This is a genomic window from Aliivibrio finisterrensis, assembly GCF_008933155.1.
GTDB lineage: Bacteria > Pseudomonadota > Gammaproteobacteria > Enterobacterales > Vibrionaceae > Aliivibrio > Aliivibrio finisterrensis.
In genome coordinates this window covers 57,672-405,803 of record NZ_WBVP01000001.1, presented here as the reverse complement: position 1 = coordinate 405,803, position 348,132 = coordinate 57,672, and the positions used below count along the sequence as shown (strand labels likewise).

Sequence of the window (348,132 nt, the reverse complement as noted above, 5' to 3'; positions counted from 1 at the left end):
TTTTTTTTTGCTTCGTTTCTGTCACTTTGAAATATTTAGGTATATAACTATGGATAAGCTTATGTTTTTTATGTCTTACTGATGGCATAATTAACACTCATGTAACCCTTTAAATACAATAGATGGATTTTGGTCGTGAAAAAAATAGCCTTATTGATTAGCATACCGTTCATCGCAGTTATTATTACATTTTTAGTGCTAGTACTGCTTGTGAATCCAAATGATTTTAAACCACTGATAAAAGAGCAGGTAGAAGCGCAGACTGGTCGCCAGTTAACCATTAATGGTGATATTGAATGGCGTTTCTTCCCATCAATTGGTTTTTCTATTGGTGAAGTTGCTTTAAGTAATCCAAAGGGGTTTTCAACTCCTGATCTTGTGAAATTTAATAATGCGGTATTAGACCTTAATGTTCGCCCATTATTTCAACATGAAATTAATATTGGTTTAGTTACTTTGGATGGCGCTTCTTTTACGCTACATACACTAAAAAATGGTACGACGAACTTAGACAATATTGGTCCAACTAAAGAACAGATTGAGACGATTGAAACAACATCAGAAGAGCCAGTAGCAAAAATAACGGATAATACTCAACCAAGTACTCAACTTAATGATTGGAAAGTAACATTAGAAGGCATTGCACTAACGAATGCAGAAGTACTTATTCAGGATGATAAAGCGGGCACTAAAATGTATTTTAGTGATATGAATTTATCACTGTCTCAATTTAGTCCTGGTCAATGGGCTCATTTAGAGTTTGATTTAAAAGGGGATTTAGGCCAACAGAACGTAGCTTTAAAAGGTGAGACTGATTTAAATATTGCAGTGACATTAGATGATGCATCATTAAAGCAGACAGAGTTTAATGTCTCTTATTCAGATGCATCAAATAAATTTAATGATATCTCTTTTACCATTGATCAGTTTTCTTTTGATACATGGGCCAATATCAGCCTAAAGGCGATAGGTAAGGCGAATGCGCTTAATGTTAACTCTATCTCTACCTTTGCTCTATATGTACCAAAAGCATTAGATGTTATTCAAGTTAAAGACTTTTCAAGCACTAACAACATAAAAGGTAAAGGAATACCAAACGAAGATGTTACGGCCGTTATTGGCTTTAACAGTACATTTGATTTAAAAAAATCGTTTCTGAGTATCAATACACTTTCTCTGTCAGCGGTGGATACTGATTTTACTGGCAAGATGAGCGTACAGCTAAATGATATACCGAAGGTACGCTTTGAGTTACGTAGTCCGAATATTGATGTTGATGCTTTATTAGCGACCTTGCCTCAAAGTGAAGTAACAGCAACGGAAAAAACAGCAAGTAATAATAAAGAGCTACCAGCGAGTAAGGCAACAGAAGTGGAGCCTGATTTAAGTGCATTAAAAACGCTTGATGTCGCAGGAACCATTATTATAGATAAGTTCAAAGCAAGTAATGCCAAGATGCAAAATGTAACCTCTGTATTTTCAGTTAATCGTGGGGTGTTAAAACTGACGAAATTCCACTCTGATCTATACGATGGTGCTATTGATATGACTGCGACCTTGGATGCTCGTAAAACCACGCCTACGTATAGTATTAAGCAATCAATCAAAGGGGTACAAGTTGCTCCTTTATTGACAGATGTTATGGGTGAAAGCCTGATTGAAGGCAATGGTAATATGGCGCTGAATGTTTCAGGTAAGAGCTTAAAACCAAGTGCTTTAAAAGAAAACCTTAAAGGTAAAGCCTCTATTAATTTTGCCGATGGTGCGGTTAACGGCGTTAATATCCCATTATTGATCCGTACAACTTATGCAAAAATTAAAGGTGAAAAAGTTAAAGGCAGCGAAGAAGCTGAGAAAACAGACTTCAGTGCATTAACTGCCGACTTTTATTTATCAAAAGGAAATGCGACAACCAAAAATATTAAATTGGTATCGCCATTACTGCGTATTCATGGCGAAGGTTCTGCTGATTACGTTCATGAAACGGCAAACATGCTAATTAAAACATCAATCGTTGGCTCATTAAAAGGCCAGGGCGGTAAAGGTATTGATGATCTTAAAGATGTTACGATCCCAATTAGAATTACAGGTCCATGGGCTAAGCCAAAGTATAAGCTTGAATTTGATGATGTGATGCAGCAAAAAGCCAAGAAAGAAATTGATCGCGGTATCGAAAAACTTGAAGAGAAATATGGCGATAAGATTAAAAATGAAAAAGTAAAAGACGCAGCAAATAAATTGCTGAAAGGACTTTTCAATTAATTTACTGTGATAATAACAGTTAAAAAAGTGGCCTGTTATCGTTATTGATACAGGCCATTTTTATTTGTTATGTAAGATAGATAATTTACCAATCTACGCCTTTCAGTGCTTTAATGCCTGAATCGAAAGCGTGTTTTACATTTCGAACTTCAGATACCGTATCAGCCATTTCGATCAACTCACGGTGCGCAGCTCGACCAGTAATAACTACCGATTGCATTTTGGGACGGTTTTGTAATGCTGTTTTTAACTCATCAAGTCCGATATAACCATAAGTGACCATATAAGTCATTTCATCAAGCAAAACAAGATCGACAGATTCATCGGATAAGCTTTTTTTACATTCTTGCCATACACGTTGTGCTGCTTCGGTATCCGCTGCTTTATCTTGAGTATTCCAAGTAAATCCTGTGTTCATAACATAGAAAGGGACACCATGACCTTCTAGTAAATTTCTTTCCCCACAGTCCCATGTCCCTTTAATAAATTGAGCTACAACACAATTCAAGCCATGTCCAACCGCTCTTGCTACTGTGCCAAAGCCAGAAGTAGTTTTTCCTTTCCCGTTACCGGTAACAACAATTAACAAGCCTTTTTCTGTCTGCGCATCTTCAACACGCTTGTCGACATTTTCTTTGATCTTTGACTGGCGTTGCTTATAGCGTTCATCTTTTTTATCTTGTTCTATCATGATTTCTATTCCATTAAAAATAGGGGGGAGTTCATTTATTGAAGTTATTTGAGATATAAAAAATCCCGATAGGAGAACCATATCGGGATTTATATTATCTATCAATGATAAAAGTGAATGTCTCTTTACTGACTAACCACTTTATAGATTGGATCTTCTTGTACATTTATTTCAACCAAGCTACCCGCTTTGTTTAGAAGGGCATGGCAATCTTGGCTTAGGTGACGAAGATGTACTTTTTTGCCTGCTTTAGAGTAACGCTCAGCAATAGTATCAACGGCTTCGATAGCTGAATGGTCAACAACACGTGAGGCCGCAAAATCAATAACGATGTCTTGAGGATCATTTTCTACATCGAATAACTCTAAGAAATTAGCCGCTGATCCAAAGAAGATCGGTCCATTAATTTCATAAACTTTAGAGCCTTCTTCGTTTACTGAGTTTGTTGAGAAGATGTGTTTTGCGTGTTGCCATGCAAACATTAATGCAGAGGCGATAACACCAACACCAACAGCAACAGCAAGGTCAGTAAGAACCGTTACGACGGTTACCAATACAATGACAAAGAAATCTTGTTTTGGTACACGACGAGCCAATTTAAACGTTGCCCATTCAAACGTACCAATAACAACCATGAACATTACACCAACTAATGCCGCTAGAGGGATCATCTCAATTAAGCCAGAAGCAAATAAGATAAAGCCAAGCAACGCAAGTGCCGCAGTAATGCCTGATAAACGACCACGACCGCCAGAGTTAACATTGATCATTGATTGACCAATCATCGCACAACCGCCCATTGCTCCAAATACAGAACAAGTAACGTTTGCTACGCCTTGACCAACACATTCACGGTTAGATTGACCACGAGTACCTGTCATCTCATCAATAACCGTTAAAGTTAGTAATGATTCAATTAAACCGATAGCTGCTAAAATAAGCGCGTAAGGAAAGATGATGTACAGTGTTTCTAAAGATAATGGGACATTAGGCACAGAGAAAGTAGGAAGAGAGCCTGCTAATGTTGCAGCTTCATCGCCACTCATTGTACGTAGGAAATCTACAACAGTACGAGTATCTAAATCTAAACCTTGAACTAACCCTGTTACAACAATAATAGCCACTAAGGAAGAAGGCACCGCTGTTGTTAATTTAGGTAAGAAGTGAATGATAGCCATAGTCACAGCAACTAAGCCAAGCATTAGCATCATTTGGTCGCCTTGTAACCAATCTAAATTACCTAGTGCGTCAGGGGCTTTAAATTGACCAAGTTGAGCAAGGAAAATAACAATAGCTAAGCCGTTTACAAATCCGATCATTACAGGATGTGGAACGATACGAATGAACTTACCTAGTTTAAATAAACCTGCGGTAATTTGCAGAATACCAGCGAGTAAGATGGCTGCAAAAAGGTACTGTACGCCGTGAACTGCAACTAAGCTAACCATTACAACAGCCATCGCGCCAGTTGCGCCTGAAATCATTCCAGGGCGACCACCAATAACTGATGTAATTAAGCCGACAATGAAAGCAGCATATAGGCCAACCATAGGGTCAACACCAGCAACAAAGGCGAAAGCAACAGCTTCAGGGACTAGAGCTAACGCAACGGTTAACCCTGATAGAACATCATTCTTCACTGAATGATTAGAAAATTTTGGAAATTCAAACATTATTTTTAGATATCTTCTTGGTTGTTTTTCAAGCATAGTATGCGGCGAATCGTACAGAAAAGCGTGATGAACTTCAATGTATATTCGGAATTAGATATAAAAAAAGCAAGTTACATCGAAATGTAACTTGCTTAATTTTATTGGTTATTTATTTTAAAGGCGTTTGCCTAAAAAATTATAAACCCGCTGTTTTCGCCATTGCTGCACTTGCTTGAGAAGTGGCAGTTTGACTACCAGCTTGTTTTGGCTCAAAGCGCTCAGTTCTAAATGCAGCAGCCGTAACAGTGATTTCTTTAATCTCTGTTGGACCTGTTGCTTTAGTCATTCCAGAAGAAGCGTGACCTTTGTATTGAGGTTTTTCAGCAACAACAGTCGTCGTTGGTGCTGATGTCTCTGCTACTGCAACTTCAGCAGGAGTTACAGGAGCTTCTGTTACTTCAACCTTCTGCTCCGCTACTGGTGCTTCTGCAATTGCTGGTACTTCATTGATTACTGGAGCCTCAGCTTGAGTTGTTGCTACAGGCGCTTCAGCAATAACATGTTCAACCACCGGTGTTTCTACTATTGCTTCTGCTTTATTAGCAGGAACATAAGGCAGTAACACTTTGCCCATAGCCATTTCAGGGAATGCAACACCACCGATTTGAGCTTTTACTGTAGTGGTTTGACTTGCTTGGTCTTGTGCATTTTGAGTTTCATTATCAATGAACTTCTCTTGTTGGCGTTTTGCTTGTTTCATCTCTAAGATGCGAGCATAGTCAGGGTAAGCTTTACCCATCGCCATTTCAGGAGACGCAACACCAGCAAATAGACGAGCAGGATTCACAGGACGACGATCACGACGACGACGACGTTGACCACTTGCTCGTAAGTGGCGAGGTGAACGACGGTTACGACGTTGGCCTTCTTTACGTTCTGTATTCTTCTCAGTATTTGCTTCTGCAGGCGTAGTTACTTGTGCTTGGGTTTCTGTTGTTGCTACTTCAACAGGAACTTCTACTTCCGCTTCTACTGCTTTACCTGTACGTACTTTCTTTTGCAACTGACGGCGTTGACGGCGTTGTTTAACTTGAACCGTTTTTTCGCGTTTTTCAGCTGGTTTATCAGAAGGTTGCGCAGGTATTTGTTGTGCTTCAGCTGCTAATTGAAGCCCTTGCTCTGCAATTTCCTTACGAGCTTTAGGTTGTTTCGTTGGTTTGCTTTCAGCCGCTACTTTAACTGGCTTAGTTGCATTATCTTCAACTTTTTTACCACGACGATTATCAGTGCGATTTTCGTTGTTGTTGCGGTTATCATTACCGTTACGACGATTGTTGCGGTTATTACGACCATTTTCGTTACGACGACGATCATTATTACGGCTTTGATTACGACGCTGAGTTGGTTTTTCTTCTTCTACTTTTTTCTCAGTTTCAGCAGGTGCTGCTTCTGGTGCAGAGAAGAAGTTTGCAATCGCAGTGAAGAAACGACTAATAATACCCGGTTTTTCTTCAGCTGTTGCTTTTACTTCTGGTGCTTTTGTTTCTTGTACTTTCGCAATTGGAGCTGCTTGAGCTGGAGCACTGAAGCCTTGAAGAACAGGTTCTTCGCGTTTTCTAGGAGCAATATTAACCGCAGGGGCTTCTTTTGCTTCTGCTTCACGTAACGCTTCTAGTTTCTTAGGTAGAAGGTATGAAAGCATTTCTTGTTCTTCACCATCACGGATACGAATCACTTCAAAGTGAGGCGTTTCCATATCAGAGTTCGGAACAATGATTACACGAACATTGTGGAATTTTTCAATGTGCTGAACTGAACGACGTTTTTCATTGAGCAGGTAAGAAGCAATAGAGACAGGAACAACTGCAAGAACTTGAGTTGTATTGTCTTTTAGAGACTCTTCCTCAATTAAACGTAAAACAGACAGTGCTAGTGATTCATTATCACGAACAACACCAGTACCCGTACAACGAGGGCAAATATGGTGACTTGCTTCAGCTAAAGACGGGCTTAAGCGTTGGCGAGACATTTCTAGAAGACCGAAACGAGAAATACGACCGATTTGAACACGAGCACGATCCATTCGAACCGCTTCACGCATACGGTTTTCTACTTCACGTTGGTGACGAACTGGCGTCATATCAATGAAGTCGATAACCACAAGGCCACCTAGATCACGTAGACGTAATTGACGTGCAATTTCATCAGCTGCTTCTAAGTTTGTATTTAATGCTGTTTCTTCGATATCACCGCCTTTCGTTGCGCGAGCAGAGTTGATATCAATTGATGTCAGTGCTTCTGTTGGGTCAATAACAATAGAACCACCAGATGGTAAGCGCACTTCACGTTCAAAAGCAGATTCAATCTGGCTTTCGATTTGATAGTGGCTAAATAGTGGGATTTCGCCTTCATACAGCTTAACGCGAGATAAGAAATCTGGGCGAATAAGTTGAATGTGTTGACGAGCACGGTCAAAGATTTTTGGGCTATCAATCAAGATTTCGCCAATATCACGACGTAAGTAATCGCGGATTGCACGAACAATAACGTTACTTTCTTGGTGAATTAGGAAAGGTGCTTGATTTGATTCTGATGCGTGCTTAACCGCTTCCCAATGATTTAGGAGTACGTTTAAGTCCCACTCAAGTTCTTCTGCAGATTTACCAACACCAGCAGTACGAACAATTAGACCCATACCTTGAGGTAGTTCTAATGTGCTTAATGCTGCTTTAAGTTGAGTACGTTCTTCACCTTCGATACGACGAGAAATACCGCCAGCTCGAGGGTTATTTGGCATAAGAACAAGGTAGCTACCAGCAAGAGAAATGAAAGTTGTTAAAGCCGCGCCTTTGTTGCCACGCTCTTCTTTTTCAACTTGAACAATTACTTCTTGGCCTTCTTTCAAAACGTCCTTGATATTTGGACGGCCTTGATAAGTGTAACCTTGAGGGAAATATTCTTTTGCAATTTCCTTAAGGGGAAGGAAACCGTGGCGATCAGCACCGTAATCAACAAAAGCTGCTTCCAAGCTTGGTTCGATACGTGTGATTTTGCCTTTATAAATATTTGCTTTCTTAGATTCGTGACCAGGGCTTTCGATATCTAGATCAAAAAGGCGTTGGCCATCAACTAATGCGACGCGCAACTCTTCCTTTTGGGTTGCGTTAATCAACATTCTTTTCATTAGGGAATACTCATTACAAATTGTCGAGCTTGTTTGTCCACTTCCATTTCAAATGGTGCCAGATCCCAAGGCTGATTACATGTGCAGCCTCACGGCTGGAACTCAGGGATGCTCTAGGGCACAATCCACATCAACACTATCGATAAAATAGTGCTGATCCGCAATTATTCGCGGTCGTTAAAACATAAAAAATGGTTTAGGCATAACAAGCAAAAAAACTCAAAGCAGTATAGATGTCTTACGCCAATTGCCGCATCACCGCATTCGAGCAGTATATTTTTAGTTCTTTTGGTGCTTTTATGCTCACCAAGGTGAAGAAATAGCCATCTGGGCTAATTTCAGGGGCTAACTATAACAGTCAGATTAAACCGCAGCAATCTTCATTATTTGAAAGTGAGCTAAAAAAGGTTCATCAATTAGAATTAAGACAGTAGAATGTAGAAATGACTGATGATAAACCTAAAGTGCAATTCGTCGATATTGATGACGATTTTGCAGGGCAACGAATCGATAATTTTCTTCTTGCCCGCTTAAAAAATGTCCCTAAAAGCATGATTTATCGAATTGTGCGTAAAGGTGAAGTTCGCGTAAATAAAAAACGCATTAAACCAGAGTATAAATTACAAGAGGGCGATATGGTTCGTATTCCTCCTGTAAAAGTACCAGAATCTACAGCGCCTGATTTACCAAGTGTTAAATTAGCTAAAGTGTCTGAGCTTGAAAGTTGTATTATTTATGAAGATGATCACCTTCTAATATTGAATAAACCTTCAGGTACAGCGGTTCATGGTGGTAGTGGTCTTAAATTCGGTGCAATTGAAGCATTAAGAGCTTTACGCCCTGATGCGCGTTTTTTAGAGCTTGTTCACCGAATTGATAGAGATACTTCTGGCATTCTACTTGTTGCTAAAAAGCGTTCAGCATTACGACGACTACAAGAGCAGTTCCGCAATAAGACAGTACAAAAATACTATTTTGCATTAGTGATGGGACAGTGGAAAAGCACATGTAAGGTCGTGAATGCACCTTTGCTAAAAAATGAAGTGAACAGTATTGTTCGAGTTAATCCGAATGGTAAGCCTTCTGAGACGCGCTTTAAAATTTTAGAAAAATTTGAACAAGCGACCTTAATCCAAGCAAGCCCAATTACCGGTCGAACGCATCAAATCCGTGTGCACGCCCAATATACAGGCCATCCTATTGGTTGGGATGATCGTTATGGTGACAGACGATTTGATGCTTATTCTGGACAGTTTGGTTTGGATCGATTGTTCTTGCATGCGGCAAATATCAAATTTACTCACCCAAGTACGGAAGAGTTAATGGATATTAGCGCACCAATGGAAAACAAATTAGAACGAGTACTAAAAGGTTTACGAGCTAAAAAATAGTTACGCACTAATGCAATGGTAGCGATAAGTGTTATAGGCACTTATCGCATTTTGTACTTGTTATATAAAAACTAAAGCACTGAAAATCCTTGACGATCTAGCATATCAATCAATGTGATCAGAGGAAGACCAATTAATGTATTGGGATCTTTTCCTTCTAATTTATTGAATAACGCAATTCCTAGTCCTTCACACTTAAAGCTTCCTGCACAATGAAGTGGCATCTCTTTATCTACGTAGCTTTCTATTTGTTGTGTATCTAATGATCGAAAGTGTACGTGAAACTCTTCACAAAGGGTTTCAGCAACCATTGTGGTGGTGTTTAATAAAGATAACCCTGTATAGAAGGTAATGATTTGGCCGCTGGCTTTTTGAAGTTGGGAAATGGCTTTTTCGCGAGTCAGTGGTTTTCCAATAATATCGCCATTAATAACGCACACTTGGTCGGATCCAATGATCAAATGGTGTGGATCTTCTATTCCACAAGAGCGTGCTTTTTGTTCCGCTAATCGAGTGACTAGTTCTTTAGGTGATTCATTATTAAGCGGAGTTTCGTCACAAACGGGTGAAATTGCATCAAAAGGACACTGGATCTTCTCTAAGATCGAACGTCGAAAAGGCGATGTTGAGGCTAGAATGAGTTTTGATTGCATAAGTAGGTTCTTCTTCTTAAATTTTTCGTTTATTATTAGTGATACCAATTCTAGTAATTATCTGCTCATTATTACTGGTTAAATCACTTAATAGCGGCGTTAAAAAATAGGCTTGTAGAATAACTACTTATCATATTTTTTGTCTTACTCTTAAGTGATTTTCCTACGTAATAAATAGATCACTTAAATAATTACATTGGTATAACTCTGCTGAAATAGCAACTGGGAAGAAAAAAAGCATAATTTTTGCCATTTTTCTTTGACTCGAAGGCTTTAGAAAGATAAGATGCGCGCCCTATGCAAAAGGTAAAATTACCACGAACAGTTGATGCATTCCAAACCGCTCAACGAAGATTAGACTACGATGGAATCATCCAATCTAATATTTTAAAGCGTTTGGCTGAATCTACTGTAGATGTGAAAAGTGATGCTGAAGTCACTATGTCATTTAAAGTTGACGAACAACGACTAGCCGTTATCTCTGGTAAAGCTAACGTCACCGTGTTGTTGGAATGTCAACGCTGTAATGAAAATTTTGAACATCACCTAAATGTATCATTTAAGTGTACGCCTTTTTTAAGCGAAGAAAAGGCAGCTCTAATTCCTGAGGAATATGAGCTTGTAGATTTAAATGAAATGGGTGAAGTTGATCTCGTTGAGTTGGTAACTGATGAGTTCATTCTAGCGTTGCCGCAAGTCGCTATGCATGACATAAAAGACTGTCAGGTCAAATCTAACAATTTGGTATTTGGTGAAATTCCTGAAGAGGAAGAGAAACCGAATCCGTTTGATGTTTTAAAATCTTTAAAACAACAGTAATTGAGGAGTAGGGTCCATGGCCGTACAAAAGAGCAAGAAATCACGTTCAATGCGTGGCATGCGTCGTTCACACGATGCACTAACTACAAGTGCATTATCTGTAGACGCAACTAGTGGCGAAACTCACCTTCGTCACAACGTTACAGCTGACGGTTACTACCGTGGCCGCAAGGTAATCAACAAGTAAGGTTGACGCTTTGCAGCAGCTAACCATTGCAATTGATGCGATGGGTGGGGACTTCGGTCCCCAAGTTACAGTGCCTGCCGCCGTGCAGGCATTGTCACAATTCCCAGAGCTAAAAATCACTATTGTTGGAGATCGTCATGCGATTTCTACACAATTAGCACATCTAAATTATACCCCCAGCTCTAGATTTTCAATTGTCCATAGCGATAGTGTTATTGGCAATAATACACCACCTTCAAAAGCGCTTCGACACAGTCGTGGTAGCTCAATGAGAGTCGCCCTTGATTTAGTTTCCAGTAAAGATGCCCAAGCGTGTATTAGCGCAGGTAATACTGGGGCACTAATGGGATTATCTCGTTTTACTCTAAAACTTCTTCCTGGTGTAGAACGCCCAGCATTGATCAGTCCATTACCAACGAAAAATAATCAACGTACTTGGATGTTAGATCTTGGCGCTAATGTGTCATGTGATGCTGAAACCCTGTTTCAATTTGCCGTAATGGGTTCTGAATTAGCAGAACAATCCTTAGGGCGTAAAGCGAAAGTCGCATTATTGAATATTGGTGAAGAAGAAATAAAAGGTAATGATCAAATAAAACGTTGTGCTGAGATGCTGCATCAATGCCAAGATATTCAATTTATTGGTTATATCGAAGGTGATAAGCTTTATCAAGGCATTGCAGATGTAGTAGTCTGTGACGGGTTTGTCGGCAATGTTTGTCTGAAAACCAGTGAAGGCGTTGCACATTTATTTTTAGATCAACTAAAATCACACCTAGTTACATCAAAATTCAAACAAATTTTAGCGAAATGGCTCTTTGGTGATGTCATTTCTAGCTTAAAAGAGCTGAACCCCGACCAGTATAACGGCGCAAGTCTGATAGGATTGCGCGGCATTGTTGTGAAAAGTCATGGAAGTGCAGATATTTCTGCCTTTAACAATGCCATCAAGGAAGCGGTTCATGAGGTCAAGCGACAAATACCTAACCGTATTAGTGATCGCTTGGAGGCAGTTTTACTCGAGAGGCATTATTAGTCTTCATGTATAGCAAAATTTTAGGTACTGGTAGCTATTTACCAGCACAAATTCGCACAAACGCGGATTTAGAAAAAATGGTCGATACTAGTGATGAGTGGATCTTAGCTCGAACTGGTATTAGTGAGCGTCGCATTGCCGGTGAAAATGAATCTGTAGCGACTATGGGTCATATTGCGTCTGTAAATGCAATTGAAATGGCCGGTATAGATAAGAACGATATTGATCTTATTATCTTAGCGACAAGCACTCCAACATATTCATTCCCCTCTGCGGCTTGTGAAGTCCAAGGGTTATTAGAAATTCAGGGCTGTCCAGCATTTGATTTATCGGCAGCTTGTTCAGGGTTTGTTTATGCATTGAGTGTTGCTGATCAACATATCAAAACGGGTATGGCAAAAAACGTACTTGTTATTGGCTCTGATGCAGTATCTCATGCCTGTGATCCTGAAGACCGCTCTACGGTTATCTTATTTGGTGATGGTGCCGGGGCGGTTGTTATTGGCCAAAGTGAAGAGCCTGGAATTATTTCAACTCACTTGCACGCTGATGGCAAGTTCGGTGAATTACTTTCTTTACCTGTCCCTTCTCGACAAAATGAAGAAGCAGAAAAATGGCTACATATGGCTGGTAATGAAGTCTTTAAAGTTGCCGTTACACAGCTTTCTAATTTGGTGAAAGAAACACTTCAAGAAAACCAAATGGATAAGTCTGAGCTTGATTGGTTAGTTCCACATCAAGCCAATTTACGAATTATTAAAGCAACAGCGAAGAAGCTATCAATGTCGATGGATCAGGTTGTTGTTACTCTCGATCGTCACGGTAATACTTCGGCTGCAACAGTGCCAACGGCATTGGATGAAGCGGTACGTGATGGCAGAATTCAACGTGGCCAAACGTTATTGCTTGAAGCATTCGGTGGTGGTTTCACTTGGGGTTCTGCTCTCGTTAAGTTTTAAGTGAAGAGCTAGACATCTGTTTGATGATCTAGCTTCTTTTATGTGCTTATTTAAAGGAAATAATATTCATGAGCAATTTTGCTATCGTTTTTCCAGGTCAAGGCTCTCAAGCTGTTGGCATGCTTGCTGAACTAGGTGAGCAACACGAAGTGGTAACTAAAACTTTTGCTGAAGCATCAGAAGCATTAGGTTATGACTTATGGTCACTTGTTCAAAATGGTCCAGCAGAAGATCTAAATCAGACTTTTCGTACTCAGCCTGCATTATTAGCGACCTCTGTTGCTTTATGGCGTGTATGGCAAGAGCAAGGGTTAGCACAACCTTCTGTTTTAGCTGGTCATAGCCTTGGTGAATATTCAGCACTTGTATGTGCCGGTGTTATTAACTTTAAAGATGCAATAAAATTAGTTGAGCTTCGTGGTCAACTGATGCAAGAAGCAGTACCTGCTGGTGTTGGTGCAATGTATGCGATTATTGGTTTAGATAATGAATCAATTGCAAAAGCATGTGATGAAGCAGCACAAGGGGAAGTGGTTTCACCAGTTAACTTTAACTCTCCTGGTCAAGTTGTTATCGCTGGTAACAAAGATGCAGTAGAGCGTGCTGGCGTATTATGTAAAGAAGCGGGCGCAAAACGTGCACTACCTTTACCTGTATCAGTACCTTCTCACTGTGCACTAATGAAACCAGCGGCTGACAAACTAGCGGTAGCGCTAGAAAGCATTGAATTTTCAGCACCAGTACTGCCTGTTATCAACAATGTTGATGTTGCTGCCGAATCAGATCCTGCAAAAATTAAAGACGCACTTGTTCGTCAACTATACTGCCCTGTACGTTGGACAGAAGTAGTAGAAACAATGGCTGAGCAAGGCGTAGAAACCTTATATGAAGTTGGTCCAGGTAAAGTTCTTACTGGTTTAACTAAACGAATCGTTAAATCACTTAGCGCTGCAGCGGTAAATGATGCCGCTTCTCTTGAAGCTGCTAAGTAATTAAAGGGAATAGTAAATGATGAATTTAGAAGGCAAAATTGCCTTAGTTACTGGCGCTAGCCGCGGTATTGGTCGCGCTATTGCTGAGCAATTAGTCTCTCGCGGTGCAACGGTTATTGGTACTGCAACTTCTGAAAATGGCGCAGTTGCTATCAGTGAATATCTAGGTGAGAACGGTAAAGGTCTTGCTTTGAATGTAACAGATGCAGAATCTGTTACTGAAGTACTAAAAACCATCAATGATGAGTTTGGTGCGATTGATATCTTAGTGAATAATGCGGGTATTACTCGTGATAACTTACTTATGCGCATGAAAGATGACGAGTGGATGGATATTATTGATACCAACCTAACGTCTATTTTCCGTTTATCTAAAGCCGTACTTCGTGGCATGATGAAAAAACGTAATGGTCGCATTATCAACGTAGGTTCTGTTGTTGGTACTATGGGTAACGCAGGTCAAACTAACTATGCTGCTGCAAAAGCAGGCGTAATTGGCTTTACTAAATCGATGGCTCGTGAAGTCGCTTCACGTGGCGTAACGGTGAATACTGTCGCTCCAGGTTTTATCGAAACAGACATGACAAAAGCCTTGAATGATGACCAACGAGCTGCAACACTATCATCAGTACCTGCTGGTCGTTTAGGTGATCCTAAAGAAATCGCAGCTGCAGTTGTATTTTTAGCATCTCCAGAAGCGGCTTATATCACAGGTGAGACATTGCATGTGAATGGCGGCATGTACATGGTTTAATCACTAAAATTGATTTAAGGGTGACTTAGGTCAATTTTGGGTCAAAATTGCACTAAAAATCACGAATTTCGTGGTTTGACCAGCAATCTTAGCCTTGCAACTTTCTTATTAATGAATAGAATACAGCAAGTATCGCAAATCAGCGAAGTCTGTAATTAGGAAAATTAAAATGAGCAATCTTGAAGAACGCGTAAAGAAAATCATCATTGAGCAACTGGGTGTGGATGAAGCTGAAGTTAAAAACGAAGCATCATTTGTTGATGACCTAGGTGCAGATTCACTAGATACAGTTGAACTAGTTATGGCTCTAGAAGAAGAGTTTGACACTGAGATTCCAGATGAAGAAGCTGAGAAAATCACTACTGTTCAAGCTGCTATCGACTACGTAACTAGCGCACAGTAAGAAATACCCTCCAGGCGGTCATCTTGACCGCCTGAGTTTTTAATACGCTACAATCCCTATCTAAATTTCAAATAATTCCGGAGAAATATATCGTGTCCAAACGTCGTGTAGTTGTTACAGGCATGGGTATGCTAACACCGGTGGGTAACACTGTTGAAGCATCTTGGAAAGCGCTGTTAGCAGGCCAAAGTGGTATCGTTAATATCGAGCACTTTGACACCACTGAGTTTACTACTCGTTTTGCAGGTCTAGTTCAAGACTTTAATGCTGAAGAGTACATGTCTAAGAAAGACGCTCGTAAGATGGATTTATTTATCCAGTACGGCGTGGCTGCTGGCATTCAGGCATTAGATGACTCGGGTTTTAAAGTTACTGAAGAAAATGCTCACCGTATTGGTGCTGCAATTGGTTCAGGCATTGGTGGTCTTGGCTTAATTGAAGCTGGTTACAAAGCATTTAGTGAAAAAGGTCCTCGTAAGATCAGTCCGTTTTTCGTGCCTTCAACCATCGTTAATATGATCGCAGGTCATATGTCGATCATGCGCGGTCTACGTGGTCCAAATATCGCAATTTCAACTGCTTGTACTACAGGTCTTCATAATATTGGTCATGCGGCTCGTATGATCGCTTATGGTGATGCTGATGCAATGCTAGCGGGTGGTGCGGAAAAAGCATCTACTGAGCTAGGTATGGGCGGTTTTGGTGCTGCAAAAGCACTATCAACAAATAATGAAAACCCTCAAGGCGCATCTCGTCCTTGGGACAAAAACCGCGATGGTTTTGTTCTAGGTGATGGCGCTGGCATGATGGTTCTTGAAGAATACGAACACGCAAAAGCTCGTGGTGCGAAAATCTACTGTGAATTAGTTGGTTTTGGCATGAGTGGTGATGCTTACCATATGACTTCACCAACGCCTGATGGTTCTGGTGGTGCACTAGCAATGGAAGCTGCGATGCGTGACGCAGGCGTAACGGGTGAGCAAATCGGTTATGTAAATGCACACGGCACATCGACACCTGCAGGTGATGTTGCGGAAGTTAAGGGCATTAAGCGTGCTCTTGGTGAAGCGGGTACTAAACAAGTATTAGTATCGTCAACAAAATCAATGACAGGTCACTTACTAGGTGCAGCTGGTTCTGTTGAAGCAATCATTACAGCGATGTCTTTGGTTGATCAAATCGTTCCACCAACGATCAACCTTGACGATCCAGAAGAAGGTTTAGATATTGACCTTGTTCCGCATACGGCTCGTAAAGTTACTGATATGGAATATGCTATCTGTAACTCATTTGGCTTTGGTGGCACAAACGGTTCACTGATCTTCAAGAAAATGTAATAACTTGTTTGTGAGACTTAATTAGTTTCTAAGAGTCAGTTACACTTTAAAGGCGGTTTGATATTATATCAAACCGCCTTTTTATTTATCAGTGGTTAGGAGCTGTCATGTTTTGGGTTAATGGAATGGAATCTGAATCACTTCCCATAAGTGACCGAGCAACTCAGTATGGTGATGGTTTCTTTACCACCATGAAGGTATTAAATAAGAAAGTTTGTTTGTGGGATCTGCATCTAAACCGACTTAAAACCTCCGCAATACGCTTAAATATTACAGAGCCAGATTGGAATGCACTTGATAAACAAATAACTGAGCTTGCAACGAAAGTAATTAGTGGTGGCATTAAAGTGTTAATTACTAGAGGAAGTGGGGGGCGAGGCTATTCCCCTCAAGATTGCGATGATACTCAAGTTATTGTATCCACTTTTTCTCTTCCTATTTATTACAAAGAATGGAAGCTGAAAGGGATAGATTTAGGTGTATCAGATATTCAGTTGGGACTAAATCCATTATTAGCTGGAATGAAGCACCTAAACCGCCTAGAGCAGGTACTAATAAAGCAATCAATATCTAAAACAGATTATCTCGATGCTATTGTTCTCGATATTAGTAACAATATCGTTGAGACATCTATAGGTAATCTTTTTTGGGTTAAGAATGATAAACTATTCACTCCAGATTTATCATTAGCAGGTGTTGAAGGTGTGATGAAAGCGCATATTAAGAAGATTGCGAGCATTCATCATATCGGGATTGAATCAGTACATTGTGATTTTGATACATTAGCTGTTGCTGATGAAGTGTTTATCACTAACTCTTTATTTGAAATTGTACCTATTAATAAAATCAAAGACATTCATTTTACCAAGCATACATTAACTTATTGGTTTCAGGAGAAACTGTACTCGTGTTGAAAAAACTTATTATCATTATTTTATTTTTGGCGGTCGCTGCACTTGGTGCTGGCTTTTGGGCTTATCAGCAGGCAATTAATTTTACTCAACAACCTGTAATGCTAGAGAAAGCTCAACTTGTTGAAGTTAAATCAGGAACAAGTTACCGAAAACTCATTCGTCAGTTTGAAGAAAAGGAATGGATATCAGACACTCAATGGGCTCGATTTACCCATAAATTAACCCCTCAATTAACCAATATAAAAGCGGGTACGTACTGGGTTGAACCAAATCAAACGTTAGCAGAAGTACTGACTCAATTAAAAACGGGTAAAGAGCATCAATTCTCAATTACTTTTGTTGAAGGTAGTCGTTTTTCTGAGTGGCAACAACAACTAGAACAAGCGCCTTACCTAGAACATGAACTTGAAGGAATGTCAGAAGAAGACATTGCGAGTAAATTAGGCATTGAACGGTCTAAATTAGAAGGTCTTTTCTTAGCAGAAACGTACCATTATACGGCAGGCATGAGTGACTTTGATATTTTAGAGCGTTCTCATAATGCGCTAGTGACATTATTAGATGCTGAGTGGGAAACGAAATCAGCCAATTTACCTTTAAAATCATCTTATGAAGCGTTGATCTTAGCCTCTATCATTGAAAAGGAAACCGCTATCGATTCTGAAAGAGAGCGAGTTTCATCTGTGTTTGTTAATCGCCTAAGACGTGGAATGCGCTTACAAACCGATCCAACGGTTATTTATGGTATGGGTGATAAATACGACGGCAATATTCGAAAAAAAGACCTCCGAACACCAACGGCATACAATACTTATACCATTAATGGCTTACCACCAACACCGATTGCAATGGCGGGCCCTGCATCGATAAAAGCAGCATTACATCCAGAAACAAGTCGTTATCTTTATTTTGTTGCTGATGGTACAGGTGGTCATAAATTCACTAAATCATTAGTAGAGCATAACAAAGCAGTTAGAGCTTACTTAAGAACGTTAAGAAATTAATCATGTCTAAATTTATTGTAATCGAAGGCCTAGAAGGCGCAGGTAAAAGTACGGCTATTAAAAATGTATTAGCCACATTAGCTAAGCATGGTATTGAAAACCCTGTAACAACAAGAGAGCCAGGTGGAACACCTCTTGCTGAAAAAATGAGAGAGCTGGTAAAACAAGGGCACCCAGATGAACCGTTAACAGACATGGCTGAATTGCTATTGTTGTATGCTGCTCGCGCACAGTTAGTTGGAAATGTGATTAAACCTGCTCTTGCAAAAGGTGAGTGGGTCGTCGGTGATCGTCATGATTTATCGTCGCAGGCATACCAAGGCGGTGGTCGTGGGTTTGATCGTAATTTAATGAAAACGATGAGAGACACGGTTCTAGGCGATTTCAAACCAGATTTAACCATTTACATGGACATTGACCCTAAGCTTGGATTACAAAGAGCTTCTGCTCGTGGAGAGCTTGATAGAATTGAACAAATGAAATTAGATTTTTTTGAACGAAGCCGTGAACGTTACTTAGAGTTCGCAAACAGCGATGAAAGTATTATTACTATTGATGCGGGACAAGATTTAGATACGGTAACTCGCTCTATTGTGAATGCGCTAGAAGCGTGGTTAGTGACTAATGGCAACTAAACTCTACCCTTGGCAGGAAGATATTTGGCATCAATGGCAGCAGCTTATTGCCAATGATAGGCTGCCTCACGCTATCTTATGTGCAATGCCAGAAGGGACTGGGCGAGATAAATTAGTTCAGTATTTTTCTGATACTTTACTTTGTTTAACTCAAGGCACTGAACCTTGTGGTTTCTGCCATAGTTGTGATTTGATTCAATCTGGTAATCATCCTGATTTGCACTGGATTAAACCAGAAGTGGAAGGTAAATCGATTTCTGTAGAACAGATCCGTCAATGTAATTCATGGGCACTAGAGTCATCGCAATTTAACGCTAAGCGAATGATTATTATCGAGCCTGCAGAAAAAATGACAGAGTCTGCTGCAAACGCATTACTAAAAACATTAGAAGCCCCACCGAAAAACTGCCAATTTGTCTTACTTGCTAGCTCTTTGCATCATTTATTACCAACAATACGCAGTCGCTGCCAAACTTGGCAACAGCCAGTGATCAGTGCTGAAGTGATTACTCAATGGTTACTCGAAACTGAAGAACTAACGGTAAATACGCAGTCAATTATTTTGAATCGATATTTACCGCTAGCGGTGAAGAGCTTTTATAAAGATAAGAAACAAGTAAGCCATCAGCAGCTTCTTTCACACTTTAGTGTTTGTGTTCAATCCTCTTTTTGTAATACAGCCGATGTGGTTAAAACCTTGCTAAAATTAGAGGATGAAGGCTTATGTTGGTTAAGTTACTTGTTGTCTGATATACAGAAACGACAGTTAGGAATTGTAACTGATTGGATTCATTGTGATGAAAAAGAGACGGTAGAGAGACTAGCAAAAAGCATCTCTTCTAACCTTATCTATAAGCAATATTTGAGTCTAAATACGCTAAGGCAACAACTCAATGATCATCCGGGCTTAAACAAAGAACTATTATTAACTCAGTGGTTATTTGAGTTTATTGGAGAATAATGTGTTAGTTGATACACACTGTCACCTAGACAAGTTAAATTATAATGATCTACATACTAATGTGGGTGATGTACTTGAAAAAGCAAAATTACGTGGAGTAGAGCAGTTTCTAACCGTAGGTGTTACTTTAGATGCTTTTCCCAATATGATGGAAATGATCAAAGATCATCCTGAAGTTCATGCGTCTTGTGGTATTCATCCATTAGATGTGGAATCGGAATTTGATTTATCTATTTTCCGTCAATATGCGGCCAATGATCGTGTTATTGCTATTGGTGAAACGGGGTTAGATTATTTTTATCAGCCTGAAAGCGCATCTCGTCAACGCGACTTGTTTGAACAACAAGTTGAGGTGGCTGTTGAGTACAATAAACCACTAATTATTCATACAAGACAAGCTAGAGAAGATACCTTAGCAATTCTAAAAAATGGTCAAGCAAACAAATGTGGTGGTGTTATTCACTGCTTTACTGAAGACTGGGCGTTTGCTGAAGCGGCAATGGATTTAGGTTTTTATATTTCAATTTCAGGTATTGTTACATTTAACAAAGCCACTGAGTTGAAAGATGTTGTTCGTCGCTTGCCATTAAATCGTATTTTAGTTGAAACAGACTCCCCATATTTAGCCCCTGTTCCCTATCGAGGAAAAGAGAATCAGCCAGCGTATGTCAGAGAAGTTGCTGAGTATATTGGCTTACTAAAAGGGAAATCCTTTGAGGAAGTTGCTCAAATAACGACGAATAATTTTAAAAATCTTTTTTTGAACAAATAAATTAAATAAGTTCACAAAGTAACCAAAAAAGAGAATTATACTTCTCTTTTTTTTATAGATTTGATTTTTAGCAAGTTTTCGTTAATAAAATTCTAAGTAATCGGTTGCGGTAGCTGTTTATTTATACTATCTATTTTTGTTGCTAAAAATAACATTTATCACCCTGCTTATTTTTATTTTTATTAAGTGTAATCAGTGGCTTATGGTGAAGTTGCATTTTTTTTGTTATTTTTGCTACGCCTTGCTTTTGTGATCACTGCAGGGTTTTAAAACAATAAATGAAAACATGCTAGAAACTGTTTTTACATAGGTCTATATTTAGCGACAGTTTGATTAGAGACACGATTACTTACAATTATGTTAGTTACATTAGGCGAGGGGGATATTGCCGTAACGAGCTAGTTAGTAATTGAATGTTTCAATTGTATTTATAATGATTAGGAGCAAAACATGTTTAAAAACCTTTTTGCCAACCTGCAGAAAGTTGGTAAGGCGCTTATGCTGCCTGTATCAGTACTTCCTGTAGCTGGTATTCTTTTAGGGGTTGGTGCTGCCAACTTTAGTTTCCTTCCAGAAGTGGTTTCTCACTTAATGGAACAAGCAGGTGGTTCTGTATTTGGCCAAATGGCTTTGCTATTTGCTGTGGGTACTGCACTTGGTTTTACAAACAATGATGGTGTAGCTGGTCTAGCTGCTGTTGTTGGTTACGGCATCATGGTTGCTACACTTAAAGTGATGGCGACAGTAATGGGTGTTGATGGTATCGAGACTGGTGTTCTTGGTGGTATCCTTGCTGGTGGTGTTGCTGGTTGGGCTTTTAACAAGTTCTACCGTATCCAACTTCCTGAGTACCTTGGCTTCTTCGCTGGTAAGCGTGCAGTGCCAATCGTGACTGGTTTTGTATCTATCGCTCTAGGTTTGGTTCTTTCTGTAATTTGGCCACCAATTGGCGGCGCAATTGCAGCGTTCTCTGATTGGGCTGCAAACCAAAACCCAGTAATGGCATTTGGTATCTACGGTGTAATCGAACGTTCTCTAATTCCTTTTGGTCTTCACCATATTTGGAACGTACCATTCTTCTACGAAGCTGGTTCTTGTGTGAACAGCGCTGGTGAGCAAGTAAATGGTATCATGACTTGTTTCCTAACTGCTGATGACGCATCTCGTGCTGCGGGCAATGGTTTTGGTCAATTAGCGGGTGGTTACCTATTCAAAATGTTCGGTCTTCCTGCTGCTGCAATCGCAATTGCACATTCAGCAAAACCTGAAAACCGTGCAAAAGTAATAGGCATAATGATATCTGCTGCATTAACTTCATTCCTGACTGGTATCACTGAACCAATTGAATTTGCATTCATGTTTGTTGCTCCAATTCTTTATGTTATTCATGCAGTGCTTGCGGGCGTGGCATACATGCTAACTAACGCCTTAGGTGTAGTACACGGTCATACGTTCTCAAATGGTTTCATTGACTTTGTAGTTCAATCTCCACGTGCAGAGAACATGCTGCTTCTAGTTGGTCTTGGCCTTGTTTACGCTGTTGTTTACTACGTCGTATTCCGCTTTGTAATTAAAGCAATGAACTTGAAAACGCCTGGTCGTGAAGACGAAGATGAAGCGGCTGTAACGGTTACTGGTTCTGAGCTTGCTGGTGAGTTAGTCGCGGCATTTGGTGGTAAAGAGAACATCACAAACCTTGATGCTTGTATCACTCGTCTACGTGTATCGGTAGCAAGCGTTGAAGCCGTTGACCAAGATAAACTGAAAAAACTTGGCGCAGCTGGTGTTGTTGTTGCTGGTTCAGGTGTTCAAGCTATCTTTGGTACTAAGTCTGATAACTTGAAAACAGATATGAATGAGTGGATTAGTCATAACTAATTTGCGATTCTATCGATGAATAATAAAAGGAGACTTTTGAGTCTCCTTTTTTGTGCTTCTAGCTTGAAGAAAATCGAAGATAAGCAAAGGTATTATCGTTCAGGGAATGAGACTTCTTGATTTGAGTCTAGCCAAGTGGGGTATTTTTTCATAATGGAGAGAAACAGCTCAGAATCAATGAAAGTCGTAAGCCAGTGCTGTACGTGTTGATATTTACTTTGGTTAAACCATTCAATATTAACGAACGCAAATTGTCGAATAAAAGGAAGAATAGCTAAATCAGCTAAGCTATATACATCACTAAATAGCATTCTTGAAGTAGAGAGTTGTTGCTCCAGTCTTTCTAAAAATAGCTCCCCTTGTTCACGATAATAGAGTTCTGTGTTCTCAGGGTAACGATCTGCATATTTGTATTTATCCAACCATCCTTTAAATACATGGTCGTTTTCTTTTATTAATAAATACATGGAAGCTGTGGTTGATAATAGTAATTTTGAATCCTCTAAAGCCCACTTCATGATATCTATGCTTTGATCGATTACAGTACCATCTTTTTTAATTAAAACAGGCACAGTACCTTTGGGGGAAGCGAACAGCATCTCTTCGGGTTTATGTTTCAATATAATTTCACGAAGTTGAACTGATTTATTGGAAAGGGCGATACCAAGTCGAGCTCGCATCGCGTAAGGGCAACGTCGAAATGAATAGAGAATGGTCATTTTTACCTTCTAAATTAATTTAAAATGAAACGGCGAAAAAAACAGATCCGAAGATCTGCTTTAAGTATTGTATTGTTATAGGATAAGTTCTAGTTACTGTTCATCGCTTTACGGATACAGAAGGCCGCGCCTCCCCATGTGATCCCTAAACCAATAACCATCATAATGATTGCACCAGTTGTCATATTAAGCCTCCTTGCTTGATTTATTAATAACGATACCAACGACCAACATTGCAGCAATTAATCCCCAGCCAAGTAATAGTAAGTCTGATTGAGTGTAACCACCGTATCCGTCGGTTAATGTATTAACAATATTAGTCCCTAAGATAACCACTAGAAATGCTGGGCTTATAAAGCGTAAGCAGATCTCAAACCATTTACCAACGGTAAACTCAGAGATTTTGTTGACATGCGAACGTATGTCTGCAAGTTTTACCAACCAACCCATGATAAATAATTCAATTAAGCAACTTGCTAGTAGAGCAATGTTATTAATGAAATAATCAACTAAATCAAGTAGTAATAGTCCACCATTAGTAGCAAATGCCATAGAAACAACCAGCCCTGTACCACAAACAACAGAAGCGGCTTTTTTACGAGACCATTTTAGTTTGTCGATAAATGCAGAAGTAACGGCTTCAATAATTGAGATATGAGAACTTAGTCCAGCAACAACTAAAGCAAAGAAGAACAGGGGACCAAGAATATAAGGAGCAGGTAATAAATTGATGGCTGCTGGAATAGTAACAAATGCAAGACCAACACCAGCACTAACGACCTCAGTCAATGGTTTGCTTTGTTCATGCGCCATATTTCCTAGGATAGAGAAAATAAGAATACCAGCGATAATAGAGAAACCACAGTTAATCAATACAGTCATAAAAGCATTGTTATTTACGTCAGACTTTTCAGGTAGGTAACTTGAATAAGCCAGCATGATTGCGAAACCGACACTTAACGTAAAGAAGATTTGACCATAAGCGGCTGACCATACTTTTGGATCTGTTATTTTACTGAAATCTGGTTGGAACAGGTAATTAAGACCATCTAATGCGCCGGGTAAGAAAATCATACGGCAGATAAGCGCAATAACCATAATAAATAGTAATGGCATCATAACCTTACTAGCACGCTCGATACCACTTTTTACGCCACCAAAAATAGCAGCAAAAGTTATGCCCCATGCAATAATCATAGGAATTGCAATATGCCATTGAATACCACCCAGTTTTGTTGGTGAGTTATCGCCTAGCTTTAAATATTCACTAAAGAAGTAGGCATTTGTATCTTGGCCCCAGCTTTGAGAAAAAGACATACTTAAATAAGAGATTGCCCAGCCAATAACGGCAACGTAATAAACTGCGATAACAGCGGCTATTAATACTTGAAACCAACCAAGCCATTCGTATTTTTGATTTATTTTTGCAAAAGTTCGCGGTGCCGAGCCTCTGAATTTATGACCCATACCAAATTCCATGATCATAAATGGAATACCGGCAGTTAACATGGCAAATAAATAAGGTATAAAGAAAGCACCGCCACCATTCTCATACGCCATGTATGGAAAACGCCAAATATTACCTAGACCGATAGCAGATCCTACTGCAGCAAGAATAAATCCTGCACGAGAACCCCATTGTTCGCGTTTCATCAAATACTCCTTGTAAAAATTTTTCCCTGAGAAATGAAGCTAACTTAGTATCATTCTCTATTAAATTTGAAATCAATTTGCTCAAACTAGAGGTATTAGCTAAGCATTACAGGCAGATTACCTATTAATACATGTTAAGGCAACATGACAGAAAGGTAGCTTAATGTGATTTATCTAGCCAATTATGCTGTAATTATGATTTTTTTTAGCGAATAGGTTTGTTTTAGGTGGGATGTTTAGAGTGTATATTTGTTAAATAAAGGTTAAGTAAATGATTGTATTTTTGTAAATAAATTCCAGTTGATGGGAAAGTAACCGCATTAATTGGAATTTATAAAACAAGGGGTGACATGAGTAAGTTAAAAACTGAATCGTAAGCCAAGATTCCCTTGAACTTGATTCATCCAACTGCTTTCATAACGAATAACACATCTACTTTGTGTTGAACCAGAGACGCAGGCGCTGTCAAAACTGCTGCCAACAGAAGTGCCTAACCAACGGGCTTCTAACTGTAATGCAACATTGTCAGTAAAGTGATATCGCAACCCAGTAAAAGCACCGACAGAGAAGCGTAAATTTTCATCACTCCAGCTTACATCGGTATAAGTTGCGCCAAGGCTTAATCCTAAAAATGAACTTAGTTTAGGGATAAGGGAGTAATCTAAAGCGCTTTGGAAATGTAAATAATCAAATCGTGTTTTATTGCCCAGTGATTTTACCTCACTGCTTTGAGTACTATAAAATAGTCCAATACGACCTGTTTCAAAATCCGTTTCTATAGCAAAAGATAAAACGTTATCTCCATTGATCTTATAAGAATCTCCAGCACTGTTGGTCACTTCACCGCCAGAAGAAAACCCAATAGAGGGCGTAAGATATACCTGAGCAAATATTGGTAAAGGCAGTATGGCCAGCAGCCCCAGTAATGACGTCCGTTTCATTTTTCCTCCTAAAATAGGTTCTAATTTTGATAATTTGTATTTAGTCGCATAGCGACTGATCTTATCCCTAAGTTTGAATTATTATGCTGGCATTGTGATGCTAATACCAACTTGGCAGTCAATTTTCTTTGATTCCTTGAAGATACCTCAAACTAGTGTTAATTTTTTGTTACTGTACAATAACAAGGAGTCGTTATGGATAGTGATTTCAAATTTGCACTCATTACAACTATAGCCGTATTTTCTGGCCTAGCTTTTTTCGGAAGCTTGGTTTTAATGGCATAAAAATAAACGCTATTAAATAAAAAGAGCAACCAATACACAGTGGTTGCTCTTTTTTAGTTTCTGGAATGTTAATGGTGAAACATTACGCGAGTGCTTGAAGTGGTAAGTAGGTTTGCCATGCATTTGTATATAGTGATTGAGATAAAGTTCTCAATTTAGTCACTCGAGCATCTTCAAACTGAGTGAATTCTCGCTTTTCCAGAAGTGCTAAACGTTCAATGTTTTGAATTTCTTCATACAATTTATGCTCTGCACCATTTTTTACTATCGCAATGTCTTTTAAATGCAGCTGTATTTCTGCGACCAGTTTTGTTTTTGGTAATTCAACGAGCAATTTTATGTCTCGGTAGCCTGACTTTGCTGGCTGTGCAAAACGGTTAGTGACACTCAGTACGGTTGTTTCTCTATTTATTGATTCATAAGCCGTCACCAAATCAGGTATTGAATCGGCAACGATGGTCCCTCTTACCATGTCAGTTAACTGGTTAACTTGACCATTTAACTCTTGTTCAATTTTTAATAAGGCACGTTCTGCGCTCTTCACTCCAGCAAATTGGGGCTGAGAATTAGAGATCAAAGCGGTTTCTTTACACAGATTTTCTAGCTCTCTTTGAGCTTGATGTGCTTTTGAATTTAAAATATCAAAATCATCGTAAGGCTGATGTGAGAAATAGTTCCAATTTTGAATCGAAAGTAGACCATTTAGGCTGTGAAGGACATGTTGATGATCGATCTCTGATTGGTTTGCTTCTTGATAATCAGGCTCAATAAACTCAATTAATGAGGAAGCTTGTGCTTGAGGTCGTCCAAATACTAATACCATCAGGACTGCAGCACGGGCAAACTTTTTCATTCTTTTTCCTTAGCAAGACAGAAAGAAATAGCAACTAAGTAAAGCGTATCTTAGCAACACCTAACTAAGGAAATATGGGCACAGTTAGCAGATTCAAGCTTTAGAAAATGGCCTTTGTTTAGGTTTGAGCCAAGCATCACATATTTGCATATATTGTCGAAAAATTAACACAATAAATAAAATCATATGTTCTTTTTAAAGGGTTATTTTATTGACAGAGTATGAATTTAATTCCAGATAAAATGGTAAGTGAAATTGAAGTGCCTTTTTACTCACAAAGTCTGTTATTTAGCGGCTAAATGTGTAAAATCGAGTCTTCTTTTTTATACCTAAATTTAGAGTACAAGTAGGTTATCTATGACAGCAACAAATGAACTATTGCAGGATTTAAAAGCTCGTGGGCTTATTGCACAGTGTACAGCAGACGAAGAATTAGCTGAGCACCTTTCTACTGACTGTCGTACTCTTTATTGTGGTTTCGATCCGACAGCAGACAGTTTACATATTGGTAGCCTAGTACCTTTATTAGTTCTTAAGCGTTTTCAGCAAGCGGGTCATAAGCCATTAGCGCTTGTTGGGGGTGCAACGGGTCTAATTGGTGATCCAAGCTTTAAGGCGGCTGAGCGTCAATTGAACACATCTGATGTAGTGGGTGATTGGGTTAATAAAATCCGCACTCAAGTTTCTGCTTTTGTTGAGTTTACAGAAGAGAAAAATGGCGCAGAAGTCGTGAACAATCTAGATTGGATTGGTGAAATCAATGTAATCGAGTTCATGCGTGATGTAGGTAAACACTTCAGCGTAAATGCAATGATTCAAAAAGAATCTGTGAAGCAACGTATTGAGCGTGAAGGTTCTGGTATCTCATTTACTGAGTTCAGCTACATGCTGCTTCAGTCGTATGACTTTGCTGCGCTAAACAAAGCAAAAGGATGTACGCTTCAAATAGGTGGTTCTGATCAGTGGGGTAACATCACTGGTGGTATCGATCTAACTCGTCGCATGAACCGCAACAAAGTATTTGGTTTAACACTTCCTCTAGTAACAAAATCAGATGGTACCAAATTTGGTAAAACTGAGTCAGGTACAATTTGGTTAGACCCAAGCAAAACATCACCATATGCTTTCTACCAATTCTGGTTAGGCACTGCGGATGCTGACGTATATAACTTCCTACGTTTCTTCACTTTCCTATCTGTAGATGAAATAGCTGCAATTGAAGAAAGTGATAAGAGTGTTCAAGGTCGTCCTGCAGGTCAAGGCGTCCTTGCTAAAGAAGTAACTCGTTTGGTTCACGGCGAGGAAGGCTTAGCTTCTTCTATCCGTATTACTGACGCATTGTTCTCAGGTGATCTGGCATCACTAACTGAAACTGATTTAGCACAACTAGCGCAAGATGGTCTGCCAACGACTGAGCTTGACGCTTCTGAGCAAACTATCGTTGAAGTGCTGACTCAATCTGAACTAGCAAAATCAAATAAGATGGCGCGTGAATTTATTGGTAATGGTGCGGTTTCAGTAAACGGCGAAAAAGTTGCTGATTCTGAAGCTGTTCTTAAGAAAGAAGACGCATTATTCGGTAAATACAGCGTAATTAAGCGTGGTAAAAAACTGTTTAATTTATACGTTTGGAAATAAGAATAAATTAGTAATGGACTGGAGTAGATAACTCTAATTCATTGCTTTATATTCAGACAATAAAAAGCGAACCGCATTGGTTCGCTTTTTTTATGTTTGTTAATTTTTCTATTTAATTAACGGTGTTTAGGCTTGCGTTTAGGCCCTGTACTATTTGGTTTATTGTTTGAATAACCATTACGAACGCCATTTTTTTGTCCGCTTGATGCTGGCTTATCTGAACCTGTATTTCCACTAGGTTTTCCACCGTTGCCATTGCGGTTTTGACCTTGAGAGCTAGGCTTACCGTTACGGTTATTCTTATTTTGACCACCGCGACTATTACTATTACGTGGATCACCATCAAACTGTGCTTGAGTATGCTTAGTTGCAAAACGTTTCGCACCGTGACGTCCTGTTTGACGACGTTCAGCAGGTGTTTGTGTATCAATATCGTCTTCAGGCACTAAACAGTGTGGCTTGTCACCAATAAGGTGCTTTTTACCCATCTCTGTTAGTGCTTCACGGATCATTTTCCAGTTTTTAGGATCGTGATAACGTAATAAGCCTTTATGTAATCGGCGTTGACGTTCACCTTTTGCCACTGTTACATCTTCACGTTTTTTATATTTCACGCGTTTCAGTGGGTTTGTTTCTGAGTAATACATTGACGTTGCATTACACATTGGTGATGGGTAGAAATTCTGAACCTGATCACACTCTAGGTTGTTTTTCTTCAGCCACATCGCTAGGTTCAGCATATCTTCATCTTCTGTACCCGGATGAGCAGAGATAAAATAAGGGATAAGATATTGCTTCTTACCGGCTTCTTGGCTGTATTTTTCAAACATAGACTTAAATCGATCGTACGTACCCATACCTGGCTTCATCATTAAATCTAATGGGCCTTTTTCGGTATGCTCTGGTGCAATCTTCAAATAACCGCCAACGTGATGGGTGACTAACTCACGCACGTATTCTGGAGATTCAATGGCTAAGTCGTAACGAACACCAGAAGCAATTAATACTTTATTAATGCCTTTGACTTTACGTGCTTCACGGTACAAATCAATTGTATGTACGTGATCAGTATTTAACTTGTCACAGATCTTAGGGAAAACACATGAAGGGCGACGACAGGTTGCTTCTGCTTTAGGAATAGAACAACCTAAACGATACATGTTAGCGGTTGGGCCACCAAGATCTGAAATTGTGCCGGTAAATCCTGGAACTTTATCTCTAATTTCTTCTAATTCATTAATAATAGATTCTTTAGAGCGGTTCTGAATAATACGACCTTCGTGTTCTGTAATACTACAGAATGAACAACCACCAAAACAGCCACGCATAATGTTGACTGAGGTTTTAATCATGTCATACGCAGGGATCTTTGCTTTGCCATACATAGGGTGTGGAACACGTGCATAAGGCAAGTCAAACACAAAATCCATCTCTTCGGTTGTTAGAGGGATTGGTGCTTGGTTTACCCATAATTCACGATCACCATGACGCTGGATTAATGCACGACCAGAGTATGGATTGGTTTCTAAATGCATAATACGACTAGCATGAGCATAAAGAATACGGTCACCGTTTAGTTTTTCATACGGTGGAATACGAATTGCTGTTGTTTTTGAATCATGGCGAGAGGCTGTTACTGTAATAACTTGTGGCTGCTCTTCTTTTACTTCAGCTTTGTTAGTTTCACATTGCTCTTCTGTTGCGTATGGATTGATTGGAACAAAAGCAGCTTTACCTGGCTTTTCAATACGAGAAGAGTCAATGATTTTAAAGCCTTCAGGTTCTGCGGGTAGATTTACCGCAGTACCACGAATGTCAGTCATGGTTTTTATATCTTCGCCATTAGCAAGACGGTGAGCCACTTCGACTAAAGCACGTTCAGCATTACCAAACAGAAGTATGTCACCTTTGGCATCAAACAATACAGAGCGACGAACTTTATCAGACCAGTAATCGTAATGTGCTAAACGGCGTAGACTTGCTTCAATGCCACCTAAAACAATAGGCGTATCTTTAAACGCTTCACGACAACGTTGAGAATATACCAATACAGCACGGTCAGGACGCTTACCTCCTTCATTGTTTGGAGTATAAGCATCATCATGACGAAGTTTTTTATCTGAGGTATAACGGTTGATCATTGAATCCATGTTACCAGCAGTGATACCAAAGAATAAATTTGGTTGACCAAGAGCCATGAACTCGTCTTTGTTGTCCCATTTTGGCTGAGCAATGATACCAACGCGAAAGCCTTGTGCTTCTAGCAAACGTCCGATGATCGCCATACCAAAACTTGGGTGATCCACGTACGCATCCCCAGTTACAATGATAATGTCGCAGCTATCCCAACCAAGTTGGTCCATTTCCTTACGAGAAGTAGGAAAGAAAGGGGCTGTTCCATAGCATTCTGCCCAGAATTTCGGGTATTCGTTTATTGGAGTTACGTTGTGCATTAGTTCACCTCAGAATTTGGAGGCAGAATTATACCGATTTGCGAATGATTTAACCAGAAAAGAAAGCCCTCAATATAAGTAGGGGCGTCTAATAGCAGGATAGAACTAGATGTATAAACGGCATAAATAGGTAACAGAAATGGCTAAAAAAGAGAGGGTAAAAATGATAGCCGTATCTTTAATCATGGGAAATGTGATCGTATCGGCGAAAGTATTGAATAAGACAAATGTATCTTCAATTAATAAAATTTACGTGAGCATGAGGTGAATTTTTTGTAAGGAAAGTGCCTATTGGCTAAAAAATCACAGAATAAAATCAAAAAAACGCCAGTAGTATTAACCACTGGCATTTAAGAATCGTTATCTATCTAACTTAGTTATGCATACATTGGAACAAGTACCATGGTTCCTACAATTACAGTGATCAAACCACAAATAACAGGGACAGAAGTACGTTTCACAACTTCAAATGGGCTGATTTTCGCCATACCAGATGTCGCCACAATAACACCAGATACTGGAGAGATTGTGCGACCAAGGTTAGAGGCTTGAAGCATTGGGATGATAAGGAACGCAGGGCTAAGACCCATTTTACCTGCCAATTGTGGTGCAAGTTCTACGAATGCATAGAAAGGTGCGTTACCAGAACCTGTTGCAATAGCCGCTGCTACTGTTAGACCAGTAAGAAGAAGCATTAGTGCAACACCACCCGCACCAGCAGAGTCAGCAAGGTGAAGTAAGTTATCAATCGCACCAACAGACATTAGGCCTTGTGCAAATACACCTGCCGCCACTAATAGCATTACCACACCTTTAAAGGCATCAGCCATACCAGCATAACAAGACTCTAGATCTTCTAGCGTTGCTCTGCCATCTAGTTTATTAGTGACAAAGTTAATGACTGCACCAATGAAAATTGAACCCACAACGATAGTATAAATATCTAAAGATAAACCTGGGATAGTTTCACCATTGAAGACAAAGACACCAACGATTGGCAAGAAAGGTAAAATCGCATAGTAAGAAGGAGCGTTTACTTCCATTGCAGAAATATCTACTTTTTCCATTGGCGTATTTTCTTTCTTATCTAGGTATTTATTCCAGAAGAAAGCCGCTGCTGCCATTACAATTATTGCACAGATTGAAACAGGTAATACCGTCTCAACCGCGAATGTATGTAGAGGAAGGCCAGATTTTTCTGCTGCAACAATAACGTCACCAGAAGTAGGAGAAAGAATGATTGCAGCTGGAGATGCACAAACGGCTACTGCTGCTGGACGAGAAATCCCCATTGCTGTCATCATTGGGAATAGTGTTGCCATTAATAGCACACCAAGACCCGTTGCTGAACTTACCGCAAGAGACATTAGACACGCCACGATATAAGCGGCAACCAACAAAACATAAGGTGATTTAATAAATGCTAATGGTTTAGAAAACTGTTTTACAACCACATTGTTTGCGCCAATGTGAGTCATGTAAGAAGCAAAACCACAAAGTAGCATGATCTGCATGCCTAGACCGCCCCCACGATATTGCAGCATATATTTCACGTACTCTAACGCATCAGTTAGTAAGTTACCTGTCGCGGTAACTTTTGCAGGTAAAACGGTATGGCCTAATAAGCCAGCAATAATCAGTAGTGCCAAACCTGCAGTGAGTAGTACGCCAGCGGCTTTATATCCTTTTACGATAAAGTAACCGACCAAAACGGTAATTACTAAACCAATCATTAACTCCAACATGGAATTTCCCTCTATTAAGATTTCAAAATATAAAAATAGTGTAACTTATCTACATTCTCTTACACATTTCGTAATAGAAACTTACCTAATTTTCACCTGTAGCACATCTGCTACTTAGTACCTTCATGATCTAAAACAAATAAAAAACAATTCTGTTAATAAGATGATGCGCAACTGTTGTCCTTGTTGCCTTGAAAGGATAAAAACTTGAAAAGTAGATAGCTTAAATTTGAGATCTTAATAGAAGTGGATTGTTTTTCGAGCGCCACTAGACGAAGCAAAAATAGCGTTTATACTATCGTCATTCTACTATTTAGCATTCTAAAATCCGGCCATAATTATGTTCTTTCAAACCTTACAATATATTCTTATTCCAGCTCTTTTAGGGGCGCAAATATTATTAACGATCATTTTGCATAAAGGGGATATTTGCCCAGGTCAACGAGGTCGTATACATAAATGGTTGCCAGTGTTGATTCTAGGCTGGTGTGTTATTGCCGGTGTAGGCATGAGTTACGCCTCAATTTTTGCGATTAATTTTGTTCCTGCCATCGCCATTGCTGGTTTTTACTTAAGTGTTAAAACGGGTAAAACGCGTGATAAAGGCCCCTTAATAGTTATGGCGCTTGCTAATGGTTTTGCTGCAGCAAGTTTTGTTAATTTAGCTTTGGGTTCAGGTTCATTTACCCAGCTATTTTTTGCGGTTACTGGCCCATTCTTATTTGGATCATTATTAGCGCACCTTCTATTAACTCTAGCGAGAACTCGTTTACAGGCATTTCATAAACTATTACCAATCAGTGGAATAGTGAGTGGGATAGTCATGTCGGTTATTTTGTTATGTCAAACGTTAAGTGTTCATGAGATATTTTTGGATCGAATGGCTATTAAGCTCGGTATTGCGTTAAGTTTGATGTTAGTAAGTATTGGTTTTTGGAGCTTTCACTTATACAAACAGCAAGCAGTGAAGTGGCAAAATCTAGCACTAGCAATCGTAATTATGGCTATTTCTGGTTATTATCAATTTCAGTTGTTTTTTGTGATGTAGTCCACGCATTTATTCTTAAAACTGGTCTACTCTAAGTGTGTCTCTTAAGCAATATGGAGGGTGAAGATTGGATTTAAGTAATGCTCACGGACTAGAAAGTGGAATTCTACTCGGCATAATTAATGAAAAATTGCGATTGGAATGTCACAGCCTAGAAGAATTATCTAGTATGTATGAGCTTGATACACAAGGAGTTCAAGACAAGCTCAGTGGCTTGGGTTATCAATATGACCCATTAACGAATCAATTTAAAAATAAATAGGTTTTTTAACACACGCAATAGAATACACACTTCGTTTAAGTCATTTTAATTCCATCTAAATGACTATAGCTCTGCTGTTTCGCAGTAGAGAAAAATGCTTGTAAATATTTTTTATCATGTTCGCTGTCTCTAACGGCAGCGAACAATCTTCGCCATAAACCTTTCCCTAACGGTTTGCTCTCAATTAAGCCTTGCCTTGAAAACTCACTGATAGCCCAATTAGGTAATGCTGCAACCCCTAAGCCTGCAGACACCATTTGTATTAACATGAGTGTGTTCTCTGCTTGTTTCCATTTTGCTGGTTCTACATGGTTTGGCGATAGGAAATGTTTTACTACATCTAAGCGCTGTTTTTGTACAGGGTAAGTCAGCATGGTTTGATCGAGTAAGTCTTCAGGTTCTACATATTCTTTATTGGCAAGCGGGTGGTTAGTTGCCATTACTAGGCGCATTTCGAAATCAAACAACGGCTCATAATGAACCTCTCCACGAGGTTGGATATCAGAGGTAATAACGAGATCTAAATCGCCATTAACCAAAGCAGGTAAAGGCTCAAATCCAAAACCCGATGAAAAATCCAACTCTACTTCTGGCCAACCTACTTGATATTCTTTAATGGCAGGCATTAGCCATTGAAAGCAAGAATGACATTCAATGGCCATGTGTAATCGTCCCTGTAAGTCTTCTTTTAAACTCGCAATGTCATATTCAGCTCTGGCCATTTTCGGCAAAATATCATCTGCTAACTTTAATAAGATCTCACCTTCTGAGGTGAATTTTACCGGGCGGGTTTTACGTAAAAAAACATGATTACCAAGGCGTGCTTCAAAATCTTTCAGTTGGTGAGAAAGGGCTGACTGGGTTAAATGGAGCGCATTAGCTGTTGCGGTTAATGAGCCAGTGTCACGTAATGTAGTTAAGGTTTTTAAGTGTTTTAATTCAATCATTACTGTTCCTCAAGATCCGTTTGAGTAAGTCCAACAACCCTCACAGTAAAGTGAAAAGGCCATAAAGTAAACATCTAGACGGCTAAATAAAATTAGTGCATTTAAATCAAGTAGGGATTAGTTGAAATTAATTCATAGTCAAAATGAAGTATTCGACGTTGTAGACTGTGATGAAAAAGGTCATTGTTTAGCCATCCAAACGGCTAAGGGAATTAGGCAAATGACAACAAAATTAAACAATACAGTAGGAAAAACAGTCACTCATATTTTAGGTTATCCACGAGTCGGTGCTCAACGAGAGTTAAAGTTTGCTCAGGAAAAATATTGGCGTGGCGAGATAGGACAAAAAGAATTACTGGCCGTGGGCAGTGAGCTACGTCAGCGCCATTGGCAAGACCAATCCACATCAGGGCTAGATTTTGTTACTGCGGGTGATTTTGCTTGGTATGATCATGTATTAACCACAAGCTTGCTTTTAGGCCACGTGCCAGCTCGGCACAATACTGGTTTTCCTGACTTAGATACCTTATTTAAAGTGGGTCGTGGTCAATCTCAAAACAGCTGTGGTTGTGGTGAAGCGGCATCAGACATGACTAAGTGGTTCAATACTAATTACCATTACATCGTGCCAGAATTTTCTAAAAACGATAAATTTAATGTCAGTTGGTCACAACTTTTTGATGAAATTGCTGAAGCACAAAAGCAAGGCCATAACGTTAAGCCGGTGTTACTAGGGCCGCTTAGCTACCTTTGGTTAGGTAAAGAAGTAAATGACGAAGAGGTAGAACAAGGGTTCGACCGTTTGTCTCTTTTGCCTCGTTTATTGACGGCTTATCAAGCTATTTTCTCCAAGTTATCTGCGCTTGGTGTTAAATGGGTTCAAATTGATGAGCCAATTCTGGCACTAGAGCTACCAAAAGCATGGGCAAATTCATTCAAATTGGCTTATCAAGTAATCCAAAGTGATGTGAAATTACTCTTAACAACGTATTTTGATGGCGTCGAACATCATTTAGATAAAATCACAAAACTCGCGGTAGATGGTTTACATATTGATATTTCTGCCGATCCACACCAGTTAGATGCAATAGTGAGTGCATTACCAAAAGAGTGGGTATTATCCGTAGGTGCAATTAATGGCCGTAATGTATGGCGTGCAGATTTAGAGCGTTTGCATGAAAGATTGCAACCTGTGAAAGCTAAATTGGGTGATAAATTGTGGATTGCAAGCTCATGTTCATTACTGCATAGCCCAGTAGATTTAGAACAAGAAACAGAATTATCACAAGAAACGACTCAATGGTTTGCCTTTGCAAAACAAAAACTAAAAGAGGTGACTTTGTTAGGTGATGCTTTAGATGGTAACCAAAATGCAATCTTAGCGTGTCATCAATACAGTCAGCCACTGCGTGAACGTGAGAGTGCAGAACACATTAATAAGCCTGCGGTACAGCAACGCTTAGCCGCTATCATTCCTGCATTAGCAGAGCGAGCAGAAGCATATGCAATCCGTGCACAGCACCAAGCTGAAAAATTAGGTTTGCCATTACTACCAACCACGACAATTGGATCATTTCCACAAACCTCTGATATTCGTCAACAGCGCAGTGCCTACCGTACTGGCAAGTTGAACAAGCAAGATTATGTTACGGCAATGAAAGGGCATATAGCCGACGCAGTTGAGCGTCAAGAACGTTTAGATTTGGATGTGCTCGTGCATGGTGAGGCTGAGCGTAATGACATGGTTGAATATTTTGCGGAAAACTTAAATGGTTTTCAAGCAACGCGATTTGGCTGGGTGCAAAGTTATGGATCTCGTTGTGTCAAACCAGCAATCGTGGTGGCAGATATTGAACGTGAAGCACCAATCACGGTTGATTGGACGCAATATGCTCAATCGTTAACGACTAAACAAATGAAAGGGATGCTGACCGGGCCAGTTACTATTCTTGGTTGGACGTTCCCTCGTGAAGACATTACTCGTAAAGAGATTGCACAGCAGTTAGCATTAGTATTGCGTGATGAAGTTTCTGATCTTCAACAAGCGGGCATTAATATTATTCAAATTGATGAACCTGCGATTCGTGAAGGGTTACCAATTAAAAAGAGCGATCAAAAAGCGTATTTAGAGTGGGCAGTAGAAGCGTTTAAGATCTCCGCAGCAAGTGCGAAATCAGAAACACAAATTCATACTCACATGTGTTACAGCGAGTTCAATGAGATTATTGAATCAGTAGCGGCATTAGATGCGGATGTGATTACTATTGAAACCTCTCGTTCAAATATGGAACTGCTAAAAGCGTTTGAAGATTTTAACTATCCAAATGAAATTGGACCGGGTGTGTATGATATTCACTCACCAAATATTCCAAATGAAGAGTGGATTGTTGATTTAATTGAAACTGCAGCAGCAAAAGTGCCTGTAGAGCGGTTATGGGTAAATCCAGATTGTGGCTTGAAAACACGTAACTGGAAAGAAACAGAAGCGGCGCTAGAGAATATGGTGAAAGCGGCAAAAACGTTGCGTAAGAAATGGCAAGTTAATGCAGCTTAGCTAGATAAATGAATATTATTGGCCAATAACGTTCATTTACGTGAGACCGGATTAAAAGCGAAACACCTTCATTTAGGTTTTCGCCTGCAAAGCTGTGAACCTGTCTGCTTGCAAGATATAAGAGTCCCCCTGACTTGAACAGAGACAAAAAAGACACGCAATTTTCATCGCGTGTCTTTCTATTTTCGTTAACTAAACTCTATTACTAGAGCATAAAATTAGTTAATTACTTTTTCTTCAGCTTGCTCAGCTTGAGAAGCTTGGATAGCCGTTAGAGCTACTGTGTAAACGATGTCGTCTACTAGAGCACCACGAGACAAGTCATTTACTGGCTTGCGCATACCTTGAAGCATTGGACCAATAGATACTAGGTCAGCAGAACGTTGAACCGCTTTGTATGTTGTGTTACCCGTGTTTAGGTCTGGGAATACAAATACAGTCGCTTTACCTGCAACAGGAGAGTTAGGTGCTTTAGAAGCCGCTACGTTTTCCATGATTGCAGCATCGTACTGTAGAGGACCGTCGATCATTAGATCAGGACGTTTTGCTTGAGCAAGTTTTGTTGCTTCACGTACTTTATCAACGTCTGCACCCTTACCAGATTCACCAGTAGAGTAAGAGATCATTGCAACGCGAGGATCGATACCAAATGCCGCTGCAGAGTCAGCAGATTGGATAGCGATTTCAGCAAGTTGCTCAGCTGTTGGATCAGGGTTGATCGCACAGTCACCGTATACAAGAACTTGATCAGGCAGAAGCATGAAGAAGATTGAAGATACGATAGAAGCATCTGGTGCTGTTTTGATGATTTGGAACGGAGGAACGATAGTGTTTGCTGTGGTATGAACCGCACCAGACACAAGACCGTCGACTTCACCAGCTTCAAGCATCATAGTACCAAGGAATACAGAATCTTGTAGTTTTTCACGAGCCACAACTTCAGTCATGCCTTTCGCGCCACGTAGCTCAACTAAACGAGCAACGTAGTTTTCACGTACAGCTTCAGAATCGATGATTTCAACGCCAGCACCAAGTTCAACACCTTGTTGCGCTGCAACACGACGGATTTCTTCTGGGTTACCAAGAAGAACACAAGTCGCGATACCACGCTCAGCACAGATAGCCGCAGCTTTAACTGTACGAGGTTCATCACCTTCAGGAAGAACGATACGCTTAGCCGCTTTACGAGCAAATTCAGTCAACTGGTAACGGAATGCTGGTGGGCTTAGACGACGTATACCTTCAGTACCTTCAGATAGAGAGTCAATCCAAGGGCCATCAATGTGGCTAGCAACGTGTTCGTTAACAAACTCAATACGCTCTTTATCATCTGCAGGAACTTCAAGGCTGAAGCTTTGTAGATTTAGAGAAGTCTGCCAAGTGTTACCTTGCGCTGTGAAGATTGGAAGACCAGCATCTAGTGCAGGCTTACAAAGTTCAGCGATTGATTTAGGGATCTCGTAACCGCCAGTTAGTAAGATAGCACCGATTTCAACGCCGTTCATTGCAGCAAGACATGCAGCAACAATAACGTCAGGACGGTCAGCAGAAGTTACTAAAAGAGAACCTGGTTTGAAGTGCTCAATCATGTGCGGAAGAGAACGTGCACAGAAAGTGATGCTCTTAATACGACGAGTCGCGATTTCACCTTCGTTAATGATTTCAGCATTAAGGTGCTTAGCCATATCGATAGCACGCGTAGCGATTAGATCGATTTTCCAAGGCACACAACCAAGAACACGAATAGGGCTAGAGTTGAAGATTTGCATTACTTCAAGATTAGTCTTAGTCGTAGCATCTGCATCATCAAAGATTTCAGATAGGTCAGGGCGAGTACGGCCCGCTTCATCAACAGGTGCATTTAGTTTGTTGATGATAACGCCAGCGATTTGTTTGTTCTTAGTGCCGCCGAAGTTAGAACATGCTACTTCGATACGCTCTTTAAGTTGAGAAGGATTATCTGTACCAGGAGTAGCTACAAACACAATCTCAGCGCCCAGAGTTTTTGCTATCTCACCATTTAATTGGTTAGCAAATGGGTGCTTACGAGTAGGAACAAGACCTTCGATAAGCGTCACATCAGTATCTTCACTGATAGACTTATAACGAGCAACGATTTCTTCTAAAAGAACATCAGTCTGATCGTTACGTAGAAGTTCTTCTGCACGAGAAACTGTTGTAGGTTCTGCTGCTTTAATATCGCTGCTGCTAGTCACGATTGAAGTAGTTAGATCGGGTTGATCACCACCGTGACGAGGTTGAGAGATAGGTTTGTAAAAAGAAACGCTTACGCCTTTACGTTCCATCGAACGTAAAACACCCAAACTTGCGCTAGTTAGACCAACACCAGCACTGATTGGAACAAGCATAATAGTACGAGACATGGAAGATTCCTCTACACTATTGGGGCAAGAGACCTTATTGAAAAAATAAAGCCATAGAAAGAAAAAAGGCTAACCTAATGGCTAGCCTTTTAGGAGATATATTATAGACCAGTTAATTTAGCTGTGTCTTCTGCGATTACTAGCTCTTCGTTAGTAGAGATAACCATTGCAGGGATGCGGCTGTTTGCTGTAGTGATAGTACCTTCACCACCGAAACGGGCTTTAAGGTTAGCTTCGCCATCAACTTCGATACCGAAGATACCTAGACGGTTAAGAACCATTTCACGGATTGGTGCAGAGTTTTCACCGATGCCGCCAGTGAAAGTGATTGCGTCTAGACGACCTTCTAGAGTTGCTGTGTAACCTGCAACGTATTTAGCTAGACGGTGACAGAATACATCCATCGCACGAGTTGCTTCTTCTTTCTCACCGTAGTTGTCTTCAACGAAACGGCAGTCAGAAGTCACTTGAGTTAGGCCTTGTAGACCAGACTCTTTAGTTAGCATGTTGTTGATTTGCTCAAAAGAGTAACCTAGTGCGTCATGTAGGTGGAAAACGATCGCAGGATCAATATCACCACAACGAGTACCCATTACTAGGCCTTCAAGAGGAGTAAGACCCATAGAAGTATCTACAGATTCACCGTTCTTGATTGCACATACAGATGCACCGTTACCTAGGTGACAGTTGATGATGTTAACTTCTTCAACTGGCTTGTTTAGTAAACCAGCTACTTCACGAGTGATGAACAGATGAGAAGTACCGTGCATGCCGTAACGACGGATACCGTGATCTGTGTATAGGTTGTACGGTAGAGCGTATAGGTAAGACTCTGCAGGCATAGTTTGGTGGAAAGCAGTGTCAAATACGGCAACGTTTTGAAGTTCTGGGAAGTTATGCTTCGCAGCTTCGATACCAATTAGGTGCGCTGGGTTGTGAAGCGGTGCAAAAGTTGCAGCGTCTTGAATACCCTTAAGTACTTCGTCAGTGATTAGTGCTGACTTAGTGAATTGCTCACCACCGTGTACGATACGGTGACCGATAGCGCCTAGGTTAGCTTTAAGCTCTGGCTTAGAAGCAAGGATAGTTTCTACCATAAACGCTAGTGCTTCTTCGTGTGCTGCACCTTCACCTAGTTGAGCTTCATGCTTGCCATCAAGTTTCCACTTCATACGAGCTTCAGGAAGACCAAGACACTCAGCAAGACCAGTTAAGTGCTCAGCACCAGATTCTGCGTCAACAACCGCAAATTTAAGAGAAGAACTACCGCAGTTTAAAACTAAAACCAGCTTAGACATGTATAAATACCTATTTATTCATCAGTAATTAAAGTTATGTCGTAAATGACACAACAATGACAAATACAGTTAATTCAGAAGATTATTACCGCATTTGCATAAAAAAGTTGGCTATCCTTAGAAAGAGCATTACAGCAGTCCTTGCCGATTTATCCTATTTTAGCTTATAGTAGAACTACAGCAAAAAAATAAATCAGCGCATAGGATAACGATTGTGCGCTAAGATAACAAAAATATTTTAAGATAATATTAATTCTAATCAAGTTTATTCTGTATATTTTTGAATTATTAAACTTTTGTTTAGAAATTAAGGGGGCAATATGAGTGAAAACGGTTTTCTATTCCGATTTCGAGACGGCCAGACCTACATGGACGCTTGGCCTGAGCGAAAAGAGTTAGCTCCAATGTTCCCAGAACCTCGTGTAATTAAGGCAACTAAGTTTGCCGCAAAGGTAATGCCAGCAGTTGCTGTTATTAGCGTACTAACCCAGATGGCTTTCAATAATACAGCAGGGTTACCACAAGCGATTATCATTGCATTGTTCGCATTAAGTATGCCATTACAAGGTTTCTGGTGGTTAGGTAATCGAGCGAATACAAAATTACCACCTGCGCTCGCGAGTTGGTACCGAGAGTTATATCAAAAAATCATAGAGTCAGGAGCTGCATTAGAGCCAATGAAGAGCCAACCACGTTATAAAGAATTAGCTAACATTTTGAATAAAGCATTCAAGCAGTTAGATAAAACGGCTTTAGAACGTTGGTTTTAACCATTTGTAACATAAATTTGATGTAATAAAAAAGGAGCTAAGATTAGCTCCTTTTTTATTTTAAACCTCAACATTCTGAATAAACTAGTACTCAGATTGTTGAAATAGGAATTACATACGCTCTAGCGTTTCAATACCTAATAGCTCTAAACCTTGCTTGATTGTCTTAGCGGTTAATGCAGCCAGTTTCAGGCGGCTTTGCTTAACAGCTTCGTCTTCGTTGTTAAGAATAGGGCACGCTTCATAGAAGCTAGAGAATTGACCAGCAAGTTCGAATAGGTAAGCACACATTAGGTGAGGTTGACCTTCACTTGCTACCGCTTGAACTGCTTCTTCAAATTGCATTAGTTTAGAAACAAGTGCTTTTTCTTTCTCATCAGTGATCTTCACTTCACCCGTTAACTCATCCATAGACAAGCCAGCTTTGCTGAAGATAGAAGCTACACGAGTGTATGCATATTGCATGTAAGGTGCTGTGTTCCCTTCGAATGCAAGCATGTTGTCCCAATCGAAGATGTAATCTGTAGTACGGTGCTTAGAAAGATCTGAGTACTTAACCGCAGCCATTGCAACAGTAGTCGCAATTTTTGCTTTTTCTTCAGCTGATAGATCTTTGTTTTTCTCTTCGATTAGTTTTGTTGCACGCTCTTCTGCTTCATCAAGAAGATCAGCTAGACGAACCGTACCACCAGCACGAGTTTTAAATGGACGGCCATCTTTACCTAGCATCATACCAAACGCGTGGTGCTCTAAAGATACGCTCTCAGGAACATAGCCTGCTTTACGAACGATAGTCCACGCTTGCATTAGGTGTTGGTGTTGACGTGAGTCGATAAAGTAAAGAACACGGTCAGCATTCAATTCTTCGAAACGGTATTTAGCACAAGCGATGTCAGTCGTTGTGTAAAGGAAGCCACCGTCACGTTTTTGAACGATAACGCCCATAGGCTCGCCATCTTTGTTTTTGTATTCATCAAGGTAAACGACTTGAGCACCATCACTCTCAACAGCTAAACCTTGCTTTTGAAGATCAGCAACGATTGGAGCAAGCATGCTGTTATACATACTTTCACCCATTACGTTATCACGAGTTAGTGACACGTTTAGACGATCATAGTTGCGTTGGTTTTGAACCATAGTTACGTCAACAAGCTTCTTCCACATTTCTGCACAGAACTCATCACCACCTTGAAGTTTAACAACGTAACCCCGTGCAGTTACTGCAAACTCTTCATCTTCGTCATACAGTTTTTTAGATTCACGGTAGAAACCTTCAAGATCAGACAGTTCCATAGAAACTTCGCCTTTCTCTTTTTGGATGCGCCCGAGGTTTGCGATAAGCATACCAAATTGAGTACCCCAGTCACCGATGTGGTTCGCACGAGTCACGTTGTGACCTAAAAACTCAAGAGTACGAACAACAGCATCACCGATGATAGTTGAACGTAGGTGACCAACGTGCATTTCTTTTGCAACGTTTGGTGCAGAGTAATCTGCAACGATGTTTTGTTGTTCTTCTTTAGCAACACCTAGGCGTTCATCAGCCAATGCCGCTTCTGCTTGTTGTGCTAGAAATTCTTCTGATAAGAAAATATTGATAAAGCCAGGGCCTGCAATTTCAGTTTTGCTAGCGATGCCATCAAGATCCAAAACATCCAGTACTTTCTGAGCAAATTCTCGTGGGTTTGTGCCTAGTCGCTTAGCTACGCCCATTACGCCGTTAGCTTGGTAGTCACCAAATTGAGCTTTTGCAGATTGACGAACTGCGGCAGGGCTGCCTGCTGGCGCGCCGGCTGCCTCTAAGGCTTGAGAAACTTTGTCGTTAATAAGTGATTGAATATTCAAAGAGTTATCCTTCATATCGCTGTTATACAGGAATGCTGTTGCATGGAAAGCAAAATAGTCGCTAATAATAGCAATAAACCAGGGGATATTTAATAGTTTCTGCTATTTTTTCTTAAGACGCTAAACATCAAGTAAAGAGGTTGCTACAATTCGTTTCTTACTCTTAATCGTTAAGTTACCTTTATGTCATCGTTATTATTAAAAGAACAACAATTAGAGCCTCAACAGTTAATTAATTCTTTACCTGCTTTTATGGATAGAATCGAAATCTTACTTGATGTATTGGGATTAGACCTTACAGGTTATCAAGCGGATCATATCGCTTTACGAATTAATGATCGTAGTGTTGCAGAGTCAGCGCATAAAGCGTGGTTATTGCAAGCAGAAGAATGGTCGAATAACGAGATCAATGGCCGCCCAATTATTGCTCTAGGCTTTAATGAAGTATTAAATATCAATGGATGGTCTATTGAATGTTTAGAGTTACCATATCCAGGGGAGAAAGCTTACCCTCAGCAAGGGTGGGAACATGTAGAGTGGGTTATTCCATGCGATGTAGATTCGCAAGAGGCTTTTTTAGACTACATATTAAAAACCTTCCCAACACTAAAAGGGAAATGGGATAAATTAGCGTCTTTAGGTGTAAAAGTTAAACAGAGTTGTCCATCTGGTGATGCAGAGCGAATTGCAAATTATACCGTTGCTTTTAAATATCAAGGTGTGTGTATAAAGCTTCATCCACATAGCCTCAAAGCGGTTATCGAGAGTGAGCAGGCATAAATAGGCTTGATACCTAAAAATATAAAAGGCATCCCATCTAGAGGTTGGATGCCTTTTTTGATCATTGAGTGAGTATTAAATTATTTAATTCATCCCAAGGATAGGCAGCTAAATCGCTCAGATCATTTGCTTAATTTTGTAGGGCTGCCATTAAATTTGTTTAATTTATTGGCTTTGATATTGATTTTAGGAATAGTGATTGAGTACACCCTGTTTTTTGTCGAGCAGAACAAACAAGCAGATAATTCCCATAGAGAAAGTACCTTATTGGCGATTTCATTATAGGCATTAACTACGATTCTTTCTTTTAGGTTAGTGGCATCAATACACCGCTAATCTTTAATACCAATCTACATAAGTATTTGATCATTCTTGCTTGTTAAAATTGATTATATCTGCGTTATAAATTTTGTAATTAGATCAACTAGTTACTGTAATTTATGCCTTGCTCTAATCGATTTTTCCTACGCAATTATCTGAACAACTACTTATCCAGAATGGTATAAGCGTTGGACTGAAGTCTAGAAATAGCAGATAAGAAAAAACCGGTGAGGGGGAATTCACCGGTTTTTTGTATCTTCAGATTGAGTATATCGAAGACAGTATAACTAATACAATGTGATTAGTTTACCCAGTCACGCAGTGTGAATGTTAATTTGTGTTCTTGACCTTTAAGGATCAAGTTTTCTTTAGTTAGGGTAATGTCGCTCCAAGTAGATAGTGTACTAGTCACCGCTTGTTCGGTAGTCATTGAATCACCCATACACATTTTCATTGTCATTCCCATTTTCTCAATACGGAATTGACCTTCTTTACTTAGCTCAGCCTGACCAAAAAAGTTGTTACAACCAGCATTACCGTTTGCAGTCATTTTCTCGCCGATTTCAAGACGAGGAGTTTCCATTTCGTCAGAAGCAACGATGTCTTTGCCATCAACTTGCGTTAGTTGCCAGTTATGGTGTTGAAGCATATCAGCTGAAACTTGATCATCAGTCATTGCGTTATCGCCATTGCTTGCACATGCAGCCATTAATATAGGTAAAGATACAGCCACTAATAACTTTTTCATTTTAGCTCCTAACAGGTTTATGAATTTTTGCTTTTTTAATACACAAAAGTATAGAAGAGAATAACCAAATATTGTCAGTAAAACGTAAAAAACACTGTCCAATTACTACTGTTTTCTCAATAAGAATGAGAAATGGGAAGGGGATCTTAGTTTTTAATAGTACCAATTTCAATAATTGTCTGATCTAATTAGTTACATTGGTAGAAGAAGAAAATAGAAGGTTACGTAATTCCTATACGTTAGATAGATTAAAGCCCCGATACTGGTAATATCAGGGCTTTAAAGGGGTTGTTATTTCAATTGGTAAGAGAGAAATAACATAATGCAAAAGAGTAAAACAGACTCGAATTAGATGCGGATGAAGTCCATGTGCTCAACTTTAGGCTTAAACGCGTGACGTTGAACGTCTTGCGGCTTAACCTTAACAGTAGCGCCATTGATTACTAGCTCAATTGCTTCGTAAAACTCAGGCTTATCCATTTGGTTGATGATATCACTGTGGATTAGTTCGATTGATACTGGAGCTTCTGTGCCACCGTAAACGATTGCAGGGAATTTACCAGCGTGACGAAGGCGGCGGCTCGCACCCTTACCTTGTTCAGTACGTACTACTGCTTCAAATTTCATAGTCTTTACTCTCAAAATAGTAAAATAAAAAAATGCCATTAAGCTTAGCGACCTAACTTAACAGACTTTTCGTTTCGAAAAACGAGCGCGAATAGTACCATCTCATTATTTATCTAACAACCTATTTTAGTGTGTTTTTGATAGGTTTTTGTTAATGTAAAAGTTATCGTGGAATTCAACGATGAATACGTATAGCAATAAAATAGCAGCATGGAGGCAGAGATGAAAAAAATAGGATTAATTACGTTACTTTCTTTATCAGCGGCTGCAGCGGATTACGCCCAAGAAATAGAAGCCCGACAAGATAACTTCCAGTATCTGGATGCAACGGTTGATTTATTAGATGATGCGTTTGATAAAGAGGTGCTAGATTGGAATGAAATCATGCCACTTGCCCAAAGTGCTCACTTAACGGTTGAAGAGCAAAAGACGTTGTTTCCAGAAGGCAGTGCAGATAACAGCCGAGCACGCACTAAAATTTGGGCCCAAAAAGCCGAATTTGAAGGTAAGTTCGATACCTTATCTCAGCAATTTATCTTAATTAGTGAAGCCGCAGTAGAGCAAGATGACGTTGCAGCACGAGCTGCCCTTGATAAAGCGTTCGCTCAGTGCCGCTCTTGCCATATGAATTATCGCTCTTTGTGGTAATCGAGCTTTAAATCGGATGACGGAATAAACAGATTATTCTTCAAAGATCTTATCGCGAATAGACCAAAACTTACCTTGTTTACGCGCAATCACAAAGCTCGGCGGACGAAAACGGTGTTGATTATTCGCGATTTTTATTGCCGTTGTTTCTTCAAATGGACGGTGCCTATCGACCAAATGAGGGCGCACAAAGTTATTCAAAAATAATTGCTTCTGTTTTTTAGTCGCCATTTGCCACACTTCATGCAGCTCAGAATCATCGTCACCTAAATAAGTCACTTTGATTTGGGGTTTATCGAACTGATTTTTCCCAGCGGTAAGGGTTAAATCAATGCAATTTAGAATGCGTGCATCTTTTAGCTTTAAGGCTTCTTTCAATTTTTTATCAGGATCAACCAAAATGGCGTTGCACTCATGACAAACACGGGCAGCGATATCGTTATCTGCACCGCATTCATTACAATATTTGGCTCTAAAACGATAACCACACTCTTCGCGAGTGCCATCATCATCTTCAAAGTAGCCTTGGCAGCGACGCCCAAAATGCTCAAGCAAAAAGCCATTGCTGTCTAACTTACCCCAAAAGTTATTATTAAAGCCGCAAGCAGGGCAGGGAATAGTAATGATTTCACTGTTACTGTCAGGTTTAGGATCGCCCACTTCAGGCTGGTATAAATCAAAGCAGTTACCGGCATAATCCAAAATTGTACATTCAGTTTTGCCTTCCGCTAAACGTAACCCACGACCAATGATTTGTTGGTATAAACTGACAGACTCTGTTGGACGTAAAATAGCGATTAAATCAACATGAGGGGCATCAAAGCCCGTCGTTAATACCGAGACATTAACTAAAAATTTGGTTTGTTGTTTTTTGAAGCGTTGAATAATGGCATCACGTTCGACAACTTTGGTATCGCCAATCACCAATTCAGATTGCTCAGGTGGTAGTAGTGACAATATTTCTTGAGCATGGCGCACCGTCGCAGCAAAGATCATCACGCCTTTTCTGTCTTTGGCGTACTCCACTATTTGCTGAACGATTTGTGGTGTAGCGCGTTTGGACTCTTCAATCACCAAATCCAATTCTGATTCTTTGTATTTACCAGTAGAAGCAGGTTTTAACTGCGAGAAGTCATAGCTCAATATCGGAGCATCTAGCAGCTTTGCAGGCGTTAAAAAGCCCTCATCCAATAGATATTGAATAGGCAATTCAAAAATGCAATCACGGAAAAAACGAGGCGTGTCAGTTTTGACTTGGCCGCGAGTGTGGTATTGGTAAATCCAACCAATACCTAAACGATAAGGTGTCGCGGTTAAGCCAAGCACCTTAATACCCGCATTTTGGGTTTGTAAGTGCTCAATCACTTTACGGTAACTGGTGTCTTTGTTATCTGGCACGCGGTGGCACTCATCAATAACCAATAACGAAAATTGATCTTTAAATGAATCAAGGTTACGCACCACAGATTGCACCGAGGCAAACACCACTTTCTTATCGTTTTCTTTACGGCCTAATCCTGCTGAAAATATAGAGGCCTCTTCGCCATAACCTTCGTATTTTTCATGGTTTTGTTCAACAAGCTCTTTAACGTGAGCAAGTACCAATACACGACCTTTTGCAATTCGTGCTAATTCAGCTATCACCAAACTTTTCCCGGCCCCCGTCGGCAGTACTAACACCGCAGGCGTTGTGTGTTTTCGGAAATAATGTATAACCGCTTTAACAGAATCTTGTTGGTAAGGTCGTAATGTATACATGGATATATAAACAGTGGTTAAGGCAAAAAAGGCATCATATCAGAATATATAAGATTACTCTTTGTTTTCTTGCTAATATTACGGCAGAGATAATCAGGATTGGTTACTAAAAATTAACAAAGGAAGTTTATTCAATGTCAGTGCTTAAACGCATTCATACCACTCTATTTTTCGTCGCTATTCTTTCAGGTTGTGGCTCACTTCCTAATGAAGTTGAACACATGAACGAACCTGTACTTGTGCCATTAACCAGTTCGCTATCGGAGTTAAATGACGCTTATCAACCTAAGCAATCAACCCCAGAAACCAGTGCCGTTTTGTTGCAAGATAAAGGTTGGGATGCATTAGCGCAGCGCCTCGCATTAATCGAGACAGCAGAGCACAGTATTGATATTCAATATTACATTTGGAACTCAGACGCATCAGGACATTACCTTGCCAGTCGCTTATTAGCCGCAGCAGATCGTGGTGTAAAAGTGCGAGTGATGCTTGATGATATCAACTTAAACGAACGTGAAGATCTGCTTGTGGCGTTAAACGCGCATCCTCAAGTTGATATTCGCGTATTTAACCCTATCCCAACTCGTCGTGGTGTTACTAAGTGGGTGAACTTTTTAGGGGATTTTTCTCGTTTAAATCGTCGTATGCATAATAAGTCATTCACCGTTGATGGCGTGTTCTCTGTGGTGGGTGGACGCAATATTGGTGACGAGTATTTTGATCTTTCTAACGAGATTAATTTTCGTGACCGTGATGTATTAGTTCGAGGTTCAGTCGTTCGTGATATACAAACCAGTTTTATCGAGTATTGGGACAGTACTTGGTCTTATCCTGTGGATTTATTAGCAAAAGAAGTTTCATTAGAACCAGTCTCACAGCAACCTGTGTTAGATGAGATTGATGCCCCCGTTTATAAAAACTACCCAGTCTTACCTGAGGGCAATAAAACAGCCCATCAATACCTAACTGATCTAATGGATAAAATGACTTGGGTTAACACTAAGTTCGTATTTGATCGCCCTGTACCGCTGGATAAAGATAACACCAGTGAGCCAAAATCAACGGCGAAAGCGCTCGCGAAATTAGCCAGTGAATCAGACAAAGAGATCTTATTAGAATCGGCTTACCTTATATTTGATGATAACCAACTCGAAGGGTGGCAAGAATTGGTTAGTAAGGGCGTTGAGATAAAAGCGTTAACTAACTCAATGGCATCGAACGATTTAACCACCAATCATTCAGGTTACGCAGGCCGTCGTAAAGATATGCTTGAACATGGTATTCAGCTATATGAATTAAAACCAGAAGCTGGATTATGTGAAGAATCGACTAGAGATATCTCTAAGTGCGCACCAATATTGCCTTATGGACTTCACGCTAAGTCTGCTGTTTTTGATGATCGTATCGCGAGTATCGGCTCTTTTAACTTCAATTTACGCTCAACGTACCTGAATACAGAGTCGATTTTAATCATTGAAAATCAAGAAATCGCACAGCAACTCACGCAAGATATCGAACACGCCATGGATGAAGAAAACAGTTGGCATCTAAAACTGCAAGAGGGCGATGTTCGTTGGTATTCAGGCGATAAAAGTTGGGAAGATGAACCAGAAACCGGTCGATGGGAGCGTTTTGAATCTCAATTTTTGCAGTTGTTACCAATAGAAAAGTATTTGTGATGAGAATAATCTTAATGTGCTAAGTTATGATTTAGCACTTACTACAAATTAAGCTATAGCAGGCGTATTAAACATTTTATTGCTTACATAGAAAAAGGATTGGTATCTCTACCAATCCTTTTTTAATGCCACTTCTGCTAGAGTTCGATTACTCGTAATCGGCAGCGTATGTTTCTTCATATGTATGAGAATAAAGCTCAAATAAGTTACCAAACGGGTCTTCTAGGTAAACCATTTGACTTGTATTATTATCATCTTCTGGGTGATAACGCATAATGTCCATGCGAACTTTACCACCAAACTCTTCTGTACGAGCAATTACACCATGGAAGTCATCGGTTTGAAGACAAAAATGGAAGATACCAATGCGAGAGAAATCAACTTCGTGGCGCTCTTGACGCTCTTTCATTTCAAATAATTCAAAACCAATGCCATCTTTAGTTAATAAATGCGCAATGTTAAAACCTTTAAATCCTTCACCAAAAACAGCAATACACATACGGCCAATTGCGGTTTCGCGCTCCTCTGTAACCTTGGTATTGCCCATTACAATCTCAAGCCCTAACGCTTTAGTATAGAACTCAACAGCTTTGTCCATGTCGCCAACCATGATACCAACGTGATTCATTTTCATAATGTGCTCCAAATAAGTTTTATTAATTCGTTATGTTGTTTCGATGTAAGAGAGTATAGGTAAGAATGAGGATTACGTGAAATTATCAAAATTTATTAAAATAATAATATTTTGTTATTGGTACAAGAAAGATATAAGAATATTTATGATTAACGGAATGATGTGATTTGATTTGAATATCTTTATTTAAAGTTGAACTTGGGGAAGTAATCAAATGAAACTTGGTATTTTGACGAGCGTAAGACCGCTCGTCTTAATAGAAAGATGAATCCTATTTAGCTTGCTCAAGCAGTGATGGATTATCAAACATCGCTTGTAATGTTTGTATAAATTGCCCCACGTGTAAACCATCCATTAAACCATGGTGCACTTCAACAGACAGTGGCATACGCCATTGTTCACCTTGTTGAACCAATTTCCCAAATGCCATTTTTGGCACGCTGTCTGGGAAATTAACGTCTCTCGCATGAGTCATACTAGTGAAATCTACCCATGGCAATACGGTTAAATGAATCGTATTCTGCTTCATTTCTTGGCCAATGAACTGCTCTACAATAAAAGGCGTATTTTTAATCCGAGTTTCAGCGTTGGTGGCACTGGTGGTAAAGTCAGAAAACGTAGGTTCATGGTCTAAATCGCAAAAACGTACCGTATTATCATCGGCGAGTAGCGCCACACTGACACACATAAGTGAGTAAATGCGAACTTCTTCACCCATAAGGCGATAGCTCATCGGTTCACATTTATTTAGCGCTTGTTGAGTTAGGTAAAGATAAGCATGAAAGAAGCGATGATTATGCTGCTTACAATATTGGCGCAGTGCCGTTACATCGATATTGGAGCAGATGTTATACCAAGGATGGCTAAAACCTTGATAAAACTTCAAGTGTTGAGCTCGTGCCCACTGGCTGACATCTAGCACTTCATACGCCATTTGATTTCCCTATTAGAGTTCACTGATTTTGATTAAGCTGATTTTATATACCTAAGTGACTTTAAGATATATTTGAATGTAGAAAAGCCCCAAGAAACGATACAATGCCTAAGTTGCGAGATCGCAGCATAGAGACTCATTCACATAAAACCGTAAAGTAGCCCTATATGTCTAAAGATTTTAGTGTCACCACAGAATACATACTCGATAAGACTTTCTTTGCTGAGTGTTATGATCAAACTAGCCAGCCAATTACGTTTCCAAAAGCCTATTTAAAAGGAATTCTCTTTTTTCTTTTTGGTGTGGCGTTATTAAAACTGGAACTATTACCTAATGGTTATATTGGTTGGTTCTTTATTGCGTTGAGTATTATTGAAGCGTTCAGTATTTATTTTAAGAGAACGTGGTGGCTATGGCGACAATCCATCAGCTCACTCTCTGGCAGTAAAGTGGAGTTTAACGTTGACGAAAATGGTGTGAGTTATAAAAGCCTTAAAAACACGAAAAACTCCCGCACTATCGCTTGGAGCGACATCGACCAAGTTGAACAAAGTGATTTAGGGCTTATTTTCCATATCGGTAAACAGCGCCAATACGTCAGTAAATCGTGCCTAAATGAGAAAGAGATCGCTTTTATTGTAGAGCAGCACGAAACATCAAAAGCAAAGTAATCCCCATTCTCCCGAATAACATAATGTTGACCGAAACCTTTTTTAAAGGTGTTAAATAGGAAGTTTGCTTTATGCGTAAATCAGATAAGAAGATCGAAAATCAAATTAGAGTCGTGTTGACTGAAGTTTGTGAAGATACGTTAAAAGGCTACGAGGGTTTCCTTTGGGTGACTCATACGGTCAATTACTCTTCTTTTCCACAGAGCTTAAAAATCGTCTGCGTATTTGAAACAAATCAAGATCGAGAAAACTTTTTAATGGGAGAAGGATCGCTTCATGTTTCAACAACCATTCAAAAGGCATTTAATAAGGTTGGGATTCAACTAAAGAACATAGATAAGCACCTCAGTTACGATACACAGAAAAAGCGCAAGTAGCGTTTATTAAAGAAAGTGAATCGAGTTTTGACTTGTCGTGATGCGAATAATACCTCTAATCACATCATATTTTGATGTGAATAAGAGGGCTAATCGCATCATTAAATGATTTGAATAAGTACACTATTCGCATCATACTGTGATTAGATTAAGCGAAATTGGCTCAGAGGAAGGCATTATGTGGATATGGCAGCAAGATACATGGCCTCACTAATTTCTGCCCAATAACGAGTTAAGCCTAAAAAATAAATAGCACAAGCTCCACCCAAAAAAAGGGATCCAGCCTAAACCAGATCCCTCAACATCAGCTGCATTCCCTGCGGCTTTTTACTATCTAAACCAATCCCTAAGGCTCTTCAGAAATAGGTTTTGGCTTGTAGTGATCCGAATTCAAACCAAAGTATTCAGGTAGGGTTGTACCTACTGAAATTGAAGACCAAGTGCCCGTCACGATACCGATGAACATCGCAATCGCAAAGCCCTCTAGTGGACCTCCACCCAATAACCATAAAGAACCAACCGTGATTAGGGTTGTGCCTGATGTCACCATAGTACGAGAGAAGGTTGCCGCAACCGCTTGGTTATTCACCTCTTGGATAGATAACTCAGGCTTGGCAATTAACAGCTCACGAATTCGATCTGCAATGATGATAGAGTCATTTAACGAGTAACCTAAAATCGCCAAAATAGCGGCTAGGGTCGTTAAGTTAAACTCCATTTGAGTCGCAGCAAAGAAACCAAGCACAAACACGATATCGTGGGTTAGGGCAAACAGAGAGCCAGAAGCCAAACGCCATTCAAAACGGTAGCTTAAGTACGCTAAGATAACCAAAACTGACACCAATAACGCCATGCCGCCTTGTTCAGTTAGTTCTTGGCCTACTTGTGGACCAACGATACTGGTATTCAATACTTGAACATCGGTATGCAGCGGAGCAAGTACCTCAGTCAGTGGTGGAAGCTCAACGCCTTTTGGTGGGATAGCATAACGCAACACCCAACGACCCGGCTCACCAGAGGCAATAACCGCCACATCTTGTTTAAAGCTTGCATCCAATAACGGCGCAATTTCACTGCTTGTGATTTTGCTATCAATTTGAACTTCACTTACGATACCGCCAGTAAAATCCAAGCCCCAGTTAAGGCCTTTCATGGCTATCATCGATAATGCAAAAATCATTAAACCGATAGAAACCACACTCGTCATGTGACGCCATTTTGTTGCATTTTTCATATTTATAAACATAACTTAAATCCTAACATCATGACGAGAATCACGACCCCAAACTAAATTGATAATGGCACGTGACGCGAAGATGCCGGTGAACATACTGGTTAATAGACCTAAGCCCAGTGTTAATGCGAAGCCTTGAATAGGGCCATTACCGATGGTGTATAGAACCACTGCGGTAATCATTGTGGTGAAGTTGGCATCGAAAATGGTACCAAATGCACTACTAAAGCCTCTATCAATGGCTTGAGCCAATGTTCGACCTTCTTTCTGTTTATCTTTAATACGTTCAAATATCAGTACGTTGGTATCTACCGCCATACCTACGGTCAGTACAAGACCTGCAATACCCGGAAGCGTAAGAACCGCACCCGGAATAAGCGCAAGCAGACCAAATAGCATCACCATGTTGCCAATAAGCGCAATGTTGGCAACCCAGCCTAAACGACGGTACCACACCGCCATAAACAGCAGAGTTAAACCAAGACCAAGACCTAAAGCAGCAAAGCCGTTTTGGATGTTTTCAGCACCTAGCGTTGGACCAATAGTGCGTTCTTCAACGATAGTCACAGGCGCCGTTAGTGAGCCAGCACGTAGAAGCAGAGCAAGCTCTTGAGATTCTTGAAGAGAGCCAGAACCTGTGATTCTAAAACGGCTACCTAGCTGACTTTGAATCGTCGCAACACTGATGATTTGGTTACTTTGCTCTGTGTTACCCGCGCTATCACGGCTGTATTCGTTGTATGAGGTTGCCATTGGCTTGCCGACATTGTGACGAGAGAACTCAGACATGATTTTGCCGCCTGAACTATCAAGAACAATGTTGACTTCTGCCATGCCCATTTCGCCAAGGCTAGCGCGAGCATCAACAATGTGCTCACCCGTTAGTACTGGTTTTCTGCCTACGCGAACTGGTTGGCCGTTTTGATCAGGAACGATCATTGTGCTGCCAGTGCCTTGTTCTTTTACTGCGTAGAAAGCAAGACTTGCTGTCGCACCAATAACGTTTTTCGCTGCTGCTGGATCTTGAACGCCCGGAAGCTCGATACGAATGCGGTTTTCACCTTGACGCTGAACCAGTGCTTCGGTAATACCTAACTCTTCAATACGGCTACGCATGGTTTGAAGGTTTTGCTGTACCGTTAGGTTACGTACGGCAATTTTTTCATCTTCTTTAAGCGTTAATTTAAGATCAAAATCGTCGCCGTTAGTCACTTGCCAAGTTGGGTAGTTTTTATGAATAAACTGACGAGCAGCGTGGCTAGCTTCTTCTGATGGCAAACGCACCACTAAGCTATCACTGCCTTCTTTTTGGAATTGAACGGAGCGAATCTGTTCTTCACGCAGCTCTTGTTTTAAAGAATCAGACAGCTCATTACGTTGTGCCTGGTAAACTTGGCTTACATCAACATCGAGTAAGAATTGCACACCGCCACGTAAATCCAAACCAAGTTTGATTGGTTCAAATCCCATGTTTTGTAACCAAGCAGGTGCGGCTGGTGCAAGAGATAGAGCTAATGTTGTGCCTTTTTTACTGTCATCAATCACAGAGGCCAGTACGTCTTTAGCGGCAACTTGCTGTGCTTCATCTTGCAAAATAACGATGGTTTTATCGCCTTTTTGCTCGATGCGTTTAACCGTTATTCCTTGGTCGGTTAAGGTATTTTGTAATTGAACAATAGAAGGGATTTGCCCGTCTTTATTAGTAATTTGAACGGCGGCATTTTCACCATACCAAGTCGGGATCGCACTCAGTAATAGAATAACAAGGGTCGTAATAAGTACGATGTATTTCCATTTAGAATAATGGTTCAGTCGTTGTATTGGTTGTTTTCTTTGCATAATAATTTCACCTCACATACGAAGTTGCGTATGCGAAAAAGTCACAAATCTAGCTAGATCTGAATACAGAAATAACTAAGTGATAAATCAATGGATTTTGGGTGTGAAATTAAGCGTGTGGGTATAACCGCTGGCTGTAGAGAAGGTTGCTTTCCTTCCAAGCCGAAATTCGTGAAGTAGATGAGTAGGTGTTTAATGCCCAATTAACCGTTGGTTTTGGTTTTTCTTGATAACCAATGGTGAGTTGCTCAGAAGGCGTTACAGGGATCTCAAGCGCTAACTCATAAACAGGAAAGACTTCTTCTGGCTCATGACGAGCTAAATTCGCCATACGAGAAGAATAGGCGATGCCTAAGTTAACGTCGTGGCTTTGAGATGCATTTTGAGAGTGTAATGCTGTTGGGTCAGATTGAGCGTTGTCGATGGCACACGTAGAGAAATCAATCGATAGGATAGAAGAGCTATCAACAGAAAGTGTCACAGGAACGGTAGAATGTTGCTCAATGGTCAATTCTGAGAAATCACTGTAGCTATTTTGATGATATGCAGATGCCTGAGCAAGCGAGCTTACCCCAAAGCAAAGACAAATTATCAATAATCGAAACAGTTGAACCACAAAAAAATCCAGTGATGTGCATATAGACCATCGCATCGTATTCGATGAATGACCTTACTGGCAAGTGAAATTAATAGATTCAGAAAAATTGATGTAATTTTAGTGAATTATTTACTCTTATTTCTTTCCGCTGTCGTTAATTCAAATCGCTCAAGTACATGGTCAATAAAAACACGTAATCGTTTTGGTATCAGTTTATTTTGTGGAAACACCAAGCTAATCGCCGCTTTTGGCAAATCCCAATCAGGAAGAATTTGCACCAGTTCGCCATTTTTGATGTGCTCTCGACATAAGAACTCAGGCAAAGAAGCGATGCCTAAACCACTTAAACAAGCAGATTTACACGCCGTAATGGTATTCACTTTCAAGCGATAAGGCAGATTAACGCGAATGGCTTTATCGACTTGGTTAAAGTACAGATTAGGTACTTTTACCGCGTTAACGACTTTGATTTGATGATGAGGCGACTGGAGATCTTCTGGTGAGGTAATCATTCCATAAGTGTTTAAATACTCAGGGCTTGCCACAATAATACGCTCAGAAAAATCGATGGTTCGTGCGACTAATGAAGAGTCGTTGATCTCGCCAATTTGGACATAAAGATCAATGCCATCACCAATAATATCGACGGCTCTGTTGGTCATTTCTACATTAACTGATACTTCAGGGTAGCGTTTAAGAAAGCTGTTGATGTAATCAGACATGACGTTATGCCCGATCTCTACTGGCATGGCTAAGTTAAGATGACCGCGAATTAAATTTTGGTTTGCAGTCAGTTCTAGCTCGGTTTGTTGCATGATATCGAGCACTTTAACGCTGGCTTGATAAAAAACCTCACCTTCCTGAGTTAAGCCTAATTTTCGTGTCGAACGAGTGATCAACTTCACGCCTAGATGCTCTTCAAGCTCTGCAAGTTTTCGGCTAACGGTTGATTTTGTCATTCCAAGATTAATGGCTGCTTGAGTAAAGCTACCAGAATCAATCACTTGATTTAATATGGTAATGTTATTCAAATCCATCATTAGACGATTCCTTATTGATTGGTAAGATTTGTGCAACAGTGTTTCCTTTTTTTCCTATCTAATCAACAAATCATTTTCGTTTTATACTCTGCTTCTCTTATTTATTACATTCATGTTGATTCAGCGTGAATGGCTTCATCTTCAAAGTGGGTACGTACCGTGGCAGAACAACAAAAGAAAAAAAATAAAGCACCTTTGATTGCAACGATTGTGATTATTCTATGTGGTCTTGCAGGGGCGGGTTACTGGTACGGTTATGGACAATACTTCCAATCAACAGACAATGCGTATCTGCAAGGTGATATCACAACGATCAGCCCTAAAGTAGGCGGTTACATTGCCAAAACATTTGTTGAAGATAACCAAATGGTAAAAGCGGGTGATTTATTGGCAACCATAGACAGTCGTGATTTTGAGGCAGAAAAAGAGAAAGCAGAGGCGAACGTATTGGTTAGCTCTGCTGCAATTAAGAACCTAGCGGCTGAGCGTAAGTTGCAAGACATTCGTATTCGTCAAGCGGCGAGTGAGATTGAATCAGCCAATGCGGAATATGAGCGTGCTCAGCAACAAGTTAAACGAACTAAAGCGTTAATTAAAAAGAATTATTCGTCACAAGATGAGTTAGATAATAACGTATCACACCTTAAAGTGACGCTGGCAAATGTGGATGCTGCAAAAGCCAATTACCAAGCATCGAAAGAACAAATCAATGTGATTGAAAGCGAGATTGCTCAAGCGGAGGCTGGGTTAGTTCAAGCCAAAGCGGCGTTAGAACAAACAGAGATTAACCTGTCTTACACTAATATCTACGCGCCAATTGATGGTGTGGTAGGTAAACGTAGTTTGCGCAGCGGTTTATTGGTTCAAGCGGGCATGCCTTTGCTTAGTTTAGTTCCAACAACAGATGTATGGATTGAAGCAAACTTTAAAGAAACGCAACTGGGTGATATTGACAAAGGACAAAAAGTGTTTGTCGATTTAGATGCGTACCCAGATCTACACCTAAAAGGCATTGTTGATAGTTTTTCTCCTGCAACGGGCGCTAAGTTTGCGTTACTGCCACCAGAGAATGCGACCGGTAACTTCACTAAAATTGTGCAGCGTGTGCCGGTTAAAATCAGCATTTTAAATACGGATTTATTAGAAGGTAAGCTGATCCCGGGTCTTTCTGTGGTTGCAACGGTTGATACTCGAGGTTAGTCATGACTCAAGAATTAACGGTGACAAATCAAAATGAATCTGCCGATGTACCAATAGAACCTGAAATACCAAGACGCCATTGGATAGCGCTATTTGGTGGTTTGTTGGGGGCGTTTATGGCGATTCTGGATATTCAGATCACCAACTCATCTCTAAAAGACATTCAAGGTGCGCTATCGGCCACTATGGATGAGAGCTCGTGGATATCGACTTCTTATCTTGTGGCAGAAATGATTGCGATTCCATTAAGTGGTTGGCTATCTGTTGCGATTGGTAAGCGTCGTTATTTAACCTGGACAACCATCATTTTTGCTGTGGCATCGGTGCTGTGTTCTGTGTCTTGGAATATGGGATCAATGATCGTCTTTCGTGCGATCCAAGGCTTTAGTGGTGGGGCGTTAATCCCACTGGCTTTCTCTCTGGTTGTTCAGTTATTACCATTAAATAAGCGTGCAGTTGGGATGGCGTTATTTGGGGTAACAGCGACGTTTGCACCTTCTATCGGGCCAACATTGGGTGGTTGGTTAACTGAAAACTTCTCATGGCACTATATTTTCTACATCAACATTCCACCAGCAATTGCGCTTATTTGCATGGTCAATTACGGGCTTGATGATGAGCCATTAAAATTAGACAGCTTATTAAAAGCCGATTGGTTTGGTATTACCACGATGGCGATTGGTCTTGGTTGTTTAGAAGTGGTACTAGAAGAGGGGAACCGTGAAGAGTGGTTTAGCTCTAGTTTCATCATTACCTTATCTATTATTTCAGCAATTAGCTTAATTTATTTTGTGATTAATGAGCTACAGCATAAGAACCCTCTGGTGAATTTGCGGCTACTGAAACAAAGTCAGTTTGCGATGTCATGCGTAGCGTATTTGATATTAGGGATGGCACTGCTGGGGTCTATTTACGTGCTGCCAATGTATATGATCCAAATTCAAGGGTATAACGCCTTGGAAATTGGTGAAGTATTGATGTGGATGGGTTTTCCGCAGTTATTAATTTTCCCATTAGTTCCTAAGTTAACTCAGATTATAAAAGCGAAATATTTGGTGTTTTTTGGCTTTTCGATGTTTGGCATTAGCTGTTTTGTAAATACGCACATGAGTTATTTATTTGGCGGTGACCAATTGATTTTCTCTATGTTATTACGTGCGATTGGCAGCCCGTTCATCATGGTGCCTTTGTCATTGGTCGCGATGGAAGAGATTCAAAAACATCAAGTGGCGGATGCTTCTACCATTACTAATGTATTGCGTAATTTGGGTGGCGCATTCAGTATTGCGATTATCGCGACCATGCTGGATAACAAAACGCGTGAGCATTTGGGGCACATTAAAGAAACACTAACTAGCGTGAGTACCGACGGTTGGTATCAATTGCAACAGAGTGCAGCGATGTTTGTCTCAAAGGGCAGTGATCCTGCAACGGCTATGTTGCAAGCTAAAGCATCATTAACCATGACGATGCAGCGAGATGCCGCGATTATGGCGTATAACGATGTCTTTTTAATGATGACATTCTTCTTAGGTTTTGCTGCTTTTATGATGTTTTTTGTTAAATCAAATTCGAATCCTTCATCAATTGAAGGTGGGGCGCATTAATTTTTTATGTGTGCTCGCTTCTTCAAGTGGTTTGGGTATAATGCGGCAGAATATTGAAATGAGGTTCTCATGCGTTTAGATAAATTTTTGTGCGAAACAACAGGTGCCACTCGTAAAGAAGCAACTCGTATTATTAAAAGTGGTACGGTTACCGTTGATGGTGTGAAAACAAAGGTTACTTCAGTAAAAGTAACCGATGATTCAACCGTTGAGTGGGATGGTCGTGAACTTAAATTCCATGGTCCTCGCTATATTATGTTATTTAAGCCAGATGGTTATGTATGTTCACATGAAGACAATACTCACCCATCGGCATTAACGCTTTTAGATGAAGTTAATCTTGAGAAACTGCACTTTGCGGGTCGTCTTGATGTAGATACGACAGGTTTGGTATTAATTACTGATGATGGTCAATGGTCACATAAGATCACATCACCAAAACGTAAGTGTCCAAAAACGTACCGAGTGTGGTTAGCTGAATCTATCGGTGCTGATTACGCTGAGCAATTAGCAGAAGGTATTCAACTTAAGAGTGAAACTGGTTTAACTATGCCAGCGGTAATGGAAATTGTTGATGAAGACGAAAACGAACTTCTACTAACGATTCAAGAAGGTAAATATCACCAAGTGAAACGTATGTTTGCAGCGCTTGGTAATAAAGTTGATGGCTTACACCGTTCTCAAATTGGCGGTTTAGGTTTAGATTATTCTCTAGAGCCTGGTGAATATCGTTACCTGACTGAAGAAGAAGTTGAAGCCGTATTCGCATAGCTTCTAGCCGCTTTATAAAGAAAAAAGGTATGATCTCGGTCATGCCGTTTTTTTATACTATTAGCGGGTATAAACATTTGAGCATCCTTGCGTAAATTAGTGCAAAGTTCTAAGAATTGATAAGCAGATAAACGTTTGTCGTGTTAAAATTTCAAACTCCTTTTGCTCTTTCTTTTTGTAGGTTCAGTTATGTCCACAAGTTCTAGTGCTTCTCCTGAGGTACCCACACTCAATTTATTACTCATTGTTATTTTGGGTGCTATTGCGGCATTAACTCCACTTGCAATTGACATGTATTTGCCAGCAATGCCAAGTATTGCGGCTGACTTAGGTGTATCTGCCGGTTCGGTTCAAATGACATTAACGGCTTATACTGCCGGTTTTGCTATTGCTCAGCTTATTCATGGCCCGCTTGCTGACAGTTATGGCCGTCGACCTGTTTTAATCATAGGGACTATTTTATTTGCCGTGTGTGCGGTGATTGGTGCTTTGGTTGATAGTATCGAGTCCTTAATGTATATCCGAGTATTACAAGGCGTAGCTGGGGCAGCGTCATCAGTGGTTATTCAGGCCATTGTTCGAGATATGTTTGATAAAGAAGATTTTGCGAGAACCATGGCGTTTATTACCTTGGTTATGACCGTTGCACCATTAGCGGCGCCTATGATTGGCGGGCATTTGGCGGTGTGGTTTGGCTGGCGTTCTATCTTTTGGTTATTGGCCGTTTTTTCGGTATTAATCATTTTTGCGATTTTGTGGAAAATTCCAGAAACATTAAAAGAAGAGAATCGCGAACCGTTCAAATTAAGCTCTTCTTTACGAAATTATTTATCGCTATTTAAGAACCCGGTATCACTTGGGCTGATCTTCTCTGGTGCATTCTCATTCTCTTGTATGTTTGCATTTTTAACTGCTGGCTCATTTGTTTATATTGATATTTATGGCGTGAGTGCTCAGAACTTTGGTTACTTATTTGGTTTAAATATTGTTTTTCTAATCATTATGACGACGCTAAATGGCCGTATCGTAAAACGAGCGGGCTCTCATAATATGCTAAAGTTGGGGCTGTCGATCCAGTTGTTCGCTGGCATACTGATGATGATTGGTCAGTGGTTAGGCTGGGGGTTATGGGGAACGGTTATCCCAGTGGTCTTGTCGGTTGGGTGTATTTCTACTATTGGTAGTAATAGTATGGCGTTATTATTAAGTCATTACCCTAAAATGGCAGGGACAGCGTCTTCTCTAGCTGGTACATTACGTTTCGGTACTGGCTCATTAGTTGGAGTCGGTATTGCAATGCTGCCGTCAGATTCGGCTTGGCCTATGGTAGGCGCAATGACGGCGTGTTCAATTTTATCTTTTGGTTGTTATTTTGTTTTTGGGCGAAAAGCGTAAATGAGTGAAAAAAAATCAGTGCAGTATTATCAAGAAATTCAGCGTGTAATCAATGCTGCATTAGGTGATTTACAAGAGTCAAAAGACAGTGGTCGTTTGCCTAAAAATCCTGTCAGTGCGAACCATTTTTTAATTCGCTGGGTAACTACTGCAATTAAGTCACAGCGCTTTGCTCATTGCGTAGCCGGTGATCTAAAAACATGGCAAAAAGAAGGGCGCACAAAAGGAACGGGTACTGAGTTGCCGACTCGTTTTGAGCATTACTCGCGTTTATATGGTGAGTTAGCGTCTGTTGAAAACACAAAGTCTATTACAAAAGAAGCGATTTTAGCGTGGGGTGAGTTTTTAGAAGAAGAGAAAGAGTGGTGTGTAACAACAGAATACGAAGTACTGCCAAAGGCGTCGTTATTTTCTGATGGTGATCACTCGTTAATTATCTGCTCTACACAGCTTGAATCGTGTTTTGATGGTGAAGATGATTCTGCCGAGTTAGTGAAACCATTAACCTGTTATGTTCGCGGTAATCACCATGAGTTTATTGAATCTGCTTATGAGCATGGTTTGATGGTTCACAAGCGTTCTGATTATAAGTCGAAAGTGAAATATCATGGTGAGTACCTGATTTTCCCTCGTAACCACAGTTTACAATTAGCAGAAACACCATTTTCATTTAATGTGAAGAAATAGAGTTTCTCTTTTATTTATAATAGTGAAAAGCGCAGACTATCTGCGCTTTTTTTGTGTTTGCTGCTTTTTGATTATGGTTTTTCTTTTTACTCTTTTTACTCTTTTGGTATTTATTCGGCTTCTGCTTTTTTACAAATCGCTTTCACCATGCCTTTAAAAATAAACAAATGCGCAGGGAACATTGCGAACCAATACATTAACCCCCAAAAGCCTTTAGGGTGCCACCATGCACGGACATCTAACTGGCGATGATTCTCATCTATCTCTTTGATTGAAAACTCTAATCGTCCTAGCCCTGGGGCTGTCATTCCAAACAGTAATGATAAGAACTTATTCTCTTCGCAACGAATCACTTTCCATGAATCAATATAATCGCCTAGTTGTACTTTTCCTGATTCAGGTCTTCTTCTTATCGGGAATGAACCTCCAAGTAAAGGGTCTAACCATTCTCTGGTTCGCCATAATGCGTTTGCGAAGAAATAGCCTTCTTTACTGCCTAAACGTTCAATTACGGTCCATAATTGTTGAGCTGAGGCAGTGGTTGTAAAGTTTGCCCCTGCTTGTTTTGGATAATAACCATAATCTGATTTCCAACGTTTTAATGCGCTTGGATCAAAGCCCCAAATCTCGGTTTTTATTGTTTCGTCATTGGTTTCTTGGGCCTTATTTATGGCATCAGATAATGAAAGCAACGGTTGTGGGAATGTGCGTTCTATCTTTGAGTTATCCGCAATTAAATCATGGTCTATGCCTGCTAATAGTGCTCGGCCTAAATCTGATGGCACAGAAGTGACAATACCAAGCCATAAACCAGCAAAAGAAGGGGAAATAAACCGCGTTGGAATGATTTTTATAGAGCGATGATTACGTTTGGCAATGAGATGAAATAGATCTTGGTAGCTCACCGTTTCAGGGCCGCCTGCTTCAAAGGTGATAGAGTCGGCTAACGGGTAATCAATGCATTGAATTAAGTAATGGTTTAGGTTTTCTATCGCAATCGGGTTTGCTTGTGAATTAATCCAAACCGGACAGATTAATACCGGGAAATGGTTAACAAAATCAGTCATGATTTCAAAAGCGGCAGAGCCCGTACCAATGATGATTCCTGAATTGATTTCTATGGTAGGGATACCTGTTGAACGCAGTAATTCACCAGTTTTTTTACGTGCTAGTAAATGTTGAGATTGATAGCCTTCTGGCTGTAAGGCACTTAAATAAATGATTTTAGACAGAGATGATTGTTCTGCTGCGATTTTAAAGTTTTCAGCAAGGGAGACTTCATAATCAATAAAATCATGACCATGGGACATACCGTGAACTAAAAAGTACGCAATGTCACAGTGTTCTATTATGGGAAGAATAGAATCAGCTTCTTCTAAGTCAAGGTAATGACATTGTAAGTTTGGATGGTTAACAACTCTATCGAGTAGGTAATCTATATTACGAGCGCAAGCAATGACGTTATGTCCTTGTTGTAATAGTTGTGGGATTAATTGTGACCCCACATACCCAGAGGCTCCAACGATTAAGATTGTCTTTTTTTTATTCAAGATTATTCCTTTATCTTGTGAATATAAATATTAATTACATTTTGATTCTAGTACAATTTGTAGGCATATACCTAATGGATCTTATGTAGTGCAAATGGTTAATTTGTTGTTTATTTGAGGTTCTTCATGTCTGTTTTTCTTTCTAATGTCATTGGTCACACTCGTGGTGAGTTTCTTAAGCGATTATTAATGATCGCCATTCCTATTGCCTTGCAAAATATTATGTTTTCAAGCCGTGGCTTAGTGGACGTACTTATGCTCGGTCAATTAGGCGAAGCTGAGATTGCCGCGGTTGGTGTGGCGAGCCGAGCAACATTTGTGACGACGATTATGTTGGTTGGTGTAACAACAGGCGGCGCACTATTAACCGCCCAATATTGGGGAGCACAAAATAAAGAGGGGGTACGCCAAAGTACCGCACTCACTTGGATGGTGAGTATGGCAATGGCGACCATTCCTGTTGTACTGTTCTTTTTAATTCCAGAACAAATTATGTCATTGGCGACTGACTCTCAAGAAGTCATTGATTTGGGGGCTGATTACCTCTTTATTACTGCACTTACCATGTATGTAGTTTCTTGTGGCAGTAGTATGGCGGTTGGCTTACGCTCTATTCATCAACCGGGTGTTAGTACCTTTTTTAGTGGTATTGGCATTGTCGCCAATGTGTTTTTTAACTGGGTGCTAATCTTCGGTAATTTAGGCGCACCAGCAATGGGTATTAAGGGGGCTGCATTAGCAACCTTGATCAGTGGCATTATTGAAATTGTCTTTTTATATGGCTACCTTTACAGCCGATCGCACTTATTAAGCTTTGGTATTGAAGAGGTTAAAGCGGTATTAAATTGGCCAAAAATTTCTAAGTTCCTTTCTTTATCTTTGCCTACAACGTTTAACTTTTTGGTCTGGTCTGCAGGGATATTTGCTTATCATGCCATTATGGGACAGTCAGGCGTTCAAGGTTTAGCTGCGCTGTCGGTGATTTCTCCTATTGAATCTATTGCACTTAGCTTTCTTATTGGTGCTGCGGGGGCAGCTTCGGTATTGATCGGTAACCAGCTTGGCGCTAAAAAATATGAAGCGGTGTATTACCAAAGCTGGGGCGTATTGGGTTTGAGCGTTGCAACCAGCATGGTTATTGCACTGTTTGTTATGGTATTTCAGCATCAAATTTTGGATATGTTTCCGGCATTAACCACTGAAACACGTGCGATTGCTGAGAAGTTTATGGCTATTCTTGCCATTATTATTGTGATCCGAAGTGTGCCATTGACGGCAATCGTTGGAGTGCTGCGTGCTGGAGGAGACGTTAAGTATTGTTTATACCAAGATATTATCTCTCAGTGGTTTATCGGGATCCCAATTGCTGCAGTTGGTGCATTAGTCTTAGGTTTACCTCCTGAGTATGTTTATGCCCTATTTGTGGTGGAAGAAATAGTGAAATGGTTTGGTTCAATTTATCGAATGAAATCTAAAAAATGGATTAAAAATCTGGTAGATGCGTAAGAAAAGTGCCCTTTTTGATTGGCATTAGTAGCAAGAGAACCCTGTGACTATAAAAAGCTTTATGAAAGCAGGGTTATAGTGTAGATTCTGTTGCCGACATCACAAAAAGCGTTGAGGGAACACATGTTAAAACTGACAAACTTGAATAAGGGATATTTGGATGGTGGCGAGTTTCATCCAATCCTTCAAGGGGCAGAATTAACAATAGAACAAGGCGCTCAAATAGCATTAATGGGTGAAAGCGGCTCCGGAAAAAGTACGCTTTTAAACCTTATCGCAGGGTTAGACAGTGTAGACAGCGGTGAAATTGATATCGCTGGTTTTGCTATGCACTCCCCAAAACAAGGCACTCGTACTTCTTATCGTCGTAATAATATCGGCCTTGTGTTTCAACAGTTTAATCTTCTTCCTACATTAACCATTGCTGATAACATTCGTTTTTGCCGTCAATTAAAAGGCTTACGAGATGATGATGCATTATGGCGTCAAATTATTTCTGCTCTCGATCTTATGCCATTATTGGGCCGTTACCCTGAAGAAGTGTCAGGAGGGCAGCAGCAACGTGTAGCGATAGCTCGAGCCTTATACATGGAACCTAAGTTGTTGTTGGCTGATGAACCGACAGGCAGTTTAGATGAAAAAAATGCAGAAGCTGTAATGCGTTTATTAACTCGTTTATCTCGAGATCTACATTGTACCTTATTGTTGGTGACCCACAGTGAGAAAGTCGCTGATCACATGGATGGCTTGGTAAAACTTCAGGGAGGCTTGCTGAATGTTATTGCCGGTAGCTAAAGCGCTTCTTGGACATTACCGCAGGCATCCATTACAAATATTTTTAGTATGGCTGGGCTTAACTCTAGGTGTCTCACTTCTGGTTGGTGTTTTAGCCATTAATCACCATGCTAAAATGAGTTATAACGAAGGGGAAAAATTATTTTCAAATCCTTTCCCTAATCGTATTCGTGCCATTCAAGACAATACCGCTATTCCTCAAGCGTTTTATATTAACTTACGTCGGGCTGGTTATACCCAGTGTATGCCCGTACAAACGCAGCATTTAGAAACTAAAGACGATATAAATATTTCGGTTGTTGGGATTGACCCAGTTGCATTGATGCAGATATCTGCGAGTAACCTTGCCAAAACCGATGACATGCTCTCGTTAATGCGTCCTCCATTTCCGATCTTGATTAGTCAGCCCTTAGCATCCTATTTTAGTTTGGATGATGGCGATTACATCGAACTGCAAAATCAATCTAATATTGGCCCTGTTATTATTGATAAAGCGCAGCGTTTGTCTGGTTCCCGAATTTTTTCTGATGTCGCTTTAACTAAAATGTTAGGCCATAAAGCGGGTTTTGATATTTTGCTTTGTGGCGAGATGTCAGATAAGAAAAAGGAACGTTTAGAGAGAATGCTGCCAAGAGGCTTGCAGCTTGAAACACATAAAGAGTCAGGGTTAACCGCGTTAACTAATGCGTTCCATATCAACTTATTGGCAATGGGCATGCTCTCTTTTGTGGTCGGGCTATTTATTTTTTATCAGGCAATGTCACTCTCTTTTATTCAACGTCAGCCATTGGTGGGCACATTACGACAAATTGGAGTATCAACTAAAGAGTTGATTATTGCCATGAGCCTCGAAGTTTTTTTATGGGTTATTATTGGTTGGGTAAGTGGTAATTTCTTTGGTTTGCTATTAGCAAATGAATTGATGCCAACCGTATCTAATAGCTTGTACTCATTATATAACGCTGATGTAGATCTACTTATTACATGGAGTTGGGATTGGAGCTACCAAAGTTTATGGATGGCCATTCTTGGCTGTGTACTGGCTTGTGGTTGGCCATTGTATCGATTGTTAAGTATTGAGCCCATTCGATTGACTGCTCGCTTATCGTTGGCGAGATTTGCAGGTAAAGAGTTTGAGGTTCAAGCCATTATTGCGGGTGTCTTTTGTGTTGCGGCTTATTTGATCAATCTATTACCTCACAGTCATGAAAATGGATTTATGTTGATCGGATTTTTAATGATCAGCGTTGGTTTATTAACGCCATACATTATTTGGAAGTTTTTTGACTGGCTATCTTATCGACTACCTTCTGCAAAAGCGCGTTGGTTTTTTTCTGATTCAGCGGCGAGTTTAAGCTACCGTGGAGTCGCAGCGATGGCCTTTATGTTGGCATTAGCATCAAATATAGGTGTGGAGACCATGGTGGGTAGTTTTAGGGCTACGACTAATAATTGGCTTGAACAACGCCTTGCAGCAGATATTTATATAGAGCCGAGTAAAGTATCTGCCAGCCGTATTAGTCATTGGTTAGAAAAGCAACCGGAAGTTGAATCCGTATGGAGACAATGGAAAATTGATTATCAAACCGAATATGGAAATTTGGAAATTTTAAGTTCAGGACCAACTCTTGGTGAGAAAAACGCACTGACGATGAAAGTTGCTATCCCTGAGTTTTGGTATTCTCTTCACCACAGTCGTAGCTTGCTTATCAGTGAATCCATGGCATTAAAGTGGGATATGAAGCCTGGGGATTACTTAGATCTTCCTGCGCCTATGGGAGATAACTGGCAAATATCTGGGGTTTATTATGATTATGGTAATCCATATAACCAGTTATTACTTTCTCATAGTGCTTGGTTAAAAGTATTTGGTGGGCAAGGTAAGACCGGGATTGGTGTTGTGCTTAACGATATTGAGAAACGAACAGAGTTGATTGGTCGAGTGTTAAAACAATTCCGATTACCGGTTGAGCAAGTTAATGATAATAATAATATCCAAGTGAAGGCGATGAAGGTCTTTGATCGTACTTTTATTGTGACAGGAACGCTTGGAAATTTAACGTTAGTTATTGCTGTTTTTGGTCTGTTTTTTGCGACCTTAGTCGGTGAGGTTTCACGTCAACGACAGACTGCATTATTACGTTGTTTAGGCTTGTCGGGTAAAGAACTTATTTTATTAGGTGGCTTGCAACTCCTTACCATTGGGTTATTTACTATTTTAATCGCACTGCCGCTTGGTATTATTCTTTCTCAATTGCTTATTGATATTGTAATGAAATATGCGTTTGGTTGGACAATGCAAATCAATTATTTCCCCATGGAATACGTAATGACATTTGCATGGACACTATTGGCATTGACGGTTGCAGGTGCAGCAACGGTTTGGAGGGTGACAAGGCGACAAGCTATCATCTCATTAAGGGAGTCACTGTGATGGAACAAAAGGATGTTAAGAAAATTAGCCTTACAATATCACTCTTAATGTGTGTGTGTATTGTTGGGGCTGCTCTTGCTTATTACATCAATTGGAAAGAGGTTGATACAGTCGGAGATAATGAAATCAATTCAATTTTCTCTCCGTCTAGCTATGCTTTCTTTGATCCTGTATTACCGGGAGCCCCTTTATCTTTTCCTAAAGATTTTGGGGAACATACTTCGTTTCAGCACGAAAAATGGATGATGACAGTCAATGCGGTTGATCAAGAAGGCAATAGTCTAGGTATTCAATGGACGATGTTCCGTGTATCTAATGATGATCGAGAAACCAAAGGTTGGTTAGACCCTCGCCTGTATGTAGCAAAGGTAATTATAACCACTAAAAATGGGAAGTGGGTTGATGAGCGTTTAGCTAGGGGAGGGATTGGCCAAGCAGGAATTTCGCAAAGTCCATATCGAGTATGGATTGATAATTGGCATTGGCGCAGTTTAGGACAGGACCCATTCCCTGGGATTTTATCGGCTGATTCGGATCACTTTTCATTAAAGCTTTCTATTAATGCTAATGGTAAACCAATCCCATTAGGTAATGGTGGTTACTCAAAAAAACACGACTTAATCCCAGTTGCATCACATGAATATATATTTCCCTTTGTAAACGTACGTGGAAACATTACTTTAGATAACAAAGCTTATACCATTTCTGGTAAAGCAATTTTAGAGCATGAATGGGCAAGTGGTTTTTTAGATGAGGATCAGCAAGGTTGGGATTGGTTTATTCTAAATCTTACTCAAGAGAGCAAGCTTCTTGTAGCGCAATATCGTCATAAAGAACAAGCTCCTTATCTCTATGGTGCACTGCTTTACAACAATGGTGATTATGTTTCGTTGAGTGGTGATGACGTTACTTTACAAACATTACCAGCACGTAAGCTTAAGAATGGTCGTAAATTACCCCTTCAGTGGATCATTAATGCTCCAGAATACAGGCTTAATTTAACAACTCAAGTGATGAGGAATGAGCAATGGCTTGATACGCTTATTCCATACTGGCAAGGCCCAATAACAACAACTGGTTCACATCAAGTTACAGGATTTATGCAATTAACGGGATACTAATTGTAAAAAAAGATTTTCGTTGCGAATAAAACATAGTATAACAGCTAACACATCGGTTTTTCCGAGCTTTTATCTCTGAAGAAGCGATTATTTTTGATCTAGAACAACGGGTAGACTTTTCTCTTCGTTTTTCAAAAACTAATTTTTATAAGTAAAGGACATCTTATGAGTGATGTTATTAAGAATTTTTTCAAACTAGAATCTGCCGGCGGGATTCTATTAGTCATTGCAGCAGCGATTGCGATGATGATTGCTAACTCTTCTTTAGCGCCAATGTACGATACGTTTTTACATTCTTACGTTGGTGGTATGTCTGTATCACATTGGATTAATGATGGCTTAATGGCTGTTTTCTTCCTTTTGATTGGCTTAGAAGTAAAGCGTGAGTTACTTGTAGGTGCGTTAAAGTCAAAAGAAACAGCAATATTCCCTGCGATTGCCGCGGTTGGTGGCATGCTTGCTCCTGCGCTTGTTTACGTAGCTTTTAATATCGGTGATCCTGAAGCGTTATCTGGTTGGGCTATTCCTGCTGCAACGGACATTGCTTTTGCTTTAGGTATTATGGCACTGCTTGGTAACCGTGTTCCTGTGAGCTTAAAGGTGTTCTTACTTGCTCTTGCGATCATCGATGACCTTGGCGTTGTTGTTATTATTGCTTTCTTCTACACCAGTGATCTTTCAGTACTTGCATTGGTTATCGGTTTTGTTATGACAGGGGTCCTGTTCTTACTTAATGCGAAACATGTGTCTAAAATTCGTTGGTACTTATTGGTTGGTTTTATCTTATGGGTAAGCGTACTTCAATCAGGTGTTCATGCGACGTTAGCGGGTGTGGTACTTGGTTTTGCTATCCCACTGAAAGGCAATAAAGGTGAGCGTTCTCCATTGAAACATATGGAACATGCACTTCATCCTTATGTGGCATTCTTGATTTTGCCAATATTTGCTTTTGCCAATGCTGGTATTTCATTAGAAGGTGTATCACTTGACAGCCTAAGCACAACGTTACCATTGGGTGTTGCATTTGGTCTGCTTATTGGTAAGCCACTTGGTATCTTTAGCTTCAGTTATATTGCGGTTAAATCAGGTGTAGCGAAACTACCAACTGGCGTAAATATGATACATATATTCGCGGTATCGGTGCTATGTGGTATTGGTTTTACTATGTCAATCTTCATCTCATCGCTTGCATTTGGTAGCGCATACCCTGAGTTTGATAAGTTAGCACGTTTAGGTATCTTAATGGGTTCTACTTTAGCAGCAGTGATTGGTTATATTTTATTAAGTGTTTCACTGCCTAAAAAAGCCAAAGCATAAAAGCAGAATTAACGTTTAAAAATAAGAACACCTCGCATAATGCGGGGTGTTTTTTTATCTAGAACATAATACCAATCATAGTAAATAACTGAACATCCTAGCTAGTTAAAACGCTCGATAACTTCGTTGGGATTTTTGATTGTAGAATAACTACTTATCAAAACTATTTATTGAAAAGTGCCGCCTTGTTCTCAAGCCTTTTTCCTTCGCTATTTCTGGTCACTTACTTACTGTGATTGGTATAAACAAAAAAAAGCCCAAACAAAAAATTGAATGGGCAAAAAGGAATATAAGGAATTATGAAAAAGCTATAGTTGATAAGATAAAATTTGGCGGCCTGCTAAATTTCAGTTATCTATTATCAACGGATACTAATTCAGACTTACGATAATTTGTTTAGTTCAAAAAAAATTCGTTTTTTTCATTTATTTTTTGAATAGCGAGATTTTAATCTTTCTAATAAAGAAAAACCCACTATCGATAAGCGCCAAAATGGCAGATAGTGGGTTACTTGAATTAATCAAGAAAAAGCAGTGGAATTATGAACATAAATTCAGACTCTCACTTATTGAGAAAGTTCAAAATAAAATTCAAATAGAGAGAAAAAGTGAAGATACTTCCATTTTTTTCTCTAAAATTGGCGGCACACATCCAACCACTCACTATTTTGACGAAAATTGTCATAAATCGGATGCGAACTGGATAAGAACCTTTTATCCTAGAAGGTAATTATTAAAAGGAAAGTTGAACATGATCATCAAACCTAGAATTCGTGGATTCATTTGTACAACCACTCACCCAATTGGTTGTGAGCAAAACGTGAAAGAACAAATTGCCCTAACTAAAGCGCAAGGCCCAATTGCTAACGCACCTAAACGTGTTTTAGTTGTTGGCTCTTCAAGTGGCTATGGTCTTTCTTCTCGTATTACAGCTGCTTTTGGTGGTGGTGCATCAACAATTGGTGTTTTCTTTGAGAAAGCAGCCACTGAGAAGAAACCAGGTACTGCAGGTTGGTACAACTCAGCGGCATTTGATAAGTTTGCTAAAGAAGAAGGCCTATACTCTAAGAGTTTAAATGGCGATGCGTTCTCTAACGAAGCAAAACAGAAAACAATCGACTTAATTAAAGAAGATTTGGGCCAGATTGATATGGTGGTTTACTCTCTGGCTTCTCCAGTGCGTAAAATGCCAGAAACAGGTGAAGTTATTCGTTCTTCACTAAAACCTATTGGTGAGACGTACACAGCGACGGCTGTTGATACCAATAAAGATGCGATCATTGAAGCATCAGTTGAGCCTGCTACAGAACAAGAAATCCAAGACACAGTTACCGTAATGGGTGGCGAGGATTGGGAACTGTGGATGAGCGCATTATCTGAAGCGGGTGTTTTAGCTGATGGTTGTAAAACAGTTGCGTATAGCTACATCGGTACTGAGTTAACGTGGCCTATCTACTGGGACGGCGCGCTAGGTAAAGCGAAGATGGATCTAGATCGTGCAGCGGCAGCGCTAAACGAGAAACTTTCAGCGACAGGTGGCACGGCAAACGTTGCTGTTCTTAAGTCAGTAGTGACTCAAGCAAGTTCTGCGATCCCTGTTATGCCTCTTTATATCGCAATGGTATTTAAGAAGATGCGTGAAGAAGGCGTACATGAAGGTTGCCAAGAGCAAATTTTACGTATGTTTAGCCAACGTTTATACAAAGAAGATGGTTCTGCTCCAGAAGTGGATGATCAAAACCGTCTACGTTTGGATGACTGGGAGCTTCGTGAAGACATTCAAAAGCACTGTCGTGAGCTATGGCCACAGGTAACGACTGAGAACCTAAAAGACTTAACAGACTATGTTGAGTATAAAGAAGAGTTCTTAAAACTGTTCGGCTTTGGTGTTGAAGGTGTTGATTACGACGCTGACGTAAACCCAATGGTTGAGTTTGATGTTGCTGATATCTAATGTCTAAATAATTAGTTAATAGCAGACAAAATAAAACCCAGAGTGAGTAATCATTCTGGGTTTTTTATTGCTTATCGTTTATTGCAATTTATATATTAGCGTTATGCTAGCAATATCATGATGGTACCTGCAACGGTCATCAGAATATTCGCAATGGCATAAGTACCCGCATAGCCAAGCGCTGGAATGGTACTGCGAGCGTGCTCGTTAACAACATCCATTGCAGGTCCACAAGTTCGCGCACCTATGATGGCACCAATTAATAATGCGCGGTTCATGTTTAGGATATAAGCCCCAACAAGGTAGGCAAGAATTACGGGAATAACACTGACTATTAATGCCGCGGCTAATACTTTAAGACCATCTTCTGAGAAGTATTCAATAATATTACCACCCGCACTTAGTCCAATACCCACCATGAAAACGAGTAAACCGAGATTTTTGGTCATGTTTAGTGCCCCTTGAGGTACATAACCAAAGGTGGGGTGATTTGCTCGTAAGAAGCCTAAAGTGATCCCTGAGATCAATAAGCCAACCGCATTACCTAACCCAAAGGTCACTTGTCCAAAGCTCATTGTGATCATACCAAACATGATCCCAAGTATAAAAAAGCTACAGAACGCTAGTAGATCTGATACCTGGCTATGGATGGAGATAAAGCCAATTTTGTCAGCAATATGGTGAACTTTACTTTTCTCACCACTTACCTGAAGGATGTCTCCTTTTGCGAGTACGATATCATGCTCAATTGGCATTTCAATTTGCGCTCGAACCACTCGGTTTAGGAAGCAACCGTATTCAGATAAATTTAATTCAGATAGGCGCTTGCCCGCAATATTGTCATTTTTTACCACTATCTCTTCTTCAGCAATACGCAAATCTAATAGGTTGCGATCAAATACTTCTTTGCCGTTTCTGAAACTAGGATCAAGACGGGCATGACTGTCTGGATAACCAACAAGAGCGATTTCGTCACTTTGCTGCAAAATATAATCGCCATCTGGGTTCGCAAGAATACCATTACGACGAATGCGCTCAATGTGACAGCCTGTTTGGCGGTGAATGCCTAGCTCACGTAAGTTTTTACCATCTGTCCAGTCGATGAGTTCTTGGCCAACACGGTAAGCACGAATAATAGGGAGATAAACTTTTCGTTGACCAGCGCTGCCTATTCCTCGTTCTTGAGCAATTTGCATTGCACTGTCTTGTAGATTTTGCTTTTGCAATTGAGGCAGTAAACGAGCCAATAAAATTAAGCTAGTTAAGCCAATTAAATAAGAAAAGGCATAACCAACGCTTAGGTTATCAATTACTTTACTGAACTCTACGCCTTCAGGAAGCGAGGCTAAACCAGAATTCAACGCATCTTTAGCGCCCACTAATACTGGAGTAGCGGTAAGCGCTCCTGCCATCATACCTGTCGAAAGACCGTAATCCAGTTCGAAGTAATGACCCGTTAAAAAGCTGAGCCCGACAGCAGAGGTTAATACAACCAATACTAATAATAGGTAGTGTTTACCATCACGTAGGAAGATACCAAAGAAGTTTGGCCCAGCTTCAATACCTACGCAAAAAATAAATAACATGAACCCGATATTGAGAGAGTCTGCACTAAAAGTATAGCCAAGACTTCCCATAAAGAGGGCGGTGATAAGAACACCAATAGAACTGCCTAATTGAAAGCTACCGATTTTAACTTTAGCGATAAATAAGCCGAGTGCGAGAACAACGAATAAAAGTAAGATATCGTTTTGCGATAACAAGGTCGCAACATCAATGTTCACTGTATTTTGCCTGAAATATTGAAGAAGAAAGTGTGATGCAAGTCTAACTTAAAAATGGCGAATGTATAACCATATTTATAAAGAAAATGAAAAAAAATCACCGCTAAAGAGCGGTGATTGAAAGTTCATTCGGCTAGGTTATCTATTAATCAAATAGACCTAGTTTTTCTTTTGCATATGCTTCAAATTCAGTACATCCACCAATGTGCTCTTGGTCGATAAAAATTTGTGGAACCGTATCCACCGGTTTACCTACTGTCTTTTCTAAATCTGCTTTAGAAATACCTTCAGCGTGAATATCAACATAGCGATAGTTAAAATCGTCACGTTTTTCTTTTAGTGTATCAGCGTGCTCTTTTGCACGAACACAGAATGGGCAACCAGGACGACCAAAAATAACAACAAACATAGTGTTAACTCCAAAAAATTAGTAACGTATGCGTAATACTCGCAATCAATAAGTACACTATGCCTGTTGATTTAAACAAAGTAAAGATGGTTTTACCTCTTTAATTGATAGGTGCTACCTATTGACTTTGGCTTTTTTGTATACAGAAAAACGACTGAAATTAATTAGATTTATAAAAAAAGAACCGACAATAGAGTCAGTTCTTATAATAAAACTAGATCCTGAAAAATTAAGGCTAGTGTGAAATGTTGTCTTTTTTATAACGAGAATCTTTTAATGCGTCTTTAACACGCTTTAAGTTATCTCTAAAACCAGCGCCGCGACGAAGGGTAAAGCCTGTTGCTAATACATCGATAACCGTCATTTGTACTACACGGCTCGCCATTGGCATATATACATCGGTATCTTCTGGAACATCTAAGCAAATGGCTAAGGATGCCATTTTTTCAAGAGGAGAGTCTTTTGCTGTAATAGCAATAACTGTAGCGCCATTAGATTTAGCTAGTTCAGCAATCTCGACCAGGCTTTTGGTGCGACCTGTGTGTGAGATAAGAACGACTACGTCATTTTCAGTACTGTTAATACAGCTCATGCGTTGCATTACAATATCATCGAAACAGGTAATTGGAATATTGAAGCGGAAGAATTTATTCATCGCATCATGAGCGACAGAGGCCGATGCACCAAGACCGAAGAAAGAGATTTTTTTTGCCTGAGTTAATAAATCAACAGCACGGTTTACTTGCATTGGATCTAGACTGTTTTTTGCAACATCTAAACAAGCCATTGTTGATTCAAAAATCTTATGAGTATAGGCATCAGGGCCGTCGTTTTCTTCAACATTACGGTTCACGTAAGGCGTACCATTCGCCAAACTTTGAGCTAAATGCAGTTTAAAATCAGGAAATCCTTTAGTATCCAAGCGGCGACAAAAACGGTTAACGGTAGGCTCACTTACATCTGCCATTTTTGCTAATGTAGCAATGCTAGAGTGAATGGCGGTTTGCGGTGATGCCATGATAACTTCAGCAACTTTGCGTTCTGATTTACTGAAGTTATCTAAATTATTCTGTATTTTTTCAATCGTATTCATAGTCGCTCTTCTTACATCCTACCCTTGGTATAACCTTAGCCAGAATAGTGAGTATTCTGGTTAAGGCTATAACGCTGTTATCTATATTTAGTATATACGTTTGTATTGTTTGCCTCTAACAAATGACGAAGTTGAGTGTATTTTTATAACAATAGTATGACAGATCTCTAAAAAAACTTTCAATTTAGAAAGTCTATTTGAGTGAATAGATATCATTAATGCCAAATCATGCGGTTTTTTGTGATTAAATTTCAAATTTGAAGGAAAATAATTACAAAAAAGGCGACTTTATGTGGATAAAGTCGCCTTTGAATTTCAAGCTATATTATTAGTTAGCGCGAGATAAAATTGAGTCTGTTAAGGCAAGCAGTTGAGGTTGTGAGATCTCACTACTGTTAGCGATTTCTCTTTGCTCAATAAGTACATTTTGTAAAATTTCTTTTGTGGTTAACGGGTTGGCAAGAACAACTCTAAACACAATCGTAGGGTTATATTGATAAGCCTCTGGAGTCAATCGTGTTCGAGAAACAAAAGATTTCCCAGTCTCGCGTTGCGTTTTTTGGATGTACTTTGTTAAATTATCCAAGTGTTCATAGATGTCAGCTCTTTCAGTATCGTTAGCTAAGCGTAATGCTTGTTTTACTTTTGATGGAACATAACGATAAGTCAGTAAACAAAGCTCAGGCTCTGTTACGATCTCAAAATCGTCTTGTTGTTGGATCAACTCAGAGAAATATTTTGCTTTTTCTATACTTTGGTTAATTAATAGTTCGTAACCCGGGCGGCTAATAACGTTGAAGCAAGAGTACAACAGCATCGCCATTCCGCTACGAGAGCCTTCAAGCGTATGTCGGCCTAGATCTTTTGAGCCTTTTCGTAAGATGTACTCAGCATGATGTTGAATAGAAGACATGAGTTCTGGATCTTTAAAGATAACCATACCTGCCCCCATTGGAACATAAAGTTGCTTATGCGCATCAATCGTTACTGAATCCGCTAAATCAATACCATCCAATAGATGACGATAGGTATTTGACATTAATGTTGCACCACCCCAAGCGGCGTCGACGTGGAAATGGCATGCCTCTTTTTGAGCAATTTTTGCAAGTTGGCGTAGTGGATCAATGGTGCCAGTTTCTGTGGTTCCAGCAACACCAATAATCGCCAATGGTTTAATGTTTTTCTCTTTTGCGGCAGCAATTTTTAACTGTAAGTCATCTAAGCAAATACGATTGTTATTGTCGGTTTTGACCGCAATGACACCATCTTGACCAATACCTAGAACGTCAGCGGCTTTTTTGACTGAGTAATGACCTCGCTCAGAAACGAAAATGGCAAGGCCATTGCATTTGTAATGAGTAAGGGCAGCAAATAAGCCTTGTTTAGCGATGCCTTCAAAATCACCATCTGGTTTAAATAGTCGATTTCTTGCGACCCAGAGTGCGGTAATATTTGCAATGGTTCCACCAGAACAGAATGCACCTAAAGAGTGATCTGCACTGTGCATCCAGTGTTGGTAAAATGCATCTTTCTCACCATAAATAAGGCGGTGTAAGATCCCAAGGACTTGACGCTCTAGTGGAGTGAATGCTTTGGATGTTTCAATTTTAACCAAGTTTTGATTTAGAGCGATCATGATTTTAGACAACGGCATTAAGAAATAAGGCAATGCCGAGGTCATGTGACCGATAAAACTTGGCGCAGAAGTATGAACAGATTGAGATACAAGGTTATCTAATAAGTGCTCGGTATGTTCAGAAACATAAGTAGGCGTTTCTGGCATTGAAGAGTCAGTAAAATCTTTTTCGATTTCAGTTAGAGGCTTCTCTTCTGCAACTATATGTTCTCGTAAGAATTGATTCAGGTTTTGAGAGAGTTCTTGCTCAATTTTTCCAAGAGTCGAATCGGGCGCTTCCGGAACAGTAAAAATTCGCAGCATGCTTTCTAAATTGGCATCCGCTGTCTTGTTGTCTGTTACCATGGTATCTGTTCTATTCTGTTGGTGATTAAAAAAGCAAAGTTGCGTTCTCTTTGCCCATGACTAAGGGCACAATTTAGAACAAAATAAGAAAAATGTCTTGTCTAAATGTGCCTCATGGACTTATGAGGGCGTAAATTGTTATAAAACTAAGCGCTTTGTTGAATTAATAAACAAATTATTTGCAGCTAATATCGCTGATTTGAGTGATTGTTTTATTATAGGCTTTTAGCGGAGCATCAATTTCTTTTGGGTGGCTAAGAATGTCTGCAAAAGCAGAGCGCAATTCATAGTTTTGTTTATGTGGCGGTGCTTGGCGATCGTCAAAGGTGATTTTTGCGACTTTGCCTAATGCATCATCGTTCATGGAAAGTGACTTTATTTCTTTTTGGTCAAGTTGTAGCCATGATTCGATAGATTGATTTGTTTTTACTTTTGAAGGGTCATTCTTTAAATAAAAGTCTACCGCTGCACGATTTAATTCAAAATGATGTTTACGGCTTTTTAGAAACCAGTCGCCAACACTTTCTAAATTTGGATCTTTTTTAACTGTAATAGCAATTAGCTCTTCGTACCAAGTTAAAGAGGCATCAACATATTGGCTATATTTGTCACTTAAACATTCAGTATTAGCTGCTTGAGCAGAGGTAGCTAGTAAAGCGAAAGGTAAAATGAGCGCGGCAAGTTTCATTACAAATCCTTAAGAATGAATCGTTATTATTAATTTTGAATTGTAGGGAGAGTGACATTAAAAGCAATTGAAACAACTCACAATGTGACGCTTCCCTACTATTTATATATTATAAAGAAACAAAAAATAACATTAAAAACGGAACCAATAGACTTAAAATAAACCCACTTACTATTGCAATAGGAACACAGCGTATGCCTCCACAATTTTGAATTACCGGCAGAGTGAAGTCCATTGCTGTTGCTCCCGCATAACCAATAGAAGTGACTGGGTAGCGATGAATCAAGGTTGGAATCAATAATAGAGCGACTAATTCTCGCATTAACTCATTTAAGAAGGCAGCACCACCATAGACTGGTCCTAATGCATCACCCATTAAAATCCCTGCCAGAGAATACCATCCGAATCCTGACGCCATTGCTAAACCATGCTGCAAAGGAATATCTAAAATAAGCGCAGCAATAAGTCCCCCAATTAATGATGTAGTGAGAATCACCAACGCAATGATTATCCCATGTTTATTAAGTAGTATTTGACGAAGTGATAGTCCACTGTTTCGAAGTTGAATACCAATTAAAAAAAGTAAGATTAGTAGAATTAATTCGCTGGCTTCCTCTACCCAAGATAAATCAATACCACTGATTAAACCAAAGAGCAGGCCAGCCGCAACGGCAAGCAATAGCTTGGCTGACTCTAAGATCATTTTAAATAAAGGTAGCGTGTTTTTATTTCCCTCAGAGTTGAGCGGAAAAAGTTTATCCATTATTGGTAATATGGCTAGGTTACATACACTAATACAGATAAAAAATGCAGTGGTTATCGTCAATATTTGATTTAAGTTTTGTGCTAAATTATCAAGTGCAGCGAGGCTTAGCCCCATAAGAGCAAGTATAATCGTGACTAAATGACTGGTAGCAGCATTAATATATTGAAGAGGTTGTTTTTTGTGTAATGGGATTAAATAACCAAAAAGCAGTGGTAAAAAAACAAATAACATTCCAGAAAGCATGATCTAAACCTCATCCATGAAGAAGCCTTGAGAATATCAAGGCTTTGTAACGACATCAATATAAGTTGGCTGTTTTGATGTAATTAAATTACAAACCGCTACTTCTTAATGTTTCTTTGATTCTATTTCTAAATTGACTATCGGTCAGATTACTGAGTGTATAGAGGGCTTCTGCGCCTTCTAATGTAATTTCAACGTCGTGATCGTCAATGGCGTCATCTTTGTTTCTAAACATCAAAAGATGGCTGGCAATACGAGCAATGTCTAAGTAATTAATAGGATAACTAGAGTCAGAGGTTTTTTCTTTATTAGTTGCAACGGCTAAAAAATCTCCATCAAACTGCCAGTGATTGAGTACATGAAAGCTGGTGTCATTACACTCTTTATTAAAAATATAGACCGCTAATTCAAGATCTAGATAATTGCCATTTTCAAGGTAGTCATAGTATTGATTAACAAGGCAAAATAAACCGATATCTGCAAGTAAACCGGTTAAAAGAGCTTTTTCTGGTTCAAGATAATTAAGCGAGCCATCTTCAGACGATTTTGTTATCTCATCACATACCATTGTCATTACTGCCGCAAATTCACGAGAGCGAGCTGCACTTTTACGTAATAGAGAGTTACATTCTTTGTTCAGATCACTTGAGTGTTTTAATTGTTCAATAGCTTGGGCCGTTACAATATCACGCACGCGAAAAATGCCGAGACGTGAAACTGCCGTTATTACATCAGTACAAGTAATATTTCGTCGATTAAAGACCACAGAGTTCGCCATTCTAATAACAATGGCGGTGAGGCTCGGGTCTTCTAATAGTGTATCTGAGACATCTTTAATTAATGTGCCTTCAAGGGTACATAGCTTTTGGATTTTAAGAACAACATCAGGGATTGGGGGTAATTGGATATCACCTGATGAAATACGTTGTGATGCCATTTGGCTAAATTCAGTTCTTAAAGCTGCCAGTACCTTTTCTCTATCATGAGATAACCAAAAAAAGGATAGATGATTCATCGTTAATTCATATATTTGAGTAATGCCTGGATGATACAGGATTTTTATCGTTTCTAAAAAAAAACTCAATGAAATGGGATCAATTACTAAGAAGTAGAGATGAAGTAAAAATAAAAAAAGGGGTTTGTTGTTATTACGAAAAGATAAATAAGTTACTTTATATAACTAAAGTGAATGATTAATGTGAGCGCTGTCAATGAAACTCCAGGCAATAATATGAGACTATAATGTGATATCGGCCTGAAAGAAAACTTACTTTGTTTCATAAAATAAAGCTCCAATGTGTGATCGTAATAATAAAAAATACAGTAAATTCATGGCTTATAAGAAAAATAATAGATAAATTTAAATTGTATGTTTAATATTCAATTGCTTGGTGTCAAATTTATGACAGGGACGGGGGTCGCTAAGTTTAAGATCAAGGAGATCGAAATGAACCATTTAGAGGAACGCTTTTTTAACTTTGTAAAAAAACTAGGTCGATTCAATAAACGCTCAATGTTCGGTGGTGTTGGCTTATTCACTGATGATGCTATGTTTTCACTTGTCACAGAAGGGCGCTTGTATGTGCGTGGTGGTGGTGAGGTTGATAACACATTTGAGAAACTAGGCTGTGAACGCTTTAAGCACGTAAAGAAAACCACTATTGCGACTGTTAATTATTTTGATGTTAATGACCTATTTGAAAATAACTCTGCTTTGCTGATGGAGATTATTCAAGAAACTATGGACAATTCACGACTTGAACGAGAGTTTAAGAAGTCAAAAGAAAATCGTCGTTTACGTGATCTGCCTAATATGCAATTAACGCTAGAAAGAATGGTAAAAAAAGCGGGGGTTCCTGATGTAAACTCATTTTTTGAAATTGGTGCTGTTGATGTATTTAAAAAAGTAAATACAACTTATGGCGGTGATGTAGATGTAAAACTTTTATGGAAATTTGCAGGTGCAGAATCAGGTGTGCACTGGACGCTACTTCAAGAACCAATGAAAAAAGCATTATTACAACAGGTTTAATGTTCGTTTGGAAGTCGTTAGATTAGATAGCTTAATTAGAGTGATAGTATGCGATATAAAAAAACCTCGTTATCCATTCAGCATGAAGGTATAACGAGGTTTTTTTGCTTTAAATTTACGTGCTAATCCCAGCCTGGATAAGTAGTTGTTCAGATAATTGCGTAGGAAAAATCGATTAGAGCAAGGCATAAATTACAGTAACTAGTGGTTCTAATTACACCTAATTTTTGCAATAGAAAGGTATAACGTAGATATAATCGATTTTAACAAGCAAGAATGATCAAATACTTATGTAGATTGGTATAAGATAAATTAGTATTTAAAGCGTGCAGTTAGCATTACTTGGTCGCCATAAATGCCGTTAAAACGACCTTCTGCACCAATTGAAAATAGTTCTGTTGAGTGGAAGCGACCGTAAACAGAGAATAACGTATCGTCGTCACCTTTAATTGACAAATAACCTACTTTACCACCGACTTCTAGTTGAGGGCCTAACCATTGACGTACGCCTAAGTTAAGTTCCATACCAGTATCATTGTTGTAATGTTTGTTATCATCAATAACGCGAAGTAGCATTTCACCAGTCATGTCAGCCCAGTTATTTACTGGCGCGTGAAAACCAAATCCAGTTGCTAAATCGTAATCGCCATCTAATTCAGAGTCTATTGAAATAATCGCGTGTGCATTAGGGTGAATTGATGTGCTTAAACCAGCACCGAATGTTGAAGGGCTAAATCCAATGCGAGCTTCAACATAGTCGTAGCTAAAGTTACTCATGATGGCATTGTTTGGATCATTATCTGCAGCCATTGATGTTGTAGAAATGAACATTAGGCTTGAAGCTAAAAGTGTCTTACGGATCATGATATTTGAAACCTATCAAATTAGTGCTGTAACCAAAAAAGTATTCTAGATACTAACAGAAATGACTCTTTTTGCTAGAGTAGAAATATAAAATTTGGAGTTACTGCAAGAGTCAAAAAATTAACGTAGTGCTTATTACTGTATAGTTAAGCAAAATATACGCCATATTTATAATAATAAGGCTCTGGTTTATTTTATTAAATAGAACTGTATTGCACTCTGTGGGTTAGGTACACTGATTGAAATGTATAAAACTTGGATAACAATATGAATGAATTAAAAAAATACGCTGCAATTGGTGGTGCTGTAGTGCTTGTTGCTTGCTGGCCATTTGCGACAGGGAAGATTGGAGAGGCGATTTTTAAAGATGGAATTGCTTCGTATCACAACGCTATCATTGAGGTTGAATCTGTATCTTATGATAGAGGCTACCTTAGCTCTCAAGCACAAAGCCGTATTCATGTTATAGATCAAGGTTTAAGCCAAGAGTTAGAGCTCGCGGGTTACCCAACTGAAATTTTAGTTAATCATAATATTTCTCATGGTTTATTTTCGGTTTCTTCAGTTTCTAAATTTGTAAGTACGGGAGATACTTCTGAATTTATTCAAGGGCTAACTCTGACAACAGACAGCAAGCTAACCGGCACCACAGATTTATTACTGACAAGCAAAGATACGAATTTTGCTACTCCGGATTTACAAGCGCAAGGGGTTGAAAAGCTGTTTTTAGCTGCGGCGGAATTATCAGCAACGATTGAGAAAGACGGTCAATTCTCTCTGTCATACCAACTACCTAAAACAGAGCTGCGTTTAGATAACCAATCTGCAATGATTGTTGATAATGTCGCTGGTCAAAGTGTTGGCCATTATATAGATGATATTTTTATAGGTGAAGCGAACATTGCTTTAGATAAATTGACGCTAAGTGATATTGCAAGCAATAGTCATAATGAGATTAAAGGGCTTAAATACACGAGTGTAAATCAGCTAACGGAAGTAAAAGATAAAGCAGAAGAAAATAGCTTTACTACTCAGAATCGATTGACTTTAGAAGAGGCTCTGACAGATGCTGGTGTAGTTAAAAAAGGCGTTTTTGATGTTAGTTTCGAAAACCTAAATTATGATGGTTTAAAAGCGTTAATTCCACTGCTTCAAGAGCAAGAATTGACCAATGAGAATGTTGAGAAGTTACTCCTGTCGTTTGACTTACTTGCAGCGAAAGGGTTTAACGTTAATATTAATGAATTCAGTGCTGAAGTACTTGGTAGTAAATTAAACAGTAATGTTTTGCTTACGTTACCAGCAGGTACGGCGAGAGCATCACAAAATGCTGATCAGTTAATTAAAACAGTAACAGGCTCTAGTGAATTAGTCATTGCTAAAAAGTTAGTGGATGAAACACCAGAACTTCGCATGCAAATGGATGAGTTACTTATTAATGAATTTGCCGTTGAAGACGGTGATAATTATCGATTAGCTGCGACTATTTCTGGTGGCCAGATCGAATTACTGAATGGTCAGAAAATGCCATTATTTATGTTGTTGGGTTTTTTAAGTTATCTACAGTAACCTAAAAGCATAGAGATAAAATAGCTTACCTTGGTGAGCTATTTTTTTATCTGGATTGGTATTATTCGAGCAATTTAGTGAATTAGATCACTTTATGATTTCTTTGTGGATCAAAAGGTGGTATTAATTTCTACATCAATATTTAAACATTCAATTTATTATAGATAGCAGGAGCCTTCGAGAAACATGGAAAAAGTATTTAACTTTTGTGCTGGTCCAGCAATGCTGCCAGTAGACGTTCTAGCCCAAGCTCAAAAGGAATTGGTGAATTGGAACGGCTTAGGCACTTCAGTGATGGAGATTAGCCACCGTAGTAAAGAATTTATTAAAGTCGCAGAAGAGTCAGAGCAAGATCTGCGTGATTTATTATCAATTCCTGATAATTATAAAGTGTTATTTTGCCAAGGTGGTGCGCGAGCACAATTTGCAGCTATTCCATTAAACTTACTTGATGGTAATACAAAAGCAGATTACGTCGATGCGGGTTATTGGGCGCAAAGTGCGGTAACTGAAGCAAAAAAATATTGTTCACCTAATGTAATCGAAGCCATTATTAATGTTGATGGTAAAAAAGCGGTTCAACCTGCCGCTGAATGGGCATTAAGTGATGATGCTGCTTATGTGCATTTTTGCCCAAATGAAACGATTGATGGCATTGAAATTAATGATTTACCAATAACAGATAAACCAATTGTTGCTGACATGTCGTCTACGATTTTGTCGCGTCAAATTGATGTATCAAAATACGGTGTGATCTACGCGGGTGCCCAAAAGAATATTGGTCCTGCTGGCTTAACGATTGTTATTGTCCGTGATGACTTACTTGAGCTTGCCGCAGAAGCGCTTCCTAGTGTATTAAATTACGGCGTACTGGCAAAACAAGAATCTATGTTCAATACACCGCCAACATATGCTTGGTACCTTGCTGGCTTAGTTTTTAAATGGCTAAAAGGGACTGGTGGTATTGAAGCGATGGAAGCACATAACCGTAAGAAAGCGACCGCTTTATACGATTATATTGACCAATCAGACTTCTATCGTAATGATGTTCATGCAGATAATCGTTCTCTAATGAATGTACCATTCCAATTAGCAAATCCTGAGTTAGATGCGCAATTTTTGTCGCTGGCAGATGAGGCTGGCTTGAAAGCATTGAAAGGGCATAGAGTAGTAGGTGGAATGCGAGCATCAATTTATAACGCAATGCCATTAGAAGGTGTGCAAGCGTTAGTTGAATTTATGAAGGCGTTTGAGGCAAAACACGCGTAATTTTATTGCTTAAGTTCTTTATAATTAAAAGCCGATACTGTTTATTCAGTATCGGCTTTTTTGTTTTAGCTATATCAGTAAGCTGGTGTCAGTATTGTTTAAAAACGTTGCCACAATTGATGGTATGCGCCTTTCAGCGATAGCAGTGTACTGTGTGTGCCTTGCTCTACAATTTCACCGTGGTCCATTAAACAGATATTATCCATTTGCTCAAGGTTCACTAAACGGTGAGTAATAAAGACAACCGTCTTATCTTTAATGTGCTCATTTAAAACTGACATGATTTGTTGTTCTGTTTTCTGATCTAACCCCTCGGTTGGCTCATCCAATAAAACAATAGGAGCATTGTGCAGTAATGCGCGTGCAATACCTACTCGACGGCGCTCACCACCAGAAAGTTGACGGCCACCGTCGCCAAGCCACGTATTTAAGCCTTCGTCAGGAGTAAGATCGTCTAGGCCAACTTTACTTAGTGTCTTAATTAACTCTTCATCGCTTGCGGTATCCTTGGCAAGTAAAAGATTATCTCTTAATGAACCATTAAGAATATCAACACGTTGGCTAACAACCGACATTGCACCACGTAAGCTTGATTCTTTCCACTTAGGTAGCTGAACACAATCAATATAAATTGACCCTGATTTTGGGTCCCATTGACGAGTCAACAATTGCAGAAGGGTTGATTTGCCTGATCCCGTTTGGCCGACAATTGCCATTTTTTGACCGGCCAGTAAATCTAATGAAATGTGTTTAATCGCATCGGTATCAGCATCTAGGTATTGGTAACTTACATCTGAAATCGTTAAATTACCTTTTATCTCTTGAGTCACGCCATTGTCATCAAAAACAGTATCAGGTTCTGCTGTGATAATTTCGTTTAATCGACGAGCAGAGCTTAACGTTTGTCCTAGATATTGAAAAGCACCAGCAATTGGCATCAATAATTCAAAGCTTGCCATCGTTGCAAAGGCAACCATTGCAACCATTGGGTCTGGTGTCATACCGGCAATACCATCGGCAGAGATCCACAACATTAGCAGTAGAGTCCAGCCATTAGCTAAAAGCAATAATCCATTTGCTAAGCCAGTCAACGTTGCCATGTGACGTTGATTTGATAGCAGTGCGACTTGAGCATCTAAAATACGTTGTTGGTATTGCTCTTCAGCACCAAAGATACGCAGTTCAGCGTTACCCTGAAGCCAATCTAAGGTTTTAATTCTTAAGGTGGCTTTATTGTGTGTCAGATCTGCACCGTTTTGTTTACCTAGTTTATAAAACAGGGTTGGCCAGATAAGGAGCAGCGCAAATAAGATAGCACCAAGGGTAAGACCAATAGTGACATCAAACCACGCAAGAAAAGCGGTTAAGCCAATAATGCCTAATGTACCCACAATTATAGGGCTGATAAGTCGTAGGTAGACATGATCCATCGCATCTACATCTGCTACGAGACGGTTTAATAAGTCGGCATCACGCAGCTTTGAAAAGCGGCCAGGAATGAGTGGTATTAACTTTTTAAAGAAGAAAATACGCAGTTCAGTTAGGAGCTTAAAGGTCGCATTATGGCTTACTACTCGTTCACCCCAGCGTCCTGCTGTTCGACCAATAGAGAAACCACGTACAGCGCCTGCAGGTAACATGTAATTAAAAGTTTCACGAGCGATGGTTAATCCAGCAATCGCTGAGGCTGAAATAAACCAACCAGAAAGCGTTAATAAGCCTATTGATGCAAACAAAGTAGCAAAGCTAAGTAGCATACCTAAAGTTAGGCCGAACCAGTGTTTTTTATATAATTTAATATAAGGCAGTAAATCACGCATCAAGATCACCTTGCTTTGGTTGTTTTGCGGCAAGCATGGTTGCAAATAAGCCGGAGTCTTTAATTTCATCAAATGAGCCAGATTGAACCACTTGGCCTTTATCCATAACTAGCACCGTATCCATTGCGTGCAATTGGTCTAGGCGATGACTGATCATCAGTGTTGTTAATCCTTGAGTTGCTTCGTCTAAGCTTTTCATAACTAGACGTTCACTTTTTGCATCAAGGCTGGCTGTTGGTTCATCTAAAATCCATAAACGACCTTGTTGTAACAGTGCACGAGCTAACGCTAAACGTTGAGCTTGCCCAACAGATAATCCCCCAGAGCGATCTGAAATAGCGTGCTGGTAACCAAGATCATCAATAAATTCATTAGCAAAGGCTTGTTTGCTTGCTAAATCAAGTTGTTCTTGAGTTATTCCTTGTTTACCTAAGGTCATATTCTCTTCAATAGTGCCATGAACTAGGGTTGGGTTTTGACCAACCCAGTTAATATCTTGATACCATTGTTTTTGATTTAGTTCAGACAGTTCAGTGCCATTAATTTTGATGCTACCTTGATAAGGCAAGAAACCCAATATGGCATTAATTAAACTGGTTTTACCTGCGCCGCTTGGGCCAACTAAAGCCGTCTGAGAAGCTTCAAGTAAATGGAAGCTAATAGGGCCTAATAATCTTTTACCATCATGTGTTGTAACGATGAGATCGGTAACTTGAATATCAAGCGTTGTCGAATCAGACACTTTCTTATTACCATTTGTTTGCGTGTTAGTGTCTGTATTTAAGAATTCAACCAGAGATTCTGCGGCACCAATGGCCTGTGCTTTGGCATGATAAAATGTCCCTAAATCTCGTAATGGTTGGTAAAACTCGGGGGCAAGAATAAGGATAAATAAACCAGTAAATAAGGTTACTGTGGTTCCATAATGTCCAAAATCTAACTCACCAATAAAGGTAAAACCAAAGTAGACCGCAACGATAGCAATAGAAATAGAGGTGAAGAACTCCAATACCGCTGACGATAAGAAAGCCAGCCTTAATACTTCCATCGTTCGTTTACGGAAGATCTCAGATGCACCGTGTAAATGCTCGGTTTCTTGTTTTGTTTTATTGAATAAACGAATGGTCGTCATCGATTGTAGACGATCATAAAAGTGGCCTGATAGGCGTTGTAGTGCTTTAAAGTTACGACGGTTAGCATCTGCCGCTCCCATACCAACGAGCGCCATAAATAAGGGAACTAATGGTGCTGTTAATAAGAACACTAAGCCAGCAGCCCAGTTTTGTGGGAAAACAACAATTAAAATAACGAAAGGAATTAAAACAGAAAGAGACATCTGAGGAAGATAGCGAGAGAAAAAGTCCTGCATATCTTCGACTTGTTCAAGCAATAGTGTTGCCCAAGTGCCAGCCGGTTTCCCTTTAATGTAGGCAGGACCTAATTCTTGCAGTTTATCTAATATTAATTGACGAATATGAACGCGAATGTGCTCGCCACAACGATAACCTGCGACTTCACGGCCCCAACTGCAGGCTGCACGAATAGCAACAATAGCAAGAATGGCAACAAAGTGGGGGATAAGTTCATATTTATCAACTTGTTCAATGATAAGTTGATGCAAGATGTCAGCAAGTAATGCCGCTTGTGCTATGAGAAAAAGACTAGAAAGAAAGCCAAGCCCAATAGAGAGGGTTAGCCATTTTTTTGCAAGTTTACTCTGACCTTTGAGCCATTGTCCTAACTCGCGTTGTTGATTTTTATCCATAATATGAAGGCTTACGTTTTGTATTATTTTATCTACGTTACGATTTCTTTTTTAATAATTTGAATATAAGAAACCATATGTACATCAGTAAAATAAGATGAGCAAAAGAAACCCGAAGTATTTGCTTCGGGTTTAACGTTAACTTAGATAGTTTAACTTTCTTTTGCTTCTAACGCATCTAAAAAGCGTTCTGCATCTAATGCGGCCATACAACCAGTACCGGCAGAGGTAATTGCTTGGCGGTAATTGTGGTCCATGACATCGCCTGCAGCAAAAATACCTTCAATGCTGGTTTGAGTAGCATTGCCTTCAAGGCCTGATTTTACTTTGATATAGCCATTTTCCATATCAAGTTGGCCATTGAAAATAGCGGTATTTGGTTGGTGACCGATAGCAATGAATGCGCCCATGACTTCTAAGTCTTCAGTTACGTCTGATTTTGTGTCTTTTAATCTTACGCCTGTTACACCCATCTCATCACCGAGTACTTCTTCTAATGTACGGTCGGTATGAAGAATGATATTTCCGTTTTCTACTTTTTCCATTAGACGATCAATTAAGATTTTCTCTGAACGGAATGAATCACGACGGTGAATTAGGTGAACTTCAGCCGCAATATTTGATAAGTACAGAGCCTCTTCAACTGCGGTATTACCGCCACCAACAACGGCCACTTTTTGGTTACGGTAGAAAAAACCATCACAGGTTGCACAAGCAGAAACACCGCGACCCTTAAATGCTTCCTCTGAGTCTAAGCCTAGATACTTAGCAGATGCACCTGTAGAGATAATTAATGCATCACACGTATATTCACCAGCATCGCCTTTCAAACGAAAAGGGCGCTGGTTAAAATCGGTTTCATTAATATGGTCAAAAATAATTTCAGTATTAAAACGCTCTGCGTGAGCTTTCATCTCTTCCATTAAACCAGGGCCTGTCATATCTGCAGCGCCGCCTGGCCAGTTTTCAACTTCTGTGGTGGTCGTTAACTGTCCGCCTTGTTGCATGCCTGTGATCATCACAGGATTAAGGTTCGCTCGAGCGGCATAAACTGCGGCAGTGTAGCCTGCAGGGCCTGAGCCAAGGATCAATAATTTAGAATGCTTTACGTTGCTCATAAGATCTCCGAGCTAAAATCAATGGAAACAGAAAATAAGGGTAGGGAGCACAGAGGTGTTCATCATCCTTTAGTATCAGATGATTGTATGGAATTTATTGCAGTAAAGAAAGGGCACCACCGTGGGTGCCCTCAAATGATTTTGTTATAGGATATGTCTTTTAAGCGGTAAGTGCTGCTTCTGGAGAGACATATTCTAAATCAAAGCTCTCTGCGACTTCTTTACATGTAACTTTACCGTGGATAATGTTTAAGCCATCTAAGAAGCCTTTGTCTTCAAGAAGTGCAGCTTTGTAGCCTTTATCTGCTAGCTTAATAATGTATGGAAGAGTGGCATTATTAAGCGCAAAAGTAGATGTGCGAGCAACGGCTCCCGGCATATTGGCAACACAGTAGTGAACGACTTCATCAACGATGTATGTTGGGTCAGCGTGTGTTGTCGCATGAGAGGTCTCGAAACAACCGCCTTGGTCGATAGCAACATCAACAACAGCTGCCCCAGGTTTCATACGTTTGATGTGATCTGTGGTAACCAGTTTAGGTGCTGCAGCCCCAGGAATAAGCACTGCACCAATAACTAAATCAGCTTCTAATACATGTTTTTCAATTGCATCAACGGTCGAATAAACCACTTTGGCACGGCCTTGGAACTCTTCATCTAAAGTACGAAGTGTATCAATGTTACGATCTAAAATCGTCACGTCAGCACGCATTCCAACCGCCATTCGTGCAGCATTAGCACCAACAACACCACCGCCAACGACGACGACTTTTGCCGGTTCAACTCCAGGGACACCGCCTAAAAGTAAACCACGGCCCCCATTCGATTTTTCAAGAGTTTGGGCACCTGCTTGAATAGACATTCGCCCAGCAACTTCAGACATTGGTGCTAATAGTGGCAGACGACCCATATAATCTGTTACAGTCTCATATGCGATGCAGACAGCTTTACTCTTAATTAGGTCTTCAGTTTGTGGAAAATCTGGTGCAAGATGTAAATACGTGAATAAAATTTGCCCTTCACGTAGCATTGCTCGTTCAATTGCTTGTGGCTCTTTAACTTTAACAATCATGTCAGCTTGAGCAAAAACGTCTTCAGCTGTAGGAAGGATAGATGCGCCTACCGCGATGTAGTCATCGTCGGTAAAACCAATGCCAGAGCCTGCTTTTGTTTCGACAAAAACGGTATGGCCATGAGATATTAATTCGCGAACACTCGCTGGGATCATGCCAACGCGGTATTCATGATTTTTTATTTCTTTAGGTACGCCAATGATCATCCTGATTTCCTTTTATGTAATAGTTATTTTGACTGCTTGTAGGGTTTTTGTTTCGAATTTTTAACTAGTATAATTTGTAATTAGCAAAATTTGATGCTAAATATTAAAAAGTTGTAGTATATTTTTTTGCAAGGAAGTAATAAGGTGGAATAAAAAATGGTAGATAATAAGAAACCTTCCAAGGATCTGGATCGTATCGATCGCAATATTTTAAATGAACTCCAGAAAGATGGACGAATTTCAAATGTTGAATTATCTAAAAGAGTAGGCCTGTCGCCAACTCCGTGTTTAGAGCGTGTTCGTCGTTTAGAGCGTCAAGGATACATCAATGGCTATACTGCCTTGTTGAATCCACAATATCTTGATGCATCATTATTGGTATTTGTTGAAATCACGCTTAATCGTGGTGCCCCTGATGTGTTCGAGCAATTTAACACAGCGGTTCAACTGCTAGATGATATTCAAGAGTGTCACTTAGTTTCAGGTGATTTTGATTACCTTTTAAAGACTCGTGTATCAGATATGAGTGCTTATCGTCGTTTACTTGGTGATACACTATTGCGTCTTCCTGGTGTTAATGACACTCGTACTTATGTGGTAATGGAAGAAGTAAAACAAACCAATCATTTAGTGATTAAAACTCGCTAATTGAATCAAGGTAGTAAATTAGAGAGTTTTCTTTCTTTAATTTACAAAATCTTGAAGAGCTTAAAGGCGATTAGGTATATTCTATCTAATACGCTTTTAAGTAATGACGAGCGGCGTTCTGCCGCTCGACTTGTTTTTAATTTCTATAGATTTTGTGATCCTTGCTTCTTTTCTCTTAAATGCATTCACCATAGTGAGAGGGATGACTAAATCTAAGCACAGTAACATTGGATAGTATTTTGTTTACAAAGATTAAAGAAAAGATTTCAGAAAGAAAAATGCAGCTGAGTACACTAAAAGTTGAAGCGGTTGCTGAGCCTGATAAAGAGCGATTGAATGGTAATCAGCGTTTGCAAGAAGCGTGTTTTATCTTTGGCTTACTAGCAACGATTTTTATTACTATCTCTTTATTTAGCTTTAACCCTGCAGATCCATCATGGACTCAAACGTCATGGGCTGGAACCGTAGACAACGTAGGCGGGTCATTTGGCGCGTGGATAGCAGATACGCTTTTCTTTGCCTTTGGGTCTTTGGCTTATTTACTACCAGTAATCTTACTAGCTTGCACTTGGATAGCTTTTCGTAAAAAAGAGCGAGAGGAAAATGAAGAGTTAGATCTTATGATGATCGGAACTCGTATTCTAGGCTTACTTATGCTCTTTTTAACTAGTTGTGCATTAGCTGATACAAGCTTCGATGATTTATGGTATTTCTCATCAGGCGGTGTGGTTGGCGATGTCTTGACAAGCATAACAATGCCTATTTTGAATTTACTTGGCTCAACGCTTATCTTTATGTTCTTGTGGGGAGCTGGCTTGACGCTATTCACTGGGGTCTCTTGGCTAACTATTGTTGATAACCTTGGTGGTTTCGCATTAGAAGGGATCAGAAGTATTGTTAATAAAGTGAGAAAAACCGAAGACGAAACGTACCAAGTCGAACATGAACATCGTCATGAAGAGAAAGAGGATGAAGCTGAATTTTCGAAAGCGGTAGACTCATTTGAGACACCTAAAATTTCTTCTCGTGAGTTATCTATGTTTGCCAATGCTCCGCAGGAAATGCAAACAAGTAATGTTGACCACTATGAAAGAGAGGCCGCTTATTCTGATGATCCTCTATTCTCGACAGTAAATGAATCTGTTTCTGAACCTATCGTTGAGTTGACGGAAACGACACCAGCTGTAGAAATGGAAAGTGCGGATACTGACAGTATTTATAGTTCTGTAGACGCACCTGTTTATTCTATGGCACCACAAGAGCAGATCGTCCCTGAGAGCTTAGAAGATGGTATTAATTTATCTATGCGCAGTAACGCGACTATTGCAGAGCTGGATAATGAAGCATTAGTCCAAGATCCGTTATTAAGTCAAGTAAACGCTGAGCAGTCATTCCCTACAGCTACTGTTGCCACAGTGAGTTCAGTGGCAATGGTTGCTGATTCTGAAGCGAGTATACTTGAGTCATTGAGTTCACAATATAATGAACAATACGGAAATGAGTTTGAGAACCCAGTATTTGAAAATGATCTTGAGGAAATATCAGACAGAGCGGTATCCGTTGATCCTTCTATTGAGCTTGAAGATAACCTAGATGAGAAAGAGGGAATTGATACTACTAATGAATCGAGTTTCTCTGCACTTGAGCAAGAAGTTGAAATTGAAGACTTAAAACAAGAAGAATCATTCAATGCATTAGAAGAAGAAACGCTACCTGCATTTAGCGCCGTAGAAGAGGTGCAACCTGAAACGCTTAATGAATTACACATTAATGCGTTCGATTCTTCTACAGAAGAGATTGAAACGGTTGAAATAGAAGAAAGTGATCTTCCTCATTTGTCTGCGAGAAGTGTTACGATTGAAGAGGCGGTAGTTGAAGACGCTAGAGACGAAGAGCTAACAGTTGAAGAAGAGCCTACGCATTCAGATGCGGATATTGCTGCGTTCCAAGCTTTAGTCGCCAAAGAAAAGGCAACGCAAGCGGCACTGCAGAATCCGTTCTTAGTTAACTCTGAGCCTAATCTACCAAAACCAACATCTCCGATGCCAACCTTGGATTTGTTATTTGCTCCAGATACCCGTGCAGAAATGGAATCTCGAGAATCACTAGAGCATACCGCTCGTTTGGTTGAAGCAAAACTGGCTGATTATAAAATTAAAGCACGAGTGGTGGATATCTTCCCTGGTCCTGTGATCACACGATTTGAGCTAGATTTAGCGCCTGGTGTAAAAGTAAGCCGTATTTCTGGTTTAGCAACCGATTTAGCGCGTTCTTTATCGGCAATGGCAGTGCGTGTTGTTGAAGTGATCCCAGGTAAGCCTTATGTGGGCCTAGAGTTGCCTAACTTTAATCGTCAAACGGTATTTTTCTCTGATGTGGTTGGCAGTGATACATTTAAAAATGCAAAATCGCCAACAACCGTCGTTATGGGGCTTGATATTGCCGGTGAAGCGGTTATTGCTGATTTAGCTAAAATGCCTCACGTACTGGTTGCTGGTACAACGGGCTCTGGTAAATCGGTTGGTGTAAACGTCATGATTTTGAGTGTGCTTTATAAAGCGACCCCAGAAGATGTACGTTTTATCATGATCGATCCAAAAATGTTGGAACTTTCTATTTATGAAGGAATCCCACATCTATTGACTGAAGTTGTGACTGACATGAAAGATGCAGGTAATGCATTGCGTTGGTGTGTTGGTGAAATGGAACGTCGTTATAAATTAATGTCAGCGTTAGGGGTTCGTAACCTACAAGGCTTTAATGATAAATTGAAAATGGCAGCAGCAGCAGGGCACCCAATTCATGATCCATTATGGAAACCGGGTGACAGCATGGATGAAATGCCACCATTGCTAGAAAAACTGCCATCTATCATTGTGATTGTTGATGAGTTTGCTGACTTGATGATGGTTGTTGGTAAGAAAGTAGAAGAATTGATTGCTCGTTTGGCTCAAAAAGCCCGTGCTGCAGGTATTCACTTAATCTTGGCAACCCAACGCCCATCGGTAGATGTTATTACTGGTTTGATTAAAGCAAACATTCCAACACGTGTTGCGTTTACGGTATCAACTAAAACCGATTCAAGAACTATTCTTGACCAAGGTGGTGCGGAATCTCTACTTGGTATGGGTGATATGCTTTACTTAGCACCGGGTTCTAACCATACCGTTCGTGTTCACGGTGCCTTTGCATCGGATGATGACGTACATGCAGTGGTTAATGATTGGAAAGCGCGTGGTCGTCCAAATTACATTGATGCGATTACTAAGAGCGAACAAGGTGCTGAAGCGTTACTTCCTGGTGAGAAACCAGAAGGCGAAGAAGAGCTAGACCAATTGTTTGATCAAGTGGTTGAGTTTGTAACCACTTCACGTCGTGGCTCTGTTTCTGGGGTGCAACGTCAATTCAGAATTGGTTATAACCGTGCCGCTCGTATCGTTGAACAATTAGAAGCGCATGGCATTGTTAGTACTCCGGGCCATAATGGTAACCGTGAAGTGATAGCGCCACCTCCAGTAGGCAGTGGCGATTAATCGAATTGGTATTATTTTTATTAGATAAGTGAAAATTATTGATGAAAAAGTTTTTAGTTTCTCTGTGTTTATTAAGTTCTAGTGTATTTAGTGCAGCAGTTTTGGCGTCTCCTCAAAGTGAATTGACTGAGCGTTTAAATCAAAATGCTGGCTTTGAAGCGGTATTTACTCAAAAAGTAGTGAGCCCAGAAGGGGATATTTTAATGCAAGGCGAAGGGGATGTGAAGATCTTACGTCCTAATTTATTTCGCTGGCATACTCAAACGCCTGATGAGAATTTATTAGTCACTGATGGCGAAACATTGTGGTATTACAATCCATTTGTTGAGCAAGTAACCTTAATGGGGCTTGAAAAAGCCACAACACAGACCCCATTTGTATTATTAACACGTAACAAGTCTTCTGATTGGGATAATTATTCTGTGACACAAAATGGTGATGCGTTCACCGTGTCCCCAAAATCTGATTCAGCAGTAAAAAGCGACTTTATTGTCAATATACAGCCATCAGGTAATGTCACTGGATTCTCTGTTGTAGAGCAAGACGGACAACGTAGTGACTTTAGCTTTACGAAATTTGAAGCGAAAAAACCAGCACAAAGTAATTTCACTTTTACTGTGCCAGAAGGTGTTGATATTGATGATCAGCGCTAATGAAAGATAAAGGATAAACGTGAGTAACTTCAGTTTAGATTTTTCAGCAGGGGACGATTTTCGTCCCCTTGCTGCTAGAATGCGCCCTCAAAATATTGAGCAATACATTGGTCAGCAGCATTTATTAGGCGTTGGTAAGCCATTGCGTCGCGCGTTAGAAGCCGGACAGATCCACTCAATGATTTTATGGGGGCCTCCTGGTACCGGTAAAACAACATTAGCGGAAGTAGCAGCTAATTATACCAATGCTGAAGTCGAGCGAGTATCGGCAGTCACATCTGGTGTAAAAGACATTCGAGCTGCAATTGAAAAAGCAAAAGAAAACCAAATCACAGGTAGAAGAACCATTATGTTTGTGGATGAGGTCCATCGCTTTAATAAAAGTCAGCAAGATGCTTTTTTGCCACATATAGAAGATGGCACGATCACCTTTATTGGCGCGACGACTGAAAACCCTTCTTTTGAACTCAATAACGCATTGTTATCGCGAGCGCGAGTCTACAAATTAAAATCATTAGAAAAACAAGATATTGTTCAGGTAATAGACCAAGCGCTTTTAGATAAAGATCGCGGCTTAAATGATGATAATTTTGTACTTCCTGATGATGTAAAATTACAACTGGCAAATTTGGTGTCGGGTGATGCTCGTATGTCACTCAATTATCTTGAGCTTCTGCATGATATGGCAGAAGAAGATCACGACGGTAAGAAAGTGGTGGACTTACCTTTATTAGCGGAAGTGGCAGGTGAAAAACTGGCGCGCTTCGATAATAAAGGCGACATGTGGTATGACTTAATCTCAGCCGTTCATAAATCCATTCGTGGTTCAAATCCGGATGCGGCACTCTATTGGACTGCGCGAATTATAGCTGCGGGTGGTGACCCACTTTATGTTGCGCGTCGTTTGCTAGCGATAGCTTCTGAAGATATAGGCAATGCTGACCCACGAGCGATGGAAGTTGCGATGAATGCGTGGGATTGCTTTACTCGCATTGGTCCTGCTGAAGGCGAAAGAGCGATTGCTCAAGCGGTGGTTTATTTGGCATGTGCTCCTAAAAGTAATGCCGTTTATACCGCATGGAAACAAGCGCAAATGGACGCCATTAATTCACCAGATTATGATGTGCCAAACCATTTACGTAATGCCCCGACATCATTAATGAAAGACATGGGTTATGGTGCAGACTATCGTTATGCTCATGATGAGCCAAATGCGTATGCATCAGGTGAGAATTATTTTCCACCAGAAATGCAGGATCGTAAGTACTACTTTCCAACAAAACGTGGCTTAGAAACCAAAATTAGTGAAAAGCTAGAATATTTAGCCCAATTAGATCAAAACAGCACCTTAAAACGCTACCAATAAAAGATCATTTTCGGTATCTTATTCGAATCGCAATTTGGAACTGAAAATTGCACAAAATTTTATTACTCAGTGTGTTCTGTATTATTTGAATACACAATGACCATAAGGCATAGGATTACAAATGCTTGATTCAAAATTACTTCGTACAGAGCTGGATGAAACAGCAGAGAAACTGGCACGTCGTGGCTTTAAGCTAGACGTAGAGACACTTCGCAATCTTGAAGAACAACGTAAGTCCCTTCAAGTTAAAACTGAAGAGCTTCAAGCGCAGCGTAATTCCCGTTCGAAGTCCATTGGTCAAGCAAAAGCGAAGGGCGATCACGAAGAAGCAGATCGCATTATGGCTGACGTTGCAAACCTAGGCTCTGAATTAGATGAAGCAAAAGTAGCACTTGCAGATCTTCAACAACAAATCGAAACTATCGCTTTGTCTGTTCCAAACATTCCTGATGATTCAGTACCGTTTGGTAAAGATGAAGAAGAAAACGTAGAAGTATTGCGTTGGGGTAACCCTCTAGCGTATGACTTTGAAGTAAAAGATCATGTTGAGCTTGGTGAAATGGCTGATGGCCTTGATTTTGCGAGCGCAGTTAAAATCTCTGGTTCTCGTTTTATCGTAATGAAAGGTCAATTTGCGCGTCTTCACCGTGCGCTTTCACAATTCATGCTTGATCTTCATACAGAAGAACACGGTTACATGGAAATGTACGTACCTTACTTAGTAAACCACGATAGCCTATATGGTACGGGTCAATTACCTAAGTTTGGTGAAGATCTATTCCACACAAGCCCATTAACAGAGCAAGTGAGTGATGTTCCTCTTAAGATGCTATCACTTATCCCAACAGCTGAAGTTCCAGTAACAAACATGGTTCGTGACACAATTACTGAAGAAGCTGATTTACCTCTGAAAATGACGGCTCATACACCATGTTTCCGTTCTGAAGCGGGTTCTTACGGTCGTGATACTCGTGGCCTTATCCGTATGCACCAATTCGACAAAGTTGAATTAGTTCAAATTACGAAACCAGAAGATTCAATGGCAGCGCTTGAAGAGCTAACAGGTCATGCTGAGAAAGTACTTCAACTTCTAGAGCTTCCATACCGTAAAGTAGTACTTTGTACAGGTGATATGGGCTTCGGTTCTCGTAAAACTTACGATTTAGAAGTATGGGTTCCAGCACAAGAAACGTACCGTGAGATCTCTTCTTGTTCAAACATGTGGGATTTCCAAGCTCGTCGTATGCAAGCGCGTTTCCGTCGTCAAGGCGAGAAGAAACCAGAATTAGTTCACACACTGAACGGTTCAGGTCTTGCTGTAGGTCGTACAATGGTTGCTATCCTAGAGAACTTCCAACAAGCTGATGGTAAGATTGCTATCCCTGAAGTACTACGTAAGTACATGAACGGTTTAGAATTTATCGGTTAATCTGTTCTATAGCATGGACTAGATAAACATTAAAAAGCCGCTGTATGTTAAGTCATACAGCGGCTTTTGTTTGTCTGCTATTTACATTATTTAAGCAGTGCTTGATTTAGCCACTGATCAAATTGACCTTTTGGTAATGCACCATTAATCATATCTACACGCTGGCCGTTCTTAAAGACCATAATCGTAGGGATAGAGCGGATCTGATATTGTGCAGCAATTTGTTGTTGAGCTTCCGTATTTACTTTTACACAACGAACTTGGCCATTGCGTTCAACGGCAACGTCTTCAAATACCGGAGAAAATCCAACACATGGATTACACCACGGGGCCCAGAAGTCGATAACAACAGGTTTATCACTATTCATTAAAGCAGCAAGATTATCAGTGGTACCTTCTAGCGGCTTTCCATCTAATAGGTGTTCTTTACAGCGACCACAAGTAGGTGTGTCATTAATGCGTTCAATAGGAAGGCGGTTGAGTCCATTGCATGATGGGCATCTAGATTGAAATTGAGACATGGTATTCCTTTATTATTTTCTGCAATAAGCAGTTTGTGAGCATAAAGAAATAATGGGGGTGTAAAGTAAGAGATTCAATGAGAGAGGATAATAAAAAAGGAGCAAATGAATGCTCCTTAGTCGTTAAAGACGAACGATAAAATTAATCACGTTTCCATAACATGTGGCAGAACTTGTGTTCAGGATCACGACTGACTAGCATACGAGCAAATACATCATCCAATACGTCTGATTCTTCATTGACTAAGCCAATGAGAACTTCCGCGTATACTTCGCCATCAACTTCAAAGCCAACGTGTCCAGCCCAATCATCACGAGTATCAACAACTTCAGCAGCGCCGCGATCATCAAATTGTAGAGTAAATAATGCAACATCAGCTGGTTCAAGGTTGTCTTGAGCCATTTCAAGGAAAATATCGTAAGCGACTTCGATTACGTCATCATAGCTAATTAGTTCAGTTGTCATGGTGGTTACCTTTAAAAAATACACAGATAAATTATCATGAATGGCCTTAGTAAGGCTAGAAGTATAAACAAATAGAAAGAGCAAACGTTTGCCTTTCATTGAGGCTAATATCAGTAGTTGCGGCAGAGTTATTGAGCGGCTAAACTTCGCACTTCTTCCATTAGCCAGTTGAATGATTATTTTATGAAATTTCCAGGTCAGCGTAAATCCAAGCATTATTTTCCAGTTCACGCTCGTGATCCATTAGTTAGCCAAGCTCAAGAAACCAAAAAAATGTCGCGTACGCACATTATCGGTATTGATCAAACGTTAGTGGATATTGAAGCTCGAATTGACGATGCTTTTATTGAGAAGTATGGCTTGAGTAAAGGACACTCACTGGTTATCGATAATGATAAAGCGGAAATGCTTTATAATGAGCTTAAAGATAACAACATGATCACCAACGAATTCGCTGGTGGTACGATTGGTAATACACTTCACAACTATTCAGTACTCGCTGATGATAAATCAACGCTGTTAGGTGTGATGAGTGAAGACATTCATATTGGTAGCTACTCATATCGCTACTTATGTAATACGTCTAGCCGAATGGATTTGAACTACCTTCAACCGGTTCCTGGTGCAATTGGTCGCTGTTTTGCGCTTATTAGCCAAGACGGTGAGCGTACGTTTGCGATCAGCGAAGGTGACATGAACCAACTTCGTGCAGAAAGCATTCCAGAGAAAATCTTTAAAAATGCATCTGCATTAGTACTGACTGCTTATTTAGTTCGTTGTAAAGATGGCGACCCAATGCCAGCTGCTACGATGCAAGCTATTGAGTACGCGAAAAAACATGACGTACCAGTAGTATTGACTATGGGTACTAAATTTGTTGTTCAAGATGATCCACAATACTGGCGTGATTTCTTAAACGATCATGTAACCGTTGTTGCTATGAATGAAGAAGAAGGTGAAGCGCTTACAGGCGCATCAGATCCTCTAGAAGCAGCAGATAAAGCACTTGACTGGGTTGATCTTGTATTATGTACTGCGGGCCCTGTAGGGCTTTATATGGCAGGTTATACAGAGGATGAAGCGAAGCGTGAGACTTCATTACCATTACTTCCAGGTACTATTCCAGAATTTAACCAATTTGAGTTTAGCCGTCCTGCAATTAAAGACAGCTGTGAAAATCCAATGAAGGTGTATTCCCATATCTCACCATACATGGGCGGCCCTGAAAAAATCAAGAATACCAATGGGGCAGGCGATGGTGCATTGTCGGCTTTATTACATGATATGGCAGCAAACCATTATCACCGTAATAATGTGCCTAATTCAAGTAAGCATCAGCACTCATACCTAACATACTCTTCGTTTTCTCAAGTATGTAAGTACTCAAACCGTGTAAGCTTTGAAGTATTAGCGCAACATTCACCACGTTTATCTCGTGGTTTACCAGAGCGTGAAGATTCGTTAGAAGAGTCGTACTGGGAAAGATAATTTCAGCATCTGCTTACTATTAAAATAGATGATATAAAAAACGGAAGCCTTAGTGCTTCCGTTTTTGTTTCTGGCTTTAAGATTAAGCGTTAATTGTTGTACTTAACACAAATGATTCATTAGGTTGAATTACTTTAGCTGTTTCTAGACTTGCAGCATGATAGGTTGATTCAACACACACCATCGTTTGATAACCATCATTGTTCATGTCACCCATAGATTCAGCGCCTTCAATCCACGGATTCCAGATAACTGCTGCATTGTGGCCAGTATTAGTTACAGACAGTGTACGTTGTGTATCAGAGACTAGGACGGTGTTTTCTGGCTGAGTGTAAACACGGTCAACCGCCGCATTAATCGATAATGTATCAACACCCGAACATACTTTCCCTTCCAGTAAGCCATCAATATAGCTTGATCCCATACCGGTAATTGTTGTGGTGTTAATATCAGCAACATTTAGGTACGTGTGTAATGCTCCTGAGCAGTTCCACGCTTTATTATCTGTATTTTTTGCATCAAGAGTAATCGTTAGCTGATCGCCAATTTCTACTGTTAAGCGAGCTTCAAATTCAAATGGCCAAATAGCTTTGGTTTTTTCTGAAGCTTCTAAACCAAGAACTACCATGACCCCATTTTCGTTTTCACGGTGTTCTATTAATGTCCAAGTACTATTGCGAGCAAAGCCGTGGGCAGGGTTAGCGATACGGCCAAACCAAGGCCAGCAAACAGGTACACCACCACGAATGGCTTTTTCAGGGTTAAAGATAGCTTCTTTACTCATCCAGATAAGGTCATCTTGGCCTTTTGGAGTGAAAGACAGTACATGTCCACCATGTAATGAAATAGCCGCTTCTGCTTTGTCATGAATAATGCGTACGATCTTAACATCATCAAGCTGAGCAATAGTAACGCTATCAGATAACACACTGATGGTTGGAAGGTGAGTAAGGTTCATAGGTCGCTCCTAAAATAATAAATACATATTCTTTTCCTTAGTTACACTCTAATCTAGAAAAGGAATAGGTACTTTTACTTAAATAACAGGTACAAAAAAGGCGACAATTAAGTCGCCTTTCATTCTTAAAAGATACAAAACCTTTTAAGTTAGCTTTCAAAGAAAGTCTATACCAATGCTTACTTAGAGATGTGAGCGATTAGGTCAAGAACTTTGTTTGAGTAACCGATTTCGTTGTCGTACCAAGATACAACTTTAACGAATTTGTCAGTTAGAGCAACACCAGCTGCAGCATCAAATACTGAAGTTTGTGTTTCGCCGATGAAGTCTTGAGAAACAACAGCTTCGTCTGTGTAACCTAGAACGCCAGCAAGCTCGCCTTCAGATGCTTCTTTCATAGCAGCACAGATAGCTTCGTAAGATGCAGCAGTTTTTAGGTTAACTGTTAGGTCAACTACAGAAACGTTAGCAGTTGGTACACGGAAAGCCATACCAGTTAGAAGGCCGTTTAGTTCAGGAAGAACAACGCCTACAGCTTTAGCAGCACCAGTTGAAGATGGGATGATGTTTTGAGAAGCACCACGGCCACCACGCCAGTCTTTAGCAGAAGGACCATCTACAGTTTTTTGAGTTGCTGTAGTAGCGTGAACTGTAGTCATAAGACCAGATTCGATACCGAACTTGTCGTTAAGAACTTTAGCAACAGGTGCTAGACAGTTAGTAGTACAAGAAGCGTTAGAAACGATGTCTTGACCAGCGTAAGAAGCGTGGTTAACGCCCATTACGAACATTGGAGTAGCGTCTTTAGAAGGACCAGTTAGAACTACTTTTTTCGCGCCAGCAGTGATGTGCTTACGAGCAGTTTCGTCGTCTAGGAAAAGACCAGTAGCTTCAGCTACAACGTCAACGTTGATTGCATCCCACTTAAGATCTTCAGGGTTACGCTCAGCAGTTACACGTACCGTTTTGCCGTTTACTACTAGGTTACCGTCTACAACTTCAACTGTACCGTTAAAACGGCCGTGAGTTGAATCGTACTTAAGCATGTAAGCCATGTATTCAACGTCGATAAGATCGTTAATACCAACAACTTCGATGTCGTTGCGCTCTACAGATGCACGGAAAACAAAACGTCCAATACGGCCAAAACCGTTAATACCTACTTTGATAGTCATTATAGTTGCTCCACAACTTAAATTTGAATTTCAGGTTTAAATTAACTGGTAGTAAAATTACAAAATCCTGAGCCAACCTGCAAGTAAAAATGCCATTTATATTGTTTAAAATCAAAAAATAGACCATATTCTGTTAACATAAAGAAAAATTCTTACGTAATTTATAGAAAATCTGGTCATTTAATAACCTTAATGACATGTTATGAAAAATAGTGACATAACTATTAACGCCATTTTACTAGGTTGCTGTAAAATTACTTTAGCAAATTATGTGCTACAAAGGTGAGTAGAAGCAAGGTTTAATTTAAATAAGTCTTAGGGGGTAGAATTTCAAATGGACAAATCAAAACAGTTTTCAGAATTTACAGAAGCAGATTGGCAAGAGAGTTTGACCCAAGAAGAGTTTGATATTTGTAGAAAACAAGGTACTGAAGCACCTTTTTCAGGAAAGCTGTTACATAATAAATCTACAGGGGATTATAACTGTACCTGTTGCCAAACTATTTTATTTGTTTCTGAGAATAAATACGATTCTGGATGTGGTTGGCCAAGTTTTGATGCCCCAGCGAATGAGCAGGCAATTCGATATATTGAGGATAATAGCCATGGAATGCAAAGAACAGAGATCCGCTGTCGTCAATGCGATAGTCATTTAGGCCACGTGTTTAATGATGGCCCTAAGACAACGGGTGAACGTTTTTGTGTTAATTCAGTATCGCTACATTTTAATAATAAAAACTAGCAGTGGAAATATCGGTTAGCTTTAATGCAATAAAAAAAAGGAGCACAGGCTCCTTTTTACTTCTGAATTACTTTTTTATTTGAACTGGTAGTAAAGAGGGGTGGAAGTTTTGCGCTTCAATACTTTTTGTTATTGTTTCACTGCTTTTTAGTAATGTTTCTTTTTCTTCCGCTGTAAATTGATACAGTAACTCCAATTGTTTTTCTGAAGCCACTTGTAGTTGAAATTCTTTACCTACTAAAGCCCAAATATACGCATGCTTTTTATTACCTTCTTTATGGTTAATACTCGCAAGCGATTTAATGATTATTGAGTGTAATTCATTTTCATAATCTTTCTCTGTTAGTAACTCTAATGAATGATTAAGAATTAGGATGGTTTTATTCCCATCACGTTGCGTATAAAAAGTGGCAAGTGCGTATTGTAACTCGGCAGATTCTAATGCTTTCGTTCCTTCTAATTGTAAAAATTCACGCAGTGCTTTTTTATCTCCAGTTGTCCAGCGATAAAAAAGAACCTTTGGTTCTGTAGAAGTTTGAAGCTCTAAAGATAAAGCATCAATAGCATCATAAGTATGAAGTAGAGCTTCAGAGCGTTTGGTTTTAATCTCTTTAGCGGTAATCGGTTCAATTTGTGCTGCGGAGGTTAAGCATTGCTGGTATTCATATGTTGCTTTAATTGTGTTTAATTTATCAAGATCACTTTGACTCTTTAATACTTCAAAACGACTCAATATAAGCGCCTCTCTTTGGTTCAAGCATTGGCCATCACGCATATTTAATTGTTGGCACTGTAAGTTTGCATGCTCTTCACATAATTGTTCTGTTGTTGGTTTTGAATCAAAACAGCCTGATACTAAAAGAGTAGCAAGCGCCACTAAGGTAAATCGTTGAGTCGTTAAAAGCATGATGATCCTATAGAAAGAAAAAGAGGAAACGTGATCCATTACACCAATTTATCGGCAGTATGTTGACTAACATTAATCAAAAGATATGGTTTCTGAGTCGTTAATATGGGGAATAAACAATGGATATTAATAAATTACTAGAATCAATGACACCAGAAGTATTTCAAAATTTGCAATATGCTGTCGAAACAGGAAAATGGCATAATGGTACGCCGTTATCTCAAGAGCAAAGAAGTACCTGTATGCAAGCAATGATGTTGTACCAATCAATGCATAATAAAGAAGCTCAACATATGACGGTTGCGGAAGGTGGTGACATCAGTTTTAAATCAAAAGCAGAACTTAAAAAGCAGTTTTCAAAAGGGCAAGAAGATATCGTCCGAGTTAACGTATCATCAGAATAAGTGATAATATTTCCCATCGCCTCCTTTTTTGAGAGTAATATCTCAGTGGTGAGAATATTAATGCCACATTGCTCCCAAAAAAAATCTATAAAATTGTCGATAAGCAGCAACTCAAGTACATTATCGACAATTTCATAGAATTAGATAAGTGGTATGATGAAAAAACCAAAGGGACAAGTTTTAACTAAGTTTGCAGCATTTGCTGCTGTATTCATACTACTTGCTGTTATTGCAGCACCTAAGTTTCTTAATAGTGGCTCTGTCAACAATACATCACAAGGTTCCTTAACCCTATACTCAGAATAAAACTGTGGCAATGCTTACAGAGTCTTGCACTCTGTATCTCTTTTTTATTTTACACTCTTCACTCTATCATGAGGCGCAGGTAATTCACTTCCACAGTGTTTACAATGCATTGCATCAGATTCATGCCCTCCTTTTCCACAATCTTGACAACGTATTAGATTTCTGTGCGCGTTCATTTCTTGGTTTAATTCTGCAGTAATAATCCCAGTAGGTACGGCGAGAATCGAATAACCTAATAGCATTGTTAATGAAGCCACAGCTTTACCCAGTGTAGTATGCGGAACCAAATCACCATAGCCCACCGTCGTAATAGTGACTATTGCCCAATAGATGCTTTGGGGAATGCTAGTAAATCCATTTTCAGGCCCTTCAATAACGAACATCAAAGAACCAAAAACAGAAACTAAAATGGCGACAGTACTAAAAAAGATGAAGATTTTTCTTTTTGCCATCAACAGTGAGCGTAAAAGAATGTTGGAATCTTGTAAGTAGCGAACTAACTTTAAAACTCTAAATATTCTCATTACACGTAAGAGACGAATGATTGCAATGTAGCTTGCGCTTGGAAAAAACAATGCTAGATAAGTTGGTAGTATTGCGAGTAGGTCAATAACTCCATAAAAACTTTTCGCATAAGAGCTAGGCTTTGGTGAGCAATATAATCGTAAAATATATTCGATAGTGAATATAGCAGTAAAAATATACTCTAATCGCCATAACAGATCACCATATATGGCATTGACTGAACTTATCGAATCTAAGATTAATGTCGCTTGAGAGGTAAGGATTAGTACGATCAATGCGATATCAAATCGCTTCCCACCTTTAGTATGTGTGCCAAATATCGTTGCATATAAATAATGTTTAAGGCGTTTTGTATTCATGATTAATTTTTGTGCTTAATGATAGGCTGTCTTTTATTAAGAATAATAAAAAAACAGTCTACTCTCTAGTACAAGTTTAAATCGTATTTATTTTATAGAAGGTAAAAGAGTCGTCATATTTACAGTTAAGTGATCTAGAGCAACTTATTTGATGCATAAACGATGTGAATCTGAGCGGAGATATACTACTCTTTAGTGGCACGAAGATTTCGCCATAATTTGTCATTTTTTAGCCTTTAATATGTAACTTTATTACAGTTTACATTTTCATAATGAAGGTTTTATCATTAGTTGTTATTTTTAAGCTCGTCATGAATGAAGTTAACTATTTGATCTAAATTGCATTTATACTGTGATGCTCGTTGGATTTAAGACGATAGTGGTAAATAAATTCTCATAACTGATCTGAATCAATACTTTTCAAATTGTGAAAGAATATAATCAGTTTTGAAAGCAATTTACTAAGAAGTTAAAGCAGGATTACAAGAAAATTGGCTGAGCTTAACTGCTAAAAAAGGATGAAAAAGCAGAATCCTTACTAAATAGTTTTTAATGAATTTTATAGTTTTTATTTTTAGGAGAAACAATATGCCTGTAACTAATTTAGCTGAACTTGATGCTCTAGTAGCACGCGTAAAAGCGGCGCAAAAAGAATTTGCGAACTTTTCACAAGAGAAAGTTGATGAAATCTTCCGTGCAGCGTCTCTAGCAGCTTCAACAGCTCGTATTGAACTAGCAAAAATGGCAGCAACTGAATCTGGCATGGGTATCATGGAAGATAAAGTTATCAAAAACCACTTTGCTTCTGAGTTTATTTATAATAAATACAAAGACGAGCTAACGTGTGGCATCATCGACCGTAACGATGAAGGCGGCACGATCACTATTGCTGAACCTCTAGGTATTGTTTGTGCAATCGTTCCTACCACAAACCCTACTTCAACAGCAATCTTTAAAGCGTTAATCTGTCTTAAAACTCGTAACGGTTGTATCTTCTCTCCACACCCACGCGCTAAAAATGCAACTAACTACGCTGCTAAAGTAGTATTAGATGCAGCAATTAAAGCGGGTGCACCAAAAGACATCATTGGTTGGATTGACCAACCATCTGTTGAATTGTCAAATACATTAATGAAACATGACGACATCAACATGATCCTTGCTACTGGCGGTCCAGGCATGGTTAAAGCGGCTTACTCTTCAGGTAAACCTGCAATCGGTGTTGGCGCGGGTAATACACCTGTAGTTATCGACGAAACTGCTGATATCAAACGTGCTGTTTCTTCTATCCTAATGTCTAAAACATTCGATAACGGTGTTATCTGTGCTTCTGAGCAAGCGGCAATCGTTGTTGAATCAATTTACGATGAAGTTAAAGCTCGTTTCGCTAAATACGGCGCGGTTGTTCTAAACAAAGAAGACGCAAATAAAGTACGTAAAGTACTGCTTATTGATGGCGCACTTAACGCTAACATCGTTGGCCAACCAGCATACAAAATCGCTGAGTTAGCAAATGTTAAAGTACCTACATCTACTAAAATTCTTATCGGTGAAGGCTTAGAAGCTTCATGGGATGACGAATTTGCTCATGAGAAACTATCTCCAACATTAGGTCTATTCAAAGCGAAAGACTTTGAAGATGCAGTACGTCAAGCGGGCATCGTATTAGACATAGGTGGTGTTGGTCATACTTCAGTACTTTACACTGACCAAGATAACAACGAAGAGCGTATCGCGTACTTCGGTGACAAAATGAAAACTGCTCGTATTCTTGTGAATACACCAGCATCTCAAGGTGGTATCGGTGACCTTTACAACTTTGAATTAGCACCTTCACTAACGTTAGGTTGTGGTTCTTGGGGTGGTAACGCTATCTCTGAAAACGTAGGTCCTAAGCACCTTATCAACAAGAAAATTGTAGCTAAGCGAGCAGAAAATATGTTGTGGCATAAACTACCAAAATCTATCTACTTCCGTCGCGGTTGTTTACCAATTGCAATGACTGACCTTGAAGGTAAAAAACGTGCATTAATCGTTACTGACCGTTTCTTATTCAACAACGGTTACATCGATGACCTACGCTCAATCTTAAAAGAGAAAGGCATGGAAGTTGAAGTGTTCCATGAAGTAGAAGCAGATCCAACATTAGCAGTAGTTAAAGCCGGTGCTGAAGCATGTGCAAGCTACCAACCTGATGTTATCTTAGCTGTTGGTGGTGGTTCACCAATGGATGCTGCGAAAATCATGTGGGTAATGTACGAGCACCCAGAAACTGATTTCGAAGACCTATCTATGCGATTTATGGATATCCGTAAACGTATTTACAAGTTCCCTAAAATGGGTCAAAAAGCTGAACTAGTATGTATCACAACGACTTCTGGTACAGGTTCTGAAGTTACACCATTTGCTGTTGTAACTGATGAAAAAACGGGTCAAAAATACCCATTAGCAGATTACGAACTAACGCCAAACATGGCTGTTGTTGATGCTAACCTTGTAATGGATATGCCTAAGTCTTTATGTGCATTCGGTGGTTACGATGCAGTAACTCACGCATTAGAAGCTTACGTTTCTGTTCTTGCAAACGAATACTCAGACGGTCACGCTCTGCAATCACTTAAGATGCTTAAAGAGTACTTACCAAGCTCTTACGCTAACGGTAAGAAAGATCCAATCGCTCGTGAGAAAGTACACAATGCAGCAACAATCGCTGGTATGTCTTTTGCGCAGTCTTTCCTAGGTGTGTGTCACTCAATGGCGCATAAATTAGGTGCAGAATTCCACATTCCACACGGTCTTGCTAACGCGTTATTAATTGCTAACACAGTACGTTTTAATGCGACTAACAACCCAACTAAACAAGCTGCTTTCTCTCAGTACGACCGTCCTAAAGCACGTGCTCGTTACGCTGAAATTGCAGAGCATTTAGGTTACCGTGAAGGTAATACTGAAACGAAAGTTAATGCATTACTTGGTTGGTTAGAAGAGCTTAAAATTGCACTGGATATCCCAATGTCAATTCAAGCGGCTGGCGTTAACGAAGCTGAATTCATGGCAAAAGTGGATTCAATTGCTGAAGATGCGTTTGATGACCAATGTACAGGTGCTAACCCACGTTACCCATTGATCAAAGAGCTTAAAGAAGTATTAATCGCTTCTTACTACGGTACGGCTTACGCTGACGTAATCGACGCACCAGAAGTGAAAGCAGAAGCAAAAGCGAAAAAAGCGAAGAAATAATTCGAAGCTAACAAGCTAAAGTATTTTCACTAGTATTTTGAAAATATGAGAACAATAAAAACCACCTTACTTCAAGGTGGTTTTTTTATGCCTGCGATATTTCTGAACATTTACTACATACAGTGGCTGGTATAAGCCAAATAAAAATTAGAGATATCAAAGGTTGTGTTTGATAGGTATTACGCTGTGGCCTCAATAATACGGCCATTGAAATAGTCATTCTTTAGTATGTATTCAGTGTTTTTTATCAACTCTTGATTGATTAAATTTACGTTAGAGTCTGATAGTAAGCTAGAAAGACAAGGAGTGACGCCACCAACTCTAATATTAAAAGGATTTAATTCTTTAGCCCAACTCTTTGTTAGACCTGCGAGCAATGAAGCTGAATGACCGAGTTGCTGAACTTGTGGTGAAAATTTCTGATACCCTAAATTAATTATTACGCCTTCTTTATTATGATCTCTCATATGGTTCGCGGTATATTGGCCATAAGAAAATAAGCTTTCAGTTAATTCAATTAGCTGAGAAGGAGCTTCATGTTGTTGATGTGAAAACAAGCTTGGTAGGGCTATATCAGTATAGTTGTTGATCAAAACATCGATTCCATTGGTAAATCTTTCATCAATGGAATGGAATAAATCATGAATACTTTGCGTCGATTGGTCTTTTAATTCGTAACTAACAACATTTGGGTTTAATTGATCGCAGAGTCTATGTGTTTCGTGTAACTGATAGTGATCTGAATCGGCAATAATAAGGGACGCACCAAGTGAGGAAAAATGGCATGCAATAGCTCGGCCCATAAAATTACCAGCAGATGTGATCAGAATAGTAGAATGTTCAATTTGCATAGCATCCCTTCCTCAAAGCATTTCACATTGTTGTTAAATAAAAGTGCTTTAATAATGGGATAGAAATATTACATCTGCTGTGAGCTTGGCTAGAAATGGTGATTAAATTGTATTCAATTATCTAATTTATGCACCAACTCACATAATTCATGTGAATAATGTCTTGTTGGAGATACTAAATAACGGTGTCTGAGTAAGAAGATAGAACGATAGATTAAATGTATAAGTTCATTTCTGAATGACGCTTAGCAGCTACCAACTCATTATAAAGATCTCGAGGTATAGCATTAAAGATCTCATTACCTGATTCTAGTTGGCGACGTTGATGACCAGATAGGTTGTGATATACGTCTTCTGGTAGGTCGTGGGTATCTTGTGGCATATAAGCCATAGCATCCGGGGCTAGTCCATGTAATAGTTTTGCACTTGCTAAACCACCATTATGAAATTGGTTTGCTTGTGAAGCAGCGCGAGAGTAGCTTTCTTCATTACTACGTAAAATCTGAGCGTCAGCTAATTGAAAGCGTTGACGAAGCAGATCTTCTGTCACTTTTTTCTCATCTATTTTTTCAACAGGTGTATTTTCACGTAAGTCATTAGACAGTAAAGACATCATTAAGGCGAAATCTGCACGGCGACCCGCTTCCATAGCATGGTTTAGGTTTGAACCGTATTGAATTTCACTGATTAACTCGGCTTTATCTAAAGTATGTACTTTCATGAATCAATTCCTCTTGATGATAAATACATATCGGAAAAGGATTCAAAAACTTTAGTCTTTTTAGGAAATAAATTGCCGTTTTTTTAATTAATAGCGTTAAGTGGCAAAGAGTTACCGTTAATAATGAAAGATAAAAAAAGGCCAGTATAAATACCGACCTTTTTGGTTGAAAGTTAGCCGAAATAATACGGCAACTTCAAATGAATTATTTTGCTAGGTTTTCTTCTACGAAAGACCAGTTTACTAGAGCCCAGAACGCACCCATATAATCAGGACGAACGTTACGGAAATCGATGTAGTAAGCGTGTTCCCATAGATCAACAGTTAGAAGCGGTGTAACGCCTTCTTCTGTTAGTGGAGTACCTGCATTTGATGTATTAACGATAGCTAGAGAGCCATCAGCGTTCTTAACAAGCCAAGTCCAAGAAGAACCAAAGTTGTTGATCGCAGAATCTGTGAATTGTGCTTTGAATTCTTCAAAAGAACCAAATGCAGCATCGATAGCAGCTGCTACAGCGCCTGTTGGTTGGCCGCCAGCGTTTGGAGCTAGGCAGTTCCAGTAGAACGTGTGGTTCCAGATTTGTGCTGCGTTATTGAAAACACCACCAGTAGAAGTCTTAACGATCTCTTCTAGTGTTTTGCCTTCAAACTCAGTACCTGGGATAAGGCCATTAAGCTTAACAACATAAGTGTTGTGATGCTTACCGTGGTGGTAATCTAAAGTCTCAGCAGAGATATGTGGTTCTAATGCGTCTTTTGCGAACGGTAGAGCTGGTAATTCAAATGACATTGCTCATGTCTCCATGTTGTAAGAGGTCTACGCCTCACTAATATTCCAAAAAATATACACTCAAATGAGTGTAGAATTTATTCTGACTTCGCTCTGATTCTAGCAAGTTTTGATTTTATTAAAAGAAAAAGTGGAGAATTTTCAATAAATAATACCACTACAAATATTAGGTATTTTTTTCTGAGTGCATAAGAAGTAGAATGAATACAACTTAGTGTCGACCCATTAGAGGATACAATGGAAACTATCGATAAGATCAAACAACAAATTACTGAAAACCACATTATTCTATACATGAAAGGCTCACCTAAGCTTCCAAGCTGTGGTTTTTCATCTCAAGCTTCTCAAGCACTAATGAACTGCGGCGAGAAATTTGCTTATGTGGACATCCTACAAAATCCAGACATTCGTGCTGAGCTTCCTGCATACGCACAATGGCCCACTTTCCCACAGTTGTGGATTGAAGGTGAATTAATTGGCGGTTGTGACATCATTTTGGAAATGTTCCAAAAAGGTGAGCTTCAGCCATTAGTTAAAGAAGCGGCAGAGCGTAATGCTCCTGAAGCTGAGTAATAATTAGAACGTTATAATTATTTATAATTTAAAAGCCACGTTTGATAATACGTGGCTTTTTAATGACTCTAGAACATAAATAGTTCGGTTATTTATCTGAGTTACTCATGATAAAATGACGATTATGCAGATGCTTTCGCTTTTTCAAAAGCAAGAGTCTGTAATTTTGCTAAGGTAGAGGTCCCTTTTTGTAATCTAGCAAGCCACTTCGTTTCAACATTCTCTTTTTCATCGTCAAGCCTCATCTCGCAATACACTAAGTAAACAATATAAGCGGTTTCATAATCGGTAATATCAGCATGTTGAATATCTGAGATTAAACGATTAGCCTCGCCATACCGGTTCATTTTTAATTGCCATAATGCCGAAAGTGCTCTTTGTGCAGAAGTACAAGGGATCCCACGTAAGCGACCTTTTAACTTTGCACTAACACGCTGCCAAGAGCTTTCAGGTGACCAGTCTTGCAACGTTTCTTGTGATGCAAGAAAAAGATCACCCCATGCGGCCATTGCTCTTTTTCCTGCAGAGTCAAATGCAGAATTTGGCAATAAATAAGCGTATTTAGTGAGTAAGTCGAATGCATCGTATCGTTCTCCTTTTGCAAGAAGAGACCAAATGAGGTGACTGAATCTTAAATACGAGTAGGGTGCAAGTTCAAATCCTTTTTTCCAGTAACGAGCAGCAATAGATAAGTTATCTCGGTTAAACGCTATTTGAGCTTTTAAATCAAGCAAACGTAAGCTACTGGTTTCATTTTTTGGTAATAATGAATCGAGTAACTGGTTAGCGTTATCAAAATCATTTTGTGCGATATAGATTTCTGCTTGTTGGATTTCAGCTTCAATCGACTCTTTAATTATGGAGAGTAAAGCTTTATTCACGCTCAACGCTTCTGACAGTCGGTTCACCTTGATGAGGCGAGATGTCAGTTTAAGCATTGAGTCTTTAAGAATGATTTTATTTGGTGCTTTGAATATAAGAGGTTTAACACCAGCGAGCCCATCTTTTGTATAAGCGGCAATCATCCCCATCGCGAATTGACGTTTTACTAAATCATGGTTAATAACCTTGATAATTTCTTCTGGGCGAATTGGCTTTTGGATATACTTTTCAGGGATATAATCGGTATATGCTAATTCAATTTGTGGATCTTCATTACCAGTTACGACATAGACCAGAGTATTGTCGGTAATCAATCGTAGTAGACGTAATTGCTCTAACATTTGAAGACCAGTACTGCCATGGCCAAGGTTATGATCAACAAAAAGGACATCGAATTTTTTTTGTTTACAGTTACCTACAGCTGCACCTGCTGTTGGGCAGCAAGCAATGTTATTCGTCGGGACACCAATACGACTGAGTAATGCACGGATTGCATTTTGGATAACAGTACTGTCGTCAATGATGAGAAAAGAAGAGAGCTTAATTAGTTTCATAGAAAATAGACAGGTCGTAACTAGACAGTGCAAGAGTATAGCAACAGTCTTACTTAAATATAGAAAAAAGAACGAATAGCTGAGTAAAAATATTTGATATTAATGCAAAAAACGACAGGGTTAACTGCCGTTTTATATCGATTAACATTAATTCTGCAACAATAATATAACTACTAGGCAGTATTAATCAATTAAAGCACCATTGCTGCAATCCAACCAAATGCAATTAATGGCAGGTTGTAGTGTAAGAATGTAGGTACTACGGTTTCCCATACGTGCTCATGTTGGCCATCTGCATTTAGCCCAGACGTTGGGCCTAATGTAGAATCTGATGCAGGGGAGCCAGCATCACCTAGAGCGGCAGCGGTACCAACCAATGCAATGGTAGCCATTGGCGAAAAGCCAAATGCCAAAGCAAGAGGTACATAAATAGTTGCAATAATTGGGATGGTAGAGAAAGAAGAACCAATACCCATGGTTACCAATAAACCGACAATTAGCATGAGTAATGCGGCTAATGGTTGATTATCACCGATTGAAGTTGATAATGATTCTACTAGGATTTCAACGCCACCTGTTGCTTTCATTACCGCAGCAAAACCAGCAGCTGAGATCATAATGAAGCCAATCATAGCCATCATGTGAACACCACGAGTAAAGACATCTTGAGTTTCTTTCCAAGCGATAACACCGCCAAACGTAAACACCATAAACCCGGCAAGTGCCCCAACAATCATTGAACCAGTTGCTAATTGAACGGATAACGCAGCAATAATAGCGATAATTGATATTTGGATATGTCGTTTATTAAACGTAGGTGCTGCATTGGTTGCTTTCATTGTTGTATTATCAACATCAGCATAAGTTCGAGGCTTACGGTAAGAGATAAATACAGCAATTAGAAGACCGGTCACCATACCCAAAGCAGGCAGAGCCATTGCTAAAGGAACTTGGCTAGCAACAACATCGAGGCTGTTGTCATGCAGATTTTTTAATAAAATATTGTTTAAAAATATGCCACCAAAGCCAACAGGCAGGATCATGTATGGTGTAACTAAACCAAAGGTTAGTACACAAGCAATTAAACGTCGATCAAGCTTTAGTTTATTAAATACTTGGATCAGTGGCGGGATTAAGATTGGAATAAACGCAATATGCACAGGCACTACGTTTTGCGATGAAATCGTAATTAATAATATTAAGCAAAGTAACAGGTATTTCACACCAGTGGCAGCATGAAGATTATCTTTTGCGTTAATGCGTTTTATAACACTGTGAGCTAATAAATCAGTCACGCCAGATTTTGAAATAGCAACAGCAAACGCACCAAGCATAGCATAGCTTAATGCAATTGTAGCACCGCCACCTAAGCCACCTTCAAATGCTGAAATAGTCTCAGATAATGATAAACCACCCACTAATCCACCGATTAGTGCACTGAACGTTAATGCAACGACAACGTTAACTCTAAGCAAAGCGAGAATAAGCATTACTGAAACAGAAAGAATGATTGGATTCATTTTGTTTAGTTTCCCTGTAAATGTTGTGTAGTTATGCCAATTGATAAATAAGCATAAAATGTATGTCTACTTTCTGATTGATATGTGCAGATAGCCAATTAATTATTATTAGTATTTTCTTCTTCGGTTTCAGGCAATAGTGGCCATCCACCAAGATCTTTCCATTTATTTACGATATGACAGAATAACTCAGCAGTCTTTTCTGTATCGTAAAGTGCTGAATGGGCTTCTTTTCCATCAAAATCAATGTTTGCAGCTTTACATGCTTTAGCTAAAACGGTTTGCCCTAGTGCTAATCCGCTGATCGCCGCAGTATCAAATGTGCAGAAAGGATGAAAAGGAATACGTTTTAATTTTGCTCGTTCAGAAGCTTCCATCACAAAGCTGTGATCAAAATTAGCATTATGAGCGACCATAATTGCTCGGCGACAATCATGCTGTTTTTGCTCTTTTCGGATTTGTTTGTAGATTTCTTTTAAAGCGATATCTTCTGTAACCGCGCCACGTAATGGACTGAATGGGTCACGGATACCATTAAATTCTAGTGCTTCCTTCTCAAGATTAGCACCTTCAAATGGAGAAACATGATAATGAATTGTACTGGCTGGTTTTAAGTAACCTTCTTCATCCATTGCAAGGGTGACAGCACAAATCTCAAGTAAAGCATCAGTTTTTGAATTGAAGCCAGCGGTCTCAACATCAATAACGACAGGGAAATAACCACGAAATCGGTTTTTTAATAAATTATGTTGCTCTACTTCAGTCATCATTCGGTACGTAAGAAAATGTTGCCGTTATTATTGCAGATTATCGTTAGCATAAAAACTGTAAATAAGGTGTGATGAGGATATATTTATTGAAGATAAGTGGTGATAAATAAAATACAGACCAAAAATGAGTATTATTGGTCTAAATTTTGCTTTAATTAAGCTCATCGTCAACGGCATGACTCCAATAGATTTAGGTATTATGAAAAAAACACTTTTTACTTTAGCCCTGCTAGTAAGCTCATTGACTGCAACATCTGCATTAGCCAATAAGAACTATGTTGCTAAGCCTGAGCAATCAAAATGGGTAATGCTAGAGAATTCGCCATTAGAATGCCGTTTATCTCACAATATTCCAAATTACGGAAATGCAGAATTTTCATCGTACGCCAATAAAAAGATGAATCTGGATTTTGAACTAAAAATGAACCGTCCAATGGGAGAGACTCGCTCAGTTAATTTGGTCTCTATGCCACCGCGTTGGACTCCTGGCGAAAGCGCCGATTCAATGACAAATTTGAAATTTTTCAAACAATTTGATGGTTATGTCGGCGGTACGACTGCATGGTCAATGTTGGCTGAATTAGAGAATGGACGTTTTCCTACCTTTACTTATGCCGATTGGCAGAGTCCTAAGCAGTTGATTGAGGTTGCACTTTCTCCAGTTGTATTTCAAAACACATACAACGTTTTTAGCATGTGTATTGCTAATTTGTTGCCTTATAGTTTTGAAGATATTTCATTTACTATTCTACACTTTGATAAAAACAGTGATGAATTAAATAAAGCATCAAAAAAACGTTTATCTCAAATAGCAGACTTTATTAAATATACTAAAGATGTCGATTTAGTATTAGTGGCGACTTACACTGATTCTAGTGGTGGAAAAAATGTTAACCAACAAGTGTCTGAGCGACGCGCATTAAAGCTACAAAACTATTTTGAATCGATTGGTTTACCTACTGATCGCATTCGTGTTCAATCTTATGGTGAACGTCGTCCTATTGCTGATAATGCAACACCAATCGGTAAGAATAAAAACCGTCGAGTTGTTATTTCTTTAGGTCGAACAATAATTTAATCGGTGTAATTTTATCGAGTAACTCATTTAAGGTGTCTATTACAATAGGCACCTTTTTTATTGCAGTTTAAAACTCGCAATTAACTCACATTGAACTGTGGTATCAATGTGTTGAATATGTTTTGCAATTTCTGGATTAGGGTGACGTTTCATAAATTCTAAAAGGGCATTTTTACAGCAACCTAAGTTAGAAACGAAAGATTCACAATCATTTTTGGGGCATTGTGGTACAAGAGTGAGAATTTTTTCTGCAGCAATTTCTAAATACTTTAGCTCAAAATTATTGTCATTTTGGCTTCGCCAGAATTGAGCTAAATTATGACAAGAGATAACCGTGATGGTTACTTGATCAACGAGACTCGCTTCATTGCGCTTTGTGAGCTCCTCTGAAATGGCAAAGGCCTGTTGATAATGAAGAATGGTACGCCAGAAGTCTTTATTCTTAAAAGACTGTTCAGCTAATATAGTGTGTTTTTCCCATAGTTCTATCATGATATTCCCTCAATTGGCGTTCTTTCAATTATTATGCAAACACTCTAATTGAGAATTGTTATCATTAAAAGCGTGAGGTATAAAAAAACCTGCTTAGATCGCAGGTTTAATTCAATAGAGTATTTAGTATCTTAATTAAAGTAAGGAATTAGCCTTCTAAACCAGCTGAAGCACTTTTATTCTGGATAAGTTCAATCATGTAGCCATCAGGGTCTTTAACAAACGCAATGTGTGTTGAACCACCTTTTACAGGGCCAGCCTCACGAGTGACGTTACCACCAGCCGCTTTGATTGCATCACAGGTTTGGTATACATCATCAACACCAATGGCAATATGACCAAAAGCCGTACCCATATCGTATTCTTCAGTGCCCCAGTTATACGTTAATTCGATCACTGCACCTTGAGATTCATCACCGTAGCCAAGAAAAGCTAACGTATATTTGTACTCTTCATTCGTGTTTTGACGAAGAAGATCCATACCCATTACTTTGGTGTAAAACTCGATTGATTTATCTAAATTACCCACACGGATCATCGTGTGTAAAATGCGTCCATTAGCCATTGTTTTGCTCCAGTTTTTTACTTTTATTCCAACCTAAATAATTGATAGGTAGGTAGTATTTAAATATCTGTTTTTTCTTTGAACTCACAGAGATCTTCTATCATGCAACTGCCACAGCGAGGTTTACGTGCAATACAGGTATAACGACCGTGCAGAATAAGCCAGTGGTGTACATCAAGTTTGAACTCTTTAGGTACCACTTTGAGTAATTTCTTTTCTACGTCGTTAACGGTTTTTCCCATTGCCAGCTTTGTACGGTTAGAGACACGATAAATATGAGTATCTACCGCAATGGTTGGCCAACCAAAGGCTGTATTTAGAACGACATTTGCCGTTTTGTGCCCAACACCAGGTAGAGCTTCTAGCGCGTCTTGATCTTCAGGGATCTCACTGTCATGAAGATCAATCAACATCTGGCAAGTCTTGATAACATTAACGGCTTTGGTATTAAATAAACCAATGGTTTTAATGTAAGTTTTTAATCCGTCAACGCCTAAGTCTAAGATTGCTTGAGGCGTATTTGCAACAGGGTATAATTTGCGCGTCGCTTTGTTTACGCTGACATCGGTAGCTTGTGCTGATAGCAAAACAGCGATCAATAATTCAAACGGCGTAGACCATTCAAGCTCAGTTTGAGGATGTGGGTTATCGGCTTGTAAGCGTTCTAATATTTCTCGGCGTTTTACATTATTCATACCGCTCAATGTCCTTATTTATGATACTCGTGCGCGTTCAATTTTTTCTTTTTCTTGTTTTGGTTGACGATCCGCTAATTTTTTATCGATAACATTCTTTATCGCAATAAGAAAACCGACACCTAAGAAAGCGCCTGGTGGAAGCATGGCTAATAGGAAATGGCTATCGACATGAAATAGTTCAATACGCAATACTGTCGCCCAATCACCCAATAATAGATCCGCACCATCAAATAGCGTGCCGTTACCAAGTACTTCACGCATTGCACCTAATAGGACAAGCACTGCTGTCATACCTAACCCCATCCATAACCCATCAAGAGCTGCAGGTACAGGGTCATTTTTAGAGGCGAAAGCTTCTGCACGACCGATGATAATACAGTTAGTTACGATAAGAGGAATAAAGATGCCCAGTGATAGATATAGACCATAAGCATATGCATTCATTAATAATTGAACACAGGTTACTAGTGAGGCAATAATCATCACAAAAACTGGGATACGGACTTCTTGTGGGATCCATTGGCGAACTAATGAAACAATTAAGTTAGATCCAATAAGAACTAAGGTGGTAGCAATACCTAATCCTAGCGCATTGGTTACCGTTGCCGAAACCGCAAGTAAAGGACAAAGTCCCAGCAGCTGAACTAGGGCAGGGTTGTTATCCCATAAACCATTTTTGATTAGTTCTTTGTTAATTGCCATTAGTTAGCCTCACAATTTAGAGGAAGAGTCTGCAACTCATCTTGATGTGTTTTATAGAACCATACCGCTTTTTTAACTGCTTTTACAACTGCGCGAGGTGTGATGGTTGCCCCTGTAAATTGATCAAATTGGCCCCCATCTTTTTGAACAGCCCAGCTTTTATCTTGAAAATTATCAACAGATTTTCCTAAAAACGCATCAACCCATCGAGTGATACGAATATCTATTTTATCGCCTAAGCCCGGTGTTTCTTGATGGGACAGTACACGAACCCCTGTTACCATCGCATCAGAGTCGACACCAATAATAATCTTAATTGCACCGCTATAACCATCTGGTGCAATAGTTTCTATAGCTGCACCTGAGTGCTTGCCATTTAGTGACGCTAAATAAATAGGCATTGGTTGTTCAGTACCTAAAGCTTCTGGATTTTTAACTAAAATACAGGCTTTATAAAGCTCGTTGTCATGTTGTGCCTTTGGTACTACTTGATTAAGTGTAGACAGCAGTTGTTGTTGCTGCTGATAGGCAATTTGATCTTTTGTTAATGCAAAAGTAATGGTTACTAATGCTGTAGAAGCAATTGCAAAAAGCGCCAGAACAAGGCTGCTTTTTTTCATAGTATTAAGCATTGTCTTATCCTTTTTTATGGCCGTATGTTCTTGGTTTGGTGTAGTAATCAATCAAAGGAACACACATGTTGGTTAAGAGGACAGCGAAAGCCACGCCATCAGGGAAACCGCCCCAAGTACGGATGATATAAACTAATGCCCCAATAAGTGCACCATAATATAAGCGGCCTTTTGGTGTTGTTGCTGCCGATACGGGATCGGTAGCAATAAAGAAAGCCCCAAACATAGTGGCACCAGAAAATAGGTTAAACAGTGGCGATGTTGCTGTATCTGGTGAAAATAGAGCAAATAAACTACTGATCACAAAGAGGCTAGCTAAAAAGCTGACAGGAATGTGCCAATGAATGACCCGTTGTTGTAGAAGGAAAAGGCCACCTAATAAGAAGCCTATATTAACCCACAACCACCCTAATCCAGCAAAACCATTGAAGATAGGTGAAGATAAAACTTCAGAAGTCGTCAGTCCTGATTTTAATCCCGTTTTTAAGGTATCTAATGGGGTAGCCATTGTCATACCATCGACATTCATTGTTAATTGATGGACAGAAAAACCATCTTGACTTAACCCACTCAGGATCAACCATATTGAATCTGAAAAGCTAATCGTCTCTGTGAGCAATTCTTTGACGGGTAGCCAAGTTGTCATTTGTACAGGGAAAGAGATCAACAAAACAACATAGGCAGCCATTGCTGGATTAAATAGGTTTTGTCCTAACCCACCATATAGGTGCTTAGCAATAACAATAGCAAAAACAACACCAATAACAGTTACCCACCAAGGTGCCAGTGGTGGAATGGCAAGTGCCAGTAATAGACCTGTTAGTAGTGCACTATTATCACTAAGGTACGGTTTTAGTGGGCGCTTTCGACACTTTAAGATGAAAGCTTCTGCCGAAATTGCTGTGATAATCGCAATAAATACCTGTAAGAAGGTGCCCCAACCAAAAAAGTAGGTTTGAGCAAGTAATCCAGGAATTGTTGCTAACGCCACCATTCTCATGATGGTTCTTGTGCTCTTTTTACTGTGGGCATGTGGTGAGCTAGTGATAAAAAAGGCCACTTTTACTCTTCCTTATTGTTATTTTCTTGTGCTGCTTTGCGAGCTTTAGCGCGTGCAATAGCAGCAGCGACGGCTGCTTTTTTCGGGTCTACTTTTTCTTTAGGTTCTTGAATTTCACTATCTGCTTCAGTAGATGCTTCTGTTGTTTTCTCTGCTTGCGCCGCTTTGCGAGCTTTAGCGCGTGCAATGGCAGCAGCGACGGCTGCTTTTTTCGGGTCTACTTTTTCTGCAGGTTCTTGAATTTCAATATCTGGTTGAGTAGATGCTTCTGTTGTTTCCTCTGCTTGTGCCATTTTGCGAGCTTTAGCACGAGCAATGGCAGCAGCGACAGCCGCTTTTTTCGGGTCTACTTTTTCTTCTGGTTCCTGAATTTCAATATCTGCTTCGGTAGATGCTTCTGTTGTTTCCTCTGCTTGTGCCATTTTGCGAGCTTTAGCACGAGCAATGGCAGCAGCGACGGCTGCTTTTTTCGGGTCTACTTTTTCTTCAGGTTCTTGAATTTCAATATCTGGTTGAGTAGATGCTTCTGTTGTTTCCTCTGCTTGCGCCACTTTGCGGGCTTTAGCACGAGCAATGGCAGCTGCAACGGCATCTTTTTTACCTGAAGTCTCTGGAGCGTCTTGTGATTCTTGATTTTCAGTAGCAAGTTTGGTTTTTCTTTCTCGCGCTTGCTGTTTACGCTCTTCACGTAATTTCATCATCTCAGAGTTATCTGGCTCGTCAGAATTAGCTTTTGCGGCTTCTGCTTGTTTGGCTTTAGCACGAGCAATGGCAGCTGCAACTGCTGGTTTTGGTGCTGCAACATCTGACTCTGCAGCGGATTTTTGGGCTTTTACTCTTGCGATAGCCGCTGCGATAGCATCGTTTCCTAAGCTATCTGGCTTTTCTGCTTTCATTTCTTTGCGACGATTTTCTGCGGCAAGCTTAAATTTGTTTTCACGCTCTAATTTATCACGTTCCATTCGAGCGTTTTTTTCTTCAAATCGAGCTTTTGCACGATCTGCTGACAATGCATCTTGCTTACGAGCGTATATTTCAGATTTTGCTTGGCGATAATATTGTACTAATGGAATTTCACTTGGGCAGACATACGCACAGGCACCACACTCAATACAATCAGATAAATTATATTCTTCACATTTATCAAACTCTTCTGATTTGGCATACCAGTACAGCTGTTGAGGCAGTAATGAAGAAGGACAAGCATCAGCACAACTACTGCATCGAATGCAGGCCATTTCATGATTATAAAGAGGGAGCTCTTTTCTATCTGGGGTAATAATGCAGTTCGTGATTTTAGTGATTGGGATCTGTTGATGAGGCAGAGTAAAGCCCATCAGTGAGCCTCCCATAATAATACGAGGGTGCTTTTTATCTGCTTTATAACCGACAATATCCATTAGATACTGAACATTGGTTCCTAAGCGAACCCAATAATTACCAGGGTTATCAATACTATTACCAGTAAGAGTAACAACTCGCTCAATCAGAGGCTCTGCATTACAAATAGCACGTTTAACCGCAAAAATAGTGCCCACGTTTTGCATAATAACGCCAATATCAGTTGAGCGTCCGTTAGCGGGAACTTCTTTACCAGTTAGAATCTTAACCAGTTGACGTGAACTGCCTGATGGGTACTTTGTCGGAATAACACGAATGAGAATATTATCGTGTTCTGACACTTCAGCATTGAGTGCTTTTATTGCATCAGGTTTATTGTCCTCAATAGCAATAATGACTAATTTAGGCGTTAAGATGTGCTGTAAGATTTTAATACCAGTAACGATTTCACTCGCATAATCTTGCATTAAACGATCATCGACCGTGATGTATGGCTCACATTCCGCAGCATTGATGATTAAAATATCAGCTTTGCCGACACCACTCTGTAATTTACGGCTAGTAGGGAAGCCTGCGCCTCCCATACCTGAAATACCTGATTGACGAATACGCTCAATAAGATCGATAGGATCTTCATTTAAAAAATCAGTAATTGGTTCACGATTATCAAGCCATTGATCATTGCCATCGGTTTCTATAACAATACAAAGATCGGTTAAGCCTGATGGATGCGCGACTGTTCGTGGTTCTATCGCGATAATTCTACCAGAGGTTGGGGCATGAATGGGCACACACATAGCAATATTACCTTGTGTGAGCGGTTGGCCTTTTAATACGCTTTGACCAACAGTAACAAGAATGTCACCTTTACCACCAATATGTTGCTTTAGTGGCAAGACTAACTCAGAAGGGAGTCCTGCTTGCTGAATGGCGTTACGTGTAGAGATAACTTTATTTTCAGCGGGATGGATACCACCATGAAAATCCCAAAGTTGACCCTGTTTAATTTTCTCGATAATGGACAACATGGGTTACTGCTCCGATGCTTGAGAAGGCTTATCTGCCGGAAGATTAACAACAGGGATGCTTTGTAAATCCCATTTCCAGTTATCAGGCGTTGTGCTGACAGGTATCATTTCAATACAGTCGGTTGGACATGGAGCAACACACAAATCACAGCCGGTACATTCGGCTTCAATAACGGTGTGTAATGCTTTTGTTCCTCCCACGATAGCGTCAACTGGGCAGGCTTGAATACACTTAGTGCAGCCAATACACATATCCTCATGAATGAAAGCGATTGTTTTTACATTCACAGCATCATCATCGTCTGAGGTTGGAACATCAACTCCCATGAGATCGGCAAGCTTTTCGATCGTTGCTTGACCGCCGGGAGGACATTTATTGATGATGTCTCCATTAGCAATGGCTTCAGCATAAGGCTTACATCCAGGGTAACCACATTGACCACATTGGGTTTGGGGAAGAATGGCATCAATCTGTTCAACAATTGGATCGGATTCAACTTTAAATTTGATTGACGCAAAGCCTAGTATTAAACCAAATACTAAGGCGAGTGCGGCAATAGCAATAACAGCAATAAGAATTGAACTCATGTTTATAATTTCACTAAACCAGTAAAGCCCATAAAGGCCAAAGACATTAAGCCTGCAGTGATCATAGCAATAGAAGCGCCTTTAAAAGGAAGGGGCACATCGGCTGCTGCAATTCGTTCACGCATAGCAGAAAAGAGAATGAGTACTAATGAAAAACCAACGGCTGCACCAAAACCATAAATAATAGACTCAATGAAATTATGATTTTCAGTGACATTAAGTAATGCAACACCAAGAACGGCACAGTTAGTCGTGATTAACGGAAGAAAAATACCAAGAACACGATATAAAGTAGGACTGGTTTTATGCACGACCATTTCGGTGAATTGAACAACAACGGCGATCACAAGTATGAAACTCATGGTTCGCAAATATTCGATGCCAAGAGGCGCTAAAATGTAGGTTTCAACAAGATACGAACATACTGAAGCGAGCGTTAGGACAAAAGTTGTCGCAAGCCCCATTCCAATTGCACTTTCCAGTTTTTTAGATACGCCCATAAATGGACAAAGACCTAAAAACTTAACCAATACAAAGTTGTTCACTAAAACAGTACCAACAAGTAGTAACAGATACTCAGTCATGCCAATGATTTTTATGATAATAGATGATCTGGTTATTATCGGCCTTTAAGCGCGTGATAACAACCTTAGAAAGAATAGGTTTTTACTATTTAAGCAAAAAATAGATAAAAAAAAGCCTCGTCATTTAGACAAGGCTTTATGATTTGGCTCCCTTTGCTGGACTTGAACCAGCGACATACGGATTAACAGTCCGGCGTTCTACCAACTGAACTAAAAGGGAATCGTTGTACGTCAGCGATATTAGCTACTCAAAAATAAACTGTCAATAGCGATAGACGAGAAAAAATTATTTGATTATTTTATCGACAGAAAGAGTATTTCACATAAAAATTTATTGACATCAACGCTAGACTATATATATCAATGCTTGTGGGTAGTTATCCACTAAAACTGTGGATAAGTGTGTTAATGAAACTATATTAACTCTAGAAAAGTCAGATATATCGGGCCTATCAAGGAGTTCTCTCTATTAGGTTGTTTACTTTGTGTTCATTAAATCAATAACTTAAAATAAGGTTGTTTTTTGATTATACAAATAGCTTGATATTTGAACACAAGACGGGGGTTAGGTATCATTTTGTCTGTATTTTAGCCAGTGCTGGGGAAAACTTTTCTTATTAAAGAGCTTATATAAATCCGAAGATGGATTTGGTAGGGTATGCTCTTCTTAATATCATCGAGTCAATCTGGAGTGCTCATCATGGCTAATGCGTATGAATTAATTTCCAATTATCAGCCTGCAGGAGATCAACCTGAAGCCATTAAAGCCTTAAGTGAAGGGTTAGAGAATGGGTTAGCCCATCAAACCTTATTAGGGGTAACAGGTTCTGGTAAAACATTTACGTTAGCAAATGTGATTGCTCAATCAGGGCGACCAACAATAATTATGGCTCATAATAAAACATTAGCCGCTCAACTATATGGTGAAATGAAGGCATTTTTTCCAAATAATGCGGTTGAGTACTTTGTTTCTTATTTTGATTATTATCAGCCAGAAGCTTATGTACCAACAACAGATACCTTTATTGAAAAAGATTCTTCAGTAAATGAGCATATTGAGCAAATGCGTCTTTCTGCAACGAAAGCTCTTTTAGAGCGTAAGGATGCCATTATTATCGCTTCGGTTTCCGCTATTTATGGTCTTGGTGATCCTCAAGCGTATTTAAGCATGATGCTTCATTTGCGACGTGGCGATGTCGTTAACCAGAGAGACATCCTACGTCGTTTGGCTGAACTGCAATATAAACGTAACGACATGGCTTTTGAGCGCGGAACTTTTCGTGTTCGCGGTGAAGTTCTTGATGTTTTTCCTGCCGAATCGGAGCATGAAGCTATTCGTATTGAATTATTTGATGATGAAGTAGAGCGCATTAGTAAGTTTGACCCATTAACCGGTACTATCATTACTAAAGATATGCCTCGTTGTACTATCTATCCTAAAACGCATTATGTAACACCAAGAGAAAAAGTATTAGAGGCCATAGAACAGATAAAGATAGACCTTGCTGCGCGTCAAAAAGAATTATTAGCGAATAATAAATTAATAGAAGAGCAGCGTATTACGCAGCGAACTCAGTTTGATATCGAAATGATGAACGAGTTGGGTTTCTGCTCTGGTATTGAAAACTATTCACGTTATTTAAGCGGCCGCCCAGAAGGAGAAGCACCTCCGACCTTATTTGATTATCTTCCAGATGATGGATTATTAATTATTGATGAATCGCATATTACGGTTTCGCAAATTGGAGCCATGTATAAAGGCGACCGCTCGCGAAAAGAGAACTTAGTGGAGTACGGGTTCAGGCTTCCTTCTGCATTAGATAATCGACCAATGCGCTTTGATGAGTTTGAAGCATTGGCACCACAAACAATCTATGTATCCGCGACGCCGGGTAATTATGAAATTGAAAAATCTGGCGGTGAAATTGCGGAACAAGTAGTTCGCCCAACAGGTCTTCTTGACCCACTTATTGAAGTTCGTCCAGTAGCAACTCAGGTAGATGATTTATTATCTGAAATACGACTTCGAACAAAAGTGGGTGAGCGAGTATTAGTGACAACTCTGACTAAGCGCATGGCTGAAGATTTAACTGAATATCTAGATGAGCATGGTGTGAAGGTGCGATATTTACACTCTGATATAGATACTGTCGAGCGAGTCGAGATCATTCGTGATTTACGTTTAGGCAAATTTGATGTGTTGGTTGGCATTAACTTGTTACGTGAAGGCTTAGATATGCCAGAAGTCTCTCTTGTTGCGATTCTAGATGCAGATAAAGAAGGCTTTTTACGTTCAGAGCGTTCGTTGATCCAAACGATTGGCCGTGCTGCTCGTAACTTAGAGGGCAAGGCGATTTTATATGCGGATAGAATTACAGGTTCAATGGAAAAAGCAATTGGAGAAACAGAAAGAAGACGGGAAAAACAAATTTTACATAACGAAGCGTTAGGTATCGTTCCCACAGCACTGAAAAAAGACGTAGCCGATATCCTTGAGCTTGGGGATATGACTAAGAATAAGCGTAAGGTGGTGGCACCGAAAATTAAGTTATCTGAGGTGGCTGAAGAAGGAGCGAATTACCTGTCAATGACACCACAGCAACTAGAAAAAGAAGTGCAAAAACTAGAAACTAAGATGTATCAACATGCAACAGATCTGGAGTTTGAATTGGCCGCACAAGTAAGAGATGAAATTGATGTATTAAAAGGGCAATTTATTACAAATAGCTAGTGATGGTTTTATAAATAGGAATTTTAGATAAAAAAGAAGCCAACCGCAATATCCCGGTTGGCTTTATTGTTTATGTGAAAGTAAATTTCACTAACAACGTCAGTTGGCTAGGTGACCCTTTGGCTTAAAGGGTCACTATAAACATAGCAGGTAGCGTGCCAACTTTTTTAACAGCAAAAAGTGGACTCTCAGGTCTAAAAAATAAACAAAATAACTAAGTTTTTGTATTTTGCAATTTGATATTCGCATTTTGAAATTGCATAATGCGAATATTATGTTTTTTGTTACTTAATGGTGGCTCATGCTAAAGAAATATTTATTAATGGTTGAGGATACCGCTTCAGTAGCAGCTTTATACCGCTCTTATCTTAATCCCTTGGGTTTCGATATTGATGTTGTTGCTAAAGGGGGGGATGCTATTGTAAAAATTGAAGAAAGAACCCCTGATCTTGTTTTACTTGATTTGCGATTGCCTGATATGACTGGCTTTGAGGTATTAACAGAGATTAGAAAAAATAGTAAAAATATTCCCGTGGTTTTAATGACGGCTCATGGTTCTATTGATGCTGCCGTTGAAGCAATGCAATTGGGCGCTCAGGATTTTTTAATTAAACCCTGTGAGGCCGACCGGTTAAGGGTTACCGTAAATAACGCACTTCGACAAGCTCAAAAATACCAAGATGAAGCAAAAGGGAGTTCAAATAAAACCAATAAACAATACCAAGGTTTTATTGGGAGTAGCTCTCAAATGAATAAAGTGTATCGAACGATTGATTCTGCAGCTTCGAGTAAAGCGACTATTTTTATTACTGGTGAATCCGGTACAGGTAAAGAAGTGTGTGCAGAGGCCGTGCATGCTGCAAGTAAGCGCTATGAAGGCCCTTTTATTGCGATAAACTGCGCGGCAATACCAAAAGACTTAATAGAAAGTGAGCTGTTTGGTCATGTTAAAGGTGCATTTACTGGTGCTTCCGTTGATCGAAAAGGTGCAGCAGAACAGGCCGATGGGGGGACACTTTTTTTAGACGAACTGTGTGAAATGGATTTGGATTTGCAGACCAAATTATTACGTTTTATTCAAACAGGTACATTTCAAAAAGTAGGCTCTTCTAAAATGAGCGGAGTAGATGTTCGTTTTGTTTGTGCGACGAATAGAGATCCGTGGCTTGAAGTCCAAGAAGGGCGGTTTCGTGAAGACCTTTATTATCGACTTCATGTTATCCCACTGACTTTGCCACCGTTGCGTGATCGGGGCAATGATATTATAGAGATTGCCCACTCTATTCTTGGCCATTTTTCAAATGAAGAAGGACGTGAATTTATTACTTTTAGTCCAGAAGTCATTGACCGGTTTTTGAATTATGATTGGCCTGGTAATGTTCGCCAGTTACAAAATGTCATTAGAAACGTAGTGGTATTAAATAGAGGTAAAGAAGTTGAACTATCGATGCTTCCACCTCCATTGTCCATTGAGCGTAAGGTTGGTTCAAATATTGCTTCTATTGAGGCCATAAGCGATGAGCTGTCAACGCCTAATAATACGGAAAGTGCGCTTTATAGTATTAGTTGGGATAGCCGTGATGGCATTGTTCCATTGTGGCAATCAGAAAAGAAGATCATTGAATCTGCAATTGTTTTATGTGATGGAAATATACCGCAGGCAGCTAAATGTTTAGAGGTCAGCGCATCAACGTTATATAGAAAATTACAATCCTGGAATAAAAAATAATAGAGGAGCTACTGTGAGCCAGTATATAAATCAAATAGCGCTGAATCAATTGGTCCAAGAAGTTGGAGGCGAGAATGTTCCTTTTCTTTTTGGTATTTTTTGTGACGAGTTAGATGAGTTTATTGAGACGCTTACTGCTCAGCCTGAAATTGAGAAGGTAAGAGAGATAAGTCACTGCTTAAAAAGCAGCGCAGGTAGCTTTGGTGCTGATAAGCTAGCAATGATGGCTATTCATATTGAAGAGAAAGCAAAGACAGAGCAGAAAGAGTGGGTTGAGCGCAATATCTCCGAATTTGTTAATATTGCGCGTGGAACTGAATTGGCTTATCGTGAATTATTAATGAAGCAAGTGTATTAATCCAATAAGTTGATTACAGCTTGTTTTAGTTTATCTCTATCGTGTCGCCAGTCATGGTTCAGTGAGGCTAAATCTGTGGTTTTACAATCGTATTCTTGTTGTAATTCCACTAGCTTTTTATCTGTTAAAATAACATCCACTTTTCTTCCTAAACAAGCGCGCTCACACCATTCAAGCATCATTTTGTGATCCATTTTTCCTGCTGGTCCAAACTCTTTTGATAAGTTATCAATAAAGACGACCTTAGCTGTATTATTTTCGCCAATAGCTTTACCTAATCCAGTCAACAGCAGTGGTGGCATAATACTGGTTAAGAAACTTCCAGGACCTAATAAAATTAAATCAGCTTTTTTCACCGCCTCAATGGCTTCGAAGGTAGCAGGAACTTCTGGGTCTAAAAAAAGCCGTAAAGGAAGTTGACTCATCTCATCAATATTGCTTTCGCCAGATATTTTACGTAAATCTGTCGTTAATGCGCCTAAATCAGACGGATGTTCAGACATTGGGATTATTTGCGTTTCTACTTTTAGCATGTCACGAATAAGGTTGATGGCATCTAAAGGGCGAACGCTAAGGTTATCTAATGCGGTGAGCATTAAATTTCCAAGATTATGGCCGTGTAATTCACCTTGTCCTTTAAAGCGGTATTCAAACATCATTGAGCTGATAGATGGGTCCGTGATAAGTTGGTTAATACAATTACGTGTATCTCCCCATGCAATACCACCTTGGCACTCTCTAATTCGGCCTGTTGAGCCTCCATTATCGGTGGTGGCAACGATTCCCGTGGCGTTTTTACCAAAATCACTTAATGCAGCAAGTACTCGGCCTAAGCCATGTCCGCCTCCGATAGCAACAATTTGATGTTCATTCATAACATTTACTTTATTCGAATTAGTATTGCTTTCAGTGTCGTGGATCTAGAAAGTGAGAACAAGCAATCATTATGTAAATGCTGAATTAATCACAGTTTGAAGACTGAATAAGCGCATAAAAATAACATTAATCAAACAAAATAGAGGAATTTCGAAGAAATATGAAAAAAATTGGAAAACCACAGAAATATTGAGTATTTTAATAAGAGCGCCAACTTAATTATTAGCGATGGGGTAATCTATTGTCGATTAGGTTTGGTTGCCATAACTCCGAGCTCAAGCTGCTAAGTTGTTTTTAAGAAGCACTCAATATGTAGCGTGAGCCAGTGACAATTCGGTCACAAGGGTTTGTTTGGAAATGAACAAGCCTCCCGTGTTTGGAAAGGTGTTCCGTGGCGAAACAATTCGAAGATAATTTTAATCGTAAGTTTTATTACTTACGGTTGTCGATTACAGACGTCTGTAATTTTAAATGTACTTATTGCTTACCTGATGGTTATCGACCAGAAAATGGCAAGCGAGAGTCCTTCCTTGAGCTTGATGAAATCAAACGTACGGTGAGTGCGTTTGCCCGTTGTGGTACGTCAAAAGTACGTATCACCGGCGGAGAACCAAGTCTGCGTAAAGATTTTACTGAGATCATTCGTACCGTAGCTTCACAGCCAGGCATAACCAAAGTCGCTACTACGACCAATGGTTACCGCATGGAAAGGCATGTTGCTGAATGGCGAGCAGCAGGCCTTACGGATATTAATGTCAGTGTTGATAGTTTAAATCCCAATATGTTTTATCAGATCACAGGTGAAAATAAATTTGCCGACGTTATGGCTGGTATTGATAAGGCAATCGAAGTGGGCTTTAAGCAGGTAAAAGTGAATACTGTTCTACTTAAAGATCTTAATAGCACCGAATTACCTCTATTTTTAAAGTGGATTCAAACTCGCCCAATTCAATTACGTTTTATTGAATTGATGCAAACGGGTGAAATGAACGATCTATTTAAAAATCATCATCAGTCTGGTGTGTCTATTCGTAATCATTTAATTGCTAATAATTGGATATTGAAGCCACGCGGTGAAAGTGATGGCCCAGCTCAAGTCTTTACTCATCCTGATTATATGGGCGAGATTGGTTTGATCATGCCGTATGAAAAAGATTTTTGCCAAAGCTGTAACCGACTACGTGTATCAGCAAAAGGCAAATTACATATGTGCTTGTTTGGTGATTATGGCGTCGATTTACGTGAATTACTGCAAGAAGATACACAACAAGATGAGTTGATCCAACGTATTCAAACTCAGCTAGATAATAAGGCGGAAGGCCACTTTTTACATGATGGCCACGCTGGAATGACCCCACACTTAGCCTCTATTGGCGGATAATAAAGAAGAATTATGTCAAATTTTACTCATATTAATGCCTCTGGTGAGGCGAACATGGTTGATGTTTCAGCTAAGCAAGAAACAGTACGAGAAGCGCGCGCCGAAGCGTTTGTTCATATGGCTCCAGAAACGTTAAAACTGATTGTTTCAGGCTCTCACCATAAAGGTGATGTGTTTGCGACAGCTCGTATTGCTGGTATTCAAGCGGCTAAAAAAACGTGGGATCTTATTCCACTGTGCCACCCATTACTGCTAACTAAAGTTGAAGTTCAGCTTGAAGCGATTGAAGCAGAAAACATGGTTCGTATTGAATCTGTATGTAAATTAGCGGGTAAAACAGGCGTTGAGATGGAAGCATTAACAGCGGCATCGGTTGCGGCATTAACCATCTATGATATGTGTAAAGCGGTTCAAAAAGACATGGTTATTGGTCAGGTTCGTTTATTAGAAAAGACGGGCGGTAAATCTGGACATTTTAAGGCAGACGCATGATTACAGTATTATTTTTCGCACAAACAAAAGAGTTAGTAGGTACTGACAAACTTGAGTTAACAGGCGATTACGCAACTGCCGAAGAGATCCGTGAAGAGTTAAGTAAAAAAGAAGGCAAATGGGATTTAGCGCTAGAGAAAGGCAAATTACTGGTTGCTATTAATCAAACGATTTCAAGTTTAGATTCAGCAGTTGCTGACGGTGATGAGGTTGCTTTCTTCCCACCAGTGACAGGTGGTTAATATGATTTCAGTTCAAGAGCATGATTTTAATGTTGGAGATGAATATCAATTATTAGCAGAAGGAACCGCTGCGGGTGCAGTGGTTACTTTTATTGGTAAAGTTCGAGACATGAACCTTGGCGATGATGTGACAGGGCTGTCTCTAGAGCATTACCCAGGAATGACCGAAAAGTCTCTTAACGATATTGTTGCACAAGCCAAAGCACGTTGGCCATTACTTAAAGTGAAAGTGATTCACCGAGTAGGGGACTTAGAACTTGGTGATCAAATCGTCTTTGTTGGTGTATCAAGTGCCCATCGTGGTGCTGCGTTTGATTCGTGTGAATTCATTATGGATTACTTAAAAACCAATGCACCGTTCTGGAAAAAAGAACGAACAACTAAAGAGGTGCGCTGGGTTGAATCAAGAGAAACAGATAAATCAGCGGCGCAACGCTGGGAAAAGTAATTCCTTAATAGTAAAAGAATAAAGAATAAAGAATAAAAAAGGGAAGAGAGCATATGCTTTCTTCCCTTTTTCTATTTAGATTGAGCGAGTGACAGTTTGTTATTTATTATAAATACCAAATTGCTCCATCGCATAAGCAACACGTGCTTCTGGGGTTGGGTAAGGGACAGTTTCTTCCAAGCTCTCAATATGTTTTAAGCGAGGCAGTAGCCCTGTACCATTCGCTATTTGAATCGCTAAACCTGGACGAGCATTAAGTTCAAGCACCATTGGTCCATACACTTTATCTAAAACCATATCCGTTCCCATATAGCCTAAGCCTGTCATTTCCCATGCACTTGATGCAAGAGTTAGCAGTTTATGCCAATGTGGAACCTCTAAGGTACTTAATAGCTTGCCAGTATCAGGGTGCTTTTCAACAGGTAAGTCAAACTGTACAGCGCGTACAGCTTTACCTGTACCAATATCAATCCCTACACCAACCGCACCTTGGTGCAAGTTAGCTTTACCATCAGAGTCAGTGGTTGATAAACGCATCATAGCCATGACAGGGTAGCCTTTAAATACAATAATTCGTACATCGGGCACGCCTTCGTAACTGAAGCCATCAAACACATCATCAAATTGGATCAAGTTTTCAATCATTGCCACATCATTTTTTCCACCAAGGGAGAAAAGACCTGCCAATGTATTGGTAATGTGACGTTCCACATCTTGTTTATTGGCTTCTGCGCCAGAAGGTTTGTAATACACCCCATCTTTATGTGAAGTAATAACTAAAATACCTTTACCGCCACTGCCTTGGGCTGGTTTGATAACAAACCCAGGCCAATCTTTAACGATATCGTGAATGTTTTTTACTTCAGCTTGGCTGTCTATCACCCCAATAAGCTTAGGTACCGTAGCCCCAGCTTTTTCGGCAATAATCTTAGTTTTTAATTTATCATCAACTAATGGGTATTTACTACGGTCATTGTAACGGCCAATGTAGCTGCCGTTACGTTGATTCATTCCCATGATCCCTTTGGCTTTTAGTTTTGACGGAGATGTAAATCTACTAAACATAAGTTAGTCCTCCGCTAAAGGCTTAAAGCGGCGAAGCTCACTTAAACGGTAGCCCGTGTAGTTACCAAGCATTAGGATAACCGCTAGGATAATTAGCTGAACACCAATAAAGTTAAACGTTAAATGCTGTACAAATGGGTTTGTCATTGCGATATAAATCAAGATTGCAGTTAATAATGAACCACCACCTTGTGTCGCCACTTCTTTCCAACCTTCTTCTTCCCAAAGGATAGACATACGTTCAACCGTCCAAGATAGAATAATCATAGGGAAGAAAGTAATACTTAACCCAGCGGTTAAACCAATCTTAAAGGCAACAATCGTGAAGATTGAGATGATCATAATGACGGTGATTATCACCGCGGAGATTCTTGCTACCAGAAGTAGGTTGAGTTTAGATAAGTAACTACGAATAACCAAACCAGTACCAACAATCAGTAAGAAACCGACAATACCAGTGACTAGTTGAGTTTGTACAAAAGCAACAGCAATAAGTACTGGCATGAAAGTACCAGAGGTTTTTAAGCCGACAATAACTCGTAAGAAAACAACCATTAACGCACCAATAGGAATAAGCATGATGGTTTTAAACATCGATTGCTCTTCAAGAGGTAAGCTATGGATAGAGAAGTTTAATAAGTTATCTGCTTCTACTTTTTTCTCGGTTGCCGCTGTTGGTGATATTTCTTGTGCAATCATTGAGAAGTTAATTTGGCTGTTTTTACCGCCAACAACATCTAATAGAGAGACATTGGTTTCATCCCAAAGCAGTAAGTTCGTAGGTTGGCCTTGCTCACCCGTCTCAGGATTGAATAGTTGCCACTTTTCACCATTCCATACTTCAACCATGTGTTGTACAGATTGGCGACGACGCCCATCTTCTAACCAAAGAGCGCCTACGATTTTATTATGAATCGCTTCGTAGCTTAATAATTTAGAAACGGCTTGGACTTTGGTTAAGTCATTTAGGAGTAAAGAGGCATTTTGATTATCAGGATCATTAAATTGCTTAATTAGTTCACGAGTTAGTGTAATGTCATCAGAAGAACGAGCTCTTGCTTGATCTAATAATGAGATAGCTGCAGCTTCGTGTGGACCCTCAAAAGTAACCGCTTCTGGTTTCTCTGATTTCGGTGGCTCAATGGTCGCTTCTGCGAATGGGTCAACTAAAATTTGAGTCTTATAATAAAGGGTTTGTGGCCCGTCGGCTTGGCGGATAGTCCATTCGGCACGTCGTCCATGCTCTGTCGTTAAATAAGCAATACCGTAGCCTGGAGAAGATGCACTCTCATCGACAATAGTAAAGCCGGCTTGGTTTTGTGGGGCAGCCATAGATACTTTTACTGGTTTATTGATTGCATCAAATTGAATTCGGGCTTCTACATCCCAAACTTGGCTTCTTTCACCGGGTGTCCAAGGTACCCCGTATGAGTCATGGCGTAACCAACTTAATGTAAGCCCCGCGACAATTAATAGTGAAATCAGAAAATAAAAAGGCACTCTTGATGGCATAACGTCCTCGTTGTAATAGCATATCGAAAAGATAATTATAATTGTAATTAAAGCGGTAAATTATGCTATTAACATATTGAATAAATTACCACTTATTTGAGGTAGAAACTATTTTTTGCTTTGAACAAACTCTTTACTGACGTCAATAACAGCAATATCTTGAATAAACTCACGACCAAGTAAAACAGAATGAGTCATGTGAGAGCGGTCGGCAAGAGTAAACTGAACTTTTTCATGGATTGCCCCAAGTTTGATCCAAAGCTCAACAACCGGGCGGCGTTCCATTTCTTCTGTGGTTGATTGACGAATTTTAACGTTACGAATAACCGGCGCGGTGATCCACTCTAGTTTTCCATCTGCTTGCGCATCTTGGTTGATTAGATGGAATCGAACCCATTGAGTGCCATTTCGCTCAAACTCTTGAAGATCAACGGCATTAAGAGAAGAGGTTGTTGCCCCTGTATCAATACGAGCAGTAAATTGCTGCTTAATATCAGCAATTTCAACATTTTCAATCGCACCTAAAATTAAGGTGTCTTTCAATGATTGAGTTTGCATAGAAATAGGAACTGGTGCTAGGCGAGCTTTTTTAGAGGTAGCTTGCTTTATACTTGCTTGAATTTTGGTTTGTTCAGAACGAACTATTGATAGTTCTTCTGATACGTTCGACAGCTCTTTCTCTAATGTTGAAATATAGTCATTTTGCGTCTCAATCTTTGTTTCCATACCATCTAAACGAGTGTTTAGATTGGTTTCCATAGACTTAATGGCTGCAACTGTTTCTGTATTATCTGAAGCAACTGGTGCTGCTTGTTGGGTTAGAGCACAGCCTGAAAGGCTTAAAATAGCAACCAGTGGTAAAATTCGTTGGATCATTTGATGTTCCGTTGAGTTAAATTAACATGGAGATAATAACGATAATAAATAGAGGCGCATAGCCCCTAAATGTTAGCGTTTAGTCAGGTTTTTTTGCAATTAAGATCGCACGCTTGGGAGCAGGGTGGCCTTCAATTGTTTTTGTTGAGTCATTTGGGTCTAGATATTCAGGTAATGAATTATGTTTCATCCATTCTGTTGAACGCTGCTCGCCAGTAGTTGTGACACATTCATCTACAATTTTCACATCAACAAAGCCAACGCTTTCAAGCCAGACTTTTAATGCCCGAGCCGATGGAAAGAAATAAACATTACGCATTTGCGCATAACGATCGACAGGCATTAATACCGCATTTTCATCACCATCAATAACCAGTGTTTCTAATACTAATTCGCCACCAGCCACTAATTGATTTTTTAATTGAATTAGGTGATCTAATGGAGAGCGACGGTGATAAAGAACTCCCATGCTAAATACGGTGTCAAACGCATTTAATTCAGGAAGTTGTTCTATCCCCAATGGTAATAGGTGAGCACGTTGGTCATTACCCATTAACTTACGGATAGCTTCAAACTGAATTAAAAATAGGTGCGATGGATCGATACCTACGCATAGGCGTGCTTCTTCACCAAGCATGCGCCACATATGATATCCGTTACCACAACCAACATCTAACACTGAACGATTTTTTAGTGGTGTAATGTGAGGTAGTAAACGATCCCACTTCCAGTCTGAGCGCCACTCTGTATCAATGTGAATATCGTGAACTGTAAAAGGCCCTTTACGCCAAGGGTGGAAAGTTTGTAATAAGTTTTCTAATTTTTTACGTTGTCCATCAGCTAAAGGTGTGTTATTTGATAACGTTACGGATGTTTTTAAATCAATGTTATCCGCACATCCTTCAGGGATTTTTTTAAGTGCTTTAGTCCAGCGTTCAATATCACCATGCTCTGCATTTTGCCAATCAGTCAATTGCTGAGGAAGCGTATTCAACCACGGTTGAAGGATAGTATCTTGAGAGATAAGAGTATAAAAATTAGCAAAATTAATCATTGAAGTATCTTAAATTAATAAATAAGTAAAAAAATAAAGGCAATATTTTGATTATTTTATGGCAAACATAGAGCCGAAATTGAAGCATTGGAACCAAACTTCCGCACTCTTAAAACCAATATCATTAAAGCGCTGTTTATGAGTATCAATGGTATCAGGCAGCATGACATGTTCGATAGCACTGCGCTTTTGACTGATCTCTAGTTCACTATAGCCATTTGCACGCTTGAAATCATGGTGCAGGTCGATAAGTAACTCGTTCGCGCTTTCATCTTCAAATATGTATTTCTCAGATAAGATAAGAATACCGCCAGGACGTAAACCAGCATAAATTTTTTCAAGTAAAGCACGGCGATCGATTGGCGCTAAAAACTGTAAGGTGAAGTTAAGAACGACAACAGATGCATCTTTAATATCAACATCTCGGATATCTGCTTCAATAATAGTCACTGGTGTGTCAGAGCGATAGGCATTAATAAGTAAACGACAACGTTCAACCATGGCTGAAGAGTTATCAACTCCAATAATTTGGCAGCCTTCTTGATTAATATGACGGCGCATAGAAAGTGTTGCCGCCCCTAATGAACACCCTAAATCGTACACATTTGAATGAGGTTTCGCGTAACGTTCAGCAAGCATTCCAATCGCGGAAATAATGTTACTATAGCCCGGGATTGAACGTTGGATCATATCTGGAAAAACTTCAGCAACACGTTCATCAAACGTGAAGTCACCAATTTTATCAATTGGGGCGGAAAATATTGTGTCAGGGTTAGCCATGGGATTCTCACAAAGGCAGTTTTTACATCCGTACTTACATTATACAATTCTAGGTAAATATTGGTGTACTACTTACCTAGAATGGCATTTTTCTGCGCGCTCCTGCGCATTTAGGTCACTATTGTAGTTAATTCTTATCTTAATGTCTTTAGAGCTGTGAAAGTTGAAAGTGAACTTTTTTTTCACCTTGCTATGTCGTTAAAGGGATTTTCCTTTATAATGCTGCTATATTTTTGCGTTTCGCTTATTAATTCAGCAAGCTAGCTGTTTTATTCGTCATTTTAGCAAGCGTAAATCGGTTTATGAAAAATGCAGTGAGTCTTTTTACTGTATTTACTATTGATATATATTAGATTGGGAAAATCATCATGCGCACCCATTACTGTGGTAACCTGAACAAGTCCCTGGCAGGGCAAACTGTAGAACTTTGCGGCTGGGTAAACCGTCGCCGTGATTTAGGCGGTCTTATCTTTATTGATATGCGAGATCGTGAAGGTATCGTTCAGGTAGTTGTTGACCCAGATATGAAAGATATCTTTTCAATCGCTAACCAACTGCGTAATGAGTTCTGTATCAAATTTACTGGTGAAGTACGTGTTCGTCCTGACAGCCAAGTAAATAAAGACATGGCTACGGGTGAAGTTGAACTTTACGCGACAGGTCTTGAGATCATCAACCGTTCGGAAGCACTTCCACTGGATTTCAACCAAACAAACTCAGAAGAACAACGCCTGAAGTACCGCTACATTGATTTACGTCGTCCAGAAATGAGTGACCGCATCAAGTTACGTGCTCGCGCATCTAGCTTCGTTCGTCGTTTCTTAGATGAGAACTTGTTCTTAGATATCGAAACACCAGTACTAACAAAAGCGACACCAGAAGGTGCTCGTGATTACCTAGTACCAAGCCGTGTTCATAAAGGCAGCTTCTACGCACTTCCACAATCACCACAGTTGTTTAAGCAACTTCTGATGATGTCTGGTTTTGACCGTTATTACCAAATCGTTAAATGTTTCCGTGATGAAGATTTACGTGCTGACCGTCAACCTGAATTTACCCAAATCGATATCGAAACGTCTTTCTTATCATCGACTCAAGTTCGTGAAATCACAGAGCGTCTAGTTCATGATATGTGGAAAGAGCTATTAGATGTTGAGCTTGGTCAATTCCCAATCATGCCATTCTCTGAAGCGATCCGTCGTTTTGGTTCTGATAAGCCAGATCTACGTAACCCACTAGAGTTAGTGGACGTTGCTGATCTTCTTAAAGAAGTTGAATTCCAAGTATTCTCTGGCCCTGCTAACGATGAAAAAGGCCGTGTAGCGGTTATTCGTGTTCCTGGTGGCGCATCGCTTTCTCGTAAGCAAATTGATGAATACGGTAAGTTCGTAGGTATCTACGGTGCGAAAGGTCTAGCTTGGATGAAAGTGAACGATCGTGCTGCTGGCTTTGAAGGTGTTCAATCACCTGTTGCTAAGTTCCTAAGCGAAGATATCGTAAATAGTATTTTAGAGCGTACTGAAGCTGAAACTGGCGACATCATTCTATTTGGTGCTGATAAAGCAGGCATCGTTGCAGAAGCAATGGGCGCTTTACGTATTAAATTAGGTGATGATCTTGAGCTTACAGATAAGAAAGCTTGGGCTCCACTTTGGGTTATCGATTTCCCAATGTTTGAAGAGGATGGCGAAGGTAACTTGCACGCAATGCATCACCCATTCACCTCTCCTTTAGGTGTTACAGCTGAAGAGCTCAAAGCAAACCCAGCAGCCGCTAATTCTGATGCGTACGACATGGTTATCAATGGCTATGAAGTGGGTGGTGGTTCTGTTCGTATCCACAATGCTGAAATGCAAACTGCAGTATTTGGCATTCTAGGTATTGAAGAGAAAGAGCAACAAGAGAAATTCGGTTTCTTACTTGAAGCGCTTAAATACGGTACGCCGCCACATGCAGGCCTTGCATTCGGTCTTGACCGTTTAGCTATGCTTCTTTGTGGAACTGAAAATATCCGTGATGTTATCGCATTCCCGAAAACAACAGCAGCAGCGTGTCTACTAACGAACGCACCAAGTCTTGCAAATCCTGAGTCTCTTACTGAGCTATCGATTGCAGTAAAACTTGCTGAGAAAAAAGACGCTTAATTAAGTTTTCTTTATTCTTAAAAATGCCCGTGTAATGCGGGCATTTTTGTATCTGCTCTATTTAAAACGAGACAAGCAAGTGCTAGTAATACCTTGAGTTTATGGGGATACCTCGCTAATATACATGTATAAATAATCAGTGGTTTTACTATGTCTATCATTTTAGGGATCGATCCCGGCTCTCGCATTACTGGCTACGGCGTTATTCGTCAAAATGGCCGACACCTACAATATTTAGGTAGCGGTTGTATCCGTATGTCAGAAAAAGAACTTCCTGGTCGTTTAAAACAAATATACGCAGGTGTTTCTGAAATTATTACTCAGTTTCAACCTGATGTATTCGCTATCGAACAAGTTTTTATGTCTAAAAATGCAGATTCAGCATTAAAGTTAGGCCAAGCACGAGGCAGTGCAATAGTAGCTGCTGTCAATGCGGATCTCCCAGTTTATGAATATGCAGCACGTTTAATTAAGCAAGCTGTAACAGGAACGGGTGGTGCAGATAAATCACAAGTTCAACATATGGTAATGAGTATGCTGAAACTTCCAGCAAAACCACAAGCCGATGCCGCCGATGGGCTAGGGGTTGCGATTTGTCATGCCAATACTAATAAAACCTTAATAGCCTTGGCAGGCAAAGCAACGAGTGTTCGACGTGGGAGATACCGCTAGAGTCTGTCAAATTCTCATTTCTTTTACTGGATATCTATCCAGTTCTTTATTACTATTCGATCTAGTTAATTTATTTTAAAGAGTATCTATTGTGATCGGACGCCTTCGTGGAAATCTATTAGAAAAACAACCACCAGAATTATTAATTGAAGTGAGTGGTATTGGCTATGAAGTCCAAATGCCAATGAGTTGTTTTTATGAGTTACCTGAGATTGGCACCGAAGCGATCATCTATATTCACTATGTAGTACGTGAAGATGCTCAATTGCTATATGGCTTTAATACTAAAAAAGAACGAGCTTTATTTAGAGAAGTGATTAAAGCTAATGGTGTTGGCCCTAAACTTGGCCTTGCTATTTTATCTGGAATGACAGCATCCCAATTTGTACAAAGTGTCGAGCGTGAAGATATTTCAACCTTAGTGAAATTACCTGGTGTTGGAAAGAAAACAGCAGAGCGTCTAGTTGTTGAAATGAAAGACCGTTTGAAAGGGTGGGGTGCTGGTGATTTATTTACTCCAGCAACTGATGCTGCGCCAATGGACGATGGTTCTAATCTAATTTATTCTCCTCAAAGTGCACAAGATGAAGCGGTAAGTGCATTGATATCTCTTGGTTATAAGCAGGTACAGGCGTCTAAAATTATTTCTCAAATAGCAAAACCTGATATGACAAGCGAAGCATTAATTCGTGAATCATTGAAATCTATGATCTAATAACAATTCCAGTAATTATCTGGACATTATTATCTAATTAATTACATTGGTATAATATTTGTCAATACTCGCTATGAATTTTTTTATTTACTATTATTTATTGAATCGCTGAGTGCCATTTTATGATTGAAGCTGATCGCCTTATTGCTGCTGATAACCCTGTTTTTCGTGAAGAAGAAGTCATCGATCGAGCGATACGACCTAAGAAACTAGAAGACTATAGAGGTCAAGACCATGTTCGCAGCCAGATGGAGATTTTCATTAAAGCAGCACAAATGCGTAATGAACCCCTCGATCATCTATTGATTTTTGGTCCACCAGGTTTGGGTAAAACGACATTAGCGAATATCGTTGCCAACGAGATGGAAGTAAATATTCGTACGACTTCTGGTCCTGTTCTTGAAAAAGCAGGAGATTTGGCGGCGCTTCTGACTAACTTAGAAGAAAACGACATTTTATTTATTGATGAGATCCATCGATTAAGCCCAGTTGTTGAAGAGATACTCTACCCAGCTATGGAAGATTATCAGTTAGATATTATGATTGGTGAGGGCCCTGCAGCTCGCTCTATTAAAATTGACTTACCCCCTTTTACTCTTATCGGTGCAACGACAAGGGCCGGTTCACTAACGTCTCCACTGCGTGATCGTTTTGGTATTGTGCAACGATTAGAGTATTACAAAGTCGAGGATCTTCAATATATTGTTCAACGTAGTGCAGATTGCCTGAATTTATCGATGGAATCTGAAGGTGCGCTTGAAGTTGCCCGTCGCGCTCGTGGTACACCACGTATTGCTAATCGATTATTACGTCGAGTACGGGATTATGCGGATGTAATGAGCGATAGTCATATATCTTCTGATATTGCAGACAAAGCGTTGAACATGCTTGATGTAGATGTTCGAGGTTTTGATTATATGGATAGAAAGCTTTTATTAGCCATTATGGAAAAATTTGATGGCGGTCCGGTTGGTCTTGATAATATTGCGGCAGCTATTGGCGAAGAAAGAGATACGATTGAAGATGTCATCGAACCTTACTTGATTCAACAAGGTTATTTACAACGAACACCAAGAGGGCGAATTGTTTCTGATCGTGCTTATTTGCATTTTGGCATTGATAGACCAGAAAAATAGTCAAAAGTTACTTATTCATAATTTGTCATAGTACATACTATAAGATAATAAGTTTAGTGAAAGCGGGTGATCAAAATCATCCGTTTTTTCGTATGAGAAAGGTGTAAATTGTGAAAAACATGTGTTTATGTAAAAAAACTGTAATTAACTTTCAAAAAAGGGACAAATCTTTTGAAAGATATCGTGTTTCCTATTAATATTAGCGAGTTCTATATTAGGTTATGCTTAACATTAAGCTAACGTTTTTTACACAACTACGTAACACTTTATGGTTACCGATACGGTTATAACTATTAGAGCCATAAAATAGTGTCACATTCACCCAAATAGAGTGAAAGCACTGTGTCATTCAGCCTGGCACAAAGGAGTTCTCATGATCACTGATGTAGTGGAGTTATCGCGATTGCAGTTTGCAATGACAGCGATGTATCACTTCCTATTCGTTCCTCTGACTTTAGGTATGGCCTTTTTATTGGCTATCATGGAGTCTTTATATGTAATGACAGACAAACAAATCTACAAGGACATGACAAAGTTCTGGGGTAAGTTGTTTGGTATTAACTTCGCATTAGGTGTTGCTACGGGCCTAACGATGGAGTTCCAGTTTGGTACTAACTGGGCTTATTATTCTCACTATGTTGGTGATATCTTCGGGGCACCTCTTGCCATCGAAGCACTAATGGCTTTCTTCCTAGAATCTACTTTTGTAGGTTTATTCTTCTTTGGTTGGGATCGTTTATCAAAACGTCAGCACCTTACAGTGACGTGGTTAGTTGCTTTAGGTTCTAACTTCTCAGCGCTTTGGATTCTAGTGGCTAATGGTTGGATGCAAAACCCAGTAGGTGCGGAATTTAACTTTGAAACAATGCGTATGGAAATGGTGAGCTTCGCTGAAGTTGTACTAAATCCGGTAGCACAAGTTAAATTCGTACATACGGTAGCTTCGGGTTATACCTGTGGTGCAATGTTTGTTCTTGGTGTGAGTTCTTACTACCTACTTAAAGGTCGTGATATTGCATTTGCACGTCGTTCATTTGCTATTGCAGCTTCTTTTGGTATGGCATCAATTTTATCTGTAATGGTACTTGGTGATGAATCTGGCTATGAGCTAGGTGAAGTTCAACAAGTTAAACTTGCAGCGATTGAAGCAGAATGGCACACAGAAGAAGCACCTGCAGCATTTACTGTTATTGGTTTACCAAATCAAGAAACAATGGAAACGGATTACGCAATTAAGATCCCATATGTTATGGGTATTATTGCGACGCGTTCATTAGATAAGCAGGTAACTGGTTTACGTGATCTTAAAGACCAACACGAACTTCGTATTCGTAACGGTATGGTTGCATACGGTTTACTTGAAAAATTACGTAATGGTGAGAAAACACCAGAAAACATCGCTGCGTTTGATGACGTTAAGCATGACTTAGGCTATGGCCTATTGCTGAAACGTTATACTGACAAAGTAGTTGATGCGTCTGAAGAGCAAATTAAAGCCGCTGCGGATGATTCAATTCCAACAGTATGGCCGTTGTTCTTCTCATTCCGTATCATGGTTGCGTGTGGTGTAGCTATGCTACTTATCTTTGGTTTTGCTTTTGTTCAGACTTGTCGTCAAAAGATTGGTCAAAAACAATGGCTACTTAAAGCAGCGCTATTTGGTATGCCACTACCATGGATTGCGATTGAAGCAGGTTGGTTCGTTGCAGAATATGGTCGTCAACCATGGGCTGTTGGTGAAATCTTACCAGTTCACGTAGCAGCATCAGCATTGACAGCAACAGAGATCTTAATCTCAATGGCTGCAATCATTGGCTTATACACGATATTCTTGATTGCTGAAGTTTACCTAATGGTGAAATTCGCGCGCAAAGGTCCAAGCAGCCTAAAAACAGGTCGCTACCACTTTGAGCAAGACGGTCAAGATTCAGAAGCGAAATTAACTCGCCAAGTAGAAGCATAAAAACGGAGATTTGAGCAATGTTTGATTATGAAGTATTGCGATTTGTTTGGTGGGCATTAATCGGTGTATTACTGATTGGCTTCGCTGTAACAGATGGTTTCGATATGGGTGTTGGTGCACTAGTACCTGTTATCGGAAAAACAGATTCAGAACGTCGAGTTATGATTAACTCAATTGCCCCACACTGGGATGGTAACCAAGTATGGTTAATCACTGCCGGTGGTGCATTATTTGCTGCATGGCCATTAGTATATGCTGCATCATTCTCAGGTTTTTACCTAGCAATGATCGTAACATTAGCAGCATTATGGTTCCGTCCAGTAGGGTTTGATTACCGTTCTAAAATCGAAGATAAACGCTGGCGTTCAGCGTGGGATGCTGCGATCTTTATCGGTAGCTTTGTACCACCAGTGATCTTTGGCGTTGCGTTTGGTAATTTACTTCAAGGTGTACCATTCGAGTTAAACAACCTAATGATGCTGAGTTATCATGGCGGTTTCTTTGAGTTGTTAAACCCATTTGCATTGCTTTGTGGTTTAGTGAGTTCAGCAATGTTCATCACTCAAGGTGCGACATGGCTACAGATGAAAACAACAGAAGAGCTTCATACTCGCTCTCGTAATGTAGCGATGATTTGTAGTGTTGCTGTTATTGTCCTGTTTGTTATCGCTGGTTTCTGGGCTCAAAGCATCGAAGGTTATGTAATTACTACGGTTCTTGATCACAATGCAGCCTCTGATCCACTAAATAAAGAAGTGGTTCGTGAAGTAGGTGCGCTATTCAATAATTATAATGAATATCCACTACTTTGGATTGCTCCAGCACTCGCTGTGATCATGCCTATCGTTACTATTATAGCTTCTCGTGCAAATATCGGTGGTTTAGCGTTCTTAAGTTCTAGCTTAACGAATGCGGGTGTTATTTTAACGTCTGGTTTCGCATTATTCCCATTCGTAATGCCATCAAGCTTTAATCCTGATCATGGTTTAACTATGTGGGATGCGACATCAAGTGAATTGACGCTGCGATTAATGACTTATGTTGCTATCGTAATGGTGCCAATTATTCTTGCTTATACCATTTGGACGTACTACAAAATGTTTGGTCGTCTTGATTCTAAATTCATTGAAGAGAACAAAACGTCTCTTTACTAAGGAGTATTTATTATGTGGTATTTCGCATGGATCCTAGGTGTGCTACTAGCATGTTCATTTGCAATCATTAATGCACTTTGGTTAGAGCATTCAGAAATGATGGACAAAGACAGTGAGTAATCTCGCTGACAAAATAGACAGCGTCCACAGCCCAATCAACAATATCGTAGTACGATTATTGTTGGTTGCAGCTGCGGTATTTCACATGGCAATGCTGATGTGGGAACCAAGAGTGTACTCAGAACAAATTGGTGGATTTAGTGGCTTATTAGCCCCAAGCTTAATTTATTCAGTGTGTACTGCATTCATTTTTGCTGTGGGTTTTACTCCTCATAAATGGATTTGGAAGCTGATATTTAGTCCGTATTTTTCAATAGCAATCTTAGGCTACTTTAGTTACTTGTATTTTTTCTAAAGTGATAAGCCGATAAAAGTTTGTGTACTGCAACAGCATACTAAGCAGTTTGTTACTTATTTAAGTATCAAACTGCTTTTTTTTGATGAAATAGCCTAAAATTCTGATTTGTTATAGTGATGCTAATAAAAAATCGGTTATAGTGAGCAATGGATTTTTCAAAAAGAAAAGAGAAAAATGTAATGGATAACAACACGTTTGAATGGCCGATCACTATTTATTATGAAGACACAGACGCTGGCGGAGTTGTATACCATTCTAACTATTTAAAGTTTTTTGAACGAGCACGAACGGAATTATTGCGCCATCATGGTGTCTCTCAACAAGTACTGTTAAAGCAATCGATAGGATTTGTTGTAAAAAGTATTAATATTGATTTCATTCAAGCTGCACGGTTAGACGAACAGCTCAAAGTTGAAACATCTATAACAGAATTTAAAAAAGTATCGCTAACCTTTTGTCAGTTATTGGTTAATTCTGAAGGGAAGGTATTGTGCAAAGCTACGGTTAAGGTAGCCTGTATTGATAACTCAAAGATGAAACCAACAGCGATTCCATCATTTATACTATCGGAGATAACTTGTGACAGGTGAACTATCAATTCTCGATCTATTTCTACAAGCTAGTTTATTAGTTAAGATCGTGATGCTTATTTTATTAGGCTTGTCGGTAACATCATGGGCCATGATCTTCAAGCGCTCAAAAATTTTAGCCGTTGCTCGTATTGATGCAGAACGCTTCGAAGATAAATTCTGGTCAGGAATGGATCTGTCACAGCTGTTTAATGAAGTGAAAGTTCGTAAAGATCGAATCAGTGGTACTGAAAAAATCTTCTATTCTGGCTTTAATGAGTTTGCTCGCTTATCTCGAGTGAGTTCATCGTCTGAAGCGGTAATGGATGGAACATCTAGAGCTATGCGCGTTACGATTTCGCGAGAGGTAGACGCTCTTGAAACCAACCTACCTTTTCTTGCAACTGTCGGTTCTATAACACCATACATAGGTTTATTTGGTACCGTATGGGGTATCATGCATGCGTTTATTGCGCTAGGAGCAGTAAAGCAAGCAACACTAGCAATGGTTGCTCCAGGTATCGCTGAAGCATTGGTTGCAACAGCCATGGGCTTATTTGCTGCGATTCCAGCGGTTATTGCCTATAATAGACTTAGTGTTAAAGTTGGCAAGTTAGAGCATAACTACGCTGCTTTTATGGATGAGTTCTCAAGCATTTTACATCGTCAAACTATGGCAAGTCAGGAGAAGTAATGTCTGGCTATCAACCTAAGAAAAGAAAATTAACGGCTGAAATTAATGTGGTTCCCTACATTGATGTCATGTTGGTGTTATTAATTATCTTTATGGTAACGGCTCCGTTTGTCACTCAAGGGGTAGATGTTGAATTACCAGAGATGAGTAACACAAAATCGGCGCAAGCGATGGCGGGTGAAGATCCTAATGCAACATTTATCATTGTTGAAATTGATAAAGATGGAAACCTTGGCTTAAGTGTTGATAATCAAGATGTTCGTCGGCCTATGTCAATGCAAGAGGTGATCACTAATGTGAAAGCAGAGTTGAGCATTAAACCTAATTCACCCGTTGCGGTAGGTGGGGACGCTAGCACGCCATATGCAGAGATTGTTTTAGTTCTTGATGAATTAAGTCGTGCCGGGGTGAGTAAAGTTGGATTACTTACCGATCTCAAGGAATAGAAGTGAATAATCATTAATGAAATCGGATAATAATTACACTTTTGCTATTATTGTATCTGTCGTGTTGCACTTGTTGCTCGTGGCAGCGCTTATCTTTGGCAGTGATTTTTCTCTGGATCACAAAGCAAAGCCTAATACTATCCAAGCCGTTGTGATCGATCCAAATACGATTGCAAAACAAGCGTCTCAGATCCGTCAAGAGAGAGAACGAGCAGAGCGTGCTGAACAAGAACGTTTAAAGCGATTAAAACAACAAGCTGCTCAGTTAGAAAAAAATCGAAAAGCGGAAGAAGATCGAATTCGAAAACTAAAAGAACAACAAGTTAAAGAGAAAAAAGCGGCTCGAGAAGCTGAAGAAGAACGTAAAAAAGCAGTAGCAGAAGCTAAGAAACAAAAAGAGCGTGCGGTTGCTGAAGAAGTTGAACGAAAACGTAAAGCGGATGCCGCTGCAAAAGCTGAAGTAGCAAAACAGGCTAAAATTAAGGCTGATAAAGAAAAAGCCGCAAAAGAGGCAGCAAAGAAAGCGCAATTAGAAAAAGAACGCGCAGCAAAAGCGGAAGCGGATCGTAAAGCAAAAGAAAAAGCGGCGAAAGTAGAAGCAGAAAGAGTCGCAAAAGACAAAGCAGCAGCTGCTGAAAAAGTACGTAAAGAAAAAGAGCGTGTAGAGAAAGCAGAAGCTGAGCGAAAGCAAAAAGAAGCAGCGCTAAATGATATTTTTGCAGGGTTAGAAGATGAGACAGTTCAAAACTCATCGGCTAAGCAGCAACATATTGATGATGAAGTGAATCGGCACGCTGCTATTTACACTCAAATGATTCAACAGAACCTATTGGTTGATGAAACCTATGTAGGCAAAAGTTGTAGAGTAAAAATTAAGTTAGCGTCATCAGGGTTACTTTTATCTGTGACAACATTAGGTGGAGATGCACAAGTTTGCCGTGCAGCAAAAACGGCGGTAACTAAAGTAAATGTATTCCCGATGCCAAAAGATTTAGATGTTGTTGCTAAATTAACGAACATAAACCTTACGGTTCAACCAGAATAAGGAAGCTCAAGTGCTAAAACGATGGATATTAACTCTCTTTGTTGCTTGTTTAACATTTAGTCAAGCAACAAGAGCTGAATTAGAGTTGGTCATAACAGAAGGCATTGATTCTGCAAGGCCAATCGGTATTGTGCCGTTTAAGTGGCATGGTGAGGCTAAATTACCACAAGATATTTCCGCTATTATCTCGTCAGATCTACAACGCAGTGGCAAATTTAGCCCAGTGGCAATTAATAAAATGCCTCAAACACCTTATAAAGACTCGGATATAAATTACGAGGCTTGGACTAGAATGGGTGTAGATGCGATTGTTACAGGTGAAGTGAAACTTAATGCTCAAGGTAAATACGAAGTTACCTATAAATTAATCGATGTCGTTCGTGGTCAATTAACGAAAGGTCAATCGAAGGCTCTTAACAGCACTGGTGAATTGGTATTGACTCGAGAGCATATTCTTGTCAATAAAGTTGCAACACTATCGAAAAAACAGTTACGTAAATACGCACACCGTATCTCTGATGTCGTTTATGAAAAATTGACAGGTGAGAGAGGGGCATTCCTAACTCGTATAGCTTATGTTGTGGTTAATGATAAAGCACAATATCCGTATCAGCTACGAGTTGCTGATTATGATGGTTACAATGAACGTTTAGTATTAAAATCAAAACAACCAATTATGTCACCTGCGTGGTCTCCTGATGGAAAAAAATTAGCTTATGTGAGTTTTGAAAACAGAAAATCACAAGTTTTTATTATGGATATTTACACAGGTAAGAGAGAATTAATTGCCTCTTACCCTCGTCATAATGGTGCACCACGTTTTTCACATGACGGCAAAGAATTAGCCATCGTATTGTCCAAAACGGGAAGTTTGAATATTTATATCGTGAATCTAGAGACGAAGAAAATACGTCAAATAACGCACGGAAGATCGAATAATACGGAACCTTTTTGGGCTCCTGATAACAAGTCTTTAATATTTACTTCAGATCGGGGTGGTAAACCTCAGATATATAGAGTAAATTTAAAAGATGGTTCAACAAAACGTTTAACTTGGCAGGGGAGTCAAAATCTTGGTGGGCAGATTACTCCGGACGGTAAATCTATTATTATGGTGAATCGCTCAGAGACTGGATATAGTCTAGCGAAACAAGATTTAGAAACAGGCTCTTTCCAGGTATTAACCAAGACACTGCTGGATGAGTCACCAAGTATTGCGCCAAATGGCGGTATGGTGATTTACAGTTCCATTTATAGAAAACAGAATGTACTTTCAATGGTTTCTATCGATGGCCGTTTTAAAGCTCGCTTACCAGCGACAAACGGACGTGTAAGGGCACCAGCGTGGTCGCCATTTTTATAGCTACTAAATATTTAGGTAATAAGGAAAATATAATGCAACTAAATAAACTTCTTAAGAGTCTTTTTATCGCACTGCCTGTGGTTGCTCTTTCTGCTTGTAGTTCTAGCGACAGCGCAACTAACAGTACTGCTGGCCAAGAATCAACAAATGCTGCAGAATCTCAAACAACAAATGGTGCAGAGGTTCAAACAGATACTATTGTTGTTACGTCTGTTCAAGTTGATGAGGTAATGACAGAGGCTGAAGTTCGTGCACAAGCAGAGCAAGAGCTTCGTCAAATAAACACAGTTTTCTTTGCATTTAATAACTCAGCAATTGCTCCTGAATACGATGATATACTTGCTGCTCATGCTGCTTTCCTAAGCGCTGATCCTTCAGTTAAAGTAACTGTTGAAGGTCATGCTGATGAGCGTGGTACTCCTGAGTACAATATCGCACTAGGTGAGCGTCGTGCTAAAGCGGTATCTAAATACCTACAAGCTTTAGGTGTTTCTGCTGACCAAATCTCTATCGTAAGCTACGGTGAAGAGAAACCACTGGTTCTTGGTCACACTGCTGAAGATTACGCTAAAAACCGTCGCGCAGTATTAGTATACTAATCGATAGTTTATAAGGCTGACTTATATGAAATACAGTAACCTGAAGCGAATTGTTCCGCTTACGTTGCTGGCTAGTGCGGCGACCCTTGTGGTCGCCGCACCTGCTCCAGTCACAGATTTAAATGCGACTTCCAATTCTACTTCTTCTGCTCCTGCATCTTCAGCGAGCATTGAGCGTTTAGAGCGCCTGATAAAAAGCCGTAACCAAATTCAGCTTCAGCTTCAGCAGCAGCTTGATGGTTTATCAGAAGAATTGTCAGAAATGCGTGGAATGGTTGAACGTAATAGCTATGAGCTTGATCAAATGCTAGAACGTCAACGTCAGCTATATATTGAGATCGATACACTGAGAACAGCAAAGCCAGTACCAGTAACAACTCCAGAAGAAGCGACTGATAGTTCCTCAGGTGCTTATGCTGCTGATACCAATGAAAACGAAGCATATCAAAATGCAGTTGATTTAATCTTAAAGAAAAAAGATTATGCTGGCGCAACCAAAGCATTCCAAGATTTTGTTGCAGCCTATCCTGACTCTGTATATAGCTCAAACGCACATTATTGGTTAGGACAGCTTTACTTTGCTCAGAAAAATGACATAGAAGCTGCAAAAAGTTTCGCAAAAGTAGTAAGTTATGCTGATTCAAATAAACGTGCAGATGCTTTATTAAAATTAGGTGAACTTGCTAAACGAAATAACAATAAAGCTACCGCTCAAAAATATTATCAAAAAGTGATTTCTGAATATCCAGATAGCACAACAGCGAAAACAGCTAATAATCAGTTAAAATCGTTATAGATAGAAACTAAAAAGGAGCCGAAGAGCTCCTTTTTTATTGTCTCTAACTTGCTGCCAATAGCATAAGGCGTATAATATCAAGATTATTTTAAGATATTAATGAGCTAAGCAATGGGCCACATTTTAGACCACGTCGATACGCTATATCCTTTTCCGCCAAAACCTATCAAATTAAGCGCCGATGAGAAAACGCAGTACATCGCGAAAATTAAGCAGTTGCTTAGCGATAAAAATGCGGTATTAATTGCTCATTATTATACAGACCCTGGGATCCAAGCATTAGCAGAAGAGACAGGCGGCTTTGTTGGCGATTCACTTGAAATGGCTAAATTTGGTAATCGCCATGATGCAAAGACATTAGTTATTGCTGGTGTTCGTTTTATGGGTGAATCTGCAAAGATTTTAACACCTGAAAAAACAATCTTAATGCCAACACTAGAAGCCGAATGTTCGCTTGATCTTGGTTGTCCTGCTGATAAGTTCACAGAGTTCTGTGATGCTCATCCTGATCACACCGTTGTTGTTTATGCTAATACCTCAGCAGCAGTAAAAGCGCGTGCTGATTGGGTCGTAACATCAAGTATCGCACTAGAAATTGTTGAGCACCTTGATGATGAAGATAAGAAGATCATTTGGGGACCAGATCGTCATTTAGGTTCATACATTGCAAACAAAACAGGCGCAGACATGCTGTTATGGCAGGGTGAATGTATTGTTCATGATGAGTTCTCAGCAAAAGCACTAAAAGATGCAAAAGCACTTAATCCTGATGCGGCTGTTCTTGTTCATCCAGAGTCACCAGCTAGTGTGGTTGAGTTAGCAGATGCGGTTGGTTCTACAAGTCAGTTAATTAAAGCAGCGAAAGAGTTACCGCAACAGAAAATGATTGTGGCAACTGACAAAGGTATCTTCTTCAAGATGCAGCAAATGGTGCCAGAAAAAGAGCTATTAGAAGCACCAACAGCCGGTGCTGGTGCAACATGCCGTAGCTGTGCTCACTGTCCGTGGATGGCGATGAACGGTCTTGTAGCGATTGAGAAGGCTCTCAGTGAAGGTGGTGCAGAACATGAAATCTTTGTTGATGAAGAAACACGTCTAAAATCACTTATTCCATTAAATCGCATGTTAGATTTTGCAGAGCAACTAAACGCAAATAAGTAATGCTTTATATAGTTAAATAAAAATGGCGACCAAGTTGGTCGCCATTTTTGTTATTGGCTTTTCTTTTATTCGTCGCGACTTGCTTCAGCTTCTGCAAGTTCAAAACCACGTATGGTTAAGCCTGATAGCATCATAGGAACTGCGTTATAGATTTCTCTGAACTCATCTAAACCTTCAATGCCTTGCTCTTCTAATGTTGCTAATGCGGTTTCAGGATCAAATAGCATACTAATAGAAAGCAATACACCACCAAGTAGCGCATTATTTTCGCTTTCTTCTGGCATCAGTGTTTCCCAATCGTCACGCGTTAACTGCCAACCTTGTAATAAACCTTCAGAGAATTGACGAGTTTGTGCTGTTACAATCTCTTCATCATCAAGTTGACATGCTTCCGGCCATTGCCACTGACCAGATAAAAATGCTTCGCGATACTCATTCCATAGGTTAACTACAGCATTAGCGTACGCTTCTAAATCTTCTGCTGTGGTAAAAGGAGATATTTCTTCACCACCCCATAAAAAAGCTAACCACTCATTAGGATTGATAAGGTTTGGAGCCGCAGCCATCGCCGCAATAAAACCTTGTGTTTGTGCCTCTGTAAGTAGTTTATTTTCTAATTCAGGGTTTGAAAGAATTGCCGTAAGTGATAAAGACATAATGTTCTCATTCCATTCAAGTTTTCATTATTGTATCAAGAACTTTTAATATTGTCTGAATAGAAATTAATGCTTATCTTCTTATATTCATAAGTTGCCTCTTTGTGAAAATAACTTACGGAATGTAACGAGTAGCGAATTAAACTGATTTCAAATCCAAAAGTAGTTGTAAGTTTACTACATTGACTCAACTTCGAGATCTAATTCTAATAACATTGTGATTAAATAGCGATAATTACTAGCTAGGTATGCCCAGCTAGTTCTATCGACTGCTAACGTATTGGTCGGGCAGTTTATTAATCTGGTTTATTATAGTTGGAGAGAGAAAGTTAATGTCTAAGAAAGGACCATTTTGTATCCGAAATGCAGCGGCGGATACATTTGCAATGGTGGTTTTTTGTTTTATTACGGGCATGTTTATTGAAATTTTAGTTTCAGGGATGACATTTGAGCAGTCACTAGCATCAAGGACTCTCTCAATACCAGTTAACATAGCAATTGCTTGGCCTTACGGAGTATTTCGTGACTTTATGTTGCGTCAAGGTGCTCGTATATCGCCGAGTAAATTTATGAAGAATATTGCAGATTTAGTGGCGTATGTGACATTTCAATCACCAGCTTATGCAATGATTTTATTGGCTGTGGGGGCAACACCAGAACAAATCATTACTGCAGTTTCAAGTAATGTTGTTGTTTCATGTGTAATGGGCGTGTTTTATGGCTACTTTTTGGATGCATGCCGTAAAGCATTTAAAGTTCCAGGTTATACGCCTCATGCGCATTAATATTTTGATTTTAAACTAACACTTAGAGCCAGCATTGATTGCTGGCTTTTTTTATTCTGAATATTCAAAATATTGATTTAAAGATGTTATTCTTGAAGTTGCGTATTTATAAAGATTAACGGACTAATGAAAACATATTTTTTAGTAATGCTTGCCTATAGCGCAATTGGTTTTATGGGGATGTCGACAGTGTCTGCAAATTCATTGTCACACGCTCAAGACATAGAAGCGAAAACCAATCAATCCTCTCAAAAGGCTCAGCAAGGTATAGATAAAGAAGCTCAGCGCATATTAGATCTGCAAAATCAGATTGAACAAGCCAGCATTAGGTTATCTAATCAAACCGTTTATCGTGATCATTTGACTCAACTTGTTCGTTCTCAAGAAGATGAGAAGCAGCAACTCCATATTCAAATCACTCAAATAGAAGAGACGCGTCAGGGTATTGTTCCTTTGATGTATCAGATGCTTAATGAATTAGATCGTATCCTACATTCGGATTTGCCTATTCGTTTTACGGCTAGAACAGAGCGCCTTAACCAACTTCAGCTTTTAATGGGACGAGCAGACATTAGTGATGCTGAAAAATTTCGTCGGTTATTAGAAGTGTTTCAGATAGAGATGGATTATGGGTATAAAATCTCTGCCTACCAGCAAGAAATTACCCTAGAAGATGGCAGCAAAAGAGTGGTTGAACAGCTGCATATTGGCCGAATTACCTTATTTTCTCGCAGTGCGGATAAAAAACACGTTTGGCTTTGGCTACAAGAAAAGCAGAAGTGGCATGCAGTAGAAAGTGAGGTAATCGATGAAGTGAATGTGGCTTTTGATATCGCTAATAAGCATAAAATACCACAATTATTACGTTTACCACTTTCAGTATCTGATCTCAATCAATCGCAAGTTAAGGAGAATATCTGATGCGTATTTCTTCATTACTTGTTGCATGTTTTATGTTTGTGATTGCATTACCGATTCATGCTGATGCACTTTCTCAACTAGACAATAAAGCCGAAGCAAATCAAATAGAGCAGCAAAAACAAGATAAGCTGCGTACTCAACATATAAAACAGACTCGTGTTGAGTTAGAACAACAATTATCTGTCTTAAAACGCTCGATTCAAGAGATAGAAAAAGAGACTGAGAGATTAAGCACTACGTTCAGCCGTAATGAAAAAGCCTTAGTTGATTTAGAAAAACAATTGCAGATTGAAACAGGTAGCCTTGGCGAAGTCTTTGGTGTGGTTCGTCAGGGAGCAGCAACGACCCAAAATACGGTAATGACCTCTTTTATTCAACCGTGTGAAGGGGTCAGCATAGAGCCAATAAAAGCGGTGATAAATACTGATGCATTACCCTCAATAATGGTGTTATCTCAGTACATCAATACAATGGTGGCTTACATTGAGCAAAGTAAACGTATTGCCCCAGTAAATGCACAAGCGCTTCAAGGTGACGGTACTGTTGTTGAAGAATCCATGCTTCGTATCGGTGATATGGGGCTACTTTCTGATGAAGGTTACATGAAGTGGGATCGTTCAAACGCTCAAGCTGAGTCGTATCTTCGTTATCCTGAAGGATCACCAACAGCCGCTAATTTTACAGTGAACTCAATGCTCATCGATGTGACTAGAGGGGCGCTGCTTGCTCAATATGCTGAACAACCTACGCTGACTCAGCGTATTGAACAAGCAGGTATTGTTGGGCAAATTATTCTAGGTTTACTAGGTATTGGGCTCATTATTGCGATATATCGAGGTGTGGTATTGCTTCGTTTACAGTTACAAATTACCAAGCAATTGCAACACCCAGATAAGCTAAGTGATAACCCATTAGGGCGTATTTTATCGGTATATGATAAAGAAAAGTCGCAAACAGTAGAGTCTTTAGAGTTGCGTTTACTTGAGACGATCATGGATGAACAGCAAGGATTAGAAAAAGGATTATCTATGCTAAAACTGTTAGCGGCTTTAGCCCCTATGTTGGGCTTACTTGGAACGGTTACTGGGATGATCGAAACTTTCCAAGTGATTACGCAATTTGGTAATGGTGATCCAAAGGTAATGGCGGGTGGGATCTCTATGGCGTTAACAACAACCGTATTAGGGTTAGTGGCGGCAATGCCATTGTTGTTGGCTCATAATTTACTGTCTAGCCGTGCTGACAGTATTAATGCCGTTTTAGAAAAGCAGGGAGTTAGTTTGGTTGCTGCAAAAGCAGAGCTGAATAATGCTTGAGTTATTTAACCGCTATTTTCCAACCATCAGTGATTTTATGTCACAAGGTGGGGTTGTTCTATGGTGGTTGATGCTAGTGGTTTTGATGGTGTTTTTTCTGGTAATTGAACGGATTTCATTTTTATTTTTTGTCTTTCCAAAACGTAAAAAGCAGTGGTTGATGCAATGGAAAAACCGTAATGAACGGACGTCTTGGTATGCACTTGCCAATAAAGAAGGGTTATTACAATTAGCCAATAGTCAGCTGTATCAACACCTTAGCTTAATCAAAGTATTTGTGAGTTTATGTCCTATGATAGGTTTATTAGGTACGGTAACAGGAATGATCTCCGTATTTGATATTATGGCTCAACAGGGCAGCAGTGATCCTAAGCTGATGGCATCAGGCATATCTATGGCAACCTTACCTACAATGGCTGGAATGGTGGCAGCCCTCGTTGGTTTATTTGCACACGCAAGATTATTAAAAGTCATGACACGACATGAATATCACTTAGAACAAGCATTAAGGAGTGACGAATGCGCATAATTCGTCGAACAAAAGCCAGAGAAGATGCGAATATAGATCTCACTTCAATGTTAGATATCGTCTTTATTATGCTGATTTTTTTCATTGTTACTAGTTCGTTTGTCAGAGAATCAGGAGTAGAAGTTAACCGTCCTCAAGCCTCTCACTCTGTTGCTCAAAAAGAAGTAGGGATCTTTGTCGCTATTACTGCTAATAATCAAGTTTTTATCGATAAACGTCGTGTAGATATGGAAAGAGTAGAGGCGGTTTTGGCCTCTCTTCATCTGGATAATCCTCAAGCGAACCTTGTGATCCAAGCAGATAAACACGCCTATAATGGCACTGTCGTCTTAGTGATGGATGCCGCGAAAGGGGCGGGAATTGAAGGCATTGCATTAGCGACGGAAGCACAATAATGCTTCGTAGCCTGTTTGCATTTATGTTGGCGATAGTTCTTACGCTTGCTTTGTTCAGCTTTATGGCTTGGATGACTATTCAACCTAAAAACACCATTGCAGAAAGTGAGCGTTTACAGTTTGATGTTGTGATGGCTGAGCCTGAATCGCACAGCCAACGTCGTATTCGTCAATTGCCAGAGCCTCCTAAAACTCCTAATGTGCCCGAGTTGCAATCAAGTTTGTCGTCGCAGGTTGCAAAGGTGAATGCACCAGAAGAGACATCAATGCCATCAATAGAGTTGGGAGAGATAGGGTTGAATGTTGCGGTTTCTTTACCTTCATTTGAGGGCTTAGGACAAAATCAGCAAGCGATGCCACTCTACCGAGTTGAGCCAAAATACCCATCACGAGCACTAAAACGTAAAATGGAAGGGTATGTTATTTTGCGATTTACTATTGATGAACAAGGTAGGCCAACGGACATCGAAAGCATTGAAGCAGAGCCTAGTCGTATGTTTGTTCGACCTGCTATTCAAGCATTAAAGCAATGGAAATATCAGCCTAAATTAGTCAAAGGAAAGGCGATAACTCAATCAGGCCAAACAGTACGGTTAGAGTATCGATTAAGCCAATGAATCGTTTTATTCACCTATGTATTCGTTATGCCAATTATGGAATGGTTATAAGTGTGTTGCTTATTGTTGGGCAGCCACATGCAGCAGAACTGAGCCATTATAATGCTAAGAAAATTCAATATGCTAGCCAACTTCAACAAGAAGGAAAGCTAGGGGAAGCCATTGATGTATTATCTTTATTAAACCCAAATGCTAAATATGACCAAGCTTATATAGCGAGGGTATTGGGTGTTTTTTATTGGCAAAATGAGCAAGCGAAAAAAGCGATATCAGAGTTAGATAAATCTGTATCTCTAGCATCTCTTGATAAACAGTCACAATGGCAAACCGAGAAAATGCTGGCAGATATTTATTATTCAGATCATCAATTTTCAAAAGCCATATCGCATTATCAGCATTTGTTGGTATCTGAGTATTCAACATCATCAGATAAGCAACGTACCGAGTTAGCATCAAATAAAAATGAAATATATCTAAGGGTTGCGAATGCTTATTATCAAAAGCAATCATGGAAAAACTGTTTAACGTATATACGACAATTTGTTCCTAATAATAGCAATGAGAAAATACAAAAATACAAGATCCAATTAGTCAGTGAATTGCAGTTATCGTTTTGGCGCCCAGCAGAAAAAACGGCTCAAAGATTAATTGAGCTAGAACCTAATCATAAAATGTGGTGGCAACAATTAATAGCGGCTCAATTGCAGCAACAAAAAACAGATAAAGCCTTAGTAAACTATGCCTTGGCAAAGCAGCAGGGGGTTCGATTTGAAGCTCAAGATTTTAGAACCTTATCTCAACTTTATAGCCAAAATAGATTACCAGAGCGAGCAGCCCAAATAATGGATGAAATGTTTCTCCAGTACCCAAAAACCAAAACTGAACCAGAGTTAGTAAGGCAAGCGACATACTGGCAAATGGCAAAAGAGTGGGCTAACGCAGAAAAAGCATGGCAACAAGCGGCACAGAAAAATAAAAAACACTATTGGTCTCTGGCAAAATTACAAGAACAGCAAAAAGAGTACAAATTAGCTTTAATAAGTACAGAGAAGGCAAAGCCAGTGACTAAAGAATCAGAGTATCGCTTAATGATGGTTCGCTTATATTATAAGTTGTCTCGTTATAATGATGCTTTAGCGCAAGCAAAACGGCTCAATGAAGCTTATCCATCAGAAGAAGTAAAATATTGGATTCAGTATTTAAAGCATAAAGAATAAGACTTTGTGATTACAAGCTAACCAAGCCGTGTAAAAATAAAGCAAACAATTGAGATTATGTAAGAAACTCCTTGACCATGTAGACGTAAATCATTAAATTAGCGCTCGTTGTCTCGAAAAGAGCAATGATTCGGTGAGTTGTCCGAGTGGCTGAAGGAGCACGCCTGGAAAGTGTGTGTACGGCAACGTACCGAGAGTTCGAATCTCTCACTCACCGCCACATTCAAAGCCCCAGCTTTCTCGCTGGGGCTTTTTGATTCTATAAATAAAATTCTCATTTTCTGATCTTCTTATCTATTCTTCTACGTTCTAATCTTTTCTAGCTAAACCTCGCTTTTTATGTGATGCCACTTAGGTTCCGTATCTGTTCATTATCCACTTTTTGACTTGATTAAGTTGAAATTATGCTTAAGCCATAAGATATACATTGGAACTATTGATGCTTATTTATATGTGTAGTGCTACCTTCTCTTTTGAGAATAATGAAGCCTTACAGAGGGCGTGTGAATGTTTTTAAGAGAGAAATCACCAGCCTTAGCTCGGTGAAATAAAAAAAGAATAATTGCAGATTTAGTCTATTCTATATTTATATCAATGGATTATTTTTCTTAAAGGGATAGAAATGTTTATGCATAAAAAACTGGGGTGTGTTTCAGTACTCTTCCTTATAATCGTGTCTCAAACCATGGCCAGCGAGAGCCGTTTTTCAGCACACAGCGACAATTATTTACTTCCGTTTTATACCGAGTCGAAAGTTAACCAGAAGCGCTTTGCGCCACTCAACCCAAACGGTCATGCCGCAAAAGATGTATTTATTCAATTTCAAATAAGTATGAAATACAAGCTTATGGCCTTTGAGGGAGATGGGATTTTTATTGCATATACACAACGCTCGAATTGGGAGGCTTACGATGACTCGGCATATTTTCGAGATGATCAATACAATCCTGCACTTTTCTACCGCTGGAATATGGAACAGTGGCAACTTGCATTAGGCTTTGAGCATCAGTCTAATGGGGCAGGGGGAACAGTTGAAGTTAGCTGGAACCGCGCTTATTTAGATACAAAATGGGATTTTGAGTCAGGCTTTGTGCGTTTAAAACCGTGGATAGATGTGGGCAATAAAGACTACAACCCAGATATTGTTGACTATCTTGGTTACGGTGAGTTGGAGCTAGGCTGGATCTCGGTAAATGACAATGAAGTGAAGCTAACTATCGCTAACTTTTTTACTAAAGATTGGCAATACGGTTTCTATCGACTCTCTTGGGATTTCCCCGTTTATCAGGGGGTACGGGGGTATATGAAAGCAGAAACAGGCTACGGCCTTACGATATCAAATTATGATTTTGATGAAAGTGCCTTTGGCGTGGGGTTTACGTTTGATTTCTAGGCTCTGATTTTATCAAATTTTATATCTTACTCTACCGGTAGATTCTTAGAGTACTGATGGAATCCGTGTACCATCCACGAAATGTGGTTAGAAACCATATCAGAGCTAGTACTCGTTTAAACGGAAATTAAGAAGTGCATCTTTGCTGATCATGCTGAAACTAAGGAGGTTAAGTAACCGATCTCAGTGGATTAGCATGAATTCCTTCTTGATCTAAAAAGTCATTGCTTACGTATAACTTGTGTAAATCCAAAATTAGAGGTTCATATGTACCAGTTGACCATTTTTTATGATGGAACTTGTCCATTGTGTGCAAAAGAGATGAATGCACTTAAGCAACAAGATCAAAATAATGCGATAAAAACCATTGATATTTATAGTGAAGACTTTTCTGACTATCCTAGTATTGACCCAAAGGCTGCAAATACGATTTTACATGCATTAAACCAAAACGGTGAGCTGATCCTCGGGTTAGATGTAACGTATCTTGCCTGGAAGCTCGTGGGTAAAGGCTGGCTTTATGCTCCACTTCGGTGGCCGGGAATTAAAGTACTTGCCGATTGGTGCTATTTGTATTTTGCTAAAAATCGCTATCGAGTGTCCTATTGGCTAACGGGGTCTTCTCGTTGCAGTAAAACCAGTTGCTCAAAATAAGAATTTTGTTAGGGAGCCATGATGAACATACTTATTGTCGGAGGAAATGGTGGTATAGGCTTTGCGATGATAAAAGAGTGCCTTACCCAGTATTCAGATGCTCAAATTCACGCCACTTATCGCCGAACCAAACCACAATTTCAACATGAAAGAGTGAGGTGGTATCAAGTCAATGTTAGCCAAGATGATGAAGTGAAAGTATTCAGCGAACACTTTGATGATATAAATTGGATTATTAATTGTGTTGGTATATTGCATACACAAGATAAAGGACCTGAGAAAAACTTAAGCGCATTAGATAGTGTGTTTTTTCAACAAATGATGATGACTAACACACTACCCACATTACTACTCGCTAAATATTTTACGCCAAAACTCCAAAAGACAGACACACCTAAGTTTGCTGTCATTTCCGCCAAAGTGGGCAGTATCTCAGATAATCAACTGGGTGGATGGTATAGCTATAGAGCATCCAAAGCCGCTTTAAACATGTTCATAAAAACCATGTCAATTGAATGGAAGAGAATGCTAAAAGATGGTGTGGTATTAGCTCTTCATCCGGGGACAACAGACACCCCTTTATCTGAACCATTTCAAGCTAATGTCCCTCAAGGTAAATTATTTACACCAGAAAAAGTTGCTAGTGATCTTATTGGGTTGATTGCTTCAAGCACACAACAACAAAGCGGTTCATTTTTAACTTACAGTGGAGAGCGCCTACCTTGGTAAGCGTAAAGTTTTTGGTGTTATGTCAGCGGTCACTCAGCAACCAAACAATTATTGTTTATTTAATTTCTATTTACCTATCAAGCTTCTTCATAACAGCGTAGGATTAGACTAACTTTAGCTAAAATCAGGCTTGCACCTAGGTGCTCTAAGATAAAATAATGAAATTAACTGAAAAACCGTTACTTAATAATGCTTTGCTCATTTCTATTTGCACTCCACAGTTTAAAGGTGAAGAAGCAAAAGCCTCTTTAGCTGAACTTGCTCGCTTGGTAACAACGCTAGGCTTTAAAGTAGTGGGAACTCAATCTCAAAATCAAAGCTCCACACAAAAGATGAGCGTCTTAGGTGCCGGTAAACTGGCAGAAATCGCACATATCACGGGTAACCAAGGTGAAGGTGAGGAATATGATTCTGATACTGAAGATTTCTTTGATGAGATGGATTTAGATGATATTCCGTCAGATAACCTGCCTTTTGGTTGTGCGGATGTGGTGGTTTTTGATTGCGATTTAACGCCGTCACAATTGCGAAATGTTGAAAACCAGCTTGGTGTTCAAGTCTATGATCGTACGGGTATTATCATCGAGATATTCAGTCGTCATGCTCGAACTCGTACCGCTCGTCTTCAAGTTGAAATGGCTCGCCTAAACTATGTAGCCCCACGATTGAGAGAATCTTCAATTGGTGATAATGAACGCCAAATGGGTAAAGGTGCCGGTGAAACAACGCTAGAACTTGATCGTCGTAAAGTGCGTGACCAGTTAGCTGAGTTGCGCCGAGAGTTAGCCAGTGTTCAGGATGAGCTTAAAGGTCGTCGAGCTCAGCGTTCAGAGCTGTTTTGTGTTGCATTAGTAGGTTATACCAATGCTGGTAAGTCTTCAATGATGCGTGCACTAACAGGCAGTGAAGTATTGGTTGAGAATAAATTGTTTGCAACGCTAGATACGACGGTACGTGCGCTGTATCCTGAGACTCAGCCTCGTATTCTAGTATCAGATACCGTTGGATTTATTAAAAAGCTTCCTCACGACTTAGTGGCGTCTTTCCATTCAACCTTAGCAGAAGCGCACGATGCTTCATTATTACTTTATGTGGTGGATGCGTCAGATCCAACGTTTAGATCTCAACTTGATGTTGTGCATGAAGTACTTGCTGAAGTGGGTGTTGACGACATTGATAAATTATTAGTGTTAAATAAATCAGATCAACTGACACCAGAGCAACAACAAGAATTGATGGAAGAGTTTCCAGATGCAATGATGACATCAACTCGTAATCCACTTGATGTCGCTAAGTTGCATAAGTACATTGTTAACGCTTCTGAGCAAGGAATGATCGAAGAAGAGATTATTGTTCCTTATGATGCAAAAGGCATAATCGGTGAGATCCGCTCAAGCATGAGTGTCACTAAAGAAGAATATGACTATGAGCATATTAAGTTAACGGTACGCTCAAGTGCGATTGATCTAGCAAGATTAAAGAAGTTAATGTCTAAGTAATTTTTATTAGACTTTATTTCTTTTTTGAACGAAGTAAATATTGAGAGTACGAAGATGTTTGAGGTTAAAAACGTAAATTATACTGGTGAGAATGAACAAGCGATCCGCGAAGTGCGTGATACTGTGTTTATTCAAGAGCAAAGCATAGATCCTGACATTGAGTTTGACGGATTAGATGAATCAGCAGTACACGCAATTGTTTATAGTAATGCTCAGCCAGTGGGAACAGGGCGTATTTTAGACGATGGGCATATTGGACGTATTGCTATTTTGAAAGCATTTCGAGGACAAGGACTGGGCTCTAAAATTGTTTTATCATTGATTGATGAAGCAACAAATAAAGGCTATCCACGTGTCTATTTAGGCTCTCAAAAGCACGCTATCGATTTTTATACTAAATTGGGTTTTCAGCCGTATGGTGATGAATTTATGGAAGCGGGTATTCCACATTTATCAATGGAAAAACAGCTAAATAATTAAGCCTAAATACAAAAAGGCGCAAAGTGATTAAACTATGCGCCTTTTAATAAATTTGTTTGATTCACTTAGTAATCACTGTCGCTTGGCTCAATGAAGAACTCGCCATCGACTGTTTCTGCGATTTCTAAGATTTTCACAATCTCGCCATTAATGGTGATGTTTGCTAAGCGGACAGGCTCTTCATCATAAGGATGGAAAGGCGCCATTTGCATTTCAATGCGATACTCTTCATCATCAGGCCCTTGGAACCAACCCTCACCAAACTCAAGCTCAGTTTCGTCCCCTTCTTCAGGGCAAGTATGATAAGCCGAAACAAGTTGGGCACCTTCAAAATTAAGGGTGATGGTTTCGCCCCATTCTACAACGTATTGTGCATCTTCCATTGTGTATTACCTTTCGCAATTGTGGTGCGCATTGTAACGCGCACCCTTCGTAAATCCTATCGCTTATTCACCAGCGACCATTGGGCGGTGTTGGCGCATACTTGCTAGTAACATATAGATAGCGGTTGCCAATAAAATTGCAAATAAGTAACTCATTAAGCCTTCAGCAGTATTCATCAATGTGTTTGCCAGTACAGGGCCACATACAGAGCCAATACTGTAGCTAAATAACATCACTTGTGTTGCCGATACAATGTATGACTCATCTAAGGTATCGCAACCCAAAGAGATAGCGATAGGGTATAAAGCAAATGCCGCCATACCAAGAAGAACCAGTGCCGTTGCAAGTACCGCAGTGTTATCGCTTAACGTAGTTAAACCAATAGCGAATACACCAAGAATGCAAAATAGCGCCATCAATAATGTTTTACCTAAATGCTTAGATAAGTAAGACACAAGTGGTTGAACCGCCATTCCACCAAGAACAATCAGCGCCATTAAACTACCAATTTGCGTAGTGTTAATGTTTCGATGTTTTAATTCTAAAGGCATTAAACCATATACCGCACCAAGCAATAAGCCAGAAACCACACAGCCCATGATTGATGCTTTGTTTAGTTTTAAAATTTGCTTCAGGTTTAACACATTATGATGTTCTACTTGTGGTTGTACGCCTTTACCAAATAGTAAACAAGCAATAGCCATCATGATTAAACCGATGATCATATAATAAGGAAGTAAACCTTCAATACCGATAAAACCGATACCTAGCTGTCCTAATGATGAACCACCGTAAAGTGCCCCCATGTATAAACCAAGACGTTTTGGACGGCTTTCTGCATCACCAATTAATAGCCAAGACTCAACAACAACAAACACGCCTGCAACCGCAATACCAGCAACAAAACGAGCTGTCATCCATACCCATTCAACAGGCATGGTAGGAAGAATAACAATAGTTGTTGCAAGTAATGCTAAAAATAATACAAAAGCGTTCTTATGCCCAAGACGAGCAACAAACGGTTCAATAAGACCTGCACCAACAAGAAGGCCTGCATAAAATGCACTGGCTAACCAACTGGCGTATTTCGCCTCAATTCCATACTGGCTTAGCATCAATGGAATAAGGCTCATTAAATAGCCTGATGCGACAGCAAATAAAGAAAGTGCAATCACAGGAATAAATAGACCAGGTTGTGACTGAGTTGATGTTGTTGTGTTCACCGCAGTGCCTCAGAAAAAGTAATAGAATTAAGTAGGTTTTCCGCGACTATGAGGCTAATAAGCACCCGAGTAAAACGAGTAATTTTATTGATAAGGATAAATTTTTTTTATCAATAAATGGTGTACGAGAAAATAATGGATTATATAAAAATGTGATAAATGAAAAGGGGGGGAGATGGGAATAATAAATGCGTTTTAGCATTGGCTAACTTTGTAAAACGTCTTATATATCAGACACGAATGTATTGCTGTTTCATACACTGAAATTGGCTCTCGTATTTCCTTAATGTTTCTATTTTGTTGTTTTTAAAGTGTATTATTTGTTTTTCTTCCCGGTAAGGAACATCGCACTTGGCGTTGCTACTGTTTTTATTTCAGACATTGTGTTTTATGTTCTTTCGTTGGTTGGAGTAAATACAGCTTAAGGATTTACATCTATGGAACAGATTGGTGTTCTCGCTTTGCAAACTGAAGCACACCATTTTTGTGGTTTTTTTTTAAACATAGGAGGCAGCTTCTGGATTCAAGTTTTAGCAGTGGGGTATTACGAACACTCTTTTTTGTTGTGGTAAGAAATAACGATTACTTATACTAATGGATATCGGCTCATTGTCGATACCCACTGTTAATCAATATTGAGGGTAGTTAGACGCGATTAGTGACGACGTTTCTTCTCTAACTGTTGGTTGACGAGTAAAGCAATCAGAATCAATCCGCCTCCTAAGCTTAAACGCAAAATATCGGCATCACGATTCCAAATCAATATATTTACTAAGATCCCCGCAGGAATAAGCAAGTTATTCATTACCGCTAACACACCAACATTAACCAAGGTCGCGCCTTTATTCCACATGAAGTAGCCAAGGCCAGAAGCTATGGTTCCCAAATAAATAAGTACGCCCCACTGTGTCGTTGTTGTAGGTAGCTCTTCTGTGTTGCCAAAAATAGCGTAGCAAACAGTAGCGACGATTAAGGCACCGATGAAAAAGAACCCAAACACGGTTTTTTGCTCAATGGTTTGATCTTTCATTAATCGCTTATAGCAAACTTGGCCTGTCGCAAAACATAAATTAGCGCCTTGAACCATCGCAAACCCAAGTAAGAAACCAGAATCAATGCCGTTATAACGAATGGCAATCGCGCCTAAAGTAGCAATCACAGCACTTATCATAAAGTGAGGGTGAAACTTTGCTTCAAAAGCATCGTTTAATAATGTGATATAAATAGGCGTCATTACGGTGAATAATAAAACTTCAGGAACCGTAAGGTACAAAAAGGATTGATAATAAAATACATACATCAACCCAAGTTGGATAGCACCAATAAGCATTAGCTTAAGGGCTGTGGATAAAGACACTTGTTTAGGGCGTAAAAAAGGAAGAAAAACCAAAGTAGCTAACCCAATACGCATTAATACAGAGAACCAAGCGTCAACTTGTCCTGCGAGGTAAACTCCGATCAAGCTAAATGAAAAAGCCCAAAGAAGGGTAATTGAAAGTAAATATGACATGAGTAATCCATTAATAAAACCAATAGTAGTATTCTAAATGAGGTTTACTATCAGTAAAGAAAAAGATAAGAAAAGCAGAGTGTAATAGCTCTATTTGTAGTTCTCTTATCTAAATGTAAACACAAGGTGTCTGTGGTGCTTAGTTTGTTTTAATGAAGCCCAAAAATAGGCTATAAATTGGATAAAGGGCTACGAACACCATTCACTCCACTTTGAAGCTCGTGAGTATAGCTTTGTGTGGTTTTTACATCACAGTGTCCAAGCTCTTTTGCTAATATTACCACTCGGTGTTTATACCCTTTCCCATGTCATATCCTTAGCGCCAAATATTGAAAATCTATATCTTAATTAACGCAATCGTAAGCACTCTGTAACTGGAAGTCCTGAACCATACATTAACTGTACTTATAATAAAAAATCTGGGGAAACTTGTGATAATAACTGAGATATTTCATTGCAGATTAGCGGCAATTTTCTATCTTTATTTGATTTTTTAAAGCGAATATCAATTGGTTGCTCTAAGATTTGTTTGTAAAGAAAAACCAATGCATTGAGTGCTTGATACATTTTTACTTTTAATAATTAAGATACAATAGACTTTAGTTTGAATTTCCTACGCAAGGCGACAATATGTAGTATATCCTGAATAACCTCACTGATATGTTTACTTTATTACATTGATTTACATATAAATTTAGAACAGACTGGAAGTATTAATAGGTAAACAATAGACGAAGGTTATAGGTGAACTATAAGACGTTTTGCCGTAGAAAAAGCGTTATGTGTCACGGTAAAAATCTCACTGAGGAAATTATGAAAGAACCAGATATAGAATTTTCCAAGTGGAAATTAGAGCGTGAGAAAGGGAGTTTTGTGGTTTTGAATATAATCCGATTTATCTTTGTGCTTCTCATTAGCGGCTGCGTGTCGTCAGAAAATCAAGTGATTGGCTATCTTGGTTTCGTTGATAATGATAAATGGGCAATTCAATTTAACGATTGTTCAGTCATCTCATTTGAGCAAGCACAGCCATATGTTTGGTTTAATCGAGAGCTGAAATCGATAAGTTGTTACACGTTAAATGATAACGACACATCAACAATAAGAAACAAACCAATTCGAGTGTACTCTCACCCCAACAAGAGCTCAGAGTATAAAGAAATATTAAAATTCAGTGAGCTAACTGTTTCACAATCTGGATGGGGCACCTTTCCTAGTGTTTATAAAAAGGCGAACTCAAGCTGGTTCAAAGTTGCTGAAGGTTGGGTTCACTTAAGTTTTTCTGACAAGGCTTTCGTTAACTTCTATTCAGGTCTTCAAGATATTGAAGGGAAAAAAGAGCACGATGCATATTATTTAAATCATTAGCCCATACTGCCCGAAGTTACTTAACTAACAAATAATTTATGCAGACTGTCAATGCTTGGCGTTTTTAGCGCGGTTTATCTTCAGTGATTTAGGTGTTAAGTTTGAGTGTATTGGTTGTGTTGTCAGCTACTTAATTGGGCGTTAAACGAACGGTCTCAATGGATAATTAAGTGACTCATAGTGACACTTTGTTCTTTCGCTAATGGATACTGAATATGAAAGTTGAATTAGTCACTACATTGAAGCGTCAAGCTACTAAAATCCTTTCTGATCTACACGCCTCAAAAGAGCCGGTATTAATTACAGAGCATGGTTAACCATCTGCGTATTTGTTGGATGTCGATGATTATGAATTTATGCAAAAACGCATTGCCATCCTTGAAGGCATCGCCAGTGGTGAAAAAGCTATTTCAGATAATCGTGTCGTATCTTCTACAAGGTAACTAATGACGATGTTGTGTATATTCTTACGTTATGAGAGAGGAGCGCGAGTTACGCCAATTTCTTCTTAATGACCGTTGTTTGTAGTAAGAGTTCGTTTTACAAACGTTTCAAGACCGATTCGCAACACTTGGCGTTTTAAACTAAACTTTAGGTTTGTTGTTACGGTGTAGTGGTTTAGTAAGGTGGTATCGTTGCTCATACCTTAATGTTCCAAGCATAATTTACAAACATGGAGTTGAATTCAATTGAGTAATTTAGGGATATATTTTTTATTACCAATCAGTGTGTTAATTGGTTTTTCTTTAGCATCTCAGGCAGGAGTTAACTCACAACTTAGGTTAGCCTTAAGCAATCCAATTCAAGCTGCATTTATTTCATTTCTTATTGGTACCATTATTCTCGGCGCTTTAGCGTTAATTCAAGGTGACTCATGGTTTAAGCCTAATTCATTAGCAATATTACCTTGGTGGGCTTGGCTAGGTGGATTGTTTGGTGCCTTTAATATTGCCATGTCTATATTTTTAGCACCTAAACTTGGAGCATTAGTTTTAGCTATTTCAATAGTATGTGGCCAAGTAATAGCTTCATTAGCTCTAGATCAAAACGGTTGGCTTGGGTATCCTAAAATTGAAATTACATTTAATCGTGTTTTAGGTGCATTATTTTTAATCATAGGTATGTTTTTGGTTGCCAAGAAATAAGCACATAACAACGAAGCGTTATAACGAAAATGGAGTTTATACATTGAAAATGGACATATTCATAGTTGATGCTTTTACAGATCAGCAGTTTAAAGGTAACTCAGCAGCTGTAGTTCCTGTTGAAGATTGGCTGTCTGACGATCTAATGCAAAATATAGCCGCAGAAAATAATCTATCAGAAACAGCCTACATAAAAAGGATAGGCGTGAATCAATACGAGATCCGCTGGTTCTCCCCTCTGACTGAAATCGATTTTTGCGGTCATGCTACTTTGGCATCTGCTTTTGTCTTGTTTACTGAGTTTGGTGTACAAAGCCAAGTTGAATTCATCACACGAAAGGTTGGTAGCTTAAACATTATTCTCAATGCAGAGAATGAAATCGAAATGATTTTTCCAAACCAAAAACCTGAGGTTGTTTTAACTGCTCCATTACAGTTATTAAATGGCTTATCTAAAGAACCTATTCAAGTTCTCAAAAATCGGCAAGCTTACTTTGCAGTCTTTGGCAGTGAACAAGATGTCCTTGAGGTTACTTATGTTTCAGACGAATTGAAGCAACTTGCGCCTTTGGATGTGGTTGTGACTTCAACATCTGAACGTTATGACTTTATCTCTCGTTATTTTTGGCCTGCGAATGGTGGTGACGAAGATCCAGTTACTGGCTCTATCCACTCTGGACTAGCACCTTATTGGGCTGACAGTCTAGGTAAGTCAGATTTAGTCGCGTACCAAGCTTCAAAAAGAGGTGGAGTTTTGAAGTGCAGTGTTTCAGAGGAAGCGGTAGTTATCTGTGGTAAAGCTGTTCTATATCTGAAAGGCAAAGTTTACGTTTAGTGGAAATTATCGTTATAACAGAGCGTTTAAGTCGGATTATCAATGCTAGGCATTTTTAGCTTGTTTGCCTAATAAGATTGGCTTGTATATTCGAACAAGTTCACGTTTTTTTATCGGCTAAAAAATACCTATGTTGTAAAATAATTAGATATTGTTAGTAACGGTTTAAGTGATTTATATGTTTCCCCAGTTATTTTTTTAGCTTTAGTTTTTATGCTAACTAGTTGTGCAACAATCGATCTTGAACCTGAATCAAAAAATGCAATAGAGTTACCAGACGTGAATTTTATTATTGGTAATGTCACGAGCATTTATAACATTAAGCTATCTGTTGGTAACATTGATTTTGAAAATGAAACATTTAAAGAAGATTGGTTTTCATCTTTATCATATGAATATACAAAGGATAAGCTTTATATAGTTGGAACAGCGAAAGCAGGAAGTTATATTGGAATTACTTCAACTAAAGCTCAAGATGCTAGCGGAACTCCATTAGGCACATTTACGCCTTGCAATAAAACATTGGTTTTTCGTTTACCTTATGGTGGAGCAGATGTATATGTGACCGATGTTAATTATGAATGGAATAATGTGTCTATTTCCCCAATATATTCAGACCAAATAGAACAAGCAAAAAAAGCCTTTAATACTAATAATATTATACAAGCTAGATATCGTAAGCTAAATGCTGATTTGTACAATGATTGCTATACTTTAAATCCAAACCCCGTAATCATGACAAGACCTATTTAGAATGTATAATAAGTGCATAACACATTTGCTATATTCGGTATTTTCATTATGCGTTAGTTAAGGTGATTTGCGTTACTCATCCCTCAAAACCTGTTATGTGGCAAACAGAAATGGAAACAATCATTATGGATAATTTAGTCGTCTTGTTACAGAGTAATTTTTAACGCCAAACTTAAAAACGGGAAAATTATAGTTAGGCTCGAAGGCCTTTCAAATTTTGTATCAATAAGCAAGGATATAGCTGCCGATGAGTACAAAATTAAAACGAATGATACAGTACTATCGATAATAGCTAGTTTCTTTTTGCTGTTTGGTTTATATGGCATCAATCAAACTAGTGGCAGTAATTTATTAGACCTTGCACTAGTACATTTTCTATTTTGAGTTACGTTACAGTGGTACTCACAGAGCTTAAAGTAACAAAATTACCCGCTGTAATAGGTAGTTTACACTGCGGAATAAGCGCATAAAAAGTATTTAAGACTGATTCTTAACGCTTCGCATTTTGGATTTTATTTGCTTAAGTGAATACGGCCTAATAGTATAGGTCAGGTGGTGGCGTTGTTCACACCTTAATTTGGTTAAGTTCTTTGGAGCCTAAATGGATTTATCTTCAAATTTTAGAATGTTGGCGTCCTATAACCAGCGAATGAATAAGCAATTACTTGGTGTTTGCAATGAGCTGACTCATGAGCAGTTGCATCAGAACACTGACTCATTTTTCCCAACAATAATGGCTCACTGGAATCATATTTTGTTCGGAGACTTGATTATGCTACAGCGCCTTGTTGCAAATGATTTGGTATCAGTTGATGCTACAGTTTTAGAGAAGTTACCTGTATCTAAGTCAGTTTCTGATATCTTCGCTTCGGATCTGAATGAACTCTCTGAATTACGAGAATTTATAGACTCAATTTACATTGATATCACCAATCAGTTTAGCGCTGATAGTTGCAATCAAATTGTCAGGTACAGGACAACTGAGGGGCAGGTAATTGAACGGACAGTTGGTGAGTTTTGCCAGCATGTTTTCAATCATCAAACACACCACAGAGGTCAGTTGACGTGTTTGTTAAGCCAGTTTGGTTTAGACTTTGGCTGTACAGACCTACCTATGATCGTGCCAGAGGGAGCGCGTGCATAGCAATGATTTATATGTGGTGGTGTTGGCAACCCTTACTGCGAGGTTATGATTATTTTAGCTTATGTTCTATTACAAAAGGAGTTACTAGTTGAAAAATTTAAAAATAGCTATCGCGTTAATGATGCTTTTATCTCAGTCTGCTAATGCGAATGATGTTGGATTTAGAAAAATAGATAATGTCTCAAAAGAGGGTTTATCTATGGCTGTATTATATCCGACATCTTCAGAGCCAAAGGCAGTAGCTTTTGGGCCGTTTAAATTAAATGTTGCAATAGCAGGTATAATCAAAAGTGGTCAGTTTCCATTAGCTATTATCTCGCATGGATCTGGAAGCAGTAGTTTGTCTTATAAGGACATAGCACTTTCATTGGTTAAGAATGGCTTCATTGTTGTTATGCCTTAGCACCCTCAAAATAATTATTTAGACAATTCATCAGAGGGTAAGGTAGAGAACTATGTAAATAGACCAAAGCATATCACTGCTTCTATAGACAAAGTACTATCAATACCTAGTTTAAGTTCTCATATTGATATTCAGAGAATTGCAGTATTAGGGCACTCTATCGGTGGTTACAGTGCGCTTGTTGTGTCAGGAGGAATAGCTAGCACTAAGGAATTAATTGATTTATGTAAAAATGACCCTGAGCTATCAGATCCTTATTGTGCTCCGGTGCTTGCGAATCTATTAACCCAAACCGTAATTGTAAACTCGAAAGATAATCGAGTTAGTGCTCAAATATTGATGGCTCCTGTAGGGGCTCTATTTTTGTCAAAGAACTCATTTGAGAATGTTAATATTCCTACGCTATTATTAGTTTCTGAGAAAGACGAGGAGTTGTCTGAGAAATACAACTCTCAAGTGATAAAAAGTGGCCTTCAAAATACAGGTTTATTAACTTATAAAGTAATACCTAACGCTGGTCATTACTCATTTTTAAGCGTATATCCTGATTTATTAAAAGGTGAGTTAGGTGTAATGGCACAAGATCCTGATGGTTTTAATCGTGCTGAGTTTCAAAAAAATATCGGGAATCAAATTGCCACGTACCTAAACCAAGTGATGTGATTGTAAACGTATAATAAGCGTTTTAAGCGGAACGTTAACTGTTGGCTTAAATCTATTTCTGGCTACTTCTATAAAAGTTCCATGCATTAACAACCTCACCGGTTTTTAGTATGCAATCACTATTTTCTAGATTGTAAGAACCTTGTTGTTCAATGCAGTAAACTGCTGCAGGGTTTGCTTTTTCCATAGGTTTTGCCATATCGGCTTTGGTTGATGGATCTTTTTCTGAAGAATTACAAGCAGCAAGAGAAATAAGTAAACTAAAGGTAATTGCTATTTTGTTTAACATAAATAAACCTCTATTTTAATCATTATTGGCAATCTTGATTCATGCTGCCTTGTTGAGCAGGTTGAGCAGGTTGAGCAGGTTGAGCAGGTTGAGCAGGTTGAGTTATTGTGAATTTACCATTTAAATCTCTGAACACCCGAGTGTTCCAAACTTGACCATTATCTAATTTAAAATCAATGACGTAATTTGTTCCAGCAACTACTTGTGTTTTTACCGCTAAAATCTTTTCAAGTTTTGCCGAGGTATTCATCATACCAATGACATAATTAGTGGCTTTTTCAGCCTCTGGAGTCACAATAGAGGTATTCCATCCTCCTGCCATGCCATTATCGACATTGCACAGTGGATTCATATTGTCAGAAGAGATCTCTGGTTCTTGTTGTGTTTGCTGAGCACACCCAACAGTGAGTAATAAAATGCTAGAGCAAGCCAAGATAGTAAATGGTTTCATTATTAGCCTCATATAAAGCGACAGTAAAACGAGTTAAATCAATTTAGTTTTTTTTCCTCTAAAATTCAATCCATCTGGTATTCTTTTTATACATTATTAATTTAATGTATTTTCAAGATCTTTTTCTAAGTGTAGTGTAGATGAGGATTTCTACCTCCTATTTTATATAGCTGACCATTATTAAGGGCTCTCTATTGGTTTATCTAATTCGCTTTCTTTGCTAATACTGAACATTTACTTACAGTGATTGGTGTAATTAGTTAAGTAATAAAAAAGAGCAGTCATATAAATGGCTGCTCTTTTAGTTTTTTGGTTCTAATTAATTACATTGGTCTGATTTTATAAAAAATTGATTATAAATTACAGACTTTAGTCCAACTGCCGTCACTGCCAGGTGTAGACGCTGTCCACCAATTGGCTTGGTAAACACCATTACTGTGAACCACTTTATCACCTGTATTTGCGTGACTAGGGTTACCTGCCCAATCTTTTTGTGGAAGATCTGGGTAAGTAACTAGGCCTGTTGCATCACAACCAGTATCTGGTGTACCGCCATTATCTCCACCATTGTTACCGCCAGAGTTTAAATCTGCTAGTGGTAGGTCTGGTTGTTCAAACTTAAAGGCATAATCCACATTATTGATGTTAACCGTATAGTTTGCAGGGCCAGAAATTGGTAGGTAATAAACCATATCTAACTCATATACCCCGCCAGCAGGTAATGCTTTCCAAACTGGAAGAGTGAAAGCAACACGGTGCATTGTTCCATCGAAACCACCGATATTATTTCCACGAGTATGACCAGAGGCGATTACTTGTAAACCACCGCCTGATTGATCTTTTGCATTATCAGGTGCCGATACTGGGATATCAAATTGGAACTCAGTGCCTCCTGGAATATCTTGGCCAGTGTTATTGGTAAAGTTGATTTTTGGATTAATAGGGTAGTTTTGGTCACCCACTTTAAATCCACCCACACTTACTGCAATATCTACGGTTTCAGTCGGAATTGCGCCTGTCGCTACCGTATTGCCATATGGTGTTGCTGATTTAAATTTCTCATAAATCGCTTTTGTCATGGTGTTACCCATGTGGTATTCACCATTACCCGTTTGACAAGCTGCTTCAGTTGAGTCGACAGACGTACGATTACCATTGGCATCCAGTAGATAACAGTTGTAATCCCCTGCTAGTTCCCAGAACATGATGCCACCAATTTCTTGGTCAATAACGTAGTCCGCTTTGACGTTGATAGAGTCTTTATCTTCAGTCGACAAGAAGACTTTTTTCTCTGCATTCCATAACCATGGCGCTACAGCAACGCTGTCATAGTGACGAGTATAAGTACCGACTAATTGATCAGCAGGGTCATTTACAGGATCTAAACCATAGATGTTAGCATAAGACCCAAAGATACCTTCTTGAAGGTTTTTCGCATGCCACATAGGGTTAGAACCTGCGCCCATTTCTTGGCCGTATGAGTTCTTATCGTGCCACATGTTATCGATACCTAACGCACCGTAACCACAGTTATTTTTCTCACCTTCGCCAGTTCCTGCATCACATTTAGCTTGATCTGGTAATGGAGCACGGCCCCATAAGCCATTCTCACCACCTGTGACACCCTGCCAACCACGAGTATAGTAAGGAACACCGATATTGATTCGACCTGCGGGCATTGAACCGCGGAAGTAGTGATAAGCCCAATCTGTATTTAGGTAACCAATGCCACCATAAGCTGCAGTATCATAAACGTTCCACTGAGCTAATTCTGAATCCTTACCTGTATCAAATAATGCCGCGTTATGACCCACATGATCATTCCATGCGCCGTGTAAATCGTAAGACATAATATTAACGTAATCTAGGTACTGAGTTACATCAAAGGTCTCCATACCACGCAATAAATAACCAGATGATGGTGCTGCAATGGTCAGCATATAATGTTGCCCATCTTGAGCTGAGGCAGCATCTAGTTTTTCACGGAGTGTTTTCATTAATACTTGGTATGATGCCCATAAATATTGACGACGAGGCTCCATGAAAGCCTTATCATCTGGATTGCCGGCCCCCGCCATAGAGGTTGGGTATTCGTAATCGATATCTAAGCCATCAAATTTGTATTTAAGCATCATTTCAACAGCAGATGATGCAAATTTCTCAATACCTGCATAGTTGATGCTACCATCGGCATTGGTTGTCATGGAATAGAAGCCACCATCAGCTACTCGATTACCATCAACACCAAAGTGACCGCCCGTTTCAGCCCAACCACCAATAGAGATTAAGGTTTTAACGCCATGTTTTTCTTTAGCAGTAGCGAGTGCACCGAAGTGACCTTTAAAACCAAGTGCAGGATCAATTTCAACACCAGCCCATTCTTTACCTGTCGCAGCATTATTTGGATCCGTAACATCACCCACATTGACTTTGCCATCAGAACCAATACTCACAAACGCATAGTTAATGTGTGTTAATTGTTCCCAAGGTATGTCTTTTACTAAGTAACTATTCTGTTCGTCGCCACCATCACGCCAGCTTGTAAAGTAACCAATCACACGACGTGGGTGATCTGCTCCCATTAACTCACGACCTTCTTTATCATAAGTTGTACAGTAAGGAACATTAACGCCTTCCGTTTGATATAAGCCATCAGGGCGACAGTTATCAGCAACAGGAAGTGAGCTAGTGACTGTCAATGTCGATGCGGCTGAATTAGTTGAAGCGCCTAAGTTATCCGTTGCCGTTGCATAAACGGAGAGGGAGCCTACGGAAGTTGTTTTATATTGTAAGGTATAAGGTGCTGTCGCTGCAGTTCCCACAAGAGTGTTATTGACATAGAAGTCGACTTTATCGATTGTTCCATCTGAATCGCTAGCATCAGCGGTTAGCGTGACTACTGTACCAAGCTCAACATTGCTTGTTGACAAACTTAATGTTGCAGTGGGTGAGGTATTATCAACAGGGCTATTGGTTACGTTTACCGATACTGAGCTAATCGTACTTACCGCGCCTTTATCGTCGTAAGATTGAGTACTAAAGGTATGAGTGCCTTCAATGGCAGTCCAATTCGCGTTAAAAGGGGAGGTCGTTGATGATGCTATCACTGAACCATCAACAGAAAAATCGACGCGAGAAACGGAGCCATCGCTGTCCGATGCTGATGCCGTTAATGTAACAACATCACCTGTTGTTATTTTATCCGTTGCGCTAGGGGAGGTTAAATCAACGGTTGGTGCAACATTATCTGCTTCACCAAAACAAACACCTAAGTCTTGCCATGCACCCCATTCTCCAGCGGTCGCAGGATCGTTATTTTGGGTCCAATATTTGGCTTTATAAGCATTAGCCCCTTTTTTTACTTCATTTCCGCCATTATAAACTTTGCCAGCATCCCAGGAATCAAGCGGTAAGCAATCTACAGCCGCTTGAGCATTGAATGCCATTAAACAAGAAAGGGTGAGTGTAGAGAGGGCAAATTTATAATTATGTTTTTTTCTAAACTTTGAATGTTCCATTTCATATCCTTAAAGGTAATTCAAAAACCATCAATCATCTTTATAATTGATGTGAAATAAGATTAGGATATAAATACATATATGCTAGAGACGGTTCATAAAATACGGAGCACTTCGCAATAAAATCAATCTAGGTTAACAAACATACATATTTTTTGATGGAGGATGCAGTATGGTTGGTTAGATGTTAATTATCGTTCACTACCCTAAAGCCGAGCGTGTCTGAGCGGTAATATGGTGACAAACTTTGCATATAATTGGGATTGTTAGTTTGCTCTGAAGGGATCTTATAATTACCACCTTTATAGATAGCTTCTGTTGTTCCTTCCTGGTTAAAAGAAATACTAGAACTCCATTCAGAAACGTGACTATTTAGTCCACAAATCGACGTTTTTGAAGATGGACAATTGGAAGACGCGTCTTCGAGAATTGTGATGTTTTTGCTTTGTTGAGTTCCAGGAGAGAGAGATTTTAAAAATAGATAGCTCCATTCTTCTTGTGTAGGAAGTCGCCCACCACTCCATGAAGCAAAAGCATAAGCAGACCACCAATCAACGCCCGTCACCGGTTTTTTTGGAAATAATAATTGTGATTCCCAATTTAAAGGAATATAGGAATGATCGTAAGGCTGGTTTTTAGAAGAAAATAGATTGAAATGGATTAGTGGGTCCATTAAAAATCGGTTGTATTGAGCGACAGTTATTTCGTGGATACCAACATTTATCGATGAATTCGATTTGGTATTCCTAATCTTACGCACAATAGAATAAAATGCATCTTCATTTAATAAACTAGCGGCAGTTGCGAAGTTAGAGTCTTTAGGTACTCCTAATGTATAATTTCCGTCGGGTATCTTACTTATTTTTTCACCTTTTGGAAATAAGTCAAAAATGCATCTAAATCCTAGCCGGTTACTTTTTTTATTTGGATCTATTAAGCGAATTGTAAAATTTAGAGCAGATAAATAGGGATCTTTATCAAAACCATTCGGTCCTTTTATCGCTGCTTTATTATTTAGAACAACCCATTCTGAAACATTTCCCCCAAGATCATAAATCTGATTAGTTGTTGCAGTATTAGTGATTTTAGCACAACTTTTTGTAGTATTGAGCAATGGGTCTAAATAGGGAAAGTCATCATATATAAAAGTATTTCCCCAGGGGTATAAATTATTTTTTAGCCCCTTAGCTGCTGCTTCCCATTCTGATGCGGTAGGTAATCGACCACCTCTACTGCTACAATAACGTTTTGCTTGTTCAAAATCGATACCTGTAGCTGGAGAGTTTAATTGACCGCTGATCCGGTGATTAAAAGTTGTGGATTTAGTATCATTATAACTATTGAGGTAAAGGTTAAATTCTTTTTGTGAAACTTCACATTGATGGATGTATTTATTTTTAATAACAAATGCACTTTCTGGAATAATTAAAGATTTTTTTATAAATGGGTGTTTATGAATGAAATTATTGTATTGAAATAATATTTCATCTAATGGATGCAATTGTTTTTCATCGTGTATAAATTCGACAGAGTCAGTGCTGATTTTTAACGTTCTAAATAATAGACTAGATGAAATGAACATAATGAAAATAAAAAATATAAATAACATAAAATATAAATAACGTTTCATATTATCTTCCTATTATTTTTCTATAAATTGAAAATAAAGAGAGACTTATAAGCAAAATTAAAATAATCGAGAATGTTTCAATTACATCAGGGATAGACGGTTTTGTAGAAACAATATATTTCCCCTTTATACTTGGTTTGTTCTCTTCCGATTTAATATTTAATTCTTGCGCTTTTTTATCAAAAGAAGAGAATAAAAGCCCTAGAGTTATTTGTGAATTTTCCATATCAAAAAGGGCAACTAACCGCCATTGATTGGCTGATAGTGGATATTCGTCAACGTAGGTTAAAATTGAATTTGGTGTTAAATGGACTCGATTCCCCTTATGAATAACGGGATAAGTATTCAGGTTCATCTTAATAAACTCTTTATTTTGTGCATTTATTTCAAGAGGACCCTTGGTATTATAAATTGTCACGGAATCTTGATAGCGGTCCAGTAAAAGCCCTATACTCGTATAGTTGTTCTCACTTTTTTTTCTATCAATAAAGAGTGTATTACTCCTTGGTAAATTTTTAAGAAATAAAATATTACTTGCCCACAATTTAAATTGTTCAGTCTCTTTTATTTTTTCTTTGATTACATCGATATCATAGGATTGAATATCCTCTAAAGAGGAAAACTTCCCTTCTCTTAGTGCTTGATTTGAATGTAACATCGTGGCGTAAGTAGTGATTAATAAATCCATTACACTAAGATCCATGTTTGTATTATTGCTCGGGATCCCTGCTACCTGCAGCGATAACTGAGCAGGATTATTCGTGACAAACTCACTATATGAATCAGAAGATTGACTGTTATTTCCAATGCTGATGTTATTGTCAAATTTTTCAAAAATACCATTTTCATTTATTTCGTTTTGATCACTAATTTCGCTCAGCTCAATAATATTGTTGTTATCATCATTTGTGCTATTTTCGGATAGTGCAGTGCTATCACTGTCATTTGGGGCATCTAGAAGGTCGTCTTCGCCAGCAGACCCTAAATCTTGTGATGCATTAGGATCAGAATTAATTCCAGAATATATTGATTTTTGATCCTTAGACAACTCATAGTTACTTGAAGAAGTTTCACCTACAAAGTGCCAATGCCTAGGCTTCATATTATGGCTTCGTAGAATGGACATAAAAACATGGAAGTTATTAATGCTATAAATATCAACTCGAAATAAATTTTTATCTATGATTGGTAATTTAGATAAGTATTCATCAAGTGGGGAATTTTGAGTCAATAACAAATTTCTGTTCCAAAATTTCTTTGACGCTACTTCATAAACACCACCATTCACTAATTCAAAAATAGGAATGTTTTCTTTTATTATTCTCTTATCTAATTGACTTTCATGATAATCATGAAGGATGGAAGGTGGACTGGTTTTTAATGAGTTCATTACTAATGATGACATAATTTCTCTACTTAGTACCACGGTAATATCTTTTGCTTTTTCAATTTTTTGTTTTTCTTTCTCGCTCTCAATTAAGATAGTAGTCATTATAAGAATGAGCAAAACAATCACTCCGTTTGCTAAAATATCGGATAAGACCATACCAAAAGAAGAAAATGTTTTAAATTTACCGTTCATTATTATCTTTCATATAATAAGGTAAATCATTTAACTTTATTGATTTCATCGTTTGGTCATCAATAACTATCCATCCAATAGATACACGTTTATTTGGATAAACTTTTTGAAGGCAGTCTCTAGCCTGTTTCATTGTCGTCACTCCATTTTCTAGTATTGCAAATATAATTTGATTTTTAGCTACAGAATAAACAGTGTTAGCATAATTAACAAAAGCACCTTCTTGATTACAAATTGATTCTGATTTTAAAAACTTACCATTTTCAATAATAAATAAACTGTCAGGGTAGGCAATAACAACATAACCCTCTCCATTTTCCCCCCAGCTAATTTTATATTCTCCATCATTAGAAAGAGCATCGAGCCTCTCTTCCAATCGAAAAGATGAAAAAACATTCATGATAACGTAAAGGACAATAAGTAAGGCAAAAACACCACCAAAAACTTCAATGCTTGCAATACTTTCTCCGATCTCTGATTTCTTCTTTTTATTCATATTTTTTATTACTTAGCTCAATCTCAAGTTGAGAAATAAATGCGTCTTCAGAATTAGATGAAATAATGGTAAAAAATGTAGAGATTATCCCAAGGGAGAGCGCTATCAATGTTGTATCAAATGCGATGCCTAGAGGTGCTATCGCCTGGCTAATACCTTGGGTGATATTTTGCACATCGCCATTGCTGGACATGATCTGTTGAATACTTTCTGATGATAGAGAAATACCTAAGACGGTACCAATAAATCCGAGGATCGGAATTGACCAATTAATAAAGTGCGGGAGTTGAAACTTTCGATAATGATGAGAATATAATTGAGAAAGATAAATATCAATCGCTTTATCATTGATGTTATTTAGCTTTAGAGCATTTAAGTCAGCTATAAAAATAGAAGGATTTTTATTTAATCGAATCATTTTTATTTTACTACTAATTAATATAGACATACACTCGATAATACAAGAATAAAATAAATATAAAGTTATTGGTGGGATAATACCACGGTCCAAAAACTTATCGCTAACTAGAATTAAGTAACTGTCTTTATATAAATATATTTGTGTTAGAGTGAATAATGTAATAGGAATTGAAACTAAGAAAGAGGAGATATCAATTTTTTTAAATTTATCAAGAAACAACCCATTATTCTTAAACATATTTGCTGAGTAAATAATCATATATGACATAACACTAAAAGATAGTGTTATGAGAATAATTCTAAGTTTGCTTGAAAATCCTGATGTCAATAGTTCGTATATCCAGAATGTACTAAAAATGCAAGAAGTAAACAATATTAAAAATTGAGATGCGATACAGGTTTTTAATTGAAACTTTTTAAAGAAAAATACAGAGGCAACATTTATAGCAAGGAGACTACAAAGTAGAATTAATAAGTATAAATTGGAATTTAGATAAATTACACATATAGAAGCTACAATGATTGTGGCAATATTTATTATATATAATATTAGCATTCTATTTCCTTATATGCCTGAGTAACTAAATTTTAATGGTTTTATATGTATTATAATGAGATGTAAAATCATTAAAATGAATTATGTATTTTCTTATTATAGTTCCTTTTTTTTAATTTTGTAGATTTTTATAGCACTTAATGTCTATCAGAACCTTTGGATTATTTTTACAAAATATACTATTTGATAAGTGGTATTAGAAGCCATCTAATTAAGTCTTAATTACTTATTTATAAGTTCAAGTATCCCATTGAAACCTATTGAAATTCCTCACAAAGCGTTCTTAATATGATTATAAAGTAGAGGGATTTTATCGACTCTAAAGCCATAAATTTTTTGGGTAGGGGCGATGAAAGTAAAAAGCACGTTAGTGGTTAGTGAAAGCATAGATACTGTACGAATGATTGATTCATTCTTCAGTGTTATAAATTTGCTAATATTTTTACTTGAGATGGTTTTAGTGTACGACTGCACATGATATTTGCCTTCATGCTGCAAACTTACAACTTAAGGGAAGATTAGGCCGAAAAGCTTGTAATTTAGATACTAAAACGCCGCTAATAAAAGCGGCGTTTTAAATAGGTGGAAGCCCCAGCCACATCCCGGCACACACGTCGCCCGCTGCGGCTGCTCCCTTCCAGGCCTGACCGAGTTCACGAGTTAGTGTTGCGGGAGGACCAGGGCCTCCATTGATTCTGTAGTTCGTTAAGAACGGAACAGATTATTGTACATAGCTATAAATAATGCAAGCAGAAATCAATAAAAAGCAGTTAAGTGGTTAATTAATAAGCGTCTTATGTGGTTGGTAGCGTAAGGATTATTATTTATGTCATGATGCAATGGGCATAATTATGGTCCTATTTATTTTTCATCATATAAATGATCTCATTCATAAAACGAACGAAATCAATGTGTTCGTGATGACTATTAGAGGGTGATCACTAATTTTTTTTTGTTTATTTGATATGATAAATAAAAAAAGTTGGCTATTTTGACTAATCGTATAATTTACAAACAAATAAAATACTTCGTTATCACTATTTTATTGATAGGAGTCACTCCTATCTTTTATCTGTGGGGCCAATATCAGACAGAGTTGAATGCGATTCAATTCCAAAGAGAAAGCGCAGCTAAACATCAGCTCAATTTTAGCCAAAAAGAGGTGTACTTTATTACTTCAGAGTTAAGTACTTCTTTAAAGCTTCTATCAGACAATCGGGTATTATTAGAATTTATCCAAGATCCTTCATTTAAAAATAGGTCACTGCTTGAATCAATTTGGGCACTTACCGCGACTAACTATTCTTATATTTCACAAATACGTTTTATTGGGGTTGATGGAAAAGAGATATCTCGTATTAATAAAGAGGAAAATGGGATCGAAATCGTTCCTATAAGTGAACTTCAAGATAAATCATATCGAGATTACTTTATTTATGCACAAACGCTCAAAGCAGATACTCTTGGCTTTTTTGGGATTGATTTAGAAGTTGAGAATGGAAAAGTTGTTACTCCGTTACAGCCCTCCTTACGCATATTCACCCCTGTTGAAATAGATAGTGATCGTAAAGGTTATCTTGTTTTTAATTTAGATGTTTATGAAATCGTAGCGCAAGTAGAAGCTTCACTAGAGGTCGGGTATCAATTAGATTTTGTAAATGAAGAAGGTTATTACCTTACCTCTCAAGATAAACAAAAAACATTGGGTCATCTTATTACTGAGCGAGATATTCATAATGTTCTTATTGAGACGCCTGAGTTATGGCAAAAAATGAAAACTCAGAATGCAGGGGAGTTTGCAGATAAGCAATCTTTTTACTCCTTTGTAAAGGTTACTTTTGGTGGTGATTTTGATAGTAATTCACTTTATTTAATATTAAGAAGTGAGAATAACTTAGCAACGGCAAACTTAGACCATGAATTAACATTTATTATTTATGAAGCTATTTTGACAGTATTATTTGTTACTTTCATTTCTATCTTAATTGCGCGTTATATAGCCAAACATAGAACAACAAGTCTTGAAAGTCAGTTAGCACTAGCTGCATTAAATGGTATGTCAGCGATAGTTATTACCGATAAAAATAATCGTATTATTAAAGTAAATGAAGAGTTTACTCGATTGAGTGGGTGGACAGAGGAGGAGGTCATCGGGCAATCACCATCTATGTTCCAATCTGGAGTGCATAATAAAAATTTTTACTCAGCAATGTGGAAAACTATTCAGTCTGAAGGGTTATGGGAAGGTGAGGTTACCAATAAGCGAAAAGATGGCAGCTTATTAACGGAGATATTACGTATACAAGCTATTTGTAATAATGATGGCAAGAGAGAGTATTTCATTGCCTCATTTGTTGATATTACAGAGAGAAAAGGGCTAGAAAATCGCCTTCGGGAGTTGAGTGAAAAAGATCCACTAACCCAGTGCTGGAATCGACGTAAGTTTGAACGTGAATTTTCGGATATTATAGCGAATGATTCATTTATGAAAGGGATCGAGTCGTCGTGTTTAGCTATTATCGATATTGATTATTTTAAGCAAATTAATGATAAATATGGTCATGACGTTGGTGACAAAGTGATTACTGAAGTGGCTAGAATGCTAGGCTCAGAAAGTCGTCGTAGTGATTTTGTTGCGCGTATTGGTGGAGAAGAATTTGCCGTTATTTTGCCTAATACTCAATTACAAGAAGCAGAAATTATTTTAAATAGATTGCGGGTAGCAGTCAGTTTAAATGACCATATTAAAGTAACCATTAGTGCTGGCATCACTGATATTTGTAATAGCCGTGAAGCCAGTTATAAACGTGCTGATCTTGCTTTATACGAATCAAAAGCCTCAGGGCGAAATCAAATATATTGCTTTAGTTCTGATGAAATGATGACACAAATTGCATAATTCTTTTATGCAGATATATTTTTATTTCTTGAAAATACCGATGATACCTTTTGTCACATCGGTAATTTTTTGTTTGTCGTTTGCTGTTTTCAGAATATAGGTCTGATTTTTATGTAAACAAATTAAATGAGCTATTGAATCTAATCTATAAGCGATGCAATTAACTCACAAGTGAAACTCTTGTTTATTTATTCTTATAGTCATTAAGTACAATTTTTAATGCTTTTATCGCAATGTCTTTTTTTACTTCGTTACTTTCTAATAGGTAAATTAAATCGACAGCAAGTTTAATTTCATCAGGAGCATTATCGAGTGGACTCGTAGTGGTGTCTTTTTCAATGTTAACGTTAGTTTCGATATCATCGTTGATTGCTTGTTCTTTAGTCATTCTGCTCTCGATAAGTAATTTGTTGTTCTAAACGTTTCATGGCTTCTTTACAGCGCTCTAATCTCTTTTCTGTGGTAAGCAGTGTTTTTTGTAAACCTTGCTGCTGAGAAAAGGAATGGCAGTTATTTATGGCGTGCTCTTGCTCTCTAACCATTTGAGTTAGTCGGCGTTCCCATTCTTGATGCTGAGCTAAGTCTTGATACATATCACTGATCGGCTTTTTGTAGCTGCCTTTTGGTCTTGGCTCATTTGAACGGATACGTTGAGTTGCCACCTCGCGTTGAATTGCTTCTATTTGTGCAACCAGCATTTGCGTTAAATATTCGGCACGTTGAGCAGTGAGGATACCCGCTTTTTCTTCTCGTTGAATTGACCCAAGGGTTGATTTAGTTTCGTTGATGCAAGGAACAAGGTAACGACTGCGGCAGCCAAATAATCGCTCATCAAATAAGGGTAATCGCTGTTCACCTCGGCGACGATCAATTTCTGCAGCCGTTTTCCCTAGCTGCTCAAGCATGATTTCAATAGAACTGAAGTTTGTCATTGTATCCTCTCAATTTAGAACCATGCATCCAGCGCAAGTTTAGCCGCTAAGATACAGACAACAGTAACAAAAACAGGGCGAATAAATTTAGAGCCAAATCGAATTGCAGAATGAGCACCAATAAAAGCGCCAACCATTAAACACACCCCCATAGTTAATCCGAGGGCCCAATTAATATGCCCAAGAAAAGCAAACGTGATTAATGAGGTTATATTACTGGTAAAGTTCATTGCTTTGGCTAAACCAGAAGCAAGTAATATATTTAGACGATACATAGCCATGCTGCTGACTGTCCAAAATGCTCCAGTACCAGGGCCAGCAACGCCATCATAAAATCCAAGAGTTAAGCCTTGAATGATTTGTTGTTTTTTTAATGTGGGTGTTTTTTCTGGTAATTGGTTCTGTTCTGATGTGACGCTTTTAGGCCAAATAGTATATAAGGCGGCGGCTAAGATAATAAGAGGTAAGCCTTTTTCTAACCACTCTGTAGAAATATAGTTAACTAATAGAGTGCCAAAGGTTGCCCCAAATAGTGTGGCAATAAAAGAAGCCTTCCAAAAGTTGGGGTCAAATAATTTTTTTTTGAAATAGGTAAGTGCGGCTGTTGATGAGGCAAATGTAGCGGCCAGTTTGTTAGTACCTAAAGCAATGTGTGGTGGTAATCCAATGGATAATAATGCAGGTACGGTTAACATTCCGCCACCGCCTGCAACTGCATCAATAAATCCAGCAATAAAAGCAACCAACCCTAAAATAAGCAGGGTACTTGGTTCAAGAAATTCCATATAAACTCTTAATTATAAGTATAGGTAGAGTCGCCGTTCAATTGGCGACAATCGTTAGCTGTTATAGGTAAAATACAACTTGAGTAAAAGATGAACCTTTACTCTATCACTCTCTTAAAAGGAGGTAATGCATCTAAAAGCGCTTTGCCATAACGTTTAGTTATAACGCGTCGGTCAAGCAGCACAACTCTACCAGAATCTTCTTCTTTACGCAGTAAGCGTCCAACAGATTGGATCAATTTTTTACTCGCTTCTGGAACGCTGATCTGCATAAATGGATTGCCACCTCTGCTTTCAATATATTCCGAATGCGCTTCTTCTACCGGTGAAGTAGGAACACCAAATGGGATCTTAGTGATGATTAAATTGGTTAGTAGGTTTCCAGGTAAATCTAAGCCTTCAGAAAAACTTCCTGTACCAAATAAGATACTGATTTTATTTTCCTTACAAAGCTTCTTATGCTTTTTTAAGATCTCTTGACGAGACTCTTGCCCTTGAATTAATAAACTCCAACCGTGTTTCTTGGCTATTTTTTCAATGCCTTCTGCGACTTTGTTCATTTGCCAATAAGAAGAGAACAAAACTAAGCTTGAGGTTTGATCAGCAAGATAAAAAGGCAACTCTTCAATTAATAAATCCGTAAAACCGGGAGCAGAAGGCTCCATTGGCAGTTTTGGAATAACCAATTGTGCGTTTTCTTGATAATTAAACGGAGAAGCCAAAGAGAGAAAACGAACGCCATCTTCTGGTCTCTCTGAAATCCCAGCTTGCTTACAGAAGAATGAATAACTATTAAGCGCGCGCATAGTTGCTGAAACAATAACAGCACCAGCAGCGCGACTCCAAAGATTTTGTTCCAATTGCCAACCGACTTCCAGTGGAGATACATTAATGACAGTGTCACTTTCTCTGTCTTTACTTTTCTCTAGCCAACGAGCGAGTGGTGCGCCTTTATCGCTGTTAGGCTTTGCCATTAAGAACCAGACTTGAGCTAAGTTTTCTAACCGTTGTAGATAAAACCCCATTTCTGCTAATGCTGGCTCTGCCATTCTTGGTGCTAGTTCTCCGTCTTTCATTCGTTCGGATATTAAATCACTGATCTTGGCTAATGCTTGATTTGCTTTGGTTGACACCTCTTTTAACTCTTTTGCTTGTTCAGCGAGCCAAGTTGGAATTTCACCGTGCTCGAAACGATAAATACCATCATCATTAAAGAGTGTCGGATCAAACTGTTTACTTAGCTGATTTAAAGAGGGGATAAGCTCTTGTAGATTTTCATGCAGTGTATTTTGAAAACGATTCACTCGCTTCTGATCGGCAAGATTACAAAATTTACTGACCGATTTATTTAATGACTCTAGCCAAGAAGCGGTGCCTTTTAAACTTGCAGCAGCAGAAGAGTGCTCACGTGCTACGTTAGGCAAGTGATGGGCTTCATCGAATATATAGATGGTTTGTTCTGGCTCAGAAAGAACCACTCCACCGCCCAAGTCGATATCGGCCATCACAAGGCTGTGATTTGCGATCACTACATCTGCTTTATCCAGATGCTCTCGTGCTTTCTGAAAAGGGCAATCTCGATGCATTGGTAAACCGTTATGACAGCTGTATTTATCAGAGACAACATTTTGCCAGATAGAAGAAGGTATTGTTGTTGGCCAACTGTCGATGTCTCCATCCCATTTACCTTCAGAATGTGCTTTATACATTCTTCTCAAAAGATCTAAATCTTTCTTTTTAGGTTTTTCTGTAAACAAAGCCGTCTGTTTATCTTCTTCGTGATTCGTTTCTACCAATAGAGCCAGTTTATGGCTACAGCAGTAACGCTGTCTTCCTTTTGCAATAATAAAAGAGAAGGGAAGTGGTGAGATACGGCGATAAAAAGGCAAGTCTTTATGAGCGAGTTGTTCCTGCAAGGCAACGGTTGCCGTAGAAATGACCACTTTCTTATTATTCAGTTTGGCAAAAGGAATAACACTTAGTAGATAAGCTAAGGATTTGCCAATGCCGGTACCTGCTTCTGCCACAATCATGCGATGTGTATCACTGTATTCACCTGCAAGTGATTTAGCGATTTCTGCTACTAAATAGTTCTGTGCACGGCGAGGTATGAAACCTGGTAATTGATCTTGTAGTGTTTTATAGCTTTCGCGGATGCAATCAGTAACAGCTTTGTTCAGCATGATGAACTCTAGTGAAGATAAAAAACCATTGTAGCACGCGTTATCTAATGTGATCCCCTGCAAAAAATGCATTCTTATGTATTTAAATCGAGACATACGTCACGAAAATAAAATGAACCTATATAAAACACCTAAATGTTAATTTTTAGAATTGATATTTACATTGTTTACTTAATAAATGCAGTATTTTATTCTTGTTTTTATATTTAATAGCATATTATTCAGAATTAAATTCCTTTGAACTAAGAAGTATATATTTACTTAAGTTTTCATTTTAATGCGTGTTGTGCGTCTAAAATACTTGCGGCGTGAGATAAGCCACTGTTTTTATTGGTTTTATGTTTTTTTTGATAACTTTATGCGTAGCGTTGACATGGAAGGAAAGATTTTGCACAGTAGTACTCGACATCTAGAAGCGCTGATTAATCACACAATTTAGATGTGTTGTTCAGTGAAGAATAAAATTACATAAATACATGGAACCGGAAATCGGATTTCCAAATCTTTAAGAAAAGGCAGTGGATTATTATGAAAAAGACTCTAGTAGCATTATCAGTTTTAGCAGCATCAACTGGTTCAGTACAAGCATTTGAAATTTACAATCAAGATGGTGTAACTGTTAATATGGGCGGTGATATTGAAGTTGTTTACTTATCAGCAAAGTCTGATGATGACCGTGTTGAAGATGGTGATTCGACAGATTTGCACCAAGAAATTCAAGATGCAGATATCAAATTTGATGTGCGCTACGCTGTTAATGATAGCCTACAATTTGGCGGTTTCTTTGAGCTTCAAGATACTGGTACAAATACTGGCGATGCATATGTAGCTTTATATTCTGATTCAGTCGGTTCAATTAAAGTTGGTCGTACTTGTACTGCTCTAGATGACGCAGGTATTGGCTCGGATTACCAATTTGGTATTACTACTTGGTTTAGCGGAAGTGATATGTTCTGTGGTGACGAAGTTATTCGTTGGGATCTTGATAAAGAAAATTTTTATGCAACAGTAGCTCTTGCTCAAGACAAGAATAATTCATCACCTAATGGTGTTGGTACAGATGAAACTTACTTTGATGCGCGTGTTGGTTACCGAGTAGCGTCTTTTGACTTCACTTTATTAGGTGGTTCTGGTGATAACCAACATAAGCATAACCATACCCTATTAGGAGCTGAAGCTCGTTTTAATGGCGTTGAGAATTTAGGTCTTGCGGCTGCATTTTATTCAACAGATAATGATGTGGTTAAAGCTGATACAGTAGCTCTTTCTGCTACTTATCAACTTGATTTAATTGCACTTGCTACTGGTGTAAGCTTCGATTCAAATGATGAGAAAGGTTCAGATAATGTAACGTCATGGTATGTGAATGCTGGTTATCCAATTGCACCAAATACAACTGCTTATGTTGAAGTTGGTGCTGATGATGGTAAGACTGAAACTAAAATGTCGGATGGCGTAACTTCTGTTGAAGATCATGGAACTGGTTTTGCTATCGGCGTTAAAGCATCGTTTTAATCTTATTTAATTAAGATATACTTTAAACCACCCTTAGTAGGGTGGTTTTTTTATGGATAAAATAATTGGAGCTTATATGAAATTTAAATTAGGACTTTTAAGCTTAATGCTTGCGTCTTCAACTCAGGCTGCAACATTGACTCCTAAAAAAGGAGTAGAGATCTTATTTGTTAATGGCATTAAAACAGAAGAAAAACGAGATACGATAGAAGTTGATGCAATTAATACACAGTTAGTTCTTCGTTATAATCAAAAAGTAGGTAACGGAAATTCAGCTAAAATTTTTGATTCCGCACCATTTATATTATCGTTCGATATCCCTGAATCAGATTTAGTTATTAAAGCTCCAAGAGTTCATAGTTATGAACAAGCGAAAAAGACATTTAAAACTCAACCTGAATGGGAAATTACTAATTCTAATGATGATAAGATTTCGTATCAGCAAGAGAGGCTGAAACCAGCTGAAGGTTTTATGCCATATTATGATCTCGATACTATGCTTCAAAAATATAATCAAGAAAAAGGCATTGTTTTCGGTACTGCTGCAACATTAATAGCTGGTGCAAAAACAATAGAAAGTAATCAAGACACAGTAAATAATAAGGTTTCAAACCTTGAACAGCTTCAAGCGTGGTACACAAAAGCGTCTAAGGAAGAGCGCAAGGCCTTCCAAAAATGGATCATTGATCACAATTAATTTTTAGCCTTTCTTATAATACCTGTCTTTTTATTCCGCTATTTGAAAAAAAATTAGCGGAATAAGCACTTTTTTTACCTTGCATCTTTTCTCTATTTCTATTTATAAATGTTAAAAACTAACCCTGGCTAGTTATCGCTCATTTAGCTTTATTTATACTTTATATTCATTTGTTATAAGCACTTAACTCAATTGGTTGTGTTTTTGTTTGTGTGGGTATTTATGTAAATTTATGTTTTTCAGTTTGAGCTTGATCACGCTTTTATGTTTTCATTTATAACTTGCTGTATTTCATCTCTTTATTATTTTTTACTTTCCTTGACTTTGCGCGTTGACACAATGAGGAATCTTTAGCAAAGTAGCGTCCAGAAACAGAGACGCTAACAAGTCGCACGTTAGATGCAGCTGTAGCGTTTCTAAAATAAAGGGAACCGGAAATCGGATTTCCAAATCTTTCTAAGAAAAGGCAGTGGACTTAATATTATGAAAAAGACTCTTTTAGCGTTATCAGTATTTGCAGCAGCTACTTCAGCTCAAGCGTTTGAACTTTATAACCAAGATGGCGTAACTGTAGACATGGGTGGTGACATCGAAGTTGTTTACATGCAAGGTTTGGAAAAAAACAGCGAGTTTCAACAAGATATCCAAGACGCAGACGTTAAGTTTGATGTTCGTTACGCGATGACAGACAGTGTTCAATTTGGTGCGTTTTTTGAACTTCAAGACACAGGTACTATTCCTGGTGATACATACGTAGCTCTATACACAGAGACTATGGGTTCTCTTAAAGTTGGTAAACTATGTACTGCACTTGATGATGCAGGTATCGGTGCTGATTACCAATACGGTATTACTACATTCTTTAAAGGCGCGAGCGATGGTAATTTCTGTCTACCAGAAGCAGTTCGTTACGATATCGACACTGGTAGCTTCTACGCAACAGTAGCAATGGCCCAAGACAAAGCAGACACTAATGCTGCGATTGGTAAAAATGCAATTTTCCTAGACACACGTATGGGTTACCGTGTAGCTGATTTTGATTTCACGGTTCTTGGTGGAACAACAGAAACTGACGCTAAGAAAACCGAAACATTGTTAGGTGCAGAAGTTCGTTATGCTGGTGTTGAAAATCTAAACCTAGCAGCTGCTTACTACTCAATGGATTTCGACAAAGAAACGTCTAATACAGTAGCACTAGCTGCTGAATACCAATTAGATGTTGTTGCTCTAGCTGCTGGTTACAGCTTCTCATCTTCAGATGCTAAAGCTGTTGAAGACTTAAATACTTGGTATGTAAATGCTGGTTACCCACTTGCACCAAACACAACTGCGTATGTTGAAGTTGGTGGCAACGATGTTAAAGACAGCAACACTGGTCTAGCTATCGGTGTTAAAGCTGAATTCTAATCTTAGTTAATTAAGATATAATGAAACCACTCTACTTGTAGGGTGGTTTTTTTTTAGGTAAGAAAAAGGAATAAAAATGAAAACTAAAGTAATGGTAGTAAGTTCTTTTTTTGTATCAGCGGTGCAAGCTGCAACGTTAACTCCATCGACAGGAGTAGAGGTCTTATTCATTAATGGTATTAAAAATGAAGAAAAACGAGAAATCGTTAATGTAGAAGCACCAACCGTACAATTATTACTGAGATATAATGAAAAAGTAGGTTCAGGTAGCAGTAAAAAGGTATTTGATTCAGCTCCTTATGTTGTAACTTTTAATGTTATTGAATCAGACATTACAATAAAGGCCCCTAAAGTTTACAGTTACGAGCAGGCAAGAGTAGAGTTTAAAAGTAACCCTATGTGGGTAATTACTAACTCGGAAGGTTCAGTAGTTTCTTATACACAAGCTAAGTTACCACCAGAAGAGGGCTTTATGCCTTATTATGATCTGGAGACAATGCTGACAAAGTACAATAAAGCTCAAAATGTATCTTTTGCAGTAGGTGAAAGTGACTTAAATCAAGTTAATTCAACAAAGTTTAAAGCTGGTCAAACTATACCGAGTTTAGAACAATTAAAAAAAGACTACTTACTAATAAATAAAACAGACCGCAAAGCTTTCCAGAAATGGATTATTGATCAAGACTAAATTTAATCACGTCGATTGATCTGTACAAATGGTATTTTAACCGAATCTAACTTTCTTTAAAAAATATGATCTTTTTTGTTGAAATAAAACCACAGTTTGATAATGTGTTTACAAGGTTAAAAACAAAATCAATTTGTTACTAAAGGTTTATAATTATGCGTATTCAAGGTCTGAACATTCATCATCACCATCATCCTGAGTAGTCTTTCGGGAGGATATGCATATCCGGGAAGGCAATTAGAATTTCCTTCCGGTGAATACAATTTCAAACCCTCGGAAGGTAAAACTTCTGAGGGTTTTTTCGTTTTATGACCAAAATTAAACAAATAGCTACCACAAATTTAGAATTACATTTTTACAAGGAAGAAATTATGTCATCACAACGTCTACGCATCGCGATTCAAAAGAAAGGCCGTTTATCTAAAGAGTGCCAAGAGTTATTTAAGCGCTGCGGCATGAAATTTAACATATCGGGTGAGCGTCTGGTTGTTCATTCTGAAAATATGCCAATTGATTTATTGTTAGTTCGTGATGATGATATTCCAAGCTTAATCATGGATGGTGTGGTCGATTTAGGTGTGATTGGTGAAAACGAGCTTGAAGAAGTACGTTTAGAGCGTAAAGCGCTTGGTGAGCCTTCAGCATTTACAGCTCTACGTCGTTTAGATTTTGGTGGTTGTCGTCTATCTATCGCTATTGATAAAGATGAAACGTACAATGGCCCACAAGATCTCGCTGGTAAGCGTATTGCAACGACTTACCCTCGGCTGCTTAAAAGCTTTATGGACCAACAAGGCATTCCATTTTCTACCTGTATTCTAAACGGCTCTGTTGAAGTTGCTCCTCGCGCTGGTCTTTCTGATGCAATTGCTGATTTAGTTTCAACTGGCGCAACGCTAGAAGCCAATGGCTTAAAAGAAGCAGAAGTAATTTTCCGCTCTAAAGCAACCCTAATTCAACGTCAAGGTGAGTTCGATGCGGATAAATCCGCGCTAATTGAAAAGCTACTGACACGCATGCAAGGTTGTATTCAAGCCAAAGAATCTAAGTACATCATGCTACACGCACCAACAGATAAATTAGAAGCGATTAAATCACTACTTCCAGGAGCAGAAGATCCAACAGTACTTCCTCTATCAAGTGATGGTGCAAAAGTAGCCGTTCACTTAGTAAGCACAGAAAATCTATTCTGGGAAACAATGGAACAGCTAAAAGCACTGGGTGCGAGCTCTATTCTTGTATTGCCAATTGAGAAGATGATGGAGTAACCATTATGAAAACTCTAGTTTGGCAAACACTCAGTGACTCACAACAAAATACAGTACTACAACGCCCTGCGATTACTGAGGGGGCAAATATTACTGCTTCGGTAACCAATGTCATTAATACGGTTAAACAAGAAGGCGATGCAGGCGTATTGGCCTTAACCGAAAAGTTTGATGGTGTAAAACCTGATTCGATTCGAGTCTCTAAATCAGAGATTGATGCGGCAAGTGAACGTTTATCTGAAGAGATGAAAGCGGCGCTACAACAAGCGTATAGTAATATCTCTAAGTTTCACAAAGCACAAAAGCCACAACCAATAAAAGTAGAAACTCAACCGGGCGTGGTGTGTGAACAAATCACCATGCCGATCAATAAAGTGGGTCTTTATATCCCTGGCGGCAGTGCGCCATTACCATCAACGGTATTAATGTTAGGCATCCCTGCACAAATTGCCGGATGCCAAAAAGTGGTATTGTGTTCACCTCCGCCAATCGCCGATGAAATTTTGTATGTCGCTAAACTGTGTAAGATTGATGAAGTGTACAACATTGGTGGTGCACAAGCGGTTGCGGCCATGGCGTATGGTACAAAATCGGTGTCTAAAGTGGATAAGATTTTTGGCCCAGGTAACGCATACGTAACCGAAGCTAAGCGTCAGGTATCCAATGATTTTCGTGGTGCTGCGATAGATATGCCAGCTGGCCCATCAGAAGTTTTGGTTATTGCCGATGAAACTGCTGATCCTGATTTCATTGCTGCTGATCTCTTAAGTCAAGCTGAGCACGGACCTGATTCACAAGTTGTATTAGTGACTCCATCTCCGATCATTGCAGATCAGGTTGCAGATGCAATAGATCGACAATTGAAAGCGCTGACTCGTTCAGATATTGCTCGTCAAGCACTCGCTTCTAGTTTGTTAATTATTGCTGATTCACTAACACAATGTGTTTCAATCTCAAACTTTTATGGTCCTGAGCACTTAATTGTTCAAACCAAAAATCCTCGTGAATTATTGCCATTGCTAGATAATGCAGGTTCTATATTCTTAGGAGATTATTCTCCTGAATCAGCTGGGGATTACGCATCAGGGACCAACCATGTATTGCCTACTTACGGTTATACGCGAACCTATTCCAGCTTAGGTCTTGCGGATTTCTCTAAACGTATGACGGTACAAGAGTTGACTGCAGATGGTTTAAAAGGTTTAGCTTCAACGGTAGTCACAATGGCAGAAGCTGAAGGGCTTGATGCTCACAAACGAGCGGTTACAATCAGAATTGAAAAGTTAGCTAAGTTAGAAGCTAATCAGCTAGATACGAATCAATAGGAATTCATGATGGAAAAGTTAGCCAGAAAACAAGTGCAAGCATTAACGCCTTATCTCTCAGCCCGCCGCATTGGTGGTACAGGGGATGTGTGGTTAAACGCCAATGAATCTCCATTTGATAATGAATACAAATTCAATTTTGCACGCCTTAATCGTTACAGCGAATGTCAACCACCAGAGCTAATTAATGCTTATGCGGCTTACGCAAATGTAAGGTCAGAGCAAGTGCTAACGTCACGCGGTGCTGATGAAGGCATTGAATTATTAGTTCGTGCGTTCTGTGAGCCAAATGAAGATGCGATTTTATATTGTCCACCAACTTATGGCATGTACTCAATCAGTGCAGAAACGATTGGTGTAGAGACTAAAACGGTGCCACTTACTTCTGATTGGCAGCTAGATCTTCCAGCAATAGAAGCAAGCTTAGAAAACGTCAAAGTTGTGTTTGTGTGTAGTCCAAATAACCCAACAGGCAACATCGTTAATCGTAAAGACATTCTTTCATTGCTTGAGATGACAAAAGATCGCGCCATTGTTGTTATGGATGAAGCTTACATCGATTTTTGTATGGAGAAATCTACGGTCGATTTACTGGCTGATTATCCACACCTTGCTATCTTACGTACGTTGTCTAAAGCCTTTGCATTAGCGGGGTTACGCTGTGGTTTTACATTAGCAAATGAAGAACTGATTAATGTATTACTTAAAGTGATTGCGCCATACCCAGTGCCAGTTCCTGTGGCTGAGATTGCTACTCAAGCCTTATCTGAAGCCGGTTTAGCTCGCATGAAATACCAAATGCTTGATTTAAGTGCAAATCGTGCTTATTTACAAGCAGGATTAATGGTCTTACCGGGTGTTACCGTTTATGAAGGTTGGGGTAACTACCTGTTAGTGAAGTTTACGGATGGTGATGCCATATTTAAAGCCGCATGGGATCACGGCATTATTTTACGTAATTCGCCAATTAAAGATTGTGTACGTATTAGTGTGGGTAATCGCGAAGAATGTGAAAAAACATTGGGCTTTATCCGTAATCAATTACTGTGATTGGTATCATTTATCCTTCAAGCTTAGGAATAAGGCGTTGGGGATAAAATTAAAAAAAGAAAAATTAAAAGGACGTTCCTGTGAGCAAACAACAAAAGATTTTATTTATCGATCGTGATGGCACCTTAATTGTTGAGCCGCCGGTGGATTTCCAAGTAGACCGCTTAGATAAGCTAAAGTTTGAGCCTTTGGTTATTCCATCTCTACTTTCTCTTCAAGATGCCGGTTACCGTTTAGTGATGGTAACCAATCAAGACGGTTTAGGGACAGATAGCTACCCACAAGATGAGTTCGATGCGCCACACAATATGATGATGGCGTTTTTTGAATCGCAAGGCGTTAAATTTGATGATGTTCTGATCTGTCCTCACTTTGAAGAAGACAACTGCTCATGCCGTAAACCTAAATTGGGTATGGTTAAAGAGTATCTTCAAGGTGGAAAAGTGGATTTTCAACACTCAGTCGTGATTGGTGATCGCCAAACGGATCTTCAATTGGCTGAGAACATGGCGATCCGTGGTATTCAATATCACCCTGAGACAATGAATTGGCCTGCGATCTTAAAAGATCTGACCGTAAATGCACGTACTGCAGAAGTAATACGTACCACCAAAGAAACGGACATTAAAGTGTTTGTTAATTTGGATGAGCAGGGTGGCAATGAGATCAGTACTGGTCTTGGTTTCTTTGATCACATGCTTGATCAAATTGCTACGCACGGCGGTTTCCAAATGAAGATCAATGTAGAGGGCGACTTACACATTGATGATCACCACACTATTGAAGATACGGCTCTTGCACTGGGCGAAGCATTAAAAGAAGCCTTGGGTGACAAACGTGGCATTGGCCGCTTTGGTTTTAGCTTACCAATGGATGAGTGTTTAGCACAATGTGCGCTGGATTTATCAGGTCGTCCATATCTGAAATTTGATGCCAAATTTAGTCGTGATCAAGTAGGTGACTTATCAACAGAAATGGTGGTTCACTTCTTCCGCTCTCTAACTGATACTCTTGCTTGTACGCTCCACCTCTCTTCTGCAGGTCATAATGATCATCACATTATTGAAAGCCTATTTAAAGCGTTTGGTCGTACTTTACGCCAAGCGATTAAAGTAGAAGGCAATGAACTGCCAAGCTCAAAAGGCGTATTGTAGGAGTGACTATGACAAAGCAAAATGTCGTTATTATTGATACGGGCTGCTCTAACGTTTCATCAGTGAGATTTGCGATTGAGCGTTTAGGTTATGAGGTTAGGATAAGCCGTGATCCGCAAGTTGTTTTAGCGGCAGGTAAGTTGTTTTTACCGGGTGTTGGCACAGCAAGTGAAGCGATGAAAAACTTGGCTGAACGAGATCTTATTGAGTTGGTTAAACAAGTTGAAAAGCCGCTATTGGGTATTTGTTTAGGCATGCAGCTGCTGGGTAAACTTTCTGAAGAGAAAGGCCAAAAAGCAGATCAAATTGTGGACTGTTTAGGCTTATGTGATGGCGAAGTTCGTAAGCTTCAAACAGGTGATTTACCACTGCCTCACATGGGTTGGAATACAATTAAATCTGCCGAAGATCATCCGCTGTTTAAAGACATTCCAGAGAACAGTTACTTTTACTTTGTACACAGCTTTGGCATGCAAGTGGGTGATTATACCATAGCCTCGTGTGACTATGGACAACCGTTCACCGCTGCACTGCAAGCGGGCAATTATTACGGTGTTCAGTTTCACCCAGAGCGTTCAAGTAAAGTGGGTTCAAAGCTTATTCAGAACTTTTTGGAGTTGTAAAGGGCAGGGTTCAGAATAGAAAGGGTTCAGATCGGTCGCAAGCTCCCTTAAAGGTTTCAGGGGTGGGTAGGGGTTAATCCTAATATCACAACAACTACCCTGAAACCTGCAAGCGAAGCGCCCTGAATCCTAAATCTTTTAGCAGCGATAGAATTAAAAAAGAAATAGGACTCTCCACGAGTGAGAGCTAAAAGGAATTAGAATGATCATTCCAGCATTAGATTTAATTGAAGGCCAAGTAGTTCGTCTTTTTCAAGGTGACTACGGGCAAGTAACAGAATACAAAGTTGATCCGGCTGAACAGTTCAATTTGTATCACCAAGCAGGCGCTAATTGGTTGCACCTTGTTGATTTAACGGGCGCAAAAGACACAACAGCGCGTCAATTGGATTTGATTGCACGTTTGTTAGCAAGTACCCCAGCCAATATCCAAATTGGTGGTGGCGTACGTAATGAAGCAGACGTACAAGATTTATTAAACGCTGGTGCACAGCGTGTGGTTGTTGGATCAACAGCAGTAAAACAGCCAGAATTAGTCAAAGGTTGGATGGAAAAATACGGCGCAGAAAAAATCGTATTAGCGCTAGATATTAACATTGATGAAAACGGCACCCGTAACGTTGCTATTTCAGGCTGGCAAGAAGACTCAGGCGTAACGATTGAAGCGCTGCTTGAAGATTACCTAACCGTTGGTCTTAAGCACGTGTTATGTACTGACATATCACGCGATGGTACGTTGCAAGGATCGAATGTAGAACTGTACGTAGACCTATGCAAACAGTACCCACAAGTGCAATTCCAATCATCAGGTGGCATTGGTTCATTAGATGATATCGCTGCGCTTAAAGGCTCTGGTGTTGCTGGTGTCATTGTCGGTCGAGCACTTCTTGATGGCAAGTTTACCGCAGAGGAGGCATTCCAATGTTGGCAAAGCGAATAATTCCTTGTCTTGATGTTAAAGATGGACAAGTGGTCAAAGGCGTTCAATTTCGTAACCATGAAATTATTGGTGATATCGTTCCGTTAGCGCAGCGTTACGCAGAAGAAGGCGCCGATGAGTTGGTTTTTTATGATATTACCGCATCAAGTGATGGTCGCGTCGTCGATAAAAGCTGGGTCGCACGCGTTGCTGAAGTGATTGATATTCCATTCTGTGTGGCAGGTGGTATTAAAACGGCAGAAGATGCGGCGAAGATTTTAGAGTTTGGTGCGGACAAAGTATCAATTAACTCTCCTGCATTAGCGAACCCAGAACTTATCACAGAACTTGCCGATAAATTTGGTGTTCAGTGCATCGTCGTGGGTATTGATTCTTACTTTGATAAAGAAACGGGTAAATACCAAGTTTATCAATTTACTGGTGATGAAGAGCGTACCAAAGCAACCAAATGGGAAACCAAAGATTGGGTGCAAGAAGTTCAAAAACGCGGAGCAGGCGAAATCGTACTAAACATGATGAACCAAGATGGCGTTCGTAATGGTTACGATTTAGAACAATTGAAAATGGTACGAGAAGTGTGCCATGTTCCATTAATTGCGTCAGGTGGTGCAGGTGAAATGGTTCACTTTGCGGATGCTTATAAAACAACCAATGTTGATGGTGCGTTAGCAGCGTCAGTATTTCACAAACAAATCATCAATATTGGTGAATTGAAAGAATATTTAGCCGAACAGGATGTAGAGGTACGCCGATGAGCCAACAAGAATTAGTAACACGAATTGATTGGGAAAAAGTGGATGGTTTAGTGCCTGCTATTATTCAAGATTTTGGTTCAAGCCAAGTATTGATGATGGGTTACATGAACCAAGAAGCCTTGGCGAAAACGCTAGAGACAGAAAAAGTCACGTTTTTCTCTCGCACTAAAAACCGTTTATGGACCAAAGGTGAAGAGTCGGGGAACAGTTTAAATCTGGTAAATATCTCTCTAGATTGCGATAACGATACTCTGCTTATTAAAGTAAACCCTGTTGGTCCAACGTGCCATACAGGAACCACTACGTGTTGGGATGGTGATAAAACCGAAGAAACACAATTGGTGTGGCTTCATCAGTTGGAACAGCTACTTGCCGAGCGTAAGAATGCTGATCCTGACTCATCTTACACCGCAAGTCTCTATGCCCGTGGCACCAAACGTATTTCGCAGAAAGTTGGTGAAGAAGGCGTTGAAGTCGCGCTTGCAGCGACGTCGGGTGACAAGGCGGAGTTAGTGTGTGAATCAGCCGATTTAATATATCACCTGTTTGTTCTACTTCAAGATCAAGGTCTATCGTTCGATGATGTGATCAATAAACTGAAAGAACGTCATAAGTAAGCCTCTTTAATTGCAAATAATAATTCAACGTCGGTCATCTGATCGGCGTTTTTATTGGAATTGAGATACCATCCTCGCTATACTCTGCGCTCAATTTTAGGAGCGCCAATGTTCGATATCCTTTATCAAAATTCAGATTTTCTTGCTATAAATAAGCACCCAAACATCAGTGTTCATAAAGATGATGGTGAAACCTCATTATTGATTGAGTTAGCTAAAGTTACTGGTGATAAACAGCTTTATTTAATTCATCGTTTAGACAAGATGACATCAGGACTATTGTTGATTGGTCGTAATCAGTCTGCTGCAAGTGAATTATCACAATTGTTCGCAAAGCGTTTGGTTGAAAAATATTACCTCGCTATTGGTGATAAAAAGCCTAAGAAAAAACAAGGTCTGGTTATTGGCGATATGGAACGTTCACGTAGAGCGTCATGGAAGCTCATTAACAGTAAAGAAAACCCTGCAATTACTCAGTTTTTCTCAACGGCTGCACATAATGGCAATCGTCTATTTTTATGTAAGCCCCATACTGGTAAAACTCATCAAATTCGAGTCGCATTAAAGAGTGTGGGATCAGGTATTTTGGGTGATTCAATTTATAGCTCATCTAAAGCAGATCGTGGCTATCTTCATGCGTATGCTTTACGCTTTACTTATCAAGAGCAAGCATTTGAATTTGTTGAAACACCAAAGCAAGGCGATGAGTGGCAAGATGACACCATTCAAGCAGGATTAGCGCAGTGGCAAACACCGTGGACATTAACTTGGCCAGAGATTAAGAAGAAATCATGAAGATAGAAGCATTAGATACCTTATTTACTCACTTAGAAGTACAGCTAGTAACCCCACAGAATGAGCTTCGTCGTTTATTTCATGGCCGTGGTCAATGCTTTGAAGGCTTAGAACAGCTTACCGTTGATTGGCTTCAAGGTCAGGGTTCTCAAAGTCAAAGCTCTCAAGGTCAACTAGTGGTGGCGTTATTTAAAGAGCAAGAGCCTACTTTTGTTGAAGCTCTAGAATCAAAGCTACACGCGTTTGCCGGATCTGATACATGGAAAAATGCTAAAGGCCAAGCCATTTTATTGCAACATCGTTATCAAGAATTAGCACCCACTCAAGTGGTGTGGGGCAGTGAAGATACTTTCCCTGTTGCAGTTGAAAATGGCCTAAAATATCAGTTAGAGCTTAAAAAGAACCAGAACATGGGGCTATTTTTAGATATGCGCTATGGTCGTGAATGGGTTCAAGCGCACAGTGAAGGCAAATCAGTATTAAACTTGTTTGCGTATACGTGTGGCTTTTCTGTTGCTGCGATTGCGGGTGGCGCGACTCAAGTGGTTAATTTAGATATGGCAAAAGGGCCGTTGAGCCGTGGTCGTGATAACCACCGTTTAAATGATCATGATCTGTCTAAAGTTAAATTCTTGGGTCATGATATTTTTAAGTCGTGGGGTAAGATTAAGAAACTTGGCTTGTATGATCTGATTATCATAGATCCGCCAAGTTTTCAAAAAGGCAGCTTTGCATTGACTAAAGATTATCAAAAGATCTTACGTCGTTTACCAAGTTTATTGAGTGAAACGGGTGAAGTGTTAGCTTGTGTGAATTCGCCAGCGGTATCTACTGACTTCCTGATTGATGGTATGGCTGAAGAAGCGCCAGAGCTGATGTTTATAGAGCGTTTAGATAACCCGCCAGAGTTTGCAGATATTAATCCTGAAAGCGGCTTAAAAGTGATGCGTTTTACACGCTAGATAAGCTAATTAGCTACATTGGTATTACGATATAAGTTATACCAGCTTAGAAAAAGCCCTCTCACTTATACTTAGTGAGAGGGCTTTGTGTTTATTGTATTTAAGGCTATTACTTGTCGATCATTTGTTCTCTATCTAAACAAGATTGCTCTGTGACTAAAATATCATTTTGTTTTTGGCCACGAGAATTACGAATTAGATAACGATATGAAACGCCTTTTTCTAGTACAGGACGGATTTCTTGGTCTTTGCAGTAAGTCGTGATGCTATTCTCGATAATTTGCGTGGTACTAACCTCGCCATTACCGCCATCTAAAAATACCATTTCAACCACACCTTGTTTCTCTTTTACTTGAATTAAGGTGAGTGGTCCCATGTCTAGGGGAACGTTACTTGCAAGGATGCTGGCGCGATAATCCGCCAACATCTCTATTTCTTGTTGCTGTTCGTTCGAAGCACAACCTGAAAGCAGGATTGAACTTAACGCGGTAAGAATAATTTTTTTCATTATATTTCTTTTTAGTAATGGGTTTTAGCGATTAGCTATAGCGAAGTAGAAGCGATTAATTGTTAAGCTGGAAGCACTTTTTTAAATGGTTTTACGATGACGTTCGCATACACTCCAGCATCAATATATGGGTCGTTATTTGCCCATTCTTTGGCTGCATCTAATGAGTCAAATTCTGCAATAACTGTGGATCCAGTAAAGCCTGCTTCTCCTGGGTTTTCTGAATCGATTGCTGGCATTGGTCCTGCCACTAATAAACGACCTTCATTTTGTAGCAGGGTAAGGCGCTCTAGATGTTTTTCACGAACACTTAAACGACGGTCTAAACTGTTTTCAACATCTTGAGAAAAGATTACATACCACATAGCTGAGTCCTTTTATTTTGTATCGTCATTGATTTAACCATCATAAAAAAAGCTCTAGCCATAAACCAGAGCTTTTTATGAATTAATCAGAAAAATTCTAATAACTACGCAGTTTTAGGGATTGGACGCGGTTTTCCACTCGAATCTATCGCAACATAATTAAAAGTAGCGTCACAAACCATAAAGCGATCTCCAACACCGTGCTCTTTAATTGGCTTAACCCATACCTCAAGATTAATTGACATTGAAGTATTACCAATTTTCACACATTCGCCGTAGCAACAAACTACATCACCTACTTTTACGGGTTTTTTAAAGGTAATACTTGATACTGAAACAGTGACAATTCGTCCCCCAGAAATTTCTTTGGCTAAAATACCGCCAGCTAAATCAAGCTGTGACATAATCCAGCCACCAAAAATATCACCATTTGCGTTGGTGTCAGCGGGCATAGAGAGAGTACGAAGAAGCAGTTGGCCTTTAGGGGCTTGTCCAAGGTGAGCTGGGGTTGTCAAAGTGGTTTCCAATACAACTAAAATGAAGTTAAGCCGATTTTACCACATAAAAAAGCCGTGTTGTATACACGGCTTAATCATTATCGTTTTAGCTATTCTTGTTCTTCTTTTTTCTCTTTTGGCATGTGTTTATAGACGTACATGCCTGTAAATAGAGTATATAAGAATGTTAAGCCTAATAAGCCAAAGACTTTAAAGTTAACCCATACATCAAGTGGCATTTCGAATGCAACGTACAAGTTGGCAATCGCACAAACCGTAAAGAACAGTACCCATGCGTGATTTATCTTTGCCCATTTATCATCAGGTAATGCCACTTCTTTGCCTAACATACCTTTAATTACTGGTTTACCAATAATGTGGGTAACGATTAAACCTGCTGCAAATACACAATAAACAATGGTTACTTTCCATTTAATAAAGTTGTCATCATGTAAGAATATCGTCATACCACCAAATATTGTCACCATAAGGAAGGTGATCAGCTGCATTTTTTCAACTTTCTTATATAGAGCATAAGTTACAACTAGCTGCACTGCTGTCGCAATGATTAGTGCACCTGTTGCCGTGTAGATATCGTACATCTTGTATAGGGTGAAGAAGATGATCAGTGGGATAAAATCTAAAATCTGTTTCATATATATAGGTTGAGCCAATAATTTATTATGTAGCGAGTGTATCGAAAATTTAAAGGGGAGGGAATCGCTAAAAATTGCTTGTTACATTTTTTCGGAATAGATAGAAAAAGAAAAGGCCAACTCATATGATTTGGCCTAATTATCTTTTAAAGAGAATGAATATTACGCTTCTTTATTTTTAATAGGCATGTCTATTGTTTCTGTCGTTTCAACCATCGAATCAACAATTACCGCACACGCAGCATCACCAGTGATGTTAAGTGCGGTACGGATCATGTCAAAGATTCGGTCTAGAGCGAATAGAAGTGGCAGGCCTTCGATTGGAATACCTGCTGCTAAAAGAACCGCAACAACAAGGAAAGAAGGGCCTGGTACGCCAGCTTGACCTACAGCGCCCAGTGTTGATGTCACAATAATTGCTACATAAGCACCAATTGACAGATCAATGTTGAACAGTTGAGCAAAGAAGATAGCAACTAAGCCGTAGTAAATAGCGTTACCAGACATGTTAATTGTTGCACCTAGAGGCAGTACAAATGAGGCGGTAGAGTTACGAACACCTAGGTCTTTCTCAACGGTTTCCATTGTTACTGGCAGTGTAGCCATTGAAGAGGCGGTAGATAGTGCAACGGCCTGTGGCTTTTTCATTGCAAGAAGGAACTTCTTGGCTGAGGTTTTAGTTAATAGGCCTACCATTAACGGGTAAACGATAAAACCAAACACAAAAATAGCGGCAACATAAACCATAAACAGTTTAAATACGACCATTAGAGCGCCGAAACCAAACGTACCGACTGCTTCCGCCATTAAGCCAAACACACCAATAGGAGCGATGATCATCACTTTGTTGATCATCCAAACCATTATATCAACAATAGCGTTAACACCATTGAGCATTGGTTCACGGCGTTTTTTTTCTAATTTAGAAAGACCAATACCAAAAAATAAGCAGAAAACGAGGATCTGAAGAATGTTTGCTTCATTTAATGATTGGAAAACGTTGGTTGGGATCATGCCTGTGATGGTCGCCCAGAAAGTAGGTAACTCACCTTTAGAGGCGTAAGCTGTAGAGAACATGCCTTCAACGCCAGAAACATCAATACCTTTACCCGGTTCAAAAATTTCACCCATGAACAGTGCAAGTACGACAGCAAGTGCTGAAGTGATACCAAAGTAACCTAAAGTCGTTAAACCAACTTTGCCTGCATTGCTACTGTTACCTAAGCCTGCTGCACCTGAAATAAGAGCGACTGCAACCAGTGGGATAACCAGCATTTTGATTAGGTTAATGAAGATTGTTCCTAGTGGGGCGAACATAGTAGCAGATTGGCCCATTGTTGCACCAACCATTGTACCTACGATCATCGCAATAACGACTTGAACACCGATATTGTTGAGAAGTCCTTTCTTTTGCAACACTTTATTTACCTCTGCGTTATTTTTGTAACAAGAGGTAGATTTTATCTCTTATTACTGAGCTATTCGTTAGTTAAATATATCGGTAGCTGTTGTACACGTAAAATTTACATCTATCAACATTTTTATCAAGTAGATTTCATTATATGAATATTTTTGTGTTTTTTTTGTATCTTTAATTGGTTGGCAAGCGATTGCTTTAGGTTTTTTATTCTATTTTATTAATTGATAATTAACGTTTTAGAGCAATATTTTTTGATTGTAGATAAAAAAAGAGCTCATAATGAGCTCTTTTAGGAAGGGTTTATACCAAACTACCTCAGAATGGTATTAAAGGTAAGTGTTACTTTTGTGTTGCGAGTTTCATTGCGGTAGTAAAAGAAGATAGGGCTTCAAGTAATACCGTAGAGTTATCTTGGTATTGTTCAATTATTTTTACTGTTGCAGAGCCAGAAATAGCCCCTGCTGCGCCCGCTTTAATCGCTTCTTCAACTTGTGCTGGCTCTGAAATACCAAAACCTAAGATAGCAGGTGGCGCATCAAATTGGTTTAAGCGCTCTAATAGTTGAGCAACAGGCATGCCTGCTTTGGTTTCTGCACCAGTCACACCAGCACGAGAAAGAAGGTAAGTGTAACCGCCACCTAATTTAGCAACGGTTTCTAGCGTTTCATCTGATGCTGATGGTGGTGCGATGAAGATTGGATGAACATTATGCTTAAGTGCGCTTGCTCTGAATTCTTCAGACTCATTGGTTGGTACATCTGCAATTAACACGGAATCTACACCAGCTTGTTGGCATTTAGCATAGAAAGTATTAATGCCATTTGCGAACACAAGGTTCGCGTAAACCAATAGGCCAATTGGCGTTTCAGGGTATTTAGCTCGGATTTTTGAGATTAATTCAAAACAAATTGTTGGTGTTGTTTGACTGTCTAGCGCACGAATGTTTGCGCCTTGAATAGTAGGGCCATCCGCTAAGGGGTCAGAAAACGGAATGCCCAGCTCAAGCGCATCCGCACCTGCTTCAATTAAGGTTTCCATGATCTGATAAGAAAGCTCAGGGTTTGGATCGCCAATGGTTACAAAAGGAACAAAGGCACCTTGGTTTTTGTCGGCTAATTTAGCAAATAGGTCTTGGTAACGATCCATTAGATTTCTCCCTTTTCTTTTAGAATGTCATGAACAGTGAAGATGTCTTTGTCACCACGGCCTGATAGGTTAACAACTAACAACTGCTCTTTTTCTGGTTCAGCATGCGCTAGTTGAAGTGCATAAGCCAGAGCATGAGACGATTCTAATGCGGGAATAATGCCTTCGCCTTTTGCTAAGGTTTGGAATGCCTCTAGTGCTTCATCATCAGTGACTGAACCATATTCAGCACGACCAATGGCATTTAAATGCGCGTGTTGTGGGCCAACAGATGGGAAATCAAGCCCTGCAGATAGAGAGTAAGACTCTTCAATTTGGCCATGCACATCTTGCATTAGTGGGGCTTTCATACCAAAGAAGATACCTGTTTTACCGTGTTTAAGTGGTGCGCCATGTTGGTCGGTATCAATGCCTTTACCTGCGGGTTCTACACCAATTAATTTCACACTTTCTTCTTCAATGAAATCGGCAAACATACCAATGGCGTTTGAACCGCCACCTACACATGCGATTACTGCGTCAGGAAGTCGACCTTCACGCGCAAGGATCTGCATTTTTGTTTCTTCACCAATCATACGTTGGAAATCACGAACAATCGTCGGGAATGGGTGAGGGCCAGCAGCTGTGCCTAATAGGTAGTGTGCTGTTTCGTAGGTTGCTGACCAGTCACGTAGTGCTTCATTACAGGCATCTTTTAGCGTTGAAGAGCCAGAATGGACAGGGATCACTGTTGCACCCATTAGCTCCATACGGAATACATTTGGGCTTTGACGTTCAATGTCTTTAGCGCCCATGTAAACACGGCACTTTAAGCCAAGCAGAGCACAAGCAAGCGCAGTTGCAACGCCGTGTTGACCTGCACCAGTTTCAGCTATGATTTCTTCTTTACCCATGCGTTTTGCAAGTAGCGCCTGGCCTAATACTTGGTTAGTTTTATGAGCGCCACCGTGCAGTAAATCTTCACGCTTTAAGTACAGTTTCGTTTTAGTGCCCTTGGTTAGGTTACGACATAGCGTTAGGGCAGTAGGACGACCTGCGTATTCTTGCAGTAACGTCATAAACTCAGCGCGGAAATCGTCATCTGCTTGTGCATCAATGAATGCTTGTTCTAATTGATCAAGAGCTGGAACTAAGATTTGTGGAACGTATTGACCACCATATTCGCCGAAGTAGGCATCTAATTTTGCCATGATATTTTCCTTAATAATCTCGTAATGCGCTAAATACGGCGCGTAATTTTTTGTGATCTTTTTTGCCAGGTGCCGATTCGACCCCTGAGTTGAAATCTAATCCGTAGCAGCCAAGTTGCGCAGCTTTTTTGGTATTCTCTAGTGATAAGCCACCGGCGAGCATAATGTCGTTATGTGGCAGTTTACTCCAATCAAAACTAACGCCAGTCCCACCAGCTTGAGTGCCAACTTTACAATCTACCAACACTTTATCAGCAAGACTTTGAGGAAGGGAAATGCTTTGTGCGTCATCTGACACAGAAATAACATTCCACACTTGGCAACCCGCTGGTAGCTGTAGTTTTAGCTCTGCAATGTAGTCCTCACTCTCTGTGCCATGCAATTGAACCACATCAAGAGATAGTTCATGTGCTCGTTGTGCAATTGTAGATACAGTCTCGTTTTGGAAAACGCCTACATAATTTAATGCGGTGGCTTGAGTGATGGCTTTTGCTGTCTCTAATGAAACAAAGCGAGGTGATTTTTCTACAAAGATAAGCCCGCCATATACGGCACCCGAGTCATAAACTGCTTTTGCATCTTCAACAGACGTTAAGCCACAGACTTTGTTTTCACCCAGGATCACTTTTCGTGCAGCCAGTTCAAGATTGTCTTCTGCCATTAGTGAGCTACCAATTAAAAATCCCGTAGCATGTTTAGCCAGATCTTTTACTTGCTGATGGTTATAGATACCAGACTCAGAAATAATGGTTGTGCCTTTTGGCAGTAGTGGTGCAAGCTCTTTTGTGCGGTTCAAGTCGGTGGATAAATCACGTAGATTACGGTTGTTAATACCAATGACTTGCGCTTCTAATGCAACCGCTCTGTGTAACTCTTCTTCATTACTGACTTCAGTAAGTACACCCATGCCAAATGAATGAGCGACTTCTGCAAGCTCTTTGTATTCTTCATCGTTAAGCACAGAAAGCATCAGTAGAATCGCATCTGCCCCGTAATGGCGAGCTAAATACACTTGGTATGCATCAATCATAAAATCTTTGCACAGAATAGGCTGATTAACTTGGTCACGAATAATTGGTAAGAAATCAAAACTGCCTTGAAAATACTTTTCGTCCGTTAACACAGAAATCGCACTGGCGTGCTTGTTATAGACTGAAGCTATGTAGTTAAGATCAAAATCTTGTCGGATTAATCCTTTTGATGGCGATGCTTTTTTACATTCAAGGATAAACTCGGTTTTGCCCGTTTTTAATGCTTGATAAAAGCTGCGATCAGAGTCTGTTAGGCCAGACTTAAAAGTTTCAAGAGGCTGGTTTTCTTTACGCTCGTTTACCCAAATGGCTTTGTCTTTGACTATTTTTACCAGCACTTCAGCCATTTGAGTGTTTTCTACTGAGATGTGCTCAGACAGTTGTTGTGTCATTTTTCTTATCCTCGTGCAGCCAGTTGCTGAACTAGTTCAAAGGCTTTACCTGAGTTCATCACATCAATTGCTTTTTGTGCGTTGGCTTTTAAATCTTCATGACCAAACAAGCGCATCAGTAGTGCAACGTTTACGGCAATGGCACCTAGTTGAGCATCGGTTCCTTTGCCTGTCAGAATATTGGTAATAATCGCTTTGTTTTCTTCAGGCTCTCCGCCTTTAATCGCTTCAAGTGGATAAGTGTCTAAACCAAAATCTTCAGGCGTTAATGTGTATTCTTTGATTTCACCATCAATAATTTCAGCGACGGTTGTTGGACCATGAATCGCGACTTCATCTAACCCTGAGCCAAAGACAACGGCTGCGCGTTTCATTCCCATATTCACCATGGTTTCTGCGATAGGGCGAACTAAAGATTCATCGTATACACCCATTAGTTCAATATTTGGGCGAGCAGGGTTGATTAATGGACCAAGGATATTAAAGATGGTGCGTGTTTTCATGGTTTGACGAATTGGCATCGCATGGCGAACTCCACCGTGATAATGAGGTGCAAATAAGAAGGCAACACCTAAGTCATCGACTGCTTTTCGTGTGTCTTGCGCTGACATGGCTAAATTAATACCAAATGAATCTAATACGTCAGAAGATCCTGATTTACTTGAAACACCACGGTTACCGTGTTTTGCGATTTTTAATCCACATGCCGCAGCAACAAATGCCGCTGTGGTGGAGATATTTATCGTGTTTGAACCGTCACCACCTGTACCAACAATGTCTGCGAAATCGTAATCAGGGCGAGGGAATTCATTGGCATTTTCAAGCAGTGCTTTTGCTGCGCCTGCAATTTCGTTTGGTGTTTCCCCTTTGATTTTTAAACAGGTTAGAGCAGCAGTAAGCAGAATAGGCTCTAACTCGCCTTTAATTATGGCATCAAAAAGAACTTGGCTTTCTGTTTCTGAAAGCGAGGTTTGGTCATACAATTTAGTGAAAATGGATTCAATTTGAGTCATGAGAATATCCTTATTCTTTATTATCTGAACGGCTTGAATCTAAATTTAAAGCCCAGTTTAATGTATTAATGAGTAGTTCAGCGCCTTGCGTCGTTAAAATGGATTCAGGATGAAATTGGAATCCGCACACTTTATCTTCTTCTTGGATCACCGCCATGACTAAATCATCAACGCTTGCTGTAATGGTTAATTGTTCGGTTACCTTTGTCGCCACCAAAGAGTGATAACGTGCAATAGAGAGTGGATTTGGTAACCCATCAAAAATAGCGTGTTGGTTATGGCTCATCATTGCCGATTTACCATGAACGATTTCGCCAGCACCGGCAACCGTCCCATCATACGCTTCTACAATGGCTTGGTGGCCAAGACAAATGCCAATCATAGGTACTTTGCCTTTTAAGCGTTGAATGACTTCAGGCATACAGCCGGCTTCTGATGGCGCACCTGGTCCTGGAGATAGTACAACTATCGGGTTATCTAATTTGTTTAGCGCTTCTTCAAAAGCACTTGCCGATAAGCTATTTCGATAAATAGTAACTGGATAGCCAAGAGAGCGAAATTGGTCAACCAAGTTGTAAGTAAAGGAGTCAAAGTTATCGAGCAATACAATATGAGCCATTAGTTATTCTCCTTCGCGTTTATTGGTTGAGCTAAGTGTGCTTTTTGAATCGCAGAGATCACCGCTTGTGCTTTTCCACGAGTTTCATCAGCTTCAGCTTGTGGGTTGGAATCATAAACCACACCAGCTCCGGCTTGAACTTGAGCGATACCGTCTTCAACATAGGCTGAACGAATAACAATACACGTATCCATGTTGCCATCCCCCGTTAAGTAACCAACAGCGCCACCATAAGTGCCTCGACGTGTTTTTTCTACATCGCGAATAAGCTGCATAGCACGAATTTTTGGTGCGCCAGTCAAGGTTCCCATATTCATGCACGCTTGATAAGCATGAAGGGCATCAAGATCCCCTCTAAGTTGGCCAACAACACGAGAAACCAGATGCATGACATGGCTGTAGCGATCAACTTTTAGAAGATCGGCTACATAGCGGGTGCCAGCTTCAGAAATACGAGCAATATCATTACGAGCCAAGTCAACCAACATCATATGCTCTGCGTTTTCTTTGGTATCACAACGCAGTTCTAATTCAATGCGGCTATCTAAATCATGGTTGATAGAACCATCGCTGTTTTTACCACGTTGACGGGTGCCTGCAATTGGGTAAATCTCAACTTGGTTGGTTTCTATACCGTACTTCAATGCAGATTCTGGCGATGCACCAAACAGGGTGAAATCACGATCTTGCAGATAAAACATATAAGGGCTTGGATTGCCGATTTTAAGTTCACGATAAGCCGCTAAGGGAGCAGGGCATGGCAAAGTAAAGCGTCGAGAAGGAACAACTTGGAAAATATCCCCTTTAATTACAAATTCTTTTAAATTTAATACGGTTTGACAGAAATCTTCATCTGACACACTTGGAATTGCTTCACAGCTTTCTAGCGTTGGTGCTTCTGGTACGGTATGCGGCTCTGAGCAAAATGCTTTAATTTCAGTAAGTCGATCAGAAAGGTTTGTTTTGATTGTTGCATCAGCATTAAACAGTGAGCCTTGAAGTACTGACGTTTCCGTTTGATGATCGATAACTAACAGTGATTCGGCTACATAAAATACATAATCAGGGCATTTGTTTGTAGTCTCTGCCTCACCAAGGTTTTCAAAGTTAGCGACTAAGTCATAAGCAAATAGCCCACCTAAAAAGAGTGCATTAGAGGGTAAACCAGTTACATTGAATTGATTTTGAATAAAACGCAGTGCATCAAAAGAGGAGAGTTCTCGTAAGCGACTGTCTTCATCAAGATCTTGATTAATATTTGGGAACTGTAATGTCAGTATGGATTTAGAAGAAAGGCTAATAAGAGAAGCTGGAATAGATTGAGCTAAGGAGTGTAATAAGGATTCTCCATTTGCTGTTAACGCTTCCAGTGTTACTTCTTTATCAAAACAATGAATTCGGACCGCTGCATCTATTAGCATTAAGCTTATGATGTTTTGTTTTGAGTTAACTTCAGCCCCTTCGAGCAATAGACTCATCTCTTTATTTTCACATAGAGTGGAATAAAGTTGGGTTGGATCAGAGACGTATGGAACGTCAAGGGAAAGCACTTCTAGTTGACCATCATTGGACATTACTGACTGCATTTCAGCCTCCCTGCTAATGCGTTGAATTAATGTTACATTTTTATTGGTTTTCATAGTCGCATATTTCACTTTTGTTGCCACTCTTTTCTTAAAACTTGTGAGGGCTGAATGACTGACTGTTTAGATTTTCATCTATCACTGAGGATGCTGATTACATTAGGCATAAAAAAACCCGCTCAAATGCGGGTAATAATTTTTATGTCAAAATCGTTAATTCAGCACAAAAACACTACCCGAAGTAGTGCCACCATCGTTTTGTCATCACGCTAGTTTTTAAGAATGCTTGTTGTTTGCTAAGCTGTGACATAAAGTACCTACTATTAAAACAAAGACCAATATTAAATTTGGTGAGAAAGCGTTTAACTGCGTACTAGTAAACTAGTGCGAGGGGTGAAAGTCAAGAATTATTATGAAAATAGACCTACATAGTCACACAACAGCGTCAGATGGACGCATGTCTCCTGCTGAATTAGTAGAAAGAGCGGTTACTTTTGATGTGAAAGTACTTGCTATTACTGATCATGATACCGTTGCAGGATTAGCTGAAGCGCATCAAACGATTAAAGAAAAAGCATTACCAGTGCATTTAATTGATGGTATTGAAATTTCAACATTATGGAGCAACAAGGATATTCATGTTGTTGGTCTTAATATTGATGTAAATCACCCTGAATTAATTGCATTGATAGAAGAACAAGCGCAACGTAGAGATGCTCGCGCTCGAAAAATGGCAGAACGTCTTGAAAAATCGGGTTATGTTGGGGCGTTAGAAGGCGCAATGGCACTTGCTGATGGAGGTTCACTAACCCGAGCTCATTTTGGAAAGTGGTTAGTTGACCAAGGCCATGCAAAAACGATGCAAGCGGTATTCAAAAAGTTCTTAACACGCAATAACATAGGCTATGTTCCACCAGAATGGTGTTCAATCGAAGAAGCCGTTAAGGTCATTCATAACGCGGGAGGAACCGCTGTACTTGCTCATCCTGGTCGTTATAAGTTGACCGCAAAATGGGTAAAGCGATTATTAGCTGCATTTGTTGAAGCAAAAGGGGATGCAATGGAAGTTGCTCTACCTCAACAAGGTGTTCAAGAGCGTCGAGTTCTTGCAGATTATGCAATTCAATATGAACTAGCGGCATCACAGGGGTCTGATTTTCATTATCCGTCGCCTTGGACAGAATTAGGAAGAAATTTATGGCTACCTGAAGGGGTAGTTCCAGTATGGCAAGAATGGGATTTACCAACGTTTGAGTAGGCTTAATCCTTAAATAATAACAACGACCTGCTAGGCAGGAGGAATGATGAGCCAATTTTTTTACGTACATCCAGAAAACCCACAAGCACGCTTAATTAGTCAAGCGGTTGCCATCATTAGAGATGGTGGTGTCGTTATTTATCCAACCGACTCGGGTTACGCTTTAGGTTGTCAGCTTGAGAATAAACAAGCATTAGAGCGTATTTGCCAGATCCGTCGTTTAGATGATAAGCACAACTTTACATTGTTATGTCGAGATCTGTCAGAGTTATCAATCTATGCACGTGTCGACAATAGCATTTTCCGATTACTGAAGAACAATACACCGGGGGCTTATACCTTTATCTTTAAAGGGACTAAGGAAGTTCCACGTCGTCTTATGAATCCAAAGCGTAAAACAATAGGTATGCGTGTACCGGATAATAAGATCGCTCTTGATTTGTTAGAAGCATTAGGTGAACCGCTAATGTCTACGACGTTGATTTTACCAGGCAATGAAATGGCAGAGTCAGATCCAGAAGCGATCCGAGATCAGCTTGAGCACGCCGTGGACTTAATTATGAATGGTGGTTATTTAGGTGAACAGCCAACAACCGTGGTTGATTTTAGTGACGATGAAATCAATGTGGTTCGTATTGGCGCTGGTGATCCAAGCCCATTTCAATAATTTAAAAGACAAGTAAGTATAAATAGCCAGTATTGACTGGCTATTTTTATATTTATTTTAGGGTATTTGTAATAGCTAATAAATGCAGTTGGTTCACAATCCTAACTTTTCCATTTGGATTTCCTTTTAGTATGAATGAATGCTGTTTTAAACACAGCAGTTTTAATCATACGGAAAAACACTTCATGGCATAAAATGTTGTTAATTTTTTACTATTCATCACAACCTTATTGTATAATCACCACCATAGAATTCTAAAATGATTGAGAAACACTATCTGAACTTGGTAGGTTCTTGATTAATAAAAGTTAATTGACGCCTGTGAAGGCGACATTATAAGGTAAAAAATGAGCGAAAAATTACAGAAAGTATTAGCACGAGCAGGTCTTGGTTCTCGTCGTGAATTAGAAACGATGATTCAGTCTAATCGTGTTAGTGTCGATGGTCAGATAGCAAAGCTAGGTGATCGCCTAGAAAATGTCGATGCAAAAATTCGTATTGATGGCCATGTTGTATCAGTAAAAGAGTCTACTGATGTGATTTGTCGTGTGCTTGCTTACCATAAACCAGAAGGTGAGCTATGTACTCGTCATGATCCAGAAGGTCGTCGTACTGTTTTTGATCGCCTACCAAAAATTAAAGACTCACGTTGGGTATCTGTTGGTCGTCTTGATGCCAATACCGCAGGTCTATTGTTGTTCACCACTGATGGTGAGTTAGCAAACCGTCTTATGCATCCTAGCCGCAAAGTTGAACGTGAATACATGTGTCGTGTATTTGGTGAAGTTAACGACAAAATGGTTAAAAACCTAGTTTCTGGTGTAAAACTGGAAGATGGTGAAGCACGTTTCGAAGACGTTATGTATGCTGGCGGTGAAGGTATGAACCATACTTTCTATGTAGTAATTAACGAAGGTCGTAACCGTGAAGTTCGTCGCCTATGGGATTCTCAAGGTGTAACAGTTAGTCGTCTAAAGCGTGTTCGCTATGGTGATATCTTCTTAGAAAAAGCACTGCCTCGTGGTGGCTGGATGGAACTTGAACTGAAGGAAGTTAACTACCTTCGTGAAATGGTTGAACTTCCACATGAAAAAGAAAGCCTATTGGATGTAGATAAAGAGTCTCGCAAGCGTGCGAAGTCTAAATCTCAAAAAATCCGTCGTGCAGTGAAGCGTCATGATGAACGTACCGTTGAAGATCGTAATACTTCTGGTGGTCGCCGTGGTCGTAATAATAAAAAGCCAGTAGGCAGTTCATTACCGCGCAATTCAAATAGTGATGCTAAACCAGCAGGCAAGCCAACAAGTAAACCAACGGGCAAACCGAGCGGTAAGGGCAAGAAGCCAGCTGCGGGCTCTAAGCCTGTGAGAAGTAAATTTTCACCAAATGGTAAAGCACCTAAATCAGCACCAAGACAGCGTTAAGCTAACGTGTTGAATTAAGCTAAAAGCAAATAAAAAGGGTTGAATCCATATGGTTTCAACCCTTTTTTATTTTTAATACGATTGGTGATATATCAATATCAGAAACTATTTTGGTTGTGCATCAATACACTGACCATTTACGTTAATACTTTCAGGTGCCATTAAATAAACATATAACGGCATTAAATCTTTTGGTGTTTTAAGTAAGCTAATATCCTCAGCAGGAAAAGCTTGAGCACGCATACGTGTATGAGTTCCACCTGGATTAATTGCGTTTACTTTAACCTGAGTACCTTCCATTTCATGTGCTAATGTTTGCATCATGCCTTCAGTAGCAAATTTTGAGATAGCATAAGCTCCCCAAAAAGCACGACCTTGGTGACCTACAGTAGAGGTGGTGAAAATAATTCGAGCATCATCAGATTGTTGTAACACAGGCAGTAGAGCCTGAGTCATTAAGAATTGCGCTTTAACGTTAATTTGCATGACTTCGTCGAAAATCGCTTCTTCAAATTGCTCGAATGGGCTCAACATACCAAGCAAACCTGCGTTATGCAGTAAGCCGTCGAGCTTACCAAATTGGCTTTGAATGGTTTCAGCCATGTCGATATAATGCTGCTTTGTTGCACCTTTTAAATCTAAAGGAACAATCGCTGGCGTTGGATAACCTGCCGCTTCAATTTCATCATAGACCGCTTCTAATTTAGCAACGGTACGCCCCAAAAGGATAACCGTAGCACCATGTTGAGCATAATGTAATGCTGCTTGTTTACCAATGCCATCCCCTGCACCAGTTACGAGAATTGTTTTGTTTTTTAATGCGTCAGCAGAAACCTGATAGTCCACTTTGTAATCCTTGTATTTCAACGTTCATCCTAAGTCCTTCTGTTCTTTTTTGCGATTTATCGCCGTAAAAATAGACATTTAGTACGAATTTCTATCATTAGATGAATTAACTTTGGGTTAAGTTAGGTACAATACACGAAACATACTTAAGAGGGTATTACATTGGAATTTTTGTTTGATTACGGTCTCTTTTTAGCAAAGATAGCAACAGTGGTTGTTTCTATTATCGCCATTTTGATTGCCGCTAAAGCTGTGGGGGGGAACTCTTCAGCATCAAAAGGTGAGTTAGAAGTTACGAATTTGACTGAACAATATAAGTCAACGATTGAAGAACTAGAACACCATCTATTTGATGATGCTGAGTTAAAAGCACGCGCAAAAGCAGAGAAAAAAACGGCCAAAGAAGCCGAAAAAGCAAAACAAAAGGCAGTGAAACAGGCTACAAAATCTGGAGATTTAGAGCTAAAACGCGATGCTCGTTTATTCGTTTTAGATTTTAAAGGCAGCATCGATGCAAAAGAAGTCGCTGGGCTTCGTGAAGAAGTATCAGCTATTTTAGCGGTTGCTGCAGAAGGTGATGAAGTCCTTGTTCGTCTTGAAAGTGGTGGTGGTATGGTTCATGGATATGGACTGGCTTCATCTCAGCTTGATCGCTTACGTGATGCGAATATCACATTAACGATTTCTGTTGATAAAGTAGCAGCTTCTGGTGGCTACATGATGGCATGTATTGGTGAGAAAATTATCGCAGCACCATTTGCAATTGTTGGCTCAATTGGTGTGGTTGCGCAATTGCCAAACTTTAGTAAGTTACTGAAAAAGAATGATATTGAGTTTGAACAACTGACCGCAGGTGAATACAAACGAACGCTAACTATGTTTGGTGAAAACAGCGATAAAGCGCGTGAGAAATTTCAATTAGAGTTGGAAGAAACGCACGTATTATTTAAAGATTTCATTCACGAACATCGCGCTGATTTGGATCTTGAAAAAGTAGCAACAGGTGAGCATTGGTTTGGTAAACAAGCGCTAGAGTTAGGCTTAATTGATGCGATTCAAACATCCGACGATTACTTAACAAAAGCGTGTAAGGATCGTGAAGTATTAGCGATTCATTATGTACAGAAGAAAAAGCTAGGCGCTAAAATTGCAGGTATTGCTGGCCAATCAGCAGAGAATGTATTTATGCGTTTAATTAGTAAAGGACAACGTCCAATTCTTTAATTGCATGGATGTTTTTTATATTAAAAAAGGCTGAATTATTCAGCCTTTTTTGTTGTTTGTTTAGCAAAAATTACTTAACGCTAAATTCTTTTGATAATTCGTGAGCAAGGTATTTAAACATATTAAATACAGCGGTTGTTTTTTCTGTTGGTAGGCCTTGATCGGATAAAAAGTACTCGCCTTTGAATACTAATACTTCGTCTTTTTCTTCTACACTAGTTGCTCGCATACCTTCAACGTAGTTCTCGTGATCTTGAATGATTTGGTTGGCAATTAACAGTAAGTCAGCCTCAGAAATCGATTTTTTATCGCTCATATCTCACTCATTTTTTGCTATATAAAAGAGGGATTTTAAGCATAACGGTTGGAAAATACAATTGATGTAAATCATGGCTAGTAAAATAAAAATTCAGTGAAGATTGACCATTTTATTGTGAGCAAGTGCAAGATATTTAACTCACCTTTTGAGCTATGGACATGTAAATGATAGTAGAGTCGGCCTAATTAAAAAAGGGAGTTTGATAGAAGGGTATGTCTAAGTTACATCTAATTAACAACTGTCCAAACTACGACCATTCAGTAACGAATGTAAAAAAAGTGGTTGACGTAGTGCCATCCTCCCTCAATAGTAATATATAGATAAAGTTTAATTTATAGCTGTTGATATCGTTATTTTAAGCAGCATTGTATTTCAGCACGAGGACGTTAGTGAGACATTATGGGTAAATCTCTAGTTATCGTGGAGTCACCAGCCAAAGCAAAAACAATAAATAAATACCTTGGCAAAGACTTCATCGTAAAATCCAGTGTAGGTCACGTACGTGATTTACCTATGGGCTCAACGAGCACAGGTAAAAAAGCGGCTGCGGCATCGACTAAAGGCTTAAGTGTTGAAGAAAAAGCACGCATTAAAAAAGAAAGAGATAAAAAGAACCTGATCAATAAAATGGGCATTGACCCATACAATGATTGGGCAGCTAACTATCAAATTCTCCCAGGTAAAGAAAAAGTAGTTGCTGAATTACAAAAATTAGCGGAAAGCGCAGATACTGTTTATCTCGCAACCGATTTGGACCGTGAGGGGGAAGCTATTGCGTGGCACCTTCGCGAGATCATCGGTGGTGATGATTCACGCTTTAAACGTGTGGTTTTTAACGAAATCACTAAAAATGCAATTCAGCAGGCTTTTGAAACGCCAGGTGAGTTGAGTATGCCAGGTGTGAATGCACAACAAGCACGTCGTTTCTTAGATCGTGTGGTTGGCTTCATGGCTTCTCCATTGTTGTGGAAAAAAGTGGCTCGTGGTTTATCTGCTGGTCGTGTTCAATCAGTTGCTGTGAAGGTATTGGTTGAGCGTGAGCGTGAAATCAATGCATTTATTCCTGAAGAGTTCTGGGATATTCATGCGGATACGTTAACTGCGGATAAAGAAAACTTCCGCCTACAAGTTGCGCAGCGTAATGGTTCTGTATTTAAACCACTAACGAAAGCGGATACAGAAGCAGCTGTTAGTATTCTTGAAAAAGCAGAATACGAAGTGTGTAAGCGTGAAGATCGCCCAACAAAAAGTAAGCCATCAGCACCGTATATTACATCTACATTGCAACAAGCAGCAAGTACACGTCTAGGTTATGGTGTGAAAAAGACCATGATGTTAGCTCAGCGCCTCTATGAGGGGGGGTACATCACTTACATGCGTACTGATTCCACTAACTTAAGTAAAGAGGCTGTAGAAGCCTTACGTGAGTTCATTGGTTCTGAGTATGGCGACAGCTATTTACCAGCGGCACCAATCATTTATGGTAGCAAAGAAGGCGCACAAGAAGCTCACGAAGCGATTCGTCCTTCAAGCGTAGAAGTGAAAGTTGATGACCTACAAGGTATGGAAGCGGACGCTCACAAACTTTACAACCTAATTTGGAATCAATTTGTTGCTTGCCAAATGACACCAGCGCAATACGATTCAACCACATTGAGCGTAAAAGCCGATGAATTCACCTTAAAAGCAAAAGGACGTATCCTTAAGTTTGATGGTTGGACTCGCGTGCAACGTCCAATGGGCAAGAACGAAGATCAGTTATTACCAGCGGTTCAACTTGGCGATAAGTTAAAACTAGAACAGCTTGATCCTAAGCAGCACTTCACTAAACCACCAGCGCGTTTCACAGAAGCAGCATTGGTTAAAGAGCTTGAGAAAAAAGGTATTGGTCGTCCATCGACTTACGCATCAATCATCTCAACTATTCAAGACCGTGGTTATGTTCGTGTTGAAAGTCGCCGTTTCTATGCAGAGAAAATGGGTGAAATCGTTACAGACCGTCTAAATCAATCGTTTGATGATTTAATGGATTACGATTTTACGGCTCGTATGGAAGGTAACTTAGATAAAATTGCTGAAGGTGATAAAGATTGGAAAGACGTACTTAACGCTTTCTTCCAAGACTTCACCGATGATATTGCCAAAGCGGAACTTGATGAATCTGAAGGTGGCATGTCACCAAATAATATCGTAGAAACCGATATTAAATGTCCAACATGTGGCCGTAATATGGGTATTCGCACTGCATCAACTGGGGTATTCCTTGGTTGTTCGGGTTACGCATTACCACCAAAAGAACGTTGTAAAACAACGATTAACTTAGGCAGTGAAGAGGGCATTGTTAATGTTCTTGAAGAAGACGTAGAAACCGCAGCATTACGAGCGAAGAAACGTTGTCCTAAGTGTGAAACAGCGATGGATCCTTATCTAATTGATCAAGATCGTAAGCTTCATGTTTGTGGTAATAACCCGAACTGTGAAGGTTACATTATTGAGAAAGGTGAGTTCCAACTTAAAGGTTATGATGGTCCAATTGTCGAATGTGACAAATGTGGTTCAGACATGGAACTTAAGAACGGCCGCTTTGGTAAATATATGGATTGTACGAGTGAAACGTGTAAAAACACACGTAAAATCCTAAGAAATGGTGAAGTTGCGCCACCAAAAGAAGATCCTGTACACCTTCCTGAATTGGAATGTGAAAAATCAGACGCGTACTTTGTGTTACGTGATGGCGCATCAGGTTTATTCTTAGCTGCAAGTACGTTCCCTAAATCACGTGAAACTCGTGCACCATTAGTGGAAGAGCTTGTTCGCTTTAAAGAGCGTCTGTCTCCTAAGTTCTTGTACTTAACAGAAGCACCGACGCACGATCCAGATGGTAAGCCAGCAGTGATTCGTTTCAGTCGTAAAACGAAAGAGAACTATGTTCGTACTGAAAGTGATGGCAAGCCATCAGGTTGGACTGGTTTATACATCGACGGCAAGTGGGCAATTACGGATAAGCGTAAAAAACCAAAAGCCGAGAAAGAAGATAAATAATCTTTTTTTGAAAATAGCTAACTAAAAGTTAAAAAGGAGTCTCAGAAATGGGGCTCCTTTTTTTATGTGATTAAATCATAACTCTTCATATTTTTAATTATTTTACTATATTCATTGATCTAACACGGTATACCGAACAGCAACTAAGATCATAATAAAGACAATATATTTTTACTGTTCTATGGAAGTCGGTAGCGTTATGCGTCAATACATGAAGTATTTAATCCCAACAGTTATTCCTTTAATTATTTTATTACTCCCTTTGTCGGCTTTTCCTTTTGAAGGAATGACAATAATTCAGCAGCGTGTCATTGCTATCTTTTTATTGGCAGCCTTGTGCTGGGTATTTGAGCCAATCCCTATTTATGCCACTTCTGTGGTTATTATTGTTCTCGAACTCTTAATGGTTTCTGATAAAGGGTTTATCTTATTTAAGATGAATCAAGATGCACCTGATTTTGGAGAGTTGCTAAATTACAGTGATATTATGGCAACCTTTGCCAGTCCCATAATTATGCTGTTCTTAGGTGGTTTTTTCCTAGCAATGGCGGCAACGAAATATCGATTGGATGTTAACTTAGCCAGAGTATTGTTAAAACCATTTGGAACCAACCCTAAGTTTGTCATGCTTGGCTTAATGTTGATTACAGGTATTTTCTCAATGTTTATGTCGAATACGGCAACAACGGCGATGATGCTATCGATCTTAACGCCTGTTATTGCCGTATTTGGTCCTAAAGATCCAGGCCGAGTTGCGTTTGCTTTGTGTATTCCTATTGCGGCGAACATTGGTGGTATTGGAACCCCGATTGGAACCCCACCAAATGCCATTGCCTTGAAATATCTTGTTGGAGACAACCTAATCACATTCGGTGAATGGATGGCATTTGGTGTGCCATTTGTTATCGTGATGATGGCGCTTGCTTGGTTTTTAATTACCTATTTGTACCCAGCAAAACAAACCACAATGAACTTAGATATTAAAGGTAAGTTCTTAAAAACACCCAAAGCAATCACGGTTTATATTACGTTTGCAGGTACGATCTTATTGTGGTTAATGGGATCAAGTCATGGCATGAATTCATATACGGTTGCGCTAATCCCTGTTGCAGTATTCTCACTTACTGGGATCATCAATAAAGAAGATCTTAAGAAAATATCATGGGACGTGTTATGGCTAGTTTCTGGTGGTATTGCTCTTGGTTTAGCGTTAGATAAAACAGGCTTAGCGAAACTGGTTGTTCATAGCATTCCTTTTGATGCTTACTCTCCTTATGTGGTTTTATTTGGTGCGGCATTCTTATGTTTAGTCATGGCAAATTTCATGTCACATACAGCAACGGCGAACTTATTGATGCCGATCATGGCAGCGTTAGGTACTTCAATGACGTCATTGACCCCGTTAGGTGGTGAGCTAACCTTAATATTAATTGTTACGTTTGCCGCTTCTCTAGGTATGTCATTACCAATCAGTACACCACCAAATGCATTGGCGCATGCGACAGGTAATGTTGAAAGTAGCCAAATGGCAAAAACAGGTGTGATATTGGGTGTGGTTGGTGTGCTATTAAGTTTTGTAATGGTATGGATCCTTCATACTGTAGGACATATTGGATAGCCTATGAATCAAGAAAAATTACAACGTTTGATTGATGCCTATTTTAGTCAAGAAGAGCGAAGAATTGTTATTCCGGCGGGTGAAACGATCTTAGAGCAGGGTGCAGACAATGACCGTCTATACTATGTTTGCTCTGGTGAGCTAGAAGGGTTCTATCAAGAAGAAGAGAGTGAAAGCCAAGTTATGGTATTTAGTGCCTCTGAAGGTGCATTCATAGGCGTTCATAGTTTCTTTTCTGAAACCTTAATTGCTTCATCAACCGTAGTGAGTAAAACCGAGAGTGAACTTGGGTGGATAGATACAAAAACCACGGCAGTTGAGCTAGAGCGCTATGGGCCACTTACCGCGCAGTTTACACCTATTATTGTTAATGAGCTTTCTCGTCGTCAGCGCAGAGCCATGCATGAATCGATAGAGAAAGAAAAAGCACTGCAAAAACTCTATTCTGCAGAGCAAATGACCACACTTGGTCAACTGGCTGCGGGTATTGCTCATGAGCTTAATAATGCGGTTGGGGTCTTAAGCAGTAAAACTGAACAACTGCAATCTATTATTTTAGAGTTGCTAGAAGAGATACACCCAGAAGCGAGTAGTTTTGTTGACCAAGGTTTGATGAATGGACAAAATATTAGCTCATCAGAAGTTCGCACAAGAGGGCGTGAAATAGAAGAACGTTATGGTCTTGAAAGAGATCTCGCGCGTGAATTAGCTCGTGCGGTGCCTAGTGGTGAGTTATCAACGTACTGGTTAAGCGCTCCTGAAAAAGCCATACGCTATTGGAATATCGGTCGAGATCTTCATGACATGAGGTTAGCGGCAAGGCATTCTGTTGGTATTGTTCGCTCGGTGAAACAACTAGGCAGAACAGATATAGATACCGATGAAATCCTTGATGTGAATGACAGCATTAATAAAGCGCTCGTCTTATTACAGAGTGATTTGAGACGCGTCTCTGTGCATATGAGCCCAGCAGCAATGCCGATGGTAAAAGCATCAGCCACTGAGTTAGTTCAGGTGTGGGCTAATGTGATTAAAAATGCCAGCGATGCCATGGAGAAAATACAATCACCAGAAATTGAAATATCGACGCGAGTATCAGACCGATTTGTTTTAGTGACTATTGCGAATAATGGTCCTGAAATAGATGAAGTGACTCGACGTAAAATATTCCAACCGAATTTTACCACCAAAAAGGGCGGACTTTCTTTTGGTTTAGGGCTCGGTCTAGCCATCGTAAAGCGGATCATTACAGGATACGGTGGCTCAATTGCAGTAAAGAGCAATCAAGAGAAAACCATTTTTAGAATTAAATTGCCAGTCGAGGACGGTCATGGAAAAACTTAATCTGATTTGTGTAGACGATCAAAGGGAAGTGCTGAGTGCCGTTTTGCAAGATCTTACGCCACTTAAATCATGGATTAATATCGAGGAATGTGAATCTGCGGATGAAGCATTGGACTTGATGGATGAGTTAGACAGCGAAGGAGGATATATTGCTTTAGTACTATCCGATCACGTAATGCCAGGAAAAAATGGTGTTGAATTATTGACTGATGTTTCCCACGATTATCGCTTTTTAAGAACCAAAAAAGTGCTATTAACAGGCCAAGCCACTCATCAAGATACAATTATCGCTATTAATCGCGCGCGTATTGAAAGCTATATTGAAAAACCATGGAACGGGGATGAACTAAGGTCGCTAGTTACCCGTTTAGTGACGGAATATATTTTTGATAAAGGATTAGAATATACTGACTATCAAGAACATTTGGATCAACAAGTTGTTCTTAGCAGATTGAGATAGTGCCAAATTAAAACGCCTTACATAAACAAACTAAGTAAGGCGCTTTTATAGGTTACTACGCTTGAATTAATTCGTTACCAGAGTGTTCATCTTTTGAAAAGGCATCAATACTACCTAGTGTTGTCGCAGCTATATTATCTAATGCTTCTTCAGTTAAGAAGGCTTGGTGGCCTGTGAAAAGTACATTGTGACAAGCTGATAAACGACGGAAAACATCATCGGTAATAATGTCGTTTGATTTATCTTGGAAGAAAAGCTCTTTCTCATGATCATAAACGTCCAATCCTAATGCGCCGATTTTTCCTGCTTTTAGGGCTTCAATTGCATTGGCTGAATTAAGTAATCCGCCACGACTGGTATTAATGATCATTACGCCATCTTTCATTTTTTCAAATGAATCAGTATCTAATAAATGCGTGTTTTCAGACGTTAATGGACAATGCAGTGTAATCACATCTGATTTAGCAAAAATCTCATCAAGGGTGGTGTATTTCACTCCTAAATCCATCGCTACTTGGCTTGGGTATGGGTCATAACACAAGATATCCATTCCTAAACCTTTAAGAATTCGCATTGTTGCGAGCCCAATTTTTCCCGAGCCGATAACCCCGACCGTTTTACCAAAGAAATTAAACCCAGTTAACCCTTCTAGAGAGAAGTTGGCATCACGGGTTCGTTGGTATGCTTTATGAAAGCGACGGTTAAGACACATCATCATCCCAACGGCGTGTTCTGCGATCGCTTCTGGAGAATACGCAGGAACTCGAACTACTTGAAGGCCAAGTGCTTTAGCTGCTTGAAGATCTACGCGATCAAAGCCAGCACAACGCATCGCGATTAATTTCGTACCTTGCTCAGCGAGTTTAGCTAGGACTGGCGCAGATAAATCATCATTAACGAATGCACAAACCACATCGGCACCATCAGCAATTGGGGCTGTACTTTCAGTGAGTTGGAAGTTGAAATATTGACATTCGAATTGGTAATTTTGATTGATACTATTGAAAGAAACTTCATCATAAGATTTAGTACTGAACATTGCGATTTTCATATAATATCCTTACAAATAAACAGGTTATAATAATGCTAACTCTTTCCACTTTACCACTTCTTTAACTAAAAATAAGATAAAACTCATGAATAAAATGTTTTAATGCTTATGGTATTAAGAGTATTTACGTATCAGAACTATAATTTGTTCATAGTTAATTATTATTTTCCTGAGTTTAGCGATTGCGCTCATGTAATTGATAATAGATATCATCTAGACTTAATGAATATTCAGTAATGAGGTTTTTTATTATGATGCAGAAAATAACAAATTGGTTGAGTAGAGATCCAGAGCCAAGAACTCGAGAAGAACTTCAGTACCTTGTCGATATCGGAAACATGGCAGAACTAAAAGATCGCTTCTCTTCTCGACTTCAATTTGGTACCGCTGGATTACGAGGAATGGTAGGAGCAGGACCTAACCGAATGAATCGTCTGGTAATTCAAGAAACAGCCACTGGATTAGGTCATTATTTAATAGACAACATCACGAATGCTAGCGAAAGAGGTGTTGTTATTGGTTATGACGGTCGTACTGATTCTCAACAATTCGCTCATGATACCGCCAGTGTACTAACTGCATTAGGTATTAAGGTATTCTTAACAACAAAAGTCGCAGCGACACCTATTGTGGCTTATGGGATCAAAAAGTTTAATGCAGCCGGAGCTGTCGTGGTTACCGCAAGCCACAACCCACCAGAATATAATGGTTTTAAAGTGTATTGGGAGAATGGGGCGCAAATTATTCCGCCGCATGATTCAGGTATTGCCAATGAGATCGATATTGCAGCCACAAAACCCATTCCACTAATGTCATTGAGTGATGCTGAGGCTCGAGGGCTTTTAGTGTGGTTAGATGACGAATACTATCAATGTTATCGTAATGCAATGAACAGCAATCCGCTACTTTCAAACCATACTAACCCATCAGCCATTTCGATTGCCTATACCGCAATGCATGGTGTGGGTGCCGATATGGCAGAGACCTTATTACGTGATGCTGGATTTAATCATGTGGTGAGTGTGGCAGAACAAAGAGAGCCAGATGGCGCTTTCCCAACGGTAAATTTTCCCAACCCTGAAGAAAAAGGGGCAATGGATATGGTTATTGCGTTAGCCAATTCAGTACAGGCAGAGCTTGCATGCGCTAATGATCCTGATGCAGACCGTTTTGCACTTGCTGCACGAAAAGCAGATGGCAGTTATCAAATGCTCACAGGTGATCAAGTAGGTATTTTATTTGGACATTATCTGTTGAAACATACAGAGCCAAGTAAGCAGCTTGTTGGTAATACCATCGTTTCGTCCACGCTATTGAAAAAGATTGCTGAATCGAAAGGGGCCGAGTATTTCCAAACGCTAACAGGCTTTAAATGGTTAACTAATGTTGCGATGCAAAAACAAAGTGAAGAGAAACAATTTCTTTTTGCCTATGAGGAAGCGCTTGGGTACACCATTGGCAGTGAAGTGTGGGATAAAGATGGTTTATCTGCTTTAGTTGCTTTTGCTCAATTAACGGCAGAGCTTTCAACACAAGGTAAGAGCGTTTGGGATGAGTTGGAATTAATTTATCGCACTCACGGATTGTATATAAATGCACAGCGTAGTATCGCTTTAGCACCAAACTCTCCACCGGTCGGAGATAAGCTAAGGGCTAATCCACCAAAACAAATTGCTGGAGTGAATATTGCGGTTACTGAAGATTTAAAAGCGTCACTGCGATATCTTTCAAATGGCACGACAGAATCAATCGATTTACCAGCCAGTGATGTTGTGATTTATCATTTAGAAGATGGTTCTCGTATTATTGTTCGCCCATCAGGTACTGAGCCAAAACTGAAGTGTTATTACGAAGTGGTGGCAGCGATTGCACCAACAGATGAATACTCGGTCATTCAAACTAAAGCCAATGAAGCCATGGCATGTTTAATTTCTGAGCATCAAAAGAGCCTAGTTTAAAAGTGAGAAGATCAAGAAACTAAGCTTTTAAAAAGTAGGATAGAAACAAAAACGGTGAGCTCAATGCTCACCGTTTTTATATTTTTAATTGAATTAAAGTGCAGTAACAAAAGAACTTAACATCCACAATGCAAGAATGATAAAAATCCCGCCCATGAATTTATGCTGATACGTTCTGAATTTCACGTTATTGATTAGCGACTTTCCAAGTGTTCCTACTAACGCTACCAAGATTAAGTTAAACAATAAACCAAGAACGTTAAGCAATAAGCCAAGCACTAACATTTGCTCGCCAGAGGTTGCAGCAATATTGGTAGAAACAAATTGTGGTAAAAACATCACAAAGAAGACTAACGCTTTAGGGTTCAATAAATTACTGACTAAAGCACGTTGGTAAAACGTGGTCGCCATCGTCGAACCTTGTTGTAATTCTGGTGCTTCACCTGCTTCTGCTCGAATACAATCCCAACCCATTTTTAATAAGTAGGCACCACCAACGAGATGTAATGCTTTTAAGGCAATGGGGCTCATCGCAATCAGTGCAGATACGCCTAAAGCAGCAAGCAAGGTTAAAATAATACCTGAGGTCGCATTACCTAAGCTGGCAAATAAACCGACTTTACGACCGTAACTCATACTTGAACTAGCAATCAACAGCATATCAGGACCAGGCAGTAGTAGTAGAGCAATAACAGCGGTTAAGTAAACCGGAAGAATAGTAATATCAATCATTATTTTATTTTGAATTATAAGTCAGGAGGCGGATTTTATAGTAGTGAAGAGGTAAGATCTATGATTAAAAAGTCGGCTAGTGATATAAAACCGACATATTAAAAAATATAGATATTATTGTTAATAAGATTAAAAAATGATAATGCGCAATTTTGTACAAAAGAAATGAGAGGGCTTACTATATACTTTAGTAAATAGGAATAAATGTGTTCATGATGAATGATGGCAAATGAGAAAGTAAAAATGGAAATAGCACACTACCAAGTAGCAGAAGAGCTTGGAGGGCTTGAAATATTAAATGCTGATTTGATTTAATAAAGAGTAGTTTATGGATATAAATACCGCCGTACAGCCTTGTTCAAATTCTCGGCTTTTTTGGCAAGGAACATTAGCGATGATCCCACTTAGCATCGCAGTATTACCATGGGGGTTATTAGCCGGTTCATTTGCTATTGATGTAGGTCTTACCCCTTTTGAAGGTCAAGCCATGTCAGCAATTTTGTTTGCAGGTTCGGCTCAGTTAGTCGCCATGGGAATGATTAAAGCTGGCGCAGGGTTAACAACCATGTTGCTGACAACTTTTTTTATTACCTCGCGCCATTTTTTATACAGTGTCTCGATGAGAGATAAAATTAGCCCTTTACCGCTTCGTTGGCGTTTATCCCTTGGTTTTTTATTAACCGATGAACTGTTTGCTTTATGTGGACACCAATCAGAAAAACAATTTAATCGTTGGTACGCATTAGGTGCAGGATTCAGTTTCTATTTCTTTTGGAATGCAGCAACCTTAGCTGGAATTGTTGCGGGTAGTTATATTCCCTCATTGAATGAGCTTGGGTTAGAGTTTGCGGTGGCGGCGACCTTTATTGCCATTGTTGTACCTACCATAAAAAAGAGCCCAGTACTTGTCTCTGTTATTAGTGCCTTAATCTTGTCTGTCACACTGACGTATTTTTCAGTTGAAGGCAGTTTAATGATAGCGAGTATTTGCGGTATGGTAGCAGGGTATTTAACAGAGACATTAAGAGGGAAAAGAGGATGATTTTCATATCAATTTTAGCAATGACGGCGTTAGTGTTTTTAAGTCGCTACTTGTTTTTAGAACCCAAATTACCCCTTAGATTAAACGCTCAAACTCAGAGATTATTAAGCTATTCAAGTCCTGCTGTTTTAACCGCGATTTGGGCTCCAATTGTATTTATGCCTGACAATGAATTATCGTTTTCTGGGTCGAACCCGTATTTGTGGGCGGCATTAACTGCAGCTCTCATTGCATGGAAAACTAAGAATATACTACTGACAACGATTATCAGCATGATCGTATTCTTAGTGCTTAACTTATGGGTATTTTCAGCATAGGGTCAAAGAGTGGGAGGCTATTATCTTGCTACCCACTCAGCTTCAATCAGTGTCTTTCCATCTAGCATTAAGCGGCTAAGAAATATATCCCCCATATGAATTTCACCAACGCCTTGAGGTGTACCAGTCATGATGACATCGCCATCATACAATTGGGTATAGGATTTTAAATCAGCGAGGATAGTTTCTGGAGAGTAAATCATTTGGCTAACTTGGCCACATTGGACTCTCATACTGTTAATGAATAGCTCAATTTGAAGTTGATTACTGTCGATACCATCAAGAGGGATGAAACGGCTAAATACCGCTGAGCCATCAAAGGCTTTTGCTCGCTCCCAAGGAAGTCCTTTGTTTTTTAGCTCAGATTGTAAGTCTCGTTTGGTTAAATCAAAACCTATTGCAACGGCAGATAGCTGCTCTTTTTCAATCAAAAAACAGATCTCAACTTCATAATGTAAACGTTCTTGATGGAAAGAAGATAGGGTAGAAGTGATGCATGAATTTGGTTTATTAAATACCACCATTTGCTCTGGGATCGTATTATTTAACTCATTAATATGGGCAACGTAATTACGGCCAATACATAATAATTTAGATGGAGTAATTAATTTATCTCCAAAACGAACCGAATTCATTTTCCTATCCTTGGTTTTTAAATATGCAATGCAGAGTGTACCTTAACTCCTCTTTTTTCAATCGAACTCTGTTGAGTTTTTAGTCAAAAATCAGATCTCTAGCTCAACTACGAATAGGATCATATAGATAATTATGGTGATCTGTTGTGCTGTTAATGAGATAAGTCAGTAGGATGTGAAGAAGTGATGTTTGCTCAAGGCAAAAGCAAAAAAGGAAGATTGAATAAAAGCGAGACTTTGATCAAAAAAAACGCACCTCCTAAAATTCTCACAAAATAGGGTAGTGCGGTTTTAATTTTTGTTTCTACACATCAGCCATTGAGGTGGACGTATATAATGATATCCCGATTAGCGGATAATCATTTGTTCACGCTCAGGACCAACAGAAACCATACTTACTGGCACGCCCATTAGTTCTTCAATACGTAATACATACGCTTGAGCTGCTTTTGGTAGGCTTTCAAAAGTACGACAACTTGTGATGTCTTCTTGCCATGCTTCCATGTTTTCGTAAACAGGACTTAGTGCTGAAGTTTGAGGCCAGATTGGATTCTCAGTGTGTTCGCCAGCATAAGACGTACAAATTTTAAGATCCGCCATACCACTTAAACAGTCAATTTTTGTTAGTGCGATTTCAGTTGCTGCTTGCAGTTCAACACCGCTGCGCGTTGCTACAGCATCAAAGTAGCCCATGTCACGTGGACGACCTGTTACTGCGCCATATTCGTTAGCCGCTTCACGAAAGTTATCTTGCTCTTCCATGGCAGTAACTAATGTACCTGTACCGACAGATGAGCTGAAAGATTTAGCAACGGCAATAATACGTTCGGGACGCAAAGCAGGTAAACCACTACCGATACCTGCATAAGCTGCTGTTACGTTTGAAGAGGTAGTCCATGGATATTCACCGTAAACTAAATCACGACCAGCGCCTAACTGTGCTTCAAACAGTAAGTTTGCATCGTTTTTCTGCATTACTTTTAGAGGCTCAGTCACGTTACAGATGAATTTACGCCAAGGTGCCGTTACTTCTAATAGCCATTCTGTCATTTCTTCCGCTGTTTGGTTGAAATCACAAGTAGGATAAAGTGCTTTAAGTTGTGGCATTTTCCAATCAAGCATGAACCTGATACGTTCTAGAAGAACCTCAGGTTGCATTAACCAACCAACAAGGATACCTTTTTTCATTACACGGTCGCCGTATGCAGGAGCAATACCTTGACGGGTTGAACCGTAAGCACCGTCGCCTAAACGTAATTCTTCAAGTGTATCTTCAAGCGCATGAATAGGAAGGCAAAGCGTAGCACGGTCAGAAATGTGCATTTTTACTTCAATACCAGCCGCTTTAACTTCTGCGATTTCTTCGCTTAATGCCGCAGGGCTAATTACCATGCCAGGACCAAGAACCGCTGTACAGTCTGGGTTAAAAATACCGCTTGGAAGTTGGTGTAGTTTAAAGGTACCGAAGTCATTTACCACCGTATGACCGGCGTTATTACCGCCTTGAAAACGTATACTTGCAGATGCATCCGCAGCAAGAAAATCAACGATACGGCCTTTACCTTCATCGCCCCAATTAGCACCAACAACAACAATAGACGGCATAACACAAACTCCTAAATGATTAAGACGCTATGCTAACCCCAATAAGTTAATATGAGAAATTAATTATAATTATCGACTTGATAAGAAATGCATATATCATATTGGGTGAAATGTATTCAATAAGAGAGTATAGGTATGATTGATCTTAACTGGCTTAAAACATTTGTGACGTTAGCAGAGTTAAAACACTTTGGTAAAACGGCGGCAGCCCTTCATATGACGCAACCCAACGTCAGCTTACACATTAAACAGTTAGAAAGTTCTACTCGAGTAAAGTTGATTGAGAGAAATCCTTTTCATTTAACAGAAGCTGGGACCCGTTTATTACAAACCAGTCAAGATACGTTAATGGCATTACAAGTGTGCCAAGCAGATTTGAATGCGATTAATGATTTGAGCTGTGGGAGGCTAACCATTGCGACCAGTGATATTATTTCGCGTTTATTATTGATTGGGCCATTCCAATTATTTAAGAAAGAGTTCCCAGGCATCGATTTTTCTCTGCTTAATACCACTTCTTCGCAAGCGTCTGAATTAGTCAAAAGTGCAGAGGCCGATTTAGGGTTTGTTATTGCACAGAAAGAAAGTCAGCCCCTGCATTTTACTGAATTACAACAAATAAAATGGTGCGCATTGGGTAATCATCTTGAAAAGTGGCAGCAAGCGAATTTTGATCCTACAATTATCATGGATGATAAACCGACACTGATTTTATTAGGTCATGATACTCGGACTCGTGATTTACTTGATTTGGCCTTGCCGTCTTTGAATTTGCCCAAATATCGAATAATGGAAGTAGGTAGCGTAGATGCTCAGATTGATTGGGCTGAAGCAGGTTTTGGTGTGGCAATTGTGCCTGAATTTTCGATTCATCTAAAGCGCAATCTTAAAGCGACGGTAACGCCATTACCTAAGTTTCCAACAACCAGTTTAGGTTATATTGTTAGGAAAAATCAGGTGTTGTCTAAAGCGATCAAACAGCTATTAAAATGGGTAGATGAAGAGATAATTCGCTCGCAAAAAAGCTAATTTAACGGCATTCATTCCTTATAAATGGCATTGACATTCATTATCAAAGGGTCTAGAAATGTAAATAAATATTTCTGAGTAACTAATTGACATTATTATTAATTACTCATTAGTTAAGGCCGAATGTTTTTAATTCGACAGTTTATATTCTTAATTGTTTATTCAGTTTAATGGAGCAAAACGTATGCCTCTTCATTCTAAAGATACAGTCAGAGATGATCTCCTTGACGATGTTTATTCGTCAGCTGATCTTTCTTTATCTATGCCAAAATACAAAATGCCTGAACAAGAGCATGATCCTCGTCACGCCTATCAGGTCATTCATGATGAGCTCATGATGGATGGTAATTCTCGACAGAACTTAGCTACGTTTTGCCAAACTTGGGTTGAAGACGAAGTCCATAAATTAATGGATGAATGCATCGATAAAAATATGATCGATAAAGATGAATACCCTCAAACCGCAGAGCTTGAAGCGCGTTGTGTGCACATGTTAGCCGATTTGTGGAATTCTCCTGACGCAGAAAACACACTAGGTTGTTCTACTACAGGTTCCAGTGAAGCGGCAATGCTAGGCGGAATGGCCTTAAAGTGGGCTTGGCGTGAAAAAATGAAAAAGCTTGGCAAGCCAACAGATAAGCCCAATCTAATCTGTGGTCCTGTGCAAGTGTGCTGGCATAAATTTGCGCGTTACTGGGATATTGAATTACGTGAGATCCCAATGGAAGGTGACCGTTTGATCATGACACCTGAAGAGGTGATTAAACGTTGCGATGAAAACACCATCGGCGTTGTTCCAACACTTGGAGTGACATTTACTTGTCAGTATGAGCCTGTGAAAGCGGTGCATGAAGCGCTAGATAAATTACAAGAAGACACAGGGTTAGACATCCCAATGCACATTGATGCTGCAAGTGGTGGTTTCTTGGCTCCATTCTGTGACCCTGACTTAGAGTGGGATTTCCGTTTACCTCGTGTTAAATCGATTAATGCGTCAGGCCATAAATTTGGTTTGAGCCCACTCGGTGTGGGTTGGGTTATCTGGCGTGATGCGTCAGCCTTACATGAAGATCTGATTTTCAATGTGAATTACTTAGGTGGCAATATGCCGACCTTTGCATTGAACTTCTCTCGCCCTGGTGGCCAAATTGTAGCGCAATACTACAACTTCCTACGTTTAGGCAAAGAAGGGTATCGTAAGATTCACCAAGCATGTTACGACACGGCTGTTTATTTATCATCTGAAATTGAAAAACTTGGTATGTTTGAGATTATCTATGATGGTAAAGGGGGTATTCCTGCAATGAGTTGGTCATTGAAGGAAGGCGTTGATCCCGGTTTTAACTTGTTTGATCTATCGGACCGAATTCGTTCTCGTGGTTGGCAAATTGCTGCTTATGCAATGCCACCAAAACGTGAGGATTTAGTCATTATGCGTATATTAGTTCGTCATGGATTCAGTCGTGATCAGGCTGATTTATTGGTTGCTGACTTAAAACATTGCGTAGATTTTTTTGCTAAGCATCCTATTTCCCACGGTAGTGATGAGTTGGAATCGTCAGGTTTTAATCACGGTTAATGCTTTAACTGATATCTAGAAATGTTACTTTTTAGATCCTCTATTGTTCTATAGAGGATCTTTTCTTTTTAATAATATGGGAAATAACAATGAATATCGGTCAAATAGATCGTCCATTTGCGTGGTTTCGTTCCAAAGGTTGGATTCAATTATTTACTTTGTTGTGTGTTACCTTCTTTAGTCATTTGGCTTTGGCTGAATCAATAGAAAGTCAGGCTGCTCAAGATGCATCTGGTGTCTTTGGTTTTCTCTTTTCTTATATAGCTCACAATCCATTTGTGTTTCTTTTCTTAAGTATTGCCATTGGTTATCCGCTAGGAAAGGTCACCATTAAAGGAATTAATCTAGGGTCAACCGCGGGTACCTTGGTTGTAGGTGTTGCTATTGCATTAACCGCGTTCTCTGTTTATGGTTTACATATAAATGCACCGGGATTGGTGTCTGATATCTTCTTAATGATGTTCATGTACGCCATTGGTATGAAAGTTGGGCCTCAATTTTTCTCTGGTTTAGCAAGAGGTGGGTTGGATTTTGTCGTTATTGGTTTAATTGTAGTGTTCAGTAACTTCATTATCGTTTTCTTTGGCGCTAAATTATTGGATTTAGCTCCAGGTTATGCCGCAGGGATTATCTCGGGTAGTTACACGGTAACTGCGGTGATGGGGGTGGCTCAATCAGCGATTGATTCTGGAGCCGTTAAAGCACCCGCTGGAATGACGCTTGATCAGATTAGTGCCAATATCGCTGCGGGTTATGCCATCAGCTATATTTTATCTAGCGTATTTATTATCTTACTTATTAAATATCTGCCTGCCATGTTTGGTGTCGATCCGGTTAAAGCCGGTAAAGATGCTGAGGCTGAGTTTGGTGCCGGTGGCGATACAGAAGCGTTACCAAGTACCAATGGGTTCTCAAATTTAGGGGTTCTTCCTTTAGATATTCGAGCTTATCGTGTTGATCACCAAGAATTGGTCGGTCAGAGTGTAGATGCGTTATTTCATCGTTATCCTCACGCTGCGATACTTAAAGTGGTTCGTGGAGATGAGGTTATTGACTCTTCGGATAATCCACAGTTACAGCTTGGTGATATTATCGGTATTCGCGGTGATTACCATGTTTTAATCGAGGGTGGGGAATCAACCGTTGGTGTTGAAGTTGATGAACCAAGAGCGCGTAATGTCGATATAGAAGTAGCTGATATTCATTTAGGTAAATCGGCTTACACAGGCCAAACAATTGAAGACATCAGCAAAGAAATTGGCTTTGGTATCTACATGAAAGCTTTATTTAGACAAGGACACCAACTTCCTATTTTGCCGCAAACCGTAGTCGAAGTTGGAGATGTGATCCGTGTTGCGGGCTCTGATTGGTGTGTTCAGCAAACCGCGAAGAAACTCAACAGTAATCCAATTGTTGAAAGTACACTGACTGAAACTTTCTACTTAGCACTTTCTTTATTGATTGGTTATGTATGTGGTCATTTGAGTGTCACTGTAGGTGGTATCCCATTTGCTTTAGGTACGTCTGCAGGTTGTATGTTGACGGGGATTGTCTTCTCATTCCTACGTACTCGTAACCCTGCATTTGGTGGCCCTATTAGTGAAGGGGCTCGTAGCTTCTTACAAGATATTGGTTTGAGTTTGTTTGTTGCGGTATTAGCTGCGACTGTTGGTCCTAAGATTCTAGCGTCGTTTCAAGGTATTGTGGTTATTAAAATCGCAGGCCTAGGTTTAGTGGCGGCGTTACTTCCACCATTGCTTGCTTGGATCTACGGTTTCTATTTCAGAAAAATGAACCCTGCGATTCTCGCTGGTGCTTGTGCTGGTGGGCGTAATAGTACCCCTGCAATGAAAGGGGCTCAGGACGAATGTCAAAGTGATATGCCTGCGGTAGGCTACCCGGTTCCTTATGCTCTTACTTCTATGATAGTGCTCGTTCTTGGTTATCTCACAATGGTCTTGTATTAATATCAATTCCACTAATATGAGCAGCTAATTAATTACATTGGTACAAGATTGTAATCTATAAAAAAGCCATAGTGATGAAATGTCATTATGGCTTTTATGTTCTTCTTTTCTTTCTCTTTTTTGGTCTTTTTTTCTCGAGTACATTAGTGAGTAGTTCTCTTTGTGGATCTGAGATCGGGAACCTATCCATCAATTGGTTTTGAGCATTTAAAAGCAACGTTTTTTCCCATGCTTTAAAGACATCGAACTCAAGTAAAATAGCATCATTTATTTTGATGAAAAGTTCATAGTCGTTCATAACTCTCCTTAATTGTTGCATGAACCATAACATAGATGGATTTTAAATATCGAGTTATCGAGCATTTTAACCAGCGAGGATGATCAGTTATTTACTACGATTGGTATTACAAAAGGAATGACGGCATTATTTATAGAAAGGCTATTTATTTCCCCTGATTTTATAGCAATATGCAATAATAGAAGAACATAATTACTCTATCGGAAATGGTCAAATATGATGGGTGAACATTATTCGATCAGTAAAAATAGCTTTGATGTTTTGCGCTTTTCAAAAAGGGAAGTCGATAAAATTGCTTTAGTGACGGAAGGTGGTGGTCAAAGAGGTGTGTTTACTGCTGGAGTACTTGATAGCTTCTTACAGGCAAACTTTAATCCATTTGATTTATTAATTGGCACTTCTGCGGGTTCTCTGAATTTAGCCTCTTATATTTGTGGGCATAAAGGACACGCTTACCGCATTATTGATCAAGTGACTCGCAGTCCTGATTTTTTCAAATTGTCTCGCTTTTTATTGACTGGCGAAGGGATGGATTTGGATTGGCTAATCGATAAAACTGAATCTGACATTCCTTTAAATTGGAAAGTAGGGGAAGAACATTTAACGACTAAGCAGGTACTTGCTGTAGCCGCCCATGCAACCAATTTTGAAACTAAGTATTTTGACCTATCCACCAGTAACTGGAAAGACATCCTACGGGCCTCGTGCGCAATTCCTGCTTTGCATAAACAGCCAGTTATTATGGATGATAAACGTTGGCTTGATGGTGGTTTAACAACGCCTATTCCTGTACAAGCAGCGTATGATCGAGGTTTTCGTCATATTGTTGTTATTCGCACTGTCCCTGTTGATTTTACCGAAAATCATGATTGGTTAATCTCTCTTGCTAAGATGACAAAGAACAGTAAGTTGGATCATATGGCAGCGATGCTTGTGACTCATGAAGAGAACTACCGTAAGACTCAAGCGTTTTTAGCTAATCCACCTGATGATGTCATTATTTATGAAATATCTCCGAATAGAAGCCTTCAATCTAAAGTGCTTGGTAGTACAAAAAAACAATTAGATGCTGATTATCAGCACGGTAAAGCGTTAGGTAATGTATTTCTTGAAACAATAGCGTCTAAATTGAGCTTATCACATCTTCAACAAGAACAGTTCTTAATTCAGACTCGTGAAGAGCGTTTTACCGATGCGAAGAAACAGCAAGAGTACAATAATCAAATAGATGCTATTTGGAATAGTAAAATTTGTGGGGAGGTTTTTGGTGTTGAGCGTATTCCGCTAAAATGGATTAACGTTAATCCTAATAAGAAAAAGCAAACGTTAGTTATTGTCAATGGACGCAATGAAAGCTATTGGAAATATAAAGAAGTCATTTTAGAGCTGAGTCAATATTACAATATTTATGCCTATGATCACCGTGGCCAAGGTGAATCAGGACGGATGACTCAGGATCACGAATTAGGTCATGTGGATGATTTTCATGATTATGTTATGGATCTTTATATCTTTATGGAGAGAGTTGTGAGGCCAAACTTGGAGGGGGAATGCTTTATGCTTTCTCACTCAATGGGAGCTGCGGTAATGGCTCAATATTTATCGACATTTGACCATCCGGTGAAAGCGTCAGCGGCTACATCGCCTATGTTTGGGGTCTATATTCCGGGTAAAGTTCATGGTTTAAAAAAACAGACATTGAATCTACTTGATGTGCTAGCAAGTAAACCAAATTATGCATTGGGTCAAAGCCATTTCAAAAAAGTGAGATACGAAGAAAACGTACTTACGCACAGTAAAGCACGGTATCAAATATTTGTAGACTTGTTTGTAAATAACCCTAGATTACGATTAGGTGGACCAAGTACGCATTGGATAACAGAATCAATAAAAGCAGGCAAAAAATGCATCGCTACTGCACATAAAGTAAACATTCCAATGCTGATCTTACAAGCCGGTGATGATCTTGTTGTGAGTAATATTGCGCAGTCGGAATTTCATGAGAAGTGTAATTCAAGCCATTTAGAACAAGTTGAAGGTGCTTATCATGATATGTTGATAGAGAAAGATATTTATAGAGATATAGCGATTAATAAACTGCTCGATTTCTTTACAAGTGATTACCGTTTTTTTTGATCAAAAAACAGCCTTTTGGTTTTTTAACTAACAGGCCGTTGGTGATAGTAATAAATCGTTTATGAAAAAGCCCTGCTAAATAATGCTAAGCAGGGCTGTATGAGTATTAAAATTTGTAATTCAGACCTACAGTAACAATGTATTCTGATTCGTCATAGAAGGTAATATTTGAATCGGTCGAATTGTAACCCGCAAAAGAGATGAATGACCAATCTTGCCAACCCATGAATTTAGAGTATTCGTAAGCGGCAAATAGGCTCATCTTATCGCCTTTACGTGTCTTTCCATAAAAAGGGATGTCTGCACCAAAGTTTTGTTGTTTATATCCTGCGGTTAATACCAACTGGTGTCTTTGCATTATTTTAAAGAAACTGACTTCCGCACCGTATTGATCGTAAGAGCTTGCTTTTCCGTCCGCAGATGAAGATTGGTAAATAACAGAAGGTAGGACGAATGAAGTGCGACTTAATGGTAAACGATATTGGCCTTTTAAGTAGATTGTATCTGCGTCTCTTTTTAGTACATCTACGACATCATCGTTCTCGATATCTTTTGTTGCATAAGCACTATCAATGGTAAAATTTGATCCCGCAATATTACTCACTTTAAAACGAAATGCGTTGCCTGATGCATCTGTTTCTGTTCGAGCTGAGTCGACTAAATATGGGTTAGCCCATGCCTTGCTTGACATAACGGTTGGTAAAATAGATACATCAACTACCATCCTTGAATCAAATTGATACTTATAACCCACCTCAAGAATAACAGTACCTGTGGCGATATCTTGGCGAGTGGTACCTGCATACACTTGCTGATTTAACTTTTGGCCAAATGTATAGGCTATGCTGCCAAGAGGAAAAGCCATAAATGCGTTATCGCTAGAGCCTTTCTGGTGCACAGAGGTAATAGTGTCATCACCTTTGGTATTAAAATTGGATGTTGAAGATTTAAACCCTGTTGTTAATGCAATTTCGCCACTAATGCCTTCTTTATCTGCAAGTTGAGCCATTGCCGAAGGTGTAACCACGCATAAAATGAATGAGAAATTACGTAAATTCATAAAGGGTCATTCCTTGAATTATTATTTAATTAACTATATTGAAACATTAATGCGTAAATGGCAACAAAGAAGTACTGTTTAGAAACTATAAACTCTGCTTATATTGCTTCGGCGTTGCGGCAACCATGCTTTTAAAGTTGCGATGGAAATGACTTTGGTCGGTAAAACCAAGATCTGTGGCAATAGAGGCGATATTTTTTCCTTCTTTTAACAAGGCTTTGGCTTTATTTATCCGCATTACAATTTGATACGCATGTGGGGTAATACCATATTGCTTTCTGAACGAGTGGATGAGGTAATAATCACTTAACCCTGAGATTTTAGCAATTTCTGAAATAGAAATATTTTTATTAAAGTTATCTGAAATATACTCATAAGCACACTCAATTGCTTTTTTAGATATGCTCTCAAGAGAGGAGGTATCGCTGTCTTTTAGGATGAACTCGGAGAAAAAATTAATCGCAGTTTGTTCAACTTTGATTGCAGATTCATCTTCTATTAGAGTTTTAGACAGTGATTGAAATCCTCGATATAAGAAAGGACAATCACTGTGTGTCATTTGTATTGGTTGAAATTCTTGGTTGTTTCTATTGGATATTTGAGATTGTAGGTCGGCAATCCAGTCTGGTTCAACATAGAGCATTTTGTAGCTCCAGTTCGTGCCTTTTTGTGGGTTGCATGAATGGACTTCTTCTGGGTTCACGATAACAGTTGAACCCCGTCGAATCGTTTGTTTTGTATTTTGATTTACATACTCACTAATCCCGCAGTCTACCACTCCAATTGAAAACTCTGGGTGAGTGTGCTTTTTATAGCATGCATTTGAATTATCGGAATACCGGAGTTCAAACGGAAGAACTGATGATCTTAAAAAGTGAGGATTTGAATTAGCCAATGTAACCTCCATTTATTATTTTGATATAAAGAATACATACACTACTGTTAATGCAAGCAAGCCTCCCATCGCTCGATTAAAGATTTTATAATGAATAGGGTGCTCAAGGTATTTGCCAATGGTTATGCCTAATAAAGCCCAAGTCGATATACAGCAGTAACATACGATAAAAAATATCACACTAAATACCCCGAGGTCTTCGAGAGGAATCACACCGTTACTAGAAAATACGGTGAGGCCAGACAAAGATACAATCCAAGCTTTTGGATTCAGCCATTGACACAATAGGCCTTGTAGCATGGTTGGTGCATCATCTTTTTTATTTTTATTGTGTTCGGCTCTTTCGCTAGTTGCTACTTTATAAGCCAAATAAAGTAGGAAAGCGCTGCCAAGATAATTGAGAGCAAGCGTTGCAGTATGTGAATCATTAAAGGCTCTTATTAGCCCAAGCCCCAATATAATAAGAATTAACACAAAACCAACAGTTGCCCCAAAAATATGTGGGACTGTTCTTGTGTATCCATGATTAGCACCAGTGATAGTAGCAAGAATATTTACAGGCCCTGGTGAGAGAGAGGTGACAAAGGCAAACATTACCATCGCTAAAAAAAGACTCATTATTTATCCTTAAAATTCGGTTACTTTTTTGTTTTCTTCAATGAAGCGGTTGGAGCTGTATTACTGCAAGGTAAGCAAGTGTTTCATCCTTGTTTTAATTATGAAATTATAATAATTCAAGGCGAGCGCTCCTTATTGTATAAAATTGTTTTTTTAAATAAGACGATTAAAATAAATACTAACTTAATTTTGCATATTTGATGGTAAACCATAAATTATGTGGTACAACGCTGCAGTTAGGAGAAAATATGTATCTTCTGTGATAGACAGCGTGTCGCTGGAAAGAGGTGAATATGATAACAGTAAGAAAAGGGTTACGAGCCGTAGCCATACTAGAAGCGATCAAAGGATCAGTATCTCTAATTGTTGGGCTTGGGCTTCATGCTTTAGTGGGAGAAAATCTACGTCAGTTAGCTGAATCGATCGTAAGTCGTTGTCATTTGAACCCCGCGAGTGAGCTACCTAGTGTATTTATACATGCCGCCGGCAATTTTACAGGGACTAAAATAACGTTATTGGCTATTGGTGCGCTTATTTATTCGGCGGTGCGTTTTGTTGAGGCTTATGGTCTGTGGCGAGAGCTGTTATGGACAAAATGGTTTGCCTTAATTAGCGGTGCGATCTACTTACCTTTTGAAATTTATGAAATTTTTTTTCATACGAGTATTTTAGGGATAGGAATATTTCTGGTTAATGTATTTATTGTCGCGTATATGGCGTACTCGCTATTTAGAGTAAGAAGTCATGAAGGTAATTCTTAAGTATAAAAGGCCCCATTTTAGTGATAGTGATATTTTTAACTATATACGGTGTTTACAATGTGGTTTATTACTTATATATTGATTTGGTTGCCACGATAAACGACTAGGATACACTCATGCTTTCTTCTACAGCCCTACAATTTGCTGCTTTGTGCAAAACAATGCTTGGTGCTGTGTCGCGTGTAACATCATCTATTATTGCTGTCATTCTAGTGATTATTAACTAGGCTGGCGGCACTTCCGTCAGCCAGGCTGACGGGAGACTGCTTTATTCTCTTCTTGTTTTTCTCAGCCAATCTGACGGTCCACAATAAAAGCTACTAGGGTTAAGCCCAATAGCAATAAGGACTATGACATTGAAAAAACAAAATTTACTTGCTATCGGTTTAATGACTTTCGCCATGTTTCTTGGTGCAGGAAATATCATTTTCCCTCCATTTCTTGGCTTAGAAGCAGGCACTCAATACTTGCCAGCAATGCTAGGTTTTTTGCTTACTGCCGTTGGGTTACCATCGTTGACACTAATTGTACTAGGCCGGTTAAGTAGCAGTGGTCAATTAACACAGGCACTACCTAAGCCGTTAGCCATTGCCTTTTGGGTACTGTTATTTACTGCAATTGGTCCCGCATTTGGCATGCCAAGAGCGGTAACTGTGGCTTATGAAATGGGCATAAAACCTTTTTTTGAAGGTGATCATTTATTAATTTTCTCAGTTTTGTTTGTTGGTGCGACCTTGTTATTAGCATTTCAACGTGGAAAATTAGTTGATTATATCGGTAAGGTGATGACCCCTTTACTTGTGCTGATGCTAGCAGCTTTAGCAGTAGCAGCTATCGTAACGCCTTTAGGTGTATTTAATGCCCCAAGTGCCGATTATCAATATAAAGCAGTAACCAGTGGTTTAATCCAAGGCTATATGACAATGGATGCTATTGCTGCTGTTGGTTTTGGTTGGATTATCATCAAAGCAATTCAAGATAAAGGGTGTGAGTCACCACAAGAAATTTTCCAAGCGACAGTCAAAGTTACTGTTGTGTATGCCTTATTAATGTCGGCGTGCTACTTAGCGATGGCATACGTTGGTGCTACTTCTGCTTCTATTTCAGAAGGGGCAACGAATGGTGGTGAATTATTGACCCGTTATGTTGCAGAGATCTTCGGGCCATTAGGGCAGTACTTATTGGCAGGCATCATCATAATGGCGTGTTTAACCACAACAGTTGGCTTAACCAATGCGTGTGCTGAGTATTATCAGCAAACTTTCCGTTCACCTTTTGCAATTACGGCAATCATCGTAACCGTATTAACAGGCGTTATTGCTAATTTTGGTTTGGAGCAAATCTTAGCTATTAGCTTACCTGCTATTTTAATTCTTTGTCCTATTGCCATTGCTTTGGTGCTTACGGCACTGTTCTTACCTACGACAAAACGTAATGTAACAGCTTATATAACGGTTGTTAGTATTACAGTGGTATTTGGTAGTTTAGACGCATTACATATTCTTGGGTTATTACCAGAATCATTGGTTACCCCGTTAAATGATTATGTTCCAATGTTTGAAGCGCATGCCAGTTGGTTCTTACCAGTGTTTGCAGCTATTGCTATAAGTAAGGTATTAGCTAGAAAAGCGAATAGTGAGGCGGTTGAATTATCAGAAAAGGCGGCAAGTCTAAAATAAAGAGTGTTCTTTGTCTTAAATAAAACGTGTAGCTTCTCGGCTACCCGTTTTCATTTGTGTTCGACTTTAAATACCATTCTGAATAACTACTTATGTAGATTGGTATAATATAGCAACACGAATAAACAGTTATATTAAAACTTGTAAGTTACGCCCGCGTATAAAGTACCAATGTTCATTGCGTAATCGTCTGAATAGCTGTAGTAACCATAATCTTGGTATAGATTCTCTTCAATGAAAAGATCACCTTCATAAGCTACACGAAAAGCTAAACCACTTAAGGCTGTCGGTGCGAATTCAACACCAACACCGTGGTGAAAAGACGTATGATTTTCACCAAGAAAGTCGCCTAAAGCATCAGTATCAGTATCAGTATCAGTATCAGTATCAGTTTATGATTGATGATGAACAACTCTACTTTTTTAGTCGAAAAAATAATGAAGACAATAATTTTATTTGTTTTTCTGTATAGCTAACATAAAAGCTAAGTGAAAGCTGCCACCTTACTTTCATGCGATTTGATAAAAATAATAAAAATAATATGACGATAAGTGTAATCTTTTTGTTTCTTATTTGTATTTGAAAACTGTAGAAATAATAACTACTTATAAATATTTTGTTTTATTTTTATAAATTTGAATGATGTGTGATCTGTCGCTATTTATTGAATATATAAGATGATTATTATCCTCTCGATTTTTTGGTGTTTAAATTACTAATGTAATAAGCGGTAATTTAAAAATAGTTATATAAAACCTATCATCAGGGAGATTGATATGTTTTTAGTCGAGTTCTTAATTGTATTAATTTGTATTCTAGTCGGTGCCAGAATTGGCGGTATCGGTTTAGGTGTTATGGGCGGTATTGGTTTAGCCATACTGAGTTTTGTATTTGGTTTACAACCGACAAGCCCACCTATTGATGTTATGTTAATGATCATGGCGGTAGTAGCTGCAGCTGCTGCAATGCAAGCCGCTGGTGGTCTTGAATATTTAATCAAAATTGCTTCGAATATTCTTCGTAAAAACCCACGTCATATTACTTTTATAGCCCCTTTAGTGACGTATATGTTCACCTTCTTAGCAGGTACTGGGCATGTAGCTTATTCTGTTCTTCCTGTTATTGCAGAGGTAAGTCGTCGTAGTGGTGTTCGCCCTGAGCGCCCACTAGGTATGGCAGTTATCGCTTCACAATTTGCGATTGTAGCAAGCCCAATTGCAGCGGCTGTAGTTGCTCTGGTTGCTTTTTTAGAGCCTCAAGGTATTACATTAGCAAATGTATTGATGATAACAATTCCTGGCACTTTCTGTGGTTTAGCTCTTGCATGCGTTATCGTAAACAAGATCGGTAAAGAGCTAAAAGATGATCCAGAATACCAGCGTCGCATGCAAGATCCTAAGTTCCGTCAAGAAATGGAACAAGAAGTTAAAGTTGAAGAGATTGAGATTAAACCGGGCGCTAAAAAAGCAGTAGGTCTGTTCTTATTCGGCGCAATTGTGGTTGTGGTTATGGGGGCATTCCCATCGCTGCGTCCTAACTTCAATGGTTCACCAATGGGCATGGCGCACACAATTGAAATCGTCATGTTAGCAATGGCTGCACTGATTATCCTATTATGTAAACCTGATGGTAACGAGATCACTCAAGGTTCAGTATTCCATGCTGGTATGCGTGCAATCGTTGCTATCTTTGGTATCGCATGGTTAGGTGATACTTTTATTGCTGGTCACTATGACATGGTAAAAGAAGCGGTTTCAGGATTGGTTGAAGTTGCGCCATGGACATTCGCTTTTGCACTGTTTGGTTTATCTGTAATGGTAAACAGCCAAGGTGCAACAACAGCAGTATTAGTGCCTGTTGGCATCACATTAGGTCTTCCACCAGAAGTGATTATCGCGACATTTGTTGCTGTAAATGGTTACTTCTTTATTCCTAACTACGGTCCAATCATTGCTTCAATTGACTTTGACCGTACAGGTACGACTAAGATTGGTAAATACATCTTTAACCATAGCTTTATGATCCCAGGTCTATTAAGCATGGTATTTAGTATTATCTTTGGTTTTATTTTTGCGAGTATGGTTCTATAACTCTTTATTTTTCGTAAAAAGGATCAAATACATGGCCATGGTTTTATTACAAATCATGGCCATTTTTAATGTTTAATGGCCACTTTAATAGTACGTTACTTAGTTTATACCATTCTGGATAAGTAGTTGTTCAGATAATTGCGCAGAAAAAATCGATTAGAGCAAGGCATAAATTACAGTAACTAGTGGTTCTAATTACAAAATTTATAACGCAGATATAATCGATTTTAACAAGCAAGAATGATCAAATACTTATGTAGATTGGTATTTATCAATGTGACTATTGACCTCTGTCTTTAATTCGACATAAAAGCGAAAACAAACTGTCATATAACCATTCTATGATCTGCCCAATCAAATTGATCATGGAGGATATATGAATCGCAATACAGTCACTTTTACCACACTAGCGGTGGTCACTTCTGCATTACTAGGTTGTAGCCAGCAATCCAATACAACAGAAAAAAACACATTTTCAGCGATAGATACTTTTGGTATTCAATGCAAATTACACGAAGAATCGACGTTCGACAGTTTAGAAATTAGTGGACTGACATTGGTTGGCTCATCTATAGCAGCAGCTCCTTTTGCTACATCTGCAGCGGAGATCCTAAGTTACGACTCATGTACAGATAAGTTGTACGTGGTAAATGCTCAAGCCAAAAAGGTAGATGTTCTAACATTGAATGCCAATAGCAAACCGACTGCTGTTGGTCATATTGATCTTCAGTCAGCGGCTAAGTATTCAGGCATTGCTATTGGTGCAGCAAACAGTGTTTCTGCACACAGTGGTTTGGTGGCTGTTGCAATTGAAAACAATGATAAGCAAAAAAATGGCATTATTGCCTTATATCGTTCCGACACACTTGAGATTATAACCACTTATCCAGCAGGATCTTTGCCTGATATGGTGAGCTTCTCTAAAGATGGACGCTATATTGCTTCAGCTAATGAAGGTGAGCCCAATGCGGATTATTCTGTTGATCCAGAAGGCAGTGTCACCTTAGTTGATATTGCTAATGGACCATTAAATGCATCGGTAACTCAACTTGATTTTAATGCGTTTGATAAAGGCAACTCACGTCATTCAGAGCTAACCGATAAAGTTCGTATTTCAGCACCTACTGCCACGGTTTCTCAAGATCTCGAACCTGAATACCTCACTTTTGCTGATAACGGTAAATTGTATGTCGCATTGCAAGAGAACAATGCATTAGCTGCGATTGATGTTGAAAATGCCTCAATTGATGGCATCTTTGGTCTTGGTGGAAAATCTTGGGGAAACGTTCAATTAGACGCTTCGAATAAAGATAAAAAGCTTGGTAATTTTCAAAGCTATTCGATGTTAGAAGGACTTTATATGCCAGATAGCATTGCCAGTTATAGTGTTAATGGTTCCACTTATATTGTGACTGCGAATGAAGGTGATGGTAGAGAATATGGTATCGAAACAACTCAAAAGCAATGTGATGAAAAATCTTATGAGTGGGATGGTGATGACTATCAAGGCACTGCAGAATATGCAACCAAACAAGATTTTTGCATTGTTTACGTTGATGAAATTCGCGGTAAAAAATTAGACATTGATAAAAACCACCCACTAGCATCAGCGTTAAAAGATAAAAATCAACTGGCTCGTTTAAAAGTGGTTAAGCCACAAGGCACGCTAGCAGCCGATGAAAAAGTACAAGCATTTGGTAGCCGTTCATTCTCTATTTGGGATGAATCAGGGGAATTAGTGTTCGATAGCGGCGATGAGTTTGCTCGTATTGTTTTCGAAAATAATAGAAATAATTTCAATAGCACTAATGATAATAACAGCAGTGCAGATAATCGCAGTGATGATAAGGGCGCAGAGCCAGAAGCGATAGAGGTTGCTAGTATTAACGGGCACCAATACGCGTTTATTGGTTTAGAGCGTCAAGGCGGCGTGATGGTGTATGACGTAACAGAGCCAAAATCTTCTCGCTTTGTTACGTATGTGAATAATCGTAATTTTGATGTAGGTGTATGTACTCAGGTTGATGCAGAAGGGGAGTGTAAAAATGGGAGTTATAACTCTAATGCAGGAGATCTTGGCCCTGAGTCGATAAAATATTTCACTCGTCTAAACCAACATTTTATTGCTGTTGCAAATGAGGTCAGTGGGACGACATCAGTATATCGTATTGATTTTTAATTAACTTCAAATTCAAGGTAGTTCAAAGGGTAACTAATTAATTTTGGTTACCCTTTTTTATATATATTTATAGAAACAATAAATTAACACCAAGTTCACAATTGTAGTGTAATTTGTTGGACTTTAATTTCACCAAGGGTAATGTTGCGTTGCTGATAAATTAACCTGTTGTTAGATTTATTATTAGATACCGAATCTAATTGTATTGAATAATCAAGGAGATGATTGTGCTTAAACGTAATTTACTATTGGCTTTAATGCTTATCTTGCCATCAGCGGTAAACGCTGAAAACTACTCAATTGGTACGGGCGGTCAAAGTGGAATTTATTATCCATTTGGTGGTGCACTAGCGAAAGTATGGTCAGAGCATGTGCCAGATGTTAATGCCAAAGCGGAAGTGACAGCGGCTTCAGTAGAGAACACGATTAAAGTGGTTCGTGGTGATATGATCGCAGGTATCGCAATGGGGAATGTAGTGCTTGATGCTTATAAAGGGGAAGGTAAATTTCCAACAAAAATGCCTGTAAATACACTTTTTGCACTGTATCCAAACCTAGTGCATACCTTAACTCTTGAAAAGTCAGGCATTACGTCATTATCACAACTAAAAGGCAAACGAGTCTCTTTAGGAGCACCAGCAAGTGGCACCGCTGTGACGTCTGCTGCCTTGCTTGAATCACTCGGTATTGATGTAAAAAAAGACATTGATGCAGTGTACTTAAACTATTCTGAAACCACGAACGCATTGGCTAATGGTCAAATTGATGCCGGTTTTATTGTTGGTGGACAAGGGGTTGGGGCGGTAACTCAAATTGCGTTAACTCATAAAATTAAAGTGCTTTCAATTACACCAGAAGAAAGTGCAATATTCATGAAACAATACCCAGCATACAGCAGCTATGATATTCCTGCGGACGTATACAACAATGTTGGTGAGGTATCGACATTAAGCGTTTGGAACGTATTAGTGGTGAATGCAAAAATGAGCGATGATATGGCGTATAACTTAACGAAAGCTGCGTATGAAAATATGGGTGATATTCGTAAAGTAGTAAAAATGGCTGAGATGACAACACCAAAAAATGCAGACCGCCTGCAAGGTGTTCCTCTTCATCCTGGTGCTCAAAAATACCTTGATTCAATAATGAAATAATAAGTACCAAATACACGTAAAACGAAAGGGTAAGTGTCTCGCTTACCTTTTCTTCTTTTCTGACTTTATCCAAAGGCATTAATATGGATATTATGACCGATAAAAACCAACCTGTTGTAGAGCATTTACCTCACGAAAGAACAGTAAATCTATTTGGGTATCTTATTTTAGGTATTGCTGTTGCGTTGTCTGTTTTTCAAATTTGGCAGGGAGTAAGTTCGACTATCTCGGCAACGTATTTTCGACCAATCCACCTATGTTGGGTACTTATTCTTATCTTTTTACATTACCCATTAATTACAAATCGAAAGAGTTCATTTTATCTTGCTGGACGAGTCATTGATCTCGCGTTATGTGGTTTGATTGTTTTTGCAGCTTATCGCATGTCGATATTTGATTATAACGACATAAATCATCTGTTTTATGGCTTACAGTTACCCGATATGATCGCAGGTTGCTCATTACTTTTACTATTAATGGAAGGGTGCCGTAGAACGGTCGGCTGGGTAATGGTCCTTATCGCAGTACTATTCTTATCCTACAGTGCATTTGGTGATTTATTACCGAGTGGCTTTGCTATTAAGTCGTACTCCCTGCAAGAACTGATTCAATTTCAAATATTTTCGGCTAACGGTGTTTTTGGTTCCGCCTTAGGGATCGCGGCAACAACGGTTTTTATCTTTGTTTTATTTGGGGCATTCTTAGAGGTCACAGGTGCAGGAAAATTCTTTATTGATCTAGCATTCTCTATTGCCGGTAAATATCGTGGTGGTCCAGCGAAAGCGGCAGTATTGGCCTCGGCAGGGTTAGGCTCTATTTCAGGTTCAGCAATAGCAAACACCGTAACTACAGGCTCAATCACCATTCCTATGATGAAAAAGCTGGGTTATAAACCAGAACAAGCGGCAGGAATTGAAGCGGCGGCCTCAACGGGTGGGCAGATAATGCCGCCAATTATGGGCGCGGGTGCGTTTGTAATGGCACAGTTTACCGGTGTGCCTTACAGCGAGATCATGCTTGCTTCTATCGCGCCTGCGATTTTATATTTCTTCTGTACCTTGTTATATGTGCATTTAATGGCGTGTAAGCTTGATCTTAAAGCGGTAAGTCGAACAGAAGCCGTTATTAGTGTCATGAAAGATGGTGCGCATCACTTAATTCCACTAGCGCTAATTACGACCTTATTAATGATGGCATATTCTCCATTATTAGTGGGTGTTGCAGGTTGTGCTGCGATTTTAGTGACGGCAGCGCTGCGAAAACACAGCCGAATTGGATTGAAAAAATTCATCGAAGGCATGAAAAATGGTGCCTTAATGGCATTACCTATTTCAGCAGCGTGTGGTGCTGCCGGGATTATAGTTGGTGTGGTTGGACAAACGGGGATTGGCTTACAGTTCACGCAATTTGTGATGGATTTCTCTGGTGGCTACATGCTGATTGCTTTGGGCTTAATAAGCCTTGTGGCTTTAGTATTAGGTATGGGGCTTCCTGTTACTGCTGCATATATTGTATTAGCGGTAATGGCGGTACCAATGTTAAGTGATTTTGGTTTACCGTTATTAACAGCACACCTTATTGTGTTTTGGTTATCTCAAACCTCTAATGTGACTCCACCAATTGCTTTAGCTGCCTTTGCAGGTGCAGGTGTTGCGAACGCAAATCCAATGAAATCCTCTGTTGAGGCGTTTAAATTAGCGGGTGGTTTATTCATTATTCCAATTATGATGGCGTATACCAGCCTTGTTAATTCAGATGCTGGATTCGCTGATTTAACGTTTTCAATTATTCAGACGTTAACCATTATTATGGCTATTGCGGTTGCTATTGAAGGGTATTTATTACGTCCATTGACTGGGATTGAAAGACTATTGGCATTTTTTACCATTCCACTAATTATGCTGAATCCTTTTGGCGTTGGTTTCTTAGGTATTGTAATCATGCTTGGTTTAATTTTGGTTCAATGGAAAGGTAGAGGGCGGATCAATCAGAGTTAGTCTTTACCATTAAACAACCCATCTTAATTAAAATCCTCTTTGGTAATGAGAATCAAAGAGGATTTTTAATACTTATTCACGGATATTAAGTCCTATAAGTCGAAGAATCGCCATTTAACTGCTACCTTTTAAGTAAGAGAATCAATTCAGTAGGGTGTTTTTAACGTATAAATGGGAGAGCGCTATGCATGATAAGAAAAGGGCTTTCCGTCATTATATTATTTTAATCGCTATCTTTATGACTGCTATGTTTTTAGGGATAGAGAAAAGTAGAGCAAATACCGAACTAAAAGTAGGCACCTATCATTGCCCTCCCTTTATATTTCATCAAAACTCTCAGCAATATAATGGGCTGAGTATGGTGCTGTGGCAACGAATTTCAGAGATAATGAAGGTTGAATATTCAATTAAAAATTATGAGCTGAATGATTTATTGCTAGCCGCAGAAAAAGGAGAGATAGATGTTGGTATATCTTGTATATCGATTACTCCTGACAGAGAAGAGCATGTTGATTTCTCACACTCATTTTATGAAACGCATCTTGCCATCGCGCTAAAAAACCGTGGTTATCTTGATTCATTTATTAGCATCATTACCAATAAAACCTTGTGGAAAGCGCTTGGCATATTTTTCTTTGTCGCGATAAGTGTCGGGGCTTTCTATTATTTTCTTGAGCGTAAAAATAACGACAAACTTTATTCGATGCCAACCAAGCGAGGTCGGTTAGCAGAAGCTTTTATTCTCGGGGTACTGTTTATTACCAAAGGGCCTTTCAACTATTTTGAATTTAAAACCTTATCAGCGCGAATAATGACCGTATTGATTGCTATGTTTTCAACCGTTTTCATTGCCAGTATTACCGCGATATTAGCAAGTTCATTAACATTGGAGCAGTTACGGTTTGATGTAAAAGGAGTAAATGATTTATCAAAATTGCAAGTAGGAGCAAAACAAGCAACAACCGCTTCTTTGTTATTGACCGATCACAGTATTGCCCATGAAACCTATCCTAGTATGAGAGCGCTATTAGTCGCTCTAGAAAATGGAGAAGTGAATGCTATCGTGGCCGATGATGCGGTACTGCGTTATATGATTAAACAAGGCAAAGAAAAAGAGATGTTTGCTGATTTAGTCGTATTACCGTATCAACTTGAAAAACAAAATTATGGCCTAGTTTTAGTTGAAAATAGCCCCTATGAAGAGAAGATTAATCGGGCGTTATTGCAGATCCGAGAAACATCAGAATGGCATCAAATACTATTGGAATATTTTACTGAAAATTAATCCTATAATGATACTATCTTCGCCCCAATTTCCCTTTTGCAATAAAGGACATGATAGATGCACGATCGAGCCAGCCAAATGGTGATATTTTACGCCTTAGCAAAAGCAGGCAGTTTTACTGCTGCAGCAAAACAAATGGGTGTGTCTACCTCTCATGTAAGTAAGCAACTGGGAGTACTAGAGGCGAGTTTGAATGTGAAATTAGTTCAAAGAACGACTCGTTCGCTCATTCTTACGGATGCAGGGCAACAGTTCTATCTGTACTGCGAAAAAATTTACAGTACGATGACCGAAGCTAGCGCAATTATGGATAATGAACGTGACGGTGTTGCGGGTATTTTGCGACTAGGGCTATCGCAGTCTTTTGGCACTATGCATATTATCCCAGCGATTGATAAGTTACGTCAGCAATATCCCGATCTGCAAGTTGAAGTTCGCTTATTCGATCACCGAGCAGATATGCTTAAAGAAGGTTTAGATTTATGGGTAACAAACTTTGAAGATATCCCAGAAGGATATGTTGCACAACGTTTGGCAGATTCTCGCTTTGTTTTAGCGGCCTCACCGGATTATTTGATTGATAAATCTGTTCCTCATCATCCTCAAGATCTTATAGAGCATAATTGTCTTACTTACCAAAGCCGCTATCGTGATTACAGCAATTGGGATTTCAGTAAGAACAATGAAACGTTATGTGTCAAAGTGTCAGGAAACTATCGTGTCGATTTAGCAGAAGCAGTGCGAGATGCAGCTATCTCAGGTTGGGGAGTGGCTTATTTAGCAAGTTATTTACTAACTAATGAGTTTAGTGAAGGAAAGCTCATTCAATTATTACCGGATTGGAAAGCGAGTCAACAGATGCCAATTTATGCAGCGTATCCAAGCCGTAAGCACTTACCAAGAAAAATTACCGCAGTCATTGAGTTCCTGCGTGAGCATATTGGTCAGCAACCCTATTGGGATAAATCTCTTCTGAAATGGGTTAAATTATAGTTATTGATTAAATCAACATCAAGGTTGTGATGTTAATTTAATCAATGAGTTATAGCGACTATTTTTAATGGAAGAAATATATTTTCCATATGGAAATAATCGTCATTCAAGCCGCTTGTCTCGTTTTATAAATCAACCACTTATGTACAGTAAGAAATGTGATCTAAATCTCATTAACAGCGTGTTATCAATCCCGACTTGCACGCAAACCTTTGCGCATTAGAATGCCTGCTCTATTTTCGATAGCACAGGTTTCTATCATGACATCGCTACTTGGTATTTTTACCATTTTATTATTTGCTTATTTATGTTCGACAGATCGTCGTAATATCCCTCTAAGAACCGTTTCTTTAGCGTTTGGTTTACAAATCATTTTTGCTTTACTTGTTTTATATGTTCCAGCCGGTAAAGAAGTGCTCAACTCAGTAACCGCAGGCGTTTCAAGCGTAATTGATTATGGCCAACAAGGGATTGCTTTTTTATTTGGTGGCTTAGCGACAGGCAAAGTAGGTTTTGTCTTTGCCATTAATGTGCTTGGTATCATTATATTCTTCTCGGCACTTATTTCTGCTCTTTATCACCTTGGTATCATGCCTAGAGTAATTAACTTCATTGGTGGTGGGTTACAGCGTTTATTAGGCACAGGACGAGCAGAATCACTTGCCGCTACAGCAAACATCTTTGTAAGCATGGTAGAAGCCCCTCTTGTTGTAAAACCTTACTTAAAGCACATGAGTGATTCACAGTTCTTTGCTGTAATGACTTGTGGTTTAGCATCAGTGGCTGGCGGTACTATGGTAGGTTACGCATCGCTAGGTGTGGATCTTAACTTCCTTATTTCAGCAGCGTTCATGTCAGCACCTGCTGGCCTATTAATGGCTAAAATGATGGTGCCACCGGGTGATGAAGCCAATAACGACGATGAAATTACCTCTGTTGAGATTGACCACGCAACAAACGTATTTGAAGCATTAGCGGATGGGGCAATGTCTGGTTTACGTATTGCAGTAGCAGTAGGTACAACACTATTAGCCTTTGTGAGTGTCATTGCTTTACTTAATGGCTTGCTTGGTCATGTTGGTGATTTCTTTGGTTTAAAACTAAGCTTTGAATTGATCCTTGGTTATTTATTTGCACCAGTAGCTTTCTTGTTAGGTGTGCCATGGAATGAAGCGATTCTTGCTGGTTCATTGATTGGTAATAAGATCGTGGTGAATGAGTTTGTTGCCTTCATTCAATTAATGGAAGTGAAAGACCAACTAAGCCCGCATTCTGTTGCGATTGTTACCTTTGCGTTATGTGGTTTTGCCAATATATCAACCATGGCTATCTTGATTGGTGGTTTAGGGAGCTTGGTTCCGGAGCGTCGTTCATTCATCGCTAAAATGGGATTCAGAGCGATTACTGCAGGCGTATTAGCAAACTTGATGAGTGCGGCGATTGCCGGTGTGATTTTGTCGCTATAGACGATAATAAATTTAGATAGTTAATAGTTAAAAGGTTGCGATGATAAGTCGCAACCTTTTTTGTTTCTAATGAGTAAATCGAATACGTATCGGAGCCGTGTTATCAAACTCAACATTATCAAAGCTATCAAGTTGATGGTGCTTGATTAGAGATTGTAAATTCTCAACATAGGCATCGCCACGCGTAGAGTAGTGAGATAAAGACTCAACTAACTCATAACCTGATAATTTATCTTCTGTGCTTAGTTTTTGGCGTAAAGTCCAAAGATCTTTATAGGCAGAGGTCGTATTTAAGTTGTACATGTAACGTGCAGTTCCTGCGAATAGGTTATCAAATGCAGCTACTTTTACATGCCCACCAGGGGTACTTAAATACTTACCGCCTTTAGAAGATAAGTGCTCTCCATATAATCCATTTCCTTTAACTGCAAAGTAACTGGTTCCCCAGCCACTTTCATCAATCCCTTGAGCGAGAACCATACCGACAGGAATAATATCTAGGCGTAAAAGCAGGTCATCAATGCTGTTTGATTTAATATCATAAGACGTCATTAACTCATTTAGCCATACTGTTTCTTCTTTCGACCATTCACTTTTAGGTTGCTTTGATAGCGCGATAACGTCATGTCTAACCGTACTTATGCGTTTATTCACCTCAATAATGGTAGGCAGTAATAAGCGAATAAACCCTGAAATCTTCTCTTGAACAGGCAGTGAATTCAGATCGCTTGGTAGGTTTTCAACAAAGAACGCTGGGATTTGATCCGTTTTACTTACATTAGCCAATTGATACTGATGCTGCTTAAATTCATTGATAAGAGATTGAGCTGAGCTAAGTGTAGTGACTTTTATCTCAGGATAGGGGCTGGTGAGCTTCTCTGGTGAAATAGGAAGATCCGCAGCAAATGTACTAGAAGAACCAATGAAAAGTAAAGAAGCGGAGATATGTTTTAACTTTTTAGAGAAAGACATAAATAAAGTTCCATTGTTAATATTAATAGGGTCGAAAACGGTGCTAAAATCAGCACCGTTGATGTTTATGTTGAGATAACAAAGAGTTCGTTACTCTTCAATAATCGTTACTTTCTCGATCACAATACTCTCTTTTGGAACATCGTCAAACTCGCCAATAGATTTGGTTTTGATCTTCGCTATTTTCTTAACCACGTCCATACCAATCGTCACTTCACCAAATACCGCATAACCCCAACCAGCATTGGTGGTTGCAGTGTGATCAAGAAAAGTGTTGTTAGCTATGTTAATAAAAAATTCACTGGTGGCAGAGTGAGGGGCATCAGTGCGTGCCATAGCGATACTACCGTTTAAGTTTTTCAAACCACGGTTCGCTTCATTCACAATCGGAGCACGCATCTCTTTTTCTTGCATATCAGAAGTGAAACCACCGCCTTGGATCATAAACCCTTTGATAACTCGATGAAAAATAGTGCCTTCATAAAAACCATCTTGGCAATATTTTAAGAAGTTTTTTGAGCTTACCGGTGCTTTTTCTTTGTTTAGCTCAATGTGTATATCGCCGAAATTGGTAGTAAAAATAATCATACAGTTCACGTCTATTTAAAAAGTAATTGGCTAAGATTATACGTAGTTTCTTAGTTTATGTTGAATTCTTTGAATATTGCATTGCCCACTTCCACAATCACTTGATTACGTGAAGCCATGTCTAAATTCGTTTGAGTCAGATAAATAGACATAATAATAGGCGCACGCTTTTCATTCCATAGAACAGCGGTGATACCACGAGATCCAAAACCACCAGCACCAGAGCGATCTGCAATTGACCAGTTTCTTGGAAGAATCGAACGTAATAATGGATCTGAGACTTTATTATTGACCATCCAACCTTTTAAGGTATTTTTGTCTGCTGTGGTAAGTGTTTGACCAAATAACAGCTCATTAAGTGTATTTGTCATCGCATTTGGAGTCGTTGTATCCCTTACATCTCCTTTTTGTGCTTCATTTAATTCAGGTTCAATACGGTCTAAGCGAGTAATGTCATCACCAATTAAGCGTAAGAAAAGCGTGAGAGAAGTTGGAGTTCCAGTTTGTGCTAATACTATATTGGCTGCAGTATTGTCACTCATCAGCATCGTAGCTTCGCATGCGCTCTCTGTACTAATTGTTTCACCGATAAACTTTTCAGTGATTGGAGACCATGGAATGATGGATTCTTGAGTCACTCTTGTTAGTGCTTCTTTATCTAAAAGGTCATTACTTGAGTTGTACAGCATTTGAGCACAAAGCAGAGTTTTAAATGTACTCATCATTGGAAAGCGTTGGTCGCCTTTATAGCTCCAGGTAGTATCTGTTGCGGTATCTAGAACTGAAATACCGATAGTACTAGAGCTTGATAGTTCAATGGCTTCAACCGTTTCTAATGTAGAAGAAGCAAATACAGAATGAGAGAGCAAAGTTAAGCAAAAAAGCAGTGCGTTACATTTCATTATTAGTCCTAAAGGATATCTTTTATAAATATAGATTAATCAAATTTTCGTTGGTAACGAGGCAACATACTTTCGTTACCTAATAATCCACCTTGATGGATATAAACTAATGTTTGATTGGCGTTATTCGGTATCCAATCATTCAAGCAGCGCCACATTAGGGGGTCGTACAGTAGTTCAAATTCAACACCAGTTTGTGATAGGAGTGCTCTCCACATCTCGTAATCGTGATGATATAACTTACCAAAATGGTGTTTTTTCGTTGGTGTTAAAATATCAGGATGATCGGCTTCACCAAGCTCTAAAAACTGTGCGGTAAGATAGGCATCTCCGCCAACACAGGCACAGGTAATCACGTTTATATCGTGGGCTTTTAAATGTTTATGAAGAAACAGAGCCGTTGTTCCTGTACCAGAAGGCAAAGCTACGGTTAGAGAGGCTAATCTCTGTTCTTTCTTCCATTCAATAAGCTCTGCTGCCAATTGCTTTACGCCGCTTTCAGCCAAACCACAACGGCCACCTTCAGGCACAAATAATTCATGCTCTCTTGGTAGCCTAACTTGTTGAATGTAATCTAAGCTCCCTAGTGTGCTGCCATCATCTAGTTTGGCGTTATCTGTCTCATTTAACGCGATAATATTTGCGCCAAGATCCAATGCCGCACGATAGTTCCCTTTTGGTGATTCTTTTAAGAATGAAGGAACATGGTCAACGTAAAAATCTAACTGCCAACCTTTTAGTTGAGCCAACGCCGCTAACGAGTAGAGAGAGTTTGCCTGTGGTGAGCCATAACCAATAATCGTGGTAATCGCAGGAAAATCACCGTCTAACAATCCCATAAACTTGCGAGCTTTATTGCCAGAAAATTGAGGATGAAGTTTATCATCGCGCTTTAAATAGAAATCAACACCATTAAATTGATGCTGAGTTACTGGGCTGTTTTGGATTTTCATGATGAGATATAAATATAGACTGTAGGGAAGGAGAGATGACCTTTCAGTGAGTTGAAAGGCCATATAAATCTGTAATGAGAATTACTTTTTCATCATTGATTTTAAAGCTGCAAACGGGTTGTGTGTTGCACCTTGATGATCATCTTCACCCGCTTTAATTTCAGAACCGTACTGGTCATGCTCTGTATATTTTGAATGCTCATGATCGTGGCAGAAAAGGCACAAAAGTTCCCAGTTACTGCCGTCATTTGGGTTATTAGTATGATCGTGATCTTTATGGTGAACCGTCAACTCACGTAAGTTTGAATAAACAAATTCACGCGCACAGTTACCACAAACCCAAGGGTACAGTTTTAATGCTTTTTCACGGTAGCCACTTTCTTGGCGGGCATAAGCGGCACTAGAGCCATAAAAATCAGATGACATATAAATCTCGACTGCTAAAGTTAATACAATAATTATATGGAAAGAATATACCACGTTTTTAAGGAGAATAAATGCTATCAAAATTAGAGTTGAAAATTCCTCCACCGCTAGTCATGTTGCTATTTATGGTGACAGTATTTGGTTTTGATAAAATAATGCCATTTGATCTGTTTTATCTACCTTGGTTAACTTATGTGCTTGTTATTAGCTTAATTGCACTTGGAGGGGGTGTGTCGCTATGGGGGGTAAAAGAGTTTAGAGACGCTAAAACCACAGTAAATCCATTAAAACCAGAGAGCAGCTCGTCCCTTGTGAATTCTGGTATTTATCAATACACACGTAACCCTATGTATCTTGGTTTCTTACTTATTTTACTCAGTTCAGTGGTTTATACCCAACAGCCACTGGGTTTGGTGAGTGCGCTCGGCTTTGTTGCGTATATGAACCGTTTTCAAATCGAACCAGAAGAAAAAATCTTGGTTAAACTTTTTGGTGATGAGTTTGTTGACTACATGAATAAAGTTAAACGCTGGTTTTAAATTGTCATAAATACAATGAAGCGAGCTTGACATTTCTATGACAAAGATTTGGATAATTTCGTCTTAGAGGTCACGAAAACCTTAGCCTAAACATTCTATTATGTGTTTATAAATCAAGCATCATGGCTGGGGTGTGATATGAAACATAAAATAAAATTATTGATTAAAATAGTCCTGTTTTTTGCGTTTTTCGGCGTAGTAGGTCACGTGTTTGCTACTGATGAGTTAAGTGCAAATACAATTGTTAAAAAGTCGGATGCTCAAATGCGTGGTAATTCAAGTTACACCGAATTAACCATGAACATTATACGACCTGATTGGACTCGCAGCATGAGCATGAAGAGCTGGACTAAGGAACAAAATCTTTCTTTAGTATTGATTACAGGGCCAGCAAAAGATCGCGGCAGTGCTTCTCTTAAGCGTGATAAAGAGATGTGGAGTTGGATACCAAATATTGAACGAGTGATAAAAATCGCCCCTTCAATGTTGGGTCAATCATGGATGGGCTCTGATTTTACCAATGACGATTTGATCAACCAATCTTCAATCGTGGTGGATTACGACCACAAAATGGTTAAACAAGAAGTGATCGACGGCGATAAAACATGGGTGATTGATGCAATAGCAAAACCTGATGCACCTGTGGTGTGGAGTAAAGTACGTTTGTGGATCTCACAAGAGACGTTCTTACAACGTAAAGTAGAGTCATATGATGAATTCGATGAGCTAGTCAATACCATGACAACCTATGATATTAAAGAAATGGGTAATCGTATGGTAGCAACAAGAATAGAAATGGTTCCAGCCGATAAGCCAGGCAATAAAACCGAAATGATTACCCATAAAGCGCAATTTAATTTCCTTATCAATGATAAGTTTTTCTCACAAGGTCAAATGAAATCATTACGTAATTAAGCCATTAATTCCTTATTTCTAGGCGGTAAACATGCTCATTAAGTTAGCTTGGCGAAACCTATGGCGACAAAAAAGAAGAACCTTGCTAACGGCCTCTGCGTTGGCGCTGGCCTTGTTGCTTTCATTATTAATGCGGAGCATTCAAGAGGGCAGTTATACCGCAAATATAGAGAATGCGGCTCGTTTATCTACGGGCCTTATTCAACTGCAAAATCCAGAGTTTAAAGAAAGCCAAAGCATTGATGATTTATTGCCAATGAGCGATGACTTTATCAAACCAACCAAGCAACAGCCTAATATTGAATTTGCACTTCCACGTATCGAAACCTTTTCTCTTGCTGCCGCGAATGATAAATCAAAAGGCGTGATGGTGGTGGGTGTCGATCCAACACCAGAAACCGCTTATTCTGGTTTGGCAGAGAAAGTGATTAAAGGAGAATATCTTTCACGAGATGATAAATCCGTATTGATGTCTGAGGGGCTGGCTCAATTTTTTAATCTCACCATTGGTGATGAAATTGTGCTGTATGGCCAAGGTTATCGGGGTCAAACTGCTGCAGGGTTATATCTCATTAAGGGGATTGTGCATTTTCCGATGCCAGAGCTGAACAATCAACTTATCTATTTACCCATCAAAGAAGCTTCCAATTTATTTAGCACAGAAGATCAAGTCACTGCTTGGGTATTACATACTCGTGATTTTTCACAATTGCTACAAACGGTGGATGATCTACAAATAGGGTATGGATCAAGTGTGGCCGTTCGGCCTTGGAATGATCTTATTCCCGAAATGGAACAACAGATCCAAATTGATCGGGTGAGCGGCATTATTATGATGTACCTCCTATATGGCATTGTTGGCTTTGGTCTATTCGCTACTCTATTAATGATGACCTTAGAAAGAAAACGTGAATTTGGCGTCATGCTAGCCACAGGAATGGTTCGAACAAAGCTATTAAAGTTATTAGTTCTTGAATCCATTTTTATCGGATTGTTAGGTATTGCTATAGGCTTAATGATTGCCATTCCTATCTTAGGCTATTTGTATATTAACCCTATTACTTTAACCGGAGATACGGCACAAGCCATGCTTGAAATGGGCTATGAGCCTATTATTCCTTTATTAATTAGTTCGTGGCTGTTTATTGATCAAATTATGATCGTGATAGGGCTGTTACTGCTTTGTCTTATTTATCCATTGTGGCGTATTTACCATCTCTCGATTGTCTCTGCACTTAAAGGAGGTTCGCATGCTGGTTAAATTGGCGTGGCGCAACGTATGGCGCAATAAATTACGAACCTCCATTATGTTGGGAGCCATGATTTTTGGTGTCGCTGGTGTTATGTTGATGATGGGGTTTATGAATGGGATCATTGATAATTTGATAAAAAATACCATTCAGTGGCAAACCAGTCATATTCAAATTCATCAGAAAAATTACGCATTAAATCCAGACATTAATCTGGTGATTGATGATGAAGCTGAGATAACCAAACAGCTAGAACAAGCACCACAAGTCAAAGCGTGGACAAGTAGAACCTTAGTTAACGGCATGATAGCGTCAGCTCGCAGTACTCGTGGTATTCAAGTTAATGGTATTGATTTAGAGTCAGAGCCCAAGATAACACCGATAGCAGAGCATATTCTTGAAGGGGAATGGCTTGATGATAAAGGGCGTAACCCCATTTTAGTGTCACAGAAAACGGCGGATCGATTAAAGCTCAGAGTAGGCTCAAAAGTCGTGCTCACGTTTACCGATACTACAGGAGATGTTACTGGTGCGGCGTTTCGAGTTAGGGGGATTTTTAAAACCTCATCCAGCACCTTTGATGATGCCAACGCGTATGTCCGAAAAGCCGATCTTCAACAACTTGGCCAAGTACATTTCGATCATGAAATCGCAATTTTGCTACACGATGAGGCTCAAGTTAGTGATTTTCGAGAGCAGTTAATTAGTTCTATATCAAATAAAAATAAGGTTCAAGATTGGCTTCAATTACAGCCAATACTATCGACAATGATGAGTTCGATGAATGCCGGTAATCAAGTGATCTTAGTTATTTTTGTTATCGCAATGGGCTTTGGCATCATCAATATTCTTCTGATGTCAGTCTTTGAGCGAACCAGAGAGTTTGGCGTATTAATGGCGGTTGGAATGAAGAAAGGCAATATTCGCCGTTTAATTATTTTAGAATCCGGCTTTATTGGAATAATTGGCGCGGGTTCTGGTGTTATTTTCTCCTTATTTTTATTGTTTCTTCTTAGCAAAACCGGAATTCCACTTGAAGCGATGGCAGAAGGGTTAAATGCATTTGGTATTGATTCGGTTTTATACCCAAGTGTCGCTTTTAGTGATTATGTCACCGTTTTTGTGACGGTGTGGTGTGTCAGTGTATTAGCAGGGCTTTATCCTGCCCATCAAATAATTAAAAAGAAACCCGTCGAAGCCATGGCAGAGAAACAATAAGGTAAAAAGTATGACGATAAAAATTGAGCAGTTATGCAAAACCTATAACCCAGAGTCGGATTTTCCTGTCCATGCGGTTGATCACCTTGATTTGGTTATTGAACAAGGGGAGTTTGTGGCGGTGATTGGACCATCAGGATCAGGAAAAACAACCTTATTAAATATGTTGGGTGGAATAGACAGCGTTACCTCAGGAAAAGTGAGTATTGATGGTAATGAGCTGACAGTTATGGATGAAAAGAAGCTGATAGAGTTTCGTCGTGACAATATAGGGTTCATCTTTCAAGACTACAGTTTATTGCCTGTATTAACCGCATTAGAGAATGTGGAGTTCGTTATGCAGTTACAGGGTCACGCTGAAGCAGAGTGCAAACAAAGAGCTCAAGACTTACTGAAAAAAGTAGGCCTAGAAGATCAGCAACATAAAAGACCAGCCCAACTCTCTGGCGGGCAGCAACAACGAGTTGCCGTTGCACGAGCGCTTGCTCCAAGACCACGCTTTATTATGGCCGATGAACCAACGGCAAATCTAGATGCTAAAAGCACCGCAGAGCTGCTTGATATAATGGAAAGCTTGAATAAAGAAGAGGGGACGACGTTCATTTTCTCAACTCATGATTCAAGGGTCTTTAATCGAGCGAAGCGGGTTATTGTGTTTGAAGATGGGCAACTGAAAGAAGATAAACAACAATAACTGCCGCATTTTGTGAGATAGATCTTGACCTTAATCTGATAGGACATAAACTCCTTTGATTAGATTTATTCAAAGAAAGGCATAAGCGATTCCGTTTTATGTCTGTTTCTATTCATTGACGAGGTTAAGTCATGTCTAAACGTGATTATTATGAAGTCCTTGGTGTCTCCAAAAGCAGTACAGAAAAAGAGATCAAAAAAGCATACAAACGTCTTGCGATGAAATACCACCCAGATAAGAACCCGGGTGATGCGCAAGCTGCAGACAAATTTAAAGAGATAAAAGAAGCGTACGAAATTCTAACTGATGCCGATAAACGCGGCCAGTATGATGACTATGGCCACGCAGCATTCCAAAATGGTGGCATGGGTGGAGGTGGTGGCTTTGGTGGCGGTCATAGCCAAGGTTTTAGTGGCTTCGAAGATATTTTTGGTGGTGGTTTTGGCGGTCGTTCGCGTGGTGGTTTTGGCGGCGGCGGCGGATTTGAAGATATGTTCTCTCAACATCGTCAACCACGCGCGCAAAAAGGGCAAGACCGTCAGTTTAACCTAACGGTTGAATTTGCTGATGCGATCAACGGCTGCGAGCAAGTTATCGAATTACCAGTCAATGGCGTGAACAAAAAAATCAACGTTAAAGTACCAGCAGGTATTGAAGACGGTGAGAAAATTCGCTTTGTTGGTAAAGGCGAAGCGGGCGCATACGGCGGCCCAGCGGGTGACTTATTAATTCAGATTAATACGCGTCCGCACACGCATTTAAGACGTGAAGGTAATGATTTAATTTGCCCAGTAACGACTGATTTTGTGACAGCAGCACTGGGTGGTGAGGTTGAGATTCAAACCTTGGAAAGCCGCTTTAAATTAAAAGTGCCAGCAGGGACTCAAAATGGTCGTAAATTCCGCATGAAAGAAAAAGGCGTGAAGAGCCGTAAAGGTGCGACGGGCGATCTAATGGTTGTCATTACTGTGGCAACACCGACGAATCTGACTGAAGAGCAGAAAGAACTGTTGATAAAGTTCAAGGAACTGTCGTAACCTAATCATTATCAAGCAGACATAATACGTATCTAGAATAGGTATCACTAAGAGGGCATGAACTGATGAAGAAAGTATTCACAAGGTTTGTGCCTTTTTTATTGTTCAGTAGCCTATCGAGCTATGCTCAAATCCCAGGTTTAACCCCAGAGAAAAGCTGGGATTTAAACGGCTATGTAAAGTACATGGCAACCAGTACCATCCCAAACTCGGGCGACGCTATCTTTGATAATATTGTCCATCAACGTTTTAATTTTGAATACCGATTTAATGATCAATTACGCGTGAATTTGGGTATGCGCAACCGTCTATTATTTGGCGATAGCGCTGAGTACCCAAATTATGGTGACTTTATCTCTTATGATCCCGGCTACGTTGATTTATCTAAAAATTGGCTAGATAAAAAAGGGATGATAGGAAACACGCAATTTGATCGAGCTTATCTCAATTGGAATAAAGACGATTGGCAATTTCGAGCTGGGCGTTTTCGTATAAATTGGGGAATGACCACCGTATGGAACCCAAACGATATCTTTAATTCATATTCCATCTATGATTTTGATTATGAAGAGCGTCCTGGAACCGATGCAGTAATGGTAAGTAAAAAACTCGGTTTTGCGAGCTCAATTGACTTGGTTTTTAATCCCAGATCAGACAGTGAGTTAGACAGCTATGCAGCGCGGTATCTGTTTAATAAACAGGGGTGGGACATGCAGGTATTACTTGGTAAGTCTCAGCTAGATTATGTGGTAGGTGCAGGCTTTGCAGTGGATGTTTATGGCGCAGGGCTGCGTGGTGAGTTCAGTTGGTTTGAGCCCACTCAACGTCGTTATGATAACCAAGATCTCGTTGCATCCAGTGTTTCAAGCCTTGAAATGGATTATCGCTTTAATGGAACTGAAAACTGGGTGATTCAAGGCTCTCTCATGCATATCTCAGAACCTCAAGATGCCGACAACGCAATGGCATACTTAAATTTACCACTCAGTGCCAGAACCCTTAGTTTTACCCATTGGACATGGTATTCAAGCTTAGGTGTGGATTTATCGCCATTATCAAGACTCACCTTTATGAACAGTTATTACGATGATGGGTCTTTCTTTGTTGGTGTTAATCAGAACTACTCACTAGCCGATGATTGGCAATTAATTGGTGTAGTGCAATATTTTGATGGATCGAGCGACAGCGTGTTTGGCGAAAACCCAAGTACCTTGCTATACGCTCAAATCAAATGGAGTTTTTAGCGATAGTGATGCCACTATTTTGCACGTTTAGAATAATCTTGGTTGTGATTTTTTATTCTTTATGATGGCAACCATTGAAATTGAGAATTTATCTTTTGAAGAGAACCTAATAATGAAAATTGATTTAACCACATTAGTGACAGAGAGCCGTAATCAAGCCAGTGAAAATATCGATGTGTTATCAACGATTGAAATGCTGACAGTGATTAATAAAGAAGATCAAAAAGTCGCTTTAGCTGTTGAAGCCATTCTTCCTCAAATCGCAGAAGTGGTCGATGCCATTGCAATCGCATTTCAATCGGGTGGGCGTTTAATTTATACCGGTGCAGGCACTTCAGGCCGTTTAGGTATTTTAGATGCGAGTGAATGCCCTCCAACTTATGGCTCTAACCCTGATTTAGTGGTTGGTCTAATTGCTGGCGGCCATCAAGCGATTCTAAAAGCAGTAGAGAACGCAGAAGATAACCGTGAACTAGGCGCTTCAGATTTACAAGATTTAGGCCTTAATGAAAAAGACGTAGTAGTTGGTATTGCAGCAAGCGGTCGTACTCCTTATGTTCTTGGTGCGATGGAATACGCAAAATCAGTAGGGGCAACGGTTGCAACACTAAGCTGTAACCCAAACAGCCCAATGACAGAACTTGCCGATATCAATATGACACCAGTTGTAGGCCCTGAAGTGGTTACAGGATCTTCTCGTATGAAAGCAGGAACGGCTCAAAAGCTAGTGCTAAATATGCTAACGACAGGGGCGATGATCCGAACCGGTAAAGTATTTGGCAACTTAATGGTTGACGTGGAAGCAACCAATGCAAAATTAGTGCAACGCCAAAAGAACATTGTAATAGAAGCAACAGGCTGCCAAGAAACAGAAGCGGCTGAGGCGCTATCTCATTGTGATAATCACTGCAAAACAGCCATTTTGATGGTTTTGTCTGGGTTAGATGCAAAAAGCGCGAAAGCAAAGTTAGCAAAATATAATGGCTTTATTCGCAACGCGCTTTCAGAGCAATAATGGCTAAGCGATAGCAAGGCCATACGTGGCCTTTATACTAAACAAATTGAAAGGGAACAGAACGGCTAAAATAACCACTTCTATGATTTAAGAAATACTCTCTGTAATTGGTAGCAAAAATAATGTCATTAAATGTTGAAACGGCATGACGAGCTTGCGTTTAACATTACACAAGGATGATCTGGGGGTCCATTCACTTTTTAAACTTCTAAAGAATCTTCCCACTGGACTATTATCCTAATAATTACCACGACGAGTCATGCATTGATTTATTTTAAATCGCCATAATTTTTTCCAGGCTTTAAACTTGTATAGTGAAAGCCATATCTTTATGCAAGAGTATATTTGATGGTTTTCCTCTTAACCTATACGCTATTTAAAGCGCCTTCACTGCAAGGTTATTATCAGGTGAAAGTGATAATGACCAATAAATCGATTTTCGTGAAAAAAATTAATAACAACAGAAAATAAAATCTTCTAGTATCAATCCAAATGTAAGTGAGACCATCACTCCAAATTTTTTTTGTTGGTTAACATAAAATTGTCCTTTCAATAAATTAGGGGGAAATAAAACTTTCACGAACCGCTGTCTTATAAGTATGCTGTGGTATTTGCGCGCTTACTAAATTAAGTTATTTATTAATGCTCATAATCTCGAAGGCTTAAGTAATTGAGTGCCCTTGCTCAATTACAAACTGGGTAGCTTCTAATTTGTAGGTTTCCCTATTGTTCTTTCATGGGCGTCTGTCATTATGTAGACCTAGCTAAAAATGCTAATTAGCTGGCTAAATACACTATACCATAGCAGGCCTAACTGGTACTAAAATGAGCTATTTTTTATAAAAAAAACAAAATTACATTTCCGTAAGCTTATGTTTTTTAATGGTTAATTTTATATTTAATTAATCATAATTGTCATTTTATGCTTTTTTTGAAGCTAGAGAGTATTGTTTATCTAGGAATGAACGTTGTAGGGGATTTCAGCTACAGTTATAGAGGATTGTTCAATCGATAGAAATGGATTTTTGAATATTTAAATACTTCCAAGGTGTACGTAAATGAAATTAATTTTGTCAGAAGATGTTTTACTATTAATCGAAGCTTTATCGCAAAAAAAAATGCTAACTAGTGAAGAATTAGTTCATTTAGCTATAGTTACGTACATATCAAGAATGCAATCATTTGAGTAAGTACACGTCTTTTATAATCTTGGATGTTTATAATAATCGTTAAAATTTAGGAGTTTACATGAAATTTGAAGATACATTTATAGCACGCTCTACAGATAGCTTTATTGATGTTATTGATTCATTTGCATTCGATCTAAATAATAAGAATATTCACTGTTCATTTTATATGATTGAAAATGAATATTGGTTTTTAAAATTAATTAGAAAGGCATTTGAAAGAGGAATTAATAAGATTACATTCACTAATGGAATAAAATATACAGTTGAAGATTGTTTATAATGGCTGTTATAGGTTTCAATTCTGCATTAGGTCAAAATATTATATTTGAATTATAAATTCAGTTATTATTTTAGTGATGTTATTTGTCTATATTATTCAAAATAAACACCTTTTTATATATAAAACATAGTATGTATGTTTTTACTTATGATCATTATTCAACATCATTGTTGGACATTTTTAAGTTAATCTATGTTAAATTATCATTATTGTAATTATGTGCTAAACTCAAAATTTAGCGAGTTTTTTTTATGATAAAGATCAAATTATCAAAAAGTATTTACTTCTTTCCTGAACGTCATCTTATTATAATTAATAGTGTCGAGAATAAGATTGAAAAAAAACAATCAGATTTATTGTATTTTTTCATAAGAAATGAAAAAACTATTTTTTCAAAACATGACATATTAAATTTTGTTTGGGAAACTGTTGTTAGTGATCAGGTTGTATCCCAAGCAATATTTAATTTAAGAAGGGTTTTTAAAGAAAATAATGTAAAGTTTCCAATTATCACTATTCATCAAAAAGGTTACACTTATGAGCCTAGTGTTTTTGATGATGTAGAGCGACAAAGTACATTTATACATTTAAAATCCAATCGTTATGTTATATTTTCATGTCTTGTTTTTTTACTGTTAATATCGTGTTTAAATGTATATTTTATTGAAAGAAATAAACATGAAATATGTCAAATTATTGATTGTAATGATTTGGTTTATTTAAATGTCAATTCAGATGGAGACGTGGATAATGGAATATTAAGACTTTTAAAATGGCATTTTAGTGCTAGTAATCATGTGCATTTTTCTTCTTCGAATTTAGCTAAAGAATTATCTAGTAAAAGATTGGTTATTAATTTTGATGACGGTGAGATTAACTATGTTGATGATGAAAATAAAAGATCATCATTTGTTTTAAAATATGGGAATTATTTAAATAAGCATGATTTTATATCTTTAATGGTGAGGTTAGAAGAGGCAATTCTAATAAAATTTAGGCATGAGGAAATTAATGAAATGTATTCATGTTTTCCAGATAATCAAGAATCTTTAGATTTGTTTTTGTCAACTATTGGAAGTGAATATATATTTAGTAATGTAAATATTAACAAGCTTAATTTGGCCCATTCTATAGAAAACAAAAATAAATGTATAATTTCATATCGGTATTTATTGCGATTATTTAATGTATATCATGAATATGAAGGAAGTGATAATTTAGAGTTGGAAATAAATAAACTAAATAGTGAGTTTATTAATCACATGAATGATTTTAATTCAGAGGTATATAATGTTGTGGCATATGAAGCATTTTCTGCATATTATTTGTCAATTAATAAGCCATATAAAGCCTCAGCGTTTTTAGACCGAATAAAATTCACAGAAAATACTTTTATTGGTGTTTTTCTTAATGCCAAAGTTAATGATATTTTAAATAGAAAAATTATTGCAGAAGCCGAGTATTTAAAATTGTCTAATAGTATTAGTGAGTCTGATTTTGAAATAATGTCAAAATCATTCCCTCAAAGTGATTTAGGAGTAATAGATGAAATTAAAAAGTAAAGTTGTACTGATTACAATTATTATGTTTTTACTAATGGGTGGTTTCATTTCAGTTAATAGTTACTATGAAATGTATAAGTTAAATGATGAGTTATCAGTTAAATCACTAAATGATCGTTCCAAGTTAATAAGTCGAGCACTTGATGGTAAGCTAGACTCTTATTTTTCGGCAGTGAAAGCATTCGATACTGAATATAATAATGGAGTTTTAGATGAGACAGAAACAATTGAAAGTTTAAAAAAATTACAGGAAAGTCTTGATGTTCATGAGGCTTTTTATGCATCGATTGATGGTCATTATCTGTCTTCTTTCGGTGAATCAGATACAAGAAATGTAAAGGGAGAAGGAAGAGAATGGTTTGAAAGATCTTTACGCGGGGATAAAGATGTTATCAGTAAGCCTTATTTAAATGATAAAAACCAAAAAGAATTTTCAATCGCTATCCATATTATATAAATTCAAAGATTATTGGTGTCGTTGGTGTATCCATACTCGAGTATAAAATTAAAGATTTTATCTCTACCTTAACAAAACGAAATCAAGTGTATGTTATTGATAGTTCAGGTACTATAATTTCTTCTTATTACAAAAACTAAATTGATAAAAATATAAATGAAGTATATAAAAAACCTTATAATGAAGATGGGGACTTTTATGTTTTTTATAATAATAAAGACACCTTTTTAAGTGGAAGAAAACACACAATGTCCAGTTCATATAAATGGACAGTTATTGTATGTGAATTCGAAGATGAATTGAATTCAGTTTTAAACAATATGTTAATTGAAGCTATTTTATTGTTTTTATTTTTTATCATTGTTGCTATTGCTATTGCTATTGCTATTGCTATTGCTTTTGTTGTGTACGGTTTTGATAAATTTATTTATAAGCCTATCGGTGGAGAACCAAATTATATTTCAGAAATCCTTGAAAAAATGGCTACAGGAGCATTACCTAAAAAATTAAAATCTTCTAATAAAGATACTGGGATTTATAAGTCATTAGTTTTACTAACTAATAAACTCTCTGAAATATTACATAATAGTCATTCGATTTCCAATAGTGTATCTTCAGCCTCAGAAGAGGTTTCTACAGTAATGGTTGATACGGCTAGTAATTCTCAAGATGAGCTTGCTCAAATTGAAGAGATTTCAACCGCAATTAGTCAGTTGTCAAGTACATCAAAAGAAGTCACAGTAAATGCAACACATTCTGAAAAGGAAGTAGAAAAGGCAAAAGTGAGCGTATCAAATGGGCGCAAAGCAATTAAAGAAAAACTTGATAAGACCCATATGATGGGTGATTCAATACAAGTTACAGCACAGCTTGTTTCTGAGTTGAAAGCCGACGCATTAAATATAAGTGAGGTTACTGATGTTATTAACTCTATATCAGAGCAGACTAATTTACTTGCACTAAATGCTGCGATTGAAGCAGCAAGAGCTGGTGATGCTGGGCGAGGCTTTGCTGTTGTCGCAGATGAAGTTCGAACTTTAGCTGCGAAAACACAAGATTCAACACTTCATATTCAAAATATTATTACTAAATTGCAATCACAAGCAGAAAAAGTTAACGACAATATTTTGCAGAATGTCGGTGTTATTAAAGAATCAATGGACTTGGCTACAAATGTTGAATCTGCTTTTTTGCAAATTTCAGGTTCAGTTGATAACATTTCGGATATCAGTTCGTTAGTTGCTACAGCATCACAAGAACAACTTCACGTAATAGAAGAGATTGCTCAAAATACAATACGAACTTTTGATCTTGTTACTCAAAATGTATCGGCTATTAATCAAACACATCAAGCTACTAAAGAAGTATCGAAATTAGCGGTTGCACAAAAAGAAGAATTAGATTTTTTTAAAGTAATATAAATGTATTTTATTTTCTTAAAATTTATAAAGGTATACATAGATTAAGCGGACTATATTCGCACGGCAAAGAGATAAGAGCAGATTAGTGTTAAGTATTAATTGCAGTGGTCAAGAAAAACAGGTCGTGGTTTATAGTGCGCTGAGCATGATGGTGTTCTAAGAAGTCAAATATGAGAGTAGGCTATGGCAACTTGGAAAACCTAGCCTATAAAATAATAATCCTATGTTTCGACGGGAAGCGTGCCGCAGCAAATCAGTACAGTTTAAAGGCAGGTTTGAACCAATATAGTTTGATAAGACGCCGACTTTGGAGCTACCGACTGAAGCCAAGAAAGTGAAAATACAGCATAACGATGTGGTTACTCTGAGAAGGTGTCAGTGAGCGAAATGCTCACAAATTAGCGATGCCAGATAAAGTTAGTAGAAACTCTCAAGAACAGCCCAAGTGAACTATTCTCTTCTAAACGTATAATGGATGGAGATGGAATATATTCATTATTTGATCGGTAAATCAGACAGCTATAGCATACCAAGAAGAAAAGGGTACAATGCACCCAATTCTCAATACTTAGGAAAGCCAGTGGCTATCAAACCAACCATCTATAAATTCCGTGTTGCATTAACGGACATGAACCGTGATCACTACGATTCAGTAAACTTAACCATCGCTCAACACCCATCTGAGAACGTTGAACGTATGATGGCTCGCGTGTTGGCTTTTTGCTTAAATGCAGAAGAAAATTTAACGTTTACTAAAGGATTATCAGCGGTTGATGAGCCAGATATCTGGGTTCGTGAATATGATGATACCATTTCACTTTGGATTGATGCTGGAGAGCCAGATCCTGATCGCATGAAAAAAGCATCACGCCAATCAAAAGTGACTAAAGTGTACAGCTTTAACTCAAAATCTGATGTGTGGTGGAAGCAAAACCAAAGCAAGTTTAAGCAATACCCTGTAGAAGTGGTTCGTTTTGATTGGGAGCAGATCCAAGAGTTCTCCACTTTCTTAGAAAGAACGATGGAGTTCTCAGTAATGATTACCGGTGATTCAGCATTTATCTCTACGGTAAAAGGTGAGTGCGAAGTAACGTGGGAAACTCTGCAATCGGTTGAGTAATAATGAAAAGTAAATAGTGTAATACTGCTATTTCCTTTCTAAAATCTAGTTCATAATGCCTTCTATTATTTCCCCATAAATAGAAGGCATTTTTTATGGAATTTCCCCTAATCGATCTCGGTTTATTCTTTGCAATGTTCCTGATTTTTATAGGCTCATTTGTGCAAAGCGCCATTGGTTTTGGTTTGGCTATTGTTACAGCACCATTGTTATTTTTAATCTCGCCAAATTATGTGCCGGGCCCAATCGTAATTGTCGGTTTATTCTTATCCATTATTAATGCCTATAAATACAAGGCGAATGTCTCTTTTCGCGGATTAGGCTACGCATTTTTAGGCCGAATTCCGGGCTCTTTGCTTGGTGGTTTACTACTTTACTATGTAGATGCAAAACTGCTGTCTCTTTGGATTGGTGTAGTTGTATTACTTGCCGTTGCGATTAGCTTGCTTCCATTTCGTATTGAACCAAATAATTCAAGAATGACGATTGCAGGTTTCTTTTCAGGCTTGTTTGGCACCAGTTCAGGTATTGGTGGACCGCCAATGGCGCTGTTATTACAGCATCAAGAAGCAAATCTTATTCGAGCTAACTTATCCGCTTTCTTTGTGGTGAGTAGTGTTATCTCATTAGCGGTTCAAGTGCCTGCTGGGTACATGAGTTTGAATCACTTATATCTTACGTTGCCATTACTTCCGGCTTCGGTTATTGGTTATCTGGTCGCAATGAAAGTAGTGGATAAAATAGATAAAGAGACGATCAGAAAGGTGTCTTTGGTGATGTGTTCAGTATCAGGTATCGCAGCGATTGTGTTAGGGGTGAGGTAGCGGCTTGTAAATTAATGAAAAGAGTTAAAAAGAAAAAGGGTTAATGCCTGCATATTCAGTGCAGACATTAACCACAAAGTTAGAATTAACTTGGCGTATTCAATCTTGTTTTAATCGCCAGTTTTGCTTCTTCATTTGCTTGTTGTGCTTCGTCTTCGACTTTTTGACGCATTAGATCATCAAAGACAACACGCGCTTCTTGAGCAAGCTCAGACGCCGCTAACTTAGCATCTTTAGCATTCATTGAATCATCCGTTAGTTGACGTAATTTCTCAATGATCTCATCAGGAGCATCGCCTAGATCAACGCTTGATTCACCGCGAGCTAATGCTTCCTTACGTAATTGCTTTTTCAGCATCCAGATTGCGTCGTTTGCTTCACGTTCTAGATCTGCTGCTTCAATTGCGTTATCACGTAGTTGCTCAAAACGAGCCAATGCTTGGCCTTCTTTGCTCCATGGATCAACATCTGGTAAATCAGAAATGTTGATTACAGGATCTACGTAATTATCTTGGTGAGATAAGTCTAGCATTGCTGCTTTAACACCAGAGATCATTAGCATAACGGCGATAACTAATAGCGGTAAACCACCAACAATTGCTGCTGTTTGCAGTGTTGCTAAGCCGCCCATAAACATCAACGCCGATGGCATAAATGATAAAGTAAAGGCCCAGAACAGACGGTTCCAACGCATTGGATCTTCAGTCACGTTAGTTTGAACTACTGACGCTAAAATATAAGAGATAGAGTCAAACGTTGTTGCGGTAAAAATTACACATAACAGCGTAAATACAGCAATAACGAAAGTACTAAACGGCAGAGTTTCTAAAGTAGCGAAGATGGCACGAGTCGCGCCCTCGGAATTCAGAATCCCTACCACATCTAACTCACCCGATAACTGCAGTGATAAACCGTAGTTACCTAGAATGATGAAGTACATTGAACAGCCTAAAGACCCAAAGAACACCGCACCAGAAACCATTTGCTTAATTGTTCTTCCGCGTGAAATACGCGCAACGAACAGACCCATGCTTGGTGCAAATACTAACCACCATGCCCAGTAGAAAATAGTCCAATCTTGTGGGAAGTGCGTATCTTCAAACGTACCCATGCCACCAAAAGGTTCTGCCCATGTTGCCATCACAAAGAAGTTAGACAGCATACGACCGATTGAATCTAGACCGGTTTCCAGCATAAAGATGGTAGGGCCACAAACTAATACAAACAGCAGTAAACCTAACGCACCCCAGAAGTTAATGTTACTTAAAATCTTAATGCCTTTGTCCATACCCATGTACGATGAGTAAGCAAAGATAGCGGTACAAACCATCAGTACCAAAATCTGGCTGCCTGTTGTTGCAGGAATACCAAATAGGTAACTAATACCTTCGTTGATCAGTGGTGCCGCTAAACCTAATGTGGTTGCCGCGCCGCCTAATAAACCAAAGATAAACAGTACATCAATAACTTTACCTAGTTTACCAAAGCTGTTTGCTTCACCAATAACAGGCATTAAAGCAGCAGATACTTTTAGTACAGGTTGTTTACGTACATAGAAGAAGTAAGCGATTGGAATTGCAGGGATCATATAGATACACCAAGCAATTGGACCCCAGTGGAAAAGACCATAAGTTGCCGCCCAACGTACCGCTTCCTCACTGCCCGCTTCTAATTGAAACGGAGGGTTTTGGTAGTAGTAAGCCCATTCAATTGTACCCCAGTACAAAATACTCGCACCGATACCACCACAAAATAGCATAGCCGCCCAAGACGACAGAGCAAATTCAGGCTTTTCATCGGGATCACCCAGTTTGATTTGACCGATATCAGAGAAAACGATATAGATCATAAAGAAAAATGCCGCTAAACCTAGACCTAAATAGGCAAAGCCCAGTTTATCGGTCATGAATGTTTTAGCAACAGCAATCCACTCAGCCCCTTCCGCTGGGAATACCAGCAAAGGAATAACAACGGCACAAAGCAGTAATACTGCGCCGAAAAAAGTGGGTTTATCGATAAGCTCGAAGTGTTTTTTCATTTTTATTGACCGTAATAAAAACAGATTTAATGATTGAGTTCGCGCACCAACAACTCCCCATTCTGAATAGGATCAGACGGGTTTAACGTAAAATTAGTTAGAGTATAATGTAGTGTATGCGGACGGTTTATTGTGAGTAATATAGCGCTCGAAAGTTATCCAAATCACGATTGATGTGGATTCGAGATAAAATAGTGCTAATTCTTCAATCTGTCGATAAACTTTTTTCTTTATTTTATAAAAAGTGTGATCTAGGTTGCATAAGAATTTAATCACAAAAATAAGCTGATTAATAAACATTCTAAACCCTTAAATTTATCACTATAGACAGAACCGTAACACTTACAGTACCAATAACTAGACTTAAACCATCAAACAGTTGTATTCCTATTTTTAATGAGCGTATTCTACAAACAGATAACACAAACTAATTATAAATAGGGATGCATTATGATTTATCCTTTCACAAAACAAGACTCAACGGTTGACCACTATTTTTCTCATGCCATTGCTGATCCATATCGTTGGTTAGAAGACGACAGAAGCGAAGAAACAGAAGCGTGGGTGAATAAACAAAATGAAGTCACCTTTGATTATCTTTCTCATGTCGATTTTCGTGATGATATTCGCGCTTTAATCGCAAAAGGTCAGGATTACCAAAAAACATCACAGCCATTCAAGCGTGGTGATTACACTTACTTCTATCAAAATGACGGCTTACAAAATCAAAGTGTGTTGTATCGCTCAAAAGAGGGCGGAGAAATTGACGTTTTTCTTGATCCGAATACCTTCAGTGAAGAGGGAACCACTTCGTTAGGTGCGGTTAGCTTTTCTAAAGATACGTCATTAGTGGCTTATTCAATTTCAGAAGCGGGCAGTGATTGGCGCAAAATCTTCGTATTAAATACAGAAACCAAAGAGCAGATCGAAGCACCTATTATTGATGCGAAATTTACCGACATCTCATGGTTAGGTTCAAAAGGCTTTTACTATTCAAGTTATGACAAGCCAACAGGCAGTGAACTATCAGCAAGAACCGAGCAGCATAAACTCTATTTTCATGAGATAGGTAAACCGCAAGCAGACGATGTTGTGGTGTTTGGTGCCACAGAAGAAGAGAAGCATCGTTATGTCAGTGGCTATACAACTGAGGATGATGCGTACTTGGTTATATCAGCCGCGACATCGACCTCTGGTAATAAGCTTTATCTTGAGCGTTTAAGTTGCGAGAATCCAACTCGAATCACCGTATTAAGCCATACAGATTCAGATACTTACGTAATTGAAAATGATGACTCGCGCTTACTAATGTACACCAACCTAAATGCACCAAACGGTAAGATTGTTTCTTATAATGCAGCCACATGTGATTGGGTCGATGTTATTCCAGAGCAGCCCCAACCGTTAGATATTAGCGTTGGTGGAGGCACCTTATTTGCAACGTATATGGTTGATGTTCTTAGCCAAGTAAAGCAATACGATTTTTCAGGTAACTTATTACGAGAAATTGCGCTACCGGGTGAAGGCCAAGTCACAGGTTTTTCAGGCAAAAGAGAGCAAACCGATCTGTTTTTCACTTTTACTAACTATGTTACGCCACCAACGATTTACCAATTTGATGTGAAGACAGGCGATACTGAATTGTATTTAGCCTCAGCATCGCCTTTTGAATCTGAGAAGTTTGAATCAAAGCAAGTGCTCTATACCTCAAAAGATGGCACTCAAGTTCCAATGCTTATCTCTTATCGAAAAGGCATTGAGCTTGATGGCACCAATCCAACCATTCTGTATGGCTATGGGGGGTTTAACGTTAGCCTAACGCCAAGCTTTAGTGGTGTAATGGCCAGTTGGTTAGAGCTTGGTGGTCTGTATGCAATTCCCAATATTCGCGGTGGTGGCGAGTATGGTAAAGCGTGGCATAACGCAGGAACACAGCAACAGAAGCAAAACGTATTTGATGATTTCATTGCAGCAGCTGAATACCTAATCGACGCTGGTTATACCGACTCATCACATTTGGCAATTCGTGGTGGCTCAAACGGCGGTCTATTGGTTGGCGCGTGCATGACCCAACGCCCTGAGTTATTTAAAGTCGCGCTGCCGGCGGTTGGTGTGTTGGATATGCTTCGTTACCATACGTTTACTTCTGGAGAAGGCTGGGCGTACGACTACGGCACCTCAGCACAAAGTGAAGATATGTTTGAGTATTTACTAAACTACTCGCCAGTGCATAACGTGAAAGAGGGCGTTGAATACCCTGCGACATTGGTAACAACGGCTGATCATGATGATCGCGTTGTTCCTGCGCACTCTTATAAGTTTATTGCTGAGTTACAAGCCAAGCAATCAGGTGATAATCCAGTGTTAATTCGTATTGATGTCAATGCAGGTCACGGCGCAGGTATGCCGATATCTAAATCGATGGATTTAATGGCGGATGTGTATGCGTTTACGCTAAGCAATATGAAGGTGAATCCGTTTGAGTGATTTTGGTTTGATACTCAAATAGCCACGTTCGTAATAAAAGCAGAATGAAGATTAAGATTCATTCTGCTTTTTTCAGTTAGCTTAGAAAAAGCAACCGAAACACTCTAATCACAATAACCACCTGAATTGTGTTACAATTCGCCGCTTGGGATTGAGAAAAAGAGCAATTAATCACCTACCGTGGTGATTTTTATCATGTTTATTTACATGGTCCCGCTACTCAATCAAATAGTAATTGGATAAGGAGTTGTCCTTGTATTCGCCTAGCCGTTCGCTTAGTCGGATATCTGAACATTATCGTTTATGGGTTTTAAATCAGAAAAGTACAGTATTGAATCGACAGATTATGAAGTCGGTCAAGATAACATTAGTAAATGGGGCATGGATGTCCATAACACCGTTTTTATAGCCTCAGTCGGCTTATCTCTTCTCTTCATTATCACTCTTCTCGCATTACCACCAGCAGACGCAAAAGCCGCCATTGATTCTCTTAAAGGCTCTGTATTATCAAATTTTGACTTCCTCTTTATGTGGGGAGCTAACCTATTATTAATTTTAGCTATTATTATCGCGTTTTCACCTTTGGGGAAAATTCGCTTAGGTGGTGAAGGTGCAAAACCAGATTATTCAAAAGCCTCTTGGATCTCGATGCTATTTGCCGCAGGTATGGGTATTGGGCTTATTTTCTGGGGTGTTGCAGAGCCAACGGCGTTCTTTACCAACTGGTTTGGAACCCCACTTAATGTCGAACCTTTTACAGAAGCAGGTCGTGAACTTGCACTAGGCGCAACCGTCTTCCACTGGGGCTTACATGCGTGGGCTATCTATGGCATGACAGCACTTTGCCTTGCTTATTTTGTTTATAACAAAGGGTTGCCATTATCAATGCGCTCGGTGTTTTATCCACTATTAGGGGATCGCGTTTGGGGTAAAACTGGCGATGTGATTGATATCTTAACCGTATTAGTTACCTTGTTTGGTCTGGCAACGTCTCTTGGTTTAGGCGGCTCGCAAGCGGCGAGTGGTATTAGCCATGTTTTCGGAATGGAAAATAATATCTATCTTCAACAGGCTATTATCGTATTGATTATGGGCTTAGCTATTATTTCTGTTCTACGTGGTATGGATGGGGGCGTTAAGTTTCTTAGTAACCTAAATATGGTTATTGCCTTTATCTTCCTTGGTCTGATTGCTGTGCTGAACTTCACAACCGTATTGGATTCATTAGTTACCGCATTGACAGGGTATGTGAAGAACATTGTTCCATTAAGCCAAAACTCTGGCCGTGAGGATACCACTTGGTTGCACGGTTGGACGGTGTTCTATTGGGCGTGGTGGGTTGCGTATGCACCTTTCTTCGGTATGTTCGTAGCACGTATCTCTAGAGGCCGTACCGTTCGTGAATTCCTGCTTTGTGTCATGCTTATTCCTACAGTGGTAACAACCGCTTGGATGTCTATCTTCGGCGGCGTGGCTATTCAACAAGTTATCGATAAAGTTGGATTGTTGGGTACTCAACAAGGTATTACTGATGTCTCTTTAAGCCTGTTCCACATGCTAGATGCTTATCCGTTCGGGGATATTCTATCTTTTATTGCCGTAGCACTGATCATCGTTTTCTTTGTGACCACGTTGGACTCAGGCTCTATCGTTATTGATGGCATGACAGCGGGTGGTAAATTAGAAGTACCTGTTAAACAGAAGGTAGTTTGGGCTGTTATCTCTGGTGCTATCGCCATGATTATGTTGTGGATTGGTGGTACTGAATCTATTCAAGCGCTGCAATCCATCACCATTATTGCAGCAATGCCGTTTACCATTATTCTGTTGTTAGGCAGTGCAAGCCTACTTAAAGGGTTATTGACGGAAGTTGATAAGCCAAAAGCAGCGACTAAGCAAGTTAACTAATTAGGTTAGTTTGTAGTTAGATTAAGAGCTAAAGTAAAAGTTAGATCTACAATAAAACTCCCTGGTACTTTGTGCTAGGGAGTTTTTTTATAGAGCCCACAAATACTAAATAACAATGCAGTGGTAATAAATTATGAATATTAAGCCAATTAGAACGAAAGATGATTACAAAGCAGCGATGGCTCGAATCAGCGAACTCACTAGCGGTGATCCTGATGCATTACCTGATATTGAATTTGATGAATTAGAAGTTTTAACCATTTTAGCGGAAGCATACGAAAACGTTCATTATAAAATTGAAGCACAAGTCCAGTAGAAGCAATTAAATTTAGAATAGAGCAGCTTGGATTAAGTGATAATGACTTAACACCAATATTAGGGCGACGCAGCCGAGTGACTGAGATCTTAAAGAGAAAGAGACGACTTTCACTCACCATGATTAGAAACTTAAATCGTAAGTTGAACATTCCACTTGAGAGTCTTATTGGCGCATATCAACTTACTAAATAATCATCTAACTCTTGGTGACTACATTTAACTTCAAACGCTCCTATTTAGGGGAGTTTGAAGTTAAGTAAAACTAGGAGATGACTTTTCTGAATAAATCATAGCAATCGTGGAAGAAGCCAAAAGGTCTTCCATGTTTTAAACATTAATGAGTGACTTTGGGAAGGAAGGCAGTTTATTTTCATAATACATATTTATTACCAAGATGGAGTAATTTCAGGATTGTCTAGCTTGTTTCTGCCTCATAGTCAGTTAGAGTTAAGGTGTCTTCATATCCGATTAATGAGATTTTTCCTTACCTAAAGTATTGAAAAGTAATACACATCAAATATTTATAATCGCGGAGGTGTATAATCATGCTCATATGCATGAAGGGGTATATAAATGTCTGAGACAAAAAACGAATATTTGAATTTTCTAGAATCGAGTCTATGTAGCTTTTCTAAAAAAGAGAACGAAATCGCAAATCTAATATTTACAAATTTCGATACAGTTTCAAGTAAAGGTGTCGCTGCTGGTTCCAGAGGGAAATACGTATCAAGTTTGATATTAAACACTCCAATGGTGCCTTTCACATCACGTCGTAAAGAAACTTCGAAAAATAAGAAAAAAATAACTCGCCTTAATAAGCTTTCCATTAAAGGATTTCGTGGTTTTTCTGAGTGTAAAGATTTTGACTTAAGTAAGCAGTATAGTTTTATTTATGGCCCCAATGGTACTGGTAAGTCTAGTATCTGTGAAGCGTTAGAATACAAGTTAACTGGCAAGATACATGAAGCAAAATCAAAGAGATTTGATGATAGTGTATATACAAGAAATATAAAAGAACTCAATACCAATGTTAGTCTTTTAGTTGAATATTCTGATGGTTCAGTATCCGAATCAATAGCATCACCTGAAAACGAATTCATGTTTATTGAAAGGAATAGAATTGAAGGTTTTGCTCGTGTTTCTTCATATACAAATAGTGAAAAGCAGTCTCGATTATCTCTACTATTCGGACTTGATGAATTTAACAAATTTTGCACGGGCTTTAGTGCATCTATTAAGAATTATTTAGTCATTAATCCGGTAAAAAACCAAGAGCTGGTTATTGAAAGGAAAAAGGTTGATTCCTCAGAAGCAATAATAAGGAATAGTAAAGAGCAAATTAAGGGGTTTGAGTTAAGAAAAAATAAACTAATGGCAAAGTATCCAAAATTGAGTTTAGTTTCTGATGTGATTCAACAATTAAAACCTGACTCAGCCTTTATGACTAATCTGAATGACAAACTATCCAAATATAAAAAGGTAATCATAAGAGATCTTAGCCCACTAAATGGGTTAATAGTGAATGGAAACGAACTTAGTATTAAGCATAGCCAATGTATATTGTTGGAAAAAGAACTTAGCCAATCTGTTAATGAAATAAATTTCCTTGATTTATACAAAGCTATATCGGCTTTGAAGAAGGGAGCAGGTTGTTGTCCCTCTTGTGATACTCCTTTAGATAAGGTAACTAAGAATCCATTCGATAAAGCAAAGACCAAACTTATAGAGCTTCAAAACATAGCTAGAAAACAAGCTGACTTTAAGAGAATGAAGTCGACTATCGAAAACGATATATTGATATTTGTAAGCAAATTACAGAAGTACGAAATAGAAATCGATTTGAATTACAATAATGTCCCAACCGAAATTAATAATGTAAATAATAAATTAAAAGACACTTTGTCTAAATATGAAAAGGAGAATAAAGAAAATTCCCCTTTAATAAAAGAGATTGAAGAACTTAATAATCTAATAAAAAAATATGGTTTGGATCATACTGAAGCAACAACTATAAATGAGCTTTACCAAGAGTCTAATAGAGTTATAAAACAAGAAAAAAACAAGATAGATTCTTTTGATGAGCGAAACAAAACTCTAATATTGGAAGCTTCGGATGAATCTAAAAGAATAGACTTGATTGGATATTACGCAATAGCTTATGAAAAGCTTATTAGCAAGCTGCGAGATTATTCAAATAATTTACCGGGCATTATCGCTGGCGAGTTATCGAATACATCAATGGAAATATATAACAACATAAACAAACATCCGTATCCCCATGAAACTTTGATTGACCTCAGATTACCGAAAAATCCTTCCGAAAATATAATGGTACAGTTTATAGATGGTCAGAATGAAAATGCACTTAGAGTGTTAAGTGAAGGGCACTTAAGATGTTTGGGTTTATCTATATTGTTGGCCAAGTCGATAAAAGACGAACAGAGTATATTTATTTTTGATGATGTAGTTAACGCTATTGATGACGAACATAGAACTGGGGTTATCAATGAGATCGTCGAGACGAACAAATACAAAAAAAAACAAATAATAGTTACCACTCACGGCGAGGATTTTGTAAAGCGTTTAGAAAATCAACTTCCAAACAAGAATTTATCCAAGGTACTCAAGCGTTATGATCTAGTGAGAAATAAAAATGGGAGAGATATTGTTATCGCAGAAGACCAAAACAGACAATATTTGGAGAAAGCGCAGCACAGTTTAGATGCAGGTAAAACTAAAGATGGCTTAATGGAATGTCGGAGATCTCTTGAGGACCTTACTGACCGATTGTGGCGTAAACTTGGTAACGAAGGATTCAGTTCGTCAGTTTCAGTTAAGCTATTTGCTCCAGGTCGAAGTCCAGATTTGTATTCCTTAGTAGATGGTCTAATTGCTTTACTTAATACCATAGAAAAGAAACCTGGTGTTCAATCGTTTGTTCCTTCTAAGAGCGCATTAGAAGCCATAAAAGACAAAAGTAACAAGCATCAAGTTAATTGGACTCTGCTGAATAAAGGCACTCATGAGGAAAATCGTGATGAGGAATTCGACGAAAATTTAGCGTACGAGTTGCTGGGACTATTATTACAGCTAGATGAGTCAATTAAAAATTATGTACGACCTAAAGAGCTAAATGCTCTTAGTTAACTAGTACTTAGAATTTGTCACTAATAGGGCTATTGTCACTATTAGTGACTTGCTCCAGCAATACTAGACATCAGCTAAGCGGGTTTACCATACTTTAGTTAATTTATGGTTTGCTAAATTAGTCAATCCACTGACAAGATTCTCTCCAAAATTCAATTACCTGCTAAAATCCCCACAAAAAAGGTCGCTCTTTTGCGACCTTTTTCCTACAAAACCTTCAGCGCTCTCTCTTTAAGCCCCTCAGTATAGCCATTTATCTTCCAATGCTCTGGGCTCCAGCCTTTTACAAAGCGTTGAAAATCAGCCCAAGCAATGCAAAACAGTGGTCGCCACTCTTGCTCAATATCGTCACTTGCTTTTGTGTGACCTAAACATAATAGGGCGGTGTTAAGTTGCGTAAAGTAATGATCCAGTAATTCATTCTCAAGCTCCGCACAGTTTTCTGGCATAACGGCACTACTGATAAATAAAATCACATCCTTCATGCCACAGCCTTTTCCTATGTATTGGAAATCAACCGCAGCGACGTGTTCACCATCTTCAGAAAAACAGAAGTTCGCTAACTTAGCATCACCATGAACCAAGGTTTGGTAGCGGCTGTTTTTAAGTGTTTCATCAATCTTAACTGCGGTTTGCTTTAATGGTAAATCCGTTAAGGCTTCAAGCTCATCAGGGCGCGTGTCTAAATGCCAATACGTGCCAGTTTTCCATAAGCCAATTGGTTCAACATTAAGGTGTGCTGCATGAAAGTTTGCAAGCCACGTTAAACAGGCTTTGGTTTCATTTATTGAGGCGCTGGTTTGTAATGGTCCAGTTTTTACGATGGGAAATCCGCAGGTTGTTAAATCTTCCAGTACTAAGATTAGCTCGTTATCACGCTGCTCTACGTATAAACAGCGCGGTACAGGGCAATGGGTAGAAACTGCATTGGCGTAATCTTGATACCAATTGAGTTCCACTTGGTAGGAGTCGAGTTTACGCTGGTGTGATAAATCCGTATTCCAACCTCTAGGATGCACTTTAGGCTTGGGTAAGGTGATTTGTTTAATGATAATAGAAGAGGTGGGTGCATGGGTTAAATGCAAACGCACCAATTCCCCATATCCGCCCCACAAGGTTTGTAGGGTATCGGTTTGGGTAATTGATGCGTTTTCGAAACCCGAAATACGTGATAAATCAAACATGTCGAGTTCCTTTATTCATCTAGTGTAACGTAGATTATTTATGGTTTGAGAAGTTTTCGCCTTTTGCCATGCGATCATACATGATCACGTTCACAGCAGCGGCTAAGTTCATGCAGCCATTGGTTGGTACATAAATAGTCTCGCGGCAGAAATCTGTGATCTCTTTCTTCAATGTACCGTCTTCTGGGCCAAAAATGTAAAACGCACGTGGTGGGTGCTTGTAATCTGGCAGCGGTTTTGCGCCTTCAATAAGGTCAACCGCGACTGGCACGCAATCTAAAGGAATGATGTCTTTTAGATCTTCAACGCCAATTAATGGCACGTTAAGGTGCTGGCTTTTTGTATCCGTACAAAACTGTTTAGCGATATCGTAACGTCTGCCCGTGTAGAATACCGAGTTTACGCCATAGCAGCCTGCCGCTCGCATTACCGAGCCTACGTTTTCAGGTGTTTTTGGGTTTACCAATCCAATACAAGAGTAGCCTTTAGTCATTTTACCGTCTTTCCAATACAAAATTTGCGCGAAGTATACCTAAATTAAAGGGATTCATATAGACTCATTGGATAATTTCCTAGGAAGGCGAAATATGAAAACCGTTGCGATTCTTGTTGATGTACAAAATATTTATTACACCACGCGTGATGTTTACCAACGTCATTTTGATTACAACGCATTATGGGCAAAAGTGACCGATGGCCGTAAGGTGGTTGGGGCTAATGCGTATGCGATTGCGCGCAGTGATGACAAACAAAAGCAGTTTCATAATATCCTTCGTGGTATTGGTTTTGATGTAAAGCTTAAGCCTTTTATTCAGCGTCGTGATGGATCAGCAAAAGGCGATTGGGACGTAGGTATCACCCTTGATGCGATTGAGTTGGCAGAGCAGGCGGATATTGTGGTTATTTTATCTGGCGATGGGGATTTTGACTTACTCGTTAAGCGAATTCAGTCACGTTTTAATAAAGAAGTTGAAGTGTATGGCGTGCAAAATTTAACGGCTAATTCTCTTATCGAGGCGGCTGATCGCTTTATTCCAATTGAAGATAACTTGTTATTATAGAATAAGTTAATTGTTGGTGTTTGTGACGGTATCGTTATGAAGTACTGCTTATACTCCTCGTCTACGCCTTAGATCTCCTACTGGATTTTATAGAGTTAGGGAGGAGGGAAGGCAGATGGGAACTTTTTATAATTGAATGATGTTATGTAATGGATAAAAAATAATGGATCAGCAAACACAATGGCATTCAGTTGAAGTTCCTGCGATGAGTAATGTCATCCTACATGCTTTTGATTGGAATTATGACTACATCACAGAGCAAGCCGAATTGATTGCCAGTTTAGGGTATCGCTCAGTATTGGTGTCGCCTGCAATGAAATCATTACGCTTACCCTCTGGTTCAAAGTGGTGGCAGAGATATCAACCACAAGATTACCGCCTGATTGATAATCCTCTTGGTAACACGCTTGATTTTAAACGCATGGTTGAGCGATTAGCTGAACTAAGCATCTGGGTTTACGCTGATGTGGTGTTTAATCACATGGCCAATGAATCGGATATTAGGGCGGATCTTGAATACCCAAATCAATGGGACAGAGAGGATTACGCTCGTAACCCTGAGAAGTATGAAGCGTTAAAACTGTTTGGTGATTTATCAGAACCGCTATTTACTGAATCTGACTTTGTCGAAGCCTTTGGGATTGAGAATTGGAATGACAAATGGGAAGTGCAGAACGGCCGAATCTCAGGTGGGCCTCATGACCCAGGTTTACCAACGTTAGCAGATAATGCTCATGTTATTGAGCAACAACGTTCATACCTAAAGGCGCTAAAACAGATTGGTGTGAAAGGCTTTCGTATTGATGCCGCTAAGCACATGAGTTTAGAGCATCTTAGCAAAGTGTGGGATGATGAGATCACTCATGATATTCATATTTTTGGTGAGATCATTACTGATGGTGGTGCAACCAAAGAAGAGTATGAAACCTTTTTAAATCCATACCTAAAAGAAACAAAGTTAGGCGCTTATGACTTTCCTTTGTTTAATACCCTTTATCAAGCACTAGAAAAAGACGCCTCTTTTACAAGCTTAATTGACCCGTATATTTATGGGATGGCAATGTCTCCACTGCGCGCGATTACTTTTGCGACCACTCATGATATTCCAAATAACCAAGTGTTTCAGTCGCTTGTGATGAGTGAAGCAAATGAGTGGCTTGCGCATGCGTATTTGTTTGGCCGTGATGGTGGTATTGCTCTGATTTATTCTGAGCTTGATGTCAGTGGCATAAAAAATGGCGCAGGTGAGCCAAGATGGAAAGATGAGTGGTATTCTGAACGCATGGCAACGCTGATTGCTTTTCATCATGATATGTATGGTGAGCCACAAAAACACGTCGCTGCAAGTGATGATCATTTGATCTTCGAAAGAGGGGAAAGTGGCATCGTGGCAATCAATAAATCTGCCCATAATATTGAAGTGAATATGGCGGTAAAATCGGATGTGGTGTGGTTAGAAAGAACCTCGCACAACTATTACGCACCTCAACAGGGAAATCTTCGATTCTTTATTCCTGCAAACTCGTATCTGTTATTTTCACGTTAGCTATTGCTAGATTAGAGCCTTAATAAGCAGACATAAAAAAGGTGGATAACGAATCCACCTTTTTTGTTTTTGTCGCTTAGTTATTTGCTTAACTAACTAATACCAATCTACATAAGTATTTGATCATTCTTGCTTGTTAAAATTGATTATATCTGCGTTATAAATTTTGTAATTAGACCCACTAGTTACTGTAATTTATGCCTTGCTCTAATCGATTTTTCCTACGCAATTATCTGAACAACTACTTATCCAGAATGGTATAAGCTAAACCTTAAACTGATGCACGATATCACTTTGTTGGTGTGCCAACTCATTCAATGTTGAGCTGACATTGGCAATATCATTCATTGCGGTTTGGTTCTCTTCTGCAATGTGGCTAATGTCTTCAAGACTGCGTGCAATTTCAGTTGTGGTTGCACTTTGCTCGTTAGCCGCTTGAGAAATGTGATTACTCATGTGGCTTATCTCATCAATCAAGCTTTGGATCATTACCATTGCATTATTGGCTTCGTTTGTTTGAGTAACACTCTGCTGCATGTCGACTACACAGCTTTCAATCACGGTGGTGGTGGTTTTAGAGCTGGATTGAAGGTTGGCAATCATGACTTCAATTTCAGAGGTTGATTTTGCAGTACGTTGAGCAAGAATACGAACTTCATCGGCGACTACGGCAAAGCCACGTCCTTGCTCACCTGCGCGCGCAGCTTCAATCGCGGCGTTCAGTGCAAGTAAGTTAGTTTGCTCTGCAATGTTATTGATCACATCGAGAATAGAACCAATTTCCCCGCTGACTTTTTGTAAATTACCTACGGCTTGTACTGATTCATCAAGGCGGCTTGATAGCTGTTCAATGGTTTGCAAATTGCTTTGCATCACTTGTTGACCATGCTCTGAAGCGGCTTCTACTTCTTGTACTTTAAGTAGGGAGCTTTCTGAGCTTGAGGCAACTTCAACAACTGAGTGTTCCATTTGAGTCATCGCCGCGGCGACGCTAGTGGTTTGTTCGCGTTGATTTAGCAGTTGTTGTTTTGCTCTTTCAGCCGTTGAGCTGTTGTTTTGAGCAACCTCGGTCAATTCGTCTGAGGCACCACTGAGTTGCAGTAGTACTTTTTGTAGATTATCAGCCAGTGTATTAATGTGACGAGAAACTTGACTGAACTCAGTATTGTGTTTGGTTACAATTCGTTGAGTCATATCACCAGAAGTCAGAGACTCTAAAATCAGAAGCATATTCTTTAATGGTGTACGAACTGATGACGCAAGGTGATAACCAATAAAGGTCGCAAGCAATGAAACCACAACTCCTAATACAATCGCTTTATATACGCTTTGTTGGTAGATATCTTCTGCAACTTGCAGTGATTGCTGTAGGTCTTGATTTGCTAATTCATTAAATGAGGTTAACAAAACAAGTGCGCTATCAATTTGGTGAGCCAGATTAGAGATATTACTGTAAAGGGTATCGGTAGCATTTAGGTAAGCAAAGTGTGTATTTAGGATACCTTCTTTTTTACCGACTTCATTACTAAATTGATTAACAGATTTATCAAAGGTTTCTTTTAATTGCGGTAATTGATTGGCTAAACCACGATACGCGTAGTTTAAATGGGTAACGGCTTTTTTGTTTTGGTTAACGGCTTTTTTTACAAATTCAATATCGTTACTTGCTAGTGCGTCAGAGGTGATTAATTCGGCATCTTCGAGTTTAACAAAGTAACTTTTTGCCATCACTTTTACAGCAATGCTTTCTTGGTCGTTAACGTATTCCTTCATGCGAACACTTAATTCAGAAAAAAGGCGTTGGAAGTTACGGATTGCTTTCTGTTTTTCATCTTCAGCAAGTAATAAAGCTTGGTAGTTGTTCATAGCTACTCTAGCTTCGGTGAAATACGCTTGTTGAATAGCAGTGAGTTTTGTTCGTTGCTGAGTGCCGGTATTTTTTTGTTCTGCTACCGTTGTTAAGCGCTTAAAGGTTGAGTTAAAAGTGTCTTCGGCTGAAGTGAACTGTTCTCTTGATTGTTGCATTTGAGAAGGATCACGTGTCGTTAAAAAGTCCTTGAATGATTTATCTGCAGCAAGAAGGGCGACACTCGTTTCGTTAGATAAACTGACTAAAGGTAATGATTCAGAAGAAACGGTTTTCATTTGAGTGTGAATATTGCTCGTTCCGTTGAGCATTAGTATAACCGTCATTATAAACAGGACCACAATCAGTGAAAAGCCTGCATACATTCGACGTACTACCGAACTGTTCATGTTCTATCTCTCTTAATATAATAATTGTATTAAATGTAACACTTAGGCCTCAGTTGTGAGACTCTGTCTTAATATGATGACAGCATTATTGATAGTATGATTATTTAATATCGCTAATTGTGACGATATCTATAAAATCGACAATTCGCAGCGAGAGGTGACTCTCAAATTTTAGATAGGTTTTTATGTATTAAGATATTATTTGTGCTGAACTTATGATTCAAGTGATTGTTTTCGAGAAAATTGTGACGCATACTAGAGCTATATAGTAAATAAAAAACTGTGTTTTATTGGAGAAGATTCATGGCTGAAGAAACGATTTTTAGTAAAATTATTCGCAAAGAGATCCCGGCGGATGTGGTTTATCAAGACGATTTAGTTACTGCGTTTCGTGACATTAACCCGCGTGCACCGAGCCACGTATTGATTATTCCTAATAAGCTGATCCCGACAACAAATGACGTAGAAGCTGAAGATGAACTAGTTATGGGACGTTTATTTACTGTAGCTAAGAAAATTGCGATTGAAGAGGGTATTGCCAAAGATGGTTACCGTTTAATTGTTAACTGTAATCCTCATGGTGGCCAAGAGGTATACCATATTCATATGCACCTTGTGGGCGGACGTCCATTAGGTCCAATGCTATTAAGCTAATAGATCGCTAATATAAGGCTCCGATAGTTGGGGCCTTACTTTTTAATCAAGAGCATTCTATTTTAATGATATCGATATTAAAAAAAACCATTGTATTGTCTTTTACTCTGCTAATAACAGGGTGTGCGAATCTGTCTGTCGGTAATTTGTTTAGCCACTACTCGGCACAAACGGATGACACTTATCAGCTAGTTAAAAATGGTGACTCTAAACTTGCTTATAGTGAAGAGCCTATTGAAATCGGCGGTCCTATTCTCGATAACTTAGAACGTGGGCGAGTGGCTTTACTCAGTGAGCACTACACGGTCAGTAAATCTGATTTTGAAACCGCAGAGCAGGCGGCAAGAGTACAAAGCGATCAAGCGGTTATCTCTGTTTCAGATTCGGCGAATCAAGTTGGTTCGCTGGTAACGAATGATAATTTAATTGACTATAAACCGGCGGATTATGAGCTCGGTTATTTGCATTTGTACCTTTCACTGAATTATTTAAAGAATAATGATTTAGACGGCGCTTTAGTTGAAGTTCGTAAGGCAAACTATATTCAGGAACAAGCCAAAAGAGATCGTGAGAAAGACTTACGTTCTGCAGAGAAAGAAGCAAAAAAACAAGGTGTAGATGCGAATGTCGGCGCGATTTTAGCTAATTATCCTGATGTGGGTGATAAGCTGGCAGCGGTGCAAAATGGCTATTTGTTCTACTACTCTGGTTTGTTATATGAAACGAACCGTAATTATAGCGATGCGTATATCGACTATAAAAGAGCCTTAGCCGTTGCACCAAATAATAAGACGGTTATTGAATCTGTGCAGCGTCTCGCTCGACGTCTTGGTATGCGAAATGATATTCGAATGCTAGAGCAGAAGTATGGTGAATATCAGGTTCCTAGTCGAACGGATAGCCGTGTCATTATTATTGATGAACAAGGTATTTTGCCACAGCTTTCAGACTGGCGATTACGATTACCAATGTGGGATAGCCAAGGCAACTTTGTTCAATACAATCTAGCTTTGCCTTATTATAAAACGACAAACCGTGAAGTTTTCACGCCACTTAAAGTGAATGATAAAGCGTTAAATTCAGATCCTATCACTGACGTTACCTTGATGGCTCGCAATGATCTGAATGAGCGTATTCCTGCAATGGTTATTCGACAGGCTTTACGTGTTGTTGCAAAAGATGAACTACGAAAAACATCAAGAAACACCAAAGAGGAAGAGCTCGCTAATGCAGTGTTAACTATTTTTAACTCACTGACAGAGCAGCCAGATACGCGTAGTTGGCAAACATTACCGGGTGTGATTAGTGTAACGAGTAAAAAGATTGAGTCTGGTGAGAATCAAATTCAATATTTAGGGAATGAACTAAACTTTACAGTAAAAGATGGTCATACCGTGGTAGTTTGGGTCTCTAGGCAAGGAAAAGCGGTCACATGGTGGCATAAACAGTTAGGAGAAATATAATGAAGAAATGGCTTATCGTATTGTTACTACCATTGGCACTCGCAGCGTGTAGTTCAAGTCAAACCGCGGGTATTAGCGTAGACAGCAGTACTCAGAAAGTATTGTTTGGTGATAATGTACTTGGGCATCGTTTATCGGTTGAACAGATAAGTACCCAAGACAATAATGGCTTGGTTCGAGGTATTGTGTCAGTTACAAGTAAATTCTCAGGGGATCAACAACTTCAGTACCGTTTTTATTGGTATGATGCTCAAGGGCTAGAAGTGAATGGTTCTGATTCACCTTGGCGTACTTTTATTGTTCGTGGTTTAGATACAATGAGCATTCAAGGTGTGGCTATAAAGCCTGAAGCAACTCAATTCCGTGTTCAAATTCGTACATTAGAATAACCTTCTATAATTTAAGATAGAAACCACTTACTAGAGGTAAATAAAATGAAAAAAAGTGTTGTTGCATTATTAGGCTTGGCTGTATTACTCGGTGGTTGTTCTAATAAAGTAAGTTACGGTGATGCACAAGCGGTTGAAACAACAACGGTAGACTTTGGCTCAACGGATCTACAAAAGATTGCGGGTGAAATGACAGAAAGCATGTTGTCTTCTGGTGCTGTTGCTCAAATTACTCAAGGTAATCGTCCAATTGTTTTTGTTGAGAGCATTAAAAACAAAACAAGCGAGCATATTGATACTGAATCAGTAACGGATTCAATCAGTACTAAGCTACTTAATTCTGGTAAGTTCCGTTTCGTTGATATGGATCGTGTAGAAGCGGTACGTTCACAACTTAACTTCCAAAACAACGATGAGTTAGTAAACCAAAATACAGCGATTCAGTTCGGTAAAATGGTTGGCGCTCAATACATGCTTTATGGCAACCTTTCTAGCATCGTGAAAAATGCAGGTAGCGACAAAGACGTATACTACAAAATGACAATGCGTTTAATGGATCTAGAAACTGGCCTTATCGAGTGGGCTGATGAAACTGAGATCCGTAAACAACAAGAGAAAAGCTTATTAGGTTGGTAATTACCCAACGTTAATTGATAGCTAAAGAAAGCCAGAGTAGGTGACTGCTCTGGCTTTTTTGTTTGTATAAACTTATTAATTTCTTGCAATCAAAGCTTGGGTAAACCTGACTAAAGGAGTATAAAGGTAGTAGATAAATCAAAGAGAGAAATGTCATGAAACTGAATAAGTTAGAAAACAAAAATCGTCGTATTCGTAAGAAATTATACTTAGGTGAATTTGCGATTCTTGGTTTTGAAGTAAGCTGTGCTACTGAATTTAAAGACTTTGACCAATACGATGCATTTGTTGATGATTTCATTGATTACATTAACAGCATTGACTTATGTTTTGGTGGCGGTGGTCTAGAGCTATTTGAAGGCTTTATCTGTTCAACTGAGCGTTACCGTTCAGCCACAGCAGACGAGCAACTTCTTGTGGCTAATTGGTTAGATAGCCGTCCTGAAGTAAATAAAGTAGAGCTTAGCGAATTGGTTGATGCTAACTACCTATAATCTGTACTCAGAGATAAGATTATTCTGAAGATGAGTTAAATAAAAATCCGCCTTTAATGGGCGGATTTTTTTGTTTGTATTGTAATAATATGTATTAAAGTTATTTTTTCACACAAACCACAATGGCATTACCTGAGCCATCATTTAATGGTGTGATTTTTTCATAATCATGCTCAAACATATGAACGTCAAAGTACGGTTCTAGCAAAGCGTTCAGCTGTTCAAAATCAACCGCAACCATAGGGTGCTTGTCGTCCCAAACCTCTGTTACGCCATCCGTTGTTTTTTCTATTTTTAACAATAGGTGTTGTTGCTCACCTTCGCCACAATAGTTCCAGCCTGATTGGAAGCTAAATTGGCTGCCTTCGTGCTCTGCCGGATGTTTTACAAATGAGCGATTGTCGATCTTGTTTCTTGCTACAGAGTTAAAGCAAAGTACGCCTTCTGGCTTTAACGCTGCATGAGCGCTTGCAATGCATTCTGACAGTTTTTCAATATTCGCATTGTAGTGAATCGAGTAGAGAAAACAGGTGATTAAATCCAATGGTTCTTCAACCTTGAAGTTACTCATGTCATGCAAAATAAACTCAGCTTCAGGGTTACGCTGTTTTGCAATATCAAGCATAGGTTGGTTTATGTCTAACCCTTTTGCTTGATATCCATAATTAATAAAATGTTTAACATGTGGGCCTGTACCACACGCTAAATCTAGATAATCTCTTCCTTGATTACCAAAGATTTGATGTATACGGCGAACAAAGTTACTTTGCTCTTGATAATCGATATCAGCACACATTAAATCGTAATAGCCAGATAAATCAGTATATAAAGCGTTAGAGGACATTATAGTCTATCCAAAATAACACCAGTCTACTTTAAGTGTTTGATTAACCGCTTATTTGGAAAGGTATATAATACCAATCGTAGTAAATAACTGTTCATCCTAACTGGTTAAAATGCTCGATAACTGCGTTGAAATTTTTGATTGTAGAATAACTACTTATCGAAAAATGTCGCCTTGTTCTCAAGCATTTTTCCTGCGCTATTTCTGAACACTTACTTACTGTGATTGGTATAAGAAGTACGTCTGGTAAGGCGCTGTATTATTAGCCTTAAAGAGACGCGTAGGGCGCGGATAATAATCCAATTTATTAGGTTTGAATAGCGAAAATTATTAAGATTTTAAAATCAATTTTTAATGCAAATTAGAGACAGAATAAAAGCGCTTGGTTAATTGTGATAAACTTTTATAAGCTTATGTTATTACGAGATTTATGGAGTAGATATGGATATTAATTTTGATGGCTTTGGGTTAAATACTAACAAAGTATCGTTACTGTCTGGTGGATTAACTAATGCCTGTTTGAAAGTTGAAGCGAAGGAAGGTACTTTTGTCTGGCGTCCAGTATCTGAGCAAGCGAAAGTACTTGGGGCAAATAGAGACAAAGAACAAGTCATATTAACAGCATTGCAAACAGTGTCTTTTGCTCCCAATGTTTACGGCTCAAATGATGAGGGTTTATTGGTTGAATGGTTTAAGGGTGATGTGATTGAGCTGGATAAAGCCAAAGACGTTGGGGTTGAACTATTAGTATCAGTTCATCAACTTGCTTTGGATGGGTTTAACGATGAAGTTAAAAATGATGTGATGAGCTTAAAATCACGTATTTTGAGTTATTGGTCATCATTAGAACCAGAAAACCAAACAAGTGAAATGCAAGTTTATGTTGATTACTTCTCTCAAGAGGAAGAACGGCCTTTATTTACTCCTTGTTTATGCCACTTCGACATTGGCGCTTATAATATTATTGTCAAAGAGAAAGGGTATGGGTTGATTGATTGGGAATACGCTTCCATCGGAGATCCAAGCCAAGACTTAGCAACCATGATCATTGCTAATCAGTTTGATGCTGATGAGGTTATTCACCGTTATTGCCTGCTACGAGGTTTTGATGAAAACAAATGGAAGCAAGCGGTGAATAAGTGGACGCCTTGGGTTTGTTTTATGGGGGCGTTATGGTTTTCTCTAGGCCATCAGTTACTGAAAGATGCGTGCTATCAAGAGTTGGCTGAACGAGAAATGAGCAAGTTAAAGAAATTAATGCCATTAATTAAAAAATAAATCGGTAATTATCTAGGCTAGATCACTGTTCTCAGTTTTGCTTAAGTTAATGGCTTTAAAACCATAATTTTCATGGTAGATTAAATTTACTTATATGGACTAATTCTTATTCAGGAACAGGGGGAAACATGATTATTTATCTTCACGGCTTTGACTCAACAAGCCCTGGTAATCATGAGAAAGTGGTACAGCTTCAATTTATCGATGAAGATGTTCGTTTCATTAATTACAGCACTCTGCATCCTAAGCATGATATGCAGCACTTATTAAAAGAAGTGCATAAGGTTATTGAGCAAGCTGGCGATCCAAACCCAATTATCTGTGGTGTAGGTCTTGGTGGCTTTTGGGCTGAACGTATTGGCTTTTTATGTGGGATCCGTCAGGTTATTTTTAATCCTAATTTGCACCCCGAAGTGAATATGGAAGGACGTATTGATCGTCCTGAAGAGTATGCTGACATTGCGACTAAGTGCGTAGAAAAATTCCGCCAAAAGAATAAAGAACATTGTTTATGTATTTTATCTAAGAGCGATGAAATACGTGATAATGCAGAAACAGCAGTAGAGCTTGAGCCTTATTACCAAATCATTTGGGATGAAAATGAAACACATAAGTTCAAAAAGATCTCTCAGCATTTGCAGGTAATGAAAGAGTTTAAAGAAGCCGAAACCTTAATCTAGTGCCTGTTTGGTAAATTCGATCTAGATATAAAAAACGGTTGCAACATGATAAAAACCTCACAATATCGTGAGGTTTTTTGATCTAAACCAAAGAAGCAATCTCTCGTAACAAAATAACACAACTCCTTCATTTATTTTACACCTCAAAAGAAATCTTCTCTATAACATCTATATCTGCTTGATAACATCCGAAATGCAGATATATAATGTTCATACCAATGTAATCATCTAATGAATTACATTGGTCTAAAACAAAGACAAGAAGCATACATTGCTCAAAATTAGCGTAACGTGAACGCTGTTTCCTCAAGACTCTTACTTTTTACGATAGTCTATAATGAAAAAGTAGAGAGCACACATTTTTTAATCTGAGTCGCTCAGGTTGATGCCGTTTTATTTTTTAGAGGAAAGATTGCAATGACTAAGATTGTTATTGTTGGTGGTGGAGCTGGTGGTCTAGAGCTTGCTACTAAATTTGGTCGTACACTAGGTCGTAAAGGTCGTGCAGAAGTTATTTTGGTTGATCGTAAAGCGAGCCATTTATGGAAACCATTACTTCATGAAGTAGCAACGGGTTCTTTAGATGAAGGTGTTGATGCAATCAGTTACCGTGCACATGCAAAAAACCATTCGTTTGATTTCCAAATGGGCAGCTTATGCGATATCAACCGTGAGCGTAAATTCATCACGCTGGCTGAAATTAAAGATGAGCATGACGAGGTTCTTATTCCGACAAGAGAAATCGAATACGATTACCTGATCCTTGCGATTGGCTCAACATCAAATGATTTTAATACTCCGGGTGTTCGTGAAAACTGTATCTTCCTAGATAGCCCAGAGCAAGCTCATCGTTTCCGCACTGAAATGAACAACCAGTTCTTAAAGCTTCATATGCACCCAACACAAAAAACCGTAGATATTGCGATTGTTGGTGCTGGTGCTACGGGTGTTGAACTGTCTGCTGAGTTACATAATGCGGTTAAAGAGCTACGTTTATACGGCTTTGGCGATTTGGATTCTGCAAAGCTAAACGTAAACCTTGTAGAAGCGGGTGAGCGTATTCTCCCTGCATTACCACCGCGCATCTCTGCTGCGGCTCACAGCGAGTTAACTAAACTTGGTGTTAATGTTCGTACGACGACAATGGTAACAAAGGCCGACTCTGAAGGTTTACATACTAAAGATGGTGAGCTTATCCCTGCTCAAATCATGGTATGGGCTGCGGGTATTAAAGCACCTGATTTCATTAAAGACATCGCAGGCTTAGAAACGAACCGTATTAATCAACTTGTTGTTAAACCAACGCTACAAACAACGCGTGATGACGATATTTTTGTTATTGGTGATTTGGCATCATGTGAAAAGCCTGAGGGTGGTTTTGTTCCTCCTCGTGCGCAAGCGGCACACCAAATGGCAAGCCATGCGTTTAAGAACATTGTGGCTAAGATGACTGATCGTGAAATGAAGCCGTATGTGTATAAAGATCACGGATCTTTGGTTTCATTAAGTAACTTCTCAACGGTTGGTAGCTTAATGGGGAACCTGACAAAAGGCTCAATGATGGTTGAGGGTCGTATTGCTCGCGTGGTGTACATTTCTTTATATCGTATGCATCAGATTGCATTGCATGGTGTGTTTAAAACAACCTTGATTATGTTGGTTGGCCGTATTAACCGAGTACTTCGTCCAAACTTAAAACTTCACTAATCGGGTCGTTTTAAAACGAAATAGATAAAAAGGCAGAAATACTTCAGTGTTTCTGCCTTTTTTTATGATGGAATAACAAAAAATGTGCGCTAACTCACCGTAAATCATTTATAATGCGCGGCTAAATTATTATCCACTGAATACATAGACTGTTCGCTTAAGGAATCCACTTTATGTCATTTTCATCTCAAGGTTTCGCACCTGAAGTCGTAAAAGCATTAACTGAATGTGGTTATCAGAAATTAACCCCAATCCAGCAAAAAGCTATTCCTTTGGCACGTAAAGGTCATGATATTCTTGCAAATGCTCAAACGGGTACAGGTAAAACGGCCGCGTTTGCATTGCCAGTGATTCAGCAATTGCTTGATTCGAAAAAAACAGCAACGCGTCGTTCAGCTCGCGCTCTGATTTTAGCGCCAACGCGTGAACTAGCAGAGCAAATCGCAGTAAACATTGCGGATTACACAAAATACACATCGCTATCAGTAACGGCGGTATTTGGTGGTAAAAAAATGTCTTCTCAAGAGAGAGCATTAGATCCGGGTGTTGATATTTTAGTTGCCACTCCTGGCCGTCTTCAAGAGCACCTTGAAGAAGGCAATATTTCTATCGCGAATCTTGAATTTTTAGTATTTGATGAAGCTGACCGCATGTTGGATATGGGCTTTGTTAATGCGATTCGTAACATCATGATGGAAGTAAATACAGCGCCACAAATCATGTTGTTTTCTGCGACGTCTTCTGCACAAATGAACAAATTAGCGAGTGATATTTTACGTCGTCCTAAGCGCATCTCAGTAGACCGTGAAAACATGACAGCAACAACAATTGCTCATGTGGTTTATCCGGTTGATGAAGAGCGTAAAACAGAATTACTTTCTGAGTTGATTGGTCGTAAAAACTGGCAACAAGTGCTGGTATTTGTAAACTACAAAGAAACAGCAAACAACATCGTTAAAGAGCTTAAGCTTGATGGTATTAAAGCGGTTATTTGTCATGGTGATAAAGCACAAAGTGCTCGTCGTCGTGCGTTAGAAGAGTTTAAAGAAGGCAAAGCTCGCGTAATGGTTGCAACCGATGTTGCTGCTCGCGGCCTTGATATTGCTGATTTACCACACGTAATTAACTACGATATGCCATTCTTGGCAGAAGACTATGTTCACCGTATTGGTCGTACTGGTCGTGCGGGTAAAAAAGGTCATGCTATTTCGTTTGTTAGTCGCGAAGAAGAGCTAACGGTTGTTCAAGTTGAAACACTAATTCAGCAACGTATTCACCGTGTCGTTCAACCAGGTTACGAGCCTAAGAGTCGTGATGCGTATATTGAAAAAGTAAATACGAAAGCAGGTTTTAAAGATCGTAAAGGTCGTACAAATAACGCGACTAATGTGAATCAAGATCAGGCTTCTGCAGAACGTCGTATGCGTTTGAAAAATGTGATCCAAAAGAAAGCTGGCATTACTAAGCTTAAAAAGTAGGAGAGAAAAATGGAACGTGATTATACTTTCTCTTGTTTAGTAACAATGCCACGCCATGAGCTTGAAGAGTTTAGCCATCGTGTGATTAGTCGTATGGTGCCAGAAGAGACAATCCAAGAGATTTTCACTTTTGAACAAGAAGAAACAGCAGATCAAGATCGTATGCAAACGGCTCAATTAGACGCGATGTTACGTCTTGCCGCTGTTGCACTTGGTGAAGTGACTCATGCGTTTTCTGAGTCTGAAAATTCACAACAAAACAGCTTACGAATGATGCGTCTTGTTTTATGGCATACCTATGCAATGCTATTTAATTTAGAAGAAGCGGTATCGTTAGAAGAGCACTGTGAATTGGTTGAGAAGATTTTAGCGAAACCACCGACAGATGCGTTAAATTGGTTGCCAATTTTATCTAAATTACTTGGTGATTACGCCGCGATTGCTGCGAAACAGAAGTAACGCTCTTCATAAAACAAAGCAACTAATTAAATTATATAAAGCGCCAGTGGTTACTACCACTGGCGCTTTTTATTTGGGTATAAAAAACCGAACCACGATTAATGGTCCGGTTTAAGTCTAACGTTATAGGGGGAAGGTTATAACGTTAGTTTAAGATTGAAGACTTTCTTCTTCTGAATCAATTTCACCTTTGCCTTTTGATTTCACAATAATCAAACCAGCAATTACAAACGCTGAAACCACACCGGTAATGGTTGATAGTGTCATCGGTAAACCAAAACCAAGTTGACTGTTATTTAAGATGAATGTGATACATACGCTTGTCATGAATACCGCTGGTACCGTCGCAACCCAATGTAACTTGTTGTGACGAAGTAAGTAAGCAGAAGCGGTCCATAGCATCATTACAGCCGTTGTTTGGTTAGCAAAACCGAAGTAACGCCAGATAATGCCGAAATCTACTTGAGTTAAGATACCACCAAGAACGAACAGTGGAAGCGCCATGAGTAGACGGTTACGCAGTGTTTTCTGCTCCATGTTGAAATATTCAGCAAGTATTAAACGGCTTGAGCGGAATGCAGTATCGCCAGAGGTAATTGGTAGAATAACTACGCCTAAGAACGCTAGGATGCCACCAAATGTACCTAGAAGACCAAATGATGATGCGTAAACTACATTACCAGGACCACCGTTTGAAACCGCTGCTTGAAGTGCTTCCATACCATCAAAGAAAGACAGAGCGATAGCACACCAGATCAGAGCGATAATACCTTCACCAATCATTGCGCCGTAGAATACAAAACGGCCATTCTTTTCATTTTCCATACAACGCGCCATTAGCGGAGATTGCGTTGCGTGGAAACCAGAGATAGCGCCACAAGCGATAGTGATAAATAGTGCAGGCCACAATGGTAAGTCGTTCGGGTTCATGTTGGTAAACATCTCACTTGGCTCGTAGCCACCAAGCACAGAATGATCACTTGATAGTGCGATTGCAGAAATTAAGCCAACAGACATGAAGATTAGTAGAGCACCAAATAGCGGATAGAAGCGTCCGATAATTTTATCAACTGGTACAATGGTCGCCAAGATGTAGTATCCAAAAATGATAACAACCATCGCCGTCATTGTGATACCTAAATCAAATTGGTCATTCATTAGGTTGGTTAGCATGCTTGCAGGAGCAGACACGAATACCACACCAACAAGAAGCAATAGAACAATGGCAAACACGTTCATGAAGTGCTTTGCACCATTGCCTAGGTACTTACCTGTAATGGTAGGAACAGAGGCTCCACCATTACGGACAGATAGCATTCCTGAGAAATAATCGTGTACCGCACCTGCAAAAATACAACCAAGGACAATCCATAACATAGCTGCAGGGCCGTAAAGGGCACCCATGATTGGGCCAAAAATTGGACCGACGCCTGCAATATTAAGAAGTTGAACTAGGTAGACTTTTGGTGTTGACATTGGAACAAAATCTACGCCATCTGTTTTTGTGTGAGCGGGGGTTTTTCTGTCTTCTTTAATACCAAAGACTTTTTCAATAAATGCACCGTAGATGAAGTAACCACCGATAAGCGCTGCAACACAGGTTAGAAACCAAACCATAATTTATTCCTTGTTTGAATTACTGGTTAATATAAATAAATGAATATGGTGGTTATCATACTGATGGGCGTAAAGAGTTCACGCCCAAAGAAAGTGAGTGGTTAAGATAAGGGGCTCAGTGGTTTTATATTATGTTAAGCGGTTTTAAGTCTGATTAAGTGGCTGTATTAAAAACTGTAATTAGCATTGAATCCCTAGTCGCTCTTTAATTTCTTTAAGATACCGACGACTGACTTGAGCAGTATGACCACTTTGAGTAATGATCTCACTGGTACCATTATCATGAAGTTTAATCTCTCTAATAAAGTGAGGGTTAATTAAAAACTGTCGATGGCAGCGGATAAGCGGGGTCTTTTCTTCAAGGACTTTTAATGTCAATTGTGTGCAAGCTTTCTCTGATTTGGTTACAAGCTCAACGCCTGCCGCTTGAATACTGGCAACCTCAATCTCTTTAGACGGTAAAAGAAGAATGCGGTTGTGCCCAGAGCAGGGGATTAACTCAATTTCAGGCGTGATAATAGGAGTGAGGTCGAGTTTGGTTTCGGCTGCTAATAATCGTTTTACGGTTTTTTTAAGGCGGCAAGGCTCTATCGGTTTGAGTAAATAATCAAAGGCGTTATCTTCAAAGGCTTTTACTGCAAATTCATCATAAGCGGTAACAAAAACGATATTTGGCATGGTCTCAGGATCAAGCATGCTGATTAAATCCATTCCTGTAATTTTAGGCATTTGAATATCAAGAAATACCACATCAGGTTTTAGTTGATTTATTTGCTTTAACCCGTCAATAGCATTACCACATTCTGCAATAATGTCGATGTGACCTACCTCGTTTAATTGTTCAATTAACTCTTCGCGAGCAAACAGTTCGTCGTCAATCACAATGGCTTTAAGCATGATTTATCGTCTCTAATGGTAAATGGATGGTGGCTTTGGTTTGTTGATTCTCAATGCATGATAAAGTCAGCCCAAAAGCGTCGCCAAATTGATTTTTTAAACGTTTATCAACAATGGTAGTGCCTAAACCATCACTGCTTGTTTTCTCAGTATATAGCCCTGCATTATCAATTACCTCAAGGATCACTTGGTGATGAGATAGATAACCTATAATTTTTATTTCGCCATTTTCAAACATATTCGAAGTACCATGTTTGATGGCGTTCTCAACTAAGGGTTGCAAGGTGAATGTGGGTAATTTTAAATCGTACAGTTTTTCGTCAATACTTACGTCGACTGTCAGTCTGTCTGCAAATCGTGCTAGCTCAATCTCTAAGTAGGATTGTACGTGATGTAATTCTTCTTTTAAGGTGACTTGCTCAAAGTTCTGTTTTAAATTTCTACGGAAAAATTGTGATAAGTGCTGAATTAATTCTCGAGCACGAGTTGGATCTCGTCGAATAACGGCACTAATCGTATTTAACGCATTAAACAGGAAGTGAGGATTCACTTGAGCTTGTAATAGGCGCAATTCTGCTTGAGTAAGTAAAGATTGCTGCTGTAAATAACGACCCGTTAAAATTTGGTTGGAGAGTAATTTGGCGATGCCTTCTCCCAGCGTTATGTTGATATAGGAAAATAGTTTCAGTTTTGGCTCATACAGTTTTATGGTGCCAATCACCTCATTATTCGCACCAATAAGTGGAATAACGAGTGCTGAGCCGAGTTTGCATTTTTCATCAATAGAGCATTGATAGGGGTGTTCGCCCCCATCGATGTACATTACTTTACTCTGCTTTATGGCTTTTCGTGTGTAATCAGAGGCAATAGGAGTGCCTGGTAAGTGATGATCATCACCAATACCAATAAAGGCTAATATTTTCTCTTTATCAGTAATAGAAACAGCGCCTACACCCGTTTCTTCATAGATTATTTTTGCGATTTGTTCACTGTTTTCTTGGTTGAAGCCTTGGCTTAATATTCCAACAGAACGTTGGGCGATGTTTAGTGCTTTATTAGAGAATGCGGCAGAGTATTTTTCATAAATGGCTTTTCTATCTTGGATAATACTCATAAACATGGCGGCCCCAACTGAGTTGGCAACAACCATAGGTAAAATGATAGAGGAGACAAGTTCATAAGCCTGATCAAATGGTTTGGCAACGATTAGAATTATGGTCATTTGTAATAGCTCTGCAATAAAGGCAATCATTAACACGGTTCTAGGTCTAAATAATTGTTCTATCTGATTTTTTCTAACAAAGTACAAATGAAATAAACCACCTAATAAGCCTTCTGTAGTCGTTGATATTGCGCAGGCTAGATCGGTAAATCCTCCCATAGAGTAGCGGTGTAAACCACCTGTTAGACCGACAAAAAATCCAACTAAAGGTCCACCTAGTACTCCTCCCATTACAGCACCAATTGCTCTTGTATTAGCAATCGCATCTTGAATAGCAAGGCCAAAATAAGTACCTAAAATACAGAAGCCTGAAAAGATGATGTAACAAAGAAAGCGATGACTCCAACGCCCTGAAATAGTCGTAATAGGAAGAAATAGCGGTGTCTTACTTAATAAATAAGCAAGCACAAGATAAACGCTTAATTGCTGTAGTAGGGAAAACACTAATTCCATGTAGGTTCTCAATTATTATGCAGGAGCTCTAGTGTAATCGTAATTAAGAATGCTGTCTAAATAGAAGAGGAAAACTGAATACGGTGAGCTATAAAAATTATCAATTCCGATTTAAATTTAAGAATGCAATAAATGAAATGTAAGATTTCATAAATGATAGTTGTGATCTTTGGTGCTCGTAAATAGAATGCGCTTCCTAAAACATTTTTTAATCATTACACTTTTTTTTGAGGCTTCGGCATGTCAAACAAACTTGCAAACCCAGCACCATTAGGCTTAATGGCTTTTGGTATGACAACTGTGTTATTAAACCTGCATAATGCTGGTTTCTTTCCTTTAAATACAGCGATCTTATCAATGGGTATTTTTTACGGTGGTCTTGCACAAGTAATCGCAGGCATCATGGAGTATAAAAAGGGTAATACATTTGGTACTACCGCATTTACTTCTTACGGTTTCTTCTGGTTATCTCTTGTTGGCTTAATTCTTATGCCAGAAATGGGTCTTGGCCAAGCAACGTCAGCAGCATTCATGGGGTGGTATCTTGCAATGTGGGGTGTATTAACATTCTTCTTATTCTTAGGGACATTCAACTACCCACGTGCTAAGCAAGTTGTATTTGGTAGCTTAACTATCTTGTTCGCATTGCTTTCAGCTCGTGATTTCACAGGTAGTGTAGTAATTGGCCACATGGCTGGTTATGTTGGTCTATTCTGTGGTTTAAGTGCTATGTACTTCTCTATGGCTCAAGTCATTAATGGTGAATACGGTCGTACTGTATTACCTGTTGGTGAAATGAAAGCAAAAGAAACAGCTGCAGTTACTGCATAAGTTTCTATTAATAAAATAGCAAAAGGCAACTTACTATTAGTTAGTAAGCTGCCTTTTTTGTATGTGCTGTATTTTAATTAGCGATATAAACCCATCAACGCTTCTTGAGTATCAGCAATCTGACTTTCAATATTAGATTGATCCTCAATTCCCAATTGCTTTTGGGCTTCTTCTTTTGATAACCCCAGATGACAACAAAGCATGTCAATCGCCATTAGGTAACTTTCTTTCTCAGTCATGTTCGGTCCTTGAGCATTATTTATTTTGATTCATTAAGGACAAGTTAAACCTAAATAAAAAAGCGTGCAATAAGACTTAAGTCTAACCCTCTTAATTTACCATTCAGGCTTTAGTTGTTTAAAAAGTAGTGAATAAAGGTAAATAGGAGATAAGAAAGTGTATCAAAGTGCGTCAAGCCCTTGTGTTTATAGGAAATGGCACTATCTTATGGGTATACTTATTAAGCGTGCTAGATGCGTTTGGGTCCAATTCAAAATAAAAAAATAAATGAGTTGAATTAATTATTAACCGGAGAGAAAGATAAATGAAGCGTATTGCGCTGTTTTTAGCAACAAACTTAGCTGTGATGATTGTATTCAGTATTGTTCTGAATATTGTTTATGCGGTTACGGGGATTCAACAAGGTAGCCTTTCTGGTTTACTTGTTATGGCTGTATTGTTCGGTTTTGGTGGTTCGTTAGTTTCTCTAATGATGTCAAAATCAATGGCATTACGTTCAGTAGGTGGTGAGGTTATTGAACAGCCTCGAAATGAAACTGAACATTGGTTAATGCAGACGGTATCTCGTCAAGCGCAGCAAGTTGGTATCGGTATGCCAACGGTTGCAATTTACGACTCGCCTGATATGAATGCTTTTGCTACTGGTGCAAAGCGTGATGATTCATTGGTTGCGGTATCTACTGGGTTATTACATAGCATGACTCGTGATGAAGCAGAAGCGGTATTAGCACACGAAGTGAGCCATATTGCAAATGGTGACATGATTACAATGACGTTAATGCAAGGTGTAGTGAATACTTTTGTTATTTTCTTATCACGTATGATCGCAAATGCTGTTAGTGGTTTTACGTCAAACGATGAAGAAGGTGAGGGCGAAGGTGGCAGTTTTATGACGTATTTTATTGTTTCTACTGTACTTGAACTTGCGTTTGGTTTCTTAGCAAGCTTCTTAACGATGTGGTTTAGCCGTCATCGCGAATTCCATGCTGATGCAGGTGCTGCACAGTTGGTTGGTAAAGAGAAAATGATCGCGGCATTAGAGCGCTTACGCATGAGTCAAGAGTCTCATCTAGAAGGTTCTATGATGGCATTTGGTATTAACGGCAAAAAGTCGTTAACAGAACTGCTAATGAGCCATCCACCTCTTGAGAAACGCATTGACGCTTTACGTCAAATGTAACATTTGATGGAAATGAATAAAACCCGAGTTTGTCTCGGGTTTTTTTGTACGTATAGATCACATAAATCTTTTACCAAAGTGGATTACAAGTTATAGTCTGCACCTAATTTAAATTTAATACATTTAGGATTTACCTTGACTAATAACGACATTTTACGACGCATTCGTTACGCTTTTGATTTTGATGATACTAAGATGATCGCACTGTTTGGTGCCGCTGATCTTAAAGTAACTCGTGAAGAAGTATGTAACTGGTTAAAAGCGGATGACGATAAAGACTACAAAAGTTGTCAAGATGTTCAATTAGCAACGTTTCTAAATGGTTTAATTAATGATCGTCGTGGTAAGCGTGAAGGCGAGCAACCAAAGCCTGAAGAAAAACTAACAAACAACATCATACTGAAAAAATTACAAATTGCTTTAAACTTAAAAGCAGATGACGTTTTAGACTTAATGAAGTTAGTTAACTTCCGTTTAAGCAAGCACGAACTGAGTGCTTTCTTCCGTAAAGCAGATCATAAACACTACCGTATTTGTAAAGACCAAGTTCTACGTAACTTTTTACAAGGCGTGCAACAGAATTTACGCGGTGAAGCTGAAGTAGAAAGCGAATAAGCTTTTTCGTTTTACCATAAAAAACCACGACTATCATTTGATGAGTCGTGGTTTTTTTGTATTTATTAGCTGCATTATATGGTTAGTACTAGTATTGTTATGAAGTTAGAAACTCCATTGCATACTCATTACGATAATCCCGGGCAGGATAAAGCCAGCTTCTACGCCAAAATAGTCAGTAAAGTTGTATTGTGCTGCATGATAAATGTATGGGGCAAATGCAACGCCAACTTTTTCTTTTGATGTCTTATATATCCCACCATCACCACAGTCTTCAAATGCATCGATAAAGAACTCACCTGCGTACGAATACATCCCTTTAATCACAAGTTTGCTATTTACACGATACCAGTCTTTTCGGACACCAATAAGCATACAGCGATTCGCTTGGCTGTTTAAAAAAGTACCTAGCATGAAGCTGTAATCAGAGTCAGCAGAAAATTTACGCTCAACAGAAAAGTATTGATTACCAAAGTATTGATGAGAGTCAGGATCGTAGGGTACTAAATGATAGAGAAATGATCCCGTGTTTACAGAGTAAAGAGATAACTCATTAGGTTCCTCCTCTGCTTTGCTCTCCAAAGGAAACAATGAAATAAAAAATAAAAAATAAAAACAGTAAGGCTTCATAACTCAAAAGTGTGAAAAAAATGTATAGGCATTATAAAGACATTTACTTGAATGAACAGAGAGAGCAAGCTAGCTCTCTTAATATATTTACATTTTTTGGTACACTTATTTAACTATTCACTTGTTGAGTGAATGTTTTTCCTTCGATACCTTTATCAACCTTACCTTCCGACTTAGCTGCAAAATAGCAGCAAGGGTATTATTTGCAATAATTCTCACCCCTCGCTGAATATTTAAAAGTATGACATTGGTCACTACTTTGAGAATAAGGTAGGGCTGTTTATTGATAATTCACTTGATAAAAGGAATGTCACGTATATCATCCGTTTCTGAAATCTAGCTATTTTTTTTCTTTAGTGAGTATATTTATGTATTTAAAAAAAACCTTAGTTGCCATTGCTATAGCAGCAACTAGTTTTTCTACGCTGGCAGTACAACAAGTTGATTTACTGATCAAAGATGCAACATTGCTTACAATGAATGAATCTAAGCAAACGTTTGATAATGGCGTAATTGCCATCAAAGGTAATAAAATTGTTGCAGTTGGTGATGAAAGTATTGCAAAAAACTATGAAGCAAAAACCGTATTAGATGTTGATGGTGATATTGTTCTACCCGGTTTAATTAATACACATACTCACGCTTCAATGACTGTTTTTCGTTCATTAGGTGATGATGTTCCTGACCGCTTACATCGTTATATTTTTCCACTAGAGAAAAAGTTAGTGTCACGCGATATGGTTCGCATTGGTGCTAATCTAGGTAACGTAGAGATGGTGAAGGGTGGAGTAACTACTTATGCGGATATGTATTATTTTGAAGACGAAGTAGCAAAGACAGTCGACAAAATTGGTATGCGAGCAATCTTAGGTGAGAGTGTTATTAAATTTCCGGTTGCTGATGCAGCAAATGCAGATGAAGGTATTCAATACGCATTAAACTTTATTGAAGAATATAAAGATCATCCTCGTATCACACCAGCGTTTGCTCCTCATGCCCCATACACTAATACTACAGAGACGTTACAAAAAATTGCGAAACTGTCATTAGAGCTAGATGTTCCAGTCATGATCCACTTAGCAGAATCTCATCGTGAAGAAGAAGTGATAGCAGAGCGTTCTAATGGGATGTCTCCAGTAGAGTATATGCACAGTATTGGCGCGCTTAATAAGAACCTGATTGGTGCTCATATGATTCTTATTGATGATAAAGACATTGAGTTAGTTAAAGAGTCTGATATGGGCGTTGCTCATAATATGAGTGCTAACATTAAATCGGCTAAAGGTGTATCTCCTGCACTTAAAATGTACGATGAAGGTGTTCGTATTGGCTTAGGAACCGATGGTCCGATGTCAGGCAATACATTAAGTATTATTGATGAGTTTAACCAAGTTGCTAAAGTTCATAAATTAGTAAATAAAGATCGTGCAGCAATGCCTCCAATCAAGGTTATTGATATGGCAACGATGGGTGCAGCTAAAGCGCTTCATATGGAAGATAAAATAGGCTCTATTGAAGTTGGTAAGCTAGCAGACATTATTGTTGTTGATACGAAAGCACCAAATATGCTGCCAGTATATAATCCTTATTCTGCACTAGTTTATTCTGCAAATTCAGGCAACGTTCGTCATACTATTGTTGATGGTAATATCTTGATGAAAGATCGTGAAATGCTAACGGTTGATGAAGGTAAAATCCGCCAAGAAGTGATCGAGTTTACAAAAATAGTGCGCAAGACAGTTATTGAAAGTGGCGAGGTTGTTCAATAAAGCAGCGCCATAATGTCTTAAGAAAAGGTCAAATTATTTGGCCTTTTTTTATCTTACCCTAAAGTGAATGAAGCCTATCAACTTGATATTTAACGTATGCATACTACTATCAAAGTAGTAGCGTGTTATTTGGGGGGGCTTTCATGGTTAGAGTGATTATTTTATTTTCCGTTTTTCTTATACTTATGCCACTTAATGCTCAGGCTTTAACTCAAGCAAGTCGCTATATTGATCAGCAGGAAGCACAGTTATTTTATCCAGAATTAGTTTCTCGTTTTTATCAAAATGAACAGCTGAAATGGTACTCACCAAAGGCGCGGAAAAACTTAGAAAATCAATTGGCGTTATTGGTTCTTGCTGATCTTAATAATGCTCTTGAGCAACGCTACTATCATTTACAGAATTCAAAAGAACTGGAATACGATATTTTAGCAACAGATACCTTAATTTATCTTCTTACCTATCAATCTAAAATACCAAAAAGAGGAAGCGGTTGGTTTTTTGGTAGTCGCCTTGATGAGCATATAGGTGAACCCCACCCACAGGTTATCTCTTCAATAAATACTGCTTTTACTGGTGAACGATTGGATTACCTTACCAAAACTTTAGCTCCTAATTCAGAGATGTACGAGGAGTTTTACGGACAGTTGTTCAGCTATTATGATCCTTATGGTGAGCCAATTGAGAAACTAACCTCTTCTAAACTTATAAGGCCTAACCAAGAGATCTCTTATGTTTCACTGGTTAATCGTCTTTATGTTGCCGGAGAGCTGACGAAAGAAGAAAGCAGAGAACTCTTATCACATGATAATGGTCTTTATAATTTAGAACTTGTTGATGTTATAAAACGTTTTCAAAAGCGCCACGGGTTGTTGCCTGATGGGATAATTGGCCCTAAGACTAAATATTGGTTGAACATGTCGGCAAAAGAGCGTGTTCGTATCATGGCATTAAATATTCAGCGATTACGCTTATGGGAAAATAAAAAAGCGCGTTTTGTGCTTGTGAATATCCCATCTTATGAAATGCAATATTGGAAAGAAGATGAGCTGCTGTTTCACAGTAAAGTGATTGTAGGGAAACTGGCAAGAAAAACGCCATTGTTTTCGACATATCTTAATTCCATCGTTTTCAATCCTAGTTGGAAGGTACCAACGAAAATTATGAAAGAAGATATTTTGCCAAAAGCATATAACGATAAAGGCTTTTTACAAGCACAAAACTTTGAAATTGTACCCACTTGGTTAAGTGATGAGGTTATTCCTATTGAAGATATCGATTGGGAACAAATGAGTATTGAAACCTTTCCTTATAAGTTGAGACAAAAATCTGGTGATAGTAATGCGCTTGGTCGTTATAAATTTAATACACCTAATCGAAATGCTATTTATTTGCATGATACGCCTTCCAAATCACTTTTTAGAAAACAAACGAGAGCTTATAGTTCAGGGTGTATTCGTGTTGAAAGAGCTTCGGAGTTCGCCCAACTCTTAATGAAAGAGTCCCATTTTTCTAAAAAAGAGTATCATAATTATCATCAATTACCTGAAACGAAAGAAGCGATTTTGTCTCAAACAATCTCGGTATATACGATTTATCAAACTGCGTGGATTGATGAAAAGAACCAAGTTCAATTTCGAGATGATATCTATGAATATGATAAATGGAGTAAGTCAAAAAAATTGACAAATAATTTACATTAAAAATTAAGTCGAAAAAGAGCATTTAATTCAATTAGTAAGATATTTTCATGGGGTTTAGCTAAGAAAATTAATTGTATGTTATTTGACCATCTAAGGGTTGGTGTGTATATTCTCCTTCAGTTATTGATTGATCTATTTATAAGAGAGATTTCTACTGTATGTCTGAATTGAGTCCATTACGCCGTAAAATCCTACTTGGTGGCGCAGCTACTGTTGGTTTAAGTCTGTTTCCTACTTTATCTTTCGCATCACAATTTGAAGAGTCACCACGTAAGCTAGCGTTAAACAACTTACATACCGGTGAAGAGCTACAGACTGAATATTTTAATGGACGAGGTTATCAGAGCGCAGAGTTAGCAAAACTAAATCATTTATGCCGAGATTTCAGACGTAATGAAAGCATCGAAATGGATAAACGATTATTTGACCAATTGTCGGCGATTCAAAATGTCATTGGTTGTGATACTCAGGTTCAAATTATTTCGGGTTATCGCTCACCAGCAACAAATGAAATGTTACGTGGTAAATCACACGGTGGCGTGGCAAAGAAAAGTTTGCATATGCTAGGTAAAGCAATGGATTTTCGCTTAGAAGGCGTTCCCTTAGCTGAGGTAAGAAAAGCGGCGTTATCATTAAAAGCGGGCGGAGTAGGGTATTATCCAGGCAGTAACTTTGTGCATATTGATACGGGTAGAGTGCGTTTTTGGTAATGATACCTAAATATATAGTTAAAAAAATGGCGACCGCACTGGTCGCCATTTTTGTATTCATTAGTTTCTATTTAATCTATTCTTACAGAGCTAATGCCCTATAAGAAAAGCCAATTAGAAGTTAGCTGAACGTGGAGTACGTGGGAACGGGATAACGTCACGAACGTTGCCCATACCAGTTACGTAAGACACTAGACGCTCAAAGCCAAGACCGAAGCCAGCATGAGGCACTGTGCCGTAACGACGTAAATCACGGTACCAGCTCATGTGCTCAGGGTCGATGCCCATTTCAATCATACGAGCATCAAGAACGTCTAAACGCTCTTCACGTTGAGAACCACCAATGATCTCACCAATGCCTGGTGCAAGAACATCCATCGCAGCAACCGTCTTACCATCGTCATTTTGACGCATGTAGAATGCTTTGATGTCTTTCGGGTAGTTTTTAACGATAACCGGTGCTTTGAAGTGCTCTTCTGCAAGGTAACGCTCATGCTCAGAAGACATATCGATGCCCCACTCAACATCAAACTCAAAGTCACGACCAGAATCTTTAAGGATTTGGATAGCATCTGTGTAGTCTACTTGTGCGAAATCAGAGCTTACAAATTGCTCTAGACGAGTGATCGCTTGTTTGTCGATGCGAGAAGCAAAGAACTCAAGGTCATCACGACGCTCAGCAAGAACAGCTTCGAATACATACTTAAGCATGTCTTCAGCTAGTTTAGCTACGTCATCAAGCGTAGCGAAAGCAACTTCAGGCTCAACCATCCAGAATTCAGCTAGGTGGCGGCTTGTGTGTGAGTTTTCAGCACGGAAAGTAGGACCGAATGTGTAAACTTTGCTTAGTGCACAAGCGTAAGTTTCCGCATTAAGTTGACCAGATACGGTTAGGAATGTTTCTTTACCAAAGAAGTCTTTGTCGTAATCAACATTGCCTTTGTCATCCATAGGAAGGTTCGCGTGATCTAGCGTAGAAACACGGAACATTTCACCAGCACCTTCAGCATCAGATGATGTGATTAGTGGAGCAGACATCCAGAAGTAGCCTTGCTCGTGGTAGAAACGGTGAATCGCTTGAGATAGACAGTTACGAACACGTGCAACCGCACCAATCACGTTAGTACGTGGGCGAAGGTGTGCAACTTCACGTAAATATTCAATTGAGTGACGAGTCTTAGCCATTGGGTAAGTATCAGCATCTTCAACCCAACCTACAACTTTAACTTCAGTTGCAGCTAGCTCAAAATCTTGACCTTTAGCAGGAGAAGCTACGATAGTACCTGTCACTTCAACAGAACAACCTGTTGTTAGCTTAAGAACTTCGTCATTGTAATTATTTAAGTCATTAGGAACTACGGCCTGAATCGGATCGAAACAAGAACCGTCATAGATAGCTAGGAAAGAGATTCCAGCTTTAGAGTCGCGACGTGAACGGATCCAACCGCGAACAGTTACTTCACTGTCAACCGCTAGTTTACCGCTTAATACGTCTGTTACAGGCGCGTAAGTCATGTTAATTACATTCTCCATTGTTGTGCTACATGCACGAATATTTTTATTTCAAGAAATACATATTACCTTTCTTATTGATAGCTTCAAGTGTTGTTGTTCTATAAACGTGATTTTTCAGAATAAGAATCAATTTTCGTTGTAAATTCGCCGAAAAAATCGACAATATCATAAGGGAATAGGGAACTTACTGATTGTGAGTCTTGTTGTTTAGTAGGGAAGTAGAGTACTATCCCTGCTTCATAATATAGGTAATAGAGATTTTAACTAATGACAACTGAACTATATAAAGACTTCATGTTTGAAGCAGCACACCATTTACCACATGTACCAGAAGGTCATAAATGTGGTCGTCTTCATGGTCACTCTTTTTTAGTTCGTTTGTATGTTGAAGGTGAAGTTGACCAACATACGGGTTGGGTAATTGATTTCTCTGAAATTAAAGCGGCATTTAAACCAACGTATGATCGTCTTGACCATTACTACCTAAACGACATTGAAGGGTTAGAAAACCCAACAAGTGAAGTATTAGCTAAGTGGATTTGGAACGAAGTAAAACCAAGTCTTCCATTACTAAGTAAAATTGAAATTAAAGAGACATGTACAGCAGGTTGTACTTACCGCGGTGAGTAATCTACATTAACTGTCATGTTTAGAGAGGGCTGAATTATTCAGCCCTTTTTTATGCCTGCCGTATACGAGCTGTAATTGAAACCAAAGCGTGATCGGTGCTGAATTGGTCAATATCAAATCTAGGATTTACAATGTGCTGATCTGTTACTGTGTAATCAATGACTTCTAAAATACTGCCCGAAAATGAGCTATCAAATTCGTTAGACAGCAGAATGTAATCCAATACAGACCCTTTTGCTCCGTAATAATGGGTACTTACTCGCTCTTCCAATAAATCTGCGCCTTTTAATCCACAGTAAATATCCCAGCTGTCTTTAATCTGAAATCGAGTTAAATAATCGGTACTGAATTTATCGAATCGAAGTTCATAAGAAAGCAGTCCTTTAAATTCATCATGAAACAAGGGCTTATTAAAATCGCCCATGACTATTACAGGCTGATTTGATTCTTTGCGCTGCTGAATTATATGGTTATGTAGAATATTCGCTTCTAACCCACGTTGTGCAGTAGAAAGCCAAGAACCTAGCTGTTCATCATGAAGCTGATGAAGAGGCGAGCTGTTGACTTCATCCGTTACATCACTTTCTTCCGGCTCTTTAGGGCGCTGAGATTTGAAGTGCACCACATAACAGTCAGTGATCCCAAGGTGGGGCAGATCAATAGAGGCATGAACAGGTACACGATTAAATTCAAATTCAATCCCAAACCGAGATAATTGAGCTTGCTCGGCAATCACTGGTTGAGCATTTAGAATTGGATAACGCGAAGCAAAGGCAACCACAGGTGAGTTGAAGACATAGCCATCTTCAGATTTTGGTTCATCGACAGTGGCAAAATATGAATAGCCAAGCTCGTTCACTAAAGCCTCTAAAGCGCTTGGACTAAAAACTTCTTGAAACCCAATTACATCAGAGTTTAATGCCGTGATCTTATCCTTAAACCAGCCCTGTTTTTTCAGCCATTCATCTTGAGTTAGTATATTTTCAAAATCGTAATACGCATTAGGCGGCTCAACAAAGTTGAACATATTGATGGTGGTGAATGTAAGGCTTTCAGGAGATGGCAAATTAGATACTCATGTTGTTATTATCGATGGAATCGAGGTTTATTAAATAAAGTATAACAGCATGAAGTAAGGTCAACACCTGCTAATAGTTTTAAGTTTAAAAGCTTATAAAAGTACATAGTTTCTCTCCCAGATGGTATAAAAGGGGTATCGTCTTCTCTATCCATCAAACAAGTTGATATTTATGCGTATTTTACATACTTCTGATTGGCATTTAGGTCAAAATTTCTTCACAAAAAGTCGCCGTAATGAACATCAAAAATTCATTAGCTGGCTACTTGAACAAGTCCAAGAAAATGCCATTAATGCGGTTATCATTGCCGGAGATGTGTTTGATACGGGCGCGCCACCAAGTTACGCGCGCGAAATGTATAACCAATTTGTGGTGGAGATGAACAAAGTAAACTGCGAATTGATCGTGCTTGGTGGAAACCATGATTCAGTTTCAACGCTAAATGAATCTAAACAATTATTGGCTCACTTGAACGCTCGAGTGATTGCGAATACTAATGATGACTTATCCACTCAATTATTAACGCTTCCAAACAGTGATGGTGCAGTGGGCGCTATTTTATGCGCGGTTCCATTTATTCGTCCGCGTGACGTTGTCACCAGTGTTGCAGGATCAACCGGTGTAGAGAAACAACAAGCGCTCGGTGAAGCCATCAAACAGCATTATCATCAGCTATATCAGAAAGCGTTAGAGTTACGAAAAGAGTTAAATGTAGAAGTCCCTATTATTGCAACAGGTCATTTAACAGCACTTGGTGTTAAACAATCAGATTCGGTTCGTGATATCTACATTGGCACATTGGATGGCTTTGCTGCCGATGGTTTCCCGCCTGCAGATTACATCGCCCTTGGTCATATTCACCGCCCGCAATTGGTGGCTAAATCTGATCATATTCGTTATTCCGGCTCACCAATCCCATTAAGCTTTGATGAGCTTAAATCTCAAAAACAAGTGGTGATGGTGGAGTTTGATAAAGCAAGCGTAACTCAAATTACACCAATTAATGTGCCTATGTTTCAACAAATGAAGGCATTAAAGGGCGATTTAGAAACGATTGAACAAGAGTTAGCACAATTTAAAGAGTGTGAAGATACGACTTGGCTATGCATTGAAGTCGAAGTGCAAGATTACCTGTCAGATCTACAACAACGCATTCAAGCACTAACTCAAGATTTGAATGTAGAAGTGTTGCAATTGCGTCGTGCAAGACACCGCAGTGAACAAACCCTAGCGCAAGAAAAAACCGAAACCTTAGCGGAGTTAACGCCTTTTGATGTGTTTACTAAACGTATAGAGCAAGAGACGTTTGAGACAGAAAAAGAGCAGCAACGAGCTGAAAGAATGACAGTGAAATTCAAACAAATTCTGTCAGAAGTAGAACATAAAGATACCGATTCACAAGAAGGTGATGCATGAGAATTTTAAGCTTAAGTTTTTCAAATTTAAACTCATTAAAAGGTGAGTGGAAAATTGATTTCTCAGCATCTCCTTTTGCGGAAAACGGATTGTTTGCAATTACAGGCCCAACAGGTGCGGGTAAAACGACGATTTTAGATGCGATCTGTTTAGCGCTTTATCATAGAACACCACGTTTAAAAGATATTAACGCTTCAAATAATGAAATCATGACGCGTGGTACGGCGGAATGTTCTGCAGAAGTTGAGTTTGAAGTGAAAGGCAAAGCCTATCGTGCATTTTGGAGTCAACGTCGTTCTCGTGGCAAAGTGGATGGTAATTTACAAGCTGCGGTAGTTGAATTAGCAGAAGTTACAACAGAGACTATATTAGCAACTCAAATTAAAAAGAAAGACGAATTAATTAAAGTTATTACTGGACTTAATTTTTCACGCTTCACTAAATCAATGATGTTATCTCAAGGCCAATTTGCGGCGTTTTTAAATGCCGATGCCAGTGATCGTGCCGGTTTATTAGAAGAACTGACAGGCACTGAGATCTATGGTCAGATCTCAGAGAAGGTGCATGAGCATTACACCGCATCAAAACAAAAATTAGCTGAGCTTAAAGCCAAAGCTGAAGGGGTAGAGCTGCTTTCTGAAGAAGATAAGCAAGTATTAATCGATGAGCAAGCTGAACTGCAAACGAATCAAAAACAGCAACAAGCTCAACTTGCAGATTGGCAAGCACATGTTGAGTGGTGGATTGCAGATGCGAAAAACCAACTCCAGTGGCAGCAAGCGGTTGATAATAATCAATTAGCATTAGAGAAAGAAAAACAAGCCAGCGAACAATTACATCGTTTAGCACAAAGTGAACCTGCTGAAAAACTGCGTACGCCATATCAACTATGGCAAGAAGCACAAACTCGCTTTGAAGAGTTGGTTAAAGAATTAAAGACGACAGAGCAATCTCACCAACAAAAGGCCAGTGATAAAAAAGCACTTGAGTCTCATGTTACACAGCTAAAACAAGAGCTTGATACTATTAAGGGTGAGAGTAAAACATTAGAAAACTTAATTAATGATTCGGTGCAACCGTTAGATACTGCGATTGCTCAACTGACTCAACAATCTCAAGAGAAGCAGCACCAAATCGCAAACCTTACTGCGCGTCTTGAGGATGGTAATAAAAAGCAACAAGGTCTGACAGCAACATTATCTGACATAACAGAGAAACTTTCTTTATTAGCCAATTATGTTGAAAAGCATAAAGCTGATCTGCAAATTGAACGTTATTTAGGTCAGTGGAAGAACCAAGTTAGCCATATTTTACAACAAGATAAAGATACTGCCTCTTTAGATGGTCAATTGACATCCGCTAATGCAGCGGTAGAGACTCTGCTTGATGCTATCAACAAAAAAGAAGCAGAATTAAATCAAGCTCAAATTATTGTTAATAATGAAATAGAAGCGACGAAGTGCGCAGAGCTTGAATTACAACAATGGCAAGATAAAGGGTCAGAAGCACAACTGACTGAGCAGATAACGGCACTAACGACTCGTCATCAATACCGTGTTGAATTAACTCATACTAATAATGAGTATTTACGAGCGACAAAAGAGCTGAAAATGCTTGCCACTGTGCAGAAAACACAAGCGAATGACATTGAAAAATTGGATGTGCAGCGTACTGAACTAGCGACTCAGTTTAAGCAACAAGAGCAGCAAGTCATCGATTTAACTACCTTAATCGAGCAAGAAGGCGAGTTAGCAAAATATCGAGCAGAATTAGCAAAAGATCAAGATTGTCCGTTGTGTGGTTCAACGCATCATCCACTATTAGAACAAGCTCAATTGCTTGATTTGAGCGCGACAATACAACGTAAAAAAGAAGCCGAGCAGAAACGCGTAGAGATTGTCGAGCAAGGTAAATCAGTACGTGAACAATTAGATTCGCTTAAAATAAAACAAGATCATTGCCAATCTCAATCAGTGCAGTGGCAACAAACGGTTGAATCCACGCAAAAGCAATGGTCTACGTTATTAGAAACAACGCAACTCACTCTAACCTTAGGTGATACTGATTCGATTAATCAGTTCATTAGTGAGTGTGAAGCCTCTTTATCTACGCTTAATGAGCAAGCAAAGCAATTACGCCAAGCGGGTGATAAGGTTCGAGTGCAACAAAACCAATTACAACAAGTTCAGCATCGTCTTGACGCTGTCACTGCGGCGTTAAATTTTGATCGTCAATCACACCAAACGGCGCTTCAACAGCAACAAGATAACAATCAAAAAAGAGAACAGCTGCAATTGCGTCAAACGGAACTTAAGCAGCAGTTGGTCACCGAAATTGAGCAAGCAGGCTTTAATGCACCAGAGTTGACTCAAATTACCTCTTGGTTTGTACAAAAAGAGCAAGACTTACAACAAATTCAGGAAAAAATCACACAGCAGCAAGTGCAAATCCAACAACAGCAAACGCTACAAAGTGATCACGCTCATTTAGCCGAGCAATTGGTTGAATTGAACACTCAACAGCAACAATCACAAACTGAAATGTCAGCATTAACAACAGAGTTAGAGAAGCAACAAGCAAAACGTATTGAGTTGTTTGGAACACAAGAGATCAAAACAGCACGCTTTATGATGAGTGAGAAACTGTCAATTTCAGAGCAAACGTATGATGTTGAGCAACAGAAATTACAAGCATTAGTACAAGACCTTGCGGCTTTAGATGGCAAGTTGAATAGTCTTAAAGAGAGTTATTTAAGTTGTGAAAAACTATCGGTAGATCGTTCTGATGTATGGAAAGGTGCTTTATTACAAAGCCCATTTGAAACGCTTGAGTTATTCCAAGCGGCGTTGATTTCAGAAGAAGAACGCCAACAATTATTAAGCTTAAAAACAGAAATACAACAAGCGATTGAGCGAACTGGCGCTTTGCTAGAGAGTGCACAGCAAATCAAAGAACATCATTATCAAGCGCCAAAAGCCGCAGAGTGGCAATTAATGGCAAAAGAAACGGTTGAGGCTGAGTTAGCCCAAGTGAAATCTCAATCTGAGACGTTAGTGAAGCGTGAAGGTGAAATCGCTCAAGCGTTGCGTTCAGACAGCGAGCGTAAAACCAATCAAAAAGCACTGTTTGAGGCGATTGAAGCGTATCAATCAGAATACGATGATATTCAATATCTACACTCATTAATTGGTTCGCAAAAAGGGGATAAATTCCGTAAATTTGCTCAAGGGTTAACGCTAGAGAATCTCGTCTATTTAGCCAATAAACAGCTTACTCGCTTACATGGCCGCTATGAGCTTAAACGTAAAGCCAGTGATGGATTAGAGCTTCAAGTGCTGGATACATGGCAAGGTGATGTGGTTCGTGATACAAAAACCTTATCAGGTGGAGAGAGCTTCCTTGTTAGTTTGGCATTGGCATTGGCACTTTCTGATCTGGTTAGTCACAAAACAAGCATTGATTCACTGTTCTTAGATGAAGGGTTTGGTACGCTAGACAGTGAAACGTTAGACATGGCGCTTGATGCATTAGATAACTTAAATGCATCAGGAAAAATGATTGGTGTGATAAGCCACATCGAAGCGATGAAAGAACGCATACCAGTCCAAATAAAAGTCACCAAGCGCAGTGGTTTAGGCGTGAGTGAGCTAGAAAAACAATATAAAAAAGTCAGTTAATTTTGCACAATGTAATGCAGTAAAAAGGAATTTAAAATGGGAAAAACAAAACGAGAAATAACATTACGCTTTTTAGCTGAACCTGGGGATGTGAACTTTGGTGGTAAAGTTCACGGTGGTGCAGTGATGAAATGGATCGATTTAGCCGCTTATGCATCATCGGCAGGATGGAGTGGTAAATATTGTATTACTGCATACGCAGGTGGTATTCGTTTTGTTGAGCCTATTTTTGTCGGCAACCTTGTGGAAGTGACAGGTAAAGTCATCTATACCGGAAAATCGTCTATGCACATCGCTATTGATGTTCAAGCAAGCGACCCTAAAGAGCAGAATAATCGCTTAACAACGCACTGTATCGTTATCATGGTTGCGGTTGATGGAAATGGTAAACCGACGTCAGTCCCTGAGTGGGTACCAGAGACAGAAGAAGACATTAAGTTAAGAGATTCAGCAATCAAACTAATGAATATGCGTAAAGAAATTGGCGAAGAGATGGAAGCGCATGTTCAATATCTAAAATAACGCTATATTTATTATTACTCTTTATATAAATAAGATGGTGGTTATGGTGGGTTGTCATAGTAATGTCAAGGTTCATATTCTTGCAATCGACCTAACTCTTTTTATACCTACTTATGAGTATTCTTGCAATTTTCGATACACTTAATTCACAACTTAAATTTAGTGGAAGAGAGTGTGAAAGAAGTAAGCTCAAGTCTAATTCGTAATGTTTATAATCATGCTAATGGTGACTTTTTTCGTCGTCTATTTTTGATTGCCATACCTATCACCCTTCAAAGTATTTTGTTATCCAGTAAAAGCTTAATTGACGTGTTTATGCTCGGGCAACTTTCAGAAGCTGATATTGCTGCTGTTGGTGTAGGTAGCCGAGCAATTTTTTTTACAACCATAATACTGACAGGAATAACAACAACAGGTGCTTTATTGGCTGCTCAACATTGGGGAGCAAAGGATAATAAAGGGCTGAGAGAAACGACAGCATTAACTTGGCTCACTTCCACATTCTCAGCTGTGGTTATTATCTTTCTTTTACAATTCTTTGCCAGTTTTGTTATGCAGTTGGCATCTAAAGATTCAAGTGTTATTGCACTTGGCGTGGAATATATTCAAATAACCAGTTGGAGTATGCTTGCTATTGCTTTTACTGCGAGTCTTGGGGCAGGGTTTCGTTCAATACAACAGCCGGGTATAAGTACATTCTTTAGTGGAATAGGCATTGCTCTGAATATATTACTGAATTGGGTTTTGATTTTTGGTTATTTAGGCTTTCCTGCTTTAGGGATAAAAGGTGCAGCAATTGCTACTGTGGTGAGTTCTATCATTGAAGTTGGTTTGTTTTATCTTTATTTAATTATGAAGAGTCATCTTTTAAGGTTCGGGATAAAAGATATCATCCAAAGCCTTCAGGTAGACAAATTTAAAGCATTTATTCGTTTAGCATTACCAACTACCACCAATTTTTTGTTATGGGCAGGTGGCTTATTTGCGTATACCGCAATTATGGGACAAACAGGAACGGAAGGCTTAGCTGCGTTTGCTGTTGTTACCCCTATTGAAGCGGTTTCTCTAAGCTTTTTAATGGGTATTGCAAATGCTTCTGGGGTACTTGTTGGGAATCATATTGGTGCAAAAGAATACGATAAGGTGTATTACCAAGCGATATTAATGATGGTGGTTGGTTTTGCTGTAACCTTAATGGTGTCAATCACGCTTTATTTTTCAAAAGAGGCCATCTTAGACCTGTTTACGGCATTAACCGCGGATACCAGAGATCTTGCTGATACATTCTTATCTATTCTGTGTGTCGGAATTATGCTTCGCTCCATTCCTACGACATTAGTTGTCGGTATTTTAAGAGCTGGTGGTGATGTTAAATTCTGCCTATACCAAGATGTTTTAACGCAATGGTTCTTTGGTATTCCAATCGCAGCTTTAGGCGCCGTTTATTTTGGTTATTCAGCTGAAATTGTTTATAGCCTTTTCTTTTTAGAAACGTTGTTTAAGTGGTTTGCCTCTGTCTATCGTTTAAAAAGTAAGAAATGGATAAATAACTTAGTAGAGGCTAAAGGATAGGGGAAACAAGTTTTATTTAAGGGTTGCATTGCTAAGTTCATTATATAGAATGGATCGGACTACTAGTTTGGTAGTTCGGTCTGTAAGGGATTTACGGCCTATTATTATAAATGGAATGTGACTAATTAGGATGTACACATGATTTTCCAATTAACATCAGGCCCATTGTTGGAGCCTACAGAAGGTTCACCCCATAACTCTGGTTTCAAATCATCAGTTGTTTTTTCTCTACGCTTTTTCTCGTCTCAGTTTCTCGCGTTTCACTTCTTCTCGTATTTTCGATTTCTCCGTTTTTATTCGTAATTAATAAGCTCTAATTTCAACCGCGTTATCTTTGTGGATGGCTTTTTGCGCGTTGAATTTGACAAAAAATAAAACTAAAGCTCAAACTCGAATATAGAACGAAGGAATAACAATGAATTTAAAATTAATCGGAAGCTCACTTATTATTTCAGGTACTGCGCTAGGCGCTGGTATGCTGGCAATCCCAATGGTATTGGCTCAATTTGGCCTGGTTTGGGGTACTGCATTGATGTTATTGATCTTTGTAGGAACGACTTATGCCGCTTTATTGCTGCTAGAAGCAAGTATTAATGTGGGTGGTGGTTTAGGTATGAACACCATCGCTCGCAAAAGTTTAGGTAAAGGAGGGCAACTAGTCACGAATGGTTTGTTGTATGCTTTACTTATTTGTCTTCTGATGGCTTACATTTTAGGCGCTGGAGATTTACTCAATAAATTACTTCGAAATGTTGGATTGAATTTATCCTTAGTGCAAAGCCAAATTGCATTTACCTTGGTTTCAGGTGTGATTGTTGCTTCTGGAACTGCAGTAATTGATAAGTTAAACCGTGTACTTTTTGCTGTAATGCTATTCATGCTGTTGCTGACTCTTGTATTTTTGGTTCCGGGGATCGAATTAGATAATCTCCTTCAAGTATCAAATTCAAATGGCATTGAATTAGTTCAAACCAGTGCGATTATCTTTACCAGTTTTGGCTTTATGGTTGTAATCCCATCTTTGGTTTCCTATAACCATGAAGCAACGCCAAAGCAATTAAGAAATATGGTGATCATTGGCTCTGCAATTCCATTGGTATGTTATTTAGTATGGTTATATGCAGTGGTAGGTAACCTAACACCTGAACAAATTACTCACTTTTCAAATGTATCAGAGTTGATCTCAGTATTTAGTGCAGAGCATGCTTTTATTAATCTTGTGTTATCTAGCTTTACTGGACTTGCGCTCTTGACGTCATTTTTAGGTGTTGCAATGGCGTTGTTTACTCAAAATGAAGATACGTTTAAGCAAAATAAAGCAGTAACTTATGTGATCAGCTTTATTCTGCCGTTACTTGGTGCAGTTTATGCCGCGGATCAGTTCTTATCTGTTTTAAGCTACGCTGGGATTATTTTGGTTTTCTTAGCGGTATTTGTTCCACTTGCTATGGTTGTTCAACTTCGAAAAGTTGAAACTCAGACGAAAGGCTATTTAGCTGAAGGAGGAGTTGCAATGCTTATCTTCTCTTTTGTTTTTGGTACTTTTTTATTGGTTTCTCAAGTTATTTAGTCACTAATATATTTGTGCTCTATGCTACTGGTAGAGCACATGCTTTTACTCTTTATGAGTAATCATTTTCACGAAATAAGAATACACAATGAATTTTAAATTATTTGGCAGTGCATTAATCCTTTCAGGTACTGCTCTTGGCGCTGGAATGTTAGCTATTCCTATGGTATTGGCGCAGTTTGGTCTTTTTTATAGCACATTATTGATGCTAGTCATTTGTGCCGGTACGACATATTCGGCTTTACTTTTAACAGAGGCATGCTCAAAGACTGAGTTGGCTTTTGGTATCAATACCGTTGCCAACAGAACGCTAGGTAAGGGTGGTCAAGTGATCACTAATGCTCTATTTTATTTGCTGCTTATTTGTATGCTTATTGCTTATATTTTAGGGGCGGCAGATCTTTTAAAGCGCATACTTGCCATATTTGATATTGAGATGAGTATAGAAGTAGCGCAAATCGGATTTACACTTGTCGCAAGTATGTTTGTGGTATGTGGGACTCAAATTATAGATAAGCTTAACCGCGTTTTATTCCTATTTATGATATCAATGTTGGCGATTACCTTGATTATTTTGGTCCCAGGGATATCTGTTGATAACTTAACACAAGTAACAAATACGGATAAAGGAATGCTATTTGGCACAAGTACGATTCTGTTTACCAGCTTTGCTTCAATGCCTGTTATTCCATCGTTAGTTGCCTACAACAAGGAAGCAAGTCGTCAGCAACTAAGAAATATGATCATTCTTGGTTCTATTATTCCTCTAATTTGTTATTTAGTATGGCTTTATGCGGTTGTGGGTAATTTGAATGCAGACGATATCACGCATTTTTCTAATATTTCAGATTTGATTCAAACCTTTAGCGCAAAAAATGAATACATTGAAATCATTCTTTCGATCTTTACTTCTCTGGCTCTGCTAACATCGTTTTTGGGTGTGGCAATGGCACTTTATAATCAAAATAAAGACATGATTTCACACAATAAGGTAGTGACTTATGTGTGTACTTTTGTATTACCTTTATTGGGTGCGAGTCTAGCTGCGGATCAGTTCTTATCTGTATTAGGTTATGCCGGTGTTATCTTAGTATTCCTCGCTATTTTTATTCCATTAGCAATGGTGGTTTCGCTGAGAAAGAAAAAAGACAATGACAATGAAACTTCAGCTCATATTTATGAAGCTGAAGGTGGTCATGTAGCGCTGGGGTTAACCTTATTATTTGGTTTTTTACTATTGGTTAGCCAAGTTTTATAAATATTAATGATCTGACCTGATACACTTAACGTAATAGATAATGTGTTTATTGTAGAGGGTCAGAATGATGAAATATTTAACGGTTCTTTTTACTGTTTTACTTTTAGCTGCATGTTCAACGACACCACCACCAACCTCAAATGTAGAAAGTGATTGGCAAGCCTTTGGTTATGACAGAGCAATGAAAGGTTGGATTGCCCAATCAGAAACCAAATTAGTTAAATTGTCGGAAGGTAACGCGGTAAGCGAAGAGAATTATCAAGCTTATTTAGATGGTTATACAAAAGGTCAGGAAGAATACTGCGACCAAAGTGCTTATATGCTAGGTGTAGTAGGGAAGCAGTACAATGGTATCTGTGATCGGATAGACCCTTTTTTCCGCCAAGACTATGTTAATGGGATGTATTCAACTGCTGGTGGAATGTAATCTTAATATATCAATTATAAAATGGCAGTATTTCTTACTGCCATTTTTGTATTCATTGATAATTATATCAATTCTAATAAATAAGCCATCTAATTAATTACATTACTATTAAAGTACTTTAACGATATTAAAGCGACCCATTTTTTTTAGTACGGGAATGAAGTCTTTATTTACATCAAGCATGACTTTCTTTGCTTTACTGTAAGCGCTTAATTTGTCGTTGCCGTTGCCATGAGAAAATAAACGGCTCTTTGGCTTATATTCACCATCAACGATCTCTTTCCAACGAACGATATAGTAATCTGTTGTGCGTACTTCACCAGAAAGTAAGGTGCGTTTTTTCGTGATGATATCAGGCTCTAAGCTGTGAGGTAAGCGCTCAAACAGGCTAGGGTAGTTAAGAACCATGTTCCAACAATTTCCCCATAATTCTTTACCGACTTTATTTCGTTGCTTAATGGCTTCTTTTAAGGCTTTTTCTCGGCCTTCTTTTAGGCAACCAACAGAGCGGTTATACATACCGTCATCAGGTGTATGAATATGGATTTTAACGCAATTAAATGAGTGTGAAATGAAACGATGTTCACTTTCCATTCCTTTCCATTCAGCTCTCAATTTTTGAGCTCTTGGTGAAAGAGTATGTTTTTTCTTATTCATAATTGAAATGTACTAATTATTTGCATTACTGCATTATTGCAGTAACTGATTCATTTGTTAATAGCAAGGGTGGTTTATTCATCAAATTGATGCATATATTTAGTATAGAAGATATAAATGGAATGGGGAGAAATAAAAAGAGGGCGATATACGCCCTTATTATTGCTTTAAGCAAAGTCTGTTGTGGTTAACAGATAACTTTAATCGCTAAGCCACCTTGAGAAGTCTCACGGTATTTAGCGTTCATGTCTTTACCTGTTTCAAGCATTGTTTCGATAACTTTATCAAGTGAAACACGAGGAGCAGATGAACGGCGAAGTGCCATACGTGTCGCGTTGATTGCCTTAACAGCAGCAATACCATTACGCTCGATGCAAGGAACTTGAACTTGGCCAGCAACAGGGTCACAAGTTAAACCAAGGTTATGTTCCATTGCAATTTCAGCGGCCATACATACTTGCTCAGGGCTACCACCCATAAGTTCAGCAAGACCAGCTGCAGCCATAGAACAGGCAACGCCAACTTCACCTTGACAGCCGACCTCAGCACCAGAGATTGACGCATTCTTCTTGTAAAGGCCACCAATCGCACCAGAAGCTGCAAAGTAACGGATGTAATCTTTCTCTGTTACTGTTTGGATGAACTTATCATAGTAAGCTAAAACAGCAGGGATGATGCCACATGCGCCATTTGTTGGAGCAGTAACAACACGGCCACCTGCAGCATTCTCTTCGTTTACGGCAAATGCATACATGTTGACCCAATCAACTACTTCCATTGGATCTTTCGACGTCTTTTCAGAAGTCAGTAGTTGCTGGCGAAGTGCAGCTGCACGACGAGGAACACGTAGAGGTCCAGGTAGGATACCTTCAGTGTTCATGCCTTTTTCCATACAATCACGCATGGTTTTCCAGATTTTTGCAAAGTAAGTACGAACTTCATCTTCTGCAAGAATAGCGTGTTCGTTCTTCATTACTAATGTACTAATAGATAGTCCATTCTCTTTACATAAATCAACTAATTCAGAGGCATAATTAAATGCGTAAGGAACTTGGATTGATGATTCAACTTCTTTACCAAAGTTTTCTTCATCAACAATAAAACCACCACCGATAGAGTAGTATGTTTTAGAGTAAACAACGTCGCCATCAACCCACGCATGGATTTGCATACCATTTTCGTGAAGTGATAAGTTAGTTGTGTGGAAATTCATTCCACCTTCTTTTGGAAATTCTACCGTATGGCAGTGCATGCCAACAGGTAAGCGCTCTGTTTCTTCAACACGAGCGATGAAGCCCGGAATAGAGTCAATATCTACGTGTTCTGGCGTGTTACCTGCCAGACCCATAATGATAGCGATATCAGTATGGTGACCTTTCCCTGTCAGTGATAATGAACCGTAAACATCAACAGTGATTTTAGTGATATCACGCAGTTTGCCCATGCCACGTAAATCGTCGATAAACTCTTTACCAGCTTTCATTGGACCAACGGTGTGGGAGCTAGAAGGACCAACTCCGATTTTGTAGATATCAAAAACACTAATCATGTTATTACCTCGAATAAGCCCCCAAAAGAGGGGGCTTTATTATCATTATTATTAACTTCGTGTAACTAATGCTTATAAGGATTTATAAACTAGTTATTAAAGAGCGCCGTAGATTACAGAAGTAATCGCTGCAACACCACATAATGCTGTAAAGATTTGCACAGGTGCTGAAGTTTTGTACTTAGCCATTGCAGGAACTTTACGCATTGCGAATACAGGCATAAGGAATAGGATAGCGGCAATCATTGGCGCACCCATAGTTTCAATCATACCTAAGATACTTGGGTTGATGATAGAAACGATCCATGTAGTAACAACGATGAAGATAAGAGAGAATTTCTCAAGCTTAGCAACAGGTGCTTTTGAACGAGACTTAGCTAGACCAACAAGACCTTCATGAGCACCAAGGAAGTGACCGAAGTAGCTTGAAGTAATCGCAGCAAAAGCAACGATTGGGCCCATGATAGAAATCATTGGAGATTCATGAACGTTAGCTAGGTAAGAAAGAACAGAGATGTTTTGTGCTTGTGCTTGTGCTAGTTGCTCTGGAGATAAAGAAAGAACTACAGAGAATACGAAGAACATTACAAAGCTCATTAGCATCATTGCTGCACCGCCAGTGATCATATCAGTTTTCGCAACTGCATCGTCACCGTATATACGACGCTGTTCTTTAGAGAACTGGCTAATCACAGGGCTGTGGTTGAAAGAGAAAACAATGATTGGAATTGCTAACCAAACAACAGAAGGCATTGAACCCCAATCAGGAGAAACAGACATCATTGATGTGTTCCAACCAGGAATTAGGTATACAGAAAGTGCCATTAAGATGAATACAAGAGGGTAAACCATTGCAGAAGTTGCTTTCAGCATAAGTTCTTTACCAAATACAACACCACACGTCATCAGAGTGATAAGAACACCTGATAATAACCAGCGTGGAATAGATTCCATGCCCATTTGGTTAACCATGAAAGAGTCTACTGTGTTTGTAATACCAACACCGTAGATAAGTACAATTGGGTAAATCGCGAAAAAGTAGGCAAAAGTGATTAGGTTCGCGCCAGTTTTACCAAAATGCTCTTCTACCGTATCGGTAATATCAGCGTTTGGATTTTTAGCAGAAAGAACGAAACGAGCCAAACTTTTGTGTGCAAACCAAGTCATTGGAGCAGCAATTAACGCAAGAATAACTAGAGGCCAAAAACCACCAGCGCCAGCCTTAATTGGAAGGAATAAAACACCGGCACCTACAGCAGTACCGAATAGAGAAAGACACCAAGTGAAATCTTTATAAGTCCACTTTGCTTTTTTTGCACCTACTGATGCAGTATTTGTTGTTTGCATAATAATTATACTCTTAATTTTTTGGAACAGGAATTTTGGGAACGGCGCTATTGTCGTTATTTTGGCGAGAAAAACTTTGACGCAGATCGGAAAATGAAAAAAGATGAACGGAGAACAGAAAATAATTGATAATGATCACAATAGATGTGAATCTGATATTAGTAAAACTTATCAATAATGCTAATTTTTCTAAGTTGAAATGTAATTCATTGAATGAATGATTTCGGCTGTAACTCCCCAAATGAGTTTTTTCTCAAAAGGAATAAAAATCAGATCGTAAGTATGATTTTTGTTAAATATGTGGTGTTTGTAGGTGTTTTTAGGGTTAATTAGATGATTTACCGGTGCTTCAAATGTGCTACTAACCTCACCGTAATCGATTGCGGTGGTATAATTTTCATCAATCAATGCAATGATAGGGGTTACTTTATAGCCAGATATTGTTGGTATTGTGTTAAGTTTTGCTAATGGTTTTATGTGAGCAGGATCAATGCCAATTTCTTCATTTGTTTCACGAATAGCAGTATGAATTAGGGATAAATCGAAGGGTTCAACCTTGCCTCCAGGGAAGCTAATTTGGCTAGGGTGATGACGTAAATGTGACGCTCGTTGAGTTAAAATTAGGTTGAAACCAGATTCTCTTTTTACGATAGGGACAAGAACAGCAGCAGACTGAAAACTGCCGTTCGTTAGTCGTGGATGGGAGAGCAAACTTGAGCTGTAATCAATTGGTTTATGAAGTAACAAATAAGAAAGTAAATGCGTATCCATAAACTGATCCTTATAACTATAAAATGGGTAAAATTTTGCTTAACTTATGGAGTGTCTCTTCATATTCTAGTTCAGTTTGGCTATCGGCAACAATACCGCCGCCCGCTGAAGCGTATATTGTATCTTGGTAGGCGATTAAGGTTCGTATAGTAATACTCGTATCCATATTCCCACAACGGCTAATATAACCAATACTGCCACAATATAAGTTACGACGATGAGGCTCTAGCTCTTCAATAATCTCCATAGCTCGGATTTTAGGTGCTCCGGTGATCGATCCGCCAGGGAAAGAAGCACTCAATAAATCACTAATAGTATAGTTATCACCTAATTGACCAGTAATCGTACTGACTAGGTGGTGAACAGCTGGAAAACTTTCGATATCAAATAACTTAGGCACCTTGACTGAACCAGGCTTGGAGACTCGACCAATATCATTACGCAATAAATCCACAATCATTAAGTTTTCAGAGCGATCTTTAGCGCTATGACGAAGAATATCTGCTTCTTGATCATCTAATTTCGGATCATTTGAGCGAGGGCGAGTACCTTTAATGGGCTTTGTTTCTATTTTACGATCTTTTACCTGTAAAAAACGCTCTGGTGAGACGGATAAGATGGTAAGTTCAGGGGTTCTAATAAACGCAGAGAAGGGTGCCCCATTTTGGGTTGCCAATGTTTGATACGCTAACCATTCAGAACCTTGATATTGAGCATGAAAACGCTGAGCAAGATTAATTTGATAGCAATCTCCTGATTTAAGGTACTCCTGAATCGCATCAAAATTAGCGCTATATTCCGCTTGAGTCATATTCGATTGCCATTTAGACACTAAATTAAAATCAGCTTTCTTTTCTTTTATCGCTATAAATTGCTGTAGCCAATCGAGACGATTACTCCCTTGTGGTTGTATTAAAGTGAGGGTAGACGTTTTATGATCAGCAATTAGAGCCCAGTCATAGATCCCAACAGCCATATCAGCGGTTGGAATATCTCGCTCAGCAATACTAGGTATAGATTCAACTCGGCGACCTAAGTCATAACTGAAGTAACCTAACGCTCCGCCAATAAAAGGAAGATCATTTATTGAATGGCAATGGGGCGTTAGTCGTTCTTGATAATGAGCAAGCAGTTTAAAAGGGCAGGCTTCACTGGTTACTGGCTGCTTTCCTATAACATTAATAGAAGTAACATCTTGGTGGGTTTGCAATGTCGCTATTGGATCTGCCACTAAAATATCGTAACGATTATCAACATGTTCTTTGGCTGATGAATGCAACAGCATTGCCCAAGGTTGGCTTTCAATGGCAGAAAATAAATCAACCACAGAAGTAGATTGATAATCAAGTAGGGTAATAAGTGGTTTTGCATCTAATTGATTGTTCATTTTAAGTTTTATAACCAGAATGTGATGAGCAACGATAGCCTTGAATGGAGAGCAAGAGTATCATATTGGCTGTTCTAAAAGAAAATAATAGATTGGTGATCGCTCACGTCACTAAGTAAAAAAACAGACTTAACACGCCATGGAAGCATATATATAAGAGGATTTAATGATGACTGTTGGTAAAGAAACTATCATCCGCAATGAAGACGTGATCAGCTCAGTGGCTGATGCATTACAGTATATTTCTTATTACCACCCACTTGATTTTGTTCAAGCATTAGAAAAAGCATATCATAGAGAACAAAGCCAAGCGGCAAAAGATGCGATTGCTCAAATTTTAATAAATTCACGTATGTCGGCTGAAGGGCATCGTCCTATTTGTCAGGATACGGGGATAGTAACTTGCTTTGTTAATATCGGTATGAATGTACGCTGGGAAGGAGATTTAACTGTACAGCAAATGATTGATGAAGGAACTCGTCAGGCGTACACGAATCCAGATAACCCACTTCGAGCTTCAGTACTTTCTGATCCTGCGGGTAAGCGAATTAATACAAAAGACAATACGCCTGCGGTAGTTCATATTAATATGGTACCAGGTGATAAGGTTGAGATTCAGATTGCAGCAAAAGGCGGCGGCTCTGAAAATAAAACAAAAATGGTGATGCTAAATCCTTCAGATGATGTGGCGGAATGGGTAGAAAAGACCTTACCATTAATGGGAGCAGGTTGGTGTCCACCAGGAATGCTAGGTATAGGTATTGGTGGAACTGCTGAAAAAGCAGCGGTATTAGCAAAAGAATCATTAATGGAGCATATTGACATTCAAGAGTTGATTGATCGTGGTCCTGAAAACGCAGAAGAAGAGCTTCGTCTTGATATCTTTAATCGTGTCAATAAGCTTGGTATTGGTGCGCAAGGCCTTGGTGGTTTAACAACCGTTGTTGATGTAAAAATCAAATCCGCACCAACTCATGCAGCATCAAAACCCGTATGCATGATCCCAAACTGTGCAGCGACTCGTCATGTTCATTTTACACTTGATGGTTCAGGCCCGGCGGACTTACAACCACCAAAACTTGAAGAGTGGCCAGATATTACCTGGGAAGCTGGTGCTAATACACGCCGAGTTAACCTTGATACGATCACAAAAGAAGACGTACAAGAATGGCGGACGGGTGAAACGGTTCTACTAACAGGGAAGATCTTAACAGGCCGTGATGCAGCGCATAAGCGTCTTCAAAGCATGATTGAAAGCGGAGAGGGTTTACCTGAGGGCGTTGACTTCAATGGTAAGTTTATTTACTACGTCGGCCCAGTTGATGCTGTTGGTGATGAAGCCGTAGGCCCTGCTGGCCCAACAACGTCCACTCGTATGGATAAATTTACCGATATGATGCTTGATACGGGCTTAATGGGCATGATTGGTAAAGCAGAGCGTGGCCCAGCAACGGTTGCGTCTATTAAAGATAAAAAAGCCGTGTATTTGATGGCGGTAGGCGGTGCGGCTTATTTAGTAGCTAAAGCGATTAAAAAAGCACGAGTAGTGGCTTTTGAAGACTTAGGAATGGAAGCCATTTATGAATTTGAAGTGGAAGATATGCCAGTAACGGTTGCTGTTGATTCAACAGGGGCAAATGCACATCAAATCGGCCCAGATACATGGAAAGTTAAAATCGCTGAAATGAATTAACTGATTTATATTTCTAGGATTTAAGAAAGCATTCAAAAATTGAGTGCTTTTTTTATACTTGTGTTTTAAATGTTAACTATTTAAGTATAAATTGAGTTATTGTGTGATTTAGATTGTTTTTGGAGGAAATATGAAGCAGAAGATTGGTTTCAATATGGAGAGCAAAGAGCAAAAAATGGCTTTGTAGTTCAAGAAAACGAAACTCTAGAAAGTGCAAATCCAGAGGAGGCGGTTACAGAGGCATTCTATAATGCGTACCTTGAAGGGCATACCTCTGGAACGACTATCTATTGTTCTCAAGAAGCCTATATTTTGGCATTTGCGATGCAAGTTATGCCTGATTTTCGTGCGGAGTATGGAAAAGGGAATAATCGTAAAAAAGAATAAATAAGAGTATTTTTATAACTTATTATTATTGACTGGATGACGGTAGGGATATAAGGAATAATTCTTATATATACCATTACAAGGAACGGTTTATGTTCAAAAAAACGATGGTAGCGACGGTGTTAAGTTCAACGCTTCTTATTGGGTGTGGAAAACAAGCCCCAGTAATTGCTGAACCAGAGTCGCGACCAGCTAAAATAATGACTGTCAGTGTTGGCGATCATGAAACTTCTCGATTGTTTCCAGCGCAAGCTGAAGCCGGAGATAAAGCGGTTCTTGCCTTTCGAGTTCCCGGTCAACTTAGTAGCTTAGATGTTCATGCGGGTCAATTAGTTACCAAAGGGCAGTTACTGGCAACAATAAACCCTGATGAGTACCGTTTGATTCAAAAGCAGGCACAAGCCCAGTACAGACTGATTGATGTTCAATACCAACGTATTAAAAAACTGCGTAAAGACAAAGTCGTCTCAGAACAAGATTACGACAGTGCTGTAGCGAACAGAAAAACAGCGAAAGCGACGTTAGATCAAGCCAGTGCTAATTTAAGCTATACCCAATTAAGTGCTCCTTATGATGGCACCATTTCGTTATTACCTGCTGAAAATTATGAATATGTCACTGCTAAGCAACCCATTATGCATATTCAAACCAATGATATCTTATATGTTGCCTTTCAACTTCCTGATTATCTATTGCAACGCTTTAGTTTTACTCAAGTCTCCGCTTCCGTTACTTTCGATTCATTCCCAACGGTTAGTTTTCCTCTAGAATTTGAAGAAATTGATACCGAAGCAGATAGCAAGACATCAAGTTACACGGTAAAAATGAGCATGCCAAGACCAAAAGACTTAGGCATATTACCGGGAATGTCAGGCCAAGTGAAAGTGACTATTCCAAAAGGTGGCAGTGAGAAGCTTCCGCTTTCAGCGATTGAACAAGACGGCGATACCACTTATGTATGGCGTGTATCTGAGCAAGGTATCGTTGAGAAAGTCGCGATAGAGTTGAATGAAAAACGACAAGTAATTTCGGGGCTTAATGATTCTGAACAAATAGTATCTTCAGGTATTTCTGGACTAGAAGAAGGAATGAAAGTACGCAAATGGGTTAAGGAGAGAGGATTATAATTATGCAGAAATTAATGAAACTATCCTTACTTTCAACAGCAATATTACTCACTGCTTGCAGTCCTGCCCCTATGGATACAGAAATAGAAGCTCCTAATGTTATCGTTAAAGATATTGATTCAGGTTTAGCCAGTGATCGCCTTTATCTTCCTGCTGTTGCAACAGCGGCCGATCGTTCCCATTTAAGCTTTAGACTTTCTGGTGAAGTTAAGGAACTTAATGTTCGTCCAGGTGAGACGGTTAAAAAAGGGCAAGTATTAGCAGTACTAGATAAAACCGATTTCAACATCGATGTTGATAATGCGCGCGCAAGGTACAGTGTTGCAAACAGTCAATATAAACGTTCAAAACCGTTAGTTGATAAAGGCTTACTGGCAAAGTCGCAATTTGATGAATTAGCCGCGCAGCGTCAAATTGCATTAGCTGATTTAGAGCTAGCGAAACTTCGACTGAGTTTTACTGAACTAAAAGCCCCAATTGATGGTGTTATTTCACGAGTAAGTATTGAGCAATTTGAAACAATTCAAGTAGGTCAACAAGTAGTGAATATTAACAACAAAGATTCCGTTGATATTATTGTTCAAGTACCTGATAAATTATATTCAAAGCAACCAAACCAAGGTGTTGTAGAGTTAATTCAAGCATCTGTGCGACTTGATAATGGACAGTCTTACGATGCAAAAGTAAAAGAGTATACAACAGAGCCTGATCCAGAATCTGGTGCATACCTCGTTACTTTAACTATGCCAATGCCGGAAGACCAATTTATTTTGGATGGTATGGCTGTTGAAGTGACTACTGAACAGAGTTCATTAAATGTAGCAAGCCAATTTGGATTAATTATCCCAATTGAAGCCATTTTTAATGAAGATGGCGATGAGATTGATAAAAAAGAAAAATACGTTTGGGTCGTCGATTCTGACAATAAAGTAAAAAAACAAAAAGTAGTAACAACCAAAGCGACATCGTTTGGATTACGAGTTGTCGATGGTGTTTCAGCAGGAGATCGTATTGTTATTGCAGGCGTCTCACGATTACGTGATGGCCTAGAAGTGAATATCATCAATACGGAGGAGAAATTATGAGTCAAGAAAAAGGAATTGCAGCTTACTTTATACAAAATAAAGTGATTAGCTGGATGTTGACTCTGATCTTTATGATTGGTGGTGCATCGGCTTTCTTTGGCTTGGGGCGATTAGAAGACCCAGCCTTCACCATTAAAGATGCCATGGTCGTAACCAATTATCCTGGAGCAACCCCTGAACAGGTAGAAGAAGAGGTTACTTACCCTTTAGAAAAAGCAATCCAACAATTAACCTATGTTGATGAAGTGAATTCGCTTTCAAGTCGTGGTTTATCTCAAATAACGGTAACCATGAAAAACAATTATGGTCCTGATGATCTTCCTCAAATATGGGATGAATTGCGCCGAAAAGTGAATGACTTGAAACGTCAACTACCTCCGGGTGTTGGTGAGCCTTCTGTCATTGATGATTTTGGTGACGTATATGGCGTACTTTTAGCCGTTACTGGTCAAGGATATTCTTATAAGGAGTTGCTTGATTATGTTGATTATTTACGTCGTGAACTAGAATTAGTTGATGGGGTAAGTAAGGTCTCCGTTTCTGGTGTGCAACAAGAGCAAGTCTTTATTGAAGCTTCTTTGAAACGCATGACAAGCTTAGGTATTTCACCGCAGACGCTGTACAGTCTACTTTCAAATCAAAATACGGTATCGAGTGCAGGTGCAGTAAAAATAGGATCTGAATACATTCAAATACACCCAACGGGCGAGTTTGAAGATGTGTCGCAACTTGGTGATTTGATTATTACCGAAGGCGGAGCACAAGGCCTTATTTATCTAAAAGACATTGCCGAAGTTAAACGTGGTTATGTTGAAGTACCAAGCAATTTAGTTAACTTTAATGGTAACTTTGCTTTGAATATGGGGATTTCTTTTAGTGCTGGCGTTAACGTTGTCGAAATTGGGAAACTGGTTGATCAACGAATGTTAGAGCTGAAAGAACAACAACCCATTGGTATTGATATTTCAGAGATATACAGCCAACCAAAAGAAGTAGACAAATCAGTAAGTGGTTTTGTGGTCAGTCTTGGTCAAGCCGTTGCTATCGTTATCATCGTTTTACTGTTCTTCATGGGCGTACGCTCAGGCTTACTGATTGGACTTATTCTACTACTGACAGTGTCAGGCACATTTGTCTTTATGAAATACTTTGGGATTGACTTACAACGTATTTCTTTAGGTGCTTTGGTTATTGCTCTTGGTATGCTCGTAGATAACGCTATTGTGGTGGTCGAAGGCATACTCATTGGTATGCAAAAAGGACGAACTCGCCTGCAAGCGGCTACTGATATTGTTACGCAAACTAAATGGCCATTATTAGGTGCAACCGTTATTGCGGTAACTGCTTTTGCGCCTATTGGTCTATCGGATGATGCAACCGGTGAATATTGTGGAACCTTATTTACTGTTCTGCTTATTTCACTGATGCTGAGTTGGTTTACTGCCATTTCTCTTACTCCGTTTTTCGCTTCTTTGTTTTTTAAAGAAACAGTACAAATAGAAGGAGAAGCGCATGAAGAGAAAGACCCATATAACGGTATGATCTTTGTGATCTACAAGCGTTTCCTTGAGTTTTGTATGCGCTATTCGTTAGCAACCATGCTTATCTTGGTTGTTGCACTTGGCGGCAGCATGTATGGCTTTACTAAAGTTAAGCAGTCTTTCTTCCCATCTTCAACCACGCCAATCTTTATGGTTGATGTATGGATGCCTGAAGGGACGGATATTCGCTCAACCAATGCAACATTAAAAGAGTTAGAAGAGTGGATCTTAGAGCAAAAACATATTGAACATGTGACAACAACCGCAGGTAAAGGTCTACAAAGATTCATGCTGACTTACGCACCAGAGAAAAGCTATGCAGCTTATGGTGAGATAATGACGCGTGTGGATGATTACTTAGCGTTACCTGATTTAATGGACAAGCTTCGTCAACATATCGAAGCCAACTATCCTCAAATTCAATACAAGTTAAAACTGATTGAGTTAGGGCCAGGTGGCGGTGCAAAAGTGGAAGCACGAATTGTAGGGGCTGATCCTACAATATTACGTGGTTTAGCAGCACAGGTTATTGAGGTAATGCATCAAGATCCAGGCGCAACAAACGTACGTCATGATTGGCGTGAGCGTACTAAAGTACTTGAGCCTCAATTTAACGAAAGTCAGGCGCGTCGATATGGTATTTCCAAAACGGATGTTAATGAACTGCTTGAAATGGCGTTCTCAGGTAAAGCCATTGGTGTGTACCGTGATGGGACAACATTGATGCCAATCGTTACTCGTTTGCCTGAAAATGAACGTGTAGATATTAGCACAATTGAAGGAATGAAGATCTGGAGTCCAGCGCTGTCACAATACATACCATTACAACAAGTGGTGCTAGGTTATGACGTGATTTGGGAAGATCCTCTGGTTGTGCGTAAAAACCGTAAACGTATGCTAACGGTAATGGCTGACCCTGATATTTTAGGGGAAGAAACTGCCGCAACATTACAAAAGCGTTTACAGCCACAAATTGAAGCGATTGATTTCCCTACGGGTTATAGCTTGGAGTGGGGCGGTGAATATGAATCGTCTCGTGATGCACAAGCGTCATTGTTCCAAACCATGCCAATGGGTTACTTGTTCATGTTCTTAGTGACTGTGTTCTTGTTTAACAGTGTGAAAGAGTCGGTGATTGTTTGGTTAACGGTGCCATTGGCACTCATTGGTGTAACCAGTGGTCTGCTCTTACTCAATACCCCATTTGGCTTTATGGCACTGCTTGGTTTCTTGAGTTTGAGTGGCATGCTGTTGAAAAACGGAATCGTACTGCTTGATCAAATAGAGATAGAAATACACTCAGGAAAAGAACCCTACCATGCAGTCGTTGATGCCGCGTTAAGCCGTGTTCGTCCGGTTTGTATGGCAGCAATTACGACCATTTTAGGTATGATCCCACTATTACCAGATACCTTCTTTAAACCAATGGCGGTAACCATTATGTTTGGTCTAGGTTTCGCAACCGTACTGACCTTAATTGTGGTTCCTGTGTTGTATCGCATGTTCCATAAAATTAAAGTCGTCGAATACTAAAATAGACGCATAGAATAAATGTTCAAAAGCCCATATTAGAATATCTAGTATGGGCTTTTTTTGTGATATTCTATCTGGATAATACAAATGCAGTCCACATATTAGGAACAGTAAATGAGCCAATTAGATCAACAAGCAATGGACAAAATCGTAAATTCTCATGAAGAAGAGCGTTTTACTTACTTTATGAAAGAAGTTGTCGCTAATCGTGAAATTTGGATTTTGACTGATGAACACGGTTGTGTGATGTTGAATACCGAAGAAGAAGATTGCGTTCCTGTATGGCCAAATAAAGAGTTTGCAGAAGCATGGGCAACAGGTGAATGGGACGTATGTAAAGCAGAGTCTATTTCATTAAACAAATGGCACAGTCGCTGGACAACAGGTCTTGAAGATGATGAATTAGCGGTTGTTGTATTCCCTAATCAAAACGAAGAAGGGCAAATCCTTTTTCCCGACGAATTCGATTTTGAATTAACAAAACAAGAAAGAAAGCGTTAATATTGAATTAATACAAATAAAAATGGCGACCCATTTAGGAGTCGCCATTTTTGTAAGTAAAAACGATATAAACTGAATTAAGCAGATAACATCTCTTGATATCGAGCTAAACCTTGCTCTAAATCTTCAATCAAATCATCCACATCTTCTAATCCAATATGAACACGGATCAAAGTCGCTTCAAACTGAGGATGAGCCACCGTTCTTAATGCATTAAAGCTTTTTGGTTCATTCGCTAAGATCAAGCTTTCAAACCCACCCCAAGAATAACCCATACTAAAATGACTCATACCATCAAGCAGGGCCGTTGTCGCTTTGCTATCAGATTGTTTTAGCACAAAAGAGAACAAGCCATTACAGCCTTTAAAATCACGTTGATAAAACTCATTGCCCGGGCAGCTTTCAAGTGCAGGATGACGAACGTGATCAACCAGTGGATGCTGCTCAAGCCACTTAGCCACTTTAATGCTGCTAGCTTCGTGCTGTTTTAGACGAACGCCCATAGTGCGTAAACCACGCATTGCTAAATAGGCGTCATCAGGTGAAATGCATTGCCCCATTAAATAGCTTTGTTCACGCAGTTGATCCCAATGTTTTTCGTTCGCAACTGCGGTACCAAGCATCACATCAGAGTGACCGACAATGTATTTGGTTGCGGCTTGAATAGAGATATCAACGCCATGATCGAAAGGAGAGAAGTTCACACCCGCCGCCCAAGTATTATCAAGCATAACGACAATATCTGATTCGTGTGCGATACGAGCAAGGAGTGGAACGTCTTGAACTTCCATCGTGATAGAACACGGAGATTCAGTAAATAGCACCGTCGTATTTGGTTTAATTAAATCACGAATGCCTTCACCAATCATTGGATCGTAATAGGTGGTTTCAATGCCCATTTTCTTCAAGATGGTGTCACAGTAATCACGAGTCGGTTCATAGCAGCCATCGACCATTAAAATATGATCGCCGGTTTTTACAAAACATAAAATCGCATTGGCAATCGCAGCCGTACCGCAAGGATAAAGGGCACAACCTGCGCCACCTTCAAGTTCAACCATCGCATCTTGAAATGCAAAGTGAGTTTCTGTGCCTCGGCGGCCATAAAAAAGCGTTTGTTTTGCGCGGTTTATCATGGCATGCGTTTTTTCAGCAACGGTATTAAATACCACGGTAGAAGCGCGTTGAACAGGAGGGTTTACTACGCCTTTTGTCCATTTTTTGCTACGACCAGCAGTGACGTATTTGGTCTCTAATTTATCTGACATCTGAATCCATTCAATTATAAGTAAATAATATCTCCATAAAGCCAAAGTGAAGGCGAAATATCAAGGATTAAAACGAATTCCTGTCGAATAAATTTTAATTACTGCTAAAATTGCGCAATCTAGATGACATGTTGACTAAAAGAGTTAAATTAAAATGCAACAGAATGAATTTGAAACACTAGTTAAAGAACTATGCCAAAAAGAAAATCTTCCTCAAGTGCTAGAAGCACTAAAAGCATGTGAAGACCAAGACATTGTTGAAGCGGCACAATCGCTAGCGGGTCAATTCCGTCTTGCTGAAGTTGAAGGCGAGCAACGCATCTATCATGTATTTAACGATGAAGATGAAAACGGTGAAGCACAAGAGCTTGCAGAGTGGATCATGAACGAAGGTGATGATGTGATTAAATTCATAGCTTGGTTCTTCTACGCAATGTTTGATATGAAGCAAAAAGAAACCTACCAAGCAGCAGGTAAAACGTACCAGCAGCCAAAGCGTTCTTAGAGTTACATCATACTTTTTTAAGGCCAATAATTATTTTTATTGGCCTTTTTATCAATTAATTAACGTATTTTCTTCTCTTCTTTATCCATCTACCTACAAAGTATGATGAGTGTCTCGATTTTACTGTAACGAGTAATAACTCATGAAGAGATTGTGAGCATTTTTAAAGCAGCAATGTAATTAAATATTTATAAAATCATCAATTAAGTACATAAAGGTCTAACATTTGTTGGGCCTTTTTTTTGATTCTTGCATATTTGCTAGGTATGCTTATGATCTTTTTATCAGATTAAATCGTAGAAGATATGATCTTCTCATTGAAAAAGGCAATAAATCAGCATGGCAAACGTAAGAGCCCGTATAGAGTTAAAAGTAGGGCAGCAAAGTAATATCCCTGCAGAAATGCTTTCATTTGAAGGCCTAGAGACTGAAAAAGAACATGTCGCTGTTATCTTTAATCACGCTGATAAGAATCAAACAACCCCTCTGGTTCGTATGCATTCAGAATGCTTAACGGGAGACGTATTTCATTCATCACGCTGTGATTGTGGTGAACAGTTGGAAGAAACCATTAATCGTATGTCTGAAAGTGGCGGTATCATTTTATATCTTCGCCAAGAGGGACGCGGTATTGGTTTGTATAATAAATTGGATGCCTATGAGCTTCAAAGTCAAGGTATGAATACCTATGAAGCGAACAACCACTTAGGTTTTGGTGATGACTTACGTGACTTTAAAGAAGCAGCTCAGATGCTTGAAGCACTAGGACTTTCTAAAATTAAACTTGTTACCAATAATCCTAAGAAAATTGAAGATATTCAAAATTACGGTATTGAGTTAGAAGAAGTGGTTAATACTCATGCTCATATCAAGCAAGGCAATGAGCATTATTTAAAAGCAAAGCTTGCTCATGGACATAACCTTGATTTAGATAAATAGTGCTATTTACTTAACGGTAAAAAGCCCTTACTAGAGCCTCATCATTGGATGGGGCTTTTTTATACTTCATCGCTAACTTGTGAATCTAAATGATAAACATTTGCATTCCGGTTTGATTTCGGTATATTACGCAAATAAAAATTATTATCATTAATGAATTCTTACAGATTTCAATTAATGGTTTACAAATTCTATTCATTTGCTCAACAAGGACGATTTATGAACCACGTCAAATTTGCTCGAAATATTGTTACTATCTCACTTTTTGCTTTACCTGCGTTTTCTTATGCCGCGACTCAAACAGAAGTTGTTGAACATTACGCAGATATTGCTCATGCGGTATACAGTGATTCTTTAACGACAGCTCAGCAGCTTGATAAAGCCATTCACACTTTTTTGAATAACCCATCTAAGAAAGGCTTACAAACGGTTAAAACTGCATGGAAAGCAGCGCGTGTTCCTTATCAACAATCAGAAGTCTTCCGCTTTGGTAATGCCGTTGTTGATGATTGGGAAGGGCAACTAAACGCATGGCCATTAGATGAAGGCTTAATTGATTATGTGGCTGATGATTACCAATATGAATTAGGTAACGACGGTGCTAAAGCTAATATCGTTGCTTCTACCTCAATAAAAATTGGTGCAGAAACCCTTGATGTGAAAAACATAGAAGCAGATAAATTAGCGGATCTTAATGAGCTCGGCGGGTCAGAAGCAAACGTAGCAACAGGTTATCATGCCATTGAATTTTTACTTTGGGGCCAAGATTTAAATGGCACGAATGCAGGTGCTGGTGAGCGACCATATACCGATTATGTTATTGGTTCTGCTTGTACTAACGGTAACTGTGAACGCCGTGCTGAGTATTTAAAATCAGCTTCTGAGTTACTAATTAAAGATTTGTCTTGGATGGAAAAGCAGTGGAAAGAAGGTGAGAAAAATTACCGTGCAGAGCTATTATCTGAATCATCAGAGCAAGGTTTGCGTAAGATGCTGTTTGGCATGGGCTCTTTATCATTAGGTGAGCTAGCTGGTGAACGCATGAAGGTAGCCTTAGAAGCCAATTCTACAGAAGATGAGCACGATTGTTTCTCTGATAATACGCACAACTCTCATTACTATAATGAACAAGGTATCTATAACGTATATACAGGCACTTACACTCGTGCAGATGGCTCTCAATTATCAGGCCCAAGTATTCACGATTTAGTTGCTAAGAAAGACGCAAAGGCAGCTAAAGAGATTCAGCAGCAATTTGATGCAACGCGCACTCAAGTTGGGACGCTAGTATCGGCAGCTGAAAAAGATAACCAACATTTTGACCAATTGATTGCTTCAGACAATGCAGCGGGTAATGCATTAGTAAATAAATCAATCATGTCTTTAGTGCTACAAACCGCGTCGATTGAGCGCGCTGCAAATGTGATTGGTATTACAAGCTTAAACCCTGATACCGCAGATCATGATTTTTAATTTTAACGTTAAGAAAAAGCAGTAGTACTCAAGCTCAATCACTTCTCCCTTCCGATATAGTGATTGAGCTCTTTTATTTTCTAATATTGTTCTTATCGTAAAACAAACAAGTAAATAATACCTATCTAGGTATGGATAAGAGCAATGTTAATGATGGTCAGGATGTTCGATACCATGAAACCCGTAATGCTTGGAGCAATAGCTTTACTCTCAACGTTTTCTTTCTATTCTTTTTCTTCTGATGAGGTGTCTACTAAGAGTGATTCAGAAGACTCACGGTTTACAAATGTAGCTTCCGGCGGCAAAACCAGTGTGAAGAAGAGTGGTCAAAATGCCTTTTCTCTACCTGCTGCCAACCTACCAATGAGTATGCGTCTCGATTTTAGTGTGGGTAATAGCTTTTTTCGTAATCCTTGGGTGCAAGCTCCAGCGTCTACTGATGCCCGTGATGGGTTAGGCCCGTTATTTAATACCAATGGTTGTCAGAGTTGTCATATTAAAGATGGGCGAGGCCATACGCCGAAAGAGGGGGATACTAACGCGGTTTCTATGTTAGTGCGATTAAGTATTCCTGCTTTAACGCCTGAACAGAAAAAACGTGTCATTTTAGACGGAGTGATCCCAGAGCCAACTTACGGCGGTCAATTACAAGACTTTGCTTTACCGGGAATTGAACCAGAAGGGCAAATTCATATCACGTATACAACGCATTCTATCACTCTTGCTGATGGTGACGTTGTCACATTAAGAAAGCCAAACTTATCGATTTCTGATTTAGCTTATGGTGAAATGGCTGAAGATGTCTTGCTTTCTGCACGTATTGCGCCACCAATGATTGGCTTAGGTTTATTAGAGTCTATCCCTGAATCAACAATTTTAGGTTTTGCTGAACAACAAAAGAAAGAGGCTCAAGGCGTTTCTGGTAAGGCTAATCGCGTATGGAGTGTAGAAACCAATCAACTAGAGTTAGGTCGCTTTGGCTGGAAGGCTGGACAACCAACACTTATGCAGCAAAATGCCGCGGCCTTTAATGGTGATTTGGGCTTAACCAGTAATATGTTCCCTAAAGATGATTGTACTCAAGCGCAAGAAATTTGTGAGAAGTTACCTCATGGGGGCACTCCTGAAGTGAGTGACAAGATTTTAAATTTTGTCGAGTTTTATTCTCAGCACTTAGCGGTGCCTATTCGTCGTAATGTTAATGATCCTCAAGTCATTAAAGGGCAAGAATTATTTAAAAATATCGGTTGTGAAAGTTGTCATAAAACGAATATTAAAACAGCAAAAATTGAAGACAGACCGGCGCTATCTAATCAGTTAATTCATCCTTATACAGACATGTTGCTTCATGATATGGGAGAAGGACTTGCTGATAATCGACCAGAGTTTTTGGCTAATGGTCAAGAGTGGCGAACACCACCACTGTGGGGGTTAGGTTATACAAAAGAAGTCAATGGACATACAGAGTTCTTGCATGATGGTCGAGCTCGAAATGTACTAGAAGCAGTTTTATGGCATGGCGGTGAGGCTCAGCAATCTAAAGATAA

General features: G+C 39.2%; 312 protein-coding genes, 2 tRNA genes, 1 other RNA gene, 3 pseudogenes, 1 riboswitch and 1 other annotated feature (1 of these 320 cut by a window edge). Of the genes and pseudogenes, 193 read left to right on the top strand and 125 right to left on the bottom strand.

What is annotated here, in order from left to right; translation table 11 throughout:
• Positions 1-135: 135 nt before the first annotated feature.
• Entirely contained in the window at positions 136-2,262 is a 2,127-nt protein-coding gene (locus F8B77_RS01850; protein WP_151653174.1) for an AsmA family protein, read from the top strand.
• Positions 2,263-2,347: 85 nt separating this feature from the next.
• Here the strand turns inward: F8B77_RS01850 and cobO are convergent, their stop codons facing one another.
• From cobO to rne, 3 genes are all read right to left on the bottom strand, one after another.
• Positions 2,348-2,953: a cob(I)yrinic acid a,c-diamide adenosyltransferase gene (cobO, locus tag F8B77_RS01845; RefSeq protein WP_151653172.1), complete on the bottom strand. Its 606-nt coding sequence runs from the start codon at positions 2,951-2,953 to the stop codon at positions 2,348-2,350.
• Between the two features lie 125 nt (positions 2,954-3,078).
• Positions 3,079-4,626 (bottom strand): SulP family inorganic anion transporter, encoded by a 1,548-nt coding sequence (locus tag F8B77_RS01840; protein ID WP_151653170.1) that lies wholly within the window; start codon positions 4,624-4,626, stop codon positions 3,079-3,081.
• A 175-nt stretch (positions 4,627-4,801) separates the two neighbouring features.
• Positions 4,802-7,789 (bottom strand): ribonuclease E, encoded by a 2,988-nt coding sequence (gene rne / locus F8B77_RS01835; RefSeq protein WP_151653168.1) that lies wholly within the window; start codon positions 7,787-7,789, stop codon positions 4,802-4,804.
• Positions 7,790-8,232: 443 nt separating this feature from the next.
• On the opposite strand from rne, the gene rluC reads away from it, so the two are divergent.
• Positions 8,233-9,180 (top strand): 23S rRNA pseudouridine(955/2504/2580) synthase RluC, encoded by a 948-nt coding sequence (gene rluC, locus F8B77_RS01830; protein WP_130048225.1) that lies wholly within the window; start codon positions 8,233-8,235, stop codon positions 9,178-9,180.
• Positions 9,181-9,251: 71 nt separating this feature from the next.
• Here rluC and F8B77_RS01825 read toward each other — a convergent pair whose 3' ends face one another.
• Entirely contained in the window at positions 9,252-9,833 is a 582-nt protein-coding gene (locus tag F8B77_RS01825; protein ID WP_130048224.1) for a Maf family protein, read from the bottom strand.
• A 297-nt stretch (positions 9,834-10,130) separates the two neighbouring features.
• On the opposite strand from F8B77_RS01825, the gene yceD reads away from it, so the two are divergent.
• The 14 genes from yceD to ptsG all read left to right on the top strand — a co-directional run bounded on the left by yceD (position 10,131) and on the right by ptsG (position 22,484).
• Positions 10,131-10,652, top strand: coding sequence for a 23S rRNA accumulation protein YceD (gene yceD, locus F8B77_RS01820; RefSeq protein ID WP_130045541.1), 522 nt, complete (start codon positions 10,131-10,133; stop codon positions 10,650-10,652).
• A 16-nt stretch (positions 10,653-10,668) separates the two neighbouring features.
• On the top strand, positions 10,669-10,839 hold the full coding sequence (gene rpmF, locus F8B77_RS01815; RefSeq protein ID WP_060991458.1) for a 50S ribosomal protein L32: 171 nt from the start codon (positions 10,669-10,671) through the stop codon (positions 10,837-10,839).
• Positions 10,840-10,849: 10 nt separating this feature from the next.
• Complete coding sequence (gene plsX, locus F8B77_RS01810; protein WP_130048223.1) at positions 10,850-11,875, top strand: phosphate acyltransferase PlsX; 1,026 nt, start codon at positions 10,850-10,852, stop codon at positions 11,873-11,875.
• Positions 11,876-11,880: 5 nt separating this feature from the next.
• Entirely contained in the window at positions 11,881-12,834 is a 954-nt protein-coding gene (locus tag F8B77_RS01805; RefSeq protein WP_151653166.1) for a beta-ketoacyl-ACP synthase III, read from the top strand.
• 68 nt (positions 12,835-12,902) lie between these two features.
• Positions 12,903-13,826: an ACP S-malonyltransferase gene (fabD, locus tag F8B77_RS01800; RefSeq protein WP_130045538.1), complete on the top strand. Its 924-nt coding sequence runs from the start codon at positions 12,903-12,905 to the stop codon at positions 13,824-13,826.
• A 19-nt stretch (positions 13,827-13,845) separates the two neighbouring features.
• The gene (gene fabG, locus F8B77_RS01795) at positions 13,846-14,580 is read left to right on the top strand and encodes a 3-oxoacyl-ACP reductase FabG (RefSeq protein ID WP_165367164.1); all 735 of its coding nucleotides are present in this window, start codon (positions 13,846-13,848) and stop codon (positions 14,578-14,580) included.
• Between the two features lie 169 nt (positions 14,581-14,749).
• Entirely contained in the window at positions 14,750-14,983 is a 234-nt protein-coding gene (gene acpP / locus F8B77_RS01790) for an acyl carrier protein (protein ID WP_017051317.1), read from the top strand.
• Positions 14,984-15,075: 92 nt separating this feature from the next.
• Entirely contained in the window at positions 15,076-16,320 is a 1,245-nt protein-coding gene (gene fabF / locus F8B77_RS01785) for a beta-ketoacyl-ACP synthase II (RefSeq protein ID WP_130045536.1), read from the top strand.
• A 107-nt stretch (positions 16,321-16,427) separates the two neighbouring features.
• Positions 16,428-17,234 carry an aminodeoxychorismate lyase gene (pabC, locus tag F8B77_RS01780; RefSeq protein WP_151653164.1) on the top strand — a complete coding sequence of 269 codons (807 nt, stop codon included), beginning with the start codon at positions 16,428-16,430 and terminating at the stop codon, positions 17,232-17,234.
• On the top strand, positions 17,228-18,238 hold the full coding sequence (mltG, locus tag F8B77_RS01775) for an endolytic transglycosylase MltG (protein ID WP_151653162.1): 1,011 nt from the start codon (positions 17,228-17,230) through the stop codon (positions 18,236-18,238). Before pabC ends, mltG begins: the two co-directional genes overlap by 7 nt.
• Positions 18,239-18,240: 2 nt before the next feature.
• The gene (gene tmk, locus F8B77_RS01770) at positions 18,241-18,873 is read left to right on the top strand and encodes a dTMP kinase (RefSeq protein WP_130048219.1); all 633 of its coding nucleotides are present in this window, start codon (positions 18,241-18,243) and stop codon (positions 18,871-18,873) included.
• The gene (gene holB, locus F8B77_RS01765) at positions 18,863-19,834 is read left to right on the top strand and encodes a DNA polymerase III subunit delta' (protein WP_151653160.1); all 972 of its coding nucleotides are present in this window, start codon (positions 18,863-18,865) and stop codon (positions 19,832-19,834) included. The genes tmk and holB overlap by 11 nt, the downstream gene beginning before the upstream one ends.
• A gap of 1 nt (position 19,835) precedes the next feature.
• A complete protein-coding gene (locus F8B77_RS01760; protein ID WP_130048218.1) occupies positions 19,836-20,606 on the top strand; it encodes a TatD family hydrolase in 771 nt (256 codons plus the stop codon).
• A gap of 450 nt (positions 20,607-21,056) precedes the next feature.
• Positions 21,057-22,484 carry a PTS glucose transporter subunit IIBC gene (gene ptsG / locus F8B77_RS01750; protein ID WP_151653158.1) on the top strand — a complete coding sequence of 476 codons (1,428 nt, stop codon included), beginning with the start codon at positions 21,057-21,059 and terminating at the stop codon, positions 22,482-22,484.
• Between the two features lie 92 nt (positions 22,485-22,576).
• Here ptsG and F8B77_RS01745 read toward each other — a convergent pair whose 3' ends face one another.
• The 4 genes from F8B77_RS01745 to F8B77_RS01730 form a co-directional block, all read right to left on the bottom strand.
• Entirely contained in the window at positions 22,577-23,203 is a 627-nt protein-coding gene (locus F8B77_RS01745) for a glutathione S-transferase (protein ID WP_151653156.1), read from the bottom strand.
• A gap of 89 nt (positions 23,204-23,292) precedes the next feature.
• Positions 23,293-23,388 carry a MetS family NSS transporter small subunit gene (locus F8B77_RS01740; protein ID WP_130045528.1) on the bottom strand — a complete coding sequence of 32 codons (96 nt, stop codon included), beginning with the start codon at positions 23,386-23,388 and terminating at the stop codon, positions 23,293-23,295.
• Between the two features lies 1 nt (position 23,389).
• Positions 23,390-24,856 (bottom strand): sodium-dependent transporter, encoded by a 1,467-nt coding sequence (locus F8B77_RS01735; protein WP_151653154.1) that lies wholly within the window; start codon positions 24,854-24,856, stop codon positions 23,390-23,392.
• 359 nt (positions 24,857-25,215) lie between these two features.
• On the bottom strand, positions 25,216-25,797 hold the full coding sequence (locus F8B77_RS01730; protein ID WP_151653152.1) for a porin family protein: 582 nt from the start codon (positions 25,795-25,797) through the stop codon (positions 25,216-25,218).
• Between the two features lie 195 nt (positions 25,798-25,992).
• On the opposite strand from F8B77_RS01730, the gene cydH reads away from it, so the two are divergent.
• Entirely contained in the window at positions 25,993-26,082 is a 90-nt protein-coding gene (gene cydH, locus F8B77_RS01725; protein ID WP_130045525.1) for a cytochrome bd-I oxidase subunit CydH, read from the top strand.
• 82 nt (positions 26,083-26,164) lie between these two features.
• Here the strand turns inward: cydH and F8B77_RS01720 are convergent, their stop codons facing one another.
• Entirely contained in the window at positions 26,165-26,935 is a 771-nt protein-coding gene (locus tag F8B77_RS01720; protein WP_151653150.1) for a nucleotidyltransferase family protein, read from the bottom strand.
• Between the two features lie 357 nt (positions 26,936-27,292).
• On the opposite strand from F8B77_RS01720, the gene tyrS reads away from it, so the two are divergent.
• Positions 27,293-28,573, top strand: a complete 1,281-nt coding sequence (tyrS, locus tag F8B77_RS01715; RefSeq protein WP_151653148.1) for a tyrosine--tRNA ligase — start codon at positions 27,293-27,295, stop codon at positions 28,571-28,573.
• A gap of 116 nt (positions 28,574-28,689) precedes the next feature.
• Here the strand turns inward: tyrS and F8B77_RS01710 are convergent, their stop codons facing one another.
• Positions 28,690-31,026: a YgiQ family radical SAM protein gene (locus F8B77_RS01710; protein WP_151653146.1), complete on the bottom strand. Its 2,337-nt coding sequence runs from the start codon at positions 31,024-31,026 to the stop codon at positions 28,690-28,692.
• Positions 31,027-31,403: 377 nt separating this feature from the next.
• Entirely contained in the window at positions 31,404-32,771 is a 1,368-nt protein-coding gene (gene dcuC / locus F8B77_RS01705; RefSeq protein ID WP_151653144.1) for an anaerobic C4-dicarboxylate transporter DcuC, read from the bottom strand.
• 340 nt (positions 32,772-33,111) lie between these two features.
• On the opposite strand from dcuC, the gene F8B77_RS01700 reads away from it, so the two are divergent.
• On the top strand, positions 33,112-33,819 hold the full coding sequence (locus F8B77_RS01700; protein ID WP_151653142.1) for a hypothetical protein: 708 nt from the start codon (positions 33,112-33,114) through the stop codon (positions 33,817-33,819).
• A gap of 67 nt (positions 33,820-33,886) precedes the next feature.
• Complete coding sequence (locus F8B77_RS01695; protein WP_130045519.1) at positions 33,887-34,081, top strand: DUF4250 domain-containing protein; 195 nt, start codon at positions 33,887-33,889, stop codon at positions 34,079-34,081.
• A gap of 35 nt (positions 34,082-34,116) precedes the next feature.
• Here the strand turns inward: F8B77_RS01695 and F8B77_RS01690 are convergent, their stop codons facing one another.
• On the bottom strand, positions 34,117-35,028 hold the full coding sequence (locus F8B77_RS01690) for a LysR substrate-binding domain-containing protein (protein ID WP_151653140.1): 912 nt from the start codon (positions 35,026-35,028) through the stop codon (positions 34,117-34,119).
• A gap of 220 nt (positions 35,029-35,248) precedes the next feature.
• Between F8B77_RS01690 and metE the strand changes: the two genes are divergently transcribed.
• Positions 35,249-37,582, top strand: coding sequence for a 5-methyltetrahydropteroyltriglutamate--homocysteine S-methyltransferase (gene metE, locus F8B77_RS01685; RefSeq protein WP_151653138.1), 2,334 nt, complete (start codon positions 35,249-35,251; stop codon positions 37,580-37,582).
• 218 nt (positions 37,583-37,800) lie between these two features.
• Here metE and pta read toward each other — a convergent pair whose 3' ends face one another.
• Together pta and F8B77_RS01675 are read right to left on the bottom strand one after the other, a co-directional pair.
• Entirely contained in the window at positions 37,801-39,966 is a 2,166-nt protein-coding gene (pta, locus tag F8B77_RS01680; RefSeq protein WP_060990454.1) for a phosphate acetyltransferase, read from the bottom strand.
• Positions 39,967-40,067: 101 nt separating this feature from the next.
• Positions 40,068-41,264 (bottom strand): acetate kinase, encoded by a 1,197-nt coding sequence (locus F8B77_RS01675; RefSeq protein WP_151653136.1) that lies wholly within the window; start codon positions 41,262-41,264, stop codon positions 40,068-40,070.
• 320 nt (positions 41,265-41,584) lie between these two features.
• On the opposite strand from F8B77_RS01675, the gene yfbV reads away from it, so the two are divergent.
• Positions 41,585-42,034, top strand: a complete 450-nt coding sequence (gene yfbV / locus F8B77_RS01670) for a terminus macrodomain insulation protein YfbV (RefSeq protein ID WP_151653134.1) — start codon at positions 41,585-41,587, stop codon at positions 42,032-42,034.
• Positions 42,035-42,145: 111 nt separating this feature from the next.
• On the opposite strand, the gene argS is transcribed toward yfbV, so the two are convergent.
• Positions 42,146-43,879, bottom strand: coding sequence for an arginine--tRNA ligase (gene argS / locus F8B77_RS01665; protein ID WP_151653132.1), 1,734 nt, complete (start codon positions 43,877-43,879; stop codon positions 42,146-42,148).
• A 183-nt stretch (positions 43,880-44,062) separates the two neighbouring features.
• On the opposite strand from argS, the gene F8B77_RS01660 reads away from it, so the two are divergent.
• Positions 44,063-44,659 (top strand): VOC family protein, encoded by a 597-nt coding sequence (locus F8B77_RS01660; RefSeq protein WP_151653130.1) that lies wholly within the window; start codon positions 44,063-44,065, stop codon positions 44,657-44,659.
• A gap of 622 nt (positions 44,660-45,281) precedes the next feature.
• On the opposite strand, the gene F8B77_RS01655 is transcribed toward F8B77_RS01660, so the two are convergent.
• Positions 45,282-45,728 (bottom strand): META domain-containing protein, encoded by a 447-nt coding sequence (locus tag F8B77_RS01655; protein ID WP_151653128.1) that lies wholly within the window; start codon positions 45,726-45,728, stop codon positions 45,282-45,284.
• Positions 45,729-46,076: 348 nt separating this feature from the next.
• Entirely contained in the window at positions 46,077-46,355 is a 279-nt protein-coding gene (gene rplY / locus F8B77_RS01650; protein WP_130048037.1) for a 50S ribosomal protein L25, read from the bottom strand.
• 222 nt (positions 46,356-46,577) lie between these two features.
• On the opposite strand from rplY, the gene F8B77_RS01645 reads away from it, so the two are divergent.
• Positions 46,578-47,003 (top strand): cytochrome c, encoded by a 426-nt coding sequence (locus tag F8B77_RS01645; protein WP_244298159.1) that lies wholly within the window; start codon positions 46,578-46,580, stop codon positions 47,001-47,003.
• A 33-nt stretch (positions 47,004-47,036) separates the two neighbouring features.
• Here the strand turns inward: F8B77_RS01645 and radD are convergent, their stop codons facing one another.
• The gene (gene radD, locus F8B77_RS01640) at positions 47,037-48,761 is read right to left on the bottom strand and encodes a DNA repair helicase RadD (RefSeq protein WP_151653124.1); all 1,725 of its coding nucleotides are present in this window, start codon (positions 48,759-48,761) and stop codon (positions 47,037-47,039) included.
• Positions 48,762-48,895: 134 nt separating this feature from the next.
• Here radD and F8B77_RS01635 point away from each other — a divergent pair, with 134 nt between their 5' ends.
• On the top strand, positions 48,896-50,440 hold the full coding sequence (locus F8B77_RS01635) for a phospholipase D family protein (RefSeq protein ID WP_151653122.1): 1,545 nt from the start codon (positions 48,896-48,898) through the stop codon (positions 50,438-50,440).
• 148 nt (positions 50,441-50,588) lie between these two features.
• Here F8B77_RS01635 and F8B77_RS01630 read toward each other — a convergent pair whose 3' ends face one another.
• On the bottom strand, positions 50,589-51,074 hold the full coding sequence (locus F8B77_RS01630; protein WP_151653120.1) for a VOC family protein: 486 nt from the start codon (positions 51,072-51,074) through the stop codon (positions 50,589-50,591).
• 271 nt (positions 51,075-51,345) lie between these two features.
• Positions 51,346-52,008: a CatA-like O-acetyltransferase gene (locus F8B77_RS01625; RefSeq protein WP_151653118.1), complete on the bottom strand. Its 663-nt coding sequence runs from the start codon at positions 52,006-52,008 to the stop codon at positions 51,346-51,348.
• Between the two features lie 167 nt (positions 52,009-52,175).
• Here F8B77_RS01625 and F8B77_RS01620 point away from each other — a divergent pair, with 167 nt between their 5' ends.
• Both F8B77_RS01620 and F8B77_RS01615 read left to right on the top strand, forming a co-directional pair.
• Positions 52,176-52,679 carry a YcxB family protein gene (locus tag F8B77_RS01620; RefSeq protein WP_151653116.1) on the top strand — a complete coding sequence of 168 codons (504 nt, stop codon included), beginning with the start codon at positions 52,176-52,178 and terminating at the stop codon, positions 52,677-52,679.
• 71 nt (positions 52,680-52,750) lie between these two features.
• Positions 52,751-53,056, top strand: a complete 306-nt coding sequence (locus F8B77_RS01615) for a Fis family transcriptional regulator (protein WP_151653114.1) — start codon at positions 52,751-52,753, stop codon at positions 53,054-53,056.
• 346 nt (positions 53,057-53,402) lie between these two features.
• On the opposite strand, the gene secF is transcribed toward F8B77_RS01615, so the two are convergent.
• The 4 genes from secF to F8B77_RS01595 all read right to left on the bottom strand — a co-directional run bounded on the left by secF (position 53,403) and on the right by F8B77_RS01595 (position 57,767).
• Complete coding sequence (secF, locus tag F8B77_RS01610) at positions 53,403-54,302, bottom strand: protein translocase subunit SecF (RefSeq protein WP_151653112.1); 900 nt, start codon at positions 54,300-54,302, stop codon at positions 53,403-53,405.
• A 3-nt stretch (positions 54,303-54,305) separates the two neighbouring features.
• Positions 54,306-56,129: a protein translocase subunit SecD gene (secD, locus tag F8B77_RS01605; RefSeq protein WP_151653110.1), complete on the bottom strand. Its 1,824-nt coding sequence runs from the start codon at positions 56,127-56,129 to the stop codon at positions 54,306-54,308.
• 109 nt (positions 56,130-56,238) lie between these two features.
• On the bottom strand, positions 56,239-56,745 hold the full coding sequence (locus tag F8B77_RS01600; protein ID WP_167512727.1) for a hypothetical protein: 507 nt from the start codon (positions 56,743-56,745) through the stop codon (positions 56,239-56,241).
• A gap of 107 nt (positions 56,746-56,852) precedes the next feature.
• Entirely contained in the window at positions 56,853-57,767 is a 915-nt protein-coding gene (locus F8B77_RS01595) for a LysR family transcriptional regulator (protein ID WP_151653108.1), read from the bottom strand.
• A gap of 129 nt (positions 57,768-57,896) precedes the next feature.
• Between F8B77_RS01595 and F8B77_RS01590 the strand changes: the two genes are divergently transcribed.
• From F8B77_RS01590 to F8B77_RS01570, 5 genes are all read left to right on the top strand, one after another.
• A complete protein-coding gene (locus F8B77_RS01590; protein ID WP_244298158.1) occupies positions 57,897-58,967 on the top strand; it encodes an HlyD family secretion protein in 1,071 nt (356 codons plus the stop codon).
• 2 nt (positions 58,968-58,969) lie between these two features.
• Complete coding sequence (locus tag F8B77_RS01585; protein ID WP_151653106.1) at positions 58,970-60,574, top strand: DHA2 family efflux MFS transporter permease subunit; 1,605 nt, start codon at positions 58,970-58,972, stop codon at positions 60,572-60,574.
• A gap of 69 nt (positions 60,575-60,643) precedes the next feature.
• Positions 60,644-61,345, top strand: coding sequence for a 16S rRNA pseudouridine(516) synthase RsuA (rsuA, locus tag F8B77_RS01580; protein ID WP_130049034.1), 702 nt, complete (start codon positions 60,644-60,646; stop codon positions 61,343-61,345).
• A 189-nt stretch (positions 61,346-61,534) separates the two neighbouring features.
• On the top strand, positions 61,535-62,740 hold the full coding sequence (locus F8B77_RS01575) for a Bcr/CflA family multidrug efflux MFS transporter (protein ID WP_151653104.1): 1,206 nt from the start codon (positions 61,535-61,537) through the stop codon (positions 62,738-62,740).
• The gene (locus F8B77_RS01570) at positions 62,741-63,427 is read left to right on the top strand and encodes a DUF2913 family protein (protein WP_151653102.1); all 687 of its coding nucleotides are present in this window, start codon (positions 62,741-62,743) and stop codon (positions 63,425-63,427) included.
• A gap of 110 nt (positions 63,428-63,537) precedes the next feature.
• Here the strand turns inward: F8B77_RS01570 and F8B77_RS01565 are convergent, their stop codons facing one another.
• Positions 63,538-64,977 carry a DUF2867 domain-containing protein gene (locus F8B77_RS01565; protein WP_151653100.1) on the bottom strand — a complete coding sequence of 480 codons (1,440 nt, stop codon included), beginning with the start codon at positions 64,975-64,977 and terminating at the stop codon, positions 63,538-63,540.
• A 126-nt stretch (positions 64,978-65,103) separates the two neighbouring features.
• On the opposite strand from F8B77_RS01565, the gene F8B77_RS01560 reads away from it, so the two are divergent.
• From F8B77_RS01560 to fabV, 7 genes are all read left to right on the top strand, one after another.
• On the top strand, positions 65,104-66,483 hold the full coding sequence (locus tag F8B77_RS01560) for an MATE family efflux transporter (protein ID WP_151653098.1): 1,380 nt from the start codon (positions 65,104-65,106) through the stop codon (positions 66,481-66,483).
• A 123-nt stretch (positions 66,484-66,606) separates the two neighbouring features.
• On the top strand, positions 66,607-67,278 hold the full coding sequence (locus F8B77_RS01555; RefSeq protein WP_151653096.1) for an ABC transporter ATP-binding protein: 672 nt from the start codon (positions 66,607-66,609) through the stop codon (positions 67,276-67,278).
• Entirely contained in the window at positions 67,259-69,712 is a 2,454-nt protein-coding gene (locus F8B77_RS01550) for an ABC transporter permease (RefSeq protein WP_151653094.1), read from the top strand. Before F8B77_RS01555 ends, F8B77_RS01550 begins: the two co-directional genes overlap by 20 nt.
• Complete coding sequence (locus F8B77_RS01545; protein WP_151653190.1) at positions 69,712-70,833, top strand: lipocalin-like domain-containing protein; 1,122 nt, start codon at positions 69,712-69,714, stop codon at positions 70,831-70,833. Before F8B77_RS01550 ends, F8B77_RS01545 begins: the two co-directional genes overlap by 1 nt.
• 165 nt (positions 70,834-70,998) lie before the next feature.
• Positions 70,999-72,150, top strand: coding sequence for a Na+/H+ antiporter NhaA (nhaA, locus tag F8B77_RS01540; protein ID WP_151653092.1), 1,152 nt, complete (start codon positions 70,999-71,001; stop codon positions 72,148-72,150).
• A gap of 492 nt (positions 72,151-72,642) precedes the next feature.
• Positions 72,643-72,879 (top strand): hypothetical protein, encoded by a 237-nt coding sequence (locus F8B77_RS01535; RefSeq protein ID WP_130043182.1) that lies wholly within the window; start codon positions 72,643-72,645, stop codon positions 72,877-72,879.
• A gap of 21 nt (positions 72,880-72,900) precedes the next feature.
• Positions 72,901-74,103, top strand: a complete 1,203-nt coding sequence (gene fabV, locus F8B77_RS01530) for an enoyl-ACP reductase FabV (protein WP_151653090.1) — start codon at positions 72,901-72,903, stop codon at positions 74,101-74,103.
• 101 nt (positions 74,104-74,204) lie between these two features.
• Here the strand turns inward: fabV and F8B77_RS01525 are convergent, their stop codons facing one another.
• From F8B77_RS01525 to F8B77_RS01495, 7 genes are all read right to left on the bottom strand, one after another.
• Positions 74,205-75,887, bottom strand: a complete 1,683-nt coding sequence (locus F8B77_RS01525; RefSeq protein ID WP_130043184.1) for an aspartate:alanine antiporter — start codon at positions 75,885-75,887, stop codon at positions 74,205-74,207.
• Between the two features lie 145 nt (positions 75,888-76,032).
• Entirely contained in the window at positions 76,033-76,296 is a 264-nt protein-coding gene (locus F8B77_RS01520; protein WP_130043185.1) for a GrxA family glutaredoxin, read from the bottom strand.
• Positions 76,297-76,531: 235 nt separating this feature from the next.
• Positions 76,532-77,389, bottom strand: coding sequence for a MurR/RpiR family transcriptional regulator (locus F8B77_RS01515; protein WP_130043186.1), 858 nt, complete (start codon positions 77,387-77,389; stop codon positions 76,532-76,534).
• Between the two features lie 328 nt (positions 77,390-77,717).
• Positions 77,718-79,370, bottom strand: a complete 1,653-nt coding sequence (gene panP / locus F8B77_RS01510; RefSeq protein ID WP_151653088.1) for a pyridoxal-dependent aspartate 1-decarboxylase PanP — start codon at positions 79,368-79,370, stop codon at positions 77,718-77,720.
• 175 nt (positions 79,371-79,545) lie between these two features.
• Positions 79,546-80,058 (bottom strand): NUDIX hydrolase, encoded by a 513-nt coding sequence (locus tag F8B77_RS01505; protein ID WP_151653086.1) that lies wholly within the window; start codon positions 80,056-80,058, stop codon positions 79,546-79,548.
• A 109-nt stretch (positions 80,059-80,167) separates the two neighbouring features.
• Positions 80,168-81,067, bottom strand: coding sequence for a LysO family transporter (locus F8B77_RS01500; RefSeq protein ID WP_130086652.1), 900 nt, complete (start codon positions 81,065-81,067; stop codon positions 80,168-80,170).
• Positions 81,068-81,155: 88 nt separating this feature from the next.
• Positions 81,156-82,082: an HDOD domain-containing protein gene (locus tag F8B77_RS01495; protein WP_151653084.1), complete on the bottom strand. Its 927-nt coding sequence runs from the start codon at positions 82,080-82,082 to the stop codon at positions 81,156-81,158.
• A 387-nt stretch (positions 82,083-82,469) separates the two neighbouring features.
• Between F8B77_RS01495 and F8B77_RS01490 the strand changes: the two genes are divergently transcribed.
• On the top strand, positions 82,470-83,099 hold the full coding sequence (locus F8B77_RS01490; RefSeq protein ID WP_151653082.1) for a TfoX/Sxy family DNA transformation protein: 630 nt from the start codon (positions 82,470-82,472) through the stop codon (positions 83,097-83,099).
• A 312-nt stretch (positions 83,100-83,411) separates the two neighbouring features.
• Here the strand turns inward: F8B77_RS01490 and F8B77_RS01485 are convergent, their stop codons facing one another.
• The gene (locus tag F8B77_RS01485; RefSeq protein WP_208846053.1) at positions 83,412-83,960 is read right to left on the bottom strand and encodes a hypothetical protein; all 549 of its coding nucleotides are present in this window, start codon (positions 83,958-83,960) and stop codon (positions 83,412-83,414) included.
• 270 nt (positions 83,961-84,230) lie between these two features.
• Between F8B77_RS01485 and F8B77_RS01480 the strand changes: the two genes are divergently transcribed.
• Positions 84,231-85,532, top strand: a complete 1,302-nt coding sequence (locus tag F8B77_RS01480; protein WP_151653078.1) for a DUF945 family protein — start codon at positions 84,231-84,233, stop codon at positions 85,530-85,532.
• 186 nt (positions 85,533-85,718) lie between these two features.
• Positions 85,719-86,801, top strand: a complete 1,083-nt coding sequence (gene serC, locus F8B77_RS01475; RefSeq protein WP_151653076.1) for a 3-phosphoserine/phosphohydroxythreonine transaminase — start codon at positions 85,719-85,721, stop codon at positions 86,799-86,801.
• 98 nt (positions 86,802-86,899) lie between these two features.
• On the opposite strand, the gene cydC is transcribed toward serC, so the two are convergent.
• The 4 genes from cydC to ald all read right to left on the bottom strand — a co-directional run bounded on the left by cydC (position 86,900) and on the right by ald (position 92,783).
• Positions 86,900-88,621, bottom strand: coding sequence for a heme ABC transporter ATP-binding protein/permease CydC (cydC, locus tag F8B77_RS01470; RefSeq protein ID WP_151653074.1), 1,722 nt, complete (start codon positions 88,619-88,621; stop codon positions 86,900-86,902).
• Entirely contained in the window at positions 88,614-90,386 is a 1,773-nt protein-coding gene (gene cydD / locus F8B77_RS01465) for a heme ABC transporter permease/ATP-binding protein CydD (protein ID WP_151653072.1), read from the bottom strand. Before cydD ends, cydC begins: the two co-directional genes overlap by 8 nt.
• Before the next feature lie 152 nt (positions 90,387-90,538).
• Positions 90,539-91,504, bottom strand: coding sequence for a thioredoxin-disulfide reductase (trxB, locus tag F8B77_RS01460; protein WP_151653070.1), 966 nt, complete (start codon positions 91,502-91,504; stop codon positions 90,539-90,541).
• Between the two features lie 160 nt (positions 91,505-91,664).
• The gene (gene ald, locus F8B77_RS01455; protein ID WP_151653068.1) at positions 91,665-92,783 is read right to left on the bottom strand and encodes an alanine dehydrogenase; all 1,119 of its coding nucleotides are present in this window, start codon (positions 92,781-92,783) and stop codon (positions 91,665-91,667) included.
• Between the two features lie 156 nt (positions 92,784-92,939).
• Between ald and lrp the strand changes: the two genes are divergently transcribed.
• From lrp to serS, 6 genes and pseudogenes are all read left to right on the top strand, one after another.
• Positions 92,940-93,431: a leucine-responsive transcriptional regulator Lrp gene (lrp, locus tag F8B77_RS01450; protein WP_130043199.1), complete on the top strand. Its 492-nt coding sequence runs from the start codon at positions 92,940-92,942 to the stop codon at positions 93,429-93,431.
• Positions 93,432-93,658: 227 nt separating this feature from the next.
• A pseudogene (locus F8B77_RS18080) lies at positions 93,659-94,850 on the top strand (DNA translocase FtsK 4TM domain-containing protein); the annotation flags it as partial.
• A gap of 551 nt (positions 94,851-95,401) precedes the next feature.
• A pseudogene (locus F8B77_RS18075) lies at positions 95,402-96,964 on the top strand (DNA translocase FtsK); the annotation flags it as partial.
• 41 nt (positions 96,965-97,005) lie between these two features.
• Positions 97,006-97,617, top strand: coding sequence for an outer membrane lipoprotein periplasmic chaperone LolA (gene lolA / locus F8B77_RS01440; RefSeq protein WP_151653064.1), 612 nt, complete (start codon positions 97,006-97,008; stop codon positions 97,615-97,617).
• 19 nt (positions 97,618-97,636) lie between these two features.
• Positions 97,637-98,983, top strand: a complete 1,347-nt coding sequence (locus F8B77_RS01435) for a replication-associated recombination protein A (RefSeq protein WP_130048402.1) — start codon at positions 97,637-97,639, stop codon at positions 98,981-98,983.
• Between the two features lie 121 nt (positions 98,984-99,104).
• Positions 99,105-100,412, top strand: a complete 1,308-nt coding sequence (serS, locus tag F8B77_RS01430; protein WP_151653062.1) for a serine--tRNA ligase — start codon at positions 99,105-99,107, stop codon at positions 100,410-100,412.
• An 86-nt stretch (positions 100,413-100,498) separates the two neighbouring features.
• On the opposite strand, the gene trxC is transcribed toward serS, so the two are convergent.
• Positions 100,499-100,933 carry a thioredoxin TrxC gene (gene trxC, locus F8B77_RS01425; RefSeq protein WP_151653060.1) on the bottom strand — a complete coding sequence of 145 codons (435 nt, stop codon included), beginning with the start codon at positions 100,931-100,933 and terminating at the stop codon, positions 100,499-100,501.
• Between the two features lie 142 nt (positions 100,934-101,075).
• On the bottom strand, positions 101,076-101,399 hold the full coding sequence (locus tag F8B77_RS01420; protein ID WP_105054367.1) for an HI1450 family dsDNA-mimic protein: 324 nt from the start codon (positions 101,397-101,399) through the stop codon (positions 101,076-101,078).
• A gap of 183 nt (positions 101,400-101,582) precedes the next feature.
• On the opposite strand from F8B77_RS01420, the gene F8B77_RS01415 reads away from it, so the two are divergent.
• On the top strand, positions 101,583-102,887 hold the full coding sequence (locus tag F8B77_RS01415) for an inosine/guanosine kinase (protein ID WP_151653058.1): 1,305 nt from the start codon (positions 101,583-101,585) through the stop codon (positions 102,885-102,887).
• A gap of 82 nt (positions 102,888-102,969) precedes the next feature.
• Here F8B77_RS01415 and F8B77_RS01410 read toward each other — a convergent pair whose 3' ends face one another.
• Positions 102,970-103,845 carry a D-hexose-6-phosphate mutarotase gene (locus F8B77_RS01410; RefSeq protein WP_151653056.1) on the bottom strand — a complete coding sequence of 292 codons (876 nt, stop codon included), beginning with the start codon at positions 103,843-103,845 and terminating at the stop codon, positions 102,970-102,972.
• A gap of 179 nt (positions 103,846-104,024) precedes the next feature.
• On the bottom strand, positions 104,025-105,020 hold the full coding sequence (gap, locus tag F8B77_RS01405; protein WP_130043206.1) for a type I glyceraldehyde-3-phosphate dehydrogenase: 996 nt from the start codon (positions 105,018-105,020) through the stop codon (positions 104,025-104,027).
• A gap of 334 nt (positions 105,021-105,354) precedes the next feature.
• On the opposite strand from gap, the gene msrB reads away from it, so the two are divergent.
• Positions 105,355-105,762 carry a peptide-methionine (R)-S-oxide reductase MsrB gene (msrB, locus tag F8B77_RS01400; RefSeq protein WP_130043207.1) on the top strand — a complete coding sequence of 136 codons (408 nt, stop codon included), beginning with the start codon at positions 105,355-105,357 and terminating at the stop codon, positions 105,760-105,762.
• A 67-nt stretch (positions 105,763-105,829) separates the two neighbouring features.
• Here msrB and F8B77_RS01395 read toward each other — a convergent pair whose 3' ends face one another.
• Positions 105,830-106,669, bottom strand: a complete 840-nt coding sequence (locus F8B77_RS01395; RefSeq protein ID WP_130086667.1) for a DUF2989 domain-containing protein — start codon at positions 106,667-106,669, stop codon at positions 105,830-105,832.
• A 119-nt stretch (positions 106,670-106,788) separates the two neighbouring features.
• Between F8B77_RS01395 and F8B77_RS01390 the strand changes: the two genes are divergently transcribed.
• A complete protein-coding gene (locus F8B77_RS01390) occupies positions 106,789-107,073 on the top strand; it encodes a YeaC family protein (RefSeq protein WP_151653054.1) in 285 nt (94 codons plus the stop codon).
• Positions 107,074-107,229: 156 nt separating this feature from the next.
• Positions 107,230-107,379, top strand: coding sequence for a hypothetical protein (locus F8B77_RS01385; RefSeq protein ID WP_151653052.1), 150 nt, complete (start codon positions 107,230-107,232; stop codon positions 107,377-107,379).
• Positions 107,380-107,423: 44 nt separating this feature from the next.
• Here F8B77_RS01385 and F8B77_RS01380 read toward each other — a convergent pair whose 3' ends face one another.
• Positions 107,424-108,263 carry an ion transporter gene (locus tag F8B77_RS01380; RefSeq protein ID WP_167512725.1) on the bottom strand — a complete coding sequence of 280 codons (840 nt, stop codon included), beginning with the start codon at positions 108,261-108,263 and terminating at the stop codon, positions 107,424-107,426.
• Between the two features lie 588 nt (positions 108,264-108,851).
• On the opposite strand from F8B77_RS01380, the gene adhE reads away from it, so the two are divergent.
• Positions 108,852-111,503, top strand: coding sequence for a bifunctional acetaldehyde-CoA/alcohol dehydrogenase (gene adhE, locus F8B77_RS01375; RefSeq protein ID WP_151653048.1), 2,652 nt, complete (start codon positions 108,852-108,854; stop codon positions 111,501-111,503).
• Between the two features lie 179 nt (positions 111,504-111,682).
• Here the strand turns inward: adhE and F8B77_RS01370 are convergent, their stop codons facing one another.
• The 3 genes from F8B77_RS01370 to sodB form a co-directional block, all read right to left on the bottom strand.
• Positions 111,683-112,354 carry an SDR family oxidoreductase gene (locus tag F8B77_RS01370; RefSeq protein WP_151653046.1) on the bottom strand — a complete coding sequence of 224 codons (672 nt, stop codon included), beginning with the start codon at positions 112,352-112,354 and terminating at the stop codon, positions 111,683-111,685.
• Positions 112,355-112,568: 214 nt separating this feature from the next.
• Positions 112,569-113,075, bottom strand: coding sequence for a VC2046/SO_2500 family protein (locus F8B77_RS01365; protein WP_151653044.1), 507 nt, complete (start codon positions 113,073-113,075; stop codon positions 112,569-112,571).
• Positions 113,076-113,280: 205 nt separating this feature from the next.
• A complete protein-coding gene (sodB, locus tag F8B77_RS01360; protein ID WP_130043214.1) occupies positions 113,281-113,865 on the bottom strand; it encodes a superoxide dismutase [Fe] in 585 nt (194 codons plus the stop codon).
• Between the two features lie 237 nt (positions 113,866-114,102).
• On the opposite strand from sodB, the gene grxD reads away from it, so the two are divergent.
• Positions 114,103-114,438, top strand: coding sequence for a Grx4 family monothiol glutaredoxin (grxD, locus tag F8B77_RS01355; RefSeq protein WP_151653042.1), 336 nt, complete (start codon positions 114,103-114,105; stop codon positions 114,436-114,438).
• A 122-nt stretch (positions 114,439-114,560) separates the two neighbouring features.
• Here the strand turns inward: grxD and F8B77_RS01350 are convergent, their stop codons facing one another.
• The 3 genes from F8B77_RS01350 to rnt form a co-directional block, all read right to left on the bottom strand.
• On the bottom strand, positions 114,561-115,874 hold the full coding sequence (locus F8B77_RS01350) for a response regulator (protein ID WP_151653040.1): 1,314 nt from the start codon (positions 115,872-115,874) through the stop codon (positions 114,561-114,563).
• Between the two features lie 191 nt (positions 115,875-116,065).
• Positions 116,066-117,394 carry a Na+/H+ antiporter family protein gene (locus F8B77_RS01345; protein ID WP_151653038.1) on the bottom strand — a complete coding sequence of 443 codons (1,329 nt, stop codon included), beginning with the start codon at positions 117,392-117,394 and terminating at the stop codon, positions 116,066-116,068.
• Positions 117,395-117,492: 98 nt separating this feature from the next.
• Positions 117,493-118,161 carry a ribonuclease T gene (gene rnt, locus F8B77_RS01340; RefSeq protein ID WP_165371174.1) on the bottom strand — a complete coding sequence of 223 codons (669 nt, stop codon included), beginning with the start codon at positions 118,159-118,161 and terminating at the stop codon, positions 117,493-117,495.
• 202 nt (positions 118,162-118,363) lie between these two features.
• On the opposite strand from rnt, the gene motY reads away from it, so the two are divergent.
• A complete protein-coding gene (gene motY, locus F8B77_RS01335; RefSeq protein WP_130043443.1) occupies positions 118,364-119,242 on the top strand; it encodes a flagellar protein MotY in 879 nt (292 codons plus the stop codon).
• Positions 119,243-119,299: 57 nt separating this feature from the next.
• Here motY and F8B77_RS01330 read toward each other — a convergent pair whose 3' ends face one another.
• The 10 genes from F8B77_RS01330 to F8B77_RS01285 form a co-directional block, all read right to left on the bottom strand.
• Positions 119,300-119,737, bottom strand: coding sequence for a DUF2753 domain-containing protein (locus F8B77_RS01330; RefSeq protein WP_208846051.1), 438 nt, complete (start codon positions 119,735-119,737; stop codon positions 119,300-119,302).
• A 145-nt stretch (positions 119,738-119,882) separates the two neighbouring features.
• Positions 119,883-120,299 carry a lactoylglutathione lyase gene (gloA, locus tag F8B77_RS01325; protein ID WP_130048417.1) on the bottom strand — a complete coding sequence of 139 codons (417 nt, stop codon included), beginning with the start codon at positions 120,297-120,299 and terminating at the stop codon, positions 119,883-119,885.
• Positions 120,300-120,358: 59 nt separating this feature from the next.
• Entirely contained in the window at positions 120,359-120,994 is a 636-nt protein-coding gene (nth, locus tag F8B77_RS01320; protein ID WP_130043221.1) for an endonuclease III, read from the bottom strand.
• Positions 120,995-121,012: 18 nt separating this feature from the next.
• Positions 121,013-121,699: an electron transport complex subunit E gene (locus tag F8B77_RS01315; protein WP_130048418.1), complete on the bottom strand. Its 687-nt coding sequence runs from the start codon at positions 121,697-121,699 to the stop codon at positions 121,013-121,015.
• Entirely contained in the window at positions 121,699-122,331 is a 633-nt protein-coding gene (rsxG, locus tag F8B77_RS01310; protein ID WP_151653034.1) for an electron transport complex subunit RsxG, read from the bottom strand. Before rsxG ends, F8B77_RS01315 begins: the two co-directional genes overlap by 1 nt.
• 4 nt (positions 122,332-122,335) lie before the next feature.
• Entirely contained in the window at positions 122,336-123,391 is a 1,056-nt protein-coding gene (gene rsxD / locus F8B77_RS01305) for an electron transport complex subunit RsxD (protein ID WP_151653032.1), read from the bottom strand.
• Positions 123,392-123,393: 2 nt separating this feature from the next.
• On the bottom strand, positions 123,394-125,760 hold the full coding sequence (rsxC, locus tag F8B77_RS01300; RefSeq protein WP_151653030.1) for an electron transport complex subunit RsxC: 2,367 nt from the start codon (positions 125,758-125,760) through the stop codon (positions 123,394-123,396).
• Positions 125,761-125,763: 3 nt separating this feature from the next.
• On the bottom strand, positions 125,764-126,348 hold the full coding sequence (gene rsxB, locus F8B77_RS01295) for an electron transport complex subunit RsxB (protein ID WP_151653028.1): 585 nt from the start codon (positions 126,346-126,348) through the stop codon (positions 125,764-125,766).
• A gap of 2 nt (positions 126,349-126,350) precedes the next feature.
• On the bottom strand, positions 126,351-126,932 hold the full coding sequence (gene rsxA, locus F8B77_RS01290) for an electron transport complex subunit RsxA (RefSeq protein WP_065591551.1): 582 nt from the start codon (positions 126,930-126,932) through the stop codon (positions 126,351-126,353).
• A gap of 144 nt (positions 126,933-127,076) precedes the next feature.
• Positions 127,077-127,152, bottom strand: a tRNA-Asn gene (locus F8B77_RS01285).
• 480 nt (positions 127,153-127,632) lie between these two features.
• On the opposite strand from F8B77_RS01285, the gene uvrB reads away from it, so the two are divergent.
• The 3 genes from uvrB (at position 127,633) to F8B77_RS01270 (ending at position 131,750) form a co-directional block, all read left to right on the top strand.
• Complete coding sequence (uvrB, locus tag F8B77_RS01280) at positions 127,633-129,663, top strand: excinuclease ABC subunit UvrB (RefSeq protein WP_151653026.1); 2,031 nt, start codon at positions 127,633-127,635, stop codon at positions 129,661-129,663.
• 301 nt (positions 129,664-129,964) lie between these two features.
• On the top strand, positions 129,965-131,392 hold the full coding sequence (gene luxO, locus F8B77_RS01275; RefSeq protein ID WP_151653024.1) for a quorum-sensing sigma-54 dependent transcriptional regulator LuxO: 1,428 nt from the start codon (positions 129,965-129,967) through the stop codon (positions 131,390-131,392).
• Between the two features lie 13 nt (positions 131,393-131,405).
• On the top strand, positions 131,406-131,750 hold the full coding sequence (locus F8B77_RS01270; RefSeq protein ID WP_151653022.1) for an Hpt domain-containing protein: 345 nt from the start codon (positions 131,406-131,408) through the stop codon (positions 131,748-131,750).
• On the opposite strand, the gene yvcK is transcribed toward F8B77_RS01270, so the two are convergent.
• Positions 131,747-132,625, bottom strand: coding sequence for a uridine diphosphate-N-acetylglucosamine-binding protein YvcK (gene yvcK / locus F8B77_RS01265; RefSeq protein WP_151653020.1), 879 nt, complete (start codon positions 132,623-132,625; stop codon positions 131,747-131,749). The two genes, F8B77_RS01270 and yvcK, sit on opposite strands and share 4 nt — an antisense overlap.
• A gap of 256 nt (positions 132,626-132,881) precedes the next feature.
• Positions 132,882-133,029: riboswitch (molybdenum cofactor riboswitch) on the top strand.
• Here yvcK and moaA point away from each other — a divergent pair.
• The 4 genes from moaA to moaE all read left to right on the top strand — a co-directional run bounded on the left by moaA (position 133,018) and on the right by moaE (position 135,189).
• Positions 133,018-134,007, top strand: a complete 990-nt coding sequence (gene moaA, locus F8B77_RS01260; protein ID WP_151653018.1) for a GTP 3',8-cyclase MoaA — start codon at positions 133,018-133,020, stop codon at positions 134,005-134,007. It overlaps the preceding riboswitch by 12 nt.
• Before the next feature lie 12 nt (positions 134,008-134,019).
• Positions 134,020-134,499 (top strand): cyclic pyranopterin monophosphate synthase MoaC, encoded by a 480-nt coding sequence (gene moaC / locus F8B77_RS01255; protein ID WP_060990564.1) that lies wholly within the window; start codon positions 134,020-134,022, stop codon positions 134,497-134,499.
• Positions 134,496-134,741 (top strand): molybdopterin synthase sulfur carrier subunit, encoded by a 246-nt coding sequence (gene moaD / locus F8B77_RS01250; RefSeq protein WP_130043232.1) that lies wholly within the window; start codon positions 134,496-134,498, stop codon positions 134,739-134,741. The genes moaC and moaD overlap by 4 nt, the downstream gene beginning before the upstream one ends.
• 1 nt (position 134,742) lies before the next feature.
• A complete protein-coding gene (gene moaE, locus F8B77_RS01245; RefSeq protein WP_151653016.1) occupies positions 134,743-135,189 on the top strand; it encodes a molybdopterin synthase catalytic subunit MoaE in 447 nt (148 codons plus the stop codon).
• 99 nt (positions 135,190-135,288) lie between these two features.
• Here moaE and F8B77_RS01240 read toward each other — a convergent pair whose 3' ends face one another.
• The 5 genes from F8B77_RS01240 to cmoA form a co-directional block, all read right to left on the bottom strand.
• Entirely contained in the window at positions 135,289-136,254 is a 966-nt protein-coding gene (locus tag F8B77_RS01240) for an alpha-L-glutamate ligase-like protein (protein ID WP_130043233.1), read from the bottom strand.
• 3 nt (positions 136,255-136,257) lie between these two features.
• Positions 136,258-137,766 carry an inactive transglutaminase family protein gene (locus F8B77_RS01235; protein WP_151653014.1) on the bottom strand — a complete coding sequence of 503 codons (1,509 nt, stop codon included), beginning with the start codon at positions 137,764-137,766 and terminating at the stop codon, positions 136,258-136,260.
• Positions 137,767-137,874: 108 nt separating this feature from the next.
• Positions 137,875-138,642 carry a putative ATP-dependent zinc protease gene (locus F8B77_RS01230; RefSeq protein WP_130048429.1) on the bottom strand — a complete coding sequence of 256 codons (768 nt, stop codon included), beginning with the start codon at positions 138,640-138,642 and terminating at the stop codon, positions 137,875-137,877.
• Positions 138,643-138,721: 79 nt separating this feature from the next.
• Positions 138,722-139,696 carry a tRNA 5-methoxyuridine(34)/uridine 5-oxyacetic acid(34) synthase CmoB gene (gene cmoB / locus F8B77_RS01225; protein ID WP_151653012.1) on the bottom strand — a complete coding sequence of 325 codons (975 nt, stop codon included), beginning with the start codon at positions 139,694-139,696 and terminating at the stop codon, positions 138,722-138,724.
• Between the two features lie 51 nt (positions 139,697-139,747).
• On the bottom strand, positions 139,748-140,476 hold the full coding sequence (cmoA, locus tag F8B77_RS01220; RefSeq protein WP_151653010.1) for a carboxy-S-adenosyl-L-methionine synthase CmoA: 729 nt from the start codon (positions 140,474-140,476) through the stop codon (positions 139,748-139,750).
• A gap of 368 nt (positions 140,477-140,844) precedes the next feature.
• On the opposite strand from cmoA, the gene aspS reads away from it, so the two are divergent.
• The 16 genes from aspS to nadA all read left to right on the top strand — a co-directional run bounded on the left by aspS (position 140,845) and on the right by nadA (position 155,351).
• Entirely contained in the window at positions 140,845-142,620 is a 1,776-nt protein-coding gene (aspS, locus tag F8B77_RS01215) for an aspartate--tRNA ligase (RefSeq protein ID WP_130048432.1), read from the top strand.
• 150 nt (positions 142,621-142,770) lie between these two features.
• Positions 142,771-143,292, top strand: coding sequence for a crossover junction endodeoxyribonuclease RuvC (gene ruvC / locus F8B77_RS01210; RefSeq protein WP_151653008.1), 522 nt, complete (start codon positions 142,771-142,773; stop codon positions 143,290-143,292).
• 91 nt (positions 143,293-143,383) lie between these two features.
• Positions 143,384-144,007 (top strand): Holliday junction branch migration protein RuvA, encoded by a 624-nt coding sequence (gene ruvA, locus F8B77_RS01205; protein WP_151653006.1) that lies wholly within the window; start codon positions 143,384-143,386, stop codon positions 144,005-144,007.
• Positions 144,008-144,129: 122 nt separating this feature from the next.
• Entirely contained in the window at positions 144,130-145,143 is a 1,014-nt protein-coding gene (ruvB, locus tag F8B77_RS01200; protein WP_151653004.1) for a Holliday junction branch migration DNA helicase RuvB, read from the top strand.
• Positions 145,144-145,519: 376 nt separating this feature from the next.
• Entirely contained in the window at positions 145,520-147,106 is a 1,587-nt protein-coding gene (gene cydA, locus F8B77_RS01195; RefSeq protein ID WP_165366798.1) for a cytochrome ubiquinol oxidase subunit I, read from the top strand.
• A 17-nt stretch (positions 147,107-147,123) separates the two neighbouring features.
• A complete protein-coding gene (cydB, locus tag F8B77_RS01190) occupies positions 147,124-148,260 on the top strand; it encodes a cytochrome d ubiquinol oxidase subunit II (protein WP_151653002.1) in 1,137 nt (378 codons plus the stop codon).
• 12 nt (positions 148,261-148,272) lie between these two features.
• Entirely contained in the window at positions 148,273-148,380 is a 108-nt protein-coding gene (gene cydX / locus F8B77_RS01185; protein ID WP_012550467.1) for a cytochrome bd-I oxidase subunit CydX, read from the top strand.
• Complete coding sequence (locus F8B77_RS01180) at positions 148,373-148,675, top strand: cyd operon YbgE family protein (protein ID WP_151653000.1); 303 nt, start codon at positions 148,373-148,375, stop codon at positions 148,673-148,675. The genes cydX and F8B77_RS01180 overlap by 8 nt, the downstream gene beginning before the upstream one ends.
• Before the next feature lie 182 nt (positions 148,676-148,857).
• Positions 148,858-149,268: a tol-pal system-associated acyl-CoA thioesterase gene (gene ybgC / locus F8B77_RS01175; RefSeq protein WP_130043244.1), complete on the top strand. Its 411-nt coding sequence runs from the start codon at positions 148,858-148,860 to the stop codon at positions 149,266-149,268.
• Positions 149,258-149,941, top strand: a complete 684-nt coding sequence (gene tolQ / locus F8B77_RS01170) for a protein TolQ (protein WP_151652998.1) — start codon at positions 149,258-149,260, stop codon at positions 149,939-149,941. The genes ybgC and tolQ overlap by 11 nt, the downstream gene beginning before the upstream one ends.
• Positions 149,941-150,387 (top strand): protein TolR, encoded by a 447-nt coding sequence (tolR, locus tag F8B77_RS01165; protein ID WP_151652996.1) that lies wholly within the window; start codon positions 149,941-149,943, stop codon positions 150,385-150,387. Before tolQ ends, tolR begins: the two co-directional genes overlap by 1 nt.
• A gap of 16 nt (positions 150,388-150,403) precedes the next feature.
• A complete protein-coding gene (gene tolA / locus F8B77_RS01160; protein WP_151652994.1) occupies positions 150,404-151,432 on the top strand; it encodes a cell envelope integrity protein TolA in 1,029 nt (342 codons plus the stop codon).
• 10 nt (positions 151,433-151,442) lie between these two features.
• The gene (tolB, locus tag F8B77_RS01155; protein WP_151652992.1) at positions 151,443-152,795 is read left to right on the top strand and encodes a Tol-Pal system beta propeller repeat protein TolB; all 1,353 of its coding nucleotides are present in this window, start codon (positions 151,443-151,445) and stop codon (positions 152,793-152,795) included.
• A gap of 32 nt (positions 152,796-152,827) precedes the next feature.
• Positions 152,828-153,394 carry a peptidoglycan-associated lipoprotein Pal gene (pal, locus tag F8B77_RS01150; RefSeq protein WP_151652990.1) on the top strand — a complete coding sequence of 189 codons (567 nt, stop codon included), beginning with the start codon at positions 152,828-152,830 and terminating at the stop codon, positions 153,392-153,394.
• 25 nt (positions 153,395-153,419) lie between these two features.
• Entirely contained in the window at positions 153,420-154,190 is a 771-nt protein-coding gene (gene ybgF / locus F8B77_RS01145) for a tol-pal system protein YbgF (RefSeq protein ID WP_151652988.1), read from the top strand.
• Positions 154,191-154,301: 111 nt separating this feature from the next.
• Positions 154,302-155,351 (top strand): quinolinate synthase NadA, encoded by a 1,050-nt coding sequence (gene nadA, locus F8B77_RS01140; RefSeq protein WP_151652985.1) that lies wholly within the window; start codon positions 154,302-154,304, stop codon positions 155,349-155,351.
• A 65-nt stretch (positions 155,352-155,416) separates the two neighbouring features.
• Here nadA and F8B77_RS01135 read toward each other — a convergent pair whose 3' ends face one another.
• Positions 155,417-156,007, bottom strand: a complete 591-nt coding sequence (locus F8B77_RS01135; protein WP_151652983.1) for a UPF0149 family protein — start codon at positions 156,005-156,007, stop codon at positions 155,417-155,419.
• A 332-nt stretch (positions 156,008-156,339) separates the two neighbouring features.
• Between F8B77_RS01135 and F8B77_RS01130 the strand changes: the two genes are divergently transcribed.
• From F8B77_RS01130 to F8B77_RS01070, 13 genes are all read left to right on the top strand, one after another.
• Entirely contained in the window at positions 156,340-156,792 is a 453-nt protein-coding gene (locus tag F8B77_RS01130) for an L-alanine exporter AlaE (protein ID WP_130043264.1), read from the top strand.
• Between the two features lie 126 nt (positions 156,793-156,918).
• On the top strand, positions 156,919-157,713 hold the full coding sequence (locus F8B77_RS01125) for a DUF3450 domain-containing protein (protein ID WP_151652981.1): 795 nt from the start codon (positions 156,919-156,921) through the stop codon (positions 157,711-157,713).
• Positions 157,713-159,029: a MotA/TolQ/ExbB proton channel family protein gene (locus tag F8B77_RS01120; RefSeq protein WP_151652979.1), complete on the top strand. Its 1,317-nt coding sequence runs from the start codon at positions 157,713-157,715 to the stop codon at positions 159,027-159,029. The genes F8B77_RS01125 and F8B77_RS01120 overlap by 1 nt, the downstream gene beginning before the upstream one ends.
• Complete coding sequence (locus tag F8B77_RS01115) at positions 159,022-159,558, top strand: MotA/TolQ/ExbB proton channel family protein (RefSeq protein WP_151652977.1); 537 nt, start codon at positions 159,022-159,024, stop codon at positions 159,556-159,558. The genes F8B77_RS01120 and F8B77_RS01115 overlap by 8 nt, the downstream gene beginning before the upstream one ends.
• Complete coding sequence (locus F8B77_RS01110) at positions 159,549-159,953, top strand: ExbD/TolR family protein (RefSeq protein ID WP_151652975.1); 405 nt, start codon at positions 159,549-159,551, stop codon at positions 159,951-159,953. The genes F8B77_RS01115 and F8B77_RS01110 overlap by 10 nt, the downstream gene beginning before the upstream one ends.
• A complete protein-coding gene (locus F8B77_RS01105) occupies positions 159,953-160,570 on the top strand; it encodes an energy transducer TonB (protein WP_151652973.1) in 618 nt (205 codons plus the stop codon). Before F8B77_RS01110 ends, F8B77_RS01105 begins: the two co-directional genes overlap by 1 nt.
• Positions 160,567-161,787, top strand: a complete 1,221-nt coding sequence (locus F8B77_RS01100) for a tetratricopeptide repeat protein (RefSeq protein WP_151652971.1) — start codon at positions 160,567-160,569, stop codon at positions 161,785-161,787. Before F8B77_RS01105 ends, F8B77_RS01100 begins: the two co-directional genes overlap by 4 nt.
• 132 nt (positions 161,788-161,919) lie before the next feature.
• Positions 161,920-162,007: transfer RNA gene (locus tag F8B77_RS01095), tRNA-Ser, on the top strand.
• A 402-nt stretch (positions 162,008-162,409) separates the two neighbouring features.
• The gene (locus F8B77_RS01090; RefSeq protein WP_151652969.1) at positions 162,410-163,180 is read left to right on the top strand and encodes a phospholipase A; all 771 of its coding nucleotides are present in this window, start codon (positions 162,410-162,412) and stop codon (positions 163,178-163,180) included.
• 267 nt (positions 163,181-163,447) lie between these two features.
• Positions 163,448-163,834 (top strand): thiol-disulfide oxidoreductase DCC family protein, encoded by a 387-nt coding sequence (locus F8B77_RS01085; RefSeq protein ID WP_151652967.1) that lies wholly within the window; start codon positions 163,448-163,450, stop codon positions 163,832-163,834.
• A gap of 21 nt (positions 163,835-163,855) precedes the next feature.
• Positions 163,856-164,563 (top strand): SDR family oxidoreductase, encoded by a 708-nt coding sequence (locus F8B77_RS01080; RefSeq protein ID WP_167512724.1) that lies wholly within the window; start codon positions 163,856-163,858, stop codon positions 164,561-164,563.
• Positions 164,564-164,721: 158 nt separating this feature from the next.
• The gene (hflX, locus tag F8B77_RS01075; RefSeq protein WP_151652963.1) at positions 164,722-166,062 is read left to right on the top strand and encodes a GTPase HflX; all 1,341 of its coding nucleotides are present in this window, start codon (positions 164,722-164,724) and stop codon (positions 166,060-166,062) included.
• 54 nt (positions 166,063-166,116) lie between these two features.
• A complete protein-coding gene (locus F8B77_RS01070; protein ID WP_151652961.1) occupies positions 166,117-166,542 on the top strand; it encodes a GNAT family N-acetyltransferase in 426 nt (141 codons plus the stop codon).
• 65 nt (positions 166,543-166,607) lie between these two features.
• Here F8B77_RS01070 and F8B77_RS01065 read toward each other — a convergent pair whose 3' ends face one another.
• Positions 166,608-166,925 carry a hypothetical protein gene (locus F8B77_RS01065; RefSeq protein WP_151652959.1) on the bottom strand — a complete coding sequence of 106 codons (318 nt, stop codon included), beginning with the start codon at positions 166,923-166,925 and terminating at the stop codon, positions 166,608-166,610.
• Between the two features lie 63 nt (positions 166,926-166,988).
• Positions 166,989-168,149, bottom strand: coding sequence for an MFS transporter (locus tag F8B77_RS01060; protein WP_151652957.1), 1,161 nt, complete (start codon positions 168,147-168,149; stop codon positions 166,989-166,991).
• A gap of 437 nt (positions 168,150-168,586) precedes the next feature.
• Between F8B77_RS01060 and F8B77_RS18025 the strand changes: the two genes are divergently transcribed.
• Positions 168,587-168,721 carry a hypothetical protein gene (locus F8B77_RS18025; RefSeq protein ID WP_280114362.1) on the top strand — a complete coding sequence of 45 codons (135 nt, stop codon included), beginning with the start codon at positions 168,587-168,589 and terminating at the stop codon, positions 168,719-168,721.
• Positions 168,722-168,804: 83 nt separating this feature from the next.
• On the opposite strand, the gene F8B77_RS01055 is transcribed toward F8B77_RS18025, so the two are convergent.
• The gene (locus F8B77_RS01055; protein ID WP_151652955.1) at positions 168,805-169,659 is read right to left on the bottom strand and encodes a carboxylate/amino acid/amine transporter; all 855 of its coding nucleotides are present in this window, start codon (positions 169,657-169,659) and stop codon (positions 168,805-168,807) included.
• 813 nt (positions 169,660-170,472) lie between these two features.
• On the opposite strand from F8B77_RS01055, the gene F8B77_RS01050 reads away from it, so the two are divergent.
• The 8 genes and pseudogenes from F8B77_RS01050 (at position 170,473) to F8B77_RS01005 (ending at position 175,970) form a co-directional block, all read left to right on the top strand.
• Entirely contained in the window at positions 170,473-171,027 is a 555-nt protein-coding gene (locus tag F8B77_RS01050; RefSeq protein WP_151652953.1) for a hypothetical protein, read from the top strand.
• Positions 171,028-171,242: 215 nt separating this feature from the next.
• A pseudogene (locus F8B77_RS01045) lies at positions 171,243-171,470 on the top strand (type II toxin-antitoxin system Phd/YefM family antitoxin).
• Positions 171,471-171,716: 246 nt separating this feature from the next.
• Positions 171,717-172,172: a DMT family transporter gene (locus F8B77_RS01035; RefSeq protein WP_151652951.1), complete on the top strand. Its 456-nt coding sequence runs from the start codon at positions 171,717-171,719 to the stop codon at positions 172,170-172,172.
• A 43-nt stretch (positions 172,173-172,215) separates the two neighbouring features.
• Complete coding sequence (locus F8B77_RS01030; protein WP_208846033.1) at positions 172,216-173,007, top strand: PhzF family phenazine biosynthesis protein; 792 nt, start codon at positions 172,216-172,218, stop codon at positions 173,005-173,007.
• Positions 173,008-173,220: 213 nt separating this feature from the next.
• Positions 173,221-173,760 (top strand): hypothetical protein, encoded by a 540-nt coding sequence (locus tag F8B77_RS01025; RefSeq protein ID WP_151652947.1) that lies wholly within the window; start codon positions 173,221-173,223, stop codon positions 173,758-173,760.
• A gap of 601 nt (positions 173,761-174,361) precedes the next feature.
• On the top strand, positions 174,362-174,904 hold the full coding sequence (locus F8B77_RS01015) for a DinB family protein (protein ID WP_151652945.1): 543 nt from the start codon (positions 174,362-174,364) through the stop codon (positions 174,902-174,904).
• 88 nt (positions 174,905-174,992) lie between these two features.
• Positions 174,993-175,307: a hypothetical protein gene (locus F8B77_RS01010; protein WP_151652943.1), complete on the top strand. Its 315-nt coding sequence runs from the start codon at positions 174,993-174,995 to the stop codon at positions 175,305-175,307.
• Positions 175,308-175,490: 183 nt separating this feature from the next.
• Entirely contained in the window at positions 175,491-175,970 is a 480-nt protein-coding gene (locus tag F8B77_RS01005) for an alpha/beta hydrolase (RefSeq protein ID WP_151652941.1), read from the top strand.
• A gap of 52 nt (positions 175,971-176,022) precedes the next feature.
• Here the strand turns inward: F8B77_RS01005 and F8B77_RS01000 are convergent, their stop codons facing one another.
• From F8B77_RS01000 to ffs, 8 genes are all read right to left on the bottom strand, one after another.
• Positions 176,023-176,259 (bottom strand): putative hemolysin, encoded by a 237-nt coding sequence (locus F8B77_RS01000; protein WP_151652939.1) that lies wholly within the window; start codon positions 176,257-176,259, stop codon positions 176,023-176,025.
• Positions 176,260-176,281: 22 nt separating this feature from the next.
• Positions 176,282-176,710 (bottom strand): cystatin domain-containing protein, encoded by a 429-nt coding sequence (locus F8B77_RS00995; protein ID WP_151652937.1) that lies wholly within the window; start codon positions 176,708-176,710, stop codon positions 176,282-176,284.
• A 353-nt stretch (positions 176,711-177,063) separates the two neighbouring features.
• A complete protein-coding gene (locus tag F8B77_RS00990; RefSeq protein ID WP_151652935.1) occupies positions 177,064-180,228 on the bottom strand; it encodes a chitinase C-terminal domain-containing protein in 3,165 nt (1,054 codons plus the stop codon).
• Between the two features lie 187 nt (positions 180,229-180,415).
• Positions 180,416-181,858: a formylglycine-generating enzyme family protein gene (locus tag F8B77_RS00985; protein ID WP_151652933.1), complete on the bottom strand. Its 1,443-nt coding sequence runs from the start codon at positions 181,856-181,858 to the stop codon at positions 180,416-180,418.
• Position 181,859: 1 nt separating this feature from the next.
• The gene (locus tag F8B77_RS00980) at positions 181,860-183,440 is read right to left on the bottom strand and encodes a hypothetical protein (protein WP_151652931.1); all 1,581 of its coding nucleotides are present in this window, start codon (positions 183,438-183,440) and stop codon (positions 181,860-181,862) included.
• A complete protein-coding gene (locus tag F8B77_RS00975; protein WP_151652929.1) occupies positions 183,430-183,936 on the bottom strand; it encodes a hypothetical protein in 507 nt (168 codons plus the stop codon). The genes F8B77_RS00980 and F8B77_RS00975 overlap by 11 nt, the downstream gene beginning before the upstream one ends.
• Positions 183,929-184,594, bottom strand: a complete 666-nt coding sequence (locus F8B77_RS00970) for a MotA/TolQ/ExbB proton channel family protein (RefSeq protein ID WP_167512723.1) — start codon at positions 184,592-184,594, stop codon at positions 183,929-183,931. The genes F8B77_RS00975 and F8B77_RS00970 overlap by 8 nt, the downstream gene beginning before the upstream one ends.
• Before the next feature lie 904 nt (positions 184,595-185,498).
• An RNA gene (gene ffs, locus F8B77_RS00965) (signal recognition particle sRNA small type) lies at positions 185,499-185,595 on the bottom strand.
• A 308-nt stretch (positions 185,596-185,903) separates the two neighbouring features.
• On the opposite strand from ffs, the gene F8B77_RS00960 reads away from it, so the two are divergent.
• Positions 185,904-187,811 (top strand): sensor domain-containing diguanylate cyclase, encoded by a 1,908-nt coding sequence (locus tag F8B77_RS00960; protein ID WP_244298157.1) that lies wholly within the window; start codon positions 185,904-185,906, stop codon positions 187,809-187,811.
• Between the two features lie 184 nt (positions 187,812-187,995).
• Here F8B77_RS00960 and rsmS read toward each other — a convergent pair whose 3' ends face one another.
• The 4 genes from rsmS to dinG all read right to left on the bottom strand — a co-directional run bounded on the left by rsmS (position 187,996) and on the right by dinG (position 191,711).
• Entirely contained in the window at positions 187,996-188,151 is a 156-nt protein-coding gene (rsmS, locus tag F8B77_RS00955) for a pleiotropic regulatory protein RsmS (RefSeq protein WP_208846045.1), read from the bottom strand.
• Between the two features lie 40 nt (positions 188,152-188,191).
• Positions 188,192-188,743 carry a primosomal replication protein gene (locus F8B77_RS00950; protein WP_130043307.1) on the bottom strand — a complete coding sequence of 184 codons (552 nt, stop codon included), beginning with the start codon at positions 188,741-188,743 and terminating at the stop codon, positions 188,192-188,194.
• 14 nt (positions 188,744-188,757) lie between these two features.
• Positions 188,758-189,528 (bottom strand): TSUP family transporter, encoded by a 771-nt coding sequence (locus F8B77_RS00945; protein WP_130048266.1) that lies wholly within the window; start codon positions 189,526-189,528, stop codon positions 188,758-188,760.
• A 98-nt stretch (positions 189,529-189,626) separates the two neighbouring features.
• On the bottom strand, positions 189,627-191,711 hold the full coding sequence (gene dinG, locus F8B77_RS00940; RefSeq protein ID WP_151652923.1) for an ATP-dependent DNA helicase DinG: 2,085 nt from the start codon (positions 191,709-191,711) through the stop codon (positions 189,627-189,629).
• A 528-nt stretch (positions 191,712-192,239) separates the two neighbouring features.
• On the opposite strand from dinG, the gene F8B77_RS00935 reads away from it, so the two are divergent.
• The 14 genes from F8B77_RS00935 to F8B77_RS00870 all read left to right on the top strand — a co-directional run bounded on the left by F8B77_RS00935 (position 192,240) and on the right by F8B77_RS00870 (position 205,507).
• On the top strand, positions 192,240-193,226 hold the full coding sequence (locus tag F8B77_RS00935; RefSeq protein ID WP_151652921.1) for a porin: 987 nt from the start codon (positions 192,240-192,242) through the stop codon (positions 193,224-193,226).
• Between the two features lie 52 nt (positions 193,227-193,278).
• Complete coding sequence (locus F8B77_RS00930) at positions 193,279-193,923, top strand: YccT family protein (protein ID WP_244298156.1); 645 nt, start codon at positions 193,279-193,281, stop codon at positions 193,921-193,923.
• Between the two features lie 483 nt (positions 193,924-194,406).
• Positions 194,407-195,330, top strand: coding sequence for a porin (locus F8B77_RS00925; RefSeq protein WP_151652919.1), 924 nt, complete (start codon positions 194,407-194,409; stop codon positions 195,328-195,330).
• A gap of 76 nt (positions 195,331-195,406) precedes the next feature.
• A complete protein-coding gene (locus F8B77_RS00920; RefSeq protein ID WP_151652917.1) occupies positions 195,407-196,018 on the top strand; it encodes a DUF2057 family protein in 612 nt (203 codons plus the stop codon).
• 178 nt (positions 196,019-196,196) lie between these two features.
• Positions 196,197-196,323: a sequence feature (His leader region), on the top strand.
• A 66-nt stretch (positions 196,324-196,389) separates the two neighbouring features.
• Complete coding sequence (gene hisG / locus F8B77_RS00915) at positions 196,390-197,286, top strand: ATP phosphoribosyltransferase (protein ID WP_151652915.1); 897 nt, start codon at positions 196,390-196,392, stop codon at positions 197,284-197,286.
• A 5-nt stretch (positions 197,287-197,291) separates the two neighbouring features.
• Complete coding sequence (gene hisD / locus F8B77_RS00910) at positions 197,292-198,611, top strand: histidinol dehydrogenase (protein ID WP_151652913.1); 1,320 nt, start codon at positions 197,292-197,294, stop codon at positions 198,609-198,611.
• A 9-nt stretch (positions 198,612-198,620) separates the two neighbouring features.
• On the top strand, positions 198,621-199,661 hold the full coding sequence (gene hisC, locus F8B77_RS00905; RefSeq protein WP_151652911.1) for a histidinol-phosphate transaminase: 1,041 nt from the start codon (positions 198,621-198,623) through the stop codon (positions 199,659-199,661).
• A gap of 80 nt (positions 199,662-199,741) precedes the next feature.
• Positions 199,742-200,815: a bifunctional histidinol-phosphatase/imidazoleglycerol-phosphate dehydratase HisB gene (gene hisB, locus F8B77_RS00900; protein WP_151652909.1), complete on the top strand. Its 1,074-nt coding sequence runs from the start codon at positions 199,742-199,744 to the stop codon at positions 200,813-200,815.
• Between the two features lie 8 nt (positions 200,816-200,823).
• Positions 200,824-201,438, top strand: coding sequence for an imidazole glycerol phosphate synthase subunit HisH (gene hisH / locus F8B77_RS00895; RefSeq protein ID WP_151652907.1), 615 nt, complete (start codon positions 200,824-200,826; stop codon positions 201,436-201,438).
• Positions 201,439-201,640: 202 nt separating this feature from the next.
• On the top strand, positions 201,641-202,378 hold the full coding sequence (hisA, locus tag F8B77_RS00890) for a 1-(5-phosphoribosyl)-5-[(5-phosphoribosylamino)methylideneamino]imidazole-4-carboxamide isomerase (RefSeq protein ID WP_005418747.1): 738 nt from the start codon (positions 201,641-201,643) through the stop codon (positions 202,376-202,378).
• Complete coding sequence (hisF, locus tag F8B77_RS00885) at positions 202,360-203,133, top strand: imidazole glycerol phosphate synthase subunit HisF (protein WP_151652905.1); 774 nt, start codon at positions 202,360-202,362, stop codon at positions 203,131-203,133. Before hisA ends, hisF begins: the two co-directional genes overlap by 19 nt.
• The gene (gene hisIE, locus F8B77_RS00880; protein ID WP_151652903.1) at positions 203,130-203,750 is read left to right on the top strand and encodes a bifunctional phosphoribosyl-AMP cyclohydrolase/phosphoribosyl-ATP diphosphatase HisIE; all 621 of its coding nucleotides are present in this window, start codon (positions 203,130-203,132) and stop codon (positions 203,748-203,750) included. The genes hisF and hisIE overlap by 4 nt, the downstream gene beginning before the upstream one ends.
• Positions 203,751-203,858: 108 nt before the next feature.
• Positions 203,859-204,545 (top strand): TIGR01621 family pseudouridine synthase, encoded by a 687-nt coding sequence (locus F8B77_RS00875; protein WP_151652901.1) that lies wholly within the window; start codon positions 203,859-203,861, stop codon positions 204,543-204,545.
• Positions 204,542-205,507, top strand: coding sequence for a class I SAM-dependent methyltransferase (locus F8B77_RS00870; RefSeq protein WP_151652899.1), 966 nt, complete (start codon positions 204,542-204,544; stop codon positions 205,505-205,507). The genes F8B77_RS00875 and F8B77_RS00870 overlap by 4 nt, the downstream gene beginning before the upstream one ends.
• Positions 205,508-205,616: 109 nt before the next feature.
• On the opposite strand, the gene F8B77_RS00865 is transcribed toward F8B77_RS00870, so the two are convergent.
• From F8B77_RS00865 to F8B77_RS00815, 11 genes are all read right to left on the bottom strand, one after another.
• Positions 205,617-206,015: a GspS/AspS pilotin family protein gene (locus tag F8B77_RS00865; protein ID WP_151652897.1), complete on the bottom strand. Its 399-nt coding sequence runs from the start codon at positions 206,013-206,015 to the stop codon at positions 205,617-205,619.
• A gap of 62 nt (positions 206,016-206,077) precedes the next feature.
• A complete protein-coding gene (locus tag F8B77_RS00860; protein ID WP_151652895.1) occupies positions 206,078-206,380 on the bottom strand; it encodes a YciI family protein in 303 nt (100 codons plus the stop codon).
• Positions 206,381-206,484: 104 nt separating this feature from the next.
• Positions 206,485-206,832, bottom strand: a complete 348-nt coding sequence (gene yciA, locus F8B77_RS00855) for an acyl-CoA thioester hydrolase YciA (protein ID WP_242504788.1) — start codon at positions 206,830-206,832, stop codon at positions 206,485-206,487.
• Between the two features lie 155 nt (positions 206,833-206,987).
• On the bottom strand, positions 206,988-207,533 hold the full coding sequence (locus tag F8B77_RS00850) for a septation protein A (RefSeq protein ID WP_151652891.1): 546 nt from the start codon (positions 207,531-207,533) through the stop codon (positions 206,988-206,990).
• Positions 207,534-207,695: 162 nt separating this feature from the next.
• Positions 207,696-208,952 carry a dicarboxylate/amino acid:cation symporter gene (locus tag F8B77_RS00845; protein ID WP_151652889.1) on the bottom strand — a complete coding sequence of 419 codons (1,257 nt, stop codon included), beginning with the start codon at positions 208,950-208,952 and terminating at the stop codon, positions 207,696-207,698.
• Positions 208,953-209,292: 340 nt separating this feature from the next.
• On the bottom strand, positions 209,293-210,099 hold the full coding sequence (trpA, locus tag F8B77_RS00840) for a tryptophan synthase subunit alpha (RefSeq protein ID WP_151652887.1): 807 nt from the start codon (positions 210,097-210,099) through the stop codon (positions 209,293-209,295).
• Complete coding sequence (trpB, locus tag F8B77_RS00835) at positions 210,099-211,289, bottom strand: tryptophan synthase subunit beta (protein WP_151652885.1); 1,191 nt, start codon at positions 211,287-211,289, stop codon at positions 210,099-210,101. Before trpB ends, trpA begins: the two co-directional genes overlap by 1 nt.
• Positions 211,290-211,299: 10 nt before the next feature.
• A complete protein-coding gene (gene trpCF / locus F8B77_RS00830) occupies positions 211,300-212,712 on the bottom strand; it encodes a bifunctional indole-3-glycerol-phosphate synthase TrpC/phosphoribosylanthranilate isomerase TrpF (protein ID WP_151652883.1) in 1,413 nt (470 codons plus the stop codon).
• A 5-nt stretch (positions 212,713-212,717) separates the two neighbouring features.
• Complete coding sequence (gene trpD, locus F8B77_RS00825; protein ID WP_151652881.1) at positions 212,718-213,725, bottom strand: anthranilate phosphoribosyltransferase; 1,008 nt, start codon at positions 213,723-213,725, stop codon at positions 212,718-212,720.
• A 10-nt stretch (positions 213,726-213,735) separates the two neighbouring features.
• A complete protein-coding gene (locus F8B77_RS00820) occupies positions 213,736-214,344 on the bottom strand; it encodes an aminodeoxychorismate/anthranilate synthase component II (protein WP_151652879.1) in 609 nt (202 codons plus the stop codon).
• Positions 214,344-215,930 (bottom strand): anthranilate synthase component 1, encoded by a 1,587-nt coding sequence (locus F8B77_RS00815; RefSeq protein ID WP_425277974.1) that lies wholly within the window; start codon positions 215,928-215,930, stop codon positions 214,344-214,346. The genes F8B77_RS00820 and F8B77_RS00815 overlap by 1 nt, the downstream gene beginning before the upstream one ends.
• A gap of 409 nt (positions 215,931-216,339) precedes the next feature.
• On the opposite strand from F8B77_RS00815, the gene rnm reads away from it, so the two are divergent.
• From rnm to rluB, 3 genes are all read left to right on the top strand, one after another.
• Entirely contained in the window at positions 216,340-217,185 is an 846-nt protein-coding gene (gene rnm, locus F8B77_RS00805) for an RNase RNM (protein ID WP_151652875.1), read from the top strand.
• A 46-nt stretch (positions 217,186-217,231) separates the two neighbouring features.
• Positions 217,232-217,852: an L-threonylcarbamoyladenylate synthase gene (locus F8B77_RS00800; protein WP_151652873.1), complete on the top strand. Its 621-nt coding sequence runs from the start codon at positions 217,232-217,234 to the stop codon at positions 217,850-217,852.
• Between the two features lie 347 nt (positions 217,853-218,199).
• The gene (rluB, locus tag F8B77_RS00795) at positions 218,200-219,276 is read left to right on the top strand and encodes a 23S rRNA pseudouridine(2605) synthase RluB (RefSeq protein WP_151652871.1); all 1,077 of its coding nucleotides are present in this window, start codon (positions 218,200-218,202) and stop codon (positions 219,274-219,276) included.
• Between the two features lie 105 nt (positions 219,277-219,381).
• Here the strand turns inward: rluB and F8B77_RS00790 are convergent, their stop codons facing one another.
• Positions 219,382-220,122: a YciK family oxidoreductase gene (locus F8B77_RS00790; protein ID WP_151652869.1), complete on the bottom strand. Its 741-nt coding sequence runs from the start codon at positions 220,120-220,122 to the stop codon at positions 219,382-219,384.
• Positions 220,123-220,284: 162 nt separating this feature from the next.
• On the opposite strand from F8B77_RS00790, the gene sohB reads away from it, so the two are divergent.
• The gene (gene sohB, locus F8B77_RS00785; RefSeq protein ID WP_151652867.1) at positions 220,285-221,346 is read left to right on the top strand and encodes a protease SohB; all 1,062 of its coding nucleotides are present in this window, start codon (positions 220,285-220,287) and stop codon (positions 221,344-221,346) included.
• Positions 221,347-221,416: 70 nt separating this feature from the next.
• Here sohB and F8B77_RS00780 read toward each other — a convergent pair whose 3' ends face one another.
• Entirely contained in the window at positions 221,417-221,662 is a 246-nt protein-coding gene (locus F8B77_RS00780; protein WP_151652865.1) for a YciN family protein, read from the bottom strand.
• A gap of 402 nt (positions 221,663-222,064) precedes the next feature.
• On the opposite strand from F8B77_RS00780, the gene topA reads away from it, so the two are divergent.
• The 4 genes from topA (at position 222,065) to F8B77_RS00760 (ending at position 228,129) form a co-directional block, all read left to right on the top strand.
• Complete coding sequence (gene topA / locus F8B77_RS00775) at positions 222,065-224,707, top strand: type I DNA topoisomerase (RefSeq protein ID WP_151652863.1); 2,643 nt, start codon at positions 222,065-222,067, stop codon at positions 224,705-224,707.
• Positions 224,708-224,906: 199 nt separating this feature from the next.
• Positions 224,907-226,325 carry an SLC13 family permease gene (locus tag F8B77_RS00770; RefSeq protein WP_151652861.1) on the top strand — a complete coding sequence of 473 codons (1,419 nt, stop codon included), beginning with the start codon at positions 224,907-224,909 and terminating at the stop codon, positions 226,323-226,325.
• Positions 226,326-226,328: 3 nt separating this feature from the next.
• Positions 226,329-227,669, top strand: coding sequence for an ATP-binding protein (locus F8B77_RS00765; RefSeq protein WP_151652859.1), 1,341 nt, complete (start codon positions 226,329-226,331; stop codon positions 227,667-227,669).
• A complete protein-coding gene (locus F8B77_RS00760) occupies positions 227,656-228,129 on the top strand; it encodes a response regulator (RefSeq protein ID WP_151652857.1) in 474 nt (157 codons plus the stop codon). The genes F8B77_RS00765 and F8B77_RS00760 overlap by 14 nt, the downstream gene beginning before the upstream one ends.
• A 55-nt stretch (positions 228,130-228,184) precedes the next feature.
• Here the strand turns inward: F8B77_RS00760 and F8B77_RS00755 are convergent, their stop codons facing one another.
• The gene (locus F8B77_RS00755) at positions 228,185-229,180 is read right to left on the bottom strand and encodes a 2-hydroxyacid dehydrogenase (RefSeq protein ID WP_151652855.1); all 996 of its coding nucleotides are present in this window, start codon (positions 229,178-229,180) and stop codon (positions 228,185-228,187) included.
• A 251-nt stretch (positions 229,181-229,431) separates the two neighbouring features.
• Between F8B77_RS00755 and F8B77_RS00750 the strand changes: the two genes are divergently transcribed.
• Positions 229,432-231,138 carry a phospho-sugar mutase gene (locus tag F8B77_RS00750; RefSeq protein WP_151652853.1) on the top strand — a complete coding sequence of 569 codons (1,707 nt, stop codon included), beginning with the start codon at positions 229,432-229,434 and terminating at the stop codon, positions 231,136-231,138.
• Between the two features lie 93 nt (positions 231,139-231,231).
• On the opposite strand, the gene F8B77_RS00745 is transcribed toward F8B77_RS00750, so the two are convergent.
• Positions 231,232-231,870, bottom strand: coding sequence for a LysE family translocator (locus F8B77_RS00745; RefSeq protein WP_151652851.1), 639 nt, complete (start codon positions 231,868-231,870; stop codon positions 231,232-231,234).
• A 328-nt stretch (positions 231,871-232,198) separates the two neighbouring features.
• Here F8B77_RS00745 and F8B77_RS00735 point away from each other — a divergent pair, with 328 nt between their 5' ends.
• Together F8B77_RS00735 and F8B77_RS00730 are read left to right on the top strand one after the other, a co-directional pair.
• Entirely contained in the window at positions 232,199-232,912 is a 714-nt protein-coding gene (locus tag F8B77_RS00735; protein ID WP_151652849.1) for an AzlC family ABC transporter permease, read from the top strand.
• Positions 232,909-233,229, top strand: coding sequence for an AzlD domain-containing protein (locus tag F8B77_RS00730; protein WP_151652847.1), 321 nt, complete (start codon positions 232,909-232,911; stop codon positions 233,227-233,229). Before F8B77_RS00735 ends, F8B77_RS00730 begins: the two co-directional genes overlap by 4 nt.
• Before the next feature lie 20 nt (positions 233,230-233,249).
• On the opposite strand, the gene F8B77_RS00725 is transcribed toward F8B77_RS00730, so the two are convergent.
• A complete protein-coding gene (locus F8B77_RS00725) occupies positions 233,250-233,864 on the bottom strand; it encodes a fumarylacetoacetate hydrolase family protein (RefSeq protein ID WP_151652845.1) in 615 nt (204 codons plus the stop codon).
• Between the two features lie 348 nt (positions 233,865-234,212).
• Entirely contained in the window at positions 234,213-235,469 is a 1,257-nt protein-coding gene (locus F8B77_RS00720; RefSeq protein ID WP_151652843.1) for an adenylosuccinate synthetase, read from the bottom strand.
• A gap of 135 nt (positions 235,470-235,604) precedes the next feature.
• On the opposite strand from F8B77_RS00720, the gene F8B77_RS00715 reads away from it, so the two are divergent.
• The 3 genes from F8B77_RS00715 (at position 235,605) to F8B77_RS00705 (ending at position 240,044) form a co-directional block, all read left to right on the top strand.
• On the top strand, positions 235,605-236,498 hold the full coding sequence (locus F8B77_RS00715) for a LysR family transcriptional regulator (RefSeq protein ID WP_151652841.1): 894 nt from the start codon (positions 235,605-235,607) through the stop codon (positions 236,496-236,498).
• Between the two features lie 184 nt (positions 236,499-236,682).
• Positions 236,683-238,077: a glutamate decarboxylase gene (gene gad, locus F8B77_RS00710; RefSeq protein WP_151652839.1), complete on the top strand. Its 1,395-nt coding sequence runs from the start codon at positions 236,683-236,685 to the stop codon at positions 238,075-238,077.
• Positions 238,078-238,166: 89 nt separating this feature from the next.
• Positions 238,167-240,044 (top strand): aspartate:alanine exchanger family transporter, encoded by a 1,878-nt coding sequence (locus F8B77_RS00705; RefSeq protein ID WP_151652837.1) that lies wholly within the window; start codon positions 238,167-238,169, stop codon positions 240,042-240,044.
• Positions 240,045-240,138: 94 nt separating this feature from the next.
• On the opposite strand, the gene F8B77_RS00700 is transcribed toward F8B77_RS00705, so the two are convergent.
• A complete protein-coding gene (locus tag F8B77_RS00700) occupies positions 240,139-240,342 on the bottom strand; it encodes a hypothetical protein (RefSeq protein ID WP_130043407.1) in 204 nt (67 codons plus the stop codon).
• A gap of 219 nt (positions 240,343-240,561) precedes the next feature.
• On the opposite strand from F8B77_RS00700, the gene F8B77_RS00695 reads away from it, so the two are divergent.
• On the top strand, positions 240,562-242,478 hold the full coding sequence (locus tag F8B77_RS00695; protein WP_151653184.1) for an alpha/beta fold hydrolase: 1,917 nt from the start codon (positions 240,562-240,564) through the stop codon (positions 242,476-242,478).
• Between the two features lie 106 nt (positions 242,479-242,584).
• Here F8B77_RS00695 and F8B77_RS00690 read toward each other — a convergent pair whose 3' ends face one another.
• The 3 genes from F8B77_RS00690 to F8B77_RS00680 all read right to left on the bottom strand — a co-directional run bounded on the left by F8B77_RS00690 (position 242,585) and on the right by F8B77_RS00680 (position 245,051).
• On the bottom strand, positions 242,585-243,538 hold the full coding sequence (locus F8B77_RS00690) for a DUF2860 domain-containing protein (RefSeq protein WP_151652835.1): 954 nt from the start codon (positions 243,536-243,538) through the stop codon (positions 242,585-242,587).
• A gap of 85 nt (positions 243,539-243,623) precedes the next feature.
• Complete coding sequence (locus F8B77_RS00685) at positions 243,624-244,433, bottom strand: AraC family transcriptional regulator (protein WP_244298152.1); 810 nt, start codon at positions 244,431-244,433, stop codon at positions 243,624-243,626.
• Between the two features lie 15 nt (positions 244,434-244,448).
• A complete protein-coding gene (locus F8B77_RS00680) occupies positions 244,449-245,051 on the bottom strand; it encodes a LysE family translocator (RefSeq protein WP_151652831.1) in 603 nt (200 codons plus the stop codon).
• Between the two features lie 293 nt (positions 245,052-245,344).
• Here F8B77_RS00680 and F8B77_RS00675 point away from each other — a divergent pair, with 293 nt between their 5' ends.
• From F8B77_RS00675 to F8B77_RS00630, 9 genes are all read left to right on the top strand, one after another.
• Entirely contained in the window at positions 245,345-245,812 is a 468-nt protein-coding gene (locus F8B77_RS00675; protein WP_151652829.1) for a DUF2127 domain-containing protein, read from the top strand.
• A gap of 356 nt (positions 245,813-246,168) precedes the next feature.
• On the top strand, positions 246,169-247,491 hold the full coding sequence (brnQ, locus tag F8B77_RS00670; protein ID WP_151652827.1) for a branched-chain amino acid transport system II carrier protein: 1,323 nt from the start codon (positions 246,169-246,171) through the stop codon (positions 247,489-247,491).
• A gap of 776 nt (positions 247,492-248,267) precedes the next feature.
• Positions 248,268-249,581, top strand: coding sequence for an anaerobic C4-dicarboxylate transporter family protein (locus F8B77_RS00660; protein WP_151652825.1), 1,314 nt, complete (start codon positions 248,268-248,270; stop codon positions 249,579-249,581).
• Positions 249,582-249,957: 376 nt separating this feature from the next.
• On the top strand, positions 249,958-251,760 hold the full coding sequence (locus tag F8B77_RS00655) for a choice-of-anchor I family protein (RefSeq protein WP_151652823.1): 1,803 nt from the start codon (positions 249,958-249,960) through the stop codon (positions 251,758-251,760).
• A gap of 221 nt (positions 251,761-251,981) precedes the next feature.
• Complete coding sequence (locus F8B77_RS00650; RefSeq protein WP_151652821.1) at positions 251,982-252,914, top strand: TAXI family TRAP transporter solute-binding subunit; 933 nt, start codon at positions 251,982-251,984, stop codon at positions 252,912-252,914.
• 83 nt (positions 252,915-252,997) lie between these two features.
• Positions 252,998-254,911: a TRAP transporter permease gene (locus tag F8B77_RS00645; protein WP_151652819.1), complete on the top strand. Its 1,914-nt coding sequence runs from the start codon at positions 252,998-253,000 to the stop codon at positions 254,909-254,911.
• A gap of 184 nt (positions 254,912-255,095) precedes the next feature.
• A complete protein-coding gene (locus tag F8B77_RS00640; RefSeq protein WP_151652817.1) occupies positions 255,096-256,196 on the top strand; it encodes a transporter substrate-binding domain-containing protein in 1,101 nt (366 codons plus the stop codon).
• A 57-nt stretch (positions 256,197-256,253) separates the two neighbouring features.
• Positions 256,254-257,189, top strand: coding sequence for a LysR family transcriptional regulator (locus tag F8B77_RS00635; RefSeq protein ID WP_151652815.1), 936 nt, complete (start codon positions 256,254-256,256; stop codon positions 257,187-257,189).
• Between the two features lie 260 nt (positions 257,190-257,449).
• A complete protein-coding gene (locus tag F8B77_RS00630) occupies positions 257,450-258,655 on the top strand; it encodes a NupC/NupG family nucleoside CNT transporter (RefSeq protein ID WP_151652813.1) in 1,206 nt (401 codons plus the stop codon).
• Positions 258,656-258,721: 66 nt separating this feature from the next.
• Here the strand turns inward: F8B77_RS00630 and F8B77_RS00625 are convergent, their stop codons facing one another.
• The 5 genes from F8B77_RS00625 to F8B77_RS00605 all read right to left on the bottom strand — a co-directional run bounded on the left by F8B77_RS00625 (position 258,722) and on the right by F8B77_RS00605 (position 262,496).
• Positions 258,722-259,627: a glucosaminidase domain-containing protein gene (locus F8B77_RS00625; protein WP_151652811.1), complete on the bottom strand. Its 906-nt coding sequence runs from the start codon at positions 259,625-259,627 to the stop codon at positions 258,722-258,724.
• Positions 259,628-259,717: 90 nt separating this feature from the next.
• Entirely contained in the window at positions 259,718-260,215 is a 498-nt protein-coding gene (locus F8B77_RS00620) for a peptidylprolyl isomerase (RefSeq protein WP_151652809.1), read from the bottom strand.
• A 50-nt stretch (positions 260,216-260,265) separates the two neighbouring features.
• A complete protein-coding gene (gene bla, locus F8B77_RS00615; protein WP_151652807.1) occupies positions 260,266-261,117 on the bottom strand; it encodes a class A beta-lactamase in 852 nt (283 codons plus the stop codon).
• A 35-nt stretch (positions 261,118-261,152) separates the two neighbouring features.
• Complete coding sequence (locus tag F8B77_RS00610) at positions 261,153-262,070, bottom strand: 1-aminocyclopropane-1-carboxylate deaminase/D-cysteine desulfhydrase (protein ID WP_151652805.1); 918 nt, start codon at positions 262,068-262,070, stop codon at positions 261,153-261,155.
• Between the two features lie 81 nt (positions 262,071-262,151).
• Entirely contained in the window at positions 262,152-262,496 is a 345-nt protein-coding gene (locus F8B77_RS00605) for a YajD family HNH nuclease (protein WP_130049205.1), read from the bottom strand.
• 71 nt (positions 262,497-262,567) lie between these two features.
• Here F8B77_RS00605 and F8B77_RS00600 point away from each other — a divergent pair, with 71 nt between their 5' ends.
• The 14 genes from F8B77_RS00600 to F8B77_RS00540 all read left to right on the top strand — a co-directional run bounded on the left by F8B77_RS00600 (position 262,568) and on the right by F8B77_RS00540 (position 277,262).
• Positions 262,568-263,035 carry a methyltransferase family protein gene (locus F8B77_RS00600; RefSeq protein WP_151652803.1) on the top strand — a complete coding sequence of 156 codons (468 nt, stop codon included), beginning with the start codon at positions 262,568-262,570 and terminating at the stop codon, positions 263,033-263,035.
• 138 nt (positions 263,036-263,173) lie between these two features.
• Positions 263,174-263,950: an outer membrane lipoprotein-sorting protein gene (locus tag F8B77_RS00595; RefSeq protein WP_151652801.1), complete on the top strand. Its 777-nt coding sequence runs from the start codon at positions 263,174-263,176 to the stop codon at positions 263,948-263,950.
• Positions 263,951-263,981: 31 nt separating this feature from the next.
• On the top strand, positions 263,982-265,211 hold the full coding sequence (locus F8B77_RS00590; RefSeq protein ID WP_151652799.1) for an ABC transporter permease: 1,230 nt from the start codon (positions 263,982-263,984) through the stop codon (positions 265,209-265,211).
• Positions 265,201-266,418 (top strand): ABC transporter permease, encoded by a 1,218-nt coding sequence (locus tag F8B77_RS00585; RefSeq protein WP_151652797.1) that lies wholly within the window; start codon positions 265,201-265,203, stop codon positions 266,416-266,418. Before F8B77_RS00590 ends, F8B77_RS00585 begins: the two co-directional genes overlap by 11 nt.
• A gap of 10 nt (positions 266,419-266,428) precedes the next feature.
• On the top strand, positions 266,429-267,112 hold the full coding sequence (locus tag F8B77_RS00580; protein ID WP_151652795.1) for an ABC transporter ATP-binding protein: 684 nt from the start codon (positions 266,429-266,431) through the stop codon (positions 267,110-267,112).
• Between the two features lie 131 nt (positions 267,113-267,243).
• Positions 267,244-268,149, top strand: a complete 906-nt coding sequence (locus F8B77_RS00575) for a DnaJ C-terminal domain-containing protein (protein ID WP_151652793.1) — start codon at positions 267,244-267,246, stop codon at positions 268,147-268,149.
• A gap of 65 nt (positions 268,150-268,214) precedes the next feature.
• Positions 268,215-269,393 (top strand): hypothetical protein, encoded by a 1,179-nt coding sequence (locus tag F8B77_RS00570; protein ID WP_425277973.1) that lies wholly within the window; start codon positions 268,215-268,217, stop codon positions 269,391-269,393.
• Positions 269,394-269,505: 112 nt separating this feature from the next.
• Positions 269,506-270,408, top strand: a complete 903-nt coding sequence (gene murQ, locus F8B77_RS00565; protein WP_151652789.1) for an N-acetylmuramic acid 6-phosphate etherase — start codon at positions 269,506-269,508, stop codon at positions 270,406-270,408.
• A gap of 1,248 nt (positions 270,409-271,656) precedes the next feature.
• Positions 271,657-271,878 (top strand): hypothetical protein, encoded by a 222-nt coding sequence (locus F8B77_RS00560; protein WP_151652787.1) that lies wholly within the window; start codon positions 271,657-271,659, stop codon positions 271,876-271,878.
• Between the two features lie 251 nt (positions 271,879-272,129).
• Positions 272,130-273,440, top strand: a complete 1,311-nt coding sequence (locus F8B77_RS00555) for a winged helix-turn-helix domain-containing protein (protein WP_151652785.1) — start codon at positions 272,130-272,132, stop codon at positions 273,438-273,440.
• On the top strand, positions 273,424-273,897 hold the full coding sequence (locus F8B77_RS17445; protein WP_167512722.1) for a PDC sensor domain-containing protein: 474 nt from the start codon (positions 273,424-273,426) through the stop codon (positions 273,895-273,897). Before F8B77_RS00555 ends, F8B77_RS17445 begins: the two co-directional genes overlap by 17 nt.
• A gap of 248 nt (positions 273,898-274,145) precedes the next feature.
• Entirely contained in the window at positions 274,146-275,318 is a 1,173-nt protein-coding gene (locus F8B77_RS17440; RefSeq protein ID WP_167512721.1) for a methyl-accepting chemotaxis protein, read from the top strand.
• 580 nt (positions 275,319-275,898) lie between these two features.
• On the top strand, positions 275,899-276,438 hold the full coding sequence (locus F8B77_RS00545; RefSeq protein ID WP_130045280.1) for a YaeQ family protein: 540 nt from the start codon (positions 275,899-275,901) through the stop codon (positions 276,436-276,438).
• A 95-nt stretch (positions 276,439-276,533) separates the two neighbouring features.
• Positions 276,534-277,262 (top strand): sulfite exporter TauE/SafE family protein, encoded by a 729-nt coding sequence (locus F8B77_RS00540; RefSeq protein ID WP_167512720.1) that lies wholly within the window; start codon positions 276,534-276,536, stop codon positions 277,260-277,262.
• Between the two features lie 85 nt (positions 277,263-277,347).
• Here F8B77_RS00540 and F8B77_RS00535 read toward each other — a convergent pair whose 3' ends face one another.
• Positions 277,348-279,300, bottom strand: coding sequence for a BCCT family transporter (locus F8B77_RS00535; protein ID WP_151652783.1), 1,953 nt, complete (start codon positions 279,298-279,300; stop codon positions 277,348-277,350).
• A gap of 450 nt (positions 279,301-279,750) precedes the next feature.
• Here F8B77_RS00535 and F8B77_RS00530 point away from each other — a divergent pair, with 450 nt between their 5' ends.
• From F8B77_RS00530 to F8B77_RS00515, 4 genes are all read left to right on the top strand, one after another.
• Positions 279,751-281,787 (top strand): prolyl oligopeptidase family serine peptidase, encoded by a 2,037-nt coding sequence (locus F8B77_RS00530; RefSeq protein ID WP_151652781.1) that lies wholly within the window; start codon positions 279,751-279,753, stop codon positions 281,785-281,787.
• Between the two features lie 303 nt (positions 281,788-282,090).
• Positions 282,091-283,695 (top strand): BCCT family transporter, encoded by a 1,605-nt coding sequence (locus F8B77_RS00525; protein WP_151652779.1) that lies wholly within the window; start codon positions 282,091-282,093, stop codon positions 283,693-283,695.
• A gap of 133 nt (positions 283,696-283,828) precedes the next feature.
• A complete protein-coding gene (locus tag F8B77_RS00520) occupies positions 283,829-284,011 on the top strand; it encodes a hypothetical protein (protein WP_167512719.1) in 183 nt (60 codons plus the stop codon).
• Between the two features lie 575 nt (positions 284,012-284,586).
• Entirely contained in the window at positions 284,587-287,160 is a 2,574-nt protein-coding gene (locus F8B77_RS00515) for an AAA family ATPase (RefSeq protein WP_151652775.1), read from the top strand.
• 206 nt (positions 287,161-287,366) lie between these two features.
• Here the strand turns inward: F8B77_RS00515 and F8B77_RS00510 are convergent, their stop codons facing one another.
• Positions 287,367-288,344 carry a phosphotransferase gene (locus tag F8B77_RS00510; protein ID WP_151652773.1) on the bottom strand — a complete coding sequence of 326 codons (978 nt, stop codon included), beginning with the start codon at positions 288,342-288,344 and terminating at the stop codon, positions 287,367-287,369.
• 34 nt (positions 288,345-288,378) lie between these two features.
• Positions 288,379-288,837: an RNA methyltransferase gene (locus F8B77_RS00505; RefSeq protein ID WP_060990765.1), complete on the bottom strand. Its 459-nt coding sequence runs from the start codon at positions 288,835-288,837 to the stop codon at positions 288,379-288,381.
• A 94-nt stretch (positions 288,838-288,931) separates the two neighbouring features.
• On the opposite strand from F8B77_RS00505, the gene F8B77_RS00500 reads away from it, so the two are divergent.
• Together F8B77_RS00500 and F8B77_RS00495 are read left to right on the top strand one after the other, a co-directional pair.
• Positions 288,932-289,405, top strand: a complete 474-nt coding sequence (locus F8B77_RS00500) for a LabA-like NYN domain-containing protein (RefSeq protein ID WP_130045289.1) — start codon at positions 288,932-288,934, stop codon at positions 289,403-289,405.
• A gap of 163 nt (positions 289,406-289,568) precedes the next feature.
• Entirely contained in the window at positions 289,569-290,951 is a 1,383-nt protein-coding gene (locus F8B77_RS00495) for an alpha-amylase family protein (RefSeq protein ID WP_151652772.1), read from the top strand.
• Between the two features lie 264 nt (positions 290,952-291,215).
• Here the strand turns inward: F8B77_RS00495 and F8B77_RS00490 are convergent, their stop codons facing one another.
• On the bottom strand, positions 291,216-293,207 hold the full coding sequence (locus F8B77_RS00490) for a methyl-accepting chemotaxis protein (RefSeq protein ID WP_151652770.1): 1,992 nt from the start codon (positions 293,205-293,207) through the stop codon (positions 291,216-291,218).
• Between the two features lie 303 nt (positions 293,208-293,510).
• Here F8B77_RS00490 and hinT point away from each other — a divergent pair, with 303 nt between their 5' ends.
• From hinT to F8B77_RS00465, 5 genes are all read left to right on the top strand, one after another.
• Entirely contained in the window at positions 293,511-293,861 is a 351-nt protein-coding gene (gene hinT / locus F8B77_RS00485; RefSeq protein WP_130045292.1) for a purine nucleoside phosphoramidase, read from the top strand.
• Positions 293,862-293,926: 65 nt separating this feature from the next.
• Positions 293,927-295,324, top strand: coding sequence for a COG3014 family protein (locus F8B77_RS00480; protein ID WP_151652768.1), 1,398 nt, complete (start codon positions 293,927-293,929; stop codon positions 295,322-295,324).
• Entirely contained in the window at positions 295,324-295,713 is a 390-nt protein-coding gene (locus F8B77_RS00475) for a YcfL family putative periplasmic lipoprotein (protein ID WP_122035087.1), read from the top strand. Before F8B77_RS00480 ends, F8B77_RS00475 begins: the two co-directional genes overlap by 1 nt.
• A 45-nt stretch (positions 295,714-295,758) precedes the next feature.
• Positions 295,759-296,349: a penicillin-binding protein activator LpoB gene (gene lpoB / locus F8B77_RS00470; RefSeq protein WP_122035085.1), complete on the top strand. Its 591-nt coding sequence runs from the start codon at positions 295,759-295,761 to the stop codon at positions 296,347-296,349.
• 155 nt (positions 296,350-296,504) lie between these two features.
• Positions 296,505-296,843 (top strand): YggL 50S ribosome-binding family protein, encoded by a 339-nt coding sequence (locus F8B77_RS00465; RefSeq protein ID WP_130045294.1) that lies wholly within the window; start codon positions 296,505-296,507, stop codon positions 296,841-296,843.
• 100 nt (positions 296,844-296,943) lie between these two features.
• Here the strand turns inward: F8B77_RS00465 and F8B77_RS00460 are convergent, their stop codons facing one another.
• Positions 296,944-297,687, bottom strand: coding sequence for a class I SAM-dependent DNA methyltransferase (locus F8B77_RS00460; protein ID WP_130049339.1), 744 nt, complete (start codon positions 297,685-297,687; stop codon positions 296,944-296,946).
• 441 nt (positions 297,688-298,128) lie between these two features.
• Between F8B77_RS00460 and F8B77_RS00455 the strand changes: the two genes are divergently transcribed.
• The 5 genes from F8B77_RS00455 to F8B77_RS00435 all read left to right on the top strand — a co-directional run bounded on the left by F8B77_RS00455 (position 298,129) and on the right by F8B77_RS00435 (position 303,289).
• Positions 298,129-298,965: a phosphotransferase gene (locus tag F8B77_RS00455; protein ID WP_151652766.1), complete on the top strand. Its 837-nt coding sequence runs from the start codon at positions 298,129-298,131 to the stop codon at positions 298,963-298,965.
• A gap of 128 nt (positions 298,966-299,093) precedes the next feature.
• Positions 299,094-299,645, top strand: coding sequence for an alpha/beta hydrolase YcfP (gene ycfP, locus F8B77_RS00450; RefSeq protein ID WP_130045297.1), 552 nt, complete (start codon positions 299,094-299,096; stop codon positions 299,643-299,645).
• A 417-nt stretch (positions 299,646-300,062) separates the two neighbouring features.
• Complete coding sequence (locus tag F8B77_RS00445; RefSeq protein WP_151652764.1) at positions 300,063-301,352, top strand: NAD(P)/FAD-dependent oxidoreductase; 1,290 nt, start codon at positions 300,063-300,065, stop codon at positions 301,350-301,352.
• 173 nt (positions 301,353-301,525) lie between these two features.
• Positions 301,526-302,830 carry a DEAD/DEAH box helicase gene (locus F8B77_RS00440; RefSeq protein ID WP_151652762.1) on the top strand — a complete coding sequence of 435 codons (1,305 nt, stop codon included), beginning with the start codon at positions 301,526-301,528 and terminating at the stop codon, positions 302,828-302,830.
• A gap of 9 nt (positions 302,831-302,839) precedes the next feature.
• A complete protein-coding gene (locus F8B77_RS00435) occupies positions 302,840-303,289 on the top strand; it encodes an exoribonuclease R (protein ID WP_130049345.1) in 450 nt (149 codons plus the stop codon).
• Positions 303,290-303,439: 150 nt separating this feature from the next.
• Here F8B77_RS00435 and F8B77_RS00430 read toward each other — a convergent pair whose 3' ends face one another.
• The 3 genes from F8B77_RS00430 to F8B77_RS00420 all read right to left on the bottom strand — a co-directional run bounded on the left by F8B77_RS00430 (position 303,440) and on the right by F8B77_RS00420 (position 307,478).
• On the bottom strand, positions 303,440-304,906 hold the full coding sequence (locus tag F8B77_RS00430) for a carbon starvation CstA family protein (protein WP_151652760.1): 1,467 nt from the start codon (positions 304,904-304,906) through the stop codon (positions 303,440-303,442).
• 180 nt (positions 304,907-305,086) lie between these two features.
• Positions 305,087-305,803 (bottom strand): two-component system response regulator BtsR, encoded by a 717-nt coding sequence (gene btsR, locus F8B77_RS00425; RefSeq protein ID WP_151652758.1) that lies wholly within the window; start codon positions 305,801-305,803, stop codon positions 305,087-305,089.
• Positions 305,796-307,478 carry a sensor histidine kinase gene (locus F8B77_RS00420; RefSeq protein WP_151652756.1) on the bottom strand — a complete coding sequence of 561 codons (1,683 nt, stop codon included), beginning with the start codon at positions 307,476-307,478 and terminating at the stop codon, positions 305,796-305,798. The genes btsR and F8B77_RS00420 overlap by 8 nt, the downstream gene beginning before the upstream one ends.
• Before the next feature lie 240 nt (positions 307,479-307,718).
• Here F8B77_RS00420 and F8B77_RS00415 point away from each other — a divergent pair, with 240 nt between their 5' ends.
• Positions 307,719-308,309 carry an acetate uptake transporter gene (locus F8B77_RS00415; protein ID WP_151652754.1) on the top strand — a complete coding sequence of 197 codons (591 nt, stop codon included), beginning with the start codon at positions 307,719-307,721 and terminating at the stop codon, positions 308,307-308,309.
• A 77-nt stretch (positions 308,310-308,386) separates the two neighbouring features.
• Here the strand turns inward: F8B77_RS00415 and F8B77_RS00410 are convergent, their stop codons facing one another.
• Positions 308,387-308,548 carry a heat-shock protein HtpX gene (locus F8B77_RS00410; RefSeq protein WP_151652752.1) on the bottom strand — a complete coding sequence of 54 codons (162 nt, stop codon included), beginning with the start codon at positions 308,546-308,548 and terminating at the stop codon, positions 308,387-308,389.
• 305 nt (positions 308,549-308,853) lie between these two features.
• On the opposite strand from F8B77_RS00410, the gene htpX reads away from it, so the two are divergent.
• Both htpX and F8B77_RS00400 read left to right on the top strand, forming a co-directional pair.
• Positions 308,854-309,729 carry a protease HtpX gene (gene htpX / locus F8B77_RS00405; protein ID WP_151652750.1) on the top strand — a complete coding sequence of 292 codons (876 nt, stop codon included), beginning with the start codon at positions 308,854-308,856 and terminating at the stop codon, positions 309,727-309,729.
• A 135-nt stretch (positions 309,730-309,864) separates the two neighbouring features.
• Positions 309,865-310,344: a YehS family protein gene (locus F8B77_RS00400; RefSeq protein ID WP_130045311.1), complete on the top strand. Its 480-nt coding sequence runs from the start codon at positions 309,865-309,867 to the stop codon at positions 310,342-310,344.
• A 105-nt stretch (positions 310,345-310,449) separates the two neighbouring features.
• On the opposite strand, the gene F8B77_RS00395 is transcribed toward F8B77_RS00400, so the two are convergent.
• Positions 310,450-310,926: a hypothetical protein gene (locus tag F8B77_RS00395; RefSeq protein WP_244298150.1), complete on the bottom strand. Its 477-nt coding sequence runs from the start codon at positions 310,924-310,926 to the stop codon at positions 310,450-310,452.
• 416 nt (positions 310,927-311,342) lie between these two features.
• Here F8B77_RS00395 and F8B77_RS00390 point away from each other — a divergent pair, with 416 nt between their 5' ends.
• The 3 genes from F8B77_RS00390 (at position 311,343) to mepK (ending at position 315,156) form a co-directional block, all read left to right on the top strand.
• The gene (locus tag F8B77_RS00390; RefSeq protein ID WP_151652746.1) at positions 311,343-312,743 is read left to right on the top strand and encodes an amidohydrolase; all 1,401 of its coding nucleotides are present in this window, start codon (positions 311,343-311,345) and stop codon (positions 312,741-312,743) included.
• Positions 312,744-312,886: 143 nt separating this feature from the next.
• Positions 312,887-314,446 (top strand): L,D-transpeptidase family protein, encoded by a 1,560-nt coding sequence (locus F8B77_RS00385; protein ID WP_151652744.1) that lies wholly within the window; start codon positions 312,887-312,889, stop codon positions 314,444-314,446.
• 158 nt (positions 314,447-314,604) lie between these two features.
• Entirely contained in the window at positions 314,605-315,156 is a 552-nt protein-coding gene (mepK, locus tag F8B77_RS00380) for a peptidoglycan L,D-endopeptidase MepK (protein ID WP_151652742.1), read from the top strand.
• A gap of 114 nt (positions 315,157-315,270) precedes the next feature.
• Here mepK and asnS read toward each other — a convergent pair whose 3' ends face one another.
• A complete protein-coding gene (gene asnS, locus F8B77_RS00375) occupies positions 315,271-316,671 on the bottom strand; it encodes an asparagine--tRNA ligase (protein ID WP_072054459.1) in 1,401 nt (466 codons plus the stop codon).
• 267 nt (positions 316,672-316,938) lie between these two features.
• Here asnS and queD point away from each other — a divergent pair, with 267 nt between their 5' ends.
• Complete coding sequence (gene queD, locus F8B77_RS00370; RefSeq protein WP_061002237.1) at positions 316,939-317,301, top strand: 6-carboxytetrahydropterin synthase QueD; 363 nt, start codon at positions 316,939-316,941, stop codon at positions 317,299-317,301.
• A 49-nt stretch (positions 317,302-317,350) separates the two neighbouring features.
• On the opposite strand, the gene F8B77_RS00365 is transcribed toward queD, so the two are convergent.
• Positions 317,351-318,367: an endonuclease/exonuclease/phosphatase family protein gene (locus tag F8B77_RS00365; protein ID WP_167512718.1), complete on the bottom strand. Its 1,017-nt coding sequence runs from the start codon at positions 318,365-318,367 to the stop codon at positions 317,351-317,353.
• 184 nt (positions 318,368-318,551) lie between these two features.
• On the opposite strand from F8B77_RS00365, the gene sbcD reads away from it, so the two are divergent.
• From sbcD to F8B77_RS00330, 7 genes are all read left to right on the top strand, one after another.
• Complete coding sequence (gene sbcD / locus F8B77_RS00360) at positions 318,552-319,796, top strand: exonuclease subunit SbcD (protein ID WP_151652740.1); 1,245 nt, start codon at positions 318,552-318,554, stop codon at positions 319,794-319,796.
• Positions 319,793-323,473, top strand: coding sequence for an AAA family ATPase (locus F8B77_RS00355; protein WP_151652738.1), 3,681 nt, complete (start codon positions 319,793-319,795; stop codon positions 323,471-323,473). Before sbcD ends, F8B77_RS00355 begins: the two co-directional genes overlap by 4 nt.
• Before the next feature lie 36 nt (positions 323,474-323,509).
• On the top strand, positions 323,510-323,995 hold the full coding sequence (locus tag F8B77_RS00350; RefSeq protein ID WP_130086818.1) for an acyl-CoA thioesterase: 486 nt from the start codon (positions 323,510-323,512) through the stop codon (positions 323,993-323,995).
• Between the two features lie 174 nt (positions 323,996-324,169).
• The gene (locus tag F8B77_RS00345) at positions 324,170-325,567 is read left to right on the top strand and encodes an MATE family efflux transporter (RefSeq protein WP_151652736.1); all 1,398 of its coding nucleotides are present in this window, start codon (positions 324,170-324,172) and stop codon (positions 325,565-325,567) included.
• A 415-nt stretch (positions 325,568-325,982) separates the two neighbouring features.
• Positions 325,983-327,137 carry an amino acid permease gene (locus tag F8B77_RS00340; protein ID WP_151652734.1) on the top strand — a complete coding sequence of 385 codons (1,155 nt, stop codon included), beginning with the start codon at positions 325,983-325,985 and terminating at the stop codon, positions 327,135-327,137.
• 88 nt (positions 327,138-327,225) lie between these two features.
• Positions 327,226-328,395 carry an amino acid permease gene (locus F8B77_RS00335; RefSeq protein WP_151652732.1) on the top strand — a complete coding sequence of 390 codons (1,170 nt, stop codon included), beginning with the start codon at positions 327,226-327,228 and terminating at the stop codon, positions 328,393-328,395.
• Between the two features lie 64 nt (positions 328,396-328,459).
• Complete coding sequence (locus F8B77_RS00330) at positions 328,460-328,822, top strand: DUF2799 domain-containing protein (RefSeq protein ID WP_425277972.1); 363 nt, start codon at positions 328,460-328,462, stop codon at positions 328,820-328,822.
• A 108-nt stretch (positions 328,823-328,930) separates the two neighbouring features.
• On the opposite strand, the gene F8B77_RS00325 is transcribed toward F8B77_RS00330, so the two are convergent.
• The 5 genes from F8B77_RS00325 to pabB form a co-directional block, all read right to left on the bottom strand.
• Positions 328,931-329,416, bottom strand: a complete 486-nt coding sequence (locus F8B77_RS00325) for a hypothetical protein (protein ID WP_244298148.1) — start codon at positions 329,414-329,416, stop codon at positions 328,931-328,933.
• A gap of 250 nt (positions 329,417-329,666) precedes the next feature.
• The gene (locus F8B77_RS00320; protein ID WP_130086822.1) at positions 329,667-331,028 is read right to left on the bottom strand and encodes an L-serine ammonia-lyase; all 1,362 of its coding nucleotides are present in this window, start codon (positions 331,026-331,028) and stop codon (positions 329,667-329,669) included.
• Between the two features lie 96 nt (positions 331,029-331,124).
• The gene (locus F8B77_RS00315) at positions 331,125-332,375 is read right to left on the bottom strand and encodes an aromatic amino acid transport family protein (protein ID WP_151652728.1); all 1,251 of its coding nucleotides are present in this window, start codon (positions 332,373-332,375) and stop codon (positions 331,125-331,127) included.
• A gap of 189 nt (positions 332,376-332,564) precedes the next feature.
• Positions 332,565-333,146, bottom strand: coding sequence for a CoA pyrophosphatase (locus tag F8B77_RS00310; protein WP_151652726.1), 582 nt, complete (start codon positions 333,144-333,146; stop codon positions 332,565-332,567).
• A gap of 16 nt (positions 333,147-333,162) precedes the next feature.
• Positions 333,163-334,533 (bottom strand): aminodeoxychorismate synthase component I, encoded by a 1,371-nt coding sequence (gene pabB, locus F8B77_RS00305; protein WP_151652724.1) that lies wholly within the window; start codon positions 334,531-334,533, stop codon positions 333,163-333,165.
• 166 nt (positions 334,534-334,699) lie between these two features.
• On the opposite strand from pabB, the gene F8B77_RS00300 reads away from it, so the two are divergent.
• From F8B77_RS00300 to F8B77_RS00275, 6 genes are all read left to right on the top strand, one after another.
• Positions 334,700-336,226: a fumarate hydratase gene (locus tag F8B77_RS00300; RefSeq protein ID WP_130045328.1), complete on the top strand. Its 1,527-nt coding sequence runs from the start codon at positions 334,700-334,702 to the stop codon at positions 336,224-336,226.
• Between the two features lie 99 nt (positions 336,227-336,325).
• Positions 336,326-336,613 carry a DUF2799 domain-containing protein gene (locus tag F8B77_RS00295; RefSeq protein WP_167512717.1) on the top strand — a complete coding sequence of 96 codons (288 nt, stop codon included), beginning with the start codon at positions 336,326-336,328 and terminating at the stop codon, positions 336,611-336,613.
• Positions 336,614-336,705: 92 nt separating this feature from the next.
• Complete coding sequence (locus F8B77_RS00290) at positions 336,706-337,740, top strand: efflux RND transporter periplasmic adaptor subunit (protein ID WP_151652720.1); 1,035 nt, start codon at positions 336,706-336,708, stop codon at positions 337,738-337,740.
• A 2-nt stretch (positions 337,741-337,742) separates the two neighbouring features.
• A complete protein-coding gene (locus F8B77_RS00285) occupies positions 337,743-338,825 on the top strand; it encodes an efflux RND transporter periplasmic adaptor subunit (RefSeq protein WP_151652718.1) in 1,083 nt (360 codons plus the stop codon).
• Positions 338,822-341,899: an efflux RND transporter permease subunit gene (locus tag F8B77_RS00280; RefSeq protein ID WP_151652716.1), complete on the top strand. Its 3,078-nt coding sequence runs from the start codon at positions 338,822-338,824 to the stop codon at positions 341,897-341,899. Before F8B77_RS00285 ends, F8B77_RS00280 begins: the two co-directional genes overlap by 4 nt.
• Positions 341,900-342,037: 138 nt before the next feature.
• Positions 342,038-342,400 (top strand): DUF2750 domain-containing protein, encoded by a 363-nt coding sequence (locus F8B77_RS00275; RefSeq protein ID WP_374954013.1) that lies wholly within the window; start codon positions 342,038-342,040, stop codon positions 342,398-342,400.
• Positions 342,401-342,477: 77 nt separating this feature from the next.
• Here the strand turns inward: F8B77_RS00275 and F8B77_RS00270 are convergent, their stop codons facing one another.
• Positions 342,478-343,668, bottom strand: a complete 1,191-nt coding sequence (locus F8B77_RS00270; RefSeq protein ID WP_151652714.1) for a cystathionine beta-lyase — start codon at positions 343,666-343,668, stop codon at positions 342,478-342,480.
• A gap of 154 nt (positions 343,669-343,822) precedes the next feature.
• Between F8B77_RS00270 and F8B77_RS00265 the strand changes: the two genes are divergently transcribed.
• The 4 genes from F8B77_RS00265 to F8B77_RS00250 form a co-directional block, all read left to right on the top strand.
• A complete protein-coding gene (locus F8B77_RS00265) occupies positions 343,823-344,173 on the top strand; it encodes a hypothetical protein (protein ID WP_061036801.1) in 351 nt (116 codons plus the stop codon).
• A gap of 339 nt (positions 344,174-344,512) precedes the next feature.
• Positions 344,513-345,112: a GTP cyclohydrolase II gene (locus F8B77_RS00260; RefSeq protein WP_130047855.1), complete on the top strand. Its 600-nt coding sequence runs from the start codon at positions 344,513-344,515 to the stop codon at positions 345,110-345,112.
• A 219-nt stretch (positions 345,113-345,331) separates the two neighbouring features.
• A complete protein-coding gene (locus tag F8B77_RS00255; protein WP_151652712.1) occupies positions 345,332-346,585 on the top strand; it encodes an imelysin family protein in 1,254 nt (417 codons plus the stop codon).
• A gap of 174 nt (positions 346,586-346,759) precedes the next feature.
• Positions 346,760-348,132: the 5' portion of a di-heme oxidoreductase family protein gene (locus F8B77_RS00250; protein ID WP_151653176.1), read on the top strand. 61 nt of this gene lie beyond the right edge of the window; only the first 1,373 of its 1,434 coding nucleotides appear in the window; its start codon is at positions 346,760-346,762; the stop codon falls past the right edge of the window.

Bases quoted from the DNA above. Each gene is read 5' to 3' on its own strand.
- cobO (WP_151653172.1), bottom strand. From the start codon at position 2,953: ATGATAGAACAAGATAAAAAAGATGAACGCTATAAGCAACGCCAGTCA.
- F8B77_RS01840 (WP_151653170.1), bottom strand. From the start codon at position 4,626: ATGTTTGAATTTCCAAAATTTTCTAATCATTCAGTGAAGAATGATGTT.
- rne (WP_151653168.1), bottom strand. From the start codon at position 7,789: ATGAAAAGAATGTTGATTAACGCAACCCAAAAGGAAGAGTTGCGCGTC.
- rluC (WP_130048225.1), top strand. From the start codon at position 8,233: ATGACTGATGATAAACCTAAAGTGCAATTCGTCGATATTGATGACGAT.
- F8B77_RS01825 (WP_130048224.1), bottom strand. From the start codon at position 9,833: ATGCAATCAAAACTCATTCTAGCCTCAACATCGCCTTTTCGACGTTCG.
- yceD (WP_130045541.1), top strand. From the start codon at position 10,131: ATGCAAAAGGTAAAATTACCACGAACAGTTGATGCATTCCAAACCGCT.
- rpmF (WP_060991458.1), top strand. From the start codon at position 10,669: ATGGCCGTACAAAAGAGCAAGAAATCACGTTCAATGCGTGGCATGCGT.
- F8B77_RS01805 (WP_151653166.1), top strand. From the start codon at position 11,881: ATGTATAGCAAAATTTTAGGTACTGGTAGCTATTTACCAGCACAAATT.
- fabD (WP_130045538.1), top strand. From the start codon at position 12,903: ATGAGCAATTTTGCTATCGTTTTTCCAGGTCAAGGCTCTCAAGCTGTT.
- fabG (WP_165367164.1), top strand. From the start codon at position 13,846: ATGAATTTAGAAGGCAAAATTGCCTTAGTTACTGGCGCTAGCCGCGGT.
- acpP (WP_017051317.1), top strand. From the start codon at position 14,750: ATGAGCAATCTTGAAGAACGCGTAAAGAAAATCATCATTGAGCAACTG.
- pabC (WP_151653164.1), top strand. From the start codon at position 16,428: ATGTTTTGGGTTAATGGAATGGAATCTGAATCACTTCCCATAAGTGAC.
- tmk (WP_130048219.1), top strand. From the start codon at position 18,241: ATGTCTAAATTTATTGTAATCGAAGGCCTAGAAGGCGCAGGTAAAAGT.
- holB (WP_151653160.1), top strand. From the start codon at position 18,863: ATGGCAACTAAACTCTACCCTTGGCAGGAAGATATTTGGCATCAATGG.
- ptsG (WP_151653158.1), top strand. From the start codon at position 21,057: ATGTTTAAAAACCTTTTTGCCAACCTGCAGAAAGTTGGTAAGGCGCTT.
- F8B77_RS01745 (WP_151653156.1), bottom strand. From the start codon at position 23,203: ATGACCATTCTCTATTCATTTCGACGTTGCCCTTACGCGATGCGAGCT.
- F8B77_RS01740 (WP_130045528.1), bottom strand. From the start codon at position 23,388: ATGACAACTGGTGCAATCATTATGATGGTTATTGGTTTAGGGATCACA.
- F8B77_RS01735 (WP_151653154.1), bottom strand. From the start codon at position 24,856: ATGAAACGCGAACAATGGGGTTCTCGTGCAGGATTTATTCTTGCTGCA.
- F8B77_RS01730 (WP_151653152.1), bottom strand. From the start codon at position 25,797: ATGAAACGGACGTCATTACTGGGGCTGCTGGCCATACTGCCTTTACCA.
- cydH (WP_130045525.1), top strand. From the start codon at position 25,993: ATGGATAGTGATTTCAAATTTGCACTCATTACAACTATAGCCGTATTT.
- F8B77_RS01720 (WP_151653150.1), bottom strand. From the start codon at position 26,935: ATGAAAAAGTTTGCCCGTGCTGCAGTCCTGATGGTATTAGTATTTGGA.
- tyrS (WP_151653148.1), top strand. From the start codon at position 27,293: ATGACAGCAACAAATGAACTATTGCAGGATTTAAAAGCTCGTGGGCTT.
- F8B77_RS01710 (WP_151653146.1), bottom strand. From the start codon at position 31,026: ATGCACAACGTAACTCCAATAAACGAATACCCGAAATTCTGGGCAGAA.
- dcuC (WP_151653144.1), bottom strand. From the start codon at position 32,771: ATGTTGGAGTTAATGATTGGTTTAGTAATTACCGTTTTGGTCGGTTAC.
- F8B77_RS01700 (WP_151653142.1), top strand. From the start codon at position 33,112: ATGTTCTTTCAAACCTTACAATATATTCTTATTCCAGCTCTTTTAGGG.
- F8B77_RS01690 (WP_151653140.1), bottom strand. From the start codon at position 35,028: ATGATTGAATTAAAACACTTAAAAACCTTAACTACATTACGTGACACT.
- metE (WP_151653138.1), top strand. From the start codon at position 35,249: ATGACAACAAAATTAAACAATACAGTAGGAAAAACAGTCACTCATATT.
- pta (WP_060990454.1), bottom strand. From the start codon at position 39,966: ATGTCTCGTACTATTATGCTTGTTCCAATCAGTGCTGGTGTTGGTCTA.
- F8B77_RS01675 (WP_151653136.1), bottom strand. From the start codon at position 41,264: ATGTCTAAGCTGGTTTTAGTTTTAAACTGCGGTAGTTCTTCTCTTAAA.
- yfbV (WP_151653134.1), top strand. From the start codon at position 41,585: ATGAGTGAAAACGGTTTTCTATTCCGATTTCGAGACGGCCAGACCTAC.
- F8B77_RS01660 (WP_151653130.1), top strand. From the start codon at position 44,063: ATGTCATCGTTATTATTAAAAGAACAACAATTAGAGCCTCAACAGTTA.
- F8B77_RS01655 (WP_151653128.1), bottom strand. From the start codon at position 45,728: ATGAAAAAGTTATTAGTGGCTGTATCTTTACCTATATTAATGGCTGCA.
- rplY (WP_130048037.1), bottom strand. From the start codon at position 46,355: ATGAAATTTGAAGCAGTAGTACGTACTGAACAAGGTAAGGGTGCGAGC.
- F8B77_RS01645 (WP_244298159.1), top strand. From the start codon at position 46,578: ATGAAAAAAATAGGATTAATTACGTTACTTTCTTTATCAGCGGCTGCA.
- radD (WP_151653124.1), bottom strand. From the start codon at position 48,761: ATGTATACATTACGACCTTACCAACAAGATTCTGTTAAAGCGGTTATA.
- F8B77_RS01635 (WP_151653122.1), top strand. From the start codon at position 48,896: ATGTCAGTGCTTAAACGCATTCATACCACTCTATTTTTCGTCGCTATT.
- F8B77_RS01630 (WP_151653120.1), bottom strand. From the start codon at position 51,074: ATGAAAATGAATCACGTTGGTATCATGGTTGGCGACATGGACAAAGCT.
- F8B77_RS01625 (WP_151653118.1), bottom strand. From the start codon at position 52,008: ATGGCGTATGAAGTGCTAGATGTCAGCCAGTGGGCACGAGCTCAACAC.
- F8B77_RS01620 (WP_151653116.1), top strand. From the start codon at position 52,176: ATGTCTAAAGATTTTAGTGTCACCACAGAATACATACTCGATAAGACT.
- F8B77_RS01615 (WP_151653114.1), top strand. From the start codon at position 52,751: ATGCGTAAATCAGATAAGAAGATCGAAAATCAAATTAGAGTCGTGTTG.
- secF (WP_151653112.1), bottom strand. From the start codon at position 54,302: ATGTTTATAAATATGAAAAATGCAACAAAATGGCGTCACATGACGAGT.
- secD (WP_151653110.1), bottom strand. From the start codon at position 56,129: ATGCAAAGAAAACAACCAATACAACGACTGAACCATTATTCTAAATGG.
- F8B77_RS01595 (WP_151653108.1), bottom strand. From the start codon at position 57,767: ATGATGGATTTGAATAACATTACCATATTAAATCAAGTGATTGATTCT.
- F8B77_RS01590 (WP_244298158.1), top strand. From the start codon at position 57,897: ATGGCTTCATCTTCAAAGTGGGTACGTACCGTGGCAGAACAACAAAAG.
- F8B77_RS01585 (WP_151653106.1), top strand. From the start codon at position 58,970: ATGACTCAAGAATTAACGGTGACAAATCAAAATGAATCTGCCGATGTA.
- rsuA (WP_130049034.1), top strand. From the start codon at position 60,644: ATGCGTTTAGATAAATTTTTGTGCGAAACAACAGGTGCCACTCGTAAA.
- F8B77_RS01575 (WP_151653104.1), top strand. From the start codon at position 61,535: ATGTCCACAAGTTCTAGTGCTTCTCCTGAGGTACCCACACTCAATTTA.
- F8B77_RS01570 (WP_151653102.1), top strand. From the start codon at position 62,741: ATGAGTGAAAAAAAATCAGTGCAGTATTATCAAGAAATTCAGCGTGTA.
- F8B77_RS01560 (WP_151653098.1), top strand. From the start codon at position 65,104: ATGTCTGTTTTTCTTTCTAATGTCATTGGTCACACTCGTGGTGAGTTT.
- F8B77_RS01555 (WP_151653096.1), top strand. From the start codon at position 66,607: ATGTTAAAACTGACAAACTTGAATAAGGGATATTTGGATGGTGGCGAG.
- F8B77_RS01550 (WP_151653094.1), top strand. From the start codon at position 67,259: ATGTTATTGCCGGTAGCTAAAGCGCTTCTTGGACATTACCGCAGGCAT.
- F8B77_RS01545 (WP_151653190.1), top strand. From the start codon at position 69,712: ATGGAACAAAAGGATGTTAAGAAAATTAGCCTTACAATATCACTCTTA.
- nhaA (WP_151653092.1), top strand. From the start codon at position 70,999: ATGAGTGATGTTATTAAGAATTTTTTCAAACTAGAATCTGCCGGCGGG.
- F8B77_RS01535 (WP_130043182.1), top strand. From the start codon at position 72,643: ATGGCAGATAGTGGGTTACTTGAATTAATCAAGAAAAAGCAGTGGAAT.
- fabV (WP_151653090.1), top strand. From the start codon at position 72,901: ATGATCATCAAACCTAGAATTCGTGGATTCATTTGTACAACCACTCAC.
- F8B77_RS01520 (WP_130043185.1), bottom strand. From the start codon at position 76,296: ATGTTTGTTGTTATTTTTGGTCGTCCTGGTTGCCCATTCTGTGTTCGT.
- F8B77_RS01515 (WP_130043186.1), bottom strand. From the start codon at position 77,389: ATGAATACGATTGAAAAAATACAGAATAATTTAGATAACTTCAGTAAA.
- panP (WP_151653088.1), bottom strand. From the start codon at position 79,370: ATGGTAACAGACAACAAGACAGCGGATGCCAATTTAGAAAGCATGCTG.
- F8B77_RS01505 (WP_151653086.1), bottom strand. From the start codon at position 80,058: ATGAAACTTGCCGCGCTCATTTTACCTTTCGCTTTACTAGCTACCTCT.
- F8B77_RS01500 (WP_130086652.1), bottom strand. From the start codon at position 81,067: ATGCTTTCTGGAATGTTATTTGTTTTTTTACCACTGCTTTTTGGTTAT.
- F8B77_RS01495 (WP_151653084.1), bottom strand. From the start codon at position 82,082: ATGAATCATCTATCCTTTTTTTGGTTATCTCATGATAGAGAAAAGGTA.
- F8B77_RS01490 (WP_151653082.1), top strand. From the start codon at position 82,470: ATGACAGGGACGGGGGTCGCTAAGTTTAAGATCAAGGAGATCGAAATG.
- F8B77_RS01480 (WP_151653078.1), top strand. From the start codon at position 84,231: ATGAATGAATTAAAAAAATACGCTGCAATTGGTGGTGCTGTAGTGCTT.
- serC (WP_151653076.1), top strand. From the start codon at position 85,719: ATGGAAAAAGTATTTAACTTTTGTGCTGGTCCAGCAATGCTGCCAGTA.
- cydC (WP_151653074.1), bottom strand. From the start codon at position 88,621: ATGCGTGATTTACTGCCTTATATTAAATTATATAAAAAACACTGGTTC.
- cydD (WP_151653072.1), bottom strand. From the start codon at position 90,386: ATGGATAAAAATCAACAACGCGAGTTAGGACAATGGCTCAAAGGTCAG.
- trxB (WP_151653070.1), bottom strand. From the start codon at position 91,504: ATGAGCAACGTAAAGCATTCTAAATTATTGATCCTTGGCTCAGGCCCT.
- ald (WP_151653068.1), bottom strand. From the start codon at position 92,783: ATGATCATTGGCGTACCTAAAGAAATAAAAAATCATGAATACCGCGTT.
- lrp (WP_130043199.1), top strand. From the start codon at position 92,940: ATGGTAGATAATAAGAAACCTTCCAAGGATCTGGATCGTATCGATCGC.
- lolA (WP_151653064.1), top strand. From the start codon at position 97,006: ATGAAAAAGTTTTTAGTTTCTCTGTGTTTATTAAGTTCTAGTGTATTT.
- serS (WP_151653062.1), top strand. From the start codon at position 99,105: ATGCTTGATTCAAAATTACTTCGTACAGAGCTGGATGAAACAGCAGAG.
- trxC (WP_151653060.1), bottom strand. From the start codon at position 100,933: ATGTCTCAATTTCAATCTAGATGCCCATCATGCAATGGACTCAACCGC.
- F8B77_RS01420 (WP_105054367.1), bottom strand. From the start codon at position 101,399: ATGACAACTGAACTAATTAGCTATGATGACGTAATCGAAGTCGCTTAC.
- F8B77_RS01415 (WP_151653058.1), top strand. From the start codon at position 101,583: ATGAAATTTCCAGGTCAGCGTAAATCCAAGCATTATTTTCCAGTTCAC.
- F8B77_RS01410 (WP_151653056.1), bottom strand. From the start codon at position 103,845: ATGAACCTTACTCACCTTCCAACCATCAGTGTGTTATCTGATAGCGTT.
- gap (WP_130043206.1), bottom strand. From the start codon at position 105,020: ATGACTATCAAAGTAGGTATTAACGGTTTTGGCCGTATTGGACGTTTT.
- msrB (WP_130043207.1), top strand. From the start codon at position 105,355: ATGGACAAATCAAAACAGTTTTCAGAATTTACAGAAGCAGATTGGCAA.
- F8B77_RS01395 (WP_130086667.1), bottom strand. From the start codon at position 106,669: ATGCTTTTAACGACTCAACGATTTACCTTAGTGGCGCTTGCTACTCTT.
- F8B77_RS01390 (WP_151653054.1), top strand. From the start codon at position 106,789: ATGGATATTAATAAATTACTAGAATCAATGACACCAGAAGTATTTCAA.
- F8B77_RS01385 (WP_151653052.1), top strand. From the start codon at position 107,230: ATGAAAAAACCAAAGGGACAAGTTTTAACTAAGTTTGCAGCATTTGCT.
- F8B77_RS01380 (WP_167512725.1), bottom strand. From the start codon at position 108,263: ATGAATACAAAACGCCTTAAACATTATTTATATGCAACGATATTTGGC.
- adhE (WP_151653048.1), top strand. From the start codon at position 108,852: ATGCCTGTAACTAATTTAGCTGAACTTGATGCTCTAGTAGCACGCGTA.
- F8B77_RS01370 (WP_151653046.1), bottom strand. From the start codon at position 112,354: ATGCAAATTGAACATTCTACTATTCTGATCACATCTGCTGGTAATTTT.
- F8B77_RS01365 (WP_151653044.1), bottom strand. From the start codon at position 113,075: ATGAAAGTACATACTTTAGATAAAGCCGAGTTAATCAGTGAAATTCAA.
- sodB (WP_130043214.1), bottom strand. From the start codon at position 113,865: ATGTCATTTGAATTACCAGCTCTACCGTTCGCAAAAGACGCATTAGAA.
- grxD (WP_151653042.1), top strand. From the start codon at position 114,103: ATGGAAACTATCGATAAGATCAAACAACAAATTACTGAAAACCACATT.
- F8B77_RS01350 (WP_151653040.1), bottom strand. From the start codon at position 115,874: ATGAAACTAATTAAGCTCTCTTCTTTTCTCATCATTGACGACAGTACT.
- F8B77_RS01345 (WP_151653038.1), bottom strand. From the start codon at position 117,394: ATGAATCCAATCATTCTTTCTGTTTCAGTAATGCTTATTCTCGCTTTG.
- rnt (WP_165371174.1), bottom strand. From the start codon at position 118,161: ATGACTGAAGTAGAGCAACATAATTTATTAAAAAACCGATTTCGTGGT.
- motY (WP_130043443.1), top strand. From the start codon at position 118,364: ATGAAAAAAACACTTTTTACTTTAGCCCTGCTAGTAAGCTCATTGACT.
- gloA (WP_130048417.1), bottom strand. From the start codon at position 120,299: ATGGCTAATGGACGCATTTTACACACGATGATCCGTGTGGGTAATTTA.
- nth (WP_130043221.1), bottom strand. From the start codon at position 120,994: ATGAATAATGTAAAACGCCGAGAAATATTAGAACGCTTACAAGCCGAT.
- F8B77_RS01315 (WP_130048418.1), bottom strand. From the start codon at position 121,699: ATGGCAATTAACAAAGAACTAATCAAAAATGGTTTATGGGATAACAAC.
- rsxG (WP_151653034.1), bottom strand. From the start codon at position 122,331: ATGCTTAATACTATGAAAAAAAGCAGCCTTGTTCTGGCGCTTTTTGCA.
- rsxC (WP_151653030.1), bottom strand. From the start codon at position 125,760: ATGTTGTCCATTATCGAGAAAATTAAACAGGGTCAACTTTGGGATTTT.
- rsxB (WP_151653028.1), bottom strand. From the start codon at position 126,348: ATGAGTTCAATTCTTATTGCTGTTATTGCTATTGCCGCACTCGCCTTA.
- rsxA (WP_065591551.1), bottom strand. From the start codon at position 126,932: ATGACTGAGTATCTGTTACTACTTGTTGGTACTGTTTTAGTGAACAAC.
- uvrB (WP_151653026.1), top strand. From the start codon at position 127,633: ATGGCTAATGCGTATGAATTAATTTCCAATTATCAGCCTGCAGGAGAT.
- luxO (WP_151653024.1), top strand. From the start codon at position 129,965: ATGCTAAAGAAATATTTATTAATGGTTGAGGATACCGCTTCAGTAGCA.
- yvcK (WP_151653020.1), bottom strand. From the start codon at position 132,625: ATGAATGAACATCAAATTGTTGCTATCGGAGGCGGACATGGCTTAGGC.
- moaC (WP_060990564.1), top strand. From the start codon at position 134,020: ATGTCAAATTTTACTCATATTAATGCCTCTGGTGAGGCGAACATGGTT.
- moaD (WP_130043232.1), top strand. From the start codon at position 134,496: ATGATTACAGTATTATTTTTCGCACAAACAAAAGAGTTAGTAGGTACT.
- moaE (WP_151653016.1), top strand. From the start codon at position 134,743: ATGATTTCAGTTCAAGAGCATGATTTTAATGTTGGAGATGAATATCAA.
- F8B77_RS01240 (WP_130043233.1), bottom strand. From the start codon at position 136,254: ATGTTTAGTAGATTTACATCTCCGTCAAAACTAAAAGCCAAAGGGATC.
- F8B77_RS01235 (WP_151653014.1), bottom strand. From the start codon at position 137,766: ATGCCATCAAGAGTGCCTTTTTATTTTCTGATTTCACTATTAATTGTC.
- F8B77_RS01230 (WP_130048429.1), bottom strand. From the start codon at position 138,642: ATGATCCAACGAATTTTACCACTGGTTGCTATTTTAAGCCTTTCAGGC.
- cmoB (WP_151653012.1), bottom strand. From the start codon at position 139,696: ATGATTAATTTTGCTAATTTTTATACTCTTATCTCTCAAGATACTATC.
- cmoA (WP_151653010.1), bottom strand. From the start codon at position 140,476: ATGGCTAACCCTGACACAATATTTTCCGCCCCAATTGATAAAATTGGT.
- aspS (WP_130048432.1), top strand. From the start codon at position 140,845: ATGCGCACCCATTACTGTGGTAACCTGAACAAGTCCCTGGCAGGGCAA.
- ruvC (WP_151653008.1), top strand. From the start codon at position 142,771: ATGTCTATCATTTTAGGGATCGATCCCGGCTCTCGCATTACTGGCTAC.
- ruvB (WP_151653004.1), top strand. From the start codon at position 144,130: ATGATTGAAGCTGATCGCCTTATTGCTGCTGATAACCCTGTTTTTCGT.
- cydB (WP_151653002.1), top strand. From the start codon at position 147,124: ATGTTTGATTATGAAGTATTGCGATTTGTTTGGTGGGCATTAATCGGT.
- cydX (WP_012550467.1), top strand. From the start codon at position 148,273: ATGTGGTATTTCGCATGGATCCTAGGTGTGCTACTAGCATGTTCATTT.
- ybgC (WP_130043244.1), top strand. From the start codon at position 148,858: ATGGATAACAACACGTTTGAATGGCCGATCACTATTTATTATGAAGAC.
- tolR (WP_151652996.1), top strand. From the start codon at position 149,941: ATGTCTGGCTATCAACCTAAGAAAAGAAAATTAACGGCTGAAATTAAT.
- tolA (WP_151652994.1), top strand. From the start codon at position 150,404: ATGAAATCGGATAATAATTACACTTTTGCTATTATTGTATCTGTCGTG.
- pal (WP_151652990.1), top strand. From the start codon at position 152,828: ATGCAACTAAATAAACTTCTTAAGAGTCTTTTTATCGCACTGCCTGTG.
- ybgF (WP_151652988.1), top strand. From the start codon at position 153,420: ATGAAATACAGTAACCTGAAGCGAATTGTTCCGCTTACGTTGCTGGCT.
- nadA (WP_151652985.1), top strand. From the start codon at position 154,302: ATGGGCCACATTTTAGACCACGTCGATACGCTATATCCTTTTCCGCCA.
- F8B77_RS01135 (WP_151652983.1), bottom strand. From the start codon at position 156,007: ATGTCTTTATCACTTACGGCAATTCTTTCAAACCCTGAATTAGAAAAT.
- F8B77_RS01130 (WP_130043264.1), top strand. From the start codon at position 156,340: ATGTCTAAGAAAGGACCATTTTGTATCCGAAATGCAGCGGCGGATACA.
- F8B77_RS01125 (WP_151652981.1), top strand. From the start codon at position 156,919: ATGAAAACATATTTTTTAGTAATGCTTGCCTATAGCGCAATTGGTTTT.
- F8B77_RS01120 (WP_151652979.1), top strand. From the start codon at position 157,713: ATGCGTATTTCTTCATTACTTGTTGCATGTTTTATGTTTGTGATTGCA.
- F8B77_RS01115 (WP_151652977.1), top strand. From the start codon at position 159,022: ATGCTTGAGTTATTTAACCGCTATTTTCCAACCATCAGTGATTTTATG.
- F8B77_RS01110 (WP_151652975.1), top strand. From the start codon at position 159,549: ATGCGCATAATTCGTCGAACAAAAGCCAGAGAAGATGCGAATATAGAT.
- F8B77_RS01105 (WP_151652973.1), top strand. From the start codon at position 159,953: ATGCTTCGTAGCCTGTTTGCATTTATGTTGGCGATAGTTCTTACGCTT.
- F8B77_RS01100 (WP_151652971.1), top strand. From the start codon at position 160,567: ATGAATCGTTTTATTCACCTATGTATTCGTTATGCCAATTATGGAATG.
- F8B77_RS01090 (WP_151652969.1), top strand. From the start codon at position 162,410: ATGTTTATGCATAAAAAACTGGGGTGTGTTTCAGTACTCTTCCTTATA.
- F8B77_RS01085 (WP_151652967.1), top strand. From the start codon at position 163,448: ATGTACCAGTTGACCATTTTTTATGATGGAACTTGTCCATTGTGTGCA.
- F8B77_RS01080 (WP_167512724.1), top strand. From the start codon at position 163,856: ATGAACATACTTATTGTCGGAGGAAATGGTGGTATAGGCTTTGCGATG.
- hflX (WP_151652963.1), top strand. From the start codon at position 164,722: ATGAAATTAACTGAAAAACCGTTACTTAATAATGCTTTGCTCATTTCT.
- F8B77_RS01070 (WP_151652961.1), top strand. From the start codon at position 166,117: ATGTTTGAGGTTAAAAACGTAAATTATACTGGTGAGAATGAACAAGCG.
- F8B77_RS01065 (WP_151652959.1), bottom strand. From the start codon at position 166,925: ATGGAAGATGCACAATACGTTGTAGAATGGGGCGAAACCATCACCCTT.
- F8B77_RS18025 (WP_280114362.1), top strand. From the start codon at position 168,587: ATGGAACAGATTGGTGTTCTCGCTTTGCAAACTGAAGCACACCATTTT.
- F8B77_RS01055 (WP_151652955.1), bottom strand. From the start codon at position 169,659: ATGTCATATTTACTTTCAATTACCCTTCTTTGGGCTTTTTCATTTAGC.
- F8B77_RS01050 (WP_151652953.1), top strand. From the start codon at position 170,473: ATGAAAGAACCAGATATAGAATTTTCCAAGTGGAAATTAGAGCGTGAG.
- F8B77_RS01025 (WP_151652947.1), top strand. From the start codon at position 173,221: ATGCTAACTAGTTGTGCAACAATCGATCTTGAACCTGAATCAAAAAAT.
- F8B77_RS01015 (WP_151652945.1), top strand. From the start codon at position 174,362: ATGGATTTATCTTCAAATTTTAGAATGTTGGCGTCCTATAACCAGCGA.
- F8B77_RS01000 (WP_151652939.1), bottom strand. From the start codon at position 176,259: ATGTTAAACAAAATAGCAATTACCTTTAGTTTACTTATTTCTCTTGCT.
- F8B77_RS00995 (WP_151652937.1), bottom strand. From the start codon at position 176,710: ATGAAACCATTTACTATCTTGGCTTGCTCTAGCATTTTATTACTCACT.
- F8B77_RS00990 (WP_151652935.1), bottom strand. From the start codon at position 180,228: ATGGAACATTCAAAGTTTAGAAAAAAACATAATTATAAATTTGCCCTC.
- F8B77_RS00985 (WP_151652933.1), bottom strand. From the start codon at position 181,858: ATGAAACGTTATTTATATTTTATGTTATTTATATTTTTTATTTTCATT.
- F8B77_RS00980 (WP_151652931.1), bottom strand. From the start codon at position 183,440: ATGAACGGTAAATTTAAAACATTTTCTTCTTTTGGTATGGTCTTATCC.
- F8B77_RS00975 (WP_151652929.1), bottom strand. From the start codon at position 183,936: ATGAATAAAAAGAAGAAATCAGAGATCGGAGAAAGTATTGCAAGCATT.
- F8B77_RS00970 (WP_167512723.1), bottom strand. From the start codon at position 184,594: ATGTTTAAGAATAATGGGTTGTTTCTTGATAAATTTAAAAAAATTGAT.
- F8B77_RS00950 (WP_130043307.1), bottom strand. From the start codon at position 188,743: ATGACAAACTTCAGTTCTATTGAAATCATGCTTGAGCAGCTAGGGAAA.
- F8B77_RS00945 (WP_130048266.1), bottom strand. From the start codon at position 189,528: ATGGAATTTCTTGAACCAAGTACCCTGCTTATTTTAGGGTTGGTTGCT.
- dinG (WP_151652923.1), bottom strand. From the start codon at position 191,711: ATGCTGAACAAAGCTGTTACTGATTGCATCCGCGAAAGCTATAAAACA.
- F8B77_RS00935 (WP_151652921.1), top strand. From the start codon at position 192,240: ATGAAAAAGACTCTAGTAGCATTATCAGTTTTAGCAGCATCAACTGGT.
- F8B77_RS00930 (WP_244298156.1), top strand. From the start codon at position 193,279: ATGGATAAAATAATTGGAGCTTATATGAAATTTAAATTAGGACTTTTA.
- F8B77_RS00925 (WP_151652919.1), top strand. From the start codon at position 194,407: ATGAAAAAGACTCTTTTAGCGTTATCAGTATTTGCAGCAGCTACTTCA.
- F8B77_RS00920 (WP_151652917.1), top strand. From the start codon at position 195,407: ATGAAAACTAAAGTAATGGTAGTAAGTTCTTTTTTTGTATCAGCGGTG.
- hisG (WP_151652915.1), top strand. From the start codon at position 196,390: ATGTCATCACAACGTCTACGCATCGCGATTCAAAAGAAAGGCCGTTTA.
- hisD (WP_151652913.1), top strand. From the start codon at position 197,292: ATGAAAACTCTAGTTTGGCAAACACTCAGTGACTCACAACAAAATACA.
- hisC (WP_151652911.1), top strand. From the start codon at position 198,621: ATGGAAAAGTTAGCCAGAAAACAAGTGCAAGCATTAACGCCTTATCTC.
- hisH (WP_151652907.1), top strand. From the start codon at position 200,824: ATGACAAAGCAAAATGTCGTTATTATTGATACGGGCTGCTCTAACGTT.
- hisA (WP_005418747.1), top strand. From the start codon at position 201,641: ATGATCATTCCAGCATTAGATTTAATTGAAGGCCAAGTAGTTCGTCTT.
- hisF (WP_151652905.1), top strand. From the start codon at position 202,360: ATGTTGGCAAAGCGAATAATTCCTTGTCTTGATGTTAAAGATGGACAA.
- hisIE (WP_151652903.1), top strand. From the start codon at position 203,130: ATGAGCCAACAAGAATTAGTAACACGAATTGATTGGGAAAAAGTGGAT.
- F8B77_RS00875 (WP_151652901.1), top strand. From the start codon at position 203,859: ATGTTCGATATCCTTTATCAAAATTCAGATTTTCTTGCTATAAATAAG.
- F8B77_RS00870 (WP_151652899.1), top strand. From the start codon at position 204,542: ATGAAGATAGAAGCATTAGATACCTTATTTACTCACTTAGAAGTACAG.
- F8B77_RS00865 (WP_151652897.1), bottom strand. From the start codon at position 206,015: ATGAAAAAAATTATTCTTACCGCGTTAAGTTCAATCCTGCTTTCAGGT.
- F8B77_RS00860 (WP_151652895.1), bottom strand. From the start codon at position 206,380: ATGTGGTATGTAATCTTTTCTCAAGATGTTGAAAACAGTTTAGACCGT.
- yciA (WP_242504788.1), bottom strand. From the start codon at position 206,832: ATGCCCGCTGACACCAACGCAAATGGTGATATTTTTGGTGGCTGGATT.
- F8B77_RS00850 (WP_151652891.1), bottom strand. From the start codon at position 207,533: ATGAAACAGATTTTAGATTTTATCCCACTGATCATCTTCTTCACCCTA.
- trpA (WP_151652887.1), bottom strand. From the start codon at position 210,099: ATGGATCGTTACCAAGACCTATTTGCTAAATTAGCCGACAAAAACCAA.
- trpB (WP_151652885.1), bottom strand. From the start codon at position 211,289: ATGGCAAAATTAGATGCCTACTTCGGCGAATATGGTGGTCAATACGTT.
- trpCF (WP_151652883.1), bottom strand. From the start codon at position 212,712: ATGACACAACAACTGTCTGAGCACATCTCAGTAGAAAACACTCAAATG.
- trpD (WP_151652881.1), bottom strand. From the start codon at position 213,725: ATGACTCAAATTGAATCCATTTTCACTAAATTGTATGACCAAACCTCG.
- F8B77_RS00820 (WP_151652879.1), bottom strand. From the start codon at position 214,344: ATGGCTCATATTGTATTGCTCGATAACTTTGACTCCTTTACTTACAAC.
- F8B77_RS00815 (WP_425277974.1), bottom strand. From the start codon at position 215,930: ATGCAGTCAGTAATGTCCAATGATGGTCAACTAGAAGTGCTTTCCCTT.
- rnm (WP_151652875.1), top strand. From the start codon at position 216,340: ATGAAAATAGACCTACATAGTCACACAACAGCGTCAGATGGACGCATG.
- F8B77_RS00800 (WP_151652873.1), top strand. From the start codon at position 217,232: ATGAGCCAATTTTTTTACGTACATCCAGAAAACCCACAAGCACGCTTA.
- rluB (WP_151652871.1), top strand. From the start codon at position 218,200: ATGAGCGAAAAATTACAGAAAGTATTAGCACGAGCAGGTCTTGGTTCT.
- F8B77_RS00780 (WP_151652865.1), bottom strand. From the start codon at position 221,662: ATGAGCGATAAAAAATCGATTTCTGAGGCTGACTTACTGTTAATTGCC.
- topA (WP_151652863.1), top strand. From the start codon at position 222,065: ATGGGTAAATCTCTAGTTATCGTGGAGTCACCAGCCAAAGCAAAAACA.
- F8B77_RS00770 (WP_151652861.1), top strand. From the start codon at position 224,907: ATGCGTCAATACATGAAGTATTTAATCCCAACAGTTATTCCTTTAATT.
- F8B77_RS00765 (WP_151652859.1), top strand. From the start codon at position 226,329: ATGAATCAAGAAAAATTACAACGTTTGATTGATGCCTATTTTAGTCAA.
- F8B77_RS00760 (WP_151652857.1), top strand. From the start codon at position 227,656: ATGGAAAAACTTAATCTGATTTGTGTAGACGATCAAAGGGAAGTGCTG.
- F8B77_RS00755 (WP_151652855.1), bottom strand. From the start codon at position 229,180: ATGAAAATCGCAATGTTCAGTACTAAATCTTATGATGAAGTTTCTTTC.
- F8B77_RS00750 (WP_151652853.1), top strand. From the start codon at position 229,432: ATGATGCAGAAAATAACAAATTGGTTGAGTAGAGATCCAGAGCCAAGA.
- F8B77_RS00745 (WP_151652851.1), bottom strand. From the start codon at position 231,870: ATGATTGATATTACTATTCTTCCGGTTTACTTAACCGCTGTTATTGCT.
- F8B77_RS00735 (WP_151652849.1), top strand. From the start codon at position 232,199: ATGGATATAAATACCGCCGTACAGCCTTGTTCAAATTCTCGGCTTTTT.
- F8B77_RS00730 (WP_151652847.1), top strand. From the start codon at position 232,909: ATGATTTTCATATCAATTTTAGCAATGACGGCGTTAGTGTTTTTAAGT.
- F8B77_RS00725 (WP_151652845.1), bottom strand. From the start codon at position 233,864: ATGAATTCGGTTCGTTTTGGAGATAAATTAATTACTCCATCTAAATTA.
- F8B77_RS00720 (WP_151652843.1), bottom strand. From the start codon at position 235,469: ATGCCGTCTATTGTTGTTGTTGGTGCTAATTGGGGCGATGAAGGTAAA.
- F8B77_RS00715 (WP_151652841.1), top strand. From the start codon at position 235,605: ATGATTGATCTTAACTGGCTTAAAACATTTGTGACGTTAGCAGAGTTA.
- gad (WP_151652839.1), top strand. From the start codon at position 236,683: ATGCCTCTTCATTCTAAAGATACAGTCAGAGATGATCTCCTTGACGAT.
- F8B77_RS00705 (WP_151652837.1), top strand. From the start codon at position 238,167: ATGAATATCGGTCAAATAGATCGTCCATTTGCGTGGTTTCGTTCCAAA.
- F8B77_RS00700 (WP_130043407.1), bottom strand. From the start codon at position 240,342: ATGAACGACTATGAACTTTTCATCAAAATAAATGATGCTATTTTACTT.
- F8B77_RS00695 (WP_151653184.1), top strand. From the start codon at position 240,562: ATGGGTGAACATTATTCGATCAGTAAAAATAGCTTTGATGTTTTGCGC.
- F8B77_RS00690 (WP_151652835.1), bottom strand. From the start codon at position 243,538: ATGAATTTACGTAATTTCTCATTCATTTTATGCGTGGTTACACCTTCG.
- F8B77_RS00680 (WP_151652831.1), bottom strand. From the start codon at position 245,051: ATGAGTCTTTTTTTAGCGATGGTAATGTTTGCCTTTGTCACCTCTCTC.
- F8B77_RS00675 (WP_151652829.1), top strand. From the start codon at position 245,345: ATGATAACAGTAAGAAAAGGGTTACGAGCCGTAGCCATACTAGAAGCG.
- F8B77_RS00660 (WP_151652825.1), top strand. From the start codon at position 248,268: ATGTTTTTAGTCGAGTTCTTAATTGTATTAATTTGTATTCTAGTCGGT.
- F8B77_RS00655 (WP_151652823.1), top strand. From the start codon at position 249,958: ATGAATCGCAATACAGTCACTTTTACCACACTAGCGGTGGTCACTTCT.
- F8B77_RS00650 (WP_151652821.1), top strand. From the start codon at position 251,982: ATGATTGTGCTTAAACGTAATTTACTATTGGCTTTAATGCTTATCTTG.
- F8B77_RS00645 (WP_151652819.1), top strand. From the start codon at position 252,998: ATGGATATTATGACCGATAAAAACCAACCTGTTGTAGAGCATTTACCT.
- F8B77_RS00640 (WP_151652817.1), top strand. From the start codon at position 255,096: ATGCATGATAAGAAAAGGGCTTTCCGTCATTATATTATTTTAATCGCT.
- F8B77_RS00635 (WP_151652815.1), top strand. From the start codon at position 256,254: ATGCACGATCGAGCCAGCCAAATGGTGATATTTTACGCCTTAGCAAAA.
- F8B77_RS00630 (WP_151652813.1), top strand. From the start codon at position 257,450: ATGACATCGCTACTTGGTATTTTTACCATTTTATTATTTGCTTATTTA.
- F8B77_RS00625 (WP_151652811.1), bottom strand. From the start codon at position 259,627: ATGTCTTTCTCTAAAAAGTTAAAACATATCTCCGCTTCTTTACTTTTC.
- F8B77_RS00620 (WP_151652809.1), bottom strand. From the start codon at position 260,215: ATGATTATTTTTACTACCAATTTCGGCGATATACACATTGAGCTAAAC.
- bla (WP_151652807.1), bottom strand. From the start codon at position 261,117: ATGAAATGTAACGCACTGCTTTTTTGCTTAACTTTGCTCTCTCATTCT.
- F8B77_RS00610 (WP_151652805.1), bottom strand. From the start codon at position 262,070: ATGAAAATCCAAAACAGCCCAGTAACTCAGCATCAATTTAATGGTGTT.
- F8B77_RS00605 (WP_130049205.1), bottom strand. From the start codon at position 262,496: ATGTCATCTGATTTTTATGGCTCTAGTGCCGCTTATGCCCGCCAAGAA.
- F8B77_RS00600 (WP_151652803.1), top strand. From the start codon at position 262,568: ATGCTATCAAAATTAGAGTTGAAAATTCCTCCACCGCTAGTCATGTTG.
- F8B77_RS00595 (WP_151652801.1), top strand. From the start codon at position 263,174: ATGAAACATAAAATAAAATTATTGATTAAAATAGTCCTGTTTTTTGCG.
- F8B77_RS00590 (WP_151652799.1), top strand. From the start codon at position 263,982: ATGCTCATTAAGTTAGCTTGGCGAAACCTATGGCGACAAAAAAGAAGA.
- F8B77_RS00585 (WP_151652797.1), top strand. From the start codon at position 265,201: ATGCTGGTTAAATTGGCGTGGCGCAACGTATGGCGCAATAAATTACGA.
- F8B77_RS00580 (WP_151652795.1), top strand. From the start codon at position 266,429: ATGACGATAAAAATTGAGCAGTTATGCAAAACCTATAACCCAGAGTCG.
- F8B77_RS00575 (WP_151652793.1), top strand. From the start codon at position 267,244: ATGTCTAAACGTGATTATTATGAAGTCCTTGGTGTCTCCAAAAGCAGT.
- F8B77_RS00570 (WP_425277973.1), top strand. From the start codon at position 268,215: ATGAAGAAAGTATTCACAAGGTTTGTGCCTTTTTTATTGTTCAGTAGC.
- murQ (WP_151652789.1), top strand. From the start codon at position 269,506: ATGAAAATTGATTTAACCACATTAGTGACAGAGAGCCGTAATCAAGCC.
- F8B77_RS00560 (WP_151652787.1), top strand. From the start codon at position 271,657: ATGAAATTTGAAGATACATTTATAGCACGCTCTACAGATAGCTTTATT.
- F8B77_RS00555 (WP_151652785.1), top strand. From the start codon at position 272,130: ATGATAAAGATCAAATTATCAAAAAGTATTTACTTCTTTCCTGAACGT.
- F8B77_RS17445 (WP_167512722.1), top strand. From the start codon at position 273,424: ATGAAATTAAAAAGTAAAGTTGTACTGATTACAATTATTATGTTTTTA.
- F8B77_RS17440 (WP_167512721.1), top strand. From the start codon at position 274,146: ATGTCCAGTTCATATAAATGGACAGTTATTGTATGTGAATTCGAAGAT.
- F8B77_RS00540 (WP_167512720.1), top strand. From the start codon at position 276,534: ATGGAATTTCCCCTAATCGATCTCGGTTTATTCTTTGCAATGTTCCTG.
- F8B77_RS00535 (WP_151652783.1), bottom strand. From the start codon at position 279,300: ATGAAAAAACACTTCGAGCTTATCGATAAACCCACTTTTTTCGGCGCA.
- F8B77_RS00530 (WP_151652781.1), top strand. From the start codon at position 279,751: ATGATTTATCCTTTCACAAAACAAGACTCAACGGTTGACCACTATTTT.
- F8B77_RS00525 (WP_151652779.1), top strand. From the start codon at position 282,091: ATGGGTTTTAAATCAGAAAAGTACAGTATTGAATCGACAGATTATGAA.
- F8B77_RS00520 (WP_167512719.1), top strand. From the start codon at position 283,829: ATGAATATTAAGCCAATTAGAACGAAAGATGATTACAAAGCAGCGATG.
- F8B77_RS00515 (WP_151652775.1), top strand. From the start codon at position 284,587: ATGTCTGAGACAAAAAACGAATATTTGAATTTTCTAGAATCGAGTCTA.
- F8B77_RS00510 (WP_151652773.1), bottom strand. From the start codon at position 288,344: ATGTTTGATTTATCACGTATTTCGGGTTTCGAAAACGCATCAATTACC.
- F8B77_RS00505 (WP_060990765.1), bottom strand. From the start codon at position 288,837: ATGACTAAAGGCTACTCTTGTATTGGATTGGTAAACCCAAAAACACCT.
- F8B77_RS00500 (WP_130045289.1), top strand. From the start codon at position 288,932: ATGAAAACCGTTGCGATTCTTGTTGATGTACAAAATATTTATTACACC.
- F8B77_RS00495 (WP_151652772.1), top strand. From the start codon at position 289,569: ATGGATCAGCAAACACAATGGCATTCAGTTGAAGTTCCTGCGATGAGT.
- F8B77_RS00490 (WP_151652770.1), bottom strand. From the start codon at position 293,207: ATGAACAGTTCGGTAGTACGTCGAATGTATGCAGGCTTTTCACTGATT.
- hinT (WP_130045292.1), top strand. From the start codon at position 293,511: ATGGCTGAAGAAACGATTTTTAGTAAAATTATTCGCAAAGAGATCCCG.
- F8B77_RS00480 (WP_151652768.1), top strand. From the start codon at position 293,927: ATGATATCGATATTAAAAAAAACCATTGTATTGTCTTTTACTCTGCTA.
- F8B77_RS00475 (WP_122035087.1), top strand. From the start codon at position 295,324: ATGAAGAAATGGCTTATCGTATTGTTACTACCATTGGCACTCGCAGCG.
- lpoB (WP_122035085.1), top strand. From the start codon at position 295,759: ATGAAAAAAAGTGTTGTTGCATTATTAGGCTTGGCTGTATTACTCGGT.
- F8B77_RS00465 (WP_130045294.1), top strand. From the start codon at position 296,505: ATGAAACTGAATAAGTTAGAAAACAAAAATCGTCGTATTCGTAAGAAA.
- F8B77_RS00460 (WP_130049339.1), bottom strand. From the start codon at position 297,687: ATGTCCTCTAACGCTTTATATACTGATTTATCTGGCTATTACGATTTA.
- F8B77_RS00455 (WP_151652766.1), top strand. From the start codon at position 298,129: ATGGATATTAATTTTGATGGCTTTGGGTTAAATACTAACAAAGTATCG.
- ycfP (WP_130045297.1), top strand. From the start codon at position 299,094: ATGATTATTTATCTTCACGGCTTTGACTCAACAAGCCCTGGTAATCAT.
- F8B77_RS00445 (WP_151652764.1), top strand. From the start codon at position 300,063: ATGACTAAGATTGTTATTGTTGGTGGTGGAGCTGGTGGTCTAGAGCTT.
- F8B77_RS00440 (WP_151652762.1), top strand. From the start codon at position 301,526: ATGTCATTTTCATCTCAAGGTTTCGCACCTGAAGTCGTAAAAGCATTA.
- F8B77_RS00435 (WP_130049345.1), top strand. From the start codon at position 302,840: ATGGAACGTGATTATACTTTCTCTTGTTTAGTAACAATGCCACGCCAT.
- F8B77_RS00430 (WP_151652760.1), bottom strand. From the start codon at position 304,906: ATGGTTTGGTTTCTAACCTGTGTTGCAGCGCTTATCGGTGGTTACTTC.
- btsR (WP_151652758.1), bottom strand. From the start codon at position 305,803: ATGCTTAAAGCCATTGTGATTGACGACGAACTGTTTGCTCGCGAAGAG.
- F8B77_RS00420 (WP_151652756.1), bottom strand. From the start codon at position 307,478: ATGGAATTAGTGTTTTCCCTACTACAGCAATTAAGCGTTTATCTTGTG.
- F8B77_RS00415 (WP_151652754.1), top strand. From the start codon at position 307,719: ATGTCAAACAAACTTGCAAACCCAGCACCATTAGGCTTAATGGCTTTT.
- F8B77_RS00410 (WP_151652752.1), bottom strand. From the start codon at position 308,548: ATGACTGAGAAAGAAAGTTACCTAATGGCGATTGACATGCTTTGTTGT.
- htpX (WP_151652750.1), top strand. From the start codon at position 308,854: ATGAAGCGTATTGCGCTGTTTTTAGCAACAAACTTAGCTGTGATGATT.
- F8B77_RS00390 (WP_151652746.1), top strand. From the start codon at position 311,343: ATGTATTTAAAAAAAACCTTAGTTGCCATTGCTATAGCAGCAACTAGT.
- F8B77_RS00385 (WP_151652744.1), top strand. From the start codon at position 312,887: ATGGTTAGAGTGATTATTTTATTTTCCGTTTTTCTTATACTTATGCCA.
- mepK (WP_151652742.1), top strand. From the start codon at position 314,605: ATGTCTGAATTGAGTCCATTACGCCGTAAAATCCTACTTGGTGGCGCA.
- asnS (WP_072054459.1), bottom strand. From the start codon at position 316,671: ATGACTTACGCGCCTGTAACAGACGTATTAAGCGGTAAACTAGCGGTT.
- queD (WP_061002237.1), top strand. From the start codon at position 316,939: ATGACAACTGAACTATATAAAGACTTCATGTTTGAAGCAGCACACCAT.
- sbcD (WP_151652740.1), top strand. From the start codon at position 318,552: ATGCGTATTTTACATACTTCTGATTGGCATTTAGGTCAAAATTTCTTC.
- F8B77_RS00355 (WP_151652738.1), top strand. From the start codon at position 319,793: ATGAGAATTTTAAGCTTAAGTTTTTCAAATTTAAACTCATTAAAAGGT.
- F8B77_RS00350 (WP_130086818.1), top strand. From the start codon at position 323,510: ATGGGAAAAACAAAACGAGAAATAACATTACGCTTTTTAGCTGAACCT.
- F8B77_RS00340 (WP_151652734.1), top strand. From the start codon at position 325,983: ATGAATTTAAAATTAATCGGAAGCTCACTTATTATTTCAGGTACTGCG.
- F8B77_RS00335 (WP_151652732.1), top strand. From the start codon at position 327,226: ATGAATTTTAAATTATTTGGCAGTGCATTAATCCTTTCAGGTACTGCT.
- F8B77_RS00330 (WP_425277972.1), top strand. From the start codon at position 328,460: ATGATGAAATATTTAACGGTTCTTTTTACTGTTTTACTTTTAGCTGCA.
- F8B77_RS00325 (WP_244298148.1), bottom strand. From the start codon at position 329,416: ATGGAAAGTGAACATCGTTTCATTTCACACTCATTTAATTGCGTTAAA.
- F8B77_RS00320 (WP_130086822.1), bottom strand. From the start codon at position 331,028: ATGATTAGTGTTTTTGATATCTACAAAATCGGAGTTGGTCCTTCTAGC.
- F8B77_RS00315 (WP_151652728.1), bottom strand. From the start codon at position 332,375: ATGCAAACAACAAATACTGCATCAGTAGGTGCAAAAAAAGCAAAGTGG.
- F8B77_RS00310 (WP_151652726.1), bottom strand. From the start codon at position 333,146: ATGGATACGCATTTACTTTCTTATTTGTTACTTCATAAACCAATTGAT.
- pabB (WP_151652724.1), bottom strand. From the start codon at position 334,533: ATGAACAATCAATTAGATGCAAAACCACTTATTACCCTACTTGATTAT.
- F8B77_RS00300 (WP_130045328.1), top strand. From the start codon at position 334,700: ATGATGACTGTTGGTAAAGAAACTATCATCCGCAATGAAGACGTGATC.
- F8B77_RS00290 (WP_151652720.1), top strand. From the start codon at position 336,706: ATGTTCAAAAAAACGATGGTAGCGACGGTGTTAAGTTCAACGCTTCTT.
- F8B77_RS00285 (WP_151652718.1), top strand. From the start codon at position 337,743: ATGCAGAAATTAATGAAACTATCCTTACTTTCAACAGCAATATTACTC.
- F8B77_RS00280 (WP_151652716.1), top strand. From the start codon at position 338,822: ATGAGTCAAGAAAAAGGAATTGCAGCTTACTTTATACAAAATAAAGTG.
- F8B77_RS00275 (WP_374954013.1), top strand. From the start codon at position 342,038: ATGGACAAAATCGTAAATTCTCATGAAGAAGAGCGTTTTACTTACTTT.
- F8B77_RS00270 (WP_151652714.1), bottom strand. From the start codon at position 343,668: ATGTCAGATAAATTAGAGACCAAATACGTCACTGCTGGTCGTAGCAAA.
- F8B77_RS00265 (WP_061036801.1), top strand. From the start codon at position 343,823: ATGCAACAGAATGAATTTGAAACACTAGTTAAAGAACTATGCCAAAAA.
- F8B77_RS00260 (WP_130047855.1), top strand. From the start codon at position 344,513: ATGGCAAACGTAAGAGCCCGTATAGAGTTAAAAGTAGGGCAGCAAAGT.
- F8B77_RS00255 (WP_151652712.1), top strand. From the start codon at position 345,332: ATGAACCACGTCAAATTTGCTCGAAATATTGTTACTATCTCACTTTTT.